The organism is Pedobacter lithocola (genome assembly GCF_042650845.1).
In the GTDB taxonomy this organism is placed as follows: domain Bacteria; phylum Bacteroidota; class Bacteroidia; order Sphingobacteriales; family Sphingobacteriaceae; genus Pedobacter; species Pedobacter lithocola.
This window is the reverse complement of the sequence record NZ_JBHSBW010000013.1, coordinates 230,687-692,059: the sequence shown is the minus strand read 5'-3', so window position 1 is coordinate 692,059 and position 461,373 is coordinate 230,687. Positions and strand designations below refer to the sequence as shown.

Annotated in this window: 438 protein-coding genes and 8 tRNA genes (2 of these 446 only partly in view); 274 read left to right on the top strand and 172 right to left on the bottom strand. The window is 35.1% G+C overall.

The window, feature by feature from the left end:
* The 8 genes from ACFOWA_RS17165 to ACFOWA_RS17130 form a co-directional block, all read left to right on the top strand.
* On the top strand, positions 1-164 hold the end of the coding sequence (locus tag ACFOWA_RS17165) for a hypothetical protein (protein ID WP_378987400.1). Its footprint begins 580 nt before the window's first position; the window shows 164 of its 744 coding nt (coding positions 581-744); its start codon lies off the left edge, out of view; it ends in the stop codon at positions 162-164.
* A gap of 158 nt (positions 165-322) precedes the next feature.
* Positions 323-2,305 (top strand): M1 family metallopeptidase, encoded by a 1,983-nt coding sequence (locus ACFOWA_RS17160; RefSeq protein ID WP_378987397.1) that lies wholly within the window; start codon positions 323-325, stop codon positions 2,303-2,305.
* Positions 2,306-2,411: 106 nt separating this feature from the next.
* On the top strand, positions 2,412-2,633 hold the full coding sequence (locus tag ACFOWA_RS17155; RefSeq protein ID WP_378987394.1) for a VF530 family protein: 222 nt from the start codon (positions 2,412-2,414) through the stop codon (positions 2,631-2,633).
* An 871-nt stretch (positions 2,634-3,504) separates the two neighbouring features.
* Positions 3,505-3,918: a 30S ribosomal protein S12 gene (rpsL, locus tag ACFOWA_RS17150; RefSeq protein ID WP_008244597.1), complete on the top strand. Its 414-nt coding sequence runs from the start codon at positions 3,505-3,507 to the stop codon at positions 3,916-3,918.
* A 17-nt stretch (positions 3,919-3,935) separates the two neighbouring features.
* Positions 3,936-4,403 carry a 30S ribosomal protein S7 gene (gene rpsG / locus ACFOWA_RS17145; RefSeq protein ID WP_123206905.1) on the top strand — a complete coding sequence of 156 codons (468 nt, stop codon included), beginning with the start codon at positions 3,936-3,938 and terminating at the stop codon, positions 4,401-4,403.
* A 105-nt stretch (positions 4,404-4,508) separates the two neighbouring features.
* The gene (gene fusA, locus ACFOWA_RS17140) at positions 4,509-6,623 is read left to right on the top strand and encodes an elongation factor G (RefSeq protein ID WP_378987391.1); all 2,115 of its coding nucleotides are present in this window, start codon (positions 4,509-4,511) and stop codon (positions 6,621-6,623) included.
* Positions 6,624-6,759: 136 nt separating this feature from the next.
* Positions 6,760-7,065: a 30S ribosomal protein S10 gene (gene rpsJ, locus ACFOWA_RS17135; protein ID WP_008244591.1), complete on the top strand. Its 306-nt coding sequence runs from the start codon at positions 6,760-6,762 to the stop codon at positions 7,063-7,065.
* Positions 7,066-7,213: 148 nt separating this feature from the next.
* Positions 7,214-7,459 carry a hypothetical protein gene (locus ACFOWA_RS17130; RefSeq protein WP_378987387.1) on the top strand — a complete coding sequence of 82 codons (246 nt, stop codon included), beginning with the start codon at positions 7,214-7,216 and terminating at the stop codon, positions 7,457-7,459.
* A gap of 16 nt (positions 7,460-7,475) precedes the next feature.
* On the opposite strand, the gene ACFOWA_RS17125 is transcribed toward ACFOWA_RS17130, so the two are convergent.
* Positions 7,476-8,189 (bottom strand): response regulator, encoded by a 714-nt coding sequence (locus tag ACFOWA_RS17125; RefSeq protein WP_378987384.1) that lies wholly within the window; start codon positions 8,187-8,189, stop codon positions 7,476-7,478.
* Positions 8,190-8,481: 292 nt separating this feature from the next.
* Here ACFOWA_RS17125 and ACFOWA_RS17120 point away from each other — a divergent pair, with 292 nt between their 5' ends.
* Positions 8,482-8,781 (top strand): hypothetical protein, encoded by a 300-nt coding sequence (locus tag ACFOWA_RS17120; protein WP_378987381.1) that lies wholly within the window; start codon positions 8,482-8,484, stop codon positions 8,779-8,781.
* A gap of 14 nt (positions 8,782-8,795) precedes the next feature.
* Here ACFOWA_RS17120 and ACFOWA_RS17115 read toward each other — a convergent pair whose 3' ends face one another.
* Positions 8,796-9,170, bottom strand: coding sequence for a hypothetical protein (locus ACFOWA_RS17115; protein WP_378987378.1), 375 nt, complete (start codon positions 9,168-9,170; stop codon positions 8,796-8,798).
* Between the two features lie 131 nt (positions 9,171-9,301).
* On the opposite strand from ACFOWA_RS17115, the gene ACFOWA_RS17110 reads away from it, so the two are divergent.
* Positions 9,302-10,645 (top strand): deoxyguanosinetriphosphate triphosphohydrolase, encoded by a 1,344-nt coding sequence (locus ACFOWA_RS17110; RefSeq protein ID WP_378987375.1) that lies wholly within the window; start codon positions 9,302-9,304, stop codon positions 10,643-10,645.
* An 84-nt stretch (positions 10,646-10,729) separates the two neighbouring features.
* On the opposite strand, the gene ACFOWA_RS17105 is transcribed toward ACFOWA_RS17110, so the two are convergent.
* Positions 10,730-11,341: a hypothetical protein gene (locus tag ACFOWA_RS17105; RefSeq protein WP_378987372.1), complete on the bottom strand. Its 612-nt coding sequence runs from the start codon at positions 11,339-11,341 to the stop codon at positions 10,730-10,732.
* Between the two features lie 83 nt (positions 11,342-11,424).
* Here ACFOWA_RS17105 and ACFOWA_RS17100 point away from each other — a divergent pair, with 83 nt between their 5' ends.
* The 34 genes from ACFOWA_RS17100 (at position 11,425) to ACFOWA_RS16935 (ending at position 33,321) form a co-directional block, all read left to right on the top strand.
* Positions 11,425-12,681, top strand: coding sequence for an NAD(P)-binding domain-containing protein (locus ACFOWA_RS17100; protein WP_378987369.1), 1,257 nt, complete (start codon positions 11,425-11,427; stop codon positions 12,679-12,681).
* An 11-nt stretch (positions 12,682-12,692) separates the two neighbouring features.
* Complete coding sequence (locus ACFOWA_RS17095; protein ID WP_378987366.1) at positions 12,693-13,280, top strand: hypothetical protein; 588 nt, start codon at positions 12,693-12,695, stop codon at positions 13,278-13,280.
* A 230-nt stretch (positions 13,281-13,510) separates the two neighbouring features.
* Positions 13,511-14,344, top strand: a complete 834-nt coding sequence (locus tag ACFOWA_RS17090) for a sulfite exporter TauE/SafE family protein (RefSeq protein ID WP_378987363.1) — start codon at positions 13,511-13,513, stop codon at positions 14,342-14,344.
* Positions 14,344-14,739 (top strand): DUF1634 domain-containing protein, encoded by a 396-nt coding sequence (locus tag ACFOWA_RS17085; protein WP_378987360.1) that lies wholly within the window; start codon positions 14,344-14,346, stop codon positions 14,737-14,739. The genes ACFOWA_RS17090 and ACFOWA_RS17085 overlap by 1 nt, the downstream gene beginning before the upstream one ends.
* 172 nt (positions 14,740-14,911) lie before the next feature.
* Positions 14,912-15,529 (top strand): 50S ribosomal protein L3, encoded by a 618-nt coding sequence (rplC, locus tag ACFOWA_RS17080; protein ID WP_378987357.1) that lies wholly within the window; start codon positions 14,912-14,914, stop codon positions 15,527-15,529.
* Positions 15,530-15,533: 4 nt separating this feature from the next.
* Positions 15,534-16,163 (top strand): 50S ribosomal protein L4, encoded by a 630-nt coding sequence (rplD, locus tag ACFOWA_RS17075; RefSeq protein WP_123206893.1) that lies wholly within the window; start codon positions 15,534-15,536, stop codon positions 16,161-16,163.
* A 1-nt stretch (position 16,164) separates the two neighbouring features.
* A complete protein-coding gene (gene rplW, locus ACFOWA_RS17070) occupies positions 16,165-16,455 on the top strand; it encodes a 50S ribosomal protein L23 (RefSeq protein ID WP_056097517.1) in 291 nt (96 codons plus the stop codon).
* Positions 16,456-16,475: 20 nt separating this feature from the next.
* The gene (gene rplB, locus ACFOWA_RS17065; RefSeq protein WP_123206892.1) at positions 16,476-17,300 is read left to right on the top strand and encodes a 50S ribosomal protein L2; all 825 of its coding nucleotides are present in this window, start codon (positions 16,476-16,478) and stop codon (positions 17,298-17,300) included.
* On the top strand, positions 17,300-17,566 hold the full coding sequence (rpsS, locus tag ACFOWA_RS17060; protein WP_123206891.1) for a 30S ribosomal protein S19: 267 nt from the start codon (positions 17,300-17,302) through the stop codon (positions 17,564-17,566). Before rplB ends, rpsS begins: the two co-directional genes overlap by 1 nt.
* 7 nt (positions 17,567-17,573) lie before the next feature.
* Positions 17,574-17,936, top strand: a complete 363-nt coding sequence (gene rplV / locus ACFOWA_RS17055; RefSeq protein WP_029282697.1) for a 50S ribosomal protein L22 — start codon at positions 17,574-17,576, stop codon at positions 17,934-17,936.
* A 9-nt stretch (positions 17,937-17,945) separates the two neighbouring features.
* Positions 17,946-18,803: a 30S ribosomal protein S3 gene (gene rpsC / locus ACFOWA_RS17050; protein ID WP_378987353.1), complete on the top strand. Its 858-nt coding sequence runs from the start codon at positions 17,946-17,948 to the stop codon at positions 18,801-18,803.
* A gap of 40 nt (positions 18,804-18,843) precedes the next feature.
* Positions 18,844-19,266: a 50S ribosomal protein L16 gene (rplP, locus tag ACFOWA_RS17045; RefSeq protein WP_378987350.1), complete on the top strand. Its 423-nt coding sequence runs from the start codon at positions 18,844-18,846 to the stop codon at positions 19,264-19,266.
* Between the two features lie 74 nt (positions 19,267-19,340).
* A complete protein-coding gene (gene rpmC, locus ACFOWA_RS17040; RefSeq protein WP_055910078.1) occupies positions 19,341-19,553 on the top strand; it encodes a 50S ribosomal protein L29 in 213 nt (70 codons plus the stop codon).
* Between the two features lie 13 nt (positions 19,554-19,566).
* Positions 19,567-19,821 (top strand): 30S ribosomal protein S17, encoded by a 255-nt coding sequence (rpsQ, locus tag ACFOWA_RS17035; protein ID WP_010599901.1) that lies wholly within the window; start codon positions 19,567-19,569, stop codon positions 19,819-19,821.
* A gap of 1 nt (position 19,822) precedes the next feature.
* A complete protein-coding gene (rplN, locus tag ACFOWA_RS17030) occupies positions 19,823-20,191 on the top strand; it encodes a 50S ribosomal protein L14 (protein WP_010599900.1) in 369 nt (122 codons plus the stop codon).
* 1 nt (position 20,192) lies between these two features.
* Positions 20,193-20,534, top strand: coding sequence for a 50S ribosomal protein L24 (rplX, locus tag ACFOWA_RS17025; protein WP_123206889.1), 342 nt, complete (start codon positions 20,193-20,195; stop codon positions 20,532-20,534).
* Positions 20,534-21,100 carry a 50S ribosomal protein L5 gene (gene rplE / locus ACFOWA_RS17020; RefSeq protein ID WP_123206888.1) on the top strand — a complete coding sequence of 189 codons (567 nt, stop codon included), beginning with the start codon at positions 20,534-20,536 and terminating at the stop codon, positions 21,098-21,100. The genes rplX and rplE overlap by 1 nt, the downstream gene beginning before the upstream one ends.
* On the top strand, positions 21,100-21,369 hold the full coding sequence (gene rpsN / locus ACFOWA_RS17015; RefSeq protein ID WP_123206887.1) for a 30S ribosomal protein S14: 270 nt from the start codon (positions 21,100-21,102) through the stop codon (positions 21,367-21,369). The genes rplE and rpsN overlap by 1 nt, the downstream gene beginning before the upstream one ends.
* Before the next feature lie 150 nt (positions 21,370-21,519).
* A complete protein-coding gene (gene rpsH, locus ACFOWA_RS17010; protein WP_056869756.1) occupies positions 21,520-21,918 on the top strand; it encodes a 30S ribosomal protein S8 in 399 nt (132 codons plus the stop codon).
* A gap of 19 nt (positions 21,919-21,937) precedes the next feature.
* A complete protein-coding gene (rplF, locus tag ACFOWA_RS17005; RefSeq protein WP_123206886.1) occupies positions 21,938-22,495 on the top strand; it encodes a 50S ribosomal protein L6 in 558 nt (185 codons plus the stop codon).
* 5 nt (positions 22,496-22,500) lie between these two features.
* Complete coding sequence (gene rplR, locus ACFOWA_RS17000; RefSeq protein WP_123206885.1) at positions 22,501-22,854, top strand: 50S ribosomal protein L18; 354 nt, start codon at positions 22,501-22,503, stop codon at positions 22,852-22,854.
* 17 nt (positions 22,855-22,871) lie between these two features.
* Complete coding sequence (rpsE, locus tag ACFOWA_RS16995) at positions 22,872-23,390, top strand: 30S ribosomal protein S5 (protein ID WP_010599893.1); 519 nt, start codon at positions 22,872-22,874, stop codon at positions 23,388-23,390.
* Between the two features lie 4 nt (positions 23,391-23,394).
* On the top strand, positions 23,395-23,574 hold the full coding sequence (gene rpmD / locus ACFOWA_RS16990) for a 50S ribosomal protein L30 (protein ID WP_123206884.1): 180 nt from the start codon (positions 23,395-23,397) through the stop codon (positions 23,572-23,574).
* Between the two features lie 134 nt (positions 23,575-23,708).
* Entirely contained in the window at positions 23,709-24,155 is a 447-nt protein-coding gene (rplO, locus tag ACFOWA_RS16985; RefSeq protein ID WP_123206883.1) for a 50S ribosomal protein L15, read from the top strand.
* 7 nt (positions 24,156-24,162) lie between these two features.
* Entirely contained in the window at positions 24,163-25,509 is a 1,347-nt protein-coding gene (secY, locus tag ACFOWA_RS16980) for a preprotein translocase subunit SecY (RefSeq protein ID WP_378987344.1), read from the top strand.
* Between the two features lie 91 nt (positions 25,510-25,600).
* On the top strand, positions 25,601-26,386 hold the full coding sequence (map, locus tag ACFOWA_RS16975) for a type I methionyl aminopeptidase (RefSeq protein WP_378987341.1): 786 nt from the start codon (positions 25,601-25,603) through the stop codon (positions 26,384-26,386).
* A gap of 71 nt (positions 26,387-26,457) precedes the next feature.
* On the top strand, positions 26,458-26,676 hold the full coding sequence (gene infA / locus ACFOWA_RS16970) for a translation initiation factor IF-1 (RefSeq protein WP_010599888.1): 219 nt from the start codon (positions 26,458-26,460) through the stop codon (positions 26,674-26,676).
* Between the two features lies 1 nt (position 26,677).
* Positions 26,678-26,794, top strand: a complete 117-nt coding sequence (gene rpmJ / locus ACFOWA_RS16965; RefSeq protein WP_010599887.1) for a 50S ribosomal protein L36 — start codon at positions 26,678-26,680, stop codon at positions 26,792-26,794.
* 69 nt (positions 26,795-26,863) lie between these two features.
* Positions 26,864-27,241: a 30S ribosomal protein S13 gene (rpsM, locus tag ACFOWA_RS16960; RefSeq protein ID WP_109926334.1), complete on the top strand. Its 378-nt coding sequence runs from the start codon at positions 26,864-26,866 to the stop codon at positions 27,239-27,241.
* A gap of 154 nt (positions 27,242-27,395) precedes the next feature.
* Complete coding sequence (gene rpsK / locus ACFOWA_RS16955; RefSeq protein ID WP_055910073.1) at positions 27,396-27,785, top strand: 30S ribosomal protein S11; 390 nt, start codon at positions 27,396-27,398, stop codon at positions 27,783-27,785.
* Between the two features lie 62 nt (positions 27,786-27,847).
* A complete protein-coding gene (rpsD, locus tag ACFOWA_RS16950; RefSeq protein ID WP_123206880.1) occupies positions 27,848-28,456 on the top strand; it encodes a 30S ribosomal protein S4 in 609 nt (202 codons plus the stop codon).
* A gap of 85 nt (positions 28,457-28,541) precedes the next feature.
* Positions 28,542-29,534 carry a DNA-directed RNA polymerase subunit alpha gene (locus ACFOWA_RS16945; protein WP_056097531.1) on the top strand — a complete coding sequence of 331 codons (993 nt, stop codon included), beginning with the start codon at positions 28,542-28,544 and terminating at the stop codon, positions 29,532-29,534.
* Positions 29,535-29,672: 138 nt separating this feature from the next.
* Positions 29,673-30,209 carry a 50S ribosomal protein L17 gene (gene rplQ / locus ACFOWA_RS16940; RefSeq protein WP_378987338.1) on the top strand — a complete coding sequence of 179 codons (537 nt, stop codon included), beginning with the start codon at positions 29,673-29,675 and terminating at the stop codon, positions 30,207-30,209.
* Between the two features lie 151 nt (positions 30,210-30,360).
* Positions 30,361-33,321 carry a glycoside hydrolase domain-containing protein gene (locus ACFOWA_RS16935; protein ID WP_378987335.1) on the top strand — a complete coding sequence of 987 codons (2,961 nt, stop codon included), beginning with the start codon at positions 30,361-30,363 and terminating at the stop codon, positions 33,319-33,321.
* Between the two features lie 107 nt (positions 33,322-33,428).
* Here the strand turns inward: ACFOWA_RS16935 and ACFOWA_RS16930 are convergent, their stop codons facing one another.
* A complete protein-coding gene (locus ACFOWA_RS16930) occupies positions 33,429-34,061 on the bottom strand; it encodes a gluconate 2-dehydrogenase subunit 3 family protein (RefSeq protein WP_378987332.1) in 633 nt (210 codons plus the stop codon).
* Positions 34,062-34,066: 5 nt separating this feature from the next.
* Entirely contained in the window at positions 34,067-35,803 is a 1,737-nt protein-coding gene (locus ACFOWA_RS16925) for a GMC family oxidoreductase (protein ID WP_378987329.1), read from the bottom strand.
* Between the two features lie 289 nt (positions 35,804-36,092).
* Between ACFOWA_RS16925 and ACFOWA_RS16920 the strand changes: the two genes are divergently transcribed.
* Positions 36,093-37,280 (top strand): class I SAM-dependent methyltransferase, encoded by a 1,188-nt coding sequence (locus ACFOWA_RS16920; protein WP_378987326.1) that lies wholly within the window; start codon positions 36,093-36,095, stop codon positions 37,278-37,280.
* A gap of 177 nt (positions 37,281-37,457) precedes the next feature.
* On the opposite strand, the gene ACFOWA_RS16915 is transcribed toward ACFOWA_RS16920, so the two are convergent.
* Complete coding sequence (locus ACFOWA_RS16915; RefSeq protein WP_378987323.1) at positions 37,458-37,817, bottom strand: DUF1304 domain-containing protein; 360 nt, start codon at positions 37,815-37,817, stop codon at positions 37,458-37,460.
* 140 nt (positions 37,818-37,957) lie between these two features.
* Entirely contained in the window at positions 37,958-39,295 is a 1,338-nt protein-coding gene (locus tag ACFOWA_RS16910; protein ID WP_378987320.1) for an APC family permease, read from the bottom strand.
* Between the two features lie 484 nt (positions 39,296-39,779).
* Between ACFOWA_RS16910 and ACFOWA_RS16905 the strand changes: the two genes are divergently transcribed.
* Together ACFOWA_RS16905 and ACFOWA_RS16900 are read left to right on the top strand one after the other, a co-directional pair.
* Entirely contained in the window at positions 39,780-41,648 is a 1,869-nt protein-coding gene (locus ACFOWA_RS16905) for a DNA topoisomerase IV subunit B (RefSeq protein WP_378987317.1), read from the top strand.
* Between the two features lie 40 nt (positions 41,649-41,688).
* Complete coding sequence (locus ACFOWA_RS16900; protein ID WP_378987314.1) at positions 41,689-43,830, top strand: ATP-binding protein; 2,142 nt, start codon at positions 41,689-41,691, stop codon at positions 43,828-43,830.
* A gap of 68 nt (positions 43,831-43,898) precedes the next feature.
* On the opposite strand, the gene ACFOWA_RS16895 is transcribed toward ACFOWA_RS16900, so the two are convergent.
* The 3 genes from ACFOWA_RS16895 to ACFOWA_RS16885 are packed head-to-tail and all read right to left on the bottom strand — an operon-like array spanning position 43,899 to position 52,193.
* On the bottom strand, positions 43,899-44,915 hold the full coding sequence (locus tag ACFOWA_RS16895) for a YihY/virulence factor BrkB family protein (protein WP_378987311.1): 1,017 nt from the start codon (positions 44,913-44,915) through the stop codon (positions 43,899-43,901).
* Positions 44,916-44,923: 8 nt separating this feature from the next.
* Entirely contained in the window at positions 44,924-47,182 is a 2,259-nt protein-coding gene (gene tamL, locus ACFOWA_RS16890) for a translocation and assembly module lipoprotein TamL (protein ID WP_378987308.1), read from the bottom strand.
* 16 nt (positions 47,183-47,198) lie between these two features.
* A complete protein-coding gene (locus tag ACFOWA_RS16885) occupies positions 47,199-52,193 on the bottom strand; it encodes a translocation/assembly module TamB domain-containing protein (RefSeq protein WP_378987305.1) in 4,995 nt (1,664 codons plus the stop codon).
* Between the two features lie 148 nt (positions 52,194-52,341).
* Between ACFOWA_RS16885 and ACFOWA_RS16880 the strand changes: the two genes are divergently transcribed.
* Positions 52,342-52,830: a cytidine deaminase gene (locus ACFOWA_RS16880; RefSeq protein ID WP_378987302.1), complete on the top strand. Its 489-nt coding sequence runs from the start codon at positions 52,342-52,344 to the stop codon at positions 52,828-52,830.
* Positions 52,831-52,854: 24 nt separating this feature from the next.
* Here ACFOWA_RS16880 and ACFOWA_RS16875 read toward each other — a convergent pair whose 3' ends face one another.
* Positions 52,855-53,031 carry a hypothetical protein gene (locus tag ACFOWA_RS16875; RefSeq protein ID WP_378987299.1) on the bottom strand — a complete coding sequence of 59 codons (177 nt, stop codon included), beginning with the start codon at positions 53,029-53,031 and terminating at the stop codon, positions 52,855-52,857.
* A gap of 75 nt (positions 53,032-53,106) precedes the next feature.
* Between ACFOWA_RS16875 and ACFOWA_RS16870 the strand changes: the two genes are divergently transcribed.
* The 4 genes from ACFOWA_RS16870 (at position 53,107) to ACFOWA_RS16855 (ending at position 60,093) form a co-directional block, all read left to right on the top strand.
* On the top strand, positions 53,107-54,786 hold the full coding sequence (locus ACFOWA_RS16870; protein ID WP_378987296.1) for a PNGase F N-terminal domain-containing protein: 1,680 nt from the start codon (positions 53,107-53,109) through the stop codon (positions 54,784-54,786).
* A gap of 142 nt (positions 54,787-54,928) precedes the next feature.
* A complete protein-coding gene (locus tag ACFOWA_RS16865) occupies positions 54,929-57,787 on the top strand; it encodes a DNA gyrase/topoisomerase IV subunit A (protein WP_378987293.1) in 2,859 nt (952 codons plus the stop codon).
* Between the two features lie 547 nt (positions 57,788-58,334).
* The gene (gene pnuC / locus ACFOWA_RS16860) at positions 58,335-58,955 is read left to right on the top strand and encodes a nicotinamide riboside transporter PnuC (protein ID WP_378987290.1); all 621 of its coding nucleotides are present in this window, start codon (positions 58,335-58,337) and stop codon (positions 58,953-58,955) included.
* 49 nt (positions 58,956-59,004) lie between these two features.
* Positions 59,005-60,093 (top strand): acyl-CoA dehydrogenase family protein, encoded by a 1,089-nt coding sequence (locus ACFOWA_RS16855; protein WP_378987287.1) that lies wholly within the window; start codon positions 59,005-59,007, stop codon positions 60,091-60,093.
* On the opposite strand, the gene msrA is transcribed toward ACFOWA_RS16855, so the two are convergent.
* The 5 genes from msrA to ACFOWA_RS16830 form a co-directional block, all read right to left on the bottom strand.
* Positions 60,090-60,635 (bottom strand): peptide-methionine (S)-S-oxide reductase MsrA, encoded by a 546-nt coding sequence (msrA, locus tag ACFOWA_RS16850; protein ID WP_378987284.1) that lies wholly within the window; start codon positions 60,633-60,635, stop codon positions 60,090-60,092. The genes ACFOWA_RS16855 and msrA overlap by 4 nt on opposite strands.
* A gap of 139 nt (positions 60,636-60,774) precedes the next feature.
* Complete coding sequence (locus tag ACFOWA_RS16845; protein ID WP_378987281.1) at positions 60,775-61,821, bottom strand: hypothetical protein; 1,047 nt, start codon at positions 61,819-61,821, stop codon at positions 60,775-60,777.
* A 103-nt stretch (positions 61,822-61,924) separates the two neighbouring features.
* A complete protein-coding gene (locus ACFOWA_RS16840) occupies positions 61,925-62,806 on the bottom strand; it encodes a class I SAM-dependent methyltransferase (protein WP_123206860.1) in 882 nt (293 codons plus the stop codon).
* A 94-nt stretch (positions 62,807-62,900) separates the two neighbouring features.
* On the bottom strand, positions 62,901-63,653 hold the full coding sequence (locus ACFOWA_RS16835; RefSeq protein WP_378987278.1) for an ABC transporter ATP-binding protein: 753 nt from the start codon (positions 63,651-63,653) through the stop codon (positions 62,901-62,903).
* A complete protein-coding gene (locus ACFOWA_RS16830) occupies positions 63,653-64,387 on the bottom strand; it encodes an MlaE family ABC transporter permease (protein ID WP_378987275.1) in 735 nt (244 codons plus the stop codon). The genes ACFOWA_RS16835 and ACFOWA_RS16830 overlap by 1 nt, the downstream gene beginning before the upstream one ends.
* A 146-nt stretch (positions 64,388-64,533) precedes the next feature.
* On the opposite strand from ACFOWA_RS16830, the gene ACFOWA_RS16825 reads away from it, so the two are divergent.
* The 6 genes from ACFOWA_RS16825 (at position 64,534) to ACFOWA_RS16800 (ending at position 71,043) form a co-directional block, all read left to right on the top strand.
* Entirely contained in the window at positions 64,534-65,223 is a 690-nt protein-coding gene (locus tag ACFOWA_RS16825) for an SDR family oxidoreductase (RefSeq protein WP_378987272.1), read from the top strand.
* Between the two features lie 19 nt (positions 65,224-65,242).
* Complete coding sequence (locus ACFOWA_RS16820) at positions 65,243-65,917, top strand: PspC domain-containing protein (protein ID WP_378987269.1); 675 nt, start codon at positions 65,243-65,245, stop codon at positions 65,915-65,917.
* Positions 65,918-65,922: 5 nt separating this feature from the next.
* Complete coding sequence (locus ACFOWA_RS16815) at positions 65,923-66,903, top strand: LiaF transmembrane domain-containing protein (RefSeq protein WP_378987266.1); 981 nt, start codon at positions 65,923-65,925, stop codon at positions 66,901-66,903.
* Positions 66,904-66,989: 86 nt separating this feature from the next.
* The gene (locus ACFOWA_RS16810) at positions 66,990-67,601 is read left to right on the top strand and encodes an RDD family protein (RefSeq protein WP_378987263.1); all 612 of its coding nucleotides are present in this window, start codon (positions 66,990-66,992) and stop codon (positions 67,599-67,601) included.
* A 65-nt stretch (positions 67,602-67,666) separates the two neighbouring features.
* Positions 67,667-69,649: a (E)-4-hydroxy-3-methylbut-2-enyl-diphosphate synthase gene (gene ispG, locus ACFOWA_RS16805; RefSeq protein ID WP_378987260.1), complete on the top strand. Its 1,983-nt coding sequence runs from the start codon at positions 67,667-67,669 to the stop codon at positions 69,647-69,649.
* A gap of 119 nt (positions 69,650-69,768) precedes the next feature.
* A complete protein-coding gene (locus tag ACFOWA_RS16800; protein ID WP_378987257.1) occupies positions 69,769-71,043 on the top strand; it encodes a mechanosensitive ion channel family protein in 1,275 nt (424 codons plus the stop codon).
* 159 nt (positions 71,044-71,202) lie between these two features.
* Here ACFOWA_RS16800 and ACFOWA_RS16795 read toward each other — a convergent pair whose 3' ends face one another.
* Positions 71,203-72,024 carry an alpha/beta hydrolase family protein gene (locus ACFOWA_RS16795; RefSeq protein ID WP_378987254.1) on the bottom strand — a complete coding sequence of 274 codons (822 nt, stop codon included), beginning with the start codon at positions 72,022-72,024 and terminating at the stop codon, positions 71,203-71,205.
* A 58-nt stretch (positions 72,025-72,082) separates the two neighbouring features.
* On the opposite strand from ACFOWA_RS16795, the gene ACFOWA_RS16790 reads away from it, so the two are divergent.
* Positions 72,083-72,274: a hypothetical protein gene (locus tag ACFOWA_RS16790; RefSeq protein WP_378987251.1), complete on the top strand. Its 192-nt coding sequence runs from the start codon at positions 72,083-72,085 to the stop codon at positions 72,272-72,274.
* A gap of 115 nt (positions 72,275-72,389) precedes the next feature.
* Here ACFOWA_RS16790 and ACFOWA_RS16785 read toward each other — a convergent pair whose 3' ends face one another.
* Positions 72,390-72,773 carry a DoxX family protein gene (locus ACFOWA_RS16785; protein ID WP_378987248.1) on the bottom strand — a complete coding sequence of 128 codons (384 nt, stop codon included), beginning with the start codon at positions 72,771-72,773 and terminating at the stop codon, positions 72,390-72,392.
* Positions 72,774-72,900: 127 nt separating this feature from the next.
* Here ACFOWA_RS16785 and hemA point away from each other — a divergent pair, with 127 nt between their 5' ends.
* From hemA to ACFOWA_RS16735, 10 genes are all read left to right on the top strand, one after another.
* The gene (gene hemA, locus ACFOWA_RS16780) at positions 72,901-74,127 is read left to right on the top strand and encodes a glutamyl-tRNA reductase (protein ID WP_378987245.1); all 1,227 of its coding nucleotides are present in this window, start codon (positions 72,901-72,903) and stop codon (positions 74,125-74,127) included.
* A gap of 453 nt (positions 74,128-74,580) precedes the next feature.
* On the top strand, positions 74,581-76,167 hold the full coding sequence (hemC, locus tag ACFOWA_RS16775; RefSeq protein WP_378987242.1) for a hydroxymethylbilane synthase: 1,587 nt from the start codon (positions 74,581-74,583) through the stop codon (positions 76,165-76,167).
* Positions 76,168-76,606: 439 nt separating this feature from the next.
* Positions 76,607-77,575 carry a porphobilinogen synthase gene (hemB, locus tag ACFOWA_RS16770; protein ID WP_378987239.1) on the top strand — a complete coding sequence of 323 codons (969 nt, stop codon included), beginning with the start codon at positions 76,607-76,609 and terminating at the stop codon, positions 77,573-77,575.
* Positions 77,576-77,728: 153 nt separating this feature from the next.
* Complete coding sequence (gene hemL / locus ACFOWA_RS16765) at positions 77,729-79,099, top strand: glutamate-1-semialdehyde 2,1-aminomutase (protein ID WP_378987236.1); 1,371 nt, start codon at positions 77,729-77,731, stop codon at positions 79,097-79,099.
* Between the two features lie 414 nt (positions 79,100-79,513).
* A complete protein-coding gene (locus ACFOWA_RS16760) occupies positions 79,514-80,380 on the top strand; it encodes a sensor histidine kinase (RefSeq protein WP_378987233.1) in 867 nt (288 codons plus the stop codon).
* 8 nt (positions 80,381-80,388) lie between these two features.
* A complete protein-coding gene (locus ACFOWA_RS16755; RefSeq protein ID WP_109926856.1) occupies positions 80,389-81,093 on the top strand; it encodes a response regulator transcription factor in 705 nt (234 codons plus the stop codon).
* Positions 81,093-81,608 (top strand): hypothetical protein, encoded by a 516-nt coding sequence (locus ACFOWA_RS16750; RefSeq protein ID WP_378987230.1) that lies wholly within the window; start codon positions 81,093-81,095, stop codon positions 81,606-81,608. The genes ACFOWA_RS16755 and ACFOWA_RS16750 overlap by 1 nt, the downstream gene beginning before the upstream one ends.
* A 191-nt stretch (positions 81,609-81,799) precedes the next feature.
* Complete coding sequence (gene hemE, locus ACFOWA_RS16745) at positions 81,800-82,825, top strand: uroporphyrinogen decarboxylase (protein ID WP_378987227.1); 1,026 nt, start codon at positions 81,800-81,802, stop codon at positions 82,823-82,825.
* A 14-nt stretch (positions 82,826-82,839) separates the two neighbouring features.
* Positions 82,840-83,394 (top strand): CopD family protein, encoded by a 555-nt coding sequence (locus tag ACFOWA_RS16740; protein WP_378987224.1) that lies wholly within the window; start codon positions 82,840-82,842, stop codon positions 83,392-83,394.
* Between the two features lie 154 nt (positions 83,395-83,548).
* On the top strand, positions 83,549-84,703 hold the full coding sequence (locus ACFOWA_RS16735; protein WP_378987221.1) for a hypothetical protein: 1,155 nt from the start codon (positions 83,549-83,551) through the stop codon (positions 84,701-84,703).
* 117 nt (positions 84,704-84,820) lie between these two features.
* On the opposite strand, the gene ACFOWA_RS16730 is transcribed toward ACFOWA_RS16735, so the two are convergent.
* Positions 84,821-84,955 (bottom strand): hypothetical protein, encoded by a 135-nt coding sequence (locus ACFOWA_RS16730; protein WP_378987218.1) that lies wholly within the window; start codon positions 84,953-84,955, stop codon positions 84,821-84,823.
* Between the two features lie 155 nt (positions 84,956-85,110).
* Here ACFOWA_RS16730 and ACFOWA_RS16725 point away from each other — a divergent pair, with 155 nt between their 5' ends.
* The 4 genes from ACFOWA_RS16725 to ACFOWA_RS16710 all read left to right on the top strand — a co-directional run bounded on the left by ACFOWA_RS16725 (position 85,111) and on the right by ACFOWA_RS16710 (position 88,512).
* Positions 85,111-85,680: an RNA polymerase sigma factor gene (locus ACFOWA_RS16725; RefSeq protein ID WP_378987215.1), complete on the top strand. Its 570-nt coding sequence runs from the start codon at positions 85,111-85,113 to the stop codon at positions 85,678-85,680.
* Positions 85,661-86,401: a hypothetical protein gene (locus tag ACFOWA_RS16720; RefSeq protein WP_378987212.1), complete on the top strand. Its 741-nt coding sequence runs from the start codon at positions 85,661-85,663 to the stop codon at positions 86,399-86,401. The genes ACFOWA_RS16725 and ACFOWA_RS16720 overlap by 20 nt, the downstream gene beginning before the upstream one ends.
* Positions 86,402-86,528: 127 nt before the next feature.
* Positions 86,529-87,341: an outer membrane beta-barrel protein gene (locus tag ACFOWA_RS16715; protein WP_378987209.1), complete on the top strand. Its 813-nt coding sequence runs from the start codon at positions 86,529-86,531 to the stop codon at positions 87,339-87,341.
* A gap of 175 nt (positions 87,342-87,516) precedes the next feature.
* Entirely contained in the window at positions 87,517-88,512 is a 996-nt protein-coding gene (locus ACFOWA_RS16710; protein ID WP_378987206.1) for an ABC transporter ATP-binding protein, read from the top strand.
* A gap of 1 nt (position 88,513) precedes the next feature.
* On the opposite strand, the gene ACFOWA_RS16705 is transcribed toward ACFOWA_RS16710, so the two are convergent.
* Positions 88,514-88,924 carry a hypothetical protein gene (locus tag ACFOWA_RS16705; protein WP_378987203.1) on the bottom strand — a complete coding sequence of 137 codons (411 nt, stop codon included), beginning with the start codon at positions 88,922-88,924 and terminating at the stop codon, positions 88,514-88,516.
* Positions 88,925-89,061: 137 nt separating this feature from the next.
* Here ACFOWA_RS16705 and ACFOWA_RS16700 point away from each other — a divergent pair, with 137 nt between their 5' ends.
* Complete coding sequence (locus tag ACFOWA_RS16700) at positions 89,062-89,622, top strand: DUF4230 domain-containing protein (RefSeq protein WP_123206828.1); 561 nt, start codon at positions 89,062-89,064, stop codon at positions 89,620-89,622.
* 65 nt (positions 89,623-89,687) lie between these two features.
* Here the strand turns inward: ACFOWA_RS16700 and ACFOWA_RS16695 are convergent, their stop codons facing one another.
* The 19 genes from ACFOWA_RS16695 to atpD all read right to left on the bottom strand — a co-directional run bounded on the left by ACFOWA_RS16695 (position 89,688) and on the right by atpD (position 110,654).
* Positions 89,688-90,038: a cupin domain-containing protein gene (locus ACFOWA_RS16695; protein ID WP_378987200.1), complete on the bottom strand. Its 351-nt coding sequence runs from the start codon at positions 90,036-90,038 to the stop codon at positions 89,688-89,690.
* A gap of 121 nt (positions 90,039-90,159) precedes the next feature.
* Positions 90,160-91,410 carry a threonine ammonia-lyase IlvA gene (gene ilvA / locus ACFOWA_RS16690; RefSeq protein ID WP_378987197.1) on the bottom strand — a complete coding sequence of 417 codons (1,251 nt, stop codon included), beginning with the start codon at positions 91,408-91,410 and terminating at the stop codon, positions 90,160-90,162.
* A 412-nt stretch (positions 91,411-91,822) separates the two neighbouring features.
* The gene (locus ACFOWA_RS16685) at positions 91,823-93,328 is read right to left on the bottom strand and encodes a 2-isopropylmalate synthase (RefSeq protein ID WP_378987194.1); all 1,506 of its coding nucleotides are present in this window, start codon (positions 93,326-93,328) and stop codon (positions 91,823-91,825) included.
* On the bottom strand, positions 93,328-94,428 hold the full coding sequence (leuB, locus tag ACFOWA_RS16680; protein WP_378987191.1) for a 3-isopropylmalate dehydrogenase: 1,101 nt from the start codon (positions 94,426-94,428) through the stop codon (positions 93,328-93,330). The genes ACFOWA_RS16685 and leuB overlap by 1 nt, the downstream gene beginning before the upstream one ends.
* Positions 94,429-94,468: 40 nt before the next feature.
* Positions 94,469-95,977 (bottom strand): ATP-binding cassette domain-containing protein, encoded by a 1,509-nt coding sequence (locus ACFOWA_RS16675; RefSeq protein ID WP_378987188.1) that lies wholly within the window; start codon positions 95,975-95,977, stop codon positions 94,469-94,471.
* Between the two features lie 179 nt (positions 95,978-96,156).
* Positions 96,157-96,738: a 3-isopropylmalate dehydratase small subunit gene (gene leuD, locus ACFOWA_RS16670; protein WP_378987185.1), complete on the bottom strand. Its 582-nt coding sequence runs from the start codon at positions 96,736-96,738 to the stop codon at positions 96,157-96,159.
* A gap of 64 nt (positions 96,739-96,802) precedes the next feature.
* Positions 96,803-97,564 (bottom strand): class I SAM-dependent methyltransferase, encoded by a 762-nt coding sequence (locus tag ACFOWA_RS16665; RefSeq protein WP_378987182.1) that lies wholly within the window; start codon positions 97,562-97,564, stop codon positions 96,803-96,805.
* An 89-nt stretch (positions 97,565-97,653) separates the two neighbouring features.
* Positions 97,654-97,950 (bottom strand): antibiotic biosynthesis monooxygenase family protein, encoded by a 297-nt coding sequence (locus ACFOWA_RS16660; RefSeq protein ID WP_378987179.1) that lies wholly within the window; start codon positions 97,948-97,950, stop codon positions 97,654-97,656.
* 65 nt (positions 97,951-98,015) lie between these two features.
* Complete coding sequence (gene leuC, locus ACFOWA_RS16655; RefSeq protein WP_378987176.1) at positions 98,016-99,428, bottom strand: 3-isopropylmalate dehydratase large subunit; 1,413 nt, start codon at positions 99,426-99,428, stop codon at positions 98,016-98,018.
* Positions 99,429-99,478: 50 nt separating this feature from the next.
* The gene (gene ilvC, locus ACFOWA_RS16650; protein WP_378987173.1) at positions 99,479-100,960 is read right to left on the bottom strand and encodes a ketol-acid reductoisomerase; all 1,482 of its coding nucleotides are present in this window, start codon (positions 100,958-100,960) and stop codon (positions 99,479-99,481) included.
* A 268-nt stretch (positions 100,961-101,228) separates the two neighbouring features.
* Complete coding sequence (locus ACFOWA_RS16645) at positions 101,229-101,690, bottom strand: DinB family protein (protein WP_378987170.1); 462 nt, start codon at positions 101,688-101,690, stop codon at positions 101,229-101,231.
* 125 nt (positions 101,691-101,815) lie between these two features.
* A complete protein-coding gene (gene ilvN / locus ACFOWA_RS16640; protein WP_123206817.1) occupies positions 101,816-102,454 on the bottom strand; it encodes an acetolactate synthase small subunit in 639 nt (212 codons plus the stop codon).
* A 101-nt stretch (positions 102,455-102,555) separates the two neighbouring features.
* Complete coding sequence (gene ilvB, locus ACFOWA_RS16635) at positions 102,556-104,313, bottom strand: biosynthetic-type acetolactate synthase large subunit (protein WP_378987167.1); 1,758 nt, start codon at positions 104,311-104,313, stop codon at positions 102,556-102,558.
* 18 nt (positions 104,314-104,331) lie between these two features.
* Positions 104,332-104,739, bottom strand: a complete 408-nt coding sequence (locus ACFOWA_RS16630; protein WP_378987164.1) for an ORF6N domain-containing protein — start codon at positions 104,737-104,739, stop codon at positions 104,332-104,334.
* Positions 104,740-104,917: 178 nt separating this feature from the next.
* Positions 104,918-106,600 (bottom strand): dihydroxy-acid dehydratase, encoded by a 1,683-nt coding sequence (gene ilvD, locus ACFOWA_RS16625; RefSeq protein ID WP_378987161.1) that lies wholly within the window; start codon positions 106,598-106,600, stop codon positions 104,918-104,920.
* A gap of 42 nt (positions 106,601-106,642) precedes the next feature.
* The gene (locus ACFOWA_RS16620) at positions 106,643-107,221 is read right to left on the bottom strand and encodes an O-methyltransferase (RefSeq protein ID WP_378987158.1); all 579 of its coding nucleotides are present in this window, start codon (positions 107,219-107,221) and stop codon (positions 106,643-106,645) included.
* Positions 107,222-107,282: 61 nt separating this feature from the next.
* Positions 107,283-108,173, bottom strand: a complete 891-nt coding sequence (locus ACFOWA_RS16615) for an aminotransferase class IV (protein ID WP_378987155.1) — start codon at positions 108,171-108,173, stop codon at positions 107,283-107,285.
* Between the two features lie 652 nt (positions 108,174-108,825).
* Positions 108,826-109,071, bottom strand: coding sequence for an ATP synthase F1 subunit epsilon (atpC, locus tag ACFOWA_RS16610; protein ID WP_378987152.1), 246 nt, complete (start codon positions 109,069-109,071; stop codon positions 108,826-108,828).
* A gap of 80 nt (positions 109,072-109,151) precedes the next feature.
* Positions 109,152-110,654, bottom strand: a complete 1,503-nt coding sequence (atpD, locus tag ACFOWA_RS16605; RefSeq protein WP_109926210.1) for a F0F1 ATP synthase subunit beta — start codon at positions 110,652-110,654, stop codon at positions 109,152-109,154.
* A 161-nt stretch (positions 110,655-110,815) separates the two neighbouring features.
* On the opposite strand from atpD, the gene ACFOWA_RS16600 reads away from it, so the two are divergent.
* The 5 genes from ACFOWA_RS16600 to obgE all read left to right on the top strand — a co-directional run bounded on the left by ACFOWA_RS16600 (position 110,816) and on the right by obgE (position 114,490).
* A complete protein-coding gene (locus tag ACFOWA_RS16600; RefSeq protein WP_378987149.1) occupies positions 110,816-111,724 on the top strand; it encodes an SDR family oxidoreductase in 909 nt (302 codons plus the stop codon).
* A gap of 91 nt (positions 111,725-111,815) precedes the next feature.
* Positions 111,816-112,280, top strand: coding sequence for a redoxin domain-containing protein (locus ACFOWA_RS16595; protein WP_378987146.1), 465 nt, complete (start codon positions 111,816-111,818; stop codon positions 112,278-112,280).
* Between the two features lie 76 nt (positions 112,281-112,356).
* Positions 112,357-112,430: transfer RNA gene (locus ACFOWA_RS16590), tRNA-Arg, on the top strand.
* Between the two features lie 327 nt (positions 112,431-112,757).
* Positions 112,758-113,327 (top strand): adenylate kinase, encoded by a 570-nt coding sequence (locus ACFOWA_RS16585; protein ID WP_378987143.1) that lies wholly within the window; start codon positions 112,758-112,760, stop codon positions 113,325-113,327.
* A gap of 167 nt (positions 113,328-113,494) precedes the next feature.
* On the top strand, positions 113,495-114,490 hold the full coding sequence (obgE, locus tag ACFOWA_RS16580; protein WP_378987140.1) for a GTPase ObgE: 996 nt from the start codon (positions 113,495-113,497) through the stop codon (positions 114,488-114,490).
* Between the two features lie 87 nt (positions 114,491-114,577).
* Here the strand turns inward: obgE and ACFOWA_RS16575 are convergent, their stop codons facing one another.
* Entirely contained in the window at positions 114,578-115,321 is a 744-nt protein-coding gene (locus tag ACFOWA_RS16575) for a YdcF family protein (RefSeq protein ID WP_378987137.1), read from the bottom strand.
* Between the two features lie 130 nt (positions 115,322-115,451).
* Positions 115,452-115,817 carry a YtxH domain-containing protein gene (locus tag ACFOWA_RS16570; RefSeq protein WP_378987134.1) on the bottom strand — a complete coding sequence of 122 codons (366 nt, stop codon included), beginning with the start codon at positions 115,815-115,817 and terminating at the stop codon, positions 115,452-115,454.
* A 350-nt stretch (positions 115,818-116,167) separates the two neighbouring features.
* Here ACFOWA_RS16570 and ACFOWA_RS16565 point away from each other — a divergent pair, with 350 nt between their 5' ends.
* The 4 genes from ACFOWA_RS16565 to ACFOWA_RS16550 all read left to right on the top strand — a co-directional run bounded on the left by ACFOWA_RS16565 (position 116,168) and on the right by ACFOWA_RS16550 (position 121,103).
* Complete coding sequence (locus tag ACFOWA_RS16565) at positions 116,168-116,548, top strand: OsmC family protein (RefSeq protein WP_378987131.1); 381 nt, start codon at positions 116,168-116,170, stop codon at positions 116,546-116,548.
* Positions 116,549-116,636: 88 nt separating this feature from the next.
* Positions 116,637-117,890: a DUF2130 domain-containing protein gene (locus tag ACFOWA_RS16560; protein ID WP_378987128.1), complete on the top strand. Its 1,254-nt coding sequence runs from the start codon at positions 116,637-116,639 to the stop codon at positions 117,888-117,890.
* 317 nt (positions 117,891-118,207) lie between these two features.
* Positions 118,208-120,343: a glycoside hydrolase family 97 protein gene (locus ACFOWA_RS16555; RefSeq protein ID WP_378987125.1), complete on the top strand. Its 2,136-nt coding sequence runs from the start codon at positions 118,208-118,210 to the stop codon at positions 120,341-120,343.
* A 283-nt stretch (positions 120,344-120,626) separates the two neighbouring features.
* Positions 120,627-121,103: an acyl-CoA thioesterase gene (locus tag ACFOWA_RS16550; RefSeq protein WP_378987122.1), complete on the top strand. Its 477-nt coding sequence runs from the start codon at positions 120,627-120,629 to the stop codon at positions 121,101-121,103.
* A 3-nt stretch (positions 121,104-121,106) separates the two neighbouring features.
* On the opposite strand, the gene ACFOWA_RS16545 is transcribed toward ACFOWA_RS16550, so the two are convergent.
* The 13 genes from ACFOWA_RS16545 to ACFOWA_RS16485 form a co-directional block, all read right to left on the bottom strand.
* Positions 121,107-122,756, bottom strand: a complete 1,650-nt coding sequence (locus tag ACFOWA_RS16545; protein WP_378987120.1) for an ATP-binding protein — start codon at positions 122,754-122,756, stop codon at positions 121,107-121,109.
* A 481-nt stretch (positions 122,757-123,237) separates the two neighbouring features.
* Positions 123,238-124,986 carry an ATP-binding protein gene (locus ACFOWA_RS16540; protein WP_378987116.1) on the bottom strand — a complete coding sequence of 583 codons (1,749 nt, stop codon included), beginning with the start codon at positions 124,984-124,986 and terminating at the stop codon, positions 123,238-123,240.
* Between the two features lie 290 nt (positions 124,987-125,276).
* Positions 125,277-126,395, bottom strand: a complete 1,119-nt coding sequence (locus ACFOWA_RS16535) for a sensor protein KdpD (protein WP_378987113.1) — start codon at positions 126,393-126,395, stop codon at positions 125,277-125,279.
* A 181-nt stretch (positions 126,396-126,576) separates the two neighbouring features.
* Complete coding sequence (locus tag ACFOWA_RS16530) at positions 126,577-127,647, bottom strand: porin (RefSeq protein WP_378987110.1); 1,071 nt, start codon at positions 127,645-127,647, stop codon at positions 126,577-126,579.
* A gap of 142 nt (positions 127,648-127,789) precedes the next feature.
* Positions 127,790-128,350 (bottom strand): K(+)-transporting ATPase subunit C, encoded by a 561-nt coding sequence (locus ACFOWA_RS16525; RefSeq protein ID WP_378987108.1) that lies wholly within the window; start codon positions 128,348-128,350, stop codon positions 127,790-127,792.
* Between the two features lie 82 nt (positions 128,351-128,432).
* Entirely contained in the window at positions 128,433-130,460 is a 2,028-nt protein-coding gene (kdpB, locus tag ACFOWA_RS16520; RefSeq protein ID WP_123205613.1) for a potassium-transporting ATPase subunit KdpB, read from the bottom strand.
* Positions 130,461-130,564: 104 nt separating this feature from the next.
* Positions 130,565-132,283 (bottom strand): potassium-transporting ATPase subunit KdpA, encoded by a 1,719-nt coding sequence (gene kdpA / locus ACFOWA_RS16515; RefSeq protein ID WP_378987104.1) that lies wholly within the window; start codon positions 132,281-132,283, stop codon positions 130,565-130,567.
* A 34-nt stretch (positions 132,284-132,317) separates the two neighbouring features.
* A complete protein-coding gene (locus tag ACFOWA_RS16510; RefSeq protein ID WP_082468366.1) occupies positions 132,318-132,395 on the bottom strand; it encodes a potassium-transporting ATPase subunit F in 78 nt (25 codons plus the stop codon).
* Between the two features lie 264 nt (positions 132,396-132,659).
* Positions 132,660-133,772 carry a M20/M25/M40 family metallo-hydrolase gene (locus ACFOWA_RS16505; RefSeq protein WP_378987101.1) on the bottom strand — a complete coding sequence of 371 codons (1,113 nt, stop codon included), beginning with the start codon at positions 133,770-133,772 and terminating at the stop codon, positions 132,660-132,662.
* Positions 133,762-134,388: an N-acetyltransferase gene (locus ACFOWA_RS16500; RefSeq protein WP_378987098.1), complete on the bottom strand. Its 627-nt coding sequence runs from the start codon at positions 134,386-134,388 to the stop codon at positions 133,762-133,764. The genes ACFOWA_RS16505 and ACFOWA_RS16500 overlap by 11 nt, the downstream gene beginning before the upstream one ends.
* 186 nt (positions 134,389-134,574) lie before the next feature.
* Entirely contained in the window at positions 134,575-135,177 is a 603-nt protein-coding gene (locus ACFOWA_RS16495; RefSeq protein WP_378987096.1) for a M1 family aminopeptidase, read from the bottom strand.
* Positions 135,178-135,183: 6 nt separating this feature from the next.
* Positions 135,184-136,155, bottom strand: a complete 972-nt coding sequence (locus ACFOWA_RS16490; RefSeq protein ID WP_378987093.1) for a hypothetical protein — start codon at positions 136,153-136,155, stop codon at positions 135,184-135,186.
* A 67-nt stretch (positions 136,156-136,222) separates the two neighbouring features.
* Positions 136,223-137,560, bottom strand: a complete 1,338-nt coding sequence (locus ACFOWA_RS16485; RefSeq protein WP_378987090.1) for a sigma-54-dependent transcriptional regulator — start codon at positions 137,558-137,560, stop codon at positions 136,223-136,225.
* A 221-nt stretch (positions 137,561-137,781) separates the two neighbouring features.
* Here ACFOWA_RS16485 and ACFOWA_RS16480 point away from each other — a divergent pair, with 221 nt between their 5' ends.
* From ACFOWA_RS16480 to ACFOWA_RS16435, 10 genes are all read left to right on the top strand, one after another.
* Positions 137,782-140,277, top strand: a complete 2,496-nt coding sequence (locus tag ACFOWA_RS16480) for a PIG-L family deacetylase (protein ID WP_378987087.1) — start codon at positions 137,782-137,784, stop codon at positions 140,275-140,277.
* 100 nt (positions 140,278-140,377) lie between these two features.
* The gene (locus tag ACFOWA_RS16475) at positions 140,378-142,069 is read left to right on the top strand and encodes a sodium:solute symporter (RefSeq protein WP_378987084.1); all 1,692 of its coding nucleotides are present in this window, start codon (positions 140,378-140,380) and stop codon (positions 142,067-142,069) included.
* A 36-nt stretch (positions 142,070-142,105) separates the two neighbouring features.
* Positions 142,106-142,624, top strand: a complete 519-nt coding sequence (locus ACFOWA_RS16470; RefSeq protein WP_378987081.1) for a DUF2911 domain-containing protein — start codon at positions 142,106-142,108, stop codon at positions 142,622-142,624.
* Positions 142,625-142,967: 343 nt separating this feature from the next.
* The gene (locus tag ACFOWA_RS16465; RefSeq protein WP_378987078.1) at positions 142,968-143,159 is read left to right on the top strand and encodes a hypothetical protein; all 192 of its coding nucleotides are present in this window, start codon (positions 142,968-142,970) and stop codon (positions 143,157-143,159) included.
* A gap of 757 nt (positions 143,160-143,916) precedes the next feature.
* Positions 143,917-144,231, top strand: a complete 315-nt coding sequence (locus ACFOWA_RS16460; protein WP_378987075.1) for a hypothetical protein — start codon at positions 143,917-143,919, stop codon at positions 144,229-144,231.
* Entirely contained in the window at positions 144,204-144,512 is a 309-nt protein-coding gene (locus tag ACFOWA_RS16455) for an OmpA family protein (RefSeq protein ID WP_378987747.1), read from the top strand. Before ACFOWA_RS16460 ends, ACFOWA_RS16455 begins: the two co-directional genes overlap by 28 nt.
* Before the next feature lie 312 nt (positions 144,513-144,824).
* Positions 144,825-145,286, top strand: coding sequence for an NUDIX domain-containing protein (locus ACFOWA_RS16450; RefSeq protein ID WP_378987072.1), 462 nt, complete (start codon positions 144,825-144,827; stop codon positions 145,284-145,286).
* A 54-nt stretch (positions 145,287-145,340) separates the two neighbouring features.
* Positions 145,341-146,195, top strand: coding sequence for an NAD(P)-dependent oxidoreductase (locus tag ACFOWA_RS16445; RefSeq protein ID WP_378987069.1), 855 nt, complete (start codon positions 145,341-145,343; stop codon positions 146,193-146,195).
* Positions 146,196-146,250: 55 nt separating this feature from the next.
* On the top strand, positions 146,251-146,652 hold the full coding sequence (locus tag ACFOWA_RS16440; protein ID WP_378987066.1) for a GlcG/HbpS family heme-binding protein: 402 nt from the start codon (positions 146,251-146,253) through the stop codon (positions 146,650-146,652).
* A gap of 164 nt (positions 146,653-146,816) precedes the next feature.
* Positions 146,817-147,302, top strand: a complete 486-nt coding sequence (locus ACFOWA_RS16435; RefSeq protein ID WP_378987063.1) for a DUF7004 family protein — start codon at positions 146,817-146,819, stop codon at positions 147,300-147,302.
* On the opposite strand, the gene ACFOWA_RS16430 is transcribed toward ACFOWA_RS16435, so the two are convergent.
* The gene (locus tag ACFOWA_RS16430; RefSeq protein WP_378987060.1) at positions 147,299-148,225 is read right to left on the bottom strand and encodes a DNA adenine methylase; all 927 of its coding nucleotides are present in this window, start codon (positions 148,223-148,225) and stop codon (positions 147,299-147,301) included. The two genes, ACFOWA_RS16435 and ACFOWA_RS16430, sit on opposite strands and share 4 nt — an antisense overlap.
* Before the next feature lie 272 nt (positions 148,226-148,497).
* Here ACFOWA_RS16430 and ACFOWA_RS16425 point away from each other — a divergent pair, with 272 nt between their 5' ends.
* Positions 148,498-148,821, top strand: a complete 324-nt coding sequence (locus ACFOWA_RS16425; protein ID WP_378987057.1) for a hypothetical protein — start codon at positions 148,498-148,500, stop codon at positions 148,819-148,821.
* Between the two features lie 9 nt (positions 148,822-148,830).
* On the opposite strand, the gene ACFOWA_RS16420 is transcribed toward ACFOWA_RS16425, so the two are convergent.
* Both ACFOWA_RS16420 and ACFOWA_RS16415 read right to left on the bottom strand, forming a co-directional pair.
* A complete protein-coding gene (locus ACFOWA_RS16420) occupies positions 148,831-151,374 on the bottom strand; it encodes an ABC transporter permease (protein ID WP_378987054.1) in 2,544 nt (847 codons plus the stop codon).
* A complete protein-coding gene (locus ACFOWA_RS16415) occupies positions 151,367-152,056 on the bottom strand; it encodes an ABC transporter ATP-binding protein (RefSeq protein ID WP_123205598.1) in 690 nt (229 codons plus the stop codon). Before ACFOWA_RS16415 ends, ACFOWA_RS16420 begins: the two co-directional genes overlap by 8 nt.
* A 102-nt stretch (positions 152,057-152,158) precedes the next feature.
* On the opposite strand from ACFOWA_RS16415, the gene ACFOWA_RS16410 reads away from it, so the two are divergent.
* The 8 genes from ACFOWA_RS16410 (at position 152,159) to ACFOWA_RS16375 (ending at position 159,485) form a co-directional block, all read left to right on the top strand.
* The gene (locus ACFOWA_RS16410) at positions 152,159-152,839 is read left to right on the top strand and encodes an arylesterase (RefSeq protein ID WP_378987051.1); all 681 of its coding nucleotides are present in this window, start codon (positions 152,159-152,161) and stop codon (positions 152,837-152,839) included.
* A 104-nt stretch (positions 152,840-152,943) separates the two neighbouring features.
* Positions 152,944-153,273 carry a DUF1475 family protein gene (locus ACFOWA_RS16405; protein WP_378987049.1) on the top strand — a complete coding sequence of 110 codons (330 nt, stop codon included), beginning with the start codon at positions 152,944-152,946 and terminating at the stop codon, positions 153,271-153,273.
* Positions 153,274-153,360: 87 nt separating this feature from the next.
* Positions 153,361-154,164, top strand: coding sequence for a DUF1295 domain-containing protein (locus ACFOWA_RS16400; RefSeq protein WP_378987046.1), 804 nt, complete (start codon positions 153,361-153,363; stop codon positions 154,162-154,164).
* 168 nt (positions 154,165-154,332) lie between these two features.
* Positions 154,333-155,370: an SAM-dependent methyltransferase gene (locus ACFOWA_RS16395; protein ID WP_378987043.1), complete on the top strand. Its 1,038-nt coding sequence runs from the start codon at positions 154,333-154,335 to the stop codon at positions 155,368-155,370.
* 101 nt (positions 155,371-155,471) lie between these two features.
* The gene (locus ACFOWA_RS16390) at positions 155,472-156,713 is read left to right on the top strand and encodes an NAD(P)/FAD-dependent oxidoreductase (RefSeq protein ID WP_378987040.1); all 1,242 of its coding nucleotides are present in this window, start codon (positions 155,472-155,474) and stop codon (positions 156,711-156,713) included.
* Between the two features lie 243 nt (positions 156,714-156,956).
* Positions 156,957-157,316 (top strand): four helix bundle protein, encoded by a 360-nt coding sequence (locus ACFOWA_RS16385; protein WP_378987037.1) that lies wholly within the window; start codon positions 156,957-156,959, stop codon positions 157,314-157,316.
* An 81-nt stretch (positions 157,317-157,397) separates the two neighbouring features.
* Positions 157,398-158,234, top strand: a complete 837-nt coding sequence (locus ACFOWA_RS16380) for a DUF1365 domain-containing protein (protein WP_378987034.1) — start codon at positions 157,398-157,400, stop codon at positions 158,232-158,234.
* 12 nt (positions 158,235-158,246) lie between these two features.
* The gene (locus ACFOWA_RS16375) at positions 158,247-159,485 is read left to right on the top strand and encodes a class I SAM-dependent methyltransferase (RefSeq protein WP_378987031.1); all 1,239 of its coding nucleotides are present in this window, start codon (positions 158,247-158,249) and stop codon (positions 159,483-159,485) included.
* On the opposite strand, the gene ACFOWA_RS16370 is transcribed toward ACFOWA_RS16375, so the two are convergent.
* On the bottom strand, positions 159,455-159,712 hold the full coding sequence (locus ACFOWA_RS16370; RefSeq protein WP_378987029.1) for a hypothetical protein: 258 nt from the start codon (positions 159,710-159,712) through the stop codon (positions 159,455-159,457). The genes ACFOWA_RS16375 and ACFOWA_RS16370 overlap by 31 nt on opposite strands.
* A gap of 85 nt (positions 159,713-159,797) precedes the next feature.
* On the opposite strand from ACFOWA_RS16370, the gene ACFOWA_RS16365 reads away from it, so the two are divergent.
* Positions 159,798-162,227 (top strand): TonB-dependent receptor domain-containing protein, encoded by a 2,430-nt coding sequence (locus ACFOWA_RS16365; RefSeq protein WP_378987026.1) that lies wholly within the window; start codon positions 159,798-159,800, stop codon positions 162,225-162,227.
* A 57-nt stretch (positions 162,228-162,284) separates the two neighbouring features.
* On the opposite strand, the gene ACFOWA_RS16360 is transcribed toward ACFOWA_RS16365, so the two are convergent.
* Positions 162,285-163,946: an ABC transporter substrate-binding protein gene (locus ACFOWA_RS16360; protein WP_378987023.1), complete on the bottom strand. Its 1,662-nt coding sequence runs from the start codon at positions 163,944-163,946 to the stop codon at positions 162,285-162,287.
* Positions 163,947-163,965: 19 nt separating this feature from the next.
* Between ACFOWA_RS16360 and ACFOWA_RS16355 the strand changes: the two genes are divergently transcribed.
* The 7 genes from ACFOWA_RS16355 (at position 163,966) to ACFOWA_RS16325 (ending at position 169,851) form a co-directional block, all read left to right on the top strand.
* Positions 163,966-164,418 (top strand): hypothetical protein, encoded by a 453-nt coding sequence (locus ACFOWA_RS16355; RefSeq protein ID WP_378987020.1) that lies wholly within the window; start codon positions 163,966-163,968, stop codon positions 164,416-164,418.
* A gap of 210 nt (positions 164,419-164,628) precedes the next feature.
* Entirely contained in the window at positions 164,629-165,003 is a 375-nt protein-coding gene (locus ACFOWA_RS16350; RefSeq protein ID WP_378987017.1) for a hypothetical protein, read from the top strand.
* Complete coding sequence (locus ACFOWA_RS16345) at positions 164,972-165,715, top strand: glycosyltransferase family 2 protein (RefSeq protein ID WP_378987014.1); 744 nt, start codon at positions 164,972-164,974, stop codon at positions 165,713-165,715. Before ACFOWA_RS16350 ends, ACFOWA_RS16345 begins: the two co-directional genes overlap by 32 nt.
* A 170-nt stretch (positions 165,716-165,885) precedes the next feature.
* Entirely contained in the window at positions 165,886-166,965 is a 1,080-nt protein-coding gene (locus ACFOWA_RS16340) for an MraY family glycosyltransferase (RefSeq protein WP_378987011.1), read from the top strand.
* A 180-nt stretch (positions 166,966-167,145) separates the two neighbouring features.
* The gene (gene gap, locus ACFOWA_RS16335; RefSeq protein ID WP_378987008.1) at positions 167,146-168,183 is read left to right on the top strand and encodes a type I glyceraldehyde-3-phosphate dehydrogenase; all 1,038 of its coding nucleotides are present in this window, start codon (positions 167,146-167,148) and stop codon (positions 168,181-168,183) included.
* A 31-nt stretch (positions 168,184-168,214) separates the two neighbouring features.
* Positions 168,215-168,661, top strand: a complete 447-nt coding sequence (locus ACFOWA_RS16330; protein ID WP_378987005.1) for a GNAT family N-acetyltransferase — start codon at positions 168,215-168,217, stop codon at positions 168,659-168,661.
* Positions 168,658-169,851: a phosphoglycerate kinase gene (locus tag ACFOWA_RS16325; protein WP_378987002.1), complete on the top strand. Its 1,194-nt coding sequence runs from the start codon at positions 168,658-168,660 to the stop codon at positions 169,849-169,851. Before ACFOWA_RS16330 ends, ACFOWA_RS16325 begins: the two co-directional genes overlap by 4 nt.
* 82 nt (positions 169,852-169,933) lie before the next feature.
* On the opposite strand, the gene ACFOWA_RS16320 is transcribed toward ACFOWA_RS16325, so the two are convergent.
* Positions 169,934-170,332: a DoxX family protein gene (locus ACFOWA_RS16320; RefSeq protein ID WP_378987000.1), complete on the bottom strand. Its 399-nt coding sequence runs from the start codon at positions 170,330-170,332 to the stop codon at positions 169,934-169,936.
* Between the two features lie 381 nt (positions 170,333-170,713).
* On the opposite strand from ACFOWA_RS16320, the gene mraZ reads away from it, so the two are divergent.
* From mraZ to ACFOWA_RS16220, 20 genes are all read left to right on the top strand, one after another.
* Complete coding sequence (gene mraZ / locus ACFOWA_RS16315; RefSeq protein WP_378986997.1) at positions 170,714-171,181, top strand: division/cell wall cluster transcriptional repressor MraZ; 468 nt, start codon at positions 170,714-170,716, stop codon at positions 171,179-171,181.
* A complete protein-coding gene (gene rsmH / locus ACFOWA_RS16310; RefSeq protein WP_378987744.1) occupies positions 171,171-172,076 on the top strand; it encodes a 16S rRNA (cytosine(1402)-N(4))-methyltransferase RsmH in 906 nt (301 codons plus the stop codon). The genes mraZ and rsmH overlap by 11 nt, the downstream gene beginning before the upstream one ends.
* Complete coding sequence (locus tag ACFOWA_RS16305; protein WP_378986994.1) at positions 172,073-172,489, top strand: FtsL-like putative cell division protein; 417 nt, start codon at positions 172,073-172,075, stop codon at positions 172,487-172,489. Before rsmH ends, ACFOWA_RS16305 begins: the two co-directional genes overlap by 4 nt.
* The gene (locus ACFOWA_RS16300; protein WP_378986991.1) at positions 172,479-174,578 is read left to right on the top strand and encodes a penicillin-binding protein; all 2,100 of its coding nucleotides are present in this window, start codon (positions 172,479-172,481) and stop codon (positions 174,576-174,578) included. The genes ACFOWA_RS16305 and ACFOWA_RS16300 overlap by 11 nt, the downstream gene beginning before the upstream one ends.
* Before the next feature lie 102 nt (positions 174,579-174,680).
* Positions 174,681-176,138, top strand: a complete 1,458-nt coding sequence (locus tag ACFOWA_RS16295) for a UDP-N-acetylmuramoyl-L-alanyl-D-glutamate--2,6-diaminopimelate ligase (RefSeq protein ID WP_378986988.1) — start codon at positions 174,681-174,683, stop codon at positions 176,136-176,138.
* Positions 176,138-177,385 carry a phospho-N-acetylmuramoyl-pentapeptide-transferase gene (gene mraY, locus ACFOWA_RS16290; protein ID WP_378986985.1) on the top strand — a complete coding sequence of 416 codons (1,248 nt, stop codon included), beginning with the start codon at positions 176,138-176,140 and terminating at the stop codon, positions 177,383-177,385. The genes ACFOWA_RS16295 and mraY overlap by 1 nt, the downstream gene beginning before the upstream one ends.
* Positions 177,386-177,473: 88 nt before the next feature.
* Positions 177,474-178,865 (top strand): UDP-N-acetylmuramoyl-L-alanine--D-glutamate ligase, encoded by a 1,392-nt coding sequence (gene murD / locus ACFOWA_RS16285; RefSeq protein WP_378986982.1) that lies wholly within the window; start codon positions 177,474-177,476, stop codon positions 178,863-178,865.
* Between the two features lie 14 nt (positions 178,866-178,879).
* Positions 178,880-180,073: an FtsW/RodA/SpoVE family cell cycle protein gene (locus ACFOWA_RS16280; RefSeq protein ID WP_378986980.1), complete on the top strand. Its 1,194-nt coding sequence runs from the start codon at positions 178,880-178,882 to the stop codon at positions 180,071-180,073.
* Positions 180,074-180,115: 42 nt separating this feature from the next.
* A complete protein-coding gene (locus ACFOWA_RS16275; RefSeq protein WP_378986978.1) occupies positions 180,116-180,529 on the top strand; it encodes a GxxExxY protein in 414 nt (137 codons plus the stop codon).
* Between the two features lie 56 nt (positions 180,530-180,585).
* Entirely contained in the window at positions 180,586-181,692 is a 1,107-nt protein-coding gene (murG, locus tag ACFOWA_RS16270) for an undecaprenyldiphospho-muramoylpentapeptide beta-N-acetylglucosaminyltransferase (protein ID WP_378986976.1), read from the top strand.
* Between the two features lie 107 nt (positions 181,693-181,799).
* A complete protein-coding gene (murC, locus tag ACFOWA_RS16265; protein WP_378986974.1) occupies positions 181,800-183,155 on the top strand; it encodes a UDP-N-acetylmuramate--L-alanine ligase in 1,356 nt (451 codons plus the stop codon).
* Positions 183,148-184,263 (top strand): cell division protein FtsQ/DivIB, encoded by a 1,116-nt coding sequence (locus ACFOWA_RS16260; RefSeq protein WP_378986972.1) that lies wholly within the window; start codon positions 183,148-183,150, stop codon positions 184,261-184,263. The genes murC and ACFOWA_RS16260 overlap by 8 nt, the downstream gene beginning before the upstream one ends.
* 48 nt (positions 184,264-184,311) lie before the next feature.
* Positions 184,312-185,670: a cell division protein FtsA gene (gene ftsA / locus ACFOWA_RS16255; protein ID WP_056871442.1), complete on the top strand. Its 1,359-nt coding sequence runs from the start codon at positions 184,312-184,314 to the stop codon at positions 185,668-185,670.
* A gap of 129 nt (positions 185,671-185,799) precedes the next feature.
* Positions 185,800-187,410: a cell division protein FtsZ gene (gene ftsZ, locus ACFOWA_RS16250; protein WP_378986969.1), complete on the top strand. Its 1,611-nt coding sequence runs from the start codon at positions 185,800-185,802 to the stop codon at positions 187,408-187,410.
* A gap of 168 nt (positions 187,411-187,578) precedes the next feature.
* Entirely contained in the window at positions 187,579-188,820 is a 1,242-nt protein-coding gene (locus ACFOWA_RS16245; protein WP_378986967.1) for an aminotransferase class I/II-fold pyridoxal phosphate-dependent enzyme, read from the top strand.
* 252 nt (positions 188,821-189,072) lie between these two features.
* Positions 189,073-189,249 carry a histone H1 gene (locus ACFOWA_RS16240; protein WP_123205567.1) on the top strand — a complete coding sequence of 59 codons (177 nt, stop codon included), beginning with the start codon at positions 189,073-189,075 and terminating at the stop codon, positions 189,247-189,249.
* 598 nt (positions 189,250-189,847) lie between these two features.
* Positions 189,848-190,114, top strand: coding sequence for a carboxypeptidase-like regulatory domain-containing protein (locus tag ACFOWA_RS16235; RefSeq protein WP_378986965.1), 267 nt, complete (start codon positions 189,848-189,850; stop codon positions 190,112-190,114).
* Positions 190,080-191,861 (top strand): SusC/RagA family TonB-linked outer membrane protein, encoded by a 1,782-nt coding sequence (locus ACFOWA_RS16230; RefSeq protein ID WP_378986963.1) that lies wholly within the window; start codon positions 190,080-190,082, stop codon positions 191,859-191,861. The genes ACFOWA_RS16235 and ACFOWA_RS16230 overlap by 35 nt, the downstream gene beginning before the upstream one ends.
* Positions 191,862-191,903: 42 nt before the next feature.
* Positions 191,904-192,911 carry a hypothetical protein gene (locus ACFOWA_RS16225; protein ID WP_378986961.1) on the top strand — a complete coding sequence of 336 codons (1,008 nt, stop codon included), beginning with the start codon at positions 191,904-191,906 and terminating at the stop codon, positions 192,909-192,911.
* Positions 192,912-192,915: 4 nt separating this feature from the next.
* A complete protein-coding gene (locus ACFOWA_RS16220) occupies positions 192,916-194,583 on the top strand; it encodes a RagB/SusD family nutrient uptake outer membrane protein (RefSeq protein WP_378986959.1) in 1,668 nt (555 codons plus the stop codon).
* Positions 194,584-194,636: 53 nt separating this feature from the next.
* Here ACFOWA_RS16220 and dapA read toward each other — a convergent pair whose 3' ends face one another.
* The 3 genes from dapA to ACFOWA_RS16205 all read right to left on the bottom strand — a co-directional run bounded on the left by dapA (position 194,637) and on the right by ACFOWA_RS16205 (position 198,372).
* A complete protein-coding gene (gene dapA / locus ACFOWA_RS16215) occupies positions 194,637-195,524 on the bottom strand; it encodes a 4-hydroxy-tetrahydrodipicolinate synthase (protein WP_378986957.1) in 888 nt (295 codons plus the stop codon).
* Between the two features lie 83 nt (positions 195,525-195,607).
* Positions 195,608-197,626 (bottom strand): NAD-dependent DNA ligase LigA, encoded by a 2,019-nt coding sequence (gene ligA, locus ACFOWA_RS16210; RefSeq protein WP_378986955.1) that lies wholly within the window; start codon positions 197,624-197,626, stop codon positions 195,608-195,610.
* A 71-nt stretch (positions 197,627-197,697) separates the two neighbouring features.
* Positions 197,698-198,372, bottom strand: coding sequence for an ACP phosphodiesterase (locus ACFOWA_RS16205; RefSeq protein ID WP_378986953.1), 675 nt, complete (start codon positions 198,370-198,372; stop codon positions 197,698-197,700).
* A 153-nt stretch (positions 198,373-198,525) separates the two neighbouring features.
* On the opposite strand from ACFOWA_RS16205, the gene tyrS reads away from it, so the two are divergent.
* From tyrS to ACFOWA_RS16190, 3 genes are all read left to right on the top strand, one after another.
* Positions 198,526-199,812 (top strand): tyrosine--tRNA ligase, encoded by a 1,287-nt coding sequence (tyrS, locus tag ACFOWA_RS16200; RefSeq protein ID WP_378986951.1) that lies wholly within the window; start codon positions 198,526-198,528, stop codon positions 199,810-199,812.
* Positions 199,813-199,873: 61 nt separating this feature from the next.
* On the top strand, positions 199,874-200,353 hold the full coding sequence (parS, locus tag ACFOWA_RS16195; protein ID WP_378986949.1) for a type II RES/Xre toxin-antitoxin system antitoxin: 480 nt from the start codon (positions 199,874-199,876) through the stop codon (positions 200,351-200,353).
* Positions 200,353-200,805, top strand: a complete 453-nt coding sequence (locus ACFOWA_RS16190) for an RES family NAD+ phosphorylase (RefSeq protein ID WP_378986947.1) — start codon at positions 200,353-200,355, stop codon at positions 200,803-200,805. The genes parS and ACFOWA_RS16190 overlap by 1 nt, the downstream gene beginning before the upstream one ends.
* Before the next feature lie 2 nt (positions 200,806-200,807).
* On the opposite strand, the gene ACFOWA_RS16185 is transcribed toward ACFOWA_RS16190, so the two are convergent.
* Genes ACFOWA_RS16185 through ACFOWA_RS16175 form a run of 3 tightly spaced genes read right to left on the bottom strand, consistent with a single transcriptional unit; the run spans position 200,808 to position 204,605 of the window.
* Positions 200,808-201,791, bottom strand: a complete 984-nt coding sequence (locus ACFOWA_RS16185; RefSeq protein ID WP_378986945.1) for a LuxE/PaaK family acyltransferase — start codon at positions 201,789-201,791, stop codon at positions 200,808-200,810.
* Positions 201,792-201,810: 19 nt separating this feature from the next.
* Complete coding sequence (locus tag ACFOWA_RS16180) at positions 201,811-202,170, bottom strand: hypothetical protein (RefSeq protein ID WP_123205557.1); 360 nt, start codon at positions 202,168-202,170, stop codon at positions 201,811-201,813.
* Between the two features lie 5 nt (positions 202,171-202,175).
* The gene (locus ACFOWA_RS16175; protein ID WP_378986943.1) at positions 202,176-204,605 is read right to left on the bottom strand and encodes a penicillin acylase family protein; all 2,430 of its coding nucleotides are present in this window, start codon (positions 204,603-204,605) and stop codon (positions 202,176-202,178) included.
* Positions 204,606-204,795: 190 nt separating this feature from the next.
* Between ACFOWA_RS16175 and ACFOWA_RS16170 the strand changes: the two genes are divergently transcribed.
* The 3 genes from ACFOWA_RS16170 (at position 204,796) to glgB (ending at position 212,404) form a co-directional block, all read left to right on the top strand.
* On the top strand, positions 204,796-207,660 hold the full coding sequence (locus tag ACFOWA_RS16170; RefSeq protein WP_378986941.1) for a TonB-dependent receptor: 2,865 nt from the start codon (positions 204,796-204,798) through the stop codon (positions 207,658-207,660).
* A 231-nt stretch (positions 207,661-207,891) separates the two neighbouring features.
* The gene (locus ACFOWA_RS16165) at positions 207,892-210,354 is read left to right on the top strand and encodes a glycoside hydrolase family 31 protein (protein ID WP_378986939.1); all 2,463 of its coding nucleotides are present in this window, start codon (positions 207,892-207,894) and stop codon (positions 210,352-210,354) included.
* 64 nt (positions 210,355-210,418) lie between these two features.
* A complete protein-coding gene (glgB, locus tag ACFOWA_RS16160) occupies positions 210,419-212,404 on the top strand; it encodes a 1,4-alpha-glucan branching protein GlgB (RefSeq protein WP_378986937.1) in 1,986 nt (661 codons plus the stop codon).
* Positions 212,405-212,441: 37 nt separating this feature from the next.
* Here the strand turns inward: glgB and ACFOWA_RS16155 are convergent, their stop codons facing one another.
* From ACFOWA_RS16155 to ACFOWA_RS16140, 4 genes are all read right to left on the bottom strand, one after another.
* Entirely contained in the window at positions 212,442-213,386 is a 945-nt protein-coding gene (locus tag ACFOWA_RS16155; RefSeq protein WP_378986935.1) for a YihY/virulence factor BrkB family protein, read from the bottom strand.
* A gap of 75 nt (positions 213,387-213,461) precedes the next feature.
* Complete coding sequence (locus ACFOWA_RS16150; RefSeq protein ID WP_378986933.1) at positions 213,462-213,860, bottom strand: META domain-containing protein; 399 nt, start codon at positions 213,858-213,860, stop codon at positions 213,462-213,464.
* 70 nt (positions 213,861-213,930) lie between these two features.
* The gene (locus ACFOWA_RS16145; protein ID WP_378986931.1) at positions 213,931-214,143 is read right to left on the bottom strand and encodes an alkylphosphonate utilization protein; all 213 of its coding nucleotides are present in this window, start codon (positions 214,141-214,143) and stop codon (positions 213,931-213,933) included.
* Between the two features lie 8 nt (positions 214,144-214,151).
* Positions 214,152-214,703, bottom strand: a complete 552-nt coding sequence (locus ACFOWA_RS16140) for a GNAT family N-acetyltransferase (protein WP_378986929.1) — start codon at positions 214,701-214,703, stop codon at positions 214,152-214,154.
* 174 nt (positions 214,704-214,877) lie between these two features.
* Here ACFOWA_RS16140 and ACFOWA_RS16135 point away from each other — a divergent pair, with 174 nt between their 5' ends.
* Positions 214,878-215,663, top strand: a complete 786-nt coding sequence (locus ACFOWA_RS16135; RefSeq protein ID WP_378986927.1) for a hypothetical protein — start codon at positions 214,878-214,880, stop codon at positions 215,661-215,663.
* 2 nt (positions 215,664-215,665) lie between these two features.
* Here the strand turns inward: ACFOWA_RS16135 and ACFOWA_RS16130 are convergent, their stop codons facing one another.
* From ACFOWA_RS16130 to ACFOWA_RS16095, 8 genes are all read right to left on the bottom strand, one after another.
* Entirely contained in the window at positions 215,666-216,271 is a 606-nt protein-coding gene (locus ACFOWA_RS16130; RefSeq protein WP_378986925.1) for an alpha-ketoglutarate-dependent dioxygenase AlkB family protein, read from the bottom strand.
* A 76-nt stretch (positions 216,272-216,347) separates the two neighbouring features.
* Entirely contained in the window at positions 216,348-216,755 is a 408-nt protein-coding gene (locus ACFOWA_RS16125; protein WP_378986923.1) for a DUF1801 domain-containing protein, read from the bottom strand.
* Between the two features lie 6 nt (positions 216,756-216,761).
* A complete protein-coding gene (locus ACFOWA_RS16120; protein ID WP_378986921.1) occupies positions 216,762-217,316 on the bottom strand; it encodes a DNA-3-methyladenine glycosylase I in 555 nt (184 codons plus the stop codon).
* 19 nt (positions 217,317-217,335) lie between these two features.
* Positions 217,336-217,899 (bottom strand): DUF4256 domain-containing protein, encoded by a 564-nt coding sequence (locus tag ACFOWA_RS16115; RefSeq protein WP_378986919.1) that lies wholly within the window; start codon positions 217,897-217,899, stop codon positions 217,336-217,338.
* A gap of 320 nt (positions 217,900-218,219) precedes the next feature.
* The gene (locus tag ACFOWA_RS16110; protein WP_378986917.1) at positions 218,220-218,573 is read right to left on the bottom strand and encodes a YciI family protein; all 354 of its coding nucleotides are present in this window, start codon (positions 218,571-218,573) and stop codon (positions 218,220-218,222) included.
* A 78-nt stretch (positions 218,574-218,651) separates the two neighbouring features.
* Positions 218,652-219,221: a Crp/Fnr family transcriptional regulator gene (locus ACFOWA_RS16105; protein ID WP_378986915.1), complete on the bottom strand. Its 570-nt coding sequence runs from the start codon at positions 219,219-219,221 to the stop codon at positions 218,652-218,654.
* A 16-nt stretch (positions 219,222-219,237) separates the two neighbouring features.
* Entirely contained in the window at positions 219,238-219,450 is a 213-nt protein-coding gene (locus ACFOWA_RS16100; protein WP_378987741.1) for an FAD-dependent oxidoreductase, read from the bottom strand.
* 155 nt (positions 219,451-219,605) lie between these two features.
* Positions 219,606-219,962 carry a hypothetical protein gene (locus tag ACFOWA_RS16095; protein ID WP_378986913.1) on the bottom strand — a complete coding sequence of 119 codons (357 nt, stop codon included), beginning with the start codon at positions 219,960-219,962 and terminating at the stop codon, positions 219,606-219,608.
* A gap of 233 nt (positions 219,963-220,195) precedes the next feature.
* Between ACFOWA_RS16095 and ACFOWA_RS16090 the strand changes: the two genes are divergently transcribed.
* Positions 220,196-220,537 carry a single-stranded DNA-binding protein gene (locus ACFOWA_RS16090; RefSeq protein ID WP_123205533.1) on the top strand — a complete coding sequence of 114 codons (342 nt, stop codon included), beginning with the start codon at positions 220,196-220,198 and terminating at the stop codon, positions 220,535-220,537.
* Between the two features lie 201 nt (positions 220,538-220,738).
* Here ACFOWA_RS16090 and ACFOWA_RS16085 read toward each other — a convergent pair whose 3' ends face one another.
* On the bottom strand, positions 220,739-222,787 hold the full coding sequence (locus ACFOWA_RS16085; RefSeq protein ID WP_378986911.1) for a TonB-dependent receptor: 2,049 nt from the start codon (positions 222,785-222,787) through the stop codon (positions 220,739-220,741).
* An 87-nt stretch (positions 222,788-222,874) separates the two neighbouring features.
* Entirely contained in the window at positions 222,875-224,206 is a 1,332-nt protein-coding gene (locus ACFOWA_RS16080) for a PQQ-dependent sugar dehydrogenase (protein WP_378986909.1), read from the bottom strand.
* Positions 224,207-224,458: 252 nt separating this feature from the next.
* Between ACFOWA_RS16080 and ACFOWA_RS16075 the strand changes: the two genes are divergently transcribed.
* On the top strand, positions 224,459-226,678 hold the full coding sequence (locus ACFOWA_RS16075) for an NADP-dependent isocitrate dehydrogenase (RefSeq protein ID WP_378986907.1): 2,220 nt from the start codon (positions 224,459-224,461) through the stop codon (positions 226,676-226,678).
* 180 nt (positions 226,679-226,858) lie between these two features.
* On the top strand, positions 226,859-227,266 hold the full coding sequence (locus tag ACFOWA_RS16070; RefSeq protein ID WP_378986905.1) for a hypothetical protein: 408 nt from the start codon (positions 226,859-226,861) through the stop codon (positions 227,264-227,266).
* 61 nt (positions 227,267-227,327) lie between these two features.
* On the opposite strand, the gene ACFOWA_RS16065 is transcribed toward ACFOWA_RS16070, so the two are convergent.
* Positions 227,328-229,157 (bottom strand): DNA polymerase III subunit gamma/tau, encoded by a 1,830-nt coding sequence (locus ACFOWA_RS16065; protein WP_378986903.1) that lies wholly within the window; start codon positions 229,155-229,157, stop codon positions 227,328-227,330.
* Positions 229,158-229,283: 126 nt separating this feature from the next.
* Positions 229,284-230,156 carry an AraC family transcriptional regulator gene (locus ACFOWA_RS16060; protein ID WP_378986902.1) on the bottom strand — a complete coding sequence of 291 codons (873 nt, stop codon included), beginning with the start codon at positions 230,154-230,156 and terminating at the stop codon, positions 229,284-229,286.
* Positions 230,157-230,329: 173 nt separating this feature from the next.
* On the opposite strand from ACFOWA_RS16060, the gene ACFOWA_RS16055 reads away from it, so the two are divergent.
* The gene (locus ACFOWA_RS16055; RefSeq protein ID WP_378986900.1) at positions 230,330-230,923 is read left to right on the top strand and encodes a hypothetical protein; all 594 of its coding nucleotides are present in this window, start codon (positions 230,330-230,332) and stop codon (positions 230,921-230,923) included.
* A gap of 119 nt (positions 230,924-231,042) precedes the next feature.
* Here ACFOWA_RS16055 and ACFOWA_RS16050 read toward each other — a convergent pair whose 3' ends face one another.
* Positions 231,043-231,597 (bottom strand): hypothetical protein, encoded by a 555-nt coding sequence (locus tag ACFOWA_RS16050; RefSeq protein WP_378986898.1) that lies wholly within the window; start codon positions 231,595-231,597, stop codon positions 231,043-231,045.
* A 286-nt stretch (positions 231,598-231,883) separates the two neighbouring features.
* On the opposite strand from ACFOWA_RS16050, the gene rpsF reads away from it, so the two are divergent.
* From rpsF to rplI, 3 genes are read left to right on the top strand one after another with little or no spacing between them, the layout of a single operon-like run.
* Positions 231,884-232,240 (top strand): 30S ribosomal protein S6, encoded by a 357-nt coding sequence (gene rpsF / locus ACFOWA_RS16045; protein ID WP_056871348.1) that lies wholly within the window; start codon positions 231,884-231,886, stop codon positions 232,238-232,240.
* Complete coding sequence (rpsR, locus tag ACFOWA_RS16040; protein WP_056093004.1) at positions 232,240-232,503, top strand: 30S ribosomal protein S18; 264 nt, start codon at positions 232,240-232,242, stop codon at positions 232,501-232,503. Before rpsF ends, rpsR begins: the two co-directional genes overlap by 1 nt.
* 11 nt (positions 232,504-232,514) lie before the next feature.
* Entirely contained in the window at positions 232,515-232,958 is a 444-nt protein-coding gene (rplI, locus tag ACFOWA_RS16035; protein WP_378986896.1) for a 50S ribosomal protein L9, read from the top strand.
* A 217-nt stretch (positions 232,959-233,175) separates the two neighbouring features.
* Here rplI and ACFOWA_RS16030 read toward each other — a convergent pair whose 3' ends face one another.
* Positions 233,176-233,880 carry an SDR family oxidoreductase gene (locus ACFOWA_RS16030; RefSeq protein ID WP_378986894.1) on the bottom strand — a complete coding sequence of 235 codons (705 nt, stop codon included), beginning with the start codon at positions 233,878-233,880 and terminating at the stop codon, positions 233,176-233,178.
* Between the two features lie 128 nt (positions 233,881-234,008).
* Here ACFOWA_RS16030 and mtgA point away from each other — a divergent pair, with 128 nt between their 5' ends.
* The 3 genes from mtgA (at position 234,009) to ACFOWA_RS16015 (ending at position 236,999) form a co-directional block, all read left to right on the top strand.
* Positions 234,009-234,731 carry a monofunctional biosynthetic peptidoglycan transglycosylase gene (gene mtgA, locus ACFOWA_RS16025; RefSeq protein ID WP_378986892.1) on the top strand — a complete coding sequence of 241 codons (723 nt, stop codon included), beginning with the start codon at positions 234,009-234,011 and terminating at the stop codon, positions 234,729-234,731.
* Positions 234,732-234,760: 29 nt separating this feature from the next.
* On the top strand, positions 234,761-235,120 hold the full coding sequence (locus ACFOWA_RS16020; protein WP_378986890.1) for a hypothetical protein: 360 nt from the start codon (positions 234,761-234,763) through the stop codon (positions 235,118-235,120).
* Positions 235,121-235,829: 709 nt separating this feature from the next.
* Positions 235,830-236,999: an acyltransferase family protein gene (locus ACFOWA_RS16015; protein ID WP_378986888.1), complete on the top strand. Its 1,170-nt coding sequence runs from the start codon at positions 235,830-235,832 to the stop codon at positions 236,997-236,999.
* Positions 237,000-237,034: 35 nt separating this feature from the next.
* Here ACFOWA_RS16015 and ACFOWA_RS16010 read toward each other — a convergent pair whose 3' ends face one another.
* The 5 genes from ACFOWA_RS16010 to ACFOWA_RS15990 form a co-directional block, all read right to left on the bottom strand.
* Positions 237,035-240,811: a glycosyltransferase family 2 protein gene (locus ACFOWA_RS16010; RefSeq protein ID WP_378986886.1), complete on the bottom strand. Its 3,777-nt coding sequence runs from the start codon at positions 240,809-240,811 to the stop codon at positions 237,035-237,037.
* Positions 240,804-241,316, bottom strand: coding sequence for a hypothetical protein (locus ACFOWA_RS16005; protein WP_378986884.1), 513 nt, complete (start codon positions 241,314-241,316; stop codon positions 240,804-240,806). Before ACFOWA_RS16005 ends, ACFOWA_RS16010 begins: the two co-directional genes overlap by 8 nt.
* 66 nt (positions 241,317-241,382) lie before the next feature.
* Positions 241,383-242,117, bottom strand: coding sequence for a glycoside hydrolase family 2 TIM barrel-domain containing protein (locus ACFOWA_RS16000; RefSeq protein WP_378986882.1), 735 nt, complete (start codon positions 242,115-242,117; stop codon positions 241,383-241,385).
* 281 nt (positions 242,118-242,398) lie between these two features.
* Entirely contained in the window at positions 242,399-244,819 is a 2,421-nt protein-coding gene (locus tag ACFOWA_RS15995) for an AsmA family protein (RefSeq protein ID WP_378986880.1), read from the bottom strand.
* 93 nt (positions 244,820-244,912) lie between these two features.
* Complete coding sequence (locus ACFOWA_RS15990) at positions 244,913-245,392, bottom strand: ABC transporter ATPase (RefSeq protein ID WP_378986878.1); 480 nt, start codon at positions 245,390-245,392, stop codon at positions 244,913-244,915.
* 50 nt (positions 245,393-245,442) lie between these two features.
* Between ACFOWA_RS15990 and ACFOWA_RS15985 the strand changes: the two genes are divergently transcribed.
* Positions 245,443-245,907: a hypothetical protein gene (locus ACFOWA_RS15985; RefSeq protein WP_378986876.1), complete on the top strand. Its 465-nt coding sequence runs from the start codon at positions 245,443-245,445 to the stop codon at positions 245,905-245,907.
* A 9-nt stretch (positions 245,908-245,916) separates the two neighbouring features.
* Here the strand turns inward: ACFOWA_RS15985 and ACFOWA_RS15980 are convergent, their stop codons facing one another.
* Together ACFOWA_RS15980 and ACFOWA_RS15975 are read right to left on the bottom strand one after the other, a co-directional pair.
* A complete protein-coding gene (locus tag ACFOWA_RS15980; RefSeq protein WP_378986874.1) occupies positions 245,917-246,705 on the bottom strand; it encodes a (Fe-S)-binding protein in 789 nt (262 codons plus the stop codon).
* 107 nt (positions 246,706-246,812) lie between these two features.
* The gene (locus ACFOWA_RS15975; RefSeq protein WP_378986872.1) at positions 246,813-248,108 is read right to left on the bottom strand and encodes a 4Fe-4S dicluster domain-containing protein; all 1,296 of its coding nucleotides are present in this window, start codon (positions 248,106-248,108) and stop codon (positions 246,813-246,815) included.
* A 231-nt stretch (positions 248,109-248,339) separates the two neighbouring features.
* Here ACFOWA_RS15975 and ACFOWA_RS15970 point away from each other — a divergent pair.
* From ACFOWA_RS15970 to ACFOWA_RS15960, 3 genes are all read left to right on the top strand, one after another.
* A tRNA-Phe gene (locus tag ACFOWA_RS15970) sits at positions 248,340-248,412 on the top strand.
* A gap of 122 nt (positions 248,413-248,534) precedes the next feature.
* Positions 248,535-248,607 (top strand) — tRNA-Phe (locus tag ACFOWA_RS15965).
* Positions 248,608-249,110: 503 nt separating this feature from the next.
* Entirely contained in the window at positions 249,111-250,703 is a 1,593-nt protein-coding gene (locus ACFOWA_RS15960; protein WP_378986870.1) for a S41 family peptidase, read from the top strand.
* A gap of 86 nt (positions 250,704-250,789) precedes the next feature.
* Here the strand turns inward: ACFOWA_RS15960 and ACFOWA_RS15955 are convergent, their stop codons facing one another.
* From ACFOWA_RS15955 to ACFOWA_RS15945, 3 genes are all read right to left on the bottom strand, one after another.
* Positions 250,790-251,389: a hypothetical protein gene (locus ACFOWA_RS15955; RefSeq protein WP_378986868.1), complete on the bottom strand. Its 600-nt coding sequence runs from the start codon at positions 251,387-251,389 to the stop codon at positions 250,790-250,792.
* Between the two features lie 50 nt (positions 251,390-251,439).
* Positions 251,440-251,751, bottom strand: coding sequence for a hypothetical protein (locus ACFOWA_RS15950; RefSeq protein WP_378986866.1), 312 nt, complete (start codon positions 251,749-251,751; stop codon positions 251,440-251,442).
* Positions 251,752-251,832: 81 nt separating this feature from the next.
* Positions 251,833-252,474, bottom strand: a complete 642-nt coding sequence (locus tag ACFOWA_RS15945; protein WP_378986864.1) for a DUF47 domain-containing protein — start codon at positions 252,472-252,474, stop codon at positions 251,833-251,835.
* Positions 252,475-252,561: 87 nt separating this feature from the next.
* Between ACFOWA_RS15945 and ACFOWA_RS15940 the strand changes: the two genes are divergently transcribed.
* The 6 genes from ACFOWA_RS15940 (at position 252,562) to ACFOWA_RS15915 (ending at position 259,683) form a co-directional block, all read left to right on the top strand.
* Complete coding sequence (locus ACFOWA_RS15940) at positions 252,562-253,044, top strand: GNAT family N-acetyltransferase (protein WP_378986862.1); 483 nt, start codon at positions 252,562-252,564, stop codon at positions 253,042-253,044.
* Positions 253,045-253,136: 92 nt separating this feature from the next.
* Positions 253,137-254,144: a sensor histidine kinase gene (locus ACFOWA_RS15935; protein WP_378986860.1), complete on the top strand. Its 1,008-nt coding sequence runs from the start codon at positions 253,137-253,139 to the stop codon at positions 254,142-254,144.
* On the top strand, positions 254,141-254,854 hold the full coding sequence (locus tag ACFOWA_RS15930; protein ID WP_378986858.1) for a LytR/AlgR family response regulator transcription factor: 714 nt from the start codon (positions 254,141-254,143) through the stop codon (positions 254,852-254,854). The genes ACFOWA_RS15935 and ACFOWA_RS15930 overlap by 4 nt, the downstream gene beginning before the upstream one ends.
* Positions 254,855-254,945: 91 nt before the next feature.
* Positions 254,946-255,413, top strand: a complete 468-nt coding sequence (locus ACFOWA_RS15925) for a pyrophosphohydrolase domain-containing protein (RefSeq protein WP_378986856.1) — start codon at positions 254,946-254,948, stop codon at positions 255,411-255,413.
* Positions 255,414-255,430: 17 nt separating this feature from the next.
* Positions 255,431-256,291 (top strand): alpha/beta fold hydrolase, encoded by an 861-nt coding sequence (locus ACFOWA_RS15920; RefSeq protein ID WP_378986854.1) that lies wholly within the window; start codon positions 255,431-255,433, stop codon positions 256,289-256,291.
* A gap of 35 nt (positions 256,292-256,326) precedes the next feature.
* A complete protein-coding gene (locus tag ACFOWA_RS15915) occupies positions 256,327-259,683 on the top strand; it encodes a DEAD/DEAH box helicase (protein WP_378986852.1) in 3,357 nt (1,118 codons plus the stop codon).
* Between the two features lie 226 nt (positions 259,684-259,909).
* On the opposite strand, the gene ACFOWA_RS15910 is transcribed toward ACFOWA_RS15915, so the two are convergent.
* Both ACFOWA_RS15910 and ACFOWA_RS15905 read right to left on the bottom strand, forming a co-directional pair.
* The gene (locus ACFOWA_RS15910) at positions 259,910-260,722 is read right to left on the bottom strand and encodes an SDR family oxidoreductase (RefSeq protein ID WP_378986850.1); all 813 of its coding nucleotides are present in this window, start codon (positions 260,720-260,722) and stop codon (positions 259,910-259,912) included.
* 39 nt (positions 260,723-260,761) lie between these two features.
* Positions 260,762-261,343: a thymidine kinase gene (locus tag ACFOWA_RS15905; RefSeq protein WP_378986848.1), complete on the bottom strand. Its 582-nt coding sequence runs from the start codon at positions 261,341-261,343 to the stop codon at positions 260,762-260,764.
* A 121-nt stretch (positions 261,344-261,464) separates the two neighbouring features.
* On the opposite strand from ACFOWA_RS15905, the gene ACFOWA_RS15900 reads away from it, so the two are divergent.
* Positions 261,465-262,622 carry a hypothetical protein gene (locus tag ACFOWA_RS15900; RefSeq protein WP_378986846.1) on the top strand — a complete coding sequence of 386 codons (1,158 nt, stop codon included), beginning with the start codon at positions 261,465-261,467 and terminating at the stop codon, positions 262,620-262,622.
* A 13-nt stretch (positions 262,623-262,635) separates the two neighbouring features.
* Positions 262,636-263,430: an SDR family NAD(P)-dependent oxidoreductase gene (locus tag ACFOWA_RS15895; protein ID WP_378986844.1), complete on the top strand. Its 795-nt coding sequence runs from the start codon at positions 262,636-262,638 to the stop codon at positions 263,428-263,430.
* Positions 263,431-263,581: 151 nt separating this feature from the next.
* Here ACFOWA_RS15895 and rodA read toward each other — a convergent pair whose 3' ends face one another.
* From rodA to ACFOWA_RS15870, 5 genes are all read right to left on the bottom strand, one after another.
* Positions 263,582-264,847, bottom strand: coding sequence for a rod shape-determining protein RodA (rodA, locus tag ACFOWA_RS15890; protein ID WP_378986842.1), 1,266 nt, complete (start codon positions 264,845-264,847; stop codon positions 263,582-263,584).
* Positions 264,844-266,850 (bottom strand): penicillin-binding protein 2, encoded by a 2,007-nt coding sequence (gene mrdA, locus ACFOWA_RS15885; RefSeq protein ID WP_378986840.1) that lies wholly within the window; start codon positions 266,848-266,850, stop codon positions 264,844-264,846. The genes rodA and mrdA overlap by 4 nt, the downstream gene beginning before the upstream one ends.
* On the bottom strand, positions 266,850-267,365 hold the full coding sequence (locus ACFOWA_RS15880) for a rod shape-determining protein MreD (protein ID WP_378986838.1): 516 nt from the start codon (positions 267,363-267,365) through the stop codon (positions 266,850-266,852). Before ACFOWA_RS15880 ends, mrdA begins: the two co-directional genes overlap by 1 nt.
* On the bottom strand, positions 267,362-268,198 hold the full coding sequence (mreC, locus tag ACFOWA_RS15875; protein ID WP_378986836.1) for a rod shape-determining protein MreC: 837 nt from the start codon (positions 268,196-268,198) through the stop codon (positions 267,362-267,364). The genes ACFOWA_RS15880 and mreC overlap by 4 nt, the downstream gene beginning before the upstream one ends.
* Positions 268,199-268,273: 75 nt before the next feature.
* On the bottom strand, positions 268,274-269,296 hold the full coding sequence (locus ACFOWA_RS15870) for a rod shape-determining protein (RefSeq protein ID WP_056092903.1): 1,023 nt from the start codon (positions 269,294-269,296) through the stop codon (positions 268,274-268,276).
* A 200-nt stretch (positions 269,297-269,496) separates the two neighbouring features.
* Between ACFOWA_RS15870 and ACFOWA_RS15865 the strand changes: the two genes are divergently transcribed.
* A complete protein-coding gene (locus ACFOWA_RS15865) occupies positions 269,497-269,739 on the top strand; it encodes a hypothetical protein (RefSeq protein ID WP_378986834.1) in 243 nt (80 codons plus the stop codon).
* Positions 269,740-269,751: 12 nt separating this feature from the next.
* Here the strand turns inward: ACFOWA_RS15865 and purH are convergent, their stop codons facing one another.
* Positions 269,752-271,278, bottom strand: coding sequence for a bifunctional phosphoribosylaminoimidazolecarboxamide formyltransferase/IMP cyclohydrolase (gene purH / locus ACFOWA_RS15860; protein WP_378986832.1), 1,527 nt, complete (start codon positions 271,276-271,278; stop codon positions 269,752-269,754).
* Positions 271,279-271,329: 51 nt separating this feature from the next.
* On the bottom strand, positions 271,330-271,596 hold the full coding sequence (locus ACFOWA_RS15855; protein ID WP_378986830.1) for a hypothetical protein: 267 nt from the start codon (positions 271,594-271,596) through the stop codon (positions 271,330-271,332).
* Between the two features lie 1,073 nt (positions 271,597-272,669).
* On the opposite strand from ACFOWA_RS15855, the gene ACFOWA_RS15850 reads away from it, so the two are divergent.
* Both ACFOWA_RS15850 and ACFOWA_RS15845 read left to right on the top strand, forming a co-directional pair.
* The gene (locus ACFOWA_RS15850) at positions 272,670-273,488 is read left to right on the top strand and encodes a hypothetical protein (protein ID WP_378986828.1); all 819 of its coding nucleotides are present in this window, start codon (positions 272,670-272,672) and stop codon (positions 273,486-273,488) included.
* A 154-nt stretch (positions 273,489-273,642) separates the two neighbouring features.
* Complete coding sequence (locus ACFOWA_RS15845; protein WP_378986826.1) at positions 273,643-274,521, top strand: hypothetical protein; 879 nt, start codon at positions 273,643-273,645, stop codon at positions 274,519-274,521.
* Between the two features lie 179 nt (positions 274,522-274,700).
* Here ACFOWA_RS15845 and ACFOWA_RS15840 read toward each other — a convergent pair whose 3' ends face one another.
* A complete protein-coding gene (locus ACFOWA_RS15840) occupies positions 274,701-275,840 on the bottom strand; it encodes a sensor histidine kinase (protein WP_378986824.1) in 1,140 nt (379 codons plus the stop codon).
* Positions 275,841-275,917: 77 nt separating this feature from the next.
* On the opposite strand from ACFOWA_RS15840, the gene ACFOWA_RS15835 reads away from it, so the two are divergent.
* Positions 275,918-276,055, top strand: coding sequence for a hypothetical protein (locus ACFOWA_RS15835; RefSeq protein WP_378986822.1), 138 nt, complete (start codon positions 275,918-275,920; stop codon positions 276,053-276,055).
* A 16-nt stretch (positions 276,056-276,071) separates the two neighbouring features.
* Here the strand turns inward: ACFOWA_RS15835 and ACFOWA_RS15830 are convergent, their stop codons facing one another.
* Positions 276,072-276,809, bottom strand: coding sequence for a LytR/AlgR family response regulator transcription factor (locus tag ACFOWA_RS15830; RefSeq protein ID WP_378986820.1), 738 nt, complete (start codon positions 276,807-276,809; stop codon positions 276,072-276,074).
* Between the two features lie 1,019 nt (positions 276,810-277,828).
* Here ACFOWA_RS15830 and ACFOWA_RS15825 point away from each other — a divergent pair.
* From ACFOWA_RS15825 to ACFOWA_RS15785, 9 genes are all read left to right on the top strand, one after another.
* Complete coding sequence (locus ACFOWA_RS15825; protein ID WP_378987738.1) at positions 277,829-277,978, top strand: DUF5763 domain-containing protein; 150 nt, start codon at positions 277,829-277,831, stop codon at positions 277,976-277,978.
* Positions 277,979-278,190: 212 nt separating this feature from the next.
* Positions 278,191-279,789 (top strand): type I restriction-modification system subunit M, encoded by a 1,599-nt coding sequence (locus tag ACFOWA_RS15820; RefSeq protein ID WP_378986818.1) that lies wholly within the window; start codon positions 278,191-278,193, stop codon positions 279,787-279,789.
* Positions 279,782-280,201, top strand: a complete 420-nt coding sequence (locus ACFOWA_RS15815; RefSeq protein WP_378986816.1) for a nucleotidyltransferase substrate binding protein — start codon at positions 279,782-279,784, stop codon at positions 280,199-280,201. The genes ACFOWA_RS15820 and ACFOWA_RS15815 overlap by 8 nt, the downstream gene beginning before the upstream one ends.
* A gap of 4 nt (positions 280,202-280,205) precedes the next feature.
* Positions 280,206-281,696: a restriction endonuclease subunit S gene (locus ACFOWA_RS15810; protein WP_378986814.1), complete on the top strand. Its 1,491-nt coding sequence runs from the start codon at positions 280,206-280,208 to the stop codon at positions 281,694-281,696.
* Between the two features lie 2 nt (positions 281,697-281,698).
* Entirely contained in the window at positions 281,699-282,355 is a 657-nt protein-coding gene (locus tag ACFOWA_RS15805; protein WP_378986812.1) for an abortive infection family protein, read from the top strand.
* Between the two features lie 15 nt (positions 282,356-282,370).
* On the top strand, positions 282,371-283,399 hold the full coding sequence (locus ACFOWA_RS15800; RefSeq protein WP_378986810.1) for a DUF4917 family protein: 1,029 nt from the start codon (positions 282,371-282,373) through the stop codon (positions 283,397-283,399).
* Positions 283,396-286,632: a type I restriction endonuclease subunit R gene (locus tag ACFOWA_RS15795; RefSeq protein ID WP_378986808.1), complete on the top strand. Its 3,237-nt coding sequence runs from the start codon at positions 283,396-283,398 to the stop codon at positions 286,630-286,632. Before ACFOWA_RS15800 ends, ACFOWA_RS15795 begins: the two co-directional genes overlap by 4 nt.
* A 110-nt stretch (positions 286,633-286,742) precedes the next feature.
* Positions 286,743-287,690 (top strand): toll/interleukin-1 receptor domain-containing protein, encoded by a 948-nt coding sequence (locus tag ACFOWA_RS15790; protein ID WP_378986806.1) that lies wholly within the window; start codon positions 286,743-286,745, stop codon positions 287,688-287,690.
* 23 nt (positions 287,691-287,713) lie between these two features.
* Positions 287,714-288,103, top strand: coding sequence for a hypothetical protein (locus ACFOWA_RS15785; protein ID WP_378986804.1), 390 nt, complete (start codon positions 287,714-287,716; stop codon positions 288,101-288,103).
* Positions 288,104-288,189: 86 nt separating this feature from the next.
* Here the strand turns inward: ACFOWA_RS15785 and ACFOWA_RS15780 are convergent, their stop codons facing one another.
* Positions 288,190-288,444 carry a helix-turn-helix domain-containing protein gene (locus tag ACFOWA_RS15780; protein ID WP_378986802.1) on the bottom strand — a complete coding sequence of 85 codons (255 nt, stop codon included), beginning with the start codon at positions 288,442-288,444 and terminating at the stop codon, positions 288,190-288,192.
* A gap of 585 nt (positions 288,445-289,029) precedes the next feature.
* On the opposite strand from ACFOWA_RS15780, the gene ACFOWA_RS15775 reads away from it, so the two are divergent.
* Both ACFOWA_RS15775 and ACFOWA_RS15770 read left to right on the top strand, forming a co-directional pair.
* A complete protein-coding gene (locus tag ACFOWA_RS15775) occupies positions 289,030-289,839 on the top strand; it encodes a sigma factor-like helix-turn-helix DNA-binding protein (protein WP_378986800.1) in 810 nt (269 codons plus the stop codon).
* Between the two features lie 3 nt (positions 289,840-289,842).
* Positions 289,843-290,940, top strand: coding sequence for a hypothetical protein (locus ACFOWA_RS15770; RefSeq protein WP_378986798.1), 1,098 nt, complete (start codon positions 289,843-289,845; stop codon positions 290,938-290,940).
* A gap of 733 nt (positions 290,941-291,673) precedes the next feature.
* On the opposite strand, the gene purN is transcribed toward ACFOWA_RS15770, so the two are convergent.
* Entirely contained in the window at positions 291,674-292,252 is a 579-nt protein-coding gene (gene purN, locus ACFOWA_RS15765) for a phosphoribosylglycinamide formyltransferase (RefSeq protein ID WP_378986796.1), read from the bottom strand.
* A gap of 238 nt (positions 292,253-292,490) precedes the next feature.
* On the opposite strand from purN, the gene rpsT reads away from it, so the two are divergent.
* The 14 genes from rpsT (at position 292,491) to ACFOWA_RS15695 (ending at position 307,422) form a co-directional block, all read left to right on the top strand.
* Positions 292,491-292,745 (top strand): 30S ribosomal protein S20, encoded by a 255-nt coding sequence (gene rpsT / locus ACFOWA_RS15760; RefSeq protein ID WP_123205479.1) that lies wholly within the window; start codon positions 292,491-292,493, stop codon positions 292,743-292,745.
* Positions 292,746-292,812: 67 nt separating this feature from the next.
* Positions 292,813-293,511, top strand: coding sequence for a RadC family protein (radC, locus tag ACFOWA_RS15755; protein WP_378986794.1), 699 nt, complete (start codon positions 292,813-292,815; stop codon positions 293,509-293,511).
* A gap of 74 nt (positions 293,512-293,585) precedes the next feature.
* The gene (locus ACFOWA_RS15750) at positions 293,586-294,425 is read left to right on the top strand and encodes an endonuclease/exonuclease/phosphatase family protein (protein WP_378986792.1); all 840 of its coding nucleotides are present in this window, start codon (positions 293,586-293,588) and stop codon (positions 294,423-294,425) included.
* Positions 294,426-294,429: 4 nt separating this feature from the next.
* Positions 294,430-295,203, top strand: a complete 774-nt coding sequence (locus ACFOWA_RS15745; protein ID WP_378986790.1) for a prolipoprotein diacylglyceryl transferase — start codon at positions 294,430-294,432, stop codon at positions 295,201-295,203.
* Positions 295,196-296,590, top strand: a complete 1,395-nt coding sequence (locus tag ACFOWA_RS15740; RefSeq protein WP_378986788.1) for a radical SAM protein — start codon at positions 295,196-295,198, stop codon at positions 296,588-296,590. Before ACFOWA_RS15745 ends, ACFOWA_RS15740 begins: the two co-directional genes overlap by 8 nt.
* A gap of 1 nt (position 296,591) precedes the next feature.
* On the top strand, positions 296,592-296,777 hold the full coding sequence (locus tag ACFOWA_RS15735; protein ID WP_378986786.1) for a hypothetical protein: 186 nt from the start codon (positions 296,592-296,594) through the stop codon (positions 296,775-296,777).
* 2 nt (positions 296,778-296,779) lie between these two features.
* Positions 296,780-296,974 carry a hypothetical protein gene (locus ACFOWA_RS15730; RefSeq protein WP_378986784.1) on the top strand — a complete coding sequence of 65 codons (195 nt, stop codon included), beginning with the start codon at positions 296,780-296,782 and terminating at the stop codon, positions 296,972-296,974.
* Between the two features lie 444 nt (positions 296,975-297,418).
* Positions 297,419-299,818, top strand: coding sequence for a phenylalanine--tRNA ligase subunit beta (pheT, locus tag ACFOWA_RS15725; protein WP_378986782.1), 2,400 nt, complete (start codon positions 297,419-297,421; stop codon positions 299,816-299,818).
* A gap of 31 nt (positions 299,819-299,849) precedes the next feature.
* Entirely contained in the window at positions 299,850-300,140 is a 291-nt protein-coding gene (locus ACFOWA_RS15720; protein ID WP_378986780.1) for a hypothetical protein, read from the top strand.
* Between the two features lie 33 nt (positions 300,141-300,173).
* A complete protein-coding gene (locus ACFOWA_RS15715; RefSeq protein ID WP_378986778.1) occupies positions 300,174-300,464 on the top strand; it encodes a cell division protein ZapA in 291 nt (96 codons plus the stop codon).
* A 270-nt stretch (positions 300,465-300,734) separates the two neighbouring features.
* Entirely contained in the window at positions 300,735-302,306 is a 1,572-nt protein-coding gene (gene rny / locus ACFOWA_RS15710) for a ribonuclease Y (RefSeq protein WP_378986776.1), read from the top strand.
* A 134-nt stretch (positions 302,307-302,440) separates the two neighbouring features.
* Positions 302,441-302,956, top strand: a complete 516-nt coding sequence (locus tag ACFOWA_RS15705; protein ID WP_378986774.1) for an Mpo1 family 2-hydroxy fatty acid dioxygenase — start codon at positions 302,441-302,443, stop codon at positions 302,954-302,956.
* A gap of 111 nt (positions 302,957-303,067) precedes the next feature.
* Entirely contained in the window at positions 303,068-305,875 is a 2,808-nt protein-coding gene (locus ACFOWA_RS15700; protein WP_378986772.1) for a TonB-dependent receptor, read from the top strand.
* Between the two features lie 41 nt (positions 305,876-305,916).
* Complete coding sequence (locus ACFOWA_RS15695; protein WP_378986770.1) at positions 305,917-307,422, top strand: hypothetical protein; 1,506 nt, start codon at positions 305,917-305,919, stop codon at positions 307,420-307,422.
* 58 nt (positions 307,423-307,480) lie between these two features.
* Here the strand turns inward: ACFOWA_RS15695 and ACFOWA_RS15690 are convergent, their stop codons facing one another.
* Positions 307,481-307,786 carry a hypothetical protein gene (locus ACFOWA_RS15690; RefSeq protein ID WP_378986768.1) on the bottom strand — a complete coding sequence of 102 codons (306 nt, stop codon included), beginning with the start codon at positions 307,784-307,786 and terminating at the stop codon, positions 307,481-307,483.
* 134 nt (positions 307,787-307,920) lie between these two features.
* Between ACFOWA_RS15690 and ACFOWA_RS15685 the strand changes: the two genes are divergently transcribed.
* Entirely contained in the window at positions 307,921-308,079 is a 159-nt protein-coding gene (locus ACFOWA_RS15685; protein ID WP_378986766.1) for a hypothetical protein, read from the top strand.
* A 10-nt stretch (positions 308,080-308,089) separates the two neighbouring features.
* On the opposite strand, the gene ACFOWA_RS15680 is transcribed toward ACFOWA_RS15685, so the two are convergent.
* The 4 genes from ACFOWA_RS15680 to ACFOWA_RS15665 all read right to left on the bottom strand — a co-directional run bounded on the left by ACFOWA_RS15680 (position 308,090) and on the right by ACFOWA_RS15665 (position 313,033).
* Positions 308,090-308,365 carry a hypothetical protein gene (locus tag ACFOWA_RS15680; protein ID WP_378986764.1) on the bottom strand — a complete coding sequence of 92 codons (276 nt, stop codon included), beginning with the start codon at positions 308,363-308,365 and terminating at the stop codon, positions 308,090-308,092.
* A 239-nt stretch (positions 308,366-308,604) separates the two neighbouring features.
* Positions 308,605-309,759, bottom strand: coding sequence for a hypothetical protein (locus tag ACFOWA_RS15675; protein WP_378986762.1), 1,155 nt, complete (start codon positions 309,757-309,759; stop codon positions 308,605-308,607).
* 153 nt (positions 309,760-309,912) lie between these two features.
* On the bottom strand, positions 309,913-310,734 hold the full coding sequence (locus ACFOWA_RS15670) for a 1-acyl-sn-glycerol-3-phosphate acyltransferase (protein ID WP_378986760.1): 822 nt from the start codon (positions 310,732-310,734) through the stop codon (positions 309,913-309,915).
* Positions 310,735-311,281: 547 nt separating this feature from the next.
* The gene (locus ACFOWA_RS15665) at positions 311,282-313,033 is read right to left on the bottom strand and encodes a lysophospholipid acyltransferase family protein (RefSeq protein WP_378986758.1); all 1,752 of its coding nucleotides are present in this window, start codon (positions 313,031-313,033) and stop codon (positions 311,282-311,284) included.
* A gap of 183 nt (positions 313,034-313,216) precedes the next feature.
* On the opposite strand from ACFOWA_RS15665, the gene ACFOWA_RS15660 reads away from it, so the two are divergent.
* The gene (locus ACFOWA_RS15660; RefSeq protein ID WP_378986756.1) at positions 313,217-314,029 is read left to right on the top strand and encodes a ComEA family DNA-binding protein; all 813 of its coding nucleotides are present in this window, start codon (positions 313,217-313,219) and stop codon (positions 314,027-314,029) included.
* A gap of 268 nt (positions 314,030-314,297) precedes the next feature.
* Positions 314,298-315,452, top strand: coding sequence for an acyl-CoA dehydrogenase family protein (locus ACFOWA_RS15655; protein WP_378986754.1), 1,155 nt, complete (start codon positions 314,298-314,300; stop codon positions 315,450-315,452).
* A gap of 187 nt (positions 315,453-315,639) precedes the next feature.
* Here the strand turns inward: ACFOWA_RS15655 and ACFOWA_RS15650 are convergent, their stop codons facing one another.
* Entirely contained in the window at positions 315,640-316,026 is a 387-nt protein-coding gene (locus ACFOWA_RS15650) for a hypothetical protein (RefSeq protein WP_378986752.1), read from the bottom strand.
* 594 nt (positions 316,027-316,620) lie between these two features.
* Here ACFOWA_RS15650 and ACFOWA_RS15645 point away from each other — a divergent pair.
* The 26 genes from ACFOWA_RS15645 to ACFOWA_RS15520 all read left to right on the top strand — a co-directional run bounded on the left by ACFOWA_RS15645 (position 316,621) and on the right by ACFOWA_RS15520 (position 344,343).
* A complete protein-coding gene (locus ACFOWA_RS15645) occupies positions 316,621-319,752 on the top strand; it encodes a SusC/RagA family TonB-linked outer membrane protein (RefSeq protein ID WP_378986750.1) in 3,132 nt (1,043 codons plus the stop codon).
* Between the two features lie 10 nt (positions 319,753-319,762).
* Complete coding sequence (locus ACFOWA_RS15640; RefSeq protein WP_378986748.1) at positions 319,763-321,214, top strand: RagB/SusD family nutrient uptake outer membrane protein; 1,452 nt, start codon at positions 319,763-319,765, stop codon at positions 321,212-321,214.
* Between the two features lie 183 nt (positions 321,215-321,397).
* Positions 321,398-321,592: a 30S ribosomal protein S21 gene (rpsU, locus tag ACFOWA_RS15635; protein WP_378986747.1), complete on the top strand. Its 195-nt coding sequence runs from the start codon at positions 321,398-321,400 to the stop codon at positions 321,590-321,592.
* 140 nt (positions 321,593-321,732) lie between these two features.
* Positions 321,733-322,617 carry a tyrosine-type recombinase/integrase gene (locus ACFOWA_RS15630; protein ID WP_378986745.1) on the top strand — a complete coding sequence of 295 codons (885 nt, stop codon included), beginning with the start codon at positions 321,733-321,735 and terminating at the stop codon, positions 322,615-322,617.
* Between the two features lie 14 nt (positions 322,618-322,631).
* Positions 322,632-322,979, top strand: a complete 348-nt coding sequence (gene hpf, locus ACFOWA_RS15625) for a ribosome hibernation-promoting factor, HPF/YfiA family (protein WP_378986743.1) — start codon at positions 322,632-322,634, stop codon at positions 322,977-322,979.
* 230 nt (positions 322,980-323,209) lie between these two features.
* Positions 323,210-323,282 (top strand) — tRNA-Thr (locus tag ACFOWA_RS15620).
* Positions 323,283-323,363: 81 nt separating this feature from the next.
* A tRNA-Tyr gene (locus tag ACFOWA_RS15615) sits at positions 323,364-323,446 on the top strand.
* A 68-nt stretch (positions 323,447-323,514) separates the two neighbouring features.
* Positions 323,515-323,587, top strand: a tRNA-Gly gene (locus ACFOWA_RS15610).
* A gap of 87 nt (positions 323,588-323,674) precedes the next feature.
* Positions 323,675-323,746 (top strand) — tRNA-Thr (locus tag ACFOWA_RS15605).
* Positions 323,747-323,870: 124 nt separating this feature from the next.
* On the top strand, positions 323,871-325,058 hold the full coding sequence (gene tuf, locus ACFOWA_RS15600) for an elongation factor Tu (protein WP_123205454.1): 1,188 nt from the start codon (positions 323,871-323,873) through the stop codon (positions 325,056-325,058).
* 103 nt (positions 325,059-325,161) lie between these two features.
* Positions 325,162-325,232 (top strand) — tRNA-Trp (locus ACFOWA_RS15595).
* A gap of 106 nt (positions 325,233-325,338) precedes the next feature.
* Positions 325,339-325,536 (top strand): preprotein translocase subunit SecE, encoded by a 198-nt coding sequence (secE, locus tag ACFOWA_RS15590; RefSeq protein ID WP_056092816.1) that lies wholly within the window; start codon positions 325,339-325,341, stop codon positions 325,534-325,536.
* Positions 325,537-325,543: 7 nt separating this feature from the next.
* A complete protein-coding gene (nusG, locus tag ACFOWA_RS15585; RefSeq protein WP_056092813.1) occupies positions 325,544-326,086 on the top strand; it encodes a transcription termination/antitermination protein NusG in 543 nt (180 codons plus the stop codon).
* A gap of 192 nt (positions 326,087-326,278) precedes the next feature.
* Complete coding sequence (locus ACFOWA_RS15580) at positions 326,279-326,641, top strand: hypothetical protein (protein WP_378986741.1); 363 nt, start codon at positions 326,279-326,281, stop codon at positions 326,639-326,641.
* 23 nt (positions 326,642-326,664) lie between these two features.
* Entirely contained in the window at positions 326,665-327,828 is a 1,164-nt protein-coding gene (locus ACFOWA_RS15575) for a hypothetical protein (protein WP_378986739.1), read from the top strand.
* A gap of 4 nt (positions 327,829-327,832) precedes the next feature.
* Complete coding sequence (locus tag ACFOWA_RS15570) at positions 327,833-328,306, top strand: hypothetical protein (RefSeq protein ID WP_378986737.1); 474 nt, start codon at positions 327,833-327,835, stop codon at positions 328,304-328,306.
* A gap of 1,422 nt (positions 328,307-329,728) precedes the next feature.
* Positions 329,729-330,346, top strand: coding sequence for a hypothetical protein (locus tag ACFOWA_RS15565; protein WP_378986736.1), 618 nt, complete (start codon positions 329,729-329,731; stop codon positions 330,344-330,346).
* A gap of 200 nt (positions 330,347-330,546) precedes the next feature.
* On the top strand, positions 330,547-330,990 hold the full coding sequence (rplK, locus tag ACFOWA_RS15560; protein ID WP_010601094.1) for a 50S ribosomal protein L11: 444 nt from the start codon (positions 330,547-330,549) through the stop codon (positions 330,988-330,990).
* Positions 330,991-331,009: 19 nt separating this feature from the next.
* Positions 331,010-331,708 (top strand): 50S ribosomal protein L1, encoded by a 699-nt coding sequence (rplA, locus tag ACFOWA_RS15555; protein WP_123205453.1) that lies wholly within the window; start codon positions 331,010-331,012, stop codon positions 331,706-331,708.
* A gap of 2 nt (positions 331,709-331,710) precedes the next feature.
* The gene (rplJ, locus tag ACFOWA_RS15550; protein ID WP_123205452.1) at positions 331,711-332,232 is read left to right on the top strand and encodes a 50S ribosomal protein L10; all 522 of its coding nucleotides are present in this window, start codon (positions 331,711-331,713) and stop codon (positions 332,230-332,232) included.
* A 64-nt stretch (positions 332,233-332,296) separates the two neighbouring features.
* Positions 332,297-332,674: a 50S ribosomal protein L7/L12 gene (rplL, locus tag ACFOWA_RS15545; RefSeq protein ID WP_123205451.1), complete on the top strand. Its 378-nt coding sequence runs from the start codon at positions 332,297-332,299 to the stop codon at positions 332,672-332,674.
* 157 nt (positions 332,675-332,831) lie between these two features.
* Positions 332,832-336,635 (top strand): DNA-directed RNA polymerase subunit beta, encoded by a 3,804-nt coding sequence (gene rpoB / locus ACFOWA_RS15540; protein WP_378986733.1) that lies wholly within the window; start codon positions 332,832-332,834, stop codon positions 336,633-336,635.
* A 92-nt stretch (positions 336,636-336,727) separates the two neighbouring features.
* Complete coding sequence (rpoC, locus tag ACFOWA_RS15535; RefSeq protein WP_378986731.1) at positions 336,728-341,014, top strand: DNA-directed RNA polymerase subunit beta'; 4,287 nt, start codon at positions 336,728-336,730, stop codon at positions 341,012-341,014.
* 418 nt (positions 341,015-341,432) lie between these two features.
* On the top strand, positions 341,433-341,744 hold the full coding sequence (locus ACFOWA_RS15530; protein WP_378986729.1) for a DUF3467 domain-containing protein: 312 nt from the start codon (positions 341,433-341,435) through the stop codon (positions 341,742-341,744).
* Between the two features lie 77 nt (positions 341,745-341,821).
* Positions 341,822-343,045 carry an OmpP1/FadL family transporter gene (locus ACFOWA_RS15525; RefSeq protein ID WP_378986727.1) on the top strand — a complete coding sequence of 408 codons (1,224 nt, stop codon included), beginning with the start codon at positions 341,822-341,824 and terminating at the stop codon, positions 343,043-343,045.
* Positions 343,046-343,056: 11 nt separating this feature from the next.
* Positions 343,057-344,343 carry a G-D-S-L family lipolytic protein gene (locus ACFOWA_RS15520; protein ID WP_378986725.1) on the top strand — a complete coding sequence of 429 codons (1,287 nt, stop codon included), beginning with the start codon at positions 343,057-343,059 and terminating at the stop codon, positions 344,341-344,343.
* A gap of 59 nt (positions 344,344-344,402) precedes the next feature.
* Here the strand turns inward: ACFOWA_RS15520 and miaA are convergent, their stop codons facing one another.
* The 4 genes from miaA to ACFOWA_RS15500 form a co-directional block, all read right to left on the bottom strand.
* Complete coding sequence (miaA, locus tag ACFOWA_RS15515) at positions 344,403-345,308, bottom strand: tRNA (adenosine(37)-N6)-dimethylallyltransferase MiaA (RefSeq protein ID WP_378986723.1); 906 nt, start codon at positions 345,306-345,308, stop codon at positions 344,403-344,405.
* Positions 345,309-345,375: 67 nt separating this feature from the next.
* The gene (locus ACFOWA_RS15510; protein WP_378986721.1) at positions 345,376-346,020 is read right to left on the bottom strand and encodes an IS1096 element passenger TnpR family protein; all 645 of its coding nucleotides are present in this window, start codon (positions 346,018-346,020) and stop codon (positions 345,376-345,378) included.
* Between the two features lie 85 nt (positions 346,021-346,105).
* Positions 346,106-347,512, bottom strand: coding sequence for a CCA tRNA nucleotidyltransferase (locus ACFOWA_RS15505; RefSeq protein WP_378986719.1), 1,407 nt, complete (start codon positions 347,510-347,512; stop codon positions 346,106-346,108).
* A gap of 97 nt (positions 347,513-347,609) precedes the next feature.
* Complete coding sequence (locus ACFOWA_RS15500) at positions 347,610-348,176, bottom strand: L-threonylcarbamoyladenylate synthase (RefSeq protein ID WP_378986717.1); 567 nt, start codon at positions 348,174-348,176, stop codon at positions 347,610-347,612.
* Between the two features lie 193 nt (positions 348,177-348,369).
* Between ACFOWA_RS15500 and ACFOWA_RS15495 the strand changes: the two genes are divergently transcribed.
* Positions 348,370-348,936 (top strand): DUF4136 domain-containing protein, encoded by a 567-nt coding sequence (locus ACFOWA_RS15495; protein WP_378986715.1) that lies wholly within the window; start codon positions 348,370-348,372, stop codon positions 348,934-348,936.
* Positions 348,937-348,938: 2 nt separating this feature from the next.
* On the opposite strand, the gene ACFOWA_RS15490 is transcribed toward ACFOWA_RS15495, so the two are convergent.
* Positions 348,939-350,054 carry a glycosyltransferase family 4 protein gene (locus tag ACFOWA_RS15490; protein ID WP_378986713.1) on the bottom strand — a complete coding sequence of 372 codons (1,116 nt, stop codon included), beginning with the start codon at positions 350,052-350,054 and terminating at the stop codon, positions 348,939-348,941.
* 77 nt (positions 350,055-350,131) lie between these two features.
* Positions 350,132-350,950 carry a 2,3,4,5-tetrahydropyridine-2,6-dicarboxylate N-succinyltransferase gene (locus tag ACFOWA_RS15485; protein WP_378986711.1) on the bottom strand — a complete coding sequence of 273 codons (819 nt, stop codon included), beginning with the start codon at positions 350,948-350,950 and terminating at the stop codon, positions 350,132-350,134.
* A gap of 180 nt (positions 350,951-351,130) precedes the next feature.
* On the opposite strand from ACFOWA_RS15485, the gene ACFOWA_RS15480 reads away from it, so the two are divergent.
* Entirely contained in the window at positions 351,131-351,535 is a 405-nt protein-coding gene (locus tag ACFOWA_RS15480) for an RNA-binding S4 domain-containing protein (RefSeq protein ID WP_378986709.1), read from the top strand.
* A 34-nt stretch (positions 351,536-351,569) separates the two neighbouring features.
* On the opposite strand, the gene ACFOWA_RS15475 is transcribed toward ACFOWA_RS15480, so the two are convergent.
* The 3 genes from ACFOWA_RS15475 to ACFOWA_RS15465 form a co-directional block, all read right to left on the bottom strand.
* Positions 351,570-352,343 (bottom strand): EcsC family protein, encoded by a 774-nt coding sequence (locus tag ACFOWA_RS15475; protein ID WP_378986707.1) that lies wholly within the window; start codon positions 352,341-352,343, stop codon positions 351,570-351,572.
* Between the two features lie 56 nt (positions 352,344-352,399).
* Positions 352,400-352,882, bottom strand: coding sequence for a nucleoside deaminase (locus tag ACFOWA_RS15470; protein WP_378986705.1), 483 nt, complete (start codon positions 352,880-352,882; stop codon positions 352,400-352,402).
* A gap of 68 nt (positions 352,883-352,950) precedes the next feature.
* Positions 352,951-353,547 carry an OmpH family outer membrane protein gene (locus ACFOWA_RS15465; RefSeq protein WP_378986703.1) on the bottom strand — a complete coding sequence of 199 codons (597 nt, stop codon included), beginning with the start codon at positions 353,545-353,547 and terminating at the stop codon, positions 352,951-352,953.
* 532 nt (positions 353,548-354,079) lie between these two features.
* On the opposite strand from ACFOWA_RS15465, the gene gyrB reads away from it, so the two are divergent.
* The gene (gene gyrB, locus ACFOWA_RS15460) at positions 354,080-356,038 is read left to right on the top strand and encodes a DNA topoisomerase (ATP-hydrolyzing) subunit B (RefSeq protein WP_378986701.1); all 1,959 of its coding nucleotides are present in this window, start codon (positions 354,080-354,082) and stop codon (positions 356,036-356,038) included.
* 213 nt (positions 356,039-356,251) lie between these two features.
* Here the strand turns inward: gyrB and ACFOWA_RS15455 are convergent, their stop codons facing one another.
* From ACFOWA_RS15455 to mdh, 7 genes are all read right to left on the bottom strand, one after another.
* Positions 356,252-357,178, bottom strand: coding sequence for a bestrophin family protein (locus ACFOWA_RS15455; RefSeq protein ID WP_378986699.1), 927 nt, complete (start codon positions 357,176-357,178; stop codon positions 356,252-356,254).
* A gap of 27 nt (positions 357,179-357,205) precedes the next feature.
* Complete coding sequence (locus ACFOWA_RS15450) at positions 357,206-357,703, bottom strand: hypothetical protein (protein WP_378986697.1); 498 nt, start codon at positions 357,701-357,703, stop codon at positions 357,206-357,208.
* A gap of 226 nt (positions 357,704-357,929) precedes the next feature.
* Positions 357,930-359,282: a HAMP domain-containing sensor histidine kinase gene (locus tag ACFOWA_RS15445; protein ID WP_378986695.1), complete on the bottom strand. Its 1,353-nt coding sequence runs from the start codon at positions 359,280-359,282 to the stop codon at positions 357,930-357,932.
* Positions 359,282-359,959, bottom strand: coding sequence for a response regulator transcription factor (locus tag ACFOWA_RS15440; protein WP_378986693.1), 678 nt, complete (start codon positions 359,957-359,959; stop codon positions 359,282-359,284). The genes ACFOWA_RS15445 and ACFOWA_RS15440 overlap by 1 nt, the downstream gene beginning before the upstream one ends.
* Before the next feature lie 170 nt (positions 359,960-360,129).
* Positions 360,130-360,669 (bottom strand): SRPBCC family protein, encoded by a 540-nt coding sequence (locus ACFOWA_RS15435; protein ID WP_378986691.1) that lies wholly within the window; start codon positions 360,667-360,669, stop codon positions 360,130-360,132.
* Positions 360,670-360,748: 79 nt separating this feature from the next.
* A complete protein-coding gene (locus tag ACFOWA_RS15430) occupies positions 360,749-361,033 on the bottom strand; it encodes a hypothetical protein (RefSeq protein ID WP_378986689.1) in 285 nt (94 codons plus the stop codon).
* A 270-nt stretch (positions 361,034-361,303) separates the two neighbouring features.
* Positions 361,304-362,242 (bottom strand): malate dehydrogenase, encoded by a 939-nt coding sequence (mdh, locus tag ACFOWA_RS15425; RefSeq protein WP_378986687.1) that lies wholly within the window; start codon positions 362,240-362,242, stop codon positions 361,304-361,306.
* Positions 362,243-362,362: 120 nt separating this feature from the next.
* On the opposite strand from mdh, the gene ACFOWA_RS15420 reads away from it, so the two are divergent.
* Together ACFOWA_RS15420 and ACFOWA_RS15415 are read left to right on the top strand one after the other, a co-directional pair.
* A complete protein-coding gene (locus ACFOWA_RS15420) occupies positions 362,363-362,908 on the top strand; it encodes a lipocalin family protein (RefSeq protein WP_378986685.1) in 546 nt (181 codons plus the stop codon).
* A gap of 26 nt (positions 362,909-362,934) precedes the next feature.
* Positions 362,935-363,387: a lipocalin family protein gene (locus ACFOWA_RS15415; RefSeq protein WP_378986683.1), complete on the top strand. Its 453-nt coding sequence runs from the start codon at positions 362,935-362,937 to the stop codon at positions 363,385-363,387.
* Between the two features lie 20 nt (positions 363,388-363,407).
* Here the strand turns inward: ACFOWA_RS15415 and ACFOWA_RS15410 are convergent, their stop codons facing one another.
* A complete protein-coding gene (locus ACFOWA_RS15410; RefSeq protein WP_378986681.1) occupies positions 363,408-364,442 on the bottom strand; it encodes a S41 family peptidase in 1,035 nt (344 codons plus the stop codon).
* A 237-nt stretch (positions 364,443-364,679) separates the two neighbouring features.
* On the opposite strand from ACFOWA_RS15410, the gene dnaE reads away from it, so the two are divergent.
* The 13 genes from dnaE to ACFOWA_RS15345 all read left to right on the top strand — a co-directional run bounded on the left by dnaE (position 364,680) and on the right by ACFOWA_RS15345 (position 380,254).
* Positions 364,680-369,113, top strand: coding sequence for a DNA polymerase III subunit alpha (gene dnaE, locus ACFOWA_RS15405; protein ID WP_378986679.1), 4,434 nt, complete (start codon positions 364,680-364,682; stop codon positions 369,111-369,113).
* A gap of 167 nt (positions 369,114-369,280) precedes the next feature.
* A complete protein-coding gene (gene trxA, locus ACFOWA_RS15400; RefSeq protein ID WP_109923776.1) occupies positions 369,281-369,601 on the top strand; it encodes a thioredoxin in 321 nt (106 codons plus the stop codon).
* Positions 369,602-369,786: 185 nt separating this feature from the next.
* Complete coding sequence (locus ACFOWA_RS15395) at positions 369,787-370,995, top strand: PQQ-dependent sugar dehydrogenase (protein WP_378986677.1); 1,209 nt, start codon at positions 369,787-369,789, stop codon at positions 370,993-370,995.
* 123 nt (positions 370,996-371,118) lie between these two features.
* Positions 371,119-372,762, top strand: a complete 1,644-nt coding sequence (locus tag ACFOWA_RS15390; RefSeq protein ID WP_378986675.1) for a glycine--tRNA ligase — start codon at positions 371,119-371,121, stop codon at positions 372,760-372,762.
* A gap of 363 nt (positions 372,763-373,125) precedes the next feature.
* Positions 373,126-373,533, top strand: a complete 408-nt coding sequence (locus tag ACFOWA_RS15385; RefSeq protein ID WP_378986673.1) for a helix-turn-helix domain-containing protein — start codon at positions 373,126-373,128, stop codon at positions 373,531-373,533.
* A gap of 87 nt (positions 373,534-373,620) precedes the next feature.
* The gene (locus tag ACFOWA_RS15380) at positions 373,621-374,385 is read left to right on the top strand and encodes an SDR family NAD(P)-dependent oxidoreductase (RefSeq protein WP_378986671.1); all 765 of its coding nucleotides are present in this window, start codon (positions 373,621-373,623) and stop codon (positions 374,383-374,385) included.
* A 156-nt stretch (positions 374,386-374,541) separates the two neighbouring features.
* Positions 374,542-375,231 carry a CAP domain-containing protein gene (locus tag ACFOWA_RS15375; RefSeq protein WP_378986669.1) on the top strand — a complete coding sequence of 230 codons (690 nt, stop codon included), beginning with the start codon at positions 374,542-374,544 and terminating at the stop codon, positions 375,229-375,231.
* A 155-nt stretch (positions 375,232-375,386) separates the two neighbouring features.
* The gene (locus ACFOWA_RS15370; RefSeq protein ID WP_378986667.1) at positions 375,387-375,869 is read left to right on the top strand and encodes a GtrA family protein; all 483 of its coding nucleotides are present in this window, start codon (positions 375,387-375,389) and stop codon (positions 375,867-375,869) included.
* A 156-nt stretch (positions 375,870-376,025) separates the two neighbouring features.
* The gene (locus ACFOWA_RS15365; protein ID WP_378986665.1) at positions 376,026-377,804 is read left to right on the top strand and encodes an aromatic amino acid hydroxylase; all 1,779 of its coding nucleotides are present in this window, start codon (positions 376,026-376,028) and stop codon (positions 377,802-377,804) included.
* A gap of 357 nt (positions 377,805-378,161) precedes the next feature.
* Entirely contained in the window at positions 378,162-378,359 is a 198-nt protein-coding gene (locus ACFOWA_RS15360) for a PIN domain-containing protein (RefSeq protein ID WP_378987735.1), read from the top strand.
* A 72-nt stretch (positions 378,360-378,431) separates the two neighbouring features.
* Positions 378,432-379,133 (top strand): SDR family oxidoreductase, encoded by a 702-nt coding sequence (locus tag ACFOWA_RS15355; protein ID WP_378986663.1) that lies wholly within the window; start codon positions 378,432-378,434, stop codon positions 379,131-379,133.
* 75 nt (positions 379,134-379,208) lie between these two features.
* Positions 379,209-379,583: a DUF4870 domain-containing protein gene (locus tag ACFOWA_RS15350; protein ID WP_378986661.1), complete on the top strand. Its 375-nt coding sequence runs from the start codon at positions 379,209-379,211 to the stop codon at positions 379,581-379,583.
* 122 nt (positions 379,584-379,705) lie between these two features.
* Positions 379,706-380,254: a C40 family peptidase gene (locus ACFOWA_RS15345; RefSeq protein WP_378986659.1), complete on the top strand. Its 549-nt coding sequence runs from the start codon at positions 379,706-379,708 to the stop codon at positions 380,252-380,254.
* 2 nt (positions 380,255-380,256) lie between these two features.
* Here the strand turns inward: ACFOWA_RS15345 and ACFOWA_RS15340 are convergent, their stop codons facing one another.
* From ACFOWA_RS15340 to ACFOWA_RS15330, 3 genes are read right to left on the bottom strand one after another with little or no spacing between them, the layout of a single operon-like run.
* A complete protein-coding gene (locus ACFOWA_RS15340) occupies positions 380,257-380,859 on the bottom strand; it encodes a YdeI/OmpD-associated family protein (protein WP_378986657.1) in 603 nt (200 codons plus the stop codon).
* A gap of 23 nt (positions 380,860-380,882) precedes the next feature.
* Positions 380,883-381,770, bottom strand: a complete 888-nt coding sequence (locus ACFOWA_RS15335; RefSeq protein WP_378986655.1) for a flavin reductase family protein — start codon at positions 381,768-381,770, stop codon at positions 380,883-380,885.
* Entirely contained in the window at positions 381,770-382,768 is a 999-nt protein-coding gene (locus ACFOWA_RS15330) for a fumarylacetoacetate hydrolase family protein (protein WP_378986653.1), read from the bottom strand. The genes ACFOWA_RS15335 and ACFOWA_RS15330 overlap by 1 nt, the downstream gene beginning before the upstream one ends.
* Before the next feature lie 380 nt (positions 382,769-383,148).
* Here ACFOWA_RS15330 and ACFOWA_RS15325 point away from each other — a divergent pair, with 380 nt between their 5' ends.
* Both ACFOWA_RS15325 and hppD read left to right on the top strand, forming a co-directional pair.
* On the top strand, positions 383,149-384,315 hold the full coding sequence (locus tag ACFOWA_RS15325) for a homogentisate 1,2-dioxygenase (RefSeq protein WP_378986651.1): 1,167 nt from the start codon (positions 383,149-383,151) through the stop codon (positions 384,313-384,315).
* 84 nt (positions 384,316-384,399) lie between these two features.
* Complete coding sequence (gene hppD / locus ACFOWA_RS15320; protein WP_378986649.1) at positions 384,400-385,530, top strand: 4-hydroxyphenylpyruvate dioxygenase; 1,131 nt, start codon at positions 384,400-384,402, stop codon at positions 385,528-385,530.
* 262 nt (positions 385,531-385,792) lie between these two features.
* Here hppD and ACFOWA_RS15315 read toward each other — a convergent pair whose 3' ends face one another.
* On the bottom strand, positions 385,793-386,704 hold the full coding sequence (locus ACFOWA_RS15315) for a DUF58 domain-containing protein (protein WP_378986647.1): 912 nt from the start codon (positions 386,702-386,704) through the stop codon (positions 385,793-385,795).
* 158 nt (positions 386,705-386,862) lie between these two features.
* On the opposite strand from ACFOWA_RS15315, the gene ACFOWA_RS15310 reads away from it, so the two are divergent.
* The 9 genes from ACFOWA_RS15310 (at position 386,863) to ACFOWA_RS15270 (ending at position 395,566) form a co-directional block, all read left to right on the top strand.
* A complete protein-coding gene (locus ACFOWA_RS15310) occupies positions 386,863-387,798 on the top strand; it encodes a DUF3078 domain-containing protein (protein WP_378986645.1) in 936 nt (311 codons plus the stop codon).
* Between the two features lie 171 nt (positions 387,799-387,969).
* A complete protein-coding gene (locus ACFOWA_RS15305) occupies positions 387,970-388,890 on the top strand; it encodes a glycerophosphodiester phosphodiesterase family protein (protein ID WP_378986643.1) in 921 nt (306 codons plus the stop codon).
* A 70-nt stretch (positions 388,891-388,960) separates the two neighbouring features.
* On the top strand, positions 388,961-389,668 hold the full coding sequence (locus ACFOWA_RS15300; protein WP_378986641.1) for an ATP-binding cassette domain-containing protein: 708 nt from the start codon (positions 388,961-388,963) through the stop codon (positions 389,666-389,668).
* A gap of 76 nt (positions 389,669-389,744) precedes the next feature.
* Positions 389,745-390,470: a gliding motility-associated ABC transporter permease subunit GldF gene (gene gldF / locus ACFOWA_RS15295; protein WP_378986639.1), complete on the top strand. Its 726-nt coding sequence runs from the start codon at positions 389,745-389,747 to the stop codon at positions 390,468-390,470.
* Positions 390,470-392,143 carry a gliding motility-associated ABC transporter substrate-binding protein GldG gene (gene gldG, locus ACFOWA_RS15290; protein ID WP_378986637.1) on the top strand — a complete coding sequence of 558 codons (1,674 nt, stop codon included), beginning with the start codon at positions 390,470-390,472 and terminating at the stop codon, positions 392,141-392,143. Before gldF ends, gldG begins: the two co-directional genes overlap by 1 nt.
* Before the next feature lie 33 nt (positions 392,144-392,176).
* Positions 392,177-393,301, top strand: coding sequence for a DNA polymerase III subunit beta (gene dnaN / locus ACFOWA_RS15285; protein ID WP_123205398.1), 1,125 nt, complete (start codon positions 392,177-392,179; stop codon positions 393,299-393,301).
* 82 nt (positions 393,302-393,383) lie between these two features.
* Positions 393,384-394,064: a DUF4397 domain-containing protein gene (locus ACFOWA_RS15280; protein WP_378986635.1), complete on the top strand. Its 681-nt coding sequence runs from the start codon at positions 393,384-393,386 to the stop codon at positions 394,062-394,064.
* A gap of 66 nt (positions 394,065-394,130) precedes the next feature.
* On the top strand, positions 394,131-394,811 hold the full coding sequence (locus tag ACFOWA_RS15275) for a DUF4397 domain-containing protein (protein ID WP_378986633.1): 681 nt from the start codon (positions 394,131-394,133) through the stop codon (positions 394,809-394,811).
* A gap of 74 nt (positions 394,812-394,885) precedes the next feature.
* A complete protein-coding gene (locus tag ACFOWA_RS15270; protein WP_378986631.1) occupies positions 394,886-395,566 on the top strand; it encodes a DedA family protein in 681 nt (226 codons plus the stop codon).
* Between the two features lie 138 nt (positions 395,567-395,704).
* Here the strand turns inward: ACFOWA_RS15270 and ACFOWA_RS15265 are convergent, their stop codons facing one another.
* From ACFOWA_RS15265 to ACFOWA_RS15250, 4 genes are read right to left on the bottom strand one after another with little or no spacing between them, the layout of a single operon-like run.
* Positions 395,705-396,661 carry a zinc dependent phospholipase C family protein gene (locus ACFOWA_RS15265; protein WP_378986629.1) on the bottom strand — a complete coding sequence of 319 codons (957 nt, stop codon included), beginning with the start codon at positions 396,659-396,661 and terminating at the stop codon, positions 395,705-395,707.
* 33 nt (positions 396,662-396,694) lie between these two features.
* Positions 396,695-397,147, bottom strand: coding sequence for a DUF1569 domain-containing protein (locus tag ACFOWA_RS15260; RefSeq protein ID WP_378986627.1), 453 nt, complete (start codon positions 397,145-397,147; stop codon positions 396,695-396,697).
* Between the two features lie 18 nt (positions 397,148-397,165).
* Positions 397,166-398,365, bottom strand: coding sequence for a hypothetical protein (locus ACFOWA_RS15255; protein ID WP_378986625.1), 1,200 nt, complete (start codon positions 398,363-398,365; stop codon positions 397,166-397,168).
* A gap of 10 nt (positions 398,366-398,375) precedes the next feature.
* Positions 398,376-400,751: a DUF2339 domain-containing protein gene (locus ACFOWA_RS15250; protein ID WP_378986623.1), complete on the bottom strand. Its 2,376-nt coding sequence runs from the start codon at positions 400,749-400,751 to the stop codon at positions 398,376-398,378.
* Between the two features lie 111 nt (positions 400,752-400,862).
* On the opposite strand from ACFOWA_RS15250, the gene ACFOWA_RS15245 reads away from it, so the two are divergent.
* Positions 400,863-401,303 (top strand): DUF4395 domain-containing protein, encoded by a 441-nt coding sequence (locus ACFOWA_RS15245; protein ID WP_378986621.1) that lies wholly within the window; start codon positions 400,863-400,865, stop codon positions 401,301-401,303.
* 110 nt (positions 401,304-401,413) lie between these two features.
* Here the strand turns inward: ACFOWA_RS15245 and ACFOWA_RS15240 are convergent, their stop codons facing one another.
* From ACFOWA_RS15240 to ACFOWA_RS15230, 3 genes are all read right to left on the bottom strand, one after another.
* Positions 401,414-402,445, bottom strand: coding sequence for an LLM class flavin-dependent oxidoreductase (locus ACFOWA_RS15240; protein ID WP_378986619.1), 1,032 nt, complete (start codon positions 402,443-402,445; stop codon positions 401,414-401,416).
* Between the two features lie 619 nt (positions 402,446-403,064).
* Complete coding sequence (dnaK, locus tag ACFOWA_RS15235) at positions 403,065-404,921, bottom strand: molecular chaperone DnaK (RefSeq protein WP_378986617.1); 1,857 nt, start codon at positions 404,919-404,921, stop codon at positions 403,065-403,067.
* Between the two features lie 689 nt (positions 404,922-405,610).
* Positions 405,611-406,834 carry a glycosyltransferase gene (locus ACFOWA_RS15230; RefSeq protein WP_378986615.1) on the bottom strand — a complete coding sequence of 408 codons (1,224 nt, stop codon included), beginning with the start codon at positions 406,832-406,834 and terminating at the stop codon, positions 405,611-405,613.
* A gap of 94 nt (positions 406,835-406,928) precedes the next feature.
* Here ACFOWA_RS15230 and miaE point away from each other — a divergent pair, with 94 nt between their 5' ends.
* Positions 406,929-407,510, top strand: coding sequence for a tRNA-(ms[2]io[6]A)-hydroxylase (gene miaE, locus ACFOWA_RS15225; protein ID WP_378986613.1), 582 nt, complete (start codon positions 406,929-406,931; stop codon positions 407,508-407,510).
* 38 nt (positions 407,511-407,548) lie between these two features.
* Here miaE and ACFOWA_RS15220 read toward each other — a convergent pair whose 3' ends face one another.
* The 4 genes from ACFOWA_RS15220 to ACFOWA_RS15205 are packed head-to-tail and all read right to left on the bottom strand — an operon-like array spanning position 407,549 to position 410,477.
* Positions 407,549-408,649 carry a DUF3810 domain-containing protein gene (locus ACFOWA_RS15220; protein WP_378986611.1) on the bottom strand — a complete coding sequence of 367 codons (1,101 nt, stop codon included), beginning with the start codon at positions 408,647-408,649 and terminating at the stop codon, positions 407,549-407,551.
* Between the two features lie 2 nt (positions 408,650-408,651).
* The gene (locus ACFOWA_RS15215) at positions 408,652-408,921 is read right to left on the bottom strand and encodes a Txe/YoeB family addiction module toxin (protein ID WP_378986609.1); all 270 of its coding nucleotides are present in this window, start codon (positions 408,919-408,921) and stop codon (positions 408,652-408,654) included.
* Entirely contained in the window at positions 408,912-409,109 is a 198-nt protein-coding gene (locus ACFOWA_RS15210; protein WP_378986607.1) for a DUF2683 family protein, read from the bottom strand. Before ACFOWA_RS15210 ends, ACFOWA_RS15215 begins: the two co-directional genes overlap by 10 nt.
* A gap of 33 nt (positions 409,110-409,142) precedes the next feature.
* Entirely contained in the window at positions 409,143-410,477 is a 1,335-nt protein-coding gene (locus tag ACFOWA_RS15205) for a dihydroorotase (protein ID WP_378986605.1), read from the bottom strand.
* Positions 410,478-410,807: 330 nt separating this feature from the next.
* Here ACFOWA_RS15205 and ACFOWA_RS15200 point away from each other — a divergent pair, with 330 nt between their 5' ends.
* The 4 genes from ACFOWA_RS15200 to ACFOWA_RS15185 all read left to right on the top strand — a co-directional run bounded on the left by ACFOWA_RS15200 (position 410,808) and on the right by ACFOWA_RS15185 (position 413,484).
* A complete protein-coding gene (locus ACFOWA_RS15200; RefSeq protein WP_378986603.1) occupies positions 410,808-412,154 on the top strand; it encodes a DEAD/DEAH box helicase in 1,347 nt (448 codons plus the stop codon).
* Positions 412,154-412,426 (top strand): hypothetical protein, encoded by a 273-nt coding sequence (locus ACFOWA_RS15195; protein WP_378986601.1) that lies wholly within the window; start codon positions 412,154-412,156, stop codon positions 412,424-412,426. Before ACFOWA_RS15200 ends, ACFOWA_RS15195 begins: the two co-directional genes overlap by 1 nt.
* A gap of 128 nt (positions 412,427-412,554) precedes the next feature.
* Positions 412,555-412,890: a gliding motility protein GldC gene (gene gldC, locus ACFOWA_RS15190; RefSeq protein ID WP_123205379.1), complete on the top strand. Its 336-nt coding sequence runs from the start codon at positions 412,555-412,557 to the stop codon at positions 412,888-412,890.
* A gap of 183 nt (positions 412,891-413,073) precedes the next feature.
* Complete coding sequence (locus ACFOWA_RS15185; protein ID WP_378986599.1) at positions 413,074-413,484, top strand: hypothetical protein; 411 nt, start codon at positions 413,074-413,076, stop codon at positions 413,482-413,484.
* Here ACFOWA_RS15185 and ACFOWA_RS15180 read toward each other — a convergent pair.
* The 3 genes from ACFOWA_RS15180 to ACFOWA_RS15170 all read right to left on the bottom strand — a co-directional run bounded on the left by ACFOWA_RS15180 (position 413,481) and on the right by ACFOWA_RS15170 (position 415,020).
* Positions 413,481-413,978: a lipocalin family protein gene (locus ACFOWA_RS15180; RefSeq protein WP_378986597.1), complete on the bottom strand. Its 498-nt coding sequence runs from the start codon at positions 413,976-413,978 to the stop codon at positions 413,481-413,483. The genes ACFOWA_RS15185 and ACFOWA_RS15180 overlap by 4 nt on opposite strands.
* Positions 413,979-414,146: 168 nt before the next feature.
* On the bottom strand, positions 414,147-414,539 hold the full coding sequence (locus ACFOWA_RS15175; protein WP_378986595.1) for a hypothetical protein: 393 nt from the start codon (positions 414,537-414,539) through the stop codon (positions 414,147-414,149).
* A 1-nt stretch (position 414,540) separates the two neighbouring features.
* The gene (locus ACFOWA_RS15170; protein WP_378986593.1) at positions 414,541-415,020 is read right to left on the bottom strand and encodes a methylated-DNA--[protein]-cysteine S-methyltransferase; all 480 of its coding nucleotides are present in this window, start codon (positions 415,018-415,020) and stop codon (positions 414,541-414,543) included.
* A gap of 269 nt (positions 415,021-415,289) precedes the next feature.
* Here ACFOWA_RS15170 and ACFOWA_RS15165 point away from each other — a divergent pair, with 269 nt between their 5' ends.
* From ACFOWA_RS15165 to ACFOWA_RS15150, 4 genes are all read left to right on the top strand, one after another.
* A complete protein-coding gene (locus tag ACFOWA_RS15165) occupies positions 415,290-415,955 on the top strand; it encodes a heme exporter protein CcmB (protein ID WP_378986591.1) in 666 nt (221 codons plus the stop codon).
* 208 nt (positions 415,956-416,163) lie between these two features.
* Complete coding sequence (gene ccsA / locus ACFOWA_RS15160; protein WP_378986589.1) at positions 416,164-416,832, top strand: cytochrome c biogenesis protein CcsA; 669 nt, start codon at positions 416,164-416,166, stop codon at positions 416,830-416,832.
* A 132-nt stretch (positions 416,833-416,964) separates the two neighbouring features.
* Positions 416,965-417,183 (top strand): CcmD family protein, encoded by a 219-nt coding sequence (locus ACFOWA_RS15155; RefSeq protein ID WP_123205366.1) that lies wholly within the window; start codon positions 416,965-416,967, stop codon positions 417,181-417,183.
* Positions 417,184-417,315: 132 nt separating this feature from the next.
* Positions 417,316-418,737, top strand: coding sequence for a Glu/Leu/Phe/Val family dehydrogenase (locus ACFOWA_RS15150; RefSeq protein WP_378986587.1), 1,422 nt, complete (start codon positions 417,316-417,318; stop codon positions 418,735-418,737).
* Positions 418,738-418,998: 261 nt separating this feature from the next.
* Here the strand turns inward: ACFOWA_RS15150 and ACFOWA_RS15145 are convergent, their stop codons facing one another.
* From ACFOWA_RS15145 to ACFOWA_RS15130, 4 genes are all read right to left on the bottom strand, one after another.
* The gene (locus ACFOWA_RS15145; protein ID WP_378986585.1) at positions 418,999-420,609 is read right to left on the bottom strand and encodes a Na+/H+ antiporter; all 1,611 of its coding nucleotides are present in this window, start codon (positions 420,607-420,609) and stop codon (positions 418,999-419,001) included.
* 94 nt (positions 420,610-420,703) lie between these two features.
* Entirely contained in the window at positions 420,704-422,044 is a 1,341-nt protein-coding gene (locus ACFOWA_RS15140; protein WP_378986583.1) for a hypothetical protein, read from the bottom strand.
* A gap of 96 nt (positions 422,045-422,140) precedes the next feature.
* Positions 422,141-424,180 (bottom strand): hypothetical protein, encoded by a 2,040-nt coding sequence (locus ACFOWA_RS15135; RefSeq protein ID WP_378986581.1) that lies wholly within the window; start codon positions 424,178-424,180, stop codon positions 422,141-422,143.
* A gap of 1 nt (position 424,181) precedes the next feature.
* Positions 424,182-424,862 (bottom strand): hypothetical protein, encoded by a 681-nt coding sequence (locus ACFOWA_RS15130; RefSeq protein ID WP_378986579.1) that lies wholly within the window; start codon positions 424,860-424,862, stop codon positions 424,182-424,184.
* Between the two features lie 270 nt (positions 424,863-425,132).
* Between ACFOWA_RS15130 and ACFOWA_RS15125 the strand changes: the two genes are divergently transcribed.
* The 9 genes from ACFOWA_RS15125 to ACFOWA_RS15085 all read left to right on the top strand — a co-directional run bounded on the left by ACFOWA_RS15125 (position 425,133) and on the right by ACFOWA_RS15085 (position 432,150).
* Complete coding sequence (locus ACFOWA_RS15125; protein WP_378986577.1) at positions 425,133-425,567, top strand: cytochrome c maturation protein CcmE domain-containing protein; 435 nt, start codon at positions 425,133-425,135, stop codon at positions 425,565-425,567.
* Positions 425,568-425,572: 5 nt separating this feature from the next.
* The gene (locus ACFOWA_RS15120) at positions 425,573-428,038 is read left to right on the top strand and encodes a heme lyase CcmF/NrfE family subunit (RefSeq protein WP_378986575.1); all 2,466 of its coding nucleotides are present in this window, start codon (positions 425,573-425,575) and stop codon (positions 428,036-428,038) included.
* 5 nt (positions 428,039-428,043) lie between these two features.
* Positions 428,044-428,808, top strand: a complete 765-nt coding sequence (locus tag ACFOWA_RS15115) for a Rossmann-like and DUF2520 domain-containing protein (RefSeq protein ID WP_378986573.1) — start codon at positions 428,044-428,046, stop codon at positions 428,806-428,808.
* A 39-nt stretch (positions 428,809-428,847) separates the two neighbouring features.
* Positions 428,848-429,180: a 2Fe-2S iron-sulfur cluster-binding protein gene (locus ACFOWA_RS15110; protein ID WP_378986571.1), complete on the top strand. Its 333-nt coding sequence runs from the start codon at positions 428,848-428,850 to the stop codon at positions 429,178-429,180.
* Positions 429,181-429,258: 78 nt separating this feature from the next.
* Entirely contained in the window at positions 429,259-429,504 is a 246-nt protein-coding gene (gene iscX, locus ACFOWA_RS15105; protein ID WP_378986569.1) for a Fe-S cluster assembly protein IscX, read from the top strand.
* Between the two features lie 188 nt (positions 429,505-429,692).
* Complete coding sequence (locus tag ACFOWA_RS15100; RefSeq protein ID WP_378986567.1) at positions 429,693-430,220, top strand: KdsC family phosphatase; 528 nt, start codon at positions 429,693-429,695, stop codon at positions 430,218-430,220.
* 167 nt (positions 430,221-430,387) lie between these two features.
* A complete protein-coding gene (locus ACFOWA_RS15095) occupies positions 430,388-430,774 on the top strand; it encodes a hypothetical protein (RefSeq protein ID WP_378986565.1) in 387 nt (128 codons plus the stop codon).
* Positions 430,775-430,849: 75 nt separating this feature from the next.
* Positions 430,850-431,413: a Maf family protein gene (locus ACFOWA_RS15090; protein ID WP_378986563.1), complete on the top strand. Its 564-nt coding sequence runs from the start codon at positions 430,850-430,852 to the stop codon at positions 431,411-431,413.
* 116 nt (positions 431,414-431,529) lie between these two features.
* Entirely contained in the window at positions 431,530-432,150 is a 621-nt protein-coding gene (locus ACFOWA_RS15085; RefSeq protein WP_378986561.1) for a hypothetical protein, read from the top strand.
* Between the two features lie 6 nt (positions 432,151-432,156).
* On the opposite strand, the gene ACFOWA_RS15080 is transcribed toward ACFOWA_RS15085, so the two are convergent.
* The 9 genes from ACFOWA_RS15080 to ACFOWA_RS15040 form a co-directional block, all read right to left on the bottom strand.
* On the bottom strand, positions 432,157-433,071 hold the full coding sequence (locus ACFOWA_RS15080) for a Ppx/GppA phosphatase family protein (protein WP_378986559.1): 915 nt from the start codon (positions 433,069-433,071) through the stop codon (positions 432,157-432,159).
* A 2-nt stretch (positions 433,072-433,073) separates the two neighbouring features.
* Positions 433,074-433,790, bottom strand: coding sequence for an SDR family NAD(P)-dependent oxidoreductase (locus tag ACFOWA_RS15075; RefSeq protein WP_378986557.1), 717 nt, complete (start codon positions 433,788-433,790; stop codon positions 433,074-433,076).
* Positions 433,791-433,895: 105 nt separating this feature from the next.
* Complete coding sequence (locus ACFOWA_RS15070) at positions 433,896-435,236, bottom strand: ABC transporter permease (RefSeq protein WP_378986555.1); 1,341 nt, start codon at positions 435,234-435,236, stop codon at positions 433,896-433,898.
* A 3-nt stretch (positions 435,237-435,239) separates the two neighbouring features.
* The gene (locus tag ACFOWA_RS15065; protein ID WP_378986553.1) at positions 435,240-436,136 is read right to left on the bottom strand and encodes an ABC transporter ATP-binding protein; all 897 of its coding nucleotides are present in this window, start codon (positions 436,134-436,136) and stop codon (positions 435,240-435,242) included.
* Positions 436,137-436,526: 390 nt separating this feature from the next.
* On the bottom strand, positions 436,527-437,693 hold the full coding sequence (gene dnaJ / locus ACFOWA_RS15060) for a molecular chaperone DnaJ (protein ID WP_378986551.1): 1,167 nt from the start codon (positions 437,691-437,693) through the stop codon (positions 436,527-436,529).
* 164 nt (positions 437,694-437,857) lie between these two features.
* A complete protein-coding gene (locus tag ACFOWA_RS15055) occupies positions 437,858-438,439 on the bottom strand; it encodes a nucleotide exchange factor GrpE (protein WP_378986549.1) in 582 nt (193 codons plus the stop codon).
* A 244-nt stretch (positions 438,440-438,683) separates the two neighbouring features.
* A complete protein-coding gene (locus tag ACFOWA_RS15050; protein WP_378986547.1) occupies positions 438,684-439,367 on the bottom strand; it encodes a cell division ATP-binding protein FtsE in 684 nt (227 codons plus the stop codon).
* 1 nt (position 439,368) lies between these two features.
* Entirely contained in the window at positions 439,369-439,572 is a 204-nt protein-coding gene (locus tag ACFOWA_RS15045; RefSeq protein ID WP_378986545.1) for a fructose-6-phosphate aldolase, read from the bottom strand.
* Positions 439,573-440,476: 904 nt separating this feature from the next.
* Positions 440,477-441,493: an acyl-CoA reductase gene (locus ACFOWA_RS15040; RefSeq protein WP_378986543.1), complete on the bottom strand. Its 1,017-nt coding sequence runs from the start codon at positions 441,491-441,493 to the stop codon at positions 440,477-440,479.
* Positions 441,494-441,571: 78 nt separating this feature from the next.
* Here ACFOWA_RS15040 and ACFOWA_RS15035 point away from each other — a divergent pair, with 78 nt between their 5' ends.
* Positions 441,572-441,922: a 4Fe-4S dicluster domain-containing protein gene (locus tag ACFOWA_RS15035; RefSeq protein WP_378986541.1), complete on the top strand. Its 351-nt coding sequence runs from the start codon at positions 441,572-441,574 to the stop codon at positions 441,920-441,922.
* Positions 441,923-441,988: 66 nt separating this feature from the next.
* Here the strand turns inward: ACFOWA_RS15035 and ACFOWA_RS15030 are convergent, their stop codons facing one another.
* Together ACFOWA_RS15030 and ACFOWA_RS15025 are read right to left on the bottom strand one after the other, a co-directional pair.
* On the bottom strand, positions 441,989-443,236 hold the full coding sequence (locus tag ACFOWA_RS15030; RefSeq protein ID WP_378986539.1) for a serine hydrolase domain-containing protein: 1,248 nt from the start codon (positions 443,234-443,236) through the stop codon (positions 441,989-441,991).
* Between the two features lie 12 nt (positions 443,237-443,248).
* Positions 443,249-443,701: a universal stress protein gene (locus tag ACFOWA_RS15025; RefSeq protein ID WP_378986537.1), complete on the bottom strand. Its 453-nt coding sequence runs from the start codon at positions 443,699-443,701 to the stop codon at positions 443,249-443,251.
* 108 nt (positions 443,702-443,809) lie between these two features.
* On the opposite strand from ACFOWA_RS15025, the gene ACFOWA_RS15020 reads away from it, so the two are divergent.
* The gene (locus ACFOWA_RS15020) at positions 443,810-444,595 is read left to right on the top strand and encodes a C40 family peptidase (protein WP_378986536.1); all 786 of its coding nucleotides are present in this window, start codon (positions 443,810-443,812) and stop codon (positions 444,593-444,595) included.
* A gap of 12 nt (positions 444,596-444,607) precedes the next feature.
* On the opposite strand, the gene ACFOWA_RS15015 is transcribed toward ACFOWA_RS15020, so the two are convergent.
* From ACFOWA_RS15015 to hisG, 9 genes are all read right to left on the bottom strand, one after another.
* The gene (locus tag ACFOWA_RS15015; protein ID WP_378986535.1) at positions 444,608-445,507 is read right to left on the bottom strand and encodes a WD40 repeat domain-containing protein; all 900 of its coding nucleotides are present in this window, start codon (positions 445,505-445,507) and stop codon (positions 444,608-444,610) included.
* A 168-nt stretch (positions 445,508-445,675) separates the two neighbouring features.
* Entirely contained in the window at positions 445,676-446,278 is a 603-nt protein-coding gene (hisIE, locus tag ACFOWA_RS15010; RefSeq protein ID WP_378986534.1) for a bifunctional phosphoribosyl-AMP cyclohydrolase/phosphoribosyl-ATP diphosphatase HisIE, read from the bottom strand.
* Positions 446,279-446,368: 90 nt separating this feature from the next.
* The gene (gene hisF, locus ACFOWA_RS15005; protein WP_378986532.1) at positions 446,369-447,124 is read right to left on the bottom strand and encodes an imidazole glycerol phosphate synthase subunit HisF; all 756 of its coding nucleotides are present in this window, start codon (positions 447,122-447,124) and stop codon (positions 446,369-446,371) included.
* Between the two features lie 163 nt (positions 447,125-447,287).
* A complete protein-coding gene (gene hisA / locus ACFOWA_RS15000) occupies positions 447,288-448,037 on the bottom strand; it encodes a 1-(5-phosphoribosyl)-5-[(5-phosphoribosylamino)methylideneamino]imidazole-4-carboxamide isomerase (protein WP_378986530.1) in 750 nt (249 codons plus the stop codon).
* A 43-nt stretch (positions 448,038-448,080) separates the two neighbouring features.
* The gene (gene hisH, locus ACFOWA_RS14995) at positions 448,081-448,671 is read right to left on the bottom strand and encodes an imidazole glycerol phosphate synthase subunit HisH (RefSeq protein ID WP_378986528.1); all 591 of its coding nucleotides are present in this window, start codon (positions 448,669-448,671) and stop codon (positions 448,081-448,083) included.
* Positions 448,672-448,748: 77 nt separating this feature from the next.
* Positions 448,749-449,882, bottom strand: coding sequence for a bifunctional histidinol-phosphatase/imidazoleglycerol-phosphate dehydratase HisB (gene hisB, locus ACFOWA_RS14990; RefSeq protein ID WP_378986526.1), 1,134 nt, complete (start codon positions 449,880-449,882; stop codon positions 448,749-448,751).
* Positions 449,883-449,886: 4 nt separating this feature from the next.
* Positions 449,887-450,927, bottom strand: a complete 1,041-nt coding sequence (gene hisC, locus ACFOWA_RS14985; RefSeq protein WP_378986524.1) for a histidinol-phosphate transaminase — start codon at positions 450,925-450,927, stop codon at positions 449,887-449,889.
* 91 nt (positions 450,928-451,018) lie between these two features.
* Complete coding sequence (gene hisD / locus ACFOWA_RS14980; RefSeq protein ID WP_378986522.1) at positions 451,019-452,305, bottom strand: histidinol dehydrogenase; 1,287 nt, start codon at positions 452,303-452,305, stop codon at positions 451,019-451,021.
* Between the two features lie 59 nt (positions 452,306-452,364).
* Positions 452,365-453,216 (bottom strand): ATP phosphoribosyltransferase, encoded by an 852-nt coding sequence (hisG, locus tag ACFOWA_RS14975; RefSeq protein ID WP_378986520.1) that lies wholly within the window; start codon positions 453,214-453,216, stop codon positions 452,365-452,367.
* Between the two features lie 272 nt (positions 453,217-453,488).
* Between hisG and ACFOWA_RS14970 the strand changes: the two genes are divergently transcribed.
* From ACFOWA_RS14970 to ACFOWA_RS14940, 7 genes are all read left to right on the top strand, one after another.
* Positions 453,489-455,051 carry a L,D-transpeptidase family protein gene (locus ACFOWA_RS14970; RefSeq protein ID WP_378986518.1) on the top strand — a complete coding sequence of 521 codons (1,563 nt, stop codon included), beginning with the start codon at positions 453,489-453,491 and terminating at the stop codon, positions 455,049-455,051.
* A gap of 106 nt (positions 455,052-455,157) precedes the next feature.
* Positions 455,158-456,702: a L,D-transpeptidase family protein gene (locus ACFOWA_RS14965; RefSeq protein ID WP_378986516.1), complete on the top strand. Its 1,545-nt coding sequence runs from the start codon at positions 455,158-455,160 to the stop codon at positions 456,700-456,702.
* A gap of 18 nt (positions 456,703-456,720) precedes the next feature.
* A complete protein-coding gene (locus ACFOWA_RS14960; protein WP_378986514.1) occupies positions 456,721-457,125 on the top strand; it encodes a hypothetical protein in 405 nt (134 codons plus the stop codon).
* 60 nt (positions 457,126-457,185) lie between these two features.
* Positions 457,186-459,225 (top strand): vWA domain-containing protein, encoded by a 2,040-nt coding sequence (locus tag ACFOWA_RS14955; protein WP_378986512.1) that lies wholly within the window; start codon positions 457,186-457,188, stop codon positions 459,223-459,225.
* Positions 459,222-460,478, top strand: a complete 1,257-nt coding sequence (locus ACFOWA_RS14950; protein ID WP_378986510.1) for a dihydroorotase — start codon at positions 459,222-459,224, stop codon at positions 460,476-460,478. The genes ACFOWA_RS14955 and ACFOWA_RS14950 overlap by 4 nt, the downstream gene beginning before the upstream one ends.
* A 125-nt stretch (positions 460,479-460,603) precedes the next feature.
* Positions 460,604-461,272: a hypothetical protein gene (locus ACFOWA_RS14945; protein ID WP_378986508.1), complete on the top strand. Its 669-nt coding sequence runs from the start codon at positions 460,604-460,606 to the stop codon at positions 461,270-461,272.
* 17 nt (positions 461,273-461,289) lie between these two features.
* Positions 461,290-461,373: the 5' portion of a DUF4199 domain-containing protein gene (locus tag ACFOWA_RS14940; RefSeq protein ID WP_378986506.1), read on the top strand. It continues 489 nt past the right edge of the window; 84 of the gene's 573 nt are visible here — the first part of the coding sequence; it begins with the start codon at positions 461,290-461,292; its stop codon lies beyond the right edge, outside the window.

Sequence of the window (461,373 nt, the reverse complement as noted above, 5' to 3'; positions counted from 1 at the left end):
TAAAGAATTTTATGATTATTTATCGTCCATCTGTTCTTAAGGTACAATCTGAGAGGCCATTTAAGTATTCGTATTATATTGTACAAGCTTATCATGCTTGGTTAAAGTTATCTCCAAAAGAAAGAAAGTTACAAGATTTACCTGATTTAAGTAAGAAGAACTAAATCATAATTGTATTCATCAATTTTATATTGATGATGTGCTCCTCAAACAATTTATGCATTATAGATATAAATATTAAAATCTTGTAAAGTAACATTATAAGCACACACATTTCTGTTTGTGCTTATTTTTTATATTTGCCGCCAAATACATAAACATTATGAATATCAAACTAAACAAATTAATCACTATGTGTTTGGTTTGTTTTGCAATTGCAATCTCTGCATCTGCTCAGCAAGCTGCCACTACAACAACAACCAATTACAGTCCGGCGGAAGCCTTTGGCCCACTATTTTACACTCAAAATGGAAATGAGTTTCGTTCGGCAAATGGTGCTCCCGGCGCAAAGTACTGGCAAAACCGTGTCGATTATAACATTACAGCAAGCCTTGATGAAACTAAAAACATGGTTAGCGGAACGGTTACCATAACCTATAAAAATAATAGTCCAGATAAGTTGCCGTATTTATGGTTGCAATTAGACCAAAATACATTTAAAGAAGGTTCTAGAGGCAAGCAAGTTACGCCTGCCCGTAGTCGTTACGGCGCTCAGGGCGAAGCTTTAGATGGAGGCTACAAAATTCAGAATGTAAATGTATCTCAAAAGGCTGGTGCCGTAAAATTTACCTCAATTATTGAAGATACAAGAATGCAGATTCGTTTGGCTCAGCCACTAGCCGCCAATGGAGACATTGTAACCATAAAAATGGATTATTCTTACATCGTACCAAAAGAAGGATCGGATAGAACAGGACATTTAACTACTCAGAATGGTGAAATTTTTGCAATTGCGCAATGGTTTCCCCGTATGTGTGTTTACGATGATGTTTTGGGTTGGAACACTTTACCTTATTGGGGTGGAGGAGAATTTTATTGTGAGTATGGCGACATAAATTTTGCAATTACTGCACCAGCAACACATATTGTTATGGGTTCGGGAGAATTATTAAATCCGCAGGAAGTGTTTACTGCAGAACAATTAAAAAGATGGAATGCTGCAAAAGCAAGTGATGCTACCATTCACATTCGTTCTGCCGAAGAAGTTACAGATGTGAAATCTCGTCCGGCTAAAGATAAACTTACCTGGAAATTTAAAATTTTAAATGCCAGAGATGCTGCATGGGCTTCTTCAAAATCATTCGTTTTAGATGCTGCTCGAATCAATTTCCCAAGTGGTAGAAAAGGTTTAGCGGTTTCTGCCCATCCAGTAGAAAGTAATGGAATGGATGCATATGGACGTGGCGTTGAATATGTAAAAACTACCATAGAGCATTATTCTACAAAATGGTTCGAATATCCATATCCAATGGCTGTTAATGTTGCAACCAACATAGGCGGAATGGAATATCCAGGCATTGTTTTCTGCGGCTGGAAAGCTAAAAAAGGAGCGGCTTGGGGTGTAATCGACCATGAATTTGGTCACAGTTGGTTCCCGATGATTGTGGGTTCTAACGAGCGTAAATACGGCTGGATGGATGAAGGCTTTAACACATTTATCAATGGAATTTCGGCAGAAAGTTTTAATAATGGCGAATATAAGGCTCGTCCTGCTGATATGAACCGTATCGGAAAAGCAGCTATTGGTAACCCAGCTTTAGAAAATATTATGCTAATGCCTGATGGAATGGCAGAAAGAAATATTGGAATAAACCTATACAGCAAACCAGGTTGGGGCTTGGATATTTTAAGAAACCAAATTTTAGGAGAAGATAGATTTGATTATGCTTTCCGTGAGTACATTAAAAACTGGGCTTTTAAACACCCAACACCATTTGATTTTTTCCGTTCGATGGAAAATGGGGCTGGAGAAGATTTAGCTTGGTTTTGGAGAAGTTGGTTCTTAAACAGCTGGAAAATGGATCAGGCAATTGCTGATGTTCAAGCGGTGAAAACTGATGGAAACATTACGGCATATGCCATTAAGGTAAATAATTTGGAGAAAATGCCGATGCCAATTATTCTACAAGTAAAAACAAAAAGCGGCAAAACAGATATCATTAAACTTCCTGTTGATGTTTGGATGAAAAACACATCGTGGACAGTTCGCTATCCAACAACCGAAGAAGTGGTATCTGTAGTTTTAGACCCGAACAAAGTATTGCCAGATTCTAATCCAGATAACAATACTTGGACGAGTCAATAAAATACATATTATAAATATTAAAAAGCCATTCTGAATTTTCAGAATGGCTTTTGTGTTAAAGGCAAATTACAAATAATAATTTTACAAATTGATTTAACTTTGTTGCATGGTCGAACAGCAGAAAAATAATCCATTACATGGTATTACTTTGGAGAAAGTAGTAACCGATTTACACGCTCATTATGGTTGGGAAAAATTGGGTTTACTTATTAAAATAGATTGTTTTATTAATAATCAGAGCATTAAATCGAGCTTAAAATTTTTACGCAGAATGCCTTGGGCACGTAAAAAAGTAGAAGATTTATTTTTGGAAACGTTTCACAAATAGTTGTAACTACTTGCAGCCATTTGTATTAATTGCTCGATTAACTGATAGTCTTAGCTAATATAATCTCGACCATCCTTGCCACCTAAACCCGATATAGGCGAAAATCCAACAATTTTTCATTGTTGCTTGAAGCATTAGCGGGGTCGAACCTAACCAAAGAACTACTGCAATTGCTTTCAAAAAAAAAATTCATTATTGAGATGCTGAAAAAAGTTCAGCATGAGGGGTGCGTTAATGAATTTCGCAAAAGAATTTGTAAAATAACAGTTTAGTTGGCAGACCAATCCGATAAAATCTCGACCATCCTTGCCACCTAAACTCGATATACGCGTAAAGCCAACAATTTTTCATTGTTGCTTGCAGCATTAGCGGGACTGAACCTAACCAAAGAACTACTGCAATTGCTTTCCAAAAAAAAAATTGTGCTATTAAGATGCTGAAACAAGTTCAGCATGGCGAATGCGGTAATCTTCCAGTTTAACTGATAGTCTTAGCCGATAAAATATCGATTATCCTTGCCACCTAAACCCGATATACGCGTAAAGCCAACAATTTTTCATTGTTGCTTGCAGCATTAGCGGGACCGAAGCTAACCTAAGAATCACTGCATTTGCTTTCCAAAAAAAATAATGCTTGTACTGTTAAGATGCTGAAACAAGTTCAACATGACGAGTGTGATAATCGATTTCGCAAAAGAATTTGCAACTCCTTAATCATCAACACCAAACTGATAATTGCGAACTCGAAAATTTTTCTCCTAACCCCTTGATTTATAAAAAGAATTGTTCTACTTTTGCAGTCCGTTTTATGGGCTATCTGTAAGGATGCCGGGGGAGCGGTAAATAATTAAATAAAAAATTAAAAAAGCACAATGCCAACCATTCAACAATTAGTTAGAAAAGGTAGAGTAGCACTGGAGTTCAAGAGTAAGTCTCCAGCGTTGGACAGCTGTCCACAGCGAAGAGGTGTATGTACACGTGTGTACACCACTACCCCTAAAAAACCAAACTCAGCAATGCGTAAAGTAGCCCGTGTTCGTTTAACGAACGGTAAAGAGGTTAATGCATACATTCCTGGAGAAGGTCACAACTTACAAGAACACTCAATCGTTTTAATACGTGGTGGTCGTGTTAAAGATTTACCAGGTGTACGTTACCACATTATCCGTGGTGCATTAGATACATCAGGTGTAGCTGGTCGTAACCAACGTCGTTCTAAATATGGTACTAAACGTCCTAAACCAGGACAAGTAGCTGCGGCGCCAACTAAAGGTAAAAAGAAATAATCGGGAGGAAATAAGAAATGAGAAAGTCAAAACCAAAAAAGAGAATTATTCTTCCTGATCCAAAATTTAATGATGTTCAGGTAACTCGTTTTGTAAACAATATGATGTACGATGGAAAAAAATCTATCGCTTATTCTATTTTTTATGATGCTGTTGAAATTGCTGAGAAAAAAGCAGGTGAAAACGGTTTAGAGATATTTAAACGTGCTTTAACTAATATTATGCCAGCTGTAGAGGTTAAATCTCGTCGTGTTGGTGGTGCTAACTTCCAGGTTCCAACTGAGGTTAGACCAGAGCGTAAGACAGCTTTAGGTATGAAATGGTTAATTTCATACGCTCGTAAACGTGGTGAAAAAACCATGAAAGAGAAATTAGCTGGTGAAATTGTAGCCGCTGCTAAAGGTGAAGGTGCTGCTGTTAAAAAGAAAGAAGATACGCATAAAATGGCTGAGGCTAACAAAGCGTTCTCTCACTTTAGATTCTAAAAAATACAATGATTGAATGATTGAATTTTGAATGAGCAAATGGTTTTTTATCATTTTCACATTCTCTAATTCAATCATTTTGTCATTCATTCATTAATAAAAACAATGGCAAGAGATTTAAAATTTACAAGAAATATTGGAATCGCAGCTCACATTGATGCAGGTAAAACTACAACAACAGAGCGTATCCTTTATTATGCTGGTGTTAGTCATAAAATTGGTGAAGTGCATGAAGGTGCTGCAACAATGGACTGGATGGCGCAAGAGCAAGAACGTGGTATCACGATCACTTCTGCTGCAACTACGGTTGAGTGGAAATACAGAGGTCAGGCTTACCATATGAACATTATCGATACACCCGGACACGTGGATTTTACCGTTGAGGTAAACCGTTCGTTACGTGTATTGGATGGTTTAGTATTCTTGTTTTCTGCAGTTGATGGTGTTGAGCCTCAATCAGAAACTAACTGGCGTTTGGCTAACAACTACAATGTTGCCCGTATCGGTTTCGTTAATAAAATGGACCGTTCTGGAGCTGACTTTTTAAAAGTTGTTAAACAAGTTAAAGATATGTTAGGTAGCAATGCAGTTCCATTGCAATTGCCTATCGGTGCTGAAGACGGATTTAAAGGTGTGGTTGATTTAATTAACAACCGTGGTATTGTATGGAATGAGCATGATAAAGGTATGACCTTTACTGAAGTGCCTATCCCAGAAGATATGATTGATGAAGTTGCTGAGTGGAGAGAGAAGTTATTAGAATCTGTAGCGGATTATGATGAGTCGTTAATGGAGAAATTCTTTGATGCTCCTGAAACAATCACCGAACGCGAAGTTTTAGATGCTTTACGTGCCGCTGTATTAGATGCTAAAATTGTACCTATGGTTTGTGGTTCATCTTTCAAAAACAAAGGTGTACAAACTATGCTTGATTATGTGATGGAATTATTGCCTTCACCTATGGATAGCGAAGGTGTTGTTGGTACTAACCCAGATACAGGTGCTGAAGTTTTATTAAAACCAAGCATTAGCGAGCCGTTTGCAGCTTTAGCATTTAAAATTGCAACTGACCCATTCGTAGGTCGTTTATGTTTTATCCGTGTTTATTCGGGTAACTTAGAAGCAGGTTCTTACGTATACAACACTCGTTCAGAAAATAAAGAGCGTATTTCTCGTATCTTCCAAATGCATGCTAACAAGCAAAACCCGGTGCCTAATGTGGCCGCTGGAGATATTGCTGCGGTAGTAGGATTTAAGGATATTAAAACAGGTGATACACTTTGTGATGAAAAACACCCTATCATTCTTGAATCAATGAACTTCCCTGAGCCTGTTATCGGTTTAGCTATCGAGCCTAAAACTCAAGCTGATGTTGATAAATTAGGTATGGGCTTAAGTAAATTGGCTGAAGAAGATCCAACTTTTAGAGTTCAAACAGACCAAGAAACTGGTCAAACTGTTATCTCTGGAATGGGTGAGTTACACTTAGATATTTTAATTGACCGTTTAAAACGCGAATTTAAAGTTGAGGTTAACCAAGGTGCACCACAAGTAGCGTACAAAGAAGCAATTTTTGGTACAACTACACACCGTGAAACATACAAAAAACAATCAGGTGGTCGTGGTAAATTTGCCGATATTTCGGTTGTTATCTCTCCAATTGATGCTGATTTTGAAAAAGGTGGTTTACAATTCGTAAACGAAATTACAGGTGGTTCAATTCCACGTGAATTTATTCCTTCAGTAGAAAAAGGTTTTGCTGCTTCAATGGCAAATGGTGTGTTAGCTGGTTATCCACTTCCAGATATGAAAGTTCGTTTAACGGATGGTTCATTCCACGCAGTCGATTCAGATGCTTTATCATTTGAGCTTGCAGCTAAAATGGCTTACCGTGAGGCTTTACCTAAATGTAAACCAACTTTGATGGAACCAATCATGAAAATCGAAATCTTAACCCCTGAAGAAAACATGGGTGATGTTATCGGTGATATGAACCGTCGTCGTGGTCAGTTGTTAGGTATGGATACTCGTAACGGATCTCAGGTAATTAAAGCAACTGTGCCACTTTCTGAAATGTTTGGTTATGTAACTCAGTTACGTACAATCACTTCAGGCCGTGCAACTTCTACAATGGAATTTGACCACTACGAAGCTGCGCCTAAAAACGTACAGGATGAAGTAATTGCTAAATCTAAAGGAAGAGTAAAATCTGAAGACTAATTAAGATAGAAGGTAAAAGGCGTAAGGCAAAAGGTTTTAAACCCTAAGCCTTACACTTTAAACCCTCCACCTTGTTAAAAGATAAATCCGATTTCTGTTGTTAATAGCTCTAACAGGAAATCATAAATTAAATAAGATGAGCCAAAGAATCAGAATTAAATTAAAATCTTACGATTACAACTTAGTAGATAAATCTGCTGAGAAAATCGTTAAAACTGTTAAACCTACGGGTGCAGTTGTAAGTGGACCGATTCCACTTCCTACAGAGAAAAAAATCTTTACTGTTTTACGTTCTCCTCACGTAAATAAAAAAGCTAGAGAGCAGTTTCAATTATGCGCTTACAAACGCTTATTAGATATCTATAGCTCTAACTCTAAAACAGTTGATGCTTTAATGAAACTTGAATTGCCAAGTGGTGTTGAAGTAGAAATCAAAGTGTGATAGATTTGATGAAATTGAAAAAGTCTCGGTGTAAATCGGGACTTTTTTTGTTTTTAGATATCTGTAAATTAATATCATAGCAATCGAAATTATCTCTCTTAAAACAAAAGGCAGAATTTTAAGTTAAGCCATAATACAAATAGCTATAATGGATAATACGAAACAAACAGAAAGTGACCAGAATCCAGTTAAAGGTCATGATTTTGCTAGCCCGGAAAACGAGGAGCAAAAACCATCATCGCATGGGGAAGTAGCAAATCAAAAAGGTAGTGACTTTACCGATTTAGAAGAAAGTCGAATGGATCATCCACCAAAGCATAGAGATACTAATGGCTCTACAAAGGATGATGCTGAAAAACCGAAAGGTGATGTTGATCAAGAAAACGGAGTTTAGCCCTTTAGATAAATACCTAATCTATAATTCTATTTCGCACAACAAAATTTACTAAAGAGGCGGTATTTTTTGTTCCGGTTTTTTCGAGTAAATTTTGTCGGTTTCCTTCGATGGTTCTTTTGCTTGTAAAAAGTTTATCAGCAATTTCACTATTTGTATAGCCTTGAGCTATTAGTTTTAAAATTTCTATTTCCCTTTTTGATACCTCTACATTAGATTTTAGAGGTGTACGGTTAGAATTATTTGTACGATTTATATGCGCCAGTAATTTGAGCGAAATATTCGTACAGATGTATTTATTGCCTATGGTAATTTGTTTAATGGCAAAAATCATGGTATCGATATCTACATTTTTTAACAAATAGCCAGAAGCACCAGCATCCATAGCCTGACTAATATTTTTCTCATCATCCAATACCGAAAGTACCAAGACTTTAATGTTTGGAAAGTTCGCGTTTAATATGCTTATCAATTCTACACCTTTTGTATCTGGCATATTGATATCAGTTATAATAACATCTGGCTCTATCCCTAAGCGTAAATGTTGTAAAACTTCGCTACCATTTTTAGCCTTTGCAATAATTTTTATCTCTGGTTCTCCTCCCAGTAAAGCAACTATGCCATTTCGTACAATTGTGTGATCTTCAGCTAGTAATACCTTTATAATGGTTTTCAATTTATGATTATGTAATAATAGTTTGGTCAGTTTCAAATATCGATATATTTTCATGCTTGATGGTGCGTGTTTATACCGCATATTTTCGTATAAATACGCTTAATGGCACTAACAATAGCTATTAAAGAAGATAATTACTGAAAGTTAAGAATTACAATAAAACCACGACGCGGTTTTAGAAAATTTGGAAAGGCAATAAAATGTGAACATATAACTATTTAAATGTACGTTATTATTATATCAATTTAACTGTAAAAACTATATTAAATATTTCCTTACTTATTGCAATAGATATGTTTTGAATTATAATGCAATTTGTTACTAAACTTTTTAATAATAATGATTGTTGTATAGATATCTAACCATCATAAAAATTATTGTTATGGAAATGAATAGCAATCAACAGCAAAATCTAGATTCTGATAATCATATCGAATGGGATAATGATACTTATGGACATTTGAACCCAGAATTATTGAAGAAAAAAAACGAGCCTGAAGAAGCACACTTGGAGTTTATAGAAAATGACGAGGCTAGTGCAGACTTAGAAACCTCTAAAAAGTTGAAGAATATTAATTTAGCTAGTAATGATATCGCTTCAAGAAATGATGATCAGGAAAAAGGAGTCGGCGGAAAACCACTATGATTAGCTTTATATTATTAGATGCCAGAATCTAATACATCATCTTCATTCCTTTGAGATGGCTTTTTGCTTTCACTAGGAAAATCATCTGATGAACTACCTGTATGGCTAGAAGCACTTTCAACAGTGGGATTTTCTTCATCACTATTAAAGGAATCATCACTTAAAGAATCCTTTCCTTGAGTACCAGAGTTATCATAACCGTCTTTAGCTAAAGGATTACCAGCTATCATTTCACTACTTTCCTTTCCATAAGAAGTTACTTCATTACTATCGTTTTGCTTTTCATAATCTTTCTGTACGTCAGATTTTGATGGTTTAGATTTATCTGAATTTGAAGAATCTACAAACCCTTCGATATGCTCATCCTTACGATATATGCTTGTTTTCATACTTGTATAACATGCAAAATTTCAAATGGTTTTTTCTTATCATTATTAGTATGTTAATAGAAAATTATCTATTTAAATTCTGCCACGGTTTTAGCTTTTGATTAACTTCGCCGAATAAAGCTAAATTTTAAATGGAGTGGAATAAATTACTTTCGAATAAACGTTTTGGGCAAGAGCAGTATGGAGCAAGTTCGGATAAAGCCCGTTCTGATTTTCAACGTGATTATGATAGATTAATCTTTTCTTCTCCATTTCGCCGATTGCAAAATAAAACACAGGTTTTCCCATTACCAGGTAGCGTTTTTGTACATAACAGACTTACGCATAGCTTGGAAGTGGCAAGTGTTGCCCGCTCTATGGCTAATATTTTTTTAAATAGCATCGAAGAAAAAACACCAGAATTGATTAAAAAGGCACCGCTAATTTCGGAAGTTGGAAATATTGTGGCAGCAGCAGCTTTAGCTCATGATTTAGGCAATCCGGCTTTTGGGCATTCTGGTGAAGCAGCCATTTCTAGATACTTTACAGATGGTGACGGAAAGGTGTATGAAAAGGACATGAGTAAAGAACAATGGCATGACTTGATAAATTTTGAAGGGAATGCTAACGCAATACGAATTCTTACACACCCATTAAAAGGTAAAGGCAACGATGCTTATGCACTAACCTATTCTACATTAGCTTCTATTGCAAAGTATCCTTGCGCATCAATTGCTGGAAAACAAAAAGGTTTACTCCACAGAAAAAAGTATGGTTTTTTTCAATCGGAAGAAGAATCGTTTAAGAGAATAGCTACCCAATTAGGTTTAGAGCAAGAACCAAATGAATACCTAATTTACAAGCGACATCCGTTGGTTTATATTGTAGAAGCTGCAGATGATATTTGCTACAGCATAATAGACTTAGAAGATGCACATCGATTAAAAATTTTATCATACGAAGAAGTTAAAAGTTATCTAGTTCCATTTGCAAATTCTACAACGATAGAAAACAGGCTAAAGAACGATTATGAAGATGATGATGCCAAAATTGGATTATTAAGAGCGAAGGCGATAAATACGCTAACAAAAATTTGTGCCGATATATTTTACAGGGAACAAGAGACTTTGTTGAAAGGAGATTTAAATCATAGTCTTACTGACTTAATTCCTGAACCATATCAATCAGCCTGGAAAGCCATTGAGAAAGTTTCTGTCGATAGGATTTATAATTTTTCTTCAGTGATACAAAAAGAAGTTGCAGGTTATAAAATTATGGCAGGTTTGCTTGAAGAATTTGTGCCGGCTTTAATACATAACAACACACACTATTATAAAAAGCTGGTAAAATTAATACCAAAACAGTACCATACAGACTTAACCGATATCTACTCAAGAACACAAAGCGTATTAGATTTTGTTTCAGGAATGACCGATTTGTATGCCGTAGATTTATACCGAAACATTAAAGGGATATCTTTTCCTTCAGAAACTTAGGAGCTTTTGGTAGAATAAGATAGTGAATAAAAAAGCCAATTTTGCATGCAAAATTGGCTTTGTCAATTAAAGTTAACCTGAAGATTAGCGTCGTCCGCCTTCATCCCATTTATTTCGTTCATCTTGCAATTCTCTTGCAAGCTTCATTTCTTTATCCTTGGCTTTAACTTTATGAGCCTGAAATTCATCAGCTACTTCCTGGTAAAGTTGTGTTCTATAAGTAGCTTCTTTTCGAAATTTTCCGGTTTGTAAAATTACAATAGCCAAACCTGCAGCCAATAGTATAATTATTGTCCAAACAATCGTATTATAAGTTCCTTTGTTAAAAGATATTCCTAAAAAGGTAATTTCGTTAACCGATGCCGTGGCGCTAGCCAATGAACTTTCTTTACCAGTTACTTCGCCTTTTAAGCTGGCAATATTATCTGCCTGAGTTTTAATTTGGGTTCTGGCTTCTTGCAATTGTTTTCGTTCTTTGCGCAAAGTATCGTTTACGCTTTTCCAAACAGAAGATAATCTAGCTGGATTAATCAATTTTGATCCATAAAGGCTTTTAGATTTTTTCAACATAAACTGATACTGACCATTTAAAGATGGGTCAGTATTTTTAGAAGTGTCTTGCTGAGCAAGCGCAAAAGAAACGTTTAAAAAGATTAACGCTCCTAAACAATAAATAACGTGTTTAAATTTTTGCATAGTTCAAAGGTAATGTTAAAATGTAAAACTACATTTTTATACAATTTATTATAAATTAATTTATGATAGATTACATTTGTTTCATGCAAATAGGAATTATTGGTTTAGGTGATATGGGGAAATTATATGCCATATCATTTGCAAATGCAGGTTATAATGTTTGTGGGGCCGATATGCCTTCACGTTTTAACGAATTAAAAAAAGAACTAGAACCACTAAAAATTGAAGTCTTAAATGATGGTCATGAGGTTTCCAGGAAATCTGATTTCATCATTTATTGTGTCGAAGCCGAAAAGATTGATGAAGTTGTTTCAACATTTGCCCTATCAACAAAATATGGTGCAATCGTAGCTGGTCAAACTTCAGTAAAGCATCCCGAAATTGCTGCTTTTGAAAAATATCTACCTAAGGAAACCCAAATTGTAACTTGTCATTCTCTACATGGGCCAGCGTTTAGTCCCGAAGGGCAAACTTTAGTTGTGGTTAGGTACCGTGCAACTGATGAAGTATATAATGAAGCATTAGAAATTTATAAATCGCTTAAATCGAATATAATTGAGTTAAATGATTATAAAGAACACGATAGGATAGTGGCAGATACACAGGCTGTAACCCACATGGGTTTCGAAAGTATGGGTTCGGCATGGAAAAATGCAGGTTTTTTCCCTTGGGATAACCCTGTATATGCCGGTGGAATTGATAACGTTAAAATCTTAACCACACTTAGGATATTTAGTTATAAATCGCACATTTACGCAGGCTTAGCCATTCTTAATCCTTACGCTCAAAAACAGGTTAAATGTTATGCACAAGCAGAATCAGAGTTATATAAATTGATGATTTGCGAAAATGAAACTGAATTTAGAGCTAAAATTTATGCAGCCCGAGATTTTGTTTTTCATGAAAGTCGCAAGCTTTTGCTGCTTGATGATAATATTATGAAGGAATTTAGCTTATCAGATGCAAATCACAATCAAAAACCCAACTCGCACCTAAGTTTGCTTAGCATGGTTTATGCCTGGTACAAAATGGGTGTAAATCCTTATGATAATCTGATTTGCCAAACCCCACCATTTAAATTACGTTTAGGCATTGCCGAATACCTGTTTAAAAATGAAGAAATGTTAGAGGAATCGATTCATACTGCTTTGTATGATAAGTCCATTCGTGGCGATGATTTAGAATTCCATACTGCCGTGCATGAGTGGGCGTCGATAATTGGATACGGAGACTTAAAAGGCTATAAAGAACATTTTGAAGCAGCAAAGTCGTTTTTCGCTAATCGTTTGAATGATGGCCGTGATCTAAGTGCGGAAATGATTAAAAGGTTGGGAAAATAGGTGAGATGAAAGTGAAGTTACAAAAACCCGAATTAATTAATATTTTGGTGGAAGAGCTGCTAAAATTAGAAAAGCTCTCCGCTGATTTTGACTCGGAAAGTCAATATATGGTAACTGAAATTGCTAGAATCATAAGTCATATATTTCATAATACAGAAACTTCCAAATCCTTATTAAGTCAACTTAAATTAACACATTTGCCAATTTATTGCAGCGCCGAATTGTATAATTACAAAAGCTTGGTAAATTATTTGGGGTTGCTAAAATTAGAACATAATGTACAGTTGGGGTGGAATTATTATCCAAAGTTAAATCAAGAAGAACTAAGGTTTGTTTCTCAGGAAAACTGGTGGCTAAATAAAAAAGTAATCATTGATTCACTTGAAGCCTCTTACACAAGAAGCAAAATAATAAAATCAGTTGCTAATGCAGATGGAACACTTGATAGGATGGATACCTCGGGTTGGAAAATTAATGGGAAACTAGATGTCAAAATAAACCCAATTCCAGCTACGGTTAATCAAATCGCATTTGAATTATTAGCAAGTTTTAAAAATATAAATCTGAGCAAGGAAAGTAAGCTTCATTATAAGATATAGCTTAGGCTATTATAGAACAACAGTTTTAAATTACTATAAATAGACTTAATTAATATGCTGAACGTTTTAAAGGGTAGTCCTAATAAAGATAATTGGCAAATCATGCTATCCATTTCTCATCTTCATCTATTTTTCCATTTTCCATCTTACTTCATCCATATAATATATAGACTTTATTTTATTCATTTAATCTTTCGTTTCCCCAAAAAGCGTATCTTATATTTGCCTGCATGTCGGTTTTGTTATTTACCATTGTCGTTTTGCTTGGCGCTTTTTTAGCTGGTTTATTAGGCTCTTTAACTGGTCTGGGCGGTGGTGTTATCATAATTCCATTATTAACTTTAGCCTTGGGTGTAGATATACATTATGCAATCGGGGCTTCGATAGTTTCGGTAATTGCAACCTCCTCTGGGTCAGCTGCTGCATACGTTAAAGAAGGCATTACAAACATTCGAATTGGGATGTTTCTCGAAATTGCCACTACAATAGGAGCCGTTTGCGGGGCAATAGTAGCTGTTTATCTCAACGCAAATTACATTGCTATAATTTTCGGTTGTATCCTTATTTTTTCAGCAATTATGACATTGAAGAAAAAAGTAGATCATTCTACTTTAGATGATTCGGATAAATGGGCTAATTTTTTCAAATTGAATGGTTCTTATCCTGATAAAGGCATAGAACATAAATATGCAGTTAAACATGTTCCAGCTGGTTTTTTAATGATGCTCTTTGCTGGAACACTTTCAGGATTATTGGGAATTGGAAGCGGAGCACTAAAAGTTATCGCGATGGATAACATTATGCGGTTACCTTTCAAAGTTTCTACAACCACAAGTAATTTTATGATGGGTGTTACGGCAGCAGCAAGTGCAGTAGTTTATTTACATCGGGGGCAAATAGATCCTGGTATTGCAATGCCGGTATGTATTGGTGTTTTAACCGGTGCATCAATTGGTTCTAAAGTATTACTAAAAACAAAAACCGATAAACTCAAAATAGTTTTTGCTGTAGTGGTTACATTTTTAGCGCTGCAAATGATTTTTAAAGGTATTAGCGGGTTGTAATGAACACACCAAAAAAGGAAAATTTAAGCGATAAAGACATTCAAATAATTTTGGGTAGACTTTTACGTGCCGGAGTAATTATCTCGATGAGCATCGTTTTAATTGGTGGTTCAATTTTCTTAATCCATAATAAAGGTGCGATAACGGATTATAAAGTTTTTAAACCAGAGCTTTCCAAATTTTCTTCTATCAATGCAATTTTCAAAGGCGTGTTAACATTTCATGGCGATGCAATTGTTCAGTTTGGTATTCTAATGCTCATCTTTACACCGATAGCCCGCATTGTTTTTGCTATTTTTAGCTTTTTAATCGAGAAAGATTATCTATATGTACTCATAGGATTAATCATTTTAGCCATAATAACTGTTAGTTTAAATGGTGGTTTGGCACATTAGCCTATCTTTTTTAGTTAATTCCCATCATATCAGCAAATTATTTGAAAAAATATTTCGCTAACTATTTGAATATTAAGAATTCTTTCCTATTTTTGCCCTCCCTTAAAAGGGATGAACAACCACCTTGAACGAAGCCCTACTGCTTCGATGGGTGTTAAAAAGAAAAGATAAAATGTCAGGAATTATTGGAAAAAAAGTAGGAATGACCAGTATCTTCGATGCAGATGGAAAAAACATTCCATGTACTGTTATCGAGGCTGGGCCTTGTGTAGTTACACAAGTGAAGACCGAAGAAGTAGACGGCTATTCATCAATCCAATTGGGTTACGATGAGAAAAAAGAGAAAAACACAACTCAACCGTTAAAAGGCCATTTCGCGAAAGCAAACACAACTCCAAAACGCAAGCTGGTAGAATTCGATTCGTTTACAACTGCACTTAATTTAGGTGATGTTGTTACGGTTGATGCATTCGCAGAAGGTGATTTTGTTGATGTTGTAGGTACCTCAAAAGGTAAAGGTTTTCAAGGTGTTGTAAAACGCCACGGATTTGCCGGTGTTGGTATGCAAACTCACGGTCAGCATAACCGTTTACGTGCCCCGGGTTCATTGGGAGCATCGTCATTCCCTTCACGTGTATTCAAAGGAATGCGCATGGCTGGAAGAACAGGTGGAGACAGAGTAAAAGTTCAAAACTTACAAGTTTTGAAAGTTTATGCTGAGCAAAACTTATTAGTAGTTAGTGGTTCCATTCCAGGAGCTAAAGGTTCTTACGTAATCTTAGACAAGTAATCAGATGGAAGTTAAAGTAATAAACATTTCAGGTAAAGAAACAGGTGCCAAGGTGCAACTTCCTGAATCGGTATTCGGTATTGAGCCTAACGACCACGCGATTTATTTAGATGTTAAACAGTTTTTGGCTAACCAACGTCAAGGAACTCACAAATCTAAACAACGTAATGAGATTGCAGGTTCTACCCGCAAACTATACAAACAAAAAGGTACAGGTGGTGCCCGTGCCGGTAGCATTAAATCTCCGTTATTTAACGGTGGTGGTCGTGTTTTCGGTCCTCAGCCACGTGATTACAGTTTTAAATTGAATAAGAAATTAAAAGTATTAGCACGTAAATCAGCTTTAGCTTACAAAGCAAAAGATAACAACGTGGTAGTTTTAGAAGATTTCAGTTTCGATACCATTAAAACTAAAAACTATATAAACTTAATCGCTGCGTTAAACGTAGGTAACGAAAAAACTTTATTGGTTTTACCTGCACAAAATAATAATATCTATTTATCAAGCAGAAACGTTGAGAAAACTAAAGTAATTACTGCAGCAGATTTAAACACATATGATGTGTTAAATGCAGGCGTACTTGTGTTAACTACAGATTCTGTTAAAACTTTGGAGGAGGCATTTGCCAAGTAATATGGAAATTTTAAAAAAACCAATATTAACCGAAAAAGCTTCAGCTTTAACTGAAAAATTAAACGTTTTTACATTTAGCGTTAACCACAAAGCAAATAAATTGCAAATCAAATCTGCAATCGAAAAACTTTATGGTGTAACCATTACATCAATCAATACTATGGTTGTAGATGGTAAAGCTAAATCTCGTTACACAAAAGCAGGTTTTGTTTCTGGCCGTAGCCCGAAATATAAAAAAGCTATCGTAACCTTGAAAGACGGTGAAACAATAGATTATTACGCAAATCTTTAATTTAATTATTAATTATAACTATGGGCTTAAGAAAATTTAAACCAGTTACTCCGGGAACCCGCTTTAGAGTTGGTGCCAGCTTTACGGAGATTACAGCAACCAAGCCCGAAAAATCATTGGTTGTATCATCAAAAAAGTCTGGTGGACGTAACAACACAGGAAAGATGACTATGCGCTACATGGGTGGTGGTCATAAAAAATCATATCGTTTAATCGACTTCAAACGCGATAAATTTGATATTCCTGCTACAGTAGCATCTGTAGAATACGATCCGAACCGTACTGCCCGCATTGCATTATTAAATTATGCAGATGGCGAGAAGCGTTACATTATTGCTCCAGAAGGTTTGCAAGTAGGTTCGGTATTATTATCGGGCGATACAGCATCTCCAGAAGTAGGTAACACTTTAAAATTATCGAACATTCCATTAGGTTCTATCGTTCACAACGTAGAAATCCATCCTGGAAAAGGAGCACAATTAGCTCGTAGTGCAGGTGCTTACGCACAATTAGCTGCCCGCGATGGTAAATATGCTACTTTAAAAATGCCTTCAGGCGAAACCCGTTTAATCTTGACAACTTGTCTTGCTACAATCGGTGCAGTATCTAACTCAGATCACGCAAACGAAGTATTAGGTAAAGCTGGTCGTAAACGTTGGTTGGGCCGTCGTCCGAGAACTAGACCGGTAGCGATGAACCCTGTCGATCACCCAATGGGTGGTGGTGAAGGTAGATCATCAGGTGGTCACCCTCGTTCAAGAAATGGTGTTTTAGCTAAAGGCTTTAAAACCAGAGAACTTAAAAAATATTCTAATCGTTACATCATAGAGAGAAGGAAGAAATAATGGCTCGTTCGATAAAAAAAGGACCTTATATTGACCATAACGTAGAGAAAAAAGTAAGCTCTATGAATGATTCAGGCAAAAAGTCTGTAATCAAAACTTGGTCTCGCAGATCAATGATTTCACCAGATTTCGTGAATCATACATTTGCAGTACACAATGGAAATAAATTTATTCCTGTGTACGTAACAGAAAACATGGTTGGTCACAAGTTGGGAGAATTTGCTCCAACCAGAACATTCAGAGGACACGCTGAAAAGAAAAAATAATTAGACAATGGAAGCAATAGCAAAATTAAACAATTGTCCAACCTCACCACGTAAGATGCGTTTGGTTGTAGATCTTATCAGAGGTGAACGTGTAGAAAAAGCATTAAGCATTTTAAAGTTTACCAATAAAGAAGCAGCAATAAGAGTTGAAAAATTATTATTATCTGCAATTAAAAACTGGGAATCTAAAAATGAAGGTGCTCGTCCTGAAGAAAACCAGTTGTTTGTAAAAACAATTATGGTAGATGGTGGTCGTCAGCTTAAACGCTTACGTCCAGCTCCTCAAGGCCGTGGATATAGAATTCGTAAACGTTCTAACCACGTAACGCTGATTGTAGATAGTAAAAGTACAGAAACAACTCAAAACTAATTTTAGGAAATGGGACAAAAAGCAAATCCAATAGGTAACAGGTTAGGTATCATCAAAGGATGGGATTCTAACTGGTTCGGTGGCAACAACTACTCCGATAAATTAGTTGAAGATGAGAAAATAAGAAAATACCTTTCTGCTCGTATTGCAAAAGGTGGTGTTGCAAAAGTAGTTATTGAGCGTACTTTAAAACGTATTACAGTAACTATCCACACAGCTCGCCCAGGTATTGTAATTGGTAAAGCAGGTGCTGAGGTTGATAAAATTAAAGAAGAGTTAAAGAAATTAACTAAAAAGGAAATTCAAATTAACATCTTCGAAATTAAACGCCCAGAACTTGATGCACAATTAGTTGCAGAAGGTGTTGCAAAACAATTAGAAGCAAGGATCTCATTCCGTAGAGCAATGAAATCTTCTATCGCATCTACAATGCGTATGGGTGCTGAAGGTATTAAAATCATGACTTCTGGTCGTTTAGGTGGTGCTGAAATGGCACGTTCTGAGCAATATAAAGAAGGAAGAGTGCCTTTGCATACTTTCCGTGCTGATATTGATTACGCTTTAGCAGAAGCTTTAACTACTTATGGTAAAATAGGTGTTAAAGTTTGGATTTGTAAAGGTGAGGTTTATGGAAAACGTGATTTGTCTCCAAATATTGGTGCAACAAATAACGGTCCTAAAGGTGCATCTGATAAACCAGCTTTTGGTGGAAGAGATAACAGAGGCGGAGGCAACGACAGACGTGGCGGTGGTAATGACAGACGTGGTGGAAACCAAGGTGGTGGTCGTGGTCCAGGTCAAGGTCAAGGTGGCCCCGGAGCAAATAGAGGTGGTGGCGCAGGCACTAACAGAGGTCCTCGTAAATAATTGATTTATTAACATCGTTTAACGATTAGAACAAAATAAAATGTTACAGCCAAAAAGAACGAAGTTCAGGAAGATGCAAAAAGGCAGAATGAAGGGTTTAGCTTCACGTGGAGCTGAATTATCATTCGGATCTTTCGGTATCAAATCTTTAGAAGCAACTTGGATAACAAGTCGCCAGATAGAGGCTGCCCGTATTGCCGTAACTCGTTTCATGAAACGTGAAGGCCAAGTATGGATCAGGATTTTCCCGGATAAACCGGTAACTAAAAAGCCTGCTGAAGTACGTATGGGTAAAGGTAAAGGTGCTCCTGAATACTGGGTTGCAGTAGTTAGACCAGGACGCGTAATTTTCGAAGCTGAAGGTGTGCCTTTAGAAGTTGCTAAAGAAGCATTACGTTTAGCAGCACAAAAATTACCAATCCAAACTAAATTTGTAGTACGTAGAGATTACGTAGAAGCATAGTAAAGTTGTTGAGATGAATGTTGTAAATACTTGTTTATTATAACCGCTACACTCAACCGTAAAGAAAAATAAAAATGAAAAATTCAGAAATCACAGGGCTTTCAAAAGAAGAATTAGTAGCTAAGATTGCGGAAGAAAAAGAGAACTTATCAAAATTGAAGTTCGCTCATACTATTTCAGCTATCGAAAATCCTTCACGTATTGCAAAAGTAAGGAAAGACATAGCCCGTTTAAACACTGAACTGACTAAAGTGAAAAACACTGAGTCAGCTACTGAAACTAATTAATTTGAGAGTCGACATGGAAAGACAATTAAGAAAAACAAGAACCGGGTTGGTGGTGAGCAACAAGATGGATAAATCTGTTGTAGTGAGCGTTGAGCGTAAAGTAAAGCACCCGATTTATGGCAAGTTCGTAAAGAAAACTACCAAATTTATGGCTCACGATGAGAAAAACGAATGCGGTATCGGTGATACAGTATTGATTATGGAAACTCGTCCTTTGAGTAAGAACAAGAACTGGAGATTGGTACAAATTTTAGAAAGAGCTAAATAATATGGTACAACAGGAATCGAGATTAAACGTTGCTGATAACAGCGGCGCTAAAGAAGTATTGGTAATTCGTGTGCTAGGTGGAACCGGCAAACGTTATGCTTCAATTGGTGATAAAGTGGTTGTTACTGTAAAAAGCGCTTTACCGTCAGGTAATATAAAAAAAGGTACAGTTTCTAAAGCAGTTGTTGTTAGAACTAAAAAAGAGATTAGACGTAAAGATGGTTCTTATATCCGTTTTGACGATAATGCAGCTGTATTATTGAACGCACAGGATGAGCCAAGAGGTACACGTATCTTTGGCCCGGTTGCGAGAGAACTGCGTGAAAAACAATTCATGAAAATTGTATCATTAGCACCGGAGGTATTATAAAATGGGAAACAAGATAATTACACCATCAAAATTAAAAATCCGCACAGGAGATTTAGTTAAAATCATTGCCGGCGATTCAAAAGGTCAGCAAGGAAAAGTATTGCAAGTAATCATTGCAAAAAACAGAGCCATTGTAGAAGGCGTTAACTTAGTATCTAAACATACTAAACCAAATGCTGCAAACCCTAACGGTGGTATTATTAAAAAAGAAGCTGCTCTTCATATTTCTAACCTGATGTTGGTTGATCCAAAATCTGGTAAAGCTACCCGCGTTGGCCGTAAAGCTAATGCAGAAGGTAAATTGGTTAGAGTTGCTAAAATATCAGGAGAGGAGATTAAATAATGGCTACTACACCAAGACTAAAAAGCAAATACAAAGAAGAAGTTGTACTTGCATTAAAAGAAAAATTCCAGTATAAAACTGTAATGCAGGTTCCTAAATTGGAAAAAATCTGTATCAATCAGGGTGTTGGTCGTTTTTCTGTAACAGATAAAAAGATTATGGACACTACAATCGTTGAGTTGTCAACCATCACTGGTCAACAAGCGGTTCCTGCCCAATCTAAAAAAGATATCTCAAACTTTAAATTACGTAAAGGTATGCCAGTTGGTGTACGTGTTACTTTACGTGATAACAATATGTATGAGTTCTTAGATCGTTTGATCTCTGTAGCTTTACCACGTATTCGTGATTTTAAAGGTATTAATGATAAAGGTTTTGATGGTAAAGGTAACTATACATTAGGTGTTACTGAGCAAATCATCTTTCCTGAGATTAATATCGATAAAATCAATAAAATTTTAGGTATGGATATAACTTTCGTAACTTCGGCAAAATCTGACATTGAAGCGTTAGAGTTATTGAAGCAATTCGGATTACCATTTAAAAATCAAAAAACAGCAGAATAATGGCAAAAGAAGGTGTAAAAGCACGCGAAGTTAAGCGCCAAAAATTGGTAGCTAGATACGCTGAAAAACGTGCGGTATTAAAAGCTGCAGGAGATTTCGAAGGTTTAGATAAATTACCTAGAAATTCATCTCCGGTACGTTTACACAACCGTTGTAAATTAACTGGTCGTCCACGTGGTTATATGCGTACCTTTGGTATCTCAAGGGTAACGTTTCGCCAAATGGCACTAGACGGTAAAATACCAGGAGTTAAAAAAGCTTCTTGGTAATATAGCTTAAAGTAGAAAGTTCAAAGTCTAAAGCGGATATATGTCGCTTTAGTCTTTGTGCTTTAGTCTTTTTGCTTTAAAAGAATTTTAACCGATAGAAGGTCCCACAGCTGGGTAGCAGAAGGAAACCACTATCAAAAACAATAAAAAATGAATACAGATCCAATAGCAGATTATTTAACAAGAGTAAGGAATGCCATTAAGGCCAACCACCGTGTTGTAGAAATTCCTGCATCAAACCTTAAAAAAGAAATTACTAAAGTTCTTTTCGATAAAGGTTACATCGCGAACTACAAGTTTGAAGATACAACAGTTCAAGGCACTATTAAAATCGCTTTGAAATACAATCCAATAACTAAAGTTCCTGCTATTCGTACTTTGATGCGAATTAGTAAACCAGGTTTGAGAAACTATGCTGGTGTTGAAAATATGCCAAGAGTATTAAACGGTTTAGGTATCGCAATCTTATCTACTTCTAAAGGTGTAATGACTGATAAAGAAGCAGCCAAATTAAACATTGGTGGTGAGGTATTGTGTCACGTTTATTAATTATTAGGAGAACAGCACAATGTCAAGAATAGGAAAAGCCCCAATTACAATTCCTTCAGGTGTTACAATTACCGTATCTAAGGATAACGTAGTAACTGTAAAAGGACCAAAAGGTGAATTAACACAAGCAGTAGATTCAGATATCACTGTAAGTCAGGAAGACGGAATTTTATCAGTAAATCGTCCTTCAGAACAAAAGAAACACAAAGCATTACACGGTTTATATCGCTCTTTGCTTAACAATATGGTTATTGGTGTTACAGAAGGTTATAAATTAACTCAAGAATTAGTAGGTGTTGGTTACCGTGCTACAAACGCAGGTAATACATTAGATTTAGTTTTGGGTTACTCTCACCATTATGTGTTTCAATTACCAGAAGAGATTAAAGTAACAACTTCATCAGAAAAAGGTCAAACGCCTAAAATTATTTTAGAAAGTATTGACAAGCAATTGATTGGCCAAGTAGCAGCGAAAATCCGTTCGTTACGTGCACCAGAACCATATAAAGGTAAAGGTATCAAGTTTGTAGGTGAAGTGTTAAGAAGAAAAGCAGGTAAATCAGCATCTAAAAAATAGTAATCATGGCAGGTAAAAAATTATCAAGAAGAGATCGTATTAAAAAAGGGATCAGAAAAAGACTTACTGGTTCGGAAGAACGCCCAAGGTTATCTGTATTTAGAAGCAATAAAGGGATTTATGCTCAGGTAATTAACGACGTTACAGGTACAACAGTAGCTTCAGCATCATCTTTATCTAAAGATTTTGCAAGTAAAGGAAATAAAAGTGAGCAATCAGTAGCAGTAGGCAAGTTAGTTGCTGAAAAAGCTATCGCTGCAGGTGTTAAAGAAGTTGTTTTCGATAGAAACGGTTATTTATATCACGGACGTATCAAATCGTTGGCAGAGGGTGCCCGCGAAGCTGGTTTAGTATTTTAATCTGAAGAAAAAGTAAGATGTCAACTATCAATATAAAAAGAGTAAAAACCACCGATATCGAATTAAAGGATCGTTTGGTTAGTATACAACGTGTTGCCAAAGTAACAAAAGGCGGTCGTACTTTCAGCTTCTCAGCAATTGTTGTTGTAGGTGATGAGAACGGCGTAGTAGGCTTTGGTTTAGGTAAAGCAAAAGAAGTAACTGAAGCAATTGCTAAAGGTGTGGATGATGCTAAAAAGAACTTAGTTAAAGTTCCAATTTTAAACGGTACTGTTCCTCATGAGCAAATCGGTAAATTCTCTGGTGGTTTTGTTCTAATTAAACCAGCTGCAGTAGGTACAGGTGTAATTGCTGGTGGTGCAATGCGTGCAGTTTTAGAAAGTGCTGGTGTACATAACGTACTTGCAAAATCTAAAGGTTCATCAAATCCTCACAACGTGGTAAAAGCAACTGTTGATGCATTAACAAAAATGCGTGATGCATATACTGTAGCTCAAACTCGTGGTATCGATTTAAACAAAGTTTTTAACGGATAATATCATGGCTAAGATCAAAATAACACAAATTAAAAGCGTTATCGACAGAAGCGAGCGCCAGAAAAGAACTGTTCAGGCTTTGGGTTTATCTAAAATGAATCAAAGTGTTGAAGTAGAAGCTACTCCCCAAATTATCGGTATGGTTCGCAAAGTGAACCATTTAGTAGCTATCGAGACAATTTAATAGAATTATTGAATGATGAATTTTGAATGAGGGAATTAGCATAATGCAAATATTCAATCATTCAAAATTCAATCATTATTTATTTATCGTTGTACCTGTTTAGTGAAAGCGAAGGGCAACACAAATTCAAAGAAATGAATTTAAGTAATTTAAAACCTGCTACAGGTTCAGTAAAAAATAGCAAAAGAATTGGTCGTGGTACTGGTTCTGGTCGTGGTGGAACTTCAACTCGTGGTCATAAAGGCGCTGGTTCTCGTTCTGGTCACAAAACCAAAATTGGTTTTGAAGGTGGTCAAATGCCTTTACAACGTCGTGTGCCTAAGGTTGGTTTCAAACCAATTAACCGTACTGAATATGTTGGTGTAAATTTAGATGTAATTCAAGAATTAGCAGTAAAATTTAACTTAACAACTATTGATTTTGCTATTTTGAAAGAGCATGGTTTAGCTTCTAAAAACGACTTAGTTAAAGTTTTAGGTCGTGGTGAAGTAAAAGCAAAATTAGAAGTTACAGCACATGCGTTTTCTGCAACCGCACAAAAAGCTATTGAAGCAGCAGGTGGTTCAATTGTAAAATTGTAATTATTAAATGAAGAAGCTATTTACTACTTTAAGTAATATCTGGAAAATTCAGGAATTAAAAGAACGTATATTATTTACGGTCATGATTCTTTTGGTGTACCGTTTCGTATCGCATGTGGTTTTGCCAGGTGTAGATCCAGCTGCTCTAGGAGCTAACGAAAAGTCAGGTATCTTAGGCTTACTCGATATGTTTGCCGGAGGTTCTTTCTCTCGTGTTTCTATTTTAGCATTGGGGGTAATGCCTTACATTTCTGCATCAATCGTGGTGCAATTATTAGGTATTGCTGTTCCGACTTTCCAAAAAATGCAGAAAGAAGGCGAAAGTGGTAGAAAAAAACTGAACCAGATTACACGTTATTTAACAGTAGCCATTACGATTGTTCAATCTGTTGGTTATGTTAAAACACAAGTACCACCAGAGGCAATTTTGCCTGTGATGAGTCAAACGATGTTCTACATCGTATCTACATTTGTATTAACTGCGGGTACATTATTTGTAATGTGGCTTGGTGAAAAAATTACAGATAAAGGTATTGGTAATGGTACATCGTTAATTATTATGACTGGTATTATTGCTCGTTTACCGCAAGCTATAAGCCAAGAGTTTTCTGATAAAGTAGGTGCTTCTAGTACCGGTGGCGGTCCTGTTGCTTTAGTATTGGAAGTTGTTGCCTTATTTGCGATTGTGATGTTTACTATCTTAATTGTACAGGGTGTTCGTAAAGTACCCGTGCAATATGCTAAAAAGATAGTAGGTAATCGTCAATTCGGTGGAGTACGCCAATACATTCCTTTAAAAGTTAATGCAGCGGGTGTTATGCCAATCATTTTTGCTCAGGCGTTAATGTTTATTCCGGGAGCCTTAATTCAATTTGTTCCTTCTTTGCAAGGTTCTTGGTTAATCCAATTTAGTAATACAACATCTTTAGCTTACAGTTTGACATTTGCATTTTTAATTATAGCATTTACTTTCTTCTATACAGCTATTACTGTAAATCCAACTCAAATGAGCGACGATATGAAGAAAAACGGAGGTTTTATACCTGGTGTTAAACCAGGGGTTGCAACATCAACTTTTATTGATGATGTAATTTCTAAAATCACTTTTCCTGGTGCTGTGTTTTTAGCTATTATTGCTGTACTACCATCAGTAGCTGTTAAGTTTGGTATCAAACAAGAATTTGCTCACTTTTTTGGTGGTACATCATTGCTAATTTTAGTAGGTGTTGTATTAGATACTTTGCAACAAATTGAAAGTTATTTATTAATGCGTCATTACGATGGATTAATGAAAACTGGTCGTGTTACTGGTAGAACAGGTGTTCCTGCAGCTAGTAGCAACGCTGCCTTGTAGTTTAAGGAATTATATAATTTTGAATGATAGAATGAGTGAATCGCTGGTCGATTTACTCATTCTAAATTTACTCATTCAAATCTTACAATGAATGTCTAGAATTTATTACAAATCTCTTGAAGAGATTGAGTTAATAAGAGAAAGTTCACTACTGGTTTCTAAAACCTTGGCAGAAGTTGCCAAAATTATTGAACCAGGGGTTACAACAAATCAGTTGGATAAACTGGCTTACGAATTTATAAGTGATAACGGAGCAATACCTGCATTTTTAAATTACAATGGTTTTCCCAATTCTTTATGCATATCGCCGAATGAACAAGTTGTTCATGGTTTTCCAAGTGATTATGTAATAAAGGACGGTGATTTAATTTCGGTTGATTGTGGTGTAATTAAAAACAACTACTTCGGCGATTCGGCTTACACTTTTTCCATTAGAGAAGTAAATGAAGAAAAGCAAAAGTTAGTTGAAGTTACAAAAAAATGCCTTGATTTAGGTATTGAAAAAGCAGTGGCTGGTATGCGTATTGGTGATATTGGTTTTGCCATCCAACAATATGCAGAAGCAAATGGATTTGGTGTAATAAAAGAATTGGTAGGACATGGGGTTGGTGTAAAGCTTCATGAGCAACCAGAAGTTCCTAATTATGGAAAACGCGGTAACGGACCAAAGCTTGAAGAAGGAATGGTGATAGCTATTGAGCCGATGATAAATGCTGGTGCTGCAAGCGTACTTTTTCATAATGATGGATGGACAGTTACAAGTAAAGACAATAAACCTTCAGCACATTTTGAACACACAGTAGCAATAAAAAAAGGGCAGGCAGACGTTTTATCGACCTTTTCATTAATAGAAAAAGTTTTACAACAAAAAAAATAAATAATTAAAATTTTTTATTTAATTTTGCAACCCTGTTTAGAAGCAGCTAATTAAGTAACAATCAATAAAATATGGCTAAACAAGCCTCAATTGAACAAGACGGAGTAATAAGAGAAGCATTATCTAATGCCATGTTCCGGGTAGAACTAGAGAACGGACATGAAATTATTGCACATATTTCAGGAAAGATGCGGATGCACTACATCAAAATTCTTCCTGGCGATAAAGTAAAATTAGAGATGTCTCCGTATGATTTAACAAAAGGTCGCATCACTTATAGATATAAATAAAATGAAAGTTAGATCATCAATTAAAAAACGTAGCGCTGATTGTAAGATTATTCGCCGTAAAGGTAAACTTTACGTTATCAACAAGAAAAATCCTAAATACAAACAACGTCAAGGGTAATTAAAAATATTGTAATCAACCGCACAACGGTGGCCCGCCGTTCGGAATTACTTAAAAACAAAAACAAATATGGCAAGGATTTCAGGTATTGATTTACCAAGAAACAAAAGAGGAGAGATCGGTTTAACTTATATCTACGGTATAGGTAAAACAACTGCACAACGTATATTAACTACTGCAGGCATCGATGTTAACAAAAAAGTACAAGATTGGTCTGATGATGAATTATCAGCTATTCGTACAATGATTAACGATGAGATTAAAGTAGAAGGTGCTTTACGCTCTGAGGTTCAATTAAACATTAAACGTTTAATGGATATTGGTTGTTACCGTGGTTTACGTCACAGAAAAGGATTACCTTCTCGTGGTCAGCGTACTAAGAACAACTCACGTACTCGTAAGGGTAAGAGAAAAACAGTTGCTAACAAGAAAAAAGCTACTAAATAATAGATAGATATGAGATGTGAGATTTTAGATATGAGAATCATATCTTTTAACTCTGTTCAAATCTGGAATATAAAAGATAAAAATTAGGATGATGAGTGCCGAGGTTTATAAAATCATACATCTCAATTCTCACATCTAAAATCTAAAAGCAAAAATGGCTAAGAGTAAAAAAGTAACCAAAAAACGTATCGTTGTAATTGAGTCTGTTGGTCAGGCACACATCAATGCTACCTTCAACAACATTATCGTTACCCTAACAAACAACAACGGACAGACTATCTCATGGTCTTCAGCTGGTAAAATGGGCTTTAAAGGTTCTAAAAAGAACACACCTTATGCAGCTGGTCAAGCAGCTTCAGATTGTGGTAAAGTCGCGTTTGACTTAGGTTTACGTAAAGTTGAAGTATTTGTAAAAGGTCCGGGTTCAGGTCGTGAATCTGCAATCAGAACTTTACAAGTAGCAGGTATTGAAGTAATGTCTATTAAAGATATCACTCCACTTCCTCACAACGGATGTCGTCCTCCTAAAAAGAGAAGAGTTTAATTAATTTTAAAGCTAAGAATCTCCAGCTAAAGGTTGGATGATACTTTAAAACACAACAAAAAATGGCAAGATATACAGGCCCAAAAAGTAAAATCGCACGTAAATTCAGAGAACCAATTTTCGGTCCTGATAAAGTGTTAGACAGAAAAAATTATCCTCCTGGGCAACATGGCTCATCAAAAAGAAGAGGAAAACAATCTGAATATGCTATCCAGTTAATGGAGAAACAAAAAGTAAAATACACTTATGGTGTATTAGAAAAACAGTTCAGTAACTTGTTTAAGAAAGCATCTTCACGTGCTGGTATTACTGGTGATAACTTACTTCAATTATTAGAAGCACGTTTAGATAATACAGTTTACCGTTTAGGTATAGCAACAACTCGTTCTGGTGCACGCCAGTTGGTTAGCCACAAACACGTGACTGTTAATGGTGAAGTTGTAAATATCCCATCATATCAGTTAAAAGCTGGTGATGTGATTGCGGTTCGTGAGAAATCAAAATCATTAGAATCAATTAGTAACTCAGTTGCAGGCAGAACTATTAACAAGTTTGCTTGGTTAGAGTGGAATTCTGGCGAATTGACAGGTAAGTTTTTAACTTATCCACAACGCGACGAGATTCCTGAAAACATTAAGGAAAACTTAATTATCGAGTTATACTCAAAGTAATAAATGATATAGTTAATTGCCTCGAAAGGGTAATTAACTTTTTTCATGTTACTATATATTCAATAACGAATTTAAAAAAATATAAATGGCAATTTTAGCATTTCAGAAACCAGACAAAGTGATCATGCAGAAATCAACTGATTTCGATGGCATATTTGAATTTCGTCCTTTAGAGCCCGGTTTCGGTGTAACAATTGGTAATGCCTTAAGAAGAATTTTACTTTCTTCGTTAGAAGGTTATGCTATTACTACTATTCGTTTTTCAGGCGTTTCGCATGAGTTTTCTACCATGAAAGGTGTTGTAGAAGATTTAACTGATATTATCCTAAACTTAAAACAAGTTCGTTTTAAGAAAACTGGTGATTCTGGTGATGCTGAAAAAGTATTCATCATTGTTAATGGTCAGGATCAGTTTAAAGCTGGTGATATCACTAAATTCTCTAACAACTTTACAGTTTTAAATCCTGAGCATGTAATTTGCAATATGGATAAATCTGTTACTTTAGAAGTGGAATTAACCATCAATAAAGGACGTGGTTATGTACCTGCTGAAGAAAATAAAGTTGCTGATGCTGTTGTAGGTGTTATCGCTATCGATTCTATTTACACACCAATGAAAAACGTTAAATACACAATTGAAAACTTCCGTGTTGAACAAAAAACGGATTATGAGAAATTGGTATTAGATATTTCAACTGATGGTTCAATTCATCCAGAAGAGGCATTAAAAGAAGCGGCTAAGATTCTTATCCAACACTTTATGTTATTCTCAGATGAGAACTTAGTGTTAGAATCTCAAGCTAAGGAAGAAACTAAAGAAGTTGATGAAGAAATTTTACACATGCGTAAAATTCTTAAAACGGAATTAGTTGATATGGATTTATCAGTTAGAGCATTAAATTGCTTAAAAGCTGCTGATATTCGTACGCTAGCTGATTTGGTTTCTTACGATGTTGCTGATATGTTAAAATTCAGAAACTTTGGTAAAAAATCTTTAACTGAGATACAAGAACTTGTAAAATCAAAAGGTTTGTCATTTGGTATGAACCTGTCTAAATTTAAATTAGACGAAGAATAATTCAGTTTTTCAGTTAATGGTTTTCAGCCCTAAGGATTGAAAACTGTGATTTGAAAATGGAAAATTAAATATTATTTCACAGTGTATAATTCCCTCAGCTTAATTGCAAAGAGACGGTATGCACTCAATTAAAAAACAATGAGACACGGTAAAAAAGTAAACCACTTAGGTAGAACCGCAAGCCACAGAAAAGCGATGTTAGCTAACATGGCTTCATCACTAATTTTGCACAAAAGAATTACAACAACTTTAGCTAAGGCAAAAGCTTTACGTATGTATGTTGAGCCAATTATCACTAAATCTAAAAGTGATACTACACACTCTCGTCGTACGGTATTTGCTTACCTACAAGATAAAGAAGTAGTAACAATTTTATTCCGCGAAATTGCTGAGAAAGTTGCAAATCGTCCGGGTGGTTATACACGTATCATTAAATTAAATAACCGTTTAGGCGATAATGCTGAAATGGCTTTAATTGAATTGGTAGATTACAATACTGTTTACGGTAAAGATGTAGAAGCTAAAGAAGAGAAGAAAACAACTCGTCGTGGTAGAAGTAAAGCAGCTGCAGCCCCTAAAGCTACAGAAGCAAAAACTGAAACTACTGAAGAAGCTGCTCCTGTTGAAGAAACTCCTGCTGTTGAAAAAACTACAGAAGAATCAAAAGGAGAATAGTTTAATTAACTTTAAGTTTAAAAAAGTCCTGTTCACTCGAGCAGGACTTTTTTTATTTAAAAATATTTTAATCAAACGTTTGCTTCATTTTTTCATTACAAAGCTATATTCCCACGCGGTATCTATAAATTAGCTTAAAATAATAATTGTGATGAAATTTCAATTTATCTTCTTCTGCTTTCTTTGCACTGCATTTTCGCTAAATGCACAAGTTCTAAAATATACCAACGGTAACAATCAATGGAATCCCGATTCTTTGGGCAACCATAGAATTGTAATTTTCTACAACGGAAGCGGAAAGGTTGCCCATGCAAAAATAGATTGGAGAAGGAGAGATGAACATCCCGAAGGCAAAAGATTGATTATTAAAGATGAAAATGGCAAAAACATTACTATTTTAGGTGTAGAAGGTTTTAGTCGTGAACGTGCTGATGTTTATTTTGAAGCTACAAATAAGGGTAAATATTTTGTTTATTATTTGCCTTACAAAAATGAGGGTAGAAGTAATTATCCTAAAGGTGTTTATTTAAAGGCGAATTACAATGCTCCAATTAAAGCAAATAAGGTACCGGTAAATGCATCTTTTTTAGAAATTCAATCTATCGATGCATTTAATTCCTTCTATCCGATGGAAGTTATCGCAACAGCGAAGGAAACAGCCGCTGTTAAATCGAAATATATATCCTCATCTTTTATCGTTTTTCCTGAAGATAGAATGTATCCAATTAAGATGAAAAGTGATCTGCCATATCGGTGGATTCAAAATGAAGTTTCTAAATCTTTTAAAGGTTCGGCAAACAGAGGTGAAAATTATGCTTTTCAACTAGGTATTTATGCCTTAAAAAACTTAAAAGATGTTAGGGTTACTTTCGGGGATTTAAAAACAGCATCAGGGAAAGTAATTTCATCTAAGTTTATCAACTGCTTAAATACAAACGGCACTAGTTATGATAACAAACCCTTTAAACGAGAGGTAAATGTAGCATTAGGTGAGGTACAGCCGATGTGGATTACTGTTGATATTCCAAGCGCTGCATCTGCGGGTATCTATAATGGGAAATTTACAATTAAATTCAACGGAGAATCAAAAGCTATAAATTTTAATTTGACGATATCCAACAAAATTTTAGCTGATGCCGGAGTGGGAACACCCAACAAACAAACTCGCTTAACATGGCTCAGTTCTACTATGGCTCAGGCAAATACTGTTGTAGCACCTTACACTCCGCTATCGGTTGAGGGCAATATCATTTCATTGCTCGGTAGAAAATTTGAAATTAATTCAGATGGCTTTCCAAAGCAAATACAAACTTTTTTTAATGATGAGATGACGGCTTATACTGAAAAGCCAAACAATATTTTATACGAACCCATTCATTTCCATTTTTACAACACTTCAAAAACACAAGAAAAATTTACCACGAGTAATTTTAAGATTATTAGCAAAGATGCTGGTACTGTTAGATGGACGGCAACCAATACATCAGATAATTTGGAAATGGATTTAGAAGGTGCATTAGAATTTGACGGCTATGTGCATTATGTAATTAAGGTTACAGCATTAAAGGATGTAGATTTTAGCAATGTCGATTTCCACATTCCTTTTGAAAAGGGTTCTGCAAAATACCTGATGGGTTTAGGCGAAAAAGGAGGAGTGAGACCAGATACTGTAAATTGGAAATGGGATGTAGCCAATAAAAATCAAGATGCGGTTTGGATTGGCAATGTTAACGCTGGTTTGTATTACAATTTAAGAGACGAAAATTATGTTCGCCCGCTAAACACGAACTTTTATTTGCAAAAACCTTTGGTGCTTCCAAAATCATGGGGTAATGATAACAAAGGCGGTGTCCAGATTAATGTGAAAGGAAGTTCTATGTTGGCCGATAATTTTACCGGAGCAAGGACAATGAAAAAGGGTGATGTATTATATTATAATTTTAATTTGCTAATTACGCCTTTCCATTTGTTGGATACCGATTTCCAGTGGGATAATCGCTTCTATCATAAGTATGGAGATTTGGATTCTATTAAATCGACGGGTGCAACAGTAGTAAACATTCACCACGCTACTCCAATTAATCCGTGGATAAATTATCCATTTATTGAGTCGAAAAAAATGAAATCTTACATAAATGAAGCGCACCAGAAGGGTTTAAAAGTTAAAATTTATAATACTGTTCGCGAACTTTCCAATCATGCTTACGAGTGGCCTGCTTTAAGAAGTTTAGGAACAGAGGTTTATTCGCCAGGAAAGGGCGGTGGTTTTAGTTGGCTGCAAGAACATTTAGATTCTAATTACCTAGCTGCATGGTTTGTGCCTGAGATTAAAGATGCAGCAATTATTAATAGTGGAATGAATCGCTGGCATAATTATTATGTTGAGGGCATGAATTGGTTGGTAAATAATGTAGGTATTGATGGTGTTTACTTAGATGATGTAGCTTTTGACCGGGTGACAATGAAGCGGATTAAGCGTGTTTTAACGCAAAATAACCATCCAGGCATTATTGATCTGCATTCAGCTAACCAGTATAATAAAAGCGATGGTTTTAACAATAGCGCCATTTTATACATGGAACATTTCCCTTATTTAAACCGTTTGTGGTTTGGTGAATATTTTGATTACGAAAAAAATAATCCTGATTTCTTTTTAACGGAGGTGAGTGGAATACCTTTTGGTTTAATGGGAGAGATGCTCCAAGATGATGGAAATCCGTGGAGAGGAATGATTTATGGAATGACGAGCCGCTTGGGCTGGTCGGACAATAGCGATCCAAAACCATTGTGGAAAGCCTGGAATGATTATGGAATAACGGGTTCTAAAATGATAGGTTACTGGAGCGAAAACTGCCCTGTTAAAACTGACAATCCAAAAGTTTTAGCTACTGTATATAAACAAAAAAGCAAAGTGATGGTCGCCTTGGCGAGTTGGGATGAAAGCGATGCTAAGGTTAATCTAGCTATTGATTGGAATAAGTTAGGTATAACAGCCGATAAAGCCAAAATTTCAGCTCCAAATATCGATAAATTTCAAGCGGCAGGAAATTACTCTGATGGAAAATCTATTTTGGTTGAAAAAGGGAAAGGTTTGATTTTGATTATTGAATAGCCGATTTAAAGCGGGTATTGTATATATATTACTTAGGTAAACAGGGAGGAATCTTTGAATTGATTACAAAGATTTCTCCACTTCAGTCTAAAAACAAGCTAGACTTATTAAATTTTTACGTTTTGCATGCCATATTGTTTCAAAATATCATCTGGCACACCAGCCCATTGATTTGGCGAATTACCAACATAACCAATATCCTTAACGCCAATCTCTGTAGTGTAAAACCCCGATGCAGTTAAATCTCTCATTTTATTGAAAAATGCTACACCAGCCTGCATTTCTGGTCGTGCTTTTTTAGGGTAAGCAATTTCATCAACTATAGATATCTGTTCCTTTTCAGAAGCTTCAACAAAAGATTTCTGGAATTTATTAAAGCAGTAAATATCTAGCCATTTCAACCCGCCACGCATTGGCGTTTGGTGGTAGGGCATATCTTTTACTATAAATTCGATAAATTCTGGCACTTTCGCATCCGAAGCACTTCCTGAAACATCATCTTTAGGAATAATAATATCAGCCAAAACAGTAATTGTAGCCATTTCATGCTTTGTAAAAAACGTTTCTGATTTTAGTTTTTTATCTCTATCAACTTCCCATTGCTCCTTTCCTGCTTCTTTAGCAGTTTCTTCTGGAGCAGCAACGGTGGTTTTATTTTCAGGCTGCTTGCAAGCTTCAACAAGTACAGAAGTACTTAGTGCAGTTATGCCTAAGGCTTTTAGTGAATCACGTCTGTTCATAATTCTTAAATATTTTGTTTTTTCTTTTCGGCTAAAATATATTCGGCAGTTCTCATTGATAATGCTAGAATAGTCCAGGTTGCGTTCTTATCGCCTTGTTGCACAAAAGGACCAGCATCAACCACAAATAAATTTTTACAGTCATGTGCCTGGCAATATTTATTTAAGGCAGATTTTTTAGGGTCATCACCCATTCTAATTGTTCCAACTTCGTGAATAATTTTTCCTGGATTAAGTAAGCCATAATTGGTTTCAGGACCTTGAATTTCTGAAGTAACTACTGCACCCATTTCTTTCATGATAGATAAAAATGTTTCTTGCATGTGTTTGGCTTGCAGAATTTCTTCTTTTGCCCATTTATAATTAAATCTTAAAACAGGGATACCGTATTTATCAACCATAGTCGGGTCGATTTCGCAATAATTATCTTCACGGGCAATTGCTGTTCCGCGACCTGCCATACCTACACCAGTGCCATAAAATCTACGGTAATCATCTTTTAATGATTTTCCATAACCTCCTGCTTCTTTTTTCTTTCCATTTCTATCGGGCACCATTCCGTTTATCGATGAAACACCACCGCCAAAACCGTAAGATGGCATACCCATACCTCCACCATATTCAATGTGATAGCCACGAGGGAAATCAAGTTTTTTATTGTCCAACCACCAAGGCGAATAGATGTGCACACTACCTAAACCATCTTCGTTATAGCGTTTTCTATCCATTAATTGAGGTAAAAAACCAGAAACACCTGCGCCGGTAGAGTCATGCAAATATTTACCAACTACACCACTACTATTTGCTAAGCCGCCCGGATGAGCCGAAGATTTTGAATTTAATAATATACGAGCAGATTCACAAGCACTTGCACCCAAAATTACGAGTTTACCATTTACCTGATATTCTTGCAAATCTTTTCGGTTAACATAAGATACACCTTTTGCTGTTCCATCTTTATCTGTAATTACCTCACGCACCATAGCATCGGTAATTACAGTTAAATTGCCTGTTTTAACTGCAGGGATAACTAAACACGAGGATGCAGAAAAATCGCCATATACTTTGCAACTCCTACCGCACTGACCGCAATAGAAACAAGGAGCACGGTCGTTATTACCTTTTATCGATTCCGTCATAACGGCACCGCGACCAGTAATAACTTTTACGCCAGCCTTTTCTGCACCTTTTTTTATAAATAATTCATTTAAACGAGGTTTAGGTGGTTTCATGAAAATTCCATCGGGCTCGTTTTCTATACCTTCTGAAGTTCCATAGATACCAATCATTCGGTCGATTTTATCGTAGAATGGTTTTACATCGTTATAGGTAATTGGCCATGAATCTGTTAAACCATCCGTTGGTTTAAAATCTTGCGGACCCATTCTTAACGAAATTCTACCCCAGTGATTGGTACGACCGCCAAGCATACGAGAGCGAAACCACTCAAATTCTGTCTTGTTTTTTTGAGTATAAGGTTCGCCATCCAATTCCCAACCGCCATATGAGGCGTCAAAATCTCCAAAAGGGCGAGTTGTTCCTGCACCACGACGAGGCGATTCCCAGGGCCATTTTAGTTGATGTGAATCCAATCTTGGGTCGAAATACTGACCAGCTTCGAGCATTAAAACTTTTTGGCCTGCGTTTGCCAATACATACGCTGCCATTCCACCGCCTGCACCCGAGCCAACAACAATGGCATCGTAAACAATGGGCGATTTTTTTATCTGAAAGTCACTCATGAATAGAATTTAGAAATTAATCAAATTCTAATCTAAAACTAAATTTCGTAAAATTAAAATGCTTTACTGCTCATTTGCTATTTTGGAATCATTACAGATTAATGTTGATAATTTTTATTCCTAAATCGTATTAGTTATTTTGGTTAATCGATTCTCAAAGCATAATTATTTAAAGGGCTAAAAAAATATCAACATTTATGAGTTTTTCATAGTCGCTCAAATGTTACAATATTGCTATACGATTGCGCTCCAAATAAAATGGTTTATCTTTGTGTATTAAACTTTATCGATGGTATTTTCAGAACACATAGCACAATTCATAGGTGCATTAGAGCAAAGCTTAAACTTGCAAACTTTTGTAAAAATCTCTTTGGGGAATTATAAAGGTGAAGAAGATGCTTTGAAACAGATTCTGGTAAGGAAGGTTATTATTAAACGTGAAGAAAAATTAGCTTTTACCTTTCGTTACAAAACCCGCGATATTGTAAAAAACTTCGATTTGATGGAAGCGGTAAACTTGGTTTCTGAATATCTACAAACTGGTTTCAAAATCGGAACGCTATTTACCACCAAAAATGATTTGATTTTTGAAGAGCTAAACAATGGTAAAATTATTTTAAGAGAATTACCAGCCTCAACCAAGGAAATTCCAGACGGGAGTCATGATAAAGAGAAATTGAGATTGATTAAAGCAGAATCTAAATCGTATTTAACTGCACTAAAAATTACTGATAGTGATGGAAAAGTCTTTAAAAATGCTCAAGATAAGTTTCGGCAGATTAATCATTATATAGAAATATTAAGTTCATTAATTAAAGAATTACCCGAAGAATCAATTAAAAAGGTTGCCGATATGGGTTCAGGGAAAGGTTATTTAACTTTTGCATTGTATGATTATTTACATAACATTTTAAACCAAAATATCGCGGTGGTAGGGATTGAATACCGACAGGATATGGTTGATTTATGCAATTCTGTTGCTGAAAAATCTGCATTTGATAAATTGAATTTTGTTCAGGGAACAATTGAAGATTATAATGCGGAAAAGGTAAATTTACTTATCGCATTACATGCTTGTGATACCGCAACCGATGATGCAATTTTTAAAGGCATTAAAGCCGGCGCTGAATTAATAGTGGTTGCACCTTGTTGCCATAAACAAATCCGTAAAGAAATTGAACAAAACAAAGTTAAAAATGATGTTTCGTTTCTAACCAAATATGGCATCTTTTTAGAGCGACAAGCGGAGATGGTTACCGATGGAATTCGTGCTCTTATCTTAGAGTATTTTGGGTATAAAACAAAAGTTTTTGAATTTATTTCTGATGCGCATACACCGAAGAATGTACTTGTAGTGGGGATTAAGAGCAAGGATAAAGGAGCAAAGACCAAGGATGAGATTTTACAAAAAATTAAAGCTAGTAAAGCATACTTTGGAATCGGTTATCATCATTTGGAAAGATTATTAGAATTGTAATAATTAACTTTAATGTAACGGAATAGATTTTGCGGATATGCACCATATAAGGAATGTAAGAAAATATAAGACCTGGTAAACTCGATCTTAACATAGATCGAGCTTACATGATTCACAAATATCTTACATAGTAAAAATCGAAACGCTTATCTTGTAATTATGCCTATCCAAGAAAAATTACAAATGCAATAAAATTAATGCAATTAATGCTGGTACGCTCTGTACAAAAATTATCTTTTTGCTTGCTGTTGCTGCTCCATATATTCCCGCAATGAGGACACAGGTTAAAAAGAATATTGCAACATAAAATTTCCATTGATGATCGCTAATGCATAAAGACCAGATTAATCCTGCTGCTAAAAAACCATTGTACAATCCTTGATTTGCCGCCAACACTTTTGTAGGTGGAAATAATTCTTTCGGTAAAACGGTAAAAACTTTAGGCGCCTTGGTGGTCCACGCGAACATTTCTAACCAGAGGATATAAATGTGGATTACAGCAATTAAGCCGATTAAAATTTGTGCTGCTAGTTGCATATCATTTTGTTTGGTAAAATGAAGATACAATAAATCAATTAATTTTATCAATGACTTTTTTTCAATCCTAATTTTTTGGAGTGATTGTATCTAATAAGGAGACGAAAATAATATTTCCAAATCCATAAAAAAATGTTTAATTATTTCTTGCTCAATAACCTCGAAACGAAATAAATAATTAAAAAGCCAATAAAAATATACAGTCCGTTTAGCGCTGCATTTGGGTCATCAGCATAAATACTAAAGGCAACAAATGTATAAGCTGCGATAAATATGATGGGCAAAATTGGATATAATGGAACCGTGTAAATGGTTTTTTTATCGAGATGGGCTGTACGTTTTCTTAAGATAAAAATGGTTGCTGCTGAGCTTGCCATGCTAATGCTTTCTAAAAATATGGTGTAGTTTAAAATTTTATCGAAGGTTTTGGCGTAAAATATTATAACCACTGCGGCAATAGTAAAAACGGTTAAACTTAGTGTCATTACTTCGGTTTTTTTATTCATACTGCTAAAAACTTTTGGTAAAGCACCTTCTTCGCCCATGGCAAACATAGCCCTTGGGTTGCTAAGCAAATTAACATTTACATAACCCATTACCGAAATAAATATAATTACCGAAAGTAAGTTGTAGCCCGCCGGACCGAATATTTTTGATGCTAAAATTGCAGCAATACTTTCTGCTGATTTAAGTTCTTCGAAACCAATAACTTGAACATAAACGTAATTAAGTGCTAAATAAAGCATTACAATTATGGTTAAACCGATGATTATAGAACGAGGAATTACTTTTTTTGCTTCTTTAACTTCGCCGCCAAAATTGATGGTTTGTGCATAACCTGCGTAGGAAAAGGAAACCGCAATTAAACATAGACCTAAAGCTTTTCCGTAATCAAACCAAGTTGGTAAAGAGCCGTTCGCTGTTTTAAAAAGTGGCGTAATGGTTTGCACTTGTTCGCCAAAAAATACAGCACAAATAAGTGTTAAAATAAGTCCGATTTTGATAACTGTTAAAATGTTTTGTGTCTTAGAACTTGCTTTTAAACCTAAAAGGTTAATGAGATAAAAAATTAAAATGGTTACGATAGCAATTGCAACCCTGTAAATATCGGTTTGCATTGCTTGTGGTAAAATAATTTTGCTCAAATATTCTGCACCAATTATAGAAATTGCAGCTACCGATGCTGCACTTGATATGAGCACGATACAATTTATGGCAAAAGCAATTGATGGGTGATAAGCTGTAGAAAAAATTTTATAATAACCACCTGTAACAGGATACCTCGAACCGATTTCTGCATAAGTAAGTGCACCGCAAAAAGCAACGAAACCGCCTATAAACCAAGCCAGGTAAAAAAGTTCTGGGATTTGGGCTTTGGCAGCAACATTAACCGGCGTACGAAAAATACCCATACCAATAACTAAACTAACCACAATCATGGATAAATCGAAGAGCGAAAGTTGCTTTTTTTGTTGCATTAAGGGGAGAATAAGTTGATGGGATGAAGATAAGGAAATTATGGAAGATGGATGATGCGAAATGGGAGATGGGTGATGGGAAATGGAAGATGGGTGATGGGAAATAGATGATGGTTAATGGACAATATTGAAATTATGGAAGATGATAAATGAAAAATGCAGATTTTGGATTTCCCTCCATCATCCATTTTCCCTCTTACATCCTAGATTTCCCCATCTTCCCTCTTACATCTTCCATTTTTTTTACCTTTTTTGTTGAAATTTTGTTGTTGTTTGCTTCGTATAATAAAACTATTTTTGTTTAATAATTTTTGCTATTCGAGATTTGCGAAACTATTATAATAACAAATAAACAATTCTCGGTATCAAATCATTCCTAAAAACTTGTCATGTTGATAGTTAAAGCCTCACCCGACCATCCCTCGGCATGGCTGCTTTGTGTATATGCAAAGTTTTATCAAACTGACAAACAACAACAAAATTTATGGCAGAAGTAATTTACAACGACGACAGTATTCGTTCATTAGATTGGAAAGAACACATCAGATTGCGCCCCGGTATGTATATCGGTAAGCTGGGTGATGGCTCTGCGCAAGACGATGGAATTTATGTTTTGTTAAAAGAAATTGTAGATAACTCTATTGATGAGTTTGTGATGGGCAGCGGAAAAATCATCGAAATTACCGTTTCTGAACAAAAGGTAAACATACGCGATTATGGTCGGGGCATTCCCTTGGGGAAAGTTATAGATTGTGTAAGCAAGATAAATACTGGCGGTAAGTACGATAGCAATGCTTTCCAAAAATCGGTTGGTTTAAATGGTGTTGGTACCAAAGCTGTAAATGCGCTTTCTACAAATTTTGTAGTGCAATCTTATCGCGATGGCAAAACTAAAAAAGTTGAGTTTTCTAAAGGCGAAATTGTAAATGAGCAACCTGTTATTGATACCACGCAACGCAATGGTACATCAATTACTTTTTACCCTGATGAAACCATTTTTAGAAACTACCACTACATACCTGATTTTGTAGAAAGCATGGTTTGGAACTATGTATTTTTAAATACTGGTTTAACCGTAAATTTCAATAACAAAAAATATTTCTCAGAACGAGGTCTTTACGATTTGCTTTCGAAATTTAATAAGCCAGAAGAGATTCGTTACCCAATAATTCACATGATTGGTAACGATATTGAAATTGCGATGACTCATGGTCAGCAGTACGGCGAAGATTACCATTCTTTTGTAAACGGGCAGCACACAACTCAGGGTGGAACGCATCAAGCTGCTTTCAGGGCTGCGGTTGTTAAAACCGTTCGTGAGTTTTTTAAGAAGGAATTTGAAGCATCAGATGTTCGTTCATCTATCATCGCAGCAATATCTGTTCGTGTGCAAGAACCAGTTTTCGAATCGCAAACAAAAACTAAACTAGGTTCTCAAAATATGGGTCCCGAGGGACCATCGGTTGCAACGTTTATAAACGATTTTGTTAAAAAAGAACTCGATGATTATTTACATAAAAATCCTGATGTTGCCGATGCACTTTTGAAGCGCATCAATCAATCGGAAAGAGAACGTAAAGACATCGCCGGAATAAAAAAATTAGCTAATGATAGGGCTAAAAAGGCATCGTTGCACAACAAAAAGCTTCGCGATTGCAAAGTTCATTTCAATACCACACACGAAAAAAGATACGAAACAACTCTATTTATTACCGAAGGAGATTCTGCTTCAGGTTCGATAACTAAATCTCGTGATGTGGATTGCCAGGCGGTTTTCAGCTTAAAAGGTAAGCCTTTAAATTGTTATGAATTAACCAAAAAGGTAGTTTACGAGAACGAAGAGTTTAATCTTTTACAGCATGCTTTAAATATCGAAGATGGTTTAGAAGGCTTGCATTACAACAATATTGTTATTGCAACCGATGCCGATGTAGATGGAATGCACATTAGGCTGTTAATGATGACTTTCTTCCTTCAGTTTTTCCCTGATTTAGTAAAAGCAGGCCATGTTTACATATTACAAACCCCATTATTTAGGGTACGAAATAAAAAAGAAACCATTTATTGTTATAGCGATGAAGAACGTCGAAATGCCATCGAAAAATTAGGGAATAAACCAGAAATTACTCGTTTTAAAGGACTAGGCGAAATTTCTCCTGATGAATTTGGTTTGTTTATTGGAAAAGATATCAGGTTGGATCCTGTTATTTTGAAAGACCAAACCATTAAAAGTTTGCTTGAATATTATATGGGGAAAAACACTCCGGATAGGCAACAACACATCATCAGAAATTTACGTGTAGAGAAAGACGAAGTAACTGAAGAACCTAAAATTATCGATGAAGTAGCATAGAATAACGGCGTTGACTTAATCACAAATTAATTCAACACAATTGAAACCCACTAAAAACACAGCAAAAAAGTATCTGATAGTCGTATTTTTAATTTTATTAATTTTTGGAATAACTGCAGGTTTATTCATTAATTTCTCAAAAATACCACTCTTAAAATCAGTAAATAAAATCGTTCAGGTTCAAAATGATTTTACCAAACTTGATAGCTGTATTTTTAAACTCTACAATGCAGAAAACAGCTGCAGGATGTACGTTGTAAGTGGAGAAAGGGTTTATTACAATCATTTCGTTGCCGAGATTAAGGAAATCTCTTCGATTATGGATGCAATCGAAGAGCAAAATTATTCGGAGCGATCACTTTCAAAAGAGGCATTTAACAAACTTATTAAGCAGAAAAAACTTAGAACTGCACAATTCATCGTTTTAAAAAGATTATCAGATAGTTTAATAAATTTTTCTATTGAGGTTAATAAAGATGTTGAAAAAATCAATCCCAAAAGCAGATTATTTACCGCCCGCCAGTTTAAAAGTATTATTACCGTTGATACACTTAAACCAAAAATTGTTGCTCAACCAAAAAAGAAATTCTTTGGCAGAATAATAGCCGCTATAAGTGCTAAAGATAAAAAGGCTGTTGATAGTTCTAAATCTACTTTAATTAGAACCATAGTTTCTGCTGATACCGCTTCAATAAATGTTGCATACAATAAATTGCAGCTAAAAGCGATAAATGATTATTACTTAAATCTTTATCGGATTAATAAACGCCTTAAAGATAAAGAGAAGGAATTATTAGCTGTTAATCACAAGCTAATTGAAACCATTGTAGATGGATTGAAAGAGTATAAAACCAATGAAAAGGAATACTATTCATCAGTTCAGCAAGAAGTAAATTACGCTGCCTATAGCACTGTAGAAAACCTTGACAAATTCACATTACTGTTGTTGATTTTTGCTAGCGGATTATTGCTTTTTGTTTTTTACACCATATATAATTTATACAAAAGCGAGCAAGCTCTAATAGATTATAGTAATAAAACATCAATGTATGCAGTTTCTAAAAGTAGGTTTTTGGCGAATATGAGCCATGAAATTAGGACACCACTAAACTCTATAGTTGGATTTTCAGAGCAGTTAACAAAAGTTAATTTAGAAACCGAGCAGCAGGAGCAAGTAAACGCCATCAGGAATTCATCGGTAATGCTGCTTGATGTGGTAAACGATATTTTGGATTTCTCTAAATATGAAACAGGTAAAGTTGCCTTCGAAAAAATTCCTTTTTCGCCGTTTGTTAGTATAAATGATGTGTTTGACAGCATGAAGATTTTGGCTGAAAAAAAGAAGATTGGCTTTGTTTTGAACATGCCAATTGATAAAAATATTTATATTCTTGGCGATGTACTACGCTTAAAACAGGTGGTAATGAACTTATTAAGTAACGCTATAAAATTTACAAATGTTGGTTCAGTAACTTTACACGCAGAATTAATAAAAACTGTAGAAAAAAATGCGCAACTAAAGGTTAGAGTAGTAGATACAGGTTTGGGTATAAACGAAATAGATCAGAAAGTTATTTTTGACGAATTTGCCCAGGTTTACTATGCATCTACAAAGGAGAAACAACAAGGCACAGGTTTAGGATTGGCAATTTGTAAAAAGATAGTCGAATTTCAAGGCGGAACCATTTCTGTTACAAGTGAAGAGGGCAAAGGCTCTACTTTTTCTTTTGAATTGCCTTTTGAAATTACAGATAAGGTTAAAGAGGATGTTGTGAATAGAGCGGTAGGTGTAGAAGATGCTAAATTTTTAGAAAATAAAAGAGTACTTTTGGCCGATGATAACATGCTCAATATTTTATTGGCAAGCACCATTTTAAAAAAATATAAAGTAAGTTATGATGCGGCTTACAATGGTTTAGAAGCGCTGGAACTATTTAATGAAAACAACTACGATATTATTTTAACTGATATTCAAATGCCAGAAATGGGTGGAATAGAATTAACCAAAAATATAAGAAATTGCAGCAATGAACTAAAAAGGAACATCCCGATTCTAGGTGTTACTGCAAATGTTATGCAAGAGGATAGAACAAAATATCTTAACTCGGGGATGAATGAATTGGTATTAAAACCTTTTTTAGAGAAAGAATTGCTTGAAAAAATGATTCTTTATTTAAAATAATGCATTACTCTACTAAGTAATCATAATGCCTGAACCGTATCTTACGATATAGGCATTAAAGAATGTTGTTATTTATCTGGTGCATTAACAGTATCTTCAGGATGCTGTGGAGGCAATACATCAACAACTTTCTCTACAATAGTGATTTTTGTAAACACAGCGTATTTACTTGGGGCAATACCTCCATCGAATTTCTCCGCGTAAGCTTGTGTAAACTCTGCTCCAAAATATAGTATTACCGAGGTATAATATATCCAAAGTAATATGATGATAATTGAACCCGCCGCACCAAATGCAGAAACTGTACTTCCTTTTTCGATATAAATGCCAATTAAATATTTACCCAAACTAAATAATAAAGCGGTAAATAAAGCACCAATAATTGCCGATTTCCATTTAATTTCTACATCGGGCAGTACTTTAAAAATGATGGTAAATACAGCTGTTACAGCAGCTAAAGTTATTATATTGTTTAAAACATAAATGAGTAAAGCCATGGTATCGTTGGCAACAGGAATTACATCATCAATTTTGGTTTGAGAAATTAGCGATACGATTTTATCACCCAAACCAACAACAATGCTATTGATAACAAGTGAAACTAAAAGCAAAAAGCCCATTGAAACAATTAGAGAGAAAGATAATAGCCGATTGGTAAGCATCTTCAGCCATCCCTTTTTAGGCATAGCTTTCACTTTCCAAATCATATTAATACTATCCTGAATCTCGATAAATATTGCAGTTGCACCAATAATTAGTGTGGCTATACCAATAATTAAACCGATGGTAGATTGACCAGTTTTATTTGCATTTTCTACAAAGCCTTGAATTTGTGTTGCAGCATCTTTACCCACCAAGTCGGTAATTTCCATAAAAAACTTATCTCTGGTTTTCATTCGTTCACCAAAAAATAAGGTAGCTGCCGAAAGGACAATAATGATAAGCGGTGTTAATGAAAATATTGTATAATATGCAAGAGCAGCACTTAATTTTAATATTCTATCTTCTGCAAAACCTTTTCCGGCTGCAATAAATAAATGATAAAGTGCAATAAAAAAATGTCTAACCTTATGAACTGCTTTCATTGTAAAAATTAGAAAGGATAACCAATACCAATATTAAAAATCAGATTTTCTCTGCGCCAATCTTTGTTTCCAAATGCTATACTATCAAATACCCATCGTTGTCCTTCGGGTAAATAGGGTTTTCTAACCGGAAATGCAACGTCTAAACGAATCACAAATATGGTCGCATCAACCCTTAAACCTGCACCTGTACCAACGGCAAGTTCATTTAGAACATTTTTAGCTTTAAACTCTGAACCAGGTCTGAGTGGGTCTTCTTTTCTTAACCAAACGTTACCAGCATCGGCGAATAACGCTCCGTATAAAACGCTAACAATTTTAAATCTAAGCTCCGAATTTAGCATTAATTTAATATCACCTCCTTGGTCAGCAAATACTGCAGAATCTGCAACTTTAAATGTACCGGGACCTAATGCTCTTGCCGGAAATGCCCTTAAATCGTTACCACCGCCTGCAAAAAACTGTCTAACAAATGGCAGAGATGTGCTATTGCCATATGCATAACCATATCCAAGATTTAATCTGTTTGCCCAAATTAAGCTTTTATTGATTTTATAATAATTTCTAAAATCGGCTTCTAACCTAACAAACTGAGTAAGTGGAATATTAAAGATTGATTTTTGATTTTGATCATTATTTGGTGCAAATAAACCCCAAACATTTCCGCCAGTTTCAATACCTCCAAAGAAATAAGAATTATTTCTTCGGCTATCTTCCATTTGGTTGGTGTAGGTAAAGTTGTAACTACTTCCAATTATGAATTGATTTTCTAATGTTGCTTTTAGCAATGGATTAGCATCATATAAACTATCTCTTACAATATCTGATGGAAAACTTGTAGAAATATAACTTAATGATATAGGATTCAAGTTATGTTCTTTATAAATGTTTTCCTTGAAATTATATCCAAATTCACCTTTTAACGCATGCAATGTATATTCAGAGCCACGGTTAAGCATTTGGTAAGAAAGCGATGTTATCGTTTTTGGGATAAATGCAGTAGTTGTGTTTGGTTTATAAAACGGTACGATAAGCCTTGGGAAAGTTAATTTACCTTCAGCTGTTAACGAAATTTGATTCCTGCCTAAAGATGTTCCTCTTGTTTGGGTTTCAAAGCCACCACTTAAACTAACATCTAATTGTTCTGCTCCACGAAATAGATTTCTGGTGGTTTGTGTAACCTTTACTTCAGACCCAACAAAATTGTTCGACTTACTCGTTCCGGTTACAGAAAAAGTTAAAGAATTTTTCTTAAGCGGAGTTAAATAAATGTTTAAATCCATTTGATCGTTCTTGAAACTATCTAATGGTAAAAATTCTGCCCTAACATCTTGAAAAGCGCCGACGTTAACCATTCTATTTAACGATTGGTTATGATCTTTTCTGTTATACAATTCTCCTTTTTGGAAAAACACTAACCTATCAAACAACCTGGGCTTAAATGTATTTTTATCATCGTAAATGTTAAAGTCTTTGTACTCAATTGGTTTTAATTGCCTTAAAGTACTGTCTCTTCTTAACGAATAATTTGGGTAAATATTTATGTTTTTAATGGTGTACGGCTTTAAACCAGCATCGGGCGCAATGTTTTTTATTGCTACCGAAACATTAACTAAATTCTTACCAATTGTACTATCAACCTGCATAATTAAATAATCAGGACTGAAATAAAAATACCCACGTTCTTTTAAATCATTATCGATTCTGATTCTTTCATTTTTATAAACATCTAAATCGTAAAAATCACCAACTTTTAATAAGCTTTTACTTTTATTTTCATTAATAATTTTGGTTAAAACTCCAGTATCAGCCGGAAAGTTTATCTTATTAATTTTATATCTATCACCAGTATTTGCGGTGTAAATTGCTTTACCTTTTTTGTCTTTTACTACAGTATCACCAATAACTTCAGCTTGTAAATAGCCTTCACTAATTAAATAGCTCGATAAAACATCGTTATTGTATTTCAGCTTTACCTCGCTTAATAAAACAGGTGGTTCGCCTTGCTTTCTTAACCAGTTTTTAAAGCCTTTAGGTTTTTTTGGCTCGCCGGCAAGGTTGTAAATCCCAAGTTTATATTTTATACCTAAAATAGATTTATTTGGGCGAGGTCTGGTTTTCGATTCCAAATCCGTTTTCACCTGTTTTTGGTCATCAATTTTTTTAGATGAATCTGGATTTATGATAACTTCGGCGCCAGTGTATAAAACCTGGCCCGGCTTTAACGATTTTGTGCTACTGCAACCTGCCCAAACTAAACAGGCCATTATAAATAAAAAGGGTCTAGTTAGTGGTCTCATTTTGTGCTTTCTCTTCAACGTTTCTTATTCTTCTAATTCTCTTCTTTTGAAATATCTCTTTAAATTTATTGTAGTCAACTACAAGTGTAAAACCTAACCCAGTTTCAATAATTTGTCCTTGTACAATAACGTCGTTCTGATTACGTCTGTAAGCCCTTAATCTATATCTTCCATCGGCAGATAGTGCGTATTCTACATTTACGTTTCCTGCTATATTTGTCGATTTTTCTCCTGGTGCCTGCGGTCCTTCTAATGCAAATGAACTACCAACAGTAACTGTTAATCTATCATTCAGTAGCTTTTTAGATAAGCCAATTTCCAAATCGGTTTTTTGTTGCATCGAACCTGTAGAGTAATCTTCGGATGAGTTTACACCGAAATTTAAATCTACACCCTGAATTAAATCAGAAGTTAAATTATTTAGTTGCTCGGTTAATAATTTACTTACACTCGAGCGGGCTAGAGTAGAAACACCACCGCCACCGCCTGCCAAACTTTGGAAAGGATTATTTGCTATAAATCTGTTTAATGCAAGCAAAGCAAAAACCTGTTTATTTAATTCGCTTTCATCGCGGTTTACATTTAATAGTTTTGTGTAAACAATGCCACTAAGCGCTCCTCGTTCATTTTCTGGTAAGTCGAGTTTGAAAGATATAATTGGTTTAAGCAATTCGCCTTTCATCATTAAATATACCTGAAATGGTAATTTCGTTTTTGCCTGAATGTTCGATGGGTCATTAATTAAATCAATTGGAGCAGCATTGACTTCGTACAATGCACTTAAATTAACGTTTGCTGTTGTTGGTTCGCCCGTCCAAATGATGGTGCTACCCTTTACCAATTTAAATTCTTTTTTACCCAATGGACCAACAGATAGATTATATGAACCATCTGTAATTTCATATCTACCTGTTAAACTAATTTTACCGCTTGGATCCATTGTAGCGTTTAAATTAGCATCTCCTCTAACTTTTAAAGCATCGCCATTTGCTGGGTCAACAACTACATTTAATTCAGCTTCTGGGTCAATAGTTACATTTGCAACTAAGTTTATGCCTTTAACTGGCGATTTACTAATGCTATCTACTTTTAGAGCTCTTTGTCCGTTAAATGGTGGCGCATCAGCATCAATGAATTGTACAATTCCGTCCTGATCGATAACCGATGGATCGCTCGATGGTAGTGCGAAAAAGAATTTGGTTCCTTTATTTACCTTAACCGTCATATTCACATCAGGTTGGTTTAAATCGCCTCTTACCTTAATGTTGCTGGTTAAAAATACAGTTCCATAAATCAATTCATTATTCGCTGCGGTAGAATTTATTGCCCTAAAATTATTCATTCTGATGTCTAATCCAAAGCGATAATTTTTATAATCTGTAGTTAGGATTTTTCCATTGATAGTAGCTTTTTGATTTAAAGAATCTATCAGCGTAAAGTTATTGAAACTAATTCCCTCATTTGTGAACGATATTTTCTCATTTGGCATTCGGAAATAAGAATTTACATATGCTACATTAATACCAGCATTTTTGAAGGTTAAATCGCCAAGAATTTTTGGTGATGTTAACGCCCCTTTAACTGAAAGAGCTCCTGTTAAGGTACCAGTTCCATTTTTCAATTGTCCTTGCGATAAACTTTCAATGTTCTTCATCTCGATTTTATCGATGTTGACAGTTAAATCAAGCGCACTTTGTGGAGCAGTATAATAAAACCCATTAACCCTCATTTCATGAACGCCGGTAAGTGCCATATTAACTTCGAAAGCATTTGCAGTGTTGTTATTAACGGCCAATCTCAAAGTACCCAACTGGTCTTTTTGATATCTTAATTGATCTACAGTTAAGTTTGCTTCAAATTTTGGTGTTGATGCTAAATCTTTAACATTAGCTGTTCCATTTAATCGACCACCAACTAAAGTTGTATCTGTTTCGGCAAACTTTGTTAAAGTTTCTAGCTGAAAATCTTTAAACTCGACTGCCAATGGCGCATTTGGAGAAGTTGGATTACTGTTTATAGATAAAGATTGACCACTATTGCTAATTTGAAATTGGTTAACCAAAATACCTGATGCGCCAAACTGAATGTAATTATCTTGTGAAACAACCCATTTTTGATAATCGAGCAAAAGTTTTTGAGGGTCTAAACTAAATTTAAAATCTTTATTTATGGATTGAAAAGTTCCGCCAATTACGTATTTATCTTTTAGTTGCCTATCGCGAAGAAAAATATTAACACCTAAGTTGTTATTTGCAGCATCACCACTTATTTCTGTATTAAATAGCGATACCGATGGGCTTTGCAAACCTTTTACGGTAAGTGCGTAAGCTAGTTTATTATTATCGTTATTGATGTTAATAACAGTTGTATCAACTTTGAAATCTCCATATACAACCTGAGGAAAATTACCTCTTATTTTAAGGCTATCTTTTTGTGTATCTATCAAGCCATAAAATTGTGATGATTTAAAAACCGTTAATTCAGGTACAAATTGTTTTAAAAGTTTTGAATCGTAAATGTTAACGAAAAATCTCATCCTTTGGTCAGGAATTTTGGTAACAGTACCGAAGGCGTAATATTTATTTATTTCGTTGATGATGGCATTGCTAACTTTAGTAAGTTGGTATTTTCCATCAATTTTTGCCGAAAGTATTTCTGATTTTAAGGTTAATTCGTTTTCGGTTTCTGTTGATTTTGCTCGAACTGAAATGGTATCGATATTTATTTTCTGCGCATCTTTTACAACTTGCAAACTAGTAATATCTACAGTACCATTCAGGTAATCAGCATCGGCGGTTTGTAAATCAACTTTAATTAAACCTGCGGCACTTAAAACTGTCGGACTAAAATTTAAAGCTTGCAGATTTACTTGTTTTAGATTTAAATTAGCTTTAACCGCAGGATATTTGCCTGCCATATTAACCTTTGCATCTAAAGCAAAATTGGCATTGCTATCGGGCATGCTGCTTTTTATGTTGATGTTTTGATTGCTATAATTTCCAGCTAAACTTAAGTTTCTGTAAGTGTATTTATTGTAAAAAGCACTAAGTACTTGTGCGTTGAATTTTGCATTAATTTTCTTAGGGTCTAAACCTGTTCCGGCAACATCGGCTTTTACTGTTACTCTACCTAATTTTGGTTGCATTTTTAGCAATCTACCTACGTTAAAGTTGTTAAGGTTTATGTTAGCCTTATAACTCTCACGCCCTTTTGGTCCTTTCATTGCAGCCGTTAAGATTGCACCACCCATATCTGTTTGAATGTTCATGTTGGTGTTAAAATCCGTCATCGAGCCTGTAAATTTACCTTTAGCGTTTATAACGTTAGGCAATTCAATGCTTGGTGGCAACGATTTTTTTGGTACAACAACCAAAATATCGCTTTTGGTTAAATACATTTTCTTAATGTTCAAATCAAGAAAGGTTTTCTTAATATCGGGCAAACCTTTGGCTGTACCACTTATATCAATTTGCGTATTCTTAAGTCCGCTTATTTGCAAACGCGGAATGTTTAGGTTATTTAAGTAACCATTAACATCTGCATTAAGCTTTATTTTTTCATTACGATAATTTGCAGGAATAGCATCACTAAAAAAACCAGCATCTTTTAAACCAATTGTAGTGTTTTTAAAATTTAGTGCTAGTTTAACACGTTCAGGATGTTTTGTTAAATCATCCATTGATGTGAAATTTAATTCTGTAGCATTTTCAATTGTTGTGTTTGGTGTTTTTAAAACGAAGTTGCTTAGCTTAATTTGTTTATCGTTATAAACTGCATTTCCTTTTAATTCATTTAAAGTAAAACCGCTCTTCTCTCTTAAAGAACCATTTTTTACATTGGCTTTTATGCCTGCAGCGCTATAATTTACATCACCTGCACTAAAATTTAATCCGGTAATTTTAAGGTGATTAAAATCCATTCCTTTTGATGCTGGCTTAGCACCTAAATTATCAAACTGAACTGTATTATCAGCTAGACTAATGTTTTTGATAATTAATCCTAAAGTCGATTTTTCTGGAACAACGGTATCTTTTACTTTCTTTAAATCATTTGATGGTGCAGGTTTAAAAGCAAAAAGGATGTTAGATTTATTCAGTTTAGCATCATCAACAGTGTATTTGCTGTTGGTTAAATCTACTTTTAAATTAACCAAACCCAGTTCATTAACATCGGCAATTGCTTTTGTAGTTGAGATTTGGTCGCCGTAATTAACTTTAACATTATTAAAAGCGAAGTTTTCAACCTCAATTAATGGCAATTTGCCGGTAGCTTTTTCACTGCTATCTACCTTATTTGTTAAATGTTGCACCAGTTGCACTAAAGGCTTTTGCTGCAAATATTTAAGCGATGTATTTTTTAAGGTTAAATCGCGAAAAACGTAATGTTGGTTTGCTAAATCGAAGGTTTTTAACTTAGTTTTAAACGCACCTAAATAAACTTTTACATCATTTCCAGCAACATCATCGCGGTAGGTAATACCAATATCTTCAAAGGAAACCTTATCAATCGAAAATTTAAGTGTAGATGTAGTGTCTTTATTAACCTTTTCTTCTGGTTTTTTTTGGTCGCTCATAAAAGCATCAACCAAAAATGAAAAGTTAAACGTAGTATCCGGACTTATCCTTTTAACGTTCGCCCGTATGTTTTTTAGTTCAATATTATTTATCTCAACAGTATTTTTAAGCAGCTTAAACAGGCTAATATCTACCGCTAATTTCTCGGCATATAACAACGTGTCGCCCTTCTTATCTTCGATGTAAAACTTGTTTAAAACCACATCTTTTGGTAAAGCAATTTTAATGCTTTCGAGGCTAACTTCTGTCTTGGTTTTGGTTTTAAGGTAATTTATGGCTTTACCTTTTACAAAGTTTTGTACCGCCGGAATATTAAGCGATAGCGCAATCCCAACAACTAATATAATAATAGATGCGATAACCCAGAGTAAAACTTTTAGACTTTTACGTACGTATTTATTCAAAGCAAATTTTGTTTGGTTAAATTTTGAATGCCAAAAGTATGCCACTAAAATTTATTTTAAGGCTCTTTTTATAAATAATACAAAAAATAACCTAAATTGTTCGCCCCGCATGATTATTTAACATTGGCGGTTTTGTAATTTTTTTAACATGAAGTCGATAACCCTTAATATAAATATTGAGCAGTATAATAACCTTAGTGAGCTAAATGAAATTGATGCAACGCTTTGCAACTTTGCAGAACAAGCTCTTGCCAGTTCATACTCGCCTTATTCTAAATTTAGGGTTGGTACAGCTGTTCGTTTAAAGACAGGTGAAACCGTTTTAGGTAGCAATCAAGAGAATTTGGCTTATCCATCTGGGCTTTGCGCCGAACGTGTTGCGCTATTTTCTATCGGTGCGGCTTATCCAAATGCAGTTATAGAAGCTATGGCAATTACGGCTCAAACCGATGCCTTTGAAATTTTAAAACCAGTTACATCATGCGGTGGTTGCTTGCAAGTAATGGCAGAGTTTGAGCGTAAACAAGCCAGCCCAATTGCAGTTATATTTTATTGCTTAAATGGTGAAATTTTGAAGGTGCCAAGTGTAAAAAGTTTATTGCCTTTCGCTTTTGTAGAGGACAGGTTGGAGAAGTAAGTTTTTGTAAAAGCTGATACTTACTTATTGCCTTAAACCATTATTACGATTTTTTTTTGGAAATGAAAGGTTCGGTAATTCTTCTGGAACAGCAGTCCCGCCATTCGCTATAGCCCTCATGAAATATTCGGGACTGCCGCTGCTGTCGGGTTTATAATTATCAGTTTGTGCTGCTTGGTAACCAACTAGGCGGTTAATCATTTATTCATTGTGTTACACTTCTTCCTAATCAAGAGATACTGAATTATCTTATTTATATTTGATTTTTCTACATCCATGAAACAGTTTTCCTTATTCCTCTTCTCCCTATTTTTTTCTTGTACAGCTTGGTCTCAGCAAACGCTGAAATCCAACTCAACTTATAAAATTACTTATTGGCGTTCCTCCGATGGGAAACCTAAAGAAGACAGAAACCCCACGGTAGTTATCGCTGGTGCAAATCAAAGTTTAATAAGCACTTCAACTATTTTAGATGGCAAAGGGAAATTTCCTTTTGAGCAAAGCATCATAAATAAGCCTGATAATATCTTATTTCAAATAGCAGATTTAAGTGAAAATAATCAAATTTCTGCAGCAGATAGTTCTTCAATATCAAAACAAGTTTATGAGTTTAGCAACGAAACTAAAGTTATTTTGGGCTACACATGCAAAAAGGCTAAAACCATCGTAAATTCTAATACTATTGAATTGTGGTACGCCGCTGATGCAGGCATTAAGGCAGCACCAACAGTTTTAGGGCAAAATTTGGGTTTGGTTTTGGAGCAGGTTCGTAACGGAAACAGTTTCGTTACGGCTACTAAAATAGAAGAAGTAAAAAATACGAAACCTATCAATTTAAACACACTAAAATTAACCGATGGCTTAAGCTATAAAGATTTGCTATGGAAAAGTAGGTTCACCACATTAAGCATTTTTAGAGATGAAACGATTAACTTCATAGATAAACCACAATCAAACGATTCTGTTTTTAAATTTTCAGGCGGAACTGTTATCGTCCGCAAAGTAAAGTTCCCCGAACTGCAAACAAATCCAAATGTTTTTGTGGATTTGACTGAACAATCCAATGGTGATGCTTACGACAGAACAGGCTCGGTATTTATTATTCCAACCGATAAAAACATCAGTTTAATGGATGCACTTAAAAGTTCGATTAAAAATCTACCCATTTACGAAAACGGGAATGGAAAACAATATCAAGGTGTTGTAGCAACCTCAAACTATAATCCGGTAATCGAACTTATGCGTTTCTTCACACCTTTCGGCGTTGGCAAATACAATAACCTAAAGCTAAAAGATAAAATCTGGGCAGATAAAGTTTATTATAGGCAAGATGTGAGCGAACTGTTTCCATTAATGAATGGAAAGGAAGTTTGGGTAGCCGTTTTCATTGGCAATTATGATAAAGGCGGACATAAAGTGTCACTCAACGTTACACTTCATAATGGCGGAAGACCAAAACCTGAAAAGGCTGTTATTATGCCATTGTTCAATTCTACAAATGTTATGGAAATGGCCGGACAAGAATACGCAACCATGTTTAGTAACGATAAAGGTTTAGAAGTTTCATTTACTTTGGATAAGGATATTAAAGATGCAAAGTTACGATACATAACAACAGGACATGGCGGCTGGGGTGGAGGCGATGAGTTTGTGCAAAGGAAAAATACCATTTGGTTGGATGGCAAAGAAGCTTTTGGTTTTGTACCATGGCGACAAGATTGTGGTTCTTACCGCTTATCAAATCCAGCCTCGGGTAACTTCGAAACAGGACTTTCGTCATCCGATTTAAGTCGTTCAAACTGGTGTCCAGGTACGGTAACAAACCCAAATATTATAGATTTAGGAAATTTAAAAGCTGGGAAACATACGATTAAAGTTTCCATACCAATGGGTCCACCACAAGGCTCGAGTAGCAGCGCTTGGAATGTTTCTGGCGTATTGTTAGGAACGGAATAATTTGGTTTGAAGCTTTGACAAGATTAGTTTGGATTTATTAAGTTTTTGTGAAAGCCGATAATCACCCATTAAATGTGAATAACCTCAATCATTCTGTAAAATCATTTTTATTATATTTACGGCTGCCAATTTTTGTAATTAGATGAGTGAAGAATTAGACCAAAACCTAAACGAAGAACACAAACACACCATTACCCCAATTAACGGTTTATACGAAAACTGGTTCCTCGATTATGCGTCTTATGTAATTCTAGATCGTGCTGTGCCGCACATTCATGATGGGTTAAAGCCAGTTCAACGGCGTATTATGCACTCGCTGAAAGAAATGGACGATGGGCGTTTTAATAAAGCTGCAAACGTTATCGGTAATACGATGAAGTATCATCCGCATGGTGATGCCTCGATTGGTGATGCAATGGTGCAAATTGGTCAAAAAGATTTGCTTATTGATATGCAGGGTAACTGGGGCGACCCAATTACCGGCGATAGCGCTGCGGCACCACGATACATTGAAGCTCGATTATCAAAATTTGCAAACGAAGTTGTTTTTAATGCCGATACCACCGAGTGGCAATTAAGTTACGATGGGCGAAACAACGAACCGATTACTTTACCTGTTAAATTCCCTCTACTTTTAGCACAAGGAGCAGAAGGAATTGCCGTTGGTTTGGCAACCAAAGTAATGCCACATAATTTTATCGAACTTTTAGATGCATCAATAGAAGCTTTAAAGGGTGTTAGGCCAAATATTCTGCCCGATTTTTTTACAGGCGGAATGGCCGATTTCTCGAATTACAACGAGGGGCAACGTGGTGGAAAAATACGAGTAAGGGCAAAAATAACCGAAAAAGATAAGAAGACTTTAGTAATTACCGAAGTTCCGTACAGCACTACAACAAGCTCGGTAATTGATAGCATTTTGGCCGCCAATGATAAAGGCAAAATCAAAATCAAAAAAATTGAAGATAGTACAGCTGCGCATGTAGAAGTTATTGTGCATTTGGCTCCAGGTATTTCTCCCGATGTAACCATAGATGCGCTTTACGCCTTTACCGCTTGTGAAGTTTCTATATCACCAAATACATGCATCATTCAGGATGACAAACCACATTTTTTAAGTGTAAACGATATCCTGATTGAAAATACAAAACATACAAAACGCTTACTAAAAAAGGAATTGGAAATTCGATTGCATGAACTGCAAGAGAAAATTTTCTTTAGCTCTTTACTTAAAATATTTATTCAGGAAGGGATGTATAAAAATCCTGAATACGAAAATTCGCCTAATTTTGATAATGTTGTAGAGGTTTTGCATATTCTTTTCGAACCCTTTAAGCCATCACTTTACCGAGAAATTTTGCCCGAAGACTTTAAAAAGTTAATCGACAAACCGATGAGTAGCATCACCCGTTTTGATGTTAAAAAGGCCGATGAACAAATGAAAAATCTGGAGGATGAAATTAAAGTGGTTAAAAATCATTTAAAACATTTAACGGATTATGCCATTGCCTGGTTTCAGCGATTAAAGGATAAATACAGCAAAGGCAGAGAACGCAAAACAGAAATTAGATTATTTGATAGGGTTGAGGCATCGAAAGTAGCCTTAGCGAACGTTAAATTGTACATGAACCGCGAAGATGGTTTTATTGGAACAGGTTTGCGTAAAGATGAATTTATTGCCGATTGCTCTGATATTGATGAAGTGATTGTATTTCGTGAAGATGGAAAGTGCATGATTACCAAAGTGGCCGATAAAACGTTTGTGGGCAAAGGAATTATTCATGCACAGGTTTTTAAGAAAAATGATGAGCGAACCATCTATAACATGATTTATAAAGATGGCGGTACCGGAACATCTTACATAAAACGTTTTGCAGTTGTAGGCGTTACCCGCGATAAAGAATACGATTTGACTAAAGGAACGAAAGGTTCTAAAGTATTGTATTTTTCTGCAAACCCAAATGGAGAAGCCGAAATTGTAAATGTGGCTTTGAAACCTCATTCCAAACTTCGTAAGTTACAGTTCGATCAGGATTTTGCTGAAGTTGTGATAAAAGGTCGTGGTTCTCAAGGAAATATCATCTCTAAATATCCTATTAAAAAGATTGTTTTAAAAAGCAAAGGTGTTTCAACCTTATCGGGACTAAAAATTTGGTATGATGATTTACTGAAACGTTTAAATGTTGATGGTAGAGGAAAATATCTTGGCGAATTTGATGGCGATGATAGAATTTTGCAAATTCATAAAGATGGTTACTACGAATTAAGTTCATTCGAGTTAAGCAATCATTTTGATGATGGTTTGATATTGATTGAAAAGTTCAATCCTGAAAAAGTTTTTGCTGCAGTTCATTTCGAGGGTAAAGCACAAAATTATTTTATAAAACGCTTCGCTTTCGAATTACAATCTGTTGGGCGGAAAACAATTTTTATTAGCGAAGAACAAAAATCTAAATTACTGTATTTAATAGCAAATCCTGCTGCCAAAGTTGTGGTTGATGTTTTAAAGGGAAAAACTCAAATTCCTGAGGCAGTAGATGTGGTGCTATCTGAAGCGATTGATGTAAAAGGTTTGAAAGCCAATGGCAACCGACTATCGCCACACGATGTACAAAAAGTTACATTGATTGAACCAGAAATCGAAGTAGAAGAAGATACGGAAGATGATAGTATAGAGGAGGAGATTCCTATCGAAACTGAAGATTCTAGTGATATTAATGAACCAGAAGTTTCATCAGATGATGTTATTGAATCACCAATTTTAGAACAAACAAAGCCTTTACCTACCGAACAGCCTTTGTTAAATGAAGCTGAGGTAGAGGAAAAAATTGTAGAAAAATCTGTTATAGAATCTCCTAAAAAGGAAAATGCGAAACCAGCGGCGAAGGTTGAAGAAGATAAACCAGAAGCTGAGGAAAAACCTGCTAAAAAGATAGATTTCGAAATTACCAACCCGAATGATATCGAAATTGATGATAAAGGGCAATTGGGGCTGTTTTAGTTATATAGGCAGACTAAATTGCTATAAACGTTCGTCACCCTGAATTCATTTTATGCTATTAATAACAAGGTGGCTTAGCAGGAAAGATGCCGAAATAAATTTAGTATGACGACCGCGAAACCCATTGCTCTATGAACGGCCGTGAACCTGAATTCAATTCAGGGTCTTAATAGCAAGGCTGCTTAGGAAATAACTGTCGTCCGGATTTATGTTTCATTTTTAGAATGCTAAACATGCTGAATGATAAATTAAAACTCTTCATCTTCCATTTTAAAAACTATATTTGCCTCACTCAAAGGGGTGCTTTTTAATAGGAATTTCTTTTTCCATCAAAAGGCTGAGATTACACCCATTTAAGAGGCTTAAGACAAAAGGCTTAAGATATAGGGTTTTCACCTTGTGCCTTATTCCTCAAAACCTTTCGGCTTTTAATGCACCTGATTCGGATAATGCCGACGTAGGGAAGAGGTTAAATTTACAATGCTGTCTCGCCCCGAAAGCAGTTTTTCAATAATTTTTATTGGTCGAAAGACATAGCGTATTGTAAATGAATTTTCAGGAGTGGTTTTATCTTTTTCGAGATCAAATTTTCCATACATCTATTGTAGAATGGATGGCTGTTGGTTTTGGTGTATCAGAAGTTTTATTGGCGAGAAAAAATAGCATCTGGCTGTATCCCACAGGGATTATTTCAATTCTATTATCCATGTTTCTGTTGTTAAATGTAAAGCTTTACGCAGAAATGCTTTTAAGCATATACTATTTGATAATGAGCGTTTATGGCTGGGTAATATGGAAAAAACGAAAGGCAGATGGTGAAAATCAGGTTTCATGGAGTACAAATAAGGAGCTTGCCATTGCAGTCATCATATCGGTTGTAGGTTTCTTCGTTTTCTATTTTGTGTTACGAAACCACACCGATTCTGATGTGCCGCTGCTCGATGCTTTTGTATCATCAACTGCCTGGGCGGGTATGTGGTTGCTAGCAAAACGTAAAATAGAAAACTGGATTTTTCTCAATATCTCTAACATCGTTGCTATACCGCTATTATTTCATAAAAAATTACCATTAATGGCCTGTTTGACTACATTTCTTTTTGTTGTAGCCATTTTTGGTTTTTTGGATTGGAAGAAAATTATAAAAAACAGAAAACTGAAAACGGCATAATTATTACCAGATTATTTCTGCTTAAGTCTTCGCGACAAACATAAAATATATGCAAAATACCATAACCCAAAACTGGCAAAAAAAGGTAAGTGCACTAGCTGCACAATCAGAAGCAATGGGCAAATTACATCAAGAAATTCTTGAATTGGCTTATCAGGAAAACTGGTTTAAACTTTTTGTACCTAAAGTTTATGGTGGCGCAGGGAAGGAGCTTCCCGAGATTTTAAGGCTAGAAGAAGAACTTGCTGAAGCGGATGGAAGTTTGGGATGGACAATAACCTTATGCGCTGGAGCCGCTTGGTTTGCGGGGTTTTTAAATCAAGATTTAGCTACTGAAATATTTGCTGATAGAAAAGTCTGTTTTGCTGGAAGTGGTGCAGTTGGTGGCCTTGCAATTAAAACTGATGATGGCTATACAATTAATGGACATTGGAAATACGCAAGTGGAGCGCTACATGCTACAATTTTTACAGCCAATTGTTTACTCAAAAATAATGATGGAACAGATATTTTGGATGAGCGTGGCAATCCAAAAATTCTATCTTTCATACTAAAAAAACATGAAGTTGAGATTTTAGCAGGTTGGTCTTACTTTGGCTTAATAGCAACTGGTAGTCATGCTTTTGAGGTAAAGAATTTAAAAGTTCCCATCAACAGGACATTTGAGATCAACCATGAGATCAAATTTGATAGTAATGGATTTGATTACCCTTTTTTGCAGTTAGCAGAAACCACTTTAGCCGTAAATAGCTTAGGCATGACCAATCATTTCATTCGCCTGGTGGAAGAATCTTTTTTGTCGCGATCGGGTTTAAAGAGGTATAACGAAAGTCAAATCGCTTATTTTAATGAAGAATTAATACGCAACAAAGTAGAAATAAAAGAATTGAGAGATAATTTCTATCAAACATTTGATGAGTCTTGGAAACAATTAAAAAATACTGGCAATGTCGAAATTGTCAAGCTCACGGAAGTTAGCTTAATAAGCCGGAAATTAGCGCATGCCTGTCGTAAAGCAACAGATGTTCTATTTCCATATTGTGGTTTAGAAGCTGCTAAAAAAGAATCAGAAATTAATCGGGTTTGGAGAGATATTCATACTGCGAGTCAACATGCATTGCTTACGTTTATAGATTAATCGGAAAGCAATTCTGGTTTAATTTTATCTTGAAATTCTCGTACAAACTTATCTAATTTAGGTTGAATTACGAAAGAGCAATAAGGCTTTTCATGATTTTTAGTGAAATAATTTTGATGATAATCCTCAGCATCATAAAATTCCGAAACAGGACTTATTTCGGTTATTATTGGCCTGTCAAAAATATCATCTCTGGTTAATTCTGTTATCATTTTTTCAGTTTCACGCTTTTGCTCCTGCGTATCATAAAACACCACCGAACGATATTGAATTCCTCTATCGCTATCTTGCCTGTTGAGTAAAGTTGGATTATGTGTTTTAAAGAAAATCAGTAACAACTCAGTAAATGAAATCTGAGTTTCGTCAAAATCAATTTGAATTACTTCGGCGTGGCCAGTATCGCCATTTGAAATTTCCATGTATGTTGGGTGTTTTAAAGCCCCACCCATATAGCCTGAAACTACTTTTTCTACACCCTGTAATGATTGAAATACTGCCTCTGTGCACCAAAAGCATCCTCCGCCAAATATCGCTGTCTGCATAAATCTATTAACGAAAATTTTATACGAAAGGTTTTGATTGTACAAAAAAAGCCTCTTGAATGATTCAAGAGGCTTTTAAATGGGGTTTAAGTATTATTTAGAATGGAATATCTATTTTTCTAAAATATCTAATCCATCATTACTGATACTGAATATATATGGGCTTAGGCGTTAATTTTAATAGTTCTTCTGGTGTCATTAAGCGTTTTGGTTCCTTTTTTAAATCATTTTTGTAAAACAATTTGAAGCCGGTAAATTGAACAGGTTCGCCAAAAATGAAATGGCGGTAAGTGCCTTTTTTCAATTCTGGTTCTCCCCAACCATCCATGTGCATTACTACTTGTACTTCTGGGCGTAATTTAATATTGGCAGAATTAGTAACCATTTTCTTCGTAAAACGATGCAAAACGAAAACTTTAGGAGGCAAATTGTATTTTTTTACTAAATCTGCAAGATAACCTGTTACATAATTGATATCTGCTGCATCATAAGTACCTATTTTTCTGCCAGGTAAAGAACCATCTTTCATAGAGAATTCTGGGTCGATGCCTAAGTGTACATAAGGTAGTTGTAAATATTTTTCAATATGAGGAAGTTCTGCTTTAATTGTACTTAAGGCTACTTGCAAATCCAGGAATACAATTGTATTAGGCTGCATTTTAGCAATAGATAAAACTGAGTCTATCTGCTTGTTTCCCATACGATTAATGTATTTTCCATCTTTACCGGGTGTGCCACTTGCTACTGCTGCAATGTAATGTAAACCAGGCTGAACAGGAGTTGTTGGGTCTGCTTTTTCCCAACGTTTAACTTCTGTATTTAAGCGCTGCCACATCTCTTTTGGAGCATATTCGCCAAGTGCTCCCATTTTTTTTGAGTGTAAATTACCATAATAAACTACAATACGTTTAAATGGAAGTATTGCACCAGCTAAAGGAATTGGCTGATTTTTAACAGGCCATTTTCCGGTGGTATCTCCAACTGATAGTTTGCGAACCAATGAATCATATAATTTAGGATCAACAGGTTTCATCACATTTACTGCCGAATCGGTTTTCTTTTTGCTGGTATCAGAAGAAAATATTTTACCAACACCACCGCCTTTACCATCCGAATTACAGTTGGCAAATAAACTAATTGCGGCAAATCCAAGTACTAAAGTGCCCGCTAATTGAGGAAATTTCATAGAGTTATTTATAGATTTTTAATGTTTAGACAGCTTTTCCGAATCTGTTTATACATGAAAGTAGGATGCAAAACCGGTACTTCAAAATAAAGTAATTAACATATTACACATTGCAGAATTTTCCAAAAACGCCAAGTGGGAGTTTAATGCCTGCAGTGGCTTGTAGATACAATTCTCCAGTTTCTAAATTTTTAACATTAGGGAAGGATGTGCGTATTAAATTTTCTACAATTACTGAAGAAAATCCTAATGAGTAGGTATTCAAAATTAAAAAATGTTCTTTTTCATCAAGCAACTGTACAACATCTTGCATCATTTCTTGAATATGATCTTCCAGTTTCCATTTTTCGCCATTTGGACCGTGGCCATAAGCTGGTGGATCTAATATAATGCCGTTGTATTTCTTGCCTCTTTTAAGCTCTTTTTTTACAAATTTTAAGGCATCTTCAACCATCCATCGAGTGTTTTTTAAACCCGAGAGTTCTTGATTTTCGTTTGCCCAAGTCACAACTTGTTTAATTGAATCTACGTGTGTGGTTTCTGCGCCAGCAGCGTTAGCAATAAGTGATGCTGCGCCTGTGTATGCGAATAAGTTTAAAACCTTAGGTTGAGGTGTTTTAAATTTCTTGATTGATGAGGAAATGAAATCCCAATTTACAGCCTGTTCAGGGAAAACACCAACATGTTTAAAAGAGGTTAATCCTAAACGAAGTTTAATGGCAACTTCATTGTTTTTATATTCAACATGCCAGCGATCCGGTGTAGCTGGATTCTTTTTTACCCACTCGCCCGATGTAGCTGAACGACCTCGAAAAGTAATGTTTGCTATTTTTTTCCATTCCTGCTCTGATAGGGTTTTTTTCCATACGGCTTGAGGTTCAGGGCGTATTAGGGTAACATTACCAAAGCGTTCTAATTTTTCAAAATCCCCGCAATCTATCAGTTCATAATCTTTCCAATGGGTTGGGGCAAGTAATTGTATCATTTGTTAAATATAGTTCGTTATTGCGAGGCAAGAAGCAATCTTAATTCGATCGATTTATTGAAGAGATTGCTTCGTGCCTCGCAATGACGGTTAATTAAAACTTATCTTTTGCAGCTTTCATAAAACGACTTGCAAACACAAAATCGTTAAGTTCTTTAATATCTGTATGGGCAATTTCTTTATTACTGCCTTCCCAGAATTTTTTGCCTTCGTGTAAGAATAAAATATAGTCACCAATACCCATTACGGAGTTCATATCGTGGGTTACAACAATTGTAGTTGTTTTAAATTCTTCGGTTAGTTCCTGTATAAGTTCATCAATAACGATAGATGTTTTTGGATCTAAGCCTGAGTTGGGTTCATCACAAAACAAATATTTTGGGTTCATAGAAATAGCACGTGCAATACCCACACGTTTTTTCATCCCTCCAGATAATTCTGCCGGAAACAAAGCATTTTTACCAACCAAATTTACTCTTTCCAGGCAAAAATTAACTCGCTCTAATTTTTCTTTTCGGGTTTGTTCGGTAAACATGTTAAGTGGAAACATAATGTTATCTTCCACTGTCATACTATCAAAAAGTGCCGAACCTTGAAAAAGCATCCCAATTTCTTTACGAACATCAATACGTTGCTCATAACTCATAGGTGTAAAATCACGCCCATCGTATAAAACAGAACCCGAATCTGGTTGATGCAAACCCACCATACATTTTAGTAGAGTAGTTTTTCCCGAACCAGAACCACCGATTATTAAGTTGGTAACTCCTTCTTCAAATTTTCCGGATATGCCTTGTAAAACATCGTTTCCTGAAAAGGATTTATAAATATCTTTTACTTCAATCATTATAATAAAAGTTGAGTAACCAAATAATCGCAAACCAGAATAGAAATACAGCTAATAACAACTGCTCTGGTACTTGCCTGAGATACTTCTAATGCACCGCCACGAACATAAAACCCTTCGTAAGCAGGAACTGATGTGATAATAAACCCAAAAACAAATGCTTTAACAAGTGCCACAACAATTGTGTAAGGATTAAAATCAGTTGTAATACCTTGAAGATATTCTGCCGGAGTAACCGCTCCTGAAACAGAACCACCAATATAACCACCAGTTATGCTCAAAAACATAGAAATGATTACCAACATAGGTACCATCGTTATGCCTGATATAATTTTTGGAAGTATTAAATAACCTGGTGCATTAATACCCATAATTTCTAGGGCATCAATTTGTTCGGTTACACGCATAGAACCAATTTCTGATGAAATGGCAGAGCCAATTTTTCCGGCTAATACAATTGCGCTTATGGTTGGACTTAATTCTAAAATACTCGAATCTCTGTTAACCGAACCGATAATTGTTTTAGGAATGAAATCACTAACCAGCTGAAAGGCAATTTGCAAAGTCATTACCGCACCGATAAAAGTAGATATAATCGCGATTAACCCTAAAGAGCCAACGCCAACGTAGTCCATCTGTTTAGCTATTTCCTTAAGATATATCTTCAGTTTTTCCGGCTTTCTGAATACAGATTTGAGTAGCAGTATATACCTGCCGAAATTGGTAAAATTCATTCCGTATGTGTTGCTTAGTTTAAATATTCAATATATAATACTACAAAGAAACGATAAAAAAGTTGTAGCACTTTGTTTATTACAAAAATATTCGTGGTTTAGAATATAAATATGGTTTTTTGCTTACAAATATTAAACCATAAAACATGAAAGCTTTAATAACTGGGGCAACAAAAGGAATTGGCAGAGCAATAGCCGTTAAATTATGTAAAGAAGGCTATGATGTAGTGCTTGCTGCAAGAAATTTAAATGAGTTGGAAAAGCTTCGTGATGAACTATCCGTTTTTGAAAGCGCTGTATTTATATATGCTGCAGATTGTAGCGTTAAGCAAGAGGTGTACGATTTGCTACAATATATTGAAGGAGAAATTGGTTTTATTGATGTTTTAGTAAATAATGTTGGTGCTTTTTTGCCAGGAATTTTGTTAGATGAATTGGATGAAACCTTCGAAAATCAACAGCAAATAAATGTTAATGCTGGTTATTACATCAGTAAATTAATAGGTAAAAAGATGCGTACAAACCATAGTGGACACATCTTTAACATTTGTTCGGTTGCCAGTAACGCACCAGTAAAAAATGGTGGAAGTTATAGTGTAACAAAAGCAGCGATGCTAAGTCTTAATCATGTATTGCGGCAAGAGTTAGCTCCACACAACGTTAAAGTAACTGCATTTTTGCCGGGTTCTACCAAAACATCATCCTGGGATGGAACAACAATTCCGGATGAAAAATTTGTACAGCCTGAAGATATTGCAGAGGTTTTATATACCATTTTAAACTTAAGTAAAGGGGTAAATGTTGATGAAGTGCTAATCACTCCGCTAGATTTTTAAACACAAAATGAACAGCGTTATGGAAAAGAAGCTTTTTAGAAACGAACACGATAAAATGATTGCCGGTGTAGCTTCTGGCCTTGCAGATTACATGCAGGTAGAGGTAACCATAGTTAGATTATTGTTTGCATTATCAACCATTTTTATGGCCGGAGGTGGTTTGGTTGCCTATATTATTATGTGGATTATCGTTCCGGTAAATAACGACCCGGCAGCGAAATTCTCAAAATTTAATAACTACTTCAATAAAAATAACCCTAATGTGCCGCCATTTGCTCAGGCAGATGCTTTTGCTGGTCCGGTAGGTTCGGGTAATACGAATTGGTCGCAGCCGATAAATGATGCACAGAAAACACCATTTGAAACACAGGCAAATTTTAATCAATACAACAAACCAAACGATACCGGACGAACAATTGGTGGTTTGCTTTTACTTGTAGTTGGTTGTTTCTTCTTAATGCGTGAATTCGATTTTATTCCGGATTGGTTTAGATTTAGAAACTTTTGGCCAGTTATATTCATTGTTTTAGGTATTAGCATTATCGCTAAATCTAAAAGGAAAAACGAATGGACAGCTTTTCAAAATCAGCAACAGGCGGCAGAAGAAACAAAAACAGACATTGTATCTGATGTTATAATAGTTGAAGAAACAAAACCTGAAACAAACACAACACCTACTAACCCTCAAGCATAAATATTATGAAATTAGATAGATTAATTTGGGGTATTTTACTGCTTTTTATTGGCGGTGTACTCTTACTAGAAAACTTTGGTGTAATCGAATTTTATTGGCGCAACGTTTGGCATTTTTGGCCTGTGTTTCTAATTATAGCCGGGCTAAATATTTTATTCAACAGAAATAATTCGCAGGCAGGTAGTATGGTTTCCATTGGTGTACTTGTAATTACTTTAGGATTTCTTTTCTTTAAAGGTCAGCAAGAACCGGACAGAAATTCTTGGTGGGGCAATCGATTAAAGAATGATGTTGATATCAATATTGATGATAACGATAATGAAGACAGTGAAGATAATGACGGCGACACATCGTACAATCAATTAAATCTTTCTGAGCCTTTTGCCGCTGTAGATAGCGCAAAGAAAGCCATTTTAAACATTTCTGGCGGTGGCATTTCATTTAATTTAGATGGCGAAACAAATGATTTAATTAAAGCTGATGTTAAGAAACGACATGGTGAATTCTCGCTAACGAAACAAACTACTAATAGTGCAACCTTGCTCACCTTTAAAATGGGCAATAAAAAAAATAGGTGGAATTTTAACGATGGCGGTAATGATGTAGATTTTAAATTGAATAAAGCACCAAACTGGGATATTTTAATGAAACTCGGTGCGGGTGAAGCTGATTTTGATTTTGCAGATTACAAAGTCCGAACCTTTCGTTTTGATGGCGGCGCTGCATCTTTAGATATTAAAATGGGCGATTTATTGCCAATTGCAGATGTTGTTGTTAAATCAGGCGTTGCTGATGTTAAAATTCAAATCCCATCAACTTCCGGCTGTAGAATCAAAACCAAAACTGGTTTATCAGCAAAAGATTTCGAAGGATTTGAAAAACTGAGTGATGGTGTTTATGAAACATCAAACTATAAAACATCTACTAAAAAAATCTTTATCAATTTAGATGGCGGATTAAGTAACTTTGAGGTGAGCAGATATTAGATAAGTTTGAAGGTTTAAAAGCAGGTGGTTTAAAGCTTTACTTTGCCAAGCTTCGAACACAACTATCTTGAAAACCCAAAAATCCAATGAATCCTGACCAGTACACAGTTGTTATAGATGGTAAGCCAAAAGGTCCATATAGTTTGGTTGAACTAGCTGATTTGAGTATAAGACCAAATACATTTATTCGCAAACCAGGAATGGATGATTATAAAGAAGCTCATGCAATTGTAGAATTGCGTGAGCTTCTTGGCTTTAGTTATCAAAAAACAGCTCCTCAATATTTCGCTGCTTTCGATTTGCGTTTGTTGGCTTCGGTAATAGATCACTTTCTAATTTTTGTAGTTTACTGTATTATTATTTTAGTAAGTTTCATCGCCATCGAAAGTAAAGACCAACGTATGATGGCTTTTTTAGTTCCATTTCCTTTAATCTTTCTAATAAAATTGATTTACGGCAGTTTTGCAGAATCTTCAAAGCGACAAGCAACAATAGGCAAGCGCCTGGTAAATATAAAAGTTACCGATTTAGAAGGAAGCAGAGTATCATTTGGTCGCTCACTAGCACGCAATTTTTCGAAAATAATCTCAGTTATTCCAGCTTTTTTTGGGTATTTCTACAGCTTTTTAAATAAAAAAAATCAATGCTGGCATGATATAGCTGCGGAAACCTTGGTAATAAAAGAACGGTTGATATAGATTTTAAGTCATTCTCTAAGTCAAATTGCGCTCATTCAAAATTCTATCTATATCTTTGCTGTAGCATGGAAAATTTATTGGTAAAACCAGAATTAGGTGGTGGATATTGCAACAGTTTAACGCAATATTCGAGGTTTTTAACCCGCGAGGTGAATATTGGTGATATTGCACTTGGCGGCAATAACCCGATTCGCATTCAATCGATGACAACCACCGACACCATGAATACCTTAGCTACCGTTGAGCAAACCATCCGGATGGTAGAATCGGGTAGTGAATATGTTCGTATAACTGCTCCTAGTATCAAAGAGGCCGAAAATCTAGCTAACATCAAAAAGGAACTTCGCTCTCGTGGCTATAATGTTCCGTTAATTGCCGATATCCACTTTACACCTAATGCTGCGGAAATGGCAGCCAGAATTGTAGAAAAGGTTCGTGTTAATCCTGGAAATTATGCCGATAAAAAGAAATTCGAAAATATAGAATACACACAAGATGCATACAATGCTGAGCTTGCCAGGATTTACAAAAAGTTTATTCCACTTGTAAAAATTTGCAAAGAGTATGGTACAGCCATGAGAATTGGCACTAATCATGGTTCCCTATCAGATAGGATTATGAGCCATTATGGTGATACACCAAGAGGAATGGTAGAATCTGCAATGGAATTTATCCGCATGTGTGAAGACCAGAATTACTTCAATCTGGTAATTTCTATGAAAGCAAGTAATACGCAGGTTATGGTTCAGGCGTATCGCTTACTGGTAGAAACCATGGTGAAAGAGGGTATGAATTACCCTTTGCATCTTGGCGTTACTGAAGCAGGCGATGGAGAAGATGGTCGCATAAAATCGGCAGTTGGCATCGGTACTTTATTAGAAGATGGATTAGGAGATACCATTCGTGTTTCTTTAACCGAAGACCCTGAATTTGAAGCGCCGGTTGCGAAAGCTTTGGCCGATAGATATGTTTTTAGAGGTAGGGAATTGGAAGTTGGAGGTCGGGAGATAGATGGCAATTCCTCCAATTTACAAACTCCATCTTCCATCCAAACTTATTCACCTTATGCCTATTCTCGTAGAGTAACAAATCCGATTCAGCATATTGGTGGGCATCATCATCCAGTGGTAATGATTGATGTATCAAAAGAAAACCTTAAAGACCCATATTTTTTAAATGCTGTTGGTTACAACTATAGTGCAGGTTTAGATAAGTACAACCTTGCCGACCAGGCTTGCGATTTAGCTTATTTGGGAGATAATCTGCCTTCCTTCTCTTTTCCGGGAAACCTAAAACAAATTTATAATTACGCCACCTGGTTAAATTTAAAGGATAAGGATAATTGCCATCCATTATTTACCTTGGATGAATTTAACAAAGCCAGTCTGAAAGATGAGTCTTTAAATTTCGTTGCAGTTGATGCAATACAATTCAAAAATTCAACAATCGAACAATCAAAAAATGTTGTACTAATTCTCGAAACCTCTGCTAACCATGGAATGGCAGAACAAAGGGCTTTTTTTGTTGCTTTGCAGCAAAAAAACATTCAGATTCCGGTAATTATTAAAAGAACCTATCAAGATATTGATGCTGATAACTTAATGCTTTATTCTGCCACAGATATTGGTGCATTGTTTACTGATGGTTTTGGTGATGGAATTTGGATTGATGCGGCTGATAAAAATTTGGCATTAATTAATGCAACCAGTTTTGGTATTTTGCAGGCAACCAGAACCAGAATTAGTAAAACCGAATACATTTCTTGTCCAAGTTGCGGAAGAACGCTTTTCGATTTGCAAGAAACTACCCAACTTATCCGCTCTCGTACCGACCATTTGAAAGGACTTAAAATAGGTATTATGGGTTGCATCGTAAATGGTCCTGGTGAAATGGCCGATGCTGATTATGGTTATGTAGGCACTGGACCAGATAAAATCACATTGTACCGTGGTCAAGAAGTGGTTAAAAAAAATGTTAACACCGCTTTTGCACTAGATGAACTGATTGATATTATTAAAGGTGATGGCAATTGGGTTGAAAAAGAATAATATTAGTGCTTTAGCTGATGTTTTTTGATGGAAATGAGGCGATCGTCATTGCGAGTTAAGAACCAATCTTCAAATCCTATAAAAAATCTTTCTTTACCAATTAGACCTAACCAATCCATATGAAGTTATTGGAGTTTCAATTTATATTTAGTGAATTAAGAAAATTCTTAGTAGAGCAGGGTTTAAATGGTAGTGCATTAATCTGGACTTATTTTTTAATCGGTCTGGTTGGTGTTACCCTATTTTTATTCATTACCATATTTGTTACCCGCCAAGTTTTTATCGGCGTTATCAAAAGCGCCAAAACCAAATCAAATTGGCAAGATGCACTATTCGAATTTTTTGTTTTCAGGGCTTTTGCACTAATTTTTGGTGCTTATATTATTTATAATGTTGTTCCTTTTGTTTTTGTCGATTTTAAAAACTGGCTCTTCTATGCTTTAATTTTTTCAAGAATATATGTGGTTTTGGCCACCATGTTTGCGATAAATGCTTTTCTAAATGCTTTAGTTTCCATTATGGAAACAACAAGGAAATATGCTGATAAGCCCATTCGAAGTTATAAGCAGGTAGCAAAAATCATCATTTATATTTTAGGTTTTGTACTTATTTTATCCATTATATTAAACGAATCTCCATTGTATATTTTTGGTGGTTTTGGTGCTGTTACAGCTGTTTTTATTTTAGTTTTCCGCGATCCGATTTTAGGTTTCGTAGCCTCAGTTCAAATGAGTGCTATCGATTTAGTGAGGGTTGGCGATTGGATAACGGTAGAAAAATATGGAGCAGATGGCGAGGTAACTGAAATTAATTTAACCACCATTAAAGTTCGGAATTGGGATAAAACAGTAACTATTGTACCAAGTTATGCCATCGTTAGCGAGTCGTTTAAAAACTGGCGGGCTATGGAAGAAAGTGAAGGACGGAGAATAAAAAGACACATCAATATAAAAATTTCGAGCATAAAATTTTGTAATGAAGAGCTTATCATTCGGTTAAAAAGTATTGATTTTTTGAAAGATTACTTAAAGGAAACTCAGGCGCAAATTGAGAAATTTAATGCTGAAAATACTGTAATTCCGAACAATTTGGTTAACGGCAGGCACATGACAAATATTGGTACATTTAGGGTTTATGCAGAAAAATATTTGGAGAGCAACCCACACATTAATACCGATTTAACTTTTATGGTAAGGCAATTGCAGGCTACAGAAAACGGACTTCCGATTGAAATTTATGTTTTCTCAAAAGAAAAAGCACTTAAAAAATTTGAAGAAGTTGCTGCTGATATTTTTGATCATTTATTGGCTGCGGTTCCATATTTTGATTTAGAAATTTTTCAAAGCCCTAGCGGAAGTGATATGCGAGGTTTTGTTAGCAGAGGAAATGATTAAATTAGTTAACTAACTCTGCAGAGAACATAATTTAACTATCGTCATGCTGAATTCATTTCAGCATCTTACTAATTAATACCTTGTGGTAAATTCAGTGTGACCGTTGCCTTATTTGAAATATCTAAAAGTGTAAATTGAAGGCGAACATAAGATTAATCCTTATATTAAAAATGCTAAACATTTCTCGCAAACCTTAAATAATAACGGTGGCAATGTTTCTTTTTCATAAGGATGATTTGCACCATACACATGATTTGCACCTTCAATTTTTACCAATTGGCTATCTAAATTGGCATCAGCAAGTTTCTGAGCATGTGCGAAAGGAACATTTACATCATCATCGCCCTGAACAATTAGCCACGGAATATTAATGCGTTTTGCAGCACTTAGAATGTCAAAAGTATCTGCATTTTCTTCAAAATCCTCCAGTAGAGTTACATTTAAAGGCATTTGTTCTTTGGTTCTGGCATTGGTTACAAAGATTTTTCCTGTTTTTTTCCAATCTGCCTCTTGCTCTTTTTTCCAGAGACTATTAAAACTCGAAATGGCACTCCAGGTAATTAATTTATTAACGCGTAGGTCGTTAGAAGCCTGTATAATGCTTAAACCACCACCGCGACTATGCCCAATCAAATTAATTTCAGTTTCTCGCCCATAAACTTTTTCAATGTAATCGATTACGGCGTTCACATCAAAAAGTTCTTTTGATACGGTGTTATTAGCGAAAGATTCTAAATCAGTTACATCTATTGGGTTATCTAACGAAACTCCACTATGTGATAGATTAAATTTCACATAGCGAAATCCATTATTTGCAAAATACCTTGCTACCAAATTATGTGCACCCCAATCTTTAAAACCTTTAAATCCATGTATAAAAAGTATAATTGGGGCATTCGGGTTTTTATCATCGAGTGTAATATCGCCTATAATTAATTTTCCATCAGCACCGCTTAAGCTGAACGCTTTTTGTATAATCATAATTTTTTAACAACCTGGTGTGGTATAGTGTTTGCCTTAACTCATAAAAAAAATTAAAATGTCAACAGAAAACAAAGTGCCAAACCAAGAGTCAGAAAATGGATTTTTTGATAATCTAAAGGGTAAATTTAACGAATTTAAAGAAAAAGCGGAAGATGCATTAGAGGATATACAAGATAAAGCGGAAGATATTTGGGAAGATACCAAAGATAAAGCTGAGGAAATAAAAAACACAGCTGAGGAAAAATAGGAAAATTTAACCTCAGATGAGGAAGAAAAAAAATCATAATCTCGGATTCTTTTTAATGGGGTGAGGATTTTTCCTCACCTTTTTTACTTAAGCATTCAATTAAATCTTCTGTATTTTATATTCGTTCATCATTATTTCTATAGTAATAGTAAGCCCAGCCAATAAAAAACAGCTGAAACGGAATTCTTACCCATGCTATAAAAGGAGTTACAGATATTTTACCAAGTAAAAATGGTGCTTTCTGAATCATATAAATATGAGCAGGAATAAATGCTAAGAGCATTAAAATAATTCCCAAAGCAGCTATTTTTCTGGTTTTTGGAAACAGCAATAAAACACCTAAAACAACTTCGATCACGCCAGATAGGTAAATTAAAAATTCGTGGGCAGGTAGCCATTCTGGCATTATTTTAAAATATCCTTCAATCGAAATAAAATGATTTATACCCGCTAGGATATAAAAGAGGGCATAAATCCAAAGAAAAATTTTATAACGCATATAGGTTTGTAGTTATTTTGTGTCTATTTAAAACCGTTCTAAATTGATGTAAATTACAGATTAATGACTGTGACATGCGATTACCATGTTACTTTTGTATCCCGATATTAGTTAACAACGGAAGCACTTGGAATATTTAAAAGTAATAGCTTTTACGCATCACCACATCGACCTGAAATCTTTAGGGAAATTAGTTATTTGTGACCAGAGTTTAGATAGCAGATTGAAAAATCTTCAGGCCGAACTTCCTGTTAGCGAAATTTTTTACATTGGTACCTGTAATCGTGTTGAGTTTGTTTTCCTCACAAAAGAAAAAACTGATAAAGAATTTGTAACCAAGTTTCTTACGGTTTTAGATATGGGTTTACCTGCAGAGTTTATGGAGCGTTTCTTAGATAATGTTACTGTTTTTGAAAACGAAGAAGCTTTTAATCATCTTTTAAGAACATCATGCTCGCTAGAAAGTTTAGTAGTTGGTGAAAAGGAAATTCTTGCTCAAATCCGCAAGGCTTACGAAAATTGTCGCGATGCTGGTTTTACCGGCGATTACATGCGTATGATTATGGATAGAGTGGTTAAAACTGCGAAAGAAGTTTATACCCATACCAATATCTCGAAAAATCCTGTTTCAGTGGTTTCTTTAGCTTACCGCAAACTAAAAGAATTAAATATGTGTGGCAATTCTCGCATTTTAATTATCGGCGCTGGCGAAACCAATCAAAATATTGCTAAATATCTTAACAAACATAAGTACTCAAATTTTTCTATTTTCAACCGCACATTTTCTAAAGCCGAAACCTTGGCAGAAGAATTGAATGGAAAGGCTTTTCATTTAGAAGAATTGCAGAATTTTACCGAAGGTTTTGATGTTATCATTACTTGTACAGGTTCTACTGAAGCTATCATTACAGAGGAGTTGTATGCCAAATTACTTAATGGAGATACGGGCAAAAAGGTAATTGTCGATTTGGCTATACCGAACGATGTTGCGCCTGCAGTTGTTCACAATCACCCTATTCACTACATCGAGGTAGAATCTTTAAAAGAAGTTGCCCGAAAAAATATCCAGGAACGTTACAACGAGCTGGTTCATGCAGAAGATATTATCAGTGCAAACATTACCGAATTTTTTACTGTATTAAAGCAACGCCGAATTGAATTGGCTATGCAAGAGGTTCCTAGAAAAATTAAGGAAATTAAAAATACGGCTATCAATGGTGTTTTTGCCGATGAAATTAGTCAAATGGATGATGCATCTCGCGAAGTTTTAGAACGAGTAATGAACTACATGGAGAAGAAATACATCAGCGTACCAATGATTATGGCCAAAGAAATTTTGGTTAATCAATCTTAAATTAACCAGTTCTTATACAACCGTCATTGCGAGGCACGAAGCAATCTCAAAGCACTGGGTTAGTGTTTTTGTAATCTCAGATTTACATCTTTTAAGTGGTAAAAATTATTTAGAAAGCAGGTTTCTGTGCACTTCGGTTATTTCAGTCCCGCTTTTTGTTCCAATCTTTTTGCGGTTGTCAGTCTGAACTTGTCGGAGGTCTGCACCAAAAAGTATTTACACTTCAATCGGGTTTACACAACTTCATTCAGTAACCCTTTCTGACTATCCACCTAATCACATCGTCATGCTGAATTTATTTCAGCATCTTAACAGAATAGACAACAGCCTTAGCATGAATGTCAATTAACAATCAATAAACACAGTAACTCTGTAACCTCACTGTCGCATTTTTAAACATTTTACTAGATAAAGCCGTATTTAGTTAGATTTGCAAATCATTTAACAAAAACAGTGAAGAAATTAACCATCGGAACACGCGGTAGCGACCTGGCTTTGTGGCAAGCAAATCATATAAAAAATGAATTGTCTGTTATTGGAATAGAAGCTGAAATTAAAATCATTAAAACGCAGGGCGATAAAATCCTGAATTTGCGTTTAGATAAATTGGAGGGAAAAGGTTTTTTTACCAAAGAATTGGAAGAAGAACTTATTGGTGGAACCATCGATTTGGCTGTTCATTGTCTTAAAGATTTGCCTACTAACCATCCCGATGGATTAGTTATTGCCGCCATTCCAAAACGCGAAGAGGCGTCTGAATATCTTTTAATTTTGAAAGATTGTGTTGATGTTTCACAAAAGCTTTCATTAAAAAAGGGAGCAATGGTTGGTACATCTTCCAATCGTCGTAAAGCCCAATTATTGGGTTTGCGCCCTGATTTGGAAGTGGAAGATTTACGGGGAAACGTTCCAACACGTATTCAGAAACTTAGAGATGAAGATTACGATGCTATATTAATCGCTAAAGCCGGTGTAAAACGCCTGAATTTAGATGTTAGCGATTTGCATGTTGAAGAGTTAGAAACTACCGAATTTGTTCCGGCACCTGCTCAAGGCGCTTTGGCGATTCAAATCAGAGCAAATGATACCGAACTTTTTGAGGCCTTGCAAAAACTGCATCATGCAGAAACAGCAGAAGAGGTTGGTGTTGAACGCAAAGTTTTAAATATTTTTGAAGGTGGTTGCCACATGCCTCTGGGTTGCTATTGCAAAAGAGATAATGGTCAATTCGAAGTGTGGACATCAAAAGCCGAAACTGCAGATGATTTTCCGGAACGCTTGTTTTTAAGGGCTGATACTACAGAAGGTTTAGCCGAAAAAATTGTAGCCAAATTTAGTGAAGAAAGGAAGAAACCTGCAAAGGTTTTCATCTCCCGTGAAATTGGTGAGCACAGCTATTTCCGTAGAGCATTAGAAAATAACAATATAGAAATAGAAGGTCGCTCATTGATTCGTACTTTCCCAATTGTAACCGTTTTAGATCAATTTATTTTGAAAAATATTGATTGGATTTTCTTTAGCAGCCGTAATTGCGTAGAGTATTTCTTCAATTTAAAACCGCAATTGCCTAAGAAAACACAATTTGGTGTGGTAGGAAGAGGCTCAGAAGATGCCTTGCGTAAATTTGGACACTTCGCTGATTTTGTAGGTGCAAGTGGCGATATTACAGAGGTTGCCGAAGATTTTGCTGCATTGGTTCCGGGGAAAAATATTTTATTCCCAAGAGCGCAGGATTCTTTACAATCGATTCAAAAATCTTTACCTGCGGATGCGAAAATTATCGATTTACCTATTTACGAAACCGTAATCGAAGAAAATATAGACCAAAGTTATGCTGATGTGCTGATTTTTACCAGTCCATCGAATGTTGATGCTTACTTTGCTGATAATTTATTAGAGCCAGGGCAACAGGTTATTGCTATTGGTAACTCTACAGGTAAGAAATTTGATGAAATGGGCGTAAGTTACGCCTTGCCTTATTCGCCTGATGAAATTGGACTAGCGGAAGCGGTTTTTGGAATAGAAATTAATAAAGGTTAAGGGTTTAAAGGTTTAAGGTAGAGGGTTTGGGAGCAGAGAGAACAAATACTAAAGATGAAAGAGAAAGACTAAAGCTGGAATACTTAGGCAAACAGCAAGTCCATATCGTCATTGCGAGGTACGAAGTAATCTCACAATCTTGCCTTTAAGCATTTACATTGAAAAACTGAATTAAGTTCTCTAAACCCGATTGAAATGGAAAGCTTTTTAATGTCAGTCTGAGCTTGTCGAAGACCATTAAAAACTTGAAACGAAAAGCGGGCCTGTATTATCCGCGAAGCTACTGATTTGCTTTTCAAAATATTAAATGAAGTTACGCTGGTAAATAAACCGCGGCGTTAAAAAAAATAATAGCACATCAAGCTTCGATACTTGATACTAATACACTCGCTAAGTCCTCCCCTCTGGGGAGAGTTACGTGGGGCTTTAATAATAAAATATGTTACATCGTCCGAGAAGATTGAGGAAAAACCCGTTGGTTAGAGAGATGGTAGCCGAAACCCGACTATCGAAAGATATGTTTGTGTACCCGTATTTTGTGGTACCAGGAACGAATGTTACCCATGCAATTGATGCCATGCCGGGCGTAAACCACTATTCGGTTGATGCTTTGGTAAAGGACGTGGAAGCAGGAATGAAAAAAGGCTTAAATAAAATTATGCTTTTTGGTGTTGGTGACGAAAAATCAGCCGAAGCAAAATCTGCTTATCACGACCATTCGTTAGTACCTACAGCGGTGCGTGAATTAAAAAGGCAATTCGGCGAAGATTTATACGTGATTACCGATGTTTGCGTTTGCTCTTATACCACACATGGGCATTGCGGTATTTTAGAAAACGACTACGTTCAGAATGATAAAACCGTTGAAGTGATTGCTAAGATGGCTCTAACACATGCGGAAGCCGGTGCAGATATGTTTGCTCCATCTGACATGATGGACGGACGAATCGAAGCGATGCGAAATTTGTTGGATAAAAACGGTTTTGTGAATGCAGCCATTATGAGTCATGCTACAAAGTTTGCGTCTGCTTATTATGGTCCTTTTAGAGAAGCAGCAGATTGTGCACCAAGTAAAGGCGATAGAAAAGCCTATCAAATGGATTTTAGAAACCCTTTGGAAGCCTTGCGAGAAGCACAACTGGATGAACAAGAAGGCGCAGATGTTTTAATGGTAAAACCGGGTTTGGCTTATCTGGATATTATTCAGCGGTTAAAGCAAGATACAAATTTGCCTATTGCGGTTTATAATGTATCGGGCGAATATTCGATGGTTAAAGCGGCTGCAGAACGTGGCTGGATTGACGAACAAAAAGTAGTAATGGAAACAATGCATGCATTTGCAAGAGCTGGAGCAAGTATTATTACCACTTACCACATTAAAGATATTTTAAATAACGATTGGCTTTAAAAAGGTGGAGGGTTGAGGGTTTAAGGCTTAAGGTTTTTGCCAATTCGATAACAATTCCATCAATAAATAAATATAGGTATTATGATGTTTAGGTTTTTAGGCTTAATGCTTTTACCTTAAACCTTACGCCTTTTACCTTATACCTTAATAAAAATGTTAGATTCATTAAAGAAAATGTTTTCGGGTAACGAGGCCGATGTTCCGGTAAATACAGGCAGCAAACCCGATATTTCGAGGGTAAAATCTGCAGAGTTGTATGAGAAATCGAAAACGTATTTCCCTGGAGGAGTAAACTCGCCTGTTAGGGCTTTCAAATCTGTTTATGGTACACCACTTTTTATTGAAAAGGGTGATGGTTGCTACATTTGGGATGCGGATGGCAATCAGTTTATTGATTTCTGTGGAAGTTGGGGTCCGTTAATTTTGGGGCATAATAATACTAAAATCAGGGAGAAAGTTACCGAAGTGATGCAAAACGGAATGAGTTTTGGCGCTCCAACAGCTTTGGAAAATGAATTGGCGGAATTGATTATTAAGAACAATCGTTTTGTAGAAAAAATTCGTTTTACAAGCTCTGGAACAGAGGCTGTAATGTCGGCGATTCGTTTGGCAAGAGGGTTTACAGGTAGAGATAAAATTTTAAAATTTGAGGGCTGCTACCATGGCCATACAGACGCTCTTTTGGTTAAAGCGGGTTCGGGTTTGGTAACCTTTGGCGAAACTTCTTCGGCAGGTGTTCCAAAATCTTTTGCTGAAGAAACCATTGTAATTCCTTTAAATGATAAGGTAGCAATTGAGCAAGCTTTTGCGCAATTTAAAGACCAGATAGCAGCAGTAATTATCGAAGGAATTCCTGCAAATAACGGGCTGATTATTCAAGACGAAGATTATATTCATTTCCTACGTAAAATTTGTACAGAAAATAATTCATTACTTATTTTTGATGAAGTGATTACTGGTTTCAGGGTTGGTTTTGAAGGTGCAGCGGCACACTATGGTGTTAAACCGGATATTGTAACTTACGGAAAAATTATTGGCGGCGGTTTGCCTGTTGGTATGTATGGTGCATCGGCTGAAATCATGTCGAACATTTCTCCAGATGGTGGAGTTTATCAGGCCGGTACGTTATCGGGTAATCCGGTAGCTATGGCTGCGGGGATTGCAACTTTAACAGAATTAAATAAATCAGGTTTTTATAAAGATTTAAATAATAAAACCCAGGATTTTGTAGCAAGTATTCAGCGTTTTGCTACAGCAAGAAATTATAAATTTAAGGTGTTTACTGTTGGTTCCATTTTTTGGTTCGCTTTTACAGATAAAGATAAAATTCAATCGGCTGATGATATTGATGCGGGTAGCATGGAAAAATTCAAAATCATGCATCGTGAGTTGTTGAACAGGGGAATTTATTTAGGGCCATCTGGTTATGAAGTTGGTTTTGTTTCTGCAGCACATACCAAGGTGGAATTAGAGAAGGCGAAGAGAGCGATTTTTGAAGCATTAGATTTGGTTTTTAGGTCGTAGCATCAACCTTTGCGGCTGATAATTTTTTACGATATAGAAAACGTAAGTTTTCATGTAGAATAAAGAGTTTTCGACCATATAAGACATATAAGAAAAGATAAGCTTATTGTGTCATTGAAACGAGGTTTTAAACTTTGCGGGAATTCCCCTCTTTTAGAAGGGTGCCTGAAAGGCGGGGTGTTTCTGTTCAAGGCACAAACCCAAATTATCTAAACCCGATTGAAGTGGAAATACTTTTTGATGCAGGTCTTCTACAAGCTCCGACTGACAATCGCAAAAAGATAGTAACAAAAAGCGGGACTGAAATAAGCGAAGAAAACAGAAACTTGCTTTTCATATTTCGACTATACTCAGTATTAATATGCTAATAAATATTTTAAAATCCTTAAATTATAAAAATCCTGATAAAGACAGATGAAAAAATCCATCATAATCTTTTACGCTTTACTACTTTACGCCTTAATTCAGCTTGTATCTTGGGGTACTTTGGTGGTGCGTTTGCAACCCAGCCGCATGACAATGATTATGGGTGAAGGCTCTGTGTTTTTGTTTCTGTTGTGTATTGGAGGTTATTTTTTGCATCAATCGTTAAAACGTGAGGATAAATTAAGAGAGCAGCAACAGAATTTCTTGATGTCGATTACACATGAGTTAAAATCGCCTTTGGCAGCGATAAAACTTTCTATACAAACGATAGTTAAAAGAGATTTAGATAAAGCCAGACAAACATCTTTGCTTAATAATTCACTAAAAGATATTGAGCGTTTGGATGATTTGGTTGAAAATATGTTGTTGGCAACCAAAATTGAAAACCGCTCATACACCTTTCCGAAAGAGGAATTTAATTTTTCGGAGTTGGTTTACAAAATTACGGATAGATTGCAGGTACATTCTTGTGGCAACGAACAATTAATAAATGCGCAAATTCAGCCAAATTTGCAGTTGGTGGGTGACAAATTTGCCTTATCGTCTGTAGTTACCAATTTAATAGAAAATGCGGTGAAATATTCTAGTCCGTGCGACGAGATAAATGTGCTTTTGGATGAGTTTGAAGGGCATTTGAGATTAAGCGTAATAGATAAAGGTCCGGGTATTTCAGATGCCGAAAAAATGTTGATATTTGATAAGTTTTACCGCGTTGGTAATGAGAATGTCAGGAAAGCGAAAGGAACGGGTTTAGGCTTGTTTATTGTGAAAGAGGTTTTACAATACCATGATGCAGATATTACAGTAAAAGACAATTTGCCTCAGGGAAGTATTTTTGAAGTAACATTTAGTTAATCTCAATTATGTCACAAAAATTAAGAATTCTATTGGTAGAAGACGAGGACCACTTGTTAGATGCTATCAAATTAAACCTCGAACTTGAGGGTTATAAAGTTCACGCCGTTAAAGATGGCAAAACCGCTCTTAAAATATTTAAGGAAGAACGTTTTAATCTAATTATTTTAGATGTAATGTTGCCAGAAATGGATGGTTTCCAGGTTTGCGAAACAATACGTTTAGAAAATGCAGAAGTTCCGATTATGTTTCTAACAGCTAAAAACACATCTGAAGATCGTGTTTTAGGTTTGAAAAAAGGAGCTGATGACTATTTAGTTAAACCATTTAACTTAGAAGAGTTGATTCTTCGTGTGGGTATTTTGGTTAAACGTAGCTTAAAATCAGATGATTTAAAAGAGTTAAACTCTTACAAAATCGGCGATAAAACCATCTATTTTAATTCATTCGAATTGAAACACGATGATGGAACAATCACACCATTAACAAAAAAAGAAACCATGTTGTTAAAGCTTTTAATTGAGCGTAAAAACGATGCAGTTTCTCGAGAGCAGATTTTAGAAACCGTTTGGAATTATGATGTCTATCCATCCACAAGAACGATTGATAACTTTATTTTAACATTCCGTAAATACTTCGAACCAGACCAGAAAAATCCTGTTTATTTTCATTCTATTCGTGGTGTGGGCTATAAATTCACCGATATTCATTAATGTATAGCAGTCTCGGCAGGTATATTTTAATGGCCGTATTTGTGCTTGCCGCATTGGTTTGTGTTTATTACAATCAATACGAGTTGGCAGCAGTTGCTGGCTTTCTATTCTTTTTTCTAATTTGGAGTCATTTCAGGCATAGTTCAGTTTTAATGGCCTCTAAATATTTTAAGAACAATGAATTTTCTAAAGCAAAGCTGATGCTTGCCGAAGTTCCAAATCCGAAAAGGCTATCAAAAAACAGGAGAGGTTATTACGAATTTATGCAAGGCAACATGGCCTTGAAAGAAGAAGATTACGAAAAAGCAGAATATCATTTTCAATTGGCAAGTCGTTTTCCCGTTGGTGGCAAAACCCAAAAAGGTTATGTTTTAATACATTTAGCTAATCTCGCTTTGCGAAAAAAAGACAAAGAAAGAGCCGAGGCATATGTTAATTTGGCCAAAGAACTTTCAGAACCGACACGTTCGAAAGATATAATCGTTAAGATTGAAAAAGAAATAAGTAAATTATAATACTCGTATTGTCATTTTGAGAAACGAAATACCGCTTTAGGCATAAAAAGGTAGTTCGTTTTTTTTTATTTTATACCTTTGCAGAATTAAATTTTTGCTCAACGTCATGCTGAATTTAGTTCAGCATCTTTCTTGCTATTAAGACCCTGAAATGAATTCAGGATGGCGACAGTACGACACTAAAACAAAACATGAAGAACAATTTATTTTTAGACGCAGCATTTTCGAAACAGACAGAACGTCCACCTGTGTGGATGATGCGCCAAGCTGGTCGTTTTATGCCACAATACTGGGAGATTAAGAACAAATACTCTTTTTTAGAGATGTGCAAAACTCCGGAAATTGCAGCCGATGTTACCATGTTACCTGTCGATTTGTTGGGTATTGATGCAGCGATTTTATTCTGCGATATTTTAGTAACTGGCGAGGCTATGGGTGGCGATTTGAGCTTTACTCAAGGCGTTGGTCCGAAGTTTGCAAACCCGGTACGCACTGCACAAGATGTAGAAAACTTAAATGTTGATTGTTTGGATGAATTGCAGTACGTAGCTGATGCCATTAAAGTAATTCAACAGCGGTTAAATGGAAGTATTCCTTTAATCGGTTTTGCTGGTGCACCTTTTACGGTAATGAGTTACTTAATTGAAGGCGGTTCATCAAAAGATTTTAAATTAACCAAGCTTTTCATTCATAACCAACCAGAGTTAGCGCATAAACTTTTAGCTAAAGTTGCTAAAGTAACGGCTGATTATTTGAATCTTCAAATTGCGGCTGGTGTAAATGCAGTTCAGATTTTTGATAGCTGGGCACTTGCTTTATCATGGAATGATTATCAGGAGTTTTCTCACCGCTATATTCAGGAAATTATCTCCAACTTAAACCGAAAAGATATCCCAGTGATTTCTTTCTGTAAAGGAAGTTCGGTTTTTGCGCCGATGATGGCAGAGGCTAAACCTGATGTGATTTCGGTTGATTGGAATGCAGATTTGCTTAACATTAAAAATGCTTTGCCTGCTGGTATTGCCGTTCAAGGTAATTTAGACCCGCATATTTTGTATGCAGACCAATCGGTAATTAAAGCACAAATTCATAAGTTGTTCGAACGCATGCGTGGAACTGAAGGTTTTATTTTCAATTTGGGCCATGGTATTATGCCTGATATTCCTTTCGAAAATGTAAAATATGCGATTGAGGTGGTAAAAGAGTTTAGGTATTAAACTGCATATATAAAATGATCGAAACTCTTTTGCCATATTATCGCTACTTCATTGCATTACATGTTGTTTTCGTAATTAGCTGGATGGCAGGATTATTCTATATTTTAAGTTTATTCATTTACCATACCGAAGCAAATGATAAACCTGAACCCGAAAAAAGTACTCTTATAAAGCAATTCACAAAAATGGAGGCCACGCTATGGAATATCATTGCAACCCCAGCGATGGTTATTTCTGTTTTAGCGGGTATTTCAATGCTTACTTTACGCCCAGGTTTGCTTCAAACCGATTGGATGTGGGTTAAACTCGGTTTTGTAGTAGGGTTGTTAATTTATCATTTCATTTGCCAAAATATCGTTAGGCAACTTAAAAATAATCAGTTTAAAATGAACAGTTTTCAACTTCGGTTGTGGCGAGAATTGGCAACTATTTTTATGATAGCAATTGTTTTTGTTGTGATTTTAAAAGATTCATTAAACTGGATTTACGGTTTGATTGGCATAATGGGCGTTGCACTGGCGATTATGATTGCAGTTAAGTTGTATAAGAATTATCGGTTGAAGAAATAAACTCAATGATTAAAGTAGAAAGACCAAAGCAAAAAAGACACAAGCATTCTTTGTTTTCTTTGCGTAAACTTCTATTTAGTTCTTGATACTTGATGCTTGTTACTTTATACTTTACCAAAAAACTATCCTAAATTTGAGCCATAAAACCAAGCTCATGTTAACAACAACAGGTCTGAAAAAAACCTTACTCTCAATTACTTTTTTATTTACATCTTATTTTGCTTCAGCACAGTTTAATCAATCGGCTTTAGAGAATAGAATTCGTCCGGACAGTAGCTTAACCAGAGAGGTTCATTTTAATTTTTACAATTTTAATTACGTTCGGAATTACGAATATACCAACGATTTCCATGATGGATATACTTTGTATGGAACACAACTGCAACCGCAAATTGTATATTATGCACACCCAAATTTGGCCATAACGGCTGGTGCTTTTATTAGAAAGGATTTTGGCAGAAATGGTATCTCCGATGCAAAGCCTTTGTTCAGTTTAAAATATCATAAGCGCAACTTAACATTGATTTTCGGAAGTTTGGAGGGCGGTATTCAGCATAAATATATCGAGCCACTTTACGATTTTGAAAGAACGATAACTACACCAATTGAATATGGAACGCAGTTATTGGTAGAGCGCAAGAAATTCAATCTAGATGCCTGGATTGCCTGGCAAAAAATGATTTACACAGGTGAAGCTGCAAAAGAAGAAATTATTGGTGGGTTATCAACAGAAAGTACAATTGCTGAAAATAATGGATGGAAGTTTACTTTTCCTGCACAGTTTCTGGCTTTCCATCAAGGAGGACAAATTGATGTGTTAAAGCAAATCCCAATTAGTACTGTTTTTAACGGGTCGGCAGGGTTGAAGTTACATAAGGCTATTAACACCAACATCACACAGGTTTATACAGATAACTACATTGCCGTTTACAAAGATTTTTCGCCTGATAAACGTCGTGCTTATCAGGGTGGTTTTGGTATGTGTTTAAATGCTGGTGTAGAAAGTAAGTGGGGAAGTTTAGTGGCCTCTTACTGGAAAGGAAATAACTTCATTTCGATTAGAGGAATGCCTTTATATGAATCGGTTTCGAGTAATTTATATACAAACGGACTAAAGCAAAGTGGTAGAAATATTGTCTCGTTGCGTTATGCTTACCAAAAGGAATTGATTCCGCATTTGTATTTAGATGTTCGTTTTGAGCCTCATGTTGATTTAGATAATACAGATAAACAACTGCAATTTAACCATTCATTTTTTTTGACCTATAAACAAGATTTTAGGTTATTTAAGGTGAAGAAGAAAGATTAAAATTTCCGTCAGCTAAAGCAGACTGCATTGAATTGCCATCTGGCTAAACTATCGCTATCATTGCCGTTGGCTTCAGCCAACGGAAAAGTTAATTTTGGCCTTATTAAAATTTTGCAACTATACTTCTTTGTGTGGTGTACAAGCCTGTGTTTCTAAACCCGATAGGAGCGGAAAACGCGAAGGTGAGGAACGAGCCGAGGCTTTGAAGCGCATAGCGGGACTGCTATTCCCAAAGAAATACTGAATGCTCATTTCCAAATAAAATATATATCTTTCTGAAAATATATTAATGATTTATCTTATTGATAATCAGCTTATCTAAACCAATTTTAACTTTTATTTAACTTTTTTATATCTCCCATGCAACCAATGTTTGTAATCCAACATCTTCTATATACAAACACACAATGAAATTGACGCGAAGTTACACGATAAACGATTTGATGGAGGGCTGCAAAGCTGGCGACCGGAAGATGCAAGAGCTGCTTTACAGGCAAACGGCATCGAAAATGATGGCTGTTTGTATGCGCTACGCAAAAGATAGGATGGAGGCAGAAGATGTATTACAAATGGGCTATATCAAAATTTTTCAGAAGATTAAGGAGTATAGAGGCGATGGTTCATTTGAAGGTTGGATTAGGAGAGTGATGGTGAATACCGCAATTGAAAGTTACCGTAAAAACTTACGCAGCTTAAATGTGGTCGAAATTGATGAGGCTTACGAACAACCGTCGACAGGTTTTGATTTTGGCACTTTAGGCATGCAAGATTTGATGAAAGTGATACAAAAACTGGCTGATGGTTACAGAATGGTTTTCAATATGTATGTAATTGAAGGTTATTCGCACAAAGAAATAGGAGAAACGCTCGGCATCTCGGAGGGAGCAAGTAAATCTCAATTATCGAGAGCAAGAGCAATTTTAAAAGAAGAAATTATAAAAATGGAGGGATTTGGTTATGCAACCTATACAGGATAAGGATTTTGATAAGTTATTTAAAAATGCTTTCGAAGATGCTGAAATTGCACCATCTAGAGATTTGTGGGGCAGCATTGAAAGTGAAATTGAACCAAAGAAAAAAAGGATTATCCCAATTTACTGGTTAGCAGCAGCGGTGATTTTATTAATTGCAACCGTAAGTATTTTGGTTTATCAGCAACAAGATGTTAAACCAAAGCAGTTTGCAAATCATGTTGAACCTAAGGTTAAACCAGTGGTAGAAAATCAAATGGTTAAAGATTCTACAGAAAACGAAAGCTCACTGAAAGAAAAAATGGTTCTACCTGTAGCATTAAAGGTTGAGGCTGTAGCAAAAACTAAGGCCACAGAGAGGAATAAACCTGTAGAAAAACAAAAAATAGTTACCGCCCCGGAAATGAAAAAACAGGAAACGGTGATTGCACAAGTAATACCGACTCAAGAAATTATCAAAAAGAAAATTGATGAGGCCATTTTACAAACCAACCCGGAAACTGTAATCGCATCAACAGCTACAAATGTTAAACCTGATGATGTAATCGATTATGAAAACCAAACTGAAAGTAAAGGCATACGTAATGTTGGCGACGTGGTGAACTTAATCGTAAATAAAGTGGATAAAAGAAAAGATAAGTTTATCCAGTTTCGTACCGATGATGATGATTCTTCACTTTCATCGATAAATATTGGTCCGTTTAAAATAGGGAAAAAGAAAAAATAACAAGGATTTTAGAGATTGTAGGATTTTAAGATTAAAGTATTTATTCATTCAATAGTTCTTTTATTTAGCAATTCAGTCATTCTCTCAATCAATAATTCAATCATTCAAACACACACACGAAAAAAATATGAAACATCTAATTTTTACAACACTTTTGGTAAGCGGGCTTGCCGGTGTTATGGCTCCAAGTGCTTTTGCGCAACAAGATACTCTTGCAATGGATACCGTAGTTAAGAAGAAAAAAGCAAAATACACCTTAACCATTGGTGGCGGGAATATAATTACTAAAACAGATTCTACAGAGGATGTTAAAAAAGGCCGTTTTGTTGGAGGGATTACGTTTACAAGAGTAGATTTAGGTTTCTCCAGATTAATTGATAATGGTGACTTTGATTTATCGCCGAACAATGAATTTTTAGATTATAAGGGCGGTAAAACCAGTACGTTTTCTTTTGACGTTTTGCAATTTGGTTACCGTTTTAACTCCAACTTTAAGGTTTATGTTGCAGGTGGTTTCGATTGGACATTAATTCGTTTGAGAGATAATATTACCATTCAGAAAAACCAACCGACTTTAACATATATAAACGAACCGATTGACTTTTCTAAAAATCGTTTCTCAAGCAGCTATGTGCATATTCCTTTAAACTTCGAGTTTCGTACTAAAGAGAACAATAAAGGTAAAAGATTCTACTTTGTTGTTGGTCCGGAGGTGAGTTTCTTGCTAAATGGAAAGGTTAAACAAATTAGCGAAGAACGCGGAAAAGAGAAACAGTATGACAGTTACCATTTTCAATCTGTTCGTTACGGAGGTACAGTTAGATTTGGATATGGTGGTTTGGGGTTATTTACCAAATATTATTTCAATGATATGTTTACCACACCTGCCCAAGCTGGTTTAAGAAATATGAGTTTTGGTGTCTCTTTTGGATTGAATTAGCTTTAGAATTGAAGTTGAGATTCAGAGGTCTTAAAGGCCGAAGTTTAATAACAAATGAACGATTATACAAATGAACCAATGAAATCCTGTTTCGGTTAGGCGGAACAGGATTTTTTTGCGAAAATCATTTCGATTTAAGCTTTAGTCTTTCCCCTTTAAGCTTTATCTTTACTCTGTGAGCGATACCATAATCAGCGTAAAAAATTTAACAAAACAATACCAGACTGAGCAAGCTGGAGGAATTAAAAACATCACTTTTGACATTAACAGAGGGGATGTAGTTGCTATTATTGGCGAAAGTGGAAGTGGAAAATCAACTTTGCTGAAATCCATTTACGGTTTATTAAAAACCGACGTGGGTGATATTTTTTTCGAAGAGGAAAAAGTTAAAGGTCCTGATGAACAGTTAATTCCCGGGCATAAGCAAATGAAAATGGTTACTCAGGATTTTTCATTAAACATTTATGCCAAGGTTTACGATAATATTGCCTCACAATTATCGAATAGCGACCTAAAAACCAAAGCAGAAAAAACTTTGGCCATAATGGAGCATTTGCGAATTTTACCGCTCCAAAATAAAAAAATTATCGAGTTAAGTGGAGGTGAACAACAACGTGTAGCAATTGCTAAAGCCATGGTTGCTGATACTAAAGTTTTGTTATTGGATGAACCTTTTAGTCAGGTTGATGCATTATTGAAAAACCAGTTGCGAGCCGATATTAAACGCGTTGCAGCAGAAACAGGTGTAACGGTGATTTTAGTATCTCACGACCCGGCAGATGGATTATTTCTTGCTGACCAACTGCTTATCCTGCGAAACGGCGAACTTTTGCAAACAGGAAAGCCAGTAGATATTTATCAACAGCCAAAGCACATTTACACCGCACAAATTTTAGGTAATGCTGTTGTTCTATCTCGTGGCGATGCTGAAAAACTCGGACTGAAAACCTTCGCCGCATCGGTTGTATTTTATCCGGAATGGGCAGAAATAAACAGCAATTGGAGCAGCAGAAGATTTGAGGTGAAAGACGTTTACTACAAAGGTTTTTACGATGAATTATTGCTCGAGCGAAATGGCGTTACCGTTAGAGCTTTGCAATTGAATAGGGGAGAGCATAAAAAAAACGACTACGTTCAATTGAACATTAGTCGTTTTCTAGAGTTTCATTAAATTAATCTGCGTATTCAGAAGGAATTACAACAACCTTAACCAATATTCTATAGCTTGGACGTACTGAACTTGTTAAGTTTCTGCTATCCTGAACATCAAATGTTATCCCTCCGCTGAAAAGTTCATAACTATAAACTGTGTAATTAAAAGTATATGGCAGTTGAACATCACTATTGTCATTAGTAGGGTGAGTGAAGTAAACAAGTACGCCCTCATCGTCTAGAGTTACGCCATCGAATTCTGGTTTATTCCAGGTAAAAGAGAAAGTTCCGTTCGAATTTTGAACCCATTGATTCGGTTCAATGTATCTGTTATAAGTTTTTGCCGAAGGTGGGTAGATAATTGTGTCTTTTTTGCAAGATGCCAAACCTAGTGTGGCAATGCAAAGCATCAGGATAGTAAGTTTTTTCATGTTGATTGTGTTTAATTTGTGTGTGTGTACTTTGCGTAATACAAAACCACTGCCAAAAACTTTAACAATCACAATGTGGTTTAATATTTGTTTATTCGTGAACACACACAATTGAAATTTGAATTAATATAATCACAATGAGAATCATTTTTAGAGTTTTACCTTGGTTGATTTTACTTGTAGCCGGATACTTTTTTATCTCCAAAAAGTTTAGCATCAACACATCTGTTGAAAGCAAACATCAGCTTTTGGTTGATAAAATAGAGGCTATTGGTAAATTGGAACTAGTTCGCTACCAAATTAGCGATGTATTGGAGCACAAAAATAAAACGGATTTTTTGCCTGAGGCAAGTGTTTTACTAATCGTAAAAGCTGAGGCCGTTGGTTGTATCGACCTTACTAAAGTTACACGAAACGATATTGAACTTGATGCCGATACAGCTGTAGTAAATTTACCACAGCCAGAAATTTGTTACGTAAAAATCGACCACAAAAATTCGCGGGTTTATGATACCAAGATGGCTTTCTTCCGCGAGGCTGGATTAGTTGATGAGGCTTACAAAGCAGCCGAAAAACATGTAACTGCTGAGGTAAAAAAATCGAATATTTTAGCACAAACCAAAACGAATGCTATGAATGTTTTAAAACCAATTATAGAAGGCTTGGGTTATAAAAATGTGCGTTTAACTTTTGAATAGATAGTAACTGCCATTAATAATTTTGCCACCTTAGGAGTTCTAAGCTGCCTTAGGTGGTGAAAACATTATTTCAAAAAGTCTTCACGATGCGGATTAAATACATCAATTAAAAGTCCAGGTTCTAAACATAGCACACCATGAAATACCATTGTGGGAGCAAAAAATACATCGCCTTCATTTAAGATTTTTTTATCATCACCCATCATTACTTCAAAACTTCCTTTAGCAACATAGCTCAATTGTAAATGCGGATGGTTATGAATGGTTCCAAAAGAATCTTTTTCAAACTCAACTTTAACCAACATCAATTTATCATCGTAAGCCATAATCTTTCTCCTCACACCGGCACCTAAATCTTCCCAATCTACGTCGTTATCCGCAATTAGTGTTTTGTTGGTTAAATCTTTGAAGTTCATTTTTTTATGAGATTATGTCACGTTAGGCTTGTCGAAACGCTGTTCTTCGACAAGCTTATAATGAAATTTTTTTATATTGTTTGTTACCTGAAAAACTGTATGTTCATTTCTATTAACTCCCTTAAACCAAATACTCAAACAAAGTCTGGTCTTGGTTCAGTTCTATAATTTCGAATTTAAAATCTTTCATGCGTTGCAATAAGCTTGCATAATCGTTCTTATTCGAAAGCTCGATACCCACCAAAGCTGGTCCGTTTTCTTTATTTGTTTTTTTAATAAATTCAAAACGGGTAATATCATCCTGCGGACCTAAAACTTCGTTCACAAATAATTTCAAAGCGCCTGGTCGTTGAGGGAAACGCACAATAAAATAGTGCTTTAAACCTTCAAAAAGTAAAGATTTCTCTTTAATTTCTTGCATTCGCTCGATGTCATTATTGCCTCCACTAACAATACAAACAACCGTTTTGCCAGCAATTTGGTCTCTCAGCTGGTCTAAGGCTGCAACCGATAAAGCGCCTGCAGGCTCCACAACAATAGCATCTTCATTATAAAGTTTAAGTATTGTAGTACAAATTTTTCCCTCTGGAATAAGGTGCATTTGGTCTAAAAGTTGCTGGCAATATTCGTAAGTAATATGACCGATTCTTTTAACAGCGGCACCATCCACAAAACGGTCGATTTCCTCCAGTGTAAAAGGTCCGCCATTTTCCATAGCCGTAACCATAGATGGAGCACCCAAAGGCTCAACGCCAACCAATTTTACATCAGTTTTAACGGTTTTTATATAAGCACTCACACCCGATGCTAAACCACCACCGCCAACAGGCATAACAATCATATCTAAATCGGGCAGGTCTTCAAAAATTTCTACCCCAACTGTCGCTTGTCCTTCAATTACTTTCTCGTCATCAAATGGAGGTATAAAACTTGCCGAATGAGCTGCACTGTAAGCTAATGCCTCTTTTAAACAATCATCAAAAGTATCACCAACCAAAATTACTTCTACGTTATCTCCACCAAACATATACGTTTGTTTAACCTTCTGTTTTGGTGTAATTTCGGGCATAAAAATTACGCCCTTTATACCAAGTTTTTTGCAAGAAAATGCCACACCTTGCGCATGGTTACCTGCACTGGCACAAACCACACCATTAGTTAAAGCCTCTTGCGGCAACGAACTAATTTTATTGTAAGCACCACGTAATTTGTAAGAACGCACAATTTGCAAATCTTCCCGTTTCAAATAAATATTTGCATTGTACTGGGCAGAAAGTCCGGCATTAAACTCTAATGGCGTACGTTTTACCACGCCTTTCAGCCTTTCCGATGCAGATTTAAAATCTAGTTTATTTGGTGTTATTGTGTTCATTTTTTTAGTTTCAAATAGCGTTAAGGTATCCGGTAATAAGATTTTTTAATGCTTATGTGTTTTTGAAAAGCAGGCTCCGGTGCTTTTCGGTTAATTTAGTCCTGCTATTCGTTACAATCTTTTTGGGATTGTCATTTTAAGCAGTTACTGAGCTGCAGCAAAAAGTATTTCCACTGCTATCAGGTTTAGAGGGCAAACACTGTGTTTAAAACTCAAATCCTCCCCCTGTCCCTCCAGAGGGAGATACCTCTTAAAGTTTGCAAATTGCAGCTTTTTATTTTTAAGGGATTTGCTCTTCTACCTTTCAGCTTTGGTCTCCATTCTTTCAGCTTTAGTCTTTATTCTTATAGCTTTCTTCTTTTTCCTTTGGTCTTTCATCTTTGCTCCTTAATCCTTAATCTCTTTCCGTTCCCTACAAAAACTTATTAATCGCATCTAAATAAGCATTAGCAGATGCTTTTACAATATCAGTGCTAAAACCATATCCTACAAAAGATTTCCCATTGTAATCAACCTTCATATTTACTTTACTTACATCATCGCTACCACCATGCATCGCCTGGATAGTAAACTCTTTAAGTGTAATGTCTTTATCAATAATGCTAACAATTGCGTTTATGGTTGCATCTACAGGACCATTCCCTTCAGCTTTTGCCTCTTTCACTTCACCATTATATTGTAATTTGATGTTGGCTGTAGGTTTTTCCTGGTCGCCACAAACTACTTGCAGTAAGTTTAATTTATAGCCGTTTTTATACGATTCTGTTTCACCATTGCTCATCAAGAAAAGTAAATCATCATCGGTAATGTCTTTCTTTTCATCGGCTAAAACCAAGAAACGTTCGTAAACATCATCAATATTAATTTTTTCGATATCATAATCCAAACGTTCTAAATGGTGTTTCAAAGCATGGCGGCCGCTACGAGCGGTTAAAATTATATCAGCGCTGTTTAATCCAACATCCTCTGGATTAATAATTTCATAGTTTTCGCGGTGTTTTAAGAAACCATCCTGATGAATACCAGAACTGTGTGCGAAAGCATTTTTGCCGATAATTGCTTTATTTGGTTGCACCGGCATGTGCATCATACGGCTAACCATTCCACTAATTTCAGTAAAATGTTTGCTATTGATACTCGTATGCAAGCCCAAACTGTGCGTTTTTAAAATCATCGCAACTTCTTCCAAAGCTGTGTTTCCTGCTCTTTCGCCAATGCCATTAATGGTACATTCAATTTGGCGGGCGCCATTAACTACACCTGCAATACTATTTGCCGTAGCCAAGCCTAAATCGTTATGGCAATGAACCGAAATAATGGCTTGATCGATATTTTTAACGTTTTCTTTTAAGTAAAGAATTTTAGCGCCATATTGGTCGGGCATGCAATAACCATTTGTATCTGGGATGTTTACTACAGTGGCACCAGCGGCAATTACTGCCTCAATCATTTGAGCTAAAAAAGCATTATCCGCTCTTCCTGCATCTTCAGCATAAAACTCAACATCTTCAACAAACTTCTTCGCATACTTTACCGCATCAACGGCACGTTCTAAAATCTTTTCGCGTGTGCTGTTAAATTTGTATTTGATGTGCATATCCGAAGAACCAATTCCAGTATGGATACGTGGATGCTTTGCATATTGTAAAGATTCTGCAGCAACATCAATATCACCTTTAATTGCTCTTGTTAAAGCACAAATGGTTGGATTTTTAATCGCTTTAGATAATTCTACAACACTTTGAAAATCACCAGGACTCGAAATGGGAAATCCGGCCTCAATTACATCAACACCAAGTACTTCCAGTGCTTTCGCAATTATAATTTTTTGGTCGGTATCTAACTGGCAGCCCGGAACCTGCTCTCCATCACGTAAGGTGGTATCGAAAATATAGACTTTATTTGGGTCGTGTATCATTATAATTGGGGTGTTGTAGTTAATTTTTGAGATAAATATTTAATAACCAATTTGCCCATTTCGGCGGTGCCTAAAACTTTAAATCGGTTGGTGTTTTCGTCTGCAATGTCGTTGGTTCTAAAACCATCTTTTAAAACATTATCAATGGTATCAACCAATAATTTTGCCTCCTCTTTTAGTCCGAAGCCAATTTCGAGCATCAGTGCAGCCGATAGGATAGAGGCGAGTGGATTGGCCAAATCTTTACCAGTAATATCATGTGCCGAACCATGGATAGGTTCAAAGAAACCTGTGCTTTCGCCAACAGATGCCGACGCTAGCATGCCCATAGATCCTGCAATTTGCGAAGCCTCATCGGTAAGAATATCGCCGAATAAGTTTGCTGTTAAAACCACGTCAAATTTCTTCGGGTTTTTGATAAGTTGCATCGCTGCATTATCAATAAACATATGTTCAGTTTCTACATCAGGGTATTGTTTTGCAATTTCCTGAACGGTTTCACGCCATAAGCGAGAACTCTCCAAAACATTTGCCTTATCTACCGAGCACAACCTTTTGCTACGTTGTTGTGCCGCCTGATAGGCTTTGTGCGCAATACGCTCAACTTCGTAGCGGTGATATATCATCAAGTCAGAGGCAGTGTTTCTATCTTCTGAACGCGTTTTTTCGCCAAAATATACATCGCCCGTTAATTCACGGAAGAATAAAATATCAGTTCCCCTTAAAATTTCTGGTTTAATGCTCGATGCCTGAAGAAGCTCATCAAATAGTAATATCGGGCGGAGATTTGCAAACAAACCCAGTTCCTTACGGATTTTTAACAAACCTTGTTCTGGCCTTACTTTTAAGCTTGGGTCGTTATCGTATTTAGCATGGCCAATTGCGCCAAAAAGGATTGCATCACTTTTTCTTGCCTTTTCAAGTGTTTCATCTGGTAGCGGTTCACCAGTAACTCCAATAGCAGCATGACCCATTAAAGCCTCGTCAAATGTAAATTCATGGTTAAAAATCTCAGCAATTTTCTCTAATGCTGCTTTTCCCCATGTGGTAACTTCGGGTCCTATACCATCTCCGGGTATTACTAAAATGTTCTTCTTCATTGTATTATATATTGCCGTCATTGCGAGGTACGAAGCAATCTCATTTAAATAGTACGGTGCAAAAATTGCTTCGTACCTCGCAATGACGAGTTTTGGTATTCAAAATTTCTACGGCTTTAATTTCGCCGTTTTCTAATAATATTCTTTTTTCCAGGCAGTTTGGTAGCTGCGATTCAAAATGACCAACATAAATTAAAGTCATCCCGTTGCTACACAATTCATCGATAAAATGATTGAATTGTCGTGTTTGTTGTTGGTCTAGCCCTTGGCAAGGTTCATCCAGAATTAACAATTCAGGATTTTTAATGATGGTTCTTGCCAATAAAACCAGTCTTTGTTTTCCTAAAGGAAGAGTGCTTAACAATTCATTTTTTGAGGATGTTAAACCAAAATATTCTACTAGTTCATCAACTTGCTGGCTTTTAGTGTATGGGAGTTTTTGGAATAAACCAATTGTATCGTAAAAACCGGATGCAATACTTTGCCAAACCGTTGAGTTGGCATCAAAATACCAATGAAATTCGGGAGAGATTAAACCGATGTGCTGCTTGATATCCCAAATGCTTTCTCCGCTACCGCGTCTGTTGCCAAATAAATAAAGTTCGTTGGCATAAGACTGCGGATGGTCGCCATTGATTAAGCTTAGCAAAGTTGATTTGCCCGAACCATTATGCCCTTGCAACAGCCATTTTTCGCCAGCTTTTACTTCCCAATTGATATTCTTTAAAACCTGTTTTTCACCATAACTGATGTTAATATTCACCATTTTAACGATATCACTGGATGAATAAGCGGGTGATTCTTTTAAAAAATCTGGGATTTCTTTTAGAATTTGTACCGTAGAAATTGTCGAGGTTTCTTTTGAATCGGAAACGTTGATTTGGCCGTTTTGTAATTCCGCAAAGCGATTGATAGCGTTTGGATATTCAGAATCGTTAGAAATCAAAATCAACTGTACACCTTCTTTGGAAACTTCATCTAAAAGGATGTTTAAGTATTTACGAGATGCAACGTCTAAACCCGTGTAAGGCTGGTCGATAATCAGTAATTGCGGTTTTAGCCATAAAGCTTTAACCAACTGTAGTTTTTTATGTTCTCCGCTTGATAATTCTATTAATTGCGAACTGGCAAATGAGGAGAAATTTAATGCGTTTAAAATTGGTTCAACAGCATCGAAATTAAGACCTTTTTCTTTACCGTAATATACCAATTCTGCATGAATGGTTAATGTATCTTTAGCTTGCTGACAGGTATATCGCTGTTGATAATAGAAATTTGCGACACCTTCTAAATTTTTAAATTGATACCAACTTTCTACAAATAAAGCTTCGGAAGGTAAATAGCTATTGGTGTCGAAGTTAATTTTTACTTCGCCAATTCCATTTTGTAAGCCCGCTATTATTTTTGCTAAAGAAGTTTTTCCACCTCCACTTTCGCCAAATAAAACATAATTTTCGCCAGCATTTATTACCCAATTCAAATCCTTTAACACCGCTTTTTGCTGGTATTTTAGAGTTAAATTTTGAATATTGACGAAACTTTCTTTCATGCTATTTATTTTTACCACCTTAGAAACCTTAGTACATCTAAGTGGGTTTTAGGTATTGTTTTGAATCCTATTTTTGGTGGCCCTCACCCTGAATTTTTTTCAGGACCTTTCATGTTATGAGGTGCTGAAATGAATTCAACATGACGACGAATTTATCTCGCTTTTTGCTATAGTTGTTTCTATTTTTTTTCAAATTCTTCTATTAAGTCTTTTTGCGCTAAAATGAAGTCTATATCATCATAACCATTTATTAAACACGATTTTTTGTAGGCATTAATCTCGAAAGATTCTGCCACACCTGTTTCAATTAAGGTTACAGTTTGGTTTTCTAAATCAACCGTTAAGTTTACATTAGGATTTGCCTCAACAGCTGTAAAAATATTTTTTAAGAAATCCTCGCTCACCTGTATTGGCAATAAGCCATTGTTAAGGGCATTTCCTTTAAAAATATCGGCAAAAAAACTACTGATTACGACATCAAAACCAGCATCTTGAATGGCCCAAGCCGCATGCTCTCGGCTACTACCACAACCAAAATTTTTGCCTGCAACTAAAATTTGTCCGCTGTAAGTAGGGTCATTTAATACGAAATCTGTTTTGGGTTGATTGTCGTTTTCATAACGCCAATCGCGGAACAAATTTTCGCCAAAGCCTTCGCGGGTAGTCGCTTTCAAAAACCTGGCAGGGATAATCTGGTCGGTATCAATGTTCTCTATATTTAATGGCACTACGGCCGATGTTAATTTTGTGAATTTTTTCATTGTATCGTTTTTTTGTTTTTGGTTTGTTTGTTGTTTAGACTTACAACTTATAACCTAGAACGTATTACTTTTTAATCGCTTTCACTCGCAGTCTTCTATAATCTGCAACCCATTCTCCATTAATAAAGTAATTAGGTTTGAGGATTTCGACAGCTAAATTTTTGATTGATTCGGCTTGTTCTGTATGAAGGTTTTTAAATGCGTGCTGTGCAAATTGATTAATCCAAACATACATTCCATCATCACCGATTAATTTCGTTGGCCTATCAAATAGCCAGGCTTGCTCCACTTCGAAACCTTTTGATTCTAGTAATGTGGTGTAAGTACTTATGGATGGGAAAAACCAAAAGTTTGTGGCAATTTTATCCGCTAAACCCAATTCCTTACCAGCAGCTGAAATTGCATCTGTTATGCTTTTTACATTTCCTTTGCCACCAAACTCTGCAATTAATCTTCCACCATGTTTTAAGCTTTTGAATAAACCATGTGATAATGCATTTTGGTCCTCAATCCAGTGGAAAGTAGCATTGCTAAAAATTGCATCGAAGTCTTCATAGTAAGGAAGTTTCGTCGCATCTATTACTTCGAAACTTAATTTTGGATAGGCTTTTTTTGCATTAGCGACCATTTCTGAAGATGCATCGGTTCCTAAAACTTTAGCACCGCTCTCTGCAATTTGTGCTGCCAGCTGACCTGTTCCGCAACCTATGTCTAAAATATCTTCGTGTTCCTTTGGTGCTAACCATTGCAAAACATCCGTTCCATAATCGGACACGAAATGATGTTGTTTATCGTATAATGTGGCATCCCAAACTATTTCTGGCATATTTTCTATTTTTTGACCAAGTTTACAAGATTTATGGAATTTTAAGATTAAGGCGCAATGCGATATTCTTACCTTCAATCATTCAAAACTCAATTATTTTTTATCTCCTCATAATGTTCAAAAATCGTAAAAGGCTCATAAAAATGATGCAATAACTTTTTCCAATCCTGATATGCTGCTGAGCTCCTGAAACCTTTGGTATGTGATTCCAATGTTTCCCAGTTCACAAGCAGAATATCTTTATCTGTCTTTTCCATGCATTTCTTTAGTTGATGGGAATTGTAGCCATCCATCGATGCAATGATTTTTTGAGCCTCGCTAAATGCCTTTTCAAAATCAGTTGATAGACCTGCTTTTATATTTAATGTCGCAACTTCTAAAATCATGTTTTTAAATTTTCCTCAATGAAGAGTGACTAGGCAAATCGCAGAAACCTTAAATCGTTCACCGTTTAACCTTCTACCTTTTCTAATAACTCCCTCACATCCGTAATTACACCTGTTACAGCGGCAGCAGCAGCCGTTAGCGGACTAGCCAATAACGTTCTTGCATTTTGTCCTTGTCGGCCCTCAAAATTTCTATTTGATGTAGAAACACAATATTTACCTGCCGGGATTTTATCTTCATTCATTCCTAAACAAGCACTGCAACCTGGTTCTCGTAATTGGAAACCAGCCGCCTCGAAAATTTTATCTAAGCCTTCATTAATGGCCTGTTGCTCTACTTGCTTTGATCCTGGAACAATCCAAACGGTAACATTATCTGCTTTGCGCTTATCTTTTACAAAATCTGCAACTTCACGTAAATCCTCAATGCGAGAGTTGGTGCAACTTCCAATGAAAACATAATCAACTGGTTTACCAATTAAAGATGCATCATCATCAAAGCCCATATAATCTAAAGCCTTTTGATAAGAAAGTTTTTCTTTTTCTGGTTGAGCTTTTGTAGCCGGGATATTTTCCTGGATACCCATTCCCATACCAGGGTTGGTTCCATAGGTAATCATTGGTGCAATATCTGCTGCATCGAAAGTTAAAACACTATCGAATTTTGCATCAGCATCGCTATATAATGTTTTCCAGTAAGCTAAAGCTTTATCCCATTCTTCTCCGGCAGGAGCAAATTCTCTGCCCTTGATGTAATCGAATGTGATTTGATCTGGCGCAATTAAACCACCTCTGGCACCCATTTCGATACTCATGTTACAAATCGTCATTCGTGCCTCCATGCTTAAAGCCTCAATCGCCGAACCTGCATATTCTATGAAATAACCAGTACCCCCAGCCGCAGAAATCTGTGCGATGATGTAAAGAATAATGTCTTTCGCACCAACGCCTTTTCCTAGCTTACCATTCACTTCAATTTTCATGGTTTTAGGTTTCGATTGCAATAAACATTGCGTTGCGAAAACCTGCTCTACCTGCGATGTTCCGATACCGAAGGCAATTGCGCCAAAAGCACCATGGGTAGAGGTGTGACTATCGCCACAAACCATTGTTTTTCCTGGTAAAGTAATACCCAATTCAGGACCAATTACATGAACAATACCCTGAAAAGGATGACCTAATCCATAAAGTTCGATGCCGAATTCTGCACAATTTTTGGTTAGCATATCCACTTGATAGCGAGAAAGCTTTTCTTTAATTGGCATTAATTGGTTTAAGGTTGGTACGTTATGGTCGGCTGTTGCCACTGTTTGCTGTGGACGAAAAACAGGCAAACCTCTTTTACGCAAACCATCAAAAGCCTGCGGCGAAGTAACCTCATGTATTAAGTGTGTATCAATGTATAAAATATCGGGAAAGCCTTCCTCACTTTTCACAATGTGAGCATCCCAAATTTTTTCTACTAATGTTTTTGACATTGTATTATGTGTTTAATGTTGTCATTACTGATGATGACATTCTTTTTATTCTATGCTGTTTTAATCGCCTTCATTGCTATCATCGCTTTGCGTAATGTAGCGCCAATTTGTTCTACCTCGTGCGAGCGAATGGCCTCATTAACCTCGATTAATTTTCTGTTATCAACAGCGCCATCTTTGCCTTCGTTAAAGTTTTTACCCACTAAATCGGTATCTACTTTTTTCATAAAATCCGCTAATAAAGGCTTACAAGCTTGGTCGAACAGGTAACAACCATATTCTGCGGTATCAGAAATTACGCGGTTCATTTCGAACAACTTCTTACGTGCAATGGTGTTGGCAATTAGCGGAGTTTCGTGTAAAGATTCGTAGTAAGCAGATTCTGGCTTAATTCCAGCCTGAACCATCGTTTCGAAAGCCAATTCAACACCAGCACGAACGAAAGCAACCATTAAAGTGTAGTTGTCGAAATATTCTTGCTCACCAATTTTTACATCGCCGGCAGGTGTTTTTTCAAAAGCAGTTTCGCCAGTTTCAGCTCTCCAAGCTAATAGATTTTTATCTCCATTTGCCCAATCTTCCATCATAATGCGGCTAAATTCACCGCTCATAATATCATCCTGGTGTTTTTGGAACAACGGACGCATAATGTCTTTCAATTCTTCTGAAATTTCGAAAGCTTTAACTTTAGCTACATTGCTCAAACGGTCCATCATTGCAGTAATACCGCCTTGTTTTAAGGCCTCGGTAATTACCTCAACACCATATTGAACCAATTTAGATGCATAACCCGCATCGATTCCTTTTTCTATCATTTTATCGAAAGATAAGATAGAACCCGTTTGCAACAAACCACAAAGAATGGTTTGCTCGCCCATTAAATCTGATTTTACTTCGGCAACGAATGATGATTTTAATACACCAGCCCTATGGCCACCTGTACCAACTGCATAAGCTTTTGCTTGTGCCAAACCTTTACCTTGTGGGTCATTTTCTGGGTGTACTGCTATTAAAGTAGGTACCCCAAAGCCGCGTACATATTCTGCTCTAACTTCGCTACCCGGGCATTTTGGTGCTACCATAATAACGGTTAAATCTTTACGGATTTGCATGCCTTCTTCTACAATGTTGAAACCGTGAGAGTAAGATAATGTTGCTCCATCTTTCATTAAAGGCATTATTGCATTCACTACGGCAGTATGTTGTTTATCAGGAGTAAGGTTAATTACCACATCGGCAGTGGGAATTAACTCTTCGTAAGTACCAACATTAAAGTTATTTTCTGTTGCATTTTTCCACGAATCCCTTTTGCCTTCAATTGCCTCTTTACGCAACGTGTAGCTCACATCTAAACCACTATCTCTTAAATTTAAACCTTGGTTTAGGCCTTGAGCGCCACAACCTACAATTACCAGTTTTTTGCCTTTTAAAGCGCTAACGCCATCTAAAAATTCGCTGCTATCCATGAAATCGCAAACACCAAGTTGGTTCAATTTTTCTCTAAGAGGTAATGTGTTAAAATAATTTGACATCGTTTTATTGGTTAATTTCTATTTATTATCGGTTTAATTTTATTTTTTCTCCTTCGGTTTGATTACACTGATGAAATGATTTCACCAATTTATTTTTTGAAAAGGTGGTTTCAGTACGCTTCGGTTCGTTCAGTCCCGCTTTCTGTTTCAATCTTTTTGTGTTTGTCAGTGACAGCCTGTCGAAAACCTACAACAAAAAGTATTTCCACTTTAATCGGGTTTAGAGAACTTAGGTTTGTTGTTTCAAACCCTCATCCATCTTCCATCATTACAAATTTTTCTTCAGTGCTAAGGCATAACCATAATGCAGGTTATCATGCCCAATCGTTGTAATTAATATTTCTTCAATGCTTTTCAGCTCTACACCATAAGTTGCAGTTGGAAAAGGAGTTATGGTAGCAAACACATCATTCGCATAATCTTGTTTTATCTTTTCAATACTTTCTAATGCCAATGCTTTCAATTCTGCAACTTCCTGTTCCGTTACTGTGTAAGTCGGGCGAGTATCTTTTTTATAAAACTCATTATATTTTACGGTACTCGCATTTTCCAAAATTCCGGTTCGAACGTAACAAAGCGTTTGCGTGCTCACTACAATATGCCCAGAATTCCAAATGATATTATTGTTATAGCCATCAGGGATTTTGTTCAACTCCTCCATGGTTAATCCATCAATTAATTTGATAAATGCTTTTCTCGAGTTTATTATAAATTCAAGTACTTGATTCATTATACTATATGTTTTTGTAGTTGTTCGTCTGAGTTTATTGAAGACTTTTTATAACGTGCTTCGACTGGTTCAGCATGATATTTCGCTTTAGCCTTTCAGCTTTTATCTTTAGCCTTTCAGCTCAACTACATTGTAAAGATTTTCTCTCCTTTATCTAAAAACTCATTTTCAACAAGTTCTTCTCCAGGTTCAAAAGCCTCAAATTCTTTTAATTTTTCGTGGAAACCAGCACTATCTTTTATAATTGCTACTCTTGCCGAACGAACAAATTCAATCAATTCATAAGGTTCTAAAGCTTTCACCAAGGCATCGGTTTCTTCTCTATGTCCGGTTACTGCAAAAACTGTATAATCTTTACGAATCACTACAGCACTTGCACCATACTGTCTAAGTAATCTTTCTACCGTCACTTTCTCTGCAATTTCATCTGTAGAAACTTTGTACAAAGCCAATTCTTGCCAAATAATTTCCTCGTTGGTATTGAAATAAACCTTTAATACTTCAATCTGCTTTTCTATTTGTCGGGCAAGTTTTCTTAACACCTCATAACTTTCATGAATTACAATGTTGAAACGATGTATTCCATCGATTTCTGACGGAGAAGTATTTAAGCTTTCGATATTGATTTTTCTTTTCGAGAAAATAATCGCGATTCTATTTAATAATCCGATACGATTTTCAGCGTACACCGTAATGGTGTATTCCTGCTTTCCTTCTAAATCGGCTTTATCTATTGTATGTTGTATTGTGTTTTCAGTACTCATGTTGTTTGGATTAAGGGTGAAGGAGCAAGGATAAAAGACATAACATCTACACTTTTGCCTTTATTCCTGGTTCTTTATTCCTTGTTCTTTTATCTTTATTCTTATTTCAACCTTATTTCACTCACACTCATTCCTTGCGGAACCATTGGAAAAACGTTGTTTTCTCTTCCAACCATTACTTCTAATAAATAAGAGCCTTCGTGGTTAATCATGGTTTCTAACGCTTTTCTCAGGTTTGCACGTTCATCTACTTTGTCAGCCTCTATGTAATAAGCTTTGGCCAGGGCCACAAAATCCGGACTGGTAATGTTTACGAACGAATAGCGTTTGTCGTGAAATAATTGCTGCCACTGGCGAACCATTCCTAAAAAGCGGTTATTTAAAATCAAGATTTTTACCGCTGCACCAAACTGCATAATAGTACCCAATTCTTGTGGCGTCATTTGGAAACCACCATCACCGATTATGGCAATAACTGTTTTATCTGGAGCACCATATTTGGCGCCGATTGCTGCTGGTAATCCAAAACCCATGGTTCCTAAACCACCTGAAGTTATATTGCTACGACTGTTGTTAAACTTGGCGTAACGGCAAGCCACCATTTGGTGCTGACCAACATCGGTTACAATTATCGCATCACCACCACAAATTTCGTTAATGTTGCGTAAAACTTCGCCCATTGTCATTTCATCACTTTCAGGGTAAAGCTCTGGCGTAATCACCTGGTCTATTTCCTGTTGATTGTAATCTCTGAATTTAGCAAGCCATTCTTCATGTTTTTTAGCATCAACAAGATTGGTTAATAATGGTAAAGTTTCTTTACAGTCGCCCCAAACACCAACATCGGCCTTAACATTTTTGTCAATTTCTGCCGGATCAATATCTAAATGAATTACTTTAGCTTGCTTTGCGTATTTATCTAAACGACCGGTTACACGGTCATCAAAACGCATTCCGATAGCAATTAAGATATCACACTCGTTGGTTAAAACATTTGGTCCATAATTACCATGCATCCCCAACATGCCAACATTTAGTGGGTGTGAAGTTGGAATGGCACTTTCGCCCATAATGGTCCAAGCTGCCGGAATGCCGGTTTTTTTAATAAAAGTTTTAAATTCTTCTTCGGCAGTTCCTAAAACAACACCTTGTCCGAATAATACAAATGGTTTTTTTGCTGCATTAATTAAAGCTGCTGCTTGCTCAATATATTCTATTCTAACCTTTGGTTTCGGGCGATAAGAGCGAATATGGTTGCACTTTACATACTCAGGAAATTCCTCAATTTGTAATTGTGCATTTTTAGTAATATCGATTAAAACTGGTCCGGGTCTGCCACTTTTGGCAATGTAAAAAGCTTTTGCTAGAACCTCCTGAATTTCGTTGGCATCAGTAACCTGATAATTCCATTTTGTAACAGGTGTTGTGATGTTGATTACATCCGTTTCCTGGAAAGCATCTGTTCCTAATAAATGAGCATAAACTTGTCCGGTTATACAAACCAATGGTGTACTGTCAATCTGCGCATCTGCTAAACCGGTAACCAAGTTTGTAGCACCTGGCCCGCTGGTTGCGAAACAAACACCTACTTTGCCACTTGTTCTGGCAAAACCCTGAGCAGCATGAATACCACCTTGCTCATGGCGAACCAAAATATGCTCTAATTTATCTGCATAATCATAAAGTGCATCATAAATTGGCATGATAGCGCCTCCTGGATAACCAAAAATAGTGCTAACACCTTCTTCAATTAATCCATTTAAAAGAACTTGCGAACCTGTTCCTTTAAATCCCCCAACCTGCTTAGAGGGTTCCGATTTAGTTTCGGTTTGTTGTATTGTATCTTGTGCAGTTTCCATAATTATGTTTTTGCGGTACTATTGTTCTTTAGTTTTAAACCCAATTCTTTCTCTATCATTCCACTTTAATTGAGCAATTTTTTCATCAATTAAATTTTCCATCGCGTCGTAAAGCTCATTTAGTTGAACATCATGTTCACCAATCCGTTCTTTAATTTCTGTAAGTTGTTCATTGATGTTGTTTTGCTTTAGCAAAATTTTTCGAACATCAACAAAGGCACTCATTATGGCAATGTTCATGTTTATTGCCTTTTCACTTTTCAAAACACCACTTAGCATGGCTACACCTTGCTCGGTAAATGCGTATGGCATCTTTCGAGTGCCACCCCAACTTGAAGTCACAATTTGTGACTTCAAGTTGGGGTCGTATGTTGTCAAGGTTTGTGACAGCATACTTTCCCATTCAATTTTTGTTAGTTGAAACATAAAATCTTCCGGAAAACGCATTAATTTCGCTTAACCGCTTGGTTCAATACTTTAGTTTCTACTTCATAAAGTGATGCTTCTTTCACCCCGAATTACATAAATTCTGCTTTCAATGCTTTTAATAATTTGCATTTAGTATTCATTTAAATATTAATTTATTGTCGGGATGACCTCAAATTTAATATTCATCAGTTACGCAGCCACTTGCAGCGTCTGATACAGTTTTAGCATATTTATAAAGTACACCTTTAGTTACTTTCAATTCGGGCTGAACATATTTTTGTCTTCGCTCTGCGATAACTTCATCGCTAACTTGTAAGTTGATGATGTTATTTACAGCATCGATTAAAATTCTATCATCATCTTCCACCAGGCCAATTAAGCCACCTTTGTAAGATTCTGGTGTGATGTGTCCAACCACAAATCCGTGTGTACCGCCAGAGAAACGGCCATCAGTTATTAGTGCAACTGATTTACCTAAACCAGCACCAATAATTGCAGAAGTTGGTTTCAGCATTTCTGGCATGCCAGGAGCGCCTACCGGACCAGAATTTTTAATCACGATTACATCGCCAGGTTGAACGCGACCGCTAGAAATACCAGCAATTAAATCGTGCTCACCATCAAATACACGTGCCGGACCTTCGAATTTTTCACCTTCTTTTCCACTTATCTTTGCCACAGAACCTTTTTCGGCTAAGTTTCCATACAGAATTTGTAAGTGTCCAGTTGCTTTAATTGGCTCGCTTAATTTTTGGATGATTTTCTGGTCGTAATTCATAATCGATTTCACATCAGCTAAATTTTCTGCTACTGTCTTTCCTGTTACAGTTAAGCAATCGCCATGCAATAAACCTTCATCTAATAAATATTTTAAAACAGCTGGGATGCCTCCGTATTGATGTAAATCTTGCATTAAATATTTACCACTTGGTTTAAAATCGGCTAATACAGGGGTTACATCACTCATTCTTTGGAAATCATCTTGTGTAATTTCTACGCCAATGGCTTTTCCCATTGCAATAAAATGTAATACTGCATTTGTACTTCCACCTAAAATGATAATCGAACGAATGGCATTTTCAAATGCTTTTCTCGTCATGATATCAGATGGTTTAATATCTTTTCCTAGAAGAATTTTTATGTATTTACCAGCATCTAAACATTCTTGTTTTTTCTCTTCGCTAATGGCTGGGTTTGAAGAGGAGTAGGGTAAACTCATTCCCAAAGCCTCAATTGCTGATGCCATTGTATTTGCTGTGTACATCCCGCCACAAGCGCCTGCACCAGGGCAAGTATGTTTGATAATTCCCTGATAATCTTCTTCAGAAAGGTTGCCACATATTTTTTGGCCTAAAGCCTCAAAAGCAGAAACGATGTTTAATTCTTCACCTTTATAGTAACCTGGGGCTATTGTTCCACCGTAAACCATAATCGATGGGCGATCTAAACGAGCCATTGCCATAATGGCACCAGGCATATTTTTATCACAACCAGGGATGGAAATTATACCATCATAATATTGTCCGCCACAGATGGTTTCGATACTGTCTGCAATAACATCGCGACTTACCAAAGAGTAACGCATGCCATCAGTACCGTTGCTCATACCATCGCTAACGCCAATTGTATTAAAAACTAAGCCAACCAAATCATTTTTCCAAACGCCTGTTTTAACATCTTTTGCAAGGTCGTTAAGGTGCATATTGCAGGTATTGCCATCGTAACCCATACTTGCGATACCAACTTGTGCTTTTGACATATCGGCATCAGTTAAGCCGATTCCATAAAGCATGGCTTGTGCTGCAGGTTGTGTTGGGTCTTGTGTAAATGTTTTACTGTACTTATTTAATTCGCTCATTGTTTGAATGTATTCTGGTTCTAATTATTGTTGTTTTGTCCGTTATAATTTTACCCCGATAATAATTCCGGTTGCCCATACTTGTTTGGTTAATAGCAAGTCGCTACGCAATTCTAAGTCTTTGACTAACTTTATTGCTTTCTCATTATGCCCTTGAGGCCAATTTGGTTGAGGTAGCATATCATCTATAATATAAATACCGCCTTTATTAAGCATGGATATAGCCTCTTTTAGTAGTAAATATTTTCCATGCCATGTATCTGCAAAAATGAAATCGAATTTTTTGTCCTTATTTTCCGTTATCCAATTTTCTCCATCTGTTAAAGCTAAATTCAATCGTTCATCATTCCCTAGATATTTTTCTGCAATTTTTAGATACTCATCATTATTATCAATAGATGTTAATGTTGAATTTTTGTCCATTCCATCTAATATCCATGAGGTTGACAAACCTGTGCCGGTTCCCAATTCCAAAAAATTACCTGCTGGCTTTGAACTTGCAAGTGTTCTTAACAATGAACAAGTTAACACATTAGATGCCATATCAAATTCTGATGCTTTTGTCGCATCAGCAATATCGTAGTAGGCTATTGGAAAATGTTGATTAATTTCTTGATTCATTGTTAAAAATCTATATCTCGCTTTGTTGGTATTATTTTTAATCTTTATACTAAACTCGCTACTAAATAATCACCTCATAATTCACTTTTTCTAACACGAGATTTTTATATGCACGTTGTATGGTATAACCTAAAGATTCTCTCCATAAGTTGCGGAATACGATATCGTCTATCGATGCAATGCCGGCAATTTCTGTAGCTGTTCCACATAAAAAAGCACCATCTGCATTTCTTAAATCCTCAACTGTCAATTTCTTTTCTATGCATTCGATATCTAAAACGGTGCATAGTTCTTTAACAGTTGCTCGGGTTATTCCTGGTAAAATATTCCCAATAGATGGTGTGCAAAGTTTCCCATCTTTTTCGATGAAAATGTTTGCGCCAGATGCTTCAGCCAAAAAACCATGCATATCTAAAAGCAGCGCCTCATCGTAGCCTTTGATATTGGCGGCAGTTGTTGCAAGTATAGAGTTTACATAATTCCCGCTCAATTTAGCCTCCATCGGTGTTGATTTTGGATTTGGCCTTTCGTAATCTGAAATTGTTAATTTCAATAGTTTGTTACCCGAATAAGCATCCCAATCCCAGGCGCAAATTAAAATTGAAACACCAGTTGGTCCATTCAATTTCATATTGGGGTGGCAAAAAACAAGCGGACGGATATACGCGTCTTTCAGTTTATTTAGCGTAAGTAATTTATAGGTTTCTTTAATTAACTCATCCTTATCCCATGGAAACGGGATATTTGCTAACTGGCAAGAACGCTCTAAGCGGTCGAAGTGGGCAGCAGCTTTAAAAATGCGATTTCCATTATGCGTTTTATATGCTCTAATGCCCTCAAAAGCTGCGTAGCCATAATGTAGAGACTGACCATAAAGATCGGTACTGCTATCTACAGCTTTCTCAAACCGTCCATCAAGGTAAATAATTGTATTAGAGTTGTAGTATTTCATAATACTGCGTTTTGTTATTTAAAAAAAGCGTCCTGTTTTTATCAGGACGCTTTGGGTATAATTAGTTTTTTAAAATCTATTTAAAAGCAGTCCATCTTCTTTCCAAAAATATTTAGGAGTAGTAGGTTCAGAATAATGACAGGTAATAGCACAACATTCACAGCTGCAATTGCAGGTACTTGATTTAAAAAAATGTTGTTTTGGATTGTCATTATTTCTTGATGCTTTATAGAAACCAATTTAGTTTTTGGTTCATTAATATGCAAGAGAAATCAGAAAAAAATGAAATAAGAATATAATTCTTCTAATTGTAAATTAATCGGAATATAATTCTTCTTGTTGGTTGATTTAGGGATTTAATGTTGATGGCGCTATACCAAATATCAAAACGGTATATAGTATGTTTGTTATGCTTGCATCATAAATTTTAGTTATTTCTTCTTAAAATGAACTTTGCGAGGTAAGAATTTGAAAAGTTAATAGATTTAAGTGGATTGGATTGTTGTAAGTAATTTTGCAATTTATCAAATCAAATTTTTGTAATTGATAGAAAAAAATCAAATCTCAAACCCCAAAAAAAAGCCTTTCCGAAATTAATCGAAAAGGCTTTGTTATTAAGATGCTGAAATAAATTCAGCATGACGTATTTCTATTAAGCAATACCTTCTGCTAAAACTACAATTTTATTGTGAATAGCTTCAACAACACCGCCTTTGATAAAAAAACGTTGCTCATCAGTTTTGTTTGCTCTAATAATAACTTCTCCATCTTCTAAAGTTGAGATGATAGGAGCATGGTCTTTCAGAATCTGAAAAGAACCCAAAGTACCAGGAACCGTAACTGCTGTTACTTCACCTTCGAAAACTTTTTTATCTGGCGTTAATATTTCTAAATTCATTTTTTTATAGATGTGAGATATGAGATATGAGATATGAGATTTTGCACCTCGTCTCACATCTCAAATCTAATGTCTCAATTCTAATTCGCTTCTGCTAATAATTTTTTACCTTTTTCAATAGCATCTTCAATGCTACCAACTAAGTTAAATGCAGCTTCTGGATATTCATCAACTTCACCATCCATAATCATGTTGAAACCTTTGATGGTATCTTTAATATCAACCAACACACCTTTTAAGCCTGTAAATTGCTCAGCTACGTGGAAAGGTTGAGATAAGAAACGTTGTACACGACGAGCTCTTGATACGACCAATTTATCTTCTTCAGATAATTCGTCCATACCTAAAATCGCGATGATATCTTGTAATTCTTTATAACGTTGTAAAGTTTCTTTAACGCGTTGTGCAGTATTGTAATGTTCATCACCTAAAACAGCCGGAGAAAGAATACGAGAAGTTGAATCCAATGGGTCAACCGCTGGGTAAATACCTAGCTCGGCAATTTTACGAGAAAGTACTGTAGTCGCATCTAAGTGGGCAAATGTTGTTGCCGGTGCAGGGTCAGTTAAATCATCCGCAGGTACATATACCGCTTGTACTGATGTAATTGAACCGCGTTTAGTTGAAGTAATACGCTCTTGCATTAAACCCATTTCAGTTGCCAATGTTGGTTGGTAACCTACTGCAGATGGCATACGACCTAATAAAGCCGATACTTCAGAACCTGCCTGAGTAAAACGGAAGATGTTATCAACGAAGAAAAGGATATCTTTTCCTGCGCCTTCGCCATCACCATCACGGAAATATTCTGCAACTGTTAAACCTGATAATGCTACACGAGCACGTGCACCAGGAGGTTCGTTCATTTGACCGAAAACTAGCGTTGCTTTTGATTCTTTTAATTTTTCAGTATCAACTGATTTTAAATCCCAACCACCTTTTTCCATTGAGTGTAAGAATTCATCACCATAGTTAATTACACCTGATTCGATAAACTCACGAAGTAAATCGTTACCTTCACGAGTACGCTCACCAACGCCTGCGAATACTGATAAACCAGCATAAGCTTTAGCGATGTTGTTAACCAACTCCATAATCAATACCGTTTTACCAACACCAGCACCACCGAATAAACCAATTTTACCACCTTTTGCATAAGGTTCTAATAAATCGATTACTTTAATACCTGTAAAAAGCACTTCAGTTTCGGTAGATAAATCTTCGAACTTAGGAGGAGTTGCATGGATAGGGCGACCATCTGTTTTATCAACCGCAGTAATACCATCAATGGCTTCACCAACCACATTAAATAAACGACCTTTAATTTGGTCGCCTACAGGCATTTTTATTGCTGAACCAGTATCAAGTACCTTCATTCCACGCACTAAACCATCTGTAGAATCCATCGAGATTGCACGAACGCGATCTTCACCTAAGTGCTGCTGAACTTCTAAAACAATTTTTTGTCCGTTTTCTTTCGTTATTTCTAACGCATCAAAAATTTTAGGTAGATGGGCATCATCAGCAAAGCTAACGTCAACCACTGGGCCGATAATTTGTGCTATTTTTCCTAAGTTAGGCATATCTGTTGTGAGTAAATTTATTACAATCAATGAATTAAAGCTGTTTGTAGGGGCTCCAATTCGGTTGGCAAAGTTAAGTTATTCTTACCTAATTTTAAATATATATTATAAATTTTTTCAACAGAGATTTATTAGATAATTTAGAGGCATAAAATCATCTGATGAAAACCATTTTAACAACAGGTAGCAACGGTTTATTAGGGCAAAAAATAACTGAAAAAGTTTTAGCTGAAGGGAGGGTAAAATTGATAGCAACTTCAAAAGGTGCAAATCGTTATCCAAACAAAAGTGGTTATGAATATGCCGAAATGGATATTCTAAATCCAAAGCAGGTAAGCGCAGTTATCGAAAAATATAAGCCTGATGCAATTATTCATACCGCCGCAATGACAAATGTTGATATTGCTGAGGCAAATAAAACGTTGTGCCATCAATTAAATGTTGATGCTGTGAAAACTTTAGTATCGCTTTGCGAAGAAAAAAACATTCAGATTGTACATTTGAGCACCGATTTCGTTTTCGATGGAGCGAATGGACCATATAGCGAAGAAGATGAAACGAATCCTTTGAGTTATTATGGAAAATCAAAAGTACTTGCGGAGGATGTATTGAAAAATTGCAAAGCAAATTGGGTAATTTTGAGAACGATTTTGGTTTATGGAATTACCAATGATATGAGCAGAAGTAACATTGTACTTTGGGCAAAAGGTGCTTTGGAAAAGGGTTTACCAATTAACGTGGTTAACGACCAATGGCGCATGCCAACTTTAGCCGAAGATTTGGCCGACGCCTGTTTATTAGCTGTTGAAAAATGTGCGCAAGGAATTTATCATGTATCTGGCAAAGATTACATGAGCATTGCAGATTTAGTGCGAAAAGTTGCCGATTATTGGGCGCTTGATAAATCGATTTTGTCGGAGATAAGCTCCGAAAGTTTAAATCAAACTGCTAAAAGACCCGTGAAAACGGGCTTTGTATTAGTTAAGACGATAAAAGATTTAGGTTACAATCCGCATAGTTTTATTGAAGGATTAAAGATTGTGGATGAGCAAATAAGAAAAAATAATTAATTTATTAGTCATTGGTTCACTAGTCATTAGTTCATTTGGCGAGTGTACTAATGAACAAGTAAACATTAACAAAAAACAAAACAAAAAATATATGTCACTACAAATTGGCGACCAAGCCCCAGATTTTAAATTAAATAGCTCGGATTTAGCAGAAGTTGCTTTATCGGCTTTTGAGGGGAAAAAAGTTATTATTCATTTTTTTCCAATGGCTTTTACCGGAACATGTACAGAACAATTGTGTACCATGCGAGATAATTTCAGCTTTTACGAAGGCATTGATGCACAAGTTTTAGGTATTTCTGTAGATTCTCCGTTCTCTTTAGCCAAATTTAAAGAAGTTCAGAGTTATCAGTTTCCGTTATTATCTGATTTCAATAAAGAAACATCGCAAGCCTATGGTGCTTTTTATGATGAATTTGTATTCGGATTAAAAGGTGTATCAAAAAGAGCAGCCTTTGTTATTGATGAAGATGGAAAAGTCATTTATGCTGAGGTTTTAGAAAGTGCTGGCGATTTGCCTGATTTTAAAGCTATTAACGATTCTTTAAAAGCATAAATAGATTTTTTTTCAAATTTAATTGCGAATTTAAATCTCAAATCTTACTTTTGCATTCCGTTAACCATACGGTAACGCATTTGTAGCTCAATTGGATAGAGCATCTCACTACGGATGAGAAGGTTTGGGGTTCGAATCCCTACAAGTGCACTAAAAGAGAAATTCATTTTTGAATTTCTCTTTTTTTGTTTTATACTATTTTGTAATGAGGAACATCTTATTTCTCGAAAAATTATTACCGCATTTCATTAAAATTTTATTTTAAGAATATCTTTCACAAATTTTCTTTAAAAATTGTTTAGATAGGTTTTAAACTACCTCGTTTTTTAAATAAATTATCAATATTAATGGCATGTAAATTAATAATTATATATTTGCAGCCTTGAAGGGCAGCAATTTGTCTGATTTTCATATTAATAATTTGCGAGCCATAGAAATAAGGCTTTTTTTAATTTTAAAGACACCTAAACCACGTTGATGCTTAATTTAGTTCTCTTTGGCCCACCGGGGGCGGGTAAAGGTACCCAATCCGAAAAATTGATATCAAAGTATCAATTATTACATATTTCTACCGGCGATTTGTTTAGAGCACATGTAAAGGGAGAAACCAAACTAGGGAAAAAAGTTAGCCAGTTATTGGCAGATGGCGAATTAGTGCCTGACGCAATAACAATTGCCATGCTTGAAGAAGAGGTAGATAAAAATCCTGATGCAAAAGGATTTGTGTTTGATGGTTTTCCACGTACTGTTCCTCAAGCTATAGAACTTGATTTGTTTTTGGAGCGTAAAGGCAGTAAAATTGCCGGTGTTATTGCTTTAGATGTAGATCAGCAGGAATTGACAAAACGCATTGCAGAACGCCATAAAGTTAGTGGCCGACCGGATGACGATGCAGAAAAGTTGAAAAAGCGTATTTCAGAATATTTTGATAAAACTATCCATGTTTTGCCTTATTATGAGGAACAAGGAAAGTTGCAAAAAGTAAATGGAATTGGAGAGATAGAAACAGTTTACAATGACCTTTGCTCGGTTATTGATAGATTCTAGTACAATATTTTAAAATAATTGCATCCGCAAAAAAATACATTAGTTATTTTTGAGCGGATGTTTGTTTTTTAGCGATTTTTATATTTAAAAATCGAAATTTATAAATGCACTTAAATTACCGTCAATTTTAAAATCTAAAATCGACAATCTAAAATCGTCAGTTAATTATGTCACAAGGTTCTAATTTCGTAGATTATGTAAAAATTTGTTGCCGTTCTGGTAAGGGTGGGGCAGGTTCAGCACATTTACATCGTGATATTTTAACATCAATGGGCGGTCCGGATGGTGGCGATGGCGGTCGTGGTGGCCACATTATTGTTGTAGGCAGCAGTAACATTTGGACATTATTACACCTCAAATACCGTAAACACATTATTGCCGAAGATGGTTTAGCTGGCGGAAGTTCCCATAAATTCGGTCGCCAGGGTAAAGATGAGATTTTAGAAGTTCCACTTGGAACCATTGCTAAAGACGCAGAGACCGGCGAAGTGCTTTTTGAAATTACTAAAGATGGTGAAACCAAAATCTTAACACCTGGTGGTCGGGGCGGTTTGGGTAATGCGCATTTTAAAAACTCAGTACAGCAAACACCGCGTTTTGCACAACCTGGAGAGCAAGGCAAAGAAGTTTGGAATATTCTCGAACTTAAAGTATTAGCTGACGTTGGTTTGGTTGGTTTCCCGAATGCTGGTAAATCCACTTTACTTTCAGTTGTTTCAGCAGCAAAACCAGAAATTGCTGATTATCCTTTTACTACAATTGTCCCGAACCTGGGAATTGTGAGCTATCGCGGTGGAAAATCGTTTGTTATGGCCGATATACCAGGAATTATTGAAGGTGCATCAAAAGGAAAGGGCTTAGGTTATCGTTTCTTACGCCACATTGAGCGTAATTCTGTATTGTTATTTATGGTTCCTGCAGATACAAGTAGAACGATAAAAGAAGAATATGAAATATTAAAAAGAGAATTGGAGTCGTACAATCCTGAATTGATGCAAAAACCGCATGTTTTAGCCATTACAAAATCTGACATGTTGGATGAAGAGTTAATGAACGAGATGAAACAAGATTTGCCTAAAATTCCATCTATATTTATTTCATCTGTCGCAGAAAAAAATATTCTGGAATTGAAAGATATGCTTTGGAAAGCAATTGAAGCGTAAAAATCAAAAGTAGAAAGTCCTAATTCAGAAGAATTCGTTTTAGAATTTTGTGTTCTAAAGTAACAGCTAAATCATTATTAGCTAGTATTAAATTCTCATTCTATCAACGATTAAACCTACCCATTCTTTTAAGATAGACTGCCAGTATGCAAAAGCTCCGGCATCAGGTAAATAATAATCAGAAATATCATAGTTTTCTTTTCCAAAATAATCAGTAGGATAATAATCCAATTTGCGATTAAAGACTTTGTCGAAAATCATTTTTGAACGCGGAATGTGCCATGCACTGGTAATCACAAGTATCGATGCATCTGGCTTCATCTTATTTACCAGCTCGAAAGTATATTTTGCATTTTCAATGGTGTTCTTGCTTCTGTTCTCTACTAACACTACAGAATCAGGAATGCCAATTTCCTTCAGGTATTTTGCGGTTAAATCTGCTTCAATAGATTCTGAACCAATTAACTTACCAGAGCCGCCGCTTATTAAAATTTTTTTAATGATGCCTTTTTTGAGTAGAGCGATGGATTGTATAAGCCTGTCTCCACGCTCATTAAGAGCTAAATCACTGTGTTGAGTTGATTTGGAAAAACCACCTAACAAAACCCCAATATCGTACCTTTTGGCTTTAGGATATTTGGCCTCATAAAAATTATAAGCTTTACCAACCAAAAAACGATTAGAAAAAACGAACAATAAAGAAAAGGAGATTATTAATAATGTCTTCTTACGTTGCTGTTTTTTAGCAAATATTGCGAATACCAATAATATTAAAACCCAAATGATAGGCTGCAATATAAAAACTAGAAGTTTAGAAAAAATGAAAGCCATTAAGTAAGATAAAAGCTTAAATGTATAATCTAAATCAATTAAATTATATTTTATCAGAGTATCTATTCAGATAATTGCTAATTAGATACTCTGATTGTAGATATGACCACGTAATAATATTAACAACGTATTATGCTTGTTCTTCGTCAGCATGACCATTTTGATGTGCGCTATCTAAGATGTCTTTCACATCAGATTTACGTTTTTTTTCAACCTTATGTTTAAAATGTGGAATTTCATGCTCTACAATATCTTCTTCAATTGCCTCTACGCCAAATACTTTTTCTTTTAATAGATTGTATTTATCTTGAAAGCCATAACGTAAATTTTTTGCACCACCAGCAATTCTTCCTCTAGTATTGGCACCTTTATCTGGTGCAAATAATACACTAATTATTGCACCAGCCGCTAACCCGGCAACCATGGCTAATGCTACCTGAGCACTATTATTAGATTTTTTTTCAAAATATTTTCCGATTAACTTTCTGTATTTCATAATGATAAGATTTGTATAAGAAACAATTGCACCGATGTAATGTTTGGGAAATTTGAATTGATAACTTAAGCGCAATTATTGCTAAGTTTAAATTGATTATCAACTAGATTTATGAGGTAAATTTTTGGTTTTGTTGATAGTACGAAGTGACGAAGTGAAATAAACCTGATTATAGTGTAAATCCTTTTTTGAAGCACGTATGAATGTAATTATCCTGTAGTTTCTTCATGCAACAGCGTACAAAATAACCATAACAGCTGTTAAAAAAGATTGAAAGGAAAAGCAGGACTATCGGAACCTATAAAAAGCAGAACGATACTTTTCTTATAAAAATTTAAAAATAAAAATATATGGTAAAAGCAACAATTAACAAAGAACATTATGCTTGTTCGGTAACAAATGGCTCGCACGAAGTTATCATTGATGAGCCTTTAGAATTAGGAGGAACGAATGAAGGATTTGCGCCAAAGGGTTTATTGATGGCCTCCTTAGCATCTTGTGTAGCCATTACGCTACGTATGTATGTGGATAGAAAAGATTGGCCAGTTGATAAAATTGAAGTTGAAGTAAACATGGGTATTGAAAATGCAGAAAACATATTTTTAGAGGAAATTACATGCACCGGCGATTTGACTGACGAGCAAAAACAAAGGTTGGAAGATATTGCGGCAAAATGCCCGGTAAGTAAAATTCTTACCGCGGGTAACGAAGTTCGCTCAAAAGTGTTGTAAGCAAAAGGTGCATAACTCGTTTACATATTGCTAAAAAGCTTTGATATATTTGTATGACTTCAGCTTTGTGTGAAGTGATAAAATATTTATGGCGACTGAAATTAAATGCCCCAACTGTGCCCATGTTTTTCCTATGGAAGAAGCCATGGCCGAAGATTATAAGAAAGAGCTGCGTGAGAAAATGGTAAGTTTTACCAGACAAAAGGATGAAGAATTTCAGCGGAAACTGCAAGCTTTTGAATCGGAGAAGCAACTTCAACAGAAAACTTTTGATGCAAAATTGGTTGAAGAGAAGAATAAATTAAAGGGTGATTTGGAAGAAAATTTGCGTAAAAGTATTGCATCTGATTTTGAGACCAAATTGCAAATGTTAGAAGGAAATGCCAGGGATAATGAAGAAAAACTAAAGCTAGCCCGTGAAAAAGAGTTGGAATTTCTTCGTCGCGAGCAGAGTTTGAAGCTGAAAGAAGAAGAGATGGAATTAGCCTTTCAACGTAAAATGCAAGAGCAACGCAACGAGTTGGTAGAGCAAATCAGGAAACAAGAGGCAGAAAAAAACAGCATTAAAGATACCGAGCATCAGCTTCGTTTACGTGAGTTGGAAAAACAGCTTGACGACCAGAAAAAACTGGCTGAAGAAATGAAAAGAAAAGCTGAGCAAGGCAGCATGCAGTTGCAAGGCGAAGTGCAAGAATTAATTTTAGAAGAATTGTTGCGCAGTAATTTTCCCTTCGATTTAATTGAAGAGGTTGGCAAAGGTGTACGTGGTGCAGATTGTGTGCAGGTAGTGCGTAATCAGTTTGGACAAGAATGCGGCAAAATCATTTATGAAAGTAAGCGTACCAAAGATTTTGGCGGCGATTGGATAGAAAAGCTGAAGAAAGATATGCGAAGTATGGGCGTTGATGTTGCTGTAATTGTAAGTCAATGTTACCCTAAAGGCATGGATTGCTTTGGGCAGAGAGATGGCGTTTGGATTTGCTCTTTCGAGGAAGTGAATGCTGTTGCATATGTGTTGCGTGACGGAATTTTGCGCTTATCATCAGCCATGAAATCGCAAGAGAATAGGGGAGATAAAATGCACATGTTATACGATTATTTAACCGGAGCTGAGTTTTCAGAACAATGGAAAGCCATTCGTGAGGGTTTTATGAGTATGAAATTATCTATTCAACGCGAACGCGATGCCATGGAACGTTTGTGGAAAGCCCGAGAAAAGCAATTAGAAAAAGTGTTGTTAAATGCAACGCATATTCGAGGTTCTATTGAAGGCATTGCAGGTAGCGATAGCATTCAATTGAGTTTAACTGATGATGACGATGAAACACTGTTACTAGACTAGTTTTACCACAGATAAAACAGGATAACCTTAGATTAAATTCAAGCTTCTATTTCCTTAAATGTCTTATATGTTAAAATAAAATGAATAACTTATGAATCTAGTTATTTACCATAAGATGATTTAACCACCTAATGCACCTAAGAACACTTAGATTAGTTGTACTAAGATGGCTGAGGTGGTGAAGAATAATAGCAATGAAAAACAAATTTTTAATAACAACTTAGCACCGCTAAGAATATTAAGCTTAGGTGTACGAAGATGTCTTAGGTGGTGATTATAATAGCAATAAAAACAAATTTTAAAATAAATTATATACAGTGAATAAAAAACGAAACTATAAACCCCTTAAGCGCTCTAAATTATTAACAACACTTTGCTTTTTGCTTATTGGCATAACGGCTTTCGCTCAGGAATTAAAATCTCCTGATGCAAATCTGGTCGCTAAATTTGCACTTGCAGATGGCGGCGTACCAACGTACAGCCTTAAATACAAAGGTAAAGATGTAATTAAAACCAGTAAGCTGGGTTTAGAGCTTAAAGAAGGGAAATCTTTAATGAATGGGTTCTCCATAACCGATACAAAAACCAAGACTTTTAACGAAACCTGGAAACCAGTTTGGGGAGAGGTAAAGGAAATCGTAAATCATTATAACGAGTTGGCGGTAACTTTAACCCAAAAAGAAACCAACCGTTTTATCATTGTTCGTTTGCGTTTGTTTAATGAGGGTTTGGGTTTTAGATATGAATTTCCAGAACAGAAAAACCTTGATTACTTCGTAATAAAAGAAGAAAAAACACAATTCGCATTGGCTGGCGACCATAAAGCATTTTGGTTGCCTGGCGATTATGATACGCAGGAATATAGCACCATGACTTCAAACTTATCAGAAGTACGTGGTAAAATGAAAGCTGCGGTTACGCCAAATGCATCGCAAACAACGTTTTCGCCAACAGGTTTACAAACGCCTTTAATGATGAAAAGTAAAGATGGATTGTACATCAACATTCATGAGGCAGCCTTGATTAACTACTCGTTAATGTCGTTAAATCTTGATGATAAAAACATGATTTTAGAATCGTGGTTAACGCCTGATGCAGTAGGTGATAAAGGTTATTTGCAAGCGCCTTGCTTATCACCATGGAGAACCATTATTGTTAGTGATAAAGCTGGCGATATTTTAACATCGAAATTGACATACAATTTAAACGAGCCTACAAAATTTAAAGATGTTTCGTGGATAAAACCAACTAAATATGTTGGTGTGTGGTGGGAAATGATTACCGGAAAAAGTACCTGGGCTTACAACGATTTAACCAGTGTGCAATTAGGTGTAACTGATTATTCAAAAACGAAGCCAAACGGAAAACACGCAGCAAATACAGCTCACGTAAAAGAGTATATCGATTTTGCAGCAAAAAATGGCCTAGACGCGGTTTTGGTTGAAGGATGGAATGAAGGTTGGGAAGACTGGTTCGGTAAAACGAAAGATTATGTTTTTGATTTTGTAACGCCATACCCTGATTTTGATGTGAAGGAGTTGCATCGCTATGCAGCCAGTAAAGGCATTAAAATGATTATGCACCATGAAACATCTTCATCGGTTCGTAATTATGAAAGGCATTTGGATATTGCTTATAAATTTATGAAGGCCAATGGCTACGATGCCGTAAAAAGTGGTTACGTGGGTAATATGATTCCTCGTGGAGAGCATCATTATGGCCAATGGTTAAACAATCATTATTTATATGCCATTGAAAAAGCTGCCGAATACAAAATTATGGTAAATGCGCATGAGGCTGTTCGCCCGACGGGTTTGGCTCGTACGTATCCAAATTTAATTGGTAACGAATCTGCCCGTGGAACCGAATATGAGGCGTTTGGCGGTAACAATGCCGACCACACAACGATTTTACCTTTCACACGTTTAATTGGTGGTCCGATGGATTATACGCCTGGTATTTTTGAAACCAAAGTTAGTGCTTACAATCCTGAAAATACGTCTTTCGTTCACACAACTTTGGCTCGTCAACTAGCTTTGTATGTAACCATGTATAGTCCGTTGCAAATGGCTGCAGATTTGCCAGAAACCTACAATAAATATATGGACGCATTTCAATTCATTAAAGATGTGGTTGTTGATTGGGATGATACAAAGGTTTTAGAGGCTGAACCTGGAGATTACATTACATTTGCCCGTAAAGCGAAAGGTAAAAACAACTGGTTTGTTGGAAGAACTAACGATGAAATTGCCCGCACATCAAATATCAATTTTAGCTTTCTGGATGCTGGTAAGAAATATACAGCTACCATCTATGCTGATGCGAAAGATGCTCATTATGAAACCAATCCAAAAGCTTATACCATTCGTAAAATGGAGGTAACCAATAAAACAAAATTAACTCAATATTGTGCGCCAGGTGGTGGTTATGCAATTAGCATAATGGCAAAATAAGTTTGGGTTTAACCGCAAAGGCGTAAAGTTTTTCACAAAGCACACTAAGTGTATTTGTTATTAAGAGGGTGTATCATTTTTAAAAAAAAAGATGAACACCCTCTTTTTTTATTAGTCAATCGGCGGCCTTTAATTGCGAGGCATGAAGCAATCTCTATCTGAACTATTTTTTTATATCTTCAAGTTAACAATGATAGGATATCGAAAAAAGGCAAAACTTAATTTTCTTTGCGTTTCACTTTGTGTACTTTGCGGTTAATCTAAATACTTTAAACCTGTCAACATGGCTAAAATCAAAAACCACATCGAACTGCAATTTTTAAGTGAACCATCTGATGTAAATTACGGTGGAAAAGTACACGGTGGTATGATGATGAAATGGATAGACCAAGCTGCTTTTGCTTGTGCTTTACAATGGAGCCAAACCTATTGTGTTACAGTTTATGTTGGTGGCATTAGGTTTTTCCATCCGGTGCATATTGGCCATTTAGTAAAAATGGAAGCCAGGATAATTTACACCGGAAAAACGAGTATGCACATTGCAGTTGATGCTTTTTCAAAACCAGTTGGACAAGCAGATTTTGTTAAAAATACACATTGTATTATCGTTTTTGTGGCTGTTGATGATAATGGACAACCCAAAGCAATTCCAGCTTTTACACCAAAAACCGAAAAGGAAATAGCGATGCATGGTTATGCCATTAAATTAATGGAGTTGCGGAAAAGTATTGATAAAGAAATGGAACCTTACATTGTTTAAATACTAATTTAAAGGCAAACTAAAATAGAAGCTAGAACCTTTATTCACTTCGCTTTCTACCCAAATTTTACCTTTATGTCTGCGTATAATTTCTGCACTGAGGTATAAACCAATACCAAAACCTGCAATGGTGTGATTGCTTTCAACACGGTAATATCTTTCAAAAAGTTTGTCAATGTCATCTGGCTTAATCCCGATGCCATGATCTTTTACGTAGCAAGTTACAGTATCGTTAACAGTTGTGCAATGCACATCAATATCTCCTCCACCGGGAGAATATTTTATCGCGTTATTTAGTAAGTTCGAAATTACATTGCCAATCTTATCTCTATCTGCATTAATCTCCACAGATTTATCAATATCTAAAGTAATTTTATGAGAACTTTGTAATATGCCTGCATCTTCTACCACTTCTTTAAAAAGCTCTTCTAAATCAAATTTTCTTTTATCAACTTGAAGTTTTCCCGATTCCAATCTAGAAACATTTAAAAAGCCATTAATCATTACAGTCATTTTTTTAATTTGATTGTAAGCCTTTTCGAGTGCTAATGCCGCAAAACCATCTTCAGATTTTTTGGCTTTAAGTTGCAGAACCTGTACAAAGCCATTTAGGGCAGTTAATGGTGTTTTAAGTTCGTGGCTAACCATTCCTATAAAGTCGTTTTTCCTCAACTCATCAAGTTTCCGTTCTGTTATGTCCATAAAAAGACCCGAATACTCACTAGGAACTCCACTTCTGTTTTTAAAAACCCTGCCCGTGGCTTTAACCCACTTTATTACGCCAGTTTGTAAATTTTTAACTGGGTATTCAGAATCACTGGATTCTTGATTTTCAATTGCATTTTTTAAAGTTGATGATAGCATATCATGATACTCGGGAAGTATAGCTTTATTAATCAACTCTAAATTTGGCTTCTGATCTAAAGGAATACCCAATATGTTCTTAACAAAATCAGACATGGTAACTTCCAGCGTTACTGGGTTTATACTCCATGTACCCATATTAGCGGTATCAATTGCTTGTAGAAGTCGTTCCTCCGTATCGGATAAATCTTTAACCCTATCTTCAACGCGATTCTCCAGTTCGCGGTTTAAAATGCTTAAATTTTCTCTTGCTTCGTGTAACTCTTCGTTCGTTGCATTAAGTTCTTCATTTGATGAGGCTAGTTCTTCATTTATAGTAGCCAATTCTTCATTTAAAGCCTGCTCTCTTTCTAATGCAATTTCTTTCTCTGCAGCATCCTTTAATTGTTCTTGATTCATTACCCGCTCTGTAACATCAATTGCGGTGTGCAAAATGCAAAGTGTTTTACCTTCATCATTTTTGATTGTCCGATATTCAAAATCAAAATAAAAGGTTTTAAGCTCGCCATCAATAATTAAATCTGCTGCGGTATCTTTTCCAGAAATTACAAGTCCTTCGTTCCACACTTTTTTAAACATTTCTAAAAAAGGTTGTCCTTTCAATTCGGGTAATGCTTCGCCGAGTGGCAAACCAATTATACTTCTGTTTTTACCCCAAATGGTTAACATGCTATCATTTGCCATTTGTATGGTAGCGTCTTCTCCGATATGAATTGCGGTTGCTGTAGGTGTAACGTTAAATACATCTAACAGTTGCTCTGAACTTAAATACAAAGAATCTGAACTCATAAAATAGCAGGATAATCTCTATCAAAAAATTAAATATCTGATAATAACAAGATCATCAAAGATATGTTTGCATTTTGTTAAAGCTTTGTGCCGATGGGTTACTAAGATATTATATGTCGTACCGAACTTGGCGAAGTATAAATATTTTATGCATTTTAACTTGAGTTCGATTCTTAAACTTAATATTTTCTGCTTATCGCGGTATTGCTTGTACGATACGTCTTGCTGAATTTTATTTCAGCAGATTTCCTGCAAATAAGACCCTGAAATAAATTCAGGGTGACGAACACTAAAAATGCAGCTTATTAATAATTCGAGGGAAATTAATAATCGACCCCAGGTTTATAAGCTAATCTTAACATAACTGGATTAAGTACTTACTGTATTTTCTTAATTTCTTAATGGTCAATAATATTGGTTAGTATAATAAAATAAAAAAATACCAGTATCGCATTGCGAAAGAAACATTGATAACAAAAATTTAACCAGCCACAGGTAAGGTAAAGCAAAATTTACTGCCTTCGCCAATTGCACTAATTACCCAAATTTTACCATCTTCGGCCTCGATAAAATCTTTGGAAATGGCTAAACCTAAACCCGAACCAGATTTGTTTTGTCCATCGGTTGGTACCTGAAAATAACGTTCGAATAATCGTTTTTGATATTTTTCGTCAATACCTTTTCCAAAATCCTGAACAGAGAACTGAATAAATTTATCTTTTTGGAAAACATCAATTACAACTTTTGATTTTTCGGAACTGTAGCGTAAAGCATTGGATAGAAAATTGACCAAAACCCACGCAGTTTTTTGAATATCAGCATTTACGTTTGGAAGATTTTTATCGCAATTTAATTCTAAGTGAATTGATTTTTGGTCTGCCTGAAACTTAACAGCATCTATTGCGTAATTTACAATATCTTCTGGCTTGGTAATGGCAAAGGTGAGTTTTAAATTCCCGGTTTCTACCTGCGATAAATCCAGTAGTTCGCTGGTGATTTTTAACAATCTGTCGCTATCTTCTTTAATGTGGCTCAACAACTGACTTTGCTCTTCATTCATAGCGCCAACACGCTCATCATTTAACAGTTTTAAACTCATTTTTATTGATGAAAGTGGAGTTTTCAATTCATGTGATACCGTTGCAATGAAATTAGTTTTAGCCTCATCCAATTCTTTAAATTGTGTAATGTTTTTTAATACGTACACGCTTCCAGATGATTTAGAAGACTCAAATAAGGTTTTGCCTTCTGGCGTATCATAATTCGGGATGATGATTTCACGGTTTTCGAGCAAGAAATATGACTCCTTTTCATCTGCGTAAATTTTTAGTGTTTTATCCTCCGTTTCTGGTTTGATAATTCTTTTCAAAAGCTCGTTCTTTTTCATCAATTCAGTAGCATTCTGACCAACGATTTTTTCTTCATCTAAGTTCATCAGCTTTGCTGCCAAATGATTTAAAAACAGAATTTCACCTTTTTCGTTTAAACCAATGATGGCATCTTGCATTTGGGCAATTATGGCCTCGATTCGCAGTTTTTCTGATTTAAGTTTGGATAGATTGCTGTTTTCCCATTCGTTTAATTTAACCACCATGCCGTTAAATGCATCTGCAAGTTCAGTAAATTCATCATTGTTATCAAAAGTTAAACGTTGCTTGTAATTTTTGCGACTAATGCCCCGAATTGCTGCACTAAATTCAGCCAAAGGATTCGCCACAAAACCAGGGAAATTAACGATGAAGGTGAAGAGGATAATAAAACTCAAAGTTGCTGCAATCATGATGTACAAATTTGCCCTGCCTGCGGCCTCGTTAGCGAGCTCATTCTTCGCATAGATTGCTTTTAAATTCAGTTCTTCAATCTTTTGAAGTGCCGAACGTAAATCTCTTATGTTCTTTTGCTGTAAGCTTAAATTGGCATTCTGGAGTTGATTAAAACTGGATTCCAGTTTAATAAAAGCATCTTTTTCTCCTGATTCGGTGATGTTATTGCCTTCATCTTTCAGGTTTTTTGCAAAGCTTTGAGCTACCTCTGGCGATAGGGGAAAGGCATGCTCATCTACAATATTTCGCATGGAAGCCACATATCTTAAAGATTTGTAATTGTCTTTCAGAATAACTTTTGATTTATCTGAAAGCTCATTTAGGAAAAATAATGCGATTAATCCGAAGGATAGAACGATGATGAAGAGAAATCCGAATCCGAGGCGGAGCTTGGTTTTTATTTTCATGGTGTTTTGTTTTTTTTAACTGCAAAGTTCACGGAGCTTTTCGCAAATAGACGCAATGCTACTTGCTTTAAACTTTGGGTTCTTTGCGTTTTGTCTTTGTGTTCTTTGCGGTTGCATTTTATTTTTTACCACCTTAGACAACTCAGTAAAGCTAAGCTTATATGTTCTTAGGTGTCTTAGGGGGGTATATTTTATTTACGATTGGGTTAACTAAATCTATTTCTTAAATTTTATCACCTTAGTAAAATTAAGCTTATATGTTCTTTGGTGTCTTAGGTGGTATATTTTATTTACGAAAGTATAACCAAATCTATTTCCTGACTGGCTAAATTACGCAACAGTTGGTTAAAAATTGCCGTTCGCATAATCACTTGAAAAATATTTAAATGTGGTTTGCCAATACAAATGGTTGTAATTTCTTTTTCAGTTGCCATGTTGATAATACTTTGTGTAACCTGATTGCTTTTGATTTTGATTACTTCGGCGCCTAACTCTGTAGCCAGTTTAAAATGATTAATTAAATGTCGCTGTTTATCCAGTTTAATCTTATCGAAACTTTCGGCATCACTTTGTACGTATAAAACCACCCATGAAGACCGATAATAAGAGGCCAGACGAGCGGTTTTTCTAATTACTACACCTGCAGTTTCTGCATTGGATGATATGCAGGCTAAGAACCTTTCTGGTCGTAATTTGATTGATTTTGGTATTTCAGTTTGGATTTTTCGCTCCACCTGATGAACCACTTCTTTCAAAGCGAGTTCTCTTAATTGTAAAATTTTATCGGCCTGAAAAAAGTTTTCTAATGCCCTTTCAATTTTACTTTTATCATATATTTTTCCCTCTTTTAGTCTGGTAACTAATTCATCAGCGGTTAAATCGATGTTTACGATTTCATCAGCAATTTCTAAAATTTTATCGGGAATTCGCTCGGTAACATTGATGCCGGTTATCTGCTCAATTTCTTCGTTTATACTTTCTAAATGCTGAATATTTACGGCTGATATTACACTAATTCCGGCTTCTAATAAATCGAAAACATCTTGCCAGCGTTTGAAGTTTTTACTTCCCTCGGCATTGGTATGCGCCAATTCATCAACCACAACAATTTCTGGATGCCGGTTTAAAATGCCTTGCAAATCCATTTCATCAATTTCCTTACCTCTGTAGAAAATATTTTTCCTTGGGATTATTGGCAAACCAGCAACCAGCGCTTCGGTTTCAGCTCTTTTATGAGTTTCTACATAACCAATGCAAACATCAATTCCATTGCGCAAAAGAGCATGAGATTCTTGTAGCATCCGATAGGTTTTGCCCACACCGGCGCTCATCCCAATGTAGATTTTGAGTTTTCCCCTTCTTGATTTTTTTATCAGTTCGAGAAACTTTTTAACCGAATCGTCTTTCATGGTTTTAATAATGTAAGATGTAAGATGTGAGAGGGAAGATGGGCGAGGTGGAAGGTGGATGATGGTAAATGTGCAAGATGTATTAATATAGTGAACGCCATTTTACCTCTTCCATTATCCCTCTTTCATTTTCGATCATGCATCCATCCATTTTCCATCTCCCCTCATCCATCTTACATAGCTAAAATGCTACTGCGATGCTTGCTGTTAAGGTTGTATTTGCGTTAACCGAACTATTTTCTCGTACAAAAATTTTATCCTTGCTATCATAAGTTTTACCCTCTAAACGAATTACTGCATTCTGAATTGGTGAATAATCTAAGTTTAAAGAATAACCGTTTGTTTTAAATCCGTTAGGAGTTCCTGTTGAAATAAAAATACCATTTTTATCTTCATAATATTCGTATCTACCAGCAATTGCCCATTTATCGGCAAATTTATATTGTGCAATAACTACTGGCGAAATCACCTCGTTTTTATCGCTAATGCCTTTTAATTTTTGTTGTGTACCATAATCGAAACCAACTGTTAAGCCAAATTTATCGGTTACCTGGTAAATTGCGTAAACATTGTGGTAAAAACGATTCACACGAACAGAATCTGCTCCTTCAGTTCCTAAGTAATTGCTATAGTTTAAGGTAATTTTATCGGTTGGTTTCCAGGTTAATTGCAAACCACCAGCGGGTTTATTATTTCCATTTTGGCGGGTAATTCTTTGCCATCCGTTTAAATAAAGTAAGGTAGCAATTAATTTTCCATCTTGTGTGCCATAAGATATTTTAGCTCCTGATTCATAATATGGTGTGTTTTCTGAAGAAATATTTCTGGTTAGTACCCAGCAATCTTTAGAAATGGCACTTTCAAAACCAATGTGTGAGGAGAAGATACCGGCATCTACCCATAAATTTTCTGATTTTGAAAGTTTTACGCCTACATTTGCCTCGAAAATGTTTTTCAAAACACCAGGTTCTGCAGCTAAATTTGCATTTGCATAAGTTCCGGCCATAACGGCAACGTTTGCTCTAATGGTGCCGCTATCGTAAGCCGCTTTTATAAATCCTAAATTTAAATTTACCTCGTTGGTACGGTTGTGCGAATAAATAAATCCCGGGCGATTATGATCGGCAGGCTTGTTAAAATCGTAGCCATAGTAAGTTTCTAAGTAACCAGAGAATTTAACTTTTGGCTCGTCTTGAGCGAAAGCGGTAAGGGTTGCTGTTAATGTTATTATAAGAGTGATTAGTTTTTTCATTATTGTATCTAGTGATGTACTGATTTAATATGTTTACAAATTTTTCAAGCGGTCGTCCATGCGAGGTACGAAGTAAACTAACATCAATAGATTATATTGAATGCCATAAATCCTTCGTACCTGGAAATTACGAGATGAGCTATTACAAATTATCTAATGCCAAATTCAATTTCAATACGTTAACCGATGATGGACCAAATAAGCCAAATAAAGGTTTTAAAGTGTTCATTGCTACCATTTCTTTAACTTTTTGCTCGCTGATTTTTCTTGCTTTAGCAACTCTTGCAATTTGAATGGCAGCGCCTTGTTCAGAAATGTTTGGGTCTAAACCACTTCCTGATGCAGTAACCATATCTGCAGGGATTTGAGATTTTTCTAAGCCTGGATTGTATTTTAAAAGCGTATCAATTCTTGATTGAACATCTTTCAAATAATCCGGATTTGATGGTCCTTTGTTCGAACCTGCAGAACCTGCTGCGTTGTATCCAACTGCTGATGGTCTGCCCCAAAAATATTCTGGTTTGGTAAACGACTGACCTAAAAGTTCGTAGCCAACAGTTTTTCCGTTTTTAGTGATTTTTTCGCCACCACCATTTCCTTTAGATAGTTTGCCTGCAAGTGCAATGCTGATTGGGTAAATGATGCATAATAATACGATTAAAACTAAGGTTAAGCGTATCGATTGTATGATGTATTTTTTCATGATTTTATTTTTTTTTCTTCTTCAAACTCTAACAAATTTCTTTTGCTATTTGCTATTAAATTTGCTAGAGCTTAAGGCACGTTTATACAAATAATCCAACTAGTAAATCAATTATTTTAATGCCTATAAATGGTGCTACCACACCGCCAATACCATAAATAAACAGGTTTCTACGTAATAAAGCGGTTGCGCCAATTGGTTTGTATGCCACGCCTTTTAACGCCAATGGAATTAAAATCGGAATGATAATCGCGTTGAAAATAACAGCCGACATAATTGCACTTTCCGGAGAATGCAAGCCCATAATATTTAAGCTTTGCAAAGCCGGAATTGAGGCGATAAATAATGCGGGTACTATGGCAAAATACTTCGCCACATCATTGGCAATAGAAAATGTAGTTAACGTTCCTCGGGTAATTAATAACTGTTTACCGATTTCTACAATTTCGATTAACTTGGTTGGGTCGTTATCTAAATCAACCATATTTCCTGCCTCTTTTGCAGCTTGTGTTCCACTGTTCATGGCAACACCAACATCAGCTTGTGCAAGTGCCGGAGCATCATTTGTTCCATCACCCATCATGGCAACCAATTTACCTAAAGCTTGTTCATCTTTAATGTAGTTCATTTTATCCTCAGGTTTTGCCTCAGCAATAAAATCATCTACACCAGCTTTTTCGGCAATGTATTTGGCAGTTAAGGGGTTATCACCAGTTACCATTACAGTTTTAACACCCATTTTGCGCAAGCGTTCAAAACGTTCGCTAATGCCTGGTTTGATAATATCCTGCAATTCGATAACACCCAGCGCTTTTTCATTTTCAGAAACCACTAGTGGCGTTCCACCGTTTGTTGCGATGGCTTTAACGTGGTCTTCAATATCCGATGGGAAAATATTTCCTGCTTTTTCTACAATGTTTCTGATGGAATCAAAAGCACCTTTTCTAATGCGTCTTCCATCTACTGTATCCAATCCGCTAGAACGGGTTTCGGCAGTAAATTTGATAAACGTAGAACCTTGAGGCGTACCCGAATTTTTAAATCCTTGTTCAGCAGCCAATTCGATAATCGATTTTCCCTCTGGGGTTTCATCAGCTAAAGAACTCAGTACACAAGCATCCGTAAAATCTTTAATAATTACGCCTGCAGTAGGGTAGAAGTTGGTTGCTTTACGGTTACCAATGGTAATGGTTCCGGTTTTATCCAAAAGCAAAACATCAATATCGCCTGCAGTTTCTACCGCTTTACCAGATTTGGTAATTACATTGGCCCTTAAAGCTCTGTCCATTCCGGCAATACCGATGGCTGATAATAAACCGCCAATTGTTGTTGGAATTAAACATACGAAAAGCGAAATTAAAGCTGCAATGGTGATTGGTGTATTTGCATAATCTGCGAAAGGTTTTAAGGTTACGCAAACGATGATGAACACCAAAGTAAAGCTGGCTAAAAGAATAGTTAAAGCAATTTCATTTGGTGTTTTCTGACGGGATGCGCCCTCTACCAAAGCAATCATTTTATCTAAAAAGCTTTCACCAGGTGCAGTACTTACTTGCACTTTTATCTCATCTGATAATACTTTTGTACCACCAGTAACGGATGATTTATCGCCACCAGATTCGCGAATTACCGGAGCAGATTCTCCTGTAATAGCCGATTCATCGATGGTTGCAATACCTTCGATAATTTCTCCGTCAGTAGGAATTGTATCGCCTGTTTCGCAAACAAATACATCGCCTTTTTTTAACTGATTTGAAGAACGGATTTCGATTGTTCCATTATCTAAAAGTACTTTTGCAGGTGTTTCTTCACGTGTTTTACGTAAGCTATCCGCTTGTGCTTTTCCTCTTGCCTCGGCAATGGCCTCCGCAAAATTGGCAAACAGAACGGTAAGCAAAAGCACGAGGAAGATGAAAAAGTTATACAAAGGAGAGCCTTGTCCGCTGTTGCTGAAAGAGTAAACTGTAACGTAAGCCATTACAAGTGTACCCACTTCTACAGTGAACATAACCGGGTTACGAACCATTACCCGTGGGTCGAGTTTGATGAAAGATTGTTTTAATGCAGTTTGCACTAAAGCAGGTTCGAACAATTTATTATTGGGTTTCATTTTAATTTATGTAAGATGTTTGATGTAATATGTTTGATGAAAAATGGAGGATGTAAAATGGATCATGTTTTAACACATTTCCTACCCATCTTCCATCTTACATTCTACCTAATTAGTGTAAAATATTCTGCCAACGGACCTAAAGCCAGCGCCGGGAAATAAGAAAGTGCATTCAGTACTAAAATCACAGCAAAGGTCATCAACGCGAATGTTTTTGTATCTGGTTTTAATGTTCCTGCAGATTCTGGGATGAATTTTTTAGCACCTAATAAACCTGCAATAGCAACCGGACCAATGATTGGTAAGAAACGACCAAGGAATATAATTACACCTGTAAGTACATTCCAGAATACGTTATTATCGCCTAAACCTTCAAAACCAGAACCATTGTTTGCGTTTGATGATGTTACTTCATAAAGCATTTCAGAGAAGCCATGGAAACCAGGGTTATTTAACCACGCTTTTGGTTGCACTGCCCAGGCTGAATCACCATGATTGGTAAATACATAACTGGCAATTGCCGTTCCTGCTAAAATCATAAATGGACTTAACAGCGTAATAATCGCAGCAATTTTAATCTCTCTGGCCTCTACTTTGTGGCCTAAAAATTCTGGCGTTCTACCTACCATTAAACCCGAAATAAATACGGCGATAATCAGGTAAATGAAATAGTTTAATAATCCAACACCACAACCACCATAAAATGCATTAATCATCATACCTAACAATTGCCATGTGCCCGACATTGGCATTGTACTATCATGCATGCTGTTTACTGAACCTGTAGAGATAATCGTAGTAACAGTTGCCCAATAAGCTGAGGCTGCTGGTCCAAAACGAACTTCCTTGCCTTCCATGGCGCCTGTTGTTTGCGAAATGCCCATTTTAGCCAAGGCAGGATTACCGCCAAGTTCTGAACTTATCATCGGGATAAGTAACAGGAACAACCCAATCGTCATTACACCGAAAATGGTCCAGGCTAATTTTTTTCTTCTGATGAAGTAACCAAATGCAATAACCATTGCTATCGGTATAATTACCTGTGCAATAAGCTCTACCATATTGGTAAAGTAGTTGGGGTTTTCAAATGGATGCGCAGAGTTAACACCGAAATAACCACCACCATTTGTTCCTAAATGTTTAATGGCAATCATTTGTGCTGCAGGTCCGCGAGAAACATTAACCGTATCGCCCTGAACAGAAATAAACTGGTCTTTACCTTCGTAACTTGCTGGTGTGCCATTAAAAGTTAAGATTAAAGCCATAATGATAGATAATGGCAATAATAAACGGGTAATTGCTTTTACAAAAAACTCCCAGAAGTTGCCCAATTGTGTTGCAGTTTTATCTCTAAAAGCTTTAAACAATACTACTGCTGCGGCAATACCAGTTGCAGCACTTACAAATTGAAGAAACATCAACACATATTGTTGTGTCAAATAACTTACACCGCTTTCTCCCGAATAATGTTGGAGATTACAGTTGGCTACGAAACTGATGATGGTATTAAAAGCCAAATCAGGCGTCATGCCTGGGTTTCCATCAGGGTTAAATGGCAGCTTATCTTGAAATATCAATACAAAAAAACCATAAACCAACCATAAAACATTGATGGTTAGTAAGGCTTTTAATTGTTGTTTCCAGTCCATCTGTTCTTTAACGTTGATGCCTGAAAGTTTGTAAATTCCGTTTTCGAGCGGTTTTAAAAAGTCTGTCCAGACTTTCTCTCCTGCAAATACCTTTGCCAAGTATTTTCCCAAAGGAATGGCTATAATTAAGGTAAGCAGGAAGGTGGCAATAATGCCGGTTAATTCAGTGTTCATTTTTAAATGTTTTTTAAATTGCCTTTAAGGGAGGCTAAAATTTTTCGGGTTTAATCAACACGTAAATCATATAGATAAATACGGCGATTGCGATGATGAATAGTGCTAACATTTTCTTTAAATTTTTTCAAACCAATCGATAGAAAGGTAAGTTGCCCAGCAGAGCAGGATTAGAATTAAAAACAGGATAATTGTCATAACTTATTGATTTATAAAATGCCTATTGCCAACTCTTGTGCCGATGCACACAGTGTAATGTTAAGTTATTTATTATCAGTTACTTATGTTTATTAATGGTGTAATTCGATATTTTGAACATAAAAAAACCCTTCCGTTTTGGAAGGGTTTTTTCTTTTTTGGAAAGGCGTTATAATACTTAAAATGATTCGTTTAAATTCAATTGTTGTAGCAACCTGATGTATAATGTTATGCCTTCTTCTATTTCTTCAACAAGGATAAACTCATCGGCTGTGTGTGAACGAGAAGAATTTCCAGGTCCCATTTTTACAGAAGGCATGTTTAGCCAGCCTTGGTCCGAACTGGTTGGAGATGAATAGGTTTTTCGGCCTATACTTAATCCAGATGCGACAATAGGATGGTGAATATCGATATTTGAAGGTTGCAACACATTGTGCCGAACTTTGAACTGACAATCGGTATGGTTTATAATCGTATTCAGGATTTCTTTTTGCGTGTAGTTGTGGTCAAAACGAATATCTACAGAAAAAGCACAATCTGATGGGATTATATTGTGTTGTATGCCTGCGTTTATTTGGGTAACACTCATTTTTACGGCTTGGGGTAAGTTATCTTCAATCGGGAAACGATAATTTATGAACCAGTTAATGTCTTTTATGGCTTTATAAATGGCATTATCGCCTTCATCCCTAGCTGCATGCCCGGCAACACCTTTTGAATGACAATCTAAAACCATCGAACCTTTTTCTGCTATGGCCATTTCCATACAGGTTGGTTCGCCAACAATTGCAAATGAAATTGGCTTTAAATGATTTAAAATGCTTTTTATGCCTTTATCGCCAGAATTTTCTTCTTCAGCAGTAGCGGCTAAACAAAGGTTAAACGGTAAGTTTTCCTGTTCGTAAAAATATAGGAAGGTTGATATCAAGGAAACCAAAGGTCCGCCAGCATCATTACTTCCTAAACCATAAATCTTGTCGTTTTCCATAATTGGTTCGAAAGGATTTCTGGTGTACTGGCCATTAGGCCTCACCGTATCATGATGTGAATTGAGTAATATTGTTGGCAGCGTTTCATCAAAATTTTTATTGTAGCACCAAATGTTGTTATGCGTTCTAAATGTAAAAACATGATGTTCGTTTAAAAAGGCCTCGATTAAATTTGCTGTTTCCAATTCTTCTCCACTAAATGATGGTGTTGCAATTAGGTTTTTTAGCAGTTTGATGGCTTTAGTGTAAAGCTCATTTAAATCGGGTGTTGTAACCACATTTTGCTCAGTACTAAAATTCATTTTGAAGGGATTTAAATTGAGTTTTTTGATTGAAATGGTTGTTTTTTTCTGTAGAATAGAGTGGGATTTCTATAATATTTTCCGGGTCGAAAAGCATAGCTGTACAAAGGCAGTTTCGCTTCTTTTTCCTTTCTAAAATATCATAGTTCACGCAGCTTTCACATCCTTTCCAAAAACGCTCATCATGGGTAATTTCTGCAAAGGTTACTGGTAAAAATCCTAACTGTGCATTCATGTGCATAATAGCCGCACCAGATGTTATGCTGAAAATTTTTGCATTTGGATATAACCTGTGCGACAATTTGAAGATTTTTTGTTTGATGCTTTTGGCTACTCCAGAATTTCTAAATTTCGGAGAAACTATTAACCCCGAATTTGAAACAAATTTGCCTTCTTCCCAGGTTTCGAAATAGGAAAAGCCAACCCACTCACCATGATTTGTTACAGCAATAACTGCTTTACCACAAACCATTTTTTCGATTATTGATTCAATACTTCTTTTAGCAATACCCGAGCCACGGGCAATAGCACTATTTTCTGTTTCTGATTTGATTTCTTCGGCATAAATCGTATCCCGAAAGTTGGCAACACGTATAAATATTATCTGATTATCCATTTTTTTTAAATTTCATACGCTCGCTATATCAAATGCAGCACCTGAATATTTAAAAGCATAAAAAATGAACTTTAACGAGTAAAATAATAGAAAAATATTTCTGTTGATTTTTGGCAAAAAAATAAACCCTTCCGTTTTGGAAGGGTTTATTTCATTTTAAAAAGGAATATTATTTGAACGATTAATTTAGAATTTTCCTTGTTGATTTAGCAACGCAAAATACTTATCTAAATTTACACCAAGCGATTTTTCCATAGAAGCTTTAAAATCTGCCGGAGATGGATGTTTATTTTTCCATTCGCTAAAGTAAGCTTGGAAAGCTTTATCAAACTTCTCTGAACCAATTTCTGCTTCTAGTATATACAACCATAATGCTGTTTTTGCATACGAAATCAAACCATATTCTTCAGATGTTTTAAAGTCCGCTGCGGGCGTTTCTATAGCTGATTGCATAGGTACGTTTGCCAATGCACCATAAATACTTGATAGAAATTTATCAGTTGGCAAATCTTTTAAACTAGCTAGAATGGCATCGCCAAAAATAGAGTTTGATTTATATTTTTCTGCTTCGTATCTGAATTGATAAAAAGTATTAAAACCTTCATCTTGCCATGTGTGCATGCGCTCGTTACTGCCAAGCATACTCATAAACCAATTGTGCCCAACTTCATGCGTAATTACACCATCTAAGCTTTCTTTTTTAGCATCAGGACTTGTGATTAGTGTTATTGTTGGATACTCCATACCACCGCTGGCGTTATTTTTTGGTCCTTCAATTGCTTGTACCACAGGGTATTAGTATTCACCAATCCATTTGCTGTATTTTTGAGTTGCATCTTTTATATAATCAATACTGTTAACCCAAAGTGTATTTTTTTTATTGTGGTAATAGCTAAAAGCATCGACAACTTTACCCGATGCAAGCTTCACTGTATCGTATTGAATTACCAAATCTTTATCAGCAAACCAGGCAAAATCAGGAACGTTATTGATAGCATAAGCTAAAGTTTTGGTTGCCGATTTTGTTTTTGGATTATATAGTTCGGGTTTATCGGTTCTGAACGATACATTTTTAGTTCCAATACGTTTGTAATCTGCTAGTTCGGTTTCATTTTGCATAACTCCAGTTGCACCCACAACATAGTTTGAAGGCAACGTTATATTAACCGTATAATTAGCGTATTCACTATAAAATTCACCCATATCTAAGTATGGAAATTCATGCCACCCGTCTCTATCAAAAACGGCGGGTTTTGGGTACCATTGGGTTATCATAAATTCTGTATCGGCATAACCCGAGCGAGAAAAATAATTTGGCAATTTTACATTAAAACCAGTGCTTATGTTGATGGAATCGCCAGGCTTTAAAGCTTTTGGGAGTATTAATTTAATGATATCAATGTACTGTGGATTTGGATGAGCTTCGGTTTTTGCAGCTTGTCCGTCTACTTTAAAGTTTAGCCCATCAATGCTTCCGTAAGTAATATTTTGAAGTTTCTCTTTTCGTGAAGTATCACTTCTTATTTGCTGAAAAAGCGCTGTCGATTCATTCTTATAAGCATTTGGCCAAATGTGAAACCAAATAAAATCAAGAGCTGTTGTAGAATTATTTTTGTAATTGATCGTTTCAAATCCTTTTAACGATTTTTCTTTATCATTTAGGGTAACGTCAATACTGTATTTTAAACTTTGCTGAAAATAGGGTTGTTGTGCAAATAAAGTGAGCGTTAGAAATGAGGTAATGATGGTTAGAAAAAATTTACGCATGCTAATATTTTATATGAATTTGATAAACTAGGTTAAAGACAAATAATTTGTTGTAAAGTTTAAAAGTTTAAATTTCCTTAATCTGGTATTCCTCAATCTTACGATAAAGTGTTGTTAATCCAATTCCCAATAATCTCGAAGTTTCGGTCTTGTTTCCTTTTGTATGAACAAGCACTTTTTGGATGTGTTGCTTTTCTATTTGCTGCAAATTGTAATCATTTTCTAAAGGCGAAAATTCATAAAATTCGGGCGGCAAAGCCGATGTGTTTAGCGTTTCTCCATCTGATAAAATAACCAGCCTTTCAATAATATTTTTTAATTCTCTGATGTTTCCTTTCCAGCTATGTTCCGTTAGCAACGCTAAAATTTTATCATCAAACTTTAATCCTTTTCGGTTTACTTTATCTGAAAATTCTTTTAAATAATATTCTGCTAATGGTAAAATATCACCTTTACGCTCTCTAAGTGGAGGTAAAGTAATGCTGAAAACCGAAAGGCGGTAGTATAAATCAGAACGAAATTTTCCGGTAGATGCATCAGATTTTAAATCTTTATTGGTGGCAGCTAAAATTCGCACATTTACTTGCTGCGTTAATGTATCGCCAACTTTTATAAAACTCTGATTTTCTAAAACCCTTAATAATTTAGCCTGCAAATCAAGGTTCATTTCTCCAATTTCATCCAGAAATAAAGTGCCACCGTTTGCCTCTTCCAGCAGTCCTTTTTTATCTTTATTTGCTCCTGTAAAAGCCCCGGCTTTATAACCAAACAATTCGCTTTCTAATAACTCCGGACTAAAACCGCTGCAATTTAAAGCCACAAAGGGTTTCATTGCTCTTGGGCTTTCATAGTGAATGGATTGTGCAAAAACCTCTTTCCCGGTACCGGTTTCACCTAAAAGTAAAACAGTAGTATCGGTTTTACTTACTCTTTTAGCTAGCTCTATAGCCTCTTTTAAAGCTTTTGATGTACCAATAATAGTGGTAAAACTGTGCTTTCGGGTTATCTTGTTTTCCAAATCGAAAACTCTTTGCTCCAGGTTCGATTTCTCCATCGCCTTGTAAAGCAAGGGTATAATTTTATCATTATCATCGCCTTTTACCAGATAATCAAAAGCACCATTTTTTATGGCTAAAACACCATCTGCAATGGTTCCGTAAGCGGTAAGATTTATAATTTCTACAAATGGTTTTATCGCTTTAATATCTTTTACTAAAGCAACGCCATTAACATCAGGTAACTTTACATCGCTAATAACCAAGTTTACATCATTGGTTTTTAAAAGTTTTAAACCTTCTTTGCCAGTGTTGGCTTGCAAAGTTTTAAATCCCTCCAATTCAATAATCCGCGAAAGCAAACTGCAAATTTTCTTTTCATCATCAATGATGAGGACAATCCCATTCATAGGTAAAATTTATGAGGCAATATTAAGAAATTCAAACCGATATTTATTTGATGATTTTATGAGTTGATAAGCTTAAAGCATTTAAATCTGTTTCCACATCAACAAAAGAAAATGTTTGTGCTAATATTTAGCAAATTGATTAAATTTCTGTACCAATTTTGTTTTCTGCGCTTCAAAATAAAAGCATTTTAGCATCTTTGAAATACAACAAAGCAAATTATATGTTTAAAGTTATAACAGCCATTATTTCGTTTGGTTTCTTTGCTATTACAAGCTCAGCTCAGCAGGTTCGCCCGGCAAAATCGTCGGAAATTTATCGAGAGCTAAAAACCCTGAAGCATATTCCTAAAGTTTTATATTTAGCCGCACATCCTGATGATGAAAATACAGGATTATTATCTTGGCTAATAAACGAGCAAAATGTAGAAACCGCTTATTTATCTTTAACCAGAGGTGATGGAGGGCAAAATTTATTAGGTACCGAACAAGGTGCTGCGTTGGGTTTAATCAGAACACATGAACTTTTAGAAGCCCGAAAACTTGATGGTGCTCAACAATTTTTTACCAGGGCTATTGATTTTGGTTTCTCTAAAAACACTAATGATACTTTTAAACAATGGGATGCGGATAGCATTACTGCAGATGTAGTTTGGGTAATACGAAAATTTCGTCCAGATGTAATTATTTGTCGTTTTCCACCAACTGCAGCGGCAGGACATGGGCAACACGCAGCATCAGCTGTGGTTGCAGAAAAGGCATTTAAGGCAGCCGCCGACAAAAATATGTTTCCTAACCAATTAAAATATGTTAGTGTTTGGCAGCCTAAGCGCTTGCTGTGGAACACGTTTCGCTTTGGTAGTGTAAACACCACATCAGAAAATCAATTTAAAGTGGCTGTTGGTCAGTACGATGCACAACTTGGTATGGGTTATGGAGAATTGGCAGGCTTAAGCAGAAGTTTGCACAAAAGCCAAGGTGCAGGAACACAATCTGTTGCAGGCATTAGAAATGAATACTTTACCCATGTTTTAGGCGAACAAGCGAAGACATCTCTTTTTGATGGAATAAAGCAAACCTGGACGGCTAAAGGCGATGCAGATATTGACCAGTCTCTAGATAAAATTATTAGCACGTTTAATTTTAACCAACCTGATTTGAGTTTAAAAGCTTTGCTGACTTTACGTAAAAAGATTATCGCTTTAAAAGATGCAAATCTAAAAAAGGATAAGCTAGCCGCAATCAACAACATCATATTAAATTGTGCTGGTTTTATGGGCGAAATGGTAACCAACCAAGCCGAAGCTGTAGCCGGAGAAAGTTATAATTTCAGGCTTAATTTAATTTCAAGAACCACAAGTCCTATCGTTTTGGAACAAGTAAAGTGGCTAAATCAAACCGAAAATTTAAATGCAAAAATATCGGGCGATTCGCTGATTACGATTAACCATAAAATTCAAATTCCGGCAGATGCTGCATTAACAGAGCCTTATTGGATGGCAAAACCTGCAAAAAACGCAGCAACCTTTTCGGTTGATAATGATACCCTAATTGGTTTGCCTGAAACAGAATCTGCTTTAAATGTTATTCTTTCATTAAAGATTGGTGACGAGAAATTCCAGGTTAAATTGCCCTTATCCTTTAAAAAATTAGATCCTGTTCGTGGCGATGTTGTTGAAGCATTAAGGATTGTTCCGGCATTAGAATTAAAGTTTACCCAACCTGTTTACTTAATTAAAAATAACGAAGATTTGCATGTTAGTTTAAACTTTAAAGCAAATTCTACTAAAAAGTTTGATAATGGAATGGTGAATATTTTTTACAATGGTGCGCTTGTAGGTGGCGGAGAGTTAAAGCAGATAAATGCTAACGATGTTACTGTAGATTATACGATTCCAAAAGCGAAGCTTTCTGAAATAAATTCAAACCGAATACAACTGGATGTAAGCTATGGTGTTGATGGCAAAACTTACAGCAAAAAACAGGTGCTTATTCAATATCCACATCTGCCATCTTTACAATATTTTGCTCCTGCAAGTGCAATAGTAATGAAAAGTGATTTTCTATATAGTGTTAAAAAAGTTGGATATGTGCAAGGTGCAGGAGATTTTATTCCAGAGTTTCTACGTGTAGCCGGAGTTCAGGTTGATGTTTTACAGGATGATGATTTCTATGGGAATTTAGATGAGCCTGCAAGTCAGAATAAACTTTCACAGTACGATGCAATCGTTTTAGGTGTTAGAGCAAATAATACGGAGAAAAAACTAGCAAGATGGATACCTTTTTTATGGGCTTATGTAAAAGATGGAGGTAATTTAATTATGCAATACAATACCAATCAAGATGTTTCGGTTGATAGATTAGGTATGTATCCTTTCAGTATTGCAAACAAACGGGTAACTGAAGAAAACGCTGATGTTAAGATTTTAAATACGAATCATAAATTACTAAACTATCCGAACAAAATTACTGCCGATGATTTTAAAGGTTGGGTACAGGAACGTGGCGCCTACTTCCCTGATAAATGGAACAAAGAATACGAGCCGCTATTTGAAATGAATGATACAGGCGAAGAGCCTTTACAGGGTTCTACGTTATATGCAAAATACGGTAAAGGCAATTTTATTTACACTCCTTTATCGTTTTTTAGGCAGTTGCCAGCCGGAAATGTTGGTGCAGCTAAGCTTTTTTTTAATTTCATATCTGCACAACCAAACTAATGAAAAACCAACTCAAACACTGGAATACCTGGTACATATTATTGGCAATTGCATTGATATTCCAAATTCTATTTTATTATCTTTTTACTAAATTTTGGGCATGAGTAATATCGATTGGATAGTACTCCTTTTTACACTTTTTGCCGTAGTGGCTTATGGCGTATATATTGGTCGCGGGCAAAAAAGCAACGAATCTTATTTAAAGGCCGATAATAAAATGCCTTGGTATATTGTGCTTTTGGGCATCATGGCGACACAGGCAAGCGCCATAACATTTCTTTCTGCACCTGGTCAAGCCTACACCGATGGGATGCGTTTTGTACAATATTATTTCGGTTTGCCTTTGGCAATGATTGTAATTTGCATCACTTTCATTCCAATTTTTCAGCGGTTAAATGTTTACACGGCTTATGAATATCTAGAAAATAGATTTGATAAAAAAACCAGGGTTTTAACTTCCTTACTGTTTCTTTTTTCGCGAGGATTATCGACCGGAATAAGCATTTATGCGCCAAGCATCATTTTATCTAGCGTACTAAACTGGAATATTTATTTAACCAACGTTTTAACTGGAGGAATACTTTTAATTTACACCTTTGTTGGTGGAGCAAAAGCAATTGCACATACCCAAAAACTTCAATTTTTAATTATTTTAGGTACAATGGCTTTCGCGGGTTATTTGCTTGTACAAAATATGCCAAATGGTATCGGTTTCAAAGATGCACTTTATCTTGCAGGCAAATCTGGTAAGTTAAATGTAATTACCACCGATTTTGATTGGAAAGATAAATACAACATTTGGAGTGGTTTAATTGGTGGATTTTTCCTTGCACTTTCATATTTCGGTACCGACCAAAGTCAGGTTGGAAGGTACATTACAGCTAAAGACAATACCAATGCAAAAATGGGACTTTTATTAAATGGTTTGGTTAAAATACCTATGCAATTTGCCATACTTTTAATTGGAGCTTTACTTTTCGCTTTCTTTTCTTTAAAACCAGCACCCATATATTTTAACGAACGTTCTTATCAATATTTAAAAGATACAAAACCGGTACAGGCTGCGGTTTTTGAGAAGGAGCATCAGGCTTTGCAGCAAAAATTCAATGCCGAATCAAAAGAAATCATTAAGCTTAAGGAAAGCAAATCGGTTGCATTAAGCAATAAAATTGAAGACTTTAAAGAAACACAAGCAAAAGTTAAGGATTTACATGGTAGGGTAGAAGAAGCGATAAATAGTTCAAATTATAATGCCGAAAAAACCGATACCAATTATATCTTCCTTTATTTTGTAAAAAACACGCTTCCCGTCGGGATGATAGGATTACTTTTTGCTATAATATTTTTAGCCAGTTGGGGGTCAATTTCCGCAGCATTAAATTCATTAGCTGCATGTTCATTAAAAGATATTCATTTGATATTTAAAAAGGAACTTCCTGATGATGAAACAGAATTAAAATATAGCAGATTACATACTTTGGCTTGGGGTATTTTTAGCATTGCTGTAGCCATGTTTGCAACGCAAATGGGCTCACTTATAGAAGCTGTAAATGTTTTAGGTTCGCTATTTTATGGACCAATTTTAGGCATTTTCTTAGTCGCTTTTTATTATAAGAAAATAACTGGACCAAATGTATTTATTGCTGCAATCTTATCAGAAATTGCAGTTATTGCCGTTTATAAATTCGATATTGTATCCTTTCTGTGGCTAAACGTAATTGGGGCAGCAGCGGTAATACTTTTTTCAGCTATTGGCTTATTGTTTTATCGACCCAAAGCATTAAATTCGTAAAATAAAAAACAACAAATCAGATAATTAATTAATACTATGAAAACGATGATTAAATCGGTTACAATGCTTTTAACGGCAATAACCATTTCAGTAAGTGCATTAGCTCAAGAGGCAAAAAAACCTGCTAGTCCGGCGGCAACTGCTACAGGAAAAGTGAAAGATGCTACCATTACAATTGCTTACAGTAGCCCGTCGGTAAAAGGCCGTAAAATTTGGGGTGGTTTAGAAGCCTATGATAAAGTTTGGCGTGCAGGTGCAAATGATGCTACAACGTTCGAAACCGATAAAAATATAATGGTTCAAGGTAAAGCATTAGCAGCTGGAAAGTATAGCTTTTTCTTAATTCCAAAAGAAAGCGGTACATGGACAGCTATTTTCAATAAAGAACCTAAACAATGGGGTGCATATAAATATGAAGAAGCTAAAGATGCTTTAAGAGTTGATGTTAAAGTAAAACCTTTAAAAGCAACACAAGAAACTTTGGTTTATAAAGTTACAAAAAGTGGTTTTACAATGGATTGGGACAAAGTTTCAGTTCCTGTAACGATAAAATAATTTTAGATTTTGTCTTGGAGAGCTTCGATGTATATCGAAGCTTTTTTTTATGCACTACATTCCGCTTCTGTGGCAAAACAGAAGAAATTTCTGTAAACATTCTTTGCCACAGAAACACAGATTTTAATAGAATTTATTATAAAAACACTTGCTGTATTTCTATTGATATCACTAGTTAAGCTTTTCAGGTTTAAGTAGTAAATTTGATTATATTTTTATAAATAGCCCTTATATAGAATTTATATATCTGTGGTAAAGGAATACAACAAATATTTTCAATTTGACTATTTTCTAACAAACTAATTTCCATTGAGCCTGTTTATATTAAAAAAATAATAAGAACATGGCCCCATTAGATTTAAACTTGCAACAAGACGCTACACTCACCAACAAAAACACACAAAACGCTGAAAACGATGCATTGTACGATTTACATCCTGAGGCTTATAAAGTAAAAGGTCCGGCTCCAGAGAAAATGAAGTCAGTTTCATCTTCATTACGTTCTTATGGTCACGGTTTATACGGATTATTATAGCCCGAAAAGCATCATTTGATTTCTCTTAAATTTTGGGAAAACCAAAATAATTAAGAATACTTAGAATCAGTTCAATGAAAGTAAAAAAGCTTTCTAGAGCTGATTTTTTTGTTTCCTAGTGACGTCTTTATTACATTAATTCCAAATTCAGTACCCTCATTCATGCCTTCTTCAACTTGAACTAAATTGTGGCTAATTATAACCTGAAGATATTTATGGATTATTTTGTAAAATGAAATCCTTTCATTTTAAGTGATGATGTTCAATTATTTTCTGCTCCAAAAACCAAATATTTCTAAAATACGTTTATTGTATAAGCAGTCCTCAGCTTAAAACTGAATAGAACCAAACGAATTGTATTTTAATTAATCCAAGCAATTTAACTTTATAATTTAATTCTTAAACGTTAATATCATTTTTATTTCAATGTTGTAAATTGATTTAACAAAGTAATGGATTAGTTTTTGCAATAAGATTTGTACAAAATGTGTGATTGTTATTACATGATTATAAAAAAATGCGTTAATATTTTGTATTTTTAATAAGTAGAGAATAATAATATAATTAAAACATCTATTACATTTTGCAGATACAATAATAATATTTTTATCGGTTTTGATGATTTCATCAATTGTACGATACAGGTAATTGAGATTATCCCAATTTAGTTATTACGATGGTAGTTAGAAAAAATAGTACCCATATTCGCTTAGAATTTATAAGGTTTATTTTAATCTCTTTGCTTACTAGCATGTTTATGTTTGGAACATCTGCTTGCAAATACTTCAATACAGAAAACCCTAATCATGATGAACTTATAGTTAGTATTATAAGGAAGGCAGACACAATAAACGATAATCAACAAGCATTTTCTTATTTAGATTCTTCCTTTAGGGTTTTAGAAAAACCAGGCATTAAAGACCAGTTTAAAGTGTTGTATTTTAAACAACGTAAATACCTAAAAACATCAATTGAAAAAAATAGCCATTCTAGCTTATTGAAAGCCTCAAAATACGCAGATAGCATGATTTTGATAAAGCGAACATCAGACCTGATGCTGCCAAAGAATTAGATAAGCTTGTAAAAATATTTAAAGACAACCCAACCATTTGGATAGAACTTGGTTCGCATACAGATAGCCGTTGCAATGATGAATACAACCAACAATTATCACAAAGAAGAGCAAGCTCTGCTGTTCAGTATATTATAGATTGCGGTATTGATAAAAACCGAATTTCTGCAATGGGCTATGGCGAAAGTCAATTGCTTAACGAATGCTCTAATGGGGTAAAATGTAGTCCTGCTGATCATCAGTTAAACAGAAGGACAGAATTTAAAATAGTTAAACAGTAAGGGGTTAAACTATCATAAACAAACTATTACACAAATAACCTGAAGGTTGCGGCTAAATGCTGCGACCTTTTTTTTGTTAAAATTTTTTACCACCTCAGCCATCTAAGCTTATTTAAATTTGACTAGTTTAAAGTCTTTGCTTTTTAACTAAGGTATCTTAGGTGTTTTAATTTTCTTACTACTTTACACATCTAGCGTATTTAAGTTTTACTAGTTTATTTTCTTAATTTTTAAACTAATTTTCATTAGTTGGTGAATCCAATTATTTTACCAACTTTGATATATAGGCATATTTATACTACCATTGAAACAATGAAAATAAGTGCAGGCTTAATGCTGTTTCGAAATTCGGGTAATGGATTAGAATTTTTTTTAGTTCATCCCGGCGGACCATTTTTTGCTAAAAAGGATGAAGGTTGGTGGACAATTCCCAAAGGCGAACTTTTAGAAAATGAAGAACCCTTAGCTGCTGCCATTAGAGAATTTGCAGAAGAAACTGGTTTTAGACCTTCAGGAGAATATATAGTATTAAATCCCGTTACACAAAAGGGCGGCAAAAAAGTATTGTGTTGGGCTATTGATTTTGATGTCGATGCATCCAAATTTGTGAGCAACACCTTCGAAATTGAATGGCCACCTCGTTCGGGTAAAATGAAAGTTTATCCAGAAGTTGACAAAGCAAATTGGTTCTCTTATGAAGAAGCTTCCAGATTAATTAATGAGCGGCAGATTGCCTTTCTAAATCAAATTAAAACTATCGTTACTAAAAGCTAATCAAATTATTACCCAACAAATTAAAAATTTGAGCTTAATAATTGATATTTGTTTATGGAAGAAACTCACATCGGATGGATTGGCTTAGGCAATATGGGCATCCCAATGGCCGAGCAATTGATTAAAGCAGGTTATCAATTATCGGTTTACAATAGAAGTCAAGATAAAACGGAAACGCTAACAAAATTAGGTGCCTCAATATGTTCGTCGCCAAAAAAAATCTTTGATAATACAGACGTTGTAATTATTATGGTTTCTGATGATGAAGCAATTAGGCATATCTTTACCAACGAACAGGGCTTATTAAATAGCAAATCCAGCGGAAAAGTTATCATTAATATGAGTACTGTTTCGCCAGCAGTTAGCATAGAGATGGCTCAAATGTGCAGAGAAAAAGGAAATTTTTATTTAGATGCACCAGTATCTGGAAGTGTAAAACAGGCCGAAACAGGCACATTGGTTATCATGGTTGGTGGAGAGGAAAAACCCTATCAATCAGTTAAACCTATCTTAGAAAAACTAGGCAAACTTGTTATGCATATTGGCGATGTGGGAACAGGCAATAATGCAAAACTCGCAATAAACTCATTATTGGCATTGTATGCGCAAGGTTTAGCAGAAACGATTCTTTTTGCAAATGATAAAGGAGTTAAACCTGAAGATTTATTAAACTTAATTAATAATGCTGCAATTGGAAATATCTTTACCAAAATTAAAGGTGATGCTATTTTAAACGATAATTTTAAAGCTGCCTTTGCTTTAAAACACATTGTTAAAGATTTGAAGTTAGCCCAAGCAGAAGGACTGAATTCTCCCTTAGCTCAAACAGCTCTAAAAACATTTACGAATGCAGAGGAGCAATTTGGTGAAGAAGATATTATCTCAGTCGTAAAAGCTATAAAGCGATAACATTATTAAACATATAATTCAGTTACTTGTTGTATCTCAACTAATTGATAAAAATATGAACATTACTTTAGCACAAGCAGAATCTGTTATTACAGCTGCGAAACAAAAGGCCACAGAAATTAATACAAAAATGAATATTGCCGTTGTAGATGCAGGAAGCAACCTTGTTGCCTTCGTACATATGGATGGTGGTTGGATTGGCTCGGTAGATATTTCCATCAAGAAAGCAAAAACTGCTGCTTGGTTTCAAATGGATACTAAAGCATTGACGCCATTGGTTGGGCCAGGGCAGCCATTGTTTAATATTGAACACTCTAATGGGGGATTAATAACTTTTCCAGGTGGTGTAATATTAAAAGATGAATCAGGAGAAATTATTGGTGCGATAGGCGTTTCTGGAAGTACAGTTGATGACGACCATGAAGTAGCTGAAGCAGGAGCATCAGCAGTTAAATAAATTTAATCTGGTTGTATCATAAAAAGGTGGTTCTTTAAATTTGAAATGAATTTGATAAGAATTAACAATTTATGGTACAGCCTTTTTTTTAATAATTTTTTCTTATCTAAAATTTTTGTAAATTTAATACACATTCCGCTTCTAACTCACTTAAAATAAATGGGATGCCTACACTTATAAAGACTTTAAATAACCATATTCTAATCGAATTTGATAAAGGAAGTTTCGATGATTGGTGTATCTATTTAACAAAGAATGGTAACAAACGTTATCCTCCTTCAGATGCTGAATACTTTGGTCGGCTTCAAGAACTCTCCAAACAATATTCGGCTCAAAAAATTTACAACGATTTTTTAAAATTTTATCTTTTTGCGGATAAAACCATCGTGCCTAATGTTTTAAAACTTATTGATTTGTTAGCAAGTGATTACGCAGAAAATACTGAAGAAATTAACATTTGGTTTACGGTTATTTATGCCGGTATGGTTGCAGAGGAAAATAAAGAACATGCAATTTTAAAGAAACGAATTAAAAGATTGGGGATGCACCAAGTTCTTGTAGAGAATTTACAACCAGATTATGCGGCAAGCTTTTCGAAAGGAAAAAAATGGCGAGATTTAGATGTCATGATGAAAGAATTAGGATTTTAAAGCATTTTAATAGGGTAATTCATAATTAAAATTTCATTTATTTCACCTCTCTTTTGTGCGTTAGAATTTATCATTCGCCTTGCTTTTACCCTTAAAATTGTGTTGGCTGGTTTGTTGTAGAGTTCATCAAAAAACAAATCATCAGGGTTTAAGTTTTTTGGGTCAGAATTGCTCAAAAGCCAAAAGTGTTCTTTTGTGGTTAGTTGCTCTGTAAACGCTGCTAGTTTATTTTGTTGTTCATCATCAAAATTATCTTTTGCATACGCATTGAATGATGATGTCTTGCTAATTGGTTTGTAAGGTGGGTCAAAATAGAAAAAACTATTTTTATTGGCATGTTTTGCCGTTTCAGTATAATCGCCATTTAAAATGGTTACGTTTTTTAATAATTTGCTAGTTGCAAGTAGGTTTTGAGCGTCGCAGATTTTGGGTTTGATATATTTTCCAAAGGGAACATTAAATAAGTTTTTACTGTTTACGCGGTATAATCCATTAAAACATGTCCGATTTAAGAAGATAAAAAAGGCAGCATTATCGATTTCTTTATCACTTTTAACGTTGAATTCACTTCGTTTTTCCAAGAAAAAATTCTTTCTATCTTCTTCAAAAGCTAGTGCGTAATATTCCCTTTCTAATTGGGTAAGCTTTTCGATTAATTTTTCGGGTTTGTTTTTTATGACCTTGTAAACGTTTATTAAATCGGTATTTATATCGTTGATTATTGCTTTTTTGATGTTATATTTTTGAACAAACCAAAAGAAAACTGCACCACTTCCAATAAACGGTTCAATGTAAGTTAAATCTTTAATTGCGGATATATGCTGAGGTAAATGTTGCTCAATTGCAGAGATTAGCTGTGTTTTACCACCTGCCCATTTTAGAAATGGCTTAGCTAAATTGTTTGGTTTGGTGGTATTATTCAAATGAAAAACTTAATTATTTACTTTGCAAGTTATACAATTAACAACATTCTAAACGGCAAAAATTTTACTATTTATTAATATTACGCAATTAAAACCTTGCTACCGTTTATTTTGAGTATTTTTGAACAAATCAAGAATTGGTCGCGTGCTCCCGGCTAAAAAATTAAATCTGTTAAAGCGGTTACCATCTGCTTTCTTTTTAGGTTTTCTTTAAACATCAGGAATAAAATAATATGCTAACTAAACTAGGTGGTTGGTACAAAAATAAATAAATGGAAAATCAAGAAATAGAATTTCAAGCAAAAATGTATGCTTATGCAATAAATAGTGCTACAAAAGAATATGGTTTTAAAAAAGATGAAGGTTGGAAATTAAGCTTGGCAAATGCTGCTGAAAAACTAGAAATAGAACAAAAATATTATCCAACAGTTTCTACGCAAATTGATAGTAAATCGTTATTACAGTTATCAGAATTTGTAAAAACGGTATTAAATGAAACACCTATTTTTGCTAAAGATCCAATAAACACTTTCGGTGCGCAGCACTCAGATTCTGAATTTATTATTGCTTACAATCCTATCCGAGTGCATCGTTAATTCGTCATTTTAGTTTCCTTCATTTCTTAAAATTTGCAGCGGTGGTTTATTTAAAATACTTCTGCTGCTTAATATTCCTGTTATTACGATTAATAAAACTACACTGCTAAAAAGTAAAAGTGTTGGTAGTAATGGAGGTATAAATGTTGCATCGAAACTAAATTTCGCTAAAGCCCAGCTGCCACTTATTGCCAATATTAAGCCTGCAGCTGCGGCAAATAATCCTAAGAAAAAATATTCAATTGCATTTATCGCTAAAATTTGTTTTCTGCTGGCGCCCATAGTTCTTAGCAAAATGCTTTCTTTTATTCGTTGGTTTTTACTGGTAAGCACAGCTGATACTAATACAATCCATCCGGTGACCATGCTAAAACCTGCCATAAATTGAATCACAAAGCTAATCTTACCCAACAATTCATCTAACAGTTTAAGTACTAAGCCCAAATCAATTACCGAAATGTTTGGAAATTTGCGAACCACCGAACCTTGAAAATTTGCTGATGTTTCACTATTAGGCACTCTGGTCATCAAAACATGAAACTGTGGTGCCTGTTCTAAAACACCTGATGGAAAAACAACTCGAAAGTTGGTTTGCATTCTACTCCAGTTTACTTCTCTTAAACTACCAACAACCGTTGGCAAAAGCATGCCCTGAACATTAAAAACTATTTTATCATTCAGTTTTACTTTAATGCTTTTGGCGAAATTCTGATCAAGAGAAATATAAACTGCATCGTTAGCATTATTAACTTTTCCAATCCATTTTCCATCAACAATTTTTTCTGCCGCTGTTAAAGTATCTTGGTAAGTCGCTCGGATTTCATTTCTAAAGGCCCTTCTGTTGGTGCTATCAGCGCCAGCCTTTTTCCCGTTAATTTCTTCAATCCTCATTGTAATTACCGGCACCTGATTCATCAATGGCAATTTAAAAGATTTAGTCAAATCGGTAACTGCTACTTTCTGAGTATTCTGAATATCAAACAAAACCATATTTGGTTGCGATTCACCTGAAGATAGTGTTACCCTGTTAATCAAAATGCCTTGAACAAAATATAGTGTGCAGATAAACGCGGTTGATAAACCGATAGAAACTGTGAGCATTAAGGTTTGATTGTTAGGGCGGTACAAATTCGCAAAACCTTGTCGCCATAAATAGCTTAACGACGCTGGCATTAACTTGCGCACCAGGAACATTAATATGCTAGAGAAGGCCATTAATAGAAGGAAGGCGATTAAAATCCCAACGGTAAAGGCAATGGTTTGTACCCAACCCTGCATTTGTAGGTAAGTAAAACCAACTATAAAAACAACCATTAGCAAATAAACCAACCCTTTTAATAAATCTATTTTTTTAGATGTATTGGATTCGAATGTTGCTCTGATAGCATTTAGTGGAGAGATTCTTCTAACCGATAAGAGTGAAGGTAAAGCGAAAAGTACGGATATGACTAAACCAAGCAATAATCCCTGCCCAATTGCCGACCATGAAACTTGCATTGTAATTTCAACAGGAAGGAAATCTTTTAAAACGATTGGCAGTAAAAATTGAATTAAAGTACCTAAAACAGAGCCAAGTATTGCGGCAATAACACCGATAAAAGCAACTTGAATAAGGTAAATTAAAAATGCATCCCAGGCTTTTAAACCCATGCACCTAAGTGTTGCGATTGCAGATAATTTTTCTTGAATGTAAACATGGATAGCACTTCCAACACCCACACATCCTAATAACAATGCAATAAAACCTGTTAACGCTAAAAAGCGATTCAAATCTCTAAAGCTTCTGCCGGTTTGTTCTTTTCTTTCTGCTACGGTATCTAAATCCAAACCTTCCTTTTCTAACTTTGGTTGGAGTTGTTTAATAACTGATTCGAGTTCGTTCGGGTTGCTGAATTTGTAATAATATTTGTAATTAATTCTGCTTCCGGTTTTGATTAAGCCTGTTTTATCTAAGTATTTTAAGGGGATGTAAATGATTGGTGCTACACTAGATGAGATTCCCGTTTGCCCTGGTGCTTTATCTAAAACAGCAGCAATTTTAAAAGTTAAATCGCCTATAGAAATCGAATCGCCAGTTTTTGCGTTGAATTGTAGCATTAAAGTCTTATCTACCAAAGCTTCTCTGCCATTAAAAAAACTTTTTGCTGCGCTGGCCGGAGTAGTTTCGATGGATCCATAAAAAGGATAATTTCCTTCAAGAGCTTTCATTTGCACTAATCTGCTTCCGCCACTTTTAACAAAATACACCATTGAACCGAATGTGCTCTCAGATGCACGGTCGTTGCCCATGGTTTTAAGCATTTGTTGTGTTTTTTTGCTTACAGCTTTCCTGCTTTCTACAATTAAATCGGCACCTGTAAGTTCTTTGGCTTGCCTATCAATATCATTTTGAAGGTTATCTTTAAATGAATAAACAGCTACTAAAGCTGCAATTCCTAAAATTATCGATGAGATGAAAAGCAATAACCGCGACCGATTTTTACGGCTATCTCGCCATGCCATTTTAAATAACCATGAAGTAGGAACACTTTGTTTTGGAAGTTTGTTAAGCATAACTTGGGTTTTCGTCGGCTATAATTAAGCCACCTTTCATTTTAATTACTCTATTCGTTCTGGCAGCCAAATCTGGGTCGTGTGTTACAATAACAAGGGTTGTTCCGGCATCTTTATTCAAATCAAACAACAATTTTATAATTTTTTCGCTCGTTTCGGCATCCAGGTTTCCGGTAGGTTCATCAGCAAAAAGTAGGGCAGGTTTATTTGAAAATGCTCGGGCTAAAGAAACCCTTTGTTGTTCGCCACCAGAAAGTTGAACAGGATAATGGTGACCTCTATCGGCCAAACCAACTTTATCTAACAGTTCTAAAGCATGCGATTTTATATTTTTTGCTCCGCGAAGTTCTAAAGGAACCATAACATTTTCTAATGCAGTTAAGGTTGGCAACAGCTGAAAGTTTTGAAATATAAAGCCCACATATTGGTTACGAACTGCTGCACGTTCATCTTCAGATAGTTTATCTAAAACCACCCCATTAAGCTCTACACTTCCTGTACTTGCCCTATCTAAACCAGCACAAAGTCCGAGTAAAGTTGTTTTTCCACTTCCCGATGGCCCGGTTATGGCAACTGTAGAACCTGCATCTATCGAAAAGTTTACATTGTTTAAAACAGTAAGTTCACGACCAGCGCTTTGATAAATTTTACTTACATTTCGGATATTTAGTATACTTTCCAATGGCTAAAGAATTTAAGTTTTGGGTTAAAACGCAAAAAACATAATGCGCCCTTTTCCGTTAAAGATAATGACTTTTGATTTTAAGAGATAGAATAAATAGATATGTTACGAAAACGCTTAATGGTATTAATTGTTTTGACAGGAATATTACAGGCCTGCTCCAATAACGATGCTAAAAATAAAACTGAATTAACCGATTCTGCAAAAAATGCTAAGGGTGAAACTGCCCAAGCTATAAAAAATATTTTGTTTTTTGGAACCAGTTTAACTGCAGGTTATGGCTTAGACCCAACAGAGGCATACCCGGCTTTAATTCAAAATAGAATTGATTCGTTAAAAATGCCATACAAAGTTATTAATGGGGGTTTAAGCGGTGAAACCTCGGCAGGTGGAAAAGGTAGAATAGATTGGCTTTTAAAGCAGAAAGTTGATGTTTTTGTTTTGGAACTTGGCTCAAATGATGGTTTGCGTGGTGTACCCGTAGCTGAAACAACTAAAAATTTACAATTCATTATTGATAGGGTAGAAGCCAAATACCCTGATGCTAAATTGGTAATGGCTGGTATGCAAATGCCCCCAAGTATGGGTAAAAAATATACTACAGATTTTAAAGATATGTTTCCGCAATTGGCTAAGAAAAATAACATGAGTTTGATTCCTTTTTTACTTGAGCATGTTGGTGGTGTAGCTAAACTAAATCAAGCCGATGGAATACATCCAACCGCAGAAGGCGATAAAATTTTGGCAAATAATGTTTGGGCGGTTTTAAAACCTTTGCTATAAACTCATCTTAATTATTGTGTTATTGTTTGCTGGCGAAAAATCTCTTTTCGTAAAATCTTCGTTTATTGCAAAGTATAATTTAAGCCAATGCAAAAACGAGTTCTATGATAAATTTTCTTAAAATTGTATTTTCAGCACTTTTCATCTTTATGTGCTATAAAGTAATCTCCACTTCTTTAGAAAGAAATTTATTTGAGGAATGGGATTTTTTGGGTAGCATTCCATGGATGCGTGCAACCCTTTGGGATTTTTACGCCAACATCTTCATTATCACACTGTGGATGTTTTATAAAGAAAAAAGCATTATTCTTAAAATCTCTATTACAATTTTGTTCGTATGTTTAGGCAGTATAGCTACTCTAGCCTATGTTTTAGTGCATTTATTTAAACTGAAAGATGGTGAAGGTATTAAAGAATTGCTTGTCAAAGTATAGTGTGTGAGGTTTAGGTTGTAAGGTGCTTTGTTAAAGTTTCAGTTATACGAGCATGGCTTTTGGCCTTAAACCTTTTATCTTAACCTTATGCCTTTTCAAATAGCACATTTACTTTTTATTGCTTTAATTTCCCTAATTGCCTGTTGTACCATCATGTTTGTGGTATGGCTTTGGGCAAAGAAAATTAAAAATGCTGGAGTTGTAGATGTTTTTTGGGCACTCAACTTCCCCGTAATTACATTAATCACTTATTTTTTATCAGAAGGATTTGAAACCCGTAAAATTTTAATCTGCTCAATTTTTTTACTGGCAGAATTGCGTTTGGGCCTTCATTTATGGCAGCGGGTTATCGGCCATATAGATGAAGAAGAGGGTAGATACCAACAACTTCGTAAAGAATGGGGCGATAAAGCTGAGCGGAATTTCTTTTTCTTTTTTCAGTTTCAGGCCATTTCAAATGTTTTATTAGCCATTCCAATATTTATTATCACAGCAAATCCATCTCCAGAAATTTCTATTTTAGAATACATAGGCTTAGCAATTTGGGCAATTGCATTTATCGGCGAAATGGTGGCCGACCAGCAATTGGCTGCCTTCAAGAAGGACCTAGAAAACAAAGGTAAAGTTTGCGATACGGGATTGTGGTACTACAGTCGCCACCCAAACTATTTTTTCGAATGGCTAACCTGGATGGCTTACTTCATCTTTGCCTTGGCATCACCCTGGGGAATTTTAGCCATTATCAGTCCTGCAATAATTTTATATTTATTAACCAGAGTTACCGGTGTTCCGAATAATGAAGAACAAAATTTAAGGAGCAAACCCGAAGCTTATAAAAAATATCAACAAACAACCTCTTCCTTTTTCCTCTGGGGGAAAAAGGATGGATGATGGACGATGTAAGATGGATGCTAAAGGGATGTAAGACGTCAAATGGTTGATAGACCAAATCCATAAATCCTCTTCCATCGTAAATCAACCATATTCCATTTTACATAATTTCTTCCATTTTCCATCACAAATCTTCCATCTTACATAAATATTAACATTTTCCATACTATGTGGTACGATAAACTTTTAGAAAACAATAAACTTCCTGATTCTGCTTTGCGTTTGGGCATTAGAAAACTTTGCAAGCAGCGCTTAGATGATGAAACGCTTGGAGATGAAGAGCTCCAGCAAGAAAAATTTATGGATTTGGTGACCGAATTAAAGCAATCGCCAATTGCCGTAAATACTGCTGAAGCCAACGAACAACATTACGAATTACCTACGCAATTTTTTCAATATTGTTTGGGTAAAAATTTAAAATATAGTAGCGGTTACTGGAAACCAGGCGTTAAAGATATCGATACATCAGAAGATGATATGTTGGCTTTAACCTGCAAAAGAGCAGATTTGCAAAATGGGCAAAACGTATTAGAATTGGGCTGTGGTTGGGGTTCGCTGTCTTTGTATATGGCGGCAAATTTCCCAAACAGTACTTTTACCGTTGTTTCAAATTCTGCAACGCAGAAAACTTTTATCGATGAAACGGCAAACAAAAGAGGTATTCAAAACTTAACAGTTTTAACTGCAGATATGAATACGTTTACCATTGCCGATACTTTTGATAGAATTGTTTCAGTAGAAATGTTCGAGCACATGCGTAATTATAAATTCTTGCTTAACAAAGTTGCTGGTTTCTTAAAGCCCGACGGGAAATTATTCGTTCATATTTTTACACATAAAACGCTGGCTTATAAATTCGAGGTGATTGATGAAACCGATTGGATGAGTAAGTATTTTTTTACAGGTGGAATAATGCCATCCAACCATTTGTTTTTTTACTTCAATGATGATTTAAATATTGATAAACATTGGGTGGTAAATGGTACCAATTATGGTAAAACATCTGAGGCTTGGTTAAGCAACATGGATAAGCACAAGGCCCAGATTATGCCAATTTTAGCAGAAACTTATGGTAAAGATCAAGCTGTAAAATGGTGGGTATATTGGCGGTTATTTTACATGAGTTGTGCCGAATTGTTTAATTACAATAAGGGGAATGAATGGATGGTTTGTCATTATCTATTTGAAAAGAATAAAAAAGGATAGAGAGGTGAGGAAGTAAATGGATTAGGGAATGTCACAAATCCCATAAATTTCACATCCCAATGGACATTACCCACCTTACATCCTCAATACATATTAATATTATGAAGAAACTTGCCATTATTGGCTCTGGTATAGCAGGCATGGGTTGTGCCCATAAGCTGCAACATAACGATATTACTGTGTTCGAAGAGGCAGGTTATGTTGGTGGTCACACCAATACGGTAACACTCGAAGAAGATGGTAAACCTATTTATTTGGACTCTGGTTTTATGGTTTTTAACTATCAAACCTATCCAAATTTGTGTGAACTATTTAAAGAGATTAATGCGCCTGTTATCAAAACTGATATGTCTTTCAGTGTTCAGTTTTTACCGAAAAAATTAGAATATAGCGGTTCTAGCTTAAATCATTTATTCGCCCAGCGGAAGAATATTTTTAATGTTTCTTACTTGAAAATGTTGATGCAAATTAATCGTTTCAATAAACAAAGTGTTGAGATTTTAGATAAGCCTGAATATCAAAATCATTCAATAGGGCAATTTTTTAAAGAGTTTGGCTATAGTGATGATATGCTTTGGCAATACCTGATTCCGATGAGTGCTGCGGTTTGGAGTGCACCAATGGAACAGATTTTGGATTTTCCTGCAGTAACACTCATCCGTTTTTTCAAGAATCATGGTTTTTTAGGCTTAGATACCCAACACCAATGGTACACGTTGGAAAACGGGAGCCAGGCTTACCGCGAAAAACTGATTGCTCCTTTTCGCGATAGAATTAAAATTAACAATAAAATAGTTTCAGTTAAGAGATTAGACAACGGAAAGGTTGAAGTAGAAAATGCCCAAGGTGATCGATTTGAGTTTGATAAAGTGATAATGGCCTGCCATGCCGACCAAACTTACAAAATTGTAAAAGATAAAACAGATTTGGAAGCTGAGCTGCTTTCCAAATTTAAATACCAATTAAATAAAGCAGTTGTGCATACCGATGAGGCACAAATGCCAAAGGCTAGATTGGCTTGGAGCAGCTGGAATTATCGCGTAGAAAAACAAGGTGAAAAGCTTTTGCCTAGTACCATTTATTGGATGAATAACTTACAAGGCGTTTCTAAAAAAGCAAACTATTTTGTTTCTATAAACCCGACAAAGAGCTTAAATCCTGATAAAATTATTAAAGAAATTGATTACCATCATCCGTTATTTGATGTGCCAGCCATGCAAGCTCAGGAAAGATTACATGAACTGAACGGGAACGGACCTATATATTATTGTGGCAGTTATTTTAAATATGGTTTTCATGAAGATGCATATAAAAGTGCGGTAGATTTGTGTAGGGGGATGTAAAAGGAAGAGGGAAGATGGATGATGGATGATGGAAAATGGATGATGGAAGAGGGGAGATGGAAGATGTGAAATGGAAATTTAAAAAAATTGTAAATAAATGGAAAATGTATAAACGTTATACCTCCCATAAACAATATTTCATTTTACATTATTAATGAATAATCCATTTTCCATCTTTCTACGTTTTTTTTATTAGTTTTATTAAGTCATCCCTAGAGATTTTATGAAAATAATTTATTTAAGATGAACGAAAAAACTGTAATTCTGCTAGAACGAACATTTCGATTTGGTGTTAATATTTTAAAATTTCTAGCTACTCTTCCCTATCATTTTGTTTGCAAAGTGCCAATATTGCAGCTTAGCCGATGTTCAACATCTATTGGAGCAAACTATGAAGAGGCACAAGGTGCTGTCACCAAGAGGGATTTCAGCTATAAGATTGGAATATCTTACCGAGAGGCTAGAGAAAGTGTTTATTGGTTACGGATATTAAGTGAACTTTATGTTGATGAAAAATATATATCAGATTTTGATAGATTTAAAACAGAGGCTATGGAATTGAAGAAAATATTTACATCCATAAAAATATCATCAAGTAAATAATTTTCAATAACTATACCCCATCTTCCATCACACATCTTCCATATTACATCTTACAAAATAACTAGAAATGTTTCTCTAACCATGTCCCATCTTCCATCATCCATCTTCCATCTTAATTCTTCCATTTACACCGCCAAAGTAATGCACAATCGCATTGCGCCAAAAAAGCATTTTTTTTGGTATAACGTGTATATGTTTTACATCGATTTGGATGAAATAGACTTGTTGACAAAAAAACTTCGCTGGTTTAGTCGCAACAGTTTTAATCTTTTTTCTTTTAGGGATGCTGAGCACTTACAATTACCCAGAGAAAATCCAGATAAAACTAAAACCGTACGACACCAATTAGAAACTTACCTAAATGAAAATGGTGTTGATGGCACAAATCTTAAAATCAAACTGCTTACCAATCTAAACGTTTTAGGCTATAATTTTAATCCGGTTTCTTTCTATTTTTGTTTTGATGATGCTGGAATTCCGGTGTGTTGCGTGGCAGAAATTAGCAACACATACCACGAAATGAAACTTTTTTTCTTCGGAAAGGAAGAATTGCATGGAGATACTTTTAAAAAAATTACGGTAAAGTATTTTTATGTTTCACCATTTATCGACCATGATGATTCCTTCGATTTTAAACTGAAAGTACCAACAGATAAACTCGATATTAAAATAGATGATATTGATAAAAAGGGAAATAAGTTTTTTTTCACCACATTAATGGGTACTAAAAAACAGCTTACCAACAGCAATTTATTAAAATGTTTCTGCTCAATTCCCTTAATTCCACTGCAAATTATGGGCATGATACATTGGCAGGCTTTGAGATTATGGCTAAAAAAACTATCTTTTCATCCGAAGTCAAAAAACCCTGAACTGCAACGTAACGTATATAAACCCTATAAACCACAAACAAAATAGATTTTAAAGATTATGAATTCGCTTGTCGCCTCAAAAACATCAACAGGTTTCTTTGAAAAAGTAGTGCTCAATGCACTTTCTAAAATGACTTTGGGGAAATTGGAACTTTCGTTACCTAATGGCGAAACTTTGGTTTTTGGAAACAGCGAAGATAAAATAGCTGCAAATATTCAAGTTAACCATCCAGATTTTTTTAAATCGATTGCCTTGTACGGTGATATTGGTTTCGGCGAGGGTTATACCTCTGGTTTATGGGATACATCGAACATCACCAATGTAATTAAATGGGTGATTTTAAATATCGAAAATGCACCATCCATAACAGGAAGTAAAGTGAAATCGGCAGCTTTAAATTTATTTAAGATTGTAAATAAGCTCACACACGTAAGGAGAGCAAATACGCTTGCGGGTTCTCAAAAAAATATTTCAGAGCATTACGATTTGAACAACGATTTCTTTGCCACTTTCTTGGATAAAACCATGACCTATTCTAGCGGGTATTTCCTAAATGATAATGTAAGTCTGGAGGAATCGCAATACGCTAAATACGATAGACTAGCGAAACAATTAAAAATTAAACCTACAGACCATGTTTTGGAAATAGGCAGTGGTTGGGGAGGAAATGCGATATTTTTAGCTAAAAATTATGGTTGTAAAGTAACATCGGTAACCATCTCAAAAGAGCAACAAAAACTGGGCATAGAACGTGTACAAGCAGAAGGCTTAGCCGATAAAGTTTCCATTATCATTCAAGATTACCGCAATATCGAAGGTATTTATGATAAAATTGTTTCCATTGAAATGCTTGAAGCTGTTGGTCATCAATATTTAGAAACGTATTTCGCGAAGTGCCAATCCTTATTAAAACCGGATGGAATTTTTGCTTTCCAAGTTATAACATCGCCCGATTGCCGTTACGATAAATTAAGAAACGGTGTTGATTGGATACAGAAGCATATTTTTCCCGGGTCATTATTGCCATCTGTTGCAGCCATTAATAAAGCAATAAATAATACTGGCGATTTAACAATGGTTGATTTGAAAGATATGGGTTTAGATTATGCTAAAACACTTCACCTTTGGTTTATCGAATTTAATAAACACCTTGATAAAGTAAAAGCCTTGGGCTTCGATGAAACCTTCATCCGCAAATGGAATTACTATTTAAATTATTGTGAGGCTGCTTTTGCCATGCGCAATATCAATGTAATGCAATTGGTTTACTCACGCCCGAATAATACAGGCAGGTAAGATGGTTTGTGATGGAAGATGGTTGATGGAAAATGGTTGATGGCCGAAACGTGCTGAATGTAGTGAACACCATCATCCAAATACTGATCTCCATCATCCATTTTCCATATTTCTTCCATCTTCCATTTTACATATCTCCATTTTACCTCTTTTTTCCGTCTCCCATCTCTACCTATTTCCTCCTTCCGTCTTTTTTTACCGATAAAAGTCGCACCTTTGCCGACCAATTAATCCAAACCGCGTAAAAAGTATATGTTGCCATTGTAACAAATGCGACCTTGTGCAGACTAAATACAAAAGACTATTATTTATATGAAACGAATTCTACTATTAACTTTCATCCTCGGAATATTTTTTAACGCCCATGCACAGTTTGGTCTCGGTGGAGCTCAAAAAGCAACTGTTGCTGGTCGTATTACTATAACCGTTTTAGATTCGGTTAGCAAAAAACCGATTGATTACGCAACAATCTCCCTTCTATCTGTAAAAACATCAAAATCGGTTAATGGTGGTGTTACCGATGAGAAAGGAAAATTAATTTTACAAAATGTTGCTCCTGATGCCTACAAGTTAATGATTGGCTTTATGGGTTACAAAACTAAAACCGTATTGGTAACTACTACTCCTGCAAAACCCGATGTAAACTTGGGCAATGTTTTAGTTTCATCAACAGAAAATAACTTGGCTGATGTTCAAATTACGGGTACTAAAGCAATTATCGAAAACAAGGTTGATAGAATGATTTACAATGCCGAGGCGGATGGAACAAATGCGGGTGGCGATGCTACAGATGTAATGCGTAAAGTGCCAATGCTTTCTGTAGATGCAAATGGCGATGTACAACTTCGTGGTGGTGCAGTTCGGGTTTTAATTAATGGTAAACCATCAGGAACAATGGCGGCAAGCGTTTCAGATGCTTTAAAAATGATTCCTGCAGAACAAATTAAAAGTGTAGAGGTAATAACAAGTCCATCAGCAAAATACGATGCAGAAGGTTCGGGTGGTATCATTAACATTATCACCAAAAAATCGAATGCGCAAGGTGTAAGTGGAAGCGTAAATGCCTCGGTAGGTACTCGTCAAAACAATGGAGCATTTAATTTAACGGCAAAAACAGGGCGTTTAAGTGTTAATACTAGCTTGGGTGCAAATGTAGCTTATGCTCAAGATTCAAGAACAGAGTTTGTTACCAACACAACTTATTTAAACGGCACAACCAATAATATTTTGCAAAGTGGTGTTTCTAAATGGGCTCGCAACGGCTACAATGGCAGTTTTGGAGTAGACTATGATTTTAATGCATACAACAACATTAGTTCGAACGTTAAATTCAACCGCTTCTCAAACGGCGGACCAGGCTCATCAAATTACATCATTAATAATATTCCTGCTACCAATATAAGCAATATGGATATGACGCGTAACAACATGGATTGGAACGTTGATTATAAAAAAACCAGTAAAAAAGAAGGTGAAGAATTTACAATTTCTGGTCAGTTATCAACTGGTCGCACACCTACAAGCTTCAGCAATATTCTTACTTCGGCAGCTTTTCCAAATGGAATAGTTACTTCTAGCGATAATACCGCAAAAAATAATGAATACACCGCTCAAACAGATTACACTTACCCATTCTCAAAAACTACTATTTTAGAAGTTGGGGCAAAAGGAATTTTTAGAAATGTAAAAAGCCAATATGGTGCTTCTGAAAGAGATTTTGATTACAACCAGGATGTAGCTGCGGCTTATGGTGTTATCGCTTTTGATCTTACTAAGAAACTTAAATTTAAAGGTGGTATAAGAGCGGAGTATACTAAAATCGATTTCAATACGCAAACCAGCGGTTTAGAGAAAAACGATTATTTTAACTTATTTCCAAGTTTAGTTATCTCTCAAACCCTTAAAAAAGGTGGTACAGTTAAATTTAGCTATAACAGAAGGGTGCAAAGACCAAGTGAAAATTTCTTAAATCCATTTAGAAATGAAAGCGATCAGTTTAACATCATGCAGGGTAATCCTCAGTTAAGTCCAGAATTAAGTCAGAATTTAGAATTTGGTTACAATACGTATATTAAAGGTTCGATTATTAATGCATCTATTTTCTACCGTACTACAGGTGGTGTAATCGAAAGTTCAATTTCTCCATTGATAGAAAATGGAGTAACTAAAGTTTTATCATCGTACATTAATGTTGGTAGATCAGAAACTTATGGCTTAAACCTATTTGGTTCATACAATCCAAAACCTAAATGGACATTGATGAGTAATTTCTCTGCTAACACTTACGAGGTTACCAATACCGCAACAAATATTAGTACAGGAACATTTTTAAATTATAGCTTATTTGGTCGTTCGGCTTACGGTTTTGGTAAAGGTTATAACTTCGAATTATTTGGTGTTGCAACTTCGGCACGTAGAACTTACCAAGGTAAAACAGATCCATTTTACTTTTATGGTGCATCAATTAAAAAGGATATCCTTAAGAAGAAAGGAAGCATTGGTTTAAACACTTTAAATCCATTTACAAAAAATTTGCACATTAAAACAGAAAACAATTCTGTTAATGCGGTTGGAAATGTTTTCCAAAGTGCAAATATCTATTACCCACTACGCTCTTTCGGAGTAAATTTTAGCTATAGCTTTGGTAAACTTAAATTTACAGAGAAAAGCAAAATTAAAAATGATGATGTTAAGCAAGATCAGCAGCAGCAAGGTGGTGGAATGGGAGGCGTTCAACAATAATTACAAAAACTCAATAAAACATATAAAAAAGCTTCTGGTGCAAACCAGAAGCTTTTTTTATTTCTTTTTTACCTTTTTTAAAATCATTAAACTCAAAGGATTCATCGGGTAACCACTAATGTTATTTTGCAACATAACAACCGATTGGTCGTAAAAAACGGGTATAACCGGAGAATAATCCATCACCATTTGGTCCATTTGGCGATATAGTTTAAAACGCTTCTCATTATCAGGTTCGTAATAGCTTTCCTCAAATAATTTATCGAAGTTTTTGTTGTAAAAAGCGGTATAATTTGGCCCATACGGAACCTTGTTTTTTGAGTAAAACATCGATAAATAATTTTCGCCATCTGCATAGTCCGCAATCCAGCTTCCCCTGAAAAAGTTTACGTTGTTTTTCGACATTAAATCTCTTAAACTGGCGCTCGGACTAACATCGATTTTAGTTTTAATGCCAATTGCACTTAATTCGCCTTGTATAAATTCTATTAAATCTTTATAGGTTGTAGTGGTATTTAAAGTAATTTCCGTTAAACCCTTACCTTCAGGATAACCAGCTTCTATCAAAAGTTTTGCAGCAAGTTTTGGGTTGTAATGATAGCCGTGAACCGCAGAACTATCAAAACCTGGCATCCCTTTAGGTATAAAGCCTGAAGTTGCAGGTATGCCGATTCCGTTTCTTAAATATTTTATTAATTTTTCTCTATCGATGGCATAATTTATGGCTTGCCTAACTTTTTTTAATCGTAAAGGCGAATTTTTAACGATATCCAAAGTAGAATCAACCAAAATGCCAACATACTCTGTACATAAATATGGTCCCTTTCTTAAGGTAAATTTCCCTTTATATTTTGAAGTCATTTTGCCACTCTTGGTTAAAATATCATCACGGTAACTACCATCAACACTATAATAAAAATCAAGGTCTTTTTTTAAGAAACTCATAAAACCACTTTGCTTATCAGTAATAAATGATGCTTTCAATGCATCTATATAAGGCAATCTGGCTCCATTTTCATCTTTTTCCCAATAGTGGTCGTTCTTTAAAAGCACTAAAATTTCTCCCTCTTTCCAATATTTAAAGCTAAAAGGACCAGTGCCAATCGGGTGGCTTCTGAAATCTTTTCCATAATGTTCAACCACTTCTTTAGGTACAACTGAACAGTATTGCGAGGTAAGTAAACTCATAAAAGGAGGGAAGGGGCGAACCAATTTTATTTGAAAAGTAGAATCAGTTAAAGCGATAAAATTACTTTGATCTTTTACTTTATCGCTAAATATCCATCCTCCAGATGAAGCAACTTTTGGGTCTATCAAACGATAAAAACTGTATGCAAAATCGCTCGCCACAACTTTTCTGCCTTTTCCATTTTTAAAAATTGGGTCGTTGTGAAAATATACATCATTACGAAGATTAAATGTATATGTTAAGGCATCGGCAGAAATTTGCCACGATTTAGCAATGCAAGGAACTGTTTTCAAGGTCGAATCAATTTGAACCAAACCATTAAAAATTTGATTGGTCATCCAAATTGCGTTTTGGTTACGAGCAAAAGCTGGGTCTAAGGAAGTTAAACCTTGGTCGAGGTTGATATTAAAAGTTTTTTTATTGTTGTCATTGGCTTTTTTATTGCAAGACAGCAATGCAATGCAACAAAAAATCCAAAATATATATTTAAATGAGCCTCGCATGCGGTAAGGAATGTTATTTTTGCACAAAATAATAAATTTAACGCAGATGTCTTTTTTAAACGATTTATTTATTGGGCTTGATGCCGCCAAGCAAGAAGAATTACAAGATCGATTGGATATTGTTGAGCACAAAATTAAGTTTATGGATAAAATGCCGGTGGCTTTGCTTGATGTAAACAACAATCCAAGTTATTTTTTAGCTGAAGAAATTGCATTGGCTGGCGGAATGCTTGAAGCAGATGTTTTTAGTGCAGCATTTATTATTTATTACCAGCCGGGTAAAAATTTATCAGATTTGATGCGTGAAGTACCAACAATGTTAAATGCAGAATGGCAAGCCGTAAAAAACAATCGAATTATTTTGCTGAATGATGATGTAAATCGGAATTTATCTGCAGAAAATGCGGTATCCTTGATAGAAGATATGGCTGAAATGATCCACCCCGGATCGTTTATTTTTGGGCATGAAGGTGATAAATGGATTCGGTTTGGGGCTTAGGTTTTGTCTAATCCAATTTAAAGCTCCAAGATAGAAATTCCATGAGGTTTAAGACGCCCAAGGCAAATCGCTTAACGCAAAATACCTATTCATAGCTTTTTAACGTCGAAAGATTCAAATAGTATTTGATTAATAGCGACTTAAATATTCCTGTAAGTTGTTTTATTCCTGAAACTATTATATATTAGTGCATGATTAATACTATAGCTTATGAAAAAGTTGTGTTTAATCATCCCGCTCTTCTTAATCCCATATTTAGTTTTTGCAGATTACGGTTGTCTTGTTCCAGGATATCCTGAACTTTTAACTTATCAATCTAATCCACCTGGTGGTATTTTTTCTAACTCACCGGGCCAAATTTACCCGAATTCTGGTTGTCAGTGGGTTTTAGATAACACTTTGCCATCAGCGGGTTGTATTGGTCATGGTCGAGCTGGAGTTAAAGGTACATATTATCAAATGTGTCCAATAGATGACTTTCTCCCGGCATTTTTTATATTTACCGCTGGTATTGCTTTTCTGCACATCAGAAGAAAAGCATCAATCGTTAAGCATGAAGATATCTATAATCACGGTAGTTTATAATGGTGAAACCTTCATTAAAGATTGTATAGAATCTGTTATCAGCCAAACCTATAAAAACATAGAATACATTGTAATAGATGGAAATTCTACTGATGGAACACAACTAATTATAGAACAATACCAAAGGCAAATTACCAGATATGTTTCTGAAGACGATAATGGCTTATATGATGCATTAAATAAAGGTATAAACTTGGCTACAGGAGATATCATTGGAATTTTAAATGCCGACGACTTTTTTGCTAATGATGATGTAATTCAGAAGGTTGCAGATATTTTTCTAAACGATTTTTCTGTAGAAGCCCTGTATGGAGATTTAAATTATATTCACCCATTAAATAAAAGCGTTATCAGGCAATGGAAATCTAAAGAGGCAAATGAAACAGATTTAAAAAGAGGATGGATGCCTGCACACCCAACATTATACCTCAAAAACAATCTATTTGAAAAATATGGTAAATATGCTTTAAACTTAGGCACCGCGGCAGATTATGATTTAATTTTAAGGTTTTTTTATACGTATAAAATCAAAGCTTATTACCTGCCAATATTAATGATAAAAATGCGGATTGGTGGATTAAGCAATCAATCGTACAAAAGTTTATATCATGCTTTTCTTAACGACTATAAAGCTTTAAAGAGAAATCAACTTCCAAACCCAATATTCATTTTATTACTGAAAAAATTATCAAAAATTAAGCAATTTTGGTAGCTTAACGGAATAAAATTTAATTGGTTTGGTTAAATAATTTTAAGCAATTACTTAAGTTAATTAACAGCAAACCTTTTTTTATAAGCATTCAAATTATTGTTAATAAACGAGTTGCAAAGTACCTGCATGTAATGGCAAATTATTATATTTGTTAGTAAACCTTCTACAACTTGCTTCTACATTTATTAAGTGCAAATCCTGTATATTTTTATCTGGCTATATTTATTCTGGCTGCAGTGATAGTTTTATATAGCATTCCGTCTGTTATTTACATCTCTACAAAATACAGCCTATTTGATAAAAATGATATGCACCGTAAAACGCATCAACGAAACATTTCGCGTTTAGGTGGTGTAGCTATTGTGGTCAGTTTTACCATAACAACATTGCTTTTTTCTACATTAATCAGGTTCGAAGAGGCTAATTTTCTAATTGTTTCTTGCATAATTCTTGCAGCTTTAGGCTTAAAAGATGATGTACATGGAAGCAATACAAGCACAAAGTTTATTTTACAGCTTTTGGTTGCCATGATTTTGGTATTTTTCGGTGGATTTAGGTTAACAAGCTTATATGGCGTATTGGGAATCTGGGATATGCCGTTATTTTGGGGAGGAATTTTTTCGGTTATTTTAATAATCTTTCTAAATAACGCATTCAATCTTATCGATGGTATCGATGGACTAGCAGCCTCTATAGGCATTATTGCAAACCTTATCTTTGGTATTTTATTTGCCTTAATGCATCAATTGCCTTATGCATTTATTGCGTTTTCTTTAGCAGGCGCAATTGGCGGTTTTTTAAGATATAATTGGTATCCGGCAAAAATATTTATGGGCGATACCGGAGCATTAATTATCGGTTTAGTTACTGCTGCATTAGCTATAAAATTCATAGAACTTAATAAAGTTACGGCAAGTAACACACCGCTAATTTTATCAGCACCTGCAATTGCAGTATCTATTTTAATTGTACCAATTTTCGATTCGCTAAGAATTTTTACTGTTCGTGTGCTCAAAGGGAAATCTCCGTTCATAGGTGATAGAAATCATATTCACCATCGCTTAGAAAGATTAGGTTTAAAACCACCTTATGTTATTTATACTACTGCAGGCCTAAACCTTTGTATGGTAGCGTTAGGCTTATTAATAAGGTATTTGGGCAATTTTTTTCTTATCTTTTTTTTACTTGGGTTATGTTTGATACTCGATTTTATTCTGGTTTACAGGTTAAGAAAAATGGGTAAGTTTTAGCTAATGGTTGGTTTACTTTTAGCTCAAAGGAGCGATTTAAAAACCATTAGAATTCAATATTGAACCTTTTTTTCAAAGTAATTTTTGTAAAAACTAACCTGAATAAATATCATATATAAGTATTTCTTTATCCGCTACTATCTCAAAATAAACATTAATTTTGCGTATTAATTTTTATAAATGAGAATAGCAGTAAATGGTTTTGGCCGCATTGGCAGAACTTTCTTACGTTTGGCCCTAGCCGAAGGTTTCGAGGTAGTGGCAATTAACGATTTGTCGGAACCAAAAACAATGGCTCATCTCTTTAAATACGATACCGTTCATGGTGTATTTAAAGGCAAAGTTTCGGCAAAGCCTGATGCATTAATTATCGATAATTTATCCATTCCAATATTTTGCTTTAAACAAGCCGCTCATTTGCCATGGTCGGCATTAAAGGTTGATATAGTTGTAGATTGTACAGGCAAAAATTTAACATGCGAAGATGCTGAAGGACATATAATTTCTGGAGCAAAACAGGTAATTATTTCTGCGCCTGCTTCTGATGATATACCCATGGTGGTACTAGGCGTTAATGATGATACGGTTGATTTAACAAGCAAAATACTTTCTAACGCTAGTTGTACCACGAATAACATCGCCCCGATGATTAAAATTTTGAATGATAATTGGGGCGTAGAAGAAGGTTACATTACAACAATTCATTCGATGACCGGCGACCAAAACCTGCACGATAGTAATCACAAAGATTTACGCAGGGCAAGAGCCGCCTCAGCATCAATCATCCCCACAACAACTGGAGCAGCAAAGGCAATTACACATATCTTCCCGGAGTTGGATGGCAAATTGGGCGGTGCAGGCATCCGTGTTCCGGTGTTAAATGGATCTTTAACAGATTTTACCTGCATTTTAAAAAATAAAACCACCATTGATGAGATTAACAAAGCTTTTAAAAATGCCGCTGAAAATAAATTTAAACAGGTTTTAGAATATACGGAAGACCCGATAGTATCTGTTGATATTATTGATAATCCACACTCATGCATATTTGATGCCCAATTAACATCAATAGTTGGCGATTTAGTAAAAGTTGTTGGGTGGTACGATAATGAGTATGGCTACAGTAGCCGGCTGGTCGATTTAATAAAAAAAATTGAAGCAGTCCAGAAGAAATCAGCTGTTCAATTGCATCTAAATCAAACTCAGCCAGCTCATTAATTATAAATTTAATCACCTATCCTTAATTAATATGGTAAAATTCATCACCAAAGAAGAGGTTCTTCCGCTAAGAAGTTTAGTGCTAAGAAATGGTAAATCTTATGATTTTTGCCATTTTGATGGTGATGAAGCCTATGATACTTTTCATTTGGGTTATGAAGTTGATGGCGAAATCAGATCAATAGCAACATTTATGCGCAATGATTTCTTTGAAGGAGAGGGCGAAGGTTATCAGCTGAGAGGCATGGCAACACATCCCGATTTTGGAAAAAGAGGTTATGGCGCAGCTTTAATAACTTTTGCTATTGAATATCTAAGAGAATATAAAACCGCATATTTGTGGTGTAATGCCCGTTCGTCTGCCGCGGTGTTTTATAAGAAAATAGGCTTTACAACCGAATCACCAGAGTTTGACATCCCCGGAATTGGGTTCCATTACGAAATGAAATTAAACTTAAATCAAAATAATAAAGCATGAAAACGATAGACCAGATTAACTTTAAAGATAAGAAGGCATTAATAAGAGTAGATTTTAATGTTCCGTTGGATGATGATTTTAAAATTACCGATGATAAAAGGATGCGAGCTGCATTACCAACGATAGAAAAAATATTAAATGATGGCGGTTCGGTAATTCTTATGTCGCATTTAGGTCGCCCAAAAGATGGACCTACAGATAAATATTCATTAAAACATATCCTAGGCGATTTATCTCGCATGTTAGATTTGGAAGTAAAATTTGCCGACGATTGTATTGGTGAATCAGCAGTTAACCAAGCTAAAAATTTATATCCTGGTCAGGTTTTGCTATTAGAAAATCTTCGTTTTTACAAAGAGGAAGAAAAAGGTGATGTTGCTTTTGCTGAAAAATTATCGGATTTGGGTGATGTTTACGTAAACGATGCTTTTGGTACAGCACACAGAGCACATGCATCTACAGCAGTTATTGCACAATTTTTCCCTGATGCAAAGTATTTTGGATATTTAATGGCATCTGAGTTAGAAAATGCTGAGAAAGTGTTAAATCACCCGGAGAGACCATTTACAGCAATTATGGGTGGTGCTAAAGTTTCTGATAAAATTCTTCTGATAGAAAAATTATTGGATAAAGTTGATAATTTAATTATCGGTGGTGGTATGGCCTATACTTTCGCGAAAGCGCAAGGCGGTGAAATCGGCACATCATTGTTAGAAGCGGATAAGCAAGAACTTTCTTTAGAATTGATTGAAAAGGCAAAGGCAAAAGGGGTTAATTTAATACTTCCTTCGGATACTGTTATTGCAGATAAATTTGCAAACGATGCAGATAAGAAAGATGTAGATTCTGGTCAGATTCCTGCAGATTGGATGGGATTGGATATCGGTCCGAAATCGATTGCTTTATTCCAGGATGTTATTAAAAATTCTAAAACTTTGTTATGGAACGGTCCGATGGGTGTTTTCGAAATGGAAAATTTTGAAGCTGGTACCAAAGCAGTTGCAGAAGCTGTTGTTGCAGCAACTAAAAATAACGGTGCGTTTTCATTAATTGGTGGTGGAGATTCTGCAGCAGCCATTGCAAAATTTGGATTAGAAGATGAAGTGAGCTATGTTTCTACCGGCGGTGGAGCGTTATTAGAATATATGGAAGGTAAAGAATTGCCTGGAGTTAAGGCAATAAACGAATAAGCCCTAAATATTTAAAATAAGAATGGTCAGGTTATTAAATAATCTGACCTTTTTTTTTAAGATAAATGAATACTCACTCGATTTATTTAATATTTCCCGTACTTTTTAACGCCCAATAAACTAAAATAGGTTGGAACAATAATCTTCCAAATCTTTTTGCGTCTGTGTCTAATCCAAAAGCACTTCTCTTATTTTTGTATTGCGCAATATTACCCGTAAAAACTGATGTAAAGAGTCCTGCAGTAATTTTACCTACAGTTTTTTCATATTTTTTTGGTTCAAAAATTAGGGCAGTTCCTAATGCAATTTCAACCAAGCCAGATTGTATAACCGTATCATCTTTCTTTAATGGAACCCAATTCGGCACTTGTGCCTGAAATGCTTTTCTGGCAAAAGTTAGGTGACTAATTCCTGCAAATATTAATCCTGCACCAAGCAAAATTTTCGCCGATTGTTCAAAGCTTTTATCTTTAATGTTCATTGCTAAAACTTTCACTTCTTAATTAACAATACAAAATTAGGAATGTTAGTTAGCCAGTATTAATAGGTAATCTTGGCGTTCCAAAAAAATCAAAATTGTGAGTAAAATTCTAGTTAATAATGGCAATTATCTGCTTAGCTTTGGTATTCTATAGGTTTAAATGCTAAAAATTTATTTTAAAAATAATTTTTGTACTAAAGTTGATTTTGTTTCATAACCTGCTTTTTATCAATGATTAAGCAGTTTTTTAAAACGGTGTAGTAGCACTTTTTTATCTCATTGTGGGAGAAAAAGCATGTGGAAAACTTTTTTGTGGTAAAAAGTGGTAAAAAGTGGTAGAACTATTTACTTTTACACTACATAAAAAGTGTAAATACCACTATGACCCATCTTTTAGGAGAATTTGATTGTAAGCTTGACGCAAAAGGCCGTTTGATGGTGCCTTCTGCGCTTAAGAAACAATTGCCTGATGTGGAGCGTGAAGGTTTGATAGTAAACCGTGGTTTTGAAAAGAATCTTGTTATCTACCCAAAAAGTGTTTGGGATAAAATTGTTAGTCAGTTAAGTGAATTGAATGTCTACGATGAAGAAAACAGAAAATTCATTAGAGCTTTTACCCGTGGCGCAACCGAGCTTAGTCTTGATGCAGCTGGCCGGGTTCTGCTTCCAAAATCGCTAACAGAATATGCTGGCATTGGTGCCGATGTAATGCTTGCCTGTCAACTTGATAGAGTAGAAGTTTGGGATAAACAGGCTTACGAAGATACCTTAGATAATACTCCTGCTAATTTCGCCAGCTTGGCGCAAAAAGTAATGGGTAGTAAAAAAGGAGGGAATGATGGAGAATAATTACCACATTCCTGTAATGTTACAGCCCTGCATCGATGGTTTGAATATTAAACCAAACGGCATTTACGTTGATGTAACCTTTGGTGGTGGTGGCCATTCTAAAGAAATTCTAAAACATTTAGGCGCAGAAGGCAGGTTGATCGCTTTTGATCAGGATCCAGATGCTCAAGCAAATATTCCAGATGATCCTCGCTTCATTTTTATCGACCAAAATTTCGGATTTTTAAAAAATAACGTTCGCTTAAAAGGCTTTAAACAAGTTGATGGTATTTTGGCCGACCTGGGTGTTTCGTCCCATCAATTTGATGTACCTGAACGTGGTTTTTCAATTCGTTTCAATGCAGATTTAGACATGCGGATGGACCCGAATGGAAACTTAACTGCCGCAGAGGTTTTAAATACATATTCTGAAGATAAGCTTCATAAAATTTTTGGCATTTACGGTGAAGTTAAAAATGCGAAGTCTTTGGCTCGTGCAATCGTAACAGCACGTTTAGAAAATCCATTTACAGATATTAATAGATTTAAAATTGCCATTGCTGAATACATCCCGAAAGGAAAGGAAAATAAATATTTGGCGCAAGTTTTTCAGGCATTACGAATTGAAGTGAATGCAGAGATTAAAGTACTTGAAGATTTTTTACAGCAGGCCGCTGATGTTTTAAAGCCTGAAGGTAGGTTAGTGGTTATGTCTTATCACTCGCTTGAAGATAGGCCTGTTAAAAATTTCATGGCAAAGGGTAAGTTTCAGGGCGAGGTTGAAAAAGATTTTTTTGGCAATCAGCAAAAGCCATTTAATGTAATTACCCGCAAAGCGATAATTGCTTCAGACGAAGAAATTGGGAGTAATAACCGAGCTCGCAGTGCAAAATTAAGAATTGCAGAAAAGATATGAATAAGTTCAGAGCAGATGAGGAAGAAATCGGACCTGAACCTGAATTAAAGGTTAAAACCGAAAAAACGAAGTCGGAAGACGATAGAAAGTTTAGCGAAACTTTTATCGGTAAGTTTTTTACCGAAGGTGTAATATCTAAAGAAGCCGCAACAGATGCGTTGCCTTATTTGTGCTTCTTGGCGCTGTTAGGTATGATTTATATCGCCAACAGCCACTTCGCGGTAAACAACGTTCGTAGAATTGATAAATTAAATAAAGAAGTAAAAGAGTTACGATGGGAATATAAATCGCTTAAAGCTGACCTCATGTTTAAAAGTAAATTAACAGAGGTTGCCAAAAAAGTAGATACCCTCGGAATAAAAGAATTAATAGAACCACCAAAAAAACTAATTGTTAAAAGCGATGAATATTAGAGCAAATATCCTGCTTCGTGTATATCTGGCATTTGGCTTAATCGTGCTTTTTGCCTTGGCGGTATTTTTACGTCTTGGGCAGGTGCAGTTTGTACAAGGACATAAATGGAAAGCTATGGCCGATAGTCTTTCTACACGTTATATGGCTGTAGAGGCTACTCGTGGTAATATATATTCGAATGATGGAAGTTTGCTTGCAACTTCGGTTCCTGAGTATGAATTGCACATGGATATGTTTGCCGGTGGCATTGCCGATGATAAAATTTTTAATGAGAAAGTAGATTCATTAGGGATGAAACTTGCTGGTATTTTTCAGGATAAATCAGCCAAAGATTATTCACGCATTCTTCGCAAAGGCAGGCAAGATAGTGCTCGTTATTTATTAATACACCGTAAAGTTGGATATTCTGACTTAAAAACCATCAGAACTTTCCCGCTTTATAATGTGGGTAAGTTTAGCGGCGGTTTAATTGCCGTACAGCAAAACAAACGTATTTTACCTTTTAAGGCTTTGGCCGCTCGTACAATCGGTTATAAAAATGCAAATGTTAAAAATGGAGTTGGATTAGAAGGTGCTTATACCGAGTATATCAATGGTGAAGGAGGCAAAAGGTTAATGCAACGTATTGCTGGTGGAGTTTATGTACCTGTAAATGATGAGGAAGAAGTTGCCCCAAAAGATGGAGCTGATATTATTTCTACCATTGATATTAACATGCAAGATCTTACTCAAAATGAGCTCGAAAAGCAACTGATAGCGATGAGAGCAGACCATGGAACTGCAATTTTAATGGAAGTTGCAACTGGTGAAATAAGAGCGGTAGCGAATTTTTCAAAAATTGAGGAAGGCGTTTACAAAGAGAAGTTTAACTATGCAATTGCCGGGAATCAAGATCCAGGCTCTACTTTCAAATTGGCCTCATATATGGCTTTGTTAGAAGATAAATTGGTGGATACGAATACATTAATTGGTACTGGTTATTATCAAATTCCGGGGAAACTGATTACAGATTCGCATCCAAAAATTGAAACAGTTACGGTTAAAAAGGCATTTGAAGAATCATCTAATGCAGCAATCGCAAAATTGATAAACACACATTATGGCGATGATCCAATAAAATTTACAGATCATTTATACGATTGGCATTTAAACGAAAAAATGGGTTTACAAATTCCTGGTGAAGCAATGCCGGTGGTTAAAAATCCAAAAACAAACAAAAGCTGGGGAAAAATGACCTTGCCTCAAATGGCATACGGTTATGAAATGCAATTAACACCACTTAAAATGTTATCGTTTTACAACGCAGTAGCAAATAATGGAAAATATGTGGCTCCAATTTTTGTAAAAGAAATTAGAAGATTAGGTAATCCAATTGAGCAGTTTAAGGCAAGAGTGATAAATGAGCAAATTTGTTCGGATGTTACCTTGAGCAAAATAAAAAAGATGCTAGAAGGTGTGGTTACTGAAGGTAGCGGAAAGCAAATTGTTTACAACCCGTTGTATAAAATTGCGGGCAAAACTGGTACTGCTCAGGTTGCTGATGCAAATAAAGGTTACAAAGCAAATAAGCAATATCAGGCTTCATTTGTAGGTTATTTTCCTGCTGATAAGCCGAAATATTCTTTAATCGTGGTTATAAATGATCCTAAAGGTGCTTATTATGGTGCCACGGTTTCTGGTCCGGTTTTTAGAGAAATTGCCGATAGGATTTATGCCAGCGACATGCAAATGTATAATGATGTACCAACACGTTTAGTTGGCAACACCATTAATCCTCCAACTAAATCAGGTCAAAGTAAAGCAACTCAAAAAGTTTACAAAGCTTTTGGTTTTAAACCGCTTTTTGCTTCCAAATCAGAATACTACAATACAATTGATACGAGTGCCGGAACTATTTTTCAGGAAAATAATGAACGTAAAGGTGTTATGCCAAACGTTGCAGGAATGGGCTTAAAAGATGCACTTTACTTATTAGGAAACGCCGGACTTAAAACAAGAGTTACAGGTTCTGGAAAAGTGATAAGGCAATCGGTACAAGCAGGCGTAAAAGTTGGTAAAGGTTTACAGGTAGATATACAGTTAGATTAGAAAAAAGGAATGATAGATTGATTGAATTAGAGCATGATGGAATTATAGCGATTTACTTAACATTCACTCATTCAAAATTCACTCACTCAATAATAAAAAAAAATGCAATTACAGGATTTACTATATGGTGTAACGATAAAGGAATTGGTTGGCAGAACTGATAGAACGGTTAATGCCTTAAATTTCGATTCACGTAAAGTAACAAATGATGATGCATTCTTCGCAATTGTTGGTACTGCAGCCGATGGTCATCTTTTCATAAACCAAACGGTAGAACAAGGTGCGAAAGTAATCGTTTGCGAAAACCTTCCTGAAATTGATAATTACGATGTAACCTACGTGAAGGTTGATAATACATCTGTTGCCTTAGGGATAATGGCGGGAAATTTTTATGGAAATCCATCAGCAGATTTAAAGCTAATTGGCATTACAGGAACCAACGGTAAAACCACCATTGCAACCATATTATTTAAACTTTTTAAAGATTTAGGTTATAAAACCGGATTACTATCTACGGTAGAAAATTATATAAATGATGTTGTTGTAGCGGCAACGCACACAACGCCAAATCCGATTGCATTAAATGCTTTGCTTCGCGATATGGTAAACGCAGGTTGCGATTATTGCTTTATGGAAGTAAGTTCTCACGCAGTAGCGCAACATCGAATAGAAGGCTTAACATTCTCTGGTGGGGTGTTTTCAAACTTAACACACGACCACCTCGATTTTCATAAAACTTTTGATGAATACCTAAAAGCTAAAAAAGCCTTTTTTGATGTATTACCAAAAACTGCTTTTGCATTAACCAATATCGATGATAAGAATGGTATGGTAATGTTGCAAAATACTAAGGCTTACAAAAAAACTTATGCATTAAAACAACTTGCAGATTTTAAAGCAAAAATTATCGAAAACCAATTTAGCGGTTTGCATTTAGATATTGATAACGAAGATGTTTATTTCAAACTCGTGGGCTCGTTTAATGCGTATAATTTGCTTGCTGTATATGGCACTGCAATTTTGCTAGAACAAGACAAACTTAAAGTATTGACTTTATTAAGTCGTTTGACAGGTGCAGAAGGTCGTTTTGATTACATCGTTTCTCCTGAAAAAGTGATAGGAATTGTAGATTATGCACACACTCCTGATGCGGTTCAAAATGTGTTAAGCACAATTGCAAACATTAGAAAAGGAACGGAACAGGTAATTACCGTTATTGGCTGCGGTGGCGATAGGGATAAAACCAAACGCCCGGTTATGGCTCAGGTTGCTTGCGATTGGAGCGATAAAGTAATCCTTACTTCTGATAACCCTCGTACGGAAGATCCACAAACCATTATCTCTGAAATGGAAGCTGGTGTTTCGCCAACCAACAAACGTAAAACTTTATCCATTTTGGATAGAAAGGAAGCAATAAAAACAGCTTGCCATTTGGCAAAAAGTGGAGATATAATTTTAATTGCCGGTAAAGGGCATGAGAAATACCAGGAAATTAATGGTGTTCGAAACCATTTCGACGATAAAGAAATTTTACTTGAACAATTAAACCCTCGCAGCTAATGTTATATCTATTATTCGAATACCTATATAAGCATTACGATATTCCTGGATTAAGGTTGTTTCAGTACATCACCTTTCGAGCTTCTGTTTCGATAATTTTATCATTAATAATTACCACAGTTTACGGTAGAAGGTTAATAGATTATTTACACAAAAAACAAGTAGGCGAAACCGTTAGAAATTTGGGTTTAGAAGGCCAAATGCAAAAACAAGGAACACCTACAATGGGTGGTATTATTATTTTGCTTGGTATTTTAATTCCAACATTACTATTCGCAAACATAACCAATGTGTATGTAATCCTAATGATTATTACCACGATTTGGATGGGAGCTATTGGCTTTTTAGATGATTATATTAAGGTTTTCAAAAAAAATAAAGAAGGATTAGCCGGAAAATTTAAAGTTGTTGGTCAGGTTGGTTTGGGTTTAATAGTTGGGTGGACAATGTATTACCATCCAAATATTGTAGTAAGAGAAACCGTTCAGGATAATGTTAAAACAACAAATGCTGCACCAATGGTTTTGCGCCAAAAGGGTGAAACATTTTACTATACCCAAGATGTAAAATCAACTAAAACCAACATTCCGTTTTATAAAAATAATGAATTTGATTATGCTAAAGTACTTAAGTTTTTAGGTACAGGTTATGAGAAATATGCATTTTTAGTGTTCCTTGCTTTTACCGTATTTATCATCACTGCAGTTTCAAACGGCGCAAATATTACTGATGGTATTGATGGTTTGGCAACAGGAACATCTGCCGTTATTGGTACAACCCTCGGTATTTTGGCTTACGTATCGGGTAATGTTGGCTTCGCTGATTATTTGAATATTATGTACATCCCCAACTCTGGTGAACTGATGATTTTTGCTGGAGCCTTTGTTGGTGCTTGCGTTGGTTTCTTATGGTACAATTCTTATCCGGCTCAGGTTTTTATGGGCGATACCGGTAGTTTGGCAATCGGTGGCATTATTGCTTCATTCGCCATCATGATTCGTAAAGAATTATTAATACCAATTTTATGCGGCATCTTTTTAATCGAACTGGTGTCTGTGATTCTGCAGGTATCTTATTTTAAATATAGCAAGAAACGATTTGGAGAAGGCAGGCGAATTTTATTAATGGCACCATTGCACCATCACTATCAGAAAAAAGGTTACCATGAAGCCAAAATTGTAACCCGTTTCTGGATTATTGGAATTATGCTCGCCATTATGACCATAGTAACATTGAAATTGAGATAGAATTAGTTTTTCGTAGTTCGTTTTTCGCTTAGAAAAATCGACTACTTTACAAACCAACAACGAATAACTAATAACAAAAAACGAAGTAATGAACACAAATCAAAATAATACATTAAGCAATTCTGAGCCAGCAATGGCAGGGCAGGGCCGTGTTGTTATTTTGGGTGCAGGAGAGAGCGGTGTTGGTGCAGCAAAATTAGCTCTGCAAAAAGGTTTTGATGTTTTTGTTTCCGATTTCGGTGTTATCACAGATAAATATAAAGCAGCATTAGAAAAATTGGGTGTTCCTTTTGAATCAGAAAAACATACAGAAGAACTGATTTTAAATGCATCAGAAGTTATTAAAAGTCCGGGTATTCCTGCAACTGCCCCGATAGTAAAAAAACTGAAGGATAAAGGAATATCAGTTATATCAGAAATTGAATTTGCCAAGAGATATACCAATGCGAAAACTGTTTGTATTACTGGCTCGAATGGAAAATCGACAACCAGTTTACTTACCTATCATATTTTAAAAAACGCCGGAATTAACGTTGGTTTAGCAGGTAATATCGGTAATAGTTTTGCAGCTCAGGTTGCTGATGAAAATTATGATTGGTACGTATTAGAAATATCAAGTTTTATGCTTGATGATATGTTCCAGTTTAAAGCAGATATCGCAGTTCTATTAAATATCACACCCGATCATTTAGATAGATACGATTATAAACTTCAAAATTACGCTGCATCAAAAATGCGGATTATACAAAATCAAACACACAATGATTTTTTTATTTACTGTGCTGATGATGAAGAAAGCTTAAAGGCAATTAGCGGTTTAAACCCTGAAGCCAAAACTTACACCTTTTCAATATTTAATGCAGTTGAAGCAGGTGCTTACTTACAAGTTAATACAATACACATCCTTACAGAACCAAATAAAGAATTTACCATGTCTATTTCAGAATTAGCCTTACAAGGCAAGCACAACATTTATAACTCCATGGCATCGGGAATAATAGCCAAAGTTTTAGAGTTAAGAAATGAGACCATTCGTGAAAGTATGGGCAGTTTCAAAAATATCGAACATAGATTGGAGCATGTTGCCAAAATATCGGGAATTGATTTTATCAATGATAGCAAAGCAACAAATGTAAATTCAACTTGGTACGCCTTAGAAAGTATGACTACCGATGTTGTATTAATTATGGGTGGTGTTGATAAAGGCAACGACTATAATATGCTTAAAGATTTGGTTAAAAGTAAGGTAAAGGCAATTGTATGTTTAGGAAAAGATAACAAGCGAATTCACGACGCTTTTGAAGACGATGTAGAAGTAATTGTAAATACATTTTCGGCCGAAGAAGCGACACAAATTGCTTTCCATTTGGCTAAACGTGGCGATGCAGTTTTACTTTCTCCAGCTTGTGCAAGTTTCGATTTGTTTAAAAACTACGAAGACCGTGGCAATCAATTTAAGGCGGCCGTTAAAGAATTATAAAAGGAGGTTAACAGATGTTCCAAACTTTACTTAATAAAACAAAAGGCGATAGATGGATTTGGTTAATCATCATCCTGCTTTCGCTAATATCTGTAATGGCAGTTTATAGCGCTACAGGTACGCTAGCCTACAAAAGAGGGGAAGCAGTTGAAAAGTTGTTATTAACTAAACACCTCATATTTGTATTGCTAGGTATTGGAATGATTTACATTTCTCATTTATTAGATTATCGCTATTACGCTGGTATATCTAAAATTTTAATGATTGTAACAATTCCCTTATTGCTTTATACGCTAATATTTGGTGCAAATGTAAATGATGCATCTCGTTGGGTAAAGATTCCAGTAATTGGATTAACCTTTCAAACATCCGATTTAGCAAAACTTGCCCTTATTACATTTTTAGCCCGAATGCTTACTAAAAAGCAAGAGAACATTAAGAATGTAAAAGAATCATTCATTCCAATTATGGGTTCGGTTTGTGTTGTCTTCGTTTTAATTGCTTTAGCAAACTTATCAACTGCCTTAATGCTTTTTGGCGTTAGTATTTTACTTTTAATAATAGGTAGAATTAGTATTAAGCAAATTTCATTGGTTTGTGTTGGTGGTGCAATCTTATTAATGTTTGTTGTTTTTTTAGGACCAAGAAGAGCAACTTATGCTTCAAGGATAAAATCTTTTTTGCATCCTGAGATGCAGCATTCAGACAAAACTTTCCAGGCAGACCAGGCAAAAATTGCTTTGGCGACTGGTGGTGTATTTGGCAAAGGACCAGGTAATAGTACACAACGCAATTTCTTGCCACACCCTTACTCTGATTTTATTTTCGCCATTATTATTGAAGAATGGGGAACGTTTGGGGGAGTTGTAATTATGACACTTTACCTGGTGCTTTTGTATCGATGCATAAAAATTGTAACCAGAGCGCCTAAAGCATTCGGAGCGTTACTAGCGGCCGGGTTAAGTTTTAGCTTAACCATACAAGCTTTTGCCAATATGGCTGTAGCGGTTGGTTTAGGTCCGGTAACGGGTGTGCCATTACCATTGGTAAGTATGGGTGGAACATCGATGATATTTACCAGTGTGGCTTTCGGTATCATTTTGAGTGTAAGCCGCGATGTTGAAGAAAATACAGCAGGTAAAACTGGAACAGATAAAGCAAAAGTTAGTAATAAAGTAATAGTTGGAGAAATACCGGCGTTTGGATAGGTAATAAAACCACAAAAGAAACAAAAGAACACAAAACTTATAATGATAGTAAGTAAAGCATATTTAAAGGATTTAACATATCAAGTTAATGGTGCTGCCATTGAAGTGCATAAGGCTTTAGGTGCTGGATTATTAGAAAGCACTTACCATAGATGCATGAAACATGAGCTTAATCTAAGAGGAATATCTTTTGAAACTGAAATGCTGGTGCCTGTTAATTATAAAGGAATGGATATAGATACCAATCTTAGATGCGATTTATTTGTAGAAAATGTTTTAGAAGTTGAATTAAAATCTGTGGATAAAGTGATGCCCATTCATGAGGCTCAAATTATTACTTACATAAAGCTATTATGTTCGCCAAAAGGAATTATTTACAATTTCAATACAGTTAATCTGTATGCCGAAGGACAAAAAACTTATGTTAACGATTTATATAGAATTTTACCAGAATAATACCTTTTGTTAACTATTGTTTCTTTTGTGGTTAACTAAAAATAAATTAAATAAAAATGAATAATTCCCCAAAAATTATCATATCAGGAGGTGGCACAGGCGGGCATATTTTTCCCGCCGTTGCCATTGCCAATGCATTAAAACGCATTGTGCCAGCCTGCGAAATATTATTTGTGGGCGCAACTGGTCGCATGGAAATGGAAAAGGTTCCTGCAGCCGGATATAAAATAATAGGGTTAAATATAAGTGGAATTCAACGGGGTTCAATTGTTAAAAACCTTGCTCTACCTTTTAAAGTTTTAGGTAGTGTGCGCAAAGCAATGCAACTGATAGATGGTTTTAAGCCTGATGCAGTTGTTGGCGTTGGAGGTTATGCTTCTGGGCCACTGTTGTATGCAGCTTCATTAAAGGGAATTCCATATTTAATCCAGGAACAGAACTCGTATGCAGGAATAACCAATAAGTGGTTGGGTAAAAAGGCATCTAAAATTTGTGTTGCATTCGATGAAATGGGACAATTTTTCCCTGCTGATAAGATACTGAAAACGGGTAATCCTGTTCGTCAGGAAGTGATTGATATAAAAGGTAAACATTACTCCGGAGCCGAACTTTTAAAGCTTGACCCTCAGAAAAAGACCATTTTAGTAACAGGTGGAAGTTTAGGAGCAGGTACATTAAATAAAAGCATCGAAAAACACCTTCCTGAAATTTTGGCTCAGGATGTGCAAGTGATCTGGCAAACTGGTAAGTTCTATTACAAAGGAATTATCGAAAGACTGGGGGTAGATTACCATCCAAATGTTCGGGTTTTAGAGTTTCTAAACCGAATGGATTTGGCTTATGCTGCTGCAGATGTAATTATAAGTAGGGCAGGAGCAGGTACAATTGCAGAATTATGTTTAATCAAAAAGCCAGTAATGTTAGTGCCATCGCCTAATGTGGCCGAAGATCATCAAACTAAAAATGCTATGGCTTTGGTAAAAAACAATGCGGCAATATTAATAAATGACAGATCTGCCGAAGATACGCTGGTAACAGAAGCTTTAAGATTGTTAAATGATAAAAACACTTGTGCTACCTTATCTGAGAATATAGGAAAAATGGCACTTCTGAACGCTGATGAAATTATAGCAAATGAAGTTTTAAAATTGCTAAAAAGATAAAAGAACAAAGCTGAAAGAGTAAAGAATCTTGAAGCTATACAAATTAAAAATTAAACGATTTGAAAGAAAGCTTTCAGTTTTAATCTTTCAAATTAAGCTTAAAAAATATGGAATTAAGTAAAATAAATAGGGTGTATTTTGTTGGTATCGGTGGTATCGGTATGAGTGCTATTGCCCGTTATTTTGCTAAACGTGGTCAGGCAGTTTGTGGCTACGATAAAACACGCACCAAGCTTACAGAAACTTTAGAAAGAGAAGGAATCCTAATTTCCTATCTTGATGAACCAGCAGCCTTGCCATGTGCATTTTTAGATAATCATGATGATAGTTTGGTTGTTTACACACCAGCCATTCCTCAAGATTCGAAAATATTAAATCACTTTAAAAATAAAGGTTTCGACCTTAAAAAACGTTCTGAAGTATTGGGGATAATCAGCAAAGGCATGTTTTGTATAGCCGTTGCTGGTACACATGGTAAAACCACAACTTCATCAATTGTAGCCCATATTTTAAAAGATACAGGTTACGATTGTACTGCATTTTTAGGTGGTATTACTAATAATTACAGTAGTAATGTTTTGTTTGGAGATAACAATGTAGTAGTCGTAGAAGCTGATGAATACGATCGCTCGTTTCTAACTTTGCATCCTGATGTAGCAGTAATTACTTCTATGGATGCAGACCATTTGGATATTTATGGTGATAAAAGCAAGCTCGAAGAATCATTTCAATTATTTGCTGCACAAATTAAGCCTAATGGAAACTTATATGCTCATGAGGGCTTGCCTTTAGGTAACAGCACAAGTTATGCGGCAAGTTCAACTGCAGATGCTCGAGCTGAAAACCTTCGTGTAGAAGGCTCAAAGTTTGTTTTTGATTATTATGATGCAAATCATACCATTAAAAATTTAAACTTAATGTTGCCCGGCAAGCATAATGTAGAAAATACAACTGTTGCTATAGCCATTGCATTGCAGTTGGGTATCGATACCGAAAAAATTAAACTCGCAGTTGCTAATTTTAAAGGTGTAAAACGCCGATTTGAATATGTATTTAATAACGATGAACAAATTTATATCGATGATTACGCCCATCATCCTGAAGAATTAAAAGCTTGCTTTGATGCAGTTCGTCAGTTATATCCTGATAAAAAATTATCTGTTGTTTTTCAGCCACATTTGTTTACGCGTACGCGGGATTTTGCTGATGAATTTGCGAAAGTTTTAAGCACTGCTGATGAATTAATGCTTTTAGATATTTATCCTGCAAGGGAATTACCTATAGAGGGCATCAACGCTCAGTATTTGCTCGATAAAATTACTTTATCAGATAAGAAAATTTGTGGAAAAGATTTTGTTATTCAGCATGTTAAACAAACTAAACCTGAATTACTTTTAACAGTTGGTGCAGGTGATATAGATACATTAATCGAACCATTAAAAAATATATTAAACAATGCTTAAGCGGATAAACTGGAGCGCAATTTTTACTGGCTTTGCTTGGCTAATTAGTCTTGCAGGCGTAGTGGTGCTTTTAAGTTTCATCAACATAAAAAAGCAAACCGTTAAGTGTACAGAAGTTAAAATTTTAATTCCTGGAGCAGATAACTTCATCGAGCGAGAAGAAGTTGATCAGATTTTGCGTGAAGATCAGGGCGTTTTGGTGGGCCGCAACCTGGAGCAAATCAATATTCATCAAATTGAGAAAAAACTACAATCAAATCCATATATCGGTTTTGCTAAAGTTTATGCAGATATGGATGGCGTGCTAAGCATCGAGATTAAACAAAGACAACCTGTACTTAGGATTTTAAACGCCTCAGGACAGGATTTTTATATTGATAACGATGGTTTAAAAATGCCAATTTCACCAAATTTCACCGCAAATGTACTTGTTGCTACCGGAAATATTCAGGAAGTTTTCGGCACTCGAGTTGATACTTTGAGAACGCAAATGGCTCGTGATTTATATAAAACAGCTCAATACATAAAACAAGACACACTTTGGGATAATCAAATTGAACAAATTGTTGTTGATGCAAAAAACGATATAGAATTAATACCAAGAGTTGGCAACCAACGTATAATATTGGGTAGCGCTGATTCTATCGATAAGAAAATGAAAAACTTATTGGTTTTTTACAAAAAGGCAATGCCGCAAGTAGGCTGGGAAACGTACAGAACAATAAACATTAAGTACACCAATCAAATCGTTTGCGAGAAAAGAGATTCAACATTAATTGCAAAAAGAACTAAAATATTTACCGCTGCAGATAGCGTTAACATAACAAGAAAAGTTTCTGATTCGTTGATAAGAGATGTTATCGCTGACGCTATAAAAAATGGTGATAACGTAGATGATAATGTACCTGATAAACCGGTTGTAGCGGCAATAAAACCAAAAGCAACAACTGTGGTTAAACCAAAAACCGTAACAGCTAAACCTGAGGTTAAAAAGGAAAAACCGAAAACAACTGAGGTTAAAGCGGAAGCAAAAAAGACAAATCAACCGCAAAAGACTACGGTAAAACCGAAGGCTGATGCAAGTAAAAAAGTGACAGATAAGAATTAAAAAGATCCCTCTGATAACAAAATATATAACTCAACAAAATTAACGAATATGGACAAGGCAAAATTTACCAGTCAGTCTCCAATTGTAGTTGGCCTGGATATCGGTACTACAAAAATATGTGTTATTGTAGGCCGCAGAACACAGCATGGCAAAATAGAAGTTTTAGGCATTGGCAAAGCCGAATCTGCAGGTGTAACGCGTGGGGTGGTTTCTAACATTCAAAAAACCGTTCAAGGTATAGCGCAGGCTGTAGAAATTGCCAGCGGACAATCAAATGTAGAGATACAGGTGGTTAATGTTGGTATTGCTGGTCAGCACATAAAAAGCCTACAGCATCGCGGTATTTTAACCAGAAGGGAATTAAATAACGAAATAGGTAAAAAAGATATCGATAAGTTAATCGATGATATGTTTAAGCTGGTTATGCCTCCAGGCGAGGAAATTATCCATGTTTTACCACAAGAATTTACCATTGATAATGAACCGGGTATTAAAGACCCAATAGGAATGGCTGGTGTTCGTTTAGAAGCGAATTTCCATATTATTTCTGGTCAGGTTACCGCAGTTAAAAACATTATTAAATGCGTCAATAATGCAGGCTTGCAAACACAAGATTTAATTCTTGAGCCATTAGCTTCTTCTGAATCGGTGTTGAGCGATGAAGAAAAAGAAGCTGGTATTGCATTGGTTGATATTGGTGGTGGTACAACAGATATTGCAATTTTTCATGAGGGCATCATTCGTCATACAGCCGTTATTCCATTTGGTGGCAATAGCGTAACGGAAGATATCCGCGAAGGTTGTTCTGTAATGCGCAACCAGGCCGAACTATTAAAAACGCGTTTCGGTTCTGCCTTGGCCGAGGAGAATAAAGAGAACGAAATAATTTGTGTGCCAGGATTGCGTGGTAGAGAACCTAAAGAAATTTCAGTTAAAAACCTGGCCTATGTAATTCAAGCTCGTATGGAAGAAATTATCGAGCATGTGTATTATGAGATTAAAGCATCAGGTTACGAGAAAAAATTAATAGGAGGTATAGTTATTACGGGTGGCGGTGCATTGCTAAAACATTTAAGTCAGGCGGTTGAGTATGTAACAGGTTTAGATTGCCGTATTGGATATCCAAATGAGCATTTATCTAAGTATGAAGATATGCCAAAAACCATTTACGATGATTTGAAAAGTCCAATGTACGCAACCAGTGTTGGTTTATTAATCAAGGGAATTCAAAAAGCTGAAGAGCTTATCGAAGAAATGAAACAACCAGGTGTTTTTGTAGAGAAGCCTAAAACCGCTAAAGAAAAAGAAAAACGCGGACCAGGTTTGTTTGATAAATTGCTTGCTAAAACCAGAACTTTCATTCAGGATGATATGGACGTTAGTGATGAAGATTACCTGAAAGGCTAATTCTTTTTCAACAAAAGATGAGTTTTCCACATTATGAACAGTTGTGGAAAACCTATGTGGAAAAAGTGTTAATATTACGTTTGGTAATGAACAGAATTTAAGAATTTTAAACAACTGATTCATAAGATTATGCAGTTCGAAATGTTAAAAGATAAGTCGTCAATCATCAAAGTAATTGGTGTTGGGGGCGGTGGCGGCAACGCAGTTAACCATATGTACCTATCGGGTATTACTGGTGTGGATTTTATTATTTGTAATACCGATGCTCAGGCATTGGAATCAAGTCCTATTCCAAACAAAGTTCAATTGGGTGCAAGCTTAACTGAAGGAATGGGTGCTGGTTCTATTCCTGAAGTTGGTAAAAACTCAGCAATTGAGAATATAGATGATATCAAAGCCATGCTTGGTAGCACAACTAAAATGTTGTTCATAACTGCGGGTATGGGTGGTGGTACAGGTACGGGCGCTAGTCCGATTATTGCCAAAGCTGCCAAAGAATTGGATATTTTAACTGTCGCAATCATAACCACACCATTCTCTTTCGAAGGTAAGCGACGTAGGTTGCAGGCCGATGAAGGTATGGAAGAGTTGAAGAAATACGTAGATTCTTATCTGGTAATTTCTAATGATAGGCTACGCGAAATTTTCGGCAACTTAACTTTAGGTTCTGCATTTGGTCAGGCTGATGATATTTTAACAACAGCTGCGAAAGGTATAGCCGAAATTATTACAGTACCAGGTTACATCAACGTTGATTTTAAAGATGTGCGTACCGTTATGAAAGATAGCGGTGTAGCCATTATGGGTAGCTTTGCTGCAGATGGTGAAGACCGTGCTTTACAAGCTGTGGAAGGTGCTTTAGCATCACCATTATTAAAAGATAATGAGATTGAAGGTGCACGTTATATCCTATTGAACATTAGTTCTGGTTTACGTGAAGTAACTATGGATGAAGTTTCGATAATTACAGATTATATTCAAGATAAAGCAGGTTTATCGGCAGATTTAATTTGGGGTAACTGTACGGACGAATCTTTAGAAGATAAACTTTCAGTAACGATAATTGCAACTGGTTTCCAAACCTCAGAGCAACGTGTCAACGAAGAAAAAAACAAAAAGAAAATTTCACTTTTAACGCCAGAAGAAGCACCACTTGTTCGTGCTGTCGAACCGGTAAATTCTTTTATTCAGCCTAAATCAGTTCCGTCTTACGAGCCTGTTTTAAAAGCTAAGGAAGAAGCACCACAAGCTGATTTATTTGGTGGAATGTTTAGTAAACCAGAAGCACCAAAATATCAGGAGCCTGAGAACAATGTTGTTCGTCATACTTTAGTGGAAGAAGAATCGCAAGCAGAAGCACCAGTAGAAACTGGTTTTGAATTTGAAATTAAGGTATCTGAAACACAATTTGTATTCGAACCAATTGAGGAAGTTCAGGCGCCTGAACCAGAGCCAGTTGCGGGATTGGATGATAATCAGAATGATGAATCGGTAGAAGAACAATTAAAAAAATCGAGAGAGCGTATTATGCGTTTAAAAGATTTAAGTATGAAGCTTCGTACAACCAATGGCTTACAAGAATTGGAAAATGAACCAGCTTACAAACGCAAACAAATGCAATTGCAACAAGTTCAACATTCCTCAGAATCGCAAATTAGTCGTTTCACTTTAAGCAACGATGAAGATGGCGGAACGGAAATTAAACCGAACAATTCTTTCTTGCATGATAATGTTGATTAATATAAACCAAATATAATTTTAAGGCCTCGATTTAACATCGGGGCTTTTTTGGCATAAAATTAGATTGTTAATTTTCTTTAATTGACATCGCAAAGATGAATCGGGTTGATTTTAAGCTGAATAAACCTTAAATTCGCAACAATTTAAATACAATAAACACATATTACATTGGATATATTTGATAAGATAACGAAACACATGGGTCCATTAGGGCAACACCAAAAATGGTCTCATGGGTATTTCTCGTTTCCAAAATTAGAAGGAGAAATTGCACCACACATGCAGTTTAACGGAAAAGAACATTTGGTTTGGAGCTTAAACAATTATTTAGGTTTGGCCAATCATCCAGAAGTTAGAAAAGCAGATGAAGAAGCAGCCGCAAAATTTGGAATGGCCTATCCAATGGGTGCTCGTATGATGAGTGGAAACTCAAAATACCATGAGCAGTTGGAACAGGAATTAGCAGAATTTGTTGGTAAACCTGATGCATTTTTATTGAATTTTGGTTACCAAGGTATGGTTTCCATCATCGATACGTTGGTTGATAGGAATGATGTTGTGGTTTATGATGCAGAATCTCATGCTTGTATCGTAGATGGTTTACGTTTGCATATGGGTAAGCGTTTTGTGTACAAACATAATGATGTAGATAGTGCTCGCAAACAATTAGAGCGTGCTACAAAATTAGTTGAAGAAACTGGTGGTGGTATTCTATTAATTACTGAAGGCGTTTTCGGAATGAGTGGTGCTCAAGGGAAGCTAAAAGAAATTATAGAACTTAAAAAGGAATTTACTTTCAGAATTTTAGTTGATGATGCGCATGGTTTTGGTACAATGGGTAAAACTGGTGCCGGAACTCACGAAGCACAAGATTGTATAGAAGAGGTAGATGTTTATTTCTCAACTTTCGCAAAATCGATGGCTGGTATTGGTGCCTTTGTTGCTTCAACGGTTGATATCACGAACTTTCTAAGATACAACATGCGTTCGCAAACTTTTGCCAAAGCATTGCCAATGCCAATGGTTATCGGTTTGTTAAAACGTTTGGAACTTTTGAAAACGAAACCTGAACTTAAAGATAAACTTTGGGAAATAGCGATGGCCTTACAAAAAGGTTTACGCGAACGTGGCTTAGATTTAGGTATTACGGATACGGTTGTAACACCAGTTTTCTTAAAAGGTGAATTATCTGATGCAACGGCCATCACTTACGATTTACGTGAGAACTATGGTATCTTTTGTTCAATTGTAATTTTTCCGGTTATTCCAAAGGGTTTAATAGAGTTACGTCTTATTCCGACTGCAGTTCATACGCTTGAGGATGTTCAACGTACACTTGATGCATTTAGCGAAGTTGCGGAAAAGTTGGAAAATGGTTATTACAAAGAAAATCAGTTTGCTGCAGTTTGAGCATCTATAGAAATTTTACAATGCCCTTTAATTTATATTAAAGGGCATTTTTTATTGTAGATTATCTCTATTTATCTGTTTTACAGTATTTTATCGCTTTATTTCTTTTGATTTATACTCTTAATTATGTTTGGTGTGGAAAAAATGCAAACTAACACGCTGATTTTGTGGGCTTAAAAGTTTTTTTATTTAATTAAACACATTAAATTAGAGTTAGAAATTAAACCTAAAATTTACAGGAGCCACAAAAAAATGAAAAAATTCGAAGAAGTAAAAAGTTTAGTAGCAGCTTTGGAAGCTGACGCAGACAAATTTTATAATAAGGGTAACAGTGCAGCTGGTACTAGAATACGTAAAGGCATGCAAGATTTAAAAAATTTAGCGCAAGCCATCCGCTTAGAAGTTCAGGATGCAAAAAATAAGGCATAAGCTATTATAGCATATTAATGAAAGGGGTTACTCAAATATATATTGAGTAACCCTTTTTTATATACCAACCGACTTCGGTTCTTAAACTTAATATTTTGCTGTTTTATCCCAGTATTGCTTTTAAGACACGTCTTGCTGAATTTATTTCAGGATCTTACCTGCAAAAAAGACCTTGAAATAAATTCAGGGTACCTTCAACTATGAAATACATTTAAGTTATCATAACATTTGCTATCTCTAATTGTAATTTTACCTAATTTATATTCCTATACGGAGTATCTCTGCGCAAACGTTTGTTCGTAAAAATATCTTCTCCTGATATTATTAAGCAAATATCATAAAATACAATAACAATCCTAAAACCTTCCGTATTTCCCGGATTATTTACGCTCCGTTATTTTATAGAACATTTTTGAAAGTATAAGATCAATCTTTATTCAACTACAAAGTTATACTGAGTTAGAATACAGAATTATGCGTTTTTAAAACCTTTAATTTTCGGTAAGTCAAACGTTTGTCTGCATTTTGTAGTTGCAAAAACTGCCCCTCCTTTGCTATTTAATATATTTTTACCATAACTAAACAATAAACTAACTAAATGTCTTATGGTAAAAAAATTAAAAGAAAAATATTTCTGACCAGTATTTTTGTTTTTCTATCACTAATCAGCTTTGCGCAAATTAGCATAAAAGGTGTTTTGAAAGATAGTAGTGGACAACCACTCCCGGGTGTAAGCGTTCGCGTAAAAGGAACTTCAGTTGGGGCAGCAACTAGTCCTGATGGAATTTACGTTATTAGCGCACCTTCTAATTCTATCCTTACCTTCTCTTGTGGGATACAATACGCAAGAGGTGATAATAAATGATAGGGCTGAAATTAATGTAACGCTTACAGATGCTCCATCATCCAATTTAGATGATGTTGTAGTTGTAGGTTATGGTACTCAAAAGAAGGTTAATCTCTCAGGTGCTGTGAATACGGTGAGTACTAAGGCAATCGTTAACAGACCTACAACCTCGCTTATTAATGCACTACAAGGAACCGTTCCTGGAATGGCTATAAAATCTACTCCGGGCGATGTGGGAGCTGATTTGGGAAGTATAAATGTGAGAGGAAGAGGTAACTTAGGTGCTTCAGAACCGCTTTATTTAGTAGATGGCGTAATTGTACCAGCCGGCGATTTTGCTCGTATTAATTCAAACGATGTCGAAAATATCTCGGTATTAAAAGATGCTTCATCATCATCAATTTATGGCTCCAGAGCAGCTTATGGGGTAATTTTAGTTACGACAAAAAAAGGAAGTGGTGCAGCAAAAGTTACTTACAACGCTTATTATGGCAATCAAACTGCTCTGTATCTTCCTGATTTTGTAGGTGCTTACGATTATGCGATACTAAGAAATGAAGCTGCTTCAAATGCAGGAAAATCTGCAGTTTATTCTGCAGCAGTATTAGATATCATCAAAAATCAGTCAGACCCTGATAGATATCCAGATAATGATTGGTTTGCATTAACACTTAAGAAAAATGCTCCAATGATGGAACATCAACTTAATATTTCAGGAGGAGAAAAAACCAGGTATTATTTAAGTGGTGCATATTTTACTCAGAATTCATTAATCCCCGGTAAAGATTTAAAGCGATATTCTTTAAGAACAAATATAGAAACGCAAGTTTCGGAGAAATTTAAAATCAGTACAAATTTATCGTTTGTAAGAGATGGTTTCGATAACGAAAAAGGCGCAATTAATTTTACTACCTTATCAAGAGAAACACCTCTTTTAGTAGCTAGGCAGAGCAACGGTCAATGGGGAAGTGTTAATGGCGGTATTATTGATGCAACTCTAGCCCGTGATAACACTTTAAGAAAGTTAGAAGAAGGTGGAAGAAATTCTTATAACACAAACCGTTTTATTGGTAATTTAAATGGTACCTACACTCCGGTAAAAGGTTTAGAAATCGGTGGTTTATTTTCTTACAATTTCTACAATACCTTAAATAGCGCATTCATTAACACAATGAATCCTATCAATAATTTCTTTACAGGATTACCAATTGCAAGTACTGCGGTCACTACCAATCAACTAACAGAATCTTGGGAAAACACTGGTAGAATGTTAGCACAAACAACTGCTAATTATGAAAAAACAGTGGGTAAGCATTATTTTAAAGCTTTGGTAGGTGCATCTTACGAGAATTATAATAATCGGACAATCAGTACCATCCGCAAAAACTTTGTAAATAACGATTTGAATGCAATTAATGGTGGTTCGCAATTACCAGAAAATACAACCGCCAGCGGAGGAATTCAACAACGTGCTTTTGCTTCAGTTTTTGGTCGATTAAACTATTCATTTAATGATACATACTTATTTGAAGCGAGTTTAAGAAACGATGCATCTTCTCAATTTGCCCCAGGTAATAGAAGTGGTTTATATCCATCGTTTTCTGCTGCTTGGCGTATTTCGAAAGAAGGTTTTATGCAAGATGTTAAAGCCGTTAATGAATTGAAACTAAGATTATCATACGGTAAATTGGGTAATATCAACAATGTTGGTAATTATGATTTCTACGATGGTTTAAATACCGGTACCGTGGTTATTTTGGATTAAACGAAGCAAGATGGCGTTTATCCGGGTAAAATATTTAATAGTTTGCTTAGTTGGGAAAAGGTTGATATGTACAATGCCGGTTTAGATGCTACTTTGTTTAAATCTTTCAACTTGCAAGTAGATGTATTTAACAGGTTAACAAAAGATATTTTGCTGTCTAATCCAAATATCCCATCAGAAGCAGGATTGGCTTCGGGTGAAGCACCGTCTATAAATCTTGGTCAGGTTAGGAACAGTGGATTTGAACTTTCGTTAAGTTACAATGGAAAAGTAAATGATTTTACCTATTCAATTGGTGGTAACGTAAGTAAAATTTGGAATAAAGTAATCGAGTTAGGCGGCACCAATGAAACACCACCAAGTGGATATTACATCAATAGGGTAGGTCAGGCTATCGGTTCATTTTATATGTACCAATCTGATGGTTTATTTTCTTCAAATGCTGAAGTTGCATCACATGCATTTCAATCTACAGCAACTAAAGCTGGTGATATTAAATATGTTGACCAAAATGGTGATAAAAAAATTGATGGAAATGATCGTGTAATTACCGGTAATGATGTTCCTTACTTTATATATGGAATCAACTTTACGGCAAATTATAAGAACTTCGATTTATCTGTTTTGGGTCAGGGTGTTAACGATGTAAAAGTGTATTTGGAGAATGAGGCATCTCAAGCATTTTTTAATAGTGCTGGTGCAAAATCTTATGTTTTAGATAGGTGGACTGCCGATAATCCAAACCCAAATGCAGCATACCCAAGAGTTTTAAGCTCGGCAGATAATAGTCAAAACCTTGTTCAGTGTGATTTTTGGCTCTTTAACGCTGATTATTTCAGGGTAAAAACAATTGCTTTAGGTTTCAGCTTACCGAAAAAAGTTTTAGATAAATTAAAAATTGGAGCTTTAAGAGTTTACGCTTCGAGTAACAATCCATTTACGATAAGAGGAGATAAGCGATTGAAAGATTTCGATCCTGAAACACCTTCAGCAAGAGCATCTTATCCAACATTAAAAACCTATTCATTCGGCATAAACCTAACCCTATAAACACATGAAAAAGATATTTTATATAACATTTGTTTTTGCAGTAATCGCAATGGGTGGCTGCAAAAAATCAGATTTGGATTATGTTCCACAAGATCAATTATCCAGTAATTCCTTCTGGAAGACCGAAAAGGATGCTACACTAGCTTTAAATGCTTGCTATGGTTATTTTAGTAATGCCTATACCAATGCTTATGACGATGGCTCAACCGATAATGCTTATGCACAATACCCTTGGGAAAGCAATGCCACGCCTATTGCAGCAGGGAATATAAATGCAACAATAGACCAAGGATATGGAAGTAGGTATGTGTATATCAGACGGTATAATTATTTTTTGGATAATGTAGCTAAGGCACCACTATCTGCAGCAGTAATGAAAAGGTTTGTTGCTGAAGCAAAAGTGCTTAGGGCAATAACTTATTATGATTTAGCCAGGATTTTTGGACCAGTACCTTTGTTAAAAACTGCATATGCCGAAGCATCAGAAACTGCTGTTACGCCAACGCCGGAAGCCGATGTTATTAATTTTGCTATAAGCGAAATACAATCTGCTGTAGCTGATTTAAACCCAGCAATTGTACAAAGTGGAAGAATAACCTCTGGAGCTGCATGGGCATTTTTAGCTAGAATACAACTCCAATATCAGAAATATGGTAATGCAGTAATTAGTGCAGAAAAAGTAAAATCTTTGGGTTATCAACTTTTCAGAAAAAATACCTTAACTGCTGATGATTTGACTGATGATTTTAGCAATTACCTAACATTTGCTAATGCGGCCGAAAGGGACAAATTCTATAAAGGATTGGCCAGTTATGAACAACAATTCTGGGCGGCTAATGAATTAGATAATAAAGAATTAATTCTGGCTTCACAAAATATTTCCAACTCATCTTATGATTATGGAAATGGTTTAAGAACCTTATTTCCGTCGAGTGACTTGGGAGGATGGAGTTCAATTACCCCAACTCAAGATTTAGTGAATGCTTATTGGACACGCAATGGTGATGTATTTACTCCACCTGCAGCAAATGTTAGAGCAACAAATTATAATAGCGGAAAACCAAATGCTGCTTATATTGATGAATTTAAGAACCGTGATACCAGATTATATGCATCCATTTTATTTCCTGGAACACCATGGGGAAGAATTAATGCAGGTTATAGCTTTGCCTGGGGTAAAGGCGGTGGAAATAACAGTGCAACAGGATACAATTTCAAAAAATTGGTAGATCCATCACCAGAAAGTTCTCAAAATGAATGGGATGGTGCTCAGGATTTTCCAATAATAAGATACGCAGAGGTTTTGTTAGCATTTGCGGAAGCTAAAAACGAATTGATTGGTCCTGATGCAACAATTTATGCAGCACTTGATGATATCAGAACCAGATCAGGTATGCCTGCCGTAAATCAAACAGCAATAAATACAAAAGAAAAGCTACGCGATTTTATTAGAAATGAGCGAAGAATAGAATTGGCTGGTGAGGGACAAAGGTATTCGGATATTCGACGTTGGAATATTGCTAAAGATGTTATGAAAACAACTTACGACATTACAAATAGCATTGTACAAACCAGGGTTTGGGATAATAAATTTATGTTAATGCCTTACCCACAAACTGCAATAGATAGAAATGCTAATTTAAAAACCGCTCAGAGTACGAAGGGTTACTAATAAAATTGAAAAGCGTCCTAATATTAAATTGGGACGCTTTTTGTTTAATGTTTTTAAGCTATAACCTTTAATTTTTCTATTTCCTTTACTATCAGATTTTCTAGTGTTGAGCTTGCTTTAATAAGTGGTAACCTTACTGTATCGCCGCAAACGCCTAAGTGTTTCAAAGCTGCTTTTATCCCGGCAGGATTACCTTCTGCAAAAGCTAATCTTGTAAATTCTACCAAACTTAAATGAGCTGGTTGAGCTGCCTTAAAATCTCCTGCCAAACATTGCTTAACCATAGTAGAAAATGGTTTAGGCACGGCATTCGCAATAACAGAAATAATTCCTGATGCACCTAAAGCAATCATTGGCAAAGTAATAGGATCATCTCCAGAAATCAATAAAAAGTCTTCAGGTTTATCTCTCATTATTTGATTAAACTGATCAAAACTTCCCGAAGCTTCTTTTGTTGCTATGATTTTTTTAAAATCATGCGCCAACCGGCAGGTTGTTTCAGGGCTCATATTGCTCATCGTACGGCCAGGAACGTTGTAAAGGATTAAATCTAGCGGAGAAATTTCTGCCAAATATTTATAATGCTGGTAAATACCTTCTTGTGTAGGTTTGTTGTAATATGGACTAACAGAAAGTATTGCACTGTAACCTGTTGTATCAAAAGCTTTAATATCTTCAGCAACCGCTAAAGTATTATTACCGCCAATGCCTGCAACCAAAGGCAACCTGTTGTTGTTAATTTCAGCAGTATAGGCCCACACCTTCTTCTTCTCATCCTTGGTCATCGTAGCGGTTTCGCCGGTTGTACCCAAAGAAACGAGATAATTTATCCCTCCGTCTATCAAATAATTAATCAGGTTTTTTAAACCATCATAATCAACTGACCCATCTGTGTTAAAAGGCGTAACTAATGCTACACCAGTTCCCTGAAATTTGTTCATTTTTTGTTTGTAATTATTGAATTTCGAATGAAAGTCTAAGTGAATATAATAACATTAATTCATTCACTAATCCATTCATTCTTTCATTTTAATTGTATCATTTCTAACAATTCAGCATCGCTGATTATTGGGATATTTAGTTTAGTAGCCTTCTCTAACTTAGATGGTCCCATGTTTTCGCCAGCTACCAAATAATTTAGCTTGGCAGATATGCCGCTTAAAATTTTCCCGCCATTGGCTTCTATCAAGTCTTTTAGTTGATCTCTACTGTATTCTTCAAAAACGCCCGAAATTACAAATGTTTTTCCAATTAGTGCGTCACTATCCAAGGTTATTACTTTCTCTTCAATTTCGAATTGTAATCCTGCAGCTTTTAATAATTCTATTTGCTTTAAATGCTCGGGCTTCCCAAAATATTCAACAATACTTTCGGCTATTCTTTGTCCAATCTCATCAATGGCAATTAGCTCTTCTAAACTCGCCTTGGCTAAATTATCTATGTTTTTAACCCCAACGGCAAGTTTTTTGGCAACGGTTTCTCCCACATATCTTATGCCTAAACCAAATAGCACTTTTTCAAAAGGCATTTCTTTTGATTTCTCTATACCGCCAAGCATGTTTTCTATCGAGCGTTCACCAAACCGATCTATGCTTTTCAGTTGGTCAGATTTTTGATAAATGGTGTACAGATCACTTATGTGGTTTAACAAACCTCTTTTGTAAAAAGTCTCAATCGTTTCGTCGCCTAAACCATCAATATTCATCGCTTTGCGGCCAATAAAATGCTGTATTTTGCCAATAATTTGTGGTGGGCAACCCTCATCATTAGGGCAATAATGTACCGCTTCACCTTCCTTTCTTATCAGCTCTGTTCCGCATTCTGGGCAATTGTGTAAATATTTAACCTTTTCGGTTCCTGGTTGGCGTTTATCTAAATTCACCCTAATAATTTTTGGAATTATCTCACCACCTTTCTCTACATAAACGGTATCGCCTTCATGCAAATCAAGTCGTTCAATCTCATTGGCATTATGTAATGTAGCTCTTTTAACTATTGTACCAGCTAACAGAACAGGTTTTAAATTGGCAACAGGCGTAACTGCACCAGTTCGACCAACCTGATAGGTAACTTTCTCTAGGATAGTTTCTACTTCAGCAGCTTTATATTTATAAGATATTGCCCAACGAGGTGATTTTGCAGTAAAACCCAATTCTTGCTGTTGAGCATAATTATTAACTTTAATAACAATGCCATCAATATCATAGCTTAGTTTAAATCGTTGTTCTTCCCAATGGTGAATAAAAGCTAAAACATCATCGATATTTTTAACCAATTTGTTATGCTCACACACGTGAAAACCCCAATCTTTTACTGCATTTAAGCTATCCCAATGGGTTTTAAATTCATTCTTATCTGGATAAAGAAAATAAATAAAGCCATCTAAAGGGCGCTTTGCTACTTCTTTACTGTCTTGCATTTTTATGGTTCCAGAAGCAAAATTTCTTGGATTTGCATACTGAATTTCACCAAGTTCCTCTCTTGAAGCATTTAATTTTAAAAACGCTGCTTTATGCATAAAAATCTCACCCCGAATTTCGAAATGCTCTGGTGCATTATTTGCTTTTAATTGATGTGGAATGGTATGTATCGTTTTAACGTTATTGGTAACATCATCGCCTTTTGTACCATCGCCGCGGGTTACAGCCCTTAAAAGTTTGCCATTTTCGTAGGTGAGGCTTATAGATAGACCATCAAATTTCAATTCGCAAACGTACTCGAAATTATCTCCTATAGCTTTTCTAATACGCTCATCAAAATCACGTAAATCTTGTTCGTTATAGGTGTTACCCAATGATAACATTGGATATTTATGTTGAACTGTAATAAAATTTTTGGTAATGTCGCCGCCAACGCGTTGTGTAGGTGAATTTGGATCTGCAAAATCGGGATTTGCCTGCTCAAATTCGGTCAAAAGCTTCAGTTTTTTATCGAATTCAAAATCGCCAATTGTAGGCATAGCCAAAACGTAGTAATTGTAATTGTGCTGATTTAACTCAGCAACCAAGGCATCCATTTCTTCTTTTACGGTAGATTGCGACATGTAGCAAATATAAAAAAAGGGTTGAATTGGTTAATGAAATGGTGAATAAAAAGGCTTATTTCTTGTGTATTTTATGCCAATTTATTTTCAATAGAATTAAAAATATCAATAAAATCTTTTTGTAAGATTTCTTTGAAGATAGAAAGCTGATAAGTTAACTCACTAACTTGATTTTCAGATAAAGTTTCTGGCCACAGCCGCATGCAAATTCTATTTAATGCATAACTAATGTTTTCTAACTTTTGATAACTGAGTAAATATTTGCTACTGATAAATTGATCGAGAAATTTAAAGAATGCTTCTGGATTTTTCAATTTGCAATGTTCTAAAAAATCACTTAGTGATGATTTATTTACCTCAATTAATTTGTCGTAAAAATGATTTACCTGAATTAAATTGTGTTCGACAAGTAAATGATCAAGCAGCAATTCCAAACCGATATGTGCTAAGAATGATGGTCTGATGGGTGTGTTTTCTACAACTGGTATAATTAAGTGTTTTAAGGTAGCTGTTTTTTCAAGAAAGAATTCAGACGAATGAAATATCAAATCGACTGCTAAATGTCTTTTCCAGCCATGTAATAAAGCCTCTTCATCATTATTTCCTAAAAATAGAAACTCATCTTTTTGAGGATACAAATTTGCTTCTTTCGATGCGTTTTTTACTAAATCGGGCAATACAACGCCCATTACAACATTGGCATTGTTGTTTACCCTATCAAAGTAAAAATGAGAAAGAAAGTTCATATCGTAAATATAGTTTTTATCGCCTCAGAATTTTCTTTATAGAAATATCTTAACCACAATATAACAATTCGGTGTGAAATCGAGTTTTCGGCATCTTAATTCTCCTTTCAGCTTTACACTCAAAAAACTATCTTTGCGCAATAATTTTATACCATGACAAATTTTGTTGAAGAGTTACGTTGGAGAGGCATGTTACACGACATTATGCCGAATACTGAAGAAAAATTAAATGAAGGTATGACTTCTGGTTATATTGGATTTGATCCTACTGCAGATTCGTTACATGTTGGTCATTTGACTCAAATCATGACGCTAATTCATTTTCAAAATGCTGGTCATAAGCCATTTGCCTTGGTTGGTGGTGCTACCGGTATGGTTGGTGATCCATCAGGAAAATCAGACGAGCGGAACCTTCAAACCGAAGAAATGATTGAGCACAATCTTAAAGGTATGAAAGCGCAATTGGCTAAATTTTTAAAATTTGAGGATGCTGGCAATGGTGCAGTGATGGTTAACAATGCAGACTGGTTTAGAGACATGAACTTGTTTACCTTTATTAGAGATGTTGGCAAGCACATTACCGTTAACTACATGATGGCCAAAGATAGCGTTAAACGCCGTTTGGAAGGTGATTCGGGCTTATCATTTACCGAATTTTGTTACCAATTAATTCAAGGTTATGATTTCTACTATTTATGGAAGAATAATAACTGTTTGGTGCAAATGGGAGGTTCAGATCAATGGGGAAACATTGTTACCGGAACAGAATTGATTAGAAGAAAGGACGCTGGAACAGCTTACGCCATTACCACTCAATTAATAAAAAAAGCCGATGGTACAAAGTTTGGTAAAACCGAAAGTGGCGCCGTTTGGTTAGATCCAGAGAAAACATCACCATATAAATTTTACCAGTTTTGGTTAAACGCATCTGATGGTGATGTAAAAAAATGGATTAGAATTTTTACATTAAAAACTAAAGAAGAAATTGAGGCTTTAGAAGCTGAACATAATGCAGCACCACATTTGCGGATTTTACAAAAAGCTTTGGCTGAAGATATAACAGTAAAAACCCATTCTTTGGAAGCGCTAGATACTGCCATTAAAACCTCAGAATTTCTATTTGGAAACGGTTCTTTAGAGTTTTTGAAAAGCTTATCTGCAAATCAGGTTTTAGAAATGTTCGAAGGTATTCCGCAATTTCATATTTCAAAAGTAGAATTGGCTAGTGGCATAGATGCTGCAACATTGTTAGCAGAAAAATCTGCTGTAGCTTCATCAAAAGGAGAAGCGAAAAAATTAGTTCAAGGTGGTGGGGTTTCTGTAAATAAAGAAAAAGTTTTAGAATTTGGACAGATATTTAATGCTGAGCATTTAATTAACGACAAATTTATTGTTGTACAAAAAGGCAAAAAAAATTACTTTTTATTAATTGCTGAATAAATTAAATAATAATTTTAGTTTCAGACAAAATGTGTATATTTGGGTATAATTGTCTGTTTTTATGAAGCGAAAACTTGAAAGTTCTAATATAGTCGAAGAGCCAATGGGTTTGTACTCAGCTACGGTTTCAACACCTATGGTGGCAATGATGGGTAATCAATACGCCCATCCAACTGATTTTGATCTTCTTAATCTTGCTAGAAAAGGCATTTCTAAAAAATCGCTCATTGCTTTGGCCAAACAAATTTCTTTAACTATTGAAGAAGTTGCAAATGTTTTGCACATTTCTGAAAGAACTTTACAGCGCTATACACCAACAACATTAGTTAAAACTGAACACGCTGATAGAGCTATAGAGTTGGCACGTTTATACGAACGCGGTACCGAAGTACTGGGAAGCATTAAAGCATTTAATGTTTGGCTTAAAGAACCAAATCTTGCCCTTAACGGTGAAATTCCCTTCAATTTGTTGGATACCAGAATTGGCTTTGAAATGGTTTTAAATATATTAGGCAGAATAGAGTACGGCGTATTTAGCTAATGGTTTTATATAGAATTAGCAGTTGCTTACACGCAAAAGATTTTAGCGGTACTGGTGCAAAATTATTTGGTGGCAGGTGGAATTCGGTTGGAACACCATTACACTATATGGCTAGCAATAGAGCGTTGGCTGCATTGGAAGTTTTGGTAAACAAAAATTCGATGATAAATTCTAAAAATTTTTGTTTAACCGTTTTTGAACTGCCAGAAAAATCTATTAAAACGCTGGAAATAGAAGATTTGCCTGAAGATTGGAAAAGTTATCCGGCACCAACTAGATTGGCTAAAATGGGTGATGCTTTTGTTAATGAGAATAAATATTTGCTATTAAAGGTCCCATCTGCCATAATTATTGATGAGTATAATTATATGATGAACGTTAATCATTCATTAGCGGATAAAATTAAAATTATTGAGGTTAAGCCATTTAACTTTGATAACAGGCTTTTATAAATCTATTGAACCAATAAATTACATCCTCTAATATCGGCGTTATCAAAACGGCCTAAAACCTCGAAGCTTTTATCACTAATTATTCTTCCTAAATCTTGAGTAGCAATAAACGAGCATGAATTAATATTGGCTAAGTCGATTACATTTATACCACCTGTCTTTCCATTTTCTATTAATGTTAAAGGGTCGTTAGTGTCCCTAATTAGAATTTTCATCCAATTCGGACATTTGAAAATTCCTTCACCTAACGAGTAAGCCTGAGATAATAATTCGGTCATTCCGTATTCGCTGTGTATTGCTGATACGCCAAAACCTTTTGTAAGTTGCTGGTGTAATTCATCTCTTACCATTTCTTTACGTTTACCTTTCATGCCACCAGTTTCCATTACAATAAGTTCAGGAAATTCTATTTTATATTGCTCAATAAAATCTAGCAATGCATAAGTAACGCCAATTAAAACAGTTTTCTGATTTTTTGATTTTAAATTTAAAATTGTCTCAAAAAGTTCATCGTGATTGTACAAAAAATAACCGCTTTGTGGATGGTTACTTTTTTCAATCAAATCATTAACCATATAAATTAAAGATGAGCCCGAACGTTGCTGATAGGATGGAAGAAGTGCTAAAAAACAATAATCCTTCACGTCGCCATAAAATTGGTTAAAAGCTTTTAAGTAACTCTGCTCATAAAGTTTCACATCAGTTACAATGTGACTGCTTTGAACCATTCCTGCGGTGCCGGAACTGCTGAATCTTATTTCTACTGGCTCGGTATTACTTAAAACAGACTGTGTTTTAAAAAAACCTATTGGTAAAAAGGGGATGTCATTGATGCTGTTTACATTGTCGGTATCAGTATGCAAATGATGAATATATTGTGAATAAACTTTACAATTTTTAGCTTGAAACCTAAATATTTCTAAAGCTAAGGCTTCAAATTCTACAGCATTTTGAATTGAAAAGATATTTTCAGGAGTAAGATTCACATGGCAAAAGTACAAAGCCTTATGCTAATTTTTCGTCAGTTTTTTTAATAAGCATTGCTTTGCGAAATTGATATCCGCAATAGCCACTTATACCTGCCACAAGTCCACCCAATATTCCGGTAACCAATAATAAAACCCACCATATTTTTACGCCTGTCATTATTGCAACGCGGCTTGCCAAAACATTATCATTTGGTAAACTTTTAAATAATGCATATCCAATCCACAATAAAAAAATAGCAAAGAACGATTGCCAGAAAGCAATTTTACCTGTTTTACCAATAATACCACAGGTGGCAAAAGCAATTACAATAATAATCCACCATGGGGCTATCATTTGAAGCAGAAAACAAACAATTAATATAACTAGGAAAACCATTTTATTTATTTAGAAATTTTTAAACGAGAGATAATTGTACCAGATTTGTCATCTGGAGTTTGCATAAAGAATAAATCATAAAGTTGGCCATTCGCCCAGGTATCAATCATATTATCATAAAATTTGCTTCCAGGATTACCCGATTGGCCACCTGGATAAACGCCATGGCCTTTTGGTTTTTTCCCTAATTCAATAACCATTCTCCATGATGGTCCGTTCGTTTCGCTGATTGCATTGATGGTACTTTTAGCTCCACCTATCAGCAAAATTTTTGAGCCAAAACCAGGGATTTTAGCAAGATGAGGAACATTGGTTTGTTTAACGTTTGCCCAATTCCAATCTTTATTTATAGGTCCAAATCTTCGTTCGAGGCTATCGCAACTATACTTGAAAGCTTCATTAACTAAAATCGAAAGTGTTTCCACCGCAGGTGTTTTAACGTTATCAAACCATTTCGCATTTGGTTGGTTTAAAATCATTTCTATAGTTCTATCTCTAGATGGATAGCGCATGGGTATGCCTTCAACTTCAAATTCATCGTTCCAAATATCAAAACTCAGTCTCTTAGTCCAAATTTCGAAAACACTAGCTGCAATCTCATTGGCATTATACCGTTTATTCCATTTTGTTAAGTAACTGTAAGCTTCTTTTTGTGTTGCATTTAACTGTTCGTTATTAACCAATGGCATTAACGCTGGAATTAAATTTTGAGCCATAATGCTGTAGTTGTCTGTTTGCATTAACCGAATGCTATCTGCAGTAGCTTTAGTCATTACGCCAAGTCTGTCGTTAATGCGTTTGCCGCGTTCGTAAGGTGCAAATTCCCAGTTAATGTAATATGGATATGTTTTATCTGTTGAAGATTGATTTGCAGAACTTACAAAGCCTCGCGGTGGATTTTTAACCGTTGGATTTTGAGCAGCCGGAATCCAGCCTTGCCAATCATAAGCTTTATCTGTTCCATCTAAAATAAATTTACCCTGGTCTTTCCATTTCAAAGGAAACTTGCCGTTTGGTGTTATTGCGATATCATTATCTATACTTGCAAAGACAAAATTTTGTGCAGGAGCGGTATAAAAGGTTAAGGCTTTTCTGTAGTCATCATAATTTTTACCACGGTTAAGGTAGTAAAAGGTCATCAATTCATTCGATTCATCATGCGCTATCCACCTTAATGCATTACCAACAGGAACATTATTTGCCCGAGCATATTTAGGTTTTTGAAAATAAACAACCGGACCATGATGGGTGTAATAAACAGTATCTATTTCATCTTTAGCGCCACGAATTTTTATGGTTTCTAAACGAGAGCTTGTAGGTTTCCAGGCATTATTGTACCAATATTCCTTATGGCTGTTATCTTTAAATTTTATCTGATAGAAATCTAAAACATCAGCTGCTACATTAGTAACACCCCAGGCAATTTTTCCATTAAAACCGATAACAACACCAGGAGCGCCTGGTAAAGATACGCCATAGGTATTTACGCCAGGTGCATGCAATTGTATTTGATACCAGATGGATGGTAGGGTTAAATCTAAATGCGGATCGTTTGCTAAAATCGGATAACCTGATGCAGTTTTTAAACCTGAAAGCGCCCAATTGTTACTTCCTATGCCTTCAATTTTTTCTTTTGTTTTAACATCACCGGTTTGCGCATTGGTAAATGATTCGGGTGTTTTTGGAGTAGGAAGCGGGTTAAAATCCCATTTGGTACCTACCGGGATAATAGGATCTTCACGGAAAGGATAGTCAGGAAATAAGTCTTTAGTAACATCTGGTCCGAATTTTTTCATAATGTTAGTCATGTAAAATTCATCAGAACCCATAGCCAAAACAGCCGACATTTGTTTAAGCAGTAAAGCGCATTTAATTGGCGACCAATCTTCCGGTTTAAAATCTAAAATTTTATATTCTATCGGGTAGTTGGCGTGCGATAGGGTTTTAATATAAGCGTTAATACCTTCTGTATAAGCTAAAATCATTTCCTTAGCTTTAGGGTCGGCCATCATTCCTTTTAAAGAATTTTCGGCGCCATAAACCATACCCATTCTCCGTTGGTATCTATCAACTTCAATGGCTTTATCTCCAACAACTTCGCTAATTCTCCCAGCTGCAAAACGCGTTTGAAAATCCATTTGCCAAAGGCGATGCATAGCAGTAACATAACCCTGTGCTAAATATAAATCGTGATCATTCTTAGCAAAAATGTGCGGTATCATTCTATCATCAAACACAATTTCTATCTCATCTATTGCGCCTTTAATTTTTGCCTTATGATTAAATAAGAAGTGGTTATTTTCGGCGTTTTGCCAAAACCCCATAAACGGATTTAAGAATTTGAGTAATGGAGGCGTGCTTCCGATTTTTGTATTTAGTAAAAATGCCAGTGCAATGGGAATGAGAATGCAGCAAAGCGCCTTGATTTTATTCATAATGGTTAGCAAAAATCAATATTTTGTAAATTAGTTAAAGAGCAATAACATTGCAAATTACGATAAACTAAATATGAATCAAAATCATAAAATTGATATTAATATTATTATGCTTACATAATTTGTTTAATTCAAAAAAAGGATCTAAGTTTAACTAACTAAATAAAGGGATAACCAAATTAAACATCTTATGAGCAAACTTTTTACACAGATTTTCTATGTGTTTTTACTTGTGTGCGCAACTGGGTTTGCAGTACAAGCTCAAAACATAACCGTTAGCGGAACCGTAAAAGACAGACAAACCAAAGAACCATTAGTTGGTGTAACGGTTGTTATTAAAGGTCAAACGGGTGGAACAGCAACCAGCGCCTCTGGCGCATTCTCTTTTACTACAGCGGCAAAAGCTCCATTTACGTTATCTGCAAGTTATGTTGGATATGGTACCATAGAACAACAAGTAACAGGTGCAACAACTGGCATAACCATAGAAATGGAAGCTGGAACCATTTTAGGTGGCGATGTTGTAGTTTCTGCCTCGAGAACTCCTGAGCGTATTTTAGAATCTCCAGTTTCAATTGAGCGAATGAGTGCTGCATCGATAAGAGAAATTGCTGCGCCATCATTTTACGACGCCATTAATAACATGAAAGGTGTAGAAAGCAGCATGCAGAGTTTAACTTTTAAATCGATAAATACTCGTGGTTTTAACTCAAATGGTAATACCAGATTTAACCAGTATATCGATGGAATGGATAACCAGGCGCCTGGTCTTAATTTTTCTGTAGGTAATATCGTTGGTATTACCGAGCTTGATGTTGATAATGTAGAACTTTTGCCTGGAGCTTCTTCGGCTTTGTATGGTGCAGGAGGTATTAATGGAACTTTATTAATGACTTCTAAAGATCCATTTAAATATAAGGGTGCAAGTTTTCAATATAAAACTGGTGTTAACCATGTAAATGATAATAACTCTAGTGTTCAGCCATACAATCAGTTGGATGTAAGGTTAGCCAAATCATGGAATAATAAATTCGGAGTAAAGGCAGCTTTCTCTTTTTTGCAAGCTAAAGATTGGTTTGGAAATAACTATTCGAACTTTGACCGTAACGCCAGAACTGCTAAAAGTGGCGACCGTAATAGCGATACAAATTATGACGGTATAAATGTTTATGGCGATGAGGTTAGTCAGAATATGCGTAACGTTGCTCAAAGTGTTGTGGCTGCTGGTACAGCAACTTTTATAAGAAACTTTGGTACTGCAACAGGAGGATTAGTTCCAAGCCAGGCTCAAATTAATTCTTTTTTAGCTACAAATGCTCAAACTCAACCATTTTTTGTTGGTTTAAATACACCAGGTTTAATTCCCAACCAAAATGTATCTAGAACAGGTTACAATGAAGAAAATTTAGTTGATTATGATACAAAATCGCTAAAGGTATCTGGTGCAGCATATTATAACATAACAAATACAGTTCAGGCTGTAGCCCAGGCAAACTGGGGAACAGGAACATCGGTTTACACTGGTTCCGATCGTTATTCATTGCGTAATTTTAATATCGGTCAATATAAATTAGAAGTTAAAGGTCAGGATTTCTTTGTAAAAGCTTACACTACGCAAGAACGTTCTGGAGATTCTTACATTTCTTCTATTTTAGGTAGTTACATTAATGAGGTTTCAAAACCATCAACAACTTGGTTTCCTCAATACATTGGTAATTATGTAGGTGCCCGTGCTGCAGGTCAAAGTGATGCATCGGCTCATGCAATAGCAAGAGGAGCTGCAAACCAAGGTCGTTTTGAGCCAGGAAGTGCTCAATTTGAAACTGCAAAGCAGAGAATTATGAACACTACAATAAGCTCAACAGATTTTACGAAAGGAATTTACGGTGCTAAGTTTGATGATAAATCAAATTTGTATCATTATGAAGGTATGTACAATTTCACCAATGCATTTAATAATGTGGTTGAGTTTCAGGTTGGTGCTTCTTACCGTTTGTATGATTTAAATTCAGCGGGTACTATTTTTAACGATTTAAATGAATCAATAGATATTAACGAATATGGTGCATTTGCGCAAATTGGTAAAAAATTGTTTAACGATAAAGTGAAATTTACTTTTGCAGGGCGTTATGATAAAAGCATGAATTTTGAAGGTCGTTTTACACCACGGATAACAGGAGTTTTCACAGTAGCTAAAAACAATAACATTCGGGTATCTTATCAAACAGGTTATCGTAATCCAACAACACAAAATCAATATATCGATTTATCAGTTGGTGGCGGTTCTCAGCGTTTAATAGGTGGTTTGCCAGAAATTATGTTCGGCAAATATAATTTAAATGGAAACAAAGCCTTTACTGATGTGAGTTACCGTGCTTTCGTAGGTTCGGCTGCTGTTGGTACACCAAACCCTGCTTTATTACAACAATATACTTTTGATGATAGAGGTGTCCGTCCAGAAAGTGTTCAATCTTACGAGTTGGGTTACAAAGGTTTAATTCTGCCAAATTTATTGATTGATGCTTACGGTTATTACAATATGTACAAAGATTTTATTACTGCTGTTGATGTTTACCAAAACGTTGGTACGCTTGCCGCTCCTAATTTTGTTAAATTTGGTGTTCCTGTAAATGCAGCTGGCGAAGTTACTTCTTATGGTGCAGCTTTAGGCTTAGATTATTTGGTTGGTAACTATAATTTCAGTGGAAACGTTTCATACAATCAAATTGGTGATCTTCCGGTAAACTACATTAACGATTTTAATACCCCTAAAGTTCGTTTCAATTTAGGCTTTGGAAATAAAGAAATTATTAAAAACTTTGGTTTTAATGTTTCTTACCGTTGGCAGGATAAATTTTACTGGAACTCATCATTCGCTTCAGGCGATGTTCCATCATACAGTTCTGTTGATGCACAGGTTAGTTTAAAAATTCCATCTGTTATGTCATCAATCAAATTAGGTGGTTCAAACATTTTAAATAAATATTACATCACCTCTTATGGTAACCCAGCTGCAGGTGCTATTTATTATTTAGGCTTTACTTTTAACCCTTAAAATATTTATTTTATCAAAGCCCTCACTATTTTCAAAATGGTGAGGGCTTTTTTGTGGAATAAATCTATTGCATGCTTCCATTGGTTAATTATCGGCACATATAATCTTATCTAACAATAAGGGCTTTTTTATGAATAATTGCATTGCCTTTTATAAAATATTTGTATTATAGTACTTTCTTAAGCACATCCCAGTTTAAGGGCAATTAATATTAATTTTGAATAAATAAGGATGGAAGACACACAAGACAAATCGAGCGAGGTTAATGAGCTGATAGATAAAGAGCAAGAAATACAGCATTTAAATAATCCGGTTGATATATCTGTAAAGCCAATTGTTAAGCAATATTTGGGTACAGTTAAGAAAGTAAAGAAAGAAGGTAATCGTTTTTATTTTTCTGATGGTGATGCTAGAGTTGAAATTAGAGTAGTTAGCGATGAAATTATTCGCGTTCGTTTAGCACCACATGGTGTTTTTTTAGATGATTTTTCTTATGCAGTGCCAGAGGTTGATCAGAAAGTTTCTGTATTTAAAATGCAGGAGCAGGATGATAGTTATACGGTTTCAACCCACTCGGTAACCTGTAAAATTGACAAAGCAAATTTCCATATTTCGTTTTCTGATAACATTACAGGTACCTTGATGGTTGATGAAGCAAACTCCATGCACTGGGAAGAAAACACGGATTTTGGTGGGTACTATATTTATGCTACAAAAAAATGCAATCCCGAAGAAAACTTCTTTGGTTTAGGTGATAAATCTGGAAATTTTAATTTACGCGGACGAAGATTCGAAAACTGGAATACTGATGCTTATTCGTTCGGTTGGAATCAAGATCCCTTATATAGAACCATCCCATTTTATATTGGCTTGCACAACCAGGCTGCTTACGGTATATTTTTCGATAATACCTTTAAATCGTACTTTGATTTTGGTGGAGAAGATGTAAATAAAACCAGTTTCTGGTCGGATGGCGGTGAGTTGCAATATTATTACATCCACGGGCCACACATGATGGATGTTGTTAAACGTTATGCAAGTTTAACGGGTACACATCCAATGCCTCCAAAATGGACATTAGGCTACCAGCAATGCCGCTGGAGTTACTATCCCGAATCCAAAGTAAAAGAAATAGCAAAACAATTTCGCGAAAGAAAAATACCTTGTGATGCCATTTACCTCGATATCGATTATATGGATGGCTATCGCTGCTTTACCTGGAACAAAAAGTATTTTCCAGATCCTCGGAGGATGATAAAAGAGCTCTCGGATGATGGTTTTAAAACCGTTGTAATGATTGACCCAGGAATTAAAGTAGATGATGATTATTGGGTTTTCAAAGAAGGGAAAGAAAAAAGATTTTTCTGTCGCCGAAGCGATGATTATTATATGGAAGGCCACGTATGGCCAGGTCGTTGTCAATTTCCTGATTTTACCAACCCAAAAGTGCGTAGCTGGTGGGGAAATCTGTATAAGGAATTGGTAGATATGGGCGTTGCTGGGTTTTGGAATGATATGAATGAACCAGCAGTTTTCGGTTCAGGAACATTCCCGAACGATGTTCGCCATAATTATGATGGTTTCCGTGGCTCGCACCGGAAAGCACATAATGTTTATGGTATGCAAATGGTGCGCTCAACGTACGAGGGTTTGAAAAAACTCATGCGTAATAAACGTCCATTTACGATTACCCGAGCAGGTTATTCAGGTATGCAACGCTATGCAAGCGTTTGGACAGGGGATAATCTTGCAAGTTGGGAGCACTTAAAAATGGGTAATATCCAATGTCAAAGGTTATCAGTTTCTGGAGTACCTTTTTGTGGGACAGACATCGGTGGCTTTAGCGGAGAGCCTGATGGAGAACTATTTACCCGCTGGATACAGCTGGGTACATTTTCACCTTTTATGAGAGCACACTCCGCCGGTGATACCGCCGAACGCGAACCGTGGAGCTTTGGAGATTTCTTTGAAGATATTAACCGCAAATTTATAGAGTTAAGGTATCGTTTAATGCCTTACTTGTACTCTGTTTTTTGGGAACATCACCGTTATGGCTTTCCTATTTTGAGGCCATTGGTAATGTTAGAACAAGAAAATATCAGTAACCACTTCCGCCAGGATGAGTTTTGTTATGGCGATAAATTATTAATTTGTCCGGTTTTAGAGCAAGGTGCAGTAGCACGAACAGTATATTTACCAAAGGGAACCTGGTATAATTACTGGACGAACGAGGTTTTAGCAGGAGAGAGCGAACACTTTGTAGAAGCAAAAATCGATAGCATGCCAATGTTCGTTAGAGCTGGTTCGGTTATACCCGAATATCCGGTAATGCAGTATGTAGATGAAAAGATAATAACCGAAGTAATATTAAACATTTACTATAGCGATTACGAAGTTAATTCGTTCATGTACGAAGATCATGGTGATACTTTTGCTTACGAGCAAGACATTTATCTTGAAAAGAAATTTACTGTAAAGGGAGATGGAGGAGCGTTAAAAATTAATCAACTTACCGAAGGCCTATACACACCAAATTACGAGTTTTATGCTTGTAATGTTTTCGGCATAAATTTTAAAGTGAAAAAAGTAAGTGTTGATGGCAAAGAGGTAAGTGATTTCATTATAGATGATAATAACAACTTACATTTCAAATGCAATAAAACCTTCGTTGAAATACAGATTTTTAGTCTGTAAAAAATCATAACCCCGAAAACATAAAAAGGCTTTCGGGGTTATTAAAATCTAACCGAAATTTATAATGGTAGCAGCAAGAAAAGCATCTGCAAAACCTCTAGCTAAAAAGGCAGTTGAAGTAACATTACCTAGCATTGATAAAAGTTTGCCTGTTTGGCCGTACAGCTTATTTACAGATTACGATGTTGATTTATTTCTAGTTGGCAAGCACTTTCGCTTGTACGAGAAAATGGGTTCGCATTTGTTAACCATTGAAAATACAGTAGGTGCATATTTTTCGGTTTGGGCGCCAAACGCCATTCGTGTTAGTGTGGTTGGCGATTTTAATGATTGGAACAATACAGCGCATTCATTAAATAAAAGATGGGATAAATCTGGCATTTGGGAAGGCTTCATACCTAACCTAAAAAAGGGCGATGTTTATAAATATTTTGTTAAAGGTTTTGATGAATCTGAGCATTTAAAAGGCGATCCATTTGCAGTGCGTTGGGAACACCCGCCGCAAACAGCCTGTATTATTTGGGACACCGATTACAGCTGGAAAGATAAACCCTGGCTTTCAAAAAGACCGAAAATTAATGCATTAAATCAACCCATCTCTGTTTATGAATTACATTTAGGTTCTTGGCAACGCGATCCAAACGAGCCTGAGCGGGTTTTAAATTGCAGGGAAGTTGCTGCGGCGCTGGTTCCATACATTTTAGAGATGGGTTTTACCCATGTAGAATTAATGCCAATAATGGAATTTCCGTATTTCCCAAGTTGGGGTTATCAAATTACAGGATACTATGGTGCAAGTTCAAGGTACGGTTCACCACAAGATTTAATGTATCTAATTGAAGAATTGCACAAAGCAAATATTGCAGTTATATTAGATTGGGTGCCATCGCATTTTCCAGGCGATAGACATGGTTTATACGAATTTGACGGCACGCATTTGTATGAGCATGCAGATATGAGAAAAGGCTTTCATCCAGATTGGAAATCTTACATCTTTAATTACGATAGAAACGAAGTCCGTTCATTCTTAATTAGCAATGCATTATTCTGGTTAGATAAATATCATGCCGATGGTTTAAGAGTAGATGCAGTTGCATCTATGTTATATTTTAATTTCTCTAGAGAAGATGATGACGCTGCAACAAATGAATACGGTGGAAGCGAGAATTTAGGTGCCATTCAATTTCTTCAAGATTTAAATATTGCCGTTTATGGTAATTTTGATGGTGTACAAACCATTGCTGAAGAAAGTAGTACTTATCACGGTGTAACACATCCAGTACATGAAGGTGGTTTGGGCTTTGGTATGAAATGGATGATGGGGTGGATGAACGATACTTTAAAGTATTTTAAAATTGACCCTATAGAGCGAAAGCATCATCAAAATTTGCTTAGTTTTAGCATGACCTATGCTTTTACAGAGAATTTTATGGTTCCTTTTTCTCATGATGAAGTTGTTCATGGTAAATCGCCTATGTTATATAAAATGCCGGGCGATGAATGGCAAAAATTTGCAAATTTGAGGGCACTATATTCATATATGTATACTCACCCAGGAGCAAAACTTTTGTTTATGGGTAATGAGTTTAGCGATACCAATGAATGGAATTTTACGCAATCTTTAGATTGGCATTTGTTGCAATATCCACCGCATAAAGGAATGCAAGAAACGGTTAAAGCCTTAAATTTTTTGTATAAAAAGGAGCCGGCCATGTATCATTTTAACTTTAGTTATGAAGGGTTTGAATGGTTAGATGCTGATAATCGTGATGAATCGGTATTTGTTTACATGCGAAAAGGACTGAAAGCGAAAGACACTTTAGTAATTGCTTTAAACTTGACACCAGTTGTTCGCGAAAACTATAAAATTGGAGTACCATTTAAAACCAAATGGAAAGAGATATTTAATTCAGACGATATTATTTACTATGGAAGCGGGATTAATAACAAGGGAGATGTAATTCCTTTTGAAGAGGGTTACAATAACCAACAATTTTCTATATCTGTTACTTTACCACCATTAGCGGTGATAATATTCAAAAGCAAATAGTGTTAAAATATTTAAGATGAAAAGGAAGAGGGAGCAATTAAACTTCCTCTTTTTCATTTCCATTAATTTCACTTTCAATCTCAGTTAGTTCGTAAGCAAAGGCTCCATTTTTCGGTACGATTGGTGTCTCTCTACCTACACTTAATGCTTTTATAAACGATGCGCCAAAATAAAATATTAAGGAAGAATAAAATACAAAAAGCATTATAACAATTATAGAACCTGCCGAGCCATAGATGTTGCTGATGTTACTTAATGGTAATAAGATGCGCAAAATATATTTTCCTAAGGTAAATAAGCATCCGGTTAGTAAACCACCTGATAAAGCTGCCCTCCAGGTTGGTCTTCCGTTAGTTAAAAAGCGAAACAATACGCTAAACCATGCCGTAACAATTATTATAAACATTAGCTGATTAATAATTGATGTAGCCACCAATTCGAAAGAAGGAGAGTTGGTTTTAAGATAGCTACCTATTAACGCTTGAACGCTATCGGCTAGTAAACCGACTAAAAACAACATTCCCGCTAATAATATAATGGTAACCGATATTGCTCTAGATTTTAAAGTATTTACAATACCTTTTTTATCTTTCATGGCAATGTTCCAAATTTGCTCTAACGAATTTTTTATTACGTTAAATAGTGTTGTTGCCACAAATAGGAAGAACACAAAGCTAATCAGGGTAATGTACCAAGCTTGGTCAATACCACGTATATTTTTTAAAGTAAGCCTAATTTGAGCAATACTCTCATTGTCAAGAATGTTACTTAATCGCTGAAATATATTTGTAATTAATTGCCTCCTATCGGTAAACATGCCGAATAACCTAATCAAAATAATTAGTATTGGCGGTAAAGCGAAGTTTGTAAAAAATGCTGTTGCTCCCGCCAAACGTAAAGGGTCATTTAGCTGAAATATATTAAATGCCTTTCTCAAGGTAGAGAAGAAAAATTTCAATTCGTTTTTAATTGATATCGGCATTGTGCTGTATTAAACTAAGAAGCCCGAAAATACTAAAAATAGTTTATTCGGGCCTAGAAATTAGTGTTATAAATATTAATTTACTTTGGTGAAAACCAGTAAGGTTTGCTCACCCTTAAGCAGTTGAAGTTTGCCGTCAGTCATTTTTGCATGATCTGTTTCTTTTAATGCATTTAAGAATGCTCTCTCTTCAGAATCAGTTCCCTGACACATCATTCTAGTGCCATACACATTTTTAACTATTACTTTATCATCAACTATTTCAGCCTCACCACCATAATTATTGCAAAAAGATTTTCCGGTTACTTTTAAGCTATCACCAAAATTTAAAGTTGCTTTGGCGCTTATCGGAAGTTTTTTGCCCGTTAATTCTGATAATTCCCACTTGGTGTTGGTTAAAGAAGCTGGGTTAATTTTTTCTAAACAGGAAGTAAAACAGCAGATTATTAATCCGAGTATGATTGTATTTTTCATAATATATGTGATTTGGTTAGATGCTATAAATACTAAACCAATTGATTTAGTTTAAGAAATTATTTTATACTTAACTTTTCTTCTTTAAAAATTCTGTTTTTAATACCAGAATTGTTCCATTCACTTTACCCTCTATCGCTTTTGGGTCATCCGTTAAACGAATATTTTTAACCGCTGTTCCTTGCTTAATGTCAGCCGCCATTCCTTTAACCTTTAAGGTTTTTATTACGGTAACTGAATCGCCTTCGCTTAATATATTTCCGTTGCTGTCTTTGGTTTCCATATCCTAATTTAGGATGCGAAATTAGAATTAATAATTGAATTTCCATTTTCAATTTTCATCCAATGATGTAACCGACCATTATAGTTAAATATACTTATTCTACTAAGGCCTATTTTTTCTAATACTTTTATAGAGGATGTATTTTCTATATCTGCGATGCCAATTATTAAAGAAAGCTCCATTTTACTAAATCCGTAATCAATTACAGCTTTAGCGGCTTCAGTTGCATAGCCCTTGCCCCAGTATCTTTTAATCAATCGATAACCAATGTCATAGTAGTTTGATTGATTATTATAGGTTTCGGTTATAAGTTTGAAGCCTGGCCAACCAATAAATTTTTCGCTTTCTTTTTCAATAATAGCCCATCTTCCGATTCCATTCTGTATATATTGCCTTCTAATAAATTCAATATTAACTTTACATTCATCCAAGGTGGTGCAAGGTAAATTTCCTAAATAAGCATGAACTTCTGCGTTAGAATCCATATCAAACATTGATTCAGCATCATCAAAAATAATTTCCCTTAAATAAAGCCTTTCGGTTTCTACAAAAATTTTCATTTAATTTCTTTGCGATATAGTTTCTTTCAGTTTAAATGCTCAAATTAAGCAACAATAAAATTTGTAGCCTTCACATCGTATTCAACCAAAACTAACAATTAAAGAACATAATTTTAACCTAAATTTTTTAACCTTTGTAAATAAAAGCTATACTTACAAAAAACCTCAATACTCATGAAGACGACCCTTTTAGCCCTTGTATTATCCGTAATTTTATTTTCTTGTAAGCAAGAAAAATTAGAAAAAACCTATACTCCAAGAGCTTTAGTAAATGGAGAGAACTTTAATGAAACAACAAAATCAAAAGAAGACGCTCTTAAAATTGTGAAAATTGATTCAGGTAAAAAGGATGGCGATGTTTATGCGGTAACTTTTAAAGACACTTCAATTTATATCCAGGATAATCCAAAGCCTTTAATAAAGCAGTTTAAAGCTCCAAGGTTTTTAAATACTCAAAAGACTGCTGCAATAGTTCAGGTTGCAGACGGAACAGGATTGGTATCGCCATTTTATATTGTTGCATTAAAGGATGAAGTACCTAAGGTTGTAAAACTAAACCAAGAATCGAATGGTGCTAACGACAGCAAATTTACGGTTGGCCTACAGGAAATCAGCTTGAGTACGTTTTTAATTAATAATGATTTTGTAGTTACTATAATTAATGGAAGAGTATATCCTGTAAAAAGAGAGCATGACAATGAGCGAATTCAAGGTAAATTTTTGCTAAACTCTGCCGATAGAGCAACGCTGGTATTTGCAATGGATAAATCCTTATATCAAGTTAATTATTTGACCGGAGAAACATTTAATTTACCGGTTTCTGCAGAAACGCTAAATCCTCAAACGATTATAAAAAATATTCAGCAAAATTTTACGTGGCAAAAAAATAATAAAGGAACACTTTTTTTAAAAGAATACGATAACGATAGGATTATTGATATTAGTGAGTTTGGTAACTAGTATCAATTCATTGTTCTAAATGTTAGGTTTATTCTTGGTTTGCTAACTTTCTTTGTAGTTGGTAATCGATGCAGCCAATTGGTTTGTGTTTCATCGGCCATAACTAGTAAACTACCATTTGCCAAAAATATGCCTATGGTTTCTTTGGTTTGTTTATGCTTTAATAAAAACTTTCTTTCTGCACCAAAACTTATTGATGCAATTGCAGAATTCTTAGCTAAAGCTTTTTCATCGTCGCTGTGATAAGCCATACCTTCATCACCATCATGGTATAAATTTAACAGGCAAGAGTTAAAAGTGGTTCCGGTTTTTTCTTCGGCTATTTCTTTGAGCGATAAAAGTTCGGCTGTCCATGGTAATGCCGTTTTCGATGATCTGGAATACGTGTAAGCGTAATCACTATCTCCGTACCAGGCAACTTTTCTCTTAGTTATGATGTGCTTTCCCATTATAAAAGCTTCATCATTTTTCCAATCAATAGTGTTCCACAATACATCAAAATATCCATCTGCTTCTGCTTGCGAAAATAACTCACCATAATAATTAACCGTTCCGCCATAAGGTAAAAGGTTTTTATTGCTATCTATTGTTGAACCGAATAAATCCATTTTTGATATTTCTGTTTTCAGCAATGTACACCAGGTTGGCAACTATTTGTTAAAGCAACAACTGAAACTTGCTATGCTACTTTTCTACTTGTTTTAACCACTCTTTGATAATGTTTTGTAGCGCTTTTTCTTTCGCTTTAACATCTTCCAAGTCCTTAAAAGTTATCAATCTTCGCCCGTCTTTATATGCTCCTTCGAGCAAGGAATCTTTTATTTTTGCTCCAGTTGGAAAAACAAGCATAGTTTTTCCTTTATATAAATTCATCACCACTATATATCTTTTATATTCTTTTGGGTCAAATGGTTTCATTTCGCCAGTGTAATAAAAGCTTGGATTATTCCATTTTATATGCTCGGCAATATCTTTATCTGTTGAAAGAATATTTTTGCGGATAGTTTCGACAATGATTTTATGATTAATGGCTAAGCTTTCGATGTGTAAGGAAACCTTTTCACTATCTGTTAATTTTTGATTTTTAACCATTAATTGTTAACCTTTAGTTTGCCACATCGGGCTCTCTTTTAATATCTTTTTATTTATTGGGCAATCTTCATCATGGCAACCAGGTAAATAGCCAATGCTCATTAAAAATTCATTCACAATTTCTCCACCTGTAAATTTAAAAGTTTTTTTAAAAAGCTTTATCCATTCCTCTTTGGTTTTAGGGTGGTGACTTTCAAGCCATTTTTTAAAAGATCCAAACTCTTTTTGGAGTAGGCGAATGGTTTTTGCATTTTCAATTGCTGCGTTTATTTTTAATCGATTTCGTATAATCCCAGGATCATTCAATAACCTTTCCCAATCGCTTTCGTTGTAAGCAGCAACCTTTTTTATGTTGAAATTATCGTAAGCTAAACGAAATGTTTTTTCTTTTTTCAATATGGTTTCCCAACTTAAACCGGCTTGATTAATTTCCATAACCAGCCTGCCAAATAATTCATTGTCATCATGTATTGGGAAGCCGTAATGATTATCATGGTAATTTTTATGCAAAGCCTTTCTGTCTTCAGGTTGCATTAGCTCTATTGCGCTACAATACGACATTTTATATTAATTATTGGTATTAAACTTTTAATGACCCACGAAAGCCTCTTGCTGCATAATATGATTCAGCGCCGTTATGGTAAGTGAAAACGGTATCGTAACGCCAATCGCAAAAAAGTGCGCCGCCAAGTTTTCTTATTTGTTCAGGTGTTTTTATCCAGCTCGATGTTTTGGCATCAAATTTCCCTAGCTGTTGCAATTCCCGATATTGCTCTTCTGTAAGTATTTCAATATTCATCGTTTGAGCCATTGCAATAGCACTATTTTTTGGTTTGTTTTCTTTTCTCGATTCTAAGGCTTCGTTATCGTAACAAATGCTTCTCCTACCTTTTGGGCTTTCGGCTGCACAATCGTAAAAAATAAATTCATCAGTTTCTTTATTGTAAGCAACAACATCTGGTTCGCCACCGCTTATTTCCATCTCATTTAGCGACCATAATTTAGTAGCGTTTGCTTCTAATTTATCTTGAACCTTTATCCAATCTAACCCTTTGTGCCTGTTCATATTTTGTTCGAAACGAAGTTTTAAGATGCCTAATAATTCTTCCTTTTGATTTGCTGAGAGTTGATTGTTGTTTTGCATAAGTTGCTCAAGGTTTCAAAATATGTGTGCTGGCTATTAAAATAGATCCTGGGATGATTTATATTTAATACAATAAAGATTTATCTTAATGCCAGAAGTAAATTACTTCCGTACAAATGAAAAGAAATTATCTGTTATTGGCAATAGTTCATTTATACCTAATATAAGTCCGAAGAGATGAAGGCTCATGTTTGTAGAATATGTCATAAAAAATCGCGAAGGTGTGATATTTTATCTTTATAAGATAATCATATCACTTCTCCGGGCTAGAGTATATCTGCAGAATGTTTCAGGCATTTAACAAATGCCAGTGTTACTATTTAGTTTGTTGGGAAGGGGATAAGCGGCCTAATTTCTACCGAACTATTTGGGTATTTAAGTATCGGACAAGTTTTGCTCCATTCTTGTACTTCTTCCAAATTATCTGCTTTGCAAATTAAAAATCCTGAAACCAGAACACTATTTGCTTCTTTGAGCGGGCCATCTAAAACCTTATTGTTATTCACTATAGATGCTTCATACTGAATTGGTGCTGTATGAATTAATTTGCCCTGCATAGCAATGCTTCCAATCCAAGATTGCCATTTAGGCATATCTTCTGCCATATCTTGGCCAGTTGCTAAATAACCATTCTCGCCACTTGCGTTACGGAATAATAATAAATACTCTGTCATAATTTTAATTTTTAATTGTTCATGATTAAGCAAAATTGAACGATTAAAATTAGTTGAACGATGACAAAAGTCGATGTTTTACAATTTGGACTTAAGTCTGCTAAAAACATCTTTATTAATGCCCAAGTAAGATGCAATAAGTTTGCTAGAGATGCGTGACATTAATGTGGGGCGGTTTTGCATTAGCCATTTTATGCGCTCTAAAGCCGAAAGTGAAACAAAAGTATTTATGCGATAAACAGAATTTGCATAAGATGCTTCAAGAATTTGCTTGTAAACTTTATCAAATTGTGGAACAGTTTCCATCAAGGTTTGAAATAATTTCCTGTCGATTGCAAAAAGTTCACATGGCTCAACGGTTCTGATGTTTTCTTGTGAGGGATTACCACTTCCAAAACTTACCAAGTCTGAGCACCAATTATCTTCAACAACAATATCTCTGGTGGTTTCATTAAAATCCTTATCGTAAACATACACTTGTAAACAGCCTTTTGCTATAAAATAAACGTATTTGCAAGTATCGCCTTGTTTTAAAAGTTGTGTATTACGTTTTGTTTTGATGTGTGTAAATGAAGCAATAACCTTATCTAAATTCTCAATATCGTTTCCCAGCCGACTGATTATGTGGTTTTTTAAAACTGCTATCATTTCTTCAATTTAGTAATTATAAACTTACTATAGTATTAAATTCTGCAGTTATCAATTCTTTACCAGCCATTACACCGGCTAATCCGCCCTTTGCTAAAGCATTAAATAAACTTCGCAACATGGTGGTATTATCTCCACAAGCAAATATTCCTGGTTCAGTTGTTTTTTGAAATTGATCAGTTTTTATATGGTTGTGTTCTGAAAATTCACAGCCGAGCTCTTTTGTTATATCTCAATGTTGTTCAAATTTTGTTTCCATTTTACAACAGTTAATTTTTTTACTCTGGCTATTAAATCTGTATCTTTTTTAAAATATATAGCAATTCTGCTTTGTCCATGATGTACAACTACAGCAACTCACCAAATTAACTTTTCTTCTGCCATCTATTTCTCCTCCCGTTTTACCAATAAAAATTCATTTTCGGTCAAAACTAGCAAGCCATACTCATAGCAAAAAGTATAGGTTTTTCCCGTTTGTGTTTGGTAAACAGAAGTTAAATAATCCAAATTAAAACCATTATCGAGCAATATCTTCCGGCTAATTTTCTTTGTTTTCCCTTCTGGATTTAGTTTAATCAGAATAATTCGGTTTTGCTTAAGGATATGATTTACCTTTTTAACAATATTGCTATCTGCTGCCTTAAGGTTGTTATTATAATTGTTACGACACAAATCATCACAATATTTTTTGTCAGCACGGCCTTTAACAGGTGTACCGCAATCGAGACATAAACGTTCCATAATTTTTTATTTATTAATTATGGGATGATGTTTAAATCTAAAGAATTTGTAAAATAAATCAAATAGCAAATGGTTTTTAAGTGCATAAGCGATGATTATCCGTTTTTAAACGTTTATAAACGACTATAAATATTTAATTTACGGTTAAGTTTTCCTAACTGTTGCAACTTTGTTCTGTCGGTAGTCGTGGTGACTATCGTTCTTTAAACATTCAGAAACTAAATTAAAAGATCATGGAAAATGGAACAAACAAAGTTGTATTAAGCGGTTTTGCAGGTGCTGATGCAGAGGTTAAAAATTTATCAGGAAAACAAAAATTAGCAAAAGTAAGATTAGCCGTAAATGATTACCATAAAAATGCTTCTGGCGAAGCGGTAAAAAACACACAGTGGTTTACTTTAACTTTTTGGAATGCCAATGCAGATTTTGCTGAAAAGCAAATTAAAAAAGGAACATATATTAACATTGAGGGTAAATTAGTAAATAATTTTTATGAAGCTAAAGATGGCAGCAAACGCTATTCTATAGAAATTGTGGTCAGTGGGGTTTCTACTAAAGAAACGGAGGTTAATTGATACTGGTTTTCTCAATATGTAGGTCGTTACTAATGCCTACAAGGAAACAATATGAGGTATTTTGAATAAAATTTGGCTTTTTCTTCACTTTCTACTTGGTAGGGAATCTTAATGGTGCACGTGTTTTTGTATATACTCCATTAAGATTCCCGCCTGCATATATAAGACGATTTAAGTAGAAATCCTACGAAAAAGCAAGCGCTACAACTTTACAGAAAGACCCGCAAAGAAATTTCTTCCTGGGGCTGGGTTAAAATACCTATTGTTTGCCGCGTTTAAATCATTTCCAAGGCTATAATTTTCATTTAGCAAATTATTTGCACCTCCAAATATTTCAAATTTAGTTTTACCAAGCTTTAAGTTTCTAATTCCTGCCTTAACCTCTATTAAATCATAGCGTTTTGCATAAACAGAATTTGCATCATTTAATGGAATGGATGATGTATAGTTATGCTGACCAAATAAATAAATTCCATCATTAAATAAAAATTCTAAACTACTAACCAAAACACTTTCGGGCACACCTGTAAGTTTATTACCCGAGAAATTTGAATTGCCGTTTATAAAATTTTCAAATCGATAATGGCTATAAGTATAGCTGCTTCGTAATTGTAATCCATTTAAAAAACCTTCAGCGTTTTGAAGTAACCATGCGGCAGTTTCTAATTCAATACCTTTTTGTTTGGTACCGCCAGCGTTTATAAAAAATTCTGTATCATTTGCATTCAAGCGTCTTACGATTGCATCTTTAAGCTCATATTGGAAAATATTTGCGTTTGCATAAAACCGATTGTTAAGTGATTTATACCTCAAACCAATTTCATAATTCCAACCATTTTCTGCTTGTAAATCGTTATTGATATTGTTATCTGATGAGCGTACTTCGGCAAGAGTAGGTGGCGAGTAGCCTTTGCTAACAGATGCTCTAAGTGAAACCTTTGGACTGAATAGGTAAGATAAAGCTAGTTTCGGCATCAACTCCGCATCAAAATTTCTTTTCTGTTCGTTAATAATAGTTGGGAAAAAACGTTCGTATTTATAATCGAAAAAGTTAATGCTCGAAGCCAGTTCAATTAATAACTTGCTATTGATATCGAAATTAAACCGAAGAAAAGCAAAATCTTGATTGGCTCTTAAATCATCATAAGCCATCAAAGCCGAAGGTGTGCCAGCATTATTGTTAAAGTTCTTCACCTGTGTTTTTGTTCCCGACCCTTCAAATCCACCTTGCACATTCCACTTAAAGCGATCATTCCTTTGAGCATACTCTAAAAATGTTCTAAAACCTAAAGTACTTTCGTAACGCTTTTCATAATTAGTAATAAATGGGTTTTTAAAATCGGTGTATGATGTAAACAATGCAAAAACGTGACGGAAATGTTTATCAATTTGATAAGTATTCGATAATCCTCCAAATATGGTTTTGTTATAAATCGCCGCTTGCTGTGTTAAGGCACCAGGTATGGTTGGTGTTGCAGGTCTGGCTAGTTTAGGGTTTTGCTCCAGCTGAACAGCCGTTAATCCGCCAGGTGTTTCGTAGCCTAAATCACTATAAAAAATAAATGCTTTTAATAAACCCGAAGCATTATAATTCCATTGTTGTGTGGTTTGGAAGTATTTTCGCTCTACGGCGCTGTTTTGTCTGTAGCCATCGCTACGTTGATAGCCTTGCGAAACGCTAAATTTATAATTTTTAATCGTTTTAGAAACATTTGCCGTTTGATGAAATAACCCATAAGAACCACCAGTAATTGATGCACTAATATCGTTCTGAATATCAGGAGTATTAATTAGAATGGCACCGCCAGTATTTGCTCCATAAATACTTGCATCCGGACCTTTATAAATCTCTAAAGAACCTAATGAGGCAACATCTAAAAGGTTTAAATATGTATTTCCGCCAGCATCCGTAAGTGGAAAATCATCAACATAAATTTTTATATTTCTTATACCAAAAGGCGAACGCAATAAACTTCCGCGTAGCGATAAGCGATAACTTCCGGGAGAACGTTCTTCCATTCTAACACCTGGAACAGTGTTAAAAATACTTACAGGCGAACTACTCTGTTGATTGCGAATTGAATTACTATCAACTAAACTTACTGCAGAAACTGACCTTAAAAGCGGTACTGTATTGTAGTAGCCCTTTATAATAACGTCGTTTAATTTGTTTGCAGAATCTGGTTTAGCAGTTTGAGCTTTAACAAAAATTGTAGAAAGAAGTATAATAAATGTAAGTGCTGATTTCAATAGGATGTTTGATTATGGAGATAAAAAAAATCGCAGGTTATGTGGCAAAAATACCAATAACCTGCGCATGTACTATGGGGTGCACAACTATTTTGCTGCTACCTTCCAAACGATTCCGCTAACATCATCTGCAACTAATAAAGCGCCGTCTGGGGTTAATGTAACACCAACAGGTCTGCCATAAACTTCTCCTTTTTCAGCATTTGCTATAAATCCTGTTAAAAAATCTTCCGCATCGGCAATTGGTTTTCCATTTTTAAATGGTACAAATGCTACTTTATAGCCTGATAATGCAGAGCGGTTCCAAGAACCATGCTGACCAATAAAAGCCCCACCTTGGTATTTTGCAGGGAACTTATTTGCCTTATAAAATGCTAAGCCCAAAGAAGCGGTGTGCGAACCAACAGGAACATCAGGAGCAATGGCTTTTTTTACCAACTCAGGGCTTTTGCCTTTCATTCTTGGGTCTTCGTTTTGTCCATAATAAGAATATGGCCAGCCATAAAATGCACCTTCTTTAACACTGGTAATATAATCTGGCACTAGGTCATCACCTAAACCATCACGCTCGTTTACGGCTGTCCAAAGCATATTTGTGCCAGGAGCCCAATCTACTCCAACAGGGTTACGCAACCCGCTAGCATAAATTTTCTCACCAGTACCATCAGGGTTTACTTCTAAAATATTAGCTCTACGAACTTCCTTATCCATTCCGTTTTCACCAACGTTACTACCAGAACCAACGGTAATGTAAATTTTACTTTTATCGGCGTTTGTAATTAAATTACGTGTCCAATGGTTGTTGTAACCACCGGCAGGTAAACTCAAAATTTTCTTGCCTTTTCCTGTAATCTTCGTATCCCCAGCTTTATATGGGTATTGTAATAAGCCATCAGTATTTGCAACATAAAAATTATCGCCAATTATAGCCATTCCGTAAGGCTGGTTTAATCCAGATAAAAATGTCGTAGAGGTTTCTGCTTTCCCGTCTTTATCCGCATCGCGATATAACACGATGGTATTTGCACTTTTACCCGGAACTTCCGATTTCGATTTACCAGTTACTGCACCAGCTATAACTTCTTTGGCACTTCTTTCAGAATTGGTAAGCACAACCAAAACATCCCCATTTGGGGTAAATATCATATTTCTTGGGCTTTTAATTCCCGATGCAAATTTAGTAACCACAAAGCCTTCAGGGGCAACAGGTGTTTTTCCTTCTGGCCAACCAATTACTTTACTAAACTTACTTTTAGCTTCTTTTTCATTAGGTGCAGGAAGTTTCAATTCTGATATTGATGTTTCAACCGTTGTATCAGTTGCTAAGCTATCAGCATCGTTTTTTGAATTTGAACTGGATTGGCAACTTGTCAAGGCAGCGGATGAAAATAACGCCGCGTATAAAATTTCTTTTTTCATAATTTAATTGTGAGCTAATGGATTATCCTTACTTATTATTACAACATAAAAGTTGATAGGATGTTTTTATACAATTAATCCAATTTAGAATATTACTTACAGGCTAAATCTGTTTTATAATGGTTGATAAATAACATTGATGTGTTCCTTAATTCAATCGATTATTTTATCTTTAGGCGATTTTAAAAAGAAGGGTTTCTAATCAAAATTCAAATATTTTATTTACATTAATTAGTAAAATTCGAATATAACATGTCAAATACATCAAAAATTATCTACACCAAAACAGATGAAGCGCCAATGTTGGCAACTTATTCTTTGTTACCTATTGTACAAGCGTTTACTGCCTCGGCAGGGATTGATGTAGAAACCAGAGATATATCTTTAGCGGGTAGAATTTTGGCAAATTTTCCAGAATATTTAAACGACGACCAAAAAATCGGTGATGCTTTAGCAGAACTTGGTGGTTTAGCTACAACGCCTGAGGCGAATATTATAAAATTACCAAATATATCAGCTTCTATACCACAATTGGTTGGTGCAATTACCGAATTGCAAGCTCAAGGATTTGCGATTCCAAACTATCCGGATAACGCACAAAGTGAAGAAGAAAAAGCAATTAAAAATAAATACGCGAAGGTTTTGGGTTCGGCGGTAAATCCTGTTTTACGTGAAGGTAATTCAGACAGAAGAGCACCAAAAGCCGTTAAGAATTATGCTAAAACCAATCCACACTCAATGGGTAAGTGGTCTGCAGATTCTAAAACTAAAGTTGCTAGTATGACGGAAGGCGACTTCTATGGTTCAGAAAAATCAGTTACTTTAACACAAGCAAGTCAGTTTAAAATTGAATTTGTTGCAGAAGATGGTTCTGTAAAAGAATTAAAAGGTTTAGCACCGTTAAAAGCGGGTGAAGTTATCGATAGCTCTGCATTAAGTTTATCGGCATTAAAAACCTTTGTTGCCAAAGAAATTGAAGAAGCTAAAGCCGCTGGCGTTTTATTATCAGCACATTTAAAAGCAACGATGATGAAGGTTTCAGATCCATTAATTTTCGGTGCAATTGTAGAGGTTTATTTTGCAGATGTTTTTGCAAAATACGCTGATTTATTTAAGGAGCTTAACGTTGAAACCAGTAATGGTTTAGGCGATGTTTATGCTAAAATAGCTGGCAACCCTAAACAAGCAGAAGTTGAAGCGGCATTGGCTGATGCAATTGCAAATGGTCCAGCTTTGGCAATGGTAAACTCTGATAAAGGTATTACCAATTTACACGTTCCATCTGATGTTATTGTTGATGCTTCAATGCCTGCAATGATTCGTACTTCTGGTCAAATGTGGAATAAAGAGGGCAAACCACAAGATACGATTGCTTTAATTCCTGATCGTTGTTATGCAGGTGTTTACACAGCAACAATTGATGATTGTAAAACTCATGGTGCTTTTGATGTAACGACAATGGGTTCTGTTCCAAACGTTGGTTTAATGGCTCAAAAAGCTGAAGAATATGGTTCTCATGATAAAACTTTCCAAGCTGCAGCAAGTGGAACTATCCGTGTAACGGATGCTGATGGTAAAGTGTTTTTCGACCAGAAAGTAGAAAAGGGCGATATTTTCCGTATGTGCCAAACTAAAGATGCTCCAATTCAAGATTGGGTTAAACTTGCAGTTAACAGAGCTCGTTTATCAGAAACACCAGCAATTTTTTGGTTAGATGAAAACAGGGCACACGATAGAGAAATCATTGCTAAAGTAAATAAGTATTTAAAAGACCACGATACAAATGGTTTGGATATTCGTATTCTTGCGCCAATCGAAGCGACTAAATTTACATTAGAACGCATTCGTAAAGGTGAAGACACTATTTCGGTAACTGGTAATGTACTGCGTGATTATCTAACAGATTTATTTCCAATTTTAGAGTTAGGAACTTCGGCGAAAATGCTTTCTATTGTTCCTTTAATGAATGGTGGTGGTTTATTCGAAACCGGTGCAGGTGGTTCTGCCCCAAAACACATTGAACAGTTTATTGAAGAAGGTTATTTACGTTGGGACTCTTTAGGTGAATTTTTAGCACTACAAGCATCTTTAGAACATCTATCGCAGACACAAAACAATGCAAAAGCACAAACTTTAGCCGATGCTTTAGATGAGGCAAATGCGAAATTTTTAGCTACCGATAAATCGCCAGGTAGAAAATTAGGAACAATTGACAATCGTGGTTCTCACTTTTATTTAGCGTTGTATTGGGCAGAAGCTTTGGCAACACAAACTAAAGATGCTGAATTACAAGCGAGATTTGCACCGCTTGCAAAAGCTTTAGCCGAAAACGAAGTGAAGATTAATGAAGAATTAATCGGTGCTCAAGGCAAGCCTCAAAACATTGGTGGTTATTACAACCCTAATGATGAATTGGCAAGTAAAGCGATGCGCCCGAGTGAAACACTGAATAGAACATTAGCATCTTTGTAATTAGATAGCGTTTAAAAAGTAAATCCCCAACTGATGCGAATGAGTTGGGGATTTTTTATTTATTCGAGATTTTCTACAAGTGGTTAAACTGATTTACAAATTGAAATAATACCAAAGATACTTATCAAAAACCATCTTGCCTCACTATTGTTATTATAATAAAATATAGGAGAAAATATCATGGATAATAACGAAAATAAAGGTTCGCAAGATAAGATTCACAGCACTACCGAAAATAGCGAAATCAATAAGGAAAATTTATCTTTTGATGAGCATAAACAAAGCTACGAACTCGATGTAAAAGGTACGGAGCCAGATTATGATCATCCAATGGGTTACGAAACTGTTGCCGCAGGTGCTGTTGATGATGACTCTACTTATGACGAAGCAAATCCTTACGTTGGTGATGAATATGCCAGGGAAGAAGATATTGCCGAAGATAATTTAGAAGAATTGGGAATGCATGTTGATAATGGAGAAAGTGTTAAATTAAGTCCTGAAGACGAGATTTTAGCACATACACCCGAGGATGATCGTGATGATTTAGATGAAGAAGGATATCCGATTAATGATGCACCAGAGAAGTAATTAAAAATTTCAGTTAGCAGTGATGTAAGCTGCTAACTTAAAATTAAAATCTATAATCTCACTAAGGGTTAATATCTAGATTAAATCTCCTTCTCAATTCGTCTAATTTTGGGTTTTTGTTAACCAAATAATCGTATTTCTCTCTGTTTCCATACAAGCGATTCTCAATTTTCCGCTCCATTAATTTGTAGGTAACTTCTATGCCGAAATTTTTCAGTTTATTTCTTAAATAATTAAGCAATTCAACCGATTCCTTTTGAACAAATTGTTCTTGTGTTTTGCTTTCTACAGAAATTTCAATTAATTCTGGCTTGAGTAGGGCAGGAGCAAAATTATTTAAAATTGTAAAAAGGTTAATTTTGTCTGTAGATTTTAAAATCTGAATATAGCTGTTCCAAACCTGTAATAGCTTTTCATAACTAAACGCTTCCCGTGCATCACCCGTAACTTTTTTAGGGCCAGTATCTTCTTCGCCATTAGCTACACGTTCTAAATCATTTAATGATGGAATAAATGTGCTAGTAGCGTTTGGTTTTGGAATGTTTATTTTAATGGAAGTAGCCGAAGAAATTGGATTTAAACTTGGTATATCTTTTAAATAATTTTCGTCTTCTGCTTGTGAAGAGTATTTGCTTTGTGCGTTCGCCTTTACATCTTCAGCTTTTGAACGGTCTTCGCTTTCAGCTTTAATCTTTGGACTTTCTGACTCAACCTTAGTTACATCAGTTTTTTTTTTATCCTGACCTTGGTCAGTTGCTGTGTTATTAATATCTAAAGGCTGTTGGGCTAAATTGACTACCGACCGGATATGGCACATTTTTATCAGCGCCAGTTCCACTTGCAATCGTTGATTTTTAGAGTTTTTATAATTTAAATCGCATGTATTAGCAAGATTTAAGGCCGTTAGTAAAAACGAAAGCTCGGTTTGACTGCACTGCTCTAAATATTTTTGTTTTATATTTTCGCTAACCTCTAAAAGTTTAATTGTTGCAGGATCTTTACCAACCAGAAGATTACGGAAATGACTGGCTAATCCATTGATAAAGTTATTACCATCGAAACCGTTATTTAAAATCTCATCAAATAATAGTAAAGTTTGGCTAACTTCTGATGCGGTTAAATAGGAAGTGAGTTTAAAAAAATAATCGTAATCTAAAATGTTTAGGTTGTCGATTACAGCTTTATATGTGATATTTTTATTGGCATAACTGGCAATCTGGTCAAACATCGAAAGCGCATCACGCAAACCTCCATCTGCCTTTTGTGCAATAATATGCAATCCATCCGATTCAAAAGCAATATTTTCTCTTTGTGCAATTGCCGCTAAATGGTTGGCAATGTCTTCTACCTGTATGCGGTTAAAATCAAAAATCTGACAACGGGATAAAATCGTCGGCAAAATTTTATGCTTCTCTGTTGTTGCAAGAATGAAAATTGCATAAGAAGGCGGTTCTTCTAATGTTTTCAAAAAAGCATTAAATGCATTTGCCGAAAGCATGTGCACCTCATCAATAATATATATCTTATATTTTCCGGCTTGTGGTGGTATTCTTACCTGTTCAATTAAACTTCGAATATCATCAACAGAATTATTTGATGCTGCATCTAATTCATGAATGTTAAAAGAGTGTCCGGTTTGAAATGAAACGCAGTTTTCGCATTGTCCGCAAGCTTCCATTTCAGCTGTAGGATCGGTGCAATTAATGGTCTTTGCTAAAATCCGGGCGCACGTTGTTTTACCAACCCCACGCGGACCACAAAACAAAAAGGCTTGCGCCAACTGGTTATTTTTAATGGCATTTTTTAAAGTGCCTGTAATATGCTGCTGACCAACAACGGTTTCGAACGTGGCTGGGCGATATTTACGGGCAGAAACAATAAAATTTTCCATCGGCACGAAAATAGGAAAATTTTGGATGTTCTTTGATTGAAATCTTTGAATGTTGAAAAGTCAGGTTTTAATAGAAAAAGTTAATTTTCTAAAGAAGACTTCGTTCTAGAAATGTCATGTCATTAACTACTTAATCACTGCCTTAAGCTCATTTCTGTATTGTGATGCACTTTTGCCGGTAAAAGCCTTAAATAACTTATTAAAATGACTGAAATTATTAAAGCCGCTTTCAAAACAAATATTAGATATGCTTATGGGTTTTTCGGCCAAAAGTTTTGAAGCATGTACAATGCGATATTCATTAACAAACTTTGTAAAGGTTTTTTTAGTGATTTTTTTAAAGTAACGGCAAAAAGATGGAACGGTCATGCTTGCCATTTCAGCAACTTTTTCTAGGCTTATCTCTTCTAAAAAGTGGTCTTTAACATAATTAAATACCATGTTAATTCTATCGTTGTCTTGAATTTGCATTTCCATAGAAAATCCTGAAGCATTTAAAATTTTATAGTCAGAAGATTTTTCCAGCTCTTTTAAAATTTTTAATAAGCTCACTAATCGTTCAAATGGCTGCTGGCTTTCCATTTTTTCTATTTTGGTACCTACAGTCTTAATGGTTTCCGCTCCAAATGCTATTCCACCTTTGGCTTTATCAAACAACTCATAAATTGGCTTAACCTCCTGGAGCATCAAAAAATCGTTACCAAGAAAATCAGGTTTCATTTGAATTACAGTTTCATTTTTATTTCCCGTATGTGTATCCGTAAAGCCGCAATGCGGTAAATTACTTCCAATTAAAATTAAATCGCCTTCGGTATAATAAGAAACATGACTACCAATTTGCCTTTTGCCAGAGCCTCCATTTACAAATACCATTTCTATCTCTGGGTGATAGTGCCACAAATGCGCTTTATTATTTGCATTCTCATCATATTTCGAATAGTAAAAAGAACTCCCGAAAGAAGGTTCTACAATTTCAAAACTTGGTTTAATTTTTTTCATTTCTTAACCAAAAATAAATAAAATAATATGCTTTATTGTTTAGTTATTGTTAATAAACTATTATTTGGGTTAATATAGCATAGAAATTGGAACATATTGAATCACCTATGTGCCTGAAACAGTGGTAATTTAGCATTATCAAATAATTACTAACCCCCATAAAATTATTGATTATGAAAAATTTACTAAAAATCAGCCTTATTGCAGCAACAATGTTTGCCGCTTCTGCATCATACGCAAACGATAATGTTTTTACGCTTACTGTAAAAAGTGAGGATAACAAATCAATTCGTTTCTCTATAGATGAGGCATCGGATATTAAATTGTCTATCAGAGAAATAAATAATCAGGTTTTGTTCGAAGAAAACATTCATTCTGAGGGTGCATCTACTAAAACTTACGATTTAAATGCATTGCCCGACGGAGAATACGTGCTAAACGTTGCCTACGAAGCTAAAGTTGCTGAATATACTATTGTTATTAAAAATGATAAAGCTATTGTTTCAGCGCCGAAAGTAACAGAACTTTTAAAACCTGTTTTCACGCAAGAGCAATCTATGCTAACACTTTCTTTGGATAATGCAGATAAAGGCCCTGTTGAAGTTCAGATTTTAAATGAGTACAATGAGGAACTTTATAATGAAACTTTTACCAATAAATCTAAATTGGTTAAGAAATTTAATACTGGAAAAACGTTTGGTAAAGAATTAACTTTTGTTGTAAGAGCTAAAAATCAGGAAGTATTAAAAACAATTGCAATTCGCTAATTCAATTAAATATCTATTGTAAAAGGGATAGTCCGCAAAGATTATCCCATTTTGTGTTTTAATACAGTTTCTATCAATTAGATAATATTAAAGTAAGGTGATTTAAAACTGAATGATAGTTATTGTCCCCAGTTTACCTGTATATTATTTTCTTTAGCGTAAGCTTTTCCTTTATCCATCAGTGCATTATAATTTTGTTCAAAACGCAGACCGTACTGCTGGTCTATTTTGTCTATAATTTCATCTTTTGAGGTTTGACTACCATGTTTATCGCAAATTCTAGCATACTTTAGGTATTCATTTTTATAAACTGGAATTACCATTTCATACAATTGCAACGATAGTTTCTTTATTTCCTCTTCATCATCACCCGATGGAGAAAGTTTTTTTACTTTTTCTAATGATTGTTCGAGGTATAGAATTTTATTGTGGATAACTGTTTCAGCCTCATTGCCCTTTTTCTTACTTGATGGGATATTTGGAAATTCTTTTGTTTCCTCGTCAATATGTCTAGCTAAATCAGGACTTGCAAAATCATTAATCATGTTGGTATTAAGGATTGCTATATCGAAGAATTTTTCGGGAGTTTCAGAACAGGATGAGAGCAATAAGATGCATAATGTTAAAGAATAAAAGGAAATTTTCTGTTTTAAAATTGGGAATTTGTTCATCATAAAAGGGAGATTTTGCTTTAAATTTAGCTTTTTAGCGAACAAAAACTAAGCCCAATTAGTTGGATTTAAAATTTGAAATTGAGGGAATAATTGTAGAAAGTTAAGTTTTGTGCGCTAAATACGATTTGTGTATTGAGTTTCTAGCTGAAATTCAATTAGATAACTTAAACTTTTATTCAAAAACAACGCTAACTTTTTTAACTAAAGGTTTGATTTAAAGAAATATATTGCTACTTTTGCATCCCCGTAATATACCTCGGGATTAAAAAAATTAAATTATATAACAATGAATCAGTACGAAACTGTTATCGTTCTAACCCCGTTGTTATCAGAAGAAGTTGCGAAAGAGGCATTAGCTAAATTCAAAGCTGTTCTTACTGATGGCGGTGCCGAAATTGTCCACGAAGACAATTGGGGTTTGAGAAAATTAGCGTATCCGATCGCTAAAAAATCTAACGGATTTTTCAACTTAACCGAGTATAGTGCTCCGGGTGACTTGATTGCTAAATTAGAATTACAATTAAAACGCGATGAGCGTGTGCTTCGTTTTTTAACCATCAGGTTAGATAAACATGCTGTAGCATACAACGCAAAAAAACGCAGCGGTGCGTTTAACAAAAAAACTAAGGAGGTTGCAGCGTAATGGCAAGAGAACAAATACAATACGTTACTGCCCCTAAAGTAGAGGATAACCGTAAAAAATATTGCCGTTTCAGAAAAAACGGTATTAAATACATTGATTACAAAGACGCAAACTTTTTGTTAAAATTTATTAACGATCAAGGTAAATTATTACCACGCCGTTTAACTGGTACTTCGTTAAAATTTCAACGCAAAGTGGCTCAGGCCGTTAAACGTGCTCGTCACATCGGTTTGTTACCTTTCGTTGCTGACCAATTAAAATAGGAGGATTTGATATGGAAATTATTTTAAAACAAGATATTAAATCATTAGGCGAGAAAGACGATATCGTTACGGTAAAACCAGGTTATGGTCGTAACTATTTAATTCCGCAAGGATTTGCATCTTTAGCTACTGCTTCTGCAAAGAAGGTTTTAGCTGAAAACTTAAAGCAAGCTGCTTTTAAACAAGATAAAATTAAGAAAGATGCTGAAGGTATTGCTGAGCGTTTAACTGATGTTAAACTTTCTATCGGTGCTAAAGCTGGCGAAAGCGGAAAAATATTTGGTGCTGTTAACACTATCCAAATTGCTGAAGCATTAAAAGCTCAAGGCTTTGATGTTGACCGTCGTCGTATTACTTTCGAAACTGACCCTAAATTTGTTGGTGAATATATCGCTAACTTAAACTTACACAAAGAAGTTAAAGTTCAGGTTCCTTTCGAAGTTATTGCTGAATAAGCAATTCTTTAACTAATTAAAAAAGTCCTTTCAGTTTTGCTGAAAGGACTTTTTTTTGATGTAAGATGTAAGATGGATGAGGTATGATGTTTGTTAGTCCAGCTTTAATATAACAGTTTAACCAATTTTATAATTTATCATTATCCATTTTCCACCAATCATTTTCTATACACTATTACCCATCTTCCATTTTCCATCCCCACATCTTCCATCCTTTCTATCCCTTCGGTGTTGTAGGTCTGATTTCTATTTTACTTGGTAATGTTCTTGCTGGCATAGCCAATAAATCAACTACTAATTTGCCCATATCTTCTGGTTGTATTTTCCAAGCATCATCTTCTGCATTCGGGTTGTGATCGTTAAAATGGCTTGCCACAGAACCAGGCATTATCGTGCTAACTTTTACACCATATTTTCTTAAGTCGAGCATTACAGATTGTGTAAAACCTGTTAAGCCAAATTTACTGGCATTATAAGCCGAACCTCCCGCAAAGAAATTAGTTCCTGCCAAGCTAGATATTGTAATAATCGTTCCTTTAGTTTTCTTAAGTTCTTCTACTGATGCCTTAATGCCGTAAAATACGCCGGTTAAGTTCGTATCTATAGTTTCTAGCCATTGCTCAGTGCTAATCTCGTCTATTGGCGCAAAATGCCCGATGCCAGCATTAGCAATTAATACATCTAATTGACCCCATTTCTGTACAATTAAATCAACTGCATCTTGTTGCGATTTGAAATCTTTTACATCAGCTTCTATTGCTAAAATATCTCCATGTTCAACTAAAGAAGATGCAGCTTCATTGGCGGCATTTAACGTTCTGCTGGTTATGGCAACTTTATAGCCATTTTTTAATAATGCTTCCGCTATTCCAAATCCTATTCCTTTACTTCCTCCTGTTACGAGGGCTACTTTTATGCTCATAATAAATCTTTTTTTATTCAACGTTCGAAAGGCAAATATGTTTAATATTCATTTAAATAAGGTTGATCAATTGTCATTAACCTTAATACCAAATTATCATGAGATAAAGATTTTATTAACTTTGCCACATGGCAAAACCTAGAGTTTCAAAAGCAAAAACCAAACATCCATTTTTAAAAAGAGCAACCAATATTGCCACTAAAATTTTTATTTACTTTTTGTTGGTTTCTGTTTTTTGGGTTATTGCACTTCGTTTTATCAATCCGCCAATTACTTTGTTAATGGTGCTGCGAAACATTGAACGTAAAGCAGACGGAAAATCTTTTAAAACAGAAAAGAAATGGATAAAATTTGAAAATATATCAAATAATATGAAGCGGGCGGCCGTATCAGCCGAAGACCAATTATTTCTACAGCATATAGGTTTTGATTTTAAATCCATTGAAAAGGCTTTCGCCAGTAATGCTAAAGGGAAAAGAGTTAAAGGAGGTAGTACGATTTCTCAACAAACAGCTAAAAATGTTTTTTTATGGCCTGGTCGTTCGTGGATTAGGAAAGGTTTTGAAGCCTACTTTACACTTTTAATCGAAATTTTTTGGAGTAAAGAACGCATTCTAGAAGTTTACCTCAATGTAATAGAAATGGGCGATGGAATTTACGGTGCGGAAGCCGCTGCTCAAGAATACTATGGAAAATCGTGTGTTAAACTAACCCGAAACCAAGCTGCATTGATAGCTGCGTGTTTCCCAAATCCCAGAAGATGGACACCAAAAAATGCAACACCTTATATCAGGCATCGGCAATATTTAATTTTAAGAAATATGAAAAGGTTAGGGCCATTAGATTTTTAGTTCTGCAACGCAATAACTTAAGATAAATAATGGTAGAAAAACAACATTTTGCTGTTTTGGATTGGTTAGCAGGTGTTGCAGCTATGGAGATGGTGGTAGTAGTCCATCTTTTTGAATCTGTTTATCAAAGTCATAATACTAATCTTTTGATGCATGATGCCTTGCAGTTGATTTTTTTCTTTTGCTTATCTGGTTTGTTATTGTCTATTCATTATTGTCTATTCATATTAAGGCAAAATTGGCAAATTGATGTTCTATCTTTTTTGAAAAGAAGATCAATTAGAATGTATCCCTTGGTCATTTTAAGTTCCTTTGTAAGCCTTCTTATTTATTTCTTAGATACATGGGATAAATATTCCAGAGCATGGGCAATAAATTTAATTTGGTAGCCTATCATTAATCTAACCTATTAATTCTATATTAATTTCAATTCCAAATAGATATGGGAATTTATTTCCTTTTAATCCTCTCACGTGGTCATTAAGTTTTAGATGTATCGCGAGTATTGCATATAGCTTCATTTTATTAATAACTGGCGAGTAGAATTATTTATTTTCACTTTGTTATTTCCAATAATAATTTCTTCATGGGATAGAGATTTCAAAACTAAATTAAAATGCGTGTTTGTTCGTTAAATATGTTATCTCATACACTTTACTCAATATTGGTTTATTTAGCCTTAGTAATTTTTGTTAATCGTACTTTCTAATGGTTTAGAGGCATTAGTTTTTATTGTTTCTGTATTCATAGATTTAGTCTTATTTGCTTACTTAGCCAGACGTTTTTAAGTTCAGCCTGTTAGTTGGTGGCTCAGCAAAATTTAGTATTAGTTTGCCAAATTGCTTTAAATTCCATCAACAATACTCAATTTATTTATTACACTTTGAATATATAGCTTATTACTACTTGCAATAATCATCTAATTTCCTAATTAAAAATAAAATACAAAACATCTGCCCAATATAAAACGTTTTGTTAGACGTAAGACTGAAAGAATTTAAATTGAATTATGTATTTATTCAAAACATATCTTAACATTGTGTTTATATAATTTGACATTAAAATGCAATATTTATTTAATCATCCCTTTGCAACATAATGTCTGATTATCACCAAAACTCTTTAAGAGTTATTCCTTATAATCCACAGCTAGACGGATTACGTTTCTGTGCTGTACTTTTCGTTCTGTGTTATCATTGGTTACCAAAAGTATTCCCTACAGAAATGAGTTTCCTATTTATTGGGTTTGTAAATTTTTTCTTTGTGCTTAGTAGTTATCTTATAACAAAAATATTAATTTTCTCTAAAGCTAAGGCAAATACAGTTGGGGCTTCAGGGTTACAGTTAATATCTTTTTTTCTTTTTAGAAGAAGCATAAGGATTTTTCCCGCTTACTATTTATATTTAATCATTCTGTTATTTCTTCCAATAATTGGAGATGAAATTAATAAGAATGCTATCATGTATTTCTCTTACCTTTCAAACTATCAAATATATTTTGGACAAATCTGGCCAATATCTACAGCGCACCTTTGGACATTAGCTGTTGAGGAACAATACTATATTATATGGCCTATAATAATAATTTTCACTCCTGAAAAGTATATTTTTAATACACTTTTGGGGATTATTATTTTTGGAGTTCTACTAAGAGTTCTATTTTATGTACCCTCTACAGCAATTCCTCAAGTAATATTAACGCAATTTTGTATCGATCCTTTTGCAATTGGTGGTTTGTTAGCATACAAATATTCAAAAAGCGAATATGAGAATCATTGGCTTTCAAAATTTTTCAACTTTTTAATTTATCCGTCTATACTTATAGCAATTATATCCATATTTGTTAAATCTTATTACGCGTCTTTTGTAATTAATAATTTAATATTTTCAATTATCTCGTACAGATTAATAGAAATTGCCATTTTTGGGTATAAAGGATTTTTAGCTAGATTTTTGGAGAATAGATTCATACTTTATTTGGGTAAAATTAGTTATGGAATTTATCTTTACCACCTAATTATTCCAGTAGTTTTTTGGAAACTATTTAACAAAATTTATAGTCACTTTTATTTTTTATATACATCGTTTTTCATATCAAATCAAAAAGGATTGAACGTTTTTATAAAAATAATTTCATCAGAAATCAGCTGTTTTATTATCTATTTTTTTTTAACAACGGGTATAGCGATGCTATCTTGGAATTTGGTAGAAAAACAGTTTAATAAACTAAAGTTTCTTTTCAATCCTGCCAAACAAAAGCAAGTTTAACTTAGCCCAATTGCATACAATTAAATACTTAACCTTTAGTTAATCGATTTTAGAGGCATATTTAGTTTAGATTGAACAACACTAACTATTGAATCTTGATTAGTATATAATCTTATCTTATATCTTGATGGATTTTTTGGTATAGAAACATTTATAGGGTTGCCCGTACCAATATCGATAACCTCTATTGGATTTTCATATTGGTCATATTTAATTAATTCCCAACGAAAATTAAAACGTTTTAATTTATCTGTTAAGTGCCATTGTTTATCTTCATATATCAATGCATGATAGGTAGCTGAAGTATTTGGCCATATGGTAACCGCGGGCAAAAGAATTTTTATTAATGGCATTTTTACCTGAAGCTTCAAAGCATTCCATTTATATGATAAATCGTAAGATTCGAGTTTAACTTTTCCTGTATTATCTTTTATTCCATTAAGAGAGACATAGTTAGTTGTTTTTTCATCCTGCCAGTTAGATAAAAATACTCCTTTGGTTATTCTTTTACTCGTGAGATAGGATTTTGTAGAAATACTGCTCATAAAGGCTGGTTGGGCTGGTCCATTAGCTTGAATATTCAGATTGCTATTCTCAACTAAACCGATGCAGTCGATACCGGGAACTGCGCTTAGCAACAAATTATAATCCTCAGCAAAATTTTCGTCAATATAAATATCCATACTTATTGGTCTTATATTATCAATTTCCCTTACACTTCGAATTAGTTTATTTAACCAAAGAAAATAAGCCTTTTGTTCGGTAAGCAAATCGGGCTTATAATTTTTGTAACGTAATGAATTCATTGGGTTATTAGCAATATTCCAGAAAATTATGTTTTTTCTATCCTTTAGCTTCTTAATCATAGCAAGAATTTTTTTAGAATATTTATTCATAGACAAGCTATCGGTTATGAAGCTTACATTTTCAGGTAGCCAGAAGCTAAATGCAACTTTTAAATTTTTCTCATCCGCAACTTCTAGAATATTTTTATCATAAACGCTAAAACCATATATCTTGATGGTATTGAAACCCATTTTTTTGATTTCATTCATATCTTTAGTGATAATTTTCTTTTTTAGTACAAGCCCGTTGGTCGACCAATTCTGTCCCTTATTATAATTAACCCCCCTTAACTTATCAAGAAAGTCTAATTTCTTTTTAGTTAAGTTATTTAATAATTGAGCACTTAAAGTAAAATTATCAAGACTTTGTAACCAGTTATCATTTTTACGGCTGGAATGAAATAGTCCTTTTAGATTAGAATAGTCCTCAATTTGCCAGTCTAAAGTCTGCCCAGAATATCCATCTGGCAAATTGAAATCCACACCACTATTAAATAAGATGAATGCCTTTATTTCAGGAAATTTAGATTCTAATGTTTTCGCAGCTTGTTTAAACCATTCTCCTTGTTTTTGGTTGGTTTTTAGAGAACCCATTTCTGCGAGCATTACCGGTAATCCTATATTAAAAACCGGATGCTTGTGGAAGGGTTGATAAAGTTGTTCCATACTAAAGTAATCGCTGTTTTTAATATTGTAATTTAAGTTTGTTACACCAATCCAATCAACAAATTCTTTACCAGGAAAGTATTTACTGATAGCCACAGGTTTCCAGGGGTTCCATACCCAAATCACATTATTTAATTTCCGTTCAGAAAAGAAATTATGAATATATTTCCAAGCCTGTTTAAATTCTTCAGCACTATTTATTCCTCTGGAACTCCACGGATATTGTGGATTATCAGCTTCATGAGCAAAACGAAGAAATATTGGTTTATTAATTTTTTTTAATCGATTTGCAAAATCTTCCAGGTATTTATCATAACGGTGCTCAATTATTCTCTGGAATACGTGCGTCTCAATATTTTCTGGTTTGAATTCTTTCGACTGTGCAAACAAACTCTGCCAAGGCTCCCAAGATATCATTGGGATTGCACTGTTCTGATATATAGAATCTAAAAGTTTTGTAGGAAATTTGGATTTATCAGAATCTCCCCAAGAGAGATATAAGGAAACAATTCCAAAATGAACATTGTTGCTTTTTTGTATATCAATTACATTTTTTACTGATGACAATCCGTTTGAACTACTAGGAGCAAAAATACCAGGTACAAGGATATTTTTATTGTAATTGCTTAGAAGTGGTTTCTCTATAACGTATCTAGCTTTAATTGACCAAAAAACCATAAATCCCGTTATCATTACTGTAAGTAGGAGTGCTGAATTTCTTACTTGCTTATATAAAAACCTTCTTAAAAGCCAGAATTTTTTCTTGAAAATTGAAACTTTCGTTAAGGAAGCCTCCAAAATATAATTTCTTCGTTTGAGCGAACGGAAATATGCTTGTCGGGCTGCGAAAATAGAAAACGATAAGATAATACAGTTTAGAGTAGCAAAACCACTCATTATCAAATTATATGGATTCCAGTCTGTATGAAGACTATAAATTATGGAAAGTATTGAAGCAATAATTATCGCAATATTCGGAATATTAATTTTCCAGTTATTCTCTTCGTATCCATCTTTTGGTGTTGGATTATAAGGGACTTTTTTTCTTAAAATCGCATAGTATAAACCGATTAAAAAAATCCACCAGGTGCCTATCATCAATAAGCCGCCAACAATATGAAATCCCCTTTCTTCTTCTTCCATAACCCAGCGCTGAACAAATAGCCGGATAAGAAAAGACAATAACACCAATGGCCCAGCATATAGCATAAAGTATAGGAAATCAATATTAATTGGACTTGTATCAAAAGCTAGAGAAAGAATTGGAATTAAGAAATTAATAAGAAATATAATTCCAGATAGATAGTATAAAGGAATAAGTGCATAGTGAATTTTCTGTTGCCAGGTAAATTTATTAAAGAGTTTTGGATAGGAAGTAACCAAAAGTTCAAATACGCCTCTAGACCATTTGAGCTGCTGCGAATAATATGCAGACATTGTGGAAGGAACAAGGCCTCTGGCTAAAATTTGAGGAACATAAATAGACTTCCATCCTTTAGCATGAAGATGCATGGCGGTATTCATATCTTCAGCTAAGCCGGCAGCATGGCCTCCGATTGAATCAAGTGCTCTTCTCCTAAATGTACAATTGGCGCCAATTGCAAGCACTGTTCCATATTTATTCATTGTCATCATTATTGGACCATAAAACTGGAATGTTTGCTGAGCTGCTCCCTTTGCTACAAGACTTTCTCCAAAGTTTTTGTATGCTTGAACAATCTGTACAAAACCAATATTTTCATCATTAAAATGAGCAACAATTGGATCGAGAAAATTCGGCTGCGGAACATGGTCCGGATCTAATATTACACACAATTCTCCAGAAGAAATAAGTAAAGCGTTATTTATATTTCCTGCTTTTGCATTTTTTTTATCTGTTCGAGTCACGTGAATTATTCCCATCTGATGACATAATTCTTTTAAATATTGGTCATCCGATTCATCGCATAAATAGGATTTGTGAGGATAGCTTATATTTACAATCGCTAAAAGAGTTTCCTCTATCATTTCATAGGGCTCGCCCTTGCAAAAAGTTGTAAATATATCTACTGTGTATATTTTTTCAGTGTGTTTACTGACGGGAACAATGATGTAAAAGTAATGAATCCACTCGTGTAGCAATCTTAAGCAAGTGTAAATAATAGTAACGAGTAGCATATAATATAATACTGGAAACTCAGACTTGCCTTTTAAAACTTCATTTAAAAAAAGTAACATTACAAGCGTGCCAGCAAATATCATTACACGCAAACGAAAGCGCTCCCATTTTGAAGGACTGTTTATAATTTCGGGTTTATTCATGAGAACGAATTACATAAAATGGTATGTTCGCAGTAGCAATATTTCCCTTATTATCTAAAACTGTTGAAAATAATCTATATGGACCTTCAGCGGTTGGTGTTTTGAATCTGACCTTAAAGCCAGACTGCTGAATAATTAACCCTTTTAAAATTTTTGGTTTAATTAAATTGTTTACATTATTTTTTTTAAACCAGTCTTCAGGATATATTTCCCAGATAACTGAAAAGCCGGATGTATTTTGCAAAACTTTAATTTCGGCAGACTGCAACTCGTCTGGATCTAAGAAAATATTATCAGGGGCCACCTTTCCAGATAAAAATATATTAATAATTTTTGGTCCTCGAAAATTTAAAGTTTTTCCTTTCCAAATTTCTTCAGCAACACTTACAGCCTCGGTTTTATTTCCATATTCATCGAACAAACTAAACCAGGTATGTGTGGTTTCTTGCTTTTGGCCCCAGAAAAATATAAAGGAACCCAGAAAGCTTGGATCTTCAACTGGCATGTAGTTATTGTATCGTGTAAGATATTTTTTAGCCTTTGTAGTACTTGTTGGTTCTATTTTTGCATTCTACGCTGTACCAGGGGCACCTTGCCATGGTCCGTCAATTCCCCACTCCGTTATTAGATAAGCACCGTCCCAAAACCAGCTAAAGTTTTTTAAGTCGTCTTTAAGTTCGGTTATTCTACTGAAAATGTTAAAAGAAATAACATCAATATTGGTTCTAATTTTCAAGTTTACTAAATCATTTTTTTGAAAATTTACCATCGTTGTTGTTACTGGGTGATCAGGATCATCCTCATGAATCATATCAACGATATTGTTAAATTCTTTGTAGAAATTATAGTAAGATGGTTTATTAGGAAACACTAATTCGTTACCAACACACCACATCAAGATTGCAGGATTGGACTTAAGTCTATTAATCAACTTTTTGATCTTTTTAAAGTCGGTAGAAACTTTTGAGGTATTATTATAATATGACAAATATTGACTTTCCGGTATCGAAATCCCAACGATCACCGATATACCATTTTTATTTGCATCTTTTAATATTTTGTCAACATTGGTAGTATCCCATATTCTAATGGTATTTCCTCCACATCTTTTTAATTCATCTAAATTAATATAACCAGAAGCTCCTTTAATAGTAAAAATTTTTCCATTTTTAAGTATAGAATACTTTCCATTAATTTCTTGTACTATGATTTTTTTATCACCTTTTATGTTTTTTTTTGGCGTACAACTATAAATAGCAGCGCACAGAATTAGCAAGTAAAGTTTTAAAAAGGGATGAGTAGTCATGATTGTACTTTACCCTAAAAGTACTAATTATTGTATAACTTATATTGTAGAAGTTTATTTTATACACAACAGGGAAACTAGGGATGAATTCTTTTTATTGAGATCTCAATGGCTTTTGCATATTAAAAATGATGTTTTAAAAAAAAATATGTTAAGAATTATTATCAGATAAGTTAGCAATTCTTGAATAATTTTATTTAATTTTTAAAACTATCTATTTTTTTTTAAAGAATTCCAGACTTATTTACTTTGTAAATTTAATCCAACAAACTAAAAGCAAGCTAATCATGGTCTCTATTCCACTTCACTTTTAATTCGCCCTTTTCTTCAAACGCTTTAAGGTGCAAAACAATACCTTTCATCCTGGCTTCGCGTTTTTGTTTTCTATCTAATGTTTCATCTCCTTTTGGATTTCTTAATGGAATATCCATTTCGATATTGGTGCCGGCAGTTAAGCCGTAAATGCCTTTAACATTTAAGTTTAAAACGCTAGAATTGATTTGCATCGGACTAATCTCAATTTTATCGCCTCGAATGGTTAGCGTCCCATCTAAATTCGGAATTTCTATATTTGATAAGTTACGATTTGCGAAAGCAAGTTTCCCTACTTTCTGCAATGGTTCAAAATTAACTAAAGCGGCTTTCTTTAGATTAAAGATAACTTTTCCATTTATGGAACGCGGTAGGATTTTTCCTGCCTGTGATATTCTACCCGATATATTCACATTTGATGATAAATAACCTTTTAGGTTTTTATTGGTAATGCTATTTTGTCCAAAATTATCAAAAGAATAAAAGAAATCTTTAACGCTTACATGGCTAATTTTTGAACTTAACTTGAAAATATTTGAATTCGGTTCCTGGATGATTGTTCCATTTAAATTGAGCAAACCACCAGCATGAGCAACACTTATTTTGTTAAAATAAATTCCTTCTCCCCGAAGCGCGATATCTGCATCTAAATTTTTCGCTGAAAACTTATCATATATTGCCTTATCAACAACCAAACGAATGTTCATTTTCGATACTTCTAAAACATTACTTAACTGTTTTGAAGCCGTTTTCGTTGGACCACTTGATCTAGTTTTTTTCTGTGCAGCTCTCGGACCTAAAAATGGTAAAAACTCATTAAGGTAAAGCTGTGGACTATACATTTTAAGATTTACGATAATCTTATCCGGGTCGGTATAATATAGATTGGCAAAATTTGCGATATCACAATCTACATTCAATTCACTTTTTCCCAATTGGAAATGACCATTTTTAATTGATAAATTATTTTGATCGAAGTTGATATTTAAGGCACTTTTTATCAAATGCAATTTGCGTGGAATGTACAAAATATCTGCATTAGCAATTTGAATTTTACCTGAAACAACCGGCTTTGTGAAACGGAAGTTATCAATATCGGCTTTGCAATATAGACTTAAATTGGCTGTCCCATTTTTAAATTCGAAATCGTTTGTGCCAATAGAATTGTTAAGGTTAGATAATGGAAATTGCGATGTAACTAAACCTGTAGCAATTGGACGGGCAAGGTTATTTACCGTAAACAAATCAATTTTTAAAGGTGCATTGAAATATTTGGCCGTTAATTTTACAAACTTTATTGATGAGTTTTCATCACCAATCATACCTCCTACAGTATCTTGGTTGGTAAAAGAACCATCGAAATTGCAAGCAGTTAGCGTTCCGGCTGGTATGGTTACAACGTTATCTCTTACTTTTATTCCAACTTTAATTAAAGGGTCTTTATGAACCGGGTTTCCATCATCAATAATGTTACCGCGTATTGATACTGGTTTTTCAATTCCGAATTTTAGCAATTTGCTAGAAATATTTGGCGCCAATAGTAATGCAACATCTTTGTATAAAATATCATCAACGGCAATACTTATTGCAAAGCCTCCAGACTTTTCTTTCAAATTAATTTTGGCTCCGATGGTAAATGGATATTTCCCAATATCAAGTCTTTTAGGTTCTATAACAACTTCTTCAGTTTTGTTGCTGTAGTGAAATGACAAGGTTCCTTTTAAGACTTTATCCTTTAAAAAACTTCCTCTCTTGGTATTAAATGAGAAACTTTTAACCAAGGTATTTAACTTCATGGTTCCAGCCCAACCAGAGTCTGGATAATCAATTTTTCCGTTAACTTCGTTAATGGCGAAATCGAATAGCTTATGTTTTTGCTGATTATCTACGATAAAATTTACATTATTAAAGTCAATTTTCTTAACCTCTAAAGCTGCAGATTTTCCTTGTTCAGTTCCTGCCGATTTACTTTTTTTTCTAAATAAGTTGGTGTTACTGTAACCATTACTATCGGTAAATAGGTAAACCGATGCATTATTAATTGTAATTCTATTGATTTTTGTATTACCAGCAATTAAAGAAAATACATTTAACGAAACATCAATATCTTCTGCCTTAAGTAATTCATGTTTGTGAATGTTTACAAGGCTGTCTTTTAATGAAACATTTTTTAGCGATACTGAAATACCCGGAAAACCCTTTAACAAGGTTGGTTCCATATTAGATGCAGTGACCTGGCCATTCAGGCTTTTATTTGCTTGTTCTAGTATCGATGCAAGAATTTCTTTTTTATTTCTGTTAATGTAAAATGCACCAGCAAGCCAGATTAAAATAATCAATCCGATAAAAATAGATAAGATTCTTAATGAAATTTTAAGCCAACGTGCCATACAAATTATTTATAATCTGTAATATAAAGCTTTTATAAGCAATATTGTTTGTTGCCGCAAAATTATTTAAGTTAAGATTTACTTAAAAACATTTTACAGTAAATGCGCAAATACCGAAGCATGCCAACTGTTCTTGAATGGAACTTCCCACTTGGTTTGCAACTCGTCTAAATTTTGAACCATGTTATTAAACACAATAGTATCTGGTGTTATACTTTTAATATTTACTAAGGTTTCAAAATCTTCTTTGCCTTGTACATGGACTTCATTATCAATTTTATAAGCAATATTAAAGCGGTTAAATAAATCTACCTGATAGGCAAGTTCTACATCCTTTATAATCCTTACCGAACTATCGATAGAGCAACCTGTAACATTGGCTTGATTTTCATCAACAGTTAAAATAATAAAAAAGCCGTACCTGATTTCTGCTTTCGCCATCAATTCGTTTCCATGCGCTTTCCATTGACTTGTAAAAGCTTCGAGTTTTTGCAAAATTTCTGCTTCTTCAATAGAAGTGAATTGTCTGTTGCTTTGGTATATCCAAACTCTGGATTGTGGAGAAAAAATCATAAGCAAATTTATCAATTTAATTAACTTGTTCTTATCAAACTGCTTTCCCTATGAAAAAGTTTACATTCTGCTTGAAATTACTTCTAATTCCTGCCTTATGTTTGTTTTTGACTGCTTTTTCTTTCAAAGATACGATTGAAGATTACACTTCGTTTTTGCAAAAAAGCTTTACTGAGCATTATGATTTTAGTCAGGAAAGTACCGTGGTGAAAAAGTATGAACTAAATGTTACTAACAATGGATTTTGCAGATATAAGCGTTATTTTACAAATGGAAAAATCGAATATTTCGCTTTCAAACTCGCTAAGTTCAAGGATTTGGATTATTACGGAACAACTACATCCGGTCAATTATATTTAAGAACCAAAAATGATGATGTTATTGTACAAACCTACAATGATAAAAAAGGCGATGTAGATTCGATGGGAACTTGTGTAGTTATTCCATTAAAAAATATTGAGGCCGAAGATTTAAATCAAATTAGAGAAAATTTAACAAAAATTACCAAGCCTTAAGATTGTAAATTACAATCCATTTGCCCTTGCTGTAATTTCTGCAATGTCTAAAACTTTAACCTCTTGTTCTTTATCTTTTAATTTAATTCCATCGCTTAGCATCGTCATACAAAAGGGGCAACCGGCCGCAATAACTTGCGGGTTAGTCTGTAGTGCCTCATCAATACGTTCTACATTAATATCTTTGTTTCCTTTTTCAGGTTCTTTAAACATTTGTGCTCCACCTGCGCCACAGCAAAGTCCGTTACTTTTGCAACGTTTCATTTCAACCAATTCAGCATCTAAAACCTCTAGTGCTTTTCTTGGCGCTTCATAAATTCCATTTGCACGACCAAGATAACAAGGATCGTGATAAGTAATTTTTCTGCCTTTGAAGCTTTCTCCACCTTCGGCTTTTAACTTGCCTTCGTTAATCAAATCCTGTATTAACTGAGTGTGGTGAATTACGTCATAACTACCGCCTAAACCGGGATATTCGTTTTTAATGGTATTAAAGCAATGAGGGCAACCAGTAACAATTTTTTTTATGTTGTAGGCATTTAGTACCTCAATGTTAGTCATAGCTTGCATTTGAAACAGAAATTCATTTCCAGCTCTTTTTGCAGGGTCGCCTGTACAACTTTCCTCAGTGCCTAAAACAGCATATTTTATTCCAACATGGTGCAAGATTTTACAAATGTCGCGGGTAATTTTTTGTGCCCGCTCATCGTAACTTCCAGCACAACCTACCCAAAATAAGATTTCAGGTTCTTCTCCTGCAGCCATTAATTCGGCCATTGTTGGGACTTTAAATTCCATTTTAGTATCGAGTAATTTGTAGTGAATAGTATTTAGTATCAGGTATCGAGTATCAAGTTTTGAGTATCAAAATTTGATGTCGGGTTCAGGTCTTTTAATTTATTAATCTAGTTTCCTTCTGCCCAGTTAAAGCGATCAGCAGGAGAATATTTCCATGGAGCCTGGTTATTTTCTATATTTCCCATCATTGCATTTATACTTGCTGGTGCTTGAGATTCTTCCATTACAGCAAATCGACGCAATTCCATAATAATTTGTAGCGGATCTATGTTTACTGGGCAAGCTTCTACACAGGCATTACAACTGGTGCAAGCCCAAATTTCTTCTCTGCTAATGTAATCATCCAATAAAGCTTTTCCGTCATCATGTCCAACGCCATGCTTGTCGATATTCTTACCAACTTCGGTAATTCTATCGCGGGTATCCATCATTATTTTTCTGGGCGATAAAAGTTTACCGGTAATATTTGCAGGGCATACCGAAGTACAACGCCCACATTCAGTACAAGTGTAAGCATTCATCAAATTTATCCAACTTAAATCTGTAACATCCTTTGCCCCAAATTTACCTGCCTCTGTTTCTAAAGGTACAAAAGATGGATCGAGCATGGCTTTAACCTCATTAGTAACTGAAGCCATATTTGTAAATTCACCCTTTGGTTCTAAATTAGAATAGTACGTATTTGGAAAGGCAAACAGAATATGAAAATGTTTTGAATAGGGTAGGTAATTTAAGAAAGCTAAAATACCTGCAATGTGAAACCACCAACAGCTTCGCTCCAATATAATTAGGCTACTTTCTGTATTTGGTAATAAACCTATTAAATACTGACTAATTGGGAATGAACCAGCAGTAATGTAATGGCCTGCACCTAATGTTTGAAGTTTTGCATCGGCTGCGTTCATTATTAAAAATGCAGACATCAGTAAAATTTCAATGATTAAAATGTAATTGGCATCAGATTTTGGCCAAGCCGTCATTTCTACACCTTTAAAGCGTTTTAGGTTTAAAATATTCCTTCTAATTAAGAAGATTACGCAAGCAAGCAAAACTGTAAAAGCTAGTATTTCAAACGAACCAATTAAAAAATCGTATAAACCGCCTAAGCCATGAAAAATACGGTGAGTGCCAAAAAGCCCGTCAATCATAATTTCCAAAACTTCGATATTAATAATGACAAAGCCTACGTAAACAAAAAAGTGTAGTATGGCAGGGATAGGGCGAACAATCATTTTAGATTGACCAAATGCAACCCGCATCATAGTAATAAATCTTTTTTGAGGCTGGTCGTTACGATTTACATCTTTACCTAAACGGATATTGCGAATAATTTTTCGAAAATTAACTGTAAAAAGCGCCACAGCTGCTAGCGTTAAAATCAGAAATATAATTTGGCTTACCATATTTTATAGCTTAATAACGCTAAATTAGGATATTTAATTTGAATAAATTACTATGCATGCATAAATTAATTTGAAAATGTGATAGTTTGTATTGATTCTAAATTTTATTGATTCGGTTATTTAGAAACGCATATAAAAATTAACAAATTGATTATCAGCAATACATGTGCTATTTTAAAATAAAATTTCGCTTTTAGAAAAAGAACACTACATTTGCATTCCCAAAAGGATGGTGCCATAGCTCAGTCGGTAGAGCAAAGGACTGAAAATCCTTGTGTCCCTGGTTCGAATCCAGGTGGCACCACTTCCAAAAGCCTTTCAGAAATGAGAGGCTTTTTTGGTTTAAAGGCATTTTAATTACTAAATTTTTTAAAAGTTTTTTTGCATTTGAAAAAAAGAATACTACATTTGCAATCCCAAATGGGAGGTGCCATAGCTCAGTCGGTAGAGCAAAGGACTGAAAATCCTTGTGTCCCTGGTTCGAATCCAGGTGGCACCACTTAAAAAAAGCTATTCAGAAATGAATAGCTTTTTTGCTTTATAGACACTTTCGGCTAATAACTGTAAAGGTATTTAATTAAGCATAATCTTCAACACATCCTGCAATATCGACTAAATATAAGGTTTCATCTACTTCATTAAATCCAAGTTAATTTAATTTTTATATTTATTTCAATTCAATAACACTGGGTTAGGAAATGGTATTAAAAACCAAATTTGGAATTTTTTAAGTTTATCAAAGTCATTATAAAAATATTTTCAGTTGGTAGAAGGACTGAAATAATCTGTGGCATTATCATCCCTATTTGTTACAGCGAAAGCCTTTCAGCAATGAAAGGCTTTTATGTTTTAAACGTTAAATTTTCTCATTTAACAAAACATCGGCATGTATTTAAGATTATAAGCCTAAATTAGATGATATTATTGGTCAATATCTTTTACATAAACTTTTAAGTAAGTTTAATCGTATATACCGTTATACAAATTTGATTATCATCCGTTATGATACCACAACATATAAAATATTTGCCAGCGGTTTTAGTCGCTTTTATTTCTTTAGCCTTTGGCTGTAAAAAAGGTGATACTGCACCTGTTGTAACACCAGACCCACCAGTTACTGCTATAACTGGTACAAGAGATGAGCTTACCAAAGATTCTATCTTTTTGTATACTAAAGAATTGTATTATTGGAATACATCATTGCCAACTTATGATGCCTTTAAACCGCGTAGTTTTAGCTCCAATGAAACTGAATTGTATGCTTTAACGCAGTATTCGCTAAATCCGGCTACGGGCAGACCTTATGAGTATGTAAGCAATAGTACATCTCCAAAATATTCGTTTTTTGATTATGGTACTACTGGCAAAACAGCCTCTTTAAAGGCAGATGTTAATGGTACTGAAAACGATTTTGGTTTTTCTGTGCTGTACAACACAACAACGGATATCCGTGTTAAATATGTTTATCCGAATTCTCCTGCTAGTCAGCAAGGCTTAACAAGGGGTAGTAAAATAACGGCAGTAAATGGTAGAACTTCGCTTTCTTATACATCAAACAACCTTACCTTTTTAAATGATGCTTTATTCGGTACGAATTCTAGTGTAAGTTTAACTTTTACAGATTTAGCGGGTGTTTCGAAAAGTGTTACGGTAACTAGGGCTACATATACTGTTAACCCAATTTTATATACTGGTGTTTATACTGCAGGCACTAAAAAGGTTGGATATATTGTTTTTAATAGCTTTACCAATAATGCTTCAGCAGCAATAAATACGGCATTTTCTAATTTTGCAAGCCAGGGTGTTACAGAACTTATTGTAGATTTAAGATATAACGGTGGCGGATATGTTAGCACAGCAACGCAGATAATAAATATTTTAACGCCCGCTGCACAGAATGGAAATGTGATGTACACAACCTATTATAATACCTTTCTGCAAAATTTAACGGCTACTCAAAGAAAGGCTTCTATTTTGGCTCAGCAACCTTTAACTGACGATCAAGGTAAACTGCAAACTTTTACAAGCGGAGTAAATGGTAAATATGCAACCTATGCAGATTTGGATTATTCATCTACCTCGTCTGATAATATCGAAAAATTTGCAAAATCGGGGACACTGAATTTAAGCAGGGTATATTTTATCGTAACAGGAGCTACTGCTTCTGCAAGTGAATTAACTGTTAATAGCTTAAGGCCTGTAATGGATGTAAAGTTAATCGGTACAAAAACTTATGGTAAACCGGTTGGCTTTTTTCCAATCAAAATTGATAAGGTGGATATGTATATTCCTGAATTTGAAACCAAAAATCAATCGGGTACCGGTGGTTATTATGATGGTTTAACTGTTGATAAAGAAGCATTAGAAGATTTAACTAAAGCTTGGGGTGATGAAACAGAAACGTTATTAGCTTACGCTTTACTTTATGCAAGAAACGGAAATTTTATAACTACACCAGCTAAAACCGGCAGCTTAAGTGCTCAATCTACAACACTATCATCAAAACTGTCTGCTGCAGAAATTAAAGAAGTTTCAGAAAGTTTAGATCAAAATAATTTTAAGGGGATGGTTAAAGCACCACACCACAAATTTTAAAATCTAAATAATAAATCATAAAAAAAAGCTGGTCAGAACATTTATAAATGTTCTGACCAGCTTTTTTATTTTCGGATAATTTGTATTTAAAGCAATATCTTATTTGTGATGTCTTTGTTTATGGTGATGTAACCAGGATATTTAACAGGTGTATTGCCAATCATAAACGTAGGTTTTATCTTTATTGTAAGTAAACCAAGCTTCTCATCGCTTTTAGATCCCTTTTGAGCAGCTTTCATTATATCACTTAAAACGTTTCCGTTAGAAATTAAGCCATAAATATTGCTACCCATTTGTATTGGCACAGTAACAGTTTGTCCTTGTGGTATACTAACGGCCTGATTAACAAAACCTTCTGCTAAATCAGTATTGTTTACCATAATTTTATATTCAAACTGGTTAATTGCCGCTAGGTTTGCAGATGGATTTGTTATCTCCAAATTCAAATTTGCCCTTAATGGAATATCCTTTCTAAGTAAACCCAAAGCAACACCGGGTAAGCTTGCTAAATTAAAATCTTGTTGGTCTATTAAGCGTTTTAAATCTGTACCAGCTAATGTAATTTGGTTTACATTTTTAATTTTATAGGTACAATCTTCAAGTGCTTTAATTTGTTGAGCCTGCTTATTTATCCCGCATCCGAACATCGAAATGGTTAAAAAGCAACACAATAGAGTCTTTTTCATGTTAGTCATAACGCCAAATTAGCAAAACTATTTTAATGATTTAGCAATTCTTATACACTAACTGTTTCAATGTCATCGCTTTTATCTTCCTCGTCATTATTTTCAGTAGTATCAGAATTTGGTTTTGACTCCTCGTTTTGCTCTGTTTCCGAGTCTTGCTTTGGTTCTTCATTTTGCTCTAAGTCAGCATCCTCTTCCTTTTCGGTAGATTTAGGTTCTTCAGAATGTTGTTCCTTAACTTTAGTGGTAGTGCTCGCTTCTGATTCGGTTGAAGGTATGATTGTTTCTATTTGCGATTGAGCATCATCAGATGGTTTTGGATGTGCTTTTTGTTCTTCGGTATTGTTATCTAAATTTTCCATAATAATTCTTTACCTAACAAAGGTTTATAAATTGCCTTTTGTTTTGTAATCGTGAAATAATTCTGGAACCTAACCTAAATTTTAAGCGTTTTTTAAGAAAATGGTTTCTATCACATTTGCCAAATCATCGCATTTATCGGTGGTTTTCTCTAGCTGACTTAAAATATCTGATTGTCTGATTAAAGAAATTGCATCAGCTTCATTATCAAAAAGCAACGAAATTGCCTGTTCGTAAAGTCTGTCGGCCTTGCTTTCCAATTGTCCAACATTGTAGCAGATATCTACAATGAGTTGTTTGTTCTTAAAGTGTTTTATCTCTTTTATCGCGATAGCCAATTCACTACACATTTTGGCAATAATTTCTCCAAGTTTTAACATCGCCTCGTTTGATGTATCGAGCTGATATAGTTCCATATTAAGTACGGTGGCTAAAATATCATCAGCAATATCATCTATTTTAGTTGCAAGGGCATGTACATCCTGTTTATCAAAAGGAACAATAAAATTTTTGTTAAGCTCTTCGTAAATTTTATCAGTTGCTTTATCTCCTACAAGTTCTAAAGCTTTAATTTCTTTCGCAAGCTTTATCTTTCCTTCTTTATCTTTAGAACGGATAAAAAGTACCAAAGCCTCAGAAATGTTAAATAGGTTTGTTGCACCTTCTTCAAACAATGGCTGAAATGTTTTATCCTTCGGAATAAATAAGCTAAATATCTGATTCATGTTGAGTATTAAATATTAGTAAATGTACCTTTGGTATATTAAGTAAACATAAATTGTGTATAATTTTTTAAAGTTTTGTTTAAAAGTATGAGCGTTCAAATAAGAAAGATAGAGCAAACAGACAATCAGGAATTGGCCGATTTAATTCGTGTAGTATTTAGAGAATTTAAGATTGATAAGCCTGGCACAGTTTATACCGACCCTACGACAGATCATTTATTCGAAGTTTTTGAAAAAGAAGGCTCGGCTTATTGGCTGGCAGAAGAAGATGGTGTATTACTTGGTGGCTGCGGTATTTATCCCACCGATGGTTTACCAGATGGCTGTGTAGAATTGGTGAAATTCTATTTATCTGCTGATGCAAGAGGAAAAGGAATTGGAAAAGCCTTGATGCAAAAAAGTATAGAATCTGCACAGCATTTTGGCTACAATGAAGTGTATTTAGAATCTTTCCCCGAACTTGCTACCGCAATTGGCATGTATGAAAAGGCTGGATTTAAAAAACTCGAATCGCCCTTAGGTAATTCAGGGCATTTTGCATGCAACGTTTGGATGTTATTAGTTTTATAAATTAGGCATAGGAAACATACCGTTGGGATAATTTAACAGCTGGTTGGGATAAGAAAATGTGATATGGAAATATGGATGTTTAGGTTTATAGCATGAAGAGAACTAAAACCATATTAACTCATTTAGTTTGTTGGTTAGCTGTGTTGGCCTATTTATACGGAGAATCACTAATAGCTGGCATAACTTTCGAAAAATCTGCCTTTAAAATCTCAATGAATTTTATACAAATTGTTGAGTTTTATATTTGCTATCTGTGGGTTTATCCTTATTTCTTAAAGCGGGGGAAAATTATTCAGCTTTTTGCAGCACTAATATTTACCATCGCTATTTTTATTTCCATGAGGTATTTAATTGAACAGATTTTATATTTCGAATGGTTTGGGTGGAAGAATTATTCTGATGATACACCAATTTCAACTTATATAACAGATAATATTTATTACAGTATAGCATTCATTGTTATTCCGGCTGCGGCTTATAGTGTTGTGCAAAATTTTAAAGCCGAAACAACAAATAGGCGCCTAAAAGACGAAGTGGTAAAGGCAGAGCTTGCGTTTTTAAAATCACAGATAAATCCTCATTTTTTGTACAACACCTTAAATTATATCTACTCGCTTGCAATTCCCGTTTCTGATAAGTTAGCGAATGCAGTACTGCGTCTTTCCGATTTGATGCGTTATACGCTTAATGATAGTCCTGATGGGATGATGAGCCTTGCCAAAGAAGTTGACTATTTAGAAAGTTACATCGAACTTTTTAAAATGAGATTCGAACCTCGCTTTTATGTAAATTTTACAACTGAGGGAATTTTAAATCAAAAAATTGCTGCTTTGGTACTAATTCCATTTGTTGAAAATGCCTTTAAGCACGGCATAATCGACGATGAAAAACAACCCATTCGCATTAAACTAAAGGTGGTTAACAAGAGATTAAGCTTTGAAGTAAGCAACAAAATTAGCCATGCTCAAAAAGACCTCTCAAGCGGTATTGGTTTAGTTAACATACAAAGAAGGTTAGATTTAATTTACCCTGAAAAACATGAGATGCTTATATCCAACAATGGAAATACGTATAAAACCACATTAATAATACATTTATGATTCGCTGCCTAGCTGTTGATGATGAAGCCTATGCTTCGGATATAATTGCCACATTTATTAACAAAACACCCTTTTTAACTTTGGTTGCAACAACCACAAATGCTTTTGAAGCATTGAGTTTGGTACAGGATGGAAAGGTTGATTTGGTATTTCTGGATATTCAAATGCCCGAATTAACAGGTATCCAGTTTTTAAAAATTTGTGGCGATAAATGTAAAGTTATTTTAACAACAGCTTACCCCGAATATGCTTTAGAAGGTTTTGATTTAGACGTGGTAGATTATCTTTTAAAACCAATTTCTTATGAAAGGTTTTACAAAGCAGCACAAAAAGCACAGCAAATTATATCACCTGCGCAACAAGAGGTTGTTCAACAGAATATACAAACCAGCGATTTTATTTTCATAAAGGGCGATACTAAAAATAAATTTATCAAGGTTAACTACAACGAAATTCTCTACATCGAAGGATTAAAAAATTACGTATCAGTTTATACAGCTAATCAACGTATAATCAATTATCAATCTCTGAGAGAATTAGAAACGCAACTGCCGAATCCACCTTTTTGCCGGGTTCATAAATCTTATATCATTTCGCTCGAAAAAATAAAAATGATTGATGGAAATGCGCTTTATATTGGTGAGCAATCTATCCCGATAGGAGATACGTACCGAGAAGAATTTTTTAAAATTGTAAGAGAGAAAAAATAAAATGCTGCTGAATTGTTGAAACAATAAAACAAATGCACTAGCTCTTTATCATTCAATTTTTTTAAGTTTGCTGCATAAAAATTAATACAAAATGCAGGAAACCAATTCGCTCAATCAAGTTGCAGAATTTCATACAACTTTTAAACATCCAATATTAGAAACACCAGTTATTCCCTCAAAACAAAGGGCAAATCTTCGAATTTCTCTACTGGCAGAAGAATTGAAAGAGCTGCAAGAAGCTGTTGAAAATGATGATTTAATTGAAGTTGCTGATGCACTATGCGATTTACAATACGTTTTGGCGGGTGCAATACATGAATTTGGGTTGGGTGGAAAATTTAAATCGCTATTTGATGAAGTTCATCGCTCGAACATGAGCAAAGCTTGCAAAACTGTAGATGAAGCTGAGCAAACCATACAATTTTATGCAGATAAGGATGGTACAGAATCTTATTACAAGGAGATTGATGGCTTGTTTTTAGTGTTTAGAAAATCGGATGATAAGACATTAAAATCTATAAATTATTCGCCTGCTGATTTAAAAACCATACTAATTTAGTTTTAAGAAATAGGCGATTGAAAAGGTTAAAGGCAATTATTACTGAGCTTAAAGGCTCAACAAACATTCAGCATAATGATGTTGAGGATTTAATACGCAAATATATTTTCTATTCGCCAAAAATGCCATTGCGTTTGCATCAAGAGCAAATTCTGGCAGCTTCAAAACCATTTACTTTACCAGTTGCCGATACCTATTTTACTGGCAAAGAACTAAGCATTAATTGTTTTAGTTGGGGTAGTGGTAAAACAAAAATTTTGCTTACCCATGGTTGGGCATCAAAAGCAGCCGATTTTTTTGAATTGATTACCGAACTTCAAAAACTAAACGATGTAGAAATTATTTCTTTTGATGCACCAGGAAATGGAAGCTCGGAATCAGAATTTTCCAACCTGATGCTGTATGCCGAATCGGTAAAATCAATCCATACAAACTACGCCAATGTTGATGTAATTATTGGTCACTCGTTGGGTTGCATGGCTAACATTATAGCTATTCAAGAAAGCGATATACAGCCTAAATTATTAATTAGCATTGCGCCATTAATTAGGTTAAAAGAAAATTTTGAGCAAAGCATGGATGCAGTAAACATTGGTGTTACTGCTCAGGCTAATTTTTTTAAGAATTTTAGTGATGAATTCCCTGTTGCTGTAGATTATTTCAATCTTGAAGAACTTTATACGCAGCAGAAAAAGGTGCCACATTTTTTAGCATTTGATGAAGAAGACCATATTTCTCCTTTTGCTTATTTAAAACCATTTCTTCAAAAAAATGCAGCAATCGAGGTGAAGGCCTATGAAGGCGCTGGCCATTACAAGATTTTAAAATCGCCCGAAGTAATTGCAGATATAATTTCTAAAATAAAATCTGCGGTCTGATTTTGTTGCTGTATTTTCTAATTATATTGCGATAAATGAACGAAGAAAACCCTTACGATTATATTTTAAAGGATTTTAACCTAAAAAATTTAAGTAATGTAGTTATTCTTAAACATTTAAATCAGCAAATTAATACCAACGTTAAAGGGTTTTATACTATTGTTCCTGAACAATTGCAAATAGATTTCGGAGCTTTCAGTCACGAATCGTCTTCAACTTTTTTTCCAATTGTACAGGTTCAACAAGATTCTAATTCGGTAAAATTGTCTTGCAGATGCGATGCGCCAAAAAATAAACTTTGCGAGCACCAGGCCCAAGTTTTACACAATATTTTACAGCGACAAGATTTATTGATTTTTTTTGATGAAAATCTTCGTCGCCAAAGGCTAAAAAAAGTTGCCGCAGATTATGGCTTAGATAATGAAGAAAATTACGATGCACTTTTCAACCTAAAAATAGAAGACGACACGCTAATCATAAAGCCAAAAATGGCGTCTTTGCAGGCTTTTAATGCAGAAGCAAGGCAAAATCTTGAAGTGGCTTTATTGCCCGATAAGCAGAAGATACCAACAATTGCCACACCCGAAACAAGTAATTTAATTTTAGTACTTGGTTTGCATCGGTACTATAACAATTTAAACATCGAACTTTTTGAAGCGAATATTACCAAAAGTGGCAAACCAAAAAATCCTTTTAAAAGTGTAAATCCTGCAGATTTAATTTTTAAAACAGAAGAAAGTACAGAGCTTAAATATTATAGTGGCATAGCAAAATTTCAAAATAACTTTGCTACAGAACAAATAGAGGTTGAATTGGCAGCTTTGAAAGCGATTGTTAGAAATCCGCTAAATATTCCGGCGTTTTTGCACGATAATAAAATATCACCAAATATCCAGGCTACATCTGTTGTTCCTGTTCAACTGCATATTTTGGATGTTGATTTGCACCTGACTGTTAATCAAAAGGATGATTTTTTTGAGATAAGTGGCAGACTAATCATAAAAGGAAATTCTTATTCGCTCGATAATCTTTTTATCAGATATAATTATTTTGTTCAACTTAAAGACCAGCTTTATTTATTAGGAAGGGCAGATTTGGTTAAAGTTATAGGTTTCTTTATTAAACAAAGCAATCGGTTAATCATTCATAAAAGCAAATATCCAGAGTTTCAGAAAAACATTTTGATTCAATTGGAAGGAAATATCCATGTAGATTATTCTTATTTGCGACCTGCAACGCCTAAGCAAATTGAAGAAAAAGGCTTTGATTTGGAAATTGAAAGGCTTATTTATCTGTCCGAATCTGAAGATTTTATTTTGATTACACCCGTAATGCGGTACGGAAATTTAGAAATTCCGGTACTATCTAAAAACAAAATACAGGCACAAGATAAGTTGGGCAATCTCTTTACACTTCACCGAAATGAAGAAGAAGAATTGCAATTTATCGGAGAAATTATACGCCAGCATCCTTTCTTTTATGAGCAAGAAACCAACGACTCATTTTACCTGCATCGAAAACGCTTTTTAGAAGAATTATGGTTTCTTGATGCTTTTGAAGCATGGCGAAGTAGAGATATTCATATTTTAGGTTTCAATCATCTTAAAAACAATAAACTCAACCCTCATAAAGCTGATATCAACATTGAAGTTTTAAGCGGAACGGATTGGTTTGAAACAAAGGTGAAAGTAAAATTTGGCAAGCAAAATGTGGCGCTAAAACATCTCCATAAATCCATTAGAAATAAGAGCAAATTTGTAACGCTTGATGATGGAACACAGGGTATTTTGCCCGAAGATTGGATTAAAAAATTTACTGATTATTTTACGGCAGGTGAAATTGTTGACGATACTTTGCTTACCCACAAGATAAAATACGCTTCGATAAGTGATTTGTATGAAGATGCAATGCTTAACGGAAGCGTTCGTGATGAACTTAAAAGTTTTAAGCAAAAATTTGAAGGGAATGAAGCCATTGAAGAAATTGTTATTCCGAAGGCTTTAAATGCAACACTCAGACAATACCAGATAGATGGATTAAATCGATTGAACTTTCTTGATGATTTTAACTTTGGCTCGATACTGGCGGATGACATGGGACTTGGAAAAACGATTCAAATTATTGCTTTTATTTTAACGCAACGAGAAAAAGTTAAGCACAATGTAAATCTCGTTGTTGTGCCTGCTTCGTTGATATTTAATTGGAAAGCAGAAGTAGAAAAGTTTGCTCCATCGATAACAGTGAAAACCATTTACGGCAACGATAGAATTAAAAATACAGATACTTTCAATGATTTTGAAATCATCTTAACCTCTTACGGTACACTACTTTCCGATATTCGTTATTTAAAAGATTTCCATTTTAACTATATCTTTCTGGATGAATCACAGAACATTAAAAATCCAGAATCGCAGCGGTATAAAACGGTAAGGATGTTACAATCCAGAAATAAAGTGGCTTTAACCGGAACGCCTGTTGAAAATAATACCTTCGATTTATACGGACAGTTATCGTTCGCTTGCCCGGGTTTATTTGGTAGCAAGCAGCAGTTTGCAGATTTGTATTCTACTCCAATAGACCAATTTAAAGACAGTAAAAGAGCCACAGAATTACAGAAAAAAATTCGTCCTTTTATATTAAGGCGAATCAAAGAGGAAGTTGCCAAAGAATTGCCAGATAAAACTGAAATTATTCTCTACTGTGAAATGGGAGAAGAACAGCGAGAGGTTTACGAAGCTAATAAAAAGGAAATTCAGGATTATATTATGAATAAAACTGAAGATGATTTGCCAAAAAATTCAATGCATGTGCTAAAAAGCATAACCAGATTAAGGCAAATTTGTAACTCAGCAGCTTTGCTGGCCGATGGAAAATCTTATATACAAGCATCTTCTAAAATTGATGTGCTTATCGAACAAATTGAGTTGAAAGCCGATAACCATAAAATATTGGTGTTTTCTCAATTCGTAACTATGCTCGATTTGATAAAAAAGCAACTGGAGATTAAAGGAATAAAATATGAATACCTCACCGGGCAGACTAAAAACAGGCAGCAGGTTGTGCAATCATTTCAAAATGATAAAGATATCCCTGTGTTTTTGATCAGTTTAAAAGCTGGCGGCACTGGTTTAAATTTAACCGAAGCAGATTATGTGTATTTGGTTGACCCATGGTGGAATCCTGCTGTAGAAAATCAAGCTATTGATAGAGCATACCGCATTGGGCAGCATAAAAATGTAATGGCTGTCCGTTTAATTTGCCCAGATACGATTGAAGAAAAAATCATGAAATTACAGGCTGTAAAAAAGGATTTGGTTAAAGATTTAATCCAAAGTGAAGGCGGATTATTTAAAAATTTAACAAAAAAGGAGTTGTTGGGTTTGTTGAGTTAAGCAATATTTTAGCTTGCGCTCCACTCCGTGGTCTGTGTCCGCACAGACCACGATAAGTTATATTACTTTTCCTTAACATTATTACTAAGCTTAACGTCACCCGAATTTATTTCAGGGGCTTATTTGCGGGAAAGATGCTGAAATAAATTCAGCAAGACGTGTAGTACAAGCAATAAGGCGGTAAAATAGCCACTCCATCGTCTGTGTCCTCACAGACCACAATAATTTACATTAGATCATCACCTGAAAACTGATATCCTAAAAACTTAGGAACATTTAAACTTTCAACAATTTTCCAACTGGTTTTTTCTTCCACAAATTCAGGAAGAGGATGACCGCTTTCCATAGCTGCTTTAGTGTAAAACTCTTTTTTAGTGGGATGTGTAGGTGAACAAGCATTATAAGTTTTACCAAAGGCTTGCTTATCCAAAATAGAAATGGCAATTCCTACAGCATCTATTTGATGAATTAAATTAACAGGAGTAAGACCGTTGGGTACATTAGTTTTACCGGCAAAAAATCTGCCTGGATTTCTATCAGGCCCAATTAATCCCGCGAAGCGGATAATAGTATAATCATTTGGATTTAACGCTCTAAAAATTTCCTCTGCAGCTAAAACAACCTTGCCAGAATCAGTGTCTGGATTGGTGGCACTATTTTCATTTACAGATTTATTTTCATCGCCAAATACACTTGTAGAGCTTATCAGTATAACTTTGCTCGTTTTGTTGTTCGAAGCTTTTAAAATCGATTTTATCTTATCTGGATAATCATTTAATTCTACTGAGTTTCGTTTTGGTGGTATGCAAATAAATAGTACATCAGTTTGAAAAAAACTTTCATCTGCCAAAATGCTATCCGCTGTAAAGTTAACTAAGTACGGTTTAATATTTTCAGCTTCTAATTGTTGTAATTTATCAGGCGTTGTGGTAGAACCATTTACATCAAAACCTAGCGATACTAAAGCTTGGGCTAAAGCGAATCCAAACCATCCACAGCCCAAAATAGAAACTGTTTTAATTTCCTTTGATAAAACCATATACTATTGAACTAATGAGAAATGAACAAATAAACAATATTAACCCTTTTCTACATTATAGCAAGCTCTGCAGCGAGGTTCGTAGCTTTCTTTTTCTCCTAAAAGTACGGTTGATTCGTTGGCGACCGTTCTGTAACTATACAATGCCGGATTGCCACAGCAAACACAAACTGCATTTACTTTTGTAACATGCTCGGCAATGGCCATCAAAGCGGGCATTGGTCCGAAGGGTTTACCAGAGAAATCCATATCTAAGCCAGCAACAATTACCCTAATGCCTTTCATGGCAAGTTTGTTGCAAACATCAGGCAATTCATTATCAAAAAACTGTGCCTCATCTATTCCGACAACTTGCGTATTTGTACCCAATAGTAAAATTGCCGAAGCGCTATCAACGGGTGTAGAATTTATCGAATTTAAATCATGAGAAACCACTGCACTTTCGTGATAACGCGTATCTGTACGTGGTTTAAAAATTTCGACATTCAATTTAGCGATTTGAGCTCTTTTTAATCTGCGAATTAATTCTTCTGTTTTACCAGAAAACATAGAGCCGCAAACAACTTCTATACTTCCCGAAAATTCGCCTCTTCTCCTAAAATTTTGTTCGCTAAATAACATGCTAATTTATCGTTTGCCCTATATTTCTTTAATTTTTAAACCGAACAAATATCATAATTATGTGTTATTTTTGAATACATAGTTACCAACATAAATCACCAAAAAATTCGTTTAATAATTTATGATGAACCAACAAGATATTTTTAGAAAGATTGGTAGTATTTTGACTGAACTTAATGAGCAATACCAATTCCTGGCTCAAAATCCTGATAAATTAAATGAATTAGAAGTTGAACTTTTTCTGGCTAATGCCGATTTTCTTTCAGATCATGTTAAAATCGTAAAAAAATTAAATGCTTTAGTTGAAGATAAACCTGCTGAAACCAATACAGGATTTTTATTAGAAGAGCAAAATACAATCGTATTGCCTGAAGTACAAAGCTATAAGCCTGAAAGCGAATCTTTTGAGCCTTCTGAATTGGAGGAAATCGTTTCTGCAGAAGAGGAAGAAGAGCGGATTGATATGCAGCCAGAGGAAGAAATTCTGGAAGAGGAACGTATCCACGAGGAAACTGCAGAAAAAATATTAGAACATAATTTTTTTAAGCCCGACCAGGATTCTAACAGTTTCGAGTTTGTTTTAGGCAACCACAGTAATGACGATAAATTTGATTACGAGGAAAAACCAACAAATGAAATTTTCGATAGAGCTTTAAGTAAAGAGGAGGAAGAAATACTCGCACAAAAAAGGAGAATCCATGATAAGGAACAAGAAACCGACTTATATGAACCAGTAGCAGCTTTCGAAGATGAGATAGGTCCAGAGCCTTTCTTAATATCACATGAAGAAGAATATGCTGTAAATCATCCTGAGGTTGAAACCTTATTTTCGGAATCCAACGAGCAGCACAAGCATGTAGAGGAAGTAAACAATTATGATGACGATATCATCTCACCAGCTGTTGAAGATAGTCCGGCATTTATTCCAGAAGCTGTTCCGGTTAAACCAATTGTTGAACAAACGATTCAGGATAAACCAACTCCATCTTTAAATGATTTGCTGGCAAAAACGAATGGAGCTCAGAATGAAGTTGCAAAAGCACCAATTTTAGATTTAAAGCAAGCCATAAATTTAAACGAGAAACTTCTGTTTATTAAAGATTTGTTTAGCGGATATAATATGGCTTATTCTGAGGCATTGGATATTGTAAATAAGATGCCAAATTTTGAAGCGGCTGATAGCTTTTTGCAAAAGAATTATGCTTCGAAATACAACTGGGCTAATAAACAATCCACTGTAGATCAGTTTTATGAATTGTTGAATAGCAGATTTAGTTAGTAAGTATCAAATTATGGATTTACAATTAAAAAATAAAACTGCTTTTATAAGTGGTTCTACCGCAGGCATAGGTTTCGCGATAGCGGAAAGCTTATTAAAAGAAGGTGTTAATGTTATCATCAATGGCAGAAGTGAAGAAAGTGTAGATGCTGCGGTTAAATTGCTCCAAAGTATTTCGGGTAATCAAAACGTAAGTGGAATAGCTGCTGACTTTTCCAAATCGAAAGAAGTTGATTCGCTTATTGCCAAACTTCCCGAAATTGATATACTAATTAATAATGCCGGCATTTTCGAACCTAAGGCTTTCGAGGAAATTTCTGACGAAGATTGGTTTAGATTTTTTGAAGTGAATGTTATGAGTGGTATCCGTTTATCACGTCATATTTTTCCTAAAATGTTAAATAGAGACTGGGGACGAATAATCTTTATTTCAAGTGAATCTGCTGTTTTTATTCCTGATGAAATGATTCATTATGGAATGACAAAGACTGCCCAGCTTGCGGTTAGTCGCGGATTAGCAGAATTAACAAAAGGTACGCAGGTAACGGTTAATTCTATTTTACCAGGCCCAACAAAATCTAAAGGTGTTGGCGCCTTTATAGAAGATTTAGCAAAATCTGGAAATCTTTCTGTTGCTGAAGTTGAAACGGATTTTTTCAAAAATATGAGACCCACCTCGCTTTTGAAAAGGTTTCTAGATGTGCAAGAAATTGCAAATACGGTAACATATTACGTTAGTCCACTTGCATCAGGAACAAATGGAGCAGCCATTAGGGTAGAAGGTGGCTTAGTTCGCTCTATTCTTTAAATAAACCTATTTTGTTGTTTACATGGTTTTTGTCTTCATAGATAATTAAATTATTATTTGGTGTTTGAAGACACAGATAATTGAGTAGATAAATTAAAAAGTTTAGATGCATCTGGACAGGCAACCCGCAACAGAAAACCAGCAACAGAACTTAAATAAAGCCCATTCTGTTAGAATCAAGCTTAAGGAAGATGAAAATTAGTATGGTAAAACTCCATAAGGATGAACCTCCATAACTAATTAAAGGCAGTGGAATTCCGATTACGGGTATAATGCCAATCGTCATCCCGATATTAATAAAAATATGAAAGAATAGGATGCAGGCAACACTGTAACCATACACTCTGGAAAATGTTGATCGTTGCCGTTCTGCCAAATTAATTAATCTTAGCAGTAGAAAAATATATAAAGCAATAACAACGCTACAACCTAAAAAGCCCCATTCTTCTCCAATAACGGAGAAAATAAAATCAGTAGTTTTTTCAGGCACATAGCCATATTTGGTTTGAGTACCTTGTAAATAACCACGACCAGTTAATTGCCCAGAGCCAATGGCAATTTGCGATTGTATTACATTATATCCAGCACCTTTATTATCCGTTTTTAAACCGAGCATTAACTCAATCCGGCTGCGTTGGTGTGGTGCTAAAACCTTTTCATAGGCTACCTTAATCAAAAAAAGATAGGCTATAGCAATTAATGTAACAAATACGGTTGTAATAATCAGCTTTTGTTTTCGTCGGTTTGCATAGATAAAAAGTCCGCCAATTGCCACTAAAATAATAATTAGTGCTGCCGTTGGTACCAGGAAATCGGCAACAAATAATACAATCATGCCCAAAAATATCAGTAAGAAGTAGCCTGATAAACCTTCGCGATACAAGGGAAACATAAAGGCTAAAAACACCAATGCAGAACCCGTATCGGGCTGAAGCATAATTAAAAGCAACGGTGCGGCTACGATAATCCCTGCAATAAAAATCGACTTAAAATCTCTAAATTTTGGATTGAAGGTACTTACATAACGGGCGAGTAAAAGTGCTGTACCAAATTTGGCAAACTCTGAGGGCTGTAATCTAAACGAACCTATCGGAATCCAGGCTTGATTACCACCAACATTTCTTCCGATAAATAACACTACAACCAGCAGCACCAAAGTTCCACCATAAATAAAAGGCGCAAATACGTTAAAAAGGCGGCCATCAAACAACAAAATAGATAAGCCTAATATTAAGCCAGAAATTACGTAGATGAGTTGCTTGCCGTAGTTACTACTGAAATCAAAGGCTGCATTAGTATCATTATGGGGTACAGATGCATAGATATTTGTAAACCCTATTACACAAAGTGCTATGTAGATTAGTACAGTAATCCAATCAACATTGAAAAAGAACCTATTGCCCTGTTGCTGTATCATGGTTTATTGGTTTCAGGTTTAGTAGCAATTATAGGTTTCTTTATCAATTTTGCTGATAGTGGCCTTTTGGCCATAGCAGCTTTTAGTTTTAAGCTATCATTAATGCGCTTAATTGAGTCTGTTTTTCTTATAATTAAACTGTCGGCTTTTGTAAGTTTTGTCTTTTTTGTTTTATCAATAAGCAAAGGTAGTAAGTTTTGGTTTTTCATCCATTCTACCTGCGCTATTCTGTTGCCACTAACCACACCATTTATATATTTTTCTACCATATAACTGGCAATTGGTGCCGCATAGGTACTTCCATAACCTGCATTTTCTACAATTACGGCAATCGCAATTTTTGGATTATCTCTTGGGGCAAAGCCAATAAATACAGAGTGATTTTTACCTCTCGAATTTTGAACTGTACCAGTCTTACCACATAAGATTATATCCGGGATTCTGGATAAAACTGCTGTTCCCCAGGCGGTATTTACTGCATCCTGCATACCATCAATAACGGGTTCAAAATGTTTTAAATCTATGCCAACGTAGTTTTTTGTTACATATTCTTTCTTTACAAGCAATTTATCGCCCATTGCTTTAATTAGGTGGGGCTTGATATAGTAGCCGCGATTTGCAATAACAGCCATCGCATTTGCAATTTGCAACGGCGTTGCGGTTATCTCACCCTGGCCGATGGCTTGCGAAATTACATTTGTATATCCCCATCGCTTTCCATAAATCTTATCGTAGTGATCTGAATTGTAGAAATATCCTTTTTGCTCGAAAGGTAAATCGATTCCAAGTTTATCTCCAAAACCAAATTTAGCAACTTTATCCCTCCAATCCTGATAGGTTAGGCGCTGGTTTTTCATGCCATTTTTGGTAATCAGCTTTTGAAAAACGTAGCAGAAATAAGTATTACAAGAACGGGCGATGCCTCTTCTCAAACTTATGGAACCATCAAAATGCTCACATTTAATTCTGCGGTTACCGGCTTGGTAATAATGCGGACAAAAAAATGTTGTGTTTGGATCGATAACACCTTCTTGCAATCCAATTAAAGCATCAATTGGTTTAAAAGCGGAACCCGGAGGATAATAACCCTGTATTGGTCTTACGAGTGAAGGACGGTAAGGATTACCGATCAGGTTCATGTAATTATTGCCCTGACTTTTACCAACCAGTAAGTTTGGATCGTAACCCGGGCTACTTACCATCGCTAAAATCTCTCCAGATGCTGGTTCGATTGCAACGATAGCTCCAACCTTATTGTTCATCAATTGTTCGCCAAGCTTTTGTACTTCAATGTCTATCCCCGAGATTAATCTTTCTCCAGAAACTGCATTGATATCATATTTGCCATCGGCATAACTGCCTTGCGGGATGTTTTTAGCATCGTAAACGGTATTGACAACCCCTTTTTCTCCACGTAGCATTTCCTCATAAGAACGTTCCAAACCACTTTTGCCTTTGTAATCACCAGGACGATAGAAACCCTCTGAACGAGCAATATCTGCACTATCTACTTCTTTAACATAACCGAAAAGTTGTCCGCCAACACTATCCGGATAATGTCTTATCGTTCTATCCTGAGTGGAAAAACCCGGGAAACGATACATGATTTCCTGCAGGCGGGCATAGCTTTGAACTGAAATTTGTTTGGAAAAGGGAGTGGATTGGTAGTTGGATTTTAGTTTCGCTTTACGCATGTTTTTCCGAACTTCATCCACTGAAATATCTAGTGCATTTGCTAAAGCCAGGGTATCAAATGATTTAACTTCATTAGGGATAACCATTAAATCGTAAACGGGTTCGTTTTGAACGATTACCCTCATTCTTCGGTCGAGAATTGCACCACGAGCCGGATATTTAAATTTTTTCTTAAGCACATTACTTTCAGCCGCAACAAAAGCTTTGTCGCTTACGATTTGGATGTAAAAAAGTTTTGCCAATAAAATAATGGCAATAACAATAAACAAACCCTGAATGATGTAGTTTCGATTAAATAATTGCTCCATTAACGAGATGTTCTTTTATAGAAAATAAACTCTACCAGTAAGATTAATAGGAGGGTAAAGATACAACTTAAGCCGCATCTCATTAAGGTATAACCAATTTCTGTTAGCCTAAATGTTTCTAAAAAGAATAATACCAGGTGATGTGTTATCACACATAAGAAAGCATAAAGTGCAAACCATTGAAATCCCATGTAACTTAATGATGGTTCTGGGTCATCAATCGCATCTTTATTTAAACTTACTGTTATAAATGATATTCTAACAAACGCTAAAACCACGCAAGCTGTAGCATGAACGCCCATGGTATCATAAAAAGCATCGAGTGTTAAACCCGTACCAAAAGCCAATACATACAATAAGATATTCGGTATGCCGAAGGGTAGGAGCAACAAAAATAAAACGTAAATAAACGGCGTTGATAAATCGTAAAAGCCCATGTTTTTAAGCAAGAAAATTTGCACAAAAAGCAGGATTAGCCACCTAAAGATATTTACTATAATTAGTCTGCTATTCATTTTGCTTTAACAGGGGTTTCTAAAAGTTGTTGTTCTTTTGCCAACTTGTTTTTTATTACGTAAACATATTGCAACGTACCAAAATCATTAAATAAATTTAGCTCTGCAGATAGAAAATTATCATTTGTTGCAATATTGGTTTTACTAAGCTTTCCAACTAAAATTCCTTCGGGAAACTGACCGAAGCCAGAAGTTACCACCGTATCGCCAACGTTCATTTTAATGTGATTAGGAACTTCTTTAATAAATGCTTTCCTGATATCGAAGTTGTTATCACCCCAAACCAAAGAGCCTAAGGCATTATCTTTTTTAATTACAACGCTAATTTTAGTGTCTTTATGCAGCAGGGATTGGATAGTAGCCAAATGGGCCGAAACATCTCTTATAAAACCAACAACACCTCTTTGTGGAGATATTACAGCCATCCCGGTTTCAATTCCATCTAGAGTACCCTTATTAATCGTCATTACATTATTTCGCAATGTGATAGAATTTTTAACAACCTTGGCGGCTAAATATGTGTATTGTTGGTTTGTAACGGTATCAATAACCTGAACTTCTTTTGTAGAATCTACGGTGGTTAGTGCTAATAGCTTTGTTTTAAGTTTAGCATTTTCGGCTGCAAGGCTATCATTAACCACACCCAAATTTAAATACCTTTTAAAAACATTTAATCTCTCGTAAGCTGTGCCAACGACCTCATTGGTTGAATTTAAAGTAGCGCTGCGTTGGTATGCATTATTTTTAACGGTAAGGTAAATACCAATTAAAAAAAAGATAAAAAACAAGAAAAATGCGTTGTATCTGCTTATGAAAATCCAAAGGTTACGCATGCACGTGATAAGTTATAAGTGATACGTTATAAGTTACAAGACTTAAAACTTATAACTTACAACGTACTACTCTGTTTATTGCATTAAGAATTTGTATGTTCCGATGTTTTTTAGTGCGATACCGGTACCACGTACAACTGCACGTAATGGGTCTTCGGCAACATGAACTGGCAATTTTGTTTTAGCAGCAACACGTTTATCCAAGCCTCTAAGCAAAGCACCACCACCTGTTAAATAAATACCTGTTTGGTAAATATCAGCAGAAAGTTCTGGTGGTGTTATCTCTAAAGCTTTTAAAATTGCTTCTTCAATTTTTGAAATGGATTTATCTAAACAATGTGCAATTTCAGTATATGAAACGGTAATTTGTTTTGGTACACCGGTCATTAAATCACGACCCTGAACGGCGAAATCAGCAGGAGCGTCCTGTAATTCTGGTAAAGCTGCTCCAACTTCAATCTTAATTTTCTCGGCTGTTCTGTCTCCAATCATAATATTATGCTGGCGACGGATGTAATTCACAATATCCGAATCGAAATTATCTCCCGCAACGCGGATAGATTGATCGCAAACAATACCCGATAATGCGATAACCGCAATTTCAGTAGTACCACCACCAATATCAATAATCATGTTTCCCATTGGTTCTTCCACATCAATACCAATACCTACCGCTGCGGCCATTGGTTCATGAATGAGGTAAACTTCTTTGGCTCCAGCAATTTCAGCCGAATCTCGTACAGCACGTTTCTCTACTTCGGTAATGCCCGATGGAATGCAAATTACCATACGTAAAGACGGGAACATCCAACCTTTGCCACCGTTAAGCATGCGAATCATACCTTTAATCATCGCTTCTGCAGCATTGAAATCGGCAATTACACCATCTTTCAATGGGCGAACGGTTTTAATATTATCGTGGGTTTTACCCTCCATTTGCATCGCCTGGCGACCAATGGCGATAACTTTGTTTGTAGTACGGTCAAAAGCAACAATTGATGGTTCATCTACAACCACTTTATCGTTATGTATAATTAGGGTATTCGCTGTGCCCAAATCGATGGCAACTTCTTGCGTAAACCAGTTAAATAATCCCATGTATAAGGTTCGTTATTTTAATTTTGTTAAATCTATACTATTCCTAATGTAAAAATAGCTTTTTTATTGTTTTAAGTTTTATTTTCATTGTTCATTTTAATCGAATTAGTTGTAATTAAAATGATAAGAAAATCAAAACCAGTAATTCTTCGGTTTAAACAGTCCCGCTATCCGTTTCATATTTTTGTTAAAGTTTGTAGTTGAACTTAGTTGTTGCAACAAAAATATTTCTCTTCTATCGGGTTTATTCTACTTCGGCTACTGCTACTATTCAGGTAGCAAATTGCCCAAAGCAACGTTTTAAATATTTAATCTCTGTATTGGAAATGAATGGAGATTGCTTCGTTCCTCGCAATGACGAAGAGGGGGAAACGCTCTACCTTAAACCTTCTACCTTTCACCTTCAACCTTTAAAGCTTTCAGCCAACCAACCAAACAACTAATCAACCAAACAACTAGTGTTTAAAATGTCTAACGCCAGTTGTTACCATCGCAATGCCTTTTTCATTCGCTTTTGCAACAGAATCAGCATCTTTAATCGATCCACCAGGTTGTAAAACAGCGGTGATTCCGGCGTCGGCAGCAATCTCTACACAATCAGGAAAAGGGAAGAATGCATCAGATGCCATCGAGCTTCCTTTAACGCTAAAGCCAAATGCCGCAGCTTTTTCAATCGCTTGTTTTAATGCATCTACACGTGATGTTTGTCCTACGCCGCTTGCAATTAAAACATCATCTTTTACCAAAACGATGGTATTCGATTTTGTATGTTTTACAATTTTATTTGCAAAATATAAGTCTTTTAATTCCTGCGCTGTTGGTGTTTTTTCAGTTACGGTAACCATTTGCTCCGGACCTTCGATAATCAAATCTTTATCCTGCTCAATTACCCCATTCAATAATGTTTTGAATTGTTTTTTGCTTAATTCAACCTCATTGCGTTGCAAAATCACACGGTTTTTCTTTTTGCTGAATAACTCAACAGCCTCGGGTTGATATGAAGGCGCAATTAATACCTCGAAAAATAGATTGTTAATTTCTTCTGCAGTTGCTAAATCAACTTCAACATTGGTAATTAGAACGCCACCAAAGGCCGAAACTGGGTCGCAAGCCAATGCATCTAACCAGGCTTGTTTAACCGTTGGGCGAGATGCAATACCACAGGCGTTTGTATGTTTTAAAATGGCAAAAGTTGGATCTTCAAATTCATCAATTAAAGCAACAGCAGCATCAACATCTACCAGATTATTGTAAGAAAGTTCTTTTCCGTTCAATTTGGTAAACATGGCATCTAAATCGCCATAAAATTTACCGCCTTGGTGTGGGTTTTCACCATAACGCAAGGTTTTTGATGTATTTACACTTTGCTTAAAAACATCAAGAGGTTCTTCCGCATTAAAATAGTTAAATATTGCAGTATCGTAATGTGATGAAGTATGGAAAGCAGTTTTAGCAAAACTTTTACGTTGTGCTAAACTTGTTTCGCCATTCTGAGCTTCCAACTGAGACTGCAAAGTAGGGTAATCATTTTTTGAAGCAATGATAACTACATCGTTAAAGTTTTTAGCAGCAGCACGAATTAAAGAAATGCCACCAATATCTATTTTCTCGATGATTTCATCTGCAGTTCCACCAGCTTTTACGGTTTCTTCAAAAGGATATAAATCAACAATTACCAGGTCAATTTCAGGAATTTCGTATTCAGCAATTTGCTGTTTATCTCCATCTAAACCACGGCGGTTTAAAATGCCTCCAAATACTTTTGGATGTAAGGTTTTTACTCTTCCGCCTAATATAGATGGGTAGCCTGTTAAATCTTCAACGGCAGTAACAGGCAGATCTAAATCTTTAATAAATTGCTCGGTTCCACCTGTAGAAAACAGCTGTACGCCCTGAGCGGCTAATAATTTTACCAATGGCGCTAAACCATCTTTATAATATACTGAAATTAAAGCATTTTTAATCTTAATCGAGTCACTCATTCTACTGTAAATTTTGAGCCGCAAAGGTAGTAAAATAGGGTGGTTTTTTTGTTATGTTAACAGGGAAAAAAACGATTCGCTAAGCTGGTAGTCGTAGCAGTGATTTGTTCGGCTCGCCGCCGGCGAGGGGCTCTTACCTTTTTCTTGATAAAAAGGTAACCAAAAACCGAGCATCTCTGCGAGCTCATGAATGCAATTAAAAACAGCAATAACTGGCTTTGTTCGGCTCACCGCCGCCGAAGGGCTCTTACCTTTTTCTTGATAAAAAGGTAACCAAAAATCAAGGCTTGCATTTTTTGTTGCGTAAAGCAGGCTCAATCTTAATAGCGGTAATTTGAGGCTTGTCCTTCACACATCCCCCCTTCAGCTGCAAATTCCCTTGTTTGTGCAGGTTGAAAGTTTCTACACAGATTTCACCGCTTTCCGCTACCAAAATCTGCTATGCCTGATAGCAGGGTGCAAAGCCAATCGCTCAGATTTATCATGCTCAGCTTGTCGTAGCACCTTCCAATCCCTAAGTCGTCATTGCGAGGTTGGTTCTTCACCAACCGTGGCAATCTGTTTATATTAAGTCCTCCACTATTGCTTGTCTCGGCTCGTCGCCGCCGAAGGGCTCCTTCTTTGTTCTTGATAACAAAGAAGCAAACAACCGAGCATTTCTGCGAGCTCATGAATGCAATTAAAAACAGCAATAACTAATGAATAATCAAGGCTTGGAACTGATGTCGGATAAATTCGTTAAAGCTTTTGTTGCGGCATCACAAGTCCCGACGAAAGGTCGGGAAGAACGCGATGCCTTGGGCTTTGGTTTATGAAAGTTTGTGCAAAAGCTTTAAAGTTTTCTCCTTCCATCAGTTCCTATGCCGGATAGCAGCGGGGGCAATAGCGATGAGCATGTACATAACGTCATTGCGAGGAGGCACGACGTGGCAATCTATCTTTACGAGAAGATTTCGTTCGGCAAACCTCTCCACTGTTCCAGCTTGAACGGAGGGGTGATAAAAAGGCACTGATACCACCTATTTAGCAAGTTTGTTGGTGGCTTTTGACCTAAGTCATCTAGTCTTCCAGTCTATTAAGAGAAAAGTGCCGGACAAAGTTGCATCTTCTTCTGTAAACCCTTAGTACATGTTTGTTTCAGACCAATTTGAGCGCTAAACTATACCAGGATGAGCGCATCATGCCAGCTTAGGTATTGTGTTACATAAACTGAAGTTGTGCCGAAGCATTTAGGAAGCATTCTGGGCGAAGGGTACAAGCAAACATAGCGGAAACACGGACTGCACATGGACTTGCATCGGACCTGTTACGGATTAAATGGCTGAAAATAAATGGAAAAATTTGGTATATTGGATTGATCAATCCCTTGGTTAAATCAAATATAATCAATTATGGCTACATTAAATGGGATTGTTAGATTTTCCGGCAAAGTGGGAGATCTTATTTTTTATCGGAGCGGCAAGAAAGACGTTGTAAGGCGTAAATCTGGTACTCATCAACTTTCCGAAAACAGTAAAAAAAGCGCTAAAGATTTTGGCGAAGCCAGCAGAAATGCAGCCTATATCCGCAAAGCTTTTGCGCCAATGGTAAAGGATTATGGCTATGGTGATCTCGCTAGCAGACTCACTAAAAGGCTCACTTCGGTTTTTAAAACGATTCCAAATTCGACTGCGGGTAGTAAAAAACTATTGGAGGGCAATCTAAAATTAATTGAGGGATTTGAGTTTAATGCGGATACCCGATTAGACCGGCTCTTGATTCGTCAGCCAAAGGTTTCATGGTTACCAGATGGTTTGATTGAACTCGAACTCCCTAAAATTGAAATGAAACATTTGGTAAAAACCGTAATACAAGCTGATGCCTTCGTTATGCAGGTAATGGTATTCAATTGGAATGTACACGACGGTGATTACGAAATTCTGAAAGTAAATGATTTGAAAGTGGCTTTTAGTCAAGTTCATTTTCCTGGTGCTAAACTTCACGTACCCGTAGTGCAACAAGGCGATCGGATTGTATTGTTAGCCATTGGCATCTGTTATTTACAGGATCAGTTTAGGAAAGAAGATCGCCGTTATTTCGCCTGCCAAATTAGCCATTGTTATCATATCAAAGATGGTGTGGAAGTTGTATTTGTTGAGCCGATTAAGGAAAAGGTAGTGCCAATAGAAGAAGCGCAATCTGGTTTGAGCTGGGAATTGGGAGCGTTATAGGCGATGTCGGTCTACCAACCCGTCATTGCCTGTTTGCGGTAGGCGGACGAAAGCGTACTTCACGCCACACGCAATCTTATCGACAGCCCTTGCTTATATCTAAATGGACATCAATTGTTCAGGTATTTCACCGTAAAAATTTTAAATTGCAAACATGCCAAGTCCAAATATAAAATCACCCGGCGTTTACATTAACTACGAGCCGGAGGAAAATCGAAAACGAAATTGCATTGACATGGTTGGGCAGTTACCATTGATCGTTAAGGAGTTGAATACTTATCTAAAAGCACTCCAAAATACTGTTGAAGATTTTGCAGTTATTGCTTCCTTAGTAGGAGCAGATGGGGCTGTAAAAACCGAAACTCAAAACAGAATAGTTGTTCAGCTTTTAACGATTCAAAATGGAGCGGAAGAAGGCGGGGCTACAGTTTTGGCCGACCTGTTGATTACAGCAAACTTTGATGATCAAATACCAGCCATTAATCAAATAGCGCATGTAGCCGATTTTTTCAGGTTCTCTTCTCGACAAGATCAATTCTGTTTTTTGCAAGCAAATACCCCCAGCTTTGGTTTCAAAGCAATAGATTGCAGTGCTATAGAGTATGCACAAATTTTTAAAGCCTTGGGCGCAGTTTATAAACCTTCGCTGTGGTATCAAATCAGTTCGCCAATAAATACATACAATCCAACTACAATGGATTTAGATGGAAACGCTTTAACGGAAATCAAGGAATTAATCAAAGCAAACGTCACCTTAATCTTAAGGAATTTTGTCTTTTCACCGAATACCTACAGTACCTGGCTGGAAATTAAATACCAGATAGATGACTATCTTTTTGGCTTGTGGGAGCAGAAGATAGTAGAACCTAAAGAGAGAAGAGCGGCTTACAACATTAATGTAGGGTTAGGTATCTCGATGACTGCTAACGACATACTCCAAAATACGCTGATCATCAGTTTACAAGTAGCCCTGGATGAACCTGGCGTTTTTACGGAGCTGACATTTCAGTCTCAACTCGCAGGGCAGGGATAGGTTATTGCGTACTGATATGCCAGTAACGTGGTTTTAGGAATAATTTATTATCAGTATTGTTATGACCAGGGTTTTCAATTGTATTGCAGCATAACATGAGAATTTTTAAACAGATAATTCTGAATTCAATAAAAAGATATATTGCTAAAAATATAAAAGGTGTAAGGAAACATGATAGATTAATTACTAACCATCGAAGAAATTTCAGACGAGATTTGATTCTGCTTGATCGCTTCTATCCTTACTTTAATTGTTAATTCGAAATAATTATCCTCATCGATAAAATGTTGTAAACTATAATCGTTACCATAAGCAAATGCAAGACGGTTTTTGATGTTATCTAAGCCTGAGCTTAAGCCATAGCTTGGTGGAGTAGGTAGTATTTTATTTTTGCTTGCTATTATCAAGTTTTTATCATCGATGAAGATATCTAAACTTGAATGACCGGCAGAACCGTACAAGTCGCCATGCTTAATCATGTTTTCCAATACGGTAATTAGTACTAGGGGAATAAAGCTAAGTTCTGTTGTATCAGGTGCATAAGCTAATTCAAGATTCATGCATGGATTGGTTAACTCGTGCAAGTGAATTAAATTTTCACATTGCGTAATCTCCTCGCCCAGATTTATGTATTCGCCCGTATCATTGGCGGCGGCAGCATAACGCATGATGTCAGCAAGGTAAAGCATTGCTTCTGCATCTTTCGGCGAGTGGTGTTTGAATTTCTGATACACAAATTCAAGCGTATTAAACAACAGATGTGGGTTAATCTGTGCTTTTAAGAATGCATTTCTCGATTGCACGAGCTCTTTTTCGGTTTTTTCCTTTTCTAAAAGAATCCTGAAACGTTGCCTTTCAATACGCTCTTTTTCTGCTTTCGTATCGAGAAAGCTGATTAAAAAATAGTAACCGGTTCCGAAGAACATAAAAAACAAGCATCTCCAAAGTACTGTCAAAGCTCTGGTTAGGGGTTCACCCATTTCTTTACTGAATACATGTGTGTATTTAAACAAAAGGGTATCCACACCATAGATAAATCCGACAAAGACTATTGTTTCTAAAAACATAAAAACCGGTAGTTTCCAAAAAGCCTGTTTCGGATCTTTCAAGCTCAACATCAGCACATGCGCATGTACATAGAAAATGGAAATATTGAGGGCATAGTGGATTGCATAGTTACTGAAATTGCCGAACTGGCCATAGATTAAACCGATGATGACTGACTCCCAAAATATAAATGCCGCCCAGGCAATTAAATGTATCTGGTACTTTTTAATCACGCTATTAAAAACCTGAAATGTGCCTGTTAAGCTATTCATAAAGAAAATTATACCATCTATGTAAACCATCATTCTTCAGCTGCCAGTGGCTTCTAGTTTTCGAAAAAAAGAAAATTATGAAGACTCAAAAGCTAATCAAAAGAACCATTTTTGTATTCAAAAAAAAATCATTGTTCAGCTCATTTGAAACTGATCCTACCGGAACCAGCGCCACTTTAACTGCAACATCTACCGTTCCTGGTTTAGGGCGATAGCCAAAATAAGCAGCTGCTATTTTTTGCGGCTGCTTATAATTACCCGCTCGTTGTAAAATTCTTTAAACTCATTTATGTAGATATCGCCCACGTTAAAGCTTAACTGATTGGTAAGTGTAATTCTTTGCCCCTCGATATGCTGTATGTGTGGTATAGAAATGATATACGCCCTGTGTAATTGTATAAATTGTTTGCTAATGTTTAACTGTTCTCTCACATCTTTTAAACTAAGGTATGCTATGATTATTTTTTTATCGGTATGTATTTTAACGTAGTTATGAAAACTTTCGAAGGCAATGATATCGGCATATTTTACCATAATTGCCCGATGGTCTTCCTCTTTGTTTTTAACTAAAAAGCTTTCGCTGTTTGCCAGATTGTTTTCGGAAGCTTCGTAGTCGTTGCCAAAAAGCCGGGTAATGGTTACCAGAAACTTTGCATAGCTGTATGGTTTTGGCAGGTATGCATCACCTTCGGCCTCATAAGCTTCAAACGCATATTCTTTATGGGATGTGGTAAATATTAATTTCCTGGATTTTCCTCTTATCGCATGAGCAAGCTCAAGTCCGGAAATCTGCGGCATGTTGATGTCCATAAAAATCAGATCGACAGGCTCTGCCCTTGAAAGCTCTTTCAAAGCCAATACCGGATCGGTATAAGAATTAACCAGACGAATATTTGGTGTATCTAAGATGTACTTTTCTAAACCCTGAAGCGAGCTTAGCTGATCATCTATGGCAATGCATCTTATCATGTATTTAAAAGAGGGTAATTTATTTATCACGAAATTACGCCTTTTCGTAACGAAAACCGAAGCTTTTGTACCGAATCTGCTTTATAAAGCCGTGAAATTTTATTTGTTCAAATTCTCAGTCGCTGTTTCTGTGACAATTTTTTCCTGTTAATTGTTGAACTGAAACATTTTAAGTGAAAACTATTCATCTAATACGCAAGATAAAATATTTTGTTGTATTGCTGTCGTTATTTTGAGTCCAGATGTGGGTTAATTGGACGAAAATCCTGTATTGATACGGAGAAATTATTCGTAATCAGCAAGGTGCTGTAAAGAAAATTTACCTGTTTATAACGAAAACAGGCCGTTCTGTGTAAGAAGCCTGATGGTTGAAAAAAGCCTTGCTAAATTTGACTGTTGATATGATAATTTATAGACACTAACCAAATAGACGATATAGCAAAATTAAAAGAAGTGTTTTGCTGAAAACTTAAAACTGGGCTGCTGCGAAGTTAACTTTTCAATAGCGTTTGTATCAAGCTAAATGATTTTAAAATTATTCCCGCATTTGATAGCGCTCTCAAAATCGCAATTTAACGAGGAAAATGCAAACAGTAGATGAGCTGTTTTATACTTTATCAAAGCATGTTGTTGCGAAAATTTCAGAAATGAATTTCGAGATTAAACACTGCCTACATCGAATTTATGGATTACCCTAAGCTTGGTTAGGCCTTGTTTAATACCTTAGCCAAAATTACTTTTAGCCAAACCATAACTGACTACAAAATTACTTTTAAACATTATTGCTTTTCGATTAAAAATTTGCCTGATTTATAAATCATCTAAAAACCCTATTCTTGAAAACGCTCCTCTACATCTTGCTCAGTCTTAGTCTTTTTAATCTAACGCCAAAAAAGTCTAAACCCAAAGCACCCGTTTCTACCTGTTACGGTTATAGTCCTTGTGCAGCCTGCTCCAATTGTAGTGCCTGCAAACATTGTGGCGCTGGCGGAAGCTGTGGTGTTTGCTCATCCAGTTCAGTGAAGGCCATCCGTACATTTACTTCTAGCCCTAAAAGCAGTAGTAAAGCTTCTACTTATGTTGGGCAGTGTAAGGCGCTGACTAAAAAAGGAAGCCGTTGTAAAAGGAGTGGGAATGGAAATGGGTATTGTTGGCAGCATGGGAAGTGATAGTTTACTCACCCCAATAGTTTTATTTTAATTAAAAAGCCATGCACGCTTTACCGGAATGTATAATAGTAAGCAATCATATCTTGATATTTAACAAGGCCCTAACAAATATAATTGCATTGATCGAAAATTTATCAATTAATATTGCTCTTCTTGTACCAATTGAGTTATAAAAATTAACTTTACACTTCAAGAAATTTTTTACAAATACAATGGCTAAATCAGTAAAAACTGAGCAAGAAGAACCTTTAAAGAAAAAGCTTTGGAAAGCTGCAGATAAGCTCCGTAAAAATATGGATGCTGCAGAATACAAACATGTGGCTTTAGGTTTAATCTTTCTCAAATATATATCAGATGCTTTCGAAGAACAATATCAATCATTGGTTTCACAAATAAGTGAAGGTGCAGATCCTGAAGATAAAAATGAATACGTAGCTGAAAAGATATTTTTCGTACCAGCCTCAGCTCGGTGGTCGCACATACAAGGTAGAGCAACACAGCCAAGCATCGGTAAAGATATTGATGATGCAATGGATGCCATTGAGAAAGAAAATCCATCATTACGTGGGGTTTTGCCTAAAGTTTATGCACAGGAAAAATTAGATAAGGCAAGCTTAGGTGGCTTAGTGAATTTAATTGGCTCTGCTACATTGGGCACAAAAGATGCTCAAAACAAAGATTTATTAGGACAGGTATTCGAATACTTCTTGGGAGAGTTTGCTCTAACTGAAGGTAAAAAAGGCGGACAATTTTACACGCCAGAAAGCGTCGTGAAATTATTGGTTCAAATGTTAGAACCTTTTGAAGGTAGAGTATTTGATCCATGTTGTGGTAGTGGTGGGATGTTTGTGCAGAGTGAAAAATTTGTAAAAGCACACCAAGATTATTATCAAAAAAAGGGAGCTAAAGGACTTGCCTTAAACCCTGAAGATAGAATCTCTATTTACGGACAAGAAAGTAATCAAACCACCTGGAGATTAGCCAAAATGAATTTATCCATTCGTGGTATTGATAGCAGTAACGTAAAATGGAATAATGAAGGTTCGTTTTTAAATGATGCACATAAAGATTTAAAAGCTGATTATATCATTGCCAACCCACCATTTAACGATAGCGACTGGAGCGGAGAATTATTACGTGATGATGCCAGATGGAAAGTGCTCGGGCAGAAATTAACCCCACCAACAGGAAATGCAAATTATGCTTGGATACAACATTTTCTATATCACTTAGCGCCAACCGGGCAGGCAGGTTTTGTATTATCTAAAGGTGCATTAACTACCAATACCACTGGCGAAGGCGAAATACGAAAAGCACTAATAGAAAATGGTTTGGTAGATTGTATCGTAAACTTACCAACAAAACTATTTTTAAATACACAAATACCCGCTTGTTTATGGTTTCTCTCTCGAAATAAAGCCACTGGCAATTTTAGAAAAAGAGAAAACGAAATCTTGTTTATTGATGCCAGAAACAAAGGATTTTTAATCAATAGAAAAAATAGAGATTTAAGCGAAGACGACATTAACGAAATTGCAGACACTTACCATAACTGGCGTAATCCTGATGGCAATTATGAAGATATAGCGGGCTTTTGCAATGTGGCAACAATAGAAAGGGTTAGAGAATTAAATTATGTACTTACGCCTGGTAGGTACGTGGGTTTGGCTGATGAAGAAGATGACTTTAATTTTGTAGAACGATTTAACACTTTAAAAACAGAATTAGAAAGCCAAATAGCAGAAGAAGCAGAGCTGAACAGAAAGATAACGGAGAACTTAGCGAAGATTAAATTACCAACCAATGGCTAACAAAGATGTACGCTGGATACAGCGATTTAATAATTTTAATAAGGCATTAAATAGCCTATCAAAAGCGTTAATAGAGTTTAAAGAAGATACCGAAGAAGAAGTGATAAAAGTAGGTATGATTAAATTTTTTGAAATGACTTATGAACTGGCTTGGCTAACGATGAAAGATTATTATGAAGACCAAGGAGAGGTTGGTATACAAGGTAGTAAAGATGCCATTAAATTATCTTTTACCAGAGGCTTAATTACCAATGCAGAGCAATGGTTCGAAATGGTAAATAGCCGTAAGCTAAGCGTACATACTTATGATGAAGCCACTGCCAACAAAGTTGCAGATGACATTGCAACGCATTATGTAGATTTATTTGTACAACTGCAAACCCGCTTGCAGATAGAAAAGTTAAGTTCTTAAATTGATGATGAAATTCGGACTAACAGAACAAATAATTAAAAACGTTAATGCAATTTTTGAGGAAAACTCAAAAGTAGATAAAGCTATTATATTTGGAAGCAGAGCAAAGGGGAATTTTAAAGAAGGTTCTGATATAGACATAGCCATAAAAGGGCAAGATTTAGGTTTTAAAGACATTTTAAAGTTAACAGGCAAACTAGATGACCTAGATCTATCTTATAAAATAGACTTATTAGATTACCATAACATAAGTGAACCTGCTTTAACCGAACATATTGATAGAATGGGGGTTGAGTTTTATAGTAGGTGGAAAGAATACAAATTATCGACTACCTCTGATGTTTTAACAGGCTTTTCTTTTAAGGGAGACGAGTATGAGGTAAACGGAAATTTAAAAGTCGTAAGAGGTGAGAATGTTACTTTGGGTGCTCTTAGATGGGATTCTGAAAAGCATTGGAATAAATCTACTAAGGATTTAGAAAAATATTTTTTAAAGGAAAACGATATAGTCATAGGAATGGACGGCTCGAGAGTTGGTAAAAATAAAGCTATTATCAAAATGAATGAGTTACCATTAATTTTAGCGCAAAGAGTTGCCTTACTACGAGCGAAAAAAGACTTCTATCAAAAATATATTTGGTATAACATTTTTTCTAAACAATTTGCTGATTATGTTGATTCGATACATACAGGTACATCTATCCCACACATTAGTCAGTCCCAAATAGGAGATTATAAAATAGCAGCGCCTCCAAAAAATGAGCAGAAGGAAATAGCTTCCGTTTTAAGTAGTTTAGATGATAAAATAGATTTATTACAACGCCAAAATAAAACTTTAGAACAATTAGCAGAAACACTTTTTAGGCAATGGTTTATTGAAGAAGCAGAGGAAGGTTGGGAAACAAAAAAACTAGGAGAATTAATTACAATTACATCAAGTAAAAGAATATTTTATTCAGAATATGTTTCTAATGGCGTACCATTTTATAGGAGTAAAGAAATTATTGAGTTAAGAAAAAATGGTTCAACAAATAGCGAACTTTACATTTCAAATGAAAGGTTTGATGAAATAGATATCAAATTTGGATCGCCCCAAGAGGGTGATATTTTAATGACTTCGGTAGGAACATTAGGCGTTGCTTATAGGGTTAAAAAGTCAGAAAAGTTTTATTTTAAAGATGGTAATCTTACTTGGTTTAAAGATTTTAAACAACTGCCAAGTTCAATTATTTATTTATGGTTAATTTCTAAACTAGGACAAGAAGAATTGGGGGCTATTAAAATAGGAAGCACTCAAGAGGCATTAACCATTGAGGGGTTAAAAAATATTAGTTTTAGAATACCTCCATCAGACAAGATTAAGGAGATTGAAATTCAGTTTATTGATATCATTAGAAAAATGGATTTTAATCAATTGCAAATCAAAGTTCTAGAAAATACACGTGATGATTTATTGACAAAATTATTGAGTGGAGAAATTAGGGTTCATTTATAATAATGGACCGATTAAAATTATTATTAGAAAACTATAGCAGATGGCAACCTTTATACGAATACATTAATCGTATAGAAGGTTTTATGGAGACTGATTTTTCTATTTGTATTGAAAATTCGAAATCTCTATTAGAAAGCATTGCAAAGGAAATTTGTAAACAAAGGGGTCAATTACTGGATGGAACAGAATCTGTAGGAAAGATTTTGGGTTATTCATTTGGTTGTTTAGGTTATCCCCCAACTTCAACCATAAGACAAATTGGTAGCTCAGTTGCTAATGTTGGGCAACAAATGGGTAATTTTAGAAATGAAATTGGAACAACTTCACATGGACGGACATTAGATGAACTTGAAAAAAGAAAGACTTCAATCCAGACATTGACAGGTAATTTTCTAGTTGAATCTACCGATTTAGTTTGCTCTTTTTTGATAGAAGCTTTTGAAACTGATAATCCAGCAAAAAAAGCAGAAGCAGAAGATTTAGTGTATGGAGATAATGAGGAATTTAATGAAGATTGGGACCAAAAATTTGATGAATTTGAAATGGGTGAATATTCCTTTCCTGCAAGTGAAATTTTATTTTATAATGATCCAAACGCATATAAAGCGGAGCTCTATTCATTTAATTTAAATAAATCTGATGAAGAAAATAATAATTAAAACATAAATGATAAAATGGAAAATGTTCTAGATTTTAATGAGTGCATTAACCAATCAACTGTAAAAAAGCATTTGATTATTGGCAATGGCTTTAGCGTAGATCTATTTCCTGAGATATTTAATTATAAAAAGCTTGCAGAAAAGATCACTGACCTAAAAATTAAAGAAATATTCAAAGAGTTCAATACATCCGATTTCGAATTTGTAGTACTTAAATTAACAGACAGTTTAAGGGTTTTGAATTATTATGATAATGAAAAAGATATCTTCAATAAAGTTAAAGCCGATTCTGAAAAACTTAAGGAAATATTGATAACAGTTATTAGTGAAAGCCACCCCGAGAATCCAAATTTAATTACCGATGAGCAATATAGAAGTTGTTTCGAATTCTTGAAACACTTCGAAGATGGAAGAAAATATACGTTCAATTATGATTTGATACTTTATTGGGTTTATATGCATTTTTTAGATAGCGAAATAACGCCGTTAAAATCAGATGACGGGTTTAGAACTAACAGGGATGATGATTCGATGGTTACTTGGGAAATAGATCGTGAACACTCACAAAATTTATATTATATACATGGAGCAATGCATATATTCAAAGATGAAAATGCATCTATACAAAAGTATACATGGGTTAATAAGAATAAAACAATCGGCCAACAGGTAAAAGATTCAATTGATGAAAACAAATTTCCTGTTTTTATATCTGAAGGAACTACCGAACATAAATTAAAAAGGATTAAAGAAAATGGTTATTTATCTAGGTCATTTTCTAGTATCAAAAGTATAACAGGTGATTTTTTTATTTTCGGTCATTCGATTAGGGATGAAGATGACCACGTATTTGAAATTATAAATTCAAATAAAAGCCTTAAAAAAATATTTATTAGCTTACACGGTAAAGCTGAATCAGAAAGTGGCAAGAAAATCATTGATAAAATAAACTCCTGGAGAGTACTTTATGATTTCAAGGGAAGAGAGTATATATTTTTTAGTTCTGCATCAGCAAATGTTTGGAAAAAATACCAAAGCGAATGAAACCAATCACCGAAGATAAAATAGAAATTTTTGCGATAGAAACCCTACAAGCTTTAGGGTGGGAATATGTGCCGGGAATTTTTATCGCCCCTGGTGCACAAGAAGCCGAACGCAAAAATTTCGAACAAATTATTTTAATCGATAGGTTAAGGAAAGCAGTTGCAATACTAAACCCTGCCATTCCGCAAGATGCACAAGAACAAGCTGTACAAAAAGTATTGCGTATCTACTCTCCAGAATTATTGCATAACAATGAAAGCTTTCATCAGTTTTTGGTAGAGAAAGTAAAAATCCCTTATCAACAAGATGGTTTCGAACGTAGTTACGAAGTTGCACTGGTAGATTTTGAAGACCAAGCCAACAATGAGTTTCTCTGCATCAATCAATATACCATTGTAGAAAAAAACCAAAACAAACGGCCAGACATTTTATTGTTTGTAAACGGGATTCCTTTGGTTGTCATAGAACTTAAGAATGCAGCAAAAGAAACCGCAACCTTAAGAAAAGCTTATGACCAGCTACAAACCTATAAGGCTACGATTCCTAGTTTATTTAACTACAATACTTTTTGTGTCATTTCAGATGGACTAGAAGGTAGGGCAGGAAGTGTATCTGCAGGTTTTAGTCGATATATGACCTGGAAAACGGCTGATGGCGCAAAAGAAGCATCTCGATTTATGCCTCAATTGGAGGTGTTGTTAAAGGGCATGTTAAACCCTACAACTTTTTTAGATATAGTAAGGAATTTTATAGTTTTCGAAACAAATAAAAAGATAGATGCAAAAACAGGTATCACACAGGTAGAAACCTTAAAGAAAGTTGCTGCTTACCATCAATACTATGCAGTAAATAGAGCGGTGGAATCTACAATTATAGCCTCAGGAATTAAAGGTGATAAAAAAGGTGGTGTAGTTTGGCATACGCAAGGCTCAGGTAAAAGTTTAAGCATGGTTTTTTATTCAGGTAAGTTAATTACGGCACCTGAGATGCAGAACCCTACCATTTTAGTGATTACAGACCGAAATGATTTGGACGAGCAATTATTTGAAACCTTTGCAAATTCTAAACAGTTATTAAGGCAAGAACCTGTACAAGCAAAAGATAGAGAGGATTTAAAGAAGTTATTAAAAGTAGCAAGTGGAGGTATTGTTTTTACAACCATTCAAAAGTTTTTTCCGCAAGGCCAAAAATCTGTTTATGATGAACTTTCCTTAAGAAGAAATATTGTTGTAATTGCAGATGAGGCGCATAGAACACAATACGGTTTTGAAGCATCGGTTAAAGATGTAATGAACAAAGATAAAACTGAAAAAATTGGTCAGCGTATTGCATATGGCTTCGCTAAATATATGAGAGATGCGTTACCCAATGCTACATACATTGGTTTTACCGGTACACCGATTGAGGGTACAGACGTAAACACACCACAAGTTTTTGGACAGTATGTAGATATTTATGATATCTCCCAAGCGATTGAAGATGGCGCAACTGTCCGTATTTATTATGAAAGTCGTTTAGCAAAAGTAAACCTTGACGAAGAAGGCAGAAGATTAATTGAAGCGTTTGATGCGGAATTAGAGCAGGATGAGGAGATAACTGAGCAGCAAAAGGCAAAAGCCAAATGGACAAAATTAGAAGCTATTGTTGGTAATGCAGAAAGGATAAAAAATCTTGCAAAAGATATTGTAAGCCACTTTGAGCAACGCCAACAAGTATTTGAAGGTAAAGCAATGTTTGTTGCTATGAGTAGGCGAATAGCTGCAGAATTGTATAAAGAAATAGTTGCGCAGAGACCTGAATGGCATAGTGATGATTTAAGTAAAGGCGTTGTTAAAGTTGTAATGACATCGACAAGTGATGATGGGCCAGAAATGCAAAGGCACAATACTACAAAGCAACAGCGAAGAGATTTGGCGGAAAGGATGAAAGATGAAACTGACCCCCTACGTTTGGTAATAGTTAGGGATATGTGGCTTACCGGTTTTGATGCTCCAAGCATGCATACGCTTTATGTTGATAAACCGATGAAAGGGCATAATCTTATGCAGGCAATCGCAAGGGTAAATCGCGTTTTTAAAGATAAACCAGGAGGATTGGTTGTTGATTATTTGGGTATTGGGACAGATTTAAAAAAGGCACTTTCGTTTTATTCAGCGGCAGGAGGAAAGGGTGAACCAACTCAAGATTTGAGTAAAGCAATTGCTTTAATGGAAGAAAAATTGGAAATAGTTGTCCAGTTTTTTAATGAGGAAAGCCGAACTCAAATAGATATTTTAGTTGAAGAGCCTCAAGCTTATTATGGAAATAGTTTAAAATTTAACTATAAACGTTTTTTTAAAGCTGATGCTAAAGAAAAATTATCAATTATTTTACAAGCTGAAGAACATATTTTAGGATTGCAAGATGGTAAAAATAGGTTTGTTAGGGAGGTGACCATGTTAAGTCAGGCTTTTGCGCTTTCCATACCACATGAAAATGCGATGCAGATAAAAGATGATATAGCATTCTTTCAAGCTGTAAAGGCCAGATTAGTAAAGTTTGAGGGTATAGGAACAGGTAAATCTGATGTGGAAATTGAAACGGCCATAAAGCAAGTTGTAGATGAGGCATTAAGTTCAGACCAGGTAATAGATATTTTTGAGGCTGCGGGAATAGATAAACCGGAAATTTCGGGTTTGGAAATTCTTTCTGATGAGTTTCTTTTGGAGGTTAAAGGAATGAAACATCAGAATCTTGCATTGGAACTATTAAAGAAATTATTGAATGATGAAATAAAAACACGTTCGAAAACAAACCTGGTTAAAAGCAAAAAGCTTTTAGAGATGTTGGAGGGTTCAATAAAACGGTATCAGAATAATTTATTAACAACTGCCGAAATTATTCAGGAACTAATAAATATTGCAAAAGCAATAAAAGATAGTGACAAGGAGGCTGAAGCATTAGGCTTGACAAAAGATGAAGTTGCTTTTTATAATGCATTAGAAGTAAATGATAGTGCTGTACAGGTTTTAGGTGACGAACAATTAAGAGAAATTGCCCGTGAGATTACTGAAAAAATCCGTGCTAATGCTACAATTGATTGGACAATAAGAGAAAGTGCAAGAGCAAAATTAATGGTGATTGTAAAAAGAACCCTTACAAAAGGAGGCTATCCACCAGATAAGCAAGCTAAAGCAATTGAAACGGTTTTAAAACAAGCTGAATTGATGGCTGATTATTTTGTGAAGGGATAGGCCTTTCTAAAATTAGCTCTCGTATTTACATATTAGGTAGAGAAAAGCTTTTACCAGTGTTTTTAAAATAATTATAATTTAAAGTTTGGGATAATTAAAGGAAGTAGGTTATGAAAGCATTTATATCATACAGTCATAGGGACGAAAATTATTTGGAGCGATTAAAAGTTCATCTTGCTCAAATGAAAAGAGAGAACATGATTGATGAATGGACAGATAAAGAAATTCATGCTGGTAGCAGTTTAGAGAATGAAATAAACGGGGCACTTGCTTCTTCGCAAATTTTCCTTGCGTTGGTAAGTCCAGACTATCTTGCATCAAACTATTGCTTTGAAAAAGAGTTTGAGGCAGCTTTGCAGTTGCAAGAAGAAGGTGAACTTATTATTGTACCAATAATTGTTGAACATTGTGAGTGGCAAAAAACACCTTTTGGAAAATTAAAAGCAATTCCCAAAGACGGTAAACCAATTAGTGATTACACAAATCCTAATAATGCATTTTTAACTGTTGTTGATGAGCTCCGCCGTTTAATAGAAACGAAACCGCAAGTTTACATCAGTGATGACAAGCCATCAAATGAGGTCGCAGTTCCATCTTCCAAAAGGAATTATAAAGTGAAAAAAACTTTTAGCGAAGTTGATAAAGTTAACTTTATTGAGGCAAGTTTTAAATATATCTTGGCTTATTTCAAATCTTCTGTTGATGAAATTAATGATGTTGAAAATATTCAAGCAAGATTTTTGAAGCAAGATAATTCTTCGTTTAGTTGTTTAATTTCAAATCGTGCTAATGTTAAAGATTCATATCTGGCAGTTTCGTTAGTTAATAAGGGGCAAACACATTTTGGGGATCTTCAATATGCTTTTTCTGATCGGGTGAATGAATCCAGCATACATCTAGATAAGCTTTTTAATATTGGTTTCGATGAGTACGAACTTTTTTGGATAAGCCACAATGCTTATGGATTTCAACGTCAGAGAGATGAAGTTCAATTAACAGCAGTAGGCGTAGCAGAAATAATTTGGAATAACTTTATTGAACAAGTTGGTATATCATAAAATAATAATTCAGTTTAAATCACATGTCTGAAGTTGCCCAGAAAATTGTCTCCTATGCATATAAGTATTATTTGAATGCCATTTTATCTAAACTTATATTCAAATTAAAAAGAGCACCACAAGAATATAGATTAAATCCTAATTCGATACTTAAAAATCTTTGGGAAGAGATATGCATCCAAAGGCAAACCGATAAATGGGATGGATTTAATTTGGTTGAAGATTATTTAGAGGCGCAGATATCAATAATTTTAGATAACCAGCCAGAACATATTAAGCTAATATTGTCCTTTAGTGATGAAGATGATAAGCTATCCTTTAACGAGGAATTTGTTATCGGTAATATATTAGGTGCACTTTATAATTTAGCCGATAATTATAGCAGTAAGAGTATATGCCGGTATTTATATTAATTTTTTACAATTCTTTATAGCTTTTTTCTATCTACCCTTAAATACTTCAATTTCTGTCTTTCATTTACCAGTAACCTCTCTTAGTACTATTTAGTATTTAATTCATCCAATTCAGAAAAATCTAATAACTCATCAACGGTTACATTCAAAGCTTGCGCTATCAGCACTAAATTATAAGCAGTTGGATTTGCCCCTTTTAATTCGTAAGTATTGACAATTTGTTTGTCTTTAAAGCCAATTTTTATTGCCAATGCAGATTGAGTAAGACCGGCCTTTTTTCTAAGAAATTTTATCCTTTTTGCCAAGTCGAGTTTGAATTTACTTATGGTTGTTTTTTCCATTCAGCAAACTGTATAATAGTGATAAAATTTAAGTCAATGTTTATATTGACTTTTTAATAAATATTTATATATTCGTATTGTAGTTGAGTAGTAATTAAAGTTCTGTGGTTACGACAATTAAATCGCGGAATGCATTTAGCAGCAGAATCAAATTTTGATTTCTATATACGTAGTTGTGTTAGAAATAGCTTTAGTAGTGCTGAAGGAATATATCTTCAGGCATAGAGAGACGTATAGTTTTAGAAAGTTTAGTTTTTCATTCCACCATGACTTCAATAACTTAAACCAAAAGCTAACCATGCAAGATTGGTTCTACTGCCTCATCCCAGGGCAGTGCATGCTTTTGTATTGAACATTCTTTAAAACATCCCCATTTTTTTAACATCCCAATAAGCTATTGTTTTGATTGTAGCTTAACTTAAAAATTATGTACGGCATAGGTGAAGCCTGTTTCTGCACTGCTTTTGATGAAGTGTTGAGGTAGATGCCCTTCGACAGGCTCAGGATGACATATGGGCTGGTTCAGGATGACATCGTGAGGTTAGGCTTAAGTAGAAAAAATAAAAAGTAAATAAAAAATATATTGTGACAGCATCAAAATTAACCTCAAAATCAGTTTACGAACTTCATTTTACCAAATTTCGGGAAGGGAATGAAAAAGGGCTGGAATTTTTTTATAAGATCTGGTATCCCATTTTATACTACAGGGGCTTAAGGTATATCAAAGATGATGTAAATGCCGACTGTATTGTGAACGAAGCTTTTTTGCGCCTTTGGCTTTTTAGAAACAAGTTTACAGCAGCAGAGCAGATAGAGGTTTTTGTGAAGAAGCTAACGTCTGACGGATGCAAAGCTTATTTTAAAGCCGCTAAACATACGTTTCAGCGCAATATGTTACGTCTTGATGAACTGGAAAATTACCAGGAATTTATTGGTTCTGAAGATACCAACTTTGAAAGCGAGGATATGAATTGCGATGCAGAACCCGATGAGGAGATTAAAAAGCAATGGGCGGAGGTAGAAAAGGTGATTCCAAACCTGAGTACAGATCAGCAATTGTTTATTCGGCTCTGTATTAAATATGCTTTTGATTACGGTCGCGTGGCCTGGCATATTGGTGGGATATCGGATGATGAAGTTGCCAGAAAAGTGGAAAAGACCCTCGTTTGCCTTAAAGCGATTCTAATGGATACACGCAAGCTCGATGGGGTTGGAAAAGCCAATAAATGCAAATTTGAGGGTGATGTAGCTGGAGAGCAATTGGCTATTTTACGCATGCGATACGAACTTCAATATAGCTTTGAGGAGATTGCCAGACACCTCAACCTTAATCAAGGTTATATTCAAAAGACATATGTAGATGCCATGGCTAAAGTCAGGAAGGTTAAACGCTAGCTGATGGAAAAGCATACCATGATTGTTACCCGTAAAATTCAGTTATTAATTGATTCGGAAGACCCTGAAGTTGTTAAACAGGCCAAAGGCCAACTTTACCAATGGCAAAATATATGTTTCAGGGCAGCCAATATAATTGTAAGCCATCAGTATGTACAAGAGCAGGTAAAAGATTTCTTCTACCTCAGCGAAGACATCAAGCTAAAGCTTATGGACCAGAAGAAAGATGAAAAAGGCATGCTTCAGTTGTCGCGGGAGGGTTCTGCCTATCAAGTGCTTTCCAGGCATTTCAAAGGTCAGGTGCCGATGAGTATGATGACTTGCCTCAACCATGTTTTGCTGTCTCATTTCGATAAAGAAAAAGGTGCTTATTGGAAGGGAGAGCAGTCGCTGCGGAATTATAAAAAGAATCTTCCCATGCCTTTTAATGCGGCGGCAATAACGAAATTCACCAAAACAGAAAATGGGAGGGACTTCCGTTTTAACTTTTTTAAAATTCCTTTCAGAACCTATTTGGGTAAAGATAAATCTAATAAGCGGTTATTTCTGGAAAGCATAAGAACGGGTGATTTAAAATTGCTAACCAGTAGTTTACAGCTGGCGAAGGGCAAAATATTCTTTTTAGCTGCCATTAAAATTGATAAGGAACAGCATAGTTTAGATCCTTTCATCATTGCTGAAGTTTCATTGTCGATAGAACATCCGGTGGTGGTTAAGATTGGAAAGTACCAATGTGTAATCGGTAGCAAAGAAGAGTTTTTACACCGCAGGTTGGCCATAAAAGCGGCAATATCCAGATTGCAAAAAGGTTCAAGCTTTAATCGTGGTGGGCATGGTCGAAAGCGAAAAATGAGAAGTCTGGATGATTATTGGGCGATGGAGAAACGCTATGTAGAACATAAGTTGCATGTATATAGCAAAATGCTGATTAACTTTTGCTTAAAACACCAGGCTGCAACGATATTGTTGGTTAATCAGCAAGCGAAGGAAGAATTAACGAAAGAAGAACCTTTCTTATTGCAGAACTGGAGTTACTTTAGTTTAAAAGAAAAAATTAGCTACAAAGCTGAGAAGGCAGGTATTCAGGTTATTGTAGAATAAATATAAGGAGGTTGTTTGCACAACCGTAGGGTGAGGTTTATGTTACACTCACAAAGTTCAATTTATTTTGAACATGCAATAAGAACGTGATTTGTTCAATTGGCAATTGCCAGTGTGTATTAAGGAGTTTAATATGTTTATCAGAGTTTTGGTTGGGGGTGTAATCGTTAAAGACAGAAAATAATCTGCTCTATAATAGGTTTTGGGAGGAGATGGTTTGTCCTTCGACAAGCTCAGAATGCAGAGCTTGTTGAAGCACCTTAACTTCCTATCCTAAAGTCGTCATTGCGAAGCCTGTTTTTCACAGGCTGTGGCAATCTGTTTATATTAAGTCTTTCGCTCTGGATTTGTTCGGCTCGTCGCCGCCGAGGGGCTCCTTCTTTGTTCTTGATAACAAAGAAGCAAACAATCAAGGCTTGGAACTGATGTTGGGTAAATTCGTCAAAGCTTTATAGGCGGCATCACAAGTCCCGACGAAAGGTCGGGAAGAACGCGATGCCTTGGGCTGTGGTTTGTGAAAGTATGTGCAAAAGCTTTAACGTTTTTCCCTGCCATCATTTCCTATGCCGGGTAGCAGGGTGCAAAGACTTGTCTAATCCCAAAGTCGTCATTCTCGCGTATGCGGGAATCTTAATGCAAAAATTTCAACGGGTTATCCTGCGATCAGTTCCTATGCAGGGTAACAAGGTGCAGAGTAAGCATTCGAGAAATGCATACAGGCCAATAAATAAGTCTATTTCTTTATCTTCTTTACCAGGCTCTCTATGATTCTTGGATAATGTAAATGTTCCAGTTGTTGCCCTTTAAACTTAACCATTTCTAAATTATCGTTTTTATCGATTTTGTATTTAGCCTGGTAAATGTATTCCCCTTCATCGTAATGTTCATCTACATAATGTATGGTGATACCGCCTTCTGTTTCGCCAGCAGCCATAACAGCGTTATGAACATTATCGCCATACATGCCTTTGCCACCAAATTTTGGTAAAATAGCCGGGTGGATATTTACGATTCTTCCGGGATAGGCATCAATTAAATTTTTTGGGATAAGCCATAAAAAACCGGCGAGAGCGATAAAATCTATATCAAGGTTTTTGAGTAAATCGATAACTTCATCGGTTTTATAAAATTCGTTTTTATCAAAAATATGGCTGGGAATTTCGAAATTATCTGCTCTTTGTAAAACATAAGCATCAGGATTGTTGGTCAACACCAACGAAATTTCTGTATCGGCACTGCGTTTAAAATGCTCCATCAGTTTTTGGGCGTTGGAGCCCGAACCCGAAGCAAAGATGGCTATTCGTTTTTTCACTCAAATTCTATTTCTTCAAAAATAGCATTTTTAAGCAGCTATTCTTAAATGCTTTTGTTTTTTCTAATTAAATATTGGTTTCGAACTGATAATTTTTAGCTTACATTTGTAAGGCAATTTGTTGGATAAAAAAAATCTTCAAAAAAATTAAAAGTGTTTTGTAATTTAAAAACATTAATCCTATATTTGCAACCCGAATTAAAGGAAACGAATAAGAAAAAATAAAGGCTAAATTACAATGGCAAATCATAAATCTTCATTAAAAAGAATTAGAGCAAACGCTACAAAACGTTTACGTAACAGATATCAGGCTAAAACTACACGTACTTTTATTAAAAGGTTACGTGCTGCAGAAGATAAAAAAACTGCTTCAGATTTATTGCCTAAAGTAATTTCTATGCTAGATCGTTTAGCAAAGAAAAATGTTATCCACAAAAACAAAGCAGCTAACAACAAATCAAAATTAACGAAATTCGTTAACGGTTTAAGCTAATTTTTTACGATATTAGTAGAAGGCATCCCAACCAAAAGTTGGGATGCCTTTTTTTTTATCAAAAAAAATGGCAGACTACGAACAAAAAATAGGCATAAAACTCTGGGCTGAAGAAGACCGGCCAAGAGAAAAACTTTTACTCAATGGTCGCAGGTTTTTAACCGATGCAGAACTTATTGCTATCCTGATTGGCTCGGGCAATAAAAATGAAACCGCTGTAGATTTAAGTAAGCGTATCCTAGGCTACTACGAAAACAACCTAACCAAACTCGGTAGGGCATCCATCGCCGATTTATCTAAGTTTAAAGGAATTGGAGAAGCTAAAGCAATTTCCATTGTGGCAGCGCTTGAATTGGGTCTTAGAAGAAAGGAAAACGTAGAGGAGGAATTGTTACAAGTAACCGCATCAACTGATGTTTACAAATACCTTCAACATACTTTTGCCCACCTCAACCATGAAGAGTTCTGGATATTGTTGCTAAACAGTGCCAATAAAATTATGGGCAAGCATCTTATTAGTAAAGGCGGACAAGCAGCTACCGTAGTCGATCCGAAAATTATCTTCAAAATTGCACTAGAAAATGATGCTGCCTATATTATTCTCGCACATAATCATCCATCAGGAAATTTAAAACCTAGTGATAGCGATAACAAACTAACCAAGAGTTTAGTGGCTGCGGGAACTATGCTGGAATTGCCAATAGTAGATCATTTAATTTTTACCGACAATGCATTTTTTAGTTATAAAGACGAGGGTTCAATGTAAGCTGTAATTAATAAAACAATTGTTACTTAACCTTAAATCAATATTGGAGTTAAACATTTTTGTAATTTGGCCGAATGAAAACTCTATTAAATTTTGTAATCTGTTTGCTTGTAACAAGCGCTTCTTTCGCCCAAAAAAAAGAAACGCCAATTAACATTATAACCTACAATATACGTTACAACAATCCTGGTGATGGTGTTAACGCCTGGCCAAACCGTAAAGAAAATGTTAAAGCGTTGGTAAAATTTTATGATGCTGATATTCTTTGTGTACAGGAAGCCCTGGCCGATCAGTTCGATGCCTTAAGTGAAAATACTAATTTCGCCAGTCAAGGCGTTGGCCGAGATGATGGTAAACGTAAAGGTGAATTTTCGGCAATATTTTATGATAAAACCAGATTTAATAAAAAAGATGGTGGCACTTTTTGGTTGTCAGAAACGCCTGATGTACCTTCAAAAGGATGGGATGCGGTTTTACCAAGAGTTTGTACCTGGGTTAAACTTTACGATAATTTAAATAAAAAGGAGTTTATTGTTTTCAATACGCACTACGATCATGTAGGTGTACAAGCCAGGATAGAATCTGCTAAATTAATCAAGCAAAAAATACAGCAAATTGCGCCAAAGCTGCCTGTAGTTTACACCGGAGATTTAAATGTAACACCAGAAACAGAAGCAATATCTACCATAAAATCGTTTTTGCAAGATACCAAAGAAGTAACAGTAGAAGCACCTTATGGTCCGGCAGGCACATTTAATGCATTTGATTTTAACAGCGAGTTAAAAAACAGAATCGATTATATTTTTGTAAATAATAGCTTAAAAGTTCAAAAGTTTGCTGTACTTAGTGATAGTAAAGATAAAAGATATTATTCTGACCACTTACCTGTTTTTGTAAGGCTATACTTTAAGTAATTATTTGAATACTAACCACTTATTTCCTTTCCAGTTTCAATTGTTTGGTAGCTATTATCATTACCATTACCTATTCGAAACCCTTGCATTCATTATTGGTGTCCGGGTATATTATTATCTGAAAAAGGGAATTCAAGATCCAATTACCGATGAGAACCGGTTGTGGATTATGCTGGGAGCAATGCTTGGGGCTTTAATTGGCTCGAGGGTTATTGCTGTTTTAGAAACGCCTTCAACATTAAATCAAATCACATTTTTAACACTCTATCAAAGCAAAACCATTGTTGGTGGTTTGCTGGGTGGTTTGTTTGGTGTAGAATTAATAAAAAAAATCATTGGTGTTAAAATTGCATCCGGCGATTTGTATGTGGTGCCGATTATCATTGCACTACTTATTGGCAGGCTGGGTTGCTTTTCGATGGGTATTGATGAACCAACTTATGGCATCCCCACCAGCTTTTTTATGGCTATGGATTTAGGCGATGGCATAAAAAGGCATCCGATAATGCTTTATGAAATGCTATTTCTTATTGCACTGCTATTCGTATTTCAATTGCTCAAAAGAAAAAAAATGATCAACGGCGATCGTTTTAAACTGTTTATGGTTTTGTATTTTTTCTTTCGCTTTTTGGTTGAGTTTATCAAACCTTATCAACCTTTATTTCTAAATTTAAGCAGCATACATTGGTCGGCATTGTTTATTTTTATTTATTATTATAAATTCATTAGCAGAATAGCAACAGCTCCATTTACTAATCAAGCACAAGAATATGGCTAATACCAGAGATTATATTTACTACGATTACACGAAGAGCCTTTGTCCGGAATGCCTGATGCTGTGCGATGCAAAAATTGTATTTCAGGATGCAAAGGTTTTTATGCTTAAAAATTGTAAAAGCCATGGTGATAGTAAAGTTATGATTGCCGATGATGTGGAGTATTACAAGCAAATCAGAAATTATAATAAGCAATCAGAAATGCCATTGAAGTTTAACACCAAAGTGCATTATGGTTGTCCGTATGATTGTGGTTTATGTACCGACCACGAGCAGCATTCTTGCTTAACCGTTATAGAAGTTACCGATAGGTGTAATCTTGCCTGCCCAACCTGTTATGCCATGTCATCGCCAAACTATGGCAGGCACAGAACGTTAGAGGAAATTGAGCGTATGCTGGATGCCGTGGTTGCAAATGAGGGCGAACCTGATGTGGTTCAGTTATCAGGCGGTGAACCTACCGTTCATCCTGATTTTTTTGCAATCCTGGATTTGGCAAAAACGAAACCCATTAAGCATTTAATGGTGAATACGAATGGTATTAGAATCGCTAAAGACCTAAATTTTGTAGCCAAACTGGCAAGCTACATGCCCGATTTTGAAATCTATTTGCAATTTGATAGTTTCAATGCCGATGTGCTTACGAAATTACGTGGTGAAGATTTAACTGAAGTACGTAGAAAAGCTATTGATAATCTGAACCAATTTAATGTATCAACCACGCTGGTAGTAACCTTACAAAAGGGCTTAAATGATGGAGAAATTGGTGATATTATTGATTATGCTACCAAGCAAAAATGTGTTCGAGGGGTAACTTTTCAACCCACACAGGTTGCTGGTAGAAATGATGACTATAACGACCAGGCAGGAAGAATTACGTTAACTGAAGTAAGAAGAAGGATATACGAGCAGTACCCAACCTTTACACCTCAGGATTTAATACCTGTTCCATGCAACCCCGATGCACTTTGTATGGCTTATGCCTTAAAAATTGGTGATGAAGTTGTGCCGATGACACATTTAATTAACCCTGAAGATTTATTGAATAACTCTAAAAATACCATTGTATTTGAGCATGATGAAAAACTAAAAGAGCATATGCTTAATTTATTTAGCACAGGCGTTTCTGTAGATTGTGCTGAAGATACTTTTGGTGAATTGATGTGCTGTTTGCCAAGGGTAAAATCAGATAACCTGAGTTACGACAATCTTTTTCGTATTATCATCATGAATTTTATGGATGCACTCGATTTTGATGTTAGGGCTGTAAAAAAATCATGCGTACACATTGTTAGTGATAAATATAAAATTGTTCCTTTTGAAACGATGAATATTTTTTATCGTGATAATAAAATAGATGCCATAAGAGCTAAACTAAATATGAATTGATATGATAATTCTACTATTACTTTATGGGTTGGCCACTGTAGTGTTATTCGTAACGGGCATTATCATGATGATTGTTAGCTCATCCAATAACACGTCGGTTAAGCCGGGTTTAAGATTACTTATTGCATCGGTTATTATGGTTGTAATTGGGCTTGGCGCCTGTGCTGTTCTTTTAGCAAACGGTTAGCGATGGAAATTTTTGTGATTTACTGGCTATTGGTTGCTGTACTTTTTATCATTGGGATAGTTCAGCTGATTATGAAGTCTGTAAAAAACCAGCTGGTAAAACCTGCCTTAAAATTAATTATTGCTTCGGTAATCTTGGTGGTTGTAGGAGCGGGCGCTTGTGCTGTAATACTTTCTAATCTAAGTATTGGTCATTAGGCTAAACAGGATCTTCATTTCCACCAAGGACTTAGAATTAAGCTTAGCGATGCTAAATCTTTTCATGAGCCATATTAATACAATAATTTTTTCCCCGCAGATCACACAGACACCCGCAGCTTCTTTTCTGCGTAAATCATCGAAACATAATGGAAATAATAGGTGACACTTTTTGATTCGCGTCATTCAGCATAATAGTGTCGTCGTTTCAAACATAGCCGAGAAATCTTTTAAAGTTGTTCTACAAGTAATGCTGGTGTCAAAGATCTTCGCGTTACGTTACACTACAGTCGAGATGACGGAATTTTTTATTACATCAAGTTTTCTCGTTTAGGTTCCTGGTTTAAGGTTTAAATAATATCTTTGCATTTTATAAGTTTTCGGGAAATGGATTGTTACACATTGTGTATCAGATCTGTTGTCTTAAATCTCAAACCTCAGTAAATGAAAATATCATATAATTGGCTTAAGCAATTCGTTAAAATAGATAAAACGCCGGCAGAACTTTCTTTGATCCTAACCGATGTTGGTTTAGAGGTAGAAAGTATTGATAAAGTCCAGCCTGTTATAGGCGGCTTAGAGGGTTTGGTTATTGGCGAAGTTTTAACTTGTGTACAACATCCAAATGCCGATCGTTTAAGGGTAACAACAGTAAATGTAGGTGGGAAAGAAAATCTTCAAATCGTTTGTGGTGCGCCAAATGTTGCCGCCGGACAAAAAGTTGTCGTTGCAACTGTTGGAACAACAGTTTTTCCTTTAGAGGGTGAGCCTTTTAAAATCAAAGAATCGAAGATAAGAGGAGAAGCATCTCAAGGAATGATTTGCGCTGAAGATGAAATCGGTTTAGGGAAATCTCACGATGGAATCATGATTCTACCTGCAGAAACCCAAATTGGGATTTTAGCAAAAGAACATTTTAAAATGGATGATGATTTCGTTTTTGAAATTGGATTAACACCTAACCGTGCTGATGCAGCTTCTCATTTAGGTGTTGCTAGAGATTTGGCCGCTTATTTTAGAAGTGAATATGAAATGCCCGATTTATCATCATTCAAAGTTGATAACGAAAATTTGGTTATTCCTGTTGAGGTTGAAGATGTTGAAGCTTGTCCGCGTTATAGCAGCTTAACCATTTCAGGAGTTGCTGTTCAGGAATCTCCGGATTGGCTTAAAGATAAATTAAAGGTGATTGGTTTAAGGCCAATCAATAATGTTGTAGATGTTACCAATTTTGTGTTGCATGGCTTAGGTCAGCCTTTACACGCCTTCGATGCAGATAAAATTGAAGGAAAAAAGGTGATCGTTAAAAAGGTTAATGAAGGAACTCCATTTGTAACCCTTGATGATGTTGAGCGTAAATTAAGTGCAGAAGATTTAATGATTTGCAATGCCGAAGCACCGATGTGTATTGCAGGTGTTTTTGGCGGTAAAACATCGGGTGTTGATGCCAATACAAAAAATATATTTCTTGAAAGTGCGTATTTCAATTCGGTTTCAGTTCGTAAAACATCGAAACGGCATGGTTTAAAAACTGATGCTTCGTTCCGTTTTGAGCGTGGTACCGATCCTGAAATTACCGTTACTGCATTAAAATATGCTGCCATTTTAATAAAGGAAATAGCAGGTGGTGAAATATCTTCATCTGTATCTGATATCTATCCAAGCCATATTAAACCCTTCGAGTTCGAGGTAAGTTATAAAAATATAAATAAACTGATTGGTGCAAATATTCCTGCTGCAGAAATTAAACATATCATTACAGCTTTGGGTATTTCGGCAACCAATACATCAGATGATACTTTGGCTTTAAGGGTGCCTTCTTTTAAGGTTGATGTTACTCGTGAGTGCGATATTACAGAAGAAGTTTTAAGGATTTATGGCTACAATAATATTGCAATCCCAACAAAAATCAATGCGTCTCTTGCCAACACATCAAAACCAGATAAAGAGAATACACAAAATGCAATTGCCGATATGCTTACCGCTAATGGTTATGCAGAAATTATGTGTAATTCTTTAACAAAGTCTGCTTATTCAAAAAATTTAGATGAAGCTGTATTTATTTTAAATCCGCTAAGCAGTGATTTAAATGTAATGCGCCAAAATTTATTAATGCCTGCTTTAGAAAGCGTTGCTTACAATCAAAATCGTAAAAATGCCGATGTTAAGTTTTACGAATTTGGTAAAACCTACCATTTGATTAATGAAAAGTATGTAGAGCGGCCAAGGTTATTGTTATTAATATCTGGCGGGAAAGAGCGTGAGCAATGGAACCAGAATGCTAAATCGGCAACGTTTTATAATTTAAAAGCTGCGGTTGATGCAGTTCTCTCACGTTTAGGAATTTCATCCTATCAAAGCGATGTGCTGCAAGATGAGAATTTTGCTTATGGCATCAAATATTTTAGAGGAGATAAAGCTTTGGTAAGTTTTGGAGCGGTATCTAAAGCAGATAGAAAGCAGGCAGATGTAAATGCTGAAGTTTTTTATGCCGATTTTGATTGGGCAGCATTGCTAGATATTGTTAAAAAGAACAAAATCGTAAATAAGGAAGTTTCTAAATACCCACAGGTTAGAAGAGATCTTTCTATGTTAATTGATAAAAATGTAAGCTTCGATACTTTAAAGGGAATTGCGTTTAAAACCGATAAAAAGCTAATAAAAGAAGTTGGTGTTTTTGATGTTTACGAAGGCGATAAACTGCCTGAAGGGAAAAAATCTTATGCTTTGAATTTTATTTTACAGGATGAGGAGCAAACCCTTACTGACAAACAAATAGAAAATACCATGTCGAAACTAATTGCCAATTTAATAGGGCAGGCAGGGGCAGAAATTAGGAAATAAAATTTAAATTCGTATTTTTAGAAATAAATTCATGGCTTCTGTTGCAGATCAATTAGATAAAGTATTACAAAAAACGGCTCGTATTATAGAGTTGTGTAATGCTTTGCATGAAGAAAATGATTTATTAAAGCTTGAAAATCAATCGTTAAAAGTTGCGCTTGATACTTCGAAAAGCAAACATACTGACTTGGAGGAAAAACTCAAGGTTACTAAAATTGCTAAAAGTATTGAGGGCGCAAGCGAGAAGTCGCTTGATATTAAACAAAAAATTAACGATTTTGTGCGGGAGATTGATAAGAGTATCGCATTGCTTAAAAAATAAGTGATGAGGCAAAATCAGAAACTAAGCTAAACAATGGGAGAAATCTCGATTAAGATAACCATTTCCGACCGTATTTATCCCTTAAAGGTAAATGTGGAAGAGGAAGAAATTGTGAGACGGGCAGCAAAAATGATCAATGAGCGCATAAAAGATTATCAAGATAATTATGCGGTTAGAGATAAGCAGGATCTTCTTTCTATGGCAGTTTTGCACTATGCAACTGCGGTATTAAGAACTGAAAATAAGGTGCAAAACCAAGATACTGCTGTTGCTGATAAAGTTGAAGAATTGGATATTTTATTAAACGATTTCTTTGCAAAATAAGGTACGTTCTTTATATCATTTGTTGTGTTGAGTATATATATTATACCTCAATAAACAAATACGACATTAGCACAAAAACATAGCCGCGGCTAGTTTTTTGAGTTTCAAATTTTATAAAACTTAACACTTCAATATCTATAGGGTTAAGAGGGCGTATTTCATCTGCTTTAGCACCTGAAAATGGCTTAAACCCTAATTATGCTTAGTTGAGGTTTAAAATGTATGAGACTTTAAAAAAATTAGTCGCGGTTTTTTTATTTAACAAACAAAATGGAGATAACGGAAATTTTAGGGTACATATTCGCCGTAATAGCAGGCTTAGGTATCGGTATAGTAGTAGGCAGATTTCTACTGCGCAGCTTACTTAAACAGCAGGAAATTGCTGCACAGAGTAAAGTAAAAAAGATTTTAAAAGATGCAGAAAACAATGCAGAGATTTTAAAAAAGAACAAACTTTTAGAAGCAAAAGAAAAGTTTTTGCAAATGAAAGCGGAGCATGAACAAGAGGTAAATGCTAAAAACAATAATATTAACCAGCGTGAAAATACCATTAAACAGAAAGAGCAATCGGTAAATCAACGCATGGAAAATTTTAATAAAAAAGAAGCTGAGCTTGATAAACAAAAAATTCATTTAGAAAAACAAACTGAATTAGCGATTAAAAAGCAGGATGAAGTTGAAGTTTTAAAAAATCAACACCTAACCCAATTAGAATCAATTGCTGGTTTATCTGCCGAAGAAGCTAAGAATCAGTTGGTAGAAAATCTGAAAGAAGTAGCCCGTACCCAGGCTATGATTCAAATAAAAGATATCGTTGATGAAGCTAAGTTAACTGCAAGTAAGGAAGCAAAAAAAGTAGTTATCCAAACCATTCAACGTACAGCTACAGAGGCTGCTATAGAGAACTCCGTGTCAATCTTTCATATTGAAAGTGATGAAATTAAAGGTAGGGTTATTGGTAGAGAAGGTAGAAATATACGTGCTTTGGAAGCGGCTACGGGTATCGAAATTATTGTAGATGATACACCTGAAGCAATTATTCTATCTGGTTTCGACCCGGTTAGAAGGGAAATTGCCCGTTTGGCTTTACACCGTTTGGTTACAGATGGTCGTATTCACCCGGCTCGTATTGAAGAAATTGTAGCCAAAACTAAAAAGCAAATTGAAGATGAAATCGTTGAAATTGGCGAACGTACCGTTATCGATTTAGGTATCCATGGTTTACACCCTGAACTAATTCGTATGGTTGGACGTATGCGTTACCGTTCATCTTACGGACAAAATCTTTTACATCACTCTCGCGAGGTTGCTAATTTCTGTGCTACCATGGCAGCAGAACTTGGTTTAAACGCAAAGATGGCTAAACGTGCTGGTTTGCTACACGATATTGGTAAAGTGCCTGATGATAACCCTGAATTGCCACATGCAATTTTAGGTATGCAGTTAGCTGAAAAATATAAAGAGCATCCAGAAATTTGTAATGCAATTGGCGCTCACCATGATGAAATCGAAATGACTTCCATGATTTCGCCTATTATTCAAGCTTGTGATGCAATATCTGGGGCTCGCCCAGGTGCTCGTAGAGAAGTTGTTGAAAGCTACATTAAGCGTTTGAAAGATTTAGAAGAGCTTGCACTTTCGTATCCAGGTGTAGAGAAGACTTTTGCTATTCAAGCTGGTAGAGAACTACGCGTAATTGTTGAAAGTGAGCGAATTACAGATGCTCAGGCAGAATTATTAGCGGCAGATATTTCAACCCGTATTCAAACGGAAATGACTTATCCTGGGCAAATAAAAGTAACCGTAATTAGAGAAACACGTTCTGTTGCGTTTGCGAAGTAATTGTTGATTCGTCACTTTGAATTTATTTCAGAGTCTTTATTGTAAGATGCTGAAATGAATTCAGCATGACGGTGCATGAAACAAAACAAAATTTAAAGCGATGGAAATTCCATCGCTTTTTTTATTTTTACATAATGATCAAGCAAACGACTAAAACTGAAATTAAGCGCCCGGTTGATATTTATTTTGATAAATACCAGGAAAGCCACAATAACGAAACCAACGAAGTGATTCATTGGATTTGTGTTCCGTTAATTATCTTTAGCTTATTGGGTTTGGTTTGGTCAATTCCGTTTCCATATCTTGGGTTTTTAGGTAAGTACAATGGTTTTGTAAACTGGGCTTCTTTTTTAATTGCGTTTTCGGTTTACTATTATTATCGCCTTTCTCCTGTGTTATCGTATATGATGTTGCTCTTAATTATTTTAATGAGTTGGGGAATCGTTTCTTTAGAGCAGTTAGAAAAAAATGGCGGTCCGGCAGTTTGGTTAATTTGCTTGGTTTTATTTGTTGCAGCCTGGATTGGTCAGTTTATTGGTCATAAAATCGAAGGAAAAAAACCATCATTTTTAGATGATGTTAAATTCTTGTTAATAGGTCCGATTTGGTTATTGCATTTCATCTGCAAGAAAGCCGGTATTAAGTACTAATCTTAACATTGATCACATTAAATTAACCTTTAGCTAAACAAAGCTTAATTAACACCTAACACACAGCTAACATTGTGGTAATAGCTTTGCCTAAAATTAAATACAGGCAAATTGAACTTACTCACTACTTTTAAGGGCGCAGCATTTACGATGCTGATTTTATTTTTAAGCATAGCTTCTTATGCGCAAACCGGTAAAATTTCAGGTAAAATAACAGATAAAACTACTGGTCAGACATTAGTTGGTTTATCGGTATTAATCGAAGGAACTTCTATCGGTACAACAAGTGATGCAGAAGGAAATTATGTTTTAAATACAGTAAAACCAGGAACCTACAGAATAAGTTTCTCTTTTATTTCTTTCAAAAAGCAAGTTATCCCGAATGTAATTGTAACAGCAGGGCAAACAACAACCATTAATGTGGTAATGGAAGATGATTTATCTACATTAAATGATGTTGTAATTACAGGAACCAGAAAATCAGGAACTGAGGTTTCATTATTGGCAGAATTAAAAAAATCGCAATCAATTGCCAATGGTGTTTCATCACAAACAATTCAAAGGTCTGGCGATACCGATGCTGCCCAGGTTGTTAAACGTGTTCCGGGTATTACCATAGTTGATAATCGTTTTATCAACATTCGTGGTTTATCAGAACGTTATAATAATGTTCAGCTTAATAATGTAACGGCTCCAAGTTTAGAAACAGATGTAAGGTCTTTCTCGTTCGATTTAATTCCAAGTAATCAAATAGATAGAGTATTGGTTTATAAAAGTCCATCAGCTGATATCCCGGCAGACTTTGCTGGTGGTGTGGTGAAGGTTTTTCTAAAAAGTATTCCTGATGATGATAGATTAACCATCGATTATGGAACAAGTTACCGTGAAAATGCAACCTTTAAAAACTTTAAAAGAACCAATACCGGTAGTTTATATTTCACAGGCTTTAATACAGGAGATAACGATTTACCGGTTAATTTTCCTTCAAATTTAAATGCCGTTAATGCAAGTAAGCTGAACGCAGCAGGACATGCGCTAAGAAATAACTGGGTACCAGATGAGAATACTGCCAATCTAGATCAGAAATTAAACATTTATGGTAGTAAACGTTTTAACATCAATAACAAGTTGTTAGGTAACATTACAGCCATTACGTACAGCAATAGCAAAACAAATAACGCTGTGTTTAGAGGGAACTATGAAGTTTATGATCCAGTTTCTCAAATCGCTGAAGAAAACTATCGTTACAACGATGACCAATATACATACAATGTGCGTTTAGGTATTGTACACAACTGGGCTTTCAAATTAGATAATAACAATACATTCGAGTTTAAAAACTTATATAACCAATTAAGTACATCTCAATATGTGAGTCGTATGGGTGCAGAAAAGCAACAAGCCTATGCAAATTTCGCATCAAATGTGCTTTATCGCGGTATTTATTCGGGTCAACTATCTGGTATTCATAAATTTAATGATGAAACTACAAAGTTTGATTGGGTTGCAGGATACAGTAAATCATTTAGAGATCAGCCAGATTATTCACGTTACAGAACTTTAGATAATGGCGATGGAACATTTAACATCTTCGTTCCAACAGGCGGTGCTCAACCAGAGTTTTTAGGTAGATTTTATTCGAAAATGAATGAAGACATTAAAACAGGAGCATTTAATGTTGAGCAAGCTTTAGCTCCAAAATCAGAAGGCTTTAAACCATCAGTTAAAGTTGGTGCATATTATGAAGATAAGCAAAGAACTTTCTCATCAAGAAATATTGGATATGTAAGGGCAAATTCATTAACGTTTGATCAATCTTTATTAAAAGGAACTATCGATGAACTTTTCGATTGGAAAAACATTAATACTACAACAGGAATAAGGTTGGATGAGAAATCTAACCCTTATGATAATTATGATGCATCGAACAGATTGTTAGCTGGTTTTGCAAATTTTGTATTGCCTTACAAAGAAAAATTTACAATAGTAGCTGGCGCAAGAGTTGAAAACAACGTTCAAAAACTAAATAGTTTTGATGCTGGCGGACCTGTAAATGTAAATAACGATATCACAAGAGTTCTTCCGTCAGCAAATGTTCAATACAATATAACTGAAAAGTCTCTTTTAAGATTGGCTTATGGTAAAACGCTAAACAGACCAGAGTTTAGAGAGATAGCACCATTTTCATTTTATGATTTCGACCAAAACTTTAACATCTCGGGTAACCGTGATTTAAAAACGGCCAAAATTGATAACTATGATTTAAAATATGAGTTCTATCCATCAACAAGTGAATTGATCAGTATCTCAGGTTTTTACAAAAAGTTTAAAGATGCGATAGAAATGACTGCGGTTCCTGGTTCAAATGCACAATCTTTTAACTTCAATAATGCTCAAAATGTTAGAAACATTGGTGTAGAGTTAGAAATGCGTAAATCTTTAGCGGGTTTAAGTTCATCTAAATTTTTAAATGATATTACTCTTTTGGTAAACGCATCATATATAAATAGTAAAGTAGAATTTGATGGTGCCAGTGCTTTTGGACAATCGAATAATCGCCCGATGCAAGGTCAATCTCCATATATCATCAACACGGCTATATTTTACAACAACATTAAATCAAAGTTTCAGGTTAATTTATTGTACAACGTTGCAGGCAAGCGTATTGCCTTTGTAGGTACTGATTTAATCAGAGATATATATGAAATGCCTAGGAATGTGATTGATTTAGTAATAACGAAAAATTTCACCAATAAACTTTCTTTAAAAGCCAATTTTAACGATTTGCTAAATCAAAACTTCACCTTAATGCAAGATGGCAATCAAGATGGCACGTTTGATAAATCCGTTGACCAAGTAACGGTACAATTTAAAAGCGGTCGCCAGTTTGGCTTAACACTTTCTTACAAAGTATTTTAACAAAAACCTCATAAAAAGACATAAAAAATAAAAAAATGAATATGACAAAGCTTTACAAGCCAAAATTTGGTACTAACGCCCTTAAAACACTAGTGTTTGTTTTGGCAGGGACATTAATTTTTAGTTCATGTAAAAAAACTACAATCATTGAATATAATGAAGCTGGAAGTAATGCAGGAACTGGAACTGGTACAACACCAGTAAAACCTATCGTTGAAGTTGCAAATGGTAGCATTACGGCTAATACAAGATGGACCAAAGATAATATTTACAGACTTAACGGTTTTGTTAGAGTTGGTAGAGATGCGAAAAATAAAGCAGGTTTAGCTGCAGTTGAAGGTGTTACTTTAACTATCGAAGCTGGTACTGTTATTATTGGGGATAGAGAATCGAAAGGTACTTTAGTAGTACAAAGAGGAAATAAAATTATTGCAGAAGGTACTGCCTCTGCACCAATTATTTTCACTTCAGAACGTGCTGCAGGTTTACGTGAGCCGGGAGATTGGGGTGGTGTTGTTTTATGTGGAAAAGCAACAAACAACCAAGCTGGTGGTGAAGCAGAACTGGAAGGTGCTTATGAAGGATGGCACGGAGGTACAAACGACGCAGATAATTCTGGTATTTTAAGATATGTAAGAATTGATTATGCTGGTACACCAATCAACCCAAATCAAGAAGTTAACTCTTTAACAATGGGTTCTATAGGTAATGGTACTGTAATTGATTATGTACAATGTTCTTATGGTTTAGATGATGCTTTTGAATGGTTTGGCGGAACCGTAAATGCAAAACATTTAATTGCATATCGTGGTTTAGATGATGATTTTGACGTAGATTTTGGATTCCGTGGAACAGTTCAATTTGCTGTTGGTATTCGTGATGCAAACTCAGCCGATCAATCGGGTTCAAACGGTTTCGAAGTTGATAATGATGGAACAGGTTCTAGTGTTGCTCCATATACATCACCTCAGTTTTCAAACGTTACTATCATCGGTCCAAAGAAAGATGCAACCAAAACCATTTCAACTCAATTTCAAAATGCAATGCATTTGAGAAGAAATAATAAAATTAAAATTTACAATTCTGTATTTACAGCTTACCCTAATGGTTTGTTTATTGATGGAGCAACGACATTAGCCAACGCTGCAAATGGCGAGCTAGTGTTAAAAAACAATGTACTTGCGGGTGTTGATGGTTGGGGAGCTAACGGTTATGGAACTGGTGGTACTACAACTTTCCCTAACCCAATAGGCGTTGAAACTAAATCAACTGGTAATGTTGGCGCTCAGACCATTGATGTTTGGTTTAAAACTGCCGCTTTTGCTAATGAAACATATCCAAAATGGGGTGATTTAGGAATTGATGGTAGCATTTTCGACTTAGGCGCTACACCTAAGTTTACATTAAATACAGGTTCTATATTATTAGCTGGAGCAAATTTTACAGGCTTAACTGGTTTTGATGTTGTAACACACCGTGGTGCTTTCGGAACTACAGACTGGACTGCTGGTTGGGCTAATTTTACCCCACAAACTAACGTATATTAATTAATAAACAATATTGCATAAAAAAGCCGGAACGTCTGTTCCGGCTTTATTTGTTTAATTATTCGGCTAATTCTTTAACCGCAGGCTTGGCTTTTTTAGCAATTGGTTTTACAGGTAATGCTTTTTCACTTTTAGAAACCATAACTTCTTCTTTAATAAAAGGTGTAATAGAATCTTCTTTAACAGATATGTTTATTTTTTTCGATAGCTGTTTCGAAAAACGTTCGATAACTTTATCTGCTTTTTTAGATTTTCCATAGCCACCTACAATTTCGTTAAAGGCGCTTGTTAATTTTGCTTCTATTTCTTTACGTATTTTTTTGCTTGCCGATTGCTTTTTCGACTTGGATTTATTCTTCTTCATTTTAATGGACGTGATTTTCCCAAAGATAAAATTTCAGAAAGTTAAATTAATATTATGATTATGTTAACTGTAGGATAAATGTTAACAAGCAAATTATTTAGCTATACCTTTAATCAAAACAAAAATCGATTGTTATGAATATAGATTATATTATTATTGCAGTAGTGGTTGTTGTTTTAATCATCCTGCTTATTTTATTTTTACGCCGGAATAATAAAGATGAAAAGGCGTTTGAGCAAGATATTATTCAGGAAGAACTAAATCCCGAAAAGCATAAGGGCGATAAAACTTAAGCGGTTTTTGTTAGATAAGTGAGCCTGCAGAAGCGCTTCCTCCCATATCTAATGCGCTTTGAAATTCTTCCAGATATTGTAGCAGATGTCTTTCTGCCGTTGCAAAAGATGTAAACGATGCAGATGGCTCATGGGCATCACTACTGTTGTGGTTCTTGTAAAACAAGCTCGTTTGAAATACGAAAATATCTTCTTTATTTACCGGAGACATGATTCTGGCTTTAACCGGGTTGGAATGTATTTCAGTAAAATATTCTTTTAAAACAGTGTAAATTACAGGAATCATATATTTTTATTTTATCTGATAGAGATTAATAACGCATTTAAACTTCAAAATAAAATTGCATACATCTAGTCATATCAAGCTTAATAAAGTCTTACTGATATCTATTCTTCGAAAAAAAAGGCCGATAAGCAATTTACTTATGAGGTAAACAAAATCTAAATTAGTTTAAATGGCGAAACTTTAATGATGTTAGCAATTTAATAACGTCAATTTAACATTAAATTAACCTAAAGATTATGCTATTTTACAGGCATATAATTGTAAACAATTGTATAGTTTACATTTTTTAATTGAGCAGAAAGCTGACCGATTTTTAAATCTGTAGCTTGTGGGGTGGGTTCGCAGAAGGCATATTTTCTGCCATTGTATAATAAATAATCTCCTTTTACAGGCTTATCGAAACTTACAGCCATGGTTAAGTGAGTTGGATATAATATGGCAACCATTGGCAAATTATAAATTTCCTTTACCAGATAAAAGAATAATGCAGCCCGGTCGTCGCAATCGCTATATTTTGTAAGTAGGGTTTCTTCTGGTGATAAGCGCTTTTCTTTACCAAAATTATCTTCATCATTCTCATATAAAAAAGCATAACGCGTAAATCTCATCAAATAATCAACGCCTTTCTTTTGTTCCATACCTTTTAAATTAGCTTTTAGCATTGGTATTAACGAGCTATAGGTTTCTCTGCTGAGTGGGATATTAAAATAAGTTTCAAAATCAACCCCAGGATAATTAGCGAAAATCGCTTTAACATCGTTACTAACCTTTAATTTAAAGTGATATGTTTTTTGCTTATAGCTAAAGTCAACAGCTTTTTCTACATACCTATCTGGATTAAAATCTGGCATCCTCGTTACCTTGTACGAAAATGAATTTTTGGCTTCAGGAAGGAGAATATCTACAGGTTTATATGTATCGGCTTGTTTAAATAGTTTTCCATAATCATGATAATTAAGGCACATATATTTTTTATCGTTAATCATGAAGAAAGGGATATCGCTAATGTTTTCATCATTTCTTACGTAGAAAATAATTTGCCCATTACCCACAGCAAGACGGGCATCGTAACCACATTTATTTAACAAAAACCATTTATACAGGGTATATCGGCTGTAATTTTCTGCCTTCGGACTTATCTCTTCTGCTGTTTTACGGATCAACTGATAATAAATCCAATCGTTAAGTTTGTATTTTTCTTTGTAGCTCATTAAAGCTGAAACTATCGGTTGATAATTGCCCTTGCTAATTTTTGAGTAAAAACTATTTATGGTTTCGGCAGAAGCATTGGCGGAGGAATTTATAACAACGGAACTATCTGCAGAAAAATTGAAAGTGCCATCAAAAAAATCGAAAGCATGGTTTTGGGCCTTTGCTGTTGTAAATGAAAGCATTATGTTAAAACATAAAGCCACAGTTAAAGAATATGTATAAGCCCACTTTTTCAACGTATCATATTTGGTAATATTAAATTTACATATTATTAATGATAAATTAACAATTTATTTATGTTAACAAATGAGATTTCGCTAACGGTAATTTAATACCTACCTGATATTTAATTTGCTATTCAGAGCATATACTTTTGTTCTTAAAAATTTTAACAAAGCAATGTTGCATTGATTGGGTAAAATTTCTTTTGGTAGAATGACCGTACCGATTGTTATTTTAAGAACATGATTTTTCTTGTTAAATAGTTCTGATATTAATTTGGCTGTTTGCAACGATGGATGTAATAGTTTAAGTAAACTGAAAAATAGGCCATTATTACCATGAAAATATACGGGTAATATTGGAACATTGGCTTTCATAATGATTTTACCCACCACCGGGTGCCATGCTCTATCAGTAATTTTTAAGCTTCTAATTTTTAAAGAAGAAACTTCGCCAGCAGGAAAAATTGCAACAGGCACTCCGTCGCATAAAGTTTTTAGGGTTAGTTTTAATCCACTTATACTTGATGAATGCTGAATATTTTCAAACGGGTTTACGGCAATAATACATTTTTCGAGATTAGGTATCTTCTTCAGCAAGAAATTTCCCATAAACATCGTATCAGGGCGATGTTTAACCAGGGTACTTAACAGAGCTAGTGATTCAATAGCGCCATATGGATGATTTGCTATGGCTATGAATGCCCCGTTTTGTGGTATGTTTGCTAGTTCCTTGTCATCAATTTCAATTTTAATTCCCAAACGTTTTATCAAATAATCTGCAAATTCAGCGCCTTCCAATTTATCTGCATCTCTAATTATCGAATTAAAATTTTCGATTTTCATTATCTTCATTATAAAAGAAGTTAAACCTGGTATTGGAACATTGCAAAGTCCGGTAGCTTTAGAAAAATCTGCCTTGGATATAAGTGTCATAGAGAATTTTTAAATCTGAATCTTAATAATTCAAACCGTAAGGATTGATCCACTAAATACAAGGAGAGGAAGCTTCTGATAGAAGCTAAGCGATGCTTATAAGGAGTATCTAAAGATAGCAGAATAATGTTACCTGCATAATTTTTATCGTTTTATTTTTAGGTTAAAAAACCGGGCAAATTTCAATTTTAATAATGATTTATGATTACATAAAATTTGTTGTGCAGGACATAGCGCTTGCACTAAACATAAAATAATTTGCAAAAGAATATTGATTTAAATGCTTAAAAACTAGGATAACAATTTACTCGTATATATATCTGAGCGAATGAGTAAAAGGATTTGCAGAAGTTAAATTCTGCATTTCCTTTAATTATCCTTGTTACTGATGTTAAATGTAAATCGTTGATTTTATAACATACAGTTAATATTTAGATAATGCCATAAGCTCATATTTGCATCATAAATATTTGGTTAGTATTTATAAAGTTTAGGTTAGTTGATAAGAAAAAACCCGGGTGGATATCCGGGTTTTTCTATTTTTAACCTATAAATTTTTTCCTAGTTTTTCTAACATTTCTGGTGGTATGTTATGGGTATCTACCAACAGAAAGCCATCAAGACAGTCAGAAAATTTTGGGTCTATGTTAAAAGAAATAATTTTTGCATTGATATTCATATACTGCCTTAATAACACCGGTACTTTAATATGCGAATTTTCAATATCACCAATAATACTATCTAAATCTTTAAACGAATCGCTACTATCTACCAATGTATCGGTTGAAATAGGCAATAAATCGGCCTTAAATTTGTTGCGTGGTTTAACGTATTTAGCCATCTCATAATCGAAATGATTTTTGGTTATGTAATCAACAATTAATGCTTTGCTAAATTTAGAAAAGTTATTGCTGATGCTTACTGGCCCAAACATGTATCGGTATTGTGGATTATCGATTAAGTATTTTAGAATTCCTTTCCAAAGTAAAAATAGGGGTAAAGGTTTGCCTTGATATTCTTTTCTAATCCACGAACGGCCAAGTTCAATGCCTTGCTTAAGCATTGGATAAAACTGATCTTTAATTTTAAACAATTCTGAAAGATAAAAACCACGGCGACCCATACTTTCTAAAATTTCATCGCCTTTACCAATTCTATAGGCACCAACGATGTTTTCTAAATCCTTATCCCAAATAAAAAGATGGTTATAATAGATGTCGTAATTATCTAAATCAATTTTTTTATTGGTTCCTTCGCCAACTTCTCTAAAAGTAATCTCTCGCAGGCGACCAATTTCCCGTAAAATATTTGGGATTTTTAAAGTAGGAACAATATAAACTTCATAGTGTTTTTCGGTCCATACTCTAAAATCTTCTAAAGTAGTAATCTCATCTTTTATTAAGTTACGAGATGTTTCTTCAATTATATCAGCTGGTTTCTTTTTAATCTTAAACAGTTTAAGCGGATTAAAAAGTTTTTTCTCAGTATCTAAACCAACACCTAAAGCATAAGTACGGGCTCTTAAAAAGTCCATCAGCTTATTGCTTTTATTCATGTTCGAAATTTCGTCGAGCGCAATGGCTTTACCAATTCTTACACGAATTGTTCTGCCATGTTTATTTAAAAACTCAGAAGGTAATTTCGCAGTACGAAGCGTAGGATGTATGAAGCTTAGAATATTAAATAAAACCCCGTTATTGCCATGAAAATAAATTGGTACAACAGGTACTTTCGCTTTCGCTATCAATTTACCCACCACCGGATGCCACATTCTATCCGTTACTTGCTGTGCATCTAATTTGAAAGTGGATACTTCACCAGCCGGAAATATACCTATTGGTGTGCCACTTCGTAATAAATCAAAAGTTGTTTTTAAACCGCTTATGCTCGATGAATGTTGTACATTTTCAAAAGGATTTACGGCAACGAAGAACTCATCCAAATTTGGAATTTTCTTTAAAATAAAATTCACCATAACCTTTGCATCAGGGCGAACGGTACATAAAAGCTTAACTAAAGCCAAACCTTCTACACCGCCGTAAGGATGATTTGCAATTGCAATGAATGGGCCGGTTTTAGGAATGCTATTTAATTCGTCTTCATCAAAATCGATGGTAACACCGATGGTTTCTAAAATTTTATCTACAAACTCTAAACCATTAAAGTGCTGATTTTGAGAAAAAACATCATTAATGTCGTTAAGTTTCATGATTTCCATCATTAAACCCGCCAAACCCGGAACCCCTAATTTATCTATCTTAGTTGCCTTAGCAAATTCTGAGGTAGTAATAATCTTCATAAAATTAATTAGCTTGTTGATATGCCGAACAGCAAGTGCTTTGCAATTCCAAAAATAAGATTTATATTTATAATACACACGTCATATCACACTATGCGAATTTGGCTAAACAAACACTTTGATTTTAGTAAGGGAGAATTTAACGGGTTGTTATTTCTTATTATAATTATTGTGCTGTTGAAAGTGACGCCAATATTAATAGCCTCATATACACCTGTAGAAAAGGATGATTCAAGCCTATTGGCTTCGATTCAAAAGATTACCATCTCTGATGAGCAAAAATTTCAATACAATAGGGATAGAATAGAAAATACTACTAATAAAAAGACTACATCAAAACTATTTAAATTCGATCCCAATACAATTGATGCTGCTGGTTGGGAAACATTGGGTCTATCTCCAAAACAGGCTCAGTCTATTGTGAATTATCGAAATAAGGGCGGCAAGTTTTATAAAGCTGAAGATTTGAAAAGGATGTACACGATTTCGCCTGAAATGTATAACAAACTATTACCTTATGTTGATATTGAAAACAAAGGTGGAACATTTGAAAAGAATGACTTTCAATACGAGAAGCAGGAATATGTAAAGCGAGCGCCAGTTGTTATAGAAATAAACCAAGCAGATTCTGCAGGTCTCGACCAAATTAAAGGCATCGGACCAGCTTTTGCCACCCGAATTCTAAAGTATCGGGAGCGGTTAGGCGGCTTTTATAAAAAGGAGCAACTTATGGAAGTTTATGGTTTAGATTCGATAAAGTTTAATGAAATTAAAGATCAGGTGTTAATTAATCCATCGGCGATAAGAACCATAAATATTAATACTGCTGATTTTAATTCACTAAAATCTTCTCCTTATTTGTCTTACAAACAAATCAATGCAATTATTCAGTATAGAAAACAACATGGAAATTATAAAAGTGCAAACGATTTAAAGAAAGTAGCAATACTTACACCGCAAGTTGTAGATAAACTAACACCGTACTTATCATTTTAAGAATATGCTAGCGATGTTTTAATACAACTATTGGATTTGCATTAAATCTTCATTTGGCTGCAAAACTCACTCCATTAAGGTTTAATGTAATATTTTCTTAAAATTAAATTAATTTGCTTTTTTAAGTTTTATCAATGTTTAAAATTAAAATTCAAACTAATTGAACCAAATACCATTTCGTTCTGCAATTTGACGAATATTTTATGGTAAATAACTATAAAATAATTGTTTATCATTGCCGCTTCTAACCATAAAAAATAAATAATTAATGGGCGTAAGCTATAATTTTTCAGAAACAGAAACACAGGTAAATGTTAAGGCAATGGTAAAAGATTTTGCCGAGAAACACATTCGTCCGAATATAATGGAATGGGATGAGGCACAAACTTTCCCCGTAGAGTTGTTTAAGCAATTGGGAGAACTTGGGCTGATGGGTGTTTTAGTTCCCGAAGAATATGGTGGTTCTGGTTTGGGATACCAGGAGTATGTTGATGTAATAGTAGAAGTATCCAGAGTTTGTGGCTCAATTGGATTATCAGTAGCAGCACATAATTCTTTATGTACCGGGCATATTTTAGCTTTTGGTAACGAAGAGCAAAAACAGAAGTGGTTGCCAAAATTAGCAACTGCCGAATGGATTGGTGCATGGGGTTTAACTGAAGCCAACACAGGTTCGGATGCTTTAAGAATGATGACTACCGCTGTTGAAGATGGCGATGATTATATTATTAACGGTGCAAAGAACTGGATTACACATGGCAAAAGCGGTGATGTAGCTGTAGTTATGGTGCGTACCGGCGAGCAGGGAAGTTCGAAAGGGATTTCTGCAATAGTTGTAGAGCGTGGTACACCAGGTTTTTCTGCTGGTAAGAAAGAGAATAAACTGGGCATGAGAGCATCAGAAACTACAGAAATGATTTTTGATAATTGCCGTGTACCGAAAGCAAATTTGCTTGGCAGTGTTGGCGATGGCTTTAAGCAGGCAATGAAAATTTTAGATGGTGGAAGGATTTCTATCGCTGCATTAGGTTTAGGTATTGCAAAAGGTGCATTTGATGCCTCGGTTTCTTACTCAAAACAACGTCAGCAGTTCGGACAACCAATTTCTAGCTTTCAGGCTATTAGTTTTAAGCTTGCAGATATGGCAACTGATATTGAAGCGGCAGAATTATTAATACGCCAGGCAGCAGATTTGAAAAACAGGCATTTACCGATGACTAAAGAATCGGCTATGGCTAAGTATTTTTCATCAGAAGTGGCCGTTAGGGTTTCAACAGAAGCTGTTCAGATTTTTGGAGGATACGGCTACACGAAAGATTTTCCTGTGGAGAAGTTTTATCGTGATAGTAAATTATGTACAATAGGCGAAGGCACATCAGAAATACAAAAGATTGTTATCGCCAGAGAAATACTATCAAAATAGGGAGGTGTAAAGTAGAAAGTTTGACGCTTTATGCATTAAACCTTAAATTTTATTAAAAACCAAATATATTATGAGCAATCCGGATGGCTTAAAAGCCTCCGGATTTTTTTATGTCTTTTTATTTCAGAAAAATTATTAGCGATAGTGATTGTTTATAAGCTGAAAACGAAGAACGTTTGACTAAAAACTATTGTGGCATGTCTTTAGAAGAAACAATTTTATCTACAACATATACAGAAAATCCTCTCCATGGCAATGTACTTTTATATTCTTTGTAATGAAGTTCGTAGAATTTACCGCTATTTGCCATCATTTTATTTGCTATTTCTTCATTTGCAATAGAAAATTCAAATTCATTATTTTGAAGTGTACCTGTTTGTCTGGATTTTATACCGCTTTGGATTAATTTACCTTCATAGGTTTTGAATAAGTACCCTTTCTTTACCACATAATTTAATTCACCTGCTTTAACTCCCTCCCCAAAAACGAAGAAGTATCTATAATAAGCTAGGGCAGCAACTATTAGTATTGCTATAACTATAATAATTGAGATTGTTTTTTTACCTGTAGTCATTTTGTTATTTATTGATTTTTATTTAAATGTAATAAAACAAAGTATAAAGTTGTTTTAAAAAAACCAATAATTTTTACTGATTACTGATTATTTATTTTTTGCATGCTTTTTATGCAGATTTAAAGATTTTCGCTTGATTTTTTTAGCTTTTAACCAAATTTATCAATGAATTGTACTGTTTAGCATATTATTTTGCGTTAAAAAGTAAATTAGTATTATTTTTATTGATTTTAAGTGTAAAAACGAAATGACTATTTGCTTAAAATCGAGATATGGTAGATTTAATGTTCAATATTTATTAATTAAATATAATTTTTATTTTTTTTTATGATTTTTATTTTGTTTTTTTATAAAATCAAAAACTAAACAAACTTATTCTAATACTTTTCTTATAATTTAATTGCGTATTAATACTTTTTTGTCAAAAAAATTATATTTTTTGAATTAGAATAACCAAAAAATCAGACCCGGAGTGAATTTTCTTGAAGTCAAAGCTTTTTAATGGGCTTTTATTGATTTTTTTTTAGGATTGATATTATATATAATACGATTTCCTCACTAATAATTAATCAAATTACCCTAAAACTAAAAAGTATGAAAGAAAAACTACTCGTTTTGTTCCTTCTAATTGTGTTAAGCATTTCCGTGCAAGCACAACAAAAGAAGATTACAGGAAAAGTAACATCAACAAAAGATGGACTTCCTCTCCCCGGTGTTTCTGTTATTGTTCCTGGTGCAAGAATAGCAGCACAAACAGGTGCAGATGGTATCTATAATATTGCTGTACCAAATAATACAAATTCATTAACATTTCGTTTTCTAGGTTATGTAAGTAAAACAGTTTCGGTTTCATCATCTGGAACGGTCAATGCAGCAATGGATGAAGATAGTAATACCTTAAATGATGTTGTTGTTACAGGTTATGGCACTGTAAAAAAACGCGATTTGGTTGGTTCCATTACTTCAATAAGAGGTGAGCAAGTAGCAAACAAGCCAGTACAAAGCTTCGACCAAGCTTTAGGAGGTAAAGCAGCGGGTGTTCAGATTTCTATTCCAAATGGAGTATTAAATAATCCGCCAGTATTTCGTATTCGAGGTACCAATTCAATCTCTTTGAGTTCATATCCATTAATTGTTATTGATGGTATAGCAACATTTACTGGTGATGCCAGCGGTACAAATGCTGCAGGAAATGCTTTAGCAAGTATTAATCCTAATGATATCGAAACTATGGATATTTTAAAGGATGCGTCAGCAACCGCAATATATGGTAGTCGTGCTGCTAATGGAGTTGTTGTTATTACAACTAAAAAAGGTAAAACAGGTAGAGCAGTTGTAACTTATGATGGCTGGGCAGGTTTAACCAACGTACAAAGATTGCCAGATATTTTAGATGCATTCCAATACACCGATATTAAAAATGAAGGTTTGAGAAATGCAGGCACGTACAATGCCGCTACAAATGCTTATGCATTAACTAATGGACCAGATGGACAACCTATTAACACCAATTGGTACGACTACGCATATCGTCAGGGTGTATCATATAGTAATTCATTAAGCGTATCAGGTGGTTCCGAATCAACAACATATTATATGTCTGTTAATTATACTAATCAACAAGGTATCATTGTAAAAAATGATTACAAAAGATTGGGAGCCATTTTTAATGTAGATCATAAAATAAGTAAAACATTAAGTATTGGTGCAAAATTGCAATATGCAAATGAAGATAATCTTGCTGTTATCAGTTCAGGATCGTTAAATGGACAAGCGTTTGGAACCGCCGGTCTTGGTCGTGTAGCATTGGTAAATGCACCTAACGTTTCGCCTTATTCCAATTCTGGTGGTTATAATTTAAGTGGTAATAACCTAGGGATAATGAATAACAAGGTGTCTCAGGTTGGTTTTTACAATCCTGTAGTTCAGATAGATTTAGACAGATCTTACAATTACTTAAATAGAATTCAGTCAAATGCTTATGTACAATACAAGCCAATATCTTGGGTAACATTGAGAAGCGTTTATGGTATTGATTATCTGTATTCAACAAATGATACTTTTGCCAATCCAATAAATGGTGATGGCTTCGCCGCAGTAGGTTCTGCAGGTTTAAGTTACAGTCAGAATAAACGATCAGTTTGGACAACTACGGCACAAGCTGATAAAACGTTTAATGATGCACACAGTTTCTCTTTATTGTTAGGAACAGAACAACAAAGAACCCTTTCTCGCTCATTTGGTGCGGGCAGAACCGGATTATCTGATTTGGCATTTAATGATTTTACCGCAGGTTATACCCAATTCTCAAATACTGGTGGATATGGTGAAAATTATTTGGTATCATTTTTCGGTCGTTTAAATTACGACTTTAAAAAGAAGTACATTATTAATGGTACACTTCGTCAAGATGAATATTCGGCATTCGGACCTGATAAAAAGGCTGGTATATTTTACAGCGTTGGTTTGGGCTATGAAATAGCTCAAGAAGATTTTTGGAAAGATAGTAGTATAGGTAAATTATTCAGCAGTTTCCGTTTCAGAGGAAGTTATGGAGAAGTAGGAAACTTTTCGGGCTTAGGCGATTATGCGCCAAACTCCTATTACGGAAACGGTTTGTTTGGAGGAGCACCTACATTAAATTTTTCACAAGCAGGAAACAGAGAGATAGGCTGGGAGACAAGTAAAAAACTTGATGTGGGTATCAATTTTGGTATTCTCAATGATAAAATTACTTTCGAAACAGCTTATTATAAAAATGATATAGATGGATTAATTTACAATGTACCTCAAGCACCATCGTCTGGTTTGCCAAATTCTCCTCAGTCAAATATTGGTTCAATGTATAATCAAGGTTACGAATTTACTGTAAATGCTCAGGCAATAAATACCAAAGATTTTAGTTGGACACCATCCTTTAACTTCACATATAATAAGAATTTAATTACCTCACTTACACCAACTATTGATCAGTTTACATCGGCAACTTCAGGTTTAGAAACAGCAAGTATTTCTAAAGTTGGTACATCACTAGGGATGATTTACGTAGTTACAACTGCCGGAGTAGATCCTGCAACAGGAAGACGGATTTTTGTAAGTGCTAATGGAAGAAAAATGCTTTACGACCATAGTTCGCCAGTTGCAAGTCGTTGGAGGTATGAGGATGGCACAATTGCGCCTGGTATCAGCTCAACAGATCAGCAGATTTATGGTAATTCTCAGCCTAAATTTTATGGAGGTTTTATCAATAGCTTTAAATATAAAAACATTGATTTGGGAATGACCATTACGTATCAAGCAGGTTTTTATATTTACAATGGAACTCAGGCTTCTATTATGGATCAGCGTTTTTGGAATAACTCTGTAGATATTTTAAACCGTTGGACTACACCAGGACAAATAACTTCTGTACCAAGAGTTGTAGCAGGAGATAATATGTCTAACGGTTCTGCCGTGCCATTAGATATCAATGTTTATAAAGGCGATTTTGTTAAATTAAGAGAAATTTCTTTAGGCTACACGCTCCCAAATAGTTTGTTAGCTAAATTAAAAATAACTAGTGCCAGAATATACCTAAGCGGTCAAAATTTACTAATTCTTACAAAATACAACGGTACCGACCCTGAAGTTTCATCAAATGGAGGTGCTAATGGCGCTCAAGGTATCGAGCGTAATTCAGTGGCTAGCGGTAGAGTATTTACGGCAGGATTAAATTTCAAATTTTAAGATGAATAACATGAAAAGAAAAATTATATATACTCTTGCCCTGGTTGCCATCTTTGCAACTTCATGTAGAAAAGAGTCAAATTTAAATCCTGTTTCTCTAAATGCTGTTGATATTGATGCGGCTTTTAGTACACCAGAAAGAATTAAAGCACAGATATTAGGAATTTATTCTGGATTAAAAGCAGGCGATTTTTACGGTGGTAGATACATTGTTTACAATGAAGTTAGAGCAGATAATTACATCAACCTTACCACAAATTCAGTAACAGCCTATCAGGTTTGGAATTTTACATCATCCAATAATTCACAAGAAATTACTGGTCTTTGGGCTGCAGCATATTCAGTTATAAACCGCTGTAATTTATTAATTGATGGTATGGCAAAAACTGGCGCAGCAACAGTGGGAACAGCACTTGCCGCTAACTACGTTGCAGAGGCTAAGATGGTAAGAGCTATAGCTTATTATAGTTTGTTGCAATTATATGCCAGGCCATATTATGATGGAAACGGTAGTAAGCCCGGAGTTCCATTAAGATTAACAGGTAATTCTGTAGCCGGCGATTATGATTTAGCCCGTAGTACGGTAGCACAGGTATACACTCAAATATTATCTGATTTAAATGATGCGGAAACAGGTTTGCCTTTAAATTATGCAACAGCTTATGATAATACAATACGCGGTCATCGTAATACGGCAATTGCATTTAAAACAAGAGTTTACCTTAGCATGCAGCGTTACGCTGACGTAATAACAGAAGCAAATAAAATTGTTAGTGCTAATGCACCATACACTGCATCTACTGGAGTCGCCCATGCCCTTCAGGCTAATGTTGCGAATGTATTTAAAGCACCATACACAACAACAGAATCTATTTTATCATCACCAATGAATGCTGCTACCGATGTTGTAGGTGGACAAACAGCATTGGGCTCTTACTTCTTTTCCATCAGAGAATTTAAATTAAATGATGCAGGAATTATTGCAGATGCAGAATGGAAAGCAACCGATGCGAGGAGAGGATTGATTGGTACAGCAACTATAAGTGGCGTATCAAGTAAGCTTATGGGTAAATTTGCTACACCATCACCATATATCGATTATGTTCCTGTGATTCGTTATGCAGAAGTATTATTGAGCCTAGGTGAAGCAATTGCGAGAAGTACTAATTCGGTAGATGCAAGAGCTATTAGTTTATTAAATGCAGTAAGACAACGTTCTGATGCAACTACTACATTTACTGCTGCAAATTTCGTTACTCCGCAAGCACTTATAAATGCGTTCTTAAAAGAAAGAAATATAGAACTTTTAGGAGAAGGTTTAAGAAGTCCAGATTTGTTGAGATTGGGTTTAGACTTACCTGCAAAAGGAACTGTTTCTGCTGTACCGGCAAGTGATAGAAGGTATATCTTTCCTATATCACAATCAGAACTTTTATACAATAGATTAATGACAGATAATTAAATAGCATATCCATTTAAAAAATAATGCCTCGAATATTTCGGGGCATTTTTTGTCTTTATAATTTTTATTGAGACATAAAACTATTTAATAAAAAATCTTTCTCATTTTCAATAATTTACTTACATTTGCATCCCTTACAATAAGGACAATTTAAAAAACCACGAGAGGAGGTATTTCAGCGTTATGATCATTATCAACATTAAAGACGGCGAATCATTAGATAAAGCCCTTAAACGTTTCAAGAAAAAGTTTGAGAAAACTGGTGTATTGAGAGAATTACGTAGCCGTCAGGCATACGAGAAAAAATCTGTGGCCCGTCGTACTGAAATTAAACATGCTGTTTACATTCAAAACATGAATTTAGATGCAACTGTATAGTTGTTTAAAATATAAATTTAATTAATGCCTTCAGGATTTTTCCTGAAGGCATTTTTTTTTGAAAAAATTTGTTGTTAATAATTTCTTAATATTAAAACTATTAGTAACTTCAATCTAAGTGCAGGATTAATATATACTACATGTTAATTAATAGTTTTCTTACATATCTATCTCACGAGAAACGCTCATCTGCGCATACCATAACTGCTTACGAAGCAGATTTAAATCAGTTTAAGATCTTTCTGGAAAAGGAAATCGATTTGGATTTTCTATCTGTTAAGCACACACACATCAGGAGTTTCATGGTTCATTTATTGGAAGATAAATCAATAGAGAGTACCATTAATCGAAAAATTTCAGCCTTAAGAAGCTTTTATAAGTTTTTACATCGCGAAGGTAAAATTTCTCAAAATCCTATGCTATTAATTAAGGCACCAAAAATTCCAAAGCGGTTGCCAAATTTTGTCGGTTCGCAGAAATTAGATAGTTTGTTAGATTCTGACGTTCATTTTGATGATAGTTTTAATTCGGTGAGAGACCATCTGGTTATTGAATTATTGTTTGGTACCGGTATGCGTTTGGATGAACTTGTACAGCTTAAAGAAACGGATGTAGATTTTTATTCTGGTACACTAAAGGTTTTAGGAAAAAGGAATAAAGAAAGAATAATTCCAATAAATAAACAGCTTATTAATCAGTTAAGTACCTATATTGAACTAAAAAAGTTGCAAAACTTTGGCAACATACAGCCCCATTTAATCGTTACAAACAAAGGAACAAAAGCATACCCGAAGCTGATATATCGGATTGTGAGTTCTAATTTAGCATTGGTTTCTACTAATATAAAAAAGAGCCCACATGTATTGCGACACAGCTATGCAACTAGTTTATTAAATGCTGGTGCTGACTTAAATGCCATAAAACAATTATTAGGGCATGCAAGTTTAGCCGCCACACAGGTTTACACACACAATTCAATCGAAAGATTAAAGTCAATTTATAAACAAGCCCATCCAAAGGCATAAAAAAAGGAGGAAAAATGAAAATCGGAGTTCAATCAATCCACTTCAGTGCAGACAGTAAATTGTTAGATTTTATACAGAAGAAGGCTAATAAGCTCGATCAGTTTTTTGACCAGATAATTAGTGGTGAAGTGTATTTAAAGCTAGAGAATGTAGATAACGAGGCTAATAAAGTAAGTGAGATAAAACTTATTGTACCGGGTGGAACTTTATTTGCTAAAGAACAATGTAAATCATTTGAGGAAGCAACAGATTTAGCAATTGAATCATTAAGGAAGCAAATTACCAAGCATAAAGAAAAAACAAGAAAAAAAATAAGTGAACAAAAATCAGTATTAATCGAAAGCGAAATATCTGATTACTAAGCAACTATTTCTTTTAAAATTATATTAAAAATAAGCAGGTTTATAAGCCTGCTTATTTTTTTTTAAAATTATTTTGAATAGAAATATAATTGTGTAGATTTGCATTCCAATTCGGAAAGGGGGTTTCCTCAAATAAAGAAGTGGATTGTTCTGTGAAAGTTTAATATTTTGTAAAATACCCATTTAATTGATTGAAAAATCAGTTTTTTAGGCATAGAACATTTAAAAAAGCCTCCTTAGCTCAGCTGGTAGAGCAACTGACTTGTAATCAGTAGGTCATTGGTTCGATTCCGATAGGAGGCTCTTTTTTATTTTAGATTACAGATTAACAATTGCGGATTGAAAAGTCTTATATTGTAAATCTCGGTTTTAAAATAAAAAGATGGGGAGATTCCAGAGCGGCCAAATGGGACAGACTGTAACTCTGTTATCGCAAGATTTCGAAGGTTCGAATCCTTCTCTCCCCACAATTGATTTTAGATTTTAGATTAACGATTTTAGATTAAATCGTAAATCATCAATCCTAAATTAAAAAGCGGAAGTAGCTCAGTTGGTAGAGCGATAGCCTTCCAAGCTATAGGTCGCGAGTTCGAACCTCGTCTTCCGCTCTTGGAAGTTCATTAGAAATTAGTTCAATGGTTCTATCATAGCCAAATGAACTGCTTAACAAATGAACTAATGAGCTGAAATAAAAAGCCGACTTAGCTCAGCGGTAGAGCACTTCCTTGGTAAGGAAGAGGTCATGGGTTCAATTCCCATAGTTGGCTCAGGTAAATTAAGCTTTGTTAAATCTGTAATAAACAGAATGGGCAAGGTTTTTTTGTGTTGCATTGCATCAAAACAATAAATAAAAATAATAAAAAGTTAACCTACTAATTAGTTATAAATAAAATGGCAAAAGAAAAATTTGACCGTAGTAAACCGCACTTAAACATCGGTACCATCGGTCACGTCGATCACGGTAAAACAACTTTAACAGCAGCTATTACAAAAGTTTTAGCTGATGCAGGTTTATCTGAGGCACGTTCATTCGATTCAATTGACTCAGCTCCTGAGGAAAAAGAAAGAGGTATTACTATTAATACTGCGCACGTTGAGTATTCAACTGCAAACCGTCACTACGCACACGTAGATTGTCCAGGTCACGCGGATTATGTTAAAAACATGGTTACAGGTGCGGCTCAAATGGATGGTGCTATTATCGTTGTTGCTGCTACTGATGGTCCAATGCCACAAACTCGTGAGCACATCTTATTGGCTCGTCAGGTTGGTGTACCTTCATTAGTTGTATTCATGAACAAAGTGGATATGGTTGATGATCCTGAATTATTAGAATTAGTAGAAATGGAAGTTCGTGAATTATTATCGTTCTACGATTTCCCTGGTGATGATATTCCTGTTATTCAAGGTTCTGCTTTAGGTGGTTTGAACGGTGATGCTAAATGGGTTGGAAAAATTATGGAATTAATGGATGCTGTAGATAGCTACATTCCAATTCCTCCACGTTTAACTGAACTTCCATTCTTAATGCCTGTTGAAGATGTATTCTCGATCACTGGTCGTGGTACTGTTGCAACTGGTCGTATTGAGCGTGGTGTAATCAACTCTGGTGATCCAGTTGAAATCTTAGGTATGGGTGCTGAGAACTTAAAATCTACAGTTACTGGTGTTGAGATGTTCCGTAAAATTTTAGATTACGGTGAAGCTGGTGATAACGTTGGTTTATTATTACGTGGTATTGAGAAAACTGATATCCGTCGTGGTATGGTAATCTGTAAACCAGGTTCAGTAACTCCACACACTGATTTCAAAGCTGAAATCTATGTATTATCAAAAGCAGAAGGTGGTCGTCACACTCCATTCTTCAACAAATACCGTCCACAATTCTATTTCCGTACAACAGATGTTACTGGTGAAATTTCATTAGCAGAAGGTACTGAAATGGTAATGCCAGGTGATAACGTTACAATTTCTGTGAAATTGATCAACGCAATCGCAATGGAAAAAGGTTTACGTTTCGCAATCCGTGAGGGTGGTAGAACTGTAGGTGCTGGTCAGGTAACTGAAATTGTAAAATAAAAATAGGGAAAGCTTAAGGCAAAAAGCTGAAAGTTTTCCTGAATAAAGTTATAAGCATAAAGCAACAGGTTTAACCCATTAGCCTTATGCTTTTAACTTCTACACGGGAATAGTTCAACGGTAGAATAGAGGTCTCCAAAACCTTTGATCAGGGTTCGAATCCTTGTTCCCGTGCTTAAATAATGTTTGATTTTTTAATGAATGAATGATTGAATTTGAAGGGTTAACTTCATATATATTATTCACTCATTTTCTCATTCTCTCATTCAATAATTTTGATATGGCTAAAGTAGTTCAATTTATAAAAGAATCGTACGATGAAATGACTCAGAAGGTAACATGGCCTACCTGGGGAGAACTTCAGAATTCTGCAGTTCTTGTTTTAGTAGCCTCTTTAATTATTGCACTAATTATATTTGCAATGGATAAAGGTTCAGTTTTCGTTTTAGATACTTTTTACAAATCACTTTCTAACTAATATACTAATGAGCGATCTTTTAAAGTGGTATGTAGTAAGAGCTGTAAGCGGTAAAGAAAAAAAGGTAAAACAGTACATTGATGCTGAAATTAGTCGTTTAGGTTTTTCACATTTGGTTCCTCAGGTTTTAATACCTATGGAGAAGTATTACCAAATGAAAGATGGAAAGAAAATTGCAAAAGAACGTAATTTTTATCCTGGATATGTATTAATCGAAGCAACTTTAGATGGTGAATTAGAGCACATCATAAAAGGAATAAATAGTGTTATCGGATTTTTAGGCGATAAAGCTGGTAATCCAATCCCAATGCGCCAGGCAGAAGTTAACCGTATTCTAGGTAAGGTTGATGAAATGAGTGAGCAAGGTGAGATGATGAATGTGCCTTTCTACGTTGGCGAAAACATCAAAGTTATGGATGGACCTTTTAATGGGTTTACCGGAGTTATTGAAGAAGTTAACGAAGAGAAGAAAAAATTAAAAGTTATGGTTAAGATTTTCGGCCGTAAAACGCCATTAGAACTTAACTATATGCAAGTAGAGAAAGAGTAGATAGATTTACGATTGTAGATTTCAGATTTTCATATAATATAAAAAGCTTTCCTAAAAAGGGAAAGCTTTTTTTGTTGCATCCATTTACTCTTTAAATGTATTTATGTATGATTAATTTGTAGTTTAAAATTTATTAGTATATTCGTTTACCTCACCTCTCAAATGATACTAATCATAAATCTAAATTAACATATGGAGAAAAATAACAACCTCGTAAAGCAACATTTACTTGCTTTAGTTTTATTGTTTACAGTAACAATTTACTCATGTAAAAAGGAAATCCATTCTGGCGAGTTGATAAATTCTGAAATACTTAAAGAAAATGCAGCTTTCAAAAAAAAAGGTTTCCAGATAACTACTGTAAGTTTTAATGGATTTAAATCAAAAATCAATCAATCAGCATTAGGAATACTTCAAAAACAGTTTGGTTTTTCCAATGCTCCTAAAAGAATAATGAGTATTGCATTGGCTGAAACCTACAAAGGTTTTGCTTTAATAACAGATAGTATCAAAATGATAACGGATGGAAATACGAAAAGCTATATTTTCCCGTAAAACTCAATAGTCCCATGTCCGTTATGTTTCAGAACTTAACAATCGTTGAGTCGCCTCAAGGAACCTCTGCATTTGTAACCTCGTATACTCCTACCATTAAGTGGATAAACAATTGGAAAGCAGGTAAACAAACTAAATTTGATGGCGAAGTTGTGGTGACACCAATTGATTTGGGTAATGGCTATGTACCTATTCCTGCTACACAACAACTTAGTAGCTTATTGAAAAATCAAAAATCAGGGTCATTAACTCCACTAGACAAATCGAGCTTAGCTGCCCCAGGTTGTACTGAGTACACTTTTATTTACTCTGAAGCTTATAAGTGCGGTTCTGGTAACCACTGGCCAGGAGATGCTAATTGTACACTTACTGGAGAAGGGGCTGCGGGTTATGCAAATATTTCCAGCACAATGACTATTTGTACTGGTGAAGGAAGTGGTGGTGGCGGAGGTACTACAACTCCAACACCAGACCCTAACTATAACCCATGCCCTGGAACTCCACCTACTATTGAATTTCGCGGTTTAAGAGGGGAGAGGTTAGCTGTTGCCGCTGGAACAACCCCTTGCGACTTACAACCATTGCCTCCTGCATCAGTAATTAATATAATTCGTAATGAAGTTAAAAATGCTTGCATAAAAAATGCGCTTAATCAAGCATTATCTAAAAATGCGGTTAATGAAATCAAAACACTGTTCTATGACGCTTTCGGTAGTAACAAAAATTATAATGTAGTATTTGCAGATGGTTCGCTTAATAACTATAGTCTTGACGCAAGAGCAAGAACAGAACCTGATGCTAATGGAATCATGACCTCAACCATAACCTTTAATAGCGATATAGCAGGCATACGATCAGAACAATATGCAGTGGCCACAGTTTATCACGAGATGGTGCATGCGGAGTTGAGAAAACTCTTTCCTCAAGATCCGCAAGGCAAGGTATTAGTGCCATCTCAACACGAATACATGGCACAAAATTTTGTTGATAAGATAATGGCTTCTCTTAAAAGTGTATTTCCTAATTTATCAGATACAGATGCTTGGGCATTATCATGGGGTGGTTTAAAACAAACTTCTTTTTTCGATTTACTTAGTGATGCCAATAAAACTATGATAGGGGAAACATTAATGAAATATAGTGACAAGGATAGATATGATAAACTAGGAACCTATTGTAATAACTAAAATTATGAAAAAATTATTATTTATAATCGTAATGTGTCTATCGTTAGTGCACTTTTCCTACGCACAAATGCTTGATATATCGAAATTGGGATTGCCAATAAGTGTTACAGACGAGTATCTGAATAATTTAATACCAAGAAAAGCCTTTATATATTCTATCAACATTGCCGTGAATAAATTGGGCATTATTGATTCTATCTATTTTTCCAAAACCGAGAATATAGACTTGGGAAAGGCAATAAACCTTGAAAAAATAAAAGCCACTATCATGTCAAATACTATTTTTTTTAAAAGGTATAAAAATTGTGTGGTTATAGCTCCCGTAATGATTATTAATTTGAATGATCAATTTATCAGTTTTCAAAATGAATTATTAAGGGAATGGAGCGCACTATTTCCTGATATACAAAAGTTTAAAAACAGGCGAATCGTATTATGTAAACCAATTAATAGATCATATATATTAGATTACGATTAATCAATATACTTTATTACTTAGTTCTGCTTATGTGGTTTAAAACAAATATTTTTTGATCTTTTAAGCAATGCCAATAAAACATTGGTAGGCGAAACATTAATGAAATATAGTGATAAGGATAGATACGATAAACTAGGTAGCTATTGTAACTAATTGTATAATTGGTTTAAAATTTAAAAATTATGGAAAAAAACATTAATGATTGGGTCGTTATTAATGATTGGGTTGTTATTGTTATTAATAACCCAATTTTGTTATGCGCAAATCGTCGATTTATCAAAGCAGAATCTGAAACTCGGTATTGGTTTCAAAGATGCATATATGAATAACACTTTTATAAAAAAGGCATTTATTTTTCTGTAAGTGTATCGGTAAATAAACTTGGTAAAGTAGATTCTATTTATTTTTCTAAAACTGAAGATGTAGAATTAAAAGATGCTATTAATTTATATAGAATTAGGAAATCAGTGCATGAAGAAAAAGCATTTTTAGTCGTTATAAAAACTGTGTGATTATTATACCTGTTATGGGTTTAAATTTAAATGATCAATACATTAGCAATCAACAATCTTTATTGCGTGAATAGGGGGGCTTTTTCCGGATGTAAATAAATTCAAAAATAAGCGAGTTATATTATGCAAGCCTATAAGCTTATGGTTGTAACAGATGTTGATTGAAAACGTTTATTTTTTAATTTTTTGAGTTCTGAACCTTAGGTATTATCGTCGGATGGTTTAACGTACTTCTTTTCTCGATTTATTTACTGATGAAAATAAATATTGATTGGTGAAATATTAATGAATATAACAGTAAAGTCAGCTATAATAAAGTAGGAACTTTTTGTAATTGACAAAATGATGACAAAACTAATATTTGCAACTTTTTCGATTTTATCAACAATGCAGTTGTCATTTGAACAAATTATGATGTGTCGAAATTGAAAATCGGTATTGACTTTAAAGATACATACACGCACAATGCTTTCATAAAAAAAACCTTTATTTTTCCTGTAACTGTTTCATTAGATGAATTCTTTTTATTTTTCTAAAAACTAAAAATGTAGAACTGAAAGATACTAATGGACTTTTGACAAATAGGAAAATCTGTCATTATTGAAAAGACATGTATAAGGCATACAAAAATTAGCGTTTTTATCATACCCATAATACCCCTAAATCTAAATGACCAATTTATTAGCAATAAAGGAATATTATTACAAGAATGGGAAGCTTCATTTCCAAATGTTAGCAAGTTTTAAAAATAGCGGTATTGTATTATGTAAGCCAGAAGTATCTAGTTTGTAGAAGATGTTAATTGAAATTACAGCAGGAGAGATTGCTTCAATTTCTGGAGCTTATAAACTTTCTACTAACGATCCAAGCAGTGCTGGATATACAAAAGGAAATAAAATTTGTAATTAATATGAAGCGATTTTTAGTTTTTTTTCTTGCTCAATTTTGGATTTTCTCTTGTTTTGCCCAAAAAGATAAAGTTCCTAATACTATGCATCAGTTTTTACAAAAGAATGCAGACAGTACCATTTTATATAATTTTTGCCCCAGCTTCCTTGAAGCCCGAAACTATTTAATAGTAAGTAAAAAAGGAGATACAATTTCGATATATACTTATGGCTCAAAATACATTAGAAATAGATTTAATCTTGTGCCAAAAGCATTTACAGATACTTTACAAAAGTTGCATAATTATAGGGCCTATATTGACAGTTACAAAATTGGCATTAATGTTTTTTTTGACACTAAATACATCTCCCGAAAGGATGCTAGAATTTTTTGGAATTCGTTATTGAAATTAGGCCCTTGGAAAATAAAAGATGATGATAGTGATGGTGGGGCGGGATGTACCATTGCTGAAATTAAGAAAGGGAAACCACGTAATTATGCTACTGATGGTGGAGGGATAAGTTTAGGTTTGATTACAAAAAATAACATCGAGTATTTACATTTTGACAACCCATGGTACTTTGAAAGTAAAGAAGGTTGTCCTGGTAGAAAAGGTAGAATAGCAATTATTGAAATTTAAAAATTGTTTAAAAATTATTTTAAAATGAATGGTGAGTGAAAATTTTAGTTAAAGAATAAATTTTGACTAATCTATTGTGCATCTGCAATATTATCCATATCTTTGCAGTCCTTTTGGTTTTGTATAGAACCGTCTAGGGAATTAAATGTTACATGCTTCCAATATTTAACATTGAGTTTTAAATAAACAAAAAACACAAAATGGCAAAAGAAGTCAGTGCAATGATCAAATTACAGATCAAAGGCGGAGCTGCAAATCCATCGCCACCAGTAGGACCTGCATTAGGTGCTAAAGGTGTTAACATCATGGAGTTTTGCAAACAGTACAACGCTCGTACCCAAGATAAAGCAGGTAAAGTATTGCCAGTTGTAATTACTGTTTATGCTGATAAGTCATTCGATTTCATCATCAAAACCCCTCCAGTAGCCATCCAGTTAAAAGATGCTACTAAATTACAGAGTGGTTCTGCTGAGCCAAACCGTAAGAAAGTTGGATCGGTGACCTGGGACCAGATTAAAGTTATTGCTGAAGATAAAATGCCTGATTTAAATGCATTTACAATCGAATCTGCAATGAGTATGGTTGCCGGTACAGCACGCAGTATGGGAATCACCGTTTCTGGTGACGCACCCTGGAATAATTAATTAAAAACAGTTTACAACAGTGGCGAAATTAACTAAAAATCAAAAAAAGGCACATGCTAAAATAGAAGCTGGTAAAGCTTATACTTTACAAGCTGCTGCTGCTTTGGTAAAAGAAATCACTACTACTAAATTCGATGCATCAGTTGATATTGATGTTTCTTTAGGTGTAGATCCGCGTAAAGCCAATCAAATGGTACGTGGTATTGCTACTTTACCACACGGAACAGGTAAAACTGTACGTGTTTTAGCTTTAGTAACTCCTGATAAGGAAGAAGAAGCAAAAGCAGCCGGCGCAGACTTCGTAGGTTTAGACGAATATGTGGCTAAAATTGAAGGTGGTTGGACCGATGTAGACATTATTATCACTACACCAGCTTGTATGGCTAAGGTAGGTAAATTAGGCCGTGTTTTAGGTCCAAGGAACTTAATGCCTAACCCAAAATCAGGTACAGTAACTAACGATGTTGGTAAAGCTGTAACTGAGGTAAAAGCAGGTAAAATTGATTTTAAAGTAGACAAAAGCGGTATTATACACGCTTCAATAGGGAAAGTATCATTCCCGGCAGATAAAATTTATGAAAATGCAATGGAGATTATCTCTGTAATTTCTAAATTGAAACCATCTGCTGCAAAAGGAACTTATTTTAAAAGCATTCACGTGTCTTCTACAATGAGTCCTGGAATTGCAATTGAAACCAAATCAGTAGCGGGGATTTAATCATGAACAGAGAAGAAAAAAACGAAGTAGTTGCAGAACTACAAGGACAAATGCAAGAGTATGGCAATTTTTATATTGCTGATACCTCTAGCCTTTCTGTTGAGCAGGTTAATAATATCCGACGCAAATGTTTTGAAGGTGATATCATTATGAAAGTTGCTAAAAATTCTTTAATTCGCAAAGCGATTGAAGGTTTAGATGGCGATGCATCAGAGATATACGAAGCCCTTAAAGGTTCATCATCATTATTATTCTCAAAAACAGCAAACGCTCCGGCTAAGCTGATTAAAACTTTGAGAAGAACATCTGATAAACCATTGCTTAAAGCGGCATATATAGATTCATCAGTTTATGTTGGCGATGACCAATTGAATAATTTAGTAAGCTTAAAATCGAGAGAAGAGCTTATTGGCGATATCATTGGATTATTACAATCACCAGCTAAAAATGTTGTTTCTGCGCTTAAATCAAGCGGAGGCAAAATTGCAGGAATTGTTAAAACTCTACAAGAAAGAGAAGGTTAACGAACACCTTAAGTTCGCAATTAAACAAAATTATTTTTACGTAAATTTTTAAAATCTTAATAAAATGGCAGATTTAAAATCGTTTGCTGAGCAATTAGTAAACTTAACCGTTAAAGAAGTTAACGAATTAGCTCAAATCTTAAAAGACGAGTATGGTATCGAGCCTGCAGCTGCTGCTGTAGTTGCTGGTCCTGCTGCTGGTGGTGATGCACCTGCTGCTGCTGCAGAAAAAACATCTTTCGATGTAATTCTTAAAGAAGCTGGTGGCGCTAAATTAGCAGTTGTTAAACTTGTAAAAGACTTAACAGGTCTTGGTTTGAAAGAAGCAAAAGACTTAGTTGACGGAGCACCAAAAGAATTAAAAACTGGTGTTACTAAAGACGAAGCAGAAGCTCTTAAAAAACAATTAGAAGAAGCTGGAGCAGTAGTTGAAGTTAAGTAATTACTTAATTTAGCTAAGCTAAAAATGTATTAGACACCGACTGAAAATGTTGGTGTCTTTACCTGTTTATAAACATCTCATTTTGCTTGGTTAATGAGAACGTTTCAAACCCGAACCAAACAAATAGTTTATTCTTAAACTAAAATCTTTTAGTCCATTGGCAAAGACAGTCGAACAAAGAGTAAATTTTGCAACTAGTAAGCACATTATAGACTATCCGGATTTTCTGGATGTGCAATTGCAATCATTCAGAGAATTTTTCCAGATAGATACCACATCAGACGATCGCTCTAGCGAAGGTTTGTTTAAAGTGTTTGCTGAAAACTTTCCAATAACAGATTCAAGAAATATCTTTGTTTTAGAGTTTCTTGATTATTTTGTTGATCCGCCACGTTACGATATACACGAGTGTATTGAGCGTGGATTAACCTACAATGTTCCATTAAAAGCAAAGCTTAAGCTTTCTTGTAACGATGTTGAACATGAAGATTTTGAAACCATTATTCAGGATGTGTACTTAGGTACTATCCCGTATATGACACCAAAAGGTACATTTGTTATCAACGGCGCAGAACGTGTTATCGTTTCGCAATTACACCGTTCTCCGGGCGTGTTCTTCGGCCAAAGCCGTCACACTAACGGAACCAAATTGTATTCTGCACGTGTTATTCCTTTCAAAGGTTCATGGATCGAGTTTGCTACAGACGTTAATAACGTAATGTACGCTTACATCGATCGTAAGAAAAAATTCCCGGTTACCACTTTATTACGTGCTATCGGTTACGATTCTGATAAAGATATCTTAGAACTTTTTGATCTTGCTGACGAAGTAAAAGTTAGTAAATCAGGTTTAAAGAAATACATCGGTCGTAAACTGGCAGCGAGAGTATTGAAGAAATGGGTTGAAGATTTTGTAGATGAAGATACAGGTGAAGTAGTTTCTATCGACCGTAATGAAGTGATTCTTGAAAGAGAAACCGTTTTAGAAGACGAACACATTGATATGGTAATCGAAGCTGGCGTTAAAAGCATCATCTTATCAAAAGAGGATGGCGCAAGTCAGGCAGATTATACCATTATATATAATACATTACAAAAAGATACCTCAAACTCGGAAAAAGAAGCTGTAGAAAACATCTATCGTGCTTTGCGTAACGCAGAACCACCTGATGAGGAAACTGCTCGTGGTATCATTGATCGTTTATTCTTTTCGGATAAACGTTACGATTTAGGTGATGTTGGTCGTTACCGCATTAACCGTAAATTAAAAATGAATACCCCTGATGAGGTAAAAGTTTTAACAAAAGCGGATATTATCGCCATTGTTAAATACTTGATCAAATTGATTAACTCAAAAGAAGAAGTTGATGATATTGATCACTTATCAAACCGTCGTGTACGTACGGTAGGTGAGCAATTGTACGCACAATTCGGTGTTGGTTTAGCTCGTATGGCCAGAACAATCCGTGAGCGTATGAACATTCGCGATAACGAGGTATTTACACCAACTGATTTGATTAACGCCCGTACGTTATCATCAGTTATTAACTCTTTCTTTGGTACAAACCAATTGTCTCAGTTTATGGATCAAACAAATCCATTAGCAGAGATTACACATAAACGCCGTTTATCGGCTTTAGGTCCAGGTGGTTTATCACGTGAACGTGCCGGTTTCGAGGTTCGTGATGTGCATTATACCCACTATGGTCGTTTATGTACCATTGAAACTCCAGAAGGACCAAACATTGGTTTAATTTCATCACTTTGTGTGCATGCAAAAATCAATAATTTAGGTTTCATTGAAACACCATACAAACGTGTTGAAGATGGTAAAGTAGTTGTAGATTCGGATGTTATTTATTTATCTGCAGAAGATGAAGATGGTAAAACCATTGCTCAGGCTAATGCAGAATATGATGATAAAGGTGTATTTACCACGCCACGTGTTAAAGCACGTTACGAGGGTGACTTCCCGATTATTGAGCCTGAGAAATTAGACTTAATGGACGTTGCGCCAAACCAGATTACTTCAATTGCAGCTTCGTTGATTCCGTTCTTAGAACATGATGATGCGAACAGGGCTTTGATGGGATCGAACATGCAACGTCAGGCTGTACCATTGTTACGTCCTGAAGCGCCAATTGTAGGTACAGGTTTAGAAGGTCGTGTTGCTCGTGACTCAAGAACTTTGATCAATGCAGAAGGTAACGGTGTTGTAGAATATGTTGATGCTAATGAAATCACCATTAAATATGACCGTAACGAAGATGATCGTTTGGTTTCATTTGAAGGTGATAGCAAAACTTACCGTTTAATTAAGTTCAAAAAAACCAACCAGAATACTTGTATTAACTTAAAACCAATTGTTAAAAAAGGTCAGAAAGTTACAAAAGGACAAGTGCTTTGCGAAGGTTATGCAACTCAAAATGGTGAATTGGCATTAGGTAGAAACCTGAAAGTGGCTTTCATGCCTTGGCAAGGTTTTAACTTTGAGGATGCGATTGTAATTAACGAACGTATTGTTCGTGATGACGTTTTCACTTCATTACATATTGAAGAGTTTGAGTTAGAAGTACGTGATACTAAACGTGGAGAAGAGGAATTAACACCAGATATCCCTAACGTTTCTGAAGAGGCTACTAAAGACCTTGATGAAAATGGTATTATACGTGTTGGCGCTGATGTAAAAGAAGGTGATATTTTAATTGGTAAGATTACTCCAAAAGGAGAATCGGATCCATCACCTGAAGAGAAATTACTACGTGCAATTTTTGGTGATAAAGCGGGTGATGTTAAAGATGCGTCTTTAAAAACTCCTCCTTCAATCCAAGGTGTGGTAATTGATACTAAATTATTCAGCCGTGCTAAGAAAACTACAAAAGCTGAAGAGAAATCGGCAATTGAGAAATTAGACAAAGGATATACCAATATCACTGAGAAATTAAAAGCAGAATTAGTTGATAAATTATTCACTATTGTAAATGGCAAAACATCTCAAGGTGTATTTAACATTTATAAAGAATTATTGGTTGCTAAAGGCGCTAAATTTACTCAGAAAATTTTAGCAGATCTTGAGTTTACTCACATCAGCCCTAATAAATGGACTACTGATGAGGATAAAAATGAGATGATTAAATTATTGCTTCATAACTACGGTATCCGTGTTAACGAAGAACTAGGAGCTTACAAACGCGATAAATTTGCGATAAGTGTAGGTGATGAGCTTCCATCGGGTATTGTACAAATGGCAAAAGTTTATGTTGCTAAAAAACGTAAATTAAAAGTAGGTGATAAAATGGCGGGTCGCCACGGTAATAAAGGTATTGTTGCACGTATTGTACGTGATGAAGATATGCCTTTCTTAGCTGATGGTACTCCGGTTGATATCGTGTTGAACCCATTAGGTGTGCCTTCACGTATGAACCTTGGTCAGATTTATGAAACTATTTTGGCGTGGGCCGGTCAAGAGTTAGGTGTTAAATTTGCAACGCCAATTTTTGATGGTGCTACACATACTGAGGTAGAAGAGTGGATTGCTAAAGCGGGAGTTCCTGCTTCAGGAAAAACTTACTTATACAATGGTTTAACAGGTGAGCGTTTCGATCAGACCACAACTGTAGGTATTATCTACATGTTAAAATTAGGTCACATGGTTGATGATAAGATGCACGCCCGTTCAATCGGACCATACTCATTAATTACACAACAACCATTGGGTGGTAAAGCTCAATTCGGTGGTCAGCGTTTTGGTGAGATGGAGGTTTGGGCATTAGAGGCATTCGGTGCTGCTAATATTCTTCAAGAGATATTAACCGTTAAATCGGATGATGTTATTGGAAGAGCCAAAACTTACGAAGCCATTGTTAAAGGTGAAAACCTACCAACGCCAGGTGTACCAGAATCATTCAATGTGTTGGTACATGAGTTACGTGGTTTAGGTTTAGATATTACGTTAGATTAAATAGGGTAGAAGGTTTAAGGTATAGGGTACAAGGTTTTTAAACCCTACACCCTACACTTTAAACCCTACACCTTTAACCTTATACAAGAGATATGTCTTACAAAAAGGATAATAAATTAAAAAGCAATTTCACATCAATCACGATTAGCTTATCGTCTCCAGAAATAATTCTAGAACGTTCGAGCGGTGAGGTGTTGAAACCGGAAACCATTAACTATCGTACTTACAAACCTGAACGTGATGGTTTGTTTTGCGAGCGTATTTTTGGTCCGGTAAAAGATTACGAATGTCATTGCGGTAAATACAAACGTATCCGTTATAAGGGTATAGTTTGCGATCGTTGTGGTGTTGAGGTAACAGAAAAGAAAGTACGTAGAGAGCGTATGGGTCATATCGCTTTAGTGGTTCCTGTTGCACATATCTGGTATTTCCGTTCTTTACCTAACAAAATCGGTTATTTATTAGGTTTACCTACTAAAAAATTAGATTTAATTATCTATTACGAGCGTTATGCAGTAATTCAGGCAGGTTTAATGGCTGAAGAAGGTATCAATTATATGGACTTCTTAACAGAAGAAGAATATTTAGATATTTTAGATAAATTACCTAAAGAAAATCAATATCTTGATGATAAAGATCCTAATAAATTCATCGCCAAAATGGGTGCTGAAGCATTAGAAGATTTATTAAAACGTATTAACTTAGATACTTTATCTTACGATTTACGTCACCAAGCTGCTAACGAAACATCTCAACAACGTAAAAATGAAGCTTTAAAACGCTTACAAGTTGTTGAAGCTTTCCGTGGTGCTAATACGCGTATTGAGAATCGTCCTGAATGGATGATTGTTAAAATCGTTCCGGTTATTCCACCAGAATTACGTCCATTGGTACCATTAGAAGGTGGTCGTTTTGCTACGTCAGATTTAAATGATTTATACCGTCGTGTAATTATCCGTAACAACCGTTTAAAACGTTTAATCGAGATTAAAGCACCAGAGGTAATTTTACGTAACGAGAAACGTATGTTGCAGGAAGCTGTAGATTCGTTATTCGATAACTCACGTAAAGTTAACGCGGTAAAAACTGAAGGTAACCGTGCTTTAAAATCACTTTCAGATATCTTGAAAGGTAAACAAGGTCGCTTCCGTCAGAATTTATTAGGTAAACGTGTGGATTATTCAGCTCGTTCGGTAATTGTTGTAGGGCCAAGCCTTAAATTACACGAATGTGGTATTCCTAAAGATATGGCTGCTGAACTTTACAAACCGTTCATTATTCGTAAGATGATTGAGCGTGGTGTGGTAAAAACAGTTAAATCTGCAAAGAAAATCGTTGATAGAAAAGATCCATTGGTTTGGGATATCTTAGAAAATGTATTGAAAGGTCACCCGGTATTATTAAACCGTGCACCAACCTTACACAGACTAGGTATTCAGGCTTTCCAACCAAAATTAATTGAAGGAAAAGCAATCCAGTTACACCCATTAGTATGTACTGCATTCAACGCCGATTTCGATGGTGACCAGATGGCTGTGCACTTACCACTTGGTAACGCAGCAATTTTGGAAGCCCAGGTATTGATGTTGGCAGCACATAACATCTTAAACCCTGCAAACGGTACGCCAATTACAGTACCATCTCAGGATATGGTTTTGGGTCTTTATTACATTACTAAAGGCCGTAGAACAGATGAAACTAGGGTTGTAAAAGGTCAGGATTCAAATTTCTATTCTCCAGAAGAAGTAATTATTGCCTATAACGAGAAAGAATTAGACTTACATGCATTTATCAAAGTAAGGGTAAATGTTAAGCAAGCTGATGGTTCAATCGTTAATAAATTAACTGAAACAACTGTTGGTAGAGTTTTATTCAACCAAATGGTTCCTGAAGAAGTTGGTTATATCAATGAATTATTAACCAAGAAATCTTTAAGAGATATTATTGGTGAAGTAGTTAAAATGACTGGTATGGCTCGTTCTTCTCAGTTCTTAGATGATATCAAAGAATTAGGATTCCGTATGGCTTTCCAAGGAGGTTTATCGTTTAATTTACAAGATGTTAATATTCCTGTAGAGAAACATACATTATTAGAACAAGCAGCTGCTGAAGTTGAAGAGGTAAGAAACAACTATAACATGGGTTTCATTACCAACAACGAGCGTTACAACCAGATTATCGATATCTGGACCCGTATCAACAATAGGTTAACTACATTCGTTATGACTCAGTTATCGTCAGATAACCAAGGATTTAACTCAGTTTACATGATGCTTGATTCAGGTGCACGTGGTTCGAAAGAGCAGATTCGTCAGCTTTGCGGAATGCGTGGTTTGATGGCGAAACCTCAAAAATCAGGTTCAGGTGGTGATATCATTGAAAACCCGATTTTATCGAACTTTAAAGAAGGCTTATCGGTATTAGAGTACTTTATCTCTACTCACGGTGCTCGTAAAGGTTTGGCAGATACGGCGTTAAAAACAGCAGATGCGGGTTATTTAACTCGTCGTTTGCATGATGTTGCTCAGGATATGATTGTTAATTCTGTTGATTGTGGTACTTTAAGAGGTATGTACACGACAGCATTGAAAGATCAGGAAGATATTGTTGAGCCATTATACGACAGGATTTTGGGTCGTACTTCATTACACGATGTTTACAATCCTTTAGATAATACATTATTAGTAAGTGCTGGTGAAGACATTAACGAAGATGTTGCTAAATTAATCGAAGAGTCTCCTTTAGAAGGTATCGAAATTCGTTCGGTATTAACTTGCGAGAATAAGAGAGGTGTTTGTGCATTGTGTTATGGTCGTAACTTAGCATCTGGAAAACGTGTTCAAAGAGGAGAGGCAGTTGGTGTAATTGCAGCTCAATCAATCGGTGAGCCAGGTACACAGTTAACACTTCGTACATTCCACGTGGGTGGTACTGCATCAAACATTGCCGCAGAATCAAACATTGTAGCTAAATTTGATGGTGTTATCGAATTTGAAAATATCCGTACTGTTGATACAAAAACAGAAGATGGTGTTGTACAAGTAGTATTAGGTCGTTCAGGTGAATTCAAAATTGTTGAGCCAGGAAGCGGAAGAATCATTGTAACCAACAACATTCCTTACGGTGCATTCTTATTCGTTAAAGAAGGTGATAAACTTTCTAAAGGTGATAAAATTTGTTCATGGGATCCATATAACGCGGTTATTCTTTCAGAATTTGCCGGTAAAGCACAATTTGATGCAATTATAGAAGGTGTTACTTTCCGTGAAGAATCAGATGAGCAAACTGGTCACCGTGAAAAAGTGATTATTGATACACGTGATAAAACTAAAAACCCATCGGTACAAATCGTTGATAAAAAAGGCGAATTTATTAAAGGTTATAACATTCCGGTAGGTGCCCACGTTTCAGTTGATGAAGGTGAAACTATCCAAACTGGTCAGATTATTGCGAAAATTCCTCGTGCAACTGGTAAAACCCGAGATATTACAGGTGGTTTACCACGTGTAACGGAGTTATTTGAGGCTCGTAATCCTTCAAACCCAGCTGTAGTAACTGAGATTGATGGTGTTGTAACTTTAGGTGGTGTTAAACGTGGTAATCGTGAGATTACAATCGAATCTAAAGATGGTGAAGTTAAAAAATACTTGGTTCCATTGTCTAAACACATCCTTGTACAGGATAATGACTTTGTGAAAGCAGGTATGCCTTTATCAGATGGTTCAATTTCTCCTGCAGATATCTTGTCAATTAAAGGTCCGGCAGCGGTTCAAGAATACTTAGTAAATGGTATTCAAGAAGTTTACCGTTTGCAAGGTGTGAAAATTAATGATAAGCATTTTGAGGTAATTGTTCACCAGATGATGCAGAAAGTTCACATCGAAGATCCAGGTGATACGATTTTCTTAGAAAACAATGCAGTTGACCGTTGGGATTTTGCCGACGAGAACGATGCAATGTACGACAAGAAAGTTGTTGAAGATGCAGGTGATTCAACTGATTTCAAACCAGGTCAAATCGTATCGTTACGTAGATTAAGAGATGAGAATTCTCAATTGAAACGTAAAGATTTGAAACAAATTACGGTTAGAGATGCAAGACCAGCTACAGCAAGTTCTATCTTACAAGGTATTACAAGAGCATCGTTAGGTACTAAATCGTTCATTTCTGCGGCTTCGTTCCAGGAAACTACAAAGGTATTAAATGAGGCAGCAATTGCAGGTAAACGTGATAACATGCTTGGCTTGAAAGAAAACGTAATTGTTGGTCACTTAATTCCTTCGGGAACAGGTGTACGTGGTTACGAAAGAATCATTGTTGGTTCTCAAGAAGAGTACGATAAATTATTAGCTTCTAAACAAGAAGAAGTTGAAGCGTAATTTTTAAATACATTTTAAATTAAGTCCTCCACCAAAAGTGGAGGACTTTTTTATTTGGAATAGATTTTATAATATGTGCGAATGAGCTTTACAGAAATACAACTCTTTCAGATTCTTAAATTGAAACTTGGCGAACTAAAAGGTGGAGATTAGTTTTCAGTTGTAAAGAAGGAAGTTAGAACAGAATTTGATAACCAAAGAGAGATTTTGGCTACTAAAGAGGATACTGCTAATACAAAGGAATATATCTTACAAATAAAATCTGAACTTTCAAAATCAATTTATTCGGTCTTATTCAATTTTTAGCCATAGTTAGTTTTATTAATTTATGATTAAATAGAACTATAAGGCGCCTTATTACAGAAGATTACATTTAATTCCGCTAATACATAGCGGAATTTTTTATTTTTGATACATTATGGAAGAACAACAAAACGAAAATCAATTGAACATAGAGCTATCAGAGGAAATTGCTGAAGGAATTTTTTCAAACTTAGCCATCATAACACATTCCAACACGGAGTTTGTATTAGATTTTATCAGAGTAATGCCAGGATTGCCAAAAGCTAAAGTAAAATCTAGAATTATCTTAACTCCTGAACATGCTAAACGCTTATTATCTGCTTTAGAAGATAATATACAAAAATTTGAAGCTGTTAACGGAAGGATTAAAACTCAAGATGAGCCTCCATTTCCGATGGGCTTCGGAGGGCCAACTGCTCAGGCATAAATATATTTGTACAATTCCTTGCAAATATTTGATTGCTATGTTAGCATAATATATATTTGCTTTATAACCATATATAGATGAGAAAAATTTTATTAAGCGTAATATTATCCGCCCCGTTATGGGTTTTAGGGCAGGGTTTTCAAGTTAATTTACAGGGACAGAAACAAATTGGTATGGCTGGTGCAGGTTCTGCATTAGCTTTAGATGAAGCTTCCGTATTTTTCAATCCAGGTGCCGTTAGTTTTCTAGAAAAGAATTCCATATCTGCCGGAGTAAATCCATTATTATTTAAATCCGTATTTCAGCGGACAGGTTCCAACGTAAATGAGGAAGTAAAAAATAAAATTGCACCACCTTTTGAATTTTATGCAGTTTGGGGTCCAAAATCAAATAAATGGAAATTGGGTTTAGGTGTTTATACTCCCTTTGGTGGCTTGGTAGATTGGGGAGATAATTGGTCTGGCAAGTATGCTTTAACATCATTAAACTTAAAAGCAATTTATATTCAGCCAACTTTGAGTGTTAAAATTACTGACCAAATCGGCATCGGTGCAGGGTTTGTTTACAATCATGGTGATGTTAATTTACAGCGAGCACTTCCGGTTAATTATCCTGATGGACGTTCGGGAAAAGCTACTTTGGATGGAACCGGAAAAGGCTACGGTTGGAATGCAGGTATTTACATTAAAACGCTAAGCGATATCACTTTTGCAATTGTTCACAAATCAAAAGTGATAACAAAGTTAGAAGGTGGCTCGGCAGAGTTTGATGTTCCAAATTCTTTAAGAACTTCTTTCCCGGCAGGTAATACATTTAATGCAGAATTGCCTTTACCAGCAACTACAACTTTAGGCATTGGTATTCCATTATCAAAGAGTACATTATTAGCATTTGATGCGAGCTGGGTTCAGTGGCATATTTATCAAGATTTATCGTTTGATTATGCAACTAATACTAGCGCACTTGCAGATACAAAATCAGCACGTAATTATCGTGATGGCTCATCATTTAAATTGGGTATTAATCATCAAGCTTCAGATAAACTGGCATTAAGAGCGGGTGTTGGATATGCATTTACACCTGTTCAAAATGGATATGTTACTCCAGAGGCGCCAGATGCAGATCGATACATTTTGAGTGCTGGTGCAGGTTATTCAGTAACATCTAAATTTGAAGTTAATGCATCTTTCTTTTTCGAGGATGTTAAATCGCGTAAACAAAAGAATATCGAAACAGGTTTAGATGGTACATTTAAAACTTTAGTTTACGCACCGGGTATTTCTTTAACTTATAAATGGTAGGAGCATCAACAATGAAAAAATATATATTAAATAGTTTTTTAGCAGCTGTAATTCTTTTTGCAGCAGCTTGTAAACCAGAAATTGATACCGTTGCCGGAACTTCTGCAGGGCAAGCAAACTTTAGCAAATACATTGCGGTTGGTAATTCATTAACGTCAGGTTTTGCTGATGGTGGCTTATACCTTGAAGGACAGAAAGTTGCTTATCCAAATCTTATTGCGGCACAGATGACAACCGTTGGAGGTGGGAGTTTTACTTCTCCATTTTTTACAGAGGCTCAAGCTAATGGTTCTGGGTATTTAACATTATCAGCACTTGTAAATGGAACGCCAACTTTAACACCTGTTACCAATAATCTTGCAGTTAGAGATGCATCAGGAAGATTAACAAAATACACCGGAGAGGTACAGAATTTAGGTATACCTGGTATGCGTGTTGATTTAGCATTTGCTGCTCCATTTGGTGCTGCAAACCCTTACCTGGAGCGTTTATTAACAGATACACAGGTTGGTACAGTAAGTTATTTTCAATTTATTCAAGGTAGAAATCATACATTTTTCTCTCTTTGGTTGGGTAATAACGATGCTTTAGGCTACGCAACAAATGGCGGTGTAACAACAGATGCAACAAATGTTTTAACTGATAAATCTACTTTTGCGCTGTTGTACTCGAATTTAGTGAATACATTAACCGCAGGTGGACAAAAGGGTGTTGTAGCTACCATTCCAGATGTAACCTCAATTCCTTATTTTAATACGGTAACCGTGGCAGCATTATTAAATGCCGCAAAAGCAATTAATCCTGCCGCTGCTGCAATATATATCCAAACAGGAACAGGAGCGGTAAGGACTGCAACTGCGGAAGATTTAATTCGTTTACCATTTCAATCTGCTGGTTTATTTGGTGTTCCAAATGCTTCAGGTATGCCTTATGGTTTACACCCTTTAAATCCGATAGCAAACAATTGGGTTTTAGATAAAGACGAAATTGCGAGGATTAAAGATTATGTTTTGAGCTACAATAGCACGATAAAATCATTAGCAGATAGCAAAGGTTTAGCCATTGCAGATACTTATACTTACCTAAACCAAGTTAAAACTGGAATCGTTATTCAAGGTGTTGGTATTAATTCAGCCTTTATTACTGGAGGCGCTTTCTCTTTAGATGGTGTTCATTTAACGCCACGTGGAAACGCAGTTATTGCAAATGTTTTTATTGATGCCATTAATGGAAAATATGGTTCGAACATTCCTACGGTTGATATTACGCAATATAGAGGAGTGAAATTTCCTAACTAACATTTATTTGCTTACGAAAAAGGCCTTGATTATTTCAAGGCCTTTTTCATTTATATCATTTAACCTATTAATTCAATAACCTTCTCAACTTCATCAGGTTCAAACCACGTAATTTCCTCGTCTCGCCTAAACCAAGTTAATTGCCGTTTTGCAAATCTTCTGGTATTCTGTTTAATGGATGAAACGGCATCATCAAAAGAAATTTTTCCATCAAGATATTCAAATAACTCACTGTACCCAACTGTATTTAGGGCGTTGTATTTTCGGTATTGCACTAATGATTTTACCTCCTCCAGCAATCCTTGAGTTATCATTTCATCTACTCTTTTATTAATTCTATCGTAAAGTTGGGCTCTATCTGTATTCAATCCAATTTTTATTATATTAAATGGTCTTTCTTTTTTTGTAGCAGAAAGCATCGATGATAGTTTTTTCCCTGTAGAAAGAAATACTTCCAATCCTCTAATCATTCGCTGTGGATTGTTTTGATCTACTTTATCAAAATACTCTTGGTCATAACTTTTTAGCTGCGCCTGAATTGCTTCTAAACCTTCTTCCTCAAATTGCTCATTTAGTTTTGCTCTGATTTCAAGGTTAATTTCAGGCATTTCATCTAAACCATTAATCACTGCATTAATGTAGAGTCCGGAACCACCAACCATTATTGCGGTATCGTGATTAAGAAAGATTTGCTCTATAACTTTTAAAGCCTCTATTTCAAAATCTCCTGTACTAAAAAGTTTTTTTACGCTGTGAGAGTTAATAAAATGATGTTTTACGGCTGCTAATTCATTTAAATTAGGTTTTGCAGTTCCAATTTCCATCTCTTTGAAAAACTGACGAGAATCTGCGGAGATAATTTCGGTGCGGAAATACTTAGCCACTTCAATTGCCAAAGCGGTTTTACCGATTGCGGTTGGGCCAACGATAACAATTAGTGTTTTAGATTTGTGGCTTGTTGGCATTAGGTTTAGGTATAAAAAAACTGCCGGGGGTAATCCGACAGTTCTAATTTTAAGCTAAATTTTAAATTTAGTAATCGTCTTTATGGGTGTCTTCTTCAAAACCTTCGCTATCTGAAAATTCATCACCAAATTCATCAGCAACCTCGGTATCATCTTCTTCATCACGCTCTTCTTCGTTAATGCCCATTTCGCCCATAGCCTCTAATTCATCTGTATCTTCTGGAACGAAGTTTAATTCATTAAGAAAGTCAAATTCGCTAGGAGCAGTAATACCTGGATCTACAATTGATGGACTATTAGGGGTTAAAATTTTTGGAGCATCACCAGAGCTTTTTGCTAAAAAAGGGTATTGAATATTAGGGTCTGCATCCAAAATAATCTTCACAAGTTCTACATGAAAATCGAATGGGCGATCAAAATTGTACGTGTAATAAAATTTTTGATGTGGGTCTTCGATAAATCCACTTAGTTTAGAGTTTTCCATTAAAACCACTCTATCTTTTTTACGTTCGCTGGGTAAATATGCAATTTCATCGCCCTTTAACCAATTATCGGTGCTAACATAAAATGATGAAGATTTTTCTGCATTATATCCTGTTGATTTATGAATTGCCTTGTGCAAATCTTCAAAAGTCTGGTTAGATTTAATGTCGATCTCTCTCACTACATCGTCAAAATCTTCGAAAGTAATTTTAAATTTATAAATTGCCATTATTGTTTATTGGTGCTGTAAAAATAAAGTTATTTTGTTTATCGCAAAACAGAAAATGAGACAAAAAGTTGTTTTTCGATGCAAATTATTTATTAACAGGATTTAATCCCATTTGTTTCGCCATATTTAGCATAAAATTAAACGCTTCTTCGTAATCGTTTGTTATCTCTCCTTCTAAAATTGCCTCACGAATGGCAGTTTTTATTTGGCCGACTTCTTTTCCTGCTTCAAGTGCAAACGTTTCCATAATATCATTGCCTGTAATAGGAGGTTGCCAATTTCTAATTTTGTCGCGTTCCTCAACATCTTTTAGTTTTTGCTTAACCAATTCGAAATTACTACGATATTTTGTTTTCTTATATTCGTTTTTGGTAGTTACATCGGCATTGCAAAGCAACATTAAGCTTTCTATTTCTTCTCCAGCATCAAATAACAAACGACGTACTGCAGAATCTGTCACGATATCCTGAGCCAAAACTATTGGCCTTAAATGCAATTGTACCAGTTTTTGTACAAACTTCATTTTTTCGTTAAGCGGCAGCTTTAATGTGGTAAAGATTTTTGGAACCATTCGTGCACCTTTATCTTCGTGACCGTGAAAAGTCCATCCGTGTCCTTCTTCAAAACGTTTGGTTGCAGGTTTGGCTATGTCGTGTAAAATTGCTGCCCAGCGTAACCATAAATCATCTGTATCTGCACAAATGTTATCTAAAACTTCAAGTGTATGGTAAAAATTATCTTTGTGGCCTTTCCCTTTAATTACATCAACCCCGTAAAGCTGTGCCATTTGAGGAAAGATTATTTGTAAAAGGCCGGTATCGAATAGAAGTTTAAACCCAATTGAAGGTTTATTCGATAAAATAATTTTATTTATCTCGTCGGTAATCCGCTCTTTTGATACAATATTAATCCGCTCCTTTTGGGTTTTGATTGCATTAATTGCTTCCTCATCAATTGTAAAATTTAGCTGTGATGCAAATCTAATTGCCCGCATCATTCGAAGTGGATCATCCGAAAAGGTTATTTCAGGATTAAGCGGTGTTCGAATTATTTTCTGTTCTAAATCTTTGATGCCATCAAATGGATCTAAAAGTTGCCCGAAATGATTTGCGTTCAAATTAATTGCTAAAGCATTTATGGTAAAATCTCGTCGAAGTTGGTCATCTTCTAATGTACCATCTTCTACAATGGGTTTTCTTGATTCTAAACGATATGATTCTTTTCTCGCTCCAACAAATTCTACCTCTAAATCTTGAACTTTAATGTTAGCGGTACCGAAATTTTTAAATACAGCAACTTTTGTATTTAATTTTCTTCCTACAGCTTCTGCGTATGCTATTCCACTTCCAACAACTACAATGTCAATATCTTTCGATGTGCGATTTAAAAATAAATCGCGGACAAACCCTCCGATTACATAAGCTTCAGTTTGATTCTTATCGGCAATGGCAGATAATGTTTTAAAAATTGGGTTTTGTAAGTGTTGTTGCATTAATTTTAAAAGCTGTTAGGGCACTATGAGTATTTGTCTTTTTAAATGAGAATTATACAGACAATATCGAAAAAAGTGAGATGCAAAAATAGCAAAATTACTTACGAATGAACTCAAACTGTCCACCAGGTGCAAGTTTCATTATCGTTGATGGTTTTCTCAATGTACGGTCTTCCTGCTCAAAATCTACGATATAATCAACAGCTTTTGTAATTGAAGCACTTACATCATCAAAGTTTTTAGGTGATGGTTCGCCGCTTAAATTGGCTGAGGTAGAAACGATTGGTTTACGGAATCTTTGAATAAGTGCAGTACAGAAATCATGTTTTACAACTCTAATTCCAACGCTACCATCTTCATTAATTACATTAGCTGCTAAGTTTTTTGCGCCAGAAAATATAATGGTAAGTGGATTTTCTGCATATTCAATTAAATCATAAGCCACTTCTGGAACTTCATTAATGTAGCTTTGAATTTTGTTATCATTATCTAAAAGAATTATTACACTTTTCTCTTTTGGTCGGTTTTTGATCTTAAGTATTTTATCTACCGCATCTGGGTTTGTTGCATCACATCCTAATCCCCAAATAGTGTCGGTAGGGTATAAGATAACTCCTCCCGATTTGAGTGTTTCTAAAGCCTTATTAATTTCATCTATAAGCATAGCACAAAGGTAGTTTTTAAAACAATATGTTAAATCTCCTAATGGCTCTAATATTTAACATTTGACATAAAACAAAGGCATTTTACAAGCGTTTAAGATTAACTATCTTAGTGTAAAAATGATTACTTTATTTCACTTTCAAATTTATTATAGGTATTTTTATTTAGGTTATTAAACACAAAACACATTGTAAATGAAAACATTCCAAAAATTATTAATGCTAGTTACGGTAGTAATTGCATTAGCAGGGTGTTCATCACTCCGCACCGCATCCGATTTTGATAAGGACATTGATTTAAGCAGCTATAAAACTTATAATTTTTATGATAAGGGGATAGCGAAGGTTAAGCTGAACAATCTTGATAAAAGAAGGTTAATGGCAGCAGTAGAAACTCAAATGAATGCCAAAGGTTTCACCAAATCTACCAGTCCGGATTTACTTGTTAATTTAGTAGTTGTTGCCCGAGAAAGAACAGATTTTTATGGTCCTGGCTATTACGGTGGCTGGGGTTGGGGCGGCGGCTGGGGCTGGCGAGGTGGTTGGGGAGGCTGGGGCTGGGGAGGCTCAACCTTTGCTAATCAATACATTGAAGGAACAATTATTATCGATTTCCTGGATCCAGCTAAGAAAATATTATTCTGGCATGGTCAAGGTTCTGGTTTTAACTTAGATAGCTTTAACAAAAGAGAAGAACGGTTAAATACTGGAGTAAAAGAAATCTTAGCTCAATACCCAACCAAAACAATGGCTACTAAATAAATTTAAGCTAAAATACTTTTATAACAACTAATTAATTGTTGAGTTAATAAAGGGCTGTTGAATTTCTGAACGAATTCCAGCCCTTTTGTTTTCATCTCATTCTGTAAATTAGTTGATGAAAGAACTCTATTTATAGCTATAGCCAATTCATCCTTATTGTTTGGATTTATATAAATGCCATTAGGTCCGCCGGCTTCTTCTAAACATGAACCGGTAGCTGCTATTGTAGGAATCCCAGAATATAAAGCCTCAATAATAGGAATTCCGAAACCTTCATAAAATGACGGGTAAACGAATAAACTTGCCATTTGATAAATTCCTGGCAAATCTGCAAAAGGTATATTTTCAAGAAAAATTATTCTTTTTTGTAGCTGTAATTTTTCAATTTCGTTTTCAACAATTTTAAAATAACTTGTTTTTTTTCCTATTACAACCAATATATAATCCTCAGCAACATCTTTTAATGCCTGAATAATTAGTTTCACATTTTTTCTTTCTTCAATCGTACCTACATTAAGAATGAATTTATCAGGAAGTTTATACTTGGCTTTAATTCTACTTAAGGTTGCTGTATCAAAAGGTTTTTTAAAACCATCATCGCAGCTTTGATAAATCACATCAATTTTATCGGCTCCAACACCGTAAAATTCGATAATGTCTGCTTTAGTTTTCTCACTTATTGCAATAATTTTATCAGCTCGGTTACAAGCAGATTTGCTTTTCCAATCGTAAATTTTTCTATCGATATATTTATAATATTGCGGATAGCGAAGAAAGATTAAATCGTGAATGGTGACAACAGTTTTAATTCTGGTGTGTTGGATGGCGAAAGGAATTTCATAACTTAATCCATGAAAAAGCTGCACTTCATCTTTAACTAAATCTTTTAAAATATTTAAGCTTCTCCATAAAAAGCTTCCATTTTGAGGAAGTTTTAAGGTGATTTTTTCATTTGAAAAAAAAGAATCAATTTGCTTAGCAAATTTTACTTTTGGCGAGTAAACCAAATATTCATTTTCGGGAAAATCCTTAGCCAAAGCGTCTATCAAAGAGCGGCTATAATTGCCCAAACCTGTTAAATTGTTTGCAGCACGTTTTCCATCGAAACCGATTTTCATAAAGGTGAAAGGTTTAAGGTAAAAGGTTTAAGGCTTTGGGTGTTGCCTTAAACCCCAAACCCTATACCTTAAATCATTTATACTGCTACATTATTTTCTCTCAACGCATCGTTAAGTGAAGTTTTTTTATCTGTACTTTCTTTACGTTTGCCAATGATTAATGCGCATGGAACTTGAAAATCTCCGGCAGGGAATTTTTTAGTATAGCTACCAGGAATTACAACAGAACGAGCAGGCACAATACCTTTATATTCTACAGGTGTTGGTCCGGTTACATCAATAATTTTGGTAGATGCTGTTAACACAACATTCGCACCTAAAACCACTTCTTTTTCTAATTTAACGCCTTCAACAACAATTGCTCTAGAGCCTAAAAAACAATCATCTTCAATAATAACAGGAGCAGCCTGAACCGGTTCTAAAACACCGCCAATGCCAACACCACCACTTAAATGTACACGTTTACCAATTTGCGCACATGAGCCTACAGTCGCCCAGGTATCTACCATCGTACCCTCATCAACATAAGCACCAATATTTACGTATGATGGCATCATAATTACACCTTTAGCTAAAAATGAACCATAACGAGCACTTGCCATTGGTACAACACGTACACCAGTTGTTTTATAGTCGGTTTTTAAATCCATTTTATCGTGGTAAACAAAAGGGCCGCTTTTAATTTCTTTCATCTCACGAATCGGAAAATATAATATTACAGCTTTTTTTACCCACTCATTAATGCCCCAAGAGTTTAAAACAGGTTCAGCAACACGAATTTCACCTTTATCTAATCCCATAATTACGGCTTCGATGGCTTCGCAATAGTTGCTATATTGTAAAAGGGTTCTATCTTCCCAAGCGGCTTCAATTAATTTCTTTAAATCTGAATACATTTTCTTTTTAAATTTTACGCAAAATAACTTAAAATTTTCGGTTTTTTAGTTTTTTAGGTGTTTGGTTTTTTGAGTTTTGGTTGCTTAACTTTGATTTTTAGTTTTTTGAATTTTTTTAAGAAAATAGAACAATTTACACTTTAGCTAAGCACAATCAATCAAATAACGAATAAACCACAAATGGCAGAGATAGAAAAACTTAGGATAGATAAATATTTGTGGGCAATAAGGCTTTTTAAAACCAGAAGTTTAGCAACCGATGCCTGCAAGGCAGGTAGGGTTAAATTAAAAGGTCAAAATATAAAACCATCCGCAATTGTAAAAATCGGTGATGTTTATTCGGTATCAAAAGGTATTGAGAAAAAAATAATTGAAGTGGTAGAATTTTCTTTTAATAGAACTGATTCGCCAACGGCTTTAACCAAGTATAAAGATTTAACACCGATAGAAGAAACACATGCTTTTAAATCTGCATTTCATGCACCAAATTTAAAGCGGGATAGGGGAACAGGCAGACCAACCAAAAAGGATAGAAGGGAAACTGATGATTTAATTGGTGGTTTATTTGAAGATGATGACGATTAATGCAGTTTTTAGTTTTAGTTTTCAATTCTCGACTTCAATCTTCAGTTCTTAGCTGATGAATTTCTTTAGTTTGCATATTAATAACTCCATATTGTAAATTGAAATGCCTCATTCTGTAACTCATCATAGCTGTTTTTCCCAATCGTTCTATTAGCTTATAATTGGCAATAGCACCCACAGCTGCACCAACAAATGGTAACATTTGGGCAAGCTTTGCCAAGTCAATATAATCGCGATATTGCTGTTGAAAAGTTAACCAGTCAAATTCATTGATATTGGTAGGCAATAAATGAGCAGTATTATCCCAGTTTTCCATCTTTAAAAAAATATTTTTACTTTCTTCTTTGCTCGAAAATGCCAATTGGAATATGTGTAGGATAAATAAACGTTCGCGATAATCCTTAACATCATAGCCATATACAGCAGCAATATCAAAGAGCATTTTCATTTTAATGCCAAGCAGCAAAGGGAAATCAGCAAGACTCATTAAAAAACCGCCTGCACCAGTAATTCCACCTTCGGCGGCTCCTGTTTTTTTATAGCTATCTATTTTCTGTTTAATTAATGCTTCACGGTGCATTAAGGTTAAATCAGCTACAGGTTTTGATGTAGTAAAAGTTGAACCAAAAAGTACAGCCTTTACCATTTGCTTTATTGCTGCAGTTATTCCATCATGTATTTTATCGGGAATATAACTGTTAATTTTCTTTTGAACCTTATCTGTAACTTTATTAAAAAGAGATGGCTTTTTTAGGGTTTTATACTTCCAGAATTCCAATTCGTTGGTTATCTTTTGATTATAAGTCATGCCGTTTTTTTATAGTTAGATTTTGATACAGAACTTTTGTTTCAAAGCGTTTAAAACTAATATTCAATTCGCATTGGCGATTGTTCCCAAAGTTTAAATGCTTCCATGGCTTCATCTCTCATTAGTTGTACAATTGGGAGCGTTCGCTGTTCCATTGGCTTTTCTAATTCCTCATAAATTAATTTATCATCAAAGCCAATATGTGCTGCATCTGCTTTAGTATTTGCGTAATAAATTGTCTTAATTCTCGACCAATAAATTGCTCCCAAGCACATTGGGCAAGGCTCACAACTGGTATAAATGATACAACCATTCAAATCAAAGGTATTGAGTTCTTCGCAGGCTAATCTTATTGCAGAAATTTCTGCATGTGCAGTTGGGTCGTTGGTTGTGGTTACCTTATTTGCCGATTGAGCAATAATTTTCCCATCTTTTGCAATTACGGCACCAAACGGACCGCCAATATGCTCACTTACATTTTGTATAGATAGCTTAACCGCTATCTGCATAAACTCTTTATGTTGTTCAATGTTTTCCATCCTAAATTTTAAACAAAAAAAATGCCCCGATTGTTCAGGGCATTTCTATTATGTGATTTTGAAGATTCCTATTTTTTAGTGTAATCTGCGTTTAAGCCTTTAATTACTTCAGATGTAACATCTAAACTTTCATCAGCAAATAAAATTGCACTATTACCTTTAGAGTAAGTTAAAACCATCTTATAGCCTTTCTCTTTCGCATATCCTTTTAAATAAGTAGCAACCTTATCGTATAATTTTTCATTTTCTGCAGCTTGCTCATTTTGTAAAGCACCACCTGCATTTTGCTGATACGTTTGTAACTCTTGTTGTTTACGACCCAAACGCTCTTCAGTAGATTTACGAACATCGGCCGCTAATGAGCCTGCAGTTTGTTGATATTGAGCTACTTCTCTTTGAAATGCCTGAGTTTTAGCTTGCATATCTGCTTGTGCACTTTTCGATTTACTTTCAAACTTAACTTTTAAGTCTTTATAGTAGTCGTATTTAGTTAATAACGAATCCGAATTTACAAATACGATTTTTTCATCAGCAGAAACAGCTGCGGTACTATCTGTTTTTTTAGTTTCAGTTGTTTTAGCGTCTTTGTTTTGGCATGCAGAAAAAGCAGTAATTAAAGCTGCAGTAGCAAATAAACCAAAGGTTTTGAAGGTTCTTCTTTCCATTATTATTTAATAAATTTCAGCAAAGATAAAAATGATAATTAAGTATGCAATAAATACTTTTAGGGCATAAACTTTTATATAGTAATTGTTTACAGTTTAAGTTAACGAAGGTTTACACTTATATATTATTTGAAAAGCAGATACTGTAGTTTATTTTAACGGTATTCCCGCTAGCCGCTTTACTTCGCATTTCAGCCGAAGGCTGATGCTACGTGTTCGCTTTTGTCGGGTTTAGGTGGCGCAGCAGCCCATGCTAAAATCCGCAGTTGCAGGGAGCGGAATTAACCTAAAAGCGGAAGATTTTATTATTTAAACCCGATTGAAATGAAAAGCGCCCGATTCTTCATCGGGCCTTGTAATGGAAAGCGGGAGTAACATCTAATTAAAACACAGGTTTTGCTTTCCAAAACATCATTTAAACTGCCATGAAGGCTATTTATGCTTAGTTAGTGTTGGTTCCAAAACTTATCCACATATTAGTTTTATTGCTGAAATTTCCGTATTTTTGATTCTTATTATGTTTAAATAAAATATGAGCGAAGAACAAGATTTAAAGTCAAATTATTCGGCAGATAATATACAGGTTTTAGAAGGTTTGGAAGCGGTGCGTAAGCGCCCTTCGATGTATATAGGTGATACTGGTGTTAAAGGTTTGCACCATTTGGTTTACGAGGTTGTAGATAACTCTATTGATGAGGCTTTGGCTGGTCATGCAGATACAATCGATGTAAGAATTTTAGAAGGAAACTCAATCAGAGTTGAAGATAATGGTCGTGGTATTCCGACTGGAATTAACACTAAAGAGAATAAATCTGCATTAGAAATCGTAATGACGGTTTTACACGCAGGCGGTAAGTTTGATAAAGATACCTATAAGGTTTCGGGTGGTTTACACGGTGTTGGGGTAAGTTGCGTAAACGCATTATCTACACATTTAAAAGCCGAAGTACACCGTGAAGGTAAAATTTGGATGCAGGAATACAACATTGGTAAGCCTTTATATGATGTGAAGGAAACTGGTGTAACCGATAAAAGAGGTACAATTGTAACTTTTAGTCCGGATGCTACAATATTTACACAAACAACTGAATATAAGTACGATACATTGGCTAGTCGCTTACGTGAATTGGCTTTTTTAAATAAGGGAATTAAATTAACTTTAACAGATGAGCGCGAAACTTTGGAAGACGGTAGTTTTCTTTCTGAAGTTTTTCAATCAGAAGGTGGTTTAAAAGAGTTTGTTACATTTTTAGATGGAACCCGTGCGTCTTTCTTGCCAGAACCAATTTATATCGATGGAATTAAAAATGGTGTACCGGTTGAATTGGCTTTTCAATACAACGATAGTTACTCAGAAAACGTTCACTCTTACGTAAACAACATTAATACGCATGAAGGTGGAACGCACATTGCGGGTTTCCGTAGAGGTTTAACACGTACTTTAAAAAGTTATGCTGATAAATCAGGTTTGTTAAAAAACCTGAAGATGGAAATTACCGGTGATGACTTTAGAGAAGGTTTAACCGCTGTTGTTTCTGTAAAGGTGCAAGAGCCGCAATTTGAAGGTCAAACCAAAACCAAATTGGGTAATACCGAGGTAATGGGTGCGGTTGATATTGCTGTTGGTGAGGCATTAGGAGCTTATTTGGAAGAAAATCCAAAAGAAGCAAAAATGATTGTTAACAAAGTTATTTTAGCTGCTACTGCTCGTGCTGCTGCTCGTAAAGCACGCGAAATGGTTCAACGTAAAAGTGTTATGGGTGGTTCGGGTTTACCTGGTAAGCTTGCCGATTGTGCTGATAGCGATCCTGTAAAATGTGAAATTTATTTAGTAGAGGGAGATTCTGCGGGTGGAACAGCTAAGCAAGGTCGTGATAGAAATATTCAAGCGATTTTACCTTTAAAAGGTAAGATTTTGAACGTTGAAAAGGCCATGGAGCACAAGATTTACGAAAACGACGAGATTAAAAATATGTTTACGGCAATTGGTGTAAGCATAGGTACTCCAGAAGATGATAAGGCTTTGAACATGACGAAGTTACGTTACCACAAAATCGTAATCATGACGGATGCTGATATTGATGGTAGTCACATAACAACCTTGATTTTGACATTTTTCTACCGTTACATGCGGGCTTTAATTGAAGCTGGTTATGTTTACATTGCATCTCCACCTCTTTATCAAGTTAAAAAAGGTAAGGAGTTTGAATATTGCTGGAATGACACACAACGCGATGCGGCTGTACAAAGAATTAAAGGTAATGGTAAAGAAGATAGCGTTCACATTCAACGATATAAAGGTTTAGGTGAGATGAATGCGGAACAACTTTGGGATACCACTTTGAATCCTGCTACGCGTACACTTTTACAAGCTACTATAGAAAGTGCTGCAGAATGCGACCATACTTTTTCTATGCTAATGGGCGATGAAGTTGCACCACGTAGAGAATTTATTGAGCGTAATGCTAAATATGCAAAAATCGATGCTTAATTTAAGGTAAAAGCTAAAAGATTAAAGCTGAAAGCGAATAAAAATAAAAACCTCTGTCAAGTTAAAACTTGCAGAGGTTTTTTATTTTAAAATTGATAATTATTAAAGTCAACTATCAAACTTCCAAAATCTACAATCTATCCAGGTAGCAGATTTATGGATTAACTAACCACCTGCAAAAGCAGGTATCTACTAAAAATCAAAGACCTTTATTTATAAAATATAATAAGACCCAACTGGGGCCAATTCCGTTTGAGGCTTATCTTCATATAATTTATTATCATCCAACATTTGGCATAAATCCCTTTCTATTGTTCTGCAAATGGTTGTTGTTGGGGTATCCGTTGGTTTGTTTTCAAAGGGATCTTGTAAATGAACAGCCATTTTTTCTACAAGTAAGAAAAATGCAGCTATTGCAACAACTAATGGCACTTCCATATATCCAAAGTATTCTATTAAACCAAAAGGCAATAAAACAATAAATAAGTGAATAGACATGCTAATGTATTTGCTGTAAGTTACCGGGAAAACCGTGTTTTTAATACGTTCGGAGCCTCCCATGTGGTTACAGAGTGCAGATATTGTTTTATCAATTTCTATCTGTTGGTATTTATTAATCCAACCTTCTTGCAACGCTTTCTTTAAATCCATTCCATGTAATTCTAACAAAGTTGTAGTTACGTTTTTACGGTTTTTAATAAAAGCCATGTCTTCGGCGGTTAGGTATTCTTCTAATCCTTTTCTTGGGCTAAAACCTCTTAAAGCTTGACTTAATGCAAAACACCATGCAATTTGGCGTTTAATAAAGTGTGCTTTAAATTGCTCAATATCGTTTTGATTGTATGGATTATCTACAAAAGATAAAATTTGGCGAGCGATTGACCTGGAATCGTTAACTATTGCTCCCCATAAAATTCTTGCTTCCCACCATCTATCATAAGCTTGATTGGAACGGAAAGCGAGTAAAAGGGATATAATTGTTCCTAATAAAGCTGGTACAGCGACAGGAATTGATATCCGCGTAACATGAAAATTCTGATATAGAATTACAATACCTACTGAATATGCAATTACAAAAAGCAACTCTTTTTTGATTTTTCCGAATATATAGGTGAGCGGAACATTATTTCGTAATAGCATGATATTTGATTTTAGAGGATATATTAATTACGCATTTACTTCTTGCATTTCAGCTTCGTAAATTTTTGTCTCGATGAGATTTTCTGAAGGATGAACGGTCATAACATTTAAGTTAAGCACCTTGCAGCCAGAACGCTCTCCCAAATATTTAGGGTCGATGCTGTATTTATTGATTGGGGTAAATTTGTAATCTTTTAGAAAGGCAATTGCATTTACATCAAAGGCTTCTAAAAAGTTTTTGAAGGCGGCAACAGTGCTACCATAAAAATATTCTATACCAATAGTGTTAATATTGCTTTGATATTTAGTTTTATATTCATTTAAAAGTGCGTAAAACTCATCGCTTACGTTTTCATAATCGCGGCTTCGGCGACTAAGCATAAGCATATCGGTAATAGAATCTGAAAGTTTAAATGCATGAACAAATATCAGATTTAATTTTTCGCCAGCTAGATTTTGAACCAGAGCATCGATTACTTTGGTACTTTCTAAATTGAAGTCGGTAGGAATTAATACTGTTTTCATAGCCATTATGTTGTATAGATAAATTGATTAATTATTTATACAAGTTTAAGCCGATGATATTATAGCGAAATAAGAGCGAGATTAAAATTAGATTAGAATTTTAAAAGGAGGGAAGATGGATGACGGAAGATGGTTGATGGAAAATGGATGATAGAAGATGAGAAGTTTTACACTATAACCTAACAAACTAACCAACCAAAAAACAAACTAACCATCTAAAACACCACTACCCTTTAATAGGCAAAATAATTTTTATTTCTGTACCAATTCCTTCTTTTGATTTTATAGCGATACTTCCTCTATGTAACCGGATGATGTTTAGTGATAACGGTAAACCAACGCCGTATCCTTTAAATTTATTGGTATTCGATGCACGATAGAAAGGTTCAAAAATATGCTGAATGTCTGAGTCTGGTATGCCAATACCTTGATCTGTTACGGCTATAGATAATAAATTGGTTTTACTTTCTAGTGTTATGTTAACAGGTTTATAATCAGAATATTTACATGCGTTACTTACTATATTTGTAATCGCCAGCTTGATTAAGTTTTTATTAATCCTAAGCGTAATCAGGTCTTCGTCATCTGGTAAGGTGCTAAAATCAATCTCAATTTTACTATTAGGATGGACCTGATTTACGGCGTCTTTTATTTCCCATAGTAGTTCATCCATTCTAACCATTTCCCACGGTTGGTTTTTGCCGTTAAAGCCAGATTGCGCCAAACCTAATAAACTGGTTAATATGGTATTTAATCGCTCAGATTCATCTTTAATTTTTAATAAAGCATAGTGTTGCTTTTCCGAATCATCTTTGGCTTTCATAGCCAATTCTACCTCACCGCTAATAATGGTTAGTGGCGTTCTTAATTCATGCGAAGCATTGCTTATAAAATTATTTTGAGTTTCGAAAGCAGTTTCTAAGCGATTAAGCATGTTATTAAAGGTTTGAGCCAGTTGCGACATTTCATCACTTCCTTCTTTAACTTCTAAACGCATGTGTAAATTTTCGGCCTTTATTTTTTTAACGCTTTTTATCACGTTTCTTAATGGCATAAGCATGTAATTCGAAAACTTCCATCCAACTATAAAGGATAAAATGACCGAAAGAAAGAAACCTATGATGAGAATTTTTTGTAAATCCTTTAATTCACGAAAACCAACGGGGTCATTTGCTGAAACAATAACAATGTAGCCTTTTTGCGGATTTTTAAAATATTTTCCAGCATAGAAGTGGTTATCTACCCGGTAACGTGCTGTAAAACCTGCGTTTATTCTATCATAAAAACTTCGTGGTAAAACTCTATCAACTTTTATGTCGGGTTTTCCGGCTTCGATGATGTATTCTCTTTCTGCGGGCAATCGTTCCAAATACTGATTACGCATTTTTGCATAAACATCATTATTATCATCTTCATAAAGTTTGATTTGAGCTGCGATATTTACCCTCGCCTCTAAACGCTTGTAAAAATCTTCGAAAGCGAAATCGTTAGAAAAATACCAAACAAAGCCACTTAATAAAGAAATAATTACTGCAGATAATATGGCAAAGAGTAAGGTGATTTTTTTCGCAATTTCCATTATCTTTCCTTTAAAACGTAGCCTAAACCAACGGCTGTATGGATAAGCTTATGCTCTGAATTTTTATCTATCTTTTTACGAAGATAATTTACGTAAACGTCAACTACATTAGTGCCAAGATTAAAATCAATATCCCAAACACTTTCTAAAATATCAATTCGCGAAAGAATTTTTGATTTATTTTTCGCCATATACTCTAATAACCGATATTCTGTAGCTGTTAATACAATTTCCTTCTCATTGCGTTTAACCGTTTTGGCGCTAACATTAATCTGTAAATCGGCGATGGTTATAATTTGATCGAGCGAAACTATTCCGCCGTATCGCCTTAACAGCGTTCTTATTCTGGCAAAAAGTTCTGCAAATTTAAAGGGTTTAATAAGGTAATCATCTGCTCCGTTATCTAATCCGTTAACAATGTTTTCGGTAGTGCCCAAGGCAGTTAGCATTATAATCGGCGTGTTTGGCTTTTGCTCTTTAATTATCTTGCAAAGTTCAAGCCCATTAATTCCTGGCAACATAATATCTAGCATAATTAAATCAAAGTGATTTTCTAATGCCATCTGTTTGCCAATTAATCCATCAGGTGCTATGCTAACGGTAAAACCTTCGTCCGTTAAACCTCTCGAAACCACCGAAACTACATTTGGTTCATCTTCTACAAGCAGTAAATTCATCTGATGGCAAATAATTTAAAAAATAGGGTAATTCAAAATTTTAATTTAAGAAAACTAAAATTAACTGTTTTTTAACGCAATGCTTACATAATTGTTTGTTTATCAATCAATCCAAACAAAAACGCTTCTTTAATTTATTAAGAAGCTTTGTATTTAAGTTATTGTACAGATTAAATTTCCTTTTCGGATTTTGCTTTCAAACTGGCTAAACCGCTTTCAAAATCTTTTCCAATCATTTTATCCATGCCGCCCATAATAAGGCACATCCATTTGCTAATTAAGTTATTTTCGCCGCTCATTGTCCAGGTAACTTTGTTGCCATTTCCTTCCGGCTTTATGTCAAATTTTGTATCTGCTTGGCTTTCAAAAGGTTCTTTAAACAATAAATCGATATCAACCTGTTTGTTGAGTTCAACTTTTATGATTTTCATTTGTCCTGAACCAGTTTCTTTTCCTACCCAAGCGTATAAATGTTCTGGCTGTTCTGGTGTGCCAGCGAATGATACTTTAGCAGTTGGTTCCATTTTGGCCCAAGGATTCCATTTATAAAATTCATTAAAATCAGCAATATTTTTGTAAATAACGCTATCAGGAGCATTGATTATTGATGACCTGGATACAGAATAGGTTTTCGGCAAGAACATTCCGCCTACAAGGATTATGATAGCCAGTACCACGATAATTCCTAATAAAGTTTTTAAGATTCTCATATTAAATTTGTTTGGTTATTTAAACTTAAACAGAAACCTCTTTATATCAAAATGTTAATTGGTTTGATTTCAATTACATTTACTTATATAATTTAAGATTTAATTTATCATAATTAATTACGGCGTTGTACTTCATTAAAATATCGCCACCAATAATGCCCGAAATTGGTGGGTGTCCAAATTGCTGGTAAGTATCTGTAACCGATTGCAAATCAAAAGCCACAGTTTCGTAATTCTTAATTTTTAGCGAACCTATTTTAACCTCTGGAATGGTAGCTTGAATGGTTGTTGTTGTAGTGAAAAGTGTAGCCGCATTTATCTCGTCCGATACGTGTAAAGTTTCGGAAAGATGCTGCTCTATCAATCATTTATCGAATACACTTCGTGATGCTCCGGTATCTAAGACAACGAAATGCTTTTGCTTAAAAACAACAATTTCCACCAAAAGGTGGAAACCATCGTCTTGTAAGTTTATAAGTTTTAATGGAATATTAATTGATTTCATTCTTTTTTTACCACCTAAAACACCATAGTTTCGAGTGTTATATTACTTCTATTATTTGATATTATGAGGTTTTTCTTAGGTAACTTAGGTGGTTAAATTTATTATTGGTGCTCAAAGTGATTAAATATATTACACCAATTTCATATCTGCCAATACGCTATTCATATTCCTCACCGCATCAGCACTTTTATTAAATGCAGCTTGCTCATCGTCGGTTAATTTAAAATCGATAATTTTTTCCCAGCCGTTACGACCAATAATTACCGGAACACCTAAGCAAATATCTTGCTGACCGTATTCGCCTTCCAATGATACACAGCAGGTAAATAATTTTTTCTCATCACGTATAATTGCTTCAACAAGTGCTGCGCCAGCTGCTCCAGGAGCATACCATGCAGAAGTACCAATTAAACCTGTTAATGTTGCACCACCAACCATAGTATCTGCAGCTACTTTATCAAGCGTAGCTTTATCTAATAAATTGCTAACCGGTAAACTTTGGTATGTAGCCAAACGTGTTAACGGAATCATAGTAGTATCGCCGTGGCCACCAATAACAAAACCTTGCAAATCACTCGGGTTGCAATCTAACGCTTGCGATAAATAGAACTTAAATCGTGAACTGTCTAAAGTTCCACCCATACCTATAATTCGGTTTTTAGGTAAGCCTAAAGATTTTAAGGCTAAATATGTCATCGTATCCATCGGATTACTGATAACGATTATAATGGTTTCGGGCGAGTATTTTAAAATGTTTTCGGCAACACCTTTAACAATACCTGCATTTATTCCGATTAATTCTTCTCTCGTCATCCCCGGCTTACGAGGTAAACCAGATGTAATCACTACCACATCAGAACCTGCAGTTTTGCTGTAATCGTTTGTTACGCCAGTAATTTTAGTATCAAAACCCAAAAGGGTAGCCGTTTGCATCATATCAATTGCTTTACCTTCGGCAAAGCCTTCTTTAATATCTAACAGAACAAGTTCATTTGCTAATTCTTTACGGGCAATATTATCTGCGCATGTTGCGCCAACTGCGCCTGCACCTACAACCGTTACTTTCATATTTTCTTATTTTTGGTTTTGCTGTTCGTTAATTATATCGAAGTTAAAAATAAATATAGGGTTAAAAAACCCTTTTCAAAACTTTATAATTACCGAACTGTTAATATTTGAAATAAAATTATGAAATCGAGAAAAATTACTTTTCTATACGTGTTAACGCTTTTCTTGTCAATTTCAGTTTTAACATCCTTTAAAAATCATTCTAACGTTGCTAATATGGATAACAAGCCTATTGATAAAATTGATTTTAAAAAATTTCAGGGAAAATGGTATTCGCTAACCAGCATTCCTACGGCTTTAGACAAGAAGTGGCGCAAAACAATCGAAAATTATACCTTAAAGGATAATCACTTTGATGTTTTTACAACATACTATAAAATTGGAAATCCGAAAGAGCAGTCTATAAAATCTAAATTATTCTTTTATGCCGATAAGCCTGATGGCGATATGAAAGCGCAATTTTTGTGGCCATTTAAAATCAGCTACCTAGTGCTCGAACTGCCAGAAGATTACAGTTATGTAGTTATCGGACATCAGGATAAGAAGTATTTATTCATCATGAGTAGAAAGCCTGTTATGGAAAAAAACTTAATGACTGCCATAATCGAAAGGTGCAGAAAGAATGGATACGATGTTGATAAACTGGTGAGCCAAGAACACAATTAATACCAACAATTTCAAAATCAATTACAATGGAAAATAAACCTATTTCAAATATCGACTTAAAGGCTTTTGAAGGAAAATGGTATTCTTTATATTCAATACCAACTTTAATGGATAAAAATTGGAGACAAACCACAGAAACATATACTTTAACAGAGGATGACCATTTCGATGTTTTAACTACTTATCGCAAAGAAGGTAAGGACGAAGAAAAATCAATTACATCTAAGCTGTTTTTTGAAGATGAAAAGGCGGATGGAGATATGAAAGCTCAATTTTTATGGCCATTTAAAATTGGTTACTGGATTATTGAACTGGCAGATGATTATAGCTATGTTGTTGTTGGTCATCCTGATAAAGAATATCTTTTTATTATGGCCCGTGAACCAAAAATGGAAGCAGATTTATTGGTGCATATAATAGAAAGATGCAGACTTAAAGGTTACGATGTTAGCGAATTGGTAAGTCAGGAGCATTTTTAATAGTTCTAGATTTTAATGTTTTATTCTTTGTTATCTATAAATTCTATTGCCTGCTGAATATTTTTATCGAGTCGTATATCATCAAAGTTATCTTGCTTGAATATTCGAATGTCGGGTAGAATCTTCTCATAATAATTTCCATTTCTATCACTATCAAACGAGGTTGTTAGCGCCATTGTAATATTAAAGGGCAATTTACAGGCTATATTCCCCGTTGTTGCGCCGTATGTACTTTCTCCAATAAACTTAGTATTTGGTCTGCCTTTAAATGCCAATGCAACAACTTCCCCAGAACTTGCCGTAAACATTCCGGTTATAACACTCACTCTTTTTTTATCTAATAACTCCCCAATGGGATTAACAAAAGATATCATATTTGATTTTTCAATTAATTTTCCTTTATCTAATCTAAGCTTACTTTCTTGTTTTTTATCTCCGTTAAGTGAGCCACCAATTTCATTGTTTCCTAAAAAATCATAAAGCGCAAGTAACATTGGCCAAGAATTACCACCACTATTAAATCTTAAGTCAATAATCCAGCCTTCAATATGGTTTTCAGTTTTCAAAGCAGCTATTTTGTTGTACAATGGCTGCGCTATATTATGGATATTCTTAGCGCTCAAGTCAAATGATAACATAGCTGGAATTAGTATGTAACCATATTTATCATTTATTACTTTTACCTCAAATGCTGGTTTGGTATCATATTTCTTTTTCCACTGCTCACTATAATCCTCTTTTGAAATAGTTTTTCCTGTGGCAGAATATTTATTCTGCTTGTAATATACATTGCAGTGCGTTGCACCTATTTTGTCGAAAAGTTTTTTAATTTCAAGCAAGGAGTTTTGAAAAGTATTGTATTGCTTTAAATCTTGCTCAGTTTGCGATTCAATTAATTTCCAATTGATGTTTTCCTTGTGTATGTATCCGCTTTTTAAGGTTGAGAAAAGCTTATCATAAAATATTTTAATGCTGTCTTGCGCAGTTATTTTTTTTTGTGCACTCAAATCAAGCGATAAAACCAAAACAAAAATTATAGCAAGTAGTCTCTTCATCTGCATTCAAAAATTATTTATAGCTATAGACGAATATTTACGAATAATGGTTGCAAATCTTCTATAATTTCATCGATAATTAAAATGTACTTACTCTAAATATCAATCTTAAACATACAGTATCCATGCCATTATTTTAGAATTTTTGTTGATAAAATCCTGACAACATCAACCTTCTAATTTGCTATTTTTGAAGAACCGTAGATTTTCTACACGGCTAATTCTTTACCGCACAATATGTACTTAATTTTTGATACTGAAACCACTGGTTTGCCCCGTAATTACAATGCGCCAATTACCGATACTGATAATTGGCCACGTTGTATTCAAATTGCATGGCAGCTTCACGATGAGATGGGTAAGTTGGTTGAACATCAAGATTATTTAGTTAAGCCTGAGGGTTTTAACATTCCATATGATGCAGAACGGATTCATGGTATTTCTACTGAATTGGCAGAAGAGCAAGGTATAACCTTAGCCGAAGTATTAGTAAAATTTAATATAGTTTTATCGAAATCAAAGTTTATTGTTGGCCAAAATGTTGGTTTCGATGTAAACATTATGGGTAGCGAATTTTACCGTTTTGGTATAGAAAATCGCCTTGCAAAAATGCCTGTTTTAGATACCTGTACCGAAATCACCGCAAGCTTGCTAAAATTACCCGGTGGGCGTGGTGGTAAATTCAAATTACCAACCTTAACAGAATTACATTCTTACCTTTTTGGAGTGCCATTTAATGAGGCACATAATGCAACTGCGGATGTGGAGGCAACTACACGATGCTTTTTAGAATTGATAAAAAAGGAGGTTTTTACCAAAGAAGAATTACAGGTAGATGTAGCATATTTTCCTCGTTTTAGAGAGGTAAATCCAGCATCAATTCCTAGTTTTGGTATCCCACACGTTAATTTAAAATCAGCTTCTGATACAATTAGAAGGCGTTTGCAGCAATCAGAAGGTGGTGGTGTTTCCAAACAAGAACTTGCAGAAAATAAGCAAGAACTTGCTGCGGCAACATTTGTGCATTTACACAACCATACGCAGTTTTCTGTTTTACAAAGTACCATTAGCATCCCCGATTTGGTTAAGGCTGCGGCAGCTCAAAAAATGCCTGCAGTTGCAATGACAGACCATGCAAATATGATGGGTGCTTTTCATTTTGTATCAAACGTTTTAAATCATAATAAAGCAGCAGAAGCTAAAAATGCAGCTGCTATTGAAGCTGGTGAACGGCCAACTGAGGTAGTAATGACACCAATAATCGGTGTAGAGTTTTTTGTGTGCGATGACCATTTAAACAGAACCACAAAAGACAATGGATATCAAATGGTTTTTTTAGCGAAGAATAAAAAGGGCTACCATAACCTGGCAAAAATGTCCTCCATCGCATACACAAAAGGATTCTATTATGTACCACGGATTGATAGAAATGTTGTAGAGCAGTATAAGGAAGATATAATCGTCTTATCAGGTAACCTTTCGGGAGAGATAGCCAACAAGATTTTAAACATGGGAGAAAACCAGGCAGAAGAAGCATTGCTTTGGTGGAAGGCTCAATTTGGAACTGATTTTTATGTTGAGGTAATGCGCCACAACCAGGAAGATGAAAATAGAGTTAATACTTCTTTAATTTCTTTGGCTAAGAAACATGATGTAAAGCTAGTAGCAACAAATAACACTTATTACATAAACAAAAAAGATGCAAATGCTCATGATATTTTGCTTTGCGTAAAAGATGGCGAAAAACAGGCAACACCTATTGGTCGAGGTCGCGGTTATCGTTATGGTTTGCCAAATCAAGAATATTATTTCAAATCTCCTGAAGAGATGAAAGCGCTTTTTGCCGATTTACCGGAAGCAATTTTAAACATTCAGGAAATTGTTGATAAAATTGAAAGTTACCAGCTTGCTCGAGAAGTTTTGCTGCCAAAATTTGATATTCCTGAAGAATTTTTGGTGTCAGAAGATGAAGCGGATGGAGGCAAACGTGGTGAAAATAAATTCTTACGTTACCTTACATACGAAGGTGCGAAAAAACGTTATGCTACTTTAACGCCCGAAATTACCGATAGATTGGATTTCGAATTGGCTACGATTGAGAAAACCGGTTATCCGGGTTACTTCTTAATTGTGCAAGATTTTATTGCCGAAGCCAGAAGGAGAGATGTGTCGGTTGGTCCTGGTCGTGGTTCTGCGGCAGGTTCGGTAGTTGCTTATTGCTTGTGGATTACCAATATCGACCCACTAAAGTACGACTTACTTTTTGAGCGTTTCTTAAATCCCGATAGGGTTTCCATGCCCGATATTGATATCGATTTTGATGATGAAGGTCGCGGACGTGTAATGGAATATGTAATCAATAAATACGGTTCAAGTCAGGTTGCCCAGATTATTACTTATGGAACGATGGCTGCAAAATCGTCCATTCGCGATACCGCAAGGGTTTTGGATTTGCCTTTATTCGAAGCAGATAAAATTGCCAAGCTTATTCCAAATATGAAGCTGGCTAAAATTTTTAATCTGGATGAAAAAGCTTTAAAAGATGCTTTACGCCCGGATGAATATGAACGGGTTCAAGAGTTGAAAGCGATGGGGCTTGCAAAAGATTTAAGTGGCGAAACCATACAGCAAGCTCAGGTTTTAGAAGGTTCTTTAAGAAATACTGGTATTCATGCCTGTGGTGTAATTATTACACCAAGCGATATTACAAACTTTGTTCCTGTTGCTACAGCTAAGGATTCTGATTTATATGTTACCCAATTTGATAACTCGGTAGTAGAAAGCGCCGGATTATTAAAAATGGATTTTTTGGGTTTGAAAACCCTAACGCTTATTAAAGACACCGTAAAGCTGGTTAAAAAAAGACACGATATTTCTCTCGATCCAGATACTTTTCCAATTGATGACGTTTTGACTTACGAACTCTTTCAGCGAGGCGAAACCATCGGGATTTTTCAATATGAAAGTCCGGGTATGCAGAAATACATGAAGGAGTTGAAGCCAACTGTTTTCGACGATTTAATTGCCATGAACGCGTTGTATCGCCCGGGACCAATGGAGTACATTCCAAGTTTTGTTAAGCGTAAAAATGGCGAAGAAGACATAAAATACGACTTAGATGCTTGTGAAGAATATCTGAAAGAAACCTACGGTATTACAGTTTATCAAGAACAGGTGATGCTTTTGTCGCAAAAGTTAGCCGGTTTTACCAAAGGTGAAGCCGACGTTTTGCGTAAAGCAATGGGTAAAAAACAAAAAGACGTTCTTGATAAAATGAAACCAAAGTTTGTAAAGCAAGCCGCAGAAAAGGGGCATGATGCTACAACTTTAGAAAAAATCTGGAAGGATTGGGAAGCATTCGCTTCTTACGCTTTTAACAAATCTCACTCTACTTGTTACGCCTGGATTGCTTATCAAACAGCCTATTTAAAAGCACATTATCCGGCAGAATATATGGCTGCGGTACTCTCAAATAATATGAGCGATATAAAACAGGTTGCTTTCTTTATGGAAGAATGTCGGCAAATGGGAGTGGTAGTTTTAGGTCCTGATGTTAATGAATCTGATTTAAAGTTTTCTGTAAATGCGAAAGGCGAGGTTCGTTTTGGCATGTCGGCAGTAAAGGGCGTGGGCGAAAAGGCAGTAGAAAGTATTATCGAAGAACGTTTGGAGAATGGTCCTTATGCTACCGTTTACGATTTTGCAAAACGGTCTAACACCAGAATTGTAAATAAAAAAGCTTACGAAAGTTTTGTTTACAGCGGTGCTTTTGATGCATTTGGCGGTCATAGGGCACAGTATTTTTATATTGGTCCGAACGATAAAATGAATGGTATTGAAAAGATTATTAAGTATGCCAACGACTTTCAAAATAATGAAAGCACTTCACAAGGCTCATTATTTGGAGGTTCAAAAGCAGATATGATTTTAGAGCCAACATTACCTGTAGCTCCAGAATGGGCGTTAATGGATAGGCTTAAATATGAAAAGGATGCAATCGGAATTTTCCTTTCTGGTCATCCCTTAGATAATTATAAATTAGAACTCGATAAATTTTGTACGCATGGTGTTAGGCAACTAAGCATCATCAACAAAGTACGGATGGGCGATACAAATGAAGAAGTTTTAGCAGAATTTGAAAAGCTTAAAAACCGTGAATTATGTGTTGGTGGTTTGGTTGTTACTGCATCGCAAAGAATAACAAAAACGGGTAAACCCTTTGGTACTTTTGTTTTTGAAGATTACGAAGATGCATCGGAGATGGCTTTGTTTGGAGAGGATTTTTTAAAGTTTAAATCATTTTTAACGGAAGGATATTTCTTACAGATTAAAGGCAGGGTAGGTGAACGTTTCGGCAAAGCTGGTGATTGGGAATTTAAAATCACTTCGATTAATTTAATGTCTGAATTGAGGGATAAATTAACCAAAAGCATTACCATTCAAGTTCCTATCGAAAGAGTAAATGATGATTTGATGCGTCAGATTGAAGCGATTTTAGCAGACAATAAGGCAAACTCTGATCAACAAAACTGCCAGTTAAATTTCGCCGTTTTTGATAGTGAAAAACAGATAATGTTAGATTTACCTTCAAAAAATTTAAAAATTAATCCGAACAACAAATTCCTAGAACAATTGGTAGGTTTGAATGTTGTGAACTATAAGCTTAATTGAGTTAGAAGGTGGAAGATTTAGGGATTAAGGATAAGGATGGAAGGTTAAAGGTTAATTGAAAACCAATTATTCTTTTTCAACTCGTACCTCAAAGAAATGTCAAATTGGCAATACATTATCGTTGGCATTACAATTGAATACATATATTTGAACATAAAAAAATAATTATGGCATTAGAAATCACAGATGCAAACTTCGAGGAGCTTGTATTAAAATCAGATAAACCCGTATTAGTAGATTTTTGGGCAGAATGGTGTGGCCCTTGTCGCATGGTTGGTCCAGTAGTAGAAGAAATCGCGAAAGAATACGATGGCAAAGCTATCGTTGGTAAAGTTAATGTAGATAACAATCCGCAAATTTCAATGCAGTTTGGTATCCGTAACATTCCAGCTTTATTATACTTTAAAGATGGACAAGTTGTAGATAAACAAGTTGGTGCAGTTCCAAAATCAGTATTAGCTGAAAAACTAAATAAGCAATTAGCTTAATAAGGTAGAAAGTTATAAGGCGGAAGGTTTAAGGTGTCCTTTGTTGTGTGGATTTTATACCCAACGCCTGATACAATAATCTTACTATTACGTGTAACATATTTAAAACCCGAGTTCATTTATCGAAATCGGGTTTTTTATTGCAAAAATATTTGTGTTCTTTTAATTTAAATTAATCATTACCTATGAACTCATTCACTAACAAAACATTACAAATAGCAATAGCGGCATTTTCAATCAGTTTGATGCTTGCTAATTCTGTTTCAGCACAAAATCCTGTAGAAGCCAACCAACCTTCGGCAGATTATAAACCAGCCTTTGAAGGTCAAACCCGGATAGCTGGAGTTAAAACAACTATTCCCTTAAACATTAGTGTTATTAATGAGAAATTGGAAAATCCATGGGCAATTTCTGTTTTACCAAATGGTGGTTTTTTAATCACGCAAAAGAAAGGTACAATGGTTATACTTAATTCCGATGGAACATTAAGCAAAACAATAACTGGTTTACCTAAGGTTGATCCATCAGGTCAGGGTGGCTTGCTTGATGTAACCTTAGACCCAGATTTTTCAAAAAATAGGATGGTTTATTTTGCCTATTCGGAGCCACAAGATAAAGGTGTTTTATTAGCTATTGCTAAAGGAAAACTATCAGCAAATGAAACTGCTTTGGAAAATCAAATGGTTATTTATCGTGCAACACCCTCATATGGAGGTAAATTGCAATATGGTTCAAGAATTGTTTTTGATAAGGACGGCAATTTATTTGTAAGTACAGGAGAAAGATCAGGTGGCGATATCCGCATTCAAGCTCAATATTTAAATTCTTCTCTCGGTAAAATTCTTCATCTAACTAAAGATGGAAAGCCTGTGCCGAACGGACCGTTTGCTGGTAAAGCAGATGCCAGACCGGAAATTTACGCATTAGGTTTACGTAATCCTGATGGTTTAGCCATTAATCCTCAAAGCGGAGATTTATGGGAAGCAGAATTTGGTCCGAAAGGTGGTGATGAGGTTAACCTTATCAAACCAGGAAAAAACTATGGATGGCCAATCATTACCTACGGAACAGAATACAGCGGTAAAGCTGTGGGCGATGCCATTCAGCAAAAAGAGGGCATGGAACAACCCGTTTACTTCTGGAACCCAAGTATTTCTCCTGGTTGTATAGCTTTTTATAACGGCAATGCAATTCCAGAATGGAAAGGCAATCTTTTTGTTGGTGGTTTAGGTGGTTCACATATTATTCGCCTGGTATTAAAAGATAATAAAGTTATCGGTGAAGAAAGATTATTAGAAGGTAAGGGCGAACGTTTCCGCGATATGGTTGAAAAAGATGGCGCACTTTATTCAGTAACCGATAATGGAAAACTTTATAAAATTGCAAAGAAATAAGCTTTGATTGCTATGCCTGAAAAAACCTTTATCTGTCAATTCAACAATCAAAATCCTAAAATCCGATATTCCTTGGAATCCTAGTCAAAACCTTTTACCTTATTTATTATCTTTGCCAGCATTATGGCTCAAAAGAATAACGACGAACAATTTAAAAATGTAATATCACACGCTAAAGAATACGGTTTCGTATTTCAAAGCAGCGAAATATATGATGGCCTAAGTGCCGTTTACGATTATGGCCAGTTGGGTGCCGAATTGAAAAATAACATTAAAGCGTACTGGTGGAAAGCCATGGTACAAATGCATGAAAATATTGTTGGAATTGATTCTGCAATTTTCATGCATCCAAAAGTTTGGAAAGCCAGCGGACATGTGGATGGTTTTAACGACCCGATGATTGATAATAAAGATTCGAAAAAACGTTATCGTGCAGACCAGTTATTAGAAAATAAAATTGATGAGCTTTATGCTGAATTAGCAAATTTCTCGGCAGAAAACAAAGCTAAATTTGAAGAATTTCAACAAGAAATTTTAGGGTTGAGCGATGAAGGACAGGTAAGCTGGGTACCTAGTTTTAAAGATGAAGATGGTATTTTAGAAGTTGCTAAGTATCCTTTTATTGAAGAGGCAAGCTGGAGATTTGTTAAGAAAGGTTTGGCACTTGAGGTAGAAATGAATCTTGCGCTAAAATCTGAGAATTTGGCACAGCTGAAAGATTTAATCGTTGATTACAAAGTAATTTGCCCAATTTCAAAAACGTCTAACTGGACAGATGTTCGCCAGTTTAACCTGATGTTTAGTACGCAGTTTGGTGCAATGGCTGAAGGCAGCGATGAGGTTTATCTTCGTCCGGAAACGGCACAAGGGATTTTTGTAAACTTTTTGAATGTTCAAAAATCGGGAAGAATGAAAATTCCTTTCGGTATTGCCCAAATTGGTAAAGCATTTAGAAATGAGGTAATTGCCCGCCAGTTTATCATGCGTATGCGTGAATTTGAACAAATGGAAATGCAGTTTTTCGTTCGCCCTGGTGAGGATAAAAAATGGTTTGAATACTGGAAAGAAGCTCGCTTGAAATGGCATAAAGCTTTGGGAACTGCCCCTGAAAAATACCGCTACCATGACCATGTTAAACTTGCGCATTATGCTAACGCCGCAACAGATATTGAGTTCGAATTCCCATTCGGATTTAAAGAAGTTGAAGGTATTCACAGCCGCACCGATTTCGATTTAACACAACACCAGGAGTTTTCTGGTAAGAAATTACAGTATTTCGATAACGATTTAAATGAAGATGGCAAGCCATACGGTAACTATGTGCCATACGTTATTGAAACTTCGATTGGGTTAGATCGTATGTTTTTGCTTACAATGATTAATGCATTTGAAGAGCAGGATTTAAGCACAGAAGATAAACAAGATAGCCGAACGTTATTGCGTTTACACCCAGCCTTAGCTCCCTACAAGGTTGCCGTTTTCCCTTTAACTAAAAAGGATGGTTTGCCAGAAAAGGCTCGAGAAATTATGGATACTTTGAAATTTGATTTCAATTGTATTTATGAAGAGAAGGATGCGATCGGTAAACGCTACCGCCGTCAGGATGCAATTGGAACGCCTTTTTGTTTAACAATTGATCACCAAAGTTTAGAGGACAATACTGTTACCATCCGCCATCGCGATAGCATGGAACAGGAACGTGTGGCCATTGCTGATTTAGGTGATATCATTGGTAAAGCCGTTAGCTGGAAAACGCTTTTAGCTTAAAAAATTCGTCGTGCTGAATTACTTCAGCATCTATTGATAATATTATTTAGCCGCAGGTTTATCACTTGTGGCTTTTTTGTGATTTATATCTTTTACCACCCTACGCACTTAAGAACATCTAGGTTTTGACATAAAAAAGGTTTGATTAATATTTTAAAAAAAACTTAACGTTTAGTCATTGCGAGGTACGAAGCATTCTATTAAATTAGAAAGATTGCTTCAGCTCAAAAAACCAGCTTCGCTATGACGACCGTTTTTGTAAAATGCTTACGGCTATTTAAAAATCATTAATAGTCAAACTGAAGTTATTATCCATAATAAAATTTCTTAATTCTTACATTTGTTAAGTTTAAAATCATCAATATGAACATTCCTCAGAAATTCTTTGCTCGTCAGCACGAAATTGCGGCTGATTATTTACGAGCTTTAGACAAACACCTTGACGATATTATTTCTGGTAGAGCAACTGAAATGTTTGAGGTTAGAGATTTTGCTGCATTATTGCACGTCCATCCTACGCATTTCAGCAACACCATAAAATCAGCAACTGGTCATTCTCCATGTTATTTTTTTGAAGAGAGGCTTATGGAAATTTCGAAATCGATGTTGCAAAATGTGAGTAATCCTATTGCAGAAATTGCCAGAACGTTAACGTACGACCCATCCAACTTCACTAAGTTTTTTAAACACTTCTCTGGTCAAACGCCAAAACAATATCGGGAGACTTATTTCAAATCATTAGCAGATAAAAAGGAAATTGTCACCATATAAAACTTAAGTACTCACCATTTTTACTTAAACCATCACCATTTTTACATCGGGTTTCCGCATAACTTTGTTTAACAAATAAAAACAAAAATGGAAACACAAAATAAAATTGTTCTGGTAACCGGTGGCAGCCGTGGATTAGGAAAAAATGCTGCGATTCATTTAGCCAAAAAAGGCCTAAATGTTATACTTACCTATCAATCTAAAAAAGCAGATGCGGATGAAACCGTTAAAGAACTGCAAGAAATTGGTGTTAATGTAGCCGCCTTACAGCTGGATGTTGCAAATTGCAAATCCTTTGATAATTTCTTTAAGGAAGTTAAATCTCTATTAAAATCCGTTTTTAATGCCGATAAATTCGATTATCTGGTAAACAATGCAGGTATTGGCATTCACGCCTCTTTTGCAGAAACTACTGAAGAACAGTTTGATACTTTAGTAAATATTCAGTTTAAAGGCGCATTCTTTTTAACGCAAAAAGCATTGCCTTTAATAAATGATGGCGGTGGAATTATAAATGTATCAAGTGGTTTAGCCCGTTTCGCTTTGCAAGGATACGCAGCATACGCATCAATGAAAGGCGCTATGGAAACATTGACCAAATACCAGGCGAAAGAACTTGGTGCTAGAGGAATAAATGTAAATATTGTGGCACCAGGCGCAATTGAAACCGATTTTGGAGGTGGAGCAGTGCGAGATAATGAAGGCTTAAATAAAATGATAGCTTCTCAAACCGCATTGGGTCGCGTAGGTTTACCAGATGATATTGGTCCGGTTGTCGCATTTCTTTGTACCGAAGAAGCCAGGTGGATTAACGCACAACGCATCGAAGCTTCTGGTGGAATGTTTATCTAGCTTTTTGCCTATATGTGTTGCCACATTTAACTTTTTGAAACGAGAAATTATTTTAAAAGTTAAATGTGGCAATATTATTTTTTTTTCAATTTGTGCCAAAATTTTTGTGTAAAGAAATAAAAAAAAGTAACTGGCGTTATCCATGAAATCTTATAGATGAATCGCCTAATCCTGTGTTTACTATTTCTAATATCTCTGCAAACTAAAGTCTATGCTCAAAGCTGGACAGATAGCGAATTTAGACAGGCCAATACTGCCCGTAACGCCGATTATCTTACCAACGAAGAGAAAAATATTATTCTGTATATGAATTTAATCCGTATAGATGGAGAGAAATTCTATAATACGTTTCTGCAAGATTATATCACGAATTACAATGAAAAAGTTAGGAAATACCGCAATTACAATGATTTAAAGCTTATAAAAACTAACCCATATTACCTTTCGCTGCTTAAACAAATAAAGGTTAAAAACCTTCCACTATTTTATCCAGATGAACAATTAACTTCTCTAAGCCGAGCACATGCAATAGATTTAAACAAAAATAATTTAGATACGCATGAAAGTAGTAATGGCTTAAAATTTAGCCAGCGATTAGCCAAATATTTTCCGAATAAACCAATGAGCGAGAATATCGATTTTGGCTATTCCAATAGTCTGGATATTGTTTGTCATCTGCTGTTAGATTGTGGAGTTCCCTCTCTTGGGCACAGGTTAAACTTACTCGACCAAAAATATAAGTTAAATACAGTTGGGGTAAGTATTCAGCGCCACCCATCTTATACATGGTGTGCCGTTATCGATTTTGTTGCTCAACCCAAGCTTGCACTTAGTCGTATTCCCTAAACTTTCATATTCAAGGATTAGTTTTATTAAAAAAACATTTTATAAATACACTCGTAATTGTTTAGTACAAAAAATTATCTTTGCCGATAAGCTTTACAAATCATAAGCGTAGAGCATATTAATTTCATCCAACCGCATAAAAAAATAGTACGCAAATGCGCAAAGCGATTTTAGCCTTTATTGATTTTTTTTACCCGCCATTTAAAGGATTTATTTCTCAACACAATTTCAGGTATTTAGCAACTGGTGGTAGTACATGGTTGTTAGGAAACGTGGTTTACTACCTTGCTTTCCATTATCTTTTTCACACAGAGGATATTGATTTTAACCTTTTTTCTTTAAAAAGAGAAACTGCTGCTTTAGTTGTAGATTTTTTGGTTGTTATACCTTATAGCTTTTTACTAAACAGGTATGTTATTTTTACACATAGTGAGGTTAAAGCACACATCCAACTGTTGAGATTTTTAAATTTAAATCTTGTTAATATCTTGTTGACGTTTGCGATGCAGAAATTCTTTATCGAAATATTAGGTATCTATCCAACTGTTTCTAAGGTAGTTGTATCTGTACTAATCGCAGGTTTTAGCTATTTATATCAGCACTATTTTACATTTAGCGTAAAAAAGCTTAAAAAATAATTAAAGCACATTACGCAGGTATTCTATTTCTGCTTTGTCAAAAGTGAAGCTGTTAAAACTATATTCATCTCATCCTGTTAATTTATAGAACTGCTTTCTTGTTTAGGTAAAATCAACAACCTAACTTAGCCCGCATCTAACTATTTATAATACCGAATGAGCAATTTTAATGATTTTAATAATGCGCAGGTAGCAAAATTACCAAAGCATTTAAAGCAATTCATCGTTGCCCAAAATTACGAGAAATACACACCCGTAGATCAGGCCGTTTGGCGTTATGTTATGCGCCAAAATTACAGTTACTTAAAAAATGTAGCTTACTATCCTTACATTAAAGGCTTGCAAAGTGCAGGTTTAAGTATAGAATACATCCCCGATTTACAAACCATGAATGATAATTTGGGTAAAATTGGTTGGGGCGCTGTAACCGTAGATGGCTTTATCCCGCCAGCCGCTTTTATGGAATATCAGGCATATCGTGTTTTGGTTATTGCGGCAGATATACGCCAGATTAATCATATTGAATATACTCCAGCTCCTGATATTATTCATGAAAGTGCAGGGCATGCACCCATTATTGCCGATACAGATTATAATAATTACCTAAGTTATTTCGGCTCAATTGGTGCGAAAGCAATGTTTTCGGCGAAGGATTTTGAACTTTATGAAGCCATTAGAAAACTATCTATTTTAAAAGAGGCGGTAAATTCTGATGAAGTTGAAATTGCAAAAGCCGAAAAGGAACTTCGGTACATTAGTGCAAATATGGGTGAACCATCAGAAATGGCTTTGTTGGGTCGCTTACATTGGTGGACAGTAGAATATGGCTTGATAGGAACCTTGGAGAACCCAAAAATATATGGTGCAGGTTTACTTTCATCAATTGGAGAAAGTGCTTCGTGCATGCAAAATAATGTTAAAAAACTGTGGTACAACATGTACACGGTTAATTACCCTTATGATATAACTAAAACACAGCCGCAGCTTTTTGTTACCGAAACTTTTCAAAATCTTATCGATGTATTAGAGCAATTTGCTGATACCATGGCATTTAGACGAGGCGGTACAGAAAGTATTATGAAAGCGATTAGTTGTAAAAATGTTGCAACAGCGGTTTATAGCTCGGGCTTACAAGTGAGCGGAGTTTTTACAGATATAGGTATTGGTGCAAATGATGATGTAACTTTCATTAAAACTACAGGACCATCAGCTTTGGCATTTGAAGGAAAACAACTACAAAGCCATGGCAAAGATTATCATAAAGATGGTTTTTCATCCCCGGTAGGTAAATTAAAAAATGCCGGCAAAGCTCTCGAAAATTATTCAAGTGCTGAATTGAAATCTATCGGTATTTTTATAGACGAAACTGCTGATTTGACATTTGAAAGCGGGATTAATGTTAAAGGTATCGTTAAAGATATTTTAATAGAAAATGATAAGCTGATAGTAATTGCTTTTACAGATTGTACAGTAAAAGAAAGTAAAGGAATTATTTTATTTCAGCCAGATTGGGGTGTGTATGACATGGCTGTTGGTGAAAAAATAATTTCGGTTTTTAATGGCGCTGCCGATAAGGATGCGTATGAAGAAATCCCATTAATAAGTACTGCCAAAACGCATAAAATTTCGTACGATAAGAAAACTCTTGAACTACACAATCTATATAAAACTGTTAGAGCGATAAGAGAAAGTGGTGAGGGAATGGAAAAGCTTAATCAAATTTTTGAGCAACTAAAAACCAACCACAGGCAAGATTGGCTTTGTGCACTGGAAGTTTTAGAACTTGTGTTTCATAAAAAAATCTATCATCAATTGGAAAAAGAGTTATTAATATACTTGGAAATAAAAGCCGGACGAGAGCCCGAACACACCAAATTAATAAATGATGGCTTACATGTTATCAAAAATCCAGTATCACAACTGATAATAGATTAATTAGAAATTAATTTTAATTGATTAAATTTGATTATGATAATAGAAATTCAAACACCTGTTACTAAAAAAAGTACAAGAGGTAATCAAAAAAATATCGGAAAGTGCTAATAAAAAAACTTTACGAAAACATTTTGGTAAACTTCAAATGGGATTGGATGGATTAAATTATCAGAAAGAAATAAGAGATGAGTTTATTTAGTTTTGTTGCTGATACAAACTTTCTTATAAATGTACATGAGGGTTCAGAAAAGACAGGGCCATTTTTAGATGGGCACTGTGATCGTTTCAGTATTTTCAGAAATTGAATTATTAGGTTGGCAATTATTCAATATAAAAGACAAATTGAGCCTATAAGCAATTTTTGCTGATTGTGTAATTATTGAACTTAATTCAGAAATAAAAAACATCGTAATTTCTTTAAGGCAAAACTATAAGATAAAAACGCCTGATGCTATTATTTATGCATCAGCTAAAGTATTAAATGCAAAACTGCTCACTAATAATATTAGTGATTTTGAAAAAATCATTGATACAGTTGAACTCGTTAATCCCTAGATTAATAAGAATTATATAAAATATCCTGTAAATTATCTTCACCTCAATAAGCTGAGGTAAACCCAAAAAACAATGAACATTATAATTACTGGCGCAAGTAGCGGAATAGGCTTTGAAACCGCCTTAGAATTTAGCTTACACAACGATAATAAAATAGTAGCCATTGCCCGGTCTGCTGAAAAGCTTCGCAAATTACTAGAAATAGCTAGAGGTATAAATCCAAAATGCATTCTTTACCCAGTAGAATTTGATATTGTAAATGATGATTATGCTGCATTGGTTCCATTTTTAAAAGAACGATTAGGTACTATCGATATTTTGATAAATAATGCTGGCGCCTTAATAAATAAACCATTTTTAGAAACTACAGAAGAAGACTTAGGTGAAATGCTACAAAGCAATGTGATTTCGCATTTTAGAATGATACAAAATACGATTCCTTTAATGCAAACTGGGAGCCATATAGTAAATATAGGTAGCATGGGTGGTTTCCAAGGAAGTGTTAAATTTCCTGGTTTATCGGCTTATTCGGCTAGTAAGGCGGCACTACACACACTAACTGAATGTTTAGCTTTTGAATTGGCTGAAACAGGAATAAAAGTAAATTGCCTGGCCTTAGGCTCGGCACAAACTGAAATGCTTGAAACTGCTTTTCCAGGATATCAAAGTCCGGTTATGGCTTTTGAAATGGGTAAATACGTAGCAGATTTCGCAAAAACTGGTCAGAAATTTTTTAATGGTAAAATTTTACCAGTAGCAGTTACTACTCCATAGTTGAATAAAAATTTTAAATTGCTATAAATTATTTGTTATTTAGGGTATTGATAATCAATCAAATAATCGGTATTTATGGAAACAAACAACCCCTATCAAACCAATCCAATTCCAGTTGAAGACGGTAAAACAGCAAGTATAGTAAGCTACTTTACAATAATTGGATGGCTAATCGCCTATTTTGCATTACATAAAGACAAAAAAACTTCATTAGGAAGTTTTCACTTAAGGCAATCCCTTTTAATAAATCTGATTTATATTGGGTTAAACATCCTTCAAACAATTATACTATTTGCTACAGCTTCACCAACGTTATACTATTTGTTTTCCATTTTATATGTGATTTTATTTATACTATGGTTAATTGGTTTAATTGGAGCGATTCAAGGGCAGAAAAAACCAATACCATTTTTAGGAGAAAAAGCCGAAACTATGTTTCCAAATATCTAATAATCATTAGCTTTAGCAACACTTAGCCCCAAAAATTTGAACTCTTTTTGGGGTTTTACATTTACACTGTTTTTCCACAATTGATCTGATTTGAAAAAAATTTCTATCTTTGATATCAACATATGAAGAAAATATTAACATCAATTTCGTTTTTCATTTTGTCTGCAACTGCAGGAAAAGCACAAACAACACTACCAGTACAATATCAGGAATTAGTAAAAACATTGGTCACTAATCTTCCTAAAACCTCTGAGAAACCGCTCAAAACTACAAATTCAACAAACTCTACCAACCTTATAGATTTCGCAAAAAGCATGTTAGGCATTCCTTACCGATATGCGACAAGCAATCCAAAAATTGGGTTCGATTGTTCGGGTTTTGTAAGTTACGTTTTTAGTAATTTTGGATTTAAAGTACCACGTTCTTCAAGAGAATTTAGTGCAACTGGAACCGAAACAAGCATTGAAAATGCTAAAGTTGGCGATGTTTTAATTTTTACAGGCAGTAATTCAAAAGTGAGGAGAATCGGTCACGTAGGTATCGTATATTCTATTGATGATTCTGGGATTAAATTTATTCATGCTTCATCTGGCAAAGCTCACAGTGTAACCATAACAGAATTTAACGGCCATTACAAAAACCGTTTTATGAAAATTGTGAGTATCTTATAGTATTACTTTTTATACTTCCACATTCTGGTTTTGCCTTCTGAAATCCACTCAACTGCAGTTTCTAAGCGCTTAATTCTTGTAGCTTCAGTTTTTGCTTCTAATAACCAGTCTACATATTCTTTTTTAACAGAATAAGTAAAATTTTGGAAGATAGCCATTGCTTTTGGATCATCTTGAAGTGCATCTATAAAATATTGTGGAACTACTAATTCCTTCGATGCGGATTTCTGTTTGGTTGGCAATTTAATCCCCGCTTCGTTTAACTCAATGGCTTGTTGTATGTAAGCAATTATGATATCATCTTCAGGTAAATCGGCAAATGATTTAATTTCTCCTAACCAACCCATAGCATCGGAGCTTTTTTGGAATATATGATAGTCATCATTCATTAACGAAGCCTTCCAAAAGCCCATAACACAATGATTTTTAAAGGCTGCAAAATGGCAAACAGGTCCTTTATAGTCAAAGAAAGGCATGCTCCATTTTATTTTTTCTTCAATTCTGGTATCTGCTTGATGTATCAGTTTCCTCAAATGTTCTAAAATGGGGATGGCAAATTCTTTTGAATTAGCAATGTATTGATCGACCGCTACAGTTGTATTCATAATTAAGTTTGTTATACCTAAATTTAAATTAAAACAATCTTTAATGCAAGTTCAATATTTTCGTTAGCTATAAAACTTTTTGCTAATTCGTGCAATTCTCTTTCTCTGTTCGATGCATCACCAATTGTAGCATCTAAAACTTCTTTTACAGCAGGCAAATTGATTATTGCATCAACTTCATCAATGTTTGGCAACTTCTCTACGTTTCCTAACTTACCTAAATCATTTCCTGTTAATACTTTTGATAAACGAACTGATTTTGGTAAACTGTCTATTCCAATACCTAGCGTAGTTAGTGGTTTTGCAACTTTAAATAAATTTTCTGAAGTAACACGGCAATACCAATCTCCTCCTAAACGGGCAACTAAATCTATCTTTTGCTGATCTATTTTTTCATTTTCATCTAAAATTTCCTCATTAATATGAATGAGTTTAATTTCAGCCAGAATTAAATTCCCTGCACCATGATTTTCACCCAAAGGGATAACCTCGTTAACAATGCATTCAAATTGTACCGGTGCTTCGGCCACTCTTGGCGGACTTACAATTTCGGATTTTAACATTGTAAAGCCCGCCTTTTCAAATTCGTTTACACCTTTAGCGTATTCTGTACTGGCTAAACTCATTTGCTGAACCATATCATAATTCACGATATTTATAACACACTCTTTTACCTGAAGAACGTTTTCGAGCGTATGCTTTGTAGTATTATCGCGAACACGCCGAGCTGGCGAAAATATGCAAATGGGCGGCTTAGTACTAAACATGTTAAAAAAGCTGAAAGGGCTTAAATTAACATTGCCTTCACTATCAACTGTAGAAGCGAAGCAAATTGGGCGAGGCGCAATAGCATACTGTAAATAATCTTGCAGCTGAACGGCAGATAAATCGGATGTTTTTAGGGTTAGCATTACTTCTTCTTCAAACCTAAAATCGAGAAATCTGTATTTGCTTTTATAATGGTATTTGTTAGCGCACCTAAGCCTGTAATTTCCATTTCCACAACATCACCAGGTTGTAACCACTGGCTATTATAATTTGGATCATTTAATAAACCAGTTCCATTTAATTCGAGAAAGCAACCTGTTCCAACAGTTCCTGAGCCGATTACATCACCAGGTAAAATATCAACGCCATAAGCACAACGTTCTATAATTTCGGCAAAAGTCCAATCCATATCTGCAGCATTACCTTTTGATACTTCTATTCCATTTACACGACAAGTCATCTTTAAATTATAGGCATTGCCTGTGTGTCCATCTTTTGGTGCTACTTTATATTGTTCAATTTCATCGGGTGTAACCAACCATGGCCCAATAACTGTAGAAAAATCTTTTCCTTTAGCCGGACCAAGATTTAATAACATTTCTTCCATTTGTAATGTTCTGGCACTCATATCATTCATCACCATATACCCGGCAATATATTCATCAGCTTCTGCAGCGGTAACGTTTCTGCCTTTTTTACCAATTACAATCGCGAGTTCAAGTTCAAAATCTAATTTTTCGAAATGATCGGGCATGCACTCAATATCTCCTGTACCCTGGATGGCATTATGATTTGTGAAATAAAATATAGGGTATTCATCAAACTGAGGAATCATCTCTACCTTTCTATTACGGCGAGCGGCCGCAACATGTTGCCTAAAAGCATAACCATCTCTGCAACTGGTAGGATGCGGAACCGGAGCCAGGATTTCATAAAAAATTTCCTCCTTGGCTTCAAAGCTTCCATTCTTTATTTGGGCATCAACCTTTTTAGCTCTTTCCATTAGCACATCACCTCCCTGCAAAAATTCATTCATGTTATCAGGAAGCAACTTATCGCAGCTATTTAAATTATAAATGTGCCCATTTATGTAAACGCCAAGATGCTCACGGTCTTCGGTTTTGTATGATACTAATTTCATCTTTTATAAATTTTATTTTTAGTGGTAAGATGTAGACGAAATAATTTAAATAAAAATTTTAGTTATTTCGGGTTCATATAATTTGGTTAAAATACGCTGTAAAGCTAATCAATAGCATTATATTAAAACTATGAATTATTTTTTTTTAAAAATCTAAAATCATCTTTTAAATAAATTGCTTACTTTAGCATCATCAAATCCATGATTTTAAAAGCATTACATATCAATCTTGTAAACGATGCAATTGCTGCACGTCGTTATAAAATGCTATCGAAATTAATCATGGCTCAATATTCTCTGTAATTTCTATTGATTGAAACGCAATGCCGTTTTAATTGTTCTTTTTTAAAGATTTTCTTCTAACCATAACATAAATAATTATGCCTGTTTATCATAAATTGGGGCAAATTCCTGCAAAGCGACATACGGTTTTTCGTAAACCCGATGGAAATTTATACGCCGAGGAATTGGTTTCAACGGAAGGTTTTTCTAGCCTTTATTCGCTTGTTTATCACTGTCACCCGCCAACAATTGTAAAGCATTTAGGTGAATCGTATAGCGTTGAGCCTAAAATTGCCAGAGAAAAACATTTAAAACACACCAGCCTTATTGGTTTCAAAGTTAAACCAGAAGATGATTATCTGCAAAGCCGTAAGCCAGTTTTGGTGAATAGCGATTTACACATCGTTTTGGCTGCACCAAGAAAATCAATGACAGATTACTTCTACAAAAATAGTCAGGCTGATGAAATGATTTTTGTGCATGAAGGTTCCGGTAAGTTAAAAACAGGTTTTGGAGAAATAAAATTTGCTTATGGCGACTATCTTATCATCCCAAGAGGTACAATTTACCAGTTAGACTTCGATACAGAAGAAAACCGATTGTTTATATTAGAAAGTTTTAGTCCGCTAAGGCCACCAAAAAGATATTTAAATCAGTTTGGGCAGTTAATGGAACATTCTCCGTATTGCGAACGCGATTTAAGATTGCCAGAAAACCTTCAAACGCATGATGAATATGGAGATTTTAAAGTGCTCATTAAAAAACAAGGATTAATTTATCCTTACACGTATGGTACGCATCCCTTTGATTATGTAGGTTGGGATGGTTATCATTATCCTTATGCATTCTCAATACACGATTTTGAACCAATAACTGGTCGCTTGCACCAGCCACCACCAGTACACCAAACATTCGAAGGACATAATTTCGTAGTATGTTCTTTTGTTCCCCGCAAATACGATTACCATCCAGATTCTATTCCTGCACCATACAACCACAGTAATGTTGATAGTGATGAGGTTTTGTATTACGTTGATGGTGATTTTATGAGCAGAAAAAGCGTTGTTAAAGGTCAAATTACACTACATCCTGGAGGTATCCCCCACGGTCCACATCCGGGTACAGTAGAGAAATCTATCGGTAAAGAAAAAACAGATGAACTTGCAGTTATGATCGATCCTTTTAAACCATTAATGCTAACGCAAGATGCTCTGGATATAGAAGATGAAAACTATCATAAAAGTTGGCAGATTAACGTAGAATAGTACCAGGATTAGTAAGATTTTAGGATTTACAGGATTTGGTAAACATCTCAATTTTAAAACATTTAAACTTTACAACAGCAAAAAATGGAAACACTAACATTTGCAGAAAAAATATCGAAGGCACAAGACTTTTTGCCAATTAACGGCACCGATTATATAGAATTTTATGTTGGCAATGCTAAGCAAGCCGCTCATTATTACAAAACAGCCTTCGGCTTTCAAAGCTTAGCTTACGCTGGTCCAGAAACTGGTGTGAGAGATAGAGCATCTTATGTTTTACAGCAAGGAAAAATCAGGTTGATTTTGACAACGGCACTTAAATCAGAACATCCAATTTCTGAGCATGTTAAAAAACATGGCGATGGTGTTAAAGTTTTAGCGCTTTGGGTTGATGATGCATATAGTGCTTTTGAAGAAACCACCAAACGTGGTGCTAAACCTTACCAAGAGCCACAAACTTTAACCGATGAATTCGGTGAAGTTAAATTAAGCGGAATTTACACTTATGGAGAAACCATTCACATGTTTGTAGAGCGGAAAAATTATAGTGGTGCATTCTTGCCCGGATATCGCGTTTGGGAAAGTGATTATCAACCAAGTGATGCGGGTTTGTTGTATGTAGATCATTGTGTAGGAAATGTTGGATGGAACCGTATGAACGAAGCCGTAAAATGGTATGAAGATGTGATGGGTTTCGTAAACATTTTATCTTTTGATGATAAACAAATTAATACCGAATACTCTGCTTTGATGAGTAAGGTAATGAGCAATGGAAATGGATTTTCGAAATTCCCGATTAACGAACCGGCTGAGGGCAAAAAGAAATCGCAAATTGAGGAGTATTTAGAATATTACGAAGGCGAAGGTGTGCAGCACATTGCGGTTGCAACAAAAGATATTGTAAAAACCGTTACAGAATTGAAATCGAGAGGTGTTGAGTTTTTAAGTGCGCCACCAGAAGCTTATTATGATATGATGCCACAGCGTGTTGGAGAGATTGATGAAGAAATTAAAATTTTAGAAGATTTGGGTATTTTGGTTGATTGTGATGAGGAAGGTTACTTACTGCAAATTTTTACTAAACCAATTGAAGACCGACCTACATTGTTCTTCGAAATTATTCAGCGAAAAGGTGCACAAAGCTTTGGCGCAGGAAATTTTAAGGCATTATTCGAATCTTTAGAGCGTGAACAGGAATTGCGAGGTAATTTGTAAAACAGAAGTACTCGATTGTGATAGGAGAAATTTAAGAACTATAAGTTTTACAAAAGATTTCTTCACTAAAACTTCATAATTGAAATGCACCTTTGAAATAACAAAACACAAGAAGCGATTTCCGTTTTGTTAAATTCTAAAAACTCATAATTAGTTTTTTAGTTTTCCGGTTACCCTTATCTGATACCTCATGTATTGCAAAATACATGAGGTTTTTTATTTAAATATCAGTAGGTAAGTTAGATTTAACTTTGCTAATTAATTAACCCAGCTTTTGCCTTTTAATTAAATATGCCTGAAGTATAGGATAGAAGCCTTCATTGATATCGGCATCTATTAAATCTATTTTATATTGAGCACACTTTAAAGCAATTTGCTGACGATAATTATTCACAGCAGCTGTGTAATTTTCTTTAACCTGATTGGTATGCACCTTAATTATTGCTCCTGTTTCCATATCAATAAATTGATGCGGGCGATTGTCGAAATCAAAATCTACTTCTTTTGATTTATCAACCACATTAAAAACTACCACCTCATGCTTATTAAACTTCAAATGTTGCAAAGCATCAAAAAAATCGTCAGTGTTATTGCTTTGTGTATTAAATAAATCGCTAAAAATAATCACCAAAGAACGCTTATGTATAAATTCAGAAACCTGATGTAAGGCTTCGCTGATGTTTGTTTTAGCATTTACTTTGGGTTTTTGCAGCAACTCTTCGAGCTGGGCAAATAAATATTTTTGATGAACTGTTGTTGATTTAGCAGGCGAATTCATTAAAATTTCTTCGTCGAATAAGCTTAAACCGAAAGCATCTCGCTGTTTTTTTAGCAAATACATTAAAGATGCTGAAGCCTGAATAGAAAATGTAAGTTTATTACTTTTAGGCTCTGGAAAATACATTGAAGATGAAACATCAATTACAAATTGGCAGCGCAAGTTGGTTTCTTCTTCAAATCTTTTGCTGTAGAGTTTATCCGTTTTGGCAAATAACTTCCAATCTATATTTTTTACGTTATCTCCGGTATTGTATTGGCGATGCTCGGCAAATTCGACAGAAAAACCATGAAAAGGACTTTTATGCAAGCCCGTTATAAAGCCTTCTACCACCTGCTGTGCTAGTAATTCTAAATTTCCGTAACTGGTTTCGTTTTCAAAATTAATTGCCTGCATACTGTAAAGCTAATAAAACGGCCATCAATTTTAGTGTTAAATCAACAAATAAATTGGAGAATATAGCTTATAAACCTCATTAATAAAAAAACATTTTATAGAGCTATAAAGAATAAAACTGAATTATCTTAGTTTTGCCAGTTAATAAAAAAAATTTAATGAGAAAACAAACACTATTAATTCTATCATCCCTGATTAGTTTTTATAGTTTTAGCCAAACCGTTAACAATGGAAAAGTAAACACAGAAAGCACAAAAATTTTAAACAAAATCGACACCGCTAAAAAAATAGAAGGCTGGACGGTTAGAGGAACTAATATTTTATTACTAAACCAAGCAGCCTTTTCCAACTGGGTAGCCGGCGGTATAAATTCATTAGCGCTAACCGCCCGGGCCGATTATGAATTTAACCTAAAACGCGAAAAAAATTTATGGGAAAACCGTGTTTTAATGGGCTACGGTTTGCGTTCGGAGAAAGGGAGCGCAACAACTAAAGTAGAAGATGTTATTGATTTAACATCGCGTTACGGATACCAAATTAACCAAAGTAACTGGTATGCCGCTGCAGCCTTAAACCTAAAAACTCAATTTAGCAAAGGTTACGATTACAGTAAACCAAGTCAGGGTTACTTGTCTAACTTTCTATCTCCCGGTTATGTAACTGCAGGTTTTGGAGTAGATTATATTCCAAATGATAATTTTCAATTGAGTTTACATCCGCTTACATCAAGATTAACTTTTGTACAAGATGATGCAGTTTTTGACACAGATAATGATGGAATTTTAACAGATGCATTCGGTGTAACACCAGGAAAACATTTTGTTTATCAATTAGGTGCATACATTGGTGGCCGTTATAAAGCTAAATTAATGGAGAATATCTTTTTAGATAATAGATTCGGAGTTTTTAGCAATTATTTAAAAGACCCACAAAATCTGGTTATGGCGTATTCAGGCATTTTAGATTTGAAAGTAAACAGATTCATTTCCACCCAAATTACTGCCGATTTATTTTATGATGATAACCAAATTGGCAAACTGCAATTAAAGGAAACTTTGGGAGTAGGAATAACTTACAAATTTGGGAAGTATTAAATACTTTAATCAAAGATAACAACTAATTAAATCGTCGTTCTTAATTGGTTAAAGAATGGCGATTTAATTAATGCTTAATGAATGGTTAGGTAATCTTGGAAGGTGAAAAATTAGAAGTTTCTTCACTAGAATACCGTCCTACATCATCCATTTTTTTTCTATTTTTGAACCATGAAAATTCATTATTTACTTTTTCTTGGTTTTGTAGCCATCTTAATCTCCTGTAAGCAAGAAGAAAAAGTTCATCACTATATTAAATTTAACAAAACAGAGGAACTTTATCAGTTTTTAAAATGGTCGCCAGAAAATCGTTTTCCACTTATTAGTGCACACCGCGGCGGACCGATGCCCGGCTTCCCCGAAAACTGCATCGAAACATTTGATAATGCAACCACTTATAATCCAATGGTAATTGAATTCGATATTGCATATAGTAAAGATTCGGTTTTGGTAATTATGCATGATGATAAACTTGATAGGACTACGACGGGGACCGGAGCAATTGGTAATTACACTTATGAAGAATTGAAAGCTTTTAACCTTAAAGATAATGATGGAAAAGAAACCAACTTTAAAATTCCAACTTTGGATAGTGTTTTAAGCTGGAGCAAAGGAAAAGTACTTTTAACCATAGATTTAAAAAAGGGTGTTTCTTATGCAAAAGTGATTGAAAAAGTAAAACAATATAAAGTAGAAAGTAATTCCATTATCATTACCTATTCGGCAAATCAAGCAAAAGAAGTTCATCGTTTGGCACCAGATTTAATGATTTCGGCATCTGTACAAAAGAAAGCAGAGTTAAAAAGATTAAATAGTTTGGGTATTCCAAATAATCGAATTGTTGCATTTGTCGGCGTTTCCGCTCCTGAAAAAGATTTTTATGAGTATCTACACAATAAAGGGATTACAACCATTTTAGGCACTATGGGCAACATTGATAATAGTTCGATTGCAAACCCAGCTAAAAATGTGTACTACCATTTGGTAAATAATGGTGCTGATATTTTATCGTCAGATAATATTGGGCAGGCCGCCGAACAGCTAGATAAATTTAGGTATAATAAAAAGATAAGTTCAGCGTACATTAATTAGTTTTACAGACTTAAATATCTCATCACGTCATTGCCATGATGCATCGGGTAGTTAGTTATAAATAAAACAAATGAGTATTTCGGTTAAAAATCTTTCCAAACATTACGATAAACAGAAAGCTGTGGATGCCATTAGTTTCGAGGCTAAACCTGGGCGGATTTTAGGTTTTTTGGGTCCAAACGGAGCCGGAAAATCGACCACCATGCGTATGCTAACAGGTTATTTAGAGCCAACATCTGGCAATGCTGAAATTTCAAATTACAATATTTCAACACAATCTCTCGAGGCAAAAAAGCACATTGGCTATCTTCCGGAAAATACTCCGCTTTACACGGAAATGTATGTAAAAGAGTTCTTAAACTTTGTAGGACAAACTTATCAGTTAAAAAATTTGTCGCACCGTGTTGATGAAGTTATCAAAATGGTAGGCTTAACGCCCGAACAGCATAAAAAAATAGGCATGCTATCGAAAGGTTATCGCCAAAGAGTTGGTTTAGCGCAAGCCATTATTCACAACCCCGAAGTTTTAATTTTGGATGAGCCTACTTCGGGTTTAGATCCAAACCAATTGGTAGATATTCGGGCGTTAATAAAAGCATTGGGTAAAAATAAAACGGTTATTATTTCTACACATATTATGCAAGAAGTAGAGGCTATCTGCGATTATATCATCATCATAAACAAAGGTAAAATTGTAGCAAAAGATACGATTGAAGGGATTAAGTCGGCGAACAATCAAGACTCATTAGAAAATATTTTTAGAAAGCTAACCGTATAAAAACTGCATCAATTCTTTTGCTTTCAAAATCAGTTTATATGCATCAATATTTAGTTATCTTCGGCATTTAGTATTTATGTACGCAGTATTTAAACGCGAATTATATAGTTTTTTAAGTTCAATGGTTGCTTACATTACCATTGGTATTTTCTTGTTGGTTTCAGGTTTACTACTTTGGTTTTTTCCTGATACCTCTCTGCTGGATTATGGATATGCAGAACTTAGCGGTTTCTTTAGCTTAGTTCCTTATTTATTTATGTTTTTAATTCCGGCCATTACAATGCGTTCTTTTGCCGAAGAAAGGCGTGAAGGTACTTACGAACTGTTAATTACCAAGCCATTAACGCTTTGGCAAATCATATCAGCTAAATATTTAGCTTGTTTAGTTTTGGTGCTTTTCGCTTTAATTCCAACTACAATTTATTATTATTCCATTTCAAAATTAGGCTATCCCGAAGGAAATATAGATTCTGGAGCTGTAATTGGATCTTATTTAGGTTTATTCTTGTTGGGTTCTGCATTTACGTCAATTGGGATTTTTGCATCATCTTTAACTAAAAACCAGATTATTGCTTTCGCAATCTCAGCAGCTTTATGTGCATTTGCTTACATCGGATTTGATTATTCAAGTCAGATTTTTGCTATGCAAAATTTCGAAACCACAATTTCTTCATTTGGCATCAATCAACATTATCAATCGATTAGCAGAGGCGTTTTAGATACCCGCGACTTAATCTATTTCGTAAGTTTTGCAACCCTGTTTTTATTATTTACAAAACTAGCAATGGGAGGGAAGCGATAATGAATAAGTGGATTAAAATTTTGCTTTTTGTTTTGGTTTTGCTAATCTTAAATATTGGTGGCAAATACCTTTTCCATCGGTTTGATTTTACTGCAGATAAGCGATTTACCTTAACTGATAAAACAAAAAGTTTGCTAAAAAAAACCGAAAAGCCAATTGTTATTACGGTATTTTTAAATGGCGAATTGCCTGCTGCATTTAAAAGGTTGCAAAATTCTGTTAAAGATATATTAAGCGATTATAAAGCCTACTCAAAGGCTGATATGAGGGTAGTTTTTGTTGATCCTTTGGCGGGATTAACTGCTGCAGATCAAGATACGGTAATTAACAATCTTTATCAGCAAGGAATAGAAGCGACAAATTTAACTGTGAAAACCGAAAGCGGCTTAACGCAGAAATTGGTTTATCCCATGGCCATGATTGAAAGCAATGGGAGGCAGATGCCAGTAAAACTGCTTCAAAATTTAGATGCTGGCGGAAGTTATGAGGATAACATTAATCGTTCCATCGAGAACCTGGAATATACATTCACTTCGAGCATTAAAAAGGTAATTATTGGGAGTAATCCAAGGATTGGTTTTACAGAAGCCAATGGAGAACCTAACGATTTACAACTTTATGATGCCATGCATTCTTTAGCAAATAGCTATGAAGTTGGTCGGGTAGATTTAAATACCATCGATAAAGCTGGTTTAGATAAACTGAAAATATTGGTGGTTGTTAAGCCGCAAACTGCATTTTCAGAAACTGAAAAGTATAAAATAAACTATTTTGTAATGAATGGTGGGCGGGTTTTGTGGAGTATCGACCAAGTTTCAGCAGAATTAGATAGCCTAAGAGGAAGTGGTAAGCAAATGGTTATTAATAAAAACCTCAACCTGGATGATATGCTTTTTATGTATGGAGCCAGAATTAATTATAACATCATTGCAGATAAAAACGCTGCGGAAATCCCGGTGTCTACCGGCAATGCAGGTGAGCAGCCACAAATTAATTTAGTTCCATGGATATATTATCCAATTTTATTGCCAGACACGGCTGCTAGTTTGGTTAAGAATTTAGATGGAATAAAATCAGAATTTCCAAGTACGGTTGATACCATCGGCTCTAAAGGTGTAAAGAAAACATACATTTTAACAACTTCAGGCTTTAATAAAGTTTTTAATGTGCCTAAACTGTTTTCATTACAAATGGTTGCCGAACAACCCGACCCCAAAACAATGCAAAACCCATTAAAAAGTGCAGGTATATTGCTTGAGGGTAATTTCCCTTCAGTATTTGCCGGGCGACCTTTACCTGCAGGAATTAGCACCGCATATTCAACAGAAATTGTAAGTAAAACTAGTAAAATGGTGGTTATTGGCGATGGTGATGTTTTTAAAAATCAGGTGGTGCCTAAAGATAACTCACCGTTGCCATTAGGTTTTGATAGATTTACCCAACGTACATATGGCAACAAGGCATTGTTGTTAAACATTGCAGATTATTTTGCCGATGATGATAATTTAATTTTATTGCGTAATAAAGAGGTTAAAATCAGATTATTAGATAAGGCAAAGGTTAAAATCGAAAAAACAAAATGGCAAATCATAAATATTGTTGTACCCTTGCTATTGTTGATATCCTTTGCGATTTTTCAACATTATTACCGTAAGCACAGGTACGCTAAATAATTTTTATATTTTTGAAGAAGACTAATTGATATTATGAGATTTATTGTATCCACATCAACTTTATTAAAACATTTGCAAACTGTAAATGGTGCCTCAAGCAGCAGTACAGTTTTACCCATATTAGAAAATTTTCTTTTCGAAATAAAGGATGGCAATTTAACCATCTCAGCTACAGATTTACAAACCAGTATGACTACTGCTTTAGCTGTTGAATCGAAAGAGGAAGGCAAAGTTGCTGTTCCATCTAAAATTTTGTTAGATACACTTAAAACATTACCCGACCAGCCAATCGCTTTTAATATTGATGATACTACATTCGCAATAGAAATTAGCGCAGGAGATGGTAAATATAAACTAAGCGGAGAAAATGGTGATGATTTCCCTAAAATTCCGGTAGTTGAAAACGCTTCTTCAGTAAGTTTACCTGCTTCGGTTTTAACAGAGGCCATTACCAAAACAATTTTTGCGGTAAGTAATGATGAACTTCGCCCGGCAATGACAGGCGTATATTGCCAGTTATCGCCTCAGCACATTACTTTTGTAGCAACAGATGCGCACAAGTTAGTTCGCTACCGCCGCATGGATAGCAAAGCTGATAAAGCAACTTCATTCATTTTACCTAAGAAAGCTTTAACACTACTTAAAGCTGCATTACCATCAACCGATATTAACGTATCTGTAGATTATAATGCTACAAGTGCATTCTTTAAATTCGAAAATATAAACTTAGTGTGTCGTTTAATAGACGAGCGCTATCCTGATTATGAGGCAGTTATTCCTCAAAACAATCCGAATAAGTTGGTTATCGATAGAAGTTTGTTTTTAAATACCCTGCGAAGAGTCGTGATTTTTGCGAATAAAACCACACATCAGGTTCGTTTAAAAATAAATGGTAGCGAATTAAATATCTCTTCAGAAGATTTGGATTTTGCAAATGAAGCTCACGAGCGTTTAAGTTGCCAATACGATGGTGAAGATTTAGAAATAGGTTTTAATGCTCGTTTTTTAATCGAAATGCTTAGTAATTTAAGTGGAGATGAAGTTACACTAGAGCTTTCGACACCAAACAGAGCCGGGTTATTGATTCCTCAAACAAATGATGAAAATGAAGATGTTTTAATGTTAGTGATGCCTGTAATGCTAAACAACAGTTATTAATCTACTATTATTTTAGTTTTCATAGTTAAATGGCTTGGTTTTTGACCGAGCCATTTTGTTTATTGCCAAATACAACTACCCTATGAAAATCTTTACAAAACGTGTCTCAAACACCTCTCTTATCTTTTTACTAATCTTTTGTCAAACTTTAATTTCTTGTGGTAAGAATGAGCCCGATGTTATTGTTCAAGGGCAAGCCAAAATTAAGCTTATTAACTCGGTTGAGCCTGAAATAAAGCAAGAAGTTTTTTTGGATAACGAAAAGCTAACAACGGCTCCGTTGGCATTTGCAGAAACAAGCAGCTACATTAAAATTCCCTCGGGCAACAGAAATTTAAGTTATGTTGGGAGCAATAATATAACTACAAATAGCAATTTAAATTTCACTCCATCAATCACATACAGTGCTTTCTTAGTTTCTGATAGAAGTGGCAATAAGCAAATTATTAATTTCGAAGATAATTTAAGCAATGCCGATCTATCAACTGCCAAAGTTAGGTTTATCAATTTAACGCCATCCTTTCTAACCGGTATAAATGTAAGTATACAAGCAGGCTCTCCATTTATAAATGCATTATTATTTAAAGAAGATTCAAATTATTTTAATATTGATGGGGGTGCAGCTTTAAGATGTAACGTTGTAGGGTCGGGTTCGGTTAAAACCATTGCCGCATCAGAATTATTGCCTGGAAAAATATATACCATTTGGTTTAGCGGACTTACAGCGGCAACTCTAGAACCTCACATTATTCTAGATAATTAGTTAAGCAGATATTCGTTTATCATTAACTTACAAAGTTTATCTTTGTCGATAAGTTTATCTACATATATGAAAATTAAACCTTCACAATTTTTTAAAATATTCTTTTTCATAGGATTTATTTGTTTAATGATGTCTTGCGTCAAGAATGATAATTTTGATTTAGATACAAAAGTTCGGTTTTTTAATGTTGTAGATGGCCCAGGTCAGGATTTTTATCTTAACGGCGTTCGAACAGCTACTGGTATAAATTATAGCAGTAATAGTGAATATATAGTAGCATTTGGAAATAAAGAATATAGCATTATTGCAAAGAATACTGGAACCCAAGTAAGTAGCGATACAATAAAAAAAACGTTAGAAGTAGGGAAAAACTATTCAGTTTACTATGTAAGAACATCGGAAATTGATTCGGTTTTAAAAGTTTTTGAAGATGATTTAACGCCGGATACGGCAGTATCTAGATTGTTTTTTATTAATGCTGGCTTTACATTACCCTCAAGAGTTGAAATAAGGAATGAAACTTCTAGCTTTACTACCAGCTTAGGGAATGGCGAAAATAGTGGGTACATCATGATGCCAACTGGAAAAGATTCAAAGTTGTATTTTAATCTCGTAGGCTCAACTGTTGTAGATACACTATCTTATACAAATTTCTACAAAGGGAAAACATATACAATTGTTATCGATGGTGTAAACAAAGGGAATGATAAAGGCAAACTTAGAGAACGTTTGATTGTTAACAATTAAATTAAATCACTTATAAATCTGGAATAGTCTTTTTATCAATTTGATATTCCTACTTTTGCATAAAATTAAAAACATTGGAATTACTACACCAACTTTGGGATTTTATTGCCCACATAGATGTTCATTTAGCAGAAATCATTCGCGATTATCAGACTTGGACTTACCTCATTTTATTCTTAATCATATTTGCTGAAACTGGCTTTGTTGTTACTCCTTTTTTACCGGGTGATTCTTTGCTTTTTGCAGCTGGTGCGCTAATTGCGGGTGGTAACACTGGTTTAAACATTTGGTTAATGCTGCTCATTTTAATTGTTGCTGCTATTGCCGGAAATACGCTAAATTACAAGCTTGGAACAGTTTTGGGTTCTGGTGTTTTTAAAGAAGATAACAAAATATTAAAGCTAAAATACTATCATCAATCTCATGAGTTTTTTGAGAAACATGGTGGTAAAGCAATTATGTTAAGCAGGTTTTTGCCAATTTTTAGAACCATTGCGCCATTCGTAGCAGGTATTGCAAAAATGCCTTTCGGTAAATTTACATATTACAACATAATTGGTGGTGTAGCTTGGATTGTAGCCTTGCTGCTTGGAGGTTATTTATTAGGGCAGATTCCTATTATCAAAAATAACTTTGAATTGGTAATTCTTTTTATCGCTACTGTAACATTCGTGCCAGCAATTTGGGCAGCCGTTAAAAGTAGAATGGAACCTAAAAAGATAGAAGAAATTATAGAAGGCGAAGATTCTAAATAGGATTTTGTTTAGAACACAAAAAAAGCAGTTTTTTTCTACGTCTGTGATGTTGAGCTTTTCGAAACGATTTCAATTGTTTTCTTTAAACGACTTCCTCAAGCTCATGATCACAGCACAATAATGAAAATTTTGAGTCTTTTACAACTCTCTTCCTATTGGTTTGCCAGTTTGATATTTCTTTTCCACATCAATATCTAGTTTCTTTTCAGTTGTATCTGGCTCTATTCTTACTAAGTTTCTAAGTTCTGGTTGGCCAGCATCAACCCAGGCAGAATACCAGAATGAACCAATTTGTAGTATTGAAGAGCGCATTTGCCTTTCAACCATTTTCTCCATTTTAGTATGATAAGCAGTAGCGTAAGCCAGAGAATATTGCTTTAAAACGGTATTATTTCTTTCAGAAAAACTGTATTTCCTATCTGATGGAAAAGAATTTGATAGCTGTGCCTCAAATGTTAACACCGTATCAACTAGGCTATTGGTATGTTTAACAATTTTCCAAGCCTCTTTTAAAGGATTTTCGATATAATTTGCCTTACCAACAATGAAATTGTAATTAGTCGAAAACAATTCTGGCAAACGACTTTCCCAAAATGCATGGATACCAACTTGGTTTGTTAGTTGTCCGTTGTGATTTGATGTGGTGTGCAAAGGGACGTGTGCATCGCCAATGTAATGACCTAAATCTGCAGAATACTTTAAAATTTTAATCGAATCTCTATTTGTAAATGCCCTAACTAAACTATAGTAGGTCCGTTGAATTTGCCATGGCACGATTCCATTTGCATTTAATTGTTTCAGACCGTATTTTGCTAAAGCATCAGTGTATTTTTCGGGGATGCTATCGATAGATTTTTCATAATTTTCTACATCTAAATAGTGTCTCGGTGCTTCTAACGTATCTGCATATCTACGTTTGTCGGGATCAACAGCATGTTCGGTGATGTATTTGATATTCTTTTTGTAGAAACCTATCATGCCCGATGGCAAGGTGAATATTGCCAGGTTATTGATTCTTTGATGAGCAAAAAATCCCCATGAAGTACAAAGAAAAAGTGGGATGATTAACGCAATGTAAATCGTTAATCTTTTCATGATTGAGAACTGTATTATTATTATTATTGATTACTAAACGCCAAATTGATTTAAATGGTGGTCTAGGTGTTTGTAAAACATATTGTTCCATTCTTGTTTGGTTAGCTTTCCAAATGAATGCGAATCCTTGCCATCAAAATGATTTTCGCCTAATTTCTGTGTTTTATTAATGTGGTCGATTAATCGCTGCTTCTCCTTTGCAAATTCTTTTTCATCCTTAATAATAAATTGAGGTGCTGTTTGGCTGCTTTTAGGGTAAGGTTTTTCACTTACAACTTTACCTTTTACTAGGTTTTTTAAAATGAATTTCATAAAATTACCAGGCTTTGGATGAGTATTGTCGTAAACCATCTCGTAGGTGATGTTGCAATGAGCCAACATTTGAGAAACATTCATTTTGCCCCACAATTGATTTATTGTAGGTGTAAGTTTATTAATTCTATCAATAACTTCGTTAGTTACTTCTGTCTGAAAAATATTCTTCATATTTTTTTTAATTTAATTCTAATTCCTCAACATTTTAAATGAAAACCAACCTAACAATGCTATAATTACAGCCATTAAAAGCCAAAGCCAAGTTTTATTTTCGAATAATGGTTTTTCGGTTTTGATAGAATATGCAGGATTTTGTTGTTCTTGGCCAATAGCTATAGAAGTTAAAATGGCAGGAATTTCATTTTCGAATTTCTCAATTTCGTAACTTGGCGATGTTGCTTTTTCATTTCCATAATATAAAGCGTAATTATATGTCGGATTATCGAAACGTACGATGATTTCATAAACATTCCCTTTAAGTTCGGCTCTGCTTAAGCGGAGCGGTTTATTATCGTTATTCTGAATGGTAATTTTTAACCTAGATGTGATGGTGTTTGCGAAATGATATTCGGGTTTTTCCAATGAACTAATTGTGCCTTCAAAAAGATTGGCATAATTGTATTGTATGCCTTTATCGGTTTTGAAACTTTCGGTTGCATACTCAATTTTAATCGAACGATAGAAATCAAAATCACTTTGGGCATTTAATTTCAAATAAGCTACTGGAACAGCATTTTTTAAAGTAACATCAATAACTGTTTCTTTGTTAACCGCATCGTTTTTGACTACAAAAGTTTTATATTTTACATCCTGATAGATTCCTTTTATGGTATCGGTTTTCGAAATTTTTGCTTCCAATAATTCAGGTTGAACAGGGCTTTTCAAGGCAACTCTGAAATACTTATAGTTAGAATTCGGGAAACTCAACTTGGTAAACTGATAATTCGTATCATTATTTTTGATAGAAAGAATACGGTAATCTTTTAAGATTGAAAACCATGTTAGATTATCGTTACTTCCATCGAGTGTTATTTGCCAATCGAAATTATCTTGTTTGAAAGACAAATTAATTTGGTTAATAGTGATAGCTGCGTCAGATTGAAAAGTGTAATAATATCCGTTTGGATTTGAACTCTGATTAATTTGTTTAAATGCAATCGCTTTATTCTCAGTTTTATCACCTCGTTGTTTTAGAAGGTAGGGAACCTCAATGGTATCTTTCCCGTTGATGCCGAAAATTCTTAAATCTTCAAACCCAGCATTCGCATTTTTATACAATTGGTCGGGCAGTTTCATGCTGTGCCAAACAGAATTTACGCCGGTTATATCCCGTTTAAATTTGTAAGTATTAGTTTGTGCTTTTGCGGCAATAATAATTAGTAAAAGCAATAAAAGCAGGTTAATCTTCAACTTTAACATCATCAATAATTAAATGTTTATACTTGTTATAAAGGAATGAAATGATGAGCAAAAGCAAACCTAACGATACAAAAACGATGGTTTTGGCAATTGTACCTAAAGAATAGATATCGTAAAAGAAGAGCTTAATTAAAGTAATGCCAAACAATACCATTGCACCAATACGTAAGTGTTTTTTGTTTTTTGCTAAACCCATACCAATTAAGAATAAAGAATAACTACCCCAAAGGATGCTCAAACCTAATTTATAACTTTCTTGGGTGCCAGATAATTCTAAAACGTTAATCAATTCACTACTAATAACCCACAAAATGGAAATATAAAGTAGATAATCGAACATGGTTTTAAAATCCTTTTTAAGTAATGCGGATTTTTGTAGTTGATAACATTGAACAATCAGGAATGCAAAAAAGACCATTGAGATATATCTGATGCCAATATTGAAAGCACTGATTGTGAAATATCTGCTATCTGGAAATAAGTAATTATCTCTAAGCTCGCTTAAAGTATAAAGTCCGTGGGTTAAGAATAGCACCACAACTAATAAATTGATGGTCAAATTTGCAATTGCAAGCTCGCTATTCTTCAATTTTTTAATATTGAAATAGGTTAATATTGAAGCAAAAAATAGTGTATATATGTAAATCCAGGCAGTTTTAAGTGTTTCGTAATTGTAGTTGAACTCGTAGTTTGGTTCATCAGTACCAATTCTTTGATGCAGCGTAACTCTTGTAGATTGCATCAGGTTATCGAAGTATTTAGAAATCTCTAATCTAAAGGTTACATAAACCGTTAAAAGTAAGATTGATGGAATAGCGTAACTCAAAATCTGCCTCATCCATGGCCACTCAGCAGGTTTTTCGGTTTTGTTTTTGCTCACGCTAAACATCCAGATAAAACATCCGATGAAAATACAAGAGCTTAAAAAACCAACATTTAATATTGGTGTGATAGCTGAATCATTGCGATAGTAATCAAAGTAGCTGGTCCAATCTTGTAGCAGACTAAGAAATGCCAGAAAAATCAATGGAAAAGATAGCTTCTCATAAATCGTAATGTTTTTAATTCGAGCCAAATAAAACAACACAGCGGCCTCAACCGTCCAAAATATGGTTACCCAACCGCCATTAAGTTGCACAGGTATAGCGATAGTGATAAATGTTAATACCATTGCCAAAATCAGGTAGAACAGGTTTTTATCGGCTAGTTCTTTTTTATAGATAATTAAACTTACCACAAAGTGAATAACGGCATTAGCTAGTGTAAACAAGCCTAATAATTCTACGCTATTCTTGTTTTCTCCAAGGATGAAATAACCGATCCCGTAGTAAATGAATGAATTTAAAAATAGAATAACCACATCGCTGAAGCCAAAAATTTCTTTTCGGGTTACCTTATAAGCGAGGTTGGTAATGTAAAATGTGAGGAAGAATATGGTCGAAAATAGTAATGATAATTCAAAGAATTTATTGTCTAAACCCAAGTCCATTCGCCATGAAACAAAAATTACCCAGGTTAAACCAAAGGATGCATAAAACAAAGGTTTCCAGTATTTCTTGAAACTTAAAATTAAAATCCCTATGTTAATAATGGCCATGTAAGAAAATAGCACTCCAACTTTTCCCGAGCCATCACTTAGTAAAAATGGAACTGCATACGCACCAACCAAACTGATATGAGCGATAACCTGTTTATTGTATTTTATCGCTGCTACAACGGTAAACGATGTAAAAACGACCATCAAAATAAATGCTAAGGCCTGGGGAATGAGCGAATAAAAATCGTAGGCTGCATAGGTAATAAAGTACATTATGGCAATTGCACCGCTGACTAAAACCGCAGAAAAATTTCCATATTTCTCTTTTAATTTGATGGCAAAAGCCATTAAACCCGCACCAACTGCATAGCCTAAAACTATCCTAGTCAGCGGACTAATCATATCATGGTCGATAGCGTATTTTGCACCAATGCACACACCAAGAATTAAAATCAGGATTCCGATTTTACTAATTAAATTTTCTCCGATAAATTTTTCGAAATCGGATTTAACCATGTTTTCAGGTTTAAACTTATCTGCAAAATTGCTCTGCGATTGGTTTACTCGTGGTGGAAACGGACTTGGAACAGAATTTGGCGCTGCCGAGTTTTGAGCAACAGCATTAGGAGGCGTATTTCTAGGCGGAGGTGCAATTACTACCGGAGGCACTTTTTGCGCTTCAACAATGTGAGTTGTTCCAGATTGGAGCGCTCTAACTTGCTGTTTTAAAGCTTCAATTTCAGCTTCGAAACCTTGTTGTCTAAGTAATAAATTCTCCAGCTTAATTAAAAGCAGGTTTAACTGTTCGGAATTATCCATTCTATATTGTTGATGCGTAATTTATGTTATTAAATATAGGAATGAATTCTACAAGGTTAAGGAAAATATTTTATTGATGGCAACAATTCAATATCTTTACAAAAATAAATTATGGAGTTATCTTGCCCAATATCAGCAGAAAGAGTAAATGAAAATGTTGTGCGAATTATTGCCTTTATCGTTGCGATAGTAGCGATTTGCAGTGTATCATTTTCTAACTATTGGGCAATTGTGCTATTGTCTTTTGATTTTGCTGCAAGAGCATTTGGCTCAGGAAAATATAGTTTGCTGAAATTTGTAGCCATCAGAATTTCGAACGCTTTATCTTTAAAACCTCAAATGAAAGATTTGGCTCCCAAAAAATTTGCTGCAACTTTGGGCTTTGTATTTTGCTTGTTAATTACAGCAATGTTTCTATTAAGTTTTTACAAATTGGCAATGGTCTTAACGCTAATAATGACAGTTTTCGCTTTACTAGAAAGTCTTTTCGCCATTTGCGTTGGATGTTATGTTTATACCTTTTTACAAATGGTAAAAGGGAATAAAGCTTAAGCGTTCTGATTTTTAATCTATTACCATGTTGAGTTTACCGAAGAACGTTAAAAATAATGTTTCGAAGATTTGTATCGAATCTTCATGAAGCTCAACACGAAAAACAATAATTATTTCTTCAAAGCTGCTCTAACTTTTGGGGCAATCTGAGTTCCAAAAATTTCTATTGATTTCATCATAGCAGCATGCGATGGTCCGCCGACATCCATGTGAGCCGAGAAACGGGTTAGACCAAATGTTTCTTCCATAGTTAAAATTTTATCTACAGATTGATTCGTGTCGCCGATAATTAAGGCACCACCTTTGTCAATTCCGGCATCAAATTGATTGCGTTGGTAAGGCGCCCAACCACGCGAACGACCAATTCTGTTCATTTGTGCTGAATAAAGTGGGTAGTAGTAATCGGCAATTTCCTGATTGCTTTCTCCAAATAGTGAATGCATGTGTACACCAACTTCAAATTTATTCATATCATGACCATAAGCCTGATAAACCTTTTTGTAGTAATCAAAAAGTGGTTTAAATTGAATGGGTTGCCCACCAATAATGGCGAACATAACCGGCAAACCTAATCTTCCTGCTCGTTCTACTGATTCGGGTGTGCCACCAACAGCAACCCAAATTTTTAAATTATCGTTAACGGCTCGTGGTAAAACTTCCTGATTAACCAATTCTGGTCGGAATTTACCTTTCCAATTTAGTTTTGGTTCTTTATTGATTTTTAAAAGTAACGCTAATTTTTCTTCATAAAGTTCATCGTAATCTTGCAAGTTATAACCAAATAATGGAAATGATTCTATAAAACTTCCGCGACCAGCCATTAATTCGGCTCTACCGTTGGAAATTAAATCGATGGTTGCAAAGTTCTGGTAAAGTTTAACTGGGTCTGATGAACTCAAAACAGATACGGCGCTGCTCAGTTTAATGTTTTTGGTAACTGTAGCTGCTGCAGCTAAAATTATTTCAGGACTTGAAACTGCATAATCCGGACGATGGTGTTCGCCGATTCCGTAAAAATCTAGCCCCACTTCGTCCATTAGCTTAATTTCTTCTATAATTTCCTGAAGTCTTTGTTGAGCGGGTTGAATCTCTCCTTTCGCATTGATTTGCAAATCGCCGAACATGCCAATACCTAGTTCCATAATTATTAAAATTTATACATCAAAGGTAAGAGGTTAGCTGGACAGATTTTTTGATGTATGGTAAGAAATGAGTTTGTAATTTGATTCCGGATTGATGGTCAATTACGAAACAAGTTTGTGGTTAATAGCAAATTATAATTTTGCATCATACAGCTTAAGTTTTTTAGGTGTACCTATAGTAAAATAAACCCGATTGCCGTGGATGCCGATTTTTTCTTTCGGCAGAAACAAAAGCTGGGCTATCGGAACCTATTAGCTTTGACGGTGCTTTCCAAATATTTTTATTTAGTTTTCACCATTGAAGAAATATCGGCTCATTTAGGCTTAAAACATTAAACTCTGCCCGTTAACCACGAAAACAAGTTTGTGGTTAATAGCAAATTATAATTTTGCATCATACAGCTTAAGTTTTTTAGGTGTACCTGAGTAAAATAAACCCGATTGTCGTGGATGCCGATTTTTTCTATCGGCAGAAACAAAAGCGGGGCTATTGGAACCTATTAGCTGTGACAGTGCTTTCCAACTATTTTTAATTAATTTTCACCATATAAGAAATATAAGTTCATATAAGCTTAATAGCCTACATATAACTATCATCTCAGCCTCAATCTTAACCTTTTTACTCTATCTTTTTCCCCTTCATCGCTGTCGATATTGCAGCATCCATCACACGCTCGGCAAAAGGGCGAGTGAACTCATTCAACTCATCTGCTTTCTTTAAAATCGTGTCTTTTTCTTGAGTTGTCAAAGTAGTTTTTAAAGCTTCGATATGAATTTTAGTTTCTGCGATTTCTTCGGGAGTTAAGTGTTCAGTATGTTTTTCGATGAAGCGCTCGGCGGTGTAAAGCAATTGTTCGCCTTCGCTTCGAGCCTCAATAAGCATGCGTTGTTCAACATCACTTTTGGCGTTGGCAATGCTGTCAATCAACATTTTCTCTACTGTTTCATCGCTTAAACCATAACTTGGGGTAATTTCGATTTCTTGTTTCACACCAGAACGTAATTCAATGGCCTGAACCGTTAAAATTCCATCGGCGTTAAGCAAGAAATTTATATCTACTTTCGGTAAACCCGCAGGCATGGCCGGAATTCCTTTCAAATCAAACTCAGCAAGTTTTCGGTTCTCTTTAACCAAATCACGTTCGCCTTGATAAACTGAAATTTTCATGTTAACCTGTCCATCAATCGAAGTGGTATATTGGCGGCCAGCTTTTGTCGGAACTTTGCTATTTCTAGCAATAATCACATCCATTAAACCACCCATAGTTTCAATACCAAGCGAAAGTGGCGTAACATCCAGCAGCAAAATATCAGAACGGTTTCCAGCCAAAATATCCGCCTGAATGGCAGCACCAAGTGCCACAACCTCATCAGGATTGATATTATCCTGTGGTGTTTTGCCGAAGAAACTTTCTACCTGTTGCTTAACAAAAGGAGTTCGGGTAGAGCCGCCAACCAAAATTACCTCATCAATATCTGTAGCAGTTAAATCGGCATCTTTCAAGGCGTTTTTGCAAGCTGTAATGGTTTCTTCTACTTTTGCAGCAATCAATTGTTCGAAAGTTTGTCTATCCAGTGTGCACCAAATTTCGCCAACTTTTTCATTGTATAAATTTTGCGTTGATAAGGCTTTTTTGGCTGCCTCGGCTTTTAAGCGCAAGGTTTGCATCAAAATATTATCTTGAGCAACAGTATTGATATCCAGGTTATTTTTCTCCAGCCAGTAGTTTAAAATTGCACGGTCGAAATCATCCCCACCCAAATATGTATTGCCATTGGTTGCCAAAACCTCAAAAATTCCATTCTGAATTTGCAGAATCGATACATCAAAAGTACCGCCGCCCAAATCGTAAACAGCAATGGTTTTTTGTTGTGATGGGTCTAAGCCAATGCCATAAGCCAGGCTTGCAGCGGTTGGTTCGTTCACAATTCGCATCACATCTAAGCCTGCAAGCTTACCTGCATCGCGGGTCGCTTGCCGCTGGCTATCGTTAAAATATGCCGGAACCGTAATTACAGCACGGTTTACAGGTGTTTTCAAAGCGTGTTCGGCTCTCGCTTTTAGCTCTTTTAAAATCTCTGCAGATAGTTCAATGGGCGTGTAAAAGCGGTCGCCCGCCTGAATTTTGACTAGCGCATCGGTATCATCATCAATAATTTTGTAGGAAAAAATAGCTGCATGGTCGGCCACATCTTTGTAAGAGCGACCAAGCAATCTTTTAACCGAAAAAATCGTATTTGCAGGGTCGGTAGTTAAGAATTCTTTCGCCTCGTTGCCAACAATGGCTTCGTTTTGCTTGTTAAAATATACAACCGATGGCACCAATAAACCTTTCCCGACATCGTTTATAACTTGTGGATTTTTATCAGGATTGATGAAAGCAACCAAACTATTGGTTGTTCCTAAATCGATGCCGACTATAATTTCTTCCTTTTGAAACGAACCTGTAGCAAGGTTAATTGATATTTTTGCCATGTGGCGAATTTACGGAGATTGTTTTAATGTTTTAGGTTGAAATGTTTTAATGTTGTAAAGAAAGTTGGATGACCGAAGTAGGAAGATATTATAACTAATTAGAAAAGGAATAAGTCAGATGACCGAAGTCGGAAGATTGTTTTCTTAAATCTTTTCTCATCCTAAAATTTGATAATCCCGGTAAATCTTGCCTTATCCTAAAAACCCTTATATCCTGATTAGAAAATGAGTGGTTCGGTAATTCTTCGGGAGCTGCAGTCCTGCTTTTGGTACAAGCCAAACAGAAAAAGTTTGGGCTTTCCCCGACAATCAGGTTTATTAATGAAGAGGGAGATGCTTTTGGGGATAAACCAGTACTTGAAAGGGATGCTGTTATTGAAAATTGAGGGGAATATTGCCATTAATGATTTGCAAAAACTTTGCGAAGTACGTAAGGGCATAGCATATGATTTTAGGAAAAAGCGTTAAATCGTTTCCACAAATTTCCAATAAACAAGTTAACCAAATAATTTGCAGCCGAGATGGGAAGAGTTTGGGGCAGGCCTCAAATTATTGTCATAACGATTTGGCGAATTTTTACAAAATCAGATGCAAGCCTTGGTTTTTTGTTTCTTTTTATCAAGAAAAAGAAAAAGGTCCGTCTAGCCAAGACAAACTATATCCTCTGACTTTGGTTTAAATACTTCGCACTATCTTTTATTCTTCTCCTCAATCCAAAGCGACATATACTTAGTACTTTGCATGGTATGATGATTTAAAATTTGCCCAAAAAAGTTCTTTTGGCGATGATCTTTTACATCCAGATTTTCAATTCTTGTAATAAAATCATCTATAAAATGTTGAGCAGTATATCGTTGGTTAATGATTTGTATTCCATTATGTTGAGCAAAAAGCCATGCAGTTTTATCCTCATATAAAATTGCAGCTTTGTTAACGAATATCTCCAAATCATCTTCAATAAAACCATTCCAATCTAACAAGCCTTTCATTGCCTCGGCACCAACCGTTGTGGTTACAGATGGAGTTCCCGTTTGCATTGCATCAATAAATTTTCCTTTTACACCAGCCCCAAACTGAATAGGAGCAAGTAAAATCCTATGTTTCGCAATGGTTTGTTGTGCAATTTTAGCCCTACCGCGAATAAAGAATTTTTCATTTTTATTTTCCAATTGCAGAACTTTTTGCGAGGCATAAGAACCATAAATATTCATACTTGCATACGGTAGTTTTTTTCGAAGAGATGGCCAAATTTTAGTTTTTAAAATTTGTACAGTATTCCAATTTGGTTCGTGAAGGAAATTTCCGATGAAGATAAAACCGGCCCGCTCTTCGAAGGGAACCCAGTTATCAACTGCCTCAGACGTGATTTCACTTTCTAGAAATGGTAAATAATATAATAAAGAATTGTTGATATTAAATTTTTCTGTCAAGATTTTCATCTCCACTTCTGAAATGATTAATGATAAATCACATCGTAAGATAGAGGCAATTTCTCGTTTTGCGGCATCAGAGAACAAATTTAAAAGTTCGCTCTTTTTATCACTTTGTTGCCGGGCAACACGTAGAAAATGTAAATCTTCGGTATCTAAAATTCGTAAAGCATTTGGGCATTCCTGCTGAACACGCCAACCGTACTGCTCTTCAATCATAAATCGGTCGAAAAGTACGGTATCCGGATTGCAAACTTTTAAAAATGAATTGAAACTTTCATCATTGAGCTTAATTTCTTCTTCAATCACGTTTCTTTCAGAAAAATCAAAGCTAAATTCACTTTTTGAAGCAGCTGAGGCAAAGATAATGTCATAACCTTTTTGCAAAAACAAATCGACTAATTGTATCATTCGTGTACCCGCCGCCGAAGAGGTAGGCTCAGGCCAAACTAATCCAATAATCAATAACTTTTTTGCGTTCATTATTTAAAATTTCTGCAAAATAAACATAAGCTACGATTTAAATCGCGGGCTGTGCAAGAAATTCTTAATTTTGCAACTCAATACGAATTACCAGATGTTAGGACTAAAACTATTAACCGACCCACGTTGGGCAGATATTGCGGAATCGAATTTAGAGGAGATTTTATCAGACCATGCCTGGTGCGAACAAAAAGCAGCAACAAATGCAATTACTTTAATCACCCAAAACTCCGAACATCAGGATTTGGTTGAAGAATTAACCGCCATCGCAATCGAAGAAATGCAGCACTTTCAAATGGTAATTGATATCATTAAGCAACGTGGTTATACTTTGAGCAGAGAACGGAAAGACGATTATGTTGGTCGACTGGTTAAATTTAGCAAGAAAGATGGTAGCCGTAACCAAGCTTTTATTGATAGGCTTTTGTTTGCTGCAATGATTGAGGCCAGAAGTTGTGAACGCTTTCGCGTGTTATCGTTGAATATTAAAGATGAAGAGTTGGCTAAGTTTTACCACGAATTAATGGTTTCAGAGGCTGGACATTATACCACATTTCTAAACTTTGCCCGTAAATACTCTGTTGATGTTGATGTAGATAAACGCTGGAAAGAATGGTTAGATTTTGAAGGCGAACTCATTCAGAGTTTTGGCAAGCGAGAAGCGATACATGGGTAGTCCGAAGTTGAATGTCCGAAAGTCAGATGTTTTTATGCCTATAAATGCAACTCTTTCTCTTCGGACTTTTGTCTTCTGACCTCCGACTTATGTATATTCCACAGCCAAATCACAATATCCTGATAGCTGTCGATTCCTTTTTTCTGGTTGTTTAATTTTAAGAAACTGTCAAATGCGGCATCCATATAACCAAACATTTCACCGTTGTATTTGCGCCAAAATTCTTTTTCTGTTTTAAAATCTGCTAAAACACCAGCCGACAATTTATCGTGAAGTATCTTGTAATCGTCAGGAGATTTCATTCTAATTTCGAACAAAATGTACCTTAACATCTCATAATTAGCAGAATATTGGTAATTCAAATCAGGACTATTTCTAGCAGTTAAATAACCCAAAAGATTGGCTTCATCTTCATACGAAATACCCAATTGGTGTGCAATTTCATGGCAAGAAACATAGGGTTTAACAAAATCAGGAAGATTCATATTCATGTTTGCCTCGCCTGTTAAGGGTGCATAATAACCCTCAATGCCAACTTTACTGATTATCCATGAATTTAAAACCGCTTTTAAACACGGATTTTTATAAGTGAATAAAGCATTTTTTTGCTCCATCAAATTATAAGCTTTTGTCGAATTAACTTCTAAAGCCTTAATACTGTATATTGTTGTTTCTCGTACTTTTGACTTTAAATCATTGGTCTTTTTAACAAAGTAATCGCCAAGCAAAACCAATTCTTTAACCGTATATTTTTCATTTCCAATACCTAATTCTTCACTTACACTTGGTCGACTGTAATTTAAACCCCAAACCACTTTGAAGATGATGTATAAAACTAAAAAGAAGTTTAAAATTTGTAATGGAATAATTATCCTATGATTTCTATGTAGTGATTTTCTGTTTTTGTAAAATCTGAAGATTTTATACAGTACGAATCCGATTAGGAGCGCATAAACCATATCGCCAATGGTAAAAGGGAAGATGGATGAAATGAATCGTAGAGAAGAAGATATATATGGATAAATACCTGAGGAATAATTTTTTTGAATGACGGAGGGCAATAAACCTAAGATGTAAATCAGAATGGACAGACTGATTAAAATGGTAGATTTGAGCTGTATTGTTTTTGAAAGCGACATTACTAATAATGACCTTTTAAAGATTGAATTTCCAAGATAACAACCACGCCATCATCATAAACTTGATAGATAATGCTATGCTCTTCATTTATCCTGCGAGACCAGGAACCAGATAGTTCGTATTTTAGTGGCTCAGGTTTACCAATTCCTTCAAATGGATTGAGTTGAATAGCGATAATTAGTTGCTCAATTTTTTTCTGAATCGATTTGTTGCCAGATTTTTTCCAATAGTTTAAATGTTCTATGGCTTTAGGAGCATAGATTACTTCCATAAATCCTCGACTGCTATCTTAACACCTTTCCCATTTCTAATGTCTTCTCTAGCTTGAAAAATATCTTTAACAAACTCCGGATTATAAGGACTTTCTTCTGTTTCAAAATCAATTTTTAAGGCTTTAGCAAATGCCTTTAATGCATCAAGTTGTTCCTTATTTTTTGGATGTAATGTTAAAGTTTCCATTTTGATGTTGCTTAATAAACAAATATAACAATTCTATCTCGCAAAAGTTAGTCGTTTGCCAATCTGGTCGGTTGTGAATCTGCCTTTTTGGTAAGCCAAATTTCCCGATACAAAAGTGTGGGTTACACTTGCCTGAAAGGTATCGCCATCAAAAGGGCTCCATCCGCATTTGTAAAAATTGTTAAGCTTGGTTACTTTCCATGAATCTTTTAAATCAACCAAAACTAAATCTGCCCAGTAACCTTCGCGAATGAAACCACGGTTTTCGATATCAAAGCAAATGGCCAAGTTATGGGCCGTTTTTTCAACAATTTTTTCGAGTGAAATTTTGCCTTGTAAATGCATTTCCAGTAAGGCAGGTAAAGCGTGTTGAACCAATGGTCCGCCGGATGGTGCTTGCGCATATGGCTGGTTTTTTTCCTCTAAAGTATGTGGCGCATGGTCGGTAGCGATAACATCAATATTATCATTTAACACCCCAGCCAAAATACCTTTTTGGTCGTCTTCCGTTTTAACGGCCGGATTCCATTTAATGAAATTGCCTTTAGCCGCGTAATCTTTATTGCTGAACCAAAGGTGATGTATGCAAGCCTCAGCTGTAATTCTTTTATCTTTAAGGGGTATTGAATTATCAAATAGAGCAATCTCTTTTGCTGTAGAAATATGTAGAATGTGTAAGCGGGTTTGATAACGTTTTGCCAGCTCAACCGCTAGTGATGATGATTTATAACAAGCCTCTGCACTTCGAATTAATGGATGCATTTCGATAGTTAATTCATCCTTGTATTTTGCTTTGAATTCTGCAAGATTATGGCGAATAGTTGCCTCATCTTCGCAATGCGTTGCAACTAATATTGGCGCTTTACTGAAAATGTTTTCTAAAGTTTTTTCATTATCAACCAACATATTTCCGGTTGATGAACCCATGAAAACCTTAATGCCGCAAATATTCTTAGCATCAGTTTTTAAAACTTCTTCGATATTATCGTTACTGGCACCCATATAAAATGAGTAGTTGGCTAATGATGTTTCTGCAGCAATTTTATATTTATCAGCAAGTAAATCTTGTGTTAAGGTATTCGGAACGGTATTTGGCATTTCCATGAAGGATGTTATTCCACCAGCAACAGCAGCCATACTTTCCGTAAAAATATCAGCTTTATGCGTTAAACCCGGCTCGCGGAAATGCACCTGGTCATCTATCATTCCTGGTAAAAGGTATTGCCCTTCGGCGTTAATTTCAGTAGCATCGGGAGCAGAAAGATTTTGACCAATCTTTGCTATAAATCCATCTTTAATTAATACATCAGCAACAATTTGTTGTCCCTCGTTTACAATTGTAGCGGCTTTTATCAGGTAAGAATTCATGGTTTCAAAGGTAAAAATAGATTTGAGAAGTTAGATATGAGATTTGAGAAATAACAGATTAGTTTTGAGCGGATGAAAGGTGGAAAGGATGTTTATTGTACTGTTTTATGTTAATTAAACCTGACAGGAGCGAGCACGTAGAGGTAACCCTTGCGGTTACCATCGGAGTAAAGCGGATGGCAGGGCTGCCGTAACCCAAGAATTACTGGAATTGCTTTTCGAAAAAAAAGAAACCATATAAGGAACTTAAGAACATTTAAGTTTTTTGTGCCTTAGCTTTGGTCTTTAAGCTTTTAGCCTTTCGGCTTAAAAAACCTATCTTTGTGCGCTATGGCAAAATCGTTTGAAGAATTTAAGTTAAATAGGCAAATTTTAAATGCAGTTGCCGACGCAGGTTACACCGTTGCCACGCCAATACAGGAAAAAGCAATTGCACCAGTGTTATCTGGACAAGATATTTTCGGTATCGCAGAAACTGGTACTGGGAAAACTGCGGCTTTTGTTTTGCCAATTTTAATGCAATTGAAATACGCTCAAGGTGAAAATCCGAGAGCTTTGGTTTTATCGCCAACACGCGAATTGGCTATGCAAATTGCCGAGCAGGTAAAATTATTTTCTACTTACACCGATTTACGCTCGCTTGTAATTTTTGGTGGTATTGGCCCCAAAACCCAGAAAGAACAAATTGCAAAAGGTGTTGATATTTTGATTGCTACGCCAGGAAGATTTCTCGATTTATATTTGGCTGGCGATATTAATACGCAAAGTTTAAAATTTTTGGTATTGGATGAGGCCGATAAAATGATGGATATGGGTTTTATTGGCTCTATTCACAGGATTTTGGAAATTGTGCCGCGTAAACGCCAAAATTTGTTGTTTTCTGCAACAATGAGCGAGTTGGTGCAAAAAATTGCTGGCGATTTCTTAAATAATCCGTTGGTAATTGAGGCATCGGCACAAGCTACACCGGCCGCAAATGTTACTCAAGCCTTGTATTACGTTCCTAATTTTAAAACAAAAATTAACCTTTTGCAGCATTTATTAAAAAATGATGAGACTTTTAGTCGCCTGATTATTTTTTGTAAAACCAAAACCGTTGCCGATAATATTTTTAGCTTTATTGAGCGTAGATATGGTGCAGAAAATGTTCGTGTAATACATGCAAATAAGGGGCAAAACACCCGAATTAACTCGATATATAGCTTTAAAGAAGGTAATATCCGAGTTTTGGTTGCTACAGATGTGGCCAGTAGAGGTATTGATGTGAGTGATGTGAGCCATGTGATAAATTTCGATGTACCTATTATTATTGAAGATTATGTGCACAGAATTGGGCGTACGGGTAGGGCTTTTGCCAAAGGCGATGCTATTACTTTTGCTACCGACGCGGAGAAATATTACATCCGTAAAATTGAAAAACTAATTCGCCAATACATTCCGGTAGCAGAAATTCCGGAGGGCGTTTATATTGATGAAACACCTTACGAAGAACGTCAGCATATTGCCAAAGAAATAGATTTACAGAAACGTAAAGATGACCCAACGTTTTTAGGTGCTTTCCACGAGAAAAAACACGCTGCGGTGATAGATAAAAAGGCTAGAGAGAAGGCGAAAGCAAAGGCTGGAAAAGAAATTAAATCGTTTAAAAAAGGGAAAAAATTCGATAAGAAAAAATAATGAGGTTAAGGATTACGCCTTTAAATATTGTTGGGGCAATAGCGCTCGGTTTGATGGTGGTAAATTTATTTACCAAGAAAGTAAGTGCGCCACGACAAATTGATATGAGTGGTTTTTACCTCATGATTTTAGGCTGTTTAATTGTGGTTACTTTTATTACCGATTTAATTTTTCGTTTTACGCTGAAAGATTTAAAAAGGATTTGGATGGTAGAATCGATTTTTATAGTGCTCACGGCAATTTTGATGGTAATCATTCAAAAGCTAGCGTAATCAACAGGTAAAAAAACTGGAGTAATCATTTCAGTTGTATAATCAATTTAAAAATTAAGCATCTTTGCAATCGTAAAAATAAATCGATAAATTTTAATCAAATTTATTGGTAGCGTCAATTTTGAAAAATGAAAAAAGCAGAAATAAAAATAACAGTTGAGTTAGATGAGGGTAACAATCCTGACAATATTCTTTGGGAAAGTACAGATTCTGGAAATGCAGATAAAGTGCCAGCAAAAGCAATGTTTTTATCGGTTTGGGACCATAACTATAAAAACACTTTAAAAATAGACCTTTGGACAAAAGATATGCCGGTTGATGAAATGAAACGTTTCTTCTACGAAACTTTACAAACCATGGCCGATAGCTTTTTAAAAGCAACAAACGAAACGTTAATTGTTGAAGATTTACGCGATTATTGCGCTCACTTCGCCGATAAAATGGGGATTGTTGAGGGACAATAGTAGTTCATTAGTCATTAGTCATTAGTCTGAAGTCATTAGTCTGAAGTCCGAGGTCCTAGTTCCGAGAAAATGTGGTTAGGTAAGTTAGCTATAAACTATTGTCAATTCAGAAATAATATTAATCAAAATCTGTGTAATCTTGAAATTAGTGTAATCAAATCGCAGGAAAAATCGTAAATCAAAATGTTAGTTTTAAATAAATTCAGAGCCTTTTTGGGTGTTTTACTTTGTATCATCGCAAGCTTTTGCCCAATGTTGAAAGTGCCAATTAAAGGCAATTGGAACCTGTATCAATCTGATTCGCGTTTGTTTATTATAACATATGCAATTATCGCACTTGCTGTACTGTTTTTATTTATAAGAAAGGCTGGGGCATTTAGATTTATCAGCTTTGTAATGGCTATTTGGTATGTTTTAGCAGTTATCGCAGTATATTTCACAGCAAATAATTATACAAAATATGGCTTCGCAAATAAATTAATTGGCAAAGTTGTACATTTCCAATGGGGGTGGATTGTATTTTTGGTTGGTGTTTTATTTATGCTTTTTAGCACAAAGAGAGGCGAAAAAATTACATCAACATCCATCAATTAAAATTGTGAAGTAAGCTTAGTTACTTCATATCCTTTTGCTTTGCAACGAGCAACAATTTCATCATGAGTTTTCTTTGGCATGCTTTTACTTCGACTCATGATGAATAAAAATTTATGGTCTGGGTGGCCAACTACAACATAAGAATAATCCTCAGCCAGTTCGATAATCCAATAATCTACCTTAATTGGCCAAACAAACTGCGCTTGAAGTTCACCATTATTTCCTTCTTCCGATGGAAACATCTTTGAACTTCTGGAGTACACTTTTTCATCTTTAGGTTTTTTATAAGTGGTTAAAACACTGTAATAGCCATCTTTATTTAAGGTATATTTTGTGGTAGTTTCTCTGCTGCCTTTGTCAAAAATCGTAGGTATAGAATATAATGAATACCAGGTTCCAGAATATTTTTTTAAGTCTAACTTGCTAACAGGCAAATTTTTATCTGCCGGAAAAAAGCTTAGAAGAACCAATAGGATGGAGCAAATCGTTTTCATAACATCGATGGGTTTGATGTTATTTACGCATTATGAATTAAATCGGTTTTGAATAACTGGAATTCAATCGAGATTAAGCCTCTCATTCTGAGCTTGTCGAAGACCTTTGTTTAATGGTATTCGATAAGCTCAAAATAGCTTAATGCTGAATAAATAAGAAATGATTCCTTAATCAGCTGTAAAATAATCTTCATCATTTTCTCCCAAAGGAATGTAAATTCTTTCCCATTCATCACCATCTATAATCTCCCAGGTGTGGCCAATGCCTTTGGTATCATTTGCTATTAAAATTATCCCAGGTTGGATGATGAATGTTTTACCACTGGTAACGGTAAATTTCAGTTTTCCTTTTATGGTAATTACAAATTGTCTTCTTGGTGCCGGGTGAGGGATGTTTTCTAGGGTTGAAACATCCGTTTTTGAGAAAAAATAAGTAGCTTTAATGTGTTGTTTTACAGGAATTTTACCAGTTTCGAAATCGCAATCATCATTCTCTTTATTAAATAAATGTATAGCTTTTAAATGGCTAGGTGTATCTTCTTTTTCTAATGATGTATTCATATTAAAATTTTATTTCTGTTTGTCCTGTTTGAGAAACTTCTCTTTCATGTTGCAATAGCCATTGCTTTCGCCATAAACCACCAGCATAACCAACTAATTTACCGCCACTACCAATAACCCGGTGACAAGGAACCACAATGGCAATGTTGTTTTTGCCATTTGCTGCTGCTATCGCTCGAATGGCTAATGGATGATGCGCAGAAAATTTAGCGTAGGATGTGGTTTCGCCATAAGGAATGGATAGTAAATTTAGCCAAACTTCTTGTTGAAATTCTGTTCCCTTTTGTTTTATTGGAAAATCGAAATTTTTCAATTCACCTTTAAAATACGCTGCTAATTGAGCTGCCACCTTTTTGGTTAAAGCACTTTCTTCGATTTCGTCGATTGCTTTTTCGGAAAAAGTAATTTCCGTGACGAAATCATCTTCTGCAAGGATAGTAATTTTTCCAATCGGAGATTCTATAGCTGATGCGTAGTTCATTTAATTATTTTCTTGCCACAGAAATACTTAGTCCACGGAATTTGGGCACTAAATATTTTCATAATCTGTTTTTCACTATCATCCGTGTCAATCCTTTTTTATCTGTGGTTAATAATCTTCGGATATAAAATTTTTTCACCAGTATCTGTATTTATCCTTTCTATCTGTGGTTAAATTTTATACTTAGCGAACAATTACTACTGAACAATATTACAACAATCCAACAATTTTAGTTCACATTATTTATCAATAAAAGTATCTTTGCGGTTATGCAACTGGCCAAAGAGGTTAAATTTTTAATCCACAAGGAAGTACTTTTAGAGTGGCGATCCAAATATACCATCAACGGGATATTGTTGTATGTAGTTTCTACCATTTTTACCTGCTATTTATCTTTTGTAAGTCTCGGCGATAAATTAACCTGGAATGCTTTATTTTGGGTAATTATGCTTTTCGCATCCATAAACGGAGTATCAAAAAGTTTTTTGCAAGAAACTAAGGGTCAGCAGCTTTACAATTATATTTTAGCTAGTCCGGCGGCAATATTAATTTCAAAAACCGTTTATAATATATTATTAATGCTTGTTTTAACCACCATTGCATTAGGTTTTTACACATTAGTTTTTGATTCTTTTACCCCGCCAGATTTGTTGCTATATTATGTCGCGGTAATTATTGGCAGTATCAGTTTTTCAACGGTTTTTACTATGGTTTCGGCCATTGCAAGCAAGGCTGGAAATGGTGGTATGCTCATGGCAATTTTAAGTTTTCCCATTATCATTCCTGTACTGATATTATTAATTAAACTAGCTAAAAATGCAGTTGACGGCTTACCCTGGGAAAATAGTTACGATGAAATTGGGATGTTGCTTTTGGTAAATGTACTTACCGTTGCAACCTCTTTATTGTTATTTCCTTACCTTTGGCGGGATTAAAAAAATGGAATGAATAAATTATAGAATGATAGATTGAGTGAATTTGAACTTCCATAGCTTGATAAATGATTGAATTGTAGAATTAGTTATTGATTGAATGGAAATGCAAACATTCTTTCATTCAAAATTCCTTTATTCGAAATTAAAATATAGAATTGAACGTAAGCATTCACTCATTCAAAAATCACTCAATCAAAATTATATACGTATGAATAAAACTTGGTGGAAAATTTTAGGTTCAGTGCTTGTAATTTATACTGCAATTGCAGGATTATTGCTTGGTGTTCCGCGTTTGCCTATTTTAAATGAATCTATCAGGAATTTGTATTTCCATGTACCCATGTGGTTTGCAATGATTGTATTGTTTTCTATCTCTGTTTTTTACAGCATAAAAACGCTCAGTTCTAAAAGTGAAATTGATGATATGAAAGCAGTAGAAAGTGTAAATGCAGGCATCATTTTCGGGCTTTTAGGTTTGGTAACCGGAGCCATTTGGGCAAAATTTACCTGGGGCGATTTTTGGAGTTTCGACCCTAAACAAAATTTCGCGGCCATATCTGTTTTACTTTATTTCGCTTATTTAATTCTTCGCAACTCCATAGATGAAGAACAAAAAAGAGCTAAAATTTCGGCTATTTATAACATCTTCGCCTTCCCAATGATGGTGGTTTTACTTTTCGTTTTACCACGATTAAAAGATTCTTTGCACCCAGGCAATGGTGGCAATCCAGGTTTTAATAGTTACGATTTAGATAGCCGCATGCGTATGGTATTTTATCCGGCTTGTTTAGGATGGATATTAATCGGTTATTGGGTTTATACCATCCGTTTCAGATTACGTTCACTAGAAAACAAAGCGCAAGCAAATAAGGATTAAAGAACAAAGATTAAGGAACAAAGAGCAAAGATTAAAGAACAAAGAGCAAAGATTAAGGAATAAAGATTGAATTTCGTTATTCTATCTAGGGCATCCAAAAAAACCAAACACCTAACAAACAAAAAAACCAACATGAAAAAAATACTTTTCTCACTAATTTTAACACTTGTAACGGTACAATTATTTGCACAAGACAATGGTGTAGAAATGGCCGATAAAATGCGTACCGATGGCAAAATCTATGTTGTTGTAGCCTGTATTGTCATCATTTTGTTCGGTTTGCTGGCATATCTATTTTCTATCGATAAAAGATTAAAAAAAATAGAAAAAGAAAACCCGACTAAAAACTAAGTTTAAACAGTTTAAAGCTGTTTTTCGATACAAAACCGAGTAGTGTTGGCCATACACTAAGTATTTTTTCATTTGGATATATGCAGTTTTTTTAGGCAATTTTGCGGCATACTAAATTCATAAAAAAAAATAATGGCTAATCTAGCAGACGAGAACAAGTTTTTTGCAGATGTATGCAAGAACTTTGACAGTGCGGCTCAATTCACAACTCATCCGGAGGGTTTATTGAACCAGATTAAAGCATGTAATAGTGTGTATCGTTTTCAATTTCCAATTCGCAGAGGAAACGGTTTTGAAGTTATTGATGCATGGCGTGTAGAGCATTCGCATCACATGAGTCCAACCAAAGGCGGTATTCGTTACAGCGAAATGGTTAATGAAGACGAGGTGATGGCACTTGCAGCCCTAATGACATACAAATGTGCTATCGTAAACGTACCATTCGGCGGTGCAAAAGGTGGTATCAAAATCAACACCAAACAATATAGTGTAGCTGAGCTGGAAACGATTACCCGTCGTTACACCACAGAATTAATTAAGAAAAATTTTATCGGTCCTGGCATTGATGTTCCTGCACCAGATTATGGTTCGGGCGAACGCGAAATGAGCTGGATTGCAGACACTTATATGACCATGAATCCTGGTCAGCTGGATGCACTAGGTTGCGTAACTGGTAAGCCGATCGCTTTACACGGTATTCGTGGTAGAAAAGAAGCTACTGGTCGCGGTGTTGCTTATGCTGTACGCGAATGTGTGGATGTTGCCGAAGATATGGCGAAAATCGGTTTAAAAGCTGGTTTAGGCGATAAACGCGTTATTGTTCAGGGTTTAGGTAATGTTGGTTACCACTCGGCTAAATTCTTGGCAGAATTCGGTGCAACCATAGTTGGTTTATGCGAATTTGAGGGTGCAATTTACAATCCAAATGGCTTAAATGTTGATGAGGTTTTTGCTCACCGCAAAAATACAGGTTCAATTTTAGGTTTCCCTGGTGCTACTGATTTTAAAAATTCGATGGAAGGATTAGAGCAAGATTGCGATATCTTGGTTCCTGCTGCTTTAGAAAACCAGTTTACCGAACTTAACATCCGCAACATTAAGGCAAAAATTATTGCTGAAGGTGCAAACGGACCAACAACGCCAGAGGCTGAGGCTATTTTTACAGAAATGGGTGGTATCATTATTCCAGATATGTATTGTAATGCTGGTGGTGTTACCGTTTCATACTTTGAGTGGTTAAAAAACCTTTCTCACGTAGCATTCGGACGTATGGAAAACCGTTATGCGGCCAATTCAAATGCAAATTTAATTGCTACTTTAGAAAATTTAACTGGCAAAACTATCCTTCCAGAGCATCGCTTAATGATTGTTAAAGGTGCATCAGAAATGGAATTGGTAAACTCTGGTTTAGAAGATACCATGATTCATTCTTATCACGAAATTCGTGAAACCTTGAAGAATAAACCTGCAACTCAGACTTTAAGAACAGCTGCTTTTGTTAACTCAATTGATAAAATTGCCGTTTCTTACATGAATTTAGGTGTTTGGCCTTAAGAAGTTTGAAGGAATAAAGGGGAAAGGTTTAGGGCTTTTCCCCTCAATAGATAAATAATAAAATCCTTGTAGATGTAAAGTCTGCAAGGATTTTTTTTTTGGAAATGAACGGTCCGGTTTTAATAGGGGTGGGTTGGCCCCGCTTTTCACTACAAGCCCAATGAAATATTGGGGCTTTTCATTTCAATCGGGTTTAGGTACAAGAGTTTGTTTAGCAGGTTCCCTAAGTCAAAGTAAATGAGTGAAAGTTATTTAGCTAAGTTAATCTGAAGATGTAATGCTTAGTTCCTCTAAATCGAGGCGCCATTCTTCTTTTCTAATAATGTCATCATCAAAATCTTTATTACTTTTTAAATGGTGTAATTCATCACGTTGAACTTTAATTAAATCAACCATAATTTCATGGTAAGCTCTTAAATCCTGCTTATCAATATCACCTTTTTTAAATGCTTGTAGTGTGTCCTTTTTCTCCGCAAGCGAATGTTGAAGTTCGGCTTTTAAATTAACCATTAATTCATTGTGTGTACATTGATATTGATAGTCGGCTTTTAATTTATCTAATGAAAGGTCGATAAGTTTTAGCTTGATTTGATTGGTTTGTTCCTGTTCGCTAAGCTTATGTTTCATTTCGGGTATCTTCAATAATTTTACAACCAATGGTAAGGTTAATCCTTGAAGAACAAGCGTGATAAATATCACAACGAAAGTGATGAAAAGAATAAGGTTTCTTAATGGAAATGGAATCTGGTCAGAAATCATGACAGGAATGGAAAGGGCTGCCGCTAAAGAAACCACGCCCCGCATACCAGCATAAACTATCACCATCGAAGAATGCCACGTCATACCTTGGTAACGAACCCTTGTTTTTTTATTAAACAACATGGTAATTCTTGCAGTCGAAAAAAGCCACAAAAAGCGCACAAGCAGTGCCAATAGAGTTATTCCAATTCCGTAACCAATGGCTTTCGAAATTGGATAATCATCTCCCAAACCATTTACAATATCTGGTAGAGCTAAGCCAATTAAAATAAATACCACGCCATTGAGCATAAAAGTAATAGCCGACCAAACCGAAACTGCTTTTATTCTGGAGTTGGAAGTTAAAATGATATGTGACTGACTGGATAGCAATAATCCACCAGAAACTACGGCCATAACGCCCGATGTTTTAAAATGTTCGGCAACGATATACATAAAATAGGGGGTAAGCAGCGTCAAAACGGTATCAATATTTTCGGTTGTAGGCAACCAGCGATGAATGACATAAAATATCGCCCCGATGGCCAAACCAACTATAATACCGCCTATTGCTACCGTTAAAAAGTCTACCACAGCAACATGCATTACGAAGGTTCCGGTAACAACAGTTGCCAAAGCAAACTTAAATACAATTAAACTGGATGCATCGTTAACTAAACTTTCACCTTCTAAAAGTGCGGTCACCATTTTAGGTATTTTAACACCTTTAAGTACTGCTGCGGCTGCAACAGCATCGGGTGGTGAAATAATTCCGCCCAACAAAAAGCCTAATGCTAAGGTAAAACCAGGAATGAAAGCTACAGAGGCGTAGGCAACCGCAACAGACGTAATAAATACTAAACCGACTGCCATTAAAAAGATTGCACCTTTGTATTCCCAAAAGTTTTTCCATGAGGTAAACCAGGCCGATTCATAAAGTAATGGTGGTAAAAACAGTAAAAAGACAATTTCTGGGTCAATTTTTATATGTGGAATTCCTGGAATGAAACCAATAATTAAACCAGCAATTACTAAAAATATAGGATAAGAAATCTTCAATTTCTGACCAACCATAACCAAAAGCGTTACGCCAAGTAGTAAAATGAGGATTAAAATAAGGTTATCGTGTAGCATTAAATCAATAAGTTTGGTTCATGGTGTTATTTGAACAGTTATAAATTTATAAAAATTAGATGGATTGTTTTTTTAGGAAACTTGCAGGTGAGATTTAAAAATTTTTTAATAATTGATAAAGAGCATTGATATTCTTATTAATCAATTCAAGTTTACCATCAACCATTATTTTATTGTTATTTGTAAATTTTCCGTTGGCGCTTAACTGTTTTAAATTTTCAGTGTAGTTTGTAAAAGCCGGAATGTTAATTTGCTTATTCAATTTAGTAAAATCGACCATTAATGAAACGAAATTATCTGTAGCAATTTTTTTGGTGTTGGTTTTTTCAGGTTTTTTTGTTGCAAAAACAAGTTGTTCATCATTGCCACCAATAAACACTTTAAAGAGCGGAAAAACTGCTTTATTCATTAATCCACTATCTAAATTAATAATGTTTTGCTGGCTTAAATACTTTTTTAGTCCGTTTGCATCGGCATCAATATTTAAAAGAATATTCGGAACATTTCGTTTTTGCATGGTTACTTTTTCAACCTTTTCAAAATCATCGTTATATTCATAAGTAATCACCGAATCAGCTTGTTGAGTAGAGTTTATCCACTCCAAATCTAAACTTCCTTTATAATACTTCAATAAACTATCTCGCTGTAAATTGAAATTCTTGAGCTTTAAAGTTTTATCATTATCCGCTTTAAAATCTGCGTTTATATAAAATTTGATTGCACTGGTTTCATTAAATGACACATGCGTTGGTGTAGCAGTTGGTACAATTCCCTTCGATGAAAACTCATGTATAAAGTTTATTGCGCCATCTTCAAAATCAACTGAACCCGTTAGTTCTTTTGCCGCGTAAGCAATATGATTTGCAGCATTTTTTAGCATATTAAATCTGCTGCCTCCAATTTGTATGAAATCCTTTTGGTTTAAAATATCTTTCAAAATGGGTTCAAGGTTATCCGTTTGCATAGATAATGCTATGGCTGCAAATTGCTTATTAAAAAGGATGTTGAATTTACCAAAGCTGTTCTTGGCTAAATAATAGTCAGAAGTTTTAGTGATGTTAAGTTTTAAAGTTTGCTTAATGAAATTAGAAAATTCTTGAAAATCATCAATTTCAAATCGCGAAAAAACAGTTGTTTGTGGTTGATTTTCTATAGTGTATAAATAAATGCTTGCAGGTATTTTTAATCCAAAATCGAATTTATTTGCTTTATTTTTTTTTAATGTGGTGTCAGTTTTTAAATAATAACCGGCGTTAGAAATCATATTCTTTGCCAGGCTTTTATAAATTTCATCCACACTAATTTTTATTAATGCCGTCGCATTTTTTGGAATAGCTACTTGATTTGCTTTGTATTGCCTGTATTTAAATGTCCCAATAAAGAAAACCAGCAGCAGAATTATGATTAGAACGATTATTTTTAAAAATCTCTTCATGCGTCGTTTTTTGCCACAGATTTTCACAGATGAGCACAGATTTTTGCCTGCTTAAAAATCTTTGTTTATCCTTTTTATCTGTGGTTAATTATTGAATTATTTAGAAGCATTTTCAATCAACGAAAATAAATATTTCAATGCATTCTCATGGCCGTTTGGTATTTCTGCACTAATATCTGCCGATACGAGATTGCCTTTAATTGGATTAGATTTCATATAGACGTTGCCCATCTTACCCAAGGTTTCATTGAATTTTTTCGCAGTTTCCTCGCCACCAATTTCCTCATTAGGTACTTTACCAACTAAATTTTTAGCGTTAAACAAAAAGCTAAAATTATTTTTGCCCAGTAAATTTTTATGCGTTTTACTTATAGATGCTTTATAAGTATTATTGCTAATGCCTTGCATTTCGGTTAATGAGTTTCCGAAAAATACAATGCCGTCTTTTATCATAAAATAAATATCAATCGGACTTTTCTTCTCTTCAATTTTATAAATGTTTTCGTTTATGGTGACATAATTTTTATTTATGCAGTATTTAATCAATTTATTCATCAATCGATTATCTTCAGAAGAAAACATAAATAAGAAATCGGGTAATGTTTCATTTTTCGTTTTAGTTACCTCTTTTCGGTTATAATCATCATCATATTCATAGCTTGTGTAAGTAACTTCTTTTGTATTCAAACCATTTATAACGAATAAGGCATCGCCCTTAATTACCTTGCTTAAAGCCTCTTCATCTAATAAAAGTGAAAATAAATCAGTTCCTAATTCAATTTCTTCGTCCATTCTAGCGCCAAGAAAAGCACCATAAGTTTGTTTCATCAATTTAGGAAATTCTTCCAAATAAGCTTTGGTATCGATAGAATAGCCCATAAAACCAATTGCTTTTTCGCTATCAATGTATTTCAAAAAGTTTTTATTCAACTTTCTGTTCATGATTTTTTTGTACGCATCTGCTTGGTCTTTTGCCAACTCCAATCCCGTAGAAATGCGGAAACTTGTTTTATCCATAAAAAGTTTGGCATTTAAGCTTCCATAACCTTGCATTAAACCAGTTTTGCCATAGGTGCCAAATTCTGGTGCGATAGAATTATAAACCTCTTGTAAACTCGAAACCCAAATTTCTGCAATGGCCTTATCATCTAAGCTTGCTGAGTATGATTTGTTATTTTCTATCGATTCGTAACTAGTGTTAAAGATTTTATCCGCTTGTGCAGTCATCCATACAAAGGCTAGCTGTTTCTTTTTAGCATCTTGTTCGGCTCTTTCTTTTTGATAATCATCGTACATTTCATCACCATTCGCGTTTTGAATAGCTGCAACAGCACTATCCACGTCATTCCCTTCTCCGGTTATAGGCAAATCTCCAATTTCAATTTCTTCTACTACTTTATTTTTTTTTGGTTTTACAGCAGCCTTTTTCTTTGCCGGTTGCTTTTTGCTCCTGTTCTTTGTTGAAGCTTTTTTAGCCGTTGCTTTTTTATATGTTTTAGTTTTTACTACTGGTGGAGCAATCACCTCTTCCATAACAGGTTCGGCAGTGGTAACCATAGTAGAATCTACTGCAACCATTACGCTATCAGCCATAGGTTCATCGTAGTTGTTTTGATATCTAATTTCTTTAATCCCGTATCTTGCAGAATTAGTTGAATCGGCAAAAAACGAGCTTCTTATGCTACCAGTTACAAAATACATCATGTCATTATTCCATTTGATGATGCTTGTACTATCTGGCAAAACCATGGTTCTAATTTCACCATCAGTTTTAAACTTCTTGTCTTTATCGTTAATCAGGCTTTCGAATTTTGCTGCATCCTTTAAAGGAATCAGGAAGCAGTTGTAAGTTATACTGTCGCTTAACTGGTTAAAATAATACATATTTCTTTCCAAGTTAATCCCGAAATCTTCTATGCTGGTAAATTCTTTATCAAGTGATTTAGATGTTTCGGTTAGTAACTTTTTGCCAACAAACGATTCGTTAAAATCTTTTACAAACATTAATTTAAAAACGTTATCGCCTTTTATAGTGGCTACAGTAAACGCGTTCGACGGAATTTTTTTAACTAAATCTTGTGCGTAAGTTAATGTGGTAAGAAATAGGAGAGAGATTGCAATTAAGACGTTTTTCATTTTATTTTGATAGTTGTATTTTATTGGAAACATTAATTTTTCCGTTGATTAAATCTGTTATATTACATTTTAACATCACCGCTTTGCTTGATTTTGAAAGCTTTGAAGATGGGTTGCTTGTGCTTAACACAGGCGATTCGAAACGATAAATACTGGTGTAAGTTGCGCCATTAAAAACTGCCTTATCTTTACTTTTTAGTTTATTAAACTCTGTTTTAGCAGTACCAACAGCCTGATATTTCCTGCTAAACGTTTTGGTTGTTTTATTAAAACTGTAAGATGATGTATTGGTAGCTTTAATTTTTTGCTGGCTTAAAATGTTTTTAGTAATGTTATTGATATTCGAAACATCTTTAAAAATAAAACTTATGGTTGCGATATAATTGTTAAAATCAGTACTGCTTTTAACATTTGTTATTCCTTCTGATTTTTTAAGATAGGCAACAGCTTCAGCCAATTCTTGTTGTATTTTTTGTTTGCTCGGTACTTTATAACCTTGTACACTATCTAAAAGCATTACCGATGCAACCTTTGTTTTGCTCTGGCTTAAATTTATAGTGAGTACAACATCGCCCGTTCCGTTATTGCGCATAGAAATTTCTTCTACAACTTCGAAACACGAACTTAAAACGGGCACTAAGAATGCAAATAATAAAAGCTTGTAGAACTGCTTAAGGTTCATATTAATCCGATTTAATTTTTTACTTGGAGATGTAATGCAAAAAGGATGGATAGTTTGATGCCTCAAACTTAATAATTAAACTCCGATTTTTACAAGTTGTGGAATTTATTGCCGAAAATGTTCAGAACTAATATTAATAGCGTTGTAAATAAAAACTATCTCAATAAAACTATCAGCTAATTGTCAATATAAAGACAAGAAAAATGTAAACCAACGTTCGCTAAGCCTATTTTTCTATCTTTGTTGCCAGCTTTTACAACAACACAGGATATGAAAAAAAGTGCAATAATCGGACTAATCACAATTGCAATTTCAATTGGAATTTTATTCAGCCTAAATGCTAATACCGATACGTACTCAAATTTTAAAGAGGCTACAGCTTCTGAAAAGGAAGAGCATGTAATGGGTTATTGGGATAAATCAAAAGGTACTTATTACGATGCTCTTAAAGATGCCAATCACTTTTCTTTCTTCATGAAGGATGAAAAAGGCGAAATCCGTGAAGTAATTTACAGCGGCACCAAACCTCAGGATTTTGAAAAATCTGAAAAGTTGGTTCTTATCGGTAAAATGAATAACGATAAATTCTATGCGTCGAAAATTTTAATGAAATGCCCATCTAAATACAACGATAATTTAGTTGAAATTAATAAAGATGGCAAGGTTGATGAAGTTGGTGTAAACGGCGAGAAAAAATATAATTAATTTTAATGGATATTCAATTTGTAGGGGAAAACCTGTTACCGGGTAAAATTGGGCAGTTTTTTATTGTGTTGGCGTTTTGTGCATCGTTGCTGTCAACAATTGCATATTTTTATGCTAGTCGCAATGAAAATTTAGAAGATAAATCTTGGAGAAACCTTGGTAGAATTGGATTCTTAGTAAATTTATTCAGCATAATTGGTATTGGTGTAACGTTATTTTACCTGGTATTAGGTCATTATAATGAGTACAGCTACGTTTATTGGCACTCTTCAAAAGAATTGCCAATTTATTATATTATTTCTGCTTTTTGGGAAGGTCAGGAAGGCAGTTTTTGGCTTTGGGCTTTTTGGCAATCGTTTTTAGGTACTTTACTTATATGGAAGGCTAAAACATGGGAACGCCCTGTAATGACAGTTGTAGCTTTCTCGCAAGTGTTTTTAACTTCAATGATTTTAGGTGTTGAGATATTCGGTGAGCGTATCGGAAGTTCTCCTTTCATATTATTAAGAGAATCACTTGATTTAAAATCAATGGCTCCTGTGGTTTTCGCAAATCCTGAAAACTTTAAAAACTACCTTAAATTTATTACTGATGGTAGAGGATTGAATCCATTATTACAAAACTACTGGATGGTAATTCATCCGCCTACATTATTCTTAGGCTTTGCAAGTATGGTGGTTCCATTTGCTTACGGTATTGCTGGCCTATGGCAAAAACGTTATAAAGAATGGATTAAACCTGCTATGCCGTGGACGCTTTTTGCGGTAATGGTTTTAGGTACAGGAATTATTATGGGTTCGTTTTGGGCTTATGAAGCACTTAACTTCGGTGGCTTTTGGGCATGGGATCCGGTAGAAAATGCTTCGTTAATTCCATGGTTAACCTTAATTGGTGCTGTACACGTAATGATAGCATATAAAAACACAGGTCATGCATATTTTACGGCAATTGCACTGGTTTTTTTAAGTTTCTTACTTGTGCTTTATGCATCGTTTTTAACCCGAAGTGGAATTTTAGGCGATACATCAGTACACTCCTTTACCGACATGGGAATGTTTGGTCACCTTATCCTTTACAACGTTGTATTCGCAGTTTTAGCAATTTACCTAATTGTAAAAAGATGGAAGGAATTGCCTATTACAACCAAAGATGAAGAGACTTACTCTCGTGAATTTTGGATGTTTATTGGTGCATTAGTGGTAACCGTTGCATGTATTCAGGTGATATTTTCTACTTCTGTTCCGGTATTTAATAAAGCTTTCGGTACAAAATTTTCTCCACCAATTGATGCTGTAAGGTATTATAACCAATGGCAAGCACCTTTTGCTGTCTTAATTACTTTAATCTCAGGCTTTTCTCAGTATTTAAAATACAAACGAACCGACCCACGCAAGTTTTACAGTAGTTTGGTTTCAGCAATTTTATTTGCCATTGTATTAACTGCTGGTTTAGTGTATGTTGCTGATATATACACCAATACCATGTATATTTTAATGACTTTCAGTTGTATTTTTGCAATCATATCAAATGCAAATATTTTGTATCAGGCATTCGGTGGAAAAGTAAAGTTGGCGGGTTCTGCAATTGCACATATTGGTTTTGCCTTTTTAATTTTAGGTGCTTTAATATCTGCAGCAACAAATAAGCCTTTATCCATCAACGCAAATAATTTTATTCCGGTTAAAGATTTCGAGAAAACCGAAAAGCCGGGAGAAAATATTATGCTGTATAAAAACGAGCCTAAAAAAATGGGCAAGTACACCGTAACTTATGTTAGCGATACGGTAGAAGCACCAAATACGATTTATGCGTTAAATTTTAAAGTTTATGATAAAGAAGGAAAGCTGAAAGAAGATTTCAACCTGCATCCACACGTTCAGGATAATGAAAAAATGGGATTAATTGCTTCTCCAGATACCAAGCACTATTTAACTTACGATGTGTATACACATATAACAAGTGCTGCAATTAAACAAACCGCTCACGATGATCACGAAGGTCATTCTGATGATGAAAATTACAAAGCGCCACGAATTGTTAATGTTTCTACAGGAGATACCATTCATACTTCTAGCGGCATTGTAACCGTAAAAGCATTAAATAATAAGCCAACTGCTAAAGATTTAGCATTAGGAAAAGGCGATTTCGCCGTTGGTTTACCATTAGAAATTAATGCTAGCGGTAAAATTTATAACACCGAACCTATTTTTCTAATTAAAGGAAACAACACATTCGATTTTGCACGTAAAGTTGATGAGCTGGATTTAAAATTCCGCTTTTCAAGAGTTTTACCTGATGAAAAAAAAGTAGAGTTACAAATTTTTGAAAAACCACAACAAGCGAAAGATTGGATAGTGTTTAAAGCGATTGAATTTCCTTACATCAACTTATATTGGGCTGGTACAATTATAATGGTTATAGGTTTCTTGTTATCGATTTTTAGACGACGGAAAGAAGCTAAAACTGCTTAAATCTGATGAGGATTGTTGTATTAGGTTCTGGAAATGTTGCTACACATCTTGCCTTAGCGTTAAACGCCGCTGGCGAAGAAATTGTACAGGTTTTTAGTCTAAACTTAAATCATGCAGAAGCTTTAGCAAAAAAAATCCAAGCTGAAGCCATTAACAATATCTCGAAGATTAATCGACTAGCAGATTTATATATTATATCTGTTAAAGACGATGCCATTAACAGTATTGCTTCAGAATTACGTGGAATTGAAGGTTTGGTAGTTCATACATCTGGTAGCACAGATATTAAAATTCTATCATCAGAGTTGAAAAATGCTGGGGTTTTTTATCCATTGCAAACCTTCTCTAAAAGTAAAGCTCTTGATTTTGGTAATATTCCCATTTGTTTAGAAGCTACAGATGAAAAGCAGTTAGATATATTAAAAAACATTGCTCAAAAGCTAAGTCCTAAAGTTTATTTAATTGATAGCCAGAAAAGAAGGGTATTGCATTTAGCTGCTGTTTTTGCATGCAATTTTACCAATCACATGTATTATATGTCTAAACAAATTTTAGTTAACAATAACTTAGATTTTGATATTATCAAGCCATTAATAACCGAAACAGCGGATAAGATTTTAAATTATTCGCCAGAAAATGTACAAACCGGACCGGCGGTAAGGAATGATGATACAACGATAAATAGGCATTTAAATATGCTGGCAGACCTGCCTGAATTGCAGGAAATTTATACAACCTTAAGCAATAGCATTAAATTATCTCACAAATAGTATAATTGTCGGTTTGCTTATTACTTTTGCATAATAATTATGAGCATTTTTAAACTTAAAATAAATTTTGAAGAAGCAGATCACCAATCAATAGAATTACCTATTGCTGCGGGAGAATCTGTTTTGGATGTTTGTCTGGATAATGGAATTGACCTGCAACACAATTGCGGTGGTGTTTGCGGTTGTAGCACTTGCCATGTTTACGTAACTAAAGGCATGGATAATCTTGAAGAAATTTCGGATAAGGAAGAAGATTTTATAGATAGAGCTGTGCGACCAAGAATTACTTCGCGTTTAGGTTGCCAGTGCGTGGTTATTGATGGCGATATTGAAGTTACCATTCCTGATCAGTCTGATTTTATGGGGCATTAATCAGGTCAGAAATATTTATTCTGAAGTCACAATACCTTTTTAAATTTCTACTTTTAACAAATCAACAACATTACAAACATGAATAACGATAAATTTGATTTACCTATTTACTGGAATGATTACGAAGATATTGCTATGTCTTTATATGAAAAATTTGGTGATGAATTTGGTGAAACTAAAATATACAGAATCCGCTTTACAGATTTATTAGAATGGGTTTTAGAATTGCCAAACTTTAAAGGTACCCGCGAAGAAAGTAGCGAAGGGCATTTAGAGCAAATTCAAACGGCTTGGTGCTACGAGTGGAGAGATAATCAGGATTAAGGTTGAGGTTGAGGCTGAGACTAAGGTTGAGGCCAAGATTTAGGCTAGGATTTGTTGTTATAGATTTACTGAGTAGAGGACATATCTATGTTATGTTTTGATTCAATTTGAATAATAAATTTCATAACCTTCAATTTTTAGATTATAACAGATAACGCGTATTCTATAACTAAAATCTTATAACGCACATGTTTCTCCAGAAGCTAAAAAACATTACAACTTTTATTTTCGATGTTGATGGCGTTTTAACAGACGGTTCGGTTCAGGTAATGGATAATGGTCAATCGTTACGTATATTTAATATTAAAGATGGTTATGCATTGCAATTGGCTGTTAAGCGTGGATACCATGTTTGTATAATTTCGGGAGGCGATGGTATTGCAATGGCCAAACGTTTTCATAATCTAGGCATTAAAGATGTTTTTTTGGCTGCCGGAGATAAAGTAGAAATATTCAATCGATATATTGCAGATAATAAAATTAAGGCATCAGATGTTTTATACATGGGAGATGATATTCCTGATTTAAAAGTTATGAAACTAGTTGGGTTACCGACTTGCCCTGCTGATGCTGTAGAAGAGATAAAAGACATTTCGGAATTTATATCACCTTTTGATGGTGGTAAAGCCGCTGCCCGCGATATTATCGAAAAGGTAATGAAAGTACAAGGTAAGTGGTTTGATGAAAACCCAATTGCTGCCGAATCAGGCAAATAAATCATAATGTTTTCATGAAATACGATTTAATAAAACTTATCTGCAACAGTTAAGTTACATTTTGTAATTAAACTATATGCTGTTTATGGATTCAAATAGTTCAAAAAATTCATCCTAAAAACCAGATAAATAGGCAAACGTCTATTTATCTAAAACAAAACAAAAACATGAAAAAATTAATGATGATTTGTGCGTTGTTATTCTCTGTAATAACTTACGCAAGTGCACAGCAAGGTGGCGGTCGTATGGGCGGTACACCAGAAGAAAGAGCAAAAAGAAGTACTGACCAACTGGTAGAAAAATTAAAGCTTACCGAAGATCAAAAAACAAAAGTGATGGCTATTTATACTGCTCAGAATGCAGAAATGACCAAGGCAAGAGAAGCAGCTGGAGGTGACATGTCTGGCATGAGAGAAAAAATGACTAAAATGAATGCTGAAACCAACACTAAAATCGAAGCTGTTTTAACTGAAGAGCAAAAACCAGCATTTAAAACAATGTTAGAAGAACGAAAAAAAGCGATGGAAGCCCGTATGAATGGCGGCGGTCAATAATTAATTTAACAAATTTTTTTTAATAACAAAAGCGGCTTCATGTCGCTTTTGTTATTTTAGCATAAATTTTTAACCATGCTTCTTAACACACCAATTATACTAGCTTCTAAATCTCCACGCAGGCAAGAACTTCTAAAACTGATGGGCTTGAACTTTAAGGTAGAACTGAAAGATGTAGATGAAAGTTATCCTGAAGGATTAAATCCGGCAGAAATTTCGATTTACATTTCAGAAAAAAAGGCTATGGCATTTAAGGCTGAAAATGAAATTGTTATAACAGCCGATACAATAGTAGCCGTAGATGGAGAAATTTTAGGTAAACCAACTGATAAATTACATGCGCAACAAATGTTAAGTAAGTTATCTGGCTCAATACATGAGGTTTATACGGGTGTTACCCTTGTAAAAGGAAACAAATTTTATTCTTTTTATGATGTTACCGAAGTAATTTGCAGGGTTGTAAATAGCGAAGAAATTGATTTCTACATAGATAATTTTAAGCCGTATGACAAAGCTGGAAGTTATGGCGTACAAGATTGGTGGGGCAATGTTGTAGTCGAAAAAATTAATGGATCTTACACCAATGTAATGGGTTTGCCTACAGAAAAGCTTTATAAAGAATTACAAAAATTTATATAATCTTCATCACTTTGTGGAATTTTCCTAATTGCGGCATCATGGTTTAAAATATAATTATGAAGACTAAGCAATTTGAAGTGACAATCCAGGAACCATGTTTACAAAACTGGGATGAGATGGAAAATTATGAGAAAGATAAATTTTGTGTTTCTTGCAATAAATGTGTTATAGATTTTTCAAATTATAGCAATGCTCAAATTATAAGCACCTTAGCCAATTCACAAACCGAAATTTGTGGAAGATTATCTCAAAATCAACTTAATCAATTAAATTATTATTTGCTGGCTGCTCCTGCAAATAGAAATTGGATGAAATATTTAGTTGTACTTGCAATTGGAACAAGTGTTTTTATGCAAGATGTTAACGCTGCAGTACCTCAAAAGTATCAAAATGAAATTTCACTATCTGAAGTAAAATCCAATTTAGATGATGAGAAACCAGTACTAAATCGTGTTTTTTATGGATATATTTTTTTAAGTGATAAGAAGCCTGCTGCAGGATTAAAACTGCAGATTAAGAACACCGAATATACCGCAATAACCGATAAAAGTGGACGCTATGAGTTTAAACTAGATGATAATTTCAATCGCAAATTAAATTTAGTAGTAATTAAGGAATCAGATTTTGTCACTGAACTTCATTTAAACTTTAATACATCAAAACAACAAAATTATTATCCTGCAAAAATGGAATCAATGATTTTGGGAAAAATAATGTATGTGCCAAAGAAATCTTGATTGTTGCTACAACAAGCTAGCTAGTACACCCATTTTTAAATCATAAGTAGATAGGATTAATTGATTTATTTTCAATCTTCCCATAGTATAATTCGCTAGAAGGGCAGCAATAACACACATGTCAACTCGTAAAGGAATCAATCCGGGCATAGCAGCTCTTTCTGTATGAGTAGAATTTATTAGTTTCAAGGTAATTTCGATATATTCATCAAAGTTGAAATTATAAGTTTTAGCTTCGCTGATATTAACCAGATAGTTGTGTTTTTTTATTATCAATTCGGCAAACGTTTCAAATGCACCTGCTGAACCAATAAGTACGTTTGGTTGGTATTTTTCGCAAACCTCGAACAAATCTAAAAGCTCATTTTGAACCTTAGCAAGTATTAAATTTTTTTCTTCATTGCTTATTGGGTCTGACTTAAAATATTGCTGCATTAATCGAGCTGCACCAATGTTGTAACTTTTCTTCCATATTAATTTTTCGCTATCACAAAGTATAAATTCTACACTTCCACCGCCAATATCCATAATTAAAGAACAGTCTTTAATTGCACCACTAAGTTTTACGCCTTCATAAATTAAGGAAGCTTCTTCATCCCCAGAAATAATCTCAATAGAAATATTAGCCTCATTTTGTGCTGCCAAAACAAACTCTTTTCCGTTTTCGGCACTTCTAACAGCAGATGTGGCAGTTGCTCTAATCGTATCAACCTCGTATTTAGATATTATTTTGGAAAAGTTTTTTAAAGTGTTTATTCCCCTTTCAAATGCTTTAGGAATAATCTGATTATCATTTATTTTACCCTCGCCCAGTTTAACAGGCACATTGGTTTTAAATAAAACTTTTAAATTTTTAGGTGTTGATTCTGCAATAAGCAGGTGGAAGGTGTTTGTTCCTAAGTCGATAACAGCAAAGCGCATATTTATAGTTTTTCACACAAATATCGAGGTATAATTTTAAAAATCCAGGCAAAAAGCCGCCATCTTTTACTCACATATATTACTTCATGCTTGTGTTCTAAGCCATGAATAATTTGCTTGGCAGCTTTTTTAACTGTGGTTACCCAAAATAGGTTATCGCCTTTTGCCATAGCTGTATCTACATAGCCTGGCCTGATATCTAATATATTAATATTTATTTTTAGCTTCCTAGCTTTCATAGCTAAGCCTTCTAGATAGTTGATTTGAAAAGCTTTTGAAGCACTATATGCCGGGGCTTTATCATTGCCTCGTAAACCAGCAACAGAGGTAATTGCAGCAATTTGTCCGAAGCCTTGCTGCTTAAAATAATCAAAAGCAAAGGTTATTACATTTGTAAAAGAGCGTACATTTGTTCTTATCGTATCCTGCTCTATTAAATTATCAAGATTCTCGTTTATTTCTCCGTATCCTGCGCTGTAGATTAATATGTCAAATCCACCAATCCTATCAATTAGTTCGTTTAAATTTTCTAATAATTCGAATTCATCATTAACATCGAAACAAGAACCAAAAATTTTCGGAGGATTTAAACCCTCAATCTCATTCAGCAGAACTTGCCTTTTGCCAGTTATACCAACCATATAGCCCATGGCCGACATTTGAATTGTAAGCGACCTACCCATACCCGAAGTTGCACCTATGATTAAAACCTTTTTCAATTTTAGAGGGATGAGATTGTTATACTAAGTTACAAATAGATTTATGATGATATAAAGGATTGGATAAAACTTAGTAAAGATGCTAAAAATCCAACTATAGTTTATTTAGCTTTTATACCAAAACCATTTTATCATTTCTTTAAAGCTGGCTTTTTTGCCATACATCAAAATACCAACCCTGTAAATTCTGGCGGCAAACCAAACAGTACCTATAAAACCAACTACCAAAATACACATAGATAGGGCTAATTCCCAACCTGGAACACCATAAGGCAAACGTACTACCATTGCAATAGGAGAGGTGAACGGTATCATTGAAAGCCAAAAGGCCACGCTTCCATAAGGATCGTTGGTAACAACACTTAAGGATAGAGCATACCCTAAAAGGAGCGGCATCATTACGGGCATCATAAATTGTTGTGTTTCGGTTTCACTATCAACGGCTGAGCCAATTGAAGCGTAAAGTGCACTATAAAATAAATAGCCTCCTAAAAAGTAGAATATGAAAACAGTAATAATTTTACCAAAATCGAGGTTTTCTATGCTTTTTTTAACGTTACCCAACGGTCCATCATTCATTGCAGCTGCTTGTATTTGCTGGGCAGCCAGATTACCTGTAGAAACTTTTGAACTTGAAGCAACAATTTTTTTAGCATCATCTTTACTTATAAAAACACCAACAGCTAATGCAGATATAGAAAATGTAAGTACAATCCAAAGTAAAAATTGCGTTAAACCAACCATAGCGATACCGATAATCTTACCCATCATTAATTGAAATGGTTTTACCGAAGAAATCATAATTTCAATGATTCTGCTGGTTTTTTCTTCAATAACGCCACGCATAACTTGTACACCATACAGCATGATAAACATAAACATCATTACACCAGCAACAAATGCAATTATGGTACTTGCACCTGCACTGCTATTTTCTTCTTGTCCCGTATCAGCAATTTTTTTTGTGTCGATGGTAACTTTGCTTTTCAGATTATCTAAATCGGCTTGTGAAATTCCTGATTTTTTTAACTTGTAATCTCTAATTAAATCTTCAATAGAATCTGAAATTTTGCCATCTAAGGATAAACCTGCTTGCTTTGTACCAATTAGTTGAATTCCGTTTGGTGTGTCTACATCAAAATCAGGAAGTAATAAAACGTAATCGTATTTGCTTTTACTCAGGTTTTTTTTGAGGCTTTCAAACGATTGATTTACATATTCGAACGTTACGTTTTTATTAGAAGTTAATTTTTCTGTTAATGTTTTATTTTGGTTAACAACTGCAACGGTATCTGTTTTATCGTTAATCCCTTTTATTGAAAAATAAATAATTAACCCATAAAAGCCCGCTATAATCAGAGGTGTCAAAAAAGTCATGATAATAAACGATTTTTTCTTAACCCTTGATAAATATTCTCTTTTTATAATTAGTAAAATTTTATTCATGGCTTACCTTTTAACACGTTCAATAAAAATATCATTCATACTTGGTATCACTTCTTTTAAATGATTTATTCGAACTTGAGGAAGCAAAAACGCTAAAACGTGATTAACGGAAGTATCGCCATTGAGCTTAAATTTGATGCATGTTCCATCTTTTATATCACTGCGTTCGATAATATCAAACAAATCGTTGCTAGCAAAATCTGCTTCTCCAATATATTCAATTTGGTAGGTGTTGTTTCTGTAGCTTGCTTTGATATCATCAACCGCACCATCTAAAATTTTCTTCGATTTATCGATTAAGGCAATGTTATCACAAAGTTCTTCTACACTTTCCATTCTATGAGTAGAGAATATAAAAGTTGTCCCTTTTGCATTTAATTCGAGTATTTCATTCTTTATTAAATCTGCGTTAACTGGGTCGAAACCAGAAAAAGGTTCATCGAGTATTATCAATTCGGGGTTGTGCAAAATTGTTGCAACAAATTGAACTTTTTGCTGCATGCCTTTACTCAAATCTTCAACTTTTTTATTCCACCAGCCGCCCATATCAAATTTCTCGAACCAAAATTTTATTCTGGCTGTTGCTTCGGCGGTACTTAAGCCTTTAAGTTTAGATAGATAGAGAATTTGCTCACCGATTTCCATTTTTTTATACAAACCGCGTTCTTCTGGCAAATAACCAATTTGATTAATGTGATTAGAATTTAATTTTTGTCCGTTAAAGATAACCTCACCACTATCGGGAGCTGTGATTTGAGTTATAATCCTAATTAAAGATGTTTTTCCTGCGCCGTTTGGACCCAAAAGTCCGAAAATTTTACCGCGTTCTACTTCTAAACTTACATCATCGAGCGCACGATGGTTTGCATATTGCTTAACAATATTTTTTACGCTTAGCATAGTTAATTTTGTTTGTTATTAGTCGTTAAAAAGGAGTAAAGGTTACAGTGATAAATTTATAAATTTTATTTATTGGGTTTTTATTTACAGGATAGTTTAATAAATTGATAATAGTTTATTTTCTTTCAGACGACTAAGGCATCAACAACGGATTTGGAAATTTGAATTGCTCTGATGCACTAATCTCTTTTAGACCATTAAGGCATCAACAATGGATTTGGAAATGTGAATTTAGCTTAAAGTCATTAATCTATTTTAGAACATTAAGGCATAAGAATGGTTCGGGCAATTTGAATTGATTTTAAAGACAATTATTTTGACCCTACAATAAAAAAAACAACAAAAAAAACCGATGTTTTGGCATCGGTTTTTTTTATTATATAGATTTTTTTACTCGAAATACTCTTTCATCCTATCGAAAAAGCTTTTTTCATTTTTACCAGGTTGTGGTTTGAAATTGGCAGAATCCCGAAGTTTCTCTAAAATACTACGTTCTTCGCTGCTTAAAGCTTTTGGTGTCCAAACGTTAATGTGAATAATTTCATCACCTCTTTGGTAAGAATTAACTTCTGGTAAACCTTTGCCTTTTAAGCGCAATAATTTTCCACTTTGTGTTCCTGGGTCTATTTTGATTTTTGCCTTACCATCAATAGTCGGTACTTCAATACTTATACCTAAAGCAGCATCTGCAAAGCTTAAGTGTAAATCGTAAACAATATTATTTCCTTCGCGTTTTAAAGTTTCGTGGGCGGTTTCTTCAATTAAAATAATTAAATCTCCCGGAACGCCACCATTGGGGGCTGCATTTCCTTTACCACTCATGCTTAATTGCATGCCTTCACTAACGCCTGCCGGAATGTTTATAGTTATGGTTTCTTCGCCACGAACAACGCCATCACCATGACAAACATTACATTTTGCTGTAATTTGTTGCCCGCTACCATTACAAGTAGGACAGGTAGATGCAGTTTGCATTTGCCCCAAAATTGTATTTGTAACCCTACGAACTTGGCCGCTGCCACCACAGGTACCACAAGTACTTACTGATGATTTATCTTTTGCACCTGTTCCATCGCAAGTTTTGCATGCAATTAGTTTATTTACTTTTATTTTCTTTTCGGCACCGTGAGCAATTTCTTCTAAGGTTAATTTAACCTTTATACGAAGATTAGAGCCTTTAGCAACACGACGGCCACCACGTTGCTGACCTCCGCCACCACCGCCGCCGAAAAAGCTTTCGAATGGATTATGGCCACCAAAAATATCTCCAAAGTTGCTGAAGATATCATCCATGTTCATATTTCCACCGCCATAACCTCCAGATGCACTGCTACCAACACCAGCATGACCAAACTGATCGTAACGTTGTTTTTTCTCTGGGTTACTTAGCACTTCGTAAGCTTCGGCAGCTTCTTTAAACATATCTTCTGCAGCCTTATCACCTGGATTTTTATCGGGGTGATATTTAATGGCCATTTTACGATAAGCTTTTTTAATCTCATCTGCCGGGGCGCTTTTGGTTACGCCTAATACATCATAATAGTCTCTTTTACTCATCTCTATGTATAGAATGATTGAATTTTGAATGATTTATTGAATTTTCGTTTTCATCATTCTGGTATTTTTTTATTTACTAATTATTTTAATGTTTGAATTTTGAAGGATTGAATTAGAGAATGTACTAATCATTCAATCAATCATATTTTCACATTCAAAATTAGTTAAGCGCCCACTACAACTTTAGCAAAGCGGATTACATTATCATTTAATGTGTAGCCTTTTTCAACTTCGTCTATCACTTTTCCTTTTAATGCATCGTTTGGTGCAGGAATGTTGGTTATTGCTTCGTGAAAATCAGTATCAAAATCCTTATTGATGCTTTCTACATCCTTAAGACCTTTTTGAGCCAATGTATTTTTTAATTTTGTACTCACCAACAGAATACCTTCTTTAACAGGGGCAACATCTGCAGCTGTATCCATCGCTTTCAAAGCTCTATCGAAATCATCTAACACAGGTAATAAAGAAACAATAACATCCTTACCAGCAGTTTGTAACAACTCTACGCGTTCTTTTTGAGTACGGCGTTTGTAATTGTCAAATTCGGCATACAAGCGTAAATATTTATCGTTAAGTTGTTGAACTTCAGCTTGTAACTTTTCTTCAGCAGTTTGCTCTTCTGCTTGTTCTACAGTTTCAGGAGCTTCAGGATTTTCTAGGTTTTGAGCCTCAGTATTTTCTGCTGAATTTTCAGTGTTGATTATATTTTCTTCTGTATCGTTATTTTTCTTCTTATTGAACATAATTTTAAGCTGAATTTTTTGTGTTAATCGCAACAATTTTGCCATAAACCTAAATCAGCCAAGCTGGCAGAATAACAAGAATATATCTGATCAGTTTGACAGCAGATTTATAATTGTTGAATGTCGATTTACGATTTTGGCAGGAATGGGGAATGATGATTCAATGGTAGAGTAGTTACGATTTTAGATTTACGGAATCGGCATTACATCAATTTATAATCGTAACTCTAAAATCGTAATTTGATTAAGCTATTTGAGCATCTTCAATTACAATTCCACTTTCGCATTTAATAATTCGCGATGGAAAAGTTCTTATGATTTGATAATCGTGTGTAGCCATTAAAACGGCAGTACCATTCTGGCTAATCTGTTTTAAAAGCGTTACAATTTCTTCTGATGTTTCAGGGTCGAGGTTGCCTGTAGGCTCATCAGCAAGAATAATTTCAGGGTCGTTTAATAAAGCCCGGGCAATTACAATACGTTGTTGCTCTCCACCAGAGATTTCGTGAGGCATTTTTTTAATTTTAGAACGTAGACCAACTTTATCCAAAACATCTTTAATGCGCTCATTAATTAGATTTGCATCTTTCCAACCAGTCGCTTTCAAAACAAATTCTAAGTTTTTTTCTATGGTACGGTCGGTTAATAATTGGAAATCTTGAAAAACAACACCCAATTTACGGCGTAGAAACGGAACCTGATTTTCTTTCAAATTCTTTAAATCAAAACCTGCAATGTCTCCATTGCCGTTACCAATGTGCAAATCGCCATATAAAATTTTAAGCAAACTACTTTTACCAGAACCGGTTTGGCCAATTAAAAATACAAATTCGCCTTTTTCTATATGTAAATTTACGTTTGATAATACTAAGTGTTTTTGTTGAAAAACATCAACATTGCTTAAATGAATTACTGCGTTTTCTGCCATGTTATATTTCTAATTTTGCAATTTGTCCGAAGGGCAAATCCTTTACCATTTCCATTATATACTCTTGTTTATCGCCTAAACCTAACTTGATTAGCGATTTATCAGGTCTATCTACCCTAAAGTAAGCCAGCAGGGTAAACTTATCATCTCTAAGCTGAACATAATCAGGAATTTTGGCGATGCCTTTAACTTTAATGATATACATTGTGTCCAAAAATAGCTATTTAAGGTGAAAGCTGAAAGGTAAAAAACGAAAGAGTAGATACAGCTTGGCAGGTGTAAGTTGAAGTTAGGTTGTTATTTAGGTTATTAGCTATTTAAATTGTTTCCAATGGCATCTTAGCTTCGTATCTAAACCCGATTGAAGCGAGATGCTACCGATTTTTCATCGGGAGCAGAAGCGTGAGCGGGGCTGAAAACCTCCAAGCCCATAGAACCCTAAATTTCCAAAAAAACTTTTTAGATTATTAATTTGTGATTTTCAACTCTCAATGTCGTTTAAATGATTATAAGTTGAAAAGAGTTGGTTTTTTTTTTGGAAATAAACATACAATTTTTCATCGGGAATAGCAGTCCTGTCATCTAAGCTTTGTATCTAAACCCGATTGAAGCGAGATGCTACCGATTTTCATCGGGAGCAGAAGCGTAAGCGGGGCTGAAAACCTCCAAGCCCATAGAACCCTAAATTTCCAAAAAAACTTTTTAGATTATTAATTAGTGATTTTCAACTCTCAATGTCGTTTAAATGATTATAAATTGAAAAGAGTTAGTTTTTTTTGGAAATGAACATACAATTTTTCATCGGGAATAGCAGTCCTGTCATTCGCTGTAGCCCTCATTGAAGAAATTCGGGGCTGCCGCTTCTGCCAGGTTTAGAGTAAAAGGATTGTGCAATTAAAGCATCCTTCTAACCAGAGTTCGATTATTAATTTTCCTTCACATTATTAAAGGTGCTTTTTTAGTTAACGTTACCCTAAATTCATTTCAGGATCTTTTTTGCACGAAAGAGGCTGAAATAAATTCAGCAAGACTAGTTTACAAGCAATACGGCGATAAAACAGCAAAATACTAAGTTTAAGAATCGAACTCAGATTTCTAAGAATTAATAATTAAACCAAACCATTCAAAAATTCAACAGTATTTACGTTATCCGCATAATCCCAAAGTTTAGGATGTTGGCTTTGACCAAAACCATACGTTTTTAAATTTAAGGCTGAGTTTGTTATTACGCATTGAATTTGCTCAGATTTATCTATAAGTTTTTTTTCAACTTCATTTAAGCTTGTGTATTCTTCATAAAATAAAACAGCCAAAGGTGATGTCAAACTTTCATCTTCTTTTAATAACAAAAAGCCATTATCAAAATGTTTTGCGGCATTTACTAAATAGATAGATTTGTTGTAATCGTAATTATTGTTGTATTTAAAGTGATTAATAATGGGTTGAAAGCTTTCAATACCTTCATAAAATTTTGCGATATCGTATCCTTGAGGATAATAAATTTTCGATACATTTCTGCAGCCTAAACCAAAGTAATCAAATATATCAGCACCTAAATTCTGGATATCATCAAACGATTCTTTGCCACTTAATACGGCAACACTATTTCTGTTTTTCCTAATAATGTTAGGCACTTTACCAAAATAGTAATCAAAATATCGGGAAGAATTGTTGCTTCCTGTAGCGATTACTGCATCAAAATCTTTTAATCTTTCTACATATTCTATTCTACTTTCGAAACCAGTTTCAATTTTTATTAGTTCTGAAATGATGGCTTTAATTAATTTATCATCTGATGATGAAAGTTTTATAAGTGCAATATTGCCCGTTGCCAGAACAGTTAAAACATCATGTAAGCCAACCATAGGGATATTTCCCGCCAGAATTAACCCGATTTTTTTCGGCGAATTACTAAACATTACAGATTTAAACCATTCATCAATATCATCATCATTAAGCATTTCTGCGAAAGATGAAACTGATTTTCTTACATTTTCTTCCGTGAACCAGGCGTTGCTGTTTTGAGCAGAAATGATAGAATCTTCTAAAATATCAGTAGGGTTGGCAAGAACTTTGCCCAATTGTTTAAAGGCAATAATTACTTTATCTATAGTTAAAACTGACATATTTAGAATTATTATTAAATGATTAAGTGCTATATTTGCAGCGCAAAGGTAAACTAAGCAAAAGAATTAGACGAAAACATGGCGATTAAAATAACAGATGAGTGTATAAATTGCGGGGCTTGCGAACCAGAATGTCCTAACAACGCAATATATGATGCAGGTACAGCTTGGCGTTTTTCTGACGGTACCAATTTAAACGGAATTATAGATTTTGGTAATCAACAAATTGAAGCTGATGCATCGCAGGAAGCAGTTTCTGATGAGGTTTACTACATTGTATCAGATAAATGTACAGAATGTAAGGGGTTTCATGACGAGCCTCAATGTGCTGCAGTTTGCCCTGTAGATTGCTGTGTTGATGATGAAGATATTCGTGAAACGGAAGAAGAATTATTAACTAAAAAAGCCTGGTTACATCAAGAGAATTAAAATGTTAGATTAACATTTTTTATAATATATAAGTCCCGATGCAAATCGGGACTTTATTTTTTATAGCTAATTAACAGCTTTGTAAATTATTGTTTGAAATTTTTCGGCAATTTCCCCATGTGAGAATGGCCACTGCTGAACATAAATTTGAGCAACAATCTTCTTTTTAGGATCTACCCAAAAATTGGATCCAAAAAAACCTCCCCAACTGTATGAACCAACACTTTTACCTAATTTTTTCGCTCCTTTTATAGTCACAATTTCGAATCCCAATCCAAATGCATTATCTCCGAAAGATATGTTTCCTATTTGGTTAATAGTCATTAGTTTAACACTGTTTTCTGAAACAATTCTTTTCCCATTATACTTACCACCATTAAGCAACATTTGTAGAAAAATTCCATAATCTTTTGATGTAGAAACTAAGCCCGCCCCGCCAGCGAAATAGCCGTTTTCATTAATTGGATAATTAATTGTTGCTCCTGGAAAGGTACCATCTTTCCATACTTTTACTTGGTGGGTTTTTTCATCTTCAGTATAAACCGTGGCCAATCTATTCTGTTTACTTTTAGGAAGTGCGAAATACGTATCAACCATATTTAGAGGCACAAAAATCCTCTGCTTAAAAAAATTATCCAAGCTTAAGCCAGAAGTTACTTCAACGAGTCTGCCTAGAACATCCATACTTAAGCTGTAATGCCAGCTTTCTCCAGGCTGATTTGCAAGCGGTAAGGCTCCCAATTTATTAATTTCTGTTTCTAAAAGCTTTTTATGAACAACAAAACCAGCTTCGATACCGGCTTTGGCATAAATGGCATTCATTTCAGGAGAACCTATTTGTGCATAACCAAGTCCTGATGTGTGGGTTAGCAATTCTCGAATTGTAATTTCGTGGTTTGCTGGTTTAGTAGTATAGGTAGAATCAGCAGGATTAAACGTATTTAAAACTTTTGGATTTTTAAAAGCCGGGATGTAATCAGAAACAGGATCATCCAATTTGAATTTGCCTTCATCAAATAAAATCATAACTGCCGTACAGGTAACAGCTTTTGTTTGCGAAGCGATTCTTAAAATATCATCAGTTTTAAAAGATCGGTTTAAATTGTTGCCGAATGCTTTATTATAAACGGTTTTTCCATCAACAGCAATATTTGCGGTAATGCCTTTGATCCATCCTTTGCTTAAATACTCCTTAAATAAAGCATCAAGTTTTGCAAGTTCAACGAGCGAAAATTTTGATTGAGTGCTTTGCGCAATGGCTGAACCCCAAATTAAAAAGGCAATGAGGAGGTTTGAATAGATAATCTTTTTCATGAACGATATTGGTTAATCGATATCGCTTTTGTTCGGAATGATAAGCACAGGGCAAGCCGATTTTCTGGCAACATGTTCTGCAACGCTTCCCATTAAAAAATGATACAAGCCTGTTCTTCCATATGTACCAATTACAATTAAATCAGAACCCCACTCATCAGATTGTTGAATTATACCATGAGCTGCAGTATCAACTACACTTAAATAAGTAGTCTTAATTCCGCCAGAAAATTTGTTTTCCATTTCCTTTAATAGTACGTGACTGTTTTCGTCGCTATTATCATAAGTCTCTAAAAAAACAGGAGCAAGGGTCAAATCAGGATTTACGTTTGCTGGCATGGGCTCAATTATATTAACCAATGCAACTTCTGCATCAAATTTGACTGCAATTTCGTATCCCGCTTTGGCTGCTTTTTCAGAGCATGTGCTGTTATCAACGGCTATAAGTATTTTCTTAAAGTTCATGGTAAGGAGATTTAGTTTTTATCTTCATAAAATTAACAAAATTGCAATCAAAATGTTAGTCGCTGGTAGGAATTTCTTAAGTTTACACCAGAATTCTACCAACAAAAAATGGAAAATCAATACGGTATTTGCAGAGTTGCAGTCGCACCTTTAAGAGCAAGCGCATCGGATAAAGCAGAAATTGTTTCGCAGTTATTATTTGGTGATCATGTTGAAGTGATTCAGAAAGAAGAGCGTTGGTGGTTAATTCAGAATGGTTATGATGGTTACGAAGGTTGGTTGGATTTTAGACAATTAGCGTCAATATCTCAAACTGAATTTGTGCAAATGCATGATTGTAATTTGCTGGCACCGCTAAATTATAATAACGTTTTAAAAGCCGCCGATGGGAGTTTGTATCATTTAAGTAGCGGTAGTAATATTCCTTTTTTTGATAATGGTTTTTGTTTTGCTGGCGAAGAAAAATTTGAATTGGAATTTTTACCTTACGATTGTGCAGAGGCAGATTTTGATAGAGACATTGCCAAAACCAGCACATTTTTCCAGAATATTCCGTACTTGTGGGGCGGTAGAAACTTATTTGGTTTAGATTGCTCTGGCTTTACTCAAAATGTATTTAAACTTTTAGGGATAAAACTGAAAAGAGATGCCGCTCAACAAGCCGAACAAGGAGATTTGGTAGGTTTTTTAGCGGAATGTAAACCGGGTGATGTAGCATTTTTTGATAATGCTGAAGGCAAGATTACACATGTTGGTATTATGCTAAGCAGTAATGAAATCATTCACTCATCGGGCAAAGTAAGGATAGACCCTATTGATGACCAAGGAATTTTTAATAAAGAATTGGGTAAATACACACATAATCTTCGAATAGTAAAGCGTTTTGTAGGATAATTTTTATAGAAGCTAGATTTGCATCTCCCAAACCATCACCTGCCTGTCGTCTCCGGTAGATATTAAATGCCTACCATCATTGCTCCAAATTATTTTGTTTACAGAGTGGGAGTGACCGATTCCAGATTTTTCTATACTTAAAATTTTATATAATTTGAAGTTCTCTGCATCCCAAATTTTAATGCTTTTATCTTGACTGCTTGTAGCAAAATAGGGGAGTGTTGGATGAAATGCAATATCATAAACCGTAAACATGTGTGCTGTGATGGATTGCATTAATTCGTAATTCGGCAAACTCCATATTTTTAATTGTGCATCCCGACTGCCAGAAAGTAAATATTTTCCTGTTGGATGATAAGTTAAAGAAGTTACAGGCAAAGAATGACTTTCTAACGTTTGCTTTAAACTATAATCGTTTAAATTGTAAATTCTAATTAAATGATCTTTAAAACCAAGTGCAATTTCTTTTTCATCTGGAGAAATTGCTATCGTTCTTACGGTATCGTATGCAGCCTGAAAACGGTAAATTTCTGTAAAATCAGTTAAGGACCAAATTGCAACTGTTCCATCTTCGCCAGTTGTAATCAACTCGTTTTTTGATTTCACGGTTTTGATGTCAAAAATTGGCTTCAGATGTGCATTTACCCGAATAACCATTTCTTCTTTGTGTAAATCGTAAACACTAAATGCACCACTGCGTTCTCCAACAAATAAAAGATTATCAAAATGGTGCAAACAATACACAGAACTTTGAACAGGCATTTTAACCTTTACAAAAGCCATATCCGCTAACGACCATTCTACAATACCTTTATCATTTCCTGCGCTGTAAAACTTTTCACTTTTATCAGAATTAGCTAAAGCGTACACAGGGTTTTGGTGACCGGAAAGGGTTTTTAAGTGTGTGAGCATGGTTTAAGGATTGAGATCGAGGTTAAGGTTAAGGCTGAGACTGACGTTAAGGATGAGACTGAGGTTGAGACCAAGATTGAGTCTTATGCAAATTGCCTCGATCTCGACCTTGACCTCAGTCTCAACGTTGACTTCAAACTCAATCTTGACCTCAGCCTTAACCTCAACCTACTTATGTCTTTTCTCTAAATTTTTCGCAATGTCTTGGATGGATAAGCCTTTTTCTTTTAGCAAGAATAGCAGATGAAACACAAGGTCTGATGCCTCTCCAATTAATTCTTCCTCGCTTTCAGCCAATGCAGCAATTACGGTTTCTACGCCTTCTTCGCCAACTTTTTGTGCAATTTTATTTAAACCTTTTTTGCGCATTTTGTTGATGTAAGAACCTTCAACAGGGTTTGCATATCTGTCATCAATGATGTTCTCCAATTCAAAAATGAAGTTTTGATTGAATTCTGTTTTGAAACAGCTACGGCTACCGGTATGGCAAGTCGGTCCAACAGCATCAGTTTTAATTAAAATGGTGTCGTTATCGCAATCAACAAAAATTTCTTTTACATACAAAAAGTTATTACTGGTTTCTCCTTTAGTCCACAGTCTATTTTTAGAGCGAGAAAAAAAGGTCACTTTACCTTCCGATTGCGTTTTTTCCAAAGCTTCGGCATTCATATAACCGAGCATCAAAACTTCTAAAGTTTTATTATCCTGGATGATTACGGGCAGTAAGCCAGCCGTTTTATCCCAATCAAGAGATGATGTATTGATATTCATTTATTTTTATCTTTTCGGTAATTGCGAGGAATGAAGCAATCTTTCCCGCAAAATAGATTGCTTCGTGCCTCGCAATGACGAGTGTATTACTTATATCCTTACAGGAATTTGATTTCTTCTTAACTCCTGTTTCAAATCCGGTATTAGAATTTCACCATAATGAAACACTGATGCTGCTAACGCGGCATCAACATTTGCTTTTTGAAATACTTCTGTAAAATGGTCCACGTTTCCTGCACCACCAGATGCAATAATTGGAATATTTATCATTTGGTTTACTTTGTGAAGCAAACCGCAATCAAAACCAGCTTTAGTCCCATCATGGTCCATAGAGGTTAATAAAATTTCTCCTGCTCCTAAATCTTCCGCTTGTTTAATCCAGTTTTCGGTTTCGAGTTCGGTAATTAATCTTCCACCGTTTAAGTGAACCATATTTCTACCATCAACAAATTTAGTATCAACCGCTAAAACCACAAATTGAACTCCAAAGGCTTTTGCTAGTTCTTCAATCAAATTTGGATTACGAACAGCAGCCGAATTAATGCTGATTTTATCGGCACCAGCATTTAATAAAGCCTCAGCATCAGCAAGTTCTGTAATACCACCGCCAATGGTAAATGGAATATTCAGCTGGCGGGCAACTGATTTTACCATTTCAATCATCGTTTTACGACGCTCGTGTGTAGCAGTGATATCTAAAAACACCAATTCATCTGCGCCTTGTTGCGCATATTGAGCAGCTAACTCTACCGGGTCGCCCGCATCGCGTAAATCAACAAAATTTATACCTTTTACCGTGCGGCCGTCTTTAACATCGAGGCATGGGATTATTCTTTTACTCAGCATTTATTTGGGGTTTCTTCATTGCGAAGCACGATTATCTTACAAAGTCCGCTAGGCGCATCGTCACCCTGAATTTATTTCAGGGTCTTTATGTATTCCAGATGCTGAAATGAATTCAGCATGACGACCGGTTAACAATATTTCAATTATTATCCTAATTATTGGCTTAAATCGAACTTAACATTCTCAAATTCCATTCTTTTATCTCTTCGATGGTAATTCTATCTTCGTAAATTGCTTTCCCTACTACAACACTTCTAATCGGATATTTTGCTAATTCGTAAATATCTTCCATAGAACTTACGCCACCAGATGCAATTAGTTTTATCATTGGAGAGTGTTCAAGTAGTTTTTTGTACAATTCTACAGCAGCTCCACCTAATTTGCCATCTTTACTAATGTCGGTACATAAAAACCGGAAGAATCCTAATGAAAGGCATTTATCAACGTAATCCATTAGTTTAATTGGTGAACTTTCCATCCAACCTGAGTATTTAATTACCTCGTCTAGCACATCAATGGCAATTACAATACGATTTGCGTAGTCTTCTTTTTTGGCAAAAGCATTACTTAAAGATGCCAGAAAATCAGGGTTCGTGATTGCTTGTGTACCAACAATAACACGGTGAATACCAGCATCAAGCAAATTGGTAACTTGCTCTATCGTACGAATTCCACCACCATATTGAACCTTCATTTCGGTTTTTTTAATGATTTCAAACAAAGACTTTTGATTGCTAAAATCGCCTTTTGCACCATTCAAATCAATTATATGGATAAAATCTGTACCATTTGAGCGATATTTTTCAATCATCTCGGCAATAGAAACATCATATTCTGTTTTCTGATTGTAATCGCCCTCACGCAGGCGAACAACTTTTCCATCCAAAATATCAATAGCAGGAATTATGTACATTTCTTAAGTTATAAGTTAAAAGTTGTGGTTTAATTTTTAAAGCTCAACTTAGGTTTGAAAAATTTTTTAGTATCTGTTCGCCAGCTTTGCCCGACTTTTCGGGATGGAACTGAACGGCATAAAAGTTATCTTTTTGCACTGCCGCCGAGAACTTTAATCCGTAATCGGCTGATGCGATATCAAAAGTAGGGTTATATTCAATAAAGTACGAATGCACGAAGTAAAATTGTGTATTATCTTCAACACCCTCAAACAGCGAATTGTTTTTTAGACTAACTGAGTTCCAGCCCATGTGTGGGATTTTGATATTCAGTGACTTATCGAATTTTTTAGTTTTTAAAGGTACAATGCTTAAAAGGTCTGCGTCGCCCTCTTCAGAGTGTTCAGTAATCAATTGCATGCCCACACAGATTCCTAAAACCGGTTTTTGTAAGGCTTTTATTGCGTTAGTTAATCCGGTGTGCCTCAATTTTTCCATCGCTGTACCAGCATGTCCAACACCTGGAATGATAATGTGACTATATTTTTCTAAGTCAGATTCGGTGTTTATCATCCCGTAAACCAAGTTTAAGCGCTCTAAAGCTGCTGTTAACGAGAAAATGTTACCTGCTCCGTAATTTATTATTCCAATCATTTTTCTAAGATTAAAGATTAAAGAACAAAGAATAAAGACAATTAGTCATTGTTCTTTGCTCATTTATCCTTGTTCATTTACAAAAGCCCTTTTGTGCTTGGCAAAACCATTTTCTCCGCATCACGCTTAATCGCCATTTTAATTGCTTTTGCAAAAGCTTTAAAGATAGCCTCTATTTTATGATGCTCATTATCGCCTTCAGCTTTAATGTTTAAATTGCATTTTGCAGCATCGCTAAACGATTTGAAGAAGTGATAAAACATCTCTGTGGGCATATCTCCAACTTTTTCGCGTTTAAATTCTGCATCCCAAACAATCCAGTTTCTACCTCCAAAATCTATTGCAACTTGTGCTAAACAATCATCCATAGGTAAGCAAAATCCATAGCGTTCAATGCCAAGTTTGTTGCCTAAGCCTTTGGCAAATGCCTCGCCAAGAGCAATTCCGGTATCTTCTATGGTGTGGTGTTCATCAATATGTAAGTCACCTTTGGCAATTATTTCTAAATCAACACTTCCATGTCTGGCAATTTGGTCTAGCATGTGGTCGAAAAAGTTTAAACCAGTTTCAATTTTAGCTTTTCCTGTTCCATCTAAATCTAAATTAATGGTAATATCGGTTTCATTAGTTTTACGAACGTGATTTATTTTTCTACTTCCTGCCTTTAGTAAGTTGTAAATATCCTCCCATTTTCTGGTTTCTAAAGCGATAATATCAAGTAAGGTTTCATGTTTGTCTAGTGCTTCTGTTGAGCCTAATGCATCATTCTGGCGAAGGAAAATTGCTTTCGCACCCAAATTCTTTGCTAAAACAACATCATTTAACCTATCCCCGATAACGTATGAATTTTTTAAATCATAATCTCCAGTTAAATATTTAGTTAACAAGCCTGTACCTGGTTTACGGGTAGGAGCGTTGTCTTTGGCGAAGGTTCTGTCGATAACAATTTCGCTAAAGATTACGCCTTCGCCAGCAAAAGTACCTAACATAAAATTATGGATAGGCCAAAAATTTTCCTCAGGATTTGAAGGAGTTCCTAAACCATCCTGATTGGTCACCATTACCAATTCATAGTCCATTTCTGCCGCAATTTTGGAAAGATAATATAACGAGCGTGGATAAAATTTTAGCTTTGCAAAACTATCAACTTGTTCATCATCCGGTTCTATATTTAAAGTTCCGTCGCGGTCTATAAATAATACTTTCTTCATTTATTTAGAAATTTTTCAGAATGGTTAACAACTTATCATTTTCTTCTTTCGTTCCCACAGTTATTCTTAAACAACCTTCGCACAAGGTAACTTTTGAGCGGTCGCGAACAATTACGCCTTCTTCTACTAAAGTATTGTAAATATTTTTTGCATCGGTTACTGCAACTAAAATAAAATTCGCGTCTGAAGGATAAACGTTTGTGACAATATTTAAGTTGCCTAATTCTACAGCAAGTCGCTCTCTTTCCAATACAGATTCTTTAATCCACTCGTTAACTTGAGCAATGTTTTTTAGTGCTTCAAAAGCTAAATCTTGTGTGGCTTGATTGATGTTATAAGGTGGCTTAATTTTATTCAAAACATCAATAACTTTTGTTGATGAAAATGCCATTCCTAAACGCAAAGCAGCAAGACCCCAAGCCTTAGAAAAAGTTTGCAAAACAACCAGGTTTCCGTACTCGGTTAACTCCTGAATAAAGGTCTTTTGTTTCGCATAATTTATGTACGCTTCATCGATAACAACGATGCCTTTAAAGTTGGCTAAAATGGTTTCTATATCTGTTCGATTTATCGAATTTCCTGTTGGATTATTTGGTGAGCAAATGAAAATTATTTTAGTGTTTTTGTCAATCGATTCTGCAATTTTTTCTAGGTCTAATTGAAAGTTTGGAAGAAGATTTACTTTACGAATTTCTACATCATTTATGTTTGCAGAAACTTCATACATACCGTAAGTTGGAGGCAAAATAATTACATTATCTTTTCCAGGATTACAGAAAGCACGATACAATAAATCGATGGCTTCGTCGCTACCATTTCCTAAAAAAGTATTCTCAATTGGTACGCCTTTAATTTTGCTAATTGCATCTTTTAAATCCAGCTGTAAAGGGTCGGGATAACGGTTGTAATTTGCGGGTAGGGGAGAACCATAACTGTTCTCGTTGGCATCTAAAAAAATTGATGCCTGACCTTTAAACTCATCTCTGGCGGTAGAGTATGGTTTGAGGTTTCTTATATTTTCTCTAACTAATTCGTTTATATCCATTTTTCAAGGTGTTTAGATAAAAGAACAAGGAGCAAAGATGAAAGAATAAAGCTTTAACCATCTGCTATTTTTGCTCATTCATCTTTATTCTTTAATGCGTATTCTTCAATCTAATCGTTACTGCATTTTTATGTGCATCTAGTCCTTCTGCTGCAGCAAGTATTTCAACTGTAGAACCAATATTTTTTAATCCGCTATCTGATAAATGCTGAAATGTTATCTTCTTAATAAACGCATCAAGTGAAACACCCGAATATGCTTTAGCAAAGCCACTTGTAGGTAGTGTGTGGTTTGTTCCTGAAGCATAATCACCTACGCTTTCTGGCGTTAAACTCCCTAAGAAAACCGAACCAGCATTGATAATCAATTGGATAAGACTTTCAAACCTTTCAGTTGCCAAAATCAAATGTTCAGGAGCATACTCGTTGGAATATTCCATTGCAGCAGCTAAATCATCAACTAAAATAGCATAAGAATTTTCTATAGCCCTGCGAGCAATTTCCTTTCTTGATAGATTAGCCAATTGAACTTCAATTTCTTTTATAGTTTCAGCTATAATTTTATTTGAGGTAGCAACCAAAATTGCCTGACTATCAATTCCATGTTCTGCTTGTGCAAGTAAGTCTGCAGCTACGAATGACGGATTGGCAGTCTCATCAGCTATCACCAAAATCTCTGAAGGGCCAGCCGGCATATCAATAGCTACCTTATTTTGTACCATCGTTTTTGCAGTAGTAACGTAGCGGTTTCCTGGTCCAAATATTTTGTAAACTTGTGGTACAGTTTCGGTTCCAAATGCCATTGCAGCCACAGCTTGTGCGCCACCTACCAAATAAATTTTCTCTATACCTAAAAGAACAGCGCAATATGCCAAATAACAGTTAGTTCTACCATCACTTTGTGGGGGCGAACAAACCACTATTTCTTTACAACCCGCAATAAGAGCAGGTGTTGCCAACATTAAAAACGTACTTGGTAAAACTGCTGTTCCACCTGGTATGTACAATCCTACCTTCTCAATTGCTCTTGATTCTCTCCAGCATACCACACCAGGCATGGTTTCTACTTTATCTTCTGGCTTATATTGTGATTGATGAAACGTTTTTATGTTATGATAAGCCGTATCAATAGCATTTTTTGCTTCAGCAGGAATGGTAGAAGCGATTGCCTTTAATTCTTCCGCATTTAAAAAAAGTGTTTTTAAATCAACTTTATCAAAGGTTTTTGCGAAATTATAAAGTGCTTTATCTCCCTCTTTTTTTACAGAATTAATGATATCTGTAACGCGTTCTTCAACCAATTTATCGTCTTCAATTTGTCGAGAACAGAGTTCTTCTATTTTTTGTTTAGATAAATCTGTATAGTTATAGACTTTCAATGTTTTATAGTTTTAAATTAACTAATAGTTAATGTCATTTTAAGCGATTTTGAGCTATTTTATGTAATAATTTTCTCAATTGGCATCACCAAAATTCCTTCAGCACCTGCTGCTTTCAAGCTGTTAATTTTATCCCAAAAATCTTCTTCTGCAATAACAGAATGTACAGCAACCCAATTAGGTTCGAAGAGCGGAACTACCGTTGGACTTTTTACGCCAGGTAACAAATCAACAACTTTTTGTAGGTTATCTTTTGATACATTTAGCACTACATACTTATTTGATTTAGCACTTAAAACCGAACGGATTCTTTGCAATAATTCTGCAACTTCGGGGTTGTCAAGTATCGATTTATTTCCAATTAAAACTGCCTCCGATTGCATCACATCTGCGAAAGGTTTTAGGCCATTACTTTTTAAAGTTCCGCCTGTAGAAACGATGTCGAAAATTGCATCACTTAAGCCTAAACCGGGACCAATTTCTACCGAACCGGAGATGGTTCTGATGTCGGATTTTATACCTTTTTCAACCAAGAAATTTTCTAGTATTACAGGGTAAGAAGTGGCGATTGCTTTACCATTTAAATCTTCTAATTTTTGGATATCACTACCCGTTTGGACAGCAATTTTTAGCGTACATTTTCCAAAACCTAAACGTTGTAAATACTCTACTTCGGCTTGGGTTTCTGTGATTACATTTTCGCCAACAATTCCTAAATCGGCTATGCCATCTTGTACGTATTCTGGAATGTCATCATCCCTAAGAAAAAGAATTTCTAATGGAAAATTTTGAACGGTAGATATTAAAGAACTTTTATAGTTTTCGAAAGAAAGACCACAATTTTTTAATATTTCTACGGATTTTTCGTTTAACCTACCCGATTTCTGGATAGCAATTTTTAGTGTTTTCAAAGTATTGAATATAGAATGAACAAGAAATAATTTTTCGGAAAAAAAGTTTTGAAGTACAAAACAAACATATCATATCGCCTATCGGCGATGATGTAAATGTAAGTGATGGTTCAAAGTTAATTTCATATATTTATTTCTGCCAATATCAATGCTTTAGCTGACTAGCGTTGGCAAATATAGCGTTTGGAAACGTAAATCAAAAAATAATGGCACTTAATTTGCCAATAACTGCTAATTAAGAATTACATCTATTTTGCATTAACTGACACGTGTTGAAAAATCTTCGCTTTCTAATCATACCTTTTATCTTTTGTTTATCCGCTTGCGGGTGGTTTAAATCGCCGCCAGAAATAGGTAAAGTGCTGTCAGATCATTTTAAAAACAAGATTTATAAAGATTTTGATACCGTGGCTTATGATAGCGTTTTCGTTAAAACAATGGATAGTCTTACTACAGGTTTTACCAATCCTAAAACACTAAAGGCCTTTTACGAAACGAATAACCATGAGCCGGAATTGGTGACAAAATTCTACACTACTGGGGAATTGGATTCCCTTACCTCATATCTGGAGCGTAGCGAAGTACATGGCTTTAATCCAAAAATTTTTAAAACTGAAAAAATAAAATCTCTTTTAGCAGAGCTTTCTGCAAACAAGTTTAAACGTGTTGAAGAAAGTTATCCGATTATTGCGCAATTAGAGCTGCTTTCTGCCAATGCCTATTTAAATTACAACAATTATCTTAAATATGGGGTGATAAACCCTCGCAATATTTTCTCAAGGTATTACATTAAAGTGCGCAGGCCAGATAGCGCAGGAATGATTCGTTTATTAGGAACTGAAAACATTTTAGATACATTGAAAAATGTTCAACCCAGTTCTACACAATATAAAGCCCTGCAAACTGCATATTTAAATGCAGCTACCGAAAACGAGAAAAGAATTTTGTTGTTAAACATGGAACGTTTTCGCTGGAAAACTCCAGAAACGGGTGAGAACTATGTGCAGGTAAACATTCCTGATTTTAAACTCACCTGGTTTGATAATGCTGACACCGTAATTAGCATGAAAGTTTGTGTGGGTGGCAAGCGAGAAAGTGGCTACGAAGAAAAAATGAAGGCCTTTGCAAAATCTGGTAATTTAGATGATAAGCCTAAAAACCACGAAACGCCATTATTATACAGTAAAATTAACTCTATACAAGCCAATCCGGTATGGAACATTCCGGTTAGTATTGCGCAAAGCGAAATTTACTGGATGGCAAGAAAGGACCGTTATTATCTATCCAATAGTAATATTAATGTGTATTATAAAGGCAAATTAATCAACGAGCCGGATACCATTAACTGGAACAAATATTCTCGCGATAAATTACCATTTAAATTTAAGCAAGGCTCTGGCGGAGGAAATGCATTAGGAAAGTTCAAATTCATTTTCGATAATAGTTCGAGTATTTACCTTCATGATACCAACAATAAGAATGGTTTTAACTTAGCAAACCGAGCCATAAGTCATGGTTGTGTGCGTATAGAAAAACCTTTAGAATTTGCAGAAAAGTTAGTTGGTGATAGTTATACTTATGATAAGTTACGTGCCGAAGTTGATTTACCACCGATAGACAGCACACATGTAAAATGGTACAAGAAACGTATGGCTGCCAAGGCAGATACTACAAAATCTTTCCAATTAAAACCAGCTTGGTTTGGTCCGAAAAAACAAGTGCCATTAATTATAACCTACATTACAGCTTGGTCTCAAAACGATAAAATAGAATATCGCCCTGATGTTTATGGTATGGATGAGAAACTTTGGCTCGCCATGAAAAAATTTAGATAGAATTAAATCAATTGCTATTCTGCCATAATACGCCCTAATTACAGCAGTTAAAAGGTAGCAGAAAATACATCCCGAGTTAAATACATACATTTTAACCCGACAGGTATTGAAAACTTTTGCTGTATTCTTAATCCCGATTATTATAATTGGCGTACTATTAAATTATAAAAAAGAGCCAGAAATAGCCGACCTCTTGCAAAGCCGCTTAAACAATAAAATTTATCGGCAGTTTAATAAACTCACATTCGATTCTGTTTTTACTAGCCAATTAGAAGACTTATCAAAGGCCGATGTAAATATATCAAAGCTTAAAGCTTACTACAACATCAATGGAACTCAACCAACTTTAGTTATTAAATTCTTCGCAGATAACAGCCTTGATTCTTTAGTTAAATATTTGAATAAGAGCACAGAACATGGAATTAATCCTAAGATATTTCATGTAAAAGAAGTATCAGAATTGATAGATAAACTTAAAGTCAATCAGTTCAAAAGTGTTGATGAAACTTATCCCTTACTTGCTCGCTTGGAGATTTTATCTGCGCATGCGTTAACTCGATATACAAGCTACCTAAAATTCGGGTTGGTTAATCCTAAAGATATTTTTCTTCGATATTATATAAAAATTAAGCGTGAGGATAGTTTATTTGTACAAGGTATTTTAAATTCTGAAGTTATAATTGATACTTTAAGGTCCGTTCAAAATATATCTTCGCAGTATAAAGCACTCCAACAAGCCTATTTAAAAACCGAAAGTGATTCGACTAAAAAGATTTTAATGGTAAATATGGAAAGGTTAAGGTGGCAACTTCCATTAAACAGCGACAAATTTATTCAGGTAAACATTCCAGATTTTAGATTGGTTTATTTAGATGGCAACGACACGCTAACAACAATGAAAGTTTGCGTTGGCGGAAGAAGGGATTTAGATTTTGATAAGAAATTAAAAATTTATGAAAAGACGGGCGATATAGAAGATAAGCCTGAAAATCTTGAAACTCCTTTATTGGTCAGTAATATTCAAAAGTTATATACAAACCCGGTGTGGAATATTCCTGAAAGCATTGTACAAACTGAGATTTATACCATGGCTCGAAGAAACTCCAGTTATTTAAAGCGAAAAAACATAGCCGTTTACCATAAGACCAAACAAATTAAAAATCCTGCAAGTATTAGATGGTACAAATACGACCGAAAAAAAATTCCATTTCTATTTGTACAGCAGCCAGGTTCTGATAATTCTTTAGGGCGATTAAAATTCATTTTCCCTAATAGCAATAGCGTTTACCTGCATGATACTAATTTTAAGCAAGGTTTTAAACTAAAAAATAGAGCAATAAGTCATGGGTGTATACGATTAGAGCATCCGCTTAATTTAGCAAAACTTTTAGTTGGCGATACCTTAAAGTATGATGAGATAAGAAAGGAATTAAAGCTTAAGCCATTATATACAAAGGTTGATAAAAGCCTTCCTGCCAAGAATATAGATGATAAAAAAGAATTGTTGCCTGCTTTATTTAAACCAAAAGCCGAAACACCATTAATTATAACTTACATTACCGCATGGGCACAAAACGATAGAATTGAGTATCGCTCAGATGTTTATGGTATGGATGAGAAACTTTGGCTTGCTATGAAGAAATTTAGATAGAAGATGTAGATTTGTGCAATGCAGGAAACTCCAACCTTTAATCATCAGGCTGATATTGTAAATAGTGCTATTAGATTTATCACCTCATGGTTCAAACAATCCAAATCTATAACTGAAGAACTGAGCGATTTCTTTATTCTTCCTGGTGGAAAGGTAATTGCTAAAAATGTTATACTGGCAAGATTGAAAGGTATTTTTGGTAAATCTGATGAATATGTTGGCGGCAGATATGATATCATCGATACTAATTTTGAACTATTAGCTGATGGAAAGGGGATGGGTTTTGTGGAAGGTGTTGCCGGTTATAGGGATATTATTCAAAAACAATCAAAAATAATCAGCGGACCTTTTAGGTTATATTTCGCTTTGCAAAACGGTAGTTGGAAAATCGTAAACATAGAGTTTCCGGGTTTTGCTTATTAGAATGAGTTTATTACAATTGTAATTCGCCGCTTTACATAATTTTTCTATCTTTGGTTTTTAATGAATTTCCTGTATCCAGGCTTTCTTTTCGCACTATTATCGGTTGCCATCCCGATAATTATCCATTTATTCAATTTCCGAAAATTTAAAAAGGTTTACTTCTCTAATGTTCAGCTTTTAAAAGAGGTAGAGCAACAAAACTCTTCAAGGGAAAAATTAAAAAATCTACTTATTCTTTTCGCTCGAATTTTTGCTATAATTTTTTTGGTGCTTGCATTTGCACAACCATATATTCCCTTAAATAACCAAAAAACATCAGCCATAAACAATTCTGTAAGCATTTATATCGATAATTCTTACAGCATGGAGGCGGTTAACAAAGACGGAAATTTACTTGATGAGGCTAAACGCAGAGCAAAGGAATTGGTTAAAGGATTTGGAATTAATGATAGATTTCAATTGTTAACAAACGATTTTGAGGGAAAACATCAGCGATTATTAAACGAAGATGAATTTTTAAAAGCTTTAGATGATGTTAAAATTTCGGCCTCAAACAGGAATTTACAGCAAATTTTAAACCGACAAGCCAATGTACTATCAGGAACTTCAAATCAATACAGTTTTCTGATTAGCGATTTCCAGAAAAATATTGCACCCGTTAAGAAACTCGAAACCAAACCCGATATTCAATATTCATTTCTCAAACTAAATGCTACAACTTTGGCAAATGTGGCTGTAGATAGCGTTTGGGTGCTATCGCCAAACCATCAGCCGGGTGCGAGCGAAAAACTCGTTGTTCAGCTTAAAAATTATTCGGATGAGGAAGCTATTAATATTCCTTTAAAACTAAGCATCAATAATCAGCAAAAGGGTTTAAGTTCAATAACCATCCCTGCCGGGAAAACCAAAAGAGATACTTTAAATTTTTCTGGATTAAAAGCTGGTTGGCAAAAGGGTGTTATCAGCATTAAAGATTTTCCAGTCACTTTCGATGATTCGCTTTCATTCAGCTTTAAAGTTGATGCAAGTTTGCCCGTTTTAAGTATTAATGGAGCTACTTCTGATAATTATATCAAGGCGCTTTTTGCAGCTGATAAATACTATACACTTACCGAAAATACAGAAAGCAACATCAGCTACAGTAATTTTGCAAATTTTGGCCTAATTGTTTTAAATGGATTAAAAAATCCATCTTCCGGTTTAGCACAACAATTAAAAACGTATTTAAAAACTGGTGGTTCGGTAGTGTTATTTCCCGATTTAGATTCGGATATTCAGGTTTACAATTCTTTTTTAAGTGGATTATCGCTTCCACAAATACAAAACTTAAATACCGCTGCAACAAGAGTTGATAAAATAGATTTGCAGCATCCAATTTTTAAAACCGTTTTCGAAGAAATTCCGAGAAATCTCGATTTACCAACGGTGAATCGCTATTTTAATTTTGTAGAGAACAATAACGCTGATAAAGAAAGCATCATGTCTTTGCCTGGGGGTAAATTGTATTTCTCCAAATTCGGCGTTAGCAACGGACAAGTTTATTTATCATCAACGGGTTTAAACGCAGCTGATGGTAATCTAGCTCGACACCCGGTTTTTGTGCCTTTAATGTATCGCCTTACATTAAACAGCGGTGTAGAAAATGCACTTTATTACAACATTGGCAACGATAATACTTTGGCTAGCAAACGCATAAGTCTGGGTAAAAATCAAACACTAAAGCTTACCGCAAATAATTTTGAAACCATTCCGGAGGTAAGGCAAATTGATAGTAAAACGCTTATTTACACTGCCGACCAAATCAAAAAACCAGGTTTTTACAATTTGATGTTAGCCGATTCAAGTATTGCAGTCTATAGTTTTAATAACGATAGGGCAGAATCTGACATGCATTATCTAAGCAAAACAGAACTTGATAATCTAGCGGAAAAGGGAAATTTAAAGATTTACGATACCGATAAAGATGCTGTAAAATTAATTGCTGGAGCCAATAAAATCGGACAAACATTATGGAAACTTTGCCTAATTTTGTCGCTGATTTTTATTGCAGCAGAAATTCTACTCATCCGATTTTTTAACAATACTAAAAAAACAATATGAATCTCCTTGTTAAGAACGTAACCATTGCCGACCCGCAAAGTAAATTTAATCATCAACAATGCGATGTTAGGATAGTGGATGGAATTATAAAGAGCATAGGTAAATTAACTGACGAAAAAAATGAAATCATTTTTGATGCAGCAGGAGCTTTTTTAACACCAGGCTTTTTCGATTTAAATTGCGTTGCCGGCGACCCAGGTTACGAAACTAAGGAAGATATTTTTACATTAACCGAAACTGCAAAAGCTGGTGGTTTTACCGGATTGGCGCTTTTACCACAGGCAAATCCTGTGGTGCAATCTAAATCTCAGGTAGAGTATATCATCAATAAAGCTAAAAATAATTTGGTTGATGTTTATCCGGTTGGTGCCATTAGCCAGAATAGAGAGGCGAAAGAACTTGCCGAATTATTTGATATGCAGCAGGCTGGTGCGGTGGCTTTTTCTGACGGCGACCGGGCTTTGCAAGACGATGGTTTTATGAGTCGTGCTTTGCAATACGCAAAAGGATTTGATGCTTTGCTGATGGTTTATCCCGAAAATAAATCCATTGCCGGAAAATCACAAATCAATGAAAGCAAAAATTCTGTGCTTTTAGGGATGAAAGGTTTGCCTGCATTGGCCGAAGAAATGCATATTGCTCGAGATATATTTCTGGCGCAATACAACGAAACTAAAATTCACATTAGTAATATTTCTACAGCTGGTTCAGTTGCTTTAATTAGAAAAGCTAAAAGGGATGGCGTTCAAATCTCCTGCGATGTTACGGCGCACCATTTGGTTTTTACAGAAGATTTATTAGTAGATTTTGATAGCAATTATAAAGTTAAACCACCTTTACGCGGTAAAACGGATGTAAAAGCATTAATCGCTGGACTGAAGGATGGAACAATTGATGCCATAACGTCGCAACATCGTCCCGAAGAAGTTGAATTTAAAAATGTGGAGTTTGAAATTGCACATTACGGCATTATTGCGCTGCAAACAGTACTTCCATTATTGTTAAAAGCAGGTTTAGATGCCAACCTTATTGCAGAAAAGTTAAGCATCAACCCAAGGAAATTACTAAATTTAATTATTCCAGTAATTGAAGAAGGCGCAGAAGCTAACTTTACAGTATTTTCTGCTGATAAAAAATGGTTATACAATGCAAATAGCAACCACTCTAAATCGGCCAATAGCCCCTTGTTAGGTAAAGAACTTAATGGCAAAGTAATGCTGGTTTTTAATAATAATCAATACTTCAAGGATTAAAGAACAAGGATTAGGGAGCAAAGAACTTATCACTTAAAAAGCTAATTATCAAAAATTGGAGATAAATTTGGGTTTAATTTCTTTCATCTTTGCTCATTTATCTTTGATCGTTTAAATTTTAAAATATGGACAATAGAGTAAAAAAAGCGCTTAGCGCATCGATTAATAAATATGCTGAGGTTTCAGCTATCAATGTTGAGGGTTTTGAAACCGAGTTATTTACAGCTTTCGAATTGGATGCTAATTTTTTAGATAAAGTAACTGCTTTTGATGCTGTTTTCAATTCACATCCAAAGTTTGAGGAATTAAGAGAAATTTTCTTCGATTTACTGATGGTTAATTTCTTTAGTAGTGATGTTCAAAAACTGGAGGAAGATTATTTAGAAAGTGAAGAATGGGCAAATATCGAGGAAAAAACTATTGATAGGGGAACAGAATTGTTAAACTTGCTGCTTTATATTAAAGAATGTAAGGATGAGGATTTAGACCCCGAACTTGGCGATTTCTTAAAAGAATTTTTATTGGTTGAGGATGACGAATTTCAAGATGAGTTTGAAATTTACGAAGAATTAATAAGCAACCAGCAATTGGCTGAGGGTAGTGTAGAGGAAATTTGCAAAGCCGCTCCAACCTTAAATATCAGTGAAGAAATGAAAGAATTATTCGTTCCATTTATGGCTTTTTTCTTAGATACGGAAGGAAGTGCCGAAACTACGAAAGAAATAATCCAGTTTAGCCGTAACAAATCGTTTGATTCTGCTACTTATATATTGATAACTACAATAAATAACTAAAACTAAACAAACAAACTATGGACAAAAGTACATTAATTACCAAGCTTTCGCTTAAGTATGGGTTTATACTCGGAGCTGTTTTAATTGTTATTTCGCTAACA

Coding starts and splice junctions, on each gene's coding strand:
- ACFOWA_RS17160 (WP_378987397.1), top strand. CDS start 323: ATGAATATCAAACTAAACAAATTAATCACTATGTGTTTGGTTTGTTTT.
- ACFOWA_RS17155 (WP_378987394.1), top strand. CDS start 2,412: ATGGTCGAACAGCAGAAAAATAATCCATTACATGGTATTACTTTGGAG.
- rpsL (WP_008244597.1), top strand. CDS start 3,505: ATGCCAACCATTCAACAATTAGTTAGAAAAGGTAGAGTAGCACTGGAG.
- rpsG (WP_123206905.1), top strand. CDS start 3,936: ATGAGAAAGTCAAAACCAAAAAAGAGAATTATTCTTCCTGATCCAAAA.
- fusA (WP_378987391.1), top strand. CDS start 4,509: ATGGCAAGAGATTTAAAATTTACAAGAAATATTGGAATCGCAGCTCAC.
- rpsJ (WP_008244591.1), top strand. CDS start 6,760: ATGAGCCAAAGAATCAGAATTAAATTAAAATCTTACGATTACAACTTA.
- ACFOWA_RS17130 (WP_378987387.1), top strand. CDS start 7,214: ATGGATAATACGAAACAAACAGAAAGTGACCAGAATCCAGTTAAAGGT.
- ACFOWA_RS17125 (WP_378987384.1), bottom strand. CDS start 8,189: ATGAAAATATATCGATATTTGAAACTGACCAAACTATTATTACATAAT.
- ACFOWA_RS17115 (WP_378987378.1), bottom strand. CDS start 9,170: ATGAAAACAAGCATATATCGTAAGGATGAGCATATCGAAGGGTTTGTA.
- ACFOWA_RS17110 (WP_378987375.1), top strand. CDS start 9,302: ATGGAGTGGAATAAATTACTTTCGAATAAACGTTTTGGGCAAGAGCAG.
- ACFOWA_RS17105 (WP_378987372.1), bottom strand. CDS start 11,341: ATGCAAAAATTTAAACACGTTATTTATTGTTTAGGAGCGTTAATCTTT.
- ACFOWA_RS17100 (WP_378987369.1), top strand. CDS start 11,425: ATGCAAATAGGAATTATTGGTTTAGGTGATATGGGGAAATTATATGCC.
- ACFOWA_RS17090 (WP_378987363.1), top strand. CDS start 13,511: ATGTCGGTTTTGTTATTTACCATTGTCGTTTTGCTTGGCGCTTTTTTA.
- ACFOWA_RS17085 (WP_378987360.1), top strand. CDS start 14,344: ATGAACACACCAAAAAAGGAAAATTTAAGCGATAAAGACATTCAAATA.
- rplC (WP_378987357.1), top strand. CDS start 14,912: ATGTCAGGAATTATTGGAAAAAAAGTAGGAATGACCAGTATCTTCGAT.
- rplD (WP_123206893.1), top strand. CDS start 15,534: ATGGAAGTTAAAGTAATAAACATTTCAGGTAAAGAAACAGGTGCCAAG.
- rplW (WP_056097517.1), top strand. CDS start 16,165: ATGGAAATTTTAAAAAAACCAATATTAACCGAAAAAGCTTCAGCTTTA.
- rplB (WP_123206892.1), top strand. CDS start 16,476: ATGGGCTTAAGAAAATTTAAACCAGTTACTCCGGGAACCCGCTTTAGA.
- rpsS (WP_123206891.1), top strand. CDS start 17,300: ATGGCTCGTTCGATAAAAAAAGGACCTTATATTGACCATAACGTAGAG.
- rplV (WP_029282697.1), top strand. CDS start 17,574: ATGGAAGCAATAGCAAAATTAAACAATTGTCCAACCTCACCACGTAAG.
- rpsC (WP_378987353.1), top strand. CDS start 17,946: ATGGGACAAAAAGCAAATCCAATAGGTAACAGGTTAGGTATCATCAAA.
- rplP (WP_378987350.1), top strand. CDS start 18,844: ATGTTACAGCCAAAAAGAACGAAGTTCAGGAAGATGCAAAAAGGCAGA.
- rpmC (WP_055910078.1), top strand. CDS start 19,341: ATGAAAAATTCAGAAATCACAGGGCTTTCAAAAGAAGAATTAGTAGCT.
- rpsQ (WP_010599901.1), top strand. CDS start 19,567: ATGGAAAGACAATTAAGAAAAACAAGAACCGGGTTGGTGGTGAGCAAC.
- rplN (WP_010599900.1), top strand. CDS start 19,823: ATGGTACAACAGGAATCGAGATTAAACGTTGCTGATAACAGCGGCGCT.
- rplX (WP_123206889.1), top strand. CDS start 20,193: ATGGGAAACAAGATAATTACACCATCAAAATTAAAAATCCGCACAGGA.
- rplE (WP_123206888.1), top strand. CDS start 20,534: ATGGCTACTACACCAAGACTAAAAAGCAAATACAAAGAAGAAGTTGTA.
- rpsN (WP_123206887.1), top strand. CDS start 21,100: ATGGCAAAAGAAGGTGTAAAAGCACGCGAAGTTAAGCGCCAAAAATTG.
- rpsH (WP_056869756.1), top strand. CDS start 21,520: ATGAATACAGATCCAATAGCAGATTATTTAACAAGAGTAAGGAATGCC.
- rplF (WP_123206886.1), top strand. CDS start 21,938: ATGTCAAGAATAGGAAAAGCCCCAATTACAATTCCTTCAGGTGTTACA.
- rplR (WP_123206885.1), top strand. CDS start 22,501: ATGGCAGGTAAAAAATTATCAAGAAGAGATCGTATTAAAAAAGGGATC.
- rpsE (WP_010599893.1), top strand. CDS start 22,872: ATGTCAACTATCAATATAAAAAGAGTAAAAACCACCGATATCGAATTA.
- rpmD (WP_123206884.1), top strand. CDS start 23,395: ATGGCTAAGATCAAAATAACACAAATTAAAAGCGTTATCGACAGAAGC.
- rplO (WP_123206883.1), top strand. CDS start 23,709: ATGAATTTAAGTAATTTAAAACCTGCTACAGGTTCAGTAAAAAATAGC.
- secY (WP_378987344.1), top strand. CDS start 24,163: ATGAAGAAGCTATTTACTACTTTAAGTAATATCTGGAAAATTCAGGAA.
- map (WP_378987341.1), top strand. CDS start 25,601: ATGTCTAGAATTTATTACAAATCTCTTGAAGAGATTGAGTTAATAAGA.
- infA (WP_010599888.1), top strand. CDS start 26,458: ATGGCTAAACAAGCCTCAATTGAACAAGACGGAGTAATAAGAGAAGCA.
- rpmJ (WP_010599887.1), top strand. CDS start 26,678: ATGAAAGTTAGATCATCAATTAAAAAACGTAGCGCTGATTGTAAGATT.
- rpsM (WP_109926334.1), top strand. CDS start 26,864: ATGGCAAGGATTTCAGGTATTGATTTACCAAGAAACAAAAGAGGAGAG.
- rpsK (WP_055910073.1), top strand. CDS start 27,396: ATGGCTAAGAGTAAAAAAGTAACCAAAAAACGTATCGTTGTAATTGAG.
- rpsD (WP_123206880.1), top strand. CDS start 27,848: ATGGCAAGATATACAGGCCCAAAAAGTAAAATCGCACGTAAATTCAGA.
- ACFOWA_RS16945 (WP_056097531.1), top strand. CDS start 28,542: ATGGCAATTTTAGCATTTCAGAAACCAGACAAAGTGATCATGCAGAAA.
- rplQ (WP_378987338.1), top strand. CDS start 29,673: ATGAGACACGGTAAAAAAGTAAACCACTTAGGTAGAACCGCAAGCCAC.
- ACFOWA_RS16935 (WP_378987335.1), top strand. CDS start 30,361: ATGAAATTTCAATTTATCTTCTTCTGCTTTCTTTGCACTGCATTTTCG.
- ACFOWA_RS16930 (WP_378987332.1), bottom strand. CDS start 34,061: ATGAACAGACGTGATTCACTAAAAGCCTTAGGCATAACTGCACTAAGT.
- ACFOWA_RS16925 (WP_378987329.1), bottom strand. CDS start 35,803: ATGAGTGACTTTCAGATAAAAAAATCGCCCATTGTTTACGATGCCATT.
- ACFOWA_RS16920 (WP_378987326.1), top strand. CDS start 36,093: ATGGTATTTTCAGAACACATAGCACAATTCATAGGTGCATTAGAGCAA.
- ACFOWA_RS16915 (WP_378987323.1), bottom strand. CDS start 37,817: ATGCAACTAGCAGCACAAATTTTAATCGGCTTAATTGCTGTAATCCAC.
- ACFOWA_RS16910 (WP_378987320.1), bottom strand. CDS start 39,295: ATGCAACAAAAAAAGCAACTTTCGCTCTTCGATTTATCCATGATTGTG.
- ACFOWA_RS16905 (WP_378987317.1), top strand. CDS start 39,780: ATGGCAGAAGTAATTTACAACGACGACAGTATTCGTTCATTAGATTGG.
- ACFOWA_RS16895 (WP_378987311.1), bottom strand. CDS start 44,915: ATGAAAGCAGTTCATAAGGTTAGACATTTTTTTATTGCACTTTATCAT.
- tamL (WP_378987308.1), bottom strand. CDS start 47,182: ATGGCCTGTTTAGTTTGGGCAGGTTGCAGTAGCACAAAATCGTTAAAG.
- ACFOWA_RS16880 (WP_378987302.1), top strand. CDS start 52,342: ATGAAGTCGATAACCCTTAATATAAATATTGAGCAGTATAATAACCTT.
- ACFOWA_RS16875 (WP_378987299.1), bottom strand. CDS start 53,031: ATGATTAACCGCCTAGTTGGTTACCAAGCAGCACAAACTGATAATTAT.
- ACFOWA_RS16870 (WP_378987296.1), top strand. CDS start 53,107: ATGAAACAGTTTTCCTTATTCCTCTTCTCCCTATTTTTTTCTTGTACA.
- ACFOWA_RS16865 (WP_378987293.1), top strand. CDS start 54,929: ATGAGTGAAGAATTAGACCAAAACCTAAACGAAGAACACAAACACACC.
- pnuC (WP_378987290.1), top strand. CDS start 58,335: ATGAATTTTCAGGAGTGGTTTTATCTTTTTCGAGATCAAATTTTCCAT.
- ACFOWA_RS16855 (WP_378987287.1), top strand. CDS start 59,005: ATGCAAAATACCATAACCCAAAACTGGCAAAAAAAGGTAAGTGCACTA.
- msrA (WP_378987284.1), bottom strand. CDS start 60,635: ATGCAGACAGCGATATTTGGCGGAGGATGCTTTTGGTGCACAGAGGCA.
- ACFOWA_RS16845 (WP_378987281.1), bottom strand. CDS start 61,821: ATGAAATTTCCTCAATTAGCGGGCACTTTAGTACTTGGATTTGCCGCA.
- ACFOWA_RS16840 (WP_123206860.1), bottom strand. CDS start 62,806: ATGATACAATTACTTGCCCCAACCCATTGGAAAGATTATGAACTGATA.
- ACFOWA_RS16835 (WP_378987278.1), bottom strand. CDS start 63,653: ATGATTGAAGTAAAAGATATTTATAAATCCTTTTCAGGAAACGATGTT.
- ACFOWA_RS16830 (WP_378987275.1), bottom strand. CDS start 64,387: ATGAATTTTACCAATTTCGGCAGGTATATACTGCTACTCAAATCTGTA.
- ACFOWA_RS16825 (WP_378987272.1), top strand. CDS start 64,534: ATGAAAGCTTTAATAACTGGGGCAACAAAAGGAATTGGCAGAGCAATA.
- ACFOWA_RS16820 (WP_378987269.1), top strand. CDS start 65,243: ATGGAAAAGAAGCTTTTTAGAAACGAACACGATAAAATGATTGCCGGT.
- ACFOWA_RS16815 (WP_378987266.1), top strand. CDS start 65,923: ATGAAATTAGATAGATTAATTTGGGGTATTTTACTGCTTTTTATTGGC.
- ACFOWA_RS16810 (WP_378987263.1), top strand. CDS start 66,990: ATGAATCCTGACCAGTACACAGTTGTTATAGATGGTAAGCCAAAAGGT.
- ispG (WP_378987260.1), top strand. CDS start 67,667: ATGGAAAATTTATTGGTAAAACCAGAATTAGGTGGTGGATATTGCAAC.
- ACFOWA_RS16800 (WP_378987257.1), top strand. CDS start 69,769: ATGAAGTTATTGGAGTTTCAATTTATATTTAGTGAATTAAGAAAATTC.
- ACFOWA_RS16795 (WP_378987254.1), bottom strand. CDS start 72,024: ATGATTATACAAAAAGCGTTCAGCTTAAGCGGTGCTGATGGAAAATTA.
- ACFOWA_RS16790 (WP_378987251.1), top strand. CDS start 72,083: ATGTCAACAGAAAACAAAGTGCCAAACCAAGAGTCAGAAAATGGATTT.
- ACFOWA_RS16785 (WP_378987248.1), bottom strand. CDS start 72,773: ATGCGTTATAAAATTTTTCTTTGGATTTATGCCCTCTTTTATATCCTA.
- hemB (WP_378987239.1), top strand. CDS start 76,607: ATGTTACATCGTCCGAGAAGATTGAGGAAAAACCCGTTGGTTAGAGAG.
- hemL (WP_378987236.1), top strand. CDS start 77,729: ATGTTAGATTCATTAAAGAAAATGTTTTCGGGTAACGAGGCCGATGTT.
- ACFOWA_RS16760 (WP_378987233.1), top strand. CDS start 79,514: ATGAAAAAATCCATCATAATCTTTTACGCTTTACTACTTTACGCCTTA.
- ACFOWA_RS16755 (WP_109926856.1), top strand. CDS start 80,389: ATGTCACAAAAATTAAGAATTCTATTGGTAGAAGACGAGGACCACTTG.
- ACFOWA_RS16750 (WP_378987230.1), top strand. CDS start 81,093: ATGTATAGCAGTCTCGGCAGGTATATTTTAATGGCCGTATTTGTGCTT.
- hemE (WP_378987227.1), top strand. CDS start 81,800: ATGAAGAACAATTTATTTTTAGACGCAGCATTTTCGAAACAGACAGAA.
- ACFOWA_RS16740 (WP_378987224.1), top strand. CDS start 82,840: ATGATCGAAACTCTTTTGCCATATTATCGCTACTTCATTGCATTACAT.
- ACFOWA_RS16735 (WP_378987221.1), top strand. CDS start 83,549: ATGTTAACAACAACAGGTCTGAAAAAAACCTTACTCTCAATTACTTTT.
- ACFOWA_RS16730 (WP_378987218.1), bottom strand. CDS start 84,955: ATGAGCATTCAGTATTTCTTTGGGAATAGCAGTCCCGCTATGCGCTTC.
- ACFOWA_RS16725 (WP_378987215.1), top strand. CDS start 85,111: ATGAAATTGACGCGAAGTTACACGATAAACGATTTGATGGAGGGCTGC.
- ACFOWA_RS16720 (WP_378987212.1), top strand. CDS start 85,661: ATGCAACCTATACAGGATAAGGATTTTGATAAGTTATTTAAAAATGCT.
- ACFOWA_RS16715 (WP_378987209.1), top strand. CDS start 86,529: ATGAAACATCTAATTTTTACAACACTTTTGGTAAGCGGGCTTGCCGGT.
- ACFOWA_RS16705 (WP_378987203.1), bottom strand. CDS start 88,924: ATGAAAAAACTTACTATCCTGATGCTTTGCATTGCCACACTAGGTTTG.
- ACFOWA_RS16700 (WP_123206828.1), top strand. CDS start 89,062: ATGAGAATCATTTTTAGAGTTTTACCTTGGTTGATTTTACTTGTAGCC.
- ACFOWA_RS16695 (WP_378987200.1), bottom strand. CDS start 90,038: ATGAACTTCAAAGATTTAACCAACAAAACACTAATTGCGGATAACGAC.
- ilvA (WP_378987197.1), bottom strand. CDS start 91,410: ATGAACACAATAACACCAAATAAACTAGATTTTAAATCTGCATCGGAA.
- ACFOWA_RS16685 (WP_378987194.1), bottom strand. CDS start 93,328: ATGATACACGACCCAAATAAAGTCTATATTTTCGATACCACCTTACGT.
- leuB (WP_378987191.1), bottom strand. CDS start 94,428: ATGAAGAAGAACATTTTAGTAATACCCGGAGATGGTATAGGACCCGAA.
- ACFOWA_RS16675 (WP_378987188.1), bottom strand. CDS start 95,977: ATGAAAGAAAGTTTCGTCAATATTCAAAATTTAACTCTAAAATACCAG.
- leuD (WP_378987185.1), bottom strand. CDS start 96,738: ATGAAAAAATTCACAAAATTAACATCGGCCGTAGTGCCATTAAATATA.
- ACFOWA_RS16665 (WP_378987182.1), bottom strand. CDS start 97,564: ATGCCAGAAATAGTTTGGGATGCCACATTATACGATAAACAACATCAT.
- ACFOWA_RS16660 (WP_378987179.1), bottom strand. CDS start 97,950: ATGATTTTAGAAGTTGCGACATTAAATATAAAAGCAGGTCTATCAACT.
- leuC (WP_378987176.1), bottom strand. CDS start 99,428: ATGTCAAAAACATTAGTAGAAAAAATTTGGGATGCTCACATTGTGAAA.
- ilvC (WP_378987173.1), bottom strand. CDS start 100,960: ATGTCAAATTATTTTAACACATTACCTCTTAGAGAAAAATTGAACCAA.
- ACFOWA_RS16645 (WP_378987170.1), bottom strand. CDS start 101,690: ATGAATCAAGTACTTGAATTTATAATAAACTCGAGAAAAGCATTTATC.
- ilvN (WP_123206817.1), bottom strand. CDS start 102,454: ATGAGTACTGAAAACACAATACAACATACAATAGATAAAGCCGATTTA.
- ilvB (WP_378987167.1), bottom strand. CDS start 104,313: ATGGAAACTGCACAAGATACAATACAACAAACCGAAACTAAATCGGAA.
- ACFOWA_RS16630 (WP_378987164.1), bottom strand. CDS start 104,739: ATGTTTCAACTAACAAAAATTGAATGGGAAAGTATGCTGTCACAAACC.
- ilvD (WP_378987161.1), bottom strand. CDS start 106,600: ATGAGCGAATTAAATAAGTACAGTAAAACATTTACACAAGACCCAACA.
- ACFOWA_RS16620 (WP_378987158.1), bottom strand. CDS start 107,221: ATGAATCAAGAAATTAATCAACATTTTCCAATAGCCTACTACGATATT.
- ACFOWA_RS16615 (WP_378987155.1), bottom strand. CDS start 108,173: ATGAAATACTACAACTCTAATACAATTATTTACCTTGATGGACGGTTT.
- atpC (WP_378987152.1), bottom strand. CDS start 109,071: ATGAATTTAGAAATATTAACGCCAGATAAAAAAGTTTTCGAAGGTGAA.
- atpD (WP_109926210.1), bottom strand. CDS start 110,654: ATGCCTAACTTAGGAAAAATAGCACAAATTATCGGCCCAGTGGTTGAC.
- ACFOWA_RS16600 (WP_378987149.1), top strand. CDS start 110,816: ATGAAAACCATTTTAACAACAGGTAGCAACGGTTTATTAGGGCAAAAA.
- ACFOWA_RS16595 (WP_378987146.1), top strand. CDS start 111,816: ATGTCACTACAAATTGGCGACCAAGCCCCAGATTTTAAATTAAATAGC.
- ACFOWA_RS16585 (WP_378987143.1), top strand. CDS start 112,758: ATGCTTAATTTAGTTCTCTTTGGCCCACCGGGGGCGGGTAAAGGTACC.
- obgE (WP_378987140.1), top strand. CDS start 113,495: ATGTCACAAGGTTCTAATTTCGTAGATTATGTAAAAATTTGTTGCCGT.
- ACFOWA_RS16575 (WP_378987137.1), bottom strand. CDS start 115,321: ATGGCTTTCATTTTTTCTAAACTTCTAGTTTTTATATTGCAGCCTATC.
- ACFOWA_RS16570 (WP_378987134.1), bottom strand. CDS start 115,817: ATGAAATACAGAAAGTTAATCGGAAAATATTTTGAAAAAAAATCTAAT.
- ACFOWA_RS16565 (WP_378987131.1), top strand. CDS start 116,168: ATGGTAAAAGCAACAATTAACAAAGAACATTATGCTTGTTCGGTAACA.
- ACFOWA_RS16560 (WP_378987128.1), top strand. CDS start 116,637: ATGGCGACTGAAATTAAATGCCCCAACTGTGCCCATGTTTTTCCTATG.
- ACFOWA_RS16550 (WP_378987122.1), top strand. CDS start 120,627: ATGGCTAAAATCAAAAACCACATCGAACTGCAATTTTTAAGTGAACCA.
- ACFOWA_RS16545 (WP_378987120.1), bottom strand. CDS start 122,756: ATGAGTTCAGATTCTTTGTATTTAAGTTCAGAGCAACTGTTAGATGTA.
- ACFOWA_RS16540 (WP_378987116.1), bottom strand. CDS start 124,986: ATGAAAATAAAAACCAAGCTCCGCCTCGGATTCGGATTTCTCTTCATC.
- ACFOWA_RS16535 (WP_378987113.1), bottom strand. CDS start 126,395: ATGAAAGACGATTCGGTTAAAAAGTTTCTCGAACTGATAAAAAAATCA.
- ACFOWA_RS16530 (WP_378987110.1), bottom strand. CDS start 127,647: ATGAAAAAACTAATCACTCTTATAATAACATTAACAGCAACCCTTACC.
- ACFOWA_RS16525 (WP_378987108.1), bottom strand. CDS start 128,350: ATGAAAAAATACATCATACAATCGATACGCTTAACCTTAGTTTTAATC.
- kdpB (WP_123205613.1), bottom strand. CDS start 130,460: ATGAAACCCAATAATAAATTGTTCGAACCTGCTTTAGTGCAAACTGCA.
- kdpA (WP_378987104.1), bottom strand. CDS start 132,283: ATGAACACTGAATTAACCGGCATTATTGCCACCTTCCTGCTTACCTTA.
- ACFOWA_RS16510 (WP_082468366.1), bottom strand. CDS start 132,395: ATGTTAGCACTATTCATCATCGCAATCGCCGTATTTATCTATATGATT.
- ACFOWA_RS16505 (WP_378987101.1), bottom strand. CDS start 133,772: ATGAATTTTAGTACTGAGCAAAATGTGGTTACAACACCCGATTTAAAT.
- ACFOWA_RS16500 (WP_378987098.1), bottom strand. CDS start 134,388: ATGGATAATCAGATAATATTTATACGTGTTGCCAACTTTCGGGATACG.
- ACFOWA_RS16490 (WP_378987093.1), bottom strand. CDS start 136,155: ATGCGTAAATTTTTTCTAACCATCATTACCTCATTTCTAACGCTCACT.
- ACFOWA_RS16485 (WP_378987090.1), bottom strand. CDS start 137,560: ATGAATGGGATTGTCCTCATCATTGATGATGAAAAGAAAATTTGCAGT.
- ACFOWA_RS16480 (WP_378987087.1), top strand. CDS start 137,782: ATGTTTAAAGTTATAACAGCCATTATTTCGTTTGGTTTCTTTGCTATT.
- ACFOWA_RS16475 (WP_378987084.1), top strand. CDS start 140,378: ATGAGTAATATCGATTGGATAGTACTCCTTTTTACACTTTTTGCCGTA.
- ACFOWA_RS16470 (WP_378987081.1), top strand. CDS start 142,106: ATGAAAACGATGATTAAATCGGTTACAATGCTTTTAACGGCAATAACC.
- ACFOWA_RS16465 (WP_378987078.1), top strand. CDS start 142,968: ATGGCCCCATTAGATTTAAACTTGCAACAAGACGCTACACTCACCAAC.
- ACFOWA_RS16460 (WP_378987075.1), top strand. CDS start 143,917: ATGTTTGGAACATCTGCTTGCAAATACTTCAATACAGAAAACCCTAAT.
- ACFOWA_RS16450 (WP_378987072.1), top strand. CDS start 144,825: ATGAAAATAAGTGCAGGCTTAATGCTGTTTCGAAATTCGGGTAATGGA.
- ACFOWA_RS16445 (WP_378987069.1), top strand. CDS start 145,341: ATGGAAGAAACTCACATCGGATGGATTGGCTTAGGCAATATGGGCATC.
- ACFOWA_RS16440 (WP_378987066.1), top strand. CDS start 146,251: ATGAACATTACTTTAGCACAAGCAGAATCTGTTATTACAGCTGCGAAA.
- ACFOWA_RS16435 (WP_378987063.1), top strand. CDS start 146,817: ATGCCTACACTTATAAAGACTTTAAATAACCATATTCTAATCGAATTT.
- ACFOWA_RS16425 (WP_378987057.1), top strand. CDS start 148,498: ATGGAAAATCAAGAAATAGAATTTCAAGCAAAAATGTATGCTTATGCA.
- ACFOWA_RS16420 (WP_378987054.1), bottom strand. CDS start 151,374: ATGCTTAACAAACTTCCAAAACAAAGTGTTCCTACTTCATGGTTATTT.
- ACFOWA_RS16410 (WP_378987051.1), top strand. CDS start 152,159: ATGTTACGAAAACGCTTAATGGTATTAATTGTTTTGACAGGAATATTA.
- ACFOWA_RS16405 (WP_378987049.1), top strand. CDS start 152,944: ATGATAAATTTTCTTAAAATTGTATTTTCAGCACTTTTCATCTTTATG.
- ACFOWA_RS16400 (WP_378987046.1), top strand. CDS start 153,361: ATGCCTTTTCAAATAGCACATTTACTTTTTATTGCTTTAATTTCCCTA.
- ACFOWA_RS16395 (WP_378987043.1), top strand. CDS start 154,333: ATGTGGTACGATAAACTTTTAGAAAACAATAAACTTCCTGATTCTGCT.
- ACFOWA_RS16390 (WP_378987040.1), top strand. CDS start 155,472: ATGAAGAAACTTGCCATTATTGGCTCTGGTATAGCAGGCATGGGTTGT.
- ACFOWA_RS16385 (WP_378987037.1), top strand. CDS start 156,957: ATGAACGAAAAAACTGTAATTCTGCTAGAACGAACATTTCGATTTGGT.
- ACFOWA_RS16380 (WP_378987034.1), top strand. CDS start 157,398: ATGTCCCATCTTCCATCATCCATCTTCCATCTTAATTCTTCCATTTAC.
- ACFOWA_RS16375 (WP_378987031.1), top strand. CDS start 158,247: ATGAATTCGCTTGTCGCCTCAAAAACATCAACAGGTTTCTTTGAAAAA.
- ACFOWA_RS16365 (WP_378987026.1), top strand. CDS start 159,798: ATGAAACGAATTCTACTATTAACTTTCATCCTCGGAATATTTTTTAAC.
- ACFOWA_RS16355 (WP_378987020.1), top strand. CDS start 163,966: ATGTCTTTTTTAAACGATTTATTTATTGGGCTTGATGCCGCCAAGCAA.
- ACFOWA_RS16350 (WP_378987017.1), top strand. CDS start 164,629: ATGAAAAAGTTGTGTTTAATCATCCCGCTCTTCTTAATCCCATATTTA.
- ACFOWA_RS16345 (WP_378987014.1), top strand. CDS start 164,972: ATGAAGATATCTATAATCACGGTAGTTTATAATGGTGAAACCTTCATT.
- gap (WP_378987008.1), top strand. CDS start 167,146: ATGAGAATAGCAGTAAATGGTTTTGGCCGCATTGGCAGAACTTTCTTA.
- ACFOWA_RS16330 (WP_378987005.1), top strand. CDS start 168,215: ATGGTAAAATTCATCACCAAAGAAGAGGTTCTTCCGCTAAGAAGTTTA.
- ACFOWA_RS16325 (WP_378987002.1), top strand. CDS start 168,658: ATGAAAACGATAGACCAGATTAACTTTAAAGATAAGAAGGCATTAATA.
- ACFOWA_RS16320 (WP_378987000.1), bottom strand. CDS start 170,332: ATGAACATTAAAGATAAAAGCTTTGAACAATCGGCGAAAATTTTGCTT.
- mraZ (WP_378986997.1), top strand. CDS start 170,714: ATGACCCATCTTTTAGGAGAATTTGATTGTAAGCTTGACGCAAAAGGC.
- rsmH (WP_378987744.1), top strand. CDS start 171,171: ATGGAGAATAATTACCACATTCCTGTAATGTTACAGCCCTGCATCGAT.
- ACFOWA_RS16305 (WP_378986994.1), top strand. CDS start 172,073: ATGAATAAGTTCAGAGCAGATGAGGAAGAAATCGGACCTGAACCTGAA.
- ACFOWA_RS16300 (WP_378986991.1), top strand. CDS start 172,479: ATGAATATTAGAGCAAATATCCTGCTTCGTGTATATCTGGCATTTGGC.
- ACFOWA_RS16295 (WP_378986988.1), top strand. CDS start 174,681: ATGCAATTACAGGATTTACTATATGGTGTAACGATAAAGGAATTGGTT.
- mraY (WP_378986985.1), top strand. CDS start 176,138: ATGTTATATCTATTATTCGAATACCTATATAAGCATTACGATATTCCT.
- murD (WP_378986982.1), top strand. CDS start 177,474: ATGAACACAAATCAAAATAATACATTAAGCAATTCTGAGCCAGCAATG.
- ACFOWA_RS16280 (WP_378986980.1), top strand. CDS start 178,880: ATGTTCCAAACTTTACTTAATAAAACAAAAGGCGATAGATGGATTTGG.
- ACFOWA_RS16275 (WP_378986978.1), top strand. CDS start 180,116: ATGATAGTAAGTAAAGCATATTTAAAGGATTTAACATATCAAGTTAAT.
- murG (WP_378986976.1), top strand. CDS start 180,586: ATGAATAATTCCCCAAAAATTATCATATCAGGAGGTGGCACAGGCGGG.
- murC (WP_378986974.1), top strand. CDS start 181,800: ATGGAATTAAGTAAAATAAATAGGGTGTATTTTGTTGGTATCGGTGGT.
- ACFOWA_RS16260 (WP_378986972.1), top strand. CDS start 183,148: ATGCTTAAGCGGATAAACTGGAGCGCAATTTTTACTGGCTTTGCTTGG.
- ftsA (WP_056871442.1), top strand. CDS start 184,312: ATGGACAAGGCAAAATTTACCAGTCAGTCTCCAATTGTAGTTGGCCTG.
- ftsZ (WP_378986969.1), top strand. CDS start 185,800: ATGCAGTTCGAAATGTTAAAAGATAAGTCGTCAATCATCAAAGTAATT.
- ACFOWA_RS16240 (WP_123205567.1), top strand. CDS start 189,073: ATGAAAAAATTCGAAGAAGTAAAAAGTTTAGTAGCAGCTTTGGAAGCT.
- ACFOWA_RS16235 (WP_378986965.1), top strand. CDS start 189,848: ATGTCTTATGGTAAAAAAATTAAAAGAAAAATATTTCTGACCAGTATT.
- ACFOWA_RS16220 (WP_378986959.1), top strand. CDS start 192,916: ATGAAAAAGATATTTTATATAACATTTGTTTTTGCAGTAATCGCAATG.
- dapA (WP_378986957.1), bottom strand. CDS start 195,524: ATGAACAAATTTCAGGGAACTGGTGTAGCATTAGTTACGCCTTTTAAC.
- ligA (WP_378986955.1), bottom strand. CDS start 197,626: ATGTCGCAATCTACCGTAAAAGAAGAAATGGATGCCTTGGTTGCTGAG.
- ACFOWA_RS16205 (WP_378986953.1), bottom strand. CDS start 198,372: ATGAACTTTCTTTCTCATTTTTACTTTGATAGGGTAAACAACAATGCC.
- tyrS (WP_378986951.1), top strand. CDS start 198,526: ATGACAAATTTTGTTGAAGAGTTACGTTGGAGAGGCATGTTACACGAC.
- parS (WP_378986949.1), top strand. CDS start 199,874: ATGAAGCGAAAACTTGAAAGTTCTAATATAGTCGAAGAGCCAATGGGT.
- ACFOWA_RS16190 (WP_378986947.1), top strand. CDS start 200,353: ATGGTTTTATATAGAATTAGCAGTTGCTTACACGCAAAAGATTTTAGC.
- ACFOWA_RS16180 (WP_123205557.1), bottom strand. CDS start 202,170: ATGGTTTTCCTAGTTATATTAATTGTTTGTTTTCTGCTTCAAATGATA.
- ACFOWA_RS16175 (WP_378986943.1), bottom strand. CDS start 204,605: ATGAATAAAATCAAGGCGCTTTGCTGCATTCTCATTCCCATTGCACTG.
- ACFOWA_RS16170 (WP_378986941.1), top strand. CDS start 204,796: ATGAGCAAACTTTTTACACAGATTTTCTATGTGTTTTTACTTGTGTGC.
- ACFOWA_RS16165 (WP_378986939.1), top strand. CDS start 207,892: ATGGAAGACACACAAGACAAATCGAGCGAGGTTAATGAGCTGATAGAT.
- glgB (WP_378986937.1), top strand. CDS start 210,419: ATGGTAGCAGCAAGAAAAGCATCTGCAAAACCTCTAGCTAAAAAGGCA.
- ACFOWA_RS16155 (WP_378986935.1), bottom strand. CDS start 213,386: ATGCCGATATCAATTAAAAACGAATTGAAATTTTTCTTCTCTACCTTG.
- ACFOWA_RS16150 (WP_378986933.1), bottom strand. CDS start 213,860: ATGAAAAATACAATCATACTCGGATTAATAATCTGCTGTTTTACTTCC.
- ACFOWA_RS16145 (WP_378986931.1), bottom strand. CDS start 214,143: ATGGAAACCAAAGACAGCAACGGAAATATATTAAGCGAAGGCGATTCA.
- ACFOWA_RS16140 (WP_378986929.1), bottom strand. CDS start 214,703: ATGAAAATTTTTGTAGAAACCGAAAGGCTTTATTTAAGGGAAATTATT.
- ACFOWA_RS16135 (WP_378986927.1), top strand. CDS start 214,878: ATGAAGACGACCCTTTTAGCCCTTGTATTATCCGTAATTTTATTTTCT.
- ACFOWA_RS16130 (WP_378986925.1), bottom strand. CDS start 216,271: ATGGATTTATTCGGTTCAACAATAGATAGCAATAAAAACCTTTTACCT.
- ACFOWA_RS16125 (WP_378986923.1), bottom strand. CDS start 216,755: ATGGTTAAAAATCAAAAATTAACAGATAGTGAAAAGGTTTCCTTACAC.
- ACFOWA_RS16120 (WP_378986921.1), bottom strand. CDS start 217,316: ATGTCGTATTGTAGCGCAATAGAGCTAATGCAACCTGAAGACAGAAAG.
- ACFOWA_RS16115 (WP_378986919.1), bottom strand. CDS start 217,899: ATGCAAAACAACAATCAACTCTCAGCAAATCAAAAGGAAGAATTATTA.
- ACFOWA_RS16110 (WP_378986917.1), bottom strand. CDS start 218,573: ATGACAGAGTATTTATTATTATTCCGTAACGCAAGTGGCGAGAATGGT.
- ACFOWA_RS16105 (WP_378986915.1), bottom strand. CDS start 219,221: ATGATAGCAGTTTTAAAAAACCACATAATCAGTCGGCTGGGAAACGAT.
- ACFOWA_RS16095 (WP_378986913.1), bottom strand. CDS start 219,962: ATGGAACGTTTATGTCTCGATTGCGGTACACCTGTTAAAGGCCGTGCT.
- ACFOWA_RS16090 (WP_123205533.1), top strand. CDS start 220,196: ATGGAAAATGGAACAAACAAAGTTGTATTAAGCGGTTTTGCAGGTGCT.
- ACFOWA_RS16080 (WP_378986909.1), bottom strand. CDS start 224,206: ATGAAAAAAGAAATTTTATACGCGGCGTTATTTTCATCCGCTGCCTTG.
- ACFOWA_RS16075 (WP_378986907.1), top strand. CDS start 224,459: ATGTCAAATACATCAAAAATTATCTACACCAAAACAGATGAAGCGCCA.
- ACFOWA_RS16070 (WP_378986905.1), top strand. CDS start 226,859: ATGGATAATAACGAAAATAAAGGTTCGCAAGATAAGATTCACAGCACT.
- ACFOWA_RS16065 (WP_378986903.1), bottom strand. CDS start 229,157: ATGGAAAATTTTATTGTTTCTGCCCGTAAATATCGCCCAGCCACGTTC.
- ACFOWA_RS16060 (WP_378986902.1), bottom strand. CDS start 230,156: ATGAAAAAAATTAAACCAAGTTTTGAAATTGTAGAACCTTCTTTCGGG.
- ACFOWA_RS16055 (WP_378986900.1), top strand. CDS start 230,330: ATGAAAAATTTACTAAAAATCAGCCTTATTGCAGCAACAATGTTTGCC.
- ACFOWA_RS16050 (WP_378986898.1), bottom strand. CDS start 231,597: ATGATGAACAAATTCCCAATTTTAAAACAGAAAATTTCCTTTTATTCT.
- rpsF (WP_056871348.1), top strand. CDS start 231,884: ATGAATCAGTACGAAACTGTTATCGTTCTAACCCCGTTGTTATCAGAA.
- rpsR (WP_056093004.1), top strand. CDS start 232,240: ATGGCAAGAGAACAAATACAATACGTTACTGCCCCTAAAGTAGAGGAT.
- rplI (WP_378986896.1), top strand. CDS start 232,515: ATGGAAATTATTTTAAAACAAGATATTAAATCATTAGGCGAGAAAGAC.
- ACFOWA_RS16030 (WP_378986894.1), bottom strand. CDS start 233,880: ATGAGCATAAAAGTAGCCCTCGTAACAGGAGGAAGTAAAGGAATAGGA.
- mtgA (WP_378986892.1), top strand. CDS start 234,009: ATGGCAAAACCTAGAGTTTCAAAAGCAAAAACCAAACATCCATTTTTA.
- ACFOWA_RS16020 (WP_378986890.1), top strand. CDS start 234,761: ATGGTAGAAAAACAACATTTTGCTGTTTTGGATTGGTTAGCAGGTGTT.
- ACFOWA_RS16015 (WP_378986888.1), top strand. CDS start 235,830: ATGTCTGATTATCACCAAAACTCTTTAAGAGTTATTCCTTATAATCCA.
- ACFOWA_RS16010 (WP_378986886.1), bottom strand. CDS start 240,811: ATGAATAAACCCGAAATTATAAACAGTCCTTCAAAATGGGAGCGCTTT.
- ACFOWA_RS16005 (WP_378986884.1), bottom strand. CDS start 241,316: ATGCCAGTTGAAGATCCAAGCTTTCTGGGTTCCTTTATATTTTTCTGG.
- ACFOWA_RS16000 (WP_378986882.1), bottom strand. CDS start 242,117: ATGACTACTCATCCCTTTTTAAAACTTTACTTGCTAATTCTGTGCGCT.
- ACFOWA_RS15995 (WP_378986880.1), bottom strand. CDS start 244,819: ATGGCACGTTGGCTTAAAATTTCATTAAGAATCTTATCTATTTTTATC.
- ACFOWA_RS15990 (WP_378986878.1), bottom strand. CDS start 245,392: ATGATTTTTTCTCCACAATCCAGAGTTTGGATATACCAAAGCAACAGA.
- ACFOWA_RS15985 (WP_378986876.1), top strand. CDS start 245,443: ATGAAAAAGTTTACATTCTGCTTGAAATTACTTCTAATTCCTGCCTTA.
- ACFOWA_RS15980 (WP_378986874.1), bottom strand. CDS start 246,705: ATGGAATTTAAAGTCCCAACAATGGCCGAATTAATGGCTGCAGGAGAA.
- ACFOWA_RS15975 (WP_378986872.1), bottom strand. CDS start 248,108: ATGGTAAGCCAAATTATATTTCTGATTTTAACGCTAGCAGCTGTGGCG.
- ACFOWA_RS15960 (WP_378986870.1), top strand. CDS start 249,111: ATGATACCACAACATATAAAATATTTGCCAGCGGTTTTAGTCGCTTTT.
- ACFOWA_RS15955 (WP_378986868.1), bottom strand. CDS start 251,389: ATGAAAAAGACTCTATTGTGTTGCTTTTTAACCATTTCGATGTTCGGA.
- ACFOWA_RS15950 (WP_378986866.1), bottom strand. CDS start 251,751: ATGGAAAATTTAGATAACAATACCGAAGAACAAAAAGCACATCCAAAA.
- ACFOWA_RS15945 (WP_378986864.1), bottom strand. CDS start 252,474: ATGAATCAGATATTTAGCTTATTTATTCCGAAGGATAAAACATTTCAG.
- ACFOWA_RS15940 (WP_378986862.1), top strand. CDS start 252,562: ATGAGCGTTCAAATAAGAAAGATAGAGCAAACAGACAATCAGGAATTG.
- ACFOWA_RS15935 (WP_378986860.1), top strand. CDS start 253,137: ATGAAGAGAACTAAAACCATATTAACTCATTTAGTTTGTTGGTTAGCT.
- ACFOWA_RS15930 (WP_378986858.1), top strand. CDS start 254,141: ATGATTCGCTGCCTAGCTGTTGATGATGAAGCCTATGCTTCGGATATA.
- ACFOWA_RS15925 (WP_378986856.1), top strand. CDS start 254,946: ATGCAGGAAACCAATTCGCTCAATCAAGTTGCAGAATTTCATACAACT.
- ACFOWA_RS15915 (WP_378986852.1), top strand. CDS start 256,327: ATGAACGAAGAAAACCCTTACGATTATATTTTAAAGGATTTTAACCTA.
- ACFOWA_RS15910 (WP_378986850.1), bottom strand. CDS start 260,722: ATGGTTTTATCAAAGGAAATTAAAACAGTTTCTATTTTGGGCTGTGGA.
- ACFOWA_RS15905 (WP_378986848.1), bottom strand. CDS start 261,343: ATGTTATTTAGCGAACAAAATTTTAGGAGAAGAGGCGAATTTTCGGGA.
- ACFOWA_RS15900 (WP_378986846.1), top strand. CDS start 261,465: ATGATGAACCAACAAGATATTTTTAGAAAGATTGGTAGTATTTTGACT.
- ACFOWA_RS15895 (WP_378986844.1), top strand. CDS start 262,636: ATGGATTTACAATTAAAAAATAAAACTGCTTTTATAAGTGGTTCTACC.
- rodA (WP_378986842.1), bottom strand. CDS start 264,847: ATGATACAGCAACAGGGCAATAGGTTCTTTTTCAATGTTGATTGGATT.
- mrdA (WP_378986840.1), bottom strand. CDS start 266,850: ATGGAGCAATTATTTAATCGAAACTACATCATTCAGGGTTTGTTTATT.
- ACFOWA_RS15880 (WP_378986838.1), bottom strand. CDS start 267,365: ATGAATAGCAGACTAATTATAGTAAATATCTTTAGGTGGCTAATCCTG.
- mreC (WP_378986836.1), bottom strand. CDS start 268,198: ATGCGTAACCTTTGGATTTTCATAAGCAGATACAACGCATTTTTCTTG.
- ACFOWA_RS15870 (WP_056092903.1), bottom strand. CDS start 269,296: ATGGGATTATTTAACTGGTTTACGCAAGAAGTTGCCATCGATTTGGGC.
- purH (WP_378986832.1), bottom strand. CDS start 271,278: ATGAGTGACTCGATTAAGATTAAAAATGCTTTAATTTCAGTATATTAT.
- ACFOWA_RS15850 (WP_378986828.1), top strand. CDS start 272,670: ATGGCTACATTAAATGGGATTGTTAGATTTTCCGGCAAAGTGGGAGAT.
- ACFOWA_RS15845 (WP_378986826.1), top strand. CDS start 273,643: ATGCCAAGTCCAAATATAAAATCACCCGGCGTTTACATTAACTACGAG.
- ACFOWA_RS15840 (WP_378986824.1), bottom strand. CDS start 275,840: ATGAATAGCTTAACAGGCACATTTCAGGTTTTTAATAGCGTGATTAAA.
- ACFOWA_RS15835 (WP_378986822.1), top strand. CDS start 275,918: ATGAAGACTCAAAAGCTAATCAAAAGAACCATTTTTGTATTCAAAAAA.
- ACFOWA_RS15830 (WP_378986820.1), bottom strand. CDS start 276,809: ATGATAAGATGCATTGCCATAGATGATCAGCTAAGCTCGCTTCAGGGT.
- ACFOWA_RS15820 (WP_378986818.1), top strand. CDS start 278,191: ATGGCTAAATCAGTAAAAACTGAGCAAGAAGAACCTTTAAAGAAAAAG.
- ACFOWA_RS15815 (WP_378986816.1), top strand. CDS start 279,782: ATGGCTAACAAAGATGTACGCTGGATACAGCGATTTAATAATTTTAAT.
- ACFOWA_RS15810 (WP_378986814.1), top strand. CDS start 280,206: ATGATGAAATTCGGACTAACAGAACAAATAATTAAAAACGTTAATGCA.
- ACFOWA_RS15805 (WP_378986812.1), top strand. CDS start 281,699: ATGGACCGATTAAAATTATTATTAGAAAACTATAGCAGATGGCAACCT.
- ACFOWA_RS15800 (WP_378986810.1), top strand. CDS start 282,371: ATGGAAAATGTTCTAGATTTTAATGAGTGCATTAACCAATCAACTGTA.
- ACFOWA_RS15795 (WP_378986808.1), top strand. CDS start 283,396: ATGAAACCAATCACCGAAGATAAAATAGAAATTTTTGCGATAGAAACC.
- ACFOWA_RS15790 (WP_378986806.1), top strand. CDS start 286,743: ATGAAAGCATTTATATCATACAGTCATAGGGACGAAAATTATTTGGAG.
- ACFOWA_RS15785 (WP_378986804.1), top strand. CDS start 287,714: ATGTCTGAAGTTGCCCAGAAAATTGTCTCCTATGCATATAAGTATTAT.
- ACFOWA_RS15780 (WP_378986802.1), bottom strand. CDS start 288,444: ATGGAAAAAACAACCATAAGTAAATTCAAACTCGACTTGGCAAAAAGG.
- ACFOWA_RS15770 (WP_378986798.1), top strand. CDS start 289,843: ATGGAAAAGCATACCATGATTGTTACCCGTAAAATTCAGTTATTAATT.
- rpsT (WP_123205479.1), top strand. CDS start 292,491: ATGGCAAATCATAAATCTTCATTAAAAAGAATTAGAGCAAACGCTACA.
- radC (WP_378986794.1), top strand. CDS start 292,813: ATGGCAGACTACGAACAAAAAATAGGCATAAAACTCTGGGCTGAAGAA.
- ACFOWA_RS15750 (WP_378986792.1), top strand. CDS start 293,586: ATGAAAACTCTATTAAATTTTGTAATCTGTTTGCTTGTAACAAGCGCT.
- ACFOWA_RS15740 (WP_378986788.1), top strand. CDS start 295,196: ATGGCTAATACCAGAGATTATATTTACTACGATTACACGAAGAGCCTT.
- ACFOWA_RS15735 (WP_378986786.1), top strand. CDS start 296,592: ATGATAATTCTACTATTACTTTATGGGTTGGCCACTGTAGTGTTATTC.
- ACFOWA_RS15730 (WP_378986784.1), top strand. CDS start 296,780: ATGGAAATTTTTGTGATTTACTGGCTATTGGTTGCTGTACTTTTTATC.
- pheT (WP_378986782.1), top strand. CDS start 297,419: ATGAAAATATCATATAATTGGCTTAAGCAATTCGTTAAAATAGATAAA.
- ACFOWA_RS15720 (WP_378986780.1), top strand. CDS start 299,850: ATGGCTTCTGTTGCAGATCAATTAGATAAAGTATTACAAAAAACGGCT.
- ACFOWA_RS15715 (WP_378986778.1), top strand. CDS start 300,174: ATGGGAGAAATCTCGATTAAGATAACCATTTCCGACCGTATTTATCCC.
- rny (WP_378986776.1), top strand. CDS start 300,735: ATGGAGATAACGGAAATTTTAGGGTACATATTCGCCGTAATAGCAGGC.
- ACFOWA_RS15705 (WP_378986774.1), top strand. CDS start 302,441: ATGATCAAGCAAACGACTAAAACTGAAATTAAGCGCCCGGTTGATATT.
- ACFOWA_RS15695 (WP_378986770.1), top strand. CDS start 305,917: ATGACAAAGCTTTACAAGCCAAAATTTGGTACTAACGCCCTTAAAACA.
- ACFOWA_RS15690 (WP_378986768.1), bottom strand. CDS start 307,786: ATGAAGAAGAATAAATCCAAGTCGAAAAAGCAATCGGCAAGCAAAAAA.
- ACFOWA_RS15685 (WP_378986766.1), top strand. CDS start 307,921: ATGAATATAGATTATATTATTATTGCAGTAGTGGTTGTTGTTTTAATC.
- ACFOWA_RS15680 (WP_378986764.1), bottom strand. CDS start 308,365: ATGATTCCTGTAATTTACACTGTTTTAAAAGAATATTTTACTGAAATA.
- ACFOWA_RS15675 (WP_378986762.1), bottom strand. CDS start 309,759: ATGCTTTCATTTACAACAGCAAAGGCCCAAAACCATGCTTTCGATTTT.
- ACFOWA_RS15670 (WP_378986760.1), bottom strand. CDS start 310,734: ATGACACTTATATCCAAGGCAGATTTTTCTAAAGCTACCGGACTTTGC.
- ACFOWA_RS15665 (WP_378986758.1), bottom strand. CDS start 313,033: ATGAAGATTATTACTACCTCAGAATTTGCTAAGGCAACTAAGATAGAT.
- ACFOWA_RS15655 (WP_378986754.1), top strand. CDS start 314,298: ATGGGCGTAAGCTATAATTTTTCAGAAACAGAAACACAGGTAAATGTT.
- ACFOWA_RS15650 (WP_378986752.1), bottom strand. CDS start 316,026: ATGACTACAGGTAAAAAAACAATCTCAATTATTATAGTTATAGCAATA.
- ACFOWA_RS15645 (WP_378986750.1), top strand. CDS start 316,621: ATGAAAGAAAAACTACTCGTTTTGTTCCTTCTAATTGTGTTAAGCATT.
- ACFOWA_RS15640 (WP_378986748.1), top strand. CDS start 319,763: ATGAAAAGAAAAATTATATATACTCTTGCCCTGGTTGCCATCTTTGCA.
- rpsU (WP_378986747.1), top strand. CDS start 321,398: ATGATCATTATCAACATTAAAGACGGCGAATCATTAGATAAAGCCCTT.
- ACFOWA_RS15630 (WP_378986745.1), top strand. CDS start 321,733: ATGTTAATTAATAGTTTTCTTACATATCTATCTCACGAGAAACGCTCA.
- hpf (WP_378986743.1), top strand. CDS start 322,632: ATGAAAATCGGAGTTCAATCAATCCACTTCAGTGCAGACAGTAAATTG.
- tuf (WP_123205454.1), top strand. CDS start 323,871: ATGGCAAAAGAAAAATTTGACCGTAGTAAACCGCACTTAAACATCGGT.
- secE (WP_056092816.1), top strand. CDS start 325,339: ATGGCTAAAGTAGTTCAATTTATAAAAGAATCGTACGATGAAATGACT.
- nusG (WP_056092813.1), top strand. CDS start 325,544: ATGAGCGATCTTTTAAAGTGGTATGTAGTAAGAGCTGTAAGCGGTAAA.
- ACFOWA_RS15580 (WP_378986741.1), top strand. CDS start 326,279: ATGGAGAAAAATAACAACCTCGTAAAGCAACATTTACTTGCTTTAGTT.
- ACFOWA_RS15575 (WP_378986739.1), top strand. CDS start 326,665: ATGTTTCAGAACTTAACAATCGTTGAGTCGCCTCAAGGAACCTCTGCA.
- ACFOWA_RS15570 (WP_378986737.1), top strand. CDS start 327,833: ATGAAAAAATTATTATTTATAATCGTAATGTGTCTATCGTTAGTGCAC.
- ACFOWA_RS15565 (WP_378986736.1), top strand. CDS start 329,729: ATGAAGCGATTTTTAGTTTTTTTTCTTGCTCAATTTTGGATTTTCTCT.
- rplK (WP_010601094.1), top strand. CDS start 330,547: ATGGCAAAAGAAGTCAGTGCAATGATCAAATTACAGATCAAAGGCGGA.
- rplJ (WP_123205452.1), top strand. CDS start 331,711: ATGAACAGAGAAGAAAAAAACGAAGTAGTTGCAGAACTACAAGGACAA.
- rplL (WP_123205451.1), top strand. CDS start 332,297: ATGGCAGATTTAAAATCGTTTGCTGAGCAATTAGTAAACTTAACCGTT.
- rpoC (WP_378986731.1), top strand. CDS start 336,728: ATGTCTTACAAAAAGGATAATAAATTAAAAAGCAATTTCACATCAATC.
- ACFOWA_RS15530 (WP_378986729.1), top strand. CDS start 341,433: ATGGAAGAACAACAAAACGAAAATCAATTGAACATAGAGCTATCAGAG.
- ACFOWA_RS15525 (WP_378986727.1), top strand. CDS start 341,822: ATGAGAAAAATTTTATTAAGCGTAATATTATCCGCCCCGTTATGGGTT.
- ACFOWA_RS15520 (WP_378986725.1), top strand. CDS start 343,057: ATGAAAAAATATATATTAAATAGTTTTTTAGCAGCTGTAATTCTTTTT.
- miaA (WP_378986723.1), bottom strand. CDS start 345,308: ATGCCAACAAGCCACAAATCTAAAACACTAATTGTTATCGTTGGCCCA.
- ACFOWA_RS15510 (WP_378986721.1), bottom strand. CDS start 346,020: ATGGCAATTTATAAATTTAAAATTACTTTCGAAGATTTTGACGATGTA.
- ACFOWA_RS15505 (WP_378986719.1), bottom strand. CDS start 347,512: ATGCAACAACACTTACAAAACCCAATTTTTAAAACATTATCTGCCATT.
- ACFOWA_RS15500 (WP_378986717.1), bottom strand. CDS start 348,176: ATGCTTATAGATGAAATTAATAAGGCTTTAGAAACACTCAAATCGGGA.
- ACFOWA_RS15495 (WP_378986715.1), top strand. CDS start 348,370: ATGAAAACATTCCAAAAATTATTAATGCTAGTTACGGTAGTAATTGCA.
- ACFOWA_RS15490 (WP_378986713.1), bottom strand. CDS start 350,054: ATGAAAATCGGTTTCGATGGAAAACGTGCTGCAAACAATTTAACAGGT.
- ACFOWA_RS15485 (WP_378986711.1), bottom strand. CDS start 350,950: ATGTATTCAGATTTAAAGAAATTAATTGAAGCCGCTTGGGAAGATAGA.
- ACFOWA_RS15480 (WP_378986709.1), top strand. CDS start 351,131: ATGGCAGAGATAGAAAAACTTAGGATAGATAAATATTTGTGGGCAATA.
- ACFOWA_RS15475 (WP_378986707.1), bottom strand. CDS start 352,343: ATGACTTATAATCAAAAGATAACCAACGAATTGGAATTCTGGAAGTAT.
- ACFOWA_RS15470 (WP_378986705.1), bottom strand. CDS start 352,882: ATGGAAAACATTGAACAACATAAAGAGTTTATGCAGATAGCGGTTAAG.
- ACFOWA_RS15465 (WP_378986703.1), bottom strand. CDS start 353,547: ATGGAAAGAAGAACCTTCAAAACCTTTGGTTTATTTGCTACTGCAGCT.
- gyrB (WP_378986701.1), top strand. CDS start 354,080: ATGAGCGAAGAACAAGATTTAAAGTCAAATTATTCGGCAGATAATATA.
- ACFOWA_RS15455 (WP_378986699.1), bottom strand. CDS start 357,178: ATGCTATTACGAAATAATGTTCCGCTCACCTATATATTCGGAAAAATC.
- ACFOWA_RS15450 (WP_378986697.1), bottom strand. CDS start 357,703: ATGAAAACAGTATTAATTCCTACCGACTTCAATTTAGAAAGTACCAAA.
- ACFOWA_RS15445 (WP_378986695.1), bottom strand. CDS start 359,282: ATGGAAATTGCGAAAAAAATCACCTTACTCTTTGCCATATTATCTGCA.
- ACFOWA_RS15440 (WP_378986693.1), bottom strand. CDS start 359,959: ATGAATTTACTGCTTGTAGAAGATGAACCAAATGTAGTTTCGGTGGTT.
- ACFOWA_RS15435 (WP_378986691.1), bottom strand. CDS start 360,669: ATGAGAATCTTAAAAACTTTATTAGGAATTATCGTGGTACTGGCTATC.
- mdh (WP_378986687.1), bottom strand. CDS start 362,242: ATGAAAGTAACGGTTGTAGGTGCAGGCGCAGTTGGCGCAACATGCGCA.
- ACFOWA_RS15420 (WP_378986685.1), top strand. CDS start 362,363: ATGAAATCGAGAAAAATTACTTTTCTATACGTGTTAACGCTTTTCTTG.
- ACFOWA_RS15415 (WP_378986683.1), top strand. CDS start 362,935: ATGGAAAATAAACCTATTTCAAATATCGACTTAAAGGCTTTTGAAGGA.
- ACFOWA_RS15410 (WP_378986681.1), bottom strand. CDS start 364,442: ATGAAGAGACTACTTGCTATAATTTTTGTTTTGGTTTTATCGCTTGAT.
- dnaE (WP_378986679.1), top strand. CDS start 364,680: ATGTACTTAATTTTTGATACTGAAACCACTGGTTTGCCCCGTAATTAC.
- trxA (WP_109923776.1), top strand. CDS start 369,281: ATGGCATTAGAAATCACAGATGCAAACTTCGAGGAGCTTGTATTAAAA.
- ACFOWA_RS15395 (WP_378986677.1), top strand. CDS start 369,787: ATGAACTCATTCACTAACAAAACATTACAAATAGCAATAGCGGCATTT.
- ACFOWA_RS15390 (WP_378986675.1), top strand. CDS start 371,119: ATGGCTCAAAAGAATAACGACGAACAATTTAAAAATGTAATATCACAC.
- ACFOWA_RS15385 (WP_378986673.1), top strand. CDS start 373,126: ATGAACATTCCTCAGAAATTCTTTGCTCGTCAGCACGAAATTGCGGCT.
- ACFOWA_RS15380 (WP_378986671.1), top strand. CDS start 373,621: ATGGAAACACAAAATAAAATTGTTCTGGTAACCGGTGGCAGCCGTGGA.
- ACFOWA_RS15375 (WP_378986669.1), top strand. CDS start 374,542: ATGAATCGCCTAATCCTGTGTTTACTATTTCTAATATCTCTGCAAACT.
- ACFOWA_RS15370 (WP_378986667.1), top strand. CDS start 375,387: ATGCGCAAAGCGATTTTAGCCTTTATTGATTTTTTTTACCCGCCATTT.
- ACFOWA_RS15365 (WP_378986665.1), top strand. CDS start 376,026: ATGAGCAATTTTAATGATTTTAATAATGCGCAGGTAGCAAAATTACCA.
- ACFOWA_RS15355 (WP_378986663.1), top strand. CDS start 378,432: ATGAACATTATAATTACTGGCGCAAGTAGCGGAATAGGCTTTGAAACC.
- ACFOWA_RS15350 (WP_378986661.1), top strand. CDS start 379,209: ATGGAAACAAACAACCCCTATCAAACCAATCCAATTCCAGTTGAAGAC.
- ACFOWA_RS15345 (WP_378986659.1), top strand. CDS start 379,706: ATGAAGAAAATATTAACATCAATTTCGTTTTTCATTTTGTCTGCAACT.
- ACFOWA_RS15340 (WP_378986657.1), bottom strand. CDS start 380,859: ATGAATACAACTGTAGCGGTCGATCAATACATTGCTAATTCAAAAGAA.
- ACFOWA_RS15335 (WP_378986655.1), bottom strand. CDS start 381,770: ATGCTAACCCTAAAAACATCCGATTTATCTGCCGTTCAGCTGCAAGAT.
- ACFOWA_RS15330 (WP_378986653.1), bottom strand. CDS start 382,768: ATGAAATTAGTATCATACAAAACCGAAGACCGTGAGCATCTTGGCGTT.
- ACFOWA_RS15325 (WP_378986651.1), top strand. CDS start 383,149: ATGCCTGTTTATCATAAATTGGGGCAAATTCCTGCAAAGCGACATACG.
- hppD (WP_378986649.1), top strand. CDS start 384,400: ATGGAAACACTAACATTTGCAGAAAAAATATCGAAGGCACAAGACTTT.
- ACFOWA_RS15315 (WP_378986647.1), bottom strand. CDS start 386,704: ATGCAGGCAATTAATTTTGAAAACGAAACCAGTTACGGAAATTTAGAA.
- ACFOWA_RS15310 (WP_378986645.1), top strand. CDS start 386,863: ATGAGAAAACAAACACTATTAATTCTATCATCCCTGATTAGTTTTTAT.
- ACFOWA_RS15305 (WP_378986643.1), top strand. CDS start 387,970: ATGAAAATTCATTATTTACTTTTTCTTGGTTTTGTAGCCATCTTAATC.
- ACFOWA_RS15300 (WP_378986641.1), top strand. CDS start 388,961: ATGAGTATTTCGGTTAAAAATCTTTCCAAACATTACGATAAACAGAAA.
- gldF (WP_378986639.1), top strand. CDS start 389,745: ATGTACGCAGTATTTAAACGCGAATTATATAGTTTTTTAAGTTCAATG.
- gldG (WP_378986637.1), top strand. CDS start 390,470: ATGAATAAGTGGATTAAAATTTTGCTTTTTGTTTTGGTTTTGCTAATC.
- dnaN (WP_123205398.1), top strand. CDS start 392,177: ATGAGATTTATTGTATCCACATCAACTTTATTAAAACATTTGCAAACT.
- ACFOWA_RS15280 (WP_378986635.1), top strand. CDS start 393,384: ATGAAAATCTTTACAAAACGTGTCTCAAACACCTCTCTTATCTTTTTA.
- ACFOWA_RS15275 (WP_378986633.1), top strand. CDS start 394,131: ATGAAAATTAAACCTTCACAATTTTTTAAAATATTCTTTTTCATAGGA.
- ACFOWA_RS15265 (WP_378986629.1), bottom strand. CDS start 396,661: ATGAAAAGATTAACGATTTACATTGCGTTAATCATCCCACTTTTTCTT.
- ACFOWA_RS15260 (WP_378986627.1), bottom strand. CDS start 397,147: ATGAAGAATATTTTTCAGACAGAAGTAACTAACGAAGTTATTGATAGA.
- ACFOWA_RS15250 (WP_378986623.1), bottom strand. CDS start 400,751: ATGGATAATTCCGAACAGTTAAACCTGCTTTTAATTAAGCTGGAGAAT.
- ACFOWA_RS15245 (WP_378986621.1), top strand. CDS start 400,863: ATGGAGTTATCTTGCCCAATATCAGCAGAAAGAGTAAATGAAAATGTT.
- ACFOWA_RS15240 (WP_378986619.1), bottom strand. CDS start 402,445: ATGGAACTAGGTATTGGCATGTTCGGCGATTTGCAAATCAATGCGAAA.
- dnaK (WP_378986617.1), bottom strand. CDS start 404,921: ATGGCAAAAATATCAATTAACCTTGCTACAGGTTCGTTTCAAAAGGAA.
- ACFOWA_RS15230 (WP_378986615.1), bottom strand. CDS start 406,834: ATGAACGCAAAAAAGTTATTGATTATTGGATTAGTTTGGCCTGAGCCT.
- miaE (WP_378986613.1), top strand. CDS start 406,929: ATGTTAGGACTAAAACTATTAACCGACCCACGTTGGGCAGATATTGCG.
- ACFOWA_RS15220 (WP_378986611.1), bottom strand. CDS start 408,649: ATGTCGCTTTCAAAAACAATACAGCTCAAATCTACCATTTTAATCAGT.
- ACFOWA_RS15215 (WP_378986609.1), bottom strand. CDS start 408,921: ATGGAAGTAATCTATGCTCCTAAAGCCATAGAACATTTAAACTATTGG.
- ACFOWA_RS15210 (WP_378986607.1), bottom strand. CDS start 409,109: ATGGAAACTTTAACATTACATCCAAAAAATAAGGAACAACTTGATGCA.
- ACFOWA_RS15205 (WP_378986605.1), bottom strand. CDS start 410,477: ATGAATTCTTACCTGATAAAAGCCGCTACAATTGTAAACGAGGGACAA.
- ACFOWA_RS15200 (WP_378986603.1), top strand. CDS start 410,808: ATGGCAAAATCGTTTGAAGAATTTAAGTTAAATAGGCAAATTTTAAAT.
- ACFOWA_RS15195 (WP_378986601.1), top strand. CDS start 412,154: ATGAGGTTAAGGATTACGCCTTTAAATATTGTTGGGGCAATAGCGCTC.
- gldC (WP_123205379.1), top strand. CDS start 412,555: ATGAAAAAAGCAGAAATAAAAATAACAGTTGAGTTAGATGAGGGTAAC.
- ACFOWA_RS15185 (WP_378986599.1), top strand. CDS start 413,074: ATGTTAGTTTTAAATAAATTCAGAGCCTTTTTGGGTGTTTTACTTTGT.
- ACFOWA_RS15180 (WP_378986597.1), bottom strand. CDS start 413,978: ATGAAAACGATTTGCTCCATCCTATTGGTTCTTCTAAGCTTTTTTCCG.
- ACFOWA_RS15175 (WP_378986595.1), bottom strand. CDS start 414,539: ATGAATACATCATTAGAAAAAGAAGATACACCTAGCCATTTAAAAGCT.
- ACFOWA_RS15170 (WP_378986593.1), bottom strand. CDS start 415,020: ATGAACTACGCATCAGCTATAGAATCTCCGATTGGAAAAATTACTATC.
- ACFOWA_RS15165 (WP_378986591.1), top strand. CDS start 415,290: ATGCAACTGGCCAAAGAGGTTAAATTTTTAATCCACAAGGAAGTACTT.
- ccsA (WP_378986589.1), top strand. CDS start 416,164: ATGAATAAAACTTGGTGGAAAATTTTAGGTTCAGTGCTTGTAATTTAT.
- ACFOWA_RS15155 (WP_123205366.1), top strand. CDS start 416,965: ATGAAAAAAATACTTTTCTCACTAATTTTAACACTTGTAACGGTACAA.
- ACFOWA_RS15150 (WP_378986587.1), top strand. CDS start 417,316: ATGGCTAATCTAGCAGACGAGAACAAGTTTTTTGCAGATGTATGCAAG.
- ACFOWA_RS15145 (WP_378986585.1), bottom strand. CDS start 420,609: ATGCTACACGATAACCTTATTTTAATCCTCATTTTACTACTTGGCGTA.
- ACFOWA_RS15140 (WP_378986583.1), bottom strand. CDS start 422,044: ATGAAGAGATTTTTAAAAATAATCGTTCTAATCATAATTCTGCTGCTG.
- ACFOWA_RS15135 (WP_378986581.1), bottom strand. CDS start 424,180: ATGAAAAACGTCTTAATTGCAATCTCTCTCCTATTTCTTACCACATTA.
- ACFOWA_RS15130 (WP_378986579.1), bottom strand. CDS start 424,862: ATGAACCTTAAGCAGTTCTACAAGCTTTTATTATTTGCATTCTTAGTG.
- ACFOWA_RS15125 (WP_378986577.1), top strand. CDS start 425,133: ATGAAAAAAAGTGCAATAATCGGACTAATCACAATTGCAATTTCAATT.
- ACFOWA_RS15120 (WP_378986575.1), top strand. CDS start 425,573: ATGGATATTCAATTTGTAGGGGAAAACCTGTTACCGGGTAAAATTGGG.
- ACFOWA_RS15115 (WP_378986573.1), top strand. CDS start 428,044: ATGAGGATTGTTGTATTAGGTTCTGGAAATGTTGCTACACATCTTGCC.
- ACFOWA_RS15110 (WP_378986571.1), top strand. CDS start 428,848: ATGAGCATTTTTAAACTTAAAATAAATTTTGAAGAAGCAGATCACCAA.
- iscX (WP_378986569.1), top strand. CDS start 429,259: ATGAATAACGATAAATTTGATTTACCTATTTACTGGAATGATTACGAA.
- ACFOWA_RS15100 (WP_378986567.1), top strand. CDS start 429,693: ATGTTTCTCCAGAAGCTAAAAAACATTACAACTTTTATTTTCGATGTT.
- ACFOWA_RS15095 (WP_378986565.1), top strand. CDS start 430,388: ATGAAAAAATTAATGATGATTTGTGCGTTGTTATTCTCTGTAATAACT.
- ACFOWA_RS15090 (WP_378986563.1), top strand. CDS start 430,850: ATGCTTCTTAACACACCAATTATACTAGCTTCTAAATCTCCACGCAGG.
- ACFOWA_RS15085 (WP_378986561.1), top strand. CDS start 431,530: ATGGAAAATTATGAGAAAGATAAATTTTGTGTTTCTTGCAATAAATGT.
- ACFOWA_RS15080 (WP_378986559.1), bottom strand. CDS start 433,071: ATGCGCTTTGCTGTTATCGACTTAGGAACAAACACCTTCCACCTGCTT.
- ACFOWA_RS15070 (WP_378986555.1), bottom strand. CDS start 435,236: ATGAATAAAATTTTACTAATTATAAAAAGAGAATATTTATCAAGGGTT.
- ACFOWA_RS15065 (WP_378986553.1), bottom strand. CDS start 436,136: ATGCTAAGCGTAAAAAATATTGTTAAGCAATATGCAAACCATCGTGCG.
- dnaJ (WP_378986551.1), bottom strand. CDS start 437,693: ATGAGTAAAAGAGACTATTATGATGTATTAGGCGTAACCAAAAGCGCC.
- ACFOWA_RS15055 (WP_378986549.1), bottom strand. CDS start 438,439: ATGTTCAATAAGAAGAAAAATAACGATACAGAAGAAAATATAATCAAC.
- ACFOWA_RS15050 (WP_378986547.1), bottom strand. CDS start 439,367: ATGGCAGAAAACGCAGTAATTCATTTAAGCAATGTTGATGTTTTTCAA.
- ACFOWA_RS15045 (WP_378986545.1), bottom strand. CDS start 439,572: ATGTATATCATTAAAGTTAAAGGCATCGCCAAAATTCCTGATTATGTT.
- ACFOWA_RS15040 (WP_378986543.1), bottom strand. CDS start 441,493: ATGTCAGTTTTAACTATAGATAAAGTAATTATTGCCTTTAAACAATTG.
- ACFOWA_RS15035 (WP_378986541.1), top strand. CDS start 441,572: ATGGCGATTAAAATAACAGATGAGTGTATAAATTGCGGGGCTTGCGAA.
- ACFOWA_RS15030 (WP_378986539.1), bottom strand. CDS start 443,236: ATGAAAAAGATTATCTATTCAAACCTCCTCATTGCCTTTTTAATTTGG.
- ACFOWA_RS15025 (WP_378986537.1), bottom strand. CDS start 443,701: ATGAACTTTAAGAAAATACTTATAGCCGTTGATAACAGCACATGCTCT.
- ACFOWA_RS15020 (WP_378986536.1), top strand. CDS start 443,810: ATGGAAAATCAATACGGTATTTGCAGAGTTGCAGTCGCACCTTTAAGA.
- ACFOWA_RS15015 (WP_378986535.1), bottom strand. CDS start 445,507: ATGCTCACACACTTAAAAACCCTTTCCGGTCACCAAAACCCTGTGTAC.
- hisIE (WP_378986534.1), bottom strand. CDS start 446,278: ATGAATATCAATACATCATCTCTTGATTGGGATAAAACGGCTGGCTTA.
- hisF (WP_378986532.1), bottom strand. CDS start 447,124: ATGCTGAGTAAAAGAATAATCCCATGCCTCGATGTTAAAGACGGCCGC.
- hisA (WP_378986530.1), bottom strand. CDS start 448,037: ATGTACATAATTCCTGCTATTGATATTTTGGATGGAAAAGTTGTTCGC.
- hisH (WP_378986528.1), bottom strand. CDS start 448,671: ATGATTGGAATAATAAATTACGGAGCAGGTAACATTTTCTCGTTAACA.
- hisB (WP_378986526.1), bottom strand. CDS start 449,882: ATGAAGAAAGTATTATTTATAGACCGCGACGGAACTTTAAATATAGAA.
- hisC (WP_378986524.1), bottom strand. CDS start 450,927: ATGGATATAAACGAATTAGTTAGAGAAAATATAAGAAACCTCAAACCA.
- ACFOWA_RS14960 (WP_378986514.1), top strand. CDS start 456,721: ATGCAGGAAACTCCAACCTTTAATCATCAGGCTGATATTGTAAATAGT.
- ACFOWA_RS14955 (WP_378986512.1), top strand. CDS start 457,186: ATGAATTTCCTGTATCCAGGCTTTCTTTTCGCACTATTATCGGTTGCC.
- ACFOWA_RS14950 (WP_378986510.1), top strand. CDS start 459,222: ATGAATCTCCTTGTTAAGAACGTAACCATTGCCGACCCGCAAAGTAAA.
- ACFOWA_RS14945 (WP_378986508.1), top strand. CDS start 460,604: ATGGACAATAGAGTAAAAAAAGCGCTTAGCGCATCGATTAATAAATAT.